This window comes from Aestuariivivens sediminicola (assembly GCF_022662015.1).
GTDB classification, from domain to species: Bacteria; Bacteroidota; Bacteroidia; order Flavobacteriales; family Flavobacteriaceae; genus Aestuariivivens; species Aestuariivivens sediminicola.
This window is the reverse complement of sequence record NZ_JAKMCM010000002.1, coordinates 288357-614349: the sequence shown is the minus strand read 5'-3', so window position 1 is coordinate 614349 and position 325993 is coordinate 288357. Positions and strand designations below refer to the sequence as shown.

Genomic DNA, 325993 nt, shown 5'->3' with positions numbered 1-325993 from the left:
ATAACTTATCCGCTTTTGAGCCTGCAAACATAATACTCTTTTAGCTTTACACAACACCTTTTTAAACCTTTTTTTTAACAATACAATATCCACCTCACTAACTGCCTATCTATGCGGTGGTTATACCATATTTTTTTTCTGTCCTTTTCGGAATCTCTCCAAGGGTTTCATACGAGGTATTGAAAATAGACCCTATAATAACCTCCAACATATGAAATCGGAAATTTCCAAGGAAAAGCCTTAGTGATTGAAGCCTGGTCCGAGCGCCTTTGTTGCCATGCCTTATGTTATAGGATTACTTCTTTGGCCGTTACACGCATGGCCTACAAAAAGCGACTACCTAAAGCACAACCCCGACACCCAGTTATGGTGGAGGGGAACGCCCAATTCATTCATTATAAGAAAAAATTCCAAACGACTCCAAAACGCACCACAAAATCTCTGTACGGGGTATTCGGAGCTGCAAAATACGTATAGCCTGTGAAAGGGGCGTTGAAATGTTCAGCTTTCAGATAAATTCTGGTCTGTCTGATCTTGGCATTGACAAAAAAATCGAGTCTCGGGAATCCACCATATTCCTTTTCATTCTGTACATAAAATTCAGCCAGCAACGGACTATAGTCGTTCATATAGTATTCGGTGAAATAATTGAATATGACCCCCGTTTGCAGGAACATGGCTTTTTTAAATACATGACTTGAAAAATATAAGGTGTTTCTGGTAATGAGTTCCGGCACGTTAAACACATTATTGTCATTCTGTACATTTTGATACATGACTGTATTGTTCAGCGCAAACTTTCCGTACTTCAATTCATTGACGAGTTTCACCCTGAGATAGGTAATGGATGCATCGGATTGAAAGGGTCGCACGGTACTGGATACCGGATCTTCTGCAAGGTATACATAATCATTTATGGTGGAGTAGTCTATTGTGATATCTGCAAGATCCCGATACTTCATTTGAAATGCCAACTGCTGGGACTCTATATTATTAAAAGGGTTCTGCCAGTTATAATTCGTATACTGGCTCTGATAGAGCAGCATATTATAATTTGGTGCCTTGGAGCTATGGTTAATGGTAGCCTTGGCAAAAACATCCTCATTCAATTTAAATGTTGCATGTGCCTTTAAAAAATTACCATCGAAGTCACCCGAAACATTCAAGCCTAACTCCCCCTGGAGTTCGAAACCCCTGAATGCCTTACGGTACTTCCCACCTGCTGAAACGATATCCCCTTTTAACCTGTTGGTGATATCGATCCCATTTGGCAGGTCTCTAAACAATGAGTTGTACCCGTAGTTATAGTTATTGTGATTCAGGTTAAATTCCACATCGCCTAAAATGTTATTACTATAGTTGACAGACACTTTATTGTAGAAGTGTTCCAGAGTCACTTTATCTTTTATGGAATTTTCAGAGGCCTCCCCAAAAATAGATGTCGCCGGTGCCGATTGAGTGTATTCATAGAACTTATCCTCGAAAGACATGACATGACCAATACTTAACTTATTTTTGGATAGAGAATCCTTTTTTTGAATGATATGGTACACATGATCTAAATGAAATCGTTTACCCTTTAAAATACTCTCGGCATTTTCGAAATTGACCTCCAGAAGCGAACGGTCCAGGAATTCTTCAATACCACTTTCAAAATTTTCGACCATGTCGTCTCTCAAACCGCCATTTTCCTGGTTTAAAAGATCCTGCATCACAATATGACCACGCATATGGTACTGATTATTTTTTGTTGTATAATTCGTAGTAAACCTAAAGTTACCCGTACTGGTTAACAAATGCTGGTAATTTCCCAGAGACCGCAATCCTTTATAAGCAATTGAAAAATTAAACTGTGGAGAGCTATTAACGGTAAAAAACGAATCCGCTAACTGACCTTGCTCAAATGCAGTCTTAAAGAATAGTTCTGTTAAGGGTGTCGGCACCCTGTAATAATTTATGTCCTGAATTTCCATATAATTAAAATGACGCGCCCGTGCACCGAAAAGCGGCATCAAATGGGTACTCTGGAAATCTTTTGTGAGCGTATTATAAGTTTGCCCCAGATTTGAGAATGGCATTAATCCAAAGTTATCCTTTCTCAAATAATTGAACTTGTATTCTTTTTGAATGGTTAAGGTCGTGTCGACATGTGTTGTATCGTTTAGATAGGACACTATAAGGTAGTCTTCAATTTTAGCATTAACATTCTTAATATCCTTAATCCCTGTGCTTGCTCTTTGGGCTGCACTAAGGGTATCCTGCCGAGCCGGATTATTCCGCCCCCCTTGAGGACGCAACCCTTGTACCTGCGCATGGCCAACACCAATCAAACACAATAGCATACTTATTGAAACACTCTTTTTAAACATGTGAGCTGTAATTGTATTTGTGAGTTGAAACCATCCTTTATATGATCTGACCTTTTGAAGATGTACAAAAAAGAAGTATCTGTAATACCATTCGAACTATTATTCGTCACAAATGTAATTATTTGAACTATAAAAGACTTTAATTTTTTCAATAAAGAAAGCCAACATGTTTATGCTGGCTTTCTTCTCTATTTACCACCTGTAAAAGATGGCCTTTCGAATATTTAATTTGAGTTAGTCGGCTACAAACATCTAAATATTATCTTAATTATCCAAACAAAAAGTTATAAAAAGCAGCATTAATCACGTAGAGTCTTGAATATTTGATAATTATACCCCTTATTATTTGTGTAAAATTTAAAATAATACATTTATTTTGACTAATCAATAAATATTTCGCATGCTAATGATAAAATCATAAAATGATTACTGACCCGCCCTGTCATTTCAGAAATCCCTAGATTTGTATGCTAATATAAACGATGTTAACACGTAATTATTCGGGACATATCTTGGAATGCGGCACAGATGAAGCAGGAAGAGGCTGTTTAGCCGGTCCTGTAACAGCAGCTGCCGTTATTTTACCGGAACACTTTAATAACAGCATTTTAAATGACTCCAAACAGCTTTCCGAAACCAAACGCATTCAGTTAAAACCAATTATTGAAATGGATTCCATTTGTTTTGGGGTGAGCCATATCGATCAGAATGATATCGATAGCCTCAACATTTTAAATGCCTCCATTCTCGCCATGCACAAAGCCATTGAACGCCTTAAACCATCTCCACAATTTATTTTAGTTGATGGTAACCGATTTAAGCCCTTCAAAGACATTTCACATGAGACCATTATAAAAGGGGATGCCAAATTTATGAGCATTGCAGCTGCATCTGTTTTGGCGAAAACCTACAGAGATTTGTATATGGATAAAATACACGATGAATTCCCGATGTATAACTGGAAAAAAAATAAAGGGTATCCCACCAAAGAGCATCGTGAGGCCATTAGAAAATATGGTATTACAAAATACCATCGCAGATCGTTTAAATTATTGCCCGAACAATTAAAATTTGATTTTTAAATAGTTTTGAACTCCTTAAAAATATAGTAGGTTTGCAAAAAAGACCGGTATCGATGAGATTTTTATGTTTTGTACTTCTAACAACTTTCATTTTAAGCTGTACAAATTTTAAAGCAAAGCATTCAAAACTTATTGACTATATTCCTAACGATGCTTCATTGATTATCGAAACGAATTCCCTGGAGGGACTCGGGAGTAACTTAAAGAATAACGTGTTCCTTGAACAGTTCGCTTCAACAGCCGCGTACAAGGCCATATCAGCAAAATTGGAATTTACCCATTTGTTAAAACCGACTGAAAACGTGCTATTTGGTTTCGGGCGAAATAAAAATGACAGTTTGGAATTTACCATCGTTACGCCTTATCATCAGGACCTGTTCAAAAGGGATTCCCTAAAGGACTATCTTGAAGAAGAGCTTGAGTACAACGGTAAATCTGTATTAAAATCAACCTTCAGAAATCACAGCGTTTACAGTAGAATTATCGATAGCGTATTTATAGCTTCCTCATCTAAAGATGTCATAGATGCCATTGATAATTACGATTTTGCTGAAGACGGTTTGGAAAAAATATACAGTACAACCGACGCCAATAAGACCCTATCGGTAATTGTAAAGCCCGACAATCCTTTTATCAGGTCCCTGTTTGTTAATGATTCCATAAGCTATCAGGCATTTACCGATTACCTGGCTGTTGACATGGATATGAATCAACGGAAATTGGAATTCCATGGTGTGGCGAAAACATCAGATACCACCATGCTTTTATTGGACACCTTCAAGCAGACGATTCCACAGGAAAATCAGTTACAACACCTTACCCCTACCAATAGTGATGGCTGTATGAGTTTGACCTTTAATGACTTTTCCGTATTTCATGATAACCTCAATACCTACCTAAAAGGTGATGCCAGCTCTCATACGGACCCGCTGTTCGAACATAGTGTTGAAATTGGTGTTATATATGAAGGCGAACAGAGGGCGGTAGCTTTAAATTCTATTGATGTGATTGCCACGAGTGACGCCTTATTGGCTGAACAAACGGTAATTGATACCTTCCGGCAGATAGAAATTTTTAGTTTTAGTCGTCCAGATGTGTTTGCTGAAACCTTTTCTCCGTTTCTTACCCAAACAGGTTTCAGCATGTACTGTGTACTGGATTCATTTTTTGTATTTGCAGCCGATATGGACCTGCTTCAAAACATCATTGCGAACTACCAAAACAATACCACCATAGGAAAATCAACTTCTTTTATGGAGATTCAAAATCATTTGAGCAGTGCCTCTTCGGTCATGATGATCCTCAATGGCAACACCCTTGAAAATACCATTTCAAAGTCCTTTACTGAAACCTTAAAGGTGAATCTGGATGCGTATAAATTCTCTGCACTTCAGTTTGTGTATGATTCTGATTTTGCTCATGTTAACGGTATTATAAGTAAAAGTAAGCCACAGATCAGGGATCGATCCATTACTGAAGAGTTCAGCATAAAATTGGATGCTGATGTATTGAACAGGCCACAATTCGTAACGAATCACAGGAGCGGAGACAAAGAAATTGTTGTACAGGATATTCAAAACAATTTGTATTTAATCTCAAATGACGGTAAAGTGCTTTGGAAAAAGCAACTGCATGGCCCCATTCTGGGAACTGTCGAACAAATCGATATGTACAAAAACGGACGCTTACAACTCGCATTCGCAACACCTCATCGTCTATACGTCATTGACAGAAACGGTAAAGATGTTGCTCCATTTCCCGGAAAATTCAATGACGAGATCACACAACCCCTTTCGGTATTCGATTACGATAAAAACAAGAGGTATCGTTTGTTGGTTACTCAGGGTCGCAATGTACTCATGTACAATACACAAGCCAAAATCGTATCCGGATTCACCTTTAAGAAAGCAAAAGGGAGCCTTGTGCATCAACCACAGCATTTTAGAATCGGTAGTAAAGATTACTTAACCATCAAAACCGGGAACCAACTGTATATTTTAGATCGTACAGGTAAGAACAGGGTGGTCCCAAAAACGAATTACACCTATTCCAACGAGGCGCTTTATTTGTACAGAAACAAATTTACAACGACTACAGCCGATGGAAAACTGGTAACTATCGATACCCGGGGTAATACCGGGGTTCAGGATTTAAACCTGGGTGATCAACACCATATTTTTACCTCATCAAAGAGTCTGGTTGCTCAAAGCGATAATAAACTCTCCATCAAAGGGAAAACGAGGGAACTTGATTATGGGTCGTATTCGCCACCTGAACTGTTCTACATAAATGATAAAATCTATGTTGCCATTACGGACAGACAGGCTCAAAAAGTATATCTCTTTGATAGCCAGAATGACCTAATCCCAAATTTCCCGGTCTATGGAAACACCCTCATAGATCTGGATAATATTGATCAAGACAGAAATTTAGAATTTGTCACACAAGGAGACAGCAACTCCATCATTCTCTATCAAATGAATTAGTTTGAAAAAAAATATCCTAGGCACCATGTTGCTTATCGCAAAGTAATTCATATATTTATAAGCACTATGAATCAATCCATTACAAGCTTCAGGCCCCGTTTAAAACAAACTTACACAACCGTTAATTAGATGATATTTAAAACAAGTCCTCAAATCTAGGGCGTCAAAACATTTGTTTTGGCGCTCATTTTTTTAGGTGTCTGCCAAATCTTGCACATATCGCGTATTATCAGGTTTTATTGCTGAATAATTGCATACCTAACTTATTGACCCATCCGTTTTTTAAAAAATATTAGTCTCATCAGAATTTTTTTTTATTAACTTGGGAGGCATGAAATCTTCCGGCAGCGATACCTCAAAAAATAAAACATTTGATTACGACAAGGAATTGGGCAAACTCCATATCGAGTTGGTTCACCTGCAGGAGTGGGTCAAAAGTCAGGGCCTCAAAGTGGTCATTATTTTTGAAGGCAGGGATGCCTCAGGTAAAGGGGGTACCATAAAGCGTTTTACTGAACCCCTGAATCCCCGGGTGTGCAAAGTGGTGGCCTTAGGTGTTCCAACGGAAAAAGAGAAGACACAATGGTATTTTCAAAGGTATGTTGAGCATTTACCCCATGCCGGTCAGATTGTACTTTTTGACCGGAGCTGGTATAACAGGGCCGGTGTTGAGAAGGTGATGGGTTTTTGTACGGAAAAAGAATACCGGGAGTTTCTGCGCTCCTGTCCGGAGTTTGAACGTATGTTGGTCAGGTCCGGTATCATCCTCTTGAAATATTGGTTTTCTGTGAGCGATGAGGAACAGGAAAGACGTTTTAAAAATCGTATAAAGAATCCACTGAAACGCTGGAAATTCAGCCCTATGGATGTGGAGTCACGATCCAGATGGCTGGAATATTCGAGAGCTAAAGACGTTATGTTTGCCCATACCGACACCAAACAAGTACCCTGGTATGTGGTAAATTCAGATAACAAGAAAAAGGCCAGACTCAATTGTATTAGCCATGTGCTTAGCAAGATTCCTTATCAAAGAATGAAAATTGAGCCTATTGAATTACCCGAACTGCCTGACGATCACGCCTATGTTCGCCCTCCTATGGATTACCAGACCTTTATCCCGGAGAAGTATTAGAAGAATTCCCTGTATTGTAAAACTCGAAAATCAAAGGTATTGAAATTGGGATTCGCTGCTTTCAGTTGTTTGTACAGCGGTATACTGCCAATGGCTCTGTTGGCACTGCCCGAGGCCGAGGTCAGTGATACTGTTTTAATAAGGCGTGCCCCCTTCTGATATGGTGTTTTTGAGTTACTGTTCTCACTCGGAAGGACAAAACGATGTATCCTTGGAATGTCTTCCGATACCAATTCTAATTTCAATCCATAGTCTCTTAAATGTTTTCTAAAGAAAAACTCCGGACCGTTTTTGCTGTTTCCTCCGGTAAACAAAATGGTTTTAATACTCGGATATTGCTTTAAATAGCCTATCACATCGCGCAGTACTACGTCCTGCATTCCGAGATCTGAAGCATCTATTTTCTCCCGAACACAACTTTCAACAATATCGCATATCCCTATTTTATGGTCGATTAAAAACTGTTTTCGTTCTGCTACGGCTTCACCGGAATTGTCGTACCGTAGGTTTAAACTGTAAATGGTATCGATATACAACCATAAGGAATTGTAATAACTGCCATAACAGAAATCTACATCCCTTTCTAAGAGATCACCAGTTGAAAAACGCGGGGGTGGCAGGGTACCTACAATTAATTTTTGGGTATCCGATGTTATGAAAGGGGGATATGGATGTCGATGCTTGAACACTATATTGCCGTTTACCTAAAATTTCTTATTTTAAGAGTACCAAAATATAAAAATCAGAGCGTAATTATTTTTTTACGTTTAAACGCATCAACATGTAACACGATATCTTATGGGAAAAGGTGATAAAAAAACAAAACGCGGAAAAATAAACCGGGGTACCTTTGGTGTAAGGCGACCAAGAATTAAGAAAAAAACACCAGTCGAAACTAAAATTAACGTAGGGTCCAAGGCAGAACCAAAATAGACACTACCTTATAAAAACCAGTTCTGTTTCTGTAGACATGGGTTCGCTGTAATTATATCCTTCGTAATTGAACCCTTTGATATCGTCTATTGTATTGGCATTGGTATCCACAATATATCTGGTCATATAGCCGCGGGCCAGCTTGGCATAGGTCATGATCGATTTATATTCACCGTTTTTAAAATCTTTGAAGGTAGCGGTTACGACAGGTACTTTTAGATTTTTGGTATCTATGGCCTTGAAATATTCATTACTGGCCAGGTTAAGGAACAATTCTCCCTCCTGGAGTTCATCGTTCAATGCTTTAACAATAGCCTTCTTCCAGAATTGATAAAGGTTTTTATATTTACCTACCGGTAGTTTGGTTCCCATTTCTAAACGATAGGGTTGTATGAGATCGGTGGGTTTAAGCACGCCGTAAAGACCTGATAAAATGCGCACCTTATCCTGTAGAATCTCGATCTTTTCTTTTGGGATGGTATAGGCATCCAATGCGCGATACACATCACCACTGAAGGCATAAATAGCCGGTCTTGCATTATCCGTGGAAAACGGCAACTCCCAACTCTGGTTACGTTCGTAATTCAACTGTCCCAAAGCATCTGAGATACTCATAAGCTTTGATAAACTCCTGGCCGATTTCTTTCGAAGCACTTTGTTAAGACGCTCCGAGGCCTGCAGAAACTGAGGCTGGGTGAATTTATCGGTTGGTAATTGACTTTCAAAATCCAACGATTTTGCTGGTGATAATACAAGTTTCATCTCCTCTATTTTTTGTGGTCAAATTTACAATTCCTGATATACATTTAAAAAAAGCCGTGATAAATTTTGTTGATGGAGGTATAAGTCGTAAAAACCAAAACAGCGGCTAAAATACAGTGCTAAACCCAATTCTCAACCATCCATATCCATATGCCTGGCATAACCACGCCACTTATCGATACATTCCTGCATATCCTCAGGCAGGGCCGCTTCAAATTGAAGAAATTCGCCTGTTGTTGGATGTTTAAATCCTAAAGTTCTTGCGTGAAGGGCCTGTCGTGGAAGAATCTTAAAACAGTTTTCCACAAACTGCTTGTACTTCGTAAAGGTAGTGCCTTTTAAAATGCGCTCACCACCGTAACGTTCGTCATTGAACAGGGTGTGCCCAATATGTTTCATATGCACTCTTATCTGATGTGTTCGCCCCGTTTCCAATTTACAAGACACCAAGGTCACATAACCAAACCGTTCGAGCACCTTATAGTGCGTTATCGCGGGCTTCCCTTTGTCCGCCTCGTCGTCACTAAAAACCGTATTTTGTAATCTGTTCTTAGGATGCCTTCCTATATGACCTTCGATGGTACCCTCATCGGATTCCACATTGCCCCAAACCAGTGCGACATATTCTCGCTCACTCGTTTTCTCCGCAAATTGCAGAGACAGGTCGTTCATCGCCTTTTCGGTCTTCGCAATAACAAGCAATCCACTGGTGTCTTTATCAATTCTATGCACCAGACCCGGGCGCTCACTGGAATTGTTTGGCAAATTATCAAAACGATAGATCAAAGCATTGATGAGGGTTCCGGAATAATTTCCATGACCTGGGTGCACCACCATGCCGGCAGGTTTATTCACCACCAAAAGGTCCTGATCCTCGTAGACCACATCGATGGGAATATTCTCTCCTACCAATAAATGCTCGTGCGGCGGATGGGTGAACAACACTCGGATTTGATCATCGGGTTTCACCTTGTAATTTGATTTTACAGCAATCCCGTTAACCACAATACTGCCGTTTTTTGCAGCAGCCTGAATTTTGTTTCGTGTGGCATTTTCAACAAAATTCATTAAATACTTATCGATGCGCAAAGGTGATTGTCCCTTATCTACGGTAAAGGCATAATGTTCATAAAGTTGATCATCGTCCTGTTGTGAAGTGTAATCGTCCATTTCAAGGTCTCTTGCCATTCCCCAGAACGAGATCTATCACCGCCGTTTTTGGGAGTTTATCACCGGGATTTATGGGGCTACCCTTATGTTTTAAACCTAAAACGATATCCTTGCCAATGTTATCCACATAGGTCAAGGTTCCAATTTTAAATTCCAAGGCCTCTAATGTACTTTTGGCCAGCCTAAAGGTTTTATCTTCTAAATTCGGCACCAAGATTTGCCGATAGCCTGAGGGATTCAAGGTTAAATAAATCTTCCGGTTCTCCTTGACCTTTGCTCCGGGTTTGGGATCCTGGTCGATAACCGAAAACTTTGGATAATCCGGATTGTAATTCGCAGAATCCTGAATTTGCATCACTAAATTGTTATCCTTCAATTCCACTTCCGCTAGGTTGATGGATTTCCCCGTAAGATTGGGAACCGTCTCAAAATCGCCATGATTTGTCGACATATTCAGCCATTTAAGTGCTATAAAACTCAGTACCACGATCGCAACCACGGCCAATATAATTTGTTTGAGAAAGACTTTACTTAAAAGGAACTTAATAATGCTCATGAATTGGGTTTTCTTTCAGGCAAATATATAAAAACAGAACTGTTTTTTCTTTTGCGATTTATATGATATTTTAGCTTAACTTACAATAGGTACGTTTTATTGTTCGTTTTAGATTGATCTTTACCTTATGAAAAAAAATATCGCCATCGTTATGGGTGGGTACTCCAGCGAGTTCCAAATATCCTTAAAAAGCGGCAACGTGGTTTTTGAAACATTGAATCCTTTAAAATATAATGCCTATCGTATACATATCTTAAAGGACAAATGGGTTTATGTTGATGACGAAGCACATGAATTTCCTGTAGATAAAAATGATTTTTCGATTACTATTTCGGGTAAGAAGATAACATTCGACTGCGTCTTTAATGCCATCCACGGGTCTCCGGGAGAGGACGGGATGATACAGGCTTATTTTGAGTTACTGGATATACCGCATACGAGTTGCGGTATGTATCAGGCCAGTTTAACGTTTAACAAACGGGATTGTTTGAGTGTTTTAAGACCCTATGGCATAAAAACCGCCACTTCTTATCATCTGAATCTTGGGGATGCCATTGATGAAAATGAGATTTTGAACAAGGTAGGCCTACCCTGCTTTGTCAAGGCCAATAAAGCGGGCAGCAGTTTTGGGATTACAAAAGTGCATCGTAAGTCCGATCTGCAAAATGCGATTGATGTTGCCTTTAAGGAAGATGATGAAATCATCATTGAATCCTTTTTAGATGGCACCGAAGTCTCTGTGGGTGTTATTACCTATAAGGGAGAAACCAAAGTATTGCCTATTACCGAAATTGTTTCGGACAATGATTTTTTCGATTATGAGGCCAAGTATCTGGGTAAATCTCAGGAAATCACTCCGGCACGCTTATCACCCGAGGAAGAAGCCAAGGTAAACACCCTTGCCAGACTGGTCTATGATAAACTGAAATTATCCGGGTTTAGTCGCAGCGAATATATTTTCAAGGACGGTGAACCACACTTATTGGAAGTTAATACCGTACCGGGGTTCACCAAGGAAAGTATTTTACCGCAACAGGCCGCAGCTGCCGGAATTGCGCTGGAAGACCTTTTTGGCAATGCCATTGAGGAGGCTTTACTCAAATCGTAACCGGACGAACTACGCCCCCGTTTAAGAAAAGAAGATCCTTTAGGCAGACCTTTTCGAAGTCATGCTTTTGTCGTCTAAATGTTCTAAGCACGATAGGTTCAAAAACACCTGTGAATTTTGAAAATTCACAGGTGTTTTTTGAAAATTCACAGGACAATTTTAGCATATCTTCCCTATAGAATGTTAAAGATAAGACCAGAGCTTTACAAAATTGTACTTATGATTTCTAATAAAGAACACAAGGGGTTCCTCCTATAGTCCTTTCTATGATGCCACACGATAAGCTCGGGACAGGAAACTAAATTTGTTTTAAGCATGAACTCATTGTATCTTTAACTCAATAATAAGGCAATCCCTTTGTTAATTGAAGAACACCGATGAAACGCGCACTATTTCCAGGATCCTTTGATCCTCTAACATTAGGGCACTATGATATCATTAAACGCGGTCTGACCGTTTTTGATGAAATTATTGTAGCCATTGGAATTAATGCCAATAAAAGCTATATGTTTTCTCTTGAAGAGCGTCAAGCCTTTATTGAAAAGGCCTTTGCTGATGAATCGCGAATAAAGGTCATGACCTACACAGGGCTGACAGTCGATTTTTGCACACGGATTGGGGTTGAATTCATTTTGCGCGGATTGCGGAACCCGGCCGACTTTGAATTTGAAAAGGCCATTGCACATACGAATCGAGATCTTGCGCCTATTGAAACCGTTTTTCTCCTTACCTCGGCACAGACCTCTTACATATCGTCTTCCATTGTTCGGGATGTGATTAAGAACAATGGCGACTACACCAAACTTGTCCCGGAGAGTGTGCGGGTGAAGTGATGCTTTGCAGGTAGACTGACCTCCTGATAATTTTACTCGAACTTATATGCTGCCAAACCTTTGGTAAAGGCCTCAGGGTTCTCAGCAAGATAATAGCGCGGGTCATCCACAGCCTCAACAATGACTTCTCTGAATTTGGGACTGGACTTATAGAGTAAGACCTTACAATCCTCACTCAGATGGGTTAACTTGATTTTTTTACCGGCGGCTTCGTATTTATGGACCAAATTAAATATGGCCTCAATGGCCGAATGATCGCTTACCCGTGATTCAATAAAATCGACTTCAACTTTATCCGGATCGTTTTTTACGTCGAATTTTTCATTGAAGGCTATAATAGATCCAAAAAACAATGGTCCCCATATTTCATAGACTTTAGTACCATCTTCTTTCATGCGCTTTCTGGCGCGAATGCGCTTGGCATTTTCCCATGAAAAGACCAATGCACTGATAATAACCCCTGCAATGACCGCTATAGCCAAATCAAATACCACGGTTAGTGCCGAAACTGCCACCAGAACAATAACATCGCTCATGGGAATCTTGTTTAAAATTCTAAAACTACTCCATGCGAATGTTCCTATGACCACCATAAACATAACACCTACCAATGCCGCAATTGGAATCTGCTCAATATAGGATGCCCCGAAAAGGATGAACATGAGCAAAAGTACAGCGGCAACTATACCCGATAAGCGTGTTCTTCCGCCAGATTTTATATTGATCAGCGATTGCCCGATCATGGCACAACCTCCCATGCCACCAAAAAAACCAGTTATGATATTGGCCCCACCCTGAGCCATGCACTCCCGGTTGGCATTCCCTCGGGTTTCCGTCAGTTCATCAATTAAATTAAGGGTCATCAGGGATTCTATGAGTCCGATAGCAGCAAGTATTAATGCATAGGGCCCGATGAATGACAGGGTTTGCCAATTCCATGGAATTTTATGAAATAGGTCCATCTGAAACTGAGGCAGTCCTCCTTTTAAACCCTCTCCTCCTCCATCTCTGATAAAGCTCCCAACCGTGGCCACATCCATATCTCCAAAAATGACAATGGCAGAGACCACTAATATGCCTATTAAGGCTTCAGGTAATTTTTTTGTTAGCCTGGGTAAACCGTACATGATCCCCATGGTAAGGCCAACCAATGCAAACATAACCCACAGTTGCGTTCCTTCAAACCAATCCCCTCCGGCATCTTTAAACATACCCAATTGGGATAAAAAAATGACTATGGCCAGTCCATTGACGAAGCCCATCATCACGGGATGCGGTATCAATCTCACAAACTTGCCAAGCTTCAGGATACCGGCCAACATCTGTATGATGCCCATTATTATTACTGTGGCAAACAAATAATAGAGTCCCAGGTTTTCGCCTTCAATTCCCATCGCATTTCCTTCTGCAACAAGACTCACCATAACAACGGCCAGCGCTCCTGTAGCACCGCTAATCATACCCGGGCGTCCTCCAAAAATCGAAGTTACCAACCCAATCATAAAGGCCGCATATAACCCCACCAGAGGATCGACACCTGCAACGAAAGCAAAGGCAACAGCTTCAGGCACCAGAGCAAGTGCTACGGTTATTCCACTTAAAATATCATCCTTAACGTTTGCCGCCCGCTTTCTTATAAATGCAGTCATAATGGTTTGCTTTAAAAAGCGGCAAATTTAGGCCTAATAAACAGAAGCACAAACCCGATGGCGATCTTATTCCAAATAATGGGACTAAAACGTTTGAAATAGAAATAATTGTAAAAAATGTCTCGGCAGGTCATATAAAAACCAATACATTTGATGATAAACACACGCATTTGAGATAATTTAACCCATGTTATATCCTCTACGATACGTAAATCTGAGTTTCGTATTCCTATTTACCATTCATTTTTTAACGGGTCAGACTGTTGATTTTCAAACGCATTTTGAAAAAAGCAGCGGTCTGGAAACGGCCACTTACGAGCAAACCATTGCCTTTTATACTGATCTGTCTGAAGCCTATCCGGACCTAGCCATCGACAGTATTGGTGAAACGGATTCCGGAAAACCCCTTCACTATGTTGTCTTGAACAAGGACAGGAATTTTCATTTTTCAGACATTCGCCAAAACAATAAGAGGATAATTTTCATTAACAATGGTATTCATCCGGGAGAACCTGATGGCATCGATGCCACAATGCTCTTGTTCAGGAATCTTGTTCAAGGCAAAATCCCTATTCCGAAACATACCGTATTAGTTACCATACCCCTTTATAATATTGGGGGGAGCCTCAATAGAAATTCTAAAACCAGAACCAACCAGAATGGACCCGAGGTCCATGGTTTTAGGGGTAACGCCAGGAACTATGATCTGAACCGTGATTTCGTGAAATGTGATACTAAAAATGCACGGGCGTTTAACCTTCTCTACCATAAGATTCAACCTGATGTCTTTATTGACACACACGTAAGCAATGGGGCAGATTACCAATACACCCTCTCTCATTTGTTTACGCAACACGATAAGTTGGGAGGTGAACTCGGATGGTACTTACATACGCGTATGATGCCTAAATTAGAAGAAAAACTATCTGAAAAACAATGGGATATTACACCTTATGTTAATGTCTTCAACAGCCCTCCAGAACAGGGATTTTCTCAGTTTTTTGATACGCCGCGCTATTCAACAGGGTACACCGGTTTATTCAATACCCTGGGTATGATGGTAGAAACGCACATGTTGAAACCTTATGAGCAACGTGTAAAAGGCACTTACGAATTATTGCGTAGTATGATCGAGATCGTAGAAGAAGATGCAGATACCATTACAACCCTAAGAGCAAAGGCTTTTCACAAATATAGAATTGGTGATTCCTATCCAATACTATGGAAACTCGATCCGAACAGAACCACTCTGATAAATTTCAAGGGATATGAGGCTCAGATTTTACAAAGCGCTGTTACGGGTCATGACCGACTCAGGTATGATCGAGAAAGCCCCTACACCAAAACGATTGCTTACCAAAATAATTTTGTGCCTCAATTGGAAATCACCATACCAAGAGCGTATATCATCCCCCAGGGATGGCATAGGATCCTGGATCTGTTAAAATTGAATGGCGTTGAAATGGTTCCCCTGGAAAAGGATTCGTTAATCCAAACCGAATCGTACAGGATCACCCATTTTGAAACCGTCGAAACACCCTTTGAAGGCCATTACCTTCACAAAAATACCAGAGTGAACACTTCTTTGGGAACCCACATGTTTAAGGCGGGTGATCTGATCGTTCCAACCGGCCAATACGCCATGAGATACCTCTTAGAATCCTTGGAACCTATGGCTGTTGATTCTTTTTTTAATTGGAATTTCTTCGATACGATTTTACATCAAAAAGAACACTTTTCTCCTTATGTATGGGAAGACAAGGCTTTGGAAATGTTGAATAACAATGTGCAACTGAAGGAAGACTTTGAAAATCGAAAACGTCAGGATAGCGCATTTTCAGAAAACTGGTACGCCCAGCTCGACTGGCTGCACAAACGAAGCGATTATTATGAAAAGGCACATTTGCACTATCCCATTCACAGAATACACCCTTAAATCAACATTCTAATGTTGGCATAGGAATTATCCAGAGCTTCATGCATCTGCGACCCGTTCAACCATTCCACCCTGGTGATGCCTTCATTCTCCTGAGCTACGAGATGCCCTGAAAAACTGGTTCTCATCTCAAACCAATAGGTAATCTTTATTTTATGTCGTCCATTGCGTTTGAAGATGTGATAGGTGGTCTCAAGAGGTTTTACAATTTCCAAGCCTCCAACTCCTGTTTCTTCCATCACTTCTCTCAGTGCCGTGCGTTCTATGGACTCATTGCCCTCTATTTTACCTTTGGGTAAATCCCATTTATCATTTCGATAAATGAATAGCACTTTCCCGTTATCATTGTATACCTTCCCACCACCTGCAATAACGTTGGGCAACCTTTTGAGAAACTTTTTTAATAATTTTTCCTTTTTATGATGTATAAGGCGTACCTCCCTCAGATCGGTCTTGTTCAGCTCTCTAATGACCTTACCAATATTAACGGTGTCTAACAAATAGTTTTTAAACCCCTGCTCCAACTCAACTTTATCTGTTAACACTATTGGTTTGTCTCCAACAAAAACTTGATACATTATAAAGGTCTTCGGTTTGGTTTCGGTAAAAATATCATTTTTCACAACAAATTAAAATTGTTAAAAAAAATATTTTAATTCCAAATATGAGATCCCCTAAAACTAAATTAATGTGTAATTTTGCATTTATGATTTTTAATAAACATACCGCCAGAAAAACGGCAGAGGTGTTATTACAGGTTAATGCCATAAAACTAAGTCCGAAGGACCCTTTTACCTGGGCTTCCGGTTGGAAATCGCCGATATATTGTGATAACCGGATTATATTGTCCTATCCTCATATTAGAAATTATATTCGTGAGGTCATGGGGAAACAAATAGAAAAGCAATATGGTAAACCCGATGCCATAGCAGGTGTGGCAACAGGGGCCATTGGTATTGGAATGTTGGTTGCCGAGTATTTGGGCTTACCCTTTATTTATGTAAGACCGGATGCCAAAGGCCACGGTCGAAAAAATCAGATTGAAGGCTATATAGAACCCGGTCAGAAAGTTGTGGTTGTCGAAGACCTCATCAGCACCGGGAAAAGTAGTTTAAATGCGGTAAAGGCCTTAAGGGAGGCCGGGGTAATCGTGAAGGGTATGATTGCTATCTTTTCTTATGGTTTTGACGTCGCTGCCCAGAACTTTTTGAAGGCCGATGTGAAGCTCCAGACCCTGGGTAATTACAACAGTTTGCTGGAACAGGCTGTCTATACCAATTATATCTCGGAAAAAGAATTAAAGGCTTTATCCGAATGGAATGAAAATCCCGGTGAATGGAGCCCGAAGTAATGGGCATTCCAAGGGCTGAAGTCTTAAACGCATACCATCTAAAATAGAGGTGAATTGACATATACAAAACGATGAATTTAGAATCCCCGAAAATTACAATTGATAAGCCGGCCCAAGAGGTGTTTAATTTTTTGTCCGACCTTAAAAACTTTGAATCCCTGATGCCCGAAAACATCAGTAACTTTGAAATCCTCGAGGCCGATAAATTCCTTTTTGCATTAAAGGGGATGCCTGAAATTGTATTAAAATTAAAAGAGGTAAATGCACCAAGTAAAATTGTTTTAGGCGCTGCAGGAGGTAAAATCGATTTTTCCCTAACCGGTGAGATTCATGAAATCAATCCAACAACTAGTGATGTTCAATTGCGGTTTAACGGGGACTTTAACCCCATGATGGCCATGATGATCAGAGGGCCAATTACGAAATTCATAGAAACCTTGGTCTCAAATATTCCCACTGCCATCTAGTACATTATGCCCTGTAACCACAGCGCTAATACAGTAATTGAATTTCCTTTAAATCGTATTTCCTGACCACCTCATCTTCAAGCAGGACCATTAATTTTCCATACTTGGTAACCCCCTTTATGAATCCGGAAAATAAGGTACCGTTTTCATTTTTAAACGTTGATGGCTTATTCCTGCGAAACAAATAAGACTCATATTCCTGCTTTACAAGGTCATATTTACCTTCCTGTAGAAGTTTGGAGTAGGCCTTGGTGTGTTTAATTATATAATGCAGGACCTCATCCAAATCATAATGTATTCCAGTTATATTCTTTAAGGAGGAGGCCTGAGGCAAATGTTTAAATTCGGTTTGATTAACGTTCACACCAATGCCTATAATCGTAGAATTGAGCCTGTCTTTTATGACATTTTCAATTAAAATACCGCAAATCTTCATATCTGCTGACAAAATGTCGTTTGGCCATTTAATGCTCAAGTCAGGAATTTGAAAGGATTGTAATGCTTTTAAAATGGCCAGCGAAATGCCCATGCTGATGTAAAACGGGAATTCAACAACATGTTCACTTAAATCCTTAAACAGGCTAAACATAAGGTTTTTACCGCTTTCTGAAGACCAGGAGGTGCCCATTTGTCCTCGCCCCTGAGTTTGGTGTTGGGCTACAACAACGGTGTAATCTTCAACGACTTCATTATAAATCATTTTTCTCAAAAATGCATTTGTCGAATCGATGGCATCAAGTTTGATTATATGCATGGGTAATGAGGTGCTAAACCTTATGAATCTTAAATATATTTTAAAGCATAAAGAACTAAAAAAATAATAACTTTGCACAAATTAAAAAAAATTAATGGCGAAAGAAAAAATAAGTCCAGACCAATTGATATCGGTTGTAGTTAATGGAATTGAAGATGTAAAAGGCAAGGAAATAAGTATTTTAGATTTAAGAGATATTGAAAATACGGTTTGTGATTATTTTATAATTTGCGAGGGTACTTCGAATACGCAAGTTACCGCTATAGTAAATTCAATTCAGAAAAAAGTCAGCAAGGAACTCAAGGATAATCCCTGGCATACGGAAGGATTAGATAATGCCGAATGGGTGCTCATCGATTACGTTAATGTGGTGGTACATGTTTTTCAAAAACATATCAGGGAATATTACGATATCGAAAGCCTTTGGGGAGATGCAAAAACAACAGTTATAGAAACGAGCTACTAAAAACATGTCGAATAACAAAAAAAATTCAAAAGATAAAAAACCAAAACTGAGTCCGTACTGGATTTACGGTATTATTATTTCAATATTTCTGGGATTCCAATTATTCAATAGTGGGGGGAGCCAGGAGGGTAAAAGTACAACCCCCGCCGATTTTTTTGAGTACTTAGAAAATGGGGATGTAGAGCGTGTTGAGGTGATAACCAACCTCGGTGTTGCCAAAGTCTATTTAACCACGGAGGCCCAGACCAAGGAAATACACAAAAAGGCCAAACCGCAGTCCTTTTTCCCTTCTGCGACGAGATTGCCTAATTATAAGTTTGAATTTGGTGCCCTTGAAATTTTTCAAACCAAATTAGATGATGCCATAAAGGATCTGGACGTAAAACCGACCGTTGAATTTGATAAAGATGAGGACGGACTGTGGGGTAGTTTATTGCTCAACCTGTTGCCATTCATTTTATTAATCGCGGTCTGGATCTTTATCATGCGTCGTATGTCCGGTGGTGGTGCAGGTGGCGCCGGTGGACAGATATTCAACATCGGAAAATCAAAGGCCAAATTATTCGACCAGAACACAGAGGTGAAAACGACATTTAAAGACGTTGCCGGTCTGGAGGGCGCTAAGGAAGAAGTTCAGGAGATTGTAGACTTTTTGAAATTCCCAGAAAAATACACCACATTAGGTGGTAAAATTCCCAAGGGAGCCCTGTTGGTTGGACCTCCGGGAACCGGTAAAACCTTATTGGCAAGGGCCGTGGCAGGTGAGGCTAAAGTTCCTTTCTTCTCCTTATCGGGATCGGATTTTGTGGAAATGTTTGTTGGTGTTGGTGCCTCCCGTGTGCGTGACCTTTTCAAGCAAGCTAAAGAAAAATCGCCATCGATTATATTTATTGACGAAATAGATGCCATTGGACGTGCTCGAGGCAAAAATGCCATTTCCGGGAGTAATGACGAACGTGAAAATACCCTGAACCAATTGCTAACCGAAATGGATGGCTTTGGAACCAATGCCAATGTTATTGTAATTGCTGCAACGAACAGAGCCGATATTCTGGATAAAGCACTGATGAGAGCGGGACGTTTCGACCGACAAATTTTTGTCGATCTTCCCGATGTAAGAGAGCGTAAGGAGATATTTGAAGTGCATTTAAGACCACTCAAAAAGGCCAAGGATTTAGATACTGATTTCCTGGCAAAACAGACCCCCGGTTTTTCAGGTGCAGATATCGCCAACGTATGTAATGAAGCGGCCTTAATAGCGGCCAGAAATGGTAAAAAAGCGGTTGACAAACAGGACTTTTTGGATGCGGTAGACCGAATTGTTGGAGGTTTGGAGAAGAAGAATAAAATCATTACCCCTAGTGAAAAAAAGGCGGTTGCCTATCACGAAGCCGGTCATGCCACCGTGAGTTGGATGCTGGAACATGCTGCCCCACTGGTTAAGGTAACCATTGTGCCTCGTGGAAGGTCCTTGGGTGCCGCATGGTACTTACCTGAAGAGCGGTTGATTGTAAGGCCGGAACAAATGCTTGATGAAATGTGTGCAGCACTGGGTGGACGCGCTGCGGAAAAGGTTATTTTTGACGAAATATCTACAGGAGCCCTCAGTGACCTTGAAAAGGTAACTAAGCAGGCAAGAGCAATGGTAACCATTTACGGTCTCAGTGACAAGATTGGTAACCTCACCTATTATGATTCATCCGGTCAGAACGAATTCGGTTTTACAAAACCCTACAGTGAGCAAACGGCGGAACTCATAGATAAAGAAATATCTGATATCATTGAGGAACAGTATCAACGTGCCATTAAAATCCTGGAACAAAATAAAGATAAGTTGACCCAGTTAGCAGAGGTTCTGCTTGAAAAAGAGGTTATTTTTAAGGATAATCTCGAAAAAATATTTGGCAAACGGGCCTTCGAAAAAGAAGAACAGAAAAAAGAAGAACAGGAAGAAGAAGTTAAAGAAAAGTAATGTAATTGACTTTATTTTCTGTTCCGACAGGTAAAAATCTTAAATTAACCATATGGTTAGTTTAAGATTTTTTATATTTGATAGACCCCACAATATAATTGACTAATAGCAACATCTAAATGAGTCTTTTTAGAAAAATTTTTGGTTTGAAATCTAAGGTAAAAGATGAAGAACTAAAAACAACCGAAAGAAGTAAATACATGCCGGAGATCAAGTTGCCAATAGACGAGAGGTTTACAATAAACTTTAAAGCTAATGGGGGTAAGTTCCTGTATTGTGAAAACTTAGATGAAATTTTTCAGAACCTACAAAATATCCTTATAGAAAATGGCTGGGAGGAAAAGAAGGTATTGCTTCTGGACGAGCAGCTGGAAAGTAAATTTAAAGATTCCCAATTAAATGCGACACGAAAAATAAATGATGCTAAATTTTTCCTCACTACCTGTGAAAATCTGATAGCAAATGACGGATCCCTGCTTATATCTTCCAAACAGATCTACGAAAAGAAGTTAACCGAACTTCCGTTTAATTTTGTGGTTTTTGCAACGACAAGTCAAATTGTAGAAAGTATAGGAGAAGGGCTTCGTGTTATAAAATCTAAGAGCAGAAAAAAAATACCAACGAACATTACCACGATAAAACATTTCAAATCTGCCGATGAGAAAGACTTTTTAAGTTATGGCAGCAGTGCCAAAAATCTGTACCTCTTACTTCTAGAAGACTTATAAATGAAGGAATTTTTAATTCGCGGATTATCGGGCTTACTCTATATCATCCTGCTCATATCATGCATGAATTCGGAACATGCCTTTCTTATCCTTTTATTTGTTTTCGGATTCATATGCCTCATTGAATTTCAAAAGCTAATACAACTCAAAAGTAAACTCCCCTATTTTATTTTTACCCTACTATACGGCATATTTGGGTATTGGCAGGAAGTGTTACAATCGAATGGAGGTTTGGATGAAGCGACACAAATATTATCCGTAATTACCATTTTTGTCCTGTTATTCTTAATTAAAGATCTGTTTTCGGAAAAAGTCATTCCTCTGTTCATGACCAAGAGGTTCATCCTGACAACATTTTATCTGTCCAGTGGTTTTGTCTTTCTGGTATTGATCACCAATTTTTATCCAACCTATGATCCCACAATTTTACTTGGGGCATTTATACTGGTTTGGGTCAACGATTCGTTTGCCTATCTGATTGGTAAAAATTTTGGAAAGCAAAAACTATTTGAAAAAATATCACCAAAAAAAACGGTTGAAGGCTTCCTGGGAGGGCTGTTTTTTTCCTGTATTGCAAGCTATTTTATCGCTACCTTTACAGATACCTTAAGTTTTACAAGTTGGCTTATTTTAGCAAACATTGTAAGTGTTTTTGGAACCTTAGGCGATTTGGTGGAATCGAAATTTAAAAGACAGGCAGGCGTTAAAGACAGCGGTGTAATCATGCCTGGACATGGCGGGTTATTGGACCGATTGGACAGCATCATTTTTGCGGCACCTTTTATATATTTGTTTTTAAGACTACTTAAATATGTTTCATAAGGAAGGGCATAAAATTATAATTGTCACTTTTATTGCCGTTGTAACCGGAATTTTATTGACGGATCATTTTGTGGCCATTCCATGGTTACGCCTATCTCTGACGATAGTGCTCCTTTTGCTATTGATCCTTATTCTACAATTTTTTAGAAATCCCAAACGACACACTCAGATCGATGAATCCGCAGTTGTATCCCCTGTAGATGGTAAGGTGGTGGTCATTGAAGAGGTTTTTGAAAAAGAATATTTTAAGGATAAGCGGATACAGATCAGTGTTTTTATGTCTCCGATAAATGTGCATGTTACGCGCTATCCGACAAGTGGAGAGGTTATTTACAGCAAATATCATCCGGGTAAATATCTGGTAGCCTGGCACCCAAAAGCCAGTGAGGAAAACGAACGCACTACAGTAGTGATTAACAATGCATCCATGGGTGATATTTTATACCGTCAAATTGCGGGCGCCATGGCCAAACGCATTGTTAATTATGCGCAATCCGGGGATCAGGTCATTCAGGGATCAGACTCCGGGTTCATCAAATTTGGCTCCAGAGTGGATGTTTTTTTGCCCTTGGATACAAAAATTGAAGTACATTTGGGACAAAAAGTTAAAGGGGGTGAAAGTGTTATTGCGAAAATGAATGAGTAAATCCGATCTGGACATAGCATTTCAAGAAGCCGTACAACGGGTTAACGAATACACCGATCCCTTTCCTGCCGATACCCTTTTAAAGCTCTATGCCTACTATAAAAAAGCCACCAATAACTATGGTAAACCCAGTAGCAGGAAGCCTATAATCAATGCCTTTAAAACCAATGCGTTGTTCCAGGTACAAAACATTAGCCAAAAGGAGGCCAAAAAAAAATACATTGAATTGGTGAACAATTATTTCTTATACCGGGAGTAACCCTCAATTATCCCTTCACATCGGCATTGAACAGCGCTTTAAAATGACGGATTAATTTGTGCTTAACCTCCTGTGTATCTAAACTTTTAACTCCAAGTTCAACATTCAGAGAAGTCACACCTTTCCCTCGAATTCCGCAAGGAATGATATGATCAAAATAACCTAAATCGGCATTGACGTTCAACGCAAAACCATGCATGGTGACCCATCGGCTGGCGCGAACCCCCATAGCACAGATTTTACGAGCAAAGGGCGTGTCTACATCAAGCCAAACACCCGTCTCACCTTTACTACGGGTCGCTTTTAAACCGTATTCGGCCAGGGTTAAGATAATCATTTCTTCAAGTAAGCGAAGGTATTTGTGAATGTCAGTAAAAAAGTTCTCAAGATCTAAAATAGGATACCCCACTATCTGACCTGGACCGTGATAGGTAATATCGCCCCCACGGTTTATTTTATAAAATACGGCCCCCTTCTCGGCAAGTTGCCGCTCATTTAAAAGCAAATTGGATGCATCACCACTTTTACCAAGGGTATAGACATGGGGGTGCTCTACAAACAAAAAGTAGTTCCCGGTTTCCAACTGGGTTTCCTGATGCCTGTTTTTAATTTTAGTATCGACAATCCCTCTGAATAATTGCTCCTGATAATCCCAGGTTTCTTTGTAATCTTTAAATCCGAGATCCTGCAATTCGACATGCTTATTCATAGGCTGCAAAAGTACATGAAATTTTTCATTTCGATGATCTAAACACCCTAATTAAGGGCATGAATACGATTCACAAAACAGACCATAACCAGATGTCATCCTGTGATGACAGAATGAGAACCTAAAGAATGACTTAACGATTCGGGTTATTCAGAATAACCAGGGCTGCAATAACTCCGGGCACCCAACCGCATAGCCATAATAAAAAGACGATAAATACAGAACCGCACCCCTTATCTATGACAGCCAGGGGTGGGCAAATAATGGACAATAGCACTCTCCAAAAGCTCATGTGAGTAATGTTTTTAATTGATGACACCAATTGGACGTCAGGCCGTTGCATTTGTTACAGCACCCTTTAAAAATCATGAGGGCTAAATCGCAAAACGCAAATCAAATGATTATCTTTGCGCCAATAAATTTTCAACGTATTAGGAGCATGGCGCAATTATCAGAACAAGAATTGGTTCGTAGAGAGAAACTGGCAAAATTACGTGAATTGGGCATCAATCCCTATCCGGCCGATTTATATCCCGTGGAGGATACGTCAAAATCCATAAAAATTAATTTTAAGGAAGGTGACCAGGTGGTTATTGCGGGTCGTTTGATGTCAAGGCGTATTCAGGGCAATGCCAGTTTTGCCGAACTTCAAGATGCTGAAGGACGCATACAATTGTATTTTAACAGGGATGAGATTTGTTCAGGAGAGGATAAAACCAAATACAACACAATTTATAAAAGGCTTCTGGATATAGGCGATTTTATAGGTATTGAGGGCGAACTGTTTACAACGAAAGTCGGTGAAAAGACAGTTATGGTCAAGGACTTCACCTTATTGAGTAAAGCTCTTAAACCCCTGCCCTTACCTAAGTTGGATGCCGAAGGCAACATTCATGATAAATTTGATGATCCGGAATTACGTTACCGTCAGCGTTATGCCGATTTGGTGGTAAACCCACATGTTAAATCCATTTTCGTAAAGCGTACCAAACTGTTCAACGCCATGCGTCAATTCTTTAATGATGCGGGCTATTTTGAAGTAGAAACCCCAGTGCTGCAACCCATAGCAGGTGGTGCGGCTGCACGTCCCTTCGTCACCCATCACAATGCACTGGATATTCCGTTGTACATGCGGATTGCAAATGAATTATACCTGAAACGGTTAATCGTTGGAGGATTTGACGGGGTGTATGAGTTCTCCAAAAATTTCCGTAATGAAGGTATGGACCGTACCCATAATCCGGAATTCACCGCCATGGAAATTTATGTGGCCTACAAGGATTATAATTGGATGATGGATTTCTGTGAGCGTCTTTTGGAGCACTGTGCCATTGCTGTAAATGGGACCACCAAAGCCACTTTTGGTGCATATGAGATCGATTTTAAAGCCCCTTATCCCAGGGTTACGATGACAGATGCTATAAAGGAATTTACAGGTTTTGATATTACTGGTAAAAGCGAAGCCGACATCAGGCAGGCTGCACAGGACATGGGTATAGAGGTGGATGACACCATGGGTAAAGGGAAACTGATTGACGAGATATTTGGTGAAAAATGTGAAGGCAACTACATTCAACCAACTTTCATAACAGACTATCCAAAGGAAATGAGTCCCTTGTGCAAGGAACACCGCAGCAATCCGGAATTAACCGAACGCTTTGAGTTAATGGTATGCGGTAAGGAAGTGGCCAATGCCTACTCCGAATTAAATGACCCCATAGATCAGCGTGAGCGATTCGAGCACCAAATGGAATTGGCTAAAAAAGGGGATGATGAAGCCACCGGTACTATCGATTACGATTTTTTACGGGCCTTGGAATATGGCATGCCACCAACCTCCGGCATGGGTATTGGAATGGACCGACTGCTCATGTTTTTAACCAACAACCAATCCATACAGGAAGTCCTGTTCTTCCCTCAAATGAAACCCGAGCGGAAACAGGTGGACCTCAGTGAGGATGAAAAGGCCGTGTTAAAACTCCTTAAAGGCAGCTCTCCGATGGATTTGGTAAGCCTCAAAACACAATCGGGATTGAGTAATAAGAAATGGGATAAGACCATTAAAGGCCTGACAGGTAAAAAAGTAGCCAGGGTCATTAAGAACGAAGAAGGCCTTTTTGTTGAGGTTCTTTAGTTCAACGATCGTTGTCCTGATCGTGTTCGAGTATCTTATAAAACTTAAAGGGAATTGTAAAATGTGATTCCCTTTTATAATACAAATAATTGAAATAGATTCTCTATTTGTGCAATGAATTGATGACCGGAAGAATCAGATGCTAAATTGCATTGAGAAATTTTGCACTATGTATTGACAGATTTCTGTGACTCATTTCAAAAAAACGGATACTTCTTAAAATTCCATAGTAAAAATCCCTTCCTATTACTTTTGAGTTGAACGTTTTCTATAAATCTGTTAGGGAAAAAAGGCCTTCAAATATTCAGAATTAGCATCTTTATACCGTTTTAATTTTTATGCAACATCGTCTATAATAGTTATCACCACTAACTAAATTGAATCCTAAAGTTAATCTGCTTGTCCTTATTATGTCAGGTTGTATCGAATAATATTGGATATTTTCTTCATGTGTGTTAATTTTAATACAGTAATTCCCCTCCTCTATACCGATTCTTATTACTCTTAGTTAGAACGAATGATACAGGACGATACATTAATATCGAAATTAAAGACTATAGTTCTTGAGAACCTTCAAAATGAGCAATTTGGCGTTGAAGATTTATCAAAAATAATAGGACTGAGTCGTTCTCATCTGCATAGAAAATTAAAGAAGTTAAAATCACAATCCATAAGCCAGTTCATTAGAGAGGTCAGGCTTCAGGAAGCTCACAAATTACTTCAGCAAGATACATATTCAATATCTGAAATAGCATATCAAGTAGGTTTTGGAAGTACCTCTTATTTCCACAAATGTTTTCACGAATATTACGGGTACCCCGCTAGTGAGGCAAAAAAACATATTAACAAAGAATCCTTTAAACAACGAGAGGAAAAGAGAAGGCTCTTCAATTTTAAATATCAAAATAAAACAACTTATAAGTTTATTGCGCTTATAGTTATTTCCTTTTTTGCCGGTTATTTACTAATTAACCATTTTGCAAACAATAAGGTTTTATCTCCCAATGATAAATCCATTGCTGTATTACCATTTAAAAACATTAGCGGTGATGAAGAAAATCAGTTTTTTGCTGATGGGCTGGTTGAAGGACTCTTAAATAGGTTAGCCACCTTAGAGGAATTCAAAGTTATTTCACGCACCTCATCAGAAATTTACAAACATAACACGACAAAAACCATCCCTACGATAGCATCGGAATTGGGTGTATCCTACATTCTAGAAGGAAGTATTCAGAAGCATGAGCATAAAGCCAGAATAACGGTTCAGCTCATCGATGCTGCTCGCGACGATCATGTTTGGATTAAGAGTTTTGACAGAGAGTTATCTGATATTTTTAATATACAAAGCGAAATAGCTATCCAAATAGCTTCAGACTTGAATACAACACTTTCAGAACAACAAACTTCAAAGATAAAAAAGAATCTAACTGAAATTATTGAAGCCTATAGATTGTATCAATTAGGTAGATTTTATTGGGGTAAACGGCTAAAAAAGGATTATGCCACTGCCATAGCGTATTTTAACAAAGCTATAGATAAAGACCCGAATTACGCTTTGGCTTATGCAAGTTTGGGCGATACTTATTTCTTAAAAATTTGGGTATCTCAAAGCCGTGAGGAGATCGGAGAAAACAGATTAAAGGCTGAATACTACGCTTTAAAAGCTTTAGATTTGGATCCTAATCTCGTAGAGGCTCATACCGTATTGGCCTCCCTTTACTTCTATATAGACTGGGAATGGGAAAAAGCTAACCAAGCATTTGCCAGGGCTTTCGAAGTGGGAACCAACAATTCTACGCTGCATCATAGATATTCAGAATACCTTAGTAGCATTGGCAAACATGAAGAAGCAAGATTGCATATAAATGCAGCTCTCGAACTTGATCCATTATCATATATAGTAAGAGAGGTAAGTGCCAAACTTTATTTAAATAGAGGGCAATTTCAAGAAGCTATAGACGAATCAAAAATGGCGGGCGATTTGAATATGGACCACATACGACCCCCACTATACCAGTTTTTTGGACATTATATGCTCAAAAATGACGAACTGGCTTTAGAAAATTTAAAACAGCTCAGAACTGTACTAAAAAACAGCACGACTGATAAGGTTTTGGAAAGCATTTTTAAAATCTCCGGAAGAAGAGGGTTAATGACATGGTGTGTAGAAAATATCCCCGACAAGTATTTTAAAACCAAAAGTCTGGTGTTTTTGGGTGAGAATGAAAAAGCGATACATGAGCTTGAAGAACTTTATGAGAGTGGAAGACGTTTACCAGATGTCCCCTATTGGTATTCTCCTAATAGTTTAGAAACACACCCGCGTTTTATTGCCTTAATGAATAAAATGAATTTGCCCTATACGCCGACTTCCCTGCCATAAATTGGTCTTAATCTTCTAAAAATAAAAGCCCGTTATCTGTCCTGCAACATAGTTTCATCAAACAACATAGTTTTTAAAAAAATTTAAGGTTTTTGCAACATAGTTTCTTTACATCATGTACATTTTTTATCCAACTTTATAGATATAAATGTATTGTAATACCTTATAAAAACATATCATTATGAAAACTATAAAATTATTGAGTGTAGTCCTTTTAAGTCTTTTTCTTTTTACAGCCTGTGATGATTCAACAGATGCGTTTGAATCAGAACAAAGTTTATTTGAAGTGGACAATATGGCCTCAAAATCCAGAATTGAAAAAAGTTTGCCTTTAAAAGCTACCTTTACAGTGTGGCGAGCAGAGACTCCCGGTTCCCAGTCATGTGATGTTGGTTTTAGTGAAACCATGATGTTGAAGGGAAATGGTAAAATGACCCACCTCGGGCAGCTGCAGGAACTCTTTATGAGATTTTGTTCAATGCCTACTCCCGAAGTTATCTTTCCTGTAAACTATTCATTTATTGAAACCGGTAAATTTGTAGCTGCCAATGGAGACGAATTGCACTGTATAATCGAGTCAGGCCAGATATGGCCATATACGGGAGATAATCCTAAGTATCAACTCTATTTTAATGACGATATATTATTTATTGGAGGTACTGGCCGTTTTAAAGGCGCATCCGGATGGGCTAAAACCAATGCCTATGTTCATCCGGGAACTACCGATAATGACGGAGAGGATCCTTTTTATACCGATTTCTTTATAAACGAAGGAGAATTAATCATTATACCTGGTAGTGCATCAGAATAAGCACTAAAAACAAGAAAAGTCTTGATAAAATGGGAATCTTAGTGTACGGATTCCCTTTTTTATTTAAACGATTTTCTCTATTGCAAAACAAATCCGGTAAATAATAATGGTACCACCAAATATCCCCAAATCATAAGGCTATTAGTAGATTCTCTGTCTCAAAATTGGGAGTGATGAAATACATCCTAACACATAAAATAGTTAAGAATGTGTCCTTCTGTGGCTTTGAGTCTTTAACATTTATCCATCCAAATAATTCTAACATAAATTTTCTTTAAATTTATTGGTATATACACCCCGAAAATGAGATCACCCCGATTTAAAAATAGATTCTGAGTCAAAAAGATAATGTTTGATTTATTAAAGATATGAGAGTTAAAACATTGATGATTCTTTTTGGAATCATAAACAGTTGTTTTTTAATGGGCCAAACTAGCCTAGAGGACTCTATCGTATCTTCGATCCTAAACTTTTCGGAAAGAGCCTTATATGAGGCCAGGTTTGAAGAAGCAAAGGCTATCGTTAACCTTTCATATTTTAAAAATTTTAAGGGCTATAAGATTGAACATGAGATCCTTTTATCAGTTCAGAAATTGAGAATTGATGGCATAGCAAATAATGTTTTCAATAAAGGAACAGATCACAGAGAAAACCTGAATACGCTCCTTAAATTTTTACCCGATTCTAAGGAGGTTGAAGACACTGAAGTTCTGGGAGACCTGTTTTTTGCTTTATCACAGGCCTATCGTTCTCATAACAATATTGACTCATCATTAATTTATCGCAATAAATCACTACACATTTTTGAGAGCACTGGTAATTTCGAAAAAATAGCTGAATTAAGAGCTTATGATATTTCCGTTAAGCACAATATGCTACTTCAGAGGGGCGAAAGAGATAAAATATTAGAATTAATTCCCGAATACGAAAAAGAGATCAAAGCGAGTAACCTTTGCAGTAAGTACGTTCTAGCATACAACACGCGACATTTAGCACAGATTCACAGAAGGCAAACATTAGATTATGAAAAAGCGCTGCAATTATTTAAGTGGTCCCTGGACTTGAGACTTGAAATTGGTTTTAAACCTTATTTGCCGGCATCATATTCATCTCTCGGCGATGTTTACATGAAAATGGGTGAAGATAAACTAGCCATTGAAATGTATGCAGAATCTTCCAAATTAGCAGAGGAAATTGGATTTATTAGATTTCAACTCTATCCAAACTTGCAGATAGGAGATATTTATCTGAATAAACAACAAACAGAAAAAGCGTATGAATATTATCTAAAAGCGCTAAAACTAGCCTCAAAAAATAATTTTTCATTGGGTATTGATCAATCCATTGAAAGAATCAAAAAACTTAATACAACAAGATATAAAATGAATTAAAAATGCATCTTAAACCGGCCATTGTAATTCAATAAAACAAACCAAAAATCAATGATAAAAATCTTTAGAAAAACTGGATGGAGTTTAATTTCGAAAGGAAAGTCTGGAATGTACCGTTTTATGGTTTTGTTCCCTTAAATCCATCGTGCTTTCCTGTCTTAAATCAATTATCATTATATTTATCGGCGTTTGTACAATTGCCTCCATCTGAGGAATGGCTTGAATAGGTACAGGCATAACATCTAAAACAATAATTAACTATGAAACACCTTTTTTTAACCATGCTAAGTGCCCTACTTATTACGGGAGCAGCTTATGGACAAACAACATCCTTGTTTAATGGCAAAAACTTAGAGGGCTGGCATATATACGGCACTGAAAAATGGTATGTTGAAGATGGCATGCTTGTTTGTGAAAGTGGCCCCGATAAAGAATATGGTTATCTGGGCACAGAAAAGCATTACAAAGATTTTATACTCACCTTGGAGTTCAAGCAAAATAGCAATGGCAATAGTGGCGTCTTTATACGGTCTACTGTCGAGGGTACTAAAGTCAGTGGCTGGCAGGTAGAAGTTGCGCCACCGGGAAACCATACCGGGGGCATATACGAATCTTATGGCCGTGGTTGGCTTATTAAACCAGATCCCGAAAAGGAAAAGGTCTTAAAAGAAGGGCAATGGAATAAAATGAAAATTAAAGTGCAGAACAGCAAAATTACCTCATGGCTAAATGGCATTAAGATGGTGGATCTTGAGGATGAAAAAATAGGCATGGGAGAAGGTGGAATCGTCCTCCAGATACATAGCGGCGGGGATGTTAAGGTAAGCTGGAAAAACATTGAAATAAAAACACTTTAAGCGCTTTTAAATTATTTGGAACCTTAGCCCCTCTGCATCTCGTGACATACGATGGCCTTAGGGATTTATGCAAAATATGTGATCACCCTTAAAGGACGATAGGCAATAAAGTAGCTCTGGTCCTGAAATACGACAAAGCCTTTTTTGTTGAGTTGGTATACCGCCGCTTATATTGAAGTTGTCATTCCTGGAATTTATTCACTTAACTTATTGATAACCCGTCAATTTTATTGAAATTTCCTTAACTTTAATGAAATCCCGGAACGGAACATAACGCGTTTACGGGCATTCTTAAATTTTATGTATACAATCTTCCGAACAACAAAATTAATCGTTCAACTCTTCGTCGCTTCAATCATTTTTTGCGGGTGCTCTACATCCGAACCATTTGATGTATTGATTAAGAACGGTCTAATCATTGACGGATCGGGTGAGGTTCCATTTACAGGGGACATTGGGATTAGAGCCGACACGATTGCGGTTATTGGCAAATTGCCCGGGGCAAGAGGACATTTGGAAATCGATGCCTCGGGTTTGGTGGTGGCGCCCGGTTTCATAAACATGCTTAGTTGGGCCAATGAATCACTGATAGAAGATGGCACCTCCCAAAGTGATATCCGGCAAGGTGTAACGCTGGAAGTTTTTGGAGAGGGAAGTTCCATGGGACCATTGAATGAAAGCATGAAAAAACAATGGTTAGATGGCCAGGGTGATATAAGCTATGATATCGAATGGAGCACCTTGGGTGAATATCTTGAATTTATGGTTAAAAAAGGGGTTTCTCCTAATATCGCATCATTTGTTGGCGCCACAACCCTTCGGGTTAATACAATAGGATATGATGACAGGGAACCCACAGCTGAGGAACTCGAACAAATGAAATTATTGGTACGCCAAGCGATGGAAGAGGGTGCATTGGGCATTGGTTCATCCCTGATTTATGCACCGGCATTCTTTGCCAGTACTGAAGAACTCATTGAGATCTGTAAAGTCGCCGCAGAATATGAAGGCATGTACATATCTCATTTGAGAAGCGAAGGTCAGAACATATTAGAGAGTTTAGACGAATTGATAGACATAGCAGACAAAGCGAATATAAGGGCTGAAGTATATCACCTCAAACTCAGTGGGAAAGCAAATTGGCACAAATACGACAAGGTGACCTCAAAGATTGACTCGGCACGTTCTGCTGGATTGCACATTACGACAAATATGTATACCTATACTGCCGGATCTACAGGCTTAGATGCTTCCATGCCGCCCTGGGTACAGGAAGGAGGTTATAAAGAATGGGCACGTCGGTTAAGAGATCCGGAAATTCGCAGACAAGTATTTGAGGAAATGACCACGCCATCCAAACATTGGGAAAGCTTGATGCAAGATGCGGGTTCTGCAGAAAACATGCTGCTAATCGGTTTTAAAAATGACAGTCTGAAATACCTCACCGGCAAAACCCTGGCAGAAGTGGCCAGAATGCGCAACTTATCACCGGAAGAAACCGCAATGGATCTGGTGATACAGGATGGCAGTCGTGTGGGGACCGTCTATTTCTTAATGTCAGAGGAAAACATAAAAAAGAAAATAGCTTTGCCTTACATGAGTTTTTGTTCAGATTCCAGATCGTCCGCTCCCGAAGGTGTTTTCCTTAAATCGAGCGTACACCCCAGAGCCTATGGTAATTTCGCCCGTCTGCTAGGCAAATATGTGCGAGATGAAAAGGTTATTCCCATAGAGGAAGCCATCTATAAACTAACCACCCTTCCGGCTACAAATATGAAAATAAAAAAACGTGGTGCATTAAAGGAAGGCTATTATGCCGATTTGGCACTATTCAATCCGAATGAAATCCAGGATCATGCGACCTATGATAAACCTCAGCAGTTTGCAACCGGAATGATACATGTGTTTGTAAATGGGGTTCAGGTACTCAATGAAGGTGAACATACCGGAGCATTACCGGGACGTGTTGTTCGAGGTCCGGGATATAGAAATAAATCAGTTAACAATGAATAAATACAGGTGCTAAACCCATTGATTGCAAGAAGAGAACAGGTATATCAGGCCCCTTAGAAATGGGACAACATCTTGAACCACAATTAAAACAGATAGTCATGAAAACAAAATTTTCCAAGGTATTAGGTTCATCCCTTCTCATAACTTTAATTTTCATCCTGGGATGTGTCCAAAAAGAAAATCAACCGACCTCTGAAAATGAACACGTCACTCTGTCTCGATTGGAGAAGGAAATTGAATCAAAGCTCCGAGAATTTGAGAAGAACTTAAAAAATGGGGACTCGATTGCATTGGGTAACATGTACCTGGTAGATGCTGTAATCATGCCTTCCCTTGTGGGAACAGAACGAATTGTGAAGAATTTCGGAAGCATGATTCGCGATAGTATTACCGGATCGAACTTTAAGACCACCGGGCTTTGGGGCAATGATGCTTTGCTCGTTGAAGAAGGAACCGGTGTTTGGTCTCACGCAAATGGACAGGTTGTGGGACGTGGTAAATATTTGGTGGTGTGGAAAAAAGAGGATGGCGAATGGAAAATACTCAGGGATAGCTGGTATCCCGAAAAAAAGAAGTAAATCATTTTAGATGACTTTTTTATCCAAGATTTACAGCGATTCCAACAATAGACCAACCACCAAATAAAATGGTCTATCGTTACAAGTCCTATTTCTCACCATTTTAAATTAAAATGTACATCTCGTCTATGTCAGTGAAAACTAATATTCAAAACCAACCGTTCCTACTACTATGGGTAATGTTATCATTCTTTGGATGTACTAAACTCTTATTTGAAAACCCTGTTCCAAATAAAGTTGAAATTGTACTGGTTTTACCTGAATTCTTCCATGGCAAATTTCTCAAGTTAGGAGAACAGACCTACTATGAATTTGAAAGAATAAATGAAAAACACTGCATCATTTACAGTACGGAATGGATACAAAAGGATTCCATCAATTCCCTTATTGAGAGTGCTAAAAATGATTCTACTTCTGTAGAATTACGAGAAAGCACAATAATTATAAAGGAAAAAGACACCGTACAAAAAATAAAACTTAGGTTGAAGAACAACCGCTATTATACCGAAAAAAAACCGGCCTATGAATTGAACCTTGAAAAAGGCTATTTTATAGATGACTTTGACACACAACATAAAAAGAACGCTGTGCTCAAAGTTTACGAACAAAGGTATTTTCTAAACATTCTTGACAATGAAGAAAAATGGTTTGCCATATGGCTGGAAAATAAAAATGATAGTTTAATTATACACAACAGTTCCATTTCGGACAAGTCCTTCAAGGATAATCTGGATTATTATAATGACATTACGAAAATTGATGAAATTGAAGACAAGACCTATTTAGCCAACCCTTCGGATATCGAATTTTTTAAACTTTTAGAAGAACCCTCCCTATTCAATAAAGAGATATGGGTAAGAGTCAATGATAAGCGGCAATGGAAGATCACGGGGACAATAATAGGAATCAGTATTCTGGTTCTATTTATACTATTTATGGTCCTCAGAACATCAATTGACAAAAATAGACTAACTTAGAACGACAGCTATAAATGTCATAAATATAAAATGAATCTGTCAATTACTAAGCACTATTATGTCTTCTTCGTATCATTAGTCGTATCCATTATACCTTTATCAGAAATCACGGGACAGGAGGCTAAAGAACATAATGACCCCGGGGCAAGATGGGGTCATGTTATGATCTATGATCCTGTAAATAAGAATATGCTGCTCTTTGGGGGAACCAACAAAAAAGGAGGTGAATTTCTGGGCGACACCTGGATTTGGGAAAATAATCAATGGAAACAGATGACCGTTTCCGGTCCTTCTGCCAGAGGCTTTTGTGCCGTCACTTTTGACAAAGTAAGACGTTCGATCATTTTACATGGTGGTCGTGGAAATAACAGGGTGACCTATTCAGACCTGTGGGAATGGAATGGTTCAGTATGGTCTCAAATTGAAGAAAATAGTGATTATAAAGCGGATCATCATCAAATGGTGTATTTGAGTAATCAAAATACAATACTGGCCTTTGGTGGGTGGAATGGCGAAGATGTTATTGGCACAACATGGATGTGGTCAGATGGGTGGCATAAATTAAATATCCCTTCTCCCCCAAAAAGAGCTTCCTATGCCATGATTTATGATGAAATAAACAACTGTGCCCTGTTATACGGTGGCTTGTGGATCAGTGGACAATATGCCGATCTGTGGAAATGGTCTAATAATCAATGGCAGTCTTTAAGTGGCCCATACGACAATTCATCTCTTGATCATCATGCCATGATTTACGATAAAAAATCGAACAAAATCATTGGTTTTGGCGGTAAGAATTACCGTTATGTCTTCCAAAATGTGACATTTAAAATAGAGAACAATCAAATACATGTTATAGACAGAGGAGGACCGACAAGACGACATAGTTTTGGATTTACATACGATTCCTATGAGAACTTTGGTTATCTATACGGCGGGAAAGCATATGTTGATGGCGAACAACTTCCTCTGAATGATTTTTGGAGATGGGATGGAGAAAAATGGGAAGCATTATCTCAAAGGAATACTGAATAATATTATAAAACCTCCAAACTCATAAATAGTCCGTTAAATAAGTAGTGCATTAACAACATGTCTTAATTATCCTTATCTTTAAAAGGTACAAATACCACGAAAAGCATGTTTTGGGAAGGTCATTTCCGATATAATGATCCATCCCAAAAATGGATCTGAAAACCAACAAACCAAGCAGTATAACATTATGAAAAGAAGACACTTTATTCAACAATCCTCCCTTATGGCATTTAGCATTAGTGCCTTTGGGGCCATTCATTGGGATGGAAAGAAGTATGTGGGCGATACCCCCACAACAACAGATATTCTAGGCCCGTTTTACCGACCCGGCGCGCCCTTTAAAAGCAATATCATTCCGCCCAATTCAAAGGGTATTCCTTTACATCTAAGTGGGGTTATTTACGATGAGGATGGAATAACGCCCAATGCCAACGCCATGATTGAAATCTGGCATTGCAACGAAAATCAGGAATACGATAATACCTCGGATGACTTCTTGTGCCGGGGGGCCATTAGAACAGGAAAAGACGGCAGATACAAGTTTACCACCATTATGCCGGTACCCTATAAAGCCAACCCGGATAACGATTCCAGCTGGCGACCCGCTCACATACACATACGTGTTTCGAGCCCGTCTCAGCAGGACCTGATCACACAGATTTATTTTAAAGGTGATGACTACCTCCACATGGATTCAAGTGCCTCTGCACCTGAAGCCGTCAATAGGACCCTAAAGGTGACTACAACACCCGAGCAGGAAAAAGAAGTGCAGTTTGATATTGTGTTACGTAAAACCTATCCTCTCAGCGATGCAACCTATAGTAAGATTGAAGGCCTGTATCGCACTGATCAGAAACTTGCCGACAGTGAAAGAATCTATGAATTCGTGAGACGAGATGACATCCTGTTCCTGAAATTAAAAGGGCAATATCTTGAAGGTTTGACCTATGTTGGAAATAATACTTTTGAAGGTGGCAGAGGGTTCCCCAAAGTTACCTTCGATTTACAGGAGGGCGGCCACGTTAAAGCGACCATTGCAATGCCTAAGACAAACATTGTAGCTGAGAAGTTTTTGAAGTATTCGGAGTAGTCTTCAATATTGTTATCCGGTGATGTTTTGCAGGGCCTGGAGGCTAATATTCTGGATATTACCGATAAGAACTGCAAAAAGCAGCGTCATTCATTAGAGAATCATTGAAACACAAGCAGTTACTCTATCATACCTTTGTGAATCCTTACCCATTGGGTTTGAACCTCTGAGCCCGATGAGTGTCTTAAACATGGGGTTTAAGAGCCTGAATTACACATTTTAAAGTCATGTGATTTGCTTATCTTTAACAAGCTCACCTGTAAAATAATAAGATGGATAAGCCGGATTGGTTAAGAAAAGCAGAAGACACCCTGATACGCTATTGTGGTGATTTTTCACCAATCTTAATCGAGAAGTCCAAAGGATCCTATATCTATTCAAAAGAGGGCAAGGCGTATCTTGATTTTACATCCGGACAAATGTGTTCTGTGTTTGGACATAATCATGACAAGATCGTACAGGCCCTTAAGAGTGCGTCGGAAGATAGCATTCATTTACTGAGTACCATGCTTTCTCCTCCGGTCATTGCATTGAGTCAGCAATTAACGGATTTACTTCCGGAAGGATTGGATAAATGTGTATTCGTTAATACGGGTTCAGAATCGAATGAAGTGGCCATTAGAATGGCAAAATTGGCAAGTGGTGGCTTTGAAGTCATTGGTTTTTTAGGCTCCTGGCACGGTATGACTGCAGGTTCACAATCCAGCACCTATTCCCATACCCGTAAAGGCTTTGGTCCGGTAATTCCCGGCAATCTGTCGATCCCCGCGCCATATGCTTACCGATGCCCGATCAAGCATTGCAAAAATACATGCGATAACACCTGTCTTGAAGTGGGCATGGACATGGTCGACAAGCAATCTGTAGGGGCTTATGCGGCCTGTATTGTTGAGCCCGTGTTATCCGCTGCCGGCATTATTGAGTTATCAGCAGATTACCTCCAAAGACTCAAGGAACTTTGTGATGAAAGAGGTCTTTTACTCATCCTTGATGAAGCACAGACAGGATTTGGGCGACTGGGTGTTAATTTTGGATTCGAATTATTGGAAACGATACCAGACTTTCTAACGCTTTCCAAAACGTTGGGAGGAGGTCTCCCCCTGGCGGCAACAATAACGAGCAAGGCTATTGAAGAGGATTGCTACGCTAAGGGTTTCATTAACGTGACCTCCCATATTTCAGATCCCTTGCCGGCTCGAGTGGGTCTGGCCATGATCGAAATTTTGATTCATGAAAAGATGGCTGAACGTGCTGAAAAACAGGGTGCCTACTTTAAAAAGCATCTGCTGGAATTAAAACATAAGCATGAATGCATTGGCGATATAAGAGGGCGAGGCCTGATGCTAGGCGTTGAAATTGTCAAGGACAGGGCATCCAAAGAACCTGATATTGAATTGGGGTATCGCATATCCGAGGCCTGCCTGAGCATGGGATTGAGCATGAATATTGTAAGGTTAAAGGGTATGTCCGGCGTGTTTAGAATAGCACCGCCCCTATCCATTACCAGAGCAGAAATTGATTTGGGAATAGAAATTTTAGACCGGGCGATAGAGATTTCCATGACCAACACATCATAGAAGTTATCGAAAGGCCGGTATGGCATAGTCACAATTTCAAAGTTTAAACCCTATATTTGTTACACAGCGCGAGATGTGCCTCTTGATTATGTAAAATATATTTGGAATTGAATCTTTTACCACCATGCCATAAGTGCAGCATTACACAACTATAAAACCTGTAAAATGACACTAAATATCATACTTGCCATTGTTCAAATATTGGGTATCATAGCGGTACTTTATGGCATCTGGATTGGAATTAAACAACTCAAACTCAATCGGCAACAGCGAAGGGATCTGGCGGTCATGGAATGTGCGCGATCTTTTGAAGACAGGGAGTTTACGGAAGCTTACCGCATACTGGCAGAGTTGGAACCACACCTTTCACCCGAAGAATTCAAGGCCCTTGGACCGGAATATAAAGCCGCAGTCTTAAGGGTATGTATGAAATTTGAGACCATCGGACTCCTAGTGTATAAGGACGTGGTCCCTATAGATGCGATCGAGGATCTGGTAGGTGGTGTCGCACTATTATTATGGGATATATTACACAATTTTATAGTGGATGCAAGGGAGAGCGGTAATCACCCCACCTATTTTGAATGGTACCACTGGTTGGTGGACCGATTAAAGGAGCGCGGTCGGTTTACCAAACAACCTCCTGCATTTGTAACCCATAAAAATTGGAAACCGAAATATTAAAAATGTAAGCTTACATCCGTAATTAGGTAAAGAGGGTCCTTTTGGAATTATATGCTGTGATGTCACTACCCTTGGCCCAGGCAACTTAATAGATTTTTTTTTATTCTTAAACATAAAAAAATGCCGCTCAATTGATGCGGCATTTCGTCTTGGGGGCTTTGCTATTAATCTTAAAGACTTTGTTGTGCGTAAAAGTCTGCAGGTAAGAAGGCTTTAGTGTCAAAACCAAGACAAACCTCCTCCTCAAGTTCATAGAGTTCTATGGAATTCCAATTTATATCGTCCTTTCCTTTTAAAGCATTGAAATCTGCGGGCAAATAGTCTTTTGTGTCAAAACTGATGTTCACCGCTTCTTCCAATTCATAGAGTTCAATCGAATTCCAGTCTACATCACCCTTCCCTTTTAAAGCATTGAAACCTACAGGCAAATAATGTTTGGTGTCAAAATCAATACTAACGGCTTCTTCCAATTCAAAGAGTTCAATCGAATTCCAGTCTAAGTCACCCTTCCCCTTCAAAGGATTGAATCCTATGGGCAAATACTGTTTGGTATCAAAACCAATAAGTACGGCCTCATCTAATTCATATACACTTATATCCTCAATATCAACCGGTTGTAGAGTATCGTGTTCTGTAGCACCGGAAAATAATTGACATTCTTCTATGTGGGCCTCATCGCATTCGAAGTTCAACCCAATTGTTCCTGAATTTAACGACGCAGCCGTTAGCGATATAACTAACATGCTACTAAGTGTGATTAATGTTTTCATCTTTAAACTAATCTGGTTTGTTTAACAAAGGTAGGACAGTATTATTGAATTAAATCGTGCCTTGTGAAAGGTTTAACACACCTTAGGAAAGTTTAACACAATTGCGATTTTTTTATGTTTTTCTTAAGAGATTTTCCTACACCAAAATGTGATTACTTATCAATTAAAATTGGTCCAATTTTGGTATTTCAGAATAGCTTGCCGAGCCAGCATAAACTCGCCATAAATTTTAAAGGATGACATCTTAGGCCGTATCGCACTTCTTTAAAATGGATCAAAATAAAAACCCGGCATTGCATTACCGGGTTTTTACTAACTAACCAACTAAACTAAATTTATTTACTAACTTAACTCTTATCAAATGTTATGAAAAGATTATAACGCTAGACTGTACTAAATTATAACACAAAGAGACATATTTTTTTTTAGATGTAAAACTTATTTAGAAATGTTTAACAGCACAATTGGAAATTTTATATTTTCTTTAAGAATTAATCTTCTCTCAGAGCATCTTAGGGCAAAATAGTGTGCATATAAGACCAATAGCGTTCATCTTCCCCTAGGGTATTGTGCTTTCCATCTTCAATAGAAATAAAAGTAGTTAATGATCGGGGTGCAAGTGCATTCAATCGTTTGGCTGAGGCTATAGGAACAATGTCATCTTCGGTACCATGGATGATGGTGATTGGAGAGGTAACCTCGGCAATACATTTATAACTGGGAAAGGGATATTTCAAAAGTTGTTTCACCGGAAAGATGGGAAAACGCCGTTCAGCAATATCAACCATACTATAATATGGCGTTTCCAAGATGAGTTGCCCGGGTTTGTTATTCGAGGCCAGACAGGTAGCCATATACGTACCCAGTGAACGTCCATAAAGCGTGATCTCATGTTCTTTGTAATGATCGCGCACATAGGCATAGAACAATTGGGCATCGGTACTAAAAACATCATGGGCCAATGTTCCGGTACTTTTGCCATAAGTGCGATAATCCATCATAACAAGGTCATATCCCTTTTTCACAAATGGTTCGGCTATCTTTCCCCATCTGGAGAGGTCGCCTGCATTGCCATGAAAATAAAGGATAACCCCTTTAGGCTGAGTCACCTTGAAATGAATACCATTCAACAGTGCACCATCAGTCGCCTTTAAAAAGAGTTCTTCGAAGGGATAATTGAATTCAAACCGGTAGTCCTGTTCCAAATGAGTAGGTAAGAATAACAGCCTTTCCTGCATTATATAAACTGAGGTCAGTAGAATAAAATAACTGACCGCAATGATAAAGGCTATTTGCCTAAGCCTTTGTTTTATTTTTTTTGGAGCTGTGTTTGACATGTATACTTGTGGTTGACAAATCGATGTCCTGGGGTTGTGCATTTAAAATATCGTGAATCATCTTATGATAGGACTCAAAATTATTTAAGTTTTTGTGTCCGCCCCCAATTACGGTATGTAATTTTGTTAATTTCGGATTGACCTTAGACAGTTTAACACTGGTCTTGTAGGGTATAAGCTTATCGTTAGTACCATGTATGATATGAATAGGACATTGCACATACTTTAACCACTTGTACGTTGGTAAGGGATACTTAACCAGGAGCGATAAGGGCATGAACGGAATGTATCGCGCCGTTACTTTGGTCAGACTGTAGTATGGTGCATCCAAAATGAGCATTTTCGGATGGTTTAATGAGGCTAGTTTCGCCGCAAAACCGGAACCCAAAGATCGGCCATAAAGAATAATTCTATCTTCTGTTGTACGTTCCTTTATTTTGTTGTACACCTCCTGTAAATCCCTTTTAATGGCTTTTTGCGATCGCTTTCCGGTGCTTTTTCCAAATCCTCTGTAATCGATCATTAAGACATTAAAATTATGTCGGGTGAAATCGACGGCAAATTTACCCCATCCCTTTATACTTTTTGAATTTCCCTTCAGGTACAGTACAATACCTCTCGATTCTCCTTTGGGTTTGAACAAAACGCCGTTAATTACAGCGCCGTCACGTGTTTCAAGATTGTATTCCTTGATGTCCTGATTTTCATAATAGAATTCAAAATCCTTGGGAAGCTTTTCGGGTTTAAACAGCATGTAATCCTGCAGATAAAACAAGGCAATACTAATGGCAATGTACAGCAGTACAACGATAATGAGTATATATAACCATGTAGCCATGTCTAATCTTCCTAAATTACTAAGATACAATAATTACCAGTAATACAATGTTATTCCTGCCAGGGCGATTTTTATTCAAAATAGGCAATTATAAAATTATACTTTAGTTATTTTTATCGCATGCTAAAAAATGTGCTGCCTGCTATTTTGTGTTTATGCTTTCAAACGTCCGGAGGGCAAGGGCTAGATTCCTTATCCTTAAAAATTGGAATAGAGAAACCACATATTTTAGCCACCCATCATTTTGGCATGTTCAGTTCGCGAATAGAACAGAACTTCAAAATACAGCCTGCCCAGACCGCTGTCCTTTCATTTAATTATTCGAGTGGTAATAATTTTCATCCTTTTGTTGAAGCCTACTTCCCTAAAGATCCGGAGGTAAGGAAGCAATTAAGCCAGGTGATCTGGCATGACAGACGTTTTAATTTTGTAGATCAGGAAACCACACCTGCCGATTATTTAAACATTGTTATCGATGCTGTAATTAAGGAATTCCGAGTCAATTTAAAGGTTCCCTTAGCTCGGCAGCATGAACTGTACATCTCACTTCGATCCTATTTAATAACCAACGGAAAGTATCCGTTTTCCGTATTTACGAACGATGAGGCCATCGAATGGTTCCACAGTACGCTCTGGGGAGGAGAAGACCCTTATGGCCGGCGGTATTACGGTTTAAATCAGGTTAATTTTGAATATACCGATCGCAATGGTCGTACGCTTACACTCAACAATAATGATTTTTTTATAAGCGGTCTGGAGCTGAACCATTACTATTATCCGGCTTCTCTGAGAAATAAAGCGAAGCAACTGTATTTTAATCTGGGTACCCATTTGGGAATTAACACCTCTAAATTCAACCCGTCCATCGATTTCGGACTCTCGATGGCCGGTATTAAAAAACTGCTCCTGGATAAGCATAAAGTCTTCCAGATCGGAGTCGGGGCCAATGTACTTCATAAAAATAGCATCAATTTCGGGGAGAGGGTGGATTTAGGAAACAACCGCTTTCTGGCTGCTATCGAAGCACATCTTGAGTACACGACCTATACCATGAAGCAGCATTTTCATGCCTTTGGAGTGAACTACCGAATCCAATCCAGATATAACCAACTTGAGGAGGCCGATTATTATAAACTCTTAGGGAAGTGGCAGGAAATTAAAGGCGGTTGGCAACACGGTGTTGAAAAACTGTATCGTGCCTTATCGGATTGGACCTTCATCTATACCTACGGACATCCAAAATTTAAGTTATCGCTTTATTTTAAGGAAGATTTTTTAGTTAACAATGCTCCTGATTTTCAAACGGGGATAGGTCTTCAATTTCCCATTACTGAAAAATAGGCCTCTCAATACACGCTGTATTTCGTTAAAAAGCAGTTAAAATAATCATGGCATTAAACCATTGCGCCCGACATCAGTCAAAAGAGTAAACAATTTAAAAAATAATAGTATGAAACAGTTTTTTTTAATGGTTCTTGCCCTGATGGCATTTCAGCTTAATGCCCAGGAACCGAGAAGGGAAGGCCCTAGAGAGCATGGAAAAATGATGCATCTCTCGGCAGAGGAAATGGCAACTTTACAAACCAAAAAAATGACCCTACATTTGGATTTGAACGATAAGCAACAGAAAGAAATTTACGCCATAAATTTAGAACAGGCAAAAGCCAGGAAGGCACGAATGGAAGAACGAAAAGCGAAGCGAGAGGCCGGAACTGCCGAAAAACCTTCTCAAGAACAGCGCGTAGAACGAATGAATGCCCTATTAGATCACAAAATTGAAATGAAGAAGAAAATGAAAACCATTCTAAATGAGGAGCAGTTTGCTAAATGGGAAAAGGCACAAGCGAGAATGGCTCATAAAAGAAAAGAAGGCATGAAGGACAAAAGGGCAAAACATGCAAAAAAAATGAAAAAGCAACAATGATTTAGTTTAGTTTGATTGGTTATAGTTGGTTGATGATAAAGCGCATTTCTGAAATTAGAAATGCGCTTTATCTTTTCATAGGGTCTCTGCAACTTTGTTCACCGCAGCAATTGTAAAATCTAAATCCTGATAGTTAAGCGCATCACTTATAAACCAGGTCTCAAAGGCACTGGGGGCAATGTAAATACCGGCATTTAACATCCCGTGAAAAAAGGCTTTAAAGCGTGGATTATTCCCTTTTGCGGCCGTTTCAAAATCGACAACTTCGTTTTCATCAAAATGGACCGAGATCATTGAACCTTTTCTATTTATGGTATGCGCTATCTTATGATCCTGCAGCGCTTCGGCAATGCCCTTATGCAGATAGAGGGTCTTTTCCTCTAAACGCTTAAAAATCTCCTGATCCTCATTCAAGGCCGTTAGCATCGCCAATCCTGCCGCCATAGCCAGGGGATTACCACTCAAGGTTCCCGCCTGGTAAACCGGACCCAACGGGGCCAAATGATTCATGATTTCATTTCTAGCGGCAAAGGCCCCGACCGGTAATCCCCCGCCAATCACCTTTCCAAAGCATACAATATCTGCTGCTATTTCATAAAGTTCCTGCGCTCCGCCCCTGGCCAGTCGAAAGCCCGTCATGACTTCATCAAAAATTAACAGTATATTATGAGCTGTGCACAGATCGCGCAAGTCCTGTAAAAAGCCTGCTTTGGGAGGTATACAACCCATATTTCCAGCCACCGGTTCTATGATGATACAGGCTATTTCATCTTTGTTGGCCTCAATCAGTTCAGTTACATGGGCTATATCATTGTAACGGGCTAACAAGGTGTCTTTAGCCGTTCCCTGCGTAACACCGGGACTGTTCGGTGTTCCAAAAGTAACCGCTCCACTACCGGCCTGAATTAAAAAAGAATCACTATGACCATGATAACAACCTGCAAATTTTATGATCTTTTCCTTCTTTGTAAATCCACGAGCGAGGCGCACGGCACTCATACATGCTTCTGTTCCGGAATTGACAAATCGTATTTTATCAATATGAGGCACCATGGATACCGCCAAGGATGCGATCTCAGTTTCGATTTCGGTTGGTGTTCCAAAAGAAGTTCCTTTTTTAGCTTTTTCTATAACAGCCTGCACTACGGGTGGATAGGCATGACCTAAAATCATCGGGCCCCAGGAATTGATATAGTCTAGCAGTCGGTTACCATCTTCATCATAGAGATAGGCCCCTTTGGCCTGTTTAATAAAAATAGGGGTCCCCCCTACACTTTTAAACGCCCTTACCGGAGAGTTGACACCTCCGGGTATGACTTGTTCAGCTTCGGCAAACAGTGCACTGCTTCTTTGATAAATCATGATCTGTTATTATAGTTGTATGACTAAAATTTGACCTATACTAATAATGTTGTCCTCCAAACCATTCATTTGTCGGAGCGACTCCACCGTTGTATTGTATTTTTTTGAAATAGAATATAAGGTATCCCCCTTTATAACAGTATGCTTAATATCACCTTTCGAAACATCAACTGTCGATTTCGGTTCATAACCATAAGCTTCCCTGTCGTATTTATAGAGTTCGTAACGTTCTATTAGAGAGATCAATTTTTGTGGATATTTCCTATCGGTAGCATACCCCGCTGCCCTCAGCCCTTTGGCCCATGCCCTATAATCGTAGGGATCCAAATCGAACAGGAAGGCATAACGCTTGCGCTCTGATAAAAACAATGAGTGATCCCTGAACGAATATTTGGCATCCTTGTATTTTCTGAAGCATTCCTGGGACCTGTCATCATCGTGATAAATCTTTTTACCTGTCCAATCATGACACTTAATTCCAAAATGGTTGTTTGCTTCTATGGATAGTCGGCCCCTTCCCGAACCGGATTCTAAAATGCCCTGTGCCAAGGTAATACTTGCGGGTATGCGGTACAGTTCCATTTCCCTAATGGCAATGTCCTTATAGGTATCGACATAGGCCTCCGTTGCATTGGCATAGCTTTTAGACGGTACGGGTTTGGTAACGTTCTCTTTGGATTCAATACCCCCGGTAACCGTTCTATTCTTAACTTTTTGTTCTTCAGCAGGCCTTTGAGCAACAGCCCTTTTCTTTGAACCGCAACTGCATATCACAAGACATAAGAGCATTAGGGCAAAGGTTTGTTTCATTTAAATTATTATTTTGGGCAGATTCTTTTTCACTAACCGGTCGTTCATTCCGGGTATACCTTGTAATCCTCCGGTATGTATAGTCAGGATCTTCGATCCCTTTGGGAAAAACCCTTTGTTAATCAGATCCATAACACCAAAAAGCATCTTTCCGGTATATATCGGATCCAGAGGAATACCGTACTCCCTTTTGAACCTATTGATAAACGCGACCAAGCTAGCATTTATTTTTGCATAGCCGCCAAAATGGTAATCGTTTACCAGTTTCCAATTCGATTTCGTTACAAATTTACTAATATCTTTATGTAAAAACGACCCTTTTAGTGCTGGAAAGCCCAAAACTTGTTGACCGGGTTTTGAACAATTGATTATCCCCGCGATGGTCCCTCCCGTACCAACCGAAACACAGATGTAATCGAAATGGCTATCCTGTTCACTCAAAATTTCTTCACACCCTTTTACTGCAAGGGCATTCGTTCCACCCTCGGGAATTAAATAAAAGGCACCAAATTCCTCTTTTAGATCATTCAAAAAAGATGCCGATGTCTTTAACCTGTATTGCGATCTCGATACAAACTTGAACTGCATCCCACATTGCTTGGCAAATTGTAAGGTGGGATTCCCATCGATCTGTGCATGCAATTCCTCTCCGCGAATGACGCCAATAGTCTTTAAACCCAAAATCTGCCCGGCTGATGCCAATGCTGAAATATGATTTGAATAGGCCCCGCCAAAAGATAATAGGGTCCTTAAACCTGAACGCTCAGCCGCCTCAATGTTGTATTTTAGTTTTCTGTATTTATTTCCGGACACATAATCATGTAGCTTATCTTCCCTTTTTATATATAATTCAATATCCGAACTGGGAAACACTACCTGCTGATTAACACTTTGTTGTAAGCTAAACATGATTGCTGCGAAGATAGCTTAAAAACTTTTTAATCGGCGTCTTTATAAGCGCTAGAAATAAGATACAGGTATTCTGAAATTGCACTATCTTTGTTATCTATGAAGAAGATAATCCCTATTGAAGAAGGCGATTTTTACTGGACTGCGGACGGTTATCGCTGTTTTACCGAACAATATCACCTGAAGCGCGGCTATTGTTGTGAAAGCAATTGCAGGCATTGTCCCTACGGTTTTAATCCCATGAAACCGAAAACGGAGAGCACCTGAGTGAGATAGACTGCCAGTCCAGATATTTTCAGGGGTTTGACTGCGGTGCTTGGTATGATTATTGATGCTAAATTAAATTATAGAAGTGGTTTTAAAACTATGTTTTGCAACCTTAAATAACCCTAAAAAATTGCATTATGAATACATTATTAAGAACATTACCACTGTTAGCATTCGTATTGGTACTAACATCATGTAGCTCAGTTCGGGTTGCAGCGGATTATGACAAAAACGCAAACTTCAATGATTACAAAACATTTGCCTTCTTTAAAACCGGGATTGACAAAGCAGAGATTAGTGACTTGGACAAGCGCAGAATTCTAAGAGCTATTGAAGCCGAGCTATTGTCTAAGGGCTTTAGTAAATCAGAAAACCCGGACCTTCTGATCAGTCTGTTTACAAAATCCCAGCAGCGTGTTGACGTTTATAACAATGCCTGGGGTAATGGTGCCTGGGGCTGGGGCGGATGGGGTCCATGGGGCGGATGGGGTCCCTGGGGTGGCTTCGGACCTGGATGGGGATGGGGCTGGAACAACCCTCAAGTATCTACCAGTACGCAAGGTACATTGTATATCGACCTTATCGATGCCAAGAAAAAAGAATTGATCTGGCAAGGCATGGGTACTGGTTTTTTGAGTAGGAATATCGAGAAAAAAGAAGAACGGATAAAAGAGTTTGTTACCGAAATAATGTCCAATTACCCGCCGGGAAATAAACAATAAAAATGAAAAAGCGACTTTAACAGTCGCTTTTTTTATTGGGCCTTTCTTACAAAGACACGCTATCACCTTCCCAAGGTTTTAATTAATCCGCAATTTTACAAAGAATTACATGTCTAATCTTAAATGATTGCTTAAAAAATGGTGTTTTTCATGTATTATTCGTATTTTTAATGCACCTTGTGTTGAATTAAATATTCTAATTTTTTAGCCATGTCCGATACTTTTGAATCGAATGCTATTTTAAACAAATTACCTAAGCACCTTAAGCAATTTATAAAGCCCCAGAACTATGATGACTATTCGGCAATAGACCAAGCCGTATGGCGCTATGTTATGCGCAAAAATGTCGATTTTTTAACCACCGTCGCCCACAAATCCTATCTCGAAGGATTAAAACAAACAGGGATTTCGATAGACCATATTCCCAACATGTATGGTATGAACAGGATTCTGAAAGAAATTGGTTGGGCAGCAGTTGCGGTTGATGGATTTATACCGCCCAATGCCTTCATGGAATTTCAGGCCTACAATGTTCTGGTTATCGCAAGCGATATCCGCCAACTGGAACATATTGAGTACACCCCGGCTCCCGACATCATTCATGAAGGCGCTGGACATGCACCGATAATTGCCAATCCCGAATATGCGGAATACCTGCGACGATTCGGAGAAATAGGTTGTAAAGCCATTTCATCGGCCAAGGATTATGAATTGTATGAGGCTGTTAGACACCTGTCCATCATAAAAGAGGCCCCGAACTCAACGGAAGAGGACATTGCTCAGGCCGAACAAAAAGTTGAAGATCTCCAGCAAAACATGGGGGCTCCCAGTGAGATGGCCCTGATTAGAAATTTACATTGGTGGACGGTGGAATACGGATTAATCGGAACCCCTGAAAATCCAAAAATTTATGGCGCGGGATTGCTGTCATCTATAGGAGAAAGCGCATGGTGTATGACAGATGACGTTAAAAAACTACCTTATACTATTGATGCCGCCTTTAAAGATTTCGACATCACGAAACCGCAGCCTCAATTGTATGTCACACCGGACTTCGCTCATTTGAGTTTGGTTTTGGAGGAATTTGCCAATACCATGGCCTTGCGACGCGGTGGACTCTCAGGCATCAAAAAACTCATCGCCTCAAAAGCTTTAGGAACAATTGAGTTGAGTACGGGTTTGCAAATTTCAGGCGTCTTCACGAAGGTCATTGAAGACAACGGAAAACCGATTTATGTTCAGACTACAGGTGAAAGCGCCCTGGCCTACAGGGAAAAAGAACTGGTGGGTCACAACATTAAGAATCATGCGAAGGGGTTTGGTTCTCCCATTGGCAAATTGAAAGGTATCAACCTGGCTATTGAGGACATGAGTCCTCGCGATCTTGCAGCCTATAATATCTATGAAGAGAAAAAAGTAACATTGGAGTTTGAAGGCGGTATTATCGTTTCCGGTGAAATTATTACCGGAAAACGGAATCTTCAGGGCAAAATCATTCTCATCAGTTTTAAAGATTGTACGGTTACTCATGGTAATACCACTTTATTTAAACCTGAATGGGGTATTTACGATATGGCCATAGGTAAGGAAGTCGTTTCCGCCTTTTCAGGTCCGGCCGACCTTAACAGTTTTAACCTCATAACCCATATCCCCTCTACCCAAACGATTCATGTGAAAAAATCGGAAAGGCGACTTGAACTGGAAGCACTCTACCAGCAGGTCAGAGCATACAGGGAAGGTATTAACAGAACGATCTCCAGAACCAAGGTCCTGGAGCAGCTCATGGAAAGACATCCAAACGACTGGCTATTGCCTGTTGAGCTCTATGAATTGGCCTTTAAAGGCAATGAAAAAAACTTAATGGACCGTATCCTAAATCACTTGAAAACCATAAAGCAGAACAAACCTGAATTTGGAAAGCTCATTGATGATGGATTGGAAATTATTGAAAAACCCTTAGTCACCGGATAAGGCTTTATTTGCGCATAGTGAGTTCGGTTTAAGAGGATGGTGCCTGCAGGACTTTAATAAATCAGGGATAGAAAAAGTTCTTTTACCTAAATTTTTTTAATGTGCTCTTGGTAAATTCGCTCAGCACCAATCGCCCACTAATTGCCGCGCGTTGCAGCAGTAAGTCATTCCAGTGACCGGTACCTTCCCAGAACACCTTTTTTAATTCTTGCAACGCTTCAGGGTGATACCCACATAATTTTTGAGCTAGTACGTCCACGCCCTCATCTAATGCTTCAACAGTCTCAAATACCTCGGCATACAAGCCTTTAGCCTTTGCCCATTCGGCCGAATAAAATGTTTCTGCATCAATACTCATTTGCGACATGGCGGTTCCTCCAATCTTTCGCGAAACCACAGGTTCTATAACAAAAGGACCTATACCTATACTTAGTTCACTTAGTCGTACTGCCGCATGTCGCGTCGCTAAACAATAATCTGCGGCCGCAGCTAAACCTACACCTCCCCCTACAGCCTTGCCCTGTACGCGGACCAAAATTAACTTCGGACATTGCCTCATGGCATTAATGACTCGAGCAAATCCGGAAAAAAAGGCGGTTCCTGTTTTTTCATCTGAAATTGAAACCAGTTCCATAAAACTTGCCCCAGCACAAAAAGTCCTGTTTCCACCACTTCGCAACACAATAACGCGAACCATGTCATCTGCTCCTGCTTCTTCTATAAGGGTGGCCAGTTGACTTAAATTATCACTGGGCATGGCATTATGCTCAGGATGGAAAAACTCAATATAGCCTACTTTGTTTTTTACATTTAGTACAACGTATGGTTCCATGAAGTTTCAATTTACCGGTTGAAGATACACAAAAATATCAGTAACTCTTGTTACACACCATTATTAAAATTTGTTGATCTTTGCACCAAACAACATCAGTTATGGGCTTATTAAATTTACTTTTTGGAAATAACGAAAAAACAATCAAGGATTTTCAATCGCAGGGAGCGGTCATCATTGATGTTCGCACCGTGGCTGAATTTAAGCAAGGTGCCATTAAAGGATCTAAAAATATACCGCTGCAAATATTAAGCTCAAAACTGAAGGACATAAAGAAACTCGATAAACCTGTCATTACCTGCTGCGCCTCAGGCGTGCGTTCCGGAAGAGCGGCCACCATTTTAAAAAGGGAAGGCATCCCATCGGTTAACGGCGGGGGCTGGAAAGAATTAAATGCTCTGTTGTAATTTTTTTAACAAAAAAAACATTAGTTTCCTTCGACATATGAAGTCTAACTAATGTTCATTCTCCCGATTAATAGCACAGCAAATGTAGGTCCTTTTTTTATAAATTGTATTAACCCTGTGTTAAGCAATTATTATATTAAATTATGCCTTCTGGCCTTTTGGACAGCCTCCAATTTGTTATGAACCCGAAGTTTCTTGTAAATATTCTCGACATGCTTTCTGATCGTTCCTGAGGATACGATTAAATTTTCAGCTATGGCATTATAGGACAAGCCCTTACTTAATTGCTCTAAAACTTGAATTTCCCGAACCGATAACCTAACGCTTTCGAGTTCTTTATGGGGTTCCAATGCTATTGGATTACGTAATAATTTTAATGTTTTCATGGCTATGGAAGGCGTCATTGCAGCACCACCCTCCATGGTTTCATGTATTCCATTATATAAATCCCGGGCATTCACTTCCTTTAAAAGATACCCGTCGGCCCCAGCCTGTATGGCCTTAAAAATGTTTTCATCGTCATCAAAAACGGTGAGCATAATAACCTTTATCTGAGGATATTTTTGCTTGATACGTTCTGTTGCCTCTATGCCGTTAACGATTGGCATTTCAATATCCATTAAAACAACATCGACAATAGGGTCCTTTTCTAGCTTTTGAATAAGGTCATCGCCGTTAAGGGCCGTATATTTGAGTTGTAATTCATCAAAAAAAGATAGTTTTTCGGCTACTACCTTAATTAAAAATGAATTATCCTCGGCTATCACTATTCTTATGGCCATATCTATACTATAAAACTAATGTTGGTGCCTTTCCCTGCTGAGCTGCTTATTACAAGTTCTGTATGACATTCCTCAGCTCGTTTTCTCATATTGTGTATCCCATTTCCCGGATTCATTTCATTCAAATCAAACCCTTTACCGTCATCCGATATTTCTATTTTGAGTCCCTCATCATTCTTATGGAAAGAAACTACAATCGATTTGGCATGTGCATGCTTGAGCGCATTATTTAATGCCTCCTGAATTATTCTGTAGATATTCATCCCTTTTACCGAATTAAAGGTGACATCCCTATTTAACGATGCATCCAAATCAAACTCAAAATGTATATCACGCAGGGCCACCTTGGCTTTGTCCATAAAGTTCAATATACGAACTTGTAAATCTTCCAGTGAAATAGCACTTTTATTCATGGCCCAGATGGTATCCCTTAATTCAGAGATGGTTTCTTTAGCAAAGCCACTGATGCCCTCCAGTTTTGCGGTTAACTTTTCATTCTTTGTTTTAAAACCATACTGTAAATTTTCAATTGCAGAAATTATAAAGGTCAATTGTGCTCCAATATTATCGTGCAGATCCCTCGAGATTCTTAAACGCTGTTCGTGTAACTTATTTTGGGTCTCAATTTTAACGAGCGCCTCCTTGAGTTCGTTTTCCCTGATCAACTGCATGTGCTTTAATTTTTGCTGTTTATAGACCAAATAACCCAAAATGGCAAGAACTGCGAGCAGTACAATTAAGCCTGTAAGTTGCGTGTTCTTTGTGTTCAGGATGAGTTCCTTTTCAGCAATATCGGCCCTTTGTCTTTGGATTTCCTTTTCCTTTTTTTCAGTCTGATATTGCACTTCCAACTCATTGACTTTATTCTTTACCTCCGAAGAGGCAATGGAATCGTTTATCGTTTGAAATAGTTTATAATACTCCAGAGCCGGTTTAAATTTATTTTGGTCGCTGTTCAATAGGCTCAGAATATGCAAAACCTCCTTTTGAACGTATAGGTTTTCACTCGCCTTAGCCAGTTCATACCCTTGATTCAACTGCTCCCTTGCTAAAGCAAACTGCTTGTCCAACCTGTAGGAATCCCCTAAATTTATCCTGGCTGCCATTTCTTTATTGACATCTTTGGCCTGAATACTGGCCTCCAATGCCCTTTTACCATATATTATGGCTGTTTTATACTGTTCCAGAGAATTTTCTACCAGGGCTAAGTTGACATAAGCGTTGTTCCTGCCGTTGGTGTATCCACCTGCGTCACTCAACCGCAGTGCTTCCTGAAAATAGTGTCTGGCTTCCAAAAGTTTGATGGAATCATCATAGGTCACCCCCAGATTTCTCTGATTCACCCCAAGGTTCAGATAGCCACCTACGATATCTATCGTGTTTCCTACCTGTTTTTTTATTTCCAAAGCCTCTAAAAAATAGGGCTCAGCCTTTTTAAATTCCTTGAGATCGATATATATCAGTCCGATATTATTATAGGATTTTGCAAGACTGAGACTATCCTGCTGCTTTTCGGCTATTTTCACCGATTCCATATGCATTTTCAGTGCCCCTTCGAATGCACCCAAATAGGTCTTACAAATGGCGATGTTATTATAGCATCTGGATTGCGTATCCATATCATTGTCTTGTATCGCAATGGCCAAAGCCTTTTCGAATTCCCCAGAAGCTTCAGTATACCTCGTTTTATAAAAAAATAAGATGCCGCGATTGATATGAAGTATTTTCTTGAACCTTTTGGCCTGAATCGTCTCAATTAATCGTTCTGCATCATCAAAATAGGATTGCGCCGAATCCAACTTCGACTTATCCGTATAAGCCTTTCCCAAACCCAAAAAACTTTTAATTCTTAAGGTATCATTGTTTAATTTCTTTGCACAGGCTTCAAGTTGTTTAAAGGCTGTAAGGGACGAATCGATATTGCTCTTTAAATAGGAGGTGCCAATTTCATAGAGGGTATTGCATTGTGAAACCGGATTGGTTTCTGAATGATATTTCGCATGAATACTGTCTATAACCGGCAGCCTTTCCTGGGCCATGGCATTTAAGAAGCACAGAATGGAAAAACATGTGAAACCTATTGTTTTTAACATGAAAGATGAATTACCAACACTAACAAAGTAAGGTAATATAATAAAATTTACTTTTCAATTATTCGGATGCGTGGAAATTTTAATTGTGATTCCAAATGCAAAAACCCAAAAATTTTGACATAAACTATAGCCAGTTTAAGTGTCCTCAACGAGCCCTTCGCAGAGCAGTAGAAGCGCCTTTGTAATTTGAAAATTTGAAACTGCCAATGCACGAGCCGATTGTTGATCCAGTTTTAATTTTTCCTTAAGCTCCCTGCTTTTATGTAGTTCCCTGAAATAGCGCTTATGTAAGGTAGCATGGGTAAAGCGGAACGCCTTATTGTACTTCCTGAATCGGAAAAAAACAACCATAGTTGCACCAATAACAAAAAGTATCAGGGCATATAAAATCAAATTAAATACCATGACTAATGACTGCAGTTAAAGGCTATCACAGTAAAAGCGTTATAAAAAAAACACCAACAACTAATTTTGAATAGCCATCGGTGTTTCCTATATGAACTGATTAATAGCATATTAAATGTACAACTAAAACTACTTCGAAACGCTTTTTTTCGATAAAATGGCATTTATAAAAGATTAAGCGCAATAACCTGGTTATTACGCCCAATCAAACAAATCTCAACAACAAGATTATTTGTTTAAATTAAAGGCACTTATGTTATTTCCCTTATCCTTAAAATACATAAAGCCCTCAATATCGTCTACTTCGTACATTGGATCCTTGTCCTGGATGACGATTTCATTTAAAGTTTGTCCGGAATCTTTATCTACCTTTACCAGGGCGACACCATCATCCACTTTGGTTAAGATGAATGCGGAATTAGCCGTAGCCTTGGTCGCTTTAAAGCGCTTGGCCATTTCTTGAAATCCGGCATCTGTCACATTCGCCCAGGTGTCCGCCATTTCCTCATGGTACTGCACGGTGCTGTTATAAGAGGGCACCCCTGCGCCTTTCATATATCCGGCTGTTGCAGAGTGTGAAATGGCCGCCGATGCCGTAGCCAATGTTAAGGCACCCACAATGGCCAGTCCAAAAGCACTCTTACCCGGTGCGCGATGGTAGACATGCCAATTTTCCTCCCCATCGAAACCCAACATTTCTAAATTCTGTGAGGCTGTCAATAAAATACCATGCGTTCTGACTTCAATTCCTGTCGGGTCCTCCTTACCGTCAAACCGAATGGAGCCCGTCAATAAATTATACTCCCCATTCTGACCATCTATTTCGTAGACACCGTCTTTGCATGTGATTAAAAAACGATCCCGTGTTTTATCATAGGTTGAGGCAACTGCCTCCGAACGCTTGTACTTAATGGCTTTTCCAAATACCGATTCACCTGTTTGCATATCAATGATATCGGCATCAGTTTCTGAAATATATAATAATCCGGCAGGTACTGTGGCCATGATTTGAATCGCAGGACCGGTTTTAAGCGGTTTTTTCCATCGCGGTGTACCGTCAAAGGCAATTTTATTGATCCCACCGTCTGAAACCCCGAAAATAATGCCATCATCCTCCACATAAAAATGATTAATAATACCCTTGGTTTTTGGTGATTTATCCCATAGATCTGCTCCTGTATTGAAGTCTAACAAATAGACTTTTGAGGTACCTGAACCTTTCAGTTTGCTGGCTAGTTTACTTCCTCCGCCTAATATGTTCGTAACAATGGCCAGGCCATGATCTGTAAACTCAATTTTAGAAATGACCCCTTTTATTTTGTTGCCTTCCGGCCATAAAGAAGCTCCGTTTTCAGCATTGATCTTATAGACCACGGTATTATCGCCCTTGGTGCGAAACGCATAGATTTCTTTCGTAACCTCATTCGTTATTATATTCGTGGCATTTTTAATATCTGCAGTCCATTTAACAGCTCCTGAACTAATAGAATAACACTCTACATTCTTTACTCCCGGTATTACAATGTCATCTCCCATAACATCCGGCTCGCCCATCATGGGATTTGTTGGTTTTCTTTCGAAGATATTAACCAGCTTTCCTGTTTTCAAATCGTAAAGCCCTACGCCTCCCGTATATTTGCCTGAAGCCTGATCCTTGTGCATTCCATTGACGACAAACATCATTTCCGGACTAATAAAATAGCGACTGGTTACCCCATTTTGCCAGTCCTCGGCTTTGGAATCAAAAACAATAGTTCCCTTTACAACATCAACCACTACAGTGTGCATGAAAATACCTCGTGGTTTAACGATGAGATAGGGTGTATTGGGTACAAACTCCAAATGTTCTTCCTTAACCCGTTTAAGACGATCAAATTTGAATGACACGGTACTGCTGTTTGGTCGAATTCCCGCTAAAGCTTCACCTGTCGAAGCCAATAATGTGCCTGATTCATGAAGTATGAGCCATTTTACCGCACCATCGAAGGCATATTGGTAATCCGGTGTGGTTTTTTGCGTCCATCCTAAATGCGTTAATAACAGCATCGTTATCAACATCATAATTTTGTTTTGCGTTCTCATTGTTGATTTTGTTTTTTGAATTAATAGCTTTTCAAAATTGCAATTCAAAACCATGGAAATCAATACGCAGAATGTCGTATTTTTTGAACACTAATTGTCAGGTAGTCACCAAAACAGTAACTTCAATCAGCGAAAGTACTAAAATGACAGGTGTGGGTAACGCTGCAGAAGGGTCATCTTCTTCTGTTCTAATTTCCGAAGAAACTTCTCATGTGCTTCAGAATCCGGATGGAAGGGTTTATGCGCAAGGCCCTTTTGAATGTCCTCAATAGCGGTCATTGTTTTTATGGTATCTTCTTCCATCCATACCTTTTTAAATTTATCCCAGATATAGGTTATTGCAGTGGTATTGGGGTGTACCAGATCTTCCTTGTAAAAACGATAGTCGCGCAGTTCATCCAACATGATCTCGTAGGAAGGGAAATAGTAAAACCCTTTGGATTCAGGCTGAGATGACAGCAACTCGTGTATTGCAGCAATAAGATGTGCCTTGCTGCGGGTGTTTTCAACAAAACCGTCCTTAATATGACGTACGGGCGATACGGTAAATATAACAGCGGTATTCGGATTCATGGCTTTTATTAAATCGGTTGTATAGCGCAACGAATGAACTATAGACGCGATTGACAACAATTCTTTTCTAAATTGCTTCTGGGGTACTTTATGACAATTGGCCACAAGGGCATTCGTTTTAATGTGACGATATGCCCATGCCGTTCCCAGGGTTAGGATGACGTGCGTCGCGTTACGCAGATGCTCAGCCGTTTTATGGACCTGCTGGTTCAGGTTATGGATGAGATCACTTTTGGATGCACTACTCCATTTCGAATGTGCATCAAAACAATGCCACAACCCATTATGTTGAAAAATAGCCTCTTCAGTATAAGGGATCTTACTAAAAGAACGAGCCACAACCGTTTCAACAGCTTTTGGGTGAAATACGATTCCGAAAGGATTTTGAAAGGTAGGAAACTTATAGTAAGCCAGTTTTTCGCCGATATGTTCTACAAAGCAAGAACCAATTAACACTACGCGAGCATCATAGTCCAGGAGATGCTCTGAACGCTGTTCTAATGGTATTGTAGTTTGAAGTTTCATCGGTTTTCGCTGTTAATTCTCGTTCAGGGATGTCCTATTCTAACTAATCATAGCTTCAGAACGAGAGGGTCATGAGCTTTTGGCATATGAAAACAAGAATCAAATTAATGGCCTGTTGGTGTATTAATTCAGGTAAGACCGGACCTTTTTCAATGCCTCGGGAATACCTTCCGGATGTTTACCACCTGCTGTTGCGAAAAAGGGTTGGCCTCCTCCGCCACCTTGAATATATTGACCCAATTCCCGAACCACCTGGCCTGCATGCAGACCTTTGTTCGACACCAATTCTTTCGAAATATAACAAGACAATAGGGCTTTACCCTCCTTTTCGGCAGCCAATAACAAAAACAGATTGTCTACCTGACTTCCTAATTCGAATGCTATATCCTTTAAACCGGCCGCATCCAAATCCAATTGTTTTGCAAGAAACCGAATCCCATTAATTTCGGTCAATTCATTTTTCAATTCTTCTTTAATGGTCCTGGCCTTGTCTTTCAATAAGGCTTCTATCTGCTTCTTTAGATCTGCATTCTCATCCTGCAAATGTTGTAAGGCCTTAACCGGTTCCTTCGTATTGTTGAGTAAGGCCCTGATCTCAGAATACGCCTGGTTGTTTTCCTTAAAAAAATCTTTTACCGCGTCGTTGGTAATGGCCTCTATTCGTCGAATACCCGCTGCCACTGCACCCTCCGAGATAATTTTGAAATGCCATATGTCGGCCGTGTTCTTTACATGTGTTCCACCACACAACTCGATAGAGGTACCAAAGCGAACCGTGCGTACCGTATCGCCATATTTTTCCCCGAAAAGACTCATAGCACCTTGAGCCAAAGCCTGCTGCTTGGGAATGTTCCGCTGTTCTTCCAGGGGAATCTTCCCATCAATACGTTCATTCACAAAGTTTTCTACCTTTTGTAATTCTTCAGGGCTAAGTTTTGAAAAATGTGAAAAATCAAATCTTAAATATTTAGAGTGCACCGCACTCCCCTTTTGCTCCACATGTGTTCCTAAAACCGACCTTAAGGCCTGGTGTAAGAGATGGGTTGCCGAATGATTGCATTCGGTTCTGTAGCGCTGTTTAGCATCGACAACAGCAGTAAACACCTCATCCATATGAGTTGGCAACGTCTTGGCAAAATGGATAATCACATTATTCTCCTTCCTGGTATCTATAATGTAGACCACATCGCCGTGTTGGTCTTCTAAATAGCCCTTATCGCCCACCTGGCCACCACCCTCGGGATAAAATGGTGTTTTATCAAACACAAGTTGGTAGATCTCCCCTTCTTTTTTCGAGCTCACCTTTCGATATCGCGTTATTCTGACCTGTGCCTGTAAGCTATCGTAACCTATAAATGCTTCTTCTTCATTTTCATTTAAGACCGTCCAATCCCCCGTAGACATTTCACCGGCCTTACGAGAACGCTCCTTTTGCTTTCGAAGTTCGACATTAAATCCCTCTTCATCCAAATTCATCCCCTTTTCAGAAAGAATCAAGGCCGTCAAATCTACCGGAAATCCATAGGTGTCATATAACTCAAACACCTTCTCCCCTGAAACCACTGTCCCTTTGGTTTCTTCAACAATGCCATTTAAGAGCACCAATCCCTGATCTAAAGTCCTGAGAAAGGATTGCTCTTCTTCCTTAATCACATTTTCAATAAGATGCCTTTGTGTTTTGAGTTCCGGAAACGCCTCGCCCATGGTATCACTCAATACATCGGCCAATCTATAGATGAATGGTGACTTTAATTCCAAAAACGTGAAACCGTAGCGTACTGCCCGACGTAAAATGCGACGTATCACGTAACCCGCACCTGTATTACTGGGCAATTGGCCATCCGCAATGGAAAAGGCCACGGCACGAACATGGTCTGCAACGACCCTTATAGCGACATTGGTCTTCTCATCAGCACCATAGGTCTTATGGGAAATCCCCTCAATTTCCTTGATCAAAGGGGTAAACACATCCGTGTCATAATTACTTTGAACACCCTGTAAAACCATACATAAACGTTCAAAACCCATACCTGTATCGATATGCCTTGCCGGCAAAACTTCAAGGCTTCCGCTAGCCTTGCGATTGTATTGGATGAATACCAGGTTCCAGATCTCTACAACCTGGGGGTGATCTTTATTAACCAATTCCCTTCCCGGTATCTTCGATTTTTCCTCTGCCGGGCGAATATCGACGTGAATTTCACTACATGGACCACAGGGTCCCTGCTCGCCCATCTCCCAAAAATTATCTTTTTTATTCCCTTTAAGAATCCGATCTTCAGCGATATGGCTCTTCCAAAAATTCAAGGCCTCTGTATCCATGGGAATCTTATCCTCCTCATCCCCTTCAAATATGGTAACATAGAGCATGTCCTTTTGAATGCCGTAAACCTCCGTTAACAACTCCCATGCCCAGGCTATAGCCTCCTTTTTAAAATATCCGGCTTCCGGATGGTCGGGATGACCAAAACTCCAGTTACCCAACATTTCAAAAAGGGTGTGATGATAGGTGTCGTATCCTACCTCCTCTAAATCATTGTGCTTTCCTGAAACCCTTAAACACTTCTGAGAATCGGCTATGCGATTGTGCTTCGGTTTTGCATTTCCTAAAAAATACTCTTTAAACGGAGCCATTCCGGAATTGACAAACATCAAGGTGGGGTCATCCTTAACCACCATCGGAGCAGAAGGGACTATAGTATGTTTCTTGGCTTCAAAAAAGCTTAAAAATTTGGAGCGAACTTCTCGTGACTTCATTTACTTTTAGTAATGCGTTTTCTTTTTAATACATTATTAACAAAACAATTTTTATCTTTACTCGCCTTAACGCGTTTGGGAATCATTGAAATTAGTGATACTTTTTTATCGCGTTTTGCGTTTGCTTAAAAACACTAAGACCTTGTTGTTTTAATTGAAAGCAAAAGTACATGAATTTTTTCATTTGAAATGATTCTTAGCAAGGAGACGAAGCTACATAATTCATAAATGGGAATGGCATCAGACCTTAAACAGATGACTATTTGTCGAATGAACATTTATGAAGGCCGTGAAAACAGATGATAAACACTTATAAAGTCTGAAATAAAACTGTAAACCAGGTAATGAGCAGAGTAAAATATTATTACGATCCGGAGTCACTGAGCTACAGAAAAATTGAGCGTAAAAAGCGAACCACGTTGAAGTACGCCTCCATGTTTATTCTCGCATCTGCCATCTTCGGGTTTATTTTTGTTTTCATTGCGAGCCAGTATGTCGAATCCCCAAAAGAGCGTGCTTTAAAGCGTGAATTACAGAACATGCAGCTACAGTTTGGTATTCTGAACAAAAAAATGGAACAGGCTGAAAGGGTTTTGGAAAACATTGAAGATAGAGACAATAACATCTATCGTGTGTATTTTGAGGCCAACCCTATTCCTGAGGAGCAGCGTAAAGCGGGTTTTGGGGGAATCAACAGGTATAAAAACCTCGAGGGTTATGACAATTCAAAACTGATCGTTGAAAGTAGCAAACGATTGGATATTTTACAGAAGCAAATTGTCGTGCAATCGAAATCCTTAGATGAAATTGCCAAATTAGCTGAGGAGAAAGAAAAACTGCTGGCTGCGATTCCAGCGATTCAACCCGTAAACAATAAAGATTTAACCCGGATGGCCTCTGGGTTTGGGATGCGTTCCGATCCATTCACCAAGGCGAGAAAAATGCATTGGGGCATGGACTTTACCGCACCACGGGGCACCCCGGTTTATGCAACGGGCGATGGTGTTGTGGTCAGGGCGGATGCCAGAGCAACAGGCTATGGAAGGCATATTCGGATTGATCATGGTTATGGATATGTAAGCTTGTATGCACACCTGTACAAATACAATGTAAAGCGAAATCAGAAGGTTAAACGTGGTGACCTTATTGGTTTTATTGGTAGCACAGGGCGTTCTCAGGCCCCCCATCTACATTATGAAATCTTTAAGGACGACCGACGCATCAACCCGATTAACTTTTACTACGGTAGTTTAACGGCAGAGGAATTCGCTATATTATTAGAACGTGCCTCACTCGAAAATCAATCTTTAGACTAATGCATATAGAACTTCCTGAAAAGCGGTATTACAGCATTGGCGAAGTGGCCAGGGCATTCAAGGTAAACACCTCGTTGATTCGCTTTTGGGAAAAGGAGTTTGATATTCTAAAACCTAAAAAAAATGCCAAAGGGAATCGCAAGTTTACACCGGAGGACCTAAAGCATCTCAAATATATTTATCATTTGGTCAAAGAGCGCGGTTTTACTTTAGAAGGGGCTAAAATACATTTGAAAGAAGATAAAAAGGAGGCGCTTAGCAACTTCGAGATTATTGAAAAACTGGAACAGGTAAAACACCAACTTATAAAAATCAAGCAGCATTTGTAACATTTCACGTGAAATGTAAACCTATCAGGTACAACTTCAAAACACTATATTATGAAAAAATTTCTTCCGTGGATTATTTTAGCCATTATTGTCTTCGGTCTTTATTCCTGGGGTAAAGGATTTAATAATACGGCCATTAGCATGAATGAAAATGTTGGCGAGGCCTGGGGAAACGTTCAAACAGCCTATCAACGTAGAAACGACCTTATTGGCAATCTCGTGAAAACCGTGCAGGGAGCAGCCGATTTTGAACGCAAAACATTAACCGATGTTATCGAAGCGCGCGCCAAGGCAACTTCTATCAGCATAGACCCAAATAACATTACTCCCGAACAACTGGCACAGTACAACCAGGTACAAGGGGGATTAAGTGGCGCATTGAAAAGTCTTTTGGTAACCGTGGAACGCTATCCTGACCTTAAAGCCAATCAGAACTTTTTGAAACTACAGGATGAACTGACAAGTACCGAAAATACGATCCAAACAGCCAGGACACGATATAATGAGGCCATAAAACCATACAACGTGCATGTGAAGACCTTTCCGAATTCGCTATTGGCCGGTCTTTTAAATTTTGATGGCAAACCCTATTTCGATTCAGAAGCGGGTGCCGACCAGCCTGTTGATGTCGATTTCGATTTTAATTAGTTCCTGATGTCTGCTGTTGAAGATTTTCTTAGCCCTGAAGAAGAACAGGAAGTCATTGAAGCCATCCGAACCGCTGAAAAAAATACTTCCGGTGAAATTCGCGTTCACATAGAACATTCGGCGAACACAGACCCTTTTGATCGCGCCCTTGAAGTATTTCATTTTTTAAAAATGGATAATACCAAAGCGCAGAATGGCGTCCTGATCTATGTGGCGGTAAAGGACAGGCAATTCGTTATTTATGGGGATAAGGGCATAAACGATGTCGTCCCCAAAGACTTCTGGAACAGTACAAAAGATAGTATTCAGCTTCATTTTAAATCGGGACATTTCAAGAAAGGGCTCGTAGCGGGCATTTTAAAAGCCGGTGAAGCACTTGAACAACATTTCCCATGGCATCATGCGGATGAAAATGAGCTGTCCGATAACATTTCTAAAGGATGAATACCTTAAAACCCTTTTCAATACCTCGGGTTCGATCATTTGTAAGACATGTTCGATTCACCCTGTACACCTTAGTTGCTTTTTTAAGTTTCAATAGCGTTTTTGCCCAATTTGATATTCCTGAAAAACCGGACTTTCAAACGAGCGTCTATGATTATATCAGTTTATTATCCGCATCAGAAAAACAGGGTCTTGAGCAAAAACTGATTTCTTATGCCGATTCCACCTCAACTCAAATTGTCATTGCTGTTATATCGAGTACCAAAGGAGAGAATATAGGCCTGTTAGCACCACGCTGGGGCCATGAATGGGGCGTTGGACAGGCAAAAGAAGATAATGGTGTTTTTATTTTACTCGCCAAGGATGATCGCAAAATCTGGATTGCTCCCGGATACGGTGTCGAACACAGGTTAACAGCCGGAATCACCGGTGAGCTCATTCGGAATATTATAATTCCCGAATTTAGAAAAGGCGATTATTACAGTGGTTTAGACAAAGGTACGGATGCCATAATTCAGATTCTCAAAGGTGAATACAAGGGTTCAAGGGAAGTTAGAGCTACAAAAGAGTTTCCGGTTGGTGTGATCGTCGTTCTGATCTTCATTTTTATTGTCATCATTATATCCATTTCCAAGAACAACCGTGGCGGAGGGAATCGTGGAAATCGACATAAAGGATTCGATATATGGGATGCCATTATTTTGAGCAATCTGGGAAGAGGCAGTTTCGGTCGCAGTTCAGGAGGCTGGGGCGGCAGTTCCGGTGGCGGCTTTGGTGGCGGTTTCGGCGGTGGCGGCTTTTCAGGTGGTGGTGCCGGAGGCGGATGGTAGTTTTTAAGCCCGTTATCTTGTAAATCTTCCCGATATGTTACCTTCTAGAGACTTGGTAACTACAATTATCCTTGCATCATTAACACCGCTCTTGATTTATTTCTTCCGCATATAAATACTAATGGGTACACCGGTAAACCCAAATTTATCCCGGAGTTTATTTTCCAAAAATCGTTTATACGGTTCTTTCACGTACTGAGGCAGATTGCAGAAAAAAGCAAACTGAGGCTGTGGTGTAGGCAACTGCATGATATATTTTATTTTCACATACTTGCCTTTGTAAGCGGGTGGTGGATAACGTTCTATGATGGGCAGTAACACCTCATTTAGCTTGCTTGTTTTAATTTTCTTCGACCTGTTCTTATAGACCTCTACCGCAGTTTCTATTGCTTTGTAAATCCGTTGTTTGGTCAGTGCCGAGATGAATACAATGGGTACATCAGTAAACGGTTCTATTTGTTTTCGTATGGCCTTTTCATAGTCTTTTACGGACTGATGGTCCTTTTCCACCAAATCCCACTTATTCACCAGAATAACGACGCCTTTTCTGTTGCGTTCAGCCAACCAGAAAATATTCTGCACCTGACCATCAAAGCCTCGTGTGGCATCGAAAACCAGCAAACAGACATCACAATGCTCAATCGCCCGAACGCTGCGCATCACCGAATAAAACTCCAGGTCTTCCTTTACTTTGGATTTTCTTCGAATTCCGGCAGTATCGACCAGATTAAACTCAAACCCGAATCGGTTGTATTTGGTGTCTATGGCATCCCTTGTCGTACCGGCAATATTGGTAACGATGTATCGTTCTTCTCCAATCAATGCATTTATAAAGGACGATTTACCGGCATTGGGACGCCCCACTACGGCAAATCGCGGCAACTCCGCCTCATCACGATCTTCTTTTTCAGGTAAGGCCTCAACGAGGGCATCGAGCAATTCACCCGTACCACTTCCATTAATACTGGCCACCGTGTAGTATTCTCCCAGACCTAAGGCATAAAACTCGACAGCATCTTCGGCCCGTTTCGCATTATCTACCTTATTAACCACTAAAAAAACAGGTTTATTCACTTTGCGCAAAAGCTTGGCAACATCTTCATCCATCCCGGTAACCCCGCTCTCAACATCGACCATAAAAATGATAGCATCTGCCTCATCAATGGCAAGCTCCACCTGTTTGTCAATCTCGGCCTCGAAAATATCGTCGCTACCAACAACATAACCTCCGGTATCGATCAAAGAAAACTCCCTGCCATTCCAGTCACTTTTCCCATAATGCCGGTCTCTCGTCACCCCGCTTACCGCGTCGACAATAGCTTCCCTTCTTTGGATCAATCGGTTAAAAAAGGTCGACTTGCCTACATTTGGCCTTCCCACAATAGCTACTATACTACCCATATGCTTATAATTGTTTGCAAAGGTAAGGTTTAATATTAAAGAAAAAACACTAATTTACATCGGAAAACAGATCACATGCTAATATCCAATGACATTGTTTTAAGGCCTCGATTCAAAATTGAAATTCCCCGCAGCAATGCGTCGATTTTACAGACCTTTGAACAACGTAAAACGTCGCAATCCAACTATATTGTGAGTCGTGTGGATGATCATGTTTTTATTAAATTCCCCAGGGAGAAACGTCATTTCTGGTCGCCCCAATTGCATCTCGAAATTAACGAAGTCGACAAGGATTCAAGTTTACTCTATGGCCTGTTTGGACCCAACCCAACCGTTTGGACGCTCTTTATGTTCCTGCATTTTGTTGTGGCTGTTCTATGTCTTGCCTTTGGAATTTGGGCCTATACCAATTGGACCTTGAACAACGGCTTCGCCATACAGCTGAGTTTGATGTTACTTATGGTGGTCCTTTGGTTTGCCTTGTACTTTATCGGACGCATTGGACGCGATTCCAGTAAAGATGATATGTTGCAATTAAAAAATTTCATGATAGAAACACTAAATCAATAGGTTTTTACGTATATGCACTAAACCCTTTTAGTCATGAAAAAAACCATTAGCGCTATTGTATTTAGTCTGGCCATTATTATCGCAGCATTTTTATTAGGCAACGCCGTCAAGAACAGAAATAAAACCAATGGAACCATTGCGGTTACCGGATTGGGAAATGCGGATTTCACCTCCGATCTGATCGTTTGGGAAGGCTCATTCACGCGGGAAAACACTGCCCTTAAAAATGCTTATAACGATCTGGAGCAGGACAAAAACATAATTTCAGATTATTTAATTCAGAAAGGCATAAATGAAGATGAATTTGTATTTAATGCGGTAAACAGTCGGAAGAATACAAAGGCCAAATATGCCCAAAATGGAAAATACATTGAGGATGTTTTTTTGGGATACATTTTGACTCAATCCATAAAAATAGAATCGAAAGATGTGGCCAAAGTTGAAAGAATAGCACGTGAGATTACCGAATTACTCAACAAGGGCATACAATTTTATTCTCAACCCCCGAGGTATTATTATACGCAGCTTGCCGATCTGAAAATTGAAATGATATCGAAGGCCTCTGCCGATGCAAAATCCAGGGCCGAAAAAATTGCGGAACATTCCGGAGCGCAGTTGGGAGATGTCTTGTCGGCCAAAATGGGTGTCTTTCAAATTACGGGTCAGAATTCTAATGAAGGGTATTCCTGGGGTGGTACCTACAATACCTCCTCAAAAGAAAAAACAGCCTCAATTACCATGAAACTGGTATACGAAGTCGACTAATAGTTTTACCAAAAAGCAGGGACTTAATAGAGATCGTGTACATTAATAATTCCGTCTAACAGAACGCAAGTCTTTTGTAACCAGAAAAGTCTTGATTGACAGACATCCAATCCAGTCGGTATTGTGTTAGCTCTTTTTAAGGTCATTCGATGAATACGCTTATGAGACAAGGGTTGCTCTAATCTTTATACAATCTGAAATTTAAGACACGATGCATTATGGCTACTGATTGTAACCAAAACGTTTCAACTGATTCGGATTACTGCGCCAATTCTTGTTGACTTTTACGTATAATTCCAAATGGATCTGTTTCCCGAAAAACTGTTCGAGATCCTTCCTGGCTTCTACGCCCACGCGTTTCAATGCACTGCCCTTGTGCCCGATGATGATGCCCTTTTGCGTATCGCGTTCGACCATTATAACAGAGCGTACCCTAATGATGTGATCCTCTTCCAAAAATGAGTCGGTGTCGACTTCAACCGAATAGGGGATTTCCTTTTTGTAATGTAAAAGTATTTTTTCGCGAATGGTCTCGTTAATAAAAAACCGCTCCGGCTTATCGGTTAACTGGTCCTTGGGGTAGAACGGAGGCGATTCCGGGAGCAATTCGATTATTCTGTCAAACACTTCCTTGACATGAAATCCTTCGCGGGCCGATATTGGAATGACTTCGGCATTTGGTACTTTCTTTGTCCAGAATGCTACCTGAGATTCCAATTGTTCCTGATGAGACAAATCAATTTTATTGATCAACAAAAGCACCGGAATTCTGGAATGGGTTATTTTTTTGAAGAAATCTTCATCTTTAAGAGCCTGCTCACCCACCTCAACGAGATAGACCAGAACATCCGCATCTTCAAAGGCCGATTTTACAAATCCCATCATGGATTCCTGAAGTTCGTATGCCGGCTTAATGATACCCGGCGTATCGCTGAAAATAACCTGAAAATCATCCCCATTAACAATACCCAAAATTCGGTGTCGGGTGGTCTGCGCCTTAGACGTAATAATGGATAACTTCTCGCCAACGAAGGCGTTCATCAGGGTGGACTTCCCCACGTTGGGATTACCAATAATATTTACAAATCCAGCTTTATGTGGCACGTATTAAATAATTATTTAAACTATACAAAACTACAATCTTTTTAAATGCAAAAGGCAGGAATGAACATCCTGCCTTTAGGTATTTCTATTAAGCCTGTTTTACTACTCCAGGACCTCGAGTAACTCCACTTCAAAAATAAGGGCATCGAAAGGTCTGATTTTGCCTCCTCTTGGTGTGGCTCCATAGGCTAAATCCTGTGGAATAAAGAACTTATATTTCGCGCCTTCCTTCATGAGCTGCAATCCTTCAGTCCACCCCGGAATTACCTGATTAACCCCAAAGGTAGCCGGCTGATCCCTGTCCACAGAACTATCGAAGACCGTATCATCAATTAGAGTACCATGATAATGTACCTTCACGCGCGATGTCGCAGTGGGTTGCTTTCCGGTGCCCTCTTGCATAACAAGATATTGCAATCCGCTTTCGGTCGTTAATATATCGGGATTATTGGCTACATTCTCTTCTAAAAACTTCTCACTGGCTGCCTTTACCTCAGCGTATTGCTCCTCTGCCTTTTTTGCAGCAATCTCTTGCTGTCTTTTCATCATTTTCTCTCTGTTCTTCTGAAAATAGGTCTGAACAATACCCTGAGCCAACTCCTTGTCTATTAAAACCTCTGCTGAATCCAATGTATTCAAATAGCCCGCAATGAACAAATCGTTGTTTATCGATTCAAAACTCATTTCTACATTACGACCAACATCCATACCCAAAGCATAGCTCACAGAATCCAACTCTGTTTTTAAATCTTCCTTTGTTGTTGCTTTCTGACCACAGGACACTACGCTGGCGGTCATGATAACGGCACTTAATAATTTTATAAACTTCATTTTATCGTTTTTTTATTCGGTAGCCAAAAGTAGCAAAATTTATTAGAAATCACAGGTCTTAAACTATTTATTCGTCTTAAATATTTCTTAAAAACTGTTTTAATACCGGGTTCCGACTTCCCTTGTTCCAAACGAGCGACAATGTGGTCTTATGGGGAATTTTTTTCAACTCAATAAATCGAACCCCTTTAACATTCTCGTCCGTCAGTGATCGCGGTACGATGGAAACCCCAAAATTGTTCTGAACCAGTTTATAAATTGACCCGGCATGTATGGTGTTATGAGATACCATCGGTGAGAATCCCGCGTCCTGAAAAATGCGCATCACTTTGTCGTAATAACTGGTACTGTAATTTGGATCGAATAAAATAAAAGCGTCCTTTTCAAGTTGTTTCATATGTTTAAAATTGGTTTCTGTTACGGGGTGCGCTTCCGGCAACACCAGACAAAACCTTTCTTTTAACACAGGCCTGGCGGCTATACTGTCCGGTATCCGTTCCAATCGAACAAAACCAATATCGATGTCTTCAGTGAGTAAAGCCTGAATTTGCCTGTCGTTGTCCATCTCTTTTAAGGAATATAAAATGTGAGGGTGATCTGCCTCAAATTTTAACAGGAGGTCGGGTATAATTTGCTGCATGGCAGAGCCGACATAACCCAACTTCAAATGCCCTTCAATACCATCCTGTAACAGCCTGGCATGCGCGATAATCCGTTCAAGTTGCTTTAAATTTCGAGTTATTTCCTGTTTCAGATAGAGGCCTGCCTTTGTAAGTTCTACTTTACGGTTGTGCCTTTCAAACAATTGAATCCCCAGGGCCTCCTCCATCTGCTTTATTTGTCGGCTGAGTCCGGGTTGCGAAATAAAAAGGCGTTCGGCCGCTTTTCTATAGTGCAGATCTTCTGCAACAGCTAAAAAATAGTTCAGATGTCGCAGTTCTAATTGATTACTTACAGTTATCATTAATAAATAAATTTGTATTAATATGAATTAAATTTAGACATAACTTTGCAATAATCAAACAATTGAAACGATGATCTTTAAATATGGTATCGACCAACTCACGGTCCCTAAGGTAATGGCCATTTGCAATGGAAGCCTTGAGGCCTCTCTCACGGCGGAAGCCATTAAAAAAATTGAGGCTTGCCGGCAGATGGTCTTGACTATGGCCCATTCAGATAAGGCCGTATATGGCATTAATACGGGATTCGGGCCGCTGTGCGATATTAGGATAACCCCGGAAGAGACATGCAAACTTCAGGAAAATCTGCTTATCACGCATGCTGTGGGTGTGGGATCACCCATAAGTAAAAGACTTTCAAAACTCATGATGATATGTAAGGTGCATGCCTTATGTCAGGGTTATTCAGGAATTCGGTTGAAGGTTATAGAACGTATCCTTTACTTCATCGAAAATGACTTGATACCTGTTGTCCCGGAACAGGGTTCGGTGGGTGCGTCCGGCGATCTCGCCCCGCTTTCCCACCTGTTCTTACCCCTCATTGGAGAAGGCGAATTCTGGATAGGGGATCACATTGTTCCTGCAAAAGCGGTACTGGAACAACATGAGCTCAAGCCCATACAGTTGCAGGCCAAAGAAGGATTAGCGCTTATTAATGGTACGCAGTTTATTTTAGCCCATGCCGTTACAGGACTTGATACAATGGAGTATCTCTTAAATTTAGCCGATTTAGCCGGTGCCATGAGTATTGAAGGCTATAAAGGCAGTGCCTCGCCATTTAAAGACGCATTGCATACCATTAGGCCGTACAAAGGTGTACTGAAAGTCGCAGAGCGCATGCGCATGTTTTTTGAAAATTCGGAAAATATCATGTCCCATGAAAATTGTGAACGCGTTCAGGATCCCTATTCCATGCGTTGCATACCACAGGTGCACGGCGCTTCCAGAAACGCTTTCGACCACCTCAGGGAATTGGTTGAAATTGAACTGAATTCCGTCACTGACAACCCTATTGTTCTGAGTGACACCGTCGCTATTTCCGGTGGTAACTTTCATGGGCAGCCTCTGGCCATGGCACTGGATTATGCCGCCATAGCGGCCTCCGAGCTCGGTAACATTTCCGACCGAAGGTGCTTTTTGCTCATCGAGGGCAAATTTGGCTTGCCACGACTTTTAACCACAGGTGGTGGCCTGAATTCAGGATTTATGATTCCGCAATATACCACGGCCGCTTTAGTTACGGAAAACAAATCGCTTTGCTTTCCACCTTCAGCCGATAGCATTCCTACATCTTTAGGACAGGAGGATCATGTCTCCATGGGCAGTATTTCCGGACGCAAATTCAATCAAATACTGAGCAATCTTGAAAGCATCCTGGCTATCGAGTTAATGTATGCTGCTCAAGCCATGGAATTTAGACGACCGCTTCGATTTTCCGCTCTTTTGGAAAAGAATATGAACATTATCCGTAAGCAGGTGGCCAAACTGGAAAATGACCGCCTTTTAAAAGACGACATCACCGCCATGATAGGGCTCGTGAAGTCTCGATCCTTAATCATCAATAAATCATAACCCATGACGTTTAAAGAAGAAATTTTACAGGGTATCCCGGATGTATTGCCCGTAAAAAAGCCCTATCCAAAACAGGCCAACAGGGCACCAAAGCGAAAAGATATTTTGAGTCAGGAAGAAAAACAACTGGCTATTAGAAACGCCTTGCGGTATTTCCCGGAAAAATGGCATGGCATTTTGGCTGAGGAATTTGCTGAGGAGCTGAATGCCTTCGGGCGCATTTACATGTATCGCTTTAAACCGAATTACGACATGTACGCCAGATCCATAGCAGACTATCCGGCTAAGTCCATTCAAGCCGCGGCCATAATGCTCATGATACAAAATAACCTGGATCCGGATGTGGCACAGCATCCGGAAGAGCTCATTACCTATGGCGGCAATGGTTCTGTTTTTCAGAATTGGGCACAATACCTGTTAACGATGCAGTACCTGGCCACGATGACCGACGAACAAACCCTGCATATGTATTCCGGCCATCCAATGGGTCTGTTCCCTTCCTCCAGAAATGCACCACGCGTCGTAGTTACCAACGGGATGATGATTCCAAACTACTCCCAACCGGACGATTGGGAAAAATTCAATGCTATGGGTGTCACGCAGTATGGACAGATGACTGCAGGTTCCTTCATGTATATTGGTCCGCAAGGTATTGTGCACGGTACAACGATTACCATAATGAACGCGTTCAGAAAGATATTATCTAAAGACGATACGCCATCGGGCAAACTGTTTTTAACCGCCGGATTGGGTGGCATGAGTGGTGCCCAGCCCAAGGCCGGAACTATAGCCGGGTGTATTACCATATGTGCCGAGGTGAATCCGAAAGCAGCACGGAAGCGTTATGAACAAGGCTGGGTAGATGTGTTGGTCGAATCCATGGACGATTTGCTTGCCCGAACCCGAGCAGCACAATCTCAGGATGAAGCCCTGTCAATAGCCTATATCGGTAATGTTGTGGAGGTATGGGAGCGGTTTTTTGAAGAGGGTATTTTTATTCATGTAGGCTCCGATCAGACATCGCTTCATATTCCCTGGACAGGGGGGTACTATCCTGTTGGGACGACATTCGAAGAGGCCAACCGTTTAATTCGCGAAGATCCCGAGGACTTTAAGGTTAAAGTTCAGGCATCGCTTAGAAGACATGCCGCTGCCATAAACAAACATGCTGAAAAGGGCACCTACTTCTTTGATTATGGAAATGCTTTTTTACTTGAAGCCTCCCGTGCAGGAGCCGACGTAATGGCAGAAAATAATATTGATTTTAAATACCCTTCTTATGTTCAGGATATTTTAGGGCCGATGTGCTTCGATTATGGGTTTGGTCCCTTCAGATGGGTGTGCACATCCGGTAAAATGGTGGACCTGGAACGAACGGATGAGATCGCTCTGACAGTTCTTCAGGACCTCATGAAAGAAGCCCCTGAGGACATTAAGCAGCAAATGCAGGACAACATCACATGGATAAAAAACGCCAAAGCGAATAACCTGGTGGTCGGTTCTCAAGCCCGTATTTTATATGCTGATGCCGAAGGGCGCTCCAAAATTGCCCAAGCCTTCAACCGGGCTATAAAACTAGGTGATATCGGGCCGGTTGTACTGGGAAGAGATCATCACGATGTTAGTGGAACAGACTCGCCGTATCGGGAGACCTCCAATATTTACGATGGCAGTAAATTTACTGCCGACATGGCCGTACATAATGTGATTGGCGACAGTTTCAGAGGTGCCACATGGGTGTCCATTCACAATGGCGGCGGCGTGGGTTGGGGTGAAGTCATTAACGGCGGTTTTGGTTTGTTATTGGATGGTACAGAGGCTGCTGAAATCCGTTTAAAAAGCATGCTTTTCTACGATGTTAATAACGGTATCGCCCGAAGAAGCTGGGCACGAAATAAGGAGGCCCTCTTTGCCATTAAGCGGGAAATGGAACGCCGTCCAGACCTGAAGGTAACACTGCCTCATATTGTGGATGATGCGCTGCTGGAAAATCTGTTTTAAACCTTATCTTACAGACATCCATGACCGTTTGGGTAAGGAAAAACGGTATGCTATTGACGAGGAATACCAGGGGGCATCAAAATCGTGCCTGTCTCTTCGAAATTTCATCCGCATAAAATGCAAAAAACATAGGCATAAAATGCAGAAAACACCGGTATAAAATTTATTTTTCTGCCTATGTTTCTTAGCCCCTGTAAACACTGGAGTTTCGAAAGGATTTGGGAGCGATTTTTACACATTAATTACCGAACTGGGGCTTCATTGGCCAAAGACCGGCTAAAGCCCTTTTGATGGCAAGGCGTTTAAAATATACCCTTCAATTGAATCAAGGCCTCATACCATCGCTCAGGCCGATAGAAATTAATAAAGCCCACAACGGTGTTGCAGGCTTTATCGCTCTATTAATCAGTCATATGAGTTATACCATATCAAGAAGTTCAGTCTTAGTTAGGTTTCTGTCTTAAGGAATAATAAACTTAAAATGAACCTCAATATTGTATATCACATCAGATAGGGTATAACTTCAAATCTTTAACTAATAATGCCATCTCACAAAGGCCTCAATAGCGGCGTAATGTGCCAGACCCAGTTGATTGTAAATTTCCGCGGTCTCGCGGTTTCTGTCTTCCGCCCTCTGCCAAAACTCCCTGCTATCAGTTCCCTGAAAGACCACACCATCCTTTTGAGATTGGTGTTTGAAAATACCATGGCGTTTCTGTAACACCTGATCCGGACTCATGGGTACTGCCATTTCTATCTCGTCAATACCCCATTCCTGCCATGCACCTCTGTATAACCATAACCAGCAATCCTTCATGAATGGTTTTGGCTTTAATCTTTTAAGGGCTTCCACGATGGCATCCAAACACACCTTATGCGTCCCATGGGGATCTGCCAGATCACCGGCCGCATAAATCTGATGGGGTTTTATTTTTTCGATTAAATCCATGGTGATCTTAATATCGTCTTCACCAACCGGATTCTTTTCAATGGCACCCGTTTCATAGAATGGTAATTCCATGAAGTGGATACGCTCATCAGGTAATCCCACGAAATGGCTCGTTGCCCTGGCCTCTCCTTTTCTAATCAACCCTTTAATATAACGAACTTCTGCGATATCTATATCACTACTCTTCTTATTTTTTAAAAACTCCGATGCTTTTTTATAAATATGTTCTGCCTCATCGCTCTGTATTCCAAACTTCTCATTGTAATCTATGACAAAATTGGCGAACCTAAGGGCCTCGTCATCGGCCACTGCAATGTTACCCGAGGTTTGATAGGCCACATGCACTTCATGTCCCTGCTCATGCAGCCTGATGAACGTACCACCCATACTGATAATATCGTCATCCGGATGCGGACTGAAAACTAAAACACGCTTCTTCGCGGGTTTTGCACGTTCAGGACGTTTACTGTCATCCGAATTCGGTTTACCACCGGGCCACCCCGTAATGGTATGCTGGACCTGATTGAAAATATTGATATTGATATCATAGGCCGGCCCAGAGTCGGCCAAAAGATCACTCATACCGTTTTCAATATAATCGGCATCGGTAAGCATTAAAATAGGTTTCTTGAGTTTGAGCGCCAATCCCAGCACGGCTTTCCTTATCATTTTATCGGTCCACTCTACTTTTTCAACAAGCCATGGCGTTTCTATTCGAGTCAGTTTTGAGGATGCGGCCTTATCAATTACAAAAATGGCATTATTATGCTCCTGTAGAAATGACGCGGGCACCTGAGTGGTTACCGGACCTTCCGCGGAAGCCTTAATGATATTTGCCTTGCGCTCACCCCAGGCCATTAAAATGACCCTTTTGGCTTCCATTATTTTTTTAACACCCAAGGTAATTGCTGTTCTTGGTGTGTTGGTCAAACCTCCAAAATCATTGCTGGCGGCAACCCTGGTGATATGGTCCAAGGCAACCAAACGCGTTTTGGAGTTCTGTAGGGATCCTGATTCATTAAAGCCGATATGGCCATTACCTCCTATGCCCAGGATTTGAAGGTCTATGCCTCCTAAGGCCTCTATTTTTGCCTCATACTCCGCACAATATCCGGCAATTTCTCTTTTCGAGAGCATGCCATCCGGAATATGAAAATTCTCCGGTAGGATATCGACATGGTTGAACAACAACTCCTTCATGAACCTGACATAACTGTTAACAGAATCCGGTTCCATAGGATAGTACTCATCCAAATTGAAGGTAATGACATTCTTAAAGCTCAGGCCTTCCTCCTTGTGCAAACGAACCAATTCCGCGTATAATCCCTTTGGTGTGGATCCTGTTGCCAAACCCAGAACACAAGACTGGTTGCTTTTTTGTTTGGCCTTTATCAGTGTAGCTATTTCCTTGGCAACCGCAATTGACGCCGCTTTTGAATCTTCGAAAATGACGGTGTTAATGTTTTCAAACCGTTTTTCGAATCCAGTAGCCTTATCTGTACGACTCTTAATCATTTTTAATGTTGATTTATTTAATTTTTAATTTTTGTCCAACTTTTCATATTATGACCCCATAGGGCAAAAAACAATATAATGGCATAACAGGGTATGAGTATCCAGTAACTGCTTGTAGATGCTGAGGCCAGTGCCTCAGTTTCTGACATTCCGCGGGCTACGAGCTCATGTGTTCCACCGTCGACCAACCTGCCGTAGAGTGGTGGAATAATGGCCCCACCGGCTATGGCCATGACCAGCAAGGCAGAAGCTGTTTTTGTGAATTTCCCCAGTCCTTCTAAAGTCAGGGGCCAAACAGCCGGCCATACTAAAGCATTGGCTATACCTAATGCGGCGACAAAAAGTACCGATGTAAAGCCAGTGGTCACCAAGATGCAGACACTAAAAATAATTCCCAGGGCGGCACTTATCTTTAACGCGGTATCCTGCTTTAGATATTTAGGGATCAAGAATACACCCAGGGCATACATGGTAATCATAGCGGCCAGGGTGAAGGGCGTAAAAAATTTAGCTTCATCGGCGGGGAAACCAAGGGATAAGCCATAAGCAATAATGGAATCTCCGGCTATAACTTCCGCTCCCACATAAACAAATAGGGTCAGCACACCCAACCATAAATGAGGAAACTGGAATATATTCGTTTTAGTTACAGCGCCTTCTTTATCCGTTTCGTCTATCGGATCGGCTTCAACATGTGGCAGTGGTGCCTTTCTGATTAACAATCCAAATACCAACAACACAATAGCCATGACCACATAGGGTGCCACCACACTATCAGCCATAGCATTCAGCATGCCTTCTTTTTCTTCAACAGACGCCGTTGCCAATTTATCCTTAACATCATCAATCCCACTTAAAAGAATGGAACCAAACACAATGTTGGCTATTATTCCAGCACCTTTATTTGAAATTCCCATAATAGCAATACGCTTGGCACCGCTCTCTATAGGCCCTAAAATAGTAATGTATGGATTTGCTGCAGTTTGTAAAATGGTCATTCCCAATCCCTGGATAAAAATGGCCAGCAAAAACACCCCGTAGGTACGTGCCTCAGCAGCCGGAATAAACACCAGAGCCCCGATAGCCATAATTATCAAGCCCACCGACATACCCCTGCGATAACCAATTTTATTCAACAGATAGGATGCAGGCAAGGCCATGACCACAAAAGAAATATAGGACGCCGATGCCACCAAATAGGATTGTGCTTCGGTTAATTCGTTGATTGTTTTCATAAATGGAATAAGGGTCCCGTTTATCCAAGTTACAAAACCGAAGATGGCAAATAGACCGGCTATAATGGCAATGGCCACTACATTACTACTTTTTGATGTTTGTGTCATGATATTAAGAATTTAGTGATATGTTCATTATACAGTGTAAAACCTTTCCAAGTTAAGCATTCCCTTAAAACAGCGCATTTAAAAATCAATCTCAACGGTATCCCTTTTTTAATTTTCACCATGTTGTCAGACCTTCATTTGTTTTTCCATGCTCTCTATGAGTTTAAACTGGTTCCTGGCCCGATCTAAATTATGTTCGGGATATTTGGTCTTATAGTAGACATCCTCATTGAGGTAGTCTGTTAAAAAACGGATACCCATAATAAAAATCATGGTTTTCGCAGCCAGCGGCAAGGTTTCAATTTCCAGATCGGATAAGGTTGTTTCCAATTCTTCCAAAAACCCGCTTTTATAGGCATCGTAATAAGCGACATTAAAATGCACGAGATCCAGATTGCTTTCATCTTCGGCTGCCGAATTGCAAATGGTTCTGATGGCATCCCCAAAATCGTAGTGCACCACACCAGGCATCACGGTATCGGTATCGATAACACACAAGCCCTTATTGTTCCTGTCGAATAAGGCATTCGATATTTTGGTGTCGTTATGCGTAACCCGTAATTTTATGGCACCGGATGCTTTTAAGTTTTGAATGATATGCATTTCATCCTTAAGATCGGCTACTTTGAGCAAGTAGGTTCTGGCCTTGTCCTTTCTTTGGGCTGAAGCGACCTTAAGCGCATCTTCAAATTGACTGAACCGGAAGGACATATCATGGAAGTGCGGAATGACCTCGACCAGTCTTGAGGCGTCCAAATCACTGGTTAAACGTAAAAATTCCCCAGATAGTTTCCCGCCCTCATAGGCGACTTGCTCACTGGTTACAATATGGTGTGTGATACTGTCCTTAATATACACCATGACGTTCCAGTAATGTCCTTCATGGTCCTTAAAGTAATATGTCCCGCTACGGGCCGGAACGAAAGTCAGCACCCGATTTTTGATCTCCTCCTCGGATAGATCAGAACGTTTATGCTTGAGATGTTCACTGATCAAAACCTTGTTGGCCATTAATCCTGGAATGTCTTTAAATACATGATGATTGATACGCTGGAGAATATAATGGGGTTCTTCACTGGTTTTAATTAAATAGGTATCATTGATATGACCGGAGGCAATTTCATTGAAAGCCACATAGGATGAAGCGTGTTGAAATTGATCGAATGTGTGCATGAGTTGAGCTTCCGTCATAACTGCCACAGGTTTTTGGGATAAACGTTAGCCCTTTTCAATGCTTCAATATTTTCTTGTACTACCGCCTTATCCTCTTTATAGGTTACCCCGAACCATCTGGCATCCGATTTCAAGACCTCAACCGAAGCCTCCCCCGACTGTATTACAGCGTTGACTATAGATGGCAGATAAAATTCAGCCTTTAAATCAGCTGCATTGTGCTTAAGAAATTCTAAAAAAAGCGTTTCGGCAAAATCAAAACACCGGGGCGTAAATCCCCAAAAATTCATGGAAACTATCGTGTTTTCATCAATTGAAATATAATTGCCCTCCTTATCCTTACGCATGAGCCCCCCATTCCTCTTTTCGATATGTGTTCTCTCGGTAACATCGATTAAAAATCCACGATCATTTACCTGGCACTCCCCCCGTGACACATAGCCATAATCGGAAATCGTGTTCTTTAACAAATAGGCCATGGTCTTGAAATTGCAGGAGGTCTTATCGGTGTGTCTCAAGGCCTCCGCCATGGCGATAAAGGCTTCTCGGCCGTAGAAGTCATCGGCGTTAATTATGGCAAAATTTTCGGTAACAGTATCTTTGGCCATGAGCAGCGCATGACCTGTACCCCATGGTTTCACACGATCCGGATTGATATAGGCCTCTGGAACCTTGTCAACTTCCTGGTAAACATAATCTACGGCAATTTTACCCTGTAATTTTTTATTGAATTTGGATTTAAACTCCTCTTCAAAATGTTTACGAATAATGAATACGATCTTACCAAAACCGGCCTGAAGGGCATCGTAAAGCGAGAAGTCTATAATCGTATCGCCTTCCGGAGTAAAAGCATCCATTTGTTTTAAACCGCCGTAACGGCTTCCCATTCCGGCAGCTAGTATGACAAGTGTTGGTTTGCCCATTATGATACAACTTAAAATTAAAACTCTAATGCTCCTGAATCTTGTTCACAAAACGGTTACAAACCGTTAAAAAACAATGATTTACAAGATAAAAAAGCAGGTTTTAATGTGTCTTGAGGTTACGAAACTACACAATAAACCGCAATAAAAAAAGAAAAATTTCAAAAAAGTGTGTTCGAACACACTTTTTTATGTAAATTCGTATCACCAGGCAGTGATCTATTAAAAACAGTTACATTTGCAGCGAATGAAAAAATATACCATTAAAGATATTGCAGAGTTGGCGGGGGTATCGAAAGGCACCGTAGATCGTGTTATTCACAAGCGGGGCCGGGTATCAGCGACGGCCTTGAAAAAAGTGAATAATGTACTTCGCGATATTGACTACCAACCCAATTTAATGGCGCGAAGCTTAAAGCACAATAAACATTTTCTTTTGTGCATGCTCATGCCCGATCCAAAAATAGATCCCTATTGGAAGCCTTGCCTGGATGGTATTGAGGAAGCCCTCAATGAATTCTCCCCTTTTGGTATACATGTAAAGCATGTTTTCTTCAACCCCTTTGATAAAGACAGTTTTGTAAAACAAGGGGAAACGGCCTTACATGCGGATGTTGACGGTATTGTATTGGCGCCCTTGTTTCAAAAGGAATCCATTACCTTCATAAAGACCTGTGAAAGCCTGAATAAACCGTATTTTTTATTCAATAACGACCTAAAGGATGCCGATTCGCAGAATTTCATAGGGCAGGATTTGTATCAAAGTGGCCGAATCGGAGCAAAGCTCATTCATTCCACCTTGAGGGGCAATGCCGAAGTTGCGATCATTCATATTGATGAAATTTACAAGAATGCCACGCACATGCAGGAGAAGGAAAAAGGATTTCGAAGCTACTTCGACGCGCTTGAGAATTCTGATTTTACCATCAAGACCTATAAACTGAAGCATCGAGATGCCAACAACCTCAAAAAAACCATTAAATACTTTATAGACATGCATCCTGAAATCGATGGGTTTTTTGTGACCAACTCGAAAATTAATTTGTTAGCGGCCCTTTTAAAAAGAACCAGAGAATCCATGTGTGTTGTCGGATACGATTTATTGCCCGAAAATTTGCACTATTTAAAAAATGGTACCATCGACTATTTAATTCATCAAAACCCGAAGCGTCAGGCCTATCTGAGCGTTGCCCTTCTGGCAGATGCCTTGCTGTTTAATAAAGTCATTCCCAATAAAAACCTCATTCCCATTGATATCATCAATTCCGAAAACTACATGGGCTACATCAATTAGTTAGTCCAGAAGTTGCAACACCCCGAATGACGACGGGGTATGAAATTCGGGCATTTCAGTCCGGGGATCGATCCAGGTGATCCAGGTAGGTGTATAAGAGCCATTGCTTTGCCTATGGTATTTCGCCCTGTAGATACCTGTTTCGATACGATTTCCTTTTAGCACATTTAAGGCTTTGAGAGTGGCCAGACTAATGGCCCCTTCTACCGTAAATCCTGTGGCATCACGTGCCGATTTTACACGAATACCATCTTGCGGCCAGTACCAGGAAAAATCGAAATTCCGTGAAGGGCGCGCAATAAAATCCATAATTCTCGGGGAGGGATCAATTTCTAAACAATAATACGGATCAAGCTGCTCGTCGGCCCTGAAAAATAACTCCACCCGATCCGAGTTACTAATACTGCTCTTGGTATTGTCCGTTCTATCGATATATACTTCTGTATCCTCAACACGAAAGCAAAACAACAAATGCTCCGAAGAATGAAGTGCTCTGAAGGTTATGGGCTTTATTTTTTTCAAATCCCATGGGGATTTAAAATCGGTCAACACATGCGCCTCAGCCCAGAAAGAGGCATCACCGTTTCCTGTGATGATGGCGTGTTCCGTTATTCGATTTACATTGTAGACCTTCATGAGGCTTAAAAATACGTATTTAAGAAACGTAATGATACTACATTTAAACGTAACCATTACTATTAAACAAAAAATGAGCACGCAAAGCATACTCATTTTTTAGTTGAACGGTTAAATACCGACTCATATGACGTTCAATTCCTTTCCCACTTTTACGAAGGCATTCACTGCTTTATCAATGTGCTCCTTACTGTGCGCGGCAGAAAGCTGAACCCTTATCCTTGCCATACCTTTTGGTACGACAGGATAAAAGAACCCTATCACATAAATCCCTTCATCCAGTAATTTGTTCGCCATGACCTGTGATAACTTGGCATCATATAACATTACTGGTACTATGGCCGCATCGGCACCAATCAAATCAAACCCCGCCGCTTCCATCTTTGTTCTAAAATAAGTGGTATTGGCTTCCAGTTTATCCCTTAAAGAAGTGTCCTTCTCGATCATTTCAAATACTTTTAAGGAAGCGCCAACAATAGCCGGAGCAAGAGAATTGGAGAACAGGTAGGGCCTTGAACGCTGTCGCAGCATTTCAATGATCTCTTTCCGTCCTGTTGTAAATCCACCCATAGCACCGCCCAGGGCCTTTCCAAGGGTTCCGGTAATAATATCGACACGCCCCATCACATTTTTCAATTCAATTGTACCACGGCCTGTTTTACCAATAAATCCGGAGGCATGGCATTCGTCTACCATCACCAGCGCATCATATGTATCGGCCAAATCACAGATTTTATCCAGCTGAGCCACTACGCCATCCATGGAAAACACACCATCCGTTACAATGATCTTAAACCGATGGTTCTGTGCATTGGCCTCCACTAATTTCGCTTCCAGATCCTCCATATCATTGTTGGCATATCTGTAGCGCGCCGCTTTACACAAGCGCACACCATCAATGATTGAGGCGTGGTTCAGGGCATCAGAAATTATAGCGTCCTCTGCTGTAAACAAGGGTTCAAAAACCCCGCCGTTCGCATCGAAGGCCGCAGCATACAAAATGGTATCCTCACCGTGGAAAAATTCGGCGATTTTATGTTCCAGCTGTTTGTGTATGTCCTGGGTTCCGCAAATAAAGCGCACGGAGGACATGCCGTAACCATGGGTATCCATGGTGTCCTTGGCTGCCTGAATAACCTCTTTGTTATTGGACAGACCCAAATAATTGTTAGCACAAAAATTAATAACTTCTTCGCCAGTCGCCACTTTTATAACGGCGTCCTGAGAGGTAGTGATAATGCGCTCTTCTTTGAATAGGCCTTCCTTTTTTATCGATTCGAGTTCGTTTTGTAAATGCGTTTTAATTTTTCCGTACATCACTCTGATTTATGCTATTACTGAATTGTAATACGATTTTAAATTCTCAATCATGACCCGGGACATGGCATCCAAATCGTAACGCGGTTTCCAACCCCAGTCTTCCCGTGCTTTAGAATCGTCGATACTCATGGGCCAGGAATCTGCTATTTTTTGTCTGAAATCGGGATTGTAACGCACCTCAAAATTAGGATAGGTCTTTCGAATAGAGGCCACTATGTCTTCCGGACTAAAGCTCATGCCTGCAATATTGTATGAGGTCCTCACACTGAGTTTTTCAGCTGGCGCATCCATAAGTTCAATTGAAGCCCTTACGGCATCCTCGATATACATCATTGGCAACCGGGTTGATGCCTTTAAAAAACACTCAAAGGGTTCCTGTTTAACGGCTTTATGATAAATGTCTACCGCATAATCCGTGGTACCACCACCGGGAAGAGACTGATAGCCAATAACCCCTGGATAGCGAATTGAACGCACATCCAGTTGGTAGGTATTGAAATAATAGTTTCCCCAGTTTTCACCGGCTACTTTAGTCATTCCATATACCGTTGTCGGTGTTAAATTTGAAAACTGAGGCGTATTAATACGAGAAATATGATGCCCAAAAACAGCTATTGAACTGGGATAAAACACCTTCTTTACTTTTAAAAGTCGAGATATTTCCAAAACATTCAATAAGGTCCCCATGTTGATATCCCAGGTCTTTTGCGGAAAGGCTTCCCCTTTAGCCGATAAAATAGCCACCATATGATATATTTGGGTCACTTTGTACCGCTTCACCACCTGTTTAAGGGCTTCGGGATCGGTGGCATCCAACTTTTCGAAAATGCCCCGTGCTTCCTTATTGGGACGCAAATCGGTCGCAATAACATGATCGATTCCAAATTTTTGCTGCAAGGATTTGGTCAGTACCGCACCAAGTTGCCCGCTGGCTCCTGTAATTAAGATATTTTCTACACCCATACTGCCTAAAATAGTATAGTACAAAATTAAGGATTTTATCAGTATTTTGATTTTTTTACCTTTATTATAATATATAATAAGTATTTTTATCTTTTAAATTGCTTATTTAAAGTATTTTTATCTTTTAAATACTGCTTTTCAATGTGTAAAAAGTAAAATCAACGTGCTATGGAAAAATTGGATACAACCGATTTGGATATCTTAAGAATACTTCAACAGGATTCCAAAAAGACCACAAAGGAAATTGCCGAAGCATTGAAACTGACCCCCTCACCGGTATATGAACGCATTCGGCGACTGGAACAGAAAGGCTATATAAAAAAGTATGTTGCGCTTTTAGACAAAAAACTCGTCAAAAAACCGATTACCGCGGTATGCATGGTTTCGTTAAGGTATCATAATGAGGGTTTCATTGACAAATTCGACAAACAGATTCGGGCGCTTAGTGAAGTACAAGTGTGCTACCATATGGCCGGAAAAGTGGACTTTTTCCTGAAAATCAATATTGAAAGCCTAGATGCCTATCACGAATTCGTTCGCACGAAACTATCGAAAATCGAAAACATTGGTGTACTGGAAAGTTATTTTGTCTTAAAAGAGATTTTCCACACTACAGCCTATGATATTTAGAATGGAACAGGAATCGGTTTTTAAGGAAACAAGCTCATAAAAGACCGCCACCTCAATAAATCAGTCTTTTGATTTTGTCAGTTCTTCCAGTGCAGGCATGATAAATCTTTCACGTTGCGGTGTGCGGTGTTCTTTCTGAACTATCGCTTTAAATTTTTCAATCAGTTCCGGGTGATCATTGGATACATCATGTTGTTCTGACAGGTCGTTGTTCAAATCATAGACTTCAATATCTGTATTTCCTTTCTTAATGTCTTTCCAGATGACTTTCCATTGCCCCATCCGCAAGGCAACCTGACCATCATATCCGGGAAATTCCCAATACAAATAGGGATGCTCCTCCTGTGCCCCTTTTTGGGTAAGTGTATTTAAAAAACTTATACCATCTGTCTTTTGTGGAATGGCGACCTCTGCGACATCGCATAAGGTGGGTAAGACATCCCAAAATGCAGAAACATGATCCGTACGACCTCCAGGTGCAATCTGATCTGCCCAGGATGCGATCATAGGGACTCGAATCCCACCTTCATAAACATAACCTTTACCGCGACCATGACCACTTTGAAAGGGCTTTGCACTATCGAACCAGGACGAATCGGCGCCACCGGCATAGGTAGGGCCATTGTCGGAAGTAAAGATAATCAAGGTATTTTCGTATTTGCCTATGGTCTTAAGATGATCTATCAATTTTCCAATATTCTCGTCTAAATAGGAGATCATAGCGGCATAAGTGGCATGCGGATAACGCACAGGGAAATAGCCGTTCTTACCCAGGTATGGTTCTTCATCTCCAAATTTTTTAACATAGTAATCCACCCATCGTTTAGGGGCTTGTAATGCCGCATGAGGTATGGGTGTTGCCCAATACAAAAAGAACGGGGCATCCTGAACCCCATCTACAAAATGTATCATTTTTTCGAAAGAGACCTCGGGAGCATAAAAAGGCTGATTGAATTTTGCATAGGCCGCTTCGTCGTATGGGTTCACCCCATCGCTCAATCCGGTATGTGGTGGAACCGTATCATTCGCCAAATGATAACGCCTTTCATTTTCGTACAGATGTAATGGATTATAGGTATGGGCTATCCGCTGACAATTATATCCAAAGAAATAGTCGAAGCCCATTTGAGTTGGAATAGAGGTGGTATGCGGTGCGCCTAAACCCCATTTTCCGAACATCCCGGTGGTATATCCTGCCTTTTGCAGCAATTCAGGTAACAGTACGACTTCCTTACCTATAGGTGCCTGACCTTCCAGAGTGGAATCCTTCACCATTTTTACATAATCCCAGACATCACCCCTACTGCCCCATTCATGATTCCCTCTTATGGGTGCATGTCCCATATGCATTCCGGTTAAAAGTGAAGCCCGTGCCGGAGCACAGACAGGGGCCCCCGAATAATGCTGTGTAAATACCATGCCGGACCTGGCCAGGGCATCTATATGCGGGGTTTCAATTTTTTCCTGACCGTAGGCACCGACCTCAGCATAACCCAAGTCGTCCGCCAAAATGTAAATAATATTGGGCTTTAATGCCGTTGAGGAATTCTTTTCAGGCTTCGAATTGCAAGAACAGATGATAAGACTTAAAACCATTATATAAACAGGTATTGAATTCATTTTCAATACACCGGAAATAAACCGCTTAGCACTCATCTTTTGCGAATCTTTTGATACATGTAATCCCATAATTTTTAATTCCTTTATTAAAACGTTTCTCAGTCCTACAAATGTAATAATACCTTCAGAACTGTTTTCTATATGACCTGAAAACCGAAGGCATATGGATCATCCTCCGGATCTATCGTGATGGTATTATACCCGTAAATTTTGGCCCAGCCCTGAATACTCGGTATTATGGCCGGCTGCCCCATTAAAGTGGTTTCCTCTTCAATACGGCCAATAAATTTACTACCAATAAAGCTTTCCTGAATATAAGGCTCTCCTTTTTTAAGTTCTCCCTTGGCATGGAGTTGCGCCATTCGCGCCGAAGTTCCTGTACCACATGGACTTCGGTCTATGGCCTTGTCCCCATAAAACACGGCATTTCTTCCTGATGATTCCGGATCCAGGGTTTTTCCCGTCCAGAGTATATGGCTGACACCTCTAATGGTATTATTTTCCGGATGAATAAATCGATCCGGGTAGTTCTGATTAATCAGCTGTCTTAATACTTGCGAATCGCTAATAATTTTCGAAGCAGAAACAGCATGAACGCCCTCAAAATTTTCCTGTGGATCGACAATGGCGTAATAATTTCCTCCGTAGGACACATCGAAGACAATCTCACCCAACCCAGGGCAAGTTACTTTCAGACCTTCTGCAGCCAAATAGCTTTTCACATTAATCAATTTCACCCAATCTACCTTTTTACCGGTTTGATGGTATTCAATATGGATCAATCCGGCGGGCGATTCCATTCTAATTTTCCCGGGTCGTTTAGGCTTTATCAAACCTTCCTCAATGGCTACGGTAATGGTTCCAATGGTGCCATGACCACACATGGGCAAACACCCTGAGGTCTCAATAAACAAAATCGCAAAATCATTATCCGGATCATGTGGCGGATACAATAGGCTGCCACTCATCATATCATGTCCCCTGGGTTCAAACATCAACCCTTTGCGTATCCAATCATAATCTTTCAAAAAGTGCTGACGCTTTTCGCTCATAGTACCGCCTATGAGATGAGGAGCCCCCGCTTTTATAACCCTAACAGGGTTACCGCAGGTATGGGCATCGATACAAACAAATGTGCTTTTACTCATAGGTCAGGCATTACTGTAAAGCCTTTGGCAATAATTCTTTAGGAAAAGATTGATAGCATATCGGCCTCACCCATCGCGCTATGGATTGTGTGCCCACTGCTGTAAATCTGGAATCCGTGGAAGCCGGATAAGGTCCCCCGTGTTGCATCGCTGGGCACACCTCAACTCCTGTAGGAACCCCGTTGAAAATCAACCGCCCTACACGGTTCTCGAGTGCATCAACCACATCGCATAAGTCCTGATACTCCTCTTCTTCCGCAATGATGGTCCCTGTTAACTGTCCCTCCAAATTGGCAATGACTTCTAACAACTCCGTCTTATCCTTACAGCGTACAACTAAGGAAAAAGGTCCGAATACCTCCTGACTGATCTCCGGGTTATTTAAAAAATCGCTGCCTGAAACCGTAGCAATTAGCGATGGGGCATAATTGGGTTCCAAGTCGTTTTCTTTCCTCCCGACCACTTGTACACCCTCCTGTGCGACCACCCTGGCTCCATTCTCCATAAATCCTTTTTTAATGTCGGGATGCAACATGCATTGGGCTTCAATAGCAATCGTTCTTTCTGCAAGATCATTTATAAACGCTTCTGTTTTCGGCCCATCAACTGTTAAAATCAATCCCGGATTGGTACAAAACTGCCCAGTGCCCAGGGTAATGGAATTCGCATAGGTCTGAGCAATAGCTTCAGCTCGGCTAACGAGTGCTTTTGAAGTAATGACTACCGGGTTAATGCTTCCCATTTCAGCGAAAACCGGAATGGGTTCATCCCTTCTCGAGGCCAAATCAAAAATGGCACGTCCACCTGAAATACTACCTGTAAATCCAACAGCCTTAACCTTTGGATGTTTGACCAGGGCTGTACCAACGGCATGGCCATATCCCATAATATGAGAAAACACACCGGCAGGCATTCCCGTTTTTTCTATGGCCTTGACAACAGCCGATGCCATCAATTCCGAGGTGCCGGAATGCATCGCATGCGCTTTTACAATTACGGGACAACCAGCCGCCAGGGCACTGGCGGTATCGCCTCCTGCCGTAGAATAAGCCAAGGGGAAATTACTGACTGCAAAAACCACCACTGGCCCCAAAGGAATTAAGGTTTTTCGAAGGTCAGGCTTGGGAACAGGTTGTCTGTCCGGAATGGCCTCGTCAAAAGTGTTGTTACGCCAATCCTCATTGGAAACGAGTTCTGCAAAAGAACGCAATTGAAAAATGGTCCTTCCACGCTCACCAATGGCTCTTCCTTCCGGTAATCCGGATTCCGCCATGTACATATCTATCAATTCCTGACCCAAAGCTAAAATCTCATCTGCTATGGCATTTAAAAACGCAGCCCGTTGTGTTCCGGGAATTTTCCGATAGACTGTAAAGGCTTCCCAGGCCAAATCAACCGCCTCATTAATTTCCTCATCCGTAGCTTCAAAAAAGGGGACCTCCGTAGGTGTATTCAATTTCGGATTAAAGGAATGAAAGGTTGCATTCCCTCGTGCAGATAGGGTATTTCCGATATAATTTTTTCCTGTAATCATACTGTTTGGTTTGTGTTGTACTTAAGGCATATGCCTGAGGTCTCCTGACCAAGAGACACCTTAACCGATTTCATTTTTATATGCTGGTAACTGCGGTCTGTTCGCTAAGGCATCTGTAATTATCTTTTCCACACGTCTGCGCTCCTCTCCCCGGAGAATCAATCGCGGCGCTCTAACATGCTCTGACCCGATACCTGTATGCACAGCGGCCAGCTTGATATATTGTACTAATTTAGGATTTATATCCAATTCCAGCAATGGCATGAACCACCTGTAAATTTTTAAAGCCTCTTTTATTTTACCCGCCTTTTGTAATTCGTAAATTGCGACTGTCTCAGCAGGAAAGGCATCCACTAAGCCGGCTACCCAACCATCAGCACCGATTAACAGGCTTTCCAGAGCCAAGGTATCTACACCTGTCATGATGGCCAGTCTATCTCCAAATCGATTTCTTAACCGGGTAATATTCGTTGTATCACGGGTGGATTCCTTTACCGCCTGGATGTTTGGACAGGCTTTGAGCAAATCTTCAAACATATCCAGGGTGACTTCGATTTTATAGTCAATGGGATTATTGTAAATCATTATGGGCAACCTCGTACTGTGTGCTACAGATTTGAAATAGGCGACCACCTCATCGTCACTTGCCTTGTAGCGCATGGGAGGCAACATCATGAGTCCGGATGCACCATCTGCTTCGGCAGCTTTGGCCAGGTTTATGGCTGCCTTTGTAGTTTGCTCTGCAATATTCATTACCACGGGTACCTTCCCTTCTACAAATGCAACGGTCTCGCGAGTAAGTAGGCGTAATTCCGCCTCCGTTAGTGTACTGGCTTCCCCGAGTGTACCCCCAAGGACAATGCCGTGAATTCCGGCATCCAATTGTGCTTTGATATTCACTTTGAACATGTCTAAATCTAAAACATCATCTGCTGTGAATTGTGTTGTAACCGCGGGCATGACCCCCTTCCATTGAATTGCCATATGTCTGTAATTTTGATGGATTAAAAGTATTCATAATATGCTGTTATTCATAATGTATTGTTATCCATAATTAATACTATATTATCCATAAAATGATACTAAATATGATAATCGAATATTATTTTAATATATTTACCTGAATTCATGACTATGAAAGCCTTACCTTTTAAAATTCCAAAACATGAGACCTCCAATATTATACTACAGGAAGACCATGATGCTATTTTCTATGACCGATTGCATCAGCATGAAGAAATTCAGATAAGCTTAATTTTGGAAGGAGAGGGCACCTTAATAGTTGGGGATACGGTTAATTACTATACCAGAGGCGATATTGTAATTATAGGGAGCAACATTCCTCATGTGTTTAAAAGTGATCGCGGTATACACCAAGATTCCCATATGATGAGTCTTTTTTTTACTAGGGGTGCTTTCGGGAATCGCTTTTTTGAAATGGAGGAATTAAAGGAGGTTGCTGCCTTTTTTAAACGTTCTGAATACGGTTTTAAAGTCAACTCTCACAGAAAGACCATTGCCAGGTTCATAATGGGCATCGATAAGCGCTCGAAACTCGACATTCTTATTAATTTATTACAGATATTAAAGCTTTGCGCCAGGGCCAGTTATACCAGCTTATCCTCCTATGTATACGACAAGAAGTTTTCGGTGAACGAGGGCGAGCGTATTCGCAATGTCTTTGAATATACCATGAATCACTTTGAGGAGGACATCTCTCTGGAGACCATTGCATTTGTGGCGAATATGACGAAAAATGCATTCTGCAAATATTTTAAAAAAAGGACCAACAAGACGTATATAGAATTTTTAACGGAATTACGCATTGAAAAGGCCTGTCAACTTTTAACCAAAACCAAGGACCTCCAAATTTCAGAAATCGCTGAAACCTGCGGGTTTAACAACATTTCAAATTTTAACAGGCAATTTAAAAAGGTAAAACAGCATGCACCGTCACATTATAAGTCACAATTTTTGCAATGATTTTGGCTTTGTGCTAATGTTTTGAGTTTAAAATAAGGCTTACACAAATTAACGAAATACCCACGAGACTTAAGATGGTGTAGTGTTCCGCAAATAGTAAAACACCTGCAATCATAGTAAATACCACCTCGATATACTTAAGCGGCGCAACGAATCCGGTTCGGGAATGCTGCAAGGCTTTAGTCATGTAGATCTGACCAATGAACCCGGAGACTCCCAGGCTCAACAAGACCAACCATTCCAAACCTACAGGATTTTGCCAGTGGCGTATGCATAAAATTCCACTTATGATGCACGAGGTTAACATAAAGTAATTCACAATGACCATGGGGTGATCTTTATCTCCAATTTGCCTGATTATGACAAAAACCCAACCTGTTAAAATAGCGGAGCAAAGTGCAAGAGTAAATCCGAGGCCAAAACTATGAAACTCAAAACCCTTCAGCGCAACGACCCCAACGAAGGCCATCGTAAAATAGAACCACTGCAGGGGTTTAATACGTTCTCTTAAAATGAACATGGCGAAAAAGGCCGCAAAAATTGGAGCGAGATACCGAATTGAAATAGCTGTACCTGTGGGTAGTAATTGTAAGGCGCTAAAAAATAAGGCCATGGCAATAAATCCGAAAACACTTCTTAGTACGAGTAGTTTTACCCTGTTACCAATAAAAGAAATTCTTCTCTTAATTAAGAAAGGAAAGGTAAAACACAAGGAGCCAAAAGCCCTGAAAAATACTATTTGATAAACATTGAACCTACTCAGATACTTGACGCCTACATTTAATAGTGCAAATGCCAGGGCGCTTATTATCATAAATTCTACGGCCTTTCTCAAAAACTCCCTATTTATTGATTAACTCCCGCTGTTGAAGCCAGTGCTCTAAGGACGACGTCCAAAATTGATTCGTACCTGCCTTTCCAAGACCAAACCCATGACCACCGTTTTCATAAATATGCATTTCTACCGGTACATTATACTGAATTAACGCCTCATAATATTGAATGCTGTTCTGAACCGGAACCGATCTGTCGTTGGAGGCATGAATCAGGAAGGTTGGAGGTGTAAGCGAATCAACTTGTTTTTCAATGGAGAAGGTCTCAACCAGATCCTTTGCCGCAGCATTACCTAACAGATTAGATTTTGAACCCTGATGCGCTATCCCGTCCGACATGGCTATTACAGGGTATATCAATATTGAAAAATCCGGTCTTGCCGATATACCGTCATCAGACGCATATACCCTTGAATCGTATAAATTGGAAAGGCAAGCTGCTAAATGTCCACCCGCAGAAAAACCCATGACTCCAATTCTGTTCGGATCTAATTGCCACTCCGGTGCATGCTGTCTCACCAGCCTAATAGCTTTTTGGGCATCCTGTAATGGTCCAATATGCTTATTTACCATAATGTCGTTACTCGGTAGCCTGTATTTTAGCACAAAGGCCGTTATCCCTATAGAATTTAACCAATTCGCCACTTTTGTTCCTTCTTTATAAATGGCGAGATGATGATAACCGCCACCCGGACAGATCAGAATTCCTGTTCCGTTTGGAGTTTTCGGTATAAAAACAGATACGGTTGGCGTAGTTACCATTTCAGCCCTAACAAGGGTTCCATTTTCCATCTGAAGCTGCTCCTTAAAGGTTTTAGATGGCTTGGCACCTGGAATAGCATCTGCCCAGAGTTCAAGAATCTTGTCCTGCGCATGAATACAGGAACATGTCATTACAAATAACAGAAACGAAACTACATATGCTGTAACATTGCCTTGATGCATGGCCCCTATTTTTTCACAAATAATTTAAACCCTTCGACCTCTTTCTCCAAGGCGTCTACTGCCATTCTGGCTATTTCCGTAGCACCAAAAACAGACAAATGGGTGTTGTCTTCCTTGCCATCGGGATAATAAGAAATCTCATTTGGCCTAAAATGCAAATGCAGCTTTTTAGAACCTTCATGGCCAAGATTTTCCTCAAGTTTTTCAGTTAAATATTGTAAATCGATTAAAGGAACCTGGAATTCCTGTGCCACCAAGCGCACCTCTAAGGGATAGACACCATGCGTATCGACTAAAGTTGAGTCTTCATTAAAATTTCGACGTGTAATGGAGGTGAACAATACCGGAATTGCCTTTTTTTCTCTGGATTCCACGACAAATTTTATCAGGTTATTACGATAGGCCGTATGCGGGTTCGTATAACGTTTGGGAGAATTAACCTTCTGGTCGTTATGTCCAAACTGAATAAAAACATAATCATCTTCGCGCAACATTTTATATACGGAGTCCCAGCGCTGTTCCGAAATAAAACTGCGCGAACTTCGGCCATTGACCGCATGATTTTTTACCGTTGCCTGCGCATTTAAAAATTGAGGTAACATTTGCGCCCAACCCCTTTCCGGGTTCTCCTCCGGATTAGGCTTGTTAGCCATGGTAGAATCACCAATGGTATAAATTGAGACTATTTTTGGATTGTCTTCTTTTTGTGTATTGTTCTCACTTTTGCAATTGCTTAAGACCATGAACGCCACTAAAAACAAAATTTTATAAAACATTCTCATACCATTCCCGTTTTAGATTATCCTTATTATTCCCCAAAACAGCCTTTTTACTGAACAATTCCGATTCCCGTTCTGAAAGTTGTTTGGACCATGACACCCGCGCATCAGGTTTAGATCCTTGTCCATAATTCTTGTATTCTGCATAAAATGCAGTCTTCTCAGCTTCAGATTTCGACCAGTTGTGCCATCCGGCCGGCAATATATGGGCACCCAATTCGCAATTCATAAAAACGGTCTGTGCATAAATGCGCCAGGGTCTTCCCAGATAGACTTTGGCAACCCCTTCGTCTGCCGTCAGCCTACAATTGTTGAACACATAACCGTATCGCGATTCACGGGGTGTTGAAGCAGCAGTTATGTAAGAATCCTTTTTACTGTGTATCCGGCAATTTTCAAAATAAGCGGTGGCACTACCAAAAATAAAATCGGTAGTCCCCTCGATGTAACAATCCTGATAATACTGCTTTCCTTTGCCTGAAGTGTACAATGTATCCTGATGACCCAAAAGGTTGCAGTTAATGACCGCAACCTGATCTGAAATCACAGATAAGGCAACGGCTTGACCAACTTCACCTGAACTATTTTCAATAGTCAGGTTTTTAAGAACAACGTTATTCGCCTCAACCATTAGGGTATAGGTATAAAAGGTACTGTTCCTGCCCAGTGCAATTTTATTAAAATGGTCATCATAGATAATTTTAGTATGCTCCTTACTCTCGCCAATGAGAATAATATTTGAGTTCCACTCATGGATTTTTACCTTTTCGTAATAAATTCCATTTTTTACAAAAATAGTCACCTTGTCGTACGGGAATGCCTTGGTATGGTTTATAGCTTCTTGGATGTTTGAATAATCGCCTGTGCCATCTTTTGAAACCACAACATTATGGTGTGCTTTGGGTTGCATTTCACCTGCAGGCAAAATTTTCATTTTCCATTTTGGATATTCATCAAGTAAAATTTGAGGTTCCCGGGTATACCAGGCATAGCCATTTCTGCGCTCATCACCAATTTCCGCCAAACTACTCCTTTTAATACCATCTCTATCACAGAAAAACGGGGTATTATCATCAAGTTCCATGAATCGCGCCCAAAGTGGTAGTGCCGTTTTGTCGACAACAACCTCTTTATGAACAATGCGTCCCTGATGCCTTTTAAGCTTGACATCAATACCTGTTATTTTTACATCCTCAAACCATTTTACCGCATGATTAATGGCATTTATAACAGCATCTGAGGGATCTTCGATAGACATTAATAACAGTACAATTTGTGCCGATTCCTTACCACTTAATGAGGGTAATTCATAAGAGCGCGCTCCTGCTGGCAGCAATTTCTGCCGATCATACTGTGCACACCATGCTGTTAACACCCCGTTTTGCTTGTATTGCGTTTTAAGAACGCAATCAATTCCTTTATTAAAGGCCTTTCTTGTTTTATTCAAAATGGGTAACGAGGGCCGAATCGAATAGTAACCCGAATTATCATTGATCTCCTTGAGCAATTTAAGGATATTCACCATATTGTCATCGTTATATGTAATATGGCTGTAATACCCCTTTCTCAATGGATAAAATTGTGGCCAGCCGCCGTTGTCATATTGTGCCTCCAGAATATAGTTCAGACCTTTCAGAAAGGCTATCCTGTAGTTTTCCCTCGGGACTTGTCGATATACTTTGGAAAGAAAAAGCATTTCCTGGACGGTGGCACCGTTATCTGTTGTGCAACCCTCGGGACGTTTCTTTAATGCTTTTAAGGTTTCCTTCTCCTTTTGGGAGAGCGGCTTATGCATCTGAATATTTTTGGGCCAACCCCCAACATCTCTTTGATAAAGTAAAACATTATCTGCTATGACCTGTGCTTCCTTACTGGCGAACCAGGCATCTTCGCCGCGTGCAACTATGGTTCTCCAGGAGGTATCCAAAACCTGAGCCTCGAAATGAACGGAGATGACACTAATAATAATGAACAAATAAAACCTCATACTTCGATAATCCTATGATTCAAATGACTTTCTATGGCAGCTTGGATAATTTTTATCACATTCATAGCTTCATATCCTGAAACCGGCATGGGTTTATCGAACCGAATGGCCTCATAAACCTCATCGTAAAATGCCATATAATCTCCTCGTTCAGAATGAATAAAGGACTTTTTTGAATTTCCATTGCTCAAGGTATGCAAAAGCCCTTTTTCAGCATCTGGTTCTACACCCCAATCCATTGTATCAGGCATCTTCCCACTCTGAAGATCGTTTTCCTGGACATCCGATTTTGATTTTACAAATGATCCTTTCTTACCATGTACACTATATGCCGGTAAGGGCTCGAGAACAAAATAGCTCGATTTTAAATTAACGTAATGTGATGGATAAAACAATTTGATATCGAAATAATCATCGACTTTAGAGTCTTTTCTCCGGGTATCCAAAACAGCAAAAACCTTCTGGGGCATGCCAAACAAAACCAATGCCTGATCTATGATATGAGATCCTAAATCGTAAATGTTTCCAACCCCATCACTGGGGATTTCTTTGTGTACTTTGTAGCTTAAACTTGGACTAAACCGATCGTAATGGAACTCTGCCTCGACAATTTCCCCCAAAACGCCCGCATTGATTATCTTTTCAACAGTTTTGAAGTCACTGTCCCACCGCCTGTTATGAAAGACGGAAAGTTTTACATTGTGTTGTTCCGCCAAATCGATTAAGGACTTTGCCTCTGTTACAGAGGCTGTAAACGGTTTTTCAATGATGACATGTTTGCCCGAAAGAATGACTTTTTTAGCAAACTCGTAATGGGTAATATTGGGTGTATTTACAATGACAAGGTCTACATTCTTATCCTCAAGTAATTCTTCGATACGTCTATAGGTCATCACATCGGGATATTTTGCCTCGGCTAAATTTTTGCTGCGTTCAAGAACACCATGAAGTTTGAATTTAGGACTTACATCAATAAATGGTGCATGAAATAATTGGCCACTCATTCCAAAAGCGCATAAAGCTGTATTAATGGATTTCATAATTTTTAGAATGTGACCAAATTACGTTCGATCGATCGATGGTTTTATATCGGTTAATCCTTCTATCTTTATCGGTTTGTGAGATGCAATACTTTTTCGAGCAGCAATTCCGATTATCGCAGACATCGCGCCATCTCTGCTACCTGCAGCCCTCTGATACGGATCTTCCAGATGTGAAGTTTTAAATATTTTATCATGTAATCTCTGATCGCCACCACCATGGCCGGCCTTTTTATATTTAACTTTAATGGTATCGTAATCATTCCAAAGCTTGTGGACAATTATGTCTTCAAAATTGGCCTCTTCCAAAGCATTCTGTTCCATTTCTTTGGCATGCATTTCAGCTTGATCAATCTTCACTTTTTCATTGTATGGAATATCTAAAGAAGCCTCTATCCTACCTTTAGTACCATTAAAAGCAATGCGCCAGCCCTCAAACGGAGAATAGGTTGTAAGGGAATAATTTACCGTCACATTATTGGCATACTTAATCTGAGCGGACATTTTATCATAAATATCAATTTCCTCTCTAAAAAGGCAATTATCCCTAATGTAACCATCATAGGTTTCGTTAGCTACATAGAGATCCATTAACCGTTGATCCTTACTAATATCAAAATAATAGTCACATTTATTCTTGTGTTCACATGTCCTACATTTTTCTCCTCGAAAAGGACCATTTTTACCATAGTGTTCTAAACTTCCATAAGCAAAAACCTCGTAAGGATCTGAATTGAGCCACCAATTCATCAGATCGAAATGATGGGTTGCCTTATGCACCCACAAACTACCTCCTTTATCCATTAAGCCATGCCACCGCCTGAAATAGGATGCCCCATGATAGGTATTTAAATACCAATGAAAATCGACTGATGTCACCTGACCAATGGTAGCGTTCATTAAGAGTTCTTTAATTTTCGTATTGTAGGGACTCCACCTGTAATTAAAACCAACAATAAGTTTCCTTCCTGAGGATTTCTCAGCCTTCAATATCTCCTGTATTTTCCATTCATCAGTACTAAGTGGTTTTTCAGTAAGGACATCGCAGCCAAAGTTCAATCCTTTGACAATAAACTGATGATGCGTTGAATCGACCGTTGTTACAATGATTAAATCCGGCTTTGTTTCTTTCAGCATGTCATCAAAATCAAGAAAAACCGGGCAATCCACACCGATGTATCTTTTGGCATATTCTAATCGTCCCTGATTAATGTCGCTCAATCCAACAAACTCTAAGATATCAGAATAGGCCTCAACAAGCCGTTTTCCCCAGAAACTAGTTCCTCTAATACCGGTACCTACAAGAACAATCCTTAATTTCTTTGACTGTCCAAAGTTAAACTGACTTACCGGAAAAACACTGGAAGCGGCAAGCATGCTGATTGAGGCTAAAAATTTTCTTCTGGAATTAATCATCATGTTTTCATTTAATTAAGTGCATGTCAACACTGTATTATTTATTATATTTTTTGATAACTAAATATTTTAGTTCCGTATCGCCAACATTCCTGATACCATGTTCATACCAGGAAGGACAATAAAAACTTGTATTCGGACCGGAAACATGAGTTTCACCATTTAAATAGAATTCGGCCGTCCCCTCCAAGACATAAAAAAATTCATCCTCTTCATGTTTATGTGGCGGATGTGTGGCCATATAAGGTCCTACAACACTCATTTTCAAAGTTCTACCATCTAAAAACTCCTTGTCTACAAACCAATACTGGTACCCTACTTTCGTTTTTATCGTATCGTTTAAATTAAACTCATTTACACAATTCTCAATGGTATAGGCAACAGCTGCTTGTGATGAGACATCTTTCTTTTGAGCATGACTGCCAGCAAGAAAAAGCAGAAACACCAATCCGCTGATGCGCCTACTGACCTTTGAGGAACCGCCATTGTAACCGGGAGTAAAATTAAAATTAGTCATATGACACAGTATATTCTGAAGGTGTTAAGTATTAAGACAATCGATTGCAAATATATAAAATATGACCGCACAAAAAGCTTAATAATTCAAAATACTTTAAAAATCTTAGTCATAAGTTAAAATTGCCATAAATCCACTTTATTAATATAAATAACTGTATTTTAAATACTTAAGACCCTTTTAGTGATTTTCCATATTATTTTCACGAAAATTATACACTTACAAAATGTATAATTTATTTGTTCTTTTCAAAAAATAATTTATCTTTGTGCAATCGATTACATTTTATTGCATTTTAAATAAAATTAATCATCAATAAGGATAAACTAACTCAAACTAATTCTATGACAAGCAATTCAACGCGTCGTTTGCATTTTTCTTTTCCCGCAACCGACAACACGATTTCTTTTCAATCGAAAAGGAAAGATTACATGGTATTGTTATTGAGCCTAATTTTTATATGCAGTGTCCATACACTTTTCGCTCAAACAAAAACCATAAGTGGAACGGTTACCGACCAAAATCTTGGAGAACCATTGCCCGGTGTCACAATTTTGGTTAAGGATACCACTAAAGGAACTACGACTGATTTTGATGGTAATTTCACTTTAACTGACATAGCAACTGATGCCGTCGTGGTATTTTCATATGTGGGCTATAAAACACAGGAAATTGATGTTTCAGGACAGGACATCCTATCCGTAGCACTGAGTCCCGATTTGGAAGCGCTGGAGGAGGTCGTGGTTATTGGTTATGGAACAGCTCGAAAATCGGATCTCACGGGTTCCGTTGTTGCCATTTCTGGTAATGATCTCCAAGAGCAACCCATACCCAATGTCGCCGAGGCATTAACAGGCCGTCTCGCAGGGGTTCAGGTAGCTTCGGCTGAAGGATCTCCCGATGCGGAAATAAGAATTAGAATTCGCGGTGGGGGTTCGATTACTCAGGACAGTTCGCCGTTAATCATTGTAGATGGTTTCCCGGTAAACAGTATAAATGATGTTTCATCCTCTGATATCGCTAACATTTCTATTCTTAAGGATGCTTCATCAACCGCTATTTACGGTTCCAGAGGGGCCAATGGTGTTGTAATTATTACAACAAAGAGCGGTGTGGATGGTAAAATTTCTGCAAATTTTAATATGTTCTATGGTGTCAAAAAGATTGCTGAGACTATAGACGTTCTTAGCCCGGAAGACTTTGTGAAGTGGCAGTACGAATATGCCCTCTTAAGAGATTCCGACGACATCGATTCTTATGAACGCTATTTTGGATTATGGCAAGATTACGATCTCTATTTAGGTCAAAGTGGCACGAACTGGCAAAAACAGATTTACGGTCAAATGGGCGAAGTTGAAAGTCGGGACCTGGCAATTCGAGGTGGTTCTGATAAAATAAATTTCAATTTTAATTACGCTTTGTATGATGAAAAGGCCATCATGTTAGGATCCAATTTCAAAAGAAACAACTTATCTCTTTCCTTAAAAAGTAAACCTAGTGATAAAATAAATTTATCCTTCACCCTTCGTTATTCGGACACAGAAATTAATGGCGGCGGTGCAAACGAACAAAATGAGGTCTCCTCTGCCGATGCGCGCTTGAGACACAGTGTCGGCTACTCTCCTATTCCAATTTCGGGATTGACAACCTCTGATACTGATGAAGCGTTAGCAAGCTATTTGGTCAATCCATTTGTGGCTGTGGACGATAATCAGCGACTACAACTCAGAAAAAACTTTAACATGGTGGGGAGCTTTTCATGGGACATCATAGAAAACCTGCAATATAAAATGGATTTAGGCCTGGATAATCGTAACGATTTGGATTATCGCTTCTATGGTCGTTCAACCTATTATTCCAATAACAGACCATCTGCAGAAAACCAAGGTTTGCCTTCCATAGTTTCCAGCGATGAAAAACGAGTTACCTTTAGAAATGCGAATACCTTAAATTATGACTTTGAAAAAATTATAAAAAATGAAGATCATAATCTGAAGTTACTAATCGGGGAAGAAATGATCGTACTAAAAAGGAATGAAATTACTAGTGAAATTCAAGGGTACCCCAAACTTTTTGACTTTGAAACAGCGCGTAAATTAACAAGCCAGGGCACACCACTTCTCGTGGACGATTTTTATAGTCCGGATGATAAATTACTCTCATTCTTCGGTCGTTTGAATTATGATTATAAAAATCGTTACCTTTTAACGGCCACATTTCGTGCAGATGGATCCAGTAAGTTCTTAGGAGATAATCAATGGGGATATTTCCCCTCTGCAGCTTTTGCATGGAAATTATCAGAAGAACCATTTCTTATGGATACTGAATGGTTAAACACGCTCAAGCTGAGAATTAGTTACGGCGAATCTGGTAACAATAATATTCCTGCCGGACAAACCATTCAAAATTATCAGTCAAGCGCCACCTCGCAGATCAATACGTTTTCAAATTACTGGCGTCCTGCGGGTACGCTGGCGAATCCAAACCTGAAATGGGAAACCACCATTACTCAAAACATTGGATTAGATTTTGACCTGTTTAATGGACTTATATCAGGAACGGTTGAAGCTTATAAAAATACAACGGAAGACCTTCTTATTCGATTTCCAATACCGGGTTCTGGTTATGTAGATCAGTTTAGAAATCTTGGGGAAGTGCAAAATGAAGGTATTGAAGCATCATTGAATATCACAGCCTTCGATAAAGAGGATTTTGGTTTAAGCTTATCATTTAATGCAGGAATGAATAAAAACCGTATTAACTCACTTGGTGATCTGGAGGATTTTGGTCAAAATACCAACTGGGCCTCTACCCAAATTGGAAACGATTATCTGGTGACTGTTGGTGAACCTTTAGGTGTCATGTACGGCTTTGAAAATGATGGCCGTTATGAGGTTTCCGATTTCGACTATGACGTTACTTCGGGTACTTACACCTTAAAATCTGGTGCGGTGGACAATGAATGGCTCGGTGGTGCGGAACCGGGAATGATGAAATTAAAAGACTTAAACGGGGATGGTATCGTGGATATAAACGACCAAACCATTATCGGAGATTCCAATCCGGATGTAACCGGTGGATTTGTTATTAATGCACGTGCCTATGGATTTGATCTTACTGCAGCATTTAGTTACAGCATCGGCAATGATATTTATAATGCCAATAAAATTGAATTTACAACGGCTAACCAAAATAATCAATACAGAAATTTGAGTACCATTATGGTGGACGGTAACAGATGGACCAATTTAGATCCTAACACCGGAGAATTGATCACAGATCCTGTTCAGTTGGATGCCGCTAATGCCAACACAACCATGTGGTCGCCATTTATGTCTCGCTATGTATTTAGTGACTGGGCGGTGGAAGACGGCTCTTTTTTAAGATTGAATACCCTGACCTTAGGCTATACGGTTCCAGAAAAATTAATTTCATCGATGGGAGTCTCAAATTTACGATTTTATGCTACAGCTAATAATCTTTTCGTTATTACTGATTATTCAGGTCTCGACCCAGAAGTTTCTACAAGAAGAAGGACGCCGCTCACACCTGGTGTGGATTATTCCCCCTATCCAAGAAGTAGACAATTGGTTTTCGGCTTAAACCTTAACTTTTAAAAAACTCTTAGAAAATGAAAAATATAATAAAACTCATAATTTCTGGTGTATTTATAGCCGTGCTTTTTAATTCTTGTCAAGAATTAAATGAAGACTTTTTAGATGCACCTGCACAATCCACTATAGCCGATAATGTGATCTTTTCCAACCCTGATCTAGCACAAGGTGCGGTAGATGGTATTATTGAAATTATAGCTCATACGAATTCCTACAGAGGGCGTCACATCCCGTTCTACGGATTTAACACGGATACGGAATGGAATTACAACTCCTCTTCTGAGGGAAATTCAACAGGAGAGCTTATGATTTATGATGCAAAACCAAATAATGGTCAGATGGACAGAAGCAATAGCTCGTGGAACGAAATATACATCGGTATTGAACGGGCTAACAAGTGTATTGAAGGTATCCGCACATTTGGAAGCTCGGAACCCGGGACTGAATTAGGTCGTTTACTTGGTGTGGCGTTAACCTATCGCGCTGTCTTCTATGGCGACCTCATAAAATCATGGGGTGACGTTCCAGCGCGGTTCGAACCTATCAATTCAGAAACTATTTACCTGGAAAAAACAAGTCGTGATATTATTTACAAGCAAATTTTAGCCGATCTTGAGGAAGCTGCTACATTAGTTCCCTGGCCAAATGAAAGCCCGTCGACTACCTCTGTAGAAAAAATAAATAAGGCTTTTGTTAAAGGACTCAGAGCCCGTTTGGCATTGGCTGCCAGTGGTTTCCAACAATATCCGGGTGATGGCGTGAGAAGAAGCAACGATAGTGATCTCTCGGTTGGGAAAATGTACCAATTGGCACTAAATGAATGCCAGTCTGTTATTAATAGCGGAACAGCATCACTGGAACCAACATTTGAAACTATCTGGAGAAAATTAAATGAAGATAATGTTACCGCCGGAGGTGAATCTCTATGGGAAATGCCTTTTTCCGACGGTCGTGGTCGTGTAAACTTTTCCTTTGCTATTCGTCACCGCAGTGTTGATCAGCACACAGGTCAGGCGAGAGGAGGTATTGCAGGACCTTTACCTACCGTTTTTTACGATTATGATGAGTCCGACTCGCGCAGAGACATTACCTGCGTTCCTTACCAATGGGGATCAGCTGATGCCTCTGGATTTTCTCAACAACAACTTGTTGGACTCAATACATGGTATTTTGGTAAATACCGTTACGAATGGATGAACAGATACGTTACATCCTCTAATGATGATGGCGTCAATAAATTATACATGCGCTATGCCGAAATTCTTTTAATGGCTGCAGAAGCGGCAAATGAATTGCAAGGACCGGCCGCAGCGGCTCCTTATTTGAAACAACTTCGAAGAAGAGCTTTTGACCCTGCAGATCACGCTGAAAAGGTCGATGCTTATGTCGACGCATTAACCAGTAAGCAGGATATGTTAAATGCTATTATCGACGAGCATAAATATGAATTCACGGGAGAAATGGAACGCAAACAAGCCCTTATAAGATGGAACCTGCTTGGAGCTAACCTTGTTCAGGCTAAGCAGAAAATGAGGGACTTACAAATGCGTACAGGAGATTATTCCGATGTGCCAACCACATTATACTATAAATACGCAGATGATAATGAAACCTTAGAAATCTATGGATTAAACAGAGGTGAAACGAATAACCCGGGATCCGAGTATTCATCCCAAGATTGGACTAATCTTCCTGAAGATGAAATCAATTCCCTGTTCAAAACAGGTGTTGACCCTGACACGAGGCAATTTTGGCCAATATGGCAGACCTTCTTAGATGGAAGTAACGGTAAATTGGTGAATGATTACGGTTACTAATAATGACTAAATAAACAAGGCATGATAATTATGAAAACAAAATATATATCAAAAACAATATTCGCAGTACTAGCTACAGTCATTGTAATAGGTTGTGGTTATAATGAAGAGGTTATTGAGGAACTTTCTATTGACAGAGAGTTTGCACCCGTAGATCTGACAGCCAGAGTTAGAAACCAAACCAACGTTGAGTTAGATTGGGAACCAAATAGCAATGCTGCCTATTACGTCGTGGAATTTAGTGCTGACGATCCCTCATTCTCTACGATTTTCCAAACAGAGCAGGTAACGGCAAATCAATTACCTGTATTAATAAGACTGGAAGGAGAGACACTTTATTCCATAAGAGTTAAGGCTGTTAGTGACAGAGGAAAAAACGATTCGTCCTGGGCGATTACTGAAGCCCAGACTTTAACAGAACAAATCATGCTTCCCTTTGAACCGGGAGATGTTCAGGCACTTCAGGTGACCTTGAGATGGGAAGCGGGTCTCAACGTGACACATTTTATACTGCAACCCGGTGATGTAAGATATGATATTTCTGCACAGGAGAAAGCCGCCGGGGTGGCCACTGTATCCGGATTAATGTCTGAAACAGATTATGTTGCTACGCTTTACAACAATTCAAAAATTAGAGGAATCGCAGAATTCACCACGGGTATAGACGTTGGTGACAACACATTAATTTTTCCCTCTGACGATTTGTTCCAAACCATTGCCGACGCACAACCAGGAGATATCATTCTTTTAGAGGAGGGAGATTACACCTCTCAAACGGGATCGATAACATTAGATAAGTCGATTACAATTCAAGGATTAAGAACGGATTTCAAACCTCTATTAAAGGTTAGTTTCTCAATTGTAACTGGAGCTGAAGACGTCAACCTAATTGATCTGGACTTGATGGGCGATGCAGCTAATGGTCTTACAGATGCCGTGCGCTACAGTGATCCCGGAAACTATAATACATTATTGGTAAGTGGATGTAATATTCATGACTATGACCGGTCATTCATCGCAGGGAATGTGACCGATGCCATCCTTCAATCATTGACCGTAGAAAATTCGATTGTAACGAACGTACTCACCAATGGTGGCGACTTTATTGATTTTCGAAATGCAGACGTACTTGATGTCAACGTAAATACATCTACATTCAATAACTGCGCTCCGGGTCGTGATTTTATTAGAATGGATGCTGCCGGAACTTCAAATGGTAATGCTATAGCGAACATTTTGATAGACAGCTGTACCCTTTATGCATGTTCCAATAATTCAAGTAGACGAATCTTATATGTGCGCTTCGTCTCGAATGAGGTTACGGTGAGAAATGTATTGATTACAGATACGGAATCCGAAGGATATGCAGACCGGGCCGGAATCGACGAAAGTCCGACCTTCAGCAATAATAATTACTTTAATGCCCCCGGTTTTACAAATACAAGTCAATATATTTATGATTCAGGAAACTTTACGGAATTAGACCCAGGATTTGTCGATGCATCCTCAGGAGATTTTACAGTCACCAATCAGACCTTATTGGATAATGCTGTTGGAGACCCTAGATGGAGACCATAAATAGTAGTTTATAGTTGTTTTAGTTTTGGTTAATAGTTCATAGGAGGTATGCATGCGTTGTATACCTCTTTTGATATCAATCCAATTTAAATTCAAGTCATCAAAGGAATATAAAAACAAATGCCAAAAAAATCGTATCTTCTATTTTTTCTGACTTTACTGATGTGCAAATTTAATTTTTCACAACCATTGGCCTTTCCGACTGCGGAAGGATTCGGTCGATTCGCTTCGGGAGGCAGAGGTGGTCTTACATATACGGTTACAAATTTGAATGACAGCGGTGAAGGCAGTCTGCGAAAAGGAATCCTAAAAAAGGGGGCGAGAACAATAGTATTTGCGATCTCTGGGACCATTGATTTAAAGTCTGAATTAGACATTAACAGAGGTGATCTGAGTATTTTAGGACAAACGGCCCCTGCTGAAGGAATTACGATAAAAGGATACCCTGTTACGATAAAGGCCGATAATGTTATTGTTCGTTATTTAAGGTTTAGAATGGGAGATATTAATACTATAGAAGGCGATGCCCTGGGTTGCAGAAATACTACCAATGTCATTATAGACCACTGTTCCATTAGTTGGGGAACCGACGAAAATGCCTCCTTTTACAACAATAAAAATTTTACGCTTCAATGGTGTATTGTTTCAGAAGCCCTGAATAAATCCATACATAAGAAAGGAGCACATGGATATGGCGGTATTTGGGGGGGCGTCAATGCATCCTTTCACCATAATCTAATAGCATGTAACAACAGTAGGAATCCAAGATTTAGCGGATCATCAACCACAGAGAATTCTTTGAATGAATTCGTCGATTTTAGAAATAACGTGATATTCAATTGGGGAGAGAACAGCATCTATGGAGGAGAGAATGGCAGCTATAACCTGATCAATAACTATTTTAAATCCGGTCCGGCAACAACCTCTTCAAAATTGGATCGCATTGTTAGCCCATCAGAACCCTATGGGAAATTTTTTGTCGATGGTAATTTTGTCGATGGTTTTGAATATATTTCCCAGAACAATTGGGAAGGCGGGGTACAGTGCGAAAATCAGGATGAGGTCAAACTAAATAGCCCTATCCGTATTTCAGAGAATATAAAAACAGACCCGGTAAATGTATCTTATAAAAAGGTTTTGGAGCATGCCGGATCAAGTTTTTACAGGGATACAGTTGATGAAAGAATACTACATGACACTAAGAATGGGACATCCTCATTCAAAAATGGCATTATCGATTCGCAGTCTGATGTTGGTGGTTGGCCCGTGCTTAAATCCGATCGTGCTTTAACAGATTCTGATGGTGATGGCATCCCCGATTCCTGGGAGAAGAATCATAAACTGGATCACTTAATAAAAAATGGAAACCTGAAGACCTTAAGCAGTGATTATACAAACATTGAAATGTATGCGAACGCTCTAGTTACAACGCGGTGTCTCTAAAAATATAAACTATGAATACAAATCGATACTACCTTAAGTTATGTATTACTTTAATAATAGCCTTCAGTTCGTGTAAAGACAAAGAAAGTGGAGTAGTAAAAGAGGATCCATTCGATGCGGCCGATACGATCATTAATTCCATCAGGGCACTAGAATTTCCGCCCAGGACCTTAAACATTTTAGATTTTGGTGCGGTTGCCGATGGGACGACATTAAATACAGAAGCATTTGGCCGTGCCATAGACTCCTGCTACAAACTGGGAGGAGGTAAAGTTTTGGTGCCTTCGGGATCCTTCTTAACGGGACCCATAGTTTTAAAGAGCAACGTGAACCTTCATTTAAATGAAGGAGCAATCGTGCTGTTTTCAACAGATCATAAAGACTATTTACCGGTAGTTCATACCTCCTATGAGGGCCAAGAACTAATGAATTACTCCCCTCTCATATATGCCTATAAGGAAACGAATATTGCCATTACCGGGAAGGGCACTTTTGATGGACAGGCCAATAACAACAATTGGTGGCCATGGTGTGGTAAAGCTGTTTACGGTTACCTTGAGGAAATGCCCAATCAGAAAGATGAGCACAATTTACCGCGTCTATGGGCAATGGCAGAAAACAACACCCCTGTTTCAGATCGCATTTTCGGAGAAGGTTACCAATTAAGACCGTTATTTGTACAGCCATTTGAGTGTAAAAATGTGCTCATTCAAGGGGTGACCATCACCAATGCACCCTTCTGGGTCATGCATCCAATTAAATGTGAAAATGTTAGAGTCGATGGGGTAACGGTGAATAGCCATGGCCCGAACAACGATGGCTGTGATCCCGAATACTCGAAAAACGTCCATATAACAAACTGTACATTCAATACAGGTGATGATTGTATTGCTATTAAATCCGGACGAAACAATGATGGCAGGAGAGTGAATATCCCGAGTGAAAATATTGTTGTTGAAAACTGTTACATGAAAGACGGGCATGGCGGTGTGGTCATGGGCAGTGAAATTTCCGCGGGTGTTAGGAATGTTTATGTTAGAAACTGTAGAATGGATAGCCCTGAATTGGACCGGGCCATTCGAATAAAGACCAATACCCTGAGGGGCGGGTTTGTTGAAAATGTTTTTGTAAAGGACATCAAAGTTGGGCAAGTCAAAGAATCTGTGTTAAGAATAAATACCTACTATGGTATTTACGCCAATCAGGAGGGCGATTTCATGCCTGCAATTAAAAACATCCATCTTGAAAATATAGAGGTTGAAAACGGAGGGAAATATGGCGTTCTAATTAAAGGCAGACCAGAACGCTTTGTTCAAAATGTAACCTTGACAAATGTGCACATCAAATCGGCGAAAACAGATTTATCCGTTGAAAATTCGGAGCCTATTAAATTTAAAAACACCACTATCAATGGAAAATTATATTGAACACATGAAAAAAGCAGCAATTTTAGGATGCATCACTTTAAGCCTATTCTGCTGTAAAGACAAAAACACCACGCCCGAAACTGAAACCGTCAAAGCGGTATCAGAAGACTTAACATTATTTAAAACCTATGCAGAGATCTCCATGGCAGAAGGCGGCCAATGGGTTGATGGCCCAAGAGGACATAAGGAATATGCGGGTGGAACTCATTTTAAAAATGTTGATTCTCTGATAATACCTAAAGAACATACGGATCATACCTGGTATATTCGTTACGAAGGTCCCGGTTGGGAAAATAAGCAAGTGGGATATCGCATTTATCTTGACTGGAGGAATGCCATAGATATTTTTGGTAAGAAAGTGGATTCTATGGTATTACCGTATGTAGGCCAGGATGGTTTTGATTCCTACCATGAACCAGCCGACTGGGGACAGGATATTTTAAAAGCCGGAAAGTCTATGGGTATTGGTGGATATGGACGCTTAGTCGCAGATTCTGTTGTTCATTTTCAATCCGTAAAGAATACCATGGCCAGGATAGAAAACACAAAAGACAGTTCTTCGGTTCATATTTCATATGATGGATGGAAAGCAGGTGATGACATCATTGATTTAAAATCGACTTTAACTATTTATCCTGACGACCGATACACGAAAGTAAGACTTTCACCTTCTAAGGAAATCAGCGGTATTTGCACAGGAATTGTAGATCATGGTGTAACCTTTCATAAAAATGAAGGTGAAACCTGGTCATATATTGCAACATACGGTGAACAAACCTTGGCGAGTCCTCCGGATAAATTAGGTATGGCACTGTTTTACAATCGGGATGAAGTTGACATACAAAAAGAAGGTGAATACGAGCATTTGGTGATCTTTAAACCCACTTCTGGGGTAATTACATATTATTTTTTGGGTGCCTGGGAACAGGAACCAAATGGGATCAAAACCGAAGAAGATTTCATCTCCGATTTAAATTTAAAACTCAGGTTATTAAACGAAGCAAATTCATTAAAGTAATCGAAATATGAATGCAATGAAATTGATCGTATGGGTTGTTTTAATTGGTTTTTTAGCAGTTACGGCTTGTCGAGATAAAAAGAAAACGGAGGACCCATTAATCAGCTCCGCAGATATAGAAATTGTCCCCAAAGATTTGAAATGGTCCGAGCGTATGATGCGCTCTGAAATGGAACGTTTTCCCGATCCCTCCTTATTGGATTTCCGAACAAAACCCAAATGGAGCTACACGCCGGGTTTAGTGTTATCAGCCTGTTCAAAAGTTTTTGAAATTACAAACCATCAGGCGTATTACGATTACATTTATGCCTACGCCGATAATATGATTGACAGTACCGGAGGGATAAAAACCTATAAGTTATCAAATCAAAACCTCGATATGATTAAATCCGGGGATGTGCTCTTATTTCTGTATCCTAAGACAAAGGAAAAACGCTTTTTAAAAGCAATGGAAACCTTGGATCAACAAATGAAATCACAGCCTACAACTTCCGACGGTGGGTACTGGCATAAGAAAATATATCCCTATCAAATGTGGCTTGACGGCTTGTATATGGCAGAACCGTTCCATACCCGATATGCTCGTGATTATATCGAAGATTCATTGGAAAAACAAAAGATTTACGACGATGTCGTGCTTCAGTTCGACTTGATTCAAAAGCACAGTCGAGATGAACAAACAGGATTGCTATACCATGGCTGGGATGAAAGCAAAGAACAGCGCTGGGCGAACAAGGAAACGGGTAACTCCCAGCATTTTTGGTCCAGAGGCATGGGTTGGTATGGTATGGCCATGGTAGATGTTTTAGACTTTCTGCCTGAGAATCATCCCGGGAGAGAACGCATCATTTTATACTTGAATCAATATGCAGAAGCGATAACCAAAGTTCAAGATCAATCGGGACTATGGTGGCAGGTATTGGATCTAGGTAACAGAGAAGGCAACTATCTTGAAGCCACCGGATCATCTATGTTCACCTATACTTTCGCAAAAGGGGTCCGAAAAGGCTACCTCTCCAAAGACTATTTGGAAGTGGCGAAAAAGGCCTATAATGCCATAATCAATACCTTAATTTCGGTTGACGACAATGGATTGGTAAATCTGAATCAATGTTGTGCTGTGGCAGGATTGGGAGGCGATCCTTACAGAGACGGATCATTTGAATATTATATTGGGGAGTCTATAAGAGCCAATGATCCCAAAGGTACAGGGCCATTTATCCTGGCAAGCCTGGAATTGGACAGGTAGTAAAAATGTGTCTCAATGAAATCTGTCTTCAACTTATTACCGTTCCTTCTTGCGACTTTAGCATGTGCTCAAAATAAAGGGTATGTTTCCGATGTCTGGGTGGCAGACAACGGTGACGGCACGTATAGGAATCCGATAATTTACGCCGATTACTCCGATCCTGATGTAATTCGTGTGGATGAAGACTATTATATGACGGCGTCCAGCTTCAATGCTGTACCTGGACTGCCCATATTGCATTCAAAGGATATGGTCAACTGGAGTTTAATAAATCATGCACTTCAAGAACAGATTCCCGTCGAAACCTTTAACATCCCTCAACATGGCAATGGTGTTTGGGCACCATCAATGCGCTATCACAATGATACCTATTATATTTATTGGGGTGATCCGGATTTTGGCATCTACATGGTAAAAACAAAAGATCCTTATGCCACCTGGGATACTCCCGTTTTAGTAATGAAAGGAAAAGGGTTGATCGACCCCTGCCCCCTTTTTGATGACAATGGCGAGGTCTATCTGGTGCATGCCTATGCAGGCAGCAGGGCCGGCGTTAAAAGCTTATTGTCAGTTAATAGGATGAACGCCGAAGGGACCCAGGTACTGGATAAAGGAATACATGTATTTGATGGTCATGATAGGCATAATACAGTTGAAGGCCCGAAACTTTATAAACGCAATGGTTACTATTACATATTTGCTCCTGCTGGCGGGGTAGCCACAGGGTGGCAACTCATATTGCGCTCGAAAACCATTTATGGCCCATACGAAGAAAGCGTCGTGCTGGAACAGGGGAGTACCGATATTAACGGACCGCATCAAGGCGCTTGGGTCGATACACCCAAGGGAGAATCATGGTTTTACCATTTTCAGGATAAGGATGCTTATGGAAGAATTGTACACATGCAACCTATGCGTTGGGAAAATGATTGGCCGGTTATGGGTCAGGATCTAGATGGTAATGGTATTGGCGAACCGGTTAAGGTTCATAAAAAACCCTTTGTTGGTCCGTCCTACCCTATTGTAACGCCTGCCGAAACGGATAATTTTGATGACTCTAAAATTGGACTTCAATGGCAATGGAATGCAAATCCGAACGTCTTATGGCATGCAAAACTTCCTGGAAACGACTTTCTGAGATTATTTTCAATAAAAATACCGGAAGATCTTACGAATCTTTGGATGGTTCCCAATCTTTTGTTACAAAAGTTTCCAGCTCCAAATTTTACAGTTTCCACGAAAATAACCTTGCATCCTGAAGAAGCAGAAAACGGGAAAACAGCGGGGCTAATCCTTATGGGTATGGACTATGCCACACTGGCTTTGACTCATGATGAAGATGGTTATTATATCCATCAGACCGAGGCCATCGATGCCTTTAAGGGTTCAAAAGAAATAATCAATGGTCAGGTAAAACTAAAATCAAATACGATATACCTAAATATTAAGGTAATGGGACCAGACGCGAGGTGTCGATTCTATTATTCTGAAAACGGTGAGACCTTCAAGGAGATAGGAAAACCGTTCAGGGCAAAAGAAGGGAAATGGATAGGTGCCAAAGTGGGTCTGTTCAGTGTAAGTACGCAGGAGGCTAAACGCGGAGGGTATGCCGATATAGACCATTTTACCATATCCGAATAAACTGGTGGTTTAGTTCATCTAGGCCCAAATAACCAGAGTAAAAATAGGTTTAAACCTTATAAGTTGTCGTCAATTATCATGAAACTAAAAGCCTTCATCTTGCTATTGATAGTATTACCTATCACCGTAATTTCCGCTCAAAAAAAGGAGAACTATAAACCTTATACTATTCAAAGCACCTATAACAAGCTTAAAAAAAAATTCCCGAACGTCTCCCCTATCCAACCCTTAGTCTCCAACAAAATAAAGATTAAGGAGAATCGTGTTTACAAAAAAGTAAATCAAACGAAATTAAGATTGGATCTCTATTTACCAAAGTCCAATATTAAAAATCAAAGATTTCCTCTTGTATTGCTTATTCATGGCGGAGGATGGTTAACAGGACAGAAGGAAAACCAGCGTGTTATGGCCCAGCATTTGGCACTACATGGTTATATCGCGGTGACAGCATCCTATCGATTGGGTCTTGAAGCTCCTTATCCAGCCGCAGTTATTGACCTAAAGGATGCCCTAGTCTGGTTGAGGCAACATGCCAAAAAATATAAAATACATACAGGTCAAATTTCAGTTTTAGGTACTTCCGCTGGCGGCCAGTTGGCCACATTAATCGGGGTAACCCCGAATTCAGAACGCTTTGAGCCTGATACATCGGTATCGGAAGTCGTTCAGGCCATCATAAATATTGATGGTATTGTTTCGTTCATACACCCGGAGGCATATCAGGAAGGAGCTATGGCCAGTATCTGGTTAAATGGCACAAGAGAATCGAATTGGAAAAACTGGAAAGAGGCCTCTCCTCTTGAATATGTCAATGAAAATGCACCACCTATGCTTTTTATTAATAGCTCACAAGATCGATTTCATGCCGGCAGAGATGATCTTATTTCCATATTAAAGAATCATGATATTTACAACGAAGTACATACTCTTGAAGACAGTCCGCATTCATTCTGGCTCCTACACCCTTGGTTTGAACCCACTTTAAAAATAACCGTCAATTTTCTAAATAAACTATTTTATCCTTAGAAGAAGGAAATGAAAATTGAATGAAAGTCAATTAAGAATAAATAAATGAATTGATTGTTAAGCAATTAATTCAAATCTCGTATGAAATATTTTGTTGAATATAAATTTTTTTATACTTTTATGCAATCGATTACAATTCCATCATTCATGAAGACATACTTTGAGATAATACTATTCATATTGAGGTGATTAATTTCTCAGACATTTTTTTTTATTTATGATGTAATCGATTACATCTTTAATTACGAAATAACGAACTAACTAAATTAACCTTCTAAGACATGAAAAAACTATCCTTTGTTTTATTAATTCCTTTATTACTTCTTTCTCTGGTAATACACGGACAATCGATCACAACCTATAACCTGGGTGATGGTTCGACATTTGGAAATACCGGTACACAGTGGGATCCGGTAACCACAACCACAAGCCCCGACGGTAAATTAAGAACGCAGGCAGCCACAAGCTTATGGCATAGCTCGGGTTATGGAATCGCATTTAAAGAGGGTAACTCTTTAGAAATAGATGTTGCCGGACATACCACCATACGCTTTTACGGATCGGTTTACAGTGCCGGTATCATGAATGGAGGGACAACTGCCGGCGGCAGTGATTTGGGTTCCATTGATGTCGATCTTGACAACCATCCGGGGATGGCCGATCGCAGCGGCTATTATGAATTCATGTATGTTGGAGGAGCAACAACCTTGTATTTCACATTTAGCGGGAGTAATGCTTATACCCCGGCAATTGAGGTGATTTCTCCAACTACCAATTATAATTTAGGCGATGGGTCCACATTTGGAAATACAGGAACCCAATGGGATCCGGTGACCACAACAACAAGCCCTGATGGTAAACTCAGAACTCAAGCTGCCACAAGTCTATGGCACAGTACAGGATATGGAATTGCCTTTAAAGAGGGTAATTCGCTTGAAATCGATGTTGAGGGCACCTTTTCAACGATTCGCTTTTATGGTTCCATATACAGTGCTGGAACTATGAGTGGAGGCACATCAATGGGTGGTAGTGAATTAGGAATTATCGATGTCGATTTAGATAACCACCCCGGAATGGCTGACCGAACAGGATATTACGAGTTTACCTATACCGGTGGTCCAACCACATTATACTTCACCTTCAGCGGCAGTAATGCCTATACCCCCGCAATTGAAGTTACGAATCTTTCCGTTTCCGTTGCAAAAACCGATGTATGGGATTTCGGTGCCAAGCAACTGGATGACGTACTGTACAATAACATGCTCACTGAGGATAAAATAAATGCCTGGTACCCTGGAATAACTCCTGGAACTTCAGGTGTGAATACGCCCTCAACATTTACGGAAGGCATCTTAACCTGGACCAGTTCCAGCAGTACAAGCGACCGCTTAAGAACCACAAATACCAACCTAACACGCTGGGATGAGAATCTCAGTGGTGTAACAGATCCTGAATATACCGGAAGAATATACAGCAACAGCCGCTCGACGAGTCGCTATTTTACATTAACACTGAGTGAAGATGATGAAGTTACTGTCATGATGCTCACTCAGGATGGTTCAGCTGATAATGTACAGTTCCAATATGCCGCCGACCCCGGGATTCAAAATGATGTTATTTTTGTTGGTACAGATTTAACAGAAGTTAAATTTGTCGCTAAGGCCGCAGGAGATTACAAATTATTTTCCTCAAATGATAAAATCAGTGTTTACAGAATTTCAAGAAAAGATGCCGAATATGTTACCTTATCCGGTAATGTCGATGAAACGAATGCGCCAGGCATCCCTGCAGGATATTCCATAAACTTTACGAACGAAGCAGGCAAAACCTTTTCTACAGTCGTTTCTGGTGGCACCTACAGTATAGATTTACCAATAGAATATACATACACCCTCAGTTTGAGTGGTGCCAATGGCTACCTGATCGGTAACGGGCTAACGCTTAATGTAACTGCCGAAACTACCACTTACGACATACAGGTACTTCAAGTAACACTCTACACGGTTAGCGGTAATATTAATGGTTTGCCGGACCTCACAAATCTGGAATTAACCTATACCCCGGATCCGGCGTCAAACAAAATTTACAATCCTATAGTAACCATAGATGAGGTGGGTTCAACCTATTCGGTTCAATTAGAAGCGGATGTAGAATATACGATTACTGCAGAAGGCGTGAATGATTATGAGATTGCTACCAATACCATTACCATTACCGGAGATCAAACGGCAGATATCGATTTTACGCCCAAGCCCACATACAGTATCACGATAAACACGCCTGATTTGGATACTTCCCAAAGAAGTATGGTTGGTCTGACATTTACCAATTTAAATGAAGAAGGTTATTCATACAGTTTTACCGGTCTGGATGCCATTTCCTTAAGAGACGGTGTTTATGCCTTAACTTATGATGGTGGTTTGGATGCCTATCCACTTAAATTAGCGCTGACATCGAACCTGACTGTCTCCGGATCTGACACCTCAAAAGATCTGGCTTTCAATCCGGTTACGGAATGGGTGTTTAATACGCGTACCATTTCATCCGCTTCAGCTTATGAAGGATTATTATTTACGGGAAATGTCAATGTTCGGGGTGGAAACGGCGATTTGAATGCGGGCAGCGGTGCGACCATTGCAATTCCTGTTAAACCCGGACAAAAAGTACTCTTAACAGATTATTATGCCTCAAACTATTCCATAGAAGGTGGTCCAACCATTTCCAATACTTCAAACAGTACGAGTATCAACGTTGTCGGGGAATATGTTTATCCCGGAACGACCGATGGCTATGTCAATGTTGCCATCGGAGGCACTACCTATTTTGTATCCATAAAGGTTCTTGATATAGTGGCCTATAAAGCAGTTATCACTGTTGGTGCAGATAAAGACTACCAAACGATCAATGGTGCATTAAATGCCATTTCGAAAATGGATCGACCAAACAACGAATTGGTAACGGTTATGATTGATCCGGGTAATTATGAAGAGATGCTGGTTATAGAAAGTCCGAATATTTACTTTAAAAATGCCGGGGTCTTTCCTAGCATAGGTCTATTGAACAAGGGTGTAGATATTGAAAATGATGCCGTACGGATTACCTCATATTACGGACAAAAGTACAATTTCTTTTCCCAGGGTACGAATAACAAATGGAGTGCTGAGGCCTTAGCGGTTAATACCGCCAACGGTTATACAGAATATGTAAACAAAGAAGGTACAGGAGGTGGCGATTCCTACTGGAATGCAACGGTTGTCATTAAGTCGACCGACATTACTTTTGAGGACATCATACTGGAAAATTCATTCAACCAATACATTTCCCTCAAGGAATCCCAGGACATTGTGCTTGCTAAAGATCCAACGAGTGAACCTACCCGACCCACAGATTATGGTAACACCAACGTTCAGGACAGAGGTGCGGGTTATGTCACCCAGGCAGCAGCCATCGGGATTGCAGCTAGTGCCGATAAAATTATCTTAAATAATTGTCGCGTTATTGGACGTCAGGATTCATTCTATGGTGCCGGACCCGCCCGAGTTGTGGTTTACAAAGGTGCCATGATGGGTGCCGTTGACTACATCTATGGAGCGATGACCGCTGTGTTTTACCAAACAGACTTCGTTTTAAATACGAGCGACAGCAGTAATGATGCAGCTTATATCACAGCCGCTCAACAATCTGGAGGCAGAGGCTATTTAATGTATGAATGTCATGTGAAATCCCCTATCCCCGGGGTTGAAACCGCTTCAACCTATGGTTCAAAACCCGGGTATTTTGGTCGCCCATGGGCACCTAATACCAGTGAAGTCGTCTTTTATAACACGATCATAGATAGTTCAACCTATCCGGGTTCCGAAGGACTTTCGCTAATAAATCCAGTGGGATGGACGAGTTCACTCGGAGGCGAATCGCCGTTTATGTACGAATACGGAAGTACGGAAGCCTCCGGAGAGGATAACTCGGCAAACAGAGCAAGTTGGTCTACTGTGCTAACCTCGCCTACATTAACTGATGGAACCGATATCACCACCTTTAATTTTACCAAAGGAAATGACGGTTGGGATCCCATTCCACAATTGAATGCTGAAGAAGACACCGATTATGATGGCGTTTTAGATGTAACTGATAACTGTATAGAGAATCCCAATGCCGATCAAGGCGATTTTAATAACAATGGTATTGGTGATGCCTGTGAAGATTCTGATGGCGATGGTCTTCTCGACAGTGAAGATGATTGTCCGGAAAGTCCCGCAGGGGCCATTATCGACGTGTTCGGATGTGAGATATTCGAACTGCCATCAAATAACTTTCTTATCTCCACAACATCCGTTACCTGTAACGGTCAGAATGATGGATCTATTAGTATCAGTGCTCAGGATGCTTCTTATACTTACAATGTCTCTGTTGATGGTGGTGCAGCGGTAAGCTTTACCTCAGAAGTGCTTCTCGATGGTCTGGCACCGGGAGTTTATACGGTATGTATTACCATTGAAGGAAAGGATAATTACGAACAATGCTATAATGTAACTGTCGATGGACCAGAACCATTAAGTGCCTATTCGAAAATAGATCGCGATAAGAATATTGTGACCTTAACCCTATCCGGTGCAAGCAGTTATAATATTGATCATAATGGTACCATGACCACAACGACCAAGAGTACTTTAGACATCAACCTATTACCTGGAAATAATTCGATCATAGTAAGTACTGATAATAGTTGCCAAGGTAAATTTTCAGAGAACATATTTGTCTCAGAAGACGTTATGGTATTCCCGAACCCGACGAGAGGAAACATTCAGGTGTATATAAATGGCAAGGATGGTAATGTAAGTGTCTCCATTTTTGATCTTCAAGGAAGGGTATACAAAAATTCAACAAGAGCAGTATCATCAAACAGAATCATTAATCTTGATTTAACCAGTTTAAGCAATGGTATCTATTACCTTCAGTTGAACGGAAACACAGTTAGCAAATCAATTAAAATCGTAAAAAAATAATTATGAAAACCTTAGTATATAAATTCTACTATAAAGCCTTTACGGTTTTTTTAGCACTCTTAGTAATAACTTCGTGTTCTGATGATGATGAATTTAAAGCTCCAACATATACATCTACACCGGGAGAAGCCCTATTAAACCTGCCTTTAAACAATCAGGAATGTGAAATTGGAGAGGTTATCGACGATCAGGCAACCGTAACATTCAGTTGGAATGAATCTGAAGCCACCGAAAATTATAACCTCACCATTACAAATTTAATAACCCAAGATGTTACCCTTAATGTCGGGCTTGAAACTAATACCACGGTGGTGAGACTCACAAGGGGTTATCCCTATTCCTGGATGGTTACCTCAAGAAATTCAGGTGGAACAACAACGAATTCTGAAGTTTGGAAATTCTATCTTGCAGGAGATGGTGAATCTAACAATGTACCCTTCCCAGCAACCCTTTTAAGTCCGCTATCGGGAGCAATAGTTGCCCCGGTGGATGGCAAAGTTACCCTTGAATGGGAAGGATCGGATTCCGATGGCGACGCCATTACCTTTACTCTTTTTGCCGACACGGTTGATGGAAATCAGACACCTCCGGTAGAATGGCAGAATATAACAGAAACAAGTGTTGAGATCCTGGTTGAACCAAACACGGTATATTTTTGGCATGTTGAAACGTCCGATGGGCGCAACACTTCAATAAGTCAAACCTTGACATTTAAAACAGGAACACCTCCTGAAGGTACTGTGGTAGCTACTTCCCAGGAGATATTGGATGCCATAAGCGCTGCGGTATCCGGTGAAATAATTTATATTCGTGGTGGAGACTATGTATTTAATTCTACCATAGATATTACAAAAAGTGGTGTCTCGGGCAGCACCATCTCCTTAGTCGCCTATCCTGGAGACTCTAGCAGACCCAAATTTGATTTTTCATCAATGAGTGAGAGTTCCTCAAACCGCGGTATTCAATTAGAAGGATCGTATTGGCATATCAAAGGTATCGATGTCTTTGGCGCCGGAGATAATGGCATGTTCATCAGGGGACATCATAATCTCATTGAATTCTGCACATTTAGTGAAAATTCCGATACGGGTCTTCAAATAGGTAACGGCGGCTCCAACAATACCATATTGAATTGCGACTCCTACTTTAATGCAGACTCCACTCTGGAAAATGCTGATGGATTTGCCTCTAAATTAGATGCCGGAACCAACAATAAATTCATTGGATGTCGCGCATGGCAAAACTTAGATGATGGCTGGGACGGCTATATGAGGGGTAACGACAATATCACTACCTATTATGAAAATTGCTGGGCATTTAAAAACGGCATCTTAAAAGATGGCAGTACAGGCTCCGGTGACGGTAATGGATTTAAAACAGGCGGTAGCGATGACAAATTATTGAAGCATAATGCCATATACAACAATTGTATTGCAGCCGGGAATGTTTTCGATGGATTCGACCATAACAGTAACCGTGGCGATATCACCATCTATAATTGTTCTGCCTACGATAATGGAAGAAACATAAGCTTTAGCAGTACAAACCCGGCTAACGCACTTATCATTAAAAATTCGGTGAGCCTGGATGGCAATAGTAATGATAGCTTCAATGCCACTACTACGGATATCACGAACAACAGCTGGCAAAACGGACTGTCTGCGGACGCTTCCGACTTTGTGAGTTTGAATATGGATCTGCTCAGCAGTCCACGAAATGCCGATGGGAGCTTACCCGATATTGATTTTATGAATTTGGTTAATGGCAGTGACCTTATCGACGGGGGTGTAGACGTGGGATTACCCTATAACGGATCGGCACCGGATCTAGGCGCTTTTGAATATGAATAAAAGATAGATTAAACTTGAGAAATCAGAAGGGTCAGGCTTTATTTGGAGGTCTGCCTTTCTGATTTCAAATAGGATTTACAACTAGTGTATTCCGGGATTTTTTATGGATTTTAACCTATTTAATCCCTGATATTATAACATTAAGTGACACTTATTCAATCATTTTTTATGAGATCATATGATGTTAATGCCAAATAATATACCTTTAGAACCATAATAATACACATACGTGAGTAAAAAAACAACCATATATGATATTGCCAAGGCCTTAAACATTACCGCTGCAACGGTGTCGCGGGCCCTCAATGACAATCCCAAAATAAGTGAGGATACAAAAACCCTGGTCCTGGAGACTGCTGCTAAAATGAATTATAAGCAAAACAAACTGGCTCGTGCCCTCAAAAGTGGTAAAAGCTATAATGTTGGTGTTATCGTTCCTCGCATTGACAGTAATTTCTTTAGTTCCGTTATTCGTGGCATTGAAGAAGAACTAAACCAGTATGGCTATCATGTCATTATTTGCCAGACACATGAAGATGCAGGCCTGCAAAGTGAAAATATTGAAACTTTATTGAACGCTCAGGTCGATGGCATTCTCGTATCCACAACTTCAAATTCAAAAAAGGAGGATTTCCAAAGGGTTTTGAAGAAAAATATCCCACTCATCTTTTTCGATAGAAGAAAGCAGATGGAAGGGGTCAGTTCTGTAATCATAGACGATTTTGACGGAGCATACAAGGCGACAAAACATTTGATAGACCAGGGATGCACTAAAATTGTACATTTTGCAGGCGATCAATCCCTTGAGATCTTCAAAGAACGGTGTCGGGGTTATAAACAGGCATTGACCGATTCAGGCCTGGCTGTTAATGAGGAATATATCATAAAGACGAAAAGTAATCTTGACGAAGGCATTACGGCAGCCAGAAAATTGTTAAAGCTGAGTCCGCTGCCGGATTCCATATTTTCTTCGAGTGATTTCACTGCTCTTGGTGCCATTAAAGAACTGAGAAAACACAATATACAGATTCCAAAAGACTTCTGTGTCGTCGGATTTAGTAATGAACCTTTTACAAAATTCATGGAACTTCCCATTAGTTCGGTAGACCAATCGCCTGTTGATATGGGAAAAATGGCAGCTAAAGTATTTTTAGAACAAACTACCAGCAGCACCAATATAAAAATGGAAAAAAAGGTCGTTTTAGAACCCGAGTTAATTGTCAGGCAATCGTCATTAAAAACGCAGCCTGTAACAGAATCCTAAACGCCTCAGCATGAAAGGCCTGACAACACCTTAAAGGGAGACGCCCCTGCGCCATGGAATAAAGTCGTTTTGATCCAGAAGCCTGGCTTTTGCTTTCACCTTACCACTGGCCACATCTATGATAAACTCCAACAGTTCTTCGGCCATGTCATCAATGGTCTTTTCACCGCGAATAACCGCCCCCGTGTCAAAATCAATTATATCCGGCATTTTGGAGGCTAGCTCACTATTCGAAGACACTTTAATTATGGGAGCCACGGGATTTCCCGTAGGCGTTCCCAAACCTGTTGTAAACAGTACGATATTGGCACCAGATCCTACCAAAGCGGTCGTGCTTTCCACATCGTTCCCAGGCGTACATAAAAGATTCAATCCGGGACGGACCAGGTATTCTCCATAGTCCAGGACATCCGCTACCGGTGAAGTCCCTCCTTTCTTTGCCGCCCCTGCCGATTTCATGGCATCCGTAATAAGACCATCCTTAATATTCCCCGGAGAAGGATTCATGTCAAAACCGGAGCCTGCATCGACTACCGATTTTTCATATGCCTTCATTAGGTGTAAGAACTTCTCCGATTTTTCTTCGTCCACACATCGGTTCACCAGTTCCTGTTCCACACCACACAACTCAGGGAATTCGGCCAATACCGCCGTACCATTTAAGGCCACCAACCTATCCGAAACCGCTCCCAGTGTGGGATTTGCCGAAATACCTGAAAAACCGTCAGATCCCCCACATTCCAATCCTACCTTTAATTGCGATAAGGGCGCGGGCTTTCTCTCTATACCATTGGCTTTTCTAATCGCCTCAAAAGAGTCTTTGATCACTACGGATAACATATGGTCGACCGTACCCATTTGCTGCTGTTCATAAATTAACACAGGCTTTTTTAAATCCGGGTTTAAAGCGTTCAAGGCCTCCTTGAAAATACTTATCTGAAGGTTCTGGCAACCCAAACTTAAAACCGTTGCACCCGCAACGTTGGGATTATTCACATAGCCTGCCAATAATCGCGCTAAGCTTTCAGAATCCTGTCGAATACCTCCACAACCGCCCGGATGGGTGATGAATTTTACTTCAATATTATCAAAAACATCACTTGATGTATCGGCTGTTTGTGTGCCATCAGCTCCATGCACCAAAGAGCGCAACAATAACTGATGGGGATTTTCCCTTTTCTTTAAAAGTTCTTTTTCGAAAACATCTTTTAAAATTTCAATATTGCGATTTTCACAAAACACCAAAGGAAAGAAGAGCCATATGTTTTCGGTTCCCACCTGACCGTCCTCACGGTGATATCCCAAAAATGTCCTGTTCTTCCATTTTTCAACATTGGGGGCCGTCCAGTTAAAGGCTTCAGTCTTACCAAATACCTTTTCACTCTGATGCTTCACATTGTCGGTAGTTAAAATAGCACCCTTTTCTATGCGCTCATTGGCAGAACCAACCAGAACACCATACATGATAATTCGGTCTCCGGGATGAAATGTCCGGAGTGCTATCTTGTGTTTTGATTTTGTATCTGATAATACGCTTAGCTCCCCCTCCTCGAAAGGAATACGCTCTCCGGCCTTCAAATCTCTTAAAGCTACGGCTACATTATCCTCCTGGTGAACCTTTATAAGCTGCTGTGACATAGTCTTATTCATAAAACGATTAATAGTTTTCCTTGTAGTGTTCCAATCCCTTCTCAACACCGTGATTTTCAATCTGCTCCAAAGCAAAAGCTATGGCTTCCGACAAGCCTTCCACCTGCGTTAAATCCTGATCCCAAAATTCGGTATTTTGCAAACATAACTGAGCGACCTCTTGAACGCTTTTACTACTCCAAATTTTTTCAAAGGCCTGAACCACCGGTTCCCCGTCCTTCACAGGTAAAGGTTCACCGCGCCACGATCCCTTGTAGAATCTTATGAGGCATGCCAATGCAAAGGTTAAGTTGGTCGGTAATTTTTTATGTTTGGATTCAAACGCCAATAAACTCGGGAGAACCCTTACTTTAAACTTTGAAATGGAATTCAAAGCAATATCCGCCAAGCGGTGTTTGATAAACGGATTTCTAAATCGATCCAATACATCACTGGCAAAAGCATCCAGTTCAGACCGTTCCATGGGCAGGGTTTCATTGATCTCATTGAAAATGGCCTGATGAACGAAGGTCCCTGTAAAATCGTTGTCGATGGTTTCCTTTACCGTTTCATTACCATATAATAATGAAAATGGCACCATTGCCGTATGGGCTCCATTCAATATCCTCACCTTTCTGGTGCGATAGGGCTGCATATCGTCAACGATCTTAACATCGAGAGCCGTCATATGAAAAGGCAATTTATCCTTTAGTTGTGCATCACCTTCAATGACCCAGAGCAAAAAGGTTTCGGCAGTAACAATTAAATTGTCAAGGTAATCCAACTGTGCATTGTGGGCCTCGATATCATCTTTTGGATATCCCGGAACAATACGGTCTACCAAGGTGTTATGGAAAGAACAGCCTGTGTCCAACCAATCCATAAAGGCGCCGTCCAGGTTCCACAAGGCGCCATATTTTAAAATGATCTCCTTTAGCGTATCGGCATTATAATTGATCAGTTCACATGGAATGATGGTCAGTCCCTTTTTCGTATCTCCCTTATAATGCTCAAAGCGCTCATACAGTAACCGTGTTAGTTTCGCCGGAAAAGAATTGGGTGGCTCCATACTGAAGGTATCATTGGCATCATAGGCAATACCGGCCTCCGTTGTATTTGAAATAATAAACTCCAGATTATCCTCCCTGGCCAGTTCGAGATATTGATCAAAATCCGTGTACGGATCAATACCCTTGACAATGTTTGTAATCAATTCCTTTTGCTGCACAGCCTCGCCATTCTGAATACCTTTTAAGAACAGGGTATACAGACCATCCTGGTTGTTCAGCATGTTAACCATACCTCTGGCAATAGGCTGCACCACAGCAATACCTGCATTAAAATTTACTGTTTTATTTAATTGCTGAAATGCATACTCGACAAAGGCCCTTAAAAAATTGCCTTCACCAAACTGAACCACCTTGACGGGTAATTTTTCTTCCAAACCCATGGAAACCCGATTCAAATGTTTATGTGTGGCTGTTGACATATCGAATTATTTTAAAGATTGAACAATCTTGGTAGCCAAAGCGAAAGTTCCGGGAAATACGTTACCAAAAATAAAGCAACTACCATAGCTATAAACAGAGGTATTAATGGTTTTAACACCTTTTGAATGGTTGTTTGAGCCACACCAACACCTACAAAGAGCACCGAGCCTACCGGAGGTGTACAGAGCCCTATACATAAATTAAGCACCATGATAATCCCGAAATGTACCGGATCCATCCCAAGGTCAACCACGACAGGAAGGAAAATAGGCGTAAAAATAAGTACCGCGGGAGTCATGTCCATAAAGATCCCAACAAACAGCAGTAAAAGGTTTATAATGAGTAATATTATGATCTTGTTTTCACTTATAGCCAGTAATGTAGAACTGATATCCTGAGGAATATTTTCATAGGACATTACCCAGGACATGCTCATGGAGGCCCCTATTAAAAGCATCACTATAGCCGTTGTTGCCGATGATTCCAATAAAATCTCAGGTAATGATCTCACTGTGATTTCCTTATAAGCGAAGCCCAGGACCAGGCAATACAGTACCGCTACGGCAGAGGCTTCAGTAGCCGTAAAAATACCCGTTACAATCCCGCCAATAACCACAACCAATAAAAACAGGCTTGGTACAGCGTCAATAAAGGTTTTCCACACCTCCTTTAACTTACTTCTTTCGCCTATTTTATATTTTTTCTTTTTCGCCCAAACCGAAGCCACAATCATGAGAAACAATCCGGTAAGAATGCCCGGAATGTATCCGGCTAAAAACAGGGCTGCAATGGAGACCCCTCCACTGGCCAATGAGTAAACAATAAGCACATTACTCGGGGGAATCACCAGTCCGGTGGTGGCAGAGGTAATATTTACCGCTGCTCCAAATTCTCTGGAATACCCTTCCTTTTCCATTTCAGGACCTAAAATACTTCCCATAGCAGAGGCAGATGCCATAGCTGATCCCGCTATAGCGCCCATTAACATGGCACCAATAACATTGATCAGTGCCAGACCTCCAGGCAAGGACCCCACCAGGGTTTTTGCAAAGGCAATGAGCCTATGGGCAATACCCCCTTTATTCATGAGCTGACCTGATAATATGAAAAACGGGATGGCTAATAGGGCAAAGCTATCCAGACCTGTTCCCATCCGTTGTGATACCGTTGTAAAGGCCGGCATCATAGGAATGCTAACCAACATGGTTAGGACTGAGGAAATGGCTATACTCCATGCTACCGGTGTTCCGATGGACAGTAAGGCGACAAAACTAATGACTAACACTAATACTGGTAAATACTCCATAACTATTCCAGGTTTAAAATATCAGATACTTTGTAAAAAATTATCAATATCCCACTTAGTGGAATAGCCAGATAAACTGCGGCCAGAGGTATTTGAAGCGCGGGCGAATGCTGACCCAATACATAGGTAATATACACCAGTCTGCTGCCCCCTACAACCATAGCCAGAAGGGCAAATATGATGATTAACACATAAACAATGAGTTTCAGTCTTCTTTGCACATCAGTGGTTGCTCTTTGAGGAAGGACATCTATCGCCACATGCATATTTCTTCCTGAAACGTAAGCGGCACCTAGAATCCCCAACCAAATCATTAAATAACGTGCCAACTCATCTGTAAATGAACTCGGTGTACCCACAATAAATCTTGTAAATACTTGCCATAGTACATTTACAACCATGATGCTCATAATGACGATAAGCGCGGTGCTGAGTACCTTGTCAATTTTTTTTCTTAATATCATTTAGTTATAATTTTTAATCCTTTCTATCAAATCGCCAATCGCCTCGTCCTTCTCATATTCCGAATAAACAGATTCCACTTCTTTCGAGAATATAGATTTGTCGGGTCTGATAACCGTAACGCCCGCTTTCTGTACTTCTTCCAGGGCTTCTTTTTCGGCTTCGGCCCACAACGCTCTTTGGTAGGCCACGGAAGCATCGACTGCCTGATTTAACCACGCTTTTTCCTCGTCCGACAGCCTGTTCCAGATATGCGTCCCGATAATTAATACGTCGGGGAGAACGGTATGCTCATCTAAGGCATAATATTTACATACCTCATAATGCCGCGATAAATAAAAACTCGGCGGATTATTCTCAGCACCATCTACGACCCCCTGCTGCAATGAGGTATATAACTCACCCCAGGAAATTGGAGTGGGAGATCCCCCTAAACTCTTTACCATATCCATAGCCGTAACACTCTCCATGACCCTTATTTTAAGACCTTTCAGGTCATCAGGTGTTCTCACCGGTTTGTCCTTGGTGTAAAAACTTCTGCTTCCGGCATCATAATAGGCCAAGCCCTTGATCCAGTATTGTATGCCCTCATCAAGGAGTTCCTCCCCTATGGGTCCGTCCAGCACCTGAAAAGAATGTGCCCTATCCTTAAACAGATAAGGTAAACCAAAAACTTTCATAAGCGGTGCGAAATTCTCCATAACACCAACAGAAACCTTGGTCATGTCCAAACTTCCTATTTGCAGGAGTTCAATGCACTCCCTTTCGGTACCAAGCTGTTGACTGGGATAAATTTCCAATTGCATTTTACCACCGGAATTTTCCTTTAAATCCTCACCCATTTTAACCATGGCTTTGTGCACGGAGTGATTCACATCCAATCCATGAGCTAACTTAATGGTTCTGGTTTGTTTAACCTGGCTGCAGTTCTGTACAATGCTGCATGTGCATACGATGAGTATCAATCTCCGGAGCGCCTTCATATATTCCCTTTAGTGTTTAATTCTTCTTATCAGATCCAGCGCCTTTCTTACGGTCGCTTCCAAAGCAACATAGTCCTTATTGGCTATTATTTCCTTTGAGATCAACTGCGAGCCCATACCCACACAGGTCACCCCTGCATTGAACCACCCCTTTAGGTTCTCTTCCGTAGGCGATACCCCTCCCGTTGGCATAATGCTGGTCCATGGCTGAGGGCCTTTGATTCCCTTAACAAACTGCGGCCCGTAGATATCTCCCGGGAACAGCTTGACGATCTCACAGCCCAACTCCTCGGCTCTGGCGATCTCGGTTAGACTTCCACATCCCGGTGACCATAAGACTTTCCTTCGGTTACAGGCTATGGCGATGTCCTCTCTTAATACAGGTGTTACAACGAAATTGGCACCAAGCGCCATATACAGGCTGGCTTGAGCAGCATCAGTCACTGAACCCACGCCCATGATCATACCCGGCAGTTCCTTTATGGCGTATTTGGTGAGTTCCCCAAAGACCTCATGGGCAAAGTCGCCACGGGCGGTAAACTCCAATAAACGTGCCCCGCCATCATAACAAGCCTTTAGGACCTTCTTACTCAATTCGATATCGCTGTTGAAAAACAGAGGAACAAGCCCGGTGTCTTTCATGGTTTGTGCTACTTCCAGTCGTGTGTATTGTGCCATGTTATCTCATTTAATCCTTCCCTATGGAAAGCATATTTAGTTTTAGTTCTTTTATATTACTGTTTTTTTAACTTATCTGGCCACCCTGCCTGAGGCATCACCGCCCATCAATTTTTCCACTTCCGATACGGTCACCAGGTTTGCATCGCCCTTAATGGTATGCTTCAAACAGGAAGCGGCCACCGCAAAATCAAGGGCATTCTGGTCGTCATCCGGATATTGCAACAGGCCGTAGATCAATCCGCCCATAAACGAGTCACCACCACCTACTCTATCCACAATATCAGTGATCTGGTACTGACGTGTCTCATACATTTTGTTACCATCGTAAAGCACGCCTGCCCAGGTATTGTGCGAGGCCGAAATCGACCCCCTCAGTGTGGTGATCACCTTTTTGGCCTTTGGAAACTTTTTCATCATTTGTTTACAGACCGACAGGAAGGCCTCGGCCTTGACATCATGGCCGTGTTTGTGTACATCCAGACCTTCAGGGTGTATACCGAAATGCTTCTCTGCATCCTCCTCGTTACCCAGTACAATATCACAGTATGAGGTGAGTTCGGTCATTATTTTTTCTCTATGGGCATCATCACAGTAGGTCCATAGCTTGGCGCGGTAGTTCAGGTCGGTAGAGATGGTAATCCCTTTATCACTGGCCACTTTAACAGCCTCCAGACAGGCATCGGCTGCCCCCTGAGATATGGCCGGGGTAATCCCCGTCCAGTGGAACCAGGCCACACCATCGAAAACAGCATCCCAATCGATCATTCCGGCCTCGATCTCACTCATGGCCGAATGGGCGCGGTCGTATACCACCTTACTGCCCCTGCTCACGGCGCCTGTTTCAAGGAAGTAGATGCCCAGCCGGTCACCACCCCATAGGATCTTGTCGACACCAACACCGCGCTTACGCATCTCCATCATGGCACACTGGCCTATATCATTTTTTGGGAGGCGTGTTAAAAAATCGACATCCACACCATAATTGGCCAGGGAAACGGCCACATTGGACTCGCCCCCGCCATACACCACATCGAAACTGTTGGCCTGTGAAAATCTTAAAAATCCTTCAGGGGCCAATCGCAGCATGATCTCCCCAAATGTCACTACTTTACTCATTGAATATTATTATTAATAATTGTTCTACTTTAAAAAATCCTTTCTTACAGGGGTAAACACATCTATCAAAACACCCGATTCCAGGCATACGACCCCATGAGGTGTATTTGATGGTACAAAAAAGGAATCTCCTTTTTTAAGTACCTTTTTATCATCAGCAACAGTCACCTCAAATTTTCCTTCAGATATGTATGTGGATTGCGTATGCACATGATGATGCACTGATCCAACGCCCCCTTTTTCAAATTTAACATTAACCATCATCATGGTATCGTCATAACCAACTATTTGACGCTCAATTTTATCTTCAACGGCTTCCCATTCCATCTCATCCTGTCTGAAAAAAATAGCCTTATCCCCCATTATGCTTTATAAATTGAAATATGCTTTTGCATTGAAATAACTGATATCCGAAACGATCTTTCCTATCCATTCCATATCAATGGGCAATTCCCCTCGTTGCATTTCATCTCCAAACAGATTACAGAGAATGCGTCTGAAGTATTCATGCCTTGGAAAAGACAAAAAACTTCTGGAATCGGTGAGCATCCCCACAAAACAGCTCAGCAATCCCATATTGGACAGCGCGTTTATCTGCTTGATCATGCCATCCTTTTGATCCAGGAACCACCATCCGGATCCAAATTGCACCTTACCCTTTGTACTTCCATCATTGAAATTCCCGATCATGGTAGCCATAACTTCATTATCGGCCGGGTTTAAATTATAAATAATGGTCTTGGTCAATTTGTCATTGCTATCCAGGGTATCCAAAAACGCCGATAAGGACTGTGCCTGAGGATAATCCCCGATCGAATCCCATCCCGTATCCGGTCCCAGAATGCGATGCATTCTTTTATTATTATTCCGCAAAGCCCCGAGATGGAATTGCTGCACCCAACCCCGAGCATGATAATTTTCACATAGGAATAAAAGCAATGCGGTTTCAAATTTAGCAATTTCGTGTTCGGATAAGGCCTTTAAATTCCTTTTCTTATGGAATATACTTGAAATTTCATCATCTGTAAACGATTCAAAAGCAATCTGCGTTAGCCCATGATCAGAGATGCGACATCCCTGTGCATGGAAATAATCTATCCTGCTGACCAAGGCATCCTTTAAATCCTGATAGCTGTTAATATTAAGATTGGCTGCCTGACCTAAAGCCACCAGGTAGTCATTGTAATTTTGGCTACCTATTAAAATAGCCTTATCCGGTCTGAAGGCGGTACGCACCCTAATTTCAAAATCGCTTTCTGCCAGTGCCTTATGATGGTCCAAGGTATCGATCGGATCTTCAGTCGTGCAGAGGTATTCCACCTTCATCTTACGAAGTAGATTTCTACAACTGTAATCGCTGCTCTGTAATTTCTCAGAAGTTTCCTCGTAAATTTTTTCGGCCGACTGATCATTGAACATATCGAAAATACCAAAATAACGAGCCAATTCCATATGGGTCCAATGATATAAGGGATTCCGCATCGTATAAGGCACGGTTTTAGCCCATTGCAGAAACTTTTCCTTGTCGGCAGCATTACCGGTAATATAGCGCTCATCAATACCCAGGGTGCGCATGGCCCGCCATTTATAATGATCGCCGTTTATCCAAAGTTGGGTTAAATTGGGGTATATTCTATCGTCGAGAATGTCTTTTGGTGGCAGGTGATTGTGATAATCAATAATAGGCAGGTCCTTCGCGAAATTATGATATAATTCTTCAGCATATTTGTTTTCAAGAAGAAAATTATGGTGAATAAAAGGTGTACTCATCATTAGTTTGGTTAGCTTAATTAGTTTCTGCTACATGGCATTCCTGTAACATTCTAAAAATAGGCTTACAACATATTAATGCAATATTTAGGATTTTTTTATACAAACCTATCCCGTGCTATCCGCCTATTTTTTAAATCACTCGAACATGTGTTGAGCGCGTCGCATTATTTTTCCAATGTTTTATTGACATCAGCCCGTTGCAAATCAGGTATCAACCCACTCAAATCACATTTTAATGTAATCGATTGCACAAATATAGATAAAATAATTAAAACATGGCATGTTTAATTCATTTTTTCAACTTTATAAGTCCATATCAGCCTGAATTCCATATGTGTTTCAGCATTCATACGGGTTTCCTTCCAGAGCCCTCATTCAAATCTGAAAACAGGTTAACCCTTGTTCTCAAGACTTAAACCCCGGCAACAGCATCCATTTTTCATAATTTACCAGGTGCTTTCTTCAACTCAGGATCGCGATTTACGCACCGTGTCAAATCATTGTGCCCCTGAATTCTAGGGGTTGCCCTAAAATGTATGTCAAGATTAAAATTAAATCCGTATTTTTATGTGATACACATATCTTGTACTATTAAAAAGATGACATTATGGGAACCAATCAAACACAAACAAAAATCAGATTACACGATGCCATAGTTGGTATACTTTACGGTGTAAGCGTTATCCTTGCTGTTACTGTGAACATGCAATGGCTTTATGTAACCGGGGCTGTTGCCCTGTTGCAAATCATTAGCCCTATGACAAAGTTCTGTCCTGTTTATTTTATTTTGAATAAAATGATGCCGGATTCCGATCCCATTCAAAACGGGAAATGAGTAACAGCTTGACTGAAGCAAAAAGCATTCTGTATTTTTCTCAGTCAATAAAAATCCTTTATTGAAGTGTTGAATCCCACCTGATAACCCCATTATCATGTGGGTTTTTTATTTCGGACATCCAAAACGTCCCTTGTCTATTTTGAAAAAAACAGAAATAAATATACCAGCTTGATCAACTCTCGGAACCTGGGTAGGCCATTTAATAGTTTCAAAGAGGGTTAGTTCGGACATACTTCTAGATTCAATCCCTGGCCTTCATACCATTTATCATCTTAAAATATTTAACAGTTCTTTAATAGGGGTATTACATTATTTTCACGTCTTTGCTGTGTGAAAAGGTGGACAGGGTATTTAATATCCAGTAAAAAAATTATACATTTAGCAACCAAAGCATGAAAAAAACACTTCTTATACTATTACTCGGGATGCTGACGCTCTTCAAGGTGTCGGCTCAAATAGTTGAACCGGTAACATGGACCACATCGGTAGAGAAAATTTCGGATTCCGAATATTATCTGGTGAGTACGGCCACGATCGATAAGGGTTGGCACCTGTATGCTCAGGATGTCCCCGAGGGTGGGCCCATACCCACCACCTTTAGCTATGATGATCAGGGTGGTAAAATCACCTTATCGGGCAACACCTCTGAAGAGGAAGGTCACACGGTAAACGATCCGGTGTTTGAGATGGAGATCAAATTCTTTGAGGACAAAGCCACCTTCAAACAAAAAATAGCACTCAATGAATCCGTTGTCGCTGTCGAAGGCATGGTAGAGTTCATGGTCTGCGACGATACCAAATGCCTGCCACCAACGGAAGTCGATCTGACCTATGATCTCAATACTGCTAATGCAGGTGGTTCCAAGACCCCATTGGAAGTAGCCTCTGAAGGGACTCAAGAGGAGGATACGTTGTCCAAAACGGAATCTGCTGACCCTGCCAGCTCGAATCGTTCAAACTCCCGAAGCTTATGGGCCATCTTTATCATTGCCTTTTTCTCCGGGTTTGCCGCTTTGTTAACCCCCTGTGTTTTCCCGATGATACCCCTCACGGTGAGCTTCTTTACCAAGCAAAGTAAAAACAAGGCCCAGGGTATAAGAAATGCCATTTTCTATGGCATCTCCATCGTTGTTATCTATGTGATTTTAGGATGGCTGGTCAGTGCTATTTTTGGAGCCGATGCCATGAATGCGCTTTCCACCAATGTATGGTTTAATCTTTTCTTCTTTTTATTACTGGTTGTTTTTGCAGTATCGTTCCTGGGAGCCTTTGAAATTACTTTACCGCAATCCTGGGCGAACAAGGTGGATGCCCAATCCAACCGCAGCGGACTCATAGGTATCTTTTTTATGGCCCTGGCCTTAGCCATTGTCTCCTTTTCATGTACCGGACCCATTGTTGGAACCTTACTCGTTGAAGCGGCTGTAGGCGGCAATAACATAGGTCCTATTATTGGAATGCTTGGTTTTTCATTGGCCATTGCCCTGCCTTTTGCCTTATTTGCCGCCTTCCCGGGATGGATGAATTCACTGCCAAAGTCCGGTGGCTGGTTAAATACGGTCAAAGTGGTTTTAGGGTTCCTGGAACTGGCTTTGGCCTTCAAATTCCTGTCACAGGCAGACCTGGTGCTGCAATTGCACCTCTTGGAACGCGAAGTGTTCATCGCCATCTGGATCGCCATTTTCGGTGCCCTGGCCTTTTACCTGTTTGGAAAAATACAATTGCCTCATGATTCACCCGTTACCTACATCTCAGTAGGCCGATTGAGTCTGGGATTATTGGTGCTGTCCTTTACCATCTATATGATTCCGGGGCTCTGGGGCGCACCCTTGAATTTAATAAGTGCCTTCCCGCCGCCCTTGTATTATAGTGAATCGCCCTATGGTGTTGGCTTTTCAAAACTGGATGAAGGGGCATCGGCAAAATCCTATGAATCCCTGCCTGAAGGAGCACACCTTCTGGAGCCGCATGATATCATGGCCTTTGACGATTACGACAAGGGACTTGCCTATGCCAAAAAAGCGAACAAACCTGTGATGATCGACTTTACGGGCTGGGCCTGCGTCAACTGTCGAAAAATGGAACAGAATGTATGGCCGAAGCCTAAAGTCCTGGACCTATTGAAAAATGAGGTTGTCCTCATTTCGCTTTATGTTGACGATAAACGTAAGCTTCCGGAAGACCAAATCAAGGAATCGAAGGTGCGTCCCGGAAAAATGTTAAATACCATAGGTAAGGTATGGACGGAATTTCAGATTTTAAAATATAAATCCAATACACAGCCGCTCTATGTGCTGATGGATCATAATGAGGAAAATCTTATTGCCCCGGTGGCCTATACGCCAGATGTCGACGAGTTCCATAACTGGCTTCATACAGGGATTGCCAATTTTAAATAGAATTTGGTCTTAAAAGCGCCTCCGTTCAATGAATTGTAGTGATCATGCCAATTGCGTTTTCGGATGATCTTGACAGATTGAAATCTTTCGAACCGGTGATCAGAGTGATGATATAAAATTTAAGATGATGAAACATGTAGTCGAGAACTTTAAATCCGGGACCATCGCGTCCCAGTCTAGCCTGGAACACTATTTCCAGCAGTTCAGAAAACATATTGTGGGTAGCGATACCACCTTTACATCGCCCTACGGAAAAAAACCATTGATTTATACGGACTGGACGGCCAGCGGGAGATTGTATCGGCCTATAGAGGAAAAGCTTATCAATGACTTCGGCCCATTTGTGGCCAATACGCACACCGAAACATCCACATCAGGAGCTGCGATGACCCTGGCCTATCACGAAGCGCGCAATATCATTAAGCGCCATGTGAATGCCAGTAAGGATGATGTGCTTATTACCAGTGGCTCCGGTATGACAGGCGTGGTTAACAAGTTCCAGCGTATTTTAGGTCTCAAGGTTTCTGAAAACCTGAAAGATCATACCCGGATTCCGGATGAAAAAAGACCCATTGTCTTCATTTCGCATATGGAACACCACTCGAATCAAACCTCATGGCTGGAAACCATTGCAGATGTCGAGGTGGTTCCCTGCAATGAAGACGGTCTGATTTCGCTTGCGCATTTTGAGAACTGCCTGAAAAAACACGAACACAGGCATTTAAAGATAACATCGATCACCGCCTGTTCCAATGTTACCGGAATCAGAACCAACTATCATGAGATTGCGGCACTTACCCACAGATATAACGGACTCTGCTTTGTGGATTTTGCCTGTTCCGCGCCCTATGTGGAGATCGATATGCATCCGGCTGATGAGGATGCGTATCTGGATGCGATTTATTTCTCTCCTCACAAATTCCTGGGTGGACCGGGAAGCTCCGGGGTTTTACTCTTTAATAAAAAACTGTATAAGAACATGGTTCCCGACAACCCGGGGGGCGGTACCGTAAGCTATACGAATCCCTGGGGCGACCACGATTACTTTGACGATGTGGAAACCAGGGAGGATGGGGGTACGCCAGCGTTCTTACAGACCATAAAAGTAGCCTTATCGATACAGCTGAAGGAACAAATGGGTGTGGATAAGATTCATGCCCGGGAGGCAGAGATCAACTCTAAAATTTTCACAACCCTGGAAAAACTTGACAAGGTGGTGCTATTAGCCCCTCAGCATAAGGAGCGATTGGGTATATTTTCGTTCTATTTTGTAGACTATCATTTCAATCTGGTGGTAAAACTGCTCAACGATCGGTTTGGAATTCAAACCAGGGGCGGTTGTTCCTGTGCCGGAACCTATGGCCATTATCTGCTTAATGTAGATCAACAGACCTCCAAAGCCATCGAACAGCAAATCCTGGAAGGCTGCAATACCGAAAAACCAGGTTGGGTGCGTCTGTCAATACATCCTACCATGACCGATGACGAAGTGGATTATGTATGTCATGCCCTGGAGGAGTTGGCAGCACATATCGACGTATGGTCTCAGGATTATAAGTACGATCCTATAAAAAACGATTACGTTCATAAAACCTTACCGTCTGCGGAAAAGGAACTCGTAAGAGACTGGTTCAAGGTGTAAGGTGACATGAACCGTATTTCCATGTAAAAATGGCCTTAGCCATAGAAAAGCGATCCTGTATAATTTTAGGTTGTGGTCATGCTACATCATGGGCTTAAAATTAAATCCCCATGCAAACATTTAGTATTTCGAGAGGTAATCCAATCTGTTCCTGACATCCTTAAAGGTTTTTATCTCCTCCGGAAGTTGCTCAAATTCATAGGTCCCCTGATGTCCTATCCCATCGGTAAGGAGTACCATGGAATTTAAGATCAACAGGGCCTCGGCCTTTTCAGTCGACTGATACAGGATGTCGGCCATAGCACTCAGGGTGTTTTCACCCAGGTACAGTCCCATATACTCCAAAGCCCTTAGCCTATTTATCGGCTCCTTATCATCTTTGGCCATTAATTTGATCTCTTCAGACAGTTCTCCTGCCGCTTCACCAAAACTACTGCAAACGATAAGTCCCCAATAGCGTTTCCAGGTATCAGAAGACTGTAAGGCTTCAATGATTTGCGGTTTCACATCATTGAACTTCCTTAGACTTAAATCGGCAATATGCATATAACTGACAATTTGCTCCCTGTGTTCCTGACCGAATTGCTCCGGGTTGTCAAAAGCTTGCTGTATCAAATAATGCTCCGGATAAAAGGAGAGGTCCGGCAGATCGGTGATGTACGATTTCAAACGCCCTCTCATGGTATTCAGAAGGTCCTGAACATCAGGGTCCCGGGCCAAGTTATGGGTTTCGAAAGGGTCCTGTTCAAGATCAAAGAGCATTTCCGGAGGTCTGACTTCAAAAAAGCGTGATTGAATGGCATTCAAGCGGCCCTGTTCATACATATCGGCCCATTCCTGATACGCCAGTTGCTTATAGCGATACACATTCATAAGGCCATCGAAGTTGAAACTTTGATAGTTCCGGATATACTTGTACTTCCCTTTTCTAAGGGCACGTACCATATCATATTTTTCATCGAACCGATCCGCATAACTGAAGGCCTCATCCCTGGAATTGACCTCATCCGCCAACACCCCTTCACCTAAAAACGGCTTCCCGTCCATTTTCTCGGGAATCGCCACACCGGCTAAATTCAGAACGGTAGGCGCCAGATCTACGAAGCTTACAAAACCATCTACTTCAGCTTTAAATCCGTCATCTACCAGATGTTTGTACTTTTCGGGTACATGGACCACCAAGGGCACGTGCAATCCTGTTTCATACAGGTAACCCTTACTGCCCGGGAGTACGCCCCCATGATCGCCGTAATAAAAAATAAAGGTACTGTCGTAAAGTCCGTCCTCCTTGATCTGGTCTATGACTTTGCCTATAGCCGAATCCATTTGAACGATCTTGTCCCTGTAAACGGCGTTGGTATATCTGAACAGATCAGTTTCGGGATGGGTAGGCATCATGGCGAACGCCTCTAAATCGGTTTTGGTGCGTTGTTTTTCAAAGACATCCTGATTAAAATGCAGTCCACCCTCATGGGTGATGTGGTTGTTATAAACATGAAAAAAAGGTTGATTTTTCGCCCTGTTTCTCCAGGAGGCCTTATTAGAGGATTCGTTCCAGACCGTATCGGACTTCACAAAATTATAATCCTCCTTGCTGTGGTTTGTGGTATAATAACCGGCTTTCCTTAAATAGGCCGGGAACATCTCAAGTCCTTCGGGCATGGGCACAAGCTGGACCTTCCTGTGGTAATGGCTGGCCAAACGGGGCCCATAGCATCCGGATATGATGGTTGATCTGGCGGCACTGCATACCGGTGCATTGGAAAAGGCATGGGTAAAAACCAATCCGTTTTCTGCGAGGCTTTCAATATTCGGGGTTGGAGCACCATCATCGACATACATATCCATGTAATGTACAGAGTTGTCCTCGGAAACCACCCATACGATATTTGGAGGCGGTAAGGATTTAACCTCTGTTTTACATGATGATAAAGTGATAAACAATATAACGACGAATAGGACTGCTATTTTTTTCATGACACTAATGTAACGATATGACTTCAAAAATCACGAACAAAATCACCTTGTATTTTTTGCATACCGTATCTCAAACAGGCCTATAAAATAAGCCTGCCTACAGATTCAAAATTTTATGCGCAGGAAATGAAGAAAACATAAGTACAAAATGAAGAAAACATAAGCAGGGAATTCCCATTTTATGCGCATGTTTCTGAGGCCCTTTAAATACTGGTGTTTCAAGAGGTTTTTTACACTGAGTTAAACCAATTGAATACATGCAAGTATTATGACAACTTCGTCCAGAATAGAACTACAGCATGACTCAATTGGTACATCCGTATTCTTACTCGTAACCAATATAAACGGATAAAATAATGGTAATCAATGCAAGCCCCATTAAAATGACAAACAGGGGGAATACGAATTTTAACCATTTTTCGAATGCTATTTTACCGATACCCAGCATGGCCATTAAAATACCGTTCGTGGGAATCACAATATTGGAAAACCCATCCCCAAAGACGTAGGCCAGAACTGCGATCTGCCTTGAGAATCCCAGGAGATCCGACAAGGGTGTCATTAAGGGCATGGACACCAAAGCCTGTCCTGAGGCGGAAGGGATAAAGAAATTCAGAAAGGATTGAAAGACCAACATACCGGAGACGGCGACGGATTTTGACTGGCTGGCCAGTACATTGGAAAAATAGTACAAAATGGAATCCATAATCTGAGAATCGATCATCACCACAGAGATCCCCCTGGCCACACCGACGATCAGTGCCGGAATGATCATGGATTTTAATCCGTTGGAAAAGATCTCCATAGCCTTATCTCCGGACCAGCCACTTATAAAGATAACGGCGATACCGATTGCCAGAAACCCGGCACTCATTTCCACCAGCCCCCATCCCATGAATTGTACCGATCCTAAAATGATGGCATAGCCAATAAGCAGTACGATCAATATAGCCACGTGTTTTTTCGTTAAGTCTTCATGCTCAATTTCCCGGACTGGAGCTTCAGCACCCTCCTGACCCGTCTCGGTTAAAGTCGCTTTTTTCTTCTTGACCCTGTAACCATAGCGCATGATGTAGGTAAAACCGATCAAAATCCCCAGGCCAAAAATGACAAATCGCAATCCCATGCCGCTGCCTATGGGTAATTCGGCAATCTGCTGGGCAATCTGAACGGTGAATGGATTGGTTGTTGCGGTCGACCAGCCCACATATACCGGAACAACACCTAGGGCGAACCCAAACATCCTGTCGTAACCATTTTGCTCCCCAAGCAGCATGAGTATGGGGATGAGTGGTAACAATTCAATATAAATGCCCATGAAGGCACTACCTGTGGATATGGTCAGGTAAATCAGGAAAAAAAGAACGGTAGGGTAATTATTGAACCGCCTGATGAGTTCCGAGAGAAAGGCATGGATGGTTTTCGTCTCAACAATAAGACTAAACACCGCGCCTAGAATGAATATAAAAAATATAAGGGTGGCGGATTGGGCCAATCCGCGCGGTATGGATGTCAGGACACTGAACATGGAATTTGGCGCTGCATAACCACTTCGATTCTCACCTATAATGACGCCTTTTACAGAGACATGTTTGGGAATTTCGGAATAGCTCCCGGGGACTACCATATTCTGTTCAATTTTATTAATGACCCTTTTTTCCCGCTCAAAACTGCCTGACGGAATGATATAACTCAGGGCCGAGCAGAACAGGATGATCCAAAACAAAAAAATAAAAACATGGGGGACTTTAAAATCGCTATATCTCATGAAGGTTGGTTAGATAAGTAAATGTAATAAAACCTTTGAAGGAGACAAAAAATTACAGCTTTCGGGTTTTGAAATCACTAAGTTTCACCACTGTTTTTATAACCTAATGAATTAATTGATTATATTTAGACTGTAACCAACACAGTAACTAATCAATACAACTCATGAAAACAACATTCTTAGTACCACTTTTATTGCTGGGTTTTATGATCTCCTGCAATACAAACAAAGAGCAACAAAGTAGCGATGCCTTAGTCGAAGCCCAGCCATTGGACTCTCTTGAACAACTGGAAAGAGGCAAATACATAGTTGAGTTGGGGGGTTGCCATCATTGCCATTCCCCAAAGATAATGAGTGACCGAGGTCCTATTGCAGATCCGGACAGACTGTTATCCGGTCATCCTTCCGATGAAGCCTTACCGCCCTATGATGAGGAAACGGCAAAGGGCTATGTGCTTTTCACAATGGGTCTTACCTCAACAACCGGGCCCTGGGGTACCTCTTTTGCTGCTAATCTCACCCCTGACGATTCCGGTATTGGCACCTGGTCTGAAGAACAATTCTTTACGGCATTACGCAAAGGAAAACACAAGGGACTGGAAGGCAGCAGACCGATTCTTCCCCCAATGCCGTGGGAGGATTTTGGGAAAATGACGGACGAGGATCTTAAGGCCCTTTTTGCCTACCTGAAAAGCATGAAACCTGTTGAAAATGTGGTACCGCCTGCGAGACTTGCCCAAATGGAACCACAATAAGTCGGGGTATTTTTGCATAAAATAAAATATCATTACATAAAAAACGCCTTGAGGTATCAAGGCGCTTTTATTTTTTAAAGGTGCTACTACAAAATTGAATCTCAAAACACTGAAGTGACTATTTTTCTAACAGTTAATTTCTTTCAAATGTCAGATAGTCTGTTTCTCCACTTCCTCCACTGACATCGATAAGCTCAATTTTTGTTGACGTTTGGGTCAATATATCCCAATCATCCGTAAGTTCTTCGAAATCCGGTGGTGACGAAAAGAATATATTAAAATCCAGATCATTACTGCTGCTTGAACTGCTGCTGCTGTTTGAGATATTCCAGGTTCCCGAAATGGTGTTTGTCCCATTGGTAGCTGTCAGCACATTGTTGTCTCCAAATGTGAATTCATAACCGGTATAATGGTACAACTCATCCACACCACTATCGATGTATTTCGTTATCACCCAGGTGCTCGATTTTAAATTCGTTTCAATTTGGCTCTTGGTGTTATCGTTTGCGGGGGTGTCGTCACTGGAGGAACACGCCATTAACATCACCGTAAATACGAGAAGAACAAAGCCGTTTTTAATGCGTCTGCTTGTCATAGCTTTTAATTTAGATTGCTGTTACTACCTATATAACAACTGAACCTCTGAATCTCCTACCTCAAAATAAAATTTATACCATAATAAAGTCCTGCTTGATTTTATAAGGAATTCATTTCGGGAATATTCGATTATTTCAGGTCTTGTCCTCGTCCATCCAGGAAATTCATCTTACCGGTTATGCGTCCCCTTCTGTTAATATAATTTGCTGTTCCATTGAAAGGATTCCCGTTATATAAATACACCTCTATTCCCATTAAATCCGTCGTCTTATCCAGATCTTTGAACGATAGGTCATTTTCTTGCTCCTGACTATGGGTATTCCCGATATTGAATACAACTACAAAGAACAACAGGCTTAATACATAAGAGGTTAACGCAACGGTGCTCAGTTTCATCATATTATTTTAAGGTCTAAATAGTATACCTATCGCCCATTGTATTTATCATTACTTCAGATTGCATAAATCCTTAATCTCCTTTTTTAATACTCCACCATCAAGGCTATTTGCGATAGCCCAGTTTTCGCATGCAAAATCCTGTTTTTTCTGTTGAAAATAGCAATGCCCCAATAAAAAATAATATTTCGCATCCATATGATCATAATTAATGGCCCTTAAAAGCTTAAAAATTGCTTTATTAAACTTCTCTTCTTTGTAATCCTTCAAGCTGCTATTATAGAAGGCATTACCGATATTTTTGTCGCTTAACATTGTATTATTTTGTTGACCGAATGCTATGGGTATCACATGATATGAAGCCACATATTTACCGTTCGCTTTTGCAGGTTTCCATTTGGGCATATTATAGAGATGTTCAATAACAGCTGAATCCATTTGTTTAGTACCATTTACAATAATATCGATATCGGTTACATCACCTTCTTTATTAATTTTAAATCCTGTAATTGTCTTGCCATTAAAAACCATGTTCCCCTGTCTTAATTTGTAATCAACTTTTTTAATATATTCATTTAGTTCCTTTTTATCTCCGGGATATTGGGCTTTAGTATAATTATCTTTAAGGCTATGTGGATTAATGTTGTCTAATTCATTTTCTATACTACCATCTTGGTTATACCAAATCCATTTCCCAGTGGCTTCGCCCTTTTCATAATGTGCTGATCTTGAGATATTACCAGTAATAAAATAATATTTTTCATCTCCATGTTTAAGATTGTTTTCAAATGCAACAGTCCGTGACACTTTACCATTGGGGAAATAGCTCATAAGTATTCCTGTTTTTTGTGTAAGCTTTTTATCAGTAAAGCTACCCGTTCGGTATAATGAATCATTCAAATAGTAATCCCGGACATTCCAAATATTATTTTGATACCTCACCGTACGTTGAAATTTTGCGTTTGATTTTGATGTTTTTTCACCTTTAAAATCGATGTAGTACGTTTTCAGTTTTTGAGAATAACCATTAGAAGCAAAAATCAAGAGGGCTAATAAGAATATCACGTTTTTCATTTTCGTTTTGATTAAATTTAGCCTACTCTGTTCAGTTTTCAGCAAACCTGTATTAGTTCAAAAACACGCAAAGTGTTTTATTCTAACAATATATGTCTTTATTGCGACAATTCCACACAGTAAAAACAAAGAATTTACAACATAAAAAAGCGTAATCATTTCTGATTACACTCTAATTGTAGAAGGAACATTATTATAATTATTGACTTGCAGGAGTGCTCTTTAAAACGTAATAGGTAAATACATTTTTTGGTTTAAATTTGGTAAAAATAAACGCACTGGTGTGTTTATAAACTTGTTGACGGTACGGATAAATGAAAATACTAAAACGGCTTTTAAAAATTATCTTCGGGCTCATTGGAGTGCTTACACTGTGCGGAATTATTATATTATGGGTTGATTCATCGGGATCTGACTACTTAAAAATCGATAAGAATGACCTGGCATCCAATAATTCTTATATAATTACTCATGTTAATATCATACCGATGAATCAAGACACTGTTTTAGTCGATAAAATGGTGTATATAAAAGAAGGTATAATTGAAAAGATTGCAGACACTATCGAGGTCAGGGGAATTGAAATATTCGACGCAAAAAACAAATATCTAACACCCGGTCTTATCGACATGCATGTTCATGTGTGGGATAGATATGAACTTGGTCTTTATCTGTCAAATGGTGTAACGGCTGTTAGAAATTTATGGGGTATGCCGATGCATTTAAGAATTAAAGAAGACCTAATTAAGGACAATATTTTTTCTCCAGCGTTTTTTACCACAAGCCCAAAGCTTACTGGTCGAGAATTCATAGGTGACGATAATTTGAATCTAACCAATCCCAGTGAGGCTAAAGAAAAGGTGATTTCATATAAAGACAGAGGTTACGACTTAATCAAAACTTACTACGGATTGGATAAAGAAATCTTTGATGCCGTGATTGAACAAGCCAAGATTTCCGAAATTGATATCGTAGCTCATCCTTCTCAAAAAGTGCCGTTTTCATATCATTTAAATCCACAAATCAAATCTATTGAACATGCCGAAGAAATTGTACAACAACCTTTGCAGTTTGATTTAGAGGCCATTAAACTGCAACCTATTATTGATTCCATTGCACAGTCCAAACACACCAGTTATTGTCCCACAATTACGGGGTTTAATAATATCTACCAAATGATGATGGATGATTCCATTTTAGATTCGGAATCACTGGAGTTTATGAATCCACTAATTAAAAAAACAGACAGTAAAAGTCAATTTTACCGTTGGTTTTATGCCAAACAAAACGATTCAACTGTAGTCAGTAGAATAAAGAATCAACATGATTTTCATATTACAATTGTACAAAAACTGCATGAAGCAGGTGCCAATATAGTTTGTGGAACGGACGCTGGTATTGGTGTTACCACTCCTGGATTTTCAATACATAAAGAGCTTAAATTTTACAAAGAGGCAGGTCTTTCCAACTATGAAGTACTGAGAACGGCCACTGTGAATGCTTCTAAAACACATGCCATTATGAATTCTATGGGAACTGTTGAGGTGGGTAAAATCGCTAATTTATTATTAGTTGATGAAAACCCTCTTTTGGCGTTGTCATCACTTGAAAATCCGACCTGCGTTTTCGTAAGAGGGCGGAAATTAGATAGAGAGACTTTGGAATCTTATAATGAAAAGGCAAAGCACCGGAAGAATCTCATAGCCTCGGCGCTTAGGTATTTAGAAAACTTAATTATTGAAAAATAAACTACCGTTAATCAAGACTATAAGCAATGGCCTTTGCTCTCATCCCTTTGAAAATGGTTATGAGATTTCAATTTTTAGAATACCTATTAAGAAACGGTCTAACAAAAGTTCCCTAACACTGGGAATACCGACTATCACTCATTAGAATATGTCATGGTAAAACACCTCATAAAATGAGACCTGTGTTATAATATGTTGTGTGGGTAGTCATTTGCAATTAATGCTATTTTATTAATCTCTGAATGTAAGAAAAATACTTATATTGTAGAATAAATATAATAGATATAAATACAATTGTGTTTATACAACTGTTGTGTTTAATTATTATAACATGAAATATACTTTAACCATTCTGCTAACTTTTTTTATCAGCATATCTTTTTCTCAAAGCCTCAAGAAGTGGACCATCATATATTATGCAGTGGGCTCTAATTCTTCAGAATCTGACTTATTAAGTGATATTGCTGAAATGAAAAAAGGTAAAAAATCCATGGACTACAATTTAGTATTGCTTATTGACAGAGTTGAAGGTTTTTCAGAAGACTCTATAACCTTAGATGGAAACTTTACCGATACTAGATTGTATCAAATCGAGCATAATTCTTACAATCGACTGGACGGCAAAGAATTTCTTCCTGAAATTGACGCTATGGGATCGTATGAGGCAAATATGGCAGACGCTTTGATATTGAAAAAATTCATACAATATTGCAAAAAATACTACCCTGCACAACATTATCTCCTGGTATTAAGGTCTCATGGAAATGGAGTTGGGATGTGTCCTGATGCCGAGAGTGGAGATAGAGATCGACTTTATCCTGCAGAAGTAACCAAGGTGTTGAGCAAAAATGAATCAGTTGACATTCTCGGTTTGGACGTTTGTTCAATGGCAGGGTTGGAGAATTTATACCAATGGAGGCCGGAGAACAACTCTTTTTCAGCAGATTATGTCATTGCTTCTTCTCCTCTTTCTGGTGCTTGGGAATATGACCAAATACTTGAAAGATTAGTAACTAATTCCAGTAATGATCTTGAACTTCATTCAAGGTCTCCGGATGTGGAATCAAAAAACATATTAAACCCCAATCAGATGACACCTTTAGCTTTTTCGAAAATGATTTTCGAAGAAATATATGAAAACCAGCAATGGGCATCTTGGGGGGTATTTGATAATTCAAAAATAAATGAATTGAAATTAATAATTGATGAAGCTTCAAGGTCTTTAGTCAATGAAGAAAAGGCAATTATCAATAATATTATCGAAAACACTTTAGGGTATTACCATAACACATCAAATAATTTAGAAATAGCACAACTGACATTTCCATATATTGATGCATATCACTTTTGGAGTCAAATTGCCACAAATGGATCATTCTCCTCTAACACCCAAAATAAGGCAAAAGATGTTTGTGAATTAATCAATGAACTTGTGATTGATTCATATTATGGTCATGGTTTTTTACCTGAAACCGAAAATTTCACTAATGGAAAAAGCGGAGTTTATCAAATTATCCCTCAAGGAACCAAGACATATTCGCAGACAAAGAATTCATTCTGGAGCCATTGCGGGTGGTATCATCCTGACGATAAATCCTCCGGTCAAGATTCGTTTGGGCAATATGATTGGTGTATTAATGGTGCGATTAAAGGAAATGATCAAGTTGATAATTTCTTTGAATTGTTGGACTATCTTTTTGATGATACCAATGATGATACTGGTGGAGTAAATAAATACAAATGGTAAACTAAACACAACACCGTATATGAAATCATAGCTCCCACTCGGTCGCTACGCTTCATATACTAAACCGTTACCCTTCATTGTGACCAAAATAAGAAAAAATACCATCAACATATGAGAACTACTACCGTCATTCTTCCTCTTTTATTAATGCTCTTTTTTAGCTGTCAAACGGATAAGAAAGAAAGGACCAGTAAAACCAAAACTGAAACCCTTACTTCCAAAGACTATCAGGATTTAGTTGCTTTATTTAAAGAATGGAGAACCTTCGAAATGCCTCCAAAACTTGAAGGCGCACCCGATTATCGGAAAGCCACTTTCACTCAGCGCATGTCGGCTTTTGATCAATTAAGAGCACGCCATGCTGCAATTGACACTACTGACTGGTCTATCCCCAATAAAGTGGATTGGATGGTCGTCTGGGCAGAGATGAACGGTTTTGATTTTAACTATCGCGTATTGAAGCCATGGGAACGCGACCCTGCTTTCTACAAGACCATATGGACCTACAAGAGTGATGTGCCAGCGCATGAAGGCCCCACTAATCATGGTACCCTGGAATTGTGGACCTATGAATTTCCGCTGAGCAATGCAGAACGTGAAAGAATGCTCAATGATCTGGCTGTAATCCCATCATTGAACACACAGGCCAAAACCAATCTTACAGGCAATGCAAGAGACCTCTGGATCGCGGGTATCAGAGATATCAAGGAGCAATCTGAAGTACTCGAGGACATGAAAAGTGCTGCAGGTGTGCGTGCTGATGAAGACCTTATGTCCGCTATTGAAAAAGCCCAAACGTCTACAAATCAATTGGCAGAATGGCTGGAAGCAGAATCAGATAAGAAAACAGGTCCTTCAGGTATAGGCAAGAGTAACTACACTTGGTATTTGCAAAATGTGCATTTGGTTCCGTTTACTTGGGAAGATGAAGTGATGATCCTAAAAAGAGAAGTTGCTCGTGCATGGTCGGCTTTGAAATTGGAAGAACATCGCAATCGTGATCTCCCCGAACTGATAGCCGTAGATTCACCAGAGCGTTATGATGCCCTTGCCGATCGCGCAGCCAAGAGTTTGATCAGCTTCTTAGAAAATGAGGATATACTAACGGTGAAGGATTATTTCGACCCTGCCTTAAGAGAGCACTTGGGTACTTTTATTCCGGAGGAAAAGAGAAACTTCTTCTATATCACTTCTCATTATGACCCTCGCCCACTCTTCTCTCACTTTTATCATTGGTTTGAACTGGCCAGAATGGACAATGAGCCTAACCCAAGTGAGATCAGAAAAGGACCACTGTTGTACAACATCTTCGATTCTCGAAATGAGGGTACTGCCACTGCAGTGGAAGAAATGTTTATGGATGCCGGCTTATATGATGATGACCCCAGAGTCCGTGAAATCGTCTACATCATGATCGCACAAAGGGCTGCCAGAGGATTAGGTTCTCTCTATGCGCACGCCAATGAAATGACCATGGAAGAGGCCGGTGGCATACATTCTGAATATACGCCTCGAGGTTGGATGAAAACTGAAAAAGAGCTATTGCTATTTGAGCAGCACTTGTATTTAAGACAGCCGGGTTATGGCACAAGCTATATCACGGGTAAGTACTTGCTGGAAGCCGCCATGGCAGAATATGCTCTTAGGAAAGAGCTAAATGGAGAGGCATTCGAACTCAGTGATTTCTTTGATAGCATCAATCGCATTGGCAATATCCCTGTAGCATTGACCCAATGGGAAATGACCGGTAATTCAGATCACATGATCATGATGAAGTGAGTCAATGTTAGACAATTATTAATACAATCACATGAAAAATATCTCTTTTTGGCAAACATGGTTGATAACAGGCCTACTGATGGCGATGACCTTAACCATCAAAGCGCAGGAGAATGATCTCACCCTTGATGACCTATTCGCAACGCCAAAACTGACAGGAACAATTCCGTCACCGCCTGTATGGGCGCCGAACAGCGACCACTTTGCCTTTTCCTGGAATGAACCAGGAAATCCTGGGCACGCACTCTGGGTATCCACAAGCGATGGGAAGGACGTGCGCCTCATTTCCAATATGTCATCCCCGTCAGTGCGCAATATGGTCTGGGCTGATGCAAATACGATCATCAGCCTTAGAGCTAACACACTTTGGCAGACAACGCTGAGTCAAGGAGAAGACCTCGAATTGATGACTGTTGAGACAGGTGCACATAACCTGTCGATATCACCAGGGGGCAATCATTTGGCATATATAAGCAACGGTGATCTGTGGCTTGCTGACTTCACTACCAAACAAAATCGCCGGCTCACCAAGATTGGTATTGCAAGTCTCTCGAACTTAGGAAAGGGGCATTACAGCCGACCGGAACGTGAAATCGGTCCAGGCATCTGGAGTGGGCCAACCTACAAGTGGTCCCCAGATGGCAATACAATTGCATTTCACTCCGTTGACAGACGTGAGATGCGAAAGGTGCCATTCCCGAATTACCTCGCTGCCGAAACCAATCCCAACGAAGTACGCAGAAGTTACCCGGGCGATCCAAACGAGATTCGTAAGGTTGGCCTGCTCGATGTAGAAAACGGTAACATGGTGTACCTTGATTTACCAGACCCTGGCGCCAACCAGATCATCGACTTTAACTGGTCACCAAAAGGTGCTCTGCTGGTTGATATCGCATCCGACAATGCGGTTGAACGTAAATTGTTCGTTGTTACACCTGGAGAAAACCAACCACGCGAGATTTGGAGCGGTGTCCGAGAGCGCCGTATGTACACATCGTTTGGATCTAACTGGCATCCAGATGGAAAGAAGGTCGTTTTCTTAAGCGATATGGGTGATCGGTACGGGCTTTATACGATCGATCCCTCAACGTCTAAGCGTAGTCCACAACTCCTGACAGATCCTTCCTATGATGTGCTGTCCGCCCCAAGGATTACTGGTAATACACTGTTTTATGAAGGCAATGGTGTTAATCCATACGAACGACATGTGTATCGCTTGAATATGTCCGGAGGCGAACCTGAGCAGGTGACGCGTTTTGCCGGCCGAAACGTTGGCTATCCTTCACCGGATGGCCAGAACCTGGTGTTCATGCATAGTAACGACACATCACCGCCTGAGCTTTACGTAGTAAGCAGCAAGGGTGGTGCCGCTAAGCGAGTAACCCATTCGCCATTACCCGCCTTCACTGAACGAACCTGGGTGGGTGCCGAATACGTCAGTTTCCCCAGTCTTGTAGATGACTACACGCTGCATGCCCGGATTCTGAAACCTACCAACATGCAGCCCGGCAAGAAGTATCCGGTGCTGTTCGGGCCCGTGTATTCGAATACAGCGAGGAACCGCTGGGCTGGTAACTACAGCCTCGTACAGCAACTGCTGGTCAGGAAGGGGTATATTGTTGTGCAGGTGGATTCGCGAGGCAGCGACGGTTATGGTCGCGCATTCCGTGAATCGTTCCTGTTAGGATTTGCCACCATGGACATAGAGGATTATGCAAGTGCGGTTGCCTACATGGAGTCACTGGATTATGTTGATCCCGATCGCATCGGTATCTGGGGCAGCAGTTACGGTGGCACACTCTCCGTTTATTCGTTGTTGAAGAAGCCCGGCTTATTCCAGGTAGGCATTGCTGCAGCTGCGGCTGTGGACCCAGTGTTCTTTGGCACAGACGATGTTGCGATTGTTCGTACCCCACAGACACACCCTGAGGTCTTCGAAAGAAAAGCGCTCAAGTACGCCGCGAATCTGCAAGATAAACTCCTGTTCATCCACGGCATGCAGGATCATGTGGTCCCCTTTAAGACTACGGCCATGTTAGCTGAAGAACTGATTAAACAGGGTAAGAACTTCGACTTTGCTTTTGCACCGGGTGCGACGCATGGATGGAGCCGTGAGCGGAATTACGATCGCTACCTCTTTGGTAAACTAATAGAATACTTCGACCGATACCTGGCCGAGCCATCGGAGTAGATATGTGTAGGTGTGCTGTTGCCGGGGTTGGGGAACACGGACTAAAGGTGTGTTTAAATACCCTTCTGTAGTTTTTACAACAGAGTTGTAGGTTTTGATGGTATTTGCACTATTCCGTTTAACCTCCATTATTTTCACAAAGTTGGGACTACTTATAGTCAATGAATTTTCAACTAAATTAGTTTAAAGGAATAAAAGATTTGAGTAAAAAAGTAGTTGGATTAATACATGAAGAAATAACGAAAGCAGAACAACGTGTATAGTTCATTGCGCCTGAACCCTTTAAAATCCTCACATTACGGTATCTTCTGTAACCAATATACCGTAGATTTATTTTGCCAATCTCAGTATTCTCAAAGCTCCTCTTATAACTACAACAAAGACAATCAAACCAATAATCAAATCAGGCAAGCGGTCTTCCAATATACTTACGAGGACGCCTGCAACGATTACCCCAGTATTAATAATGATGTCATTACTGGTGAAAATCATACTGGCCTTCATGTGAGCTTCGTTAGATTTTGATTTCTGAAGTAAGTACAGGCAGACGCCATTGGCAACCAACGCAAAAGCAGAAATAACAATCATCAATACAAAGTCAGGTATGTCCTCTTCAAAGAAATAACGTCTAAAGACCTCAAAAACACCGATGATTGCCAAGAGCATTTGAACGTATCCGCTGAATCCGGCTATTTTCTTCTTTTTTACGACTGTGGCTCCAACAGCCAGCAAACTCAATCCGTAGACAAATGCATCGGATAACATGTCTAAACTATCCGCCACCAGTCCCATTGATCCGGACACAAGACCAAAAGTCATTTCCAGAATAAAGAATACAAAATTGATAATTAATACCTGCCACAACAACTTGGACTGAATGGTTGCATCGCTTTGAATCCTTTCCGCAGTAGTTACCGTCTTCAAGAGCGTCGTATCGAGCAGTAAGGCATCCAATGACTTCAAAATGTCCTGGTCATCTTCCTTATGGTACACCGTGAGCTTCCTGTCTTCGATGTTGAAGTCCAATTTCACAATGGATTCATGCTTGTCAAGCTGCATGCGGATGAGGTTCTCCTCCGAAGGACAATCCATTTTTCGAATATGAAACACACTCTTTTTCACAAGTACAAAATTAAGTAGAATTGTTTTAATTGCTCTATTTTACATGTCATTAGAGCTTTAGGTTAAGGGAAATACCGTACATGTGAAATTCACCTATCATGTTAAGATGCGGAACACCATTGATGAGTTCTTTCTTTCTTTAAATGATTATAAACAAAAAAGAAAAGCGCCTTGATTTCTCAAAGGGCCTCTGTGTAACGGAAGCTGGATTAGCTCGCTAAAGCTCGTTTGGCCTAAAAGAGGGCCATTACATTCGATACCCAATATAAAAAGCACTAATCTATAGGTCCTTTTTCAATGAGCTTTCCTTCTCTATCAAATCTTTTCCAATCTTGAGTTAATAAACCATTCTTATAATTTCCAATAAATCCTAATTGCCCATTATCATAATATTTCTTGACCTCAAAAGAACGATTGTCCTTGTAATTATTAATTTCTCTTAACTGTCCGTTTTCATAATAGCTTTTCCATTCACCAGAAGGCTGCCCTTCTTTATAATTTTGAATGTCACTTATTTGTCCGTTATCATAATAACTCCTCCACTCCCCATTTGGTTGACCATAATCCTCCATGTAATTTTCAATCCGTCTTAATTGCCCGTTTTGATAATAGTTTTTCCATTCTCCTATCTTTATATCATCATAAATGAAACTTCCTGCTGACTCTAATTGTCCATTATCATAATAGCTCTTGTATTCTAATGTGGAAAGACCTTCCTTATACGTTTTACTATCTTTTAATTGTCCGTTCTCATAATAATGCTTCCATTCTCCTATTTTTATATCACTATACTCTTCCTCTCCATATTCTTCCTCTCTTAAATAGTTTTCTAATGATTCCAATTGTCCATTTTCATAATAGCTTTTCCATTCACCAGAACGATTGCCTTTGAGGGTGAAATTTTCAATCCTATTTAATTGACCGTTTTGATAATAGCGCTTCCATTCTCCTATTTTTTTATCATCATAAACGCCATCGCCATTATAACTTCCTATTGATTCTAGTTGTCCACTTTCATAATAGCTCTTGTACGCTCCGGAACGCTTACCATACTTATAATTTGAAAGCTCCCACAATTGTCCGTTCTCATAATAACGCCTCCATTCCCCTGTCTGTCTATTCAAATAAAAATAATCGTCTTTTGCGTAATCGTCTTTGCTAAAATAATTTCCAATGGATGCTATTTGTCCGTTTTTATAATAATGCTTCCATTCTCCTGTTTTAGTATCAAAATCATCTCTTGCCACAAGATAATTTCCTGTTGATTCCAATTGCCCATTGTCATAATAAGTTTCCCATAGTCCATCTTTAGCACCGTTTATATATTTCTCCTTGCACCGTAACTCTCCATTTTCATGGTACTCTTCCCAAAGCCCGTCTTTTTTTCCATTTATGTAATTCCCCTTGCTTTTAACATGCCCTTCATAACCATATTGTTCATAAAAACCATCCTCAATATCATTCTTAAAATTCACTTTCCTTTCTAACTGTCCATCATAATAGTACTCCCAAAGGCCTTCTTTTTTATCATCTATATAGTTTCCTTTTGATCTTATATTCCCACTGTATGAGTCAAAATCTTCTGAAAGGCCATTTTTTTTATTGTTCTTCCAATATTCTCTTCTATAAAGTTTGCCGTTATAATTATCGTATTCCTCTGACAAACCATCCCTTTCACCATTCTTGAAAGTATGTTTGATGTGTAAATCACCTTCCTTGTTATTTTTTATCCAAACACCATCTTTTCTTCCATCTTTTATAAAGCCTGATATTTCAAAAGTCATATTCTGATTATATTGTTTTACCCCTCCTGTATATAAATTTCCATTGAGGTAGTACAGTTCATTATAATTGCCATCAACCTTTAACTCCAAATCATCATAGGCAACTGTTATATCCTTCTCATCGACTTTTAGTGGTGCTTTCAAATCATATTCGTTATCCAGAGCGCCTCCCTCAAGTGTAAAAACACTGGATTCCCATCCATCCCTGTAATTGGTTTTTACCAAATCGCCATACTCTGAGTACGCCTCACTGTATCCATTTAGGATCCCTTTCGAGTAATTCTTTCTTGCTTCTATCTTACCATCTGGGCGATAATAGGACCATATGCCTTCCTGTAACCCATCTTTAAAGCTACCTGTGAATGCAATCATACCATTCGGTCGTACGTTTTGACAAACACCACTAAAGGGTTCATCGTTGTAATTCATTGTTCCAGCAGTTGTATCATAGTTCAATTCATTGACAGAAACTATTTTTTCCTGTGCATTGCTTTGATTTGTCCCAATTACAAGGAAAGTTGTAAATAATAACACCAATAATCTGGGGTGCCTCATCTTTTTAGTATGTAACTTCATAGGTTGTTCCAATTGAGGTTGGTAAGATAGATAATAATTTAATAGCGAAGAATAAAAAAACCTCCTGAGCATTCAACAGGCTTCTTTGTAGTGGTAACTCCATAGATTCGTCCTGATGCCTCGATGACGCATCGGACCAGAATGGGGGTGGCTTTACAAAGAAAACCCAATGGTAGTGCAATTGTCGGCTTTCTTTTCAAATAAGTAGTTGTAAGTAAAATGACTGGATTGCCGAATTAGCCTGCGGCTTTTCGGCGGACCAGAAAGGGGGAGGTTTTACAAAGAAGCCTGCTGAGACTTTAAAAACATAAATGGTGATTAGGACTTATTATGAGCCGCTGGATTGATTCGTCCCGATGCCTCGGGACTCATCGGACCAGAATGGGGGTGGCTTTACAAAGAAGCCTGAACAGCTTGGCTGTTTAAGGCTTTCTTTTTTCTGCAAGTTGAAGTGAAACTTCACTTGCGACAAAAAGAAAAGCCTCCAGAAAATCTGGAGGCTTCTTTGTAGCGGGAGCTGGACTCGAACCAGCGACCTTCGGGTTATGAGCCCGACGAGCTACCTACTGCTCTATCCCGCGATATATTTTATTCAGTAACAATGTTACTTATTAGTTTTTTAAGGGCAAAATATCAAGACAGCTGTCCCGAAATCTTGGATTGCAAATATACAACCCTTTTTAACTTTATCAAGTATAAATTCAAAAAAATATATTATTGGCCAATGGGTGCCACATGGAAGTCCGTGAGTTCCAAATCTTCAAAACGCATCTCGAATTGTATGGGATTACAGCAGACTTCACAGTCCTCAATGTAGGATTGTCGTGCTATAGAATTGTCCAGTAAAACCGATACGCCCTGCCAACAATAGGGACATACAAAATGATGCTCAATCATAGTTGTAAAAATAAAAAAAGCGGATGATTCAGCCCGTCATCCACTTTTTTTAACTAACTAATTTACTTAAAAAACTATTCTAAAATTACTCTTTTTCTATATCCATATTGGCCGTGGCATTCTGATTCTGAAGTTCCACAAAGATCATGTCAGGTGGATTGTTTCCGGACATTGTGGTAAATTCATTATTTAAATTATTATCGCTTACCATAATGGTGTTTAAGTTTGCCATGTTTATAAACTCAACCGGTAAATCTCCTGTAAACTGGTTGCTTGATAATATTAATTCTTCTAAATTGGTCAACATTGCTATCTCTACCGGAATTTCGCCATCCATCTTATTATCCATAAGACTTAGCTTTTCTAATTTCGATAAGGCATAGATCTGATGCGGTATGGTTCCTGTTAAAAAGTTACTGCCTAAGAGCAACTCCTTTAAATTTGTTAGACCCATCAAACTGTCCGGAATGGCTCCGGATAACTTGTTGCTATATAATTGTAAGGACTCCAGTTTTGATAATTCTCCAATCTCACTTGGGATATTGCCCTCTAACTTATTCATGTAAAGTTCCAAGGATGTGAGTGCTTTTAAATTTTTAATGGATGTCGGTATGGTACCTTCTAATTTATTGAATCCTAAGTTGAGCTTTCTTAGGGATGTTAAATTTCCTATTTCCTGCGGGATGGTACCTTGCAGGTTGTTGAACCATAAATTGATTTCAACGACTCTGTCGTTTTCTACTTTTACACCGAACCAGGCATCAACAGAGGCCTCCAGGTCCCAGGTGGTATTCCACTCACTGCCATTGGCAGCCTTGTACAGGGCAACCAGCGCATCCTTTTCCGTTTGTAAAACGCCGGCAAATGTGTAAAAGGAAATACATAAGCAGGCAATAGTTAGCTTTAAGGTCTTCATATCGAGTAAATTTGGGATTAATTCTCACAACGAAAATACTTGATATATAGCCTAAATGCTATTTTATTCGATGAAATACATGAAATTTTAACAATTCTCAATCGACAAACTGCTCGATTTCCAGTTGAATTTCCTCCCATTTTTGCATTAAGTCCTGCAAATCTGTTTTCATTTTTTGATAATTATCGAAGAAATCAGGCTCTGAAGTCACCTCCTGATAATTAATTTCGAGTTCCAGATCGACGCTTTTTATGTCTTTTTCCAACTGACCAATCTTCGCCTCAACACTGCTCAACTTATTGTTTAGGGACTTTAATTTCTTTTGGGTTTCGTAAGACTGCTGCTTTTTCTCTCTGGGTTGCTCTTTTACCACGGTTCGCTTTTCAACCTCCCGCAAATTCTCCACATTTCTGGATTCCAGGTAATAATCTATATCCCCTAGATATTCCTTGATCTTTCGATCCTTGAATTCGTAGACCTTATTGGATAAGCCCTGAAGGAAATCCCGATCGTGAGAGACCAGAATTAAGGTGCCCTGATAGTGTTTTAAGGCCTCCTTGAGGACCTGCTTCGATTTCATATCCAAATGATTGGTAGGCTCATCCATAATCAAAACATTGAAGGGCTGCAGCATTAATTTTGCCAGTGCCAATCGGTTTCTTTCCCCTCCTGAAAGTACCCTCACATACTTTTCTACCTCATCTCCTCGAAACAGGAAAGATCCTAAAATATCCCTTACCTTACTTCTATTCGATTCATTGGCCGCATCAATCATGGTGTCCAGCACTGTTTTATTCCCGTCCAAATACTCCGCCTGATTTTGTGCAAAATACCCTATTTGTACGTTATGCCCCAGTTTTAAACGTCCCTCATGTTTTATTTCACCGACTATAATTTTAGCCAGAGTCGATTTTCCCTGACCATTCTGTCCGACGAAGGCTGTTTTACTGTCGCGCTCTATAAGCAGATTGACATCCTTTAATACCTGATTTGACCCATAGTTCTTGGAAACCTGATGCGCTTCAATAACCACCTTACCGGGAACTACCGAAACCGGGAAGTGCAAGGTCATCACACTATGGTCATGCTCATCTACTTCAATACGCTCGATGCGATCAAGTTTCTTTATCAACGACTGGGCCATTGAGGCCTTCGAAGCTTTAGCCCTGAACTTTTCAATGAGCTTTTCGGTATGCTCAATTTGTTTTTGTTGGTTTTTTTGAGAGGCTAACTGCTGTGTTTTCAACTCCTCCCTCAAGACCATATATTTGGAGTACGGCTTGGGGTAATCATAGATGCGTCCCGATGAAATTTCAATGGTGCGATTGGTCACATTATCCAAAAACATTTTATCATGCGATACAATAACCACAGCTCCTGCATAATTTTTTAAAAAGCCTTCTAACCATATAATGGATTCTATATCCAAATGGTTGGTAGGCTCATCCAGCAAGAGAATGTCGTTATTCTGCAACAACAATTTTGCAAGTTCAATGCGCATACGCCACCCCCCTGAAAAGGTATCTGTCAGCATGTTAAAATCATCGCGCTGAAACCCTAAGCCCTGGAGAATCTTTTCGGTATTGCCCTGATAGTTGTACCCGCCCAGTATTTCATATTGATGTTGCAATTCGTTAACATCGACCATCAGTTGATGATAGGCCTCACTCTCATAATCGCTGCGTTCGGCCAACTGGGTGTTGATATCCTCCAACTGTGCCTCTATGTCTTTGATCTCCTTAAAGGCTTCATAGGATTCCTCTAAGACCGTCTTCCCATATTCGAAATCGATGTCCTGTTTTAAAAATCCTATTTTTAAGGTTTTATCGGTGGCAATCTGCCCCGTATCCGGTTCCATTTCTCGAGATAATATCCGAAGTAAGGTCGACTTTCCAGCACCATTTTTACCAATTAGACCCACGCGATCACCATTACCCAGTTTAAAGGTAAGATCCTGAAACAGGTATTCCCCCTGGAATGAAATCGATAAATTGTGGATGTTCATCATAGAAATGTAACTTTTATTACCTTGCCTTTATCTCAAAGACGTAATTTTACCCGCCTATTGCGGTATTACAGCAACTTATTGTTTTGGGTATTAGCAATGGCGTCTGCAAAAATACATAAATAAAATGTTTAAAAAAGGTCATAAACTATACAGTATCATCAACGGTTCATGTCCCAAATGCCATGAAGAATCGATGTTTAAGAATAAAAATCCCTACATCCTTTCCGAAATTCTCGATATGCATGATACCTGTAGCAATTGTGGAACGAAATATAAAATCGAACCCTCGTTTTTTTATGGCTCCATGTATGTGAGCTATGCCGTAGGTATTGCCTTCGCCACAGCGGCCTTTATCATTTCATTTTTTGTTTTTAAGGCTTCTGTAAATGGAATATTTATATCAATAATTTTGACGCTTATTGTATTCCTGCCCATTATTATCAGGGTTTCCCGGAACATCTGGATTAACTTCTTTATGCATTACGATAAATCTCTGGCGAAGAAAAATGTGTGATGACACTGATATCCCGATTTAGCCAGGAAAGCGACTAGATGTTATTTTTCCAAGTTTTCAGGCTCTGATTTACTTTTACACCGATGTTCATCAATGCCCTAATTGTATAGAAATGGGTGTCCGCACAGCTTATTCGAAGGTGAAATATTCAGAAACCCAATCCTTACTTATCAAACCTACAGATATCGATTTCCTTATCCAATGGTGTATTATGTTCCATAAATTCGAATAGCTGTCCAGCAACATATGGGCCGATCATAACACCCCTTGTCCCCAGACCGTTAAGCACATATAAATGCCTATGAGCACTATGCCTGCCAACTAAGGGTCGCCTATCCTTAACCGTCGGACGAATACCGGCAACATGGTTGATCACCTCAAACGAACAGTTTATTAGCGTTTTTAACTTCTCCACCAGATCAGACCTTGCTTTATCCGTTATGTCATGGGAGGTATCCCCCCGGCCATACGTAGCACCGACCAAATAGGTATCCTGCTGTAAGGGGATTAAAAAAACAGGTCCTTTGAGAACGTAATCTATTTTCAAATCGGGAGCATGAATCGTCAGCAATTCACCTTTGGTCGGCAAGAGTGGCAGGTCTTTAAAATACGGGTTTTTGTGCATCCCATATCCTTCTGCGAAGATTACTCCTCTAGCTGCTATATTCTTATAGGTCAACATAGTATCTGAACTATTCAGAATACTGTGATTAAAAGCGTCTTTAATATAGGTCCCTGCTCCTTTGAGTTCTTCGGTATAGGCCTTAATCAGGTTGATCACATCGATCCTACCGGTTTGGTTCACCTTTCCAAAACCAAAAGGTGCATTAACCGCCACATTATCATTTTTTATGAGTGTTGTATTGAGATAGTCGGTCAGTTCAGGCTTGTCTGAAGCTGTAAACCAATTGTTTTGTTCCTTAATGGAATCGAACTTACGGTAAACCGAAATAGGCCTTATGACATTGATATGAAGTCGTTCCTCTATGGATTTATAGTGCTTTAAAGCGATGTTCAATTGGACCTTGCTTTTCCAAACGGGTGTAAATCGCTTTAAAACGACAGGATTGTAGAGTCCGCCGGCAACCCATGAGGATCTTTGAGAGCCATCGTCAAAAACAACGAAGGTTTTGTTATGGGCTCGAAGCTGTTCACAAATGCCAATCCCAGCCAATCCCAGACCAACCACTATATAATCGACTTTCATCTTGCGAAGATAATGAGAATTAAAATGTTCTTTAAAATTATCAAATGGTCAGTTTTGAAGATGTGCTATCTTGAATATATGATAAAGAAACGACAAGCCTCATATCGCTTCTGTTGCAGTTATCAATAAATGGAATCCATTAGTCTGTGTCTGGGATCAGACTAATAGAAAGCGATATAGTTATCGTCCTTCTAGAAGTCCCATAAAAAAACGCCCACATAACGTGGGCGTTTTCCTTTAATTACCTTGTGTGACTTCATTAGTAAGTCCACATATCGAGTTCAAAATCGCGAATTTTTGTTTTAATTCTATCGGACTCCAATAATTGCATTAATGCATTTTGGGCGATATATTCGTTCACTTTTCGATCACCTTGGACATTTTCTTCAGCATATATGAGTGCATTGAAACGTCGTGAATTCAAAATATGATCGAAAGTGAATGGTATGGCACTATTTTCATTGTTAAATGCTTTGGCATCATGCAGCACCTCCCTCGCATCGGGGAAGAACACCCAAAACAGTTCCACTAAATCGGGGTTCTCATCATCGATGAAGTTGACATCGGGTGCGACCGGAGCAATACCTAAAAGACGATATTTCATTTCGGCCTGACGCTTATCAAAGTACCACAAGCCAACAATACGGTATTCCTCTATATTTGCGGCTGTGATATTTCGTCTGTCAATATATTCGGCAGACAATTCCTCTCCGGCGTTCAGCTGTTCTATACCCAATTCGGTCGTATCAACTTTTACCAAAGCAGCTTCGATATCTTTTAAGGTACGTTTTGTAGTGAAATACGAATCATCATAAATGTTTTCTATATTACCATTTTTGATGTTTTTCATTAATACATCGTACAACGACCTTCTATTGCTGCCAATATTATTGGTATCGATTGGATAATATAATGGGAAGTTAGCCCGCTCGTCGAGGACTATTTTCTCCCAAACCTTTTTGGAAAATAAAATATCTCTATCATCTACATAACCATAAGGTAAAGGTTCATCATTATCGATAGCCTTCTGTAATTCTGTTCTTACACCTATTTCGTCAGGTGATTTGGCATTCAATATATTGGCCTGAGCAAATACTTGTGATGCAACAAAAACAGTTATAACGGTTAATAAAAAACTTTTAAAATTCATGTGTTCAATTTTATATTTCATCTGTTATATTCTACCCTTTTCAAAGGTCAGATGGAATGTACTAATTCAATTTATCTACTTCTTTCGATAAAACTTTATTAAGCTCATTTCACAATCCAACTTGGGGCTGTGCCTGGCACAGATTTGTAACAGCTATAACTCCTTAGAAGTTATAGCCGTTATTCTATTTTAATTTGTAAGCTCAATGATTACGGGTGATACTTTCTTAAGTATAACACTAACACCTCCTGCTTTAGCCTCGATATCAAATATCTGAACATCTGATCCGCGTTTGGCTTTGCGTAATGCATTTTTCGCTCTGCTGTCTAACTTATTTCCACTAACATTAATGGTTGGTTGACCTGATACTTTAAATTTAAACCCGGTTACACGTAATGGTAATTCAAAGTCGAAATCATCGAATTTCGCACCGACAGTAGAAATTTCAAGACTCTGACGCTGCATTTTTGTTTGCCCGTCCTCACCTCTGATCGTTCCTGTTGGTTTAGGTAAATCCTTTATTCTGAAAGTAGCATTATCACTAACGGTTTGTCCATCAGGTAATTTACCGGATACGTTAATGGTTACTTCTCTGCCTTTTACAGTAGTCACATCCATAACATACTTACTTCCGCTAACCCGAGATAAACCTTGTGCTCTTGCAGATACATTGTTATCGGAAACTCCCGCAAAAGAAATGGTCATTGGGTTTTTAACACCACGATATACCACGTTCATTTTGTCTGCAGAAATAGTTGCTGCATTCGGTTTTGGAACTGTAGCAAAGGAAGATGATACCGGAACTTCAATTTCAGCGCCATCCTGGGCGAAGATTAGTTTTCCTTCAATTTTGTGCTCACCCGGATTACCGGTTCCAACACTCAATTTTACCTTACCATCTTCAATGGTGTATTGTGATTCTGTTAATGGTCTGCCATCTAAAGTTAATTCAACTCTATTTGGTTTGGTGGTAGCATCTTTTCTACCCAGAACAATCTGACCATCAAAAGTCTCTCCATTAAAGTACGCTGATTTCGACGTTTCCAATAAGGTTGTATAGTTTGTCATTGAAACCTCACTGGTCAATGTTCCCTGTAACATATTGGATAACACTTCAGATTCCGTTGTTTTAATATCAGCTTGAAGTTGTGTCATTTTTGTCAAAGATGCCACCAGTGGGAAACCTTTATAGTGGTGTTCTAACCAGTGTACTTCTCCGGCTGCTCTTTTAACCGGGTCAGTTCCAAATTTTGTGTTCACATCTTTTACAATGTCCTGCATACCTGGTTCATCCGCTAAAACATTAGCTACACCATCTCTAAAAGCGGCCATTTGTGCCATGAATTCCTCTCCTCCGGGTTTCAATTTGTCACCTTTGAAAAAGTTTTCATCCAAATAATCGCCTTTGTCCATGATTTCATAATCGGTAGGATCGTCTACCGTACTGGACATCTTTGATTTTAAATCTTCCAGGTAACTGTTAAAGTTAGTCGCCAATTCCTTAATTTGAAGGGCCTTGTCCTTTAACGGTTCATATTTGTCTTTCTGATCTATTGCCTTTTGTTCAAGACTAGCAATAAAAGCAGTATTACGTTCGGCAGCCGCTTGATTGGACTCCGTCAATTTTTCGTTCATTAATCCAAAGGCAGAAAGGACTTCTTTCGACATATTTAAAGCTAGCATCGCTATAAATATTAAATACATCAAATTGATCATCTTCTGTCTTGGAGATAAATTTGCTTGTGCCATAACTAATTAGGATTTTTGGTTAATTAATATAAACTTGGGTAAATCCCTAATTAGCTTTTATTCATTGCAGACAACATACCACCGTAAACCCCATTCAATGAGGACAGGTTGGATGCCAATGATTGCATTTGTTCTTTTAATTTAGCAGCATTTTCTACAGACTCTTCATTAATAGCGGCTTGCTTATTGATACTTTCCAACTGTACTTTATACAAGCTATTTAATGATTCCATCTGAGCAGCAGCTAATGACAATTCTTCACCGTATTTCTTAGTCGCCTGAATAGAGTCTACCGTTGGTGAAATACTCTTGGCAGCACCTTCGAAATTCTTAATGCTGTCTCCTAAACTGGATAACAATTCGCCATCTATCTTAGCTTCTTTTAATAGCTCATCCAATTTTTTAGATAATAGACCCTGAGCGTCCTTAGGTTCTTTTTTATTTGCTTCTCCTCCAGCTAATTCAGGATATACCAGAGACCAATCTAAATCGTCGTCTACCGGTTCGAAAGCTGAGATTGCAAAGATGATTGCCTCGGTAACTAAACCGATGGTTAACATTACATTTCCTGTTAGCGGTCCAATTTCAAAATGTATGATTTTGAATAACGCTCCAACAATTACGATTGATGCTCCTAGACCATAAGCTAAATTCATAAACTTTTTACTTGCTCTTGACTGTGCCATAATTTTCGATTTTTAAATGTTAAGTATGAATACTTAAGTAGGTTAATTAATAGTGTTTATAATTGATTTGATTTAATTACTTACCGTTTTTTGTCACTTTTGTCCCCATGTAATCTTGAACGGTTCTGAATCCTATATACGATCTTGCCGAATCGGCATATTCATAATCTCTTGTACTGACCTGCAAGAAATAGGCAACGTCTTTCCATGATCCACCACGAACCACTTTACGCTGATTTCGCGTGTCATTTACATTAGGATTTACAGTTGAAACATATTCGTAGGAACCTGGATCGTATGAAGCATTTACCCATTCCGATACGTTCCCAGCCATGTTGTACAGATTGTAGTCATTCGGCTCATAGGAGTCAGCCTCCACGGTATATAAGGCCTGATCTGCGGCATAGTCGCCACGTACAGGTTTAAAGTTGGCCATAAAACAACCTCTATCATTCTTGGCATAAGGTCCTCCCCATGGGAAAGTTGCACCTCTCAGGCCACCTCTTGCCGCATATTCCCACTCGGCCTCAGAAGGCAATCGGAAAGCATTGACGAAATGCGCTCCTTTTTTACTCTTTTGGTAGGCATTTTTGTTCAATGTACGCCACTGACAAAATGCTTTCGCCTGTTTCCAGGTCACTCCAACTACCGGATAATCGCCATAGGCATCATGCCAAAAGTAATCGTTGTGCATGGGTTCATTATAGGAATATGAAAAATCTCTTATCCAGGTTGTGGTATCAGGATATACTTCTACGTCTTCTTTTCTTATGACATCCTTACGGGTTAAGGATCTGTCCTTGGCCGCCTTCTGAATGTCCATATAGGTATATTGGAACTTGAACTTTTTAACATCCCAGGTGCGTTGTCCGTTATAAGACTCCTCCATGGGCAGATACATGGTATCCATAACTTCGGAATAATATTCATCCGGATACTCGGCTGTATCAAATATCAGGTCGACATCGTGATTTAATTTGTAGCCTTCGTAAGGATCTTCTCCTAAACCGAAGTAGTTATCGTGCATGTACTTCTCATACGCGGTCATATTAGCGGTATCGGCATCCTTAAATGCGAATTCTCCAATACCACCGTCTTCTTGAGTTAAACCGACCTCATCTGCTAATATGGCTAATTTCGTTCTTATGATAGAATCTCTTACCCAATTTACAAATTGTCGGTACTCACTGTTTGTTATTTCCGTTTCATCCATATAAAACGCCCTGACAGTAACGGTTTTTGCCGGTGCATTTTGCACACCTGCCAGGTCATCGTCCGCTTTACCCATAGTAAATGCGCCACCCGGAACCAATTCCATACCATATGGCTTTTCTGGATGCCACTTCTTTCCTTTAACACCAACAAGTTCGCCTCTATCCTTAGAGCCACAACTTGCGAACAGTGTTAGTAATGTGGTTAATAAAATAAACTTCTTCATATCCATGTAAAACTCGAGGTTAATTATTCAGCTTAAATATTGAGAGCGTAAACATATTTATATATTTTTTAATAAGCAACTTTTTTTCTAAAAAAAATACGTTTTATCGTAAAAAAGAAGCATTTCGTCGATAAAATACTCGATGAACAACACAAATTCATCAAACACAATTCTTTTGAAACGCCTTGAACCATCGGTCCGGAACCACGTTATTACAAGCCTCAACATAATCCTGATGCATGCAAGGTAATAACGTATGTCTCTTTAATTTATTATTGACATCGTTTAAAAAAGGGATTTCAATCCACCAACGTCCTGTTTTATTACTTTTATAAAAGATCAATTCCTGCGAATCCACTAAGGTTATAAACTTCTGGAAGTTATTTTCATTTGAAAAATCGTCATCCTTAACCCTGAAGTTTACACCCTCTATGAAATACCATAATATTTGCGCCACCAGCATCGATGTTATTTCATCGTCCTTTGATGGTTTATATTCATAAACCCCGAATGAGGACACCTTATTGCTTATTCCGGCATATCGAGATATGGCACATATTTCCTTTCCGTCCAGCCCATTTGGGGAGTGCTTTTGATTTAAACTCAATTCTGAACTCTTCACAGATCCGAGATCGATACTCACTAAATTCGCGTCACGCAACACTGGTTCAGCCAGGGTAATATCATTTGATACTTGCCCCAATCTATACGCTTCGAAGTAAAGTCTGTCCATTAAATCAATTTCCTCCTGAGAATTAAAATAGGTTTGATAGCCTATTGTAGCGTAGTTAAAAAGATTATAAGGTTGATCTAATATAATTTTACCTACAAAGCTAGTATTCTTTATGGGCTTACTGGAATCACCTAAATCAAATTTACTATCCACATTAACAATGTTCACCATGGGTATAATATCGTCATAAGCCCGGTAGTTTGCATAAGTAAGATCTTGTGTCCCCCCGATAATTACAGGTATTATATCTTTTCTTATCAATTCTGAAATTGCCGTTTTCAATGCAAAATAGGTGTCCTCTACACTTTCTCCCTTATGGATATCCCCCAAATCGGCAATACTCGTGGTCCAACTTCCCGGGAAAAGCTCATAAAAGGCCTTTCTGATCTCATTCAATTGAAACTCCTCACCTATATAATTCACATCATTTCTGTTTTCCAATACACCTATAATGGCAATCTTCACATTGTCCAGGTCCGGTATACCATGTTGCGAAGAATGAATGCGAAGCTTTTTACCTAAAGCTTGAGTAGACAACAACTCATTATGAGCAAGTACCACGTCAGAAACTGGGGTAAGGAAAGTAAAATTCATAACGAAATATTAAGTAAGCCTTTATTTTTACCCAATGCATTTAAGGGGTCAACTACACAAATATCACAAGAATAAATGGTTTTTACCACCTATTTACATTAAAATAATCGAGAATTACGGATACAATAAAAATCCTTATATCAATTTACTGTTTACGAAAATCTTAAGGGCGAATCACCTGTAGAATTACAATTCTTATTTCTTAGATTTTCTTTTGGTCGTCTTTTTCTTTGTGGAATTGGCTTCGATTATGGCTTTGGCATCATCCAAACTCATTTGACTCACATCTACGGTTTTTGCGAGTTCTACTTTCGTTTTTCCTTTTATAACATGGTGCCTGCCCCATCGCGCTTTCTCCACACGAATCCCTGCATCTGCCCAATTATGAACCAGTTTATCCTTTTCCTTTTGAATTTTATCTTCAATGAGTTCTATGATGTCCCCTTCCGATAAATTGTCCCAATCGTATTTTCTACCAACATTCACGAACATATTGTTCCATTTAATAAATGGTCCGAAACGTCCTTTTCCCTTTTGTACAGGTAGCCCCTTATACATATAAATAGGGGCATCAGCCTTTTTCTTTTCTTCGATGAGCTCTATGGCCTCATCCAATTCTATACTTAATGGATCTGTTCCGTTAGGAAGGGAAACAAAAGATTTCCCAAATCTTACATAGGGTCCAAAACGTCCATTATTGACTTCTACATTTTCGCCTTTATAACTGCCTAAAGATTTCGGCAGCTTAAACAAATCCATTGCCTCCTCAAAAGTGATGCTGTTTAATTGCTGCTCTGGGGTAAGACTCGCAAACAATGGTTTTTCATCGTCTTCCACCGTTCCAATTTGAACCATAGGCCCGAACTTACCGAGACGTACACTAACCTGTCGGCCCGTTTTTGGATCGGTCCCCAAAATACGTTCCCCTGATTCCCGGTCGGCATTTTCCTTAACATCTTCCACCTGTGGATGAAAATCCGCATAGAAGGATTTCATCATATGGGTCCAATCTTCCTTTCCATCGGCAATATCATCGAAATCCGATTCTACCTTGGCTGTAAAATTGTAATCCAAAATATGTTCGAAGTGATTCACAAGGAAATCTGTAACGATCATCCCTATATCCGTGGGCACCAATTTGCCTTTATCCGATCCTACCTTTTCAGTCAGTATTTTTTCTTTCACCACCCCCTTCTTCAATGTTAACTGTGCATATTTACGAGGTTCGCCACCAATACTTCCCTTTTCTACATAATTCCTATTTTGAATGGTTGAAATGGTTGGCGCATAGGTCGATGGTCTTCCAATTCCCAACTCTTCTAATTTCTTTACCAAAGATGCCTCGGTATAACGCGCCGGCGGACGGGTATAGCGTTCGGTGGCTGTTATGAAATTATTGAATAGTCTTTCATTTACGCTTAGGGCAGGCAGAATCCCATCTTGTTCTTCAAATTCATCATCGGTACCTTCTAAATAGACTTTTAAAAATCCATCAAAGGTGATCACCTCTCCACTGGCCGTAAAGGTTTCGTTGTGAGAAGTGGTTTCAATTTTTACATTGGTTCTTTCCAGTTGGGCCTCACTCATTTGAGACGCAATTGCCCTTTTCCAAATTAAATCGTACAACCTCGCTTGATCCTTGTCTACCGTTACGGATGACATTGAAAAATCTGTTGGGCGTATGGCTTCATGGGCGTCTTGGGCCCCTTTTGTTTTTCCTTTGTAATTTCTTGGTTTACTGTAACGCGAACCATAGGTTGCTTCTATTTCCTTTTGAGCTCCTCTCCTCGCTTCATCAGACAGATTTACGCTATCGGTCCTCATGTATGTTATTAAACCCGATTCGTATAAGCGCTGGGCTACGGTCATCGTCTTGCTCACTGAAAAGTATAATTTACGGGAGGCTTCTTGTTGAAGGGTTGATGTAGTAAAAGGTGCTGCTGGTGATTTTTTTACCGGTTTTTTCTCTAAATCGGCGACATTAAATTGGGCCGAAATATTTTTTTGCAGGAATTGCTGAGCATCGGCTTTTGTTGGGAAATTTTTCGGCAGTTTCGCTTTAAAGGATTGGCCATCTTCATTTGAAAATTCGGCATCAATGCGATAGGACGCTTCAGGTTTAAAGTCTTGTATTTCACGCTCTCTCTCTACAATTAAACGCACTGAAACCGATTGAACACGCCCGGCAGATAAACCGCCTTTGACCTTGCGCCATAATACAGGCGACAATTCATATCCCACTATTCTGTCCAACACCCGACGCGCCTGCTGTGCGTCGACCAAATCATAATCAATTCCCCTGGGGTTCTCAATGGCCTTTTGAATTGCGGATTTTGTTATTTCATGAAAAACGATTCGCTTGGTTCTGGCTTTATCCAATTTTAAGGCTTCTGCCAGATGCCAGGCTATAGCCTCTCCCTCTCGATCCTCATCACTGGCCAACCAAATTGTCTCTGCTTTATTGGCAAGTTCCTTTAACTTTTTAACTATTGCTCTTTTATCCTTGGATATTTCATATTTTGGCTTAAAATCACCGTCAACATTCACACCTAACTCCTTGGAGGGAAGATCTGAAATGTGTCCAAAGCTCGATTCAACCTTAAAATCCTTTCCTAAAAATTTTTCAATTGTTCTGGCCTTCGCCGGTGATTCTACTATTACTAAATTCTTTGCCATACTCGATTTTTCAAGCTACAAATGTATATGAAAATTTTTTTATGGCCCTAATTCAACTTTCCCGTACCGTTGTTTTTTACGAAAAAACGCTTGTATCTATAGTTGTTCTTAAGGGCTATATAAAACCATTTATCGCATTATGACGCCTCAGATTTTTCAATAGTATTTGAATCAGCAGCAGGCTCAAAACCTACAGATTCCTTGTACACGAAATACGTCGGTAAATAACTGAATGATGCGGTTACGAAGACTCCCACAATACACAATAGCATGCCTACCAGTTGCGCTAGAATAGAAGAAACAATTAACAATCCAAATGTTATTACCCATTTTCTATTCCCTAATTTAAATCCGACTTTTATAATTTCAGATGCCGAAAGATCCGGATTTAGGGCATAAATTACGGTAATTAACGCAATGGGTACCATAACATATATTAAGGGCAATACACAAAGCAGCATCGCCACCACACTGATTCCGAAGGTCATTATTGCCAAATTAATTGTTTTACCTAAATAAGGTCTTTTGAAGAAATAAAAATAATCGTCGGAACCCATCTCATTGAGGTCTTTATTTTTACATATTCTATAAAAGGCTGATTGTAATCCAAACCCGATGATCATTGCGAAAAACGAAATCAATAAAACAAGAATGATCATAGGAATGGCGATCACAATATTAAGGTCCTCATTATGTTGAAGTACCTCCTGATCCAATAATCCCAGAGCAATTAGTGGAAAATACATTACGATATATATGGGAATCATTAAAGCCACGGTTAAAAGCAACATGATCAATCCTTGTAACCATACTTTTTTGAATAGTTCAATTGATTTATTAAAAATATCCCCAAAATCTAAAGCTTTGGCATTTTCAACTTTTTCAAGAAGCGTATTTACATCCATTATTTCCAATTTTAATTTTAAACTTTCCTTATTAATACCGTTAATTTCTATGTAGTTATATCCTCAAAACCAATGACCTCTCTATAAATAAAAAATACAGGCAGATAAACCAGACATAGGGTAAACAAAAGCCCTATAACACATGCCAGGACGCCAAGAGCTGCCAAAAGCCCTGATACGAACAGGGTTCCAAATGTTAATAACCATTTCTTATGCCCTATTTTAAAACAGACCTTTACGATCTCTACTTCGGTCAAATGGTGATTCATTGCAAAAACTATCGAAAAATAAGACAGCGGTACAAAAACATATATATAGGGAAAGAAATATAGTAACTGTGCTACCGTTGCAATGCCCGTATATATTATTCCCAACATCAGCAATTTGGAATAATACGCCTTCTTCAAAAAATAAAAATAGTCATCGCTCACAGATTCTCCTAAGACCAACTGCCTGCAGATCCTGTAAAAACCTCCAACCAGTCCAATCATGAGAGCACTTAAAACAATATTTTGTGGTACGGCATAAAGTGAATTTCTGGTCTGATGTTCGGTGAAGGCCTCAAAATCAAATCCATTCTCAAAATTATAAGGAAAAGTAGACAGTCCAATAATACCGAAAACAAGATTTATGACTATGGCACATCCAAAAAGAATTGAAACTACAATAAAGCCCTTTAACCAAACTTTTTTAAATAAGTCAACAGATTCTGTAAAAATGAGATTAAAATCGAGGTCTTTCGCGTTTTCAATCTTCTTAAACAAAGACTCTGAGGTATTCATGGTTGTTGGTTTAGTTGCGGCTAAAGATAAACATTATATATAAAAAAATCCTGTCGAAACAGGATTCTTGTTTTATGCTCTTAATTAAAATTAAATTGAAAGGGAACTTATTAATTGCAGATTGTTTTCTGAATAGCGATACTGATAAAGTGTATTATTACCAATTAATATTAAGGAATTTTGAAGTGGAATAACATCTGTCGTTTCAATACCTTCAATACTACCGTTGAGCTTAACATTCAAGGGATCGGAAATATCAAATAGTTTTAAGCCCGCAGTTCCATCGCATACATACAATGTATTGCCCTGAAATCCCAGACCATAAGGATTCTCTAAAGTATACCGGCCCGCCAGAATGGGGTTCGTCCTGTCGGTAATATCAATAACCTCAAGAACACTTTCCTGCTGTCCACAAGCATTTCCTCCTCTTAGGGTCAAATAGGCATATTGACCATCGACCACCACCGGGTCACAGCCTTCCCAGTGAATAAATTCCGAAACAAATTCCGGTAAGGATGGATTCTCCAAGGCGTAAATAAACATCCCATTTGTACTTCCTAAATACAAGTAATTGTCGGCCTGAAACATGGTTTCTATATTCCACCCAACATACTGAATATTTTCCAAAACAGGCGTTTCTAAATTCTGAATATTGAAAATCGTCATTTTCTGGCTTCCAACCGTATACAGGTAATCCGAAACAATTTGAAAACGGGCTAAGGAACCACCGATACCTACAGCAGATTCGACACTGTTAAATCCGCCGGTGTTACTGTCAAAAACCACATCAATTAAAAGATCATCATTTTGCTTTTTCCGACGTTCTAAAGTTACTGTCCAGCCCACAATAACCGAGTTTCGATCATCAAACCCCTGATAATCTACAACTTCAGCCTGCAGAGGAATTCCAAAATTATACACATCAAATACATCTTCAAGACGTTCAATCATGACTATGGCATTTATATCCGAGATATCGAACACCAGCAAATCGGTGGCACTATCAGCATAAAGAAAATTGTCCTTCACCGAAATATCCTCATTTTTCGGAATTTCAATGAATGCCTTTGCGTTTGGGTTTTCAGGATTAGAATTATCAATAACATGCACACCTCCTTTGTCGCCAATAAAAATATAATCCTGATAAGCATAGATTTTACCGGCCTCTTCGATTTGCTGAGCCGATTTAATATGAACTGAGTTTCTAAAATCGGTTTTACTCATGACTTCGGGCACTGCCACCTGAACTAATTCAAAGTCGGAATCATCGTTATCACAAGAATAGGTAACGAACAAAATCACAGTCAAAAAAAGGTACTTTAAATTCATAGTTGGATGTTTTATAATTAGGATGCCAATCTTCAAATTTAGTTGCGTTAGCATCCCATAATTTTTGCTATAATCACTAAAAAAATAAAACTGCCACTTTGTCATAAAAAGCAAATAAATTGTATCTTTGCACCTGCTTTGAACGACACAGGCACAAATATTGACCTGTAGGATTAGCGTAGTTTTATGGAAAAGATAATTGACGAAAATAAACAAGGTGAGTCGCTTATTCTAGAGCAAAAAGAAGGGAACACCAAAAAACTTTTTATAGAAAGTTACGGTTGCCAAATGAATTTTAGCGATAGTGAAATTGTGGCTTCCATATTAGCTGATGAAGGCTTCAACACAACACCCCATTTAGAAGATGCCGATCTTGTTCTGGTTAACACCTGTTCCATCCGCGATAAGGCAGAGCAAACCGTAAGAAAACGTCTGGAAAAATACAATGCTGTAAAAAAAATAAACCCATCCATGAAGGTTGGTGTTTTAGGATGCATGGCAGAACGTTTGAAGAATAAATTTTTAGAAGAGGAAAAAATTGTAGATCTCGTTGTAGGTCCGGATGCCTATAAAGACTTACCCAATCTTCTTACGGAGGTTGAGGAGGGCCGTGATGCCATAAATGTAATTTTGTCGAAGGAGGAGACCTATGCCGATATTTCTCCTGTGCGCTTAGACAGTAATGGGGTAACTGCATTTGTCTCCATCACACGCGGTTGCGATAACATGTGTACTTTTTGTGTTGTCCCTTTTACAAGAGGTCGTGAGCGAAGCCGAGACCCACAAAGTATTATAAATGAAGTTAATGATCTTTGGGATAAGGGCTATAGGGAAATTACTTTGCTTGGTCAGAATGTAGACAGTTACCTTTGGTATGGAGGTGGTTTGAAAAAAGATTTCGATAAAGCCAGTGCTTTGCAAAAAGCTACCGCAACCAATTTTGCTCAGCTTTTGGAATTATGTGCCAAGGCACAGCCAAAAATGCGAATTCGCTTTTCTACGTCCAACCCTCAAGACATGACTTTAGATGTAATTGAAACGATGGCAAAGTTCCCTAATATTTGTAATTACATCCATTTACCAGTTCAAAGCGGGAGTAACCTTATTCTCAAAGCCATGAACAGGCAACATACCAGGGAGGCCTATTTTGAACTCATCGATAATATACGACGTATCATTCCGGACTGCGCGATAAGTCAGGATATGATTGCAGGCTTCCCAACCGAAACTGAAGCGGATCATCAGGACACGCTGAGTTTGATGGAGTATGTTAAATATGATTTTGGCTTCATGTTCGCCTATTCGGAACGTCCTGGAACCCTAGCAGAGCGAAAAATGGAAGACGATGTACCCGAGGACATTAAAAAGCGTAGACTTAACGATATAATTCAATTACAGCAAAAACATAGTTTATACAGGACCCGGCAACATATTGGAAAAGTGGAAGAGGTCCTTATTGAGAAGTCTTCCAAAAAATCAGAGGCACATTGGTCAGGACGAAACAGTCAGAATACTGTTGTCGTGTTTCCCAAAGCACATTATAATGTAGGAGAATTTGTAAACGTAAAAATAACAGACTGCACGAGTGCCACTTTAATTGGTCAGGCAGTAGGCTATTCAGATAATAATTAATTTAAAATTTGAGATTCCTGCACCAGCTTCTCAAGAAGATGTAAGATGGAGGAATAGTAAGACATGGAATCTGTTCAAGCTATAAAACAACGTTTTGGTATTATTGGAAATACCCCTGGTTTAAATAGAGCCATAGAAAAAGCTATCCAGGTGGCTCCTACCGATATTTCGGTATTGGTTACCGGTGAAAGTGGTGTGGGTAAAGAAAGCATTCCAAAAATTATACACCAACTCTCTCATAGAAAACATAACAAATACATTGCCGTAAACTGTGGTGCAATTCCTGAGGGCACCATAGACAGTGAGCTCTTCGGACACGAAAAGGGCGCATTTACGGGAGCCACCCAAACCAGGCAAGGCTACTTCGAAGTGGCTGATGGCGGAACCATTTTTCTCGATGAAGTAGGTGAGTTACCCTTAACAACGCAGGTTCGCCTGTTGCGTATTCTGGAAAATGGTGAATTTTTAAAGGTAGGTTCCAGCAAAGTTCAAAAAACAAATGTACGTATTGTTGCCGCTACCAATTTGAATATGCAAGAAGCTATTGAAAAAGAAAAATTCCGGGAAGATCTTTACTACCGGTTAAGCACTGTCGATATTCATTTGCCGCCTTTGAGAGAACGCCAGGACGATATTCATTTGCTATTTAGAAAATTTGCAAGCGATTTCGCATTAAAATATAAAATGCCAACGGTAAAGCTAACAGACAACGCCATCGATCTCCTCTTAAAACACCGTTGGAGCGGAAATATTCGTCAATTACGAAACGTAGCTGAACAACTTTCAGTCTTAGAACAAAATAGAACCATTACCGCTGAGACCCTCCGTAGTTATTTGCCTGCATCGGTAAATACCAACTTACCGGCCATCATCAAGACCTCGAAATCAGAAAGCGATTTCAGTAGTGAGCGAGAGATCTTATATAAGGTTCTTTTTGATATGAAAAGTGATCTTAATGACTTAAAAAAACTGACCCTGGAGCTAATGAAATCCGGCAATGTTAAAGATATTGAAAAAGACCATGAGGGATTAATTCAGAAAATATATGGTAGTGAGGATGAAGCTGAAGATATCCAAACTACCGATGATACTACAGAGGTATTGTCGATTCCAGAGCATAGTTCCAGAACTGATGACAGCACCGATTCCGATAAATATCACTTTGCCGAAGAAATTGAAGAGGAAGAAACGCTGTCTCTGCATGACAAAGAGTTGGAATTAATAAAAAAATCTCTCGAACGTCATAATGGAAAACGTAAATTAGCAGCCGCGGAATTGGGAATCAGTGAGCGTACGCTATACAGAAAGATTAAACAATTCGATCTTTAGTTCAGAAAACAGTGTTGGTTCTAGCGCAATGTTGACTTGGCTGAGACAACTTTAAGGACTGATGATTTCATACGATATATAAAACAGCAACATGAAACCTTTAAAATTCATCTTTATCAGCTTTTTAGTTTTAGCTTCCTTTGGATGTAAAATACAATATGGATTCACACAACCTAGTTCTATAAACGCTGAGACCTATCAGGTGAATCGCTTTGAAAATACATCGCTCTTATTTGAACCCGGTTTGGATTTGCTTTTTCAAAATACACTTCAGGATTTAATACAGGATCAAACAAATTATAAACTTGAGACGACCAACGCCGATTTAGTTTATGAGGGTGAAATTACGGATTACAGGATTTCTCCAACCACCGCAACCGCACAAAACACTGCGGCTCAAAACAGGTTAACCATTACCGTAAAGGTTAACTTCTACAATAGAAACAATGAGGAAGACAATATAGAAAATAAAACATTTTCATTTTTCTATGATTATCCGGGAAGTGCACAACTCATTGGTGCTCAAAAAACCACGGCTCATGAAGAAATTTTTGATCGATTGACTCAAGATATTGTGAATGCCACTTTGGCAAGATGGTAGCACAGAGAGACTGTGCTGTCCATTCTGGAGGCACCGTAGACAGGTCATACCATTTACCTAAGTTAGGTGTTTTAAAGTTACCGAACGAAGGCCATGACATTTACGAAACAAACGGGAAAAAACATATATTTGCTATAGATTAAAATAGTGCATTGAACAAATCCGATTTTACATATTTATTACAGCACCCTCAGTCCATCACATTCCATCAAACCGAGGAGTTAAAATCGTTAATCGATGCCGTACCCTATATGCAACCTGCCAGAGCGGTTTACCTCAAAGGCTTGAAGGATCAGAGCAGTTTAAACTACAATCAGGAATTAAAGAAAACCGCGGCCTATACGACGGACCGTAGTATTTTATTTGACTACATTACTTCCGAAACTTTTATTCAAAATGAAATTTCCCACTTTATCAAACAAAATAGTGAGCATTTAAAAGAAATCGAAGTAACAGCGGAAGACCTATCCGTAAGTAAAAGTGTAGCTATTGACGAGCTGCTAAAAAAACAAATTCAGGAGACTCAGGGTGTATTAGATCCTTCTTTATTCGAACCTAAGGATGTCAGGCCGAAAAAATTGGAAACCTTCAGTTTAGATGAGAGCCAACCTATTGAATCAGTAAACGAGGAGCACCATTCGCAAGAGATCACAGCTGAAGACCTTTTAAATTTAGGAGAACCCTTGGTCTTCGATAAATCGGAAACCCATTCCTTTAATGAATGGCTCAAACTGACCAGCTTCAAACCTATCGATCGCTCTAAGGACTTGAAAAAACCTTTGAGTGCAACGCAAGATACATCCCGATTAACAGATAAAGCGAAATCTAAAAAATTCGAACTTATCGATAAGTTCATCACTGAAAATCCAAAAATTAATCCGTCTGCAACAACATCATCAAAAGGGAATTTGGCAAAAGCTCAAATGATAAAACCAGAAGCCCTGATGACCGAGACCTTAGCTCGTATTTATGTCGAACAAAAAAACTTTAAAAAGGCCATTCAATCTTATAAAATATTAAGTTTGAAATATCCGGAAAAAAGTAGTTTCTTTGCAAACCAAATTAAAGCTGTAGAACAATTACAAGAACAAAATAAGAAAGAATAATGAGTACGTTTACAATATTTCTGGCATTGATCGTGGTGGTCGCATTTTTACTTGTGGTAGTCATCATGGTTCAAAACCCAAAAGGAGGTGGCTTATCCTCTTCTTTCGGAGGTGGCGGAACACAACAATTAGGTGGTGTGAAAAAAACAACCGACTTTTTAGATAAAAGCACCTGGACTTTAGCCACCTTATTATTGGTATTAATACTGATTTCAAACGTAGCGATTAACAGAGGAACTCAGAGTGTGGATTCTAAGGCATTAGATCCAGATGCACAGAATACACAGCCATTGCCGGCTGCACCCACTGAGACCAGCTCTGATGTGAATCCTGTTACCAATACACCAACCGATTCAACAGGTAATTAAATTACATAAAACACACATAAAAAAATGTCAGCTCAGATGGGTTGACATTTTTTATTTGCGCACTTTGATTTACACTTCTGCAAGTTTGTCAGTCCCCGGAGGTTGGCACATTTTTAGTATATCCAACACCGTGAAACAAAAATTAATTAAAATCATATAACTAATGAGCTTAAACATTAAACCATTGGCAGATCGTGTTCTTATAGAACCGGCTGCAGCTGAAACTAAAACAGCATCTGGTATTATTATTCCTGATAACGCCAAAGAAAAACCGCAACGAGGTACAGTGGTTGCTGCCGGTCCTGGCACTAAAGATGAACCTATAACCGTTAAAATTGGTGACACTGTACTATACGGCAAATATGCAGGGACCGAACTTAAACTTGAGGGCAAGGATTACCTCATCATGCGTGAAAGTGATATTCTAGCGATTGTTTAAGGATTTCCCCACAGAATAAAGGGATAACTAATTTTTCAAAAAAATCAAAATTAATTTAAAAGAGACTTCCTAATTAGTTTGGGAAAAAAATAAAGTGTATTATGGCAAAAGATATAAAATTTGAAATCGATGCGCGCGACGGTTTAAAACGCGGCGTCGATGCGTTAGCAAATGCGGTAAAGGTAACATTAGGTCCTAAAGGACGCAATGTCATTATCAGTAAAAGTTTTGGTGCACCTCAGGTAACCAAAGATGGTGTTACTGTCGCCAAGGAAATTGAATTGGAAGATGCTCATGAAAATATGGGTGCTCAAATGGTTAAGGAGGTAGCCAGTAAAACAAACGACCTTGCGGGTGACGGTACAACTACGGCAACTGTACTGGCACAAGCCATTGTTAAGGAAGGTCTAAAAAATGTGGCCTCAGGTGCCAATCCAATGGACCTTAAACGCGGTATTGACAAAGCGGTTGAGGCCATTACGGCAGATTTGGAAAAACAATCTCAGGAAGTTGGAAACTCTTCAGAAAAGATTAAACAAGTTGCCGCTATTTCGGCCAATAATGACGATACGATTGGTGAACTGATAGCTCAGGCTTTTGAAAAAGTCGGTAAAGAAGGGGTCATTACAGTTGAAGAGGCGAAAGGTATGGAAACCTACGTGGAAGTGGTTGAAGGTATGCAATTTGACAGGGGCTATCTGTCGCCTTATTTTATCACGGATTCTGATAAAATGATCGTTGATCTCGAAAATCCATACATATTGTTGTTTGATAAAAAGATCTCGAACCTTCAGGAAATCCTTCCCATTCTAGAGCCTGTTGCACAATCCGGTCGTCCGCTATTAATCGTAGCTGAAGATGTAGATGGACAGGCCTTAGCTACCCTGGTTGTGAACAAATTGAGAGGTGGACTGAAAATTGCAGCTGTAAAAGCGCCTGGATTCGGTGATAGACGCAAAGCCATGTTAGAAGATATTGCAATTTTAACAGGAGGAACAGTCATCTCTGAAGAAAGAGGATTTACTTTGGAGAACGCTGATTTAAGTATGTTAGGTACCGCTGAGACGGTTACAGTTGATAAAGATAATACGACAATCGTAAACGGTTCCGGAGATACTGATGCCATTAAAGCTCGAGTTAACCAAATTAAAGCTCAAATAGAAACCACAACGAGCGACTACGATAAAGAAAAACTTCAGGAACGTTTGGCTAAATTAGCCGGAGGTGTAGCCGTACTTTATGTTGGTGCTGCGAGTGAAGTTGAGATGAAGGAGAAAAAAGACCGTGTTGATGACGCCTTGCACGCAACAAGGGCTGCCGTAGAAGAAGGTATTGTTGCCGGTGGTGGTGTAGCTTTTGTACGCGCTAAAGCTGTTCTTGAAAAACTAGAAACAGTGAATTTAGATGAAACAACTGGCGTTCAAATTGTAAACAAAGCCATTGAATCACCATTGCGAACCATTGTTGAAAATGCAGGTGGGGAAGGCTCTGTTGTTATAAATAAAGTACTTGAAGGTAAAAAGGACTTTGGGTACGATGCTAAATCGGAAGCTTTTGTGGATATGCTTAAAGCAGGGATTATAGATCCTAAAAAAGTAACCCGTATTGCATTAGAAAATGCAGCTTCTGTTGCCGGTATGATTTTAACCACAGAATGTGCCTTGATTGACATTAAGGAAGACACTCCGGCAATGCCTCCTATGGGAGGTGGTGGCATGCCAGGCATGATGTAGCCATAAGCCATAAATACAATTTCAAAACGCTTCACCCGAGTTACTACTATGGGATGAAGCGTTTTTTTATTGATTGATATTTCTTAGATTTAGACAAACAAGATCATCATGAAACAGAAATTACGTTATGCTCTAGGGGAAATCCTGATCGTCATTATAGGCATTTCTATTGCCTTTAGCATCAATAAATGTGCTGAAACACAAAAAAATAATGCCGAAAAAAAGCAGTATATAGAAAAGCTCAAGCAAGACATTGAAGTCGACAAAAGAAACTTTCAAGAGAACGTTGAAGCCATTCAAACCAAAATTACCACACTGAATCAAATAATACCCCTTATAAATACCGATTCTCCAAAAAAATTAAATCTACAGCAGGCCTTATTCGGCACCTTTAATTTAACTGAATTCTATCCAAAGGACATAACCTACCAAACTATGATTAATTCGGGTGATTTGAAATTAATCGATGATTTTAGATTGAAAACTGCAATTGAAGAACATTATGCAAATTACAAAACAATCCTAAAGGATTATACCCGTCAGGAAACTATACATAAGGACTATTTAGGAGACTATCTGATTCATTATGCCAATTATGACAAAATGCGAAATGGTGGATTTGCATTTGAAAACGAGGCGCTGCTCAAAAACATATTACAGAGCATGGCGGGATCTTTTAACATGAAGAAGCAAGCTTCTGAGAAAGGTATAAAAAGTTGTGACAGTCTGCTTAGCGTTTTAAATCAGTATTAAATTTGTATGACCAAAATTTGGCTTGCTGAAGAAAAAAACGTCCAGACAACCGTTATCTTAGAGAATACCCATTACTTCTTCTTATTCCAACTAATGAAAATTTCTGTAATGAGCAGCGGTACGGTCCACGAGACCCAGATGGTTGTTGGTCCTCGTTCTATGAAAGTTCCTAAATCTTGGAGCATAGGCAATTCATATAACCATCGGAAGGTAACAAATGCGAAGGTCACCACATAGCTTCTAGCCATCCAATCGCGATGTTGTTGGATGCGTTTACGCCTTACCGAAATATAAGCCATACCTGCCGTGACCATCCATGCAAAAGCTAAACCTTGTAGCGACATAGCCCAAGTCCAGTGAATTTTCAAAGCACTGGTCCATGCTAAATGAATTGCAGACAGGGTTCCGATCAGAATAGCAATTAAGTATATTCGTCCTAACAGCTTATGAATTCTTAGGAATTTGTTTCGAAACGATTTCCAAAACTGAAATGGCCCTATGATTATGGCTAAAATACCCCCTGAAACATGTGCAATTAAAGACCATTTATAATCCCACAGTTTTCCAAATACCGCTTCGTCAAAACCGAAATAAGGCAAGGCATTCTTAATAATAAATTTGGCTGAAAATACCATCAATAATAACCATGCCAGGACGTAGAGATAAGATTTGGTTTTAAAAACTGGAGCACTCTTCGATTGCTTCATTCTATTCTATTTTTAATTCGTCAATTCTATTTTTGAGATTTATTTTATATCGCTAATCAGTGCGATCCATTCAAACCTCTGTAGTTGTACAACACTATTTTTGTCCTATCCGATCATTTTCAAGATAACACCGATAGTATAAATTTAAAAATTGTAATTAAACTATTCCTAAAAAAATTGGAGCTGTCGAAGGATGGTATACCATTTTGGTATCTCATGAAAAAAAAACCCGAAGCAATAACCTCGGGCTTTACAATGTATGAAATAATGTTTTACTCCTTATGCATATCATGCGCATCATGAACAACTTGTTCACGATACTTGCAGCAATCATGTACTTTGGCATAAGCCTCATCAGTTGCTTTAGCATTTTTGGTATCATGTCCGGCTGCCAATATGCGACTTTCTATTGCTTCTAAATTGGTTTTTCGCTCGTCATAGATCACACTTAATTGATGGGTATCGACATTCCATTGGGCATATTTAACACCTTTGGTATTTAAACAGGCCTTTTCGATTCTCGATTTGCACATCATACAGACGCCATCTACTTCCATACTGCCCTTGGCATTTTTATTTTGAGCCACCAGCGTTGATCCGGTGAGCATAAGTACGATACATATTATTTGTTTCATGATCTAAATTTTTTCGTTTAATTAATTTTATTTTATATCACTGTTTAATGACACATTGATTTTAATTGTATTATTATTCTATTCTAAACCTCAACCCCGCATAGTACATACTTCCAAAAATAGGGCCGAATACAAAAGTGGAATCAAAATTCGCGCCAAACGGATCATCCGCTCCCAAGATGGGATTATTCTGTTTTACATTTGTCATGTTTTCACCTCCTAAATATATTTCAAATTTTGAAGAGAACACTTTTGTGATCTGTGCATTTAGTGTTGCTACTGTCGGTGAATAATCCGGCAACTGATAGGATACGGGATTAGCCTGAGTTGATGCAAATCGTTGCTCTCCAAGCCAATTAAAGGTTGCATCAAATTTCCATCGCCCTTGTTTTCCCTCTCTTAATTCCGTTTTATATGATGCATTGGCAAAAAAACGATGCTTGGGGGTTAACGGTCTGGCACGTCTGCCTGAATTATAATCCGTTTTTACATCGTAATATTTATAGGCCATCCGTAAATCGAAATATTCAAACGGATTGTAATTCACTTCCGTTTGGAAACTATTGGCAAAACTCTTGCCTTCCAAATTATAAAAATTAATTTCCTGAGGATTCTCCCAATCGACCACCACCTGATCTACAAAGTCAGTTTTATAAAAATCAAATGTGATATCGCCCTTTCTTCCGAATAAATTAAACCCTTGCAAATAAGACATCCCATAATTCCAGGCAATCTCAGGATGTAATCCATATATGCTTCCGCTCGAACCTATAATATTAATAGCCCTCGAAGTCGCAAATAATTGTTGATTCTCGGCAAATATATTGGCGCTTCGCTTCCCCCTCCCAAAAGAGGCTCTGAATGCGGATTTACGCCATGGGGAATAGCGAACATGCAATCTGGGCGTTATAAAATTACCTAATAAATTATGATGATCGACACGAACTCCTGCAGTGAGATTTAACAATTCTAAATTATCGTAGCTGTATTCAAAAAATGCACCGACAGAATTTTCATTTCTTTTAAAATCCAAAGTATTAACGAATTCATCATAGTAATCGTAAGTATAACTCAATCCCGTCTTTATTTTATGACGCGAATCGCTTATTATGGAATTATAAATGGCATTGGCATACAAACTATGATGTGTAATGTCGTAGATATTTAGGCCAAAATAAGAATTCTGTTCATGACTGCTATAAGCCGTTTGTATGCCTAAACTTTGCCAAGGTATATTCGGATTCACATAGCCGAATTTACCAGATATCTCAAAGCGTTTTGTATCTATTTCGCTACCCCAGGCATTGGTTGTTAATTTGTCGGTGTCCGGATTAAAGTTAAGTTCTCCGGTTTGTTTGGTGTCATTTAAAAACTTCAGGCTCAAAAAGCTTACAAATCCATTTTCGGTATCCGTGTATTGCCAACGATTCAGCACATTTATTTGATCGTACATGGGCATATCCATAAAATTATCGTGGTTTACATCGTGTTTTTGGTTCAGTGTACTGCCATGCAGATAAAGTCCTGAATGCCATTTACTACCAACGGACGTATTCAGATGGGTGTTCAATTCCAACCGCTCATTGGTGGCCCCATAGAGGTTAACAAACAATTTAGCATCTTTACTCGGTTTTAACAGTTCCGCATTTATCTGACCCGCTATACTTTCATAACCATTAACCACACTTCCTGCTCCTTTAGTAATCTGAATACTTTCTACCCACGTACCAGGAATAAAGCTCAAACCATAGGCTTGAGAAGCCCCTCGAATCGATGGAATATTTTCGGTAGCAATGAGAATATAGGGACTTGTTAAACCCAGCATTTTAATTTGTCGGGTTCCCGAAATGGCATCAGCAAAGTTGACATCTATAGACGGGTTTGTTTCAAAACTCTCAGACAAATTACAACAGGCTGCTTTAAGTAATTCATCACTATTTACATTTATGATATTTTGGGCCTTTAAATATGATCTGGCTGTAGATGGCTTTCTGGTCGTTACGGTAACTTCATCCAAATTGTCCGTAGGTCTCAGCCAATGTCGAATCGGTTGATTGGGATTCGAAACAGTGAGTGTATCCGTTTTAAAACCCACATAACTTATAACCAGCTTTTTAAATTTTGGATCGTAGGACAAATTAAACCCGCCATCAATATCAGTAACAGTGCCTATTTCAGTATCTAACCAGTACACATTAGCCCCTGCCAACCCGATAGGTTCATTTTTTTCATTGGCCTCCATAATCATCCCTGATATTTTTTCCTGTGAATATATAATGGAAGGCAATAGTAATATGATGTAGTATAAAATTTTCATTTGTATTTAATGTTTGCGTTTATAAATGCTTATAACACTGTTTCAGTAAGCATTTCTTATGTCTCACATGTTCATAAGAAATTTAGAAACAACACAATCAAATAATGAAAATCTGGTCCAGAACCTGTATGTCTTTAATTAAATTAGGAGGAGAATAATCTTTATGCGGAATAACTTGCCCGGGTAATGCTTCAAAAAGCCTAAGGTAGGCATACAAATAAGAATGAATAAAAAACTGCTTTGCTAAATTCAAGTCCTCAAAGGTTGTTGTCTTTAACTCATCCTGACCTTTTACAACCTCGACGATATCCTTACAGCATGGCATTTCTGCGATATTCGACCTTTCCATCTCAAAGGAAGCCATGGCACATTTTTCAACGTCGGTAAATATGGACATATCTATTAAAACATCACCACAAAAGTGCTTTTCAACAGTAAAGGATACTGTAGAAAACAATACCGCCAGGGCCATGAAAACTGAAAAAACTTTATGTAAAATCGTCTTTGTCACGACACAAAATTATAAAAATATCGTTGAAGTCACCTCTCCTTTATTAAATGATTAACATTTAGGATTTTAACTTATGGTAATATAATGCCGGCACCAACAGCAATAAAATAATCGGTTGAATAAGAAATCGACGTACGTTAAAAAACATATAATAATCTTCTTGTCTCGGGTTTATCACAAAATACAAATAGATGAAAACGAGTATGACAAACGCCATTATATAGACAAACGCCGAAAATTTCGTCATGTTCTTATCTCTAAAAAAAATATGAATAATCCCTAACGAGATACTACTATTTAGCCAATACCGCAAGCCGGTAAAGAGGGTTAACTTAAACACCTCACGTCTCGGGTTGTCTATATATAAATAGTCGTTTTGAAAAAACACCAAATAGGGATCATAGAATAGTTCATTCTCGAATACTCTAATCAAAATCAAAAACCCAATCAACACAATTAAAAGGGCATATTTAATGTAATCAGTCATTTCTCCTATTTAGCTTTACAAAATAGTTTACCCATATCATCCATAGAAAGAATACCATACCGTAAATAATAGCAGGGAAAATAACGGTATGTAATACTTCCTGTCGCCATGGATAATGATACAGTCCTATGGTTAAAACCGTTATTCTTAAAAGGTTAACCACATAAATCATGACACTGCCAGAAAGTATATACATGAGCGTTTCCTTTAATCGTCCTGAAAATGCCATTATAAACGAAATAAATAAAATAATAACACTCACGGCATTACACCCTTCCACAATACGAGCCACATACTTCGTGTTGATAATGACTTTTAAAGAAGGCTCATCGGGGTGCGGTACGACCTGCACATCATACCCAAAATCACTCAATAACAGCTCTGTTTGTCTTCCAACAAGATGCGTCATGTAATCCGGATAAAATTTTGCTCCATCAGAAAATTCCAGATAAAATTTATAGGTGAGTGATAGTATCACATACACCAAAAGAAAAGTAAGTATAAACCTGATTACATTTTTATATTTTCTAAAAAGATATTTCAATAATTTGAAATTTATTTGGGTATAAATTAAACACAAAAATAGGGATCCAAATTACAGCTTTTTAAATACTTTTACCAAAACTTAGGTCATCATGATATTCGAATCCTTAAAACCAAAAGTTGTAAACCTACTTTCACGCAGTGAGCTATCGATCGAAGAGCGTTTATTTGATCTGTGTCAACTTTTAGAAAATAAGATCGCCTACTACAATTGGGTTGGATTCTATTTCCGCAATGGGGAAAAGGAGGAGTTGATCTTAGGTCCTTATGTTGGCGCCCCTACGGAACATACGGTCATTCCATTCGGAAAGGGCATCTGTGGACAGGTAGCAGTGAGTAATCAGAACTTTGTAGTACCAGATGTTTCGGCTCAAGACAATTATATCGCTTGCAGCTTAACCGTTAAAGCCGAAATAGTCGTTCCCATTTTTGTCAATGGGGAAAATATAGGCCAGATAGACATTGATTCCAATACGCCCGATCCATTTTCAGAAGCAGACGAACGGTTTTTAGAGTTCGTCTGTGCAAAAGTAGCCGATATATTATAGTTTTAAGGCTTAGAGGTCTATTTTCCAGTGCAGATTTCAATGTGCTATTTTCATTAATCACACCTGTTAATAACTTGCCATTTTAGTTAAAAAAAAACACGGCTTTTTTAAACATCTCAGATCTATTTTGGCTTTAAATAGTTACTTTTGCATTTTATCAAAATTGACATTTACTTAAAATACACATTAACCTTTTCCCCTCTTTTGGAAACCTAAGAATTCATCAGGAATGAGCAACGAAAAAACCATAAAATCGGCATTACTATCTGTATTTAATAAAGAAGGCTTGGAGCCGATAGTGAAAGCTTTGGACAAACAAGGTGTAACCCTGTATTCTACAGGAGGTACTCAAAAATATATCAATGATTTAGGTGTTAATGTTATTCCTGTAGAACATATAACCTCTTACCCCTCCATACTCGGTGGTCGGGTAAAAACATTGCACCCTAAAGTCTTTGGAGGGATTTTAAATCGTCAGGACCACGATGGGGATATTGCTGAACTGGACGAATTTGACATTCCTCAAATTGATGCCGTGATCGTGGATCTCTATCCTTTCGAAAAAACGGTAGCTTCGGGTGCGAGTCATCAAGACATTATTGAGAAAATAGATATAGGTGGTATTTCATTAATTCGAGCGGCAGCAAAAAATTATGCCGATGTCATTTGCGTCTCTTCTGTCAATGATTACGAGGAATTTTTAGAATTAATAACGGAGAATAACGGTGCCATATCCGAAGAGGACCGCATGCGTTTTGCAGCGAAGGCATTTAACATATCGTCACATTACGACACAGCTATTTTCAACTATTTCAATAAAAACAACCACGAATTGGTTTTAAAGATAAGTGATACCAAGGGGCAGGTCTTACGCTATGGTGAAAACCCACATCAGAGTGGTGTCTTCTTTGGCGATTTTGATGCTATGTTCGATAAATTGCATGGAAAGGCATTAAGTTACAATAACTTGTTAGATGTTGATGCTGCCGTTAATTTAATGAATGAATTTAAAGCTGAGGCACCGACTTTCGCTATTCTAAAGCACAATAATGCCTGTGGTTTGGCACAACGAGATACCTTATTACAAGCCTATAAAGATGCCGTGGCCGGGGATCCTATTTCAGCATTTGGTGGCATCCTGATAAGTAATAAGGAGATAGACAAAGCAACGGCCGAAGAAATTCACAAACTGTTCTGTGAGGTAGTTATTGCTCCAGCCTTTTCAAATGCAGCCTTAGATATTCTAAAGGGTAAAAAAAATCGGATTCTATTGGTTTTAAAAGAAATTGATTTACCTGACAAAAACATCAGAACATGTTTAAATGGGGTACTGGTTCAAGACAAGGATGCGGTTACGGATCGTGTCGAACACCTTCAAAATGTAACCCATCTTAAGCCCACAACAGCTCAGATTGAGGATTTGTTGTTTGCCTCGAAAATATGCAAACACACGAAATCCAATACTATCGTCTTGGCCAAAAACAAGCAGTTATGCGCCAGCGGAACCGGACAAACCAGTCGGGTAGATGCATTGAATCAAGCCATACATAAAGCACAGGCTTTTAATTTCGATTTGGATGGTGCCGTAATGGCAAGTGATGCCTTTTTTCCCTTTCCCGACTGCGTGGAAATTGCCAATAATGCTGGAATCAAAGCCGTAATTCAACCGGGTGGGTCCATAAAAGATCAATTGAGCATTGATTATTGTAATGAGAATAATTTAGCGATGGTTATGACAGGAACCCGTCATTTTAAACACTAAATACAGATTTATTGTCGATTCTGCCAACCTGAAATAAAGGCAATCGTCAAGTCCTAACATCTTGGTGTATTCCTGTTAAAAGTCATTCCTGAGCCAACCAAAATCGGACGAAATGCGTATAAGTGGAATACACCTTAAATCGAGAGAATTTTAAGCAGGATAATTCCTAGTATATTATTAACTTTTATTACATTTACGAAATTCGTTTTTTAAACTTTTAAACTACAAAACACTTATGGGATTTTTTGACTTCCTAACCGAAGATATTGCAATAGATTTAGGTACTGCCAATACCCTTATCATCCATACCGATAAGGTAGTTGTTGATGCCCCTTCGATAGTAGCTCGTGATAGAATTTCCGGTAAAATTATTGCAGTCGGTCAGGAAGCCAGCTTAATGCAAGGTAAAACACACGAAAACATTAAAACCATCAGACCGTTAAAGGATGGTGTTATTGCAGATTTTGATGCGTCAGAGCAAATGATCAGTATGTTCATTAAAAACATACCGGCCTTGAAAAAGAAATTTTTTACCCCGGCCTTGCGTATGGTGATATGCATCCCCTCAGGAATTACGGAAGTTGAAATGCGTGCTGTTAAAGAGAGTGCTGAACGTGTTAACGGCAAGGAGGTCTATTTAATTCATGAACCTATGGCCGCCGCAATCGGTATTGGAGTTGATATTATGCAACCCAAGGGTAATATGGTCGTTGATATAGGAGGTGGAACCACTGAAATTGCCGTCATTGCATTAGGAGGTATTGTTTGTGATAAATCAGTGAAAATTGCTGGCGATGTATTTACAAATGACATTGTGTATTACATGCGCACACAACATAATTTATATGTCGGTGAACGCACAGCAGAAAAAATAAAAATACAGATTGGTGCTGCAACAGAGGATTTAGACTTACCACCGGAAGACATGAGCGTTCAGGGCCGTGATTTGCTTACCGGAAAACCAAAACAGGTATCTATATCCTATCGAGAAATTGCTAAAGCCCTCGATAAGTCCATTTTACGTATCGAAGATGCCGTTATGGAAACCTTATCACAAACCCCTCCTGAATTAGCTGCCGACATCTACAATACCGGTATTTATTTGGCCGGTGGCGGTTCGATGTTAAGGGGATTGGACAAGCGGTTATCACAAAAAACGGATTTGCCTGTATACATTGCTGAAGATCCTTTGCGAGCTGTTGTTCGGGGAACCGGTATTACACTTAAAAACTTACCTAAATACAAAAGTGTATTGATTAAGTAAAGCATAAATAGGTTTAAAACCCATGCAACAGATTATAAATTTTATTATAAGAAACAAAACCTTTTTGTTATTCTTGCTGCTTTTCTCTGTTGCCCTTTTATTTACCATACAATCTCACTCTTATCATAAAAGTAAGTTTATCAATTCTGCCAACTTTTTTACTGGTGGTATCTACAACTCCATAAACAATATCAGTTCTTATTTAAATTTGAATTCACAGAACAGGATGCTCGCCGAAGAAAACAATCGGCTGAAATCAATAATGTATAATACGCCGGAGAGGGACTCCAGTTTCCTGGATAGCCTAAAATTCAATAGTTTATATCGTTTTACCCATGCCCGTGTCATAAAAAACTCATACAGTTTAAACAATAATGTTCTGCTTGTAAATAAAGGGGAAAACGACAGTATTCGTGAAGATTTTGGAGTTATAAGCAGTCTTGGGATTGTTGGAATCATAAACAAAACCAGCAACAACTATGCTACCGTGATTTCTATTTTAAACACTACAAGTCAAATAAGTGCGAAACTCAAAAATACGAATCATTTTGGCACCTTAATTTGGAATTCTAATTCTCCTGAGATCATGCAGCTAATTGACATTCCAAAAGCAGCTGAATCTTATCTGACCATTGGTGATACCATCATTACTTCAGGAAGGTCTTCCATATTTCCCAAAGGCGTTTTGGTAGGTGCTATTCAGGATTTTAGATTAGATGATGCAGAGAATTATTTTACCCTAAGCGTAAAACTGTTCAATGATATGACTAATTTAGAACATGTATATATCATAGAAAATATGGACAAACCCGAAATAACCGATTTGTTAAATGAATAATGTTATTTCTATACATGCTGTGCGTTTTGTTATTCTTATTTTGACGCAGGTCCTTATTTTTAATCAGATAAATTTTTTGGGGTACATCAACCCCTATCCATACATCCTGTTCATTCTTTTATATCCGGTGAAAAATAATAGAATGCTCTTTATTTTTCTCAGTTTTTTATTGGGTTTAACCATAGATCTATTTATGGATTCCGGTGGGATTCATGCCGCAGGATCTGTTTTGGTCGCTTATACCAGGCCCTTATTTTTAAAGTCTTCTTTTGGTACGGTCTATGAATATCAATCCATTAAATTCAACACGGTTGAATTTGGCTCAAAATTAAACTATATCGCCATTTTAACTGCTGTGCATCATTTAGTCCTATTTTCACTTGAAATTTTTAGTGTTTCAAAAATAATTTTAATCCTTCAGAAGGCGTTATTCTCTAGTATATTTACTATATTATTATGTGTATTATTAACAATAATATTTAGTAGGAATAAAACATGAGAAAATTTTTGCTTTTCTTATCGGTCATTTTTATTGGATTTATTTTCATTGGCAGACTCTTTTATTTGCAGGTATACACTTCAACCGAGCATAATTTGTTTGAGGATAATGCGATTAGAAAGGTATATGATTATCCAAAACGGGGATTTGTATATGATCGCAATGGTCAGCTCTTGGTGGCCAATCAGCCTTCATATGATGTCATGGTCATTCCAAGGGAAGTAAAGCCTTTAGACACCTTAGAATTTTGCAGTTTATTAAAAATTGATAAGGCGACCTTTATAAAGACCTTCGAAAAAGCCTATCATTATTCACCACGCCTACCTTCTGTTTTTGTAGCCCAATTATCTAAAGAAGATTACGCCGTGCTACAGGAAAAAATGAGAAAATATCAGGGGTTTTATATACAAAAACGTTCCTTAAGACATTACCAGACAACCATAGGAGCGAATGTTTTAGGAGATATTGGTGAAGTGGGCTACAGAGATATCAAGGACGATCCCTATTACATTATGGGAGACTTAAAAGGGAAACAAGGTGTTGAGGCCTCCTATGAAAACACCTTACGTGGTGTAAAAGGGATTAAATTTATTCAGAAAGACCGATTTAACAGAGATATTGGTCCTTATAAAGAGGGTAAGTTTGACACGGTTCCTCAGCAAGGTAAGGACATTACCATAACTATTGATGCCAAATTGCAGGCTTATGGTGAGCTCCTTATGCAAAACAAACGCGGCGGTGTTATTGCCATTGAACCATCATCCGGCGAGATTCTGGCCATGATAGCGGCGCCTTCCTACAACCCGAATATATTGGTGGGTCGAAATCGATCTGCTAATTTTACCAAACTTTTTAGAGACACCATTGGGAAACCTTTATTTAACAGAAGTCTTCAAGGTGTTTATGAACCTGGATCTCCCTTTAAACTGATGAATGCGCTGATAGCCCTTCAGGAAGGGGTTTTGACACCCAAAGAAACGGTGACCTGCTACCGCGGTTATCGCTATGGCAATCGCTTCATGAAATGCCATTGCAACGTCGGAACGGTCAATAATATGATAACCGGCATCCAGCGTTCATGTAATGCCTATTTTGCAACGGCCTATCGTAAAATCCTTGACAAAAATGGAAATGCATCCGATGGGATCAACAATTGGAGTACGCATGCCAAAAGTTTTGGATTGGGAGAATTTTTAAACAACGACTTGTATGTGGGTCAAAAAGGCAGGATTCCGGACCGAGACTATTATAAACATGTTTATCCGAAAACATTTTACTCTACCTATACCATCTCGAATGCCATAGGCCAGGGAGAGGTAGCCACAACACCGATACAGTTGGCCAATATGATTGCCGCAATAGCGAACAGAGGATTTTACTATACCCCTCATATCATAAAAAATATTGAAGGAGAAACATTGCCAGAACAATTTACGGCACCAAAATACACCACCATAGATCGTGAAAATTTCGAACCCGTAATAGAGGGCATGTTTCAGGTTTACAAAAAAGGTACAGCTTCAATGTTGCAGGTAAAAGATATCGACATTTGTGGGAAAACAGGTACCGTTGAGAATTTTGCTATCATAGACGGTAAAAAAACACAATTGACGGACCATTCCATATTTGTTGCATTTGCACCAAAAGATAATCCAAAAATTGCACTGGCGGTCTTTGTGGAAAACGGTTATTGGGGAAGCAGATTTGCCGGTAAAATTGCGAGTTTAATGATAGAAAAACATATTAAAGGATTTATAACCAGAACGGATTTGGAAGATTGGCTTCTGAGATATGGATTGGAAGAAGAATATGCGAAACCCTATTCTGGCAAACCGTTTAACATTAATGATAAAACGATTGTTCATCCGGTTGATGAATCAGAATACCAACATCTGAAACAACGATTAAAGGAACTTGAAAACCCGGGTGTTTAATGGTTAGAGAAACAAACAGATACTTCAAATTTGATTGGATAACCATTATTCTATTTTTATTGCTCGTTGGATTTGGTTGGTTAAACATCCTTTCTGCTTCACATGTGGGTGAATCTTTGGATTACTTTAATTTTTCTCAACCCTATGGCAAACAACTTGTATTTATTCTTTTTACACTGGGCTTAATTGTTCTGGTACTATCTATTGAAGCAAAATTTTATGAACGTTTTTCCAGTATCATCTATATCCTCTCGATGCTGTCCCTTATGGGGCTATTTCTATTTGGAAAGAACGTTAATGGCGCCACTTCCTGGTATGCCTTCGGAGGCATGACATTACAGCCCAGTGAATTTGCAAAAGCAGCGACTGCCCTGGCCGTTGCTAAATATATAAGCGACCTTAATACGGATATCAAAAGATTAAAAGATCAGATACGAACATTTATTATTATTATCGTTCCAGCGGTGTTGGTTCTATTGCAAAACGATACGGGAAGCACCGTTGTTTATGCAGCGTTTTTCTTTGTGCTCTATCGTGAAGGGCTGCCTAAAATCTATTTGATTTCAGGTGTTTTGATACTAGTGTTATCGGTAATGTCATTGAAGTTTGGTGTTTTAATAACAGCCCTACTCGCGGCAGTGGTTTTGACTGTTCTTACGCTTTTATCGAATAAGAAACTTTCTATCTTGAAATCTATTCTGTTGTTACTGCTTTGTGTTGGGTTGTCATTTGCGATAAAATATGTATATCAAGATATATTAAAGCCCCATCAACAAGATCGAATAAGCCTGTGGTTGCGCCTGGAACAAGATCCTGAAAAACTGGAGCAAATGAAAAAAACATTTGCTTATAACCTCAACGAATCTGAAAAGGCGATACGTTCCGGTGGTGTGACCGGAAAGGGTTTTTTGGAGGGCACCCGAACCACAGGAAAATTTGTGCCGGAACAGCACACGGATTACATTTTTAGTACTGTAGGTGAAGAATGGGGATTTTTAGGCAGCACCTTAGTCGTAATCATTTTTGTATTACTTATTTTACGGATCCTTCATTTAGCCGAATTACAGAAGTCTCAGTTCAGTCGTGTTTATGGATATAGTGTGGCAGCTATTATATTCATGCACTTTTTAATTAACATCGGAATGGTAATGGGATTAATTCCAACAATTGGTATACCCCTGCCCCTTTTTAGTTATGGAGGCTCAGGCTTGTGGGCCTTCACCATTTTAATTTTTATTTTTATTAAACTGGACTCGAACAGAATTAACGAATGGTAAATCGTCTATTGACTCCTGTTCTGCTTCCTCTGGAATCTCATTCCGGTTTTTTCAACTCCAGCTTTTCGGCAAAGTAATCGCAAAAGTCCCTCATGGTGGCGGTCATTTTTTCATCCTGGGTAGCGCGGTTAAAGGTATCACTCATGGCTCGTAATGTTTGATGAAAGAATAGTTTCATCTCATCCACCGGCATGTCCTTTGTCCATAAATCGATACGCAAAGTTTCTTTGGACTCACCATCCCATACCGATAACATCATGGCTTTGGCCTCTTCATTCGCAATACCGCCATCCTGTGCAGACCAATGTAACTTTTCAGGCACACGATTCTCATCTAACTCAACATGTAGCTCAATTTTCGATTTTGTATGTCTTGTCATTATTTCCTGGGTTTGAATTTCGAATTATTAAAAATAGCCTCACTGCTGTTAACCAGCAGTTCCTTTAGTGTAACATCGTTGTTTTCCATATAGGCCCTTACAATTTGCCAACCCATATATTGTCCCAGTCGTCCCGGGGATTCGCTATCAATTTCTTCCAAATAAAACTTAGTAAAAGGTGCCGGGTTAATAAAACGATTTGGCAGTTTGGAATCGGTACTGTACAACAATTCACGTTCTACAAAATAACGCCAGATATAACCTTCATTGGTCTGAGCCCATTGCAGCTCCTCATCGGTATATCCGATGCGTTCCGATTCGCTTTTGAATGGAATCATCAGATCATTAAAATAAAGTACCTTTCCATAATAAATCATTTCATCCAATAGCGTTTTTCGCGGTGATTGATAGATGTATTTTTCGGCGTATGCCCCTGATAGATCGACCACAATTTGCTCTTTCCTTAAATTTGAAGCAATATATTTTTGAATACCGGCATAGAATTTATGCTGTGATCCCAAATAGGTATCAATGGAAAGCAAAACAATAGTATCGGTAAGGATGACTTTGTTCCTGTAATCAACCATCGAAGTCGTCGTAATCACACGCGGCAGTTTAAATTCCGGAAAGTAATACTTTAAATGATTAAAAAGGGATTCGATCTCCAGCTCGACATCCTCAAAATCAGGAAATGCCTTTTCAACTTCTAAGAACAGTTCCCGCTGTAAGCTGTCCTTTTTCTGCGCAATCCAAAACGAGTCTGAATACTTTTTGGCAAACATAAATGGGTAGTCCTGCTTCAACTTCGACAACGCTTCTATTTCTACATTGGCAAACAACCTGTCAAACCGCTCTACCGTTATATCGGTATTTATTTTGTCAATGTTTTGCTCTAACCTGTTTTCCTTATTACAGGAAAGAAAGACAACGAGTAAAATAAAAAGGGAACCTATTTTTTTCATACAACAACTTAAACGGTATAATCTTTTATAAATTGAGGTGTTTCTTTTATTTTTGTTTGCAAATGTACTATTCTTATAATTAAAATTAGCCCAATATGCAAACAGAAAAAGTAATAAACCATATTGTAGACTGGTTAAAAAACTATGCCACCGAAGCAGGAATTCAGGGTTTTGTGGTTGGCGTTTCTGGAGGCATCGATTCTGCTGTAACTTCTACACTTTGTGCTAAAACTGGATTAAAGGTTTTGTGTTTGGAGATGCCCATTCATCAATCGGAAGCTCAGGTTAACAGAGCCTTAAGACATATTGATTGGTTACAATCTAATTTTAAACATGTCAGTATCACCCAAATTAATCTAACCCCGGTATTCGATAGCCTCATCGAGGCTTTGCCTAAAGTCGATAATGAAGAAGACAGGTTCATGTCCTTGGCCAATACGAGGGCTCGACTTAGAATGACCACCTTATATTATTTTGCAGCACTGGATAATTTACTCGTTGCCGGAACAGGAAACAAAGTTGAGGATTTTGGTGTTGGATTTTTTACTAAATACGGTGACGGTGGTGTGGACGTGAGTCCCATTGCCGACTTATTGAAAACACAAGTATATGAATTAGCCCATTTTCTCGGCATTAACCAAGATATTATTGATGCACCGCCCACCGATGGCTTGTGGGGCGACGACCGAACGGATGAAGAACAAATTGGCGCCTCTTACCCGGAACTGGAATGGGCCATGAAAATGGATGCCGAAAATAAGACCCTTGAAGATTTTGACGGACGTGAAAAAGAAGTGTTTAAAATCTACAAAGAATACAACGGTGCCAACAAACATAAAATGGTTCCAATCCCTGTTTGCAATATCCCTGAGCAGTTGCTTAACGCGTTGTAATTTGCTAAAAAAGTATTATCTTTACATGATAGCTTAAGTCTCTCAATCACGCAAAATTATTCGCTCAAATAATTCTGTTCTAAAAAGCTAAACCACTATGATAAAATTATTAATAGCAGACAATCACCCTATTATCAGAAAGGGGTTAGAGCTCCTCTTGTCATCATCTTCCAATATTGATATTGTCGGAAGTGTTGATGATGGTGAGGCCATACTTGAATTTGTAAAACATAATCCTGTCGACATTATTATTACGGAAGTCAATTTCCCGAAATTAAACGGACTAACGGTATTACGGTATCTTAAAAATGACTATCCGGATATCAAGACCATTATCTTCAGTGGTGAACCGGAGGAAGTGTATGCCATTAACGCCATCAAGGCAGGCGCCTGTGGTTATATCTCAAAAACTGTAAATATCATTACCATAAGTGAAGCCATTACTAAAGTTTATGACGGTGGAATCCACTTGAGCAATGAACTAACCCAGCAGCTGGCCTTTGGAGCTCGTAATAACAGATCAGGCAGGTTTTATAAAAAATTATCGACTCGCGAGGCTGAAGTCCTGAAATTGCTAACCATTGGCAAAAAGAATAAGGAAATTTCACAGGAGTTAGATATTAACGAGAAAACCGTTAGCACATACAAAGCGCGATTAATGCGAAAACTTAAGGTTAATAATTTGGTTGATTTGGTAAATCAGGCTAAAATTTCAGATCAAATTTAAGCGCTAAAGCACGCGATTAAGCTTCCTGGACAATAACATTTTCAGACTTGAATAATCCTTTACTTCTTCAAGTATATCTTTATTCGATTGCGATTTATTCTGTACCGTCTCCTTTTGAAATTCTTTGACCTTTTGGTCAATTAAAAAACATCTCAAACTCAATATGGTTTCACTAACCAATTGTGCAACCGTATGATGTTTCTCTTTTGGATAAATATTCATGCGTTGCCAATTGTCCAGATTATACCGCTCGTCATCCATTAAAATTGTTGTGATTTCACTCGCCAATTCCTTATCAACTGAATTAACAAATGTTTTCAAATCGAGTTCCGGGTTCTGATTGAGTGCATCTATTATCGTATAATACAAACTTTTAAACTTTTCATCGGTAAATTCCATTTCATCATCCTGAAGATCCAGAAACACCTTTTCAAATACTTTTATCTTATGAATAATGGGCTCCAGGATCAATTCACTATTTTCATTCTCCTTAAGGATTAGATCTTCAAAATCTTCCGTCTTATTTCCATAGAGAAGCAGGATTTCAATGATTTTCCTTTCCAATTCATATTGTAAATTAACTTTCTTGACAGATTGTTCCTGTCTTATAACCTGAAAGGCCTTTTGAGTTTCTTTATATTTCTTATTCGCCTCCTGAAATTCCTTTCGATTAATTTGAGCCAAAGTGCTAAACAAAACGGCTTCGCTAATATCCATTATCCTGGCACATTCCTGGATATAGATTTCTTTTTTAATACGATCCGGTATTTTTGAGATACTGTTCACAATATCCCTAATGACATTGGCCTTTTTAATGGGGTCGTTCTTTGAATCTTCATATAGGACCGAAGCTTTAAACTGAATGAAATCACGGGCATTTTCCTCTAAAAAACCTGAGAGTTCCTCCAGTGAATTTTGCCTGGCAAAACTATCCGGGTCTTCACCCTCCGGAAAGGAGCACACCTTAACATTCATACCTTGCTCCAAAATAAGGTCAATGCCGCGAAGGGAGGCGCGCATACCCGCCGCATCGCCATCGAATAAAACCGTTATGTTTTTTGTGAGCCTGTTAATTAACCTGATCTGTTCCGGAGTTAATGCCGTACCGGAGGAGGACACGACATTCTTTATGCCCTTTTGATACAGCTGAATGACATCGGTATAACCTTCCACAAGAAAACAATTATCCTCCCGGGCAATGCTCTGTTTCGCATGATAAATGCCATAGAGGACTTTACTTTTATGGTAAATATCGCTTTCCGGCGAATTGACATACTTGGCAGCCTTCTTATCATTTATAAGAATACGTCCGCCAAAACCCAACACACGACCGCTCATACTCTTAATAGGAAATATCACGCGTCCTTTAAACCTGTCATAGCGCTTGTCATCCTTGACTATGGTCAATCCCGTCTTTTCCAGGAAATCAATATTATAGCCATTTTTCAAAGCGTCATCCGTAAAGGCCTGCCATTCGTTTAAGGCATATCCCAGATTAAATTCTTTTATGGTCTCTTCCGTAAATCCGCGTTCCCTGAAGTAACTTTTACCTATCGACTTTCCCTGATCGGTGTTCTGAAGTATCTTTTGAAAATAGGTATTGGCATATTCAGTTACCAAATAGAGACTTTCACGCTCATTGGCTGCTTCCTTCTGCGCATCGGTCCGCTCGGTCTCCTCTATTTCTATATTATATTTTTTTGCCAGATATTTAATTGCTTCAGGATAGGTAAAATGTTCATGTTCCATCAAAAAGGCAACGACATTTCCCCCTTTCCCACTCGAAAAGTCTTTCCAAATCTGTTTGACGGGAGACACCATAAAACTTGGTGTCCTTTCATCACTAAAAGGGCTTAAGGCTTTATAATTACTACCTGATTTCTTTAATTGAACAAAATCGCCTATCACCTCCTCAACACGAGCGGTTTCGAAAACTTGGTCTATGGTAGTTTGTGAAATCAAATTACTTGTTCTTAGGGCATGTCTTATCTCCAAAGAGACAAATGCCGAAGCCCATAAATTTAATATTTTTTTAGTGCATTCCTGATTTAAAACCTGTTTCATTCACACGGAATGGGGTTGCTATAATATCAGGCAGGAATAACCGTGTAAAGTTAAGACAATCTATTGGTATTAAAAATCATCTCCAACACCAATATACATGACAATAATCATATTTTTCTAAACGGCCTTCAAGTATCTTTACCAACACTTATAATGTATAACCGTTATTTGATTAAGGACAAAAACAAACCATTACTTGACTAACTCATAAGTTCTGATCAATAGCATTAAGCAGGTTCCGGAATTCACTTCGGGACCTGCTTTTTTATTTCAAAAATTTATCCAATATAAGCTTAGTATGGTTTCACCTGCGAACGCGTCATTGCCATACAAAGGTGTTCACACGTGTAAAACTCAAAACATGGGTTTGACCTATTCCTGAGAAACAAACTGATGGACATTTTATATTCCACACCCTCACTTTTAAAAGACCAACACATTGAACAAAATATAATTAAAGGGTTTGATTTCATTTAATTATAAAATTAAATGCAACAAAAATTAAGATACCTTGATTTATCTGTTTAGAAATAAGAATATTATTGAATTTTTAATAAAAAATGTTATATTTAAAAAAAGGGATAACATTATGACCAATGACGCATTATTTTCTTCCTATAGTTTACTTCCTGATACCTGGGATGAAATGTATTCCAGTGAGACTTCAATTAGGCAGCAATACGATTTAATTAACTCATTCTTAAAGAATACATCTCCGGAAGCACTCTATAAAAAAGAGGAACTCTCTAAGCAACTGTTTATGAGTCAGGGCGTAACGTTTACGGTCTATAATGACAGCCAGGGCATTGAAAAGATATTTCCCTTTGATGTTATTCCAAGAATAATAACATCAAAAGAATGGGATAAAATAGACCGTGGTATTAAACAACGTTTAAAAGCACTTAATTTATTTATCAAGGACATATATCACGATCAGTTTATACTGAAAGATGGTATCATATCTTCTGATCTTATTTATTCCTGTCCAAATTACCTCAGGGAAATGGTGGGCGTGAATGTGCCCTATGATGTCTATGTCCACATTGCCGGAGTAGACCTGATCAGAAATAGTGACGGTGAATTTTATGTTCTGGAGGATAATTTAAGAACCCCTTCCGGGGTAAGCTATATGCTGGAAAACAGAGAAATTTCCAAACGTATTTTCCCGGGTGTTCTCCCCAAGAATGGCATCAGAGCAGTATCGAATTACCCGAATGTCCTGTATAAAAAATTAAGTGAACTCTCCGATCAAAATAATCCCAATGTGGTGCTGTTGACTCCGGGCATATATAATTCTGCCTATTACGAGCATTCGACTTTAGCCCGATTGATGGGTATTGAATTGGTTGAAGGTAGTGATTTGGTTATTAAGGATCATTTCGTATATATGAAAACGACAAATGGGCTAAAACGAGTTGATGTGATCTACAGACGTGTTGATGATGCCTTTTTAGATCCTTTGGAGTTCAATGCTGCAAGTACACTTGGTGTAGCAGGCATAATGGCCGCGTACAGAAAAGGCAACGTCAATATAGTGAATGCTCCGGGTACGGGCGTAGCAGACGACAAAGCCACCTATGTGCATGTGCCTGATATGATAAAGTATTACTTAAATGAGGAACCCATTTTAAAGAACATTGAGACCTATCAGATGGCGAAGCCCGAAGACCATGACTACGTGGTTAAAAACATAACCAAAATGGTTTTAAAGAAGACCGATGGGAGTGGTGGCTATGGCATGCTGATGGGACATGAGGCCTCTGAAAAGGAGATCGAGGATTACCTGGTAACCGTGCGTGAAAACCCTTCAAATTTTATCGCTCAACCCATTCTGAAGCTGTCAACCGCACCATGCTGTATTGATGGCATGCTCTCCCCGCGCTGTGTCGATTTAAGGCCATTTGCACTATCAGGGCGAGATGGTATCGACATCACCCCGGGTGGTTTAACGCGGGTAGCACTCAAAAAAGGATCACTGGTGGTTAACAGCTCACAGGGCGGAGGAAGTAAAGACACATGGGTCATTCAACAATAAATTATTAGAACATGTTAAGTAGAGTCGCAAACAATCTTATTTGGTTAGATCGCTATATGGAACGCGGTAACAGTATTGTAAGTTTGCTCAAGGTAAATTTTTATGCGAATCAGGATTCACCGGAATTGTTTCCCTGGGCACCTATCATTAATAACTATACCGATTTTGACAATACCTTCACCACAGAAGATCCCATCGCATGTATCGATTATATGGTTTTTAGTCCTGATCATAGCAATTCCATTTTAAACATTGTAACAAAAGCACGTGAAAATGCGCGAAGTGTCCAAGAGCATATCTCTCGAGAACTTTGGCTGTGTATCAATAATTATTATTTGTTTTTAACTAAAGATAATTTTCATAAAAACATTATTGAAGAGGATCCGGTAGCATTTTTAGAAAAATTAAAAAGCTTCCATTTAATTTATCTGGGAACCATGGATACCACCCAGGAACGCGGGGCATCCTATAATTTTATGAATGTCGGTAAATTTCTGGAACGGGTCATTCAGATTTCAGATTTTACCGCCTTAAAATTGGTTAAAATTGCGACAACTTCAGATGGTTTGGAACAAACCTATTATTGGAAAAACCTATTGTTATCCATTGGCGGTTACCAACTTTACCTTAAAAAACACAAATCCAGTTTTAATGAAAATCACGTGATCACCATGGTGTTTCAGGATAAATTATTTCCACGCTCCGTATTATATTGTATAGATAAACTGAACAGACATATTCAAATGCTTATCGATATTCATGAGTTGGAAAAAAATAATTTGGATTTTTTGATAGGAAAGCTTGAAAGCACAATAAAATATACTACTATTGAAAGTATTTACGAGCAAGGACTTGAAAATTTCATTAAGGACATTAAAGAGGATATTAGAAGTATTTCGTTAAGCATTAATACGGTATACTTTTCCCATATTAGCTAATCACAGAACATGCCACGGTTTTATATTAAACATTTAACAAAATACACTTATACTGATTTTGTTATCGACGGAGCCAACCAGATTATGTTGTATCCCATTGAAAATGAATTTCAAAACGTATCATCACATAACATTACCATTAGTAGCAATCCTAAAATCGAAACCTATCAGGATGCTTTTGGGAACACCGTTGGCACATTTATGGTCATCGAGCCTCACAACTTTCTTTCTATTGCCTCGGAGGTCGAGATAGAAACTACCGAGAGGGGGTATCCTGAAGATGCCGTATCAGTAAAGGAGCAATGGGACGAATTAAAATCGATCGCATCCCACACGGAATTCTTCGATTTTCTAAGATTTAAAACCTTTGATGGTACGCCCGAGATATTGGATATGATCCGATCCAAAAACGGCAATGAGTTAACCCCCTTTCAGATGGTACTGGAATTTAGTTCTTATATAAACACAAATTTCAAGTACATCCAGGGTATCACTGCAGTAGATTCCAAATTGGATCTGGTATGGAAATTAAAAGCAGGCGTTTGCCAGGATTTCACTAATATTTTGCTTCAAATGGTGAGAATGCTTGGTATACCTGCACGTTATGTTAGTGGTTATATTTGTCCGAGTGACGAAAACACAAGAGGTGAAGGTGCCACTCATGCCTGGATTGAAGTATATATTCCATTTTATGGTTGGTTGGGCATCGATCCAACCAATAATACCATTGCCAATCAATACCACGTAAAATTGGCTTCAGGTCGGGATTATCACGATTGTGCTCCGGTAAAAGGGGTCTACAAAGGAAATGCCAAAGACGACCTTTATGTTAAAGTTAAAGTCGGCTCCGTTAAAAGTACAACCGAAGACCTGGTATTCCCTCTAAATAAAAAGGATAAAACGATCAACAGCTATCGTAAAAATCAGGAAATTATTCAGCAAGTGCAGCAGCAGCAGCAGCAATAGATCAAATAAGCAGCGTTTTTTGCACACACAAGGTATGGGTATTGCTTTCCAAAGGCAACCCTACTACACCTATTTCTTGCGCTCTATAACATAATTAACCATAAGTTTTAGGGCATTTTTATATGCGGTTTCCGGATAGGTTTCAAGCAACTGCAGTGCTTCATTCTGAAATAACTTCATCTTTGCAATGGCATAATCCAAACCCCCATTCCGCTTAACGAACGCAATAACTTCCTTGACGCGTTTTGAATTTCTGTTGTGGTTTTTTATGGAGTTTATTAACCATTCTTTGTCTTTAGGTGAACAGGTATTCAAGACATAAATAAGAGGCAAGGTCATTTTTTGTTCTTTTATATCAATTCCTGTGGGTTTACCAATCTGGGTTTCACCATAATCGAACAAATCATCCTTGATTTGAAATGCCATACCTATGAGCTCTCCGAACTTCCGCATCTGTTCGACATCCTGAGAATCCGGTTTTACAGATGCGGCACCCAAACTGCAACAGGCAGCAATGAGGGTAGCCGTTTTTTTACGTATAATATCATAGTATATCGCTTCGGTAATATCCAGTTTTCGCGCTTTTTCAATTTGAAGCAATTCCCCTTCACTCATTTCCCTAACCGCTACCGATATGATCTTTAGGAGGTCGAAATCGTTATTATCAATAGACAATAATAAGCCTTTCGAAAGCAGAAAGTCTCCTATTAAAACGGCTATTTTATTTTTCCACAGGGCATTGACCGAAAAAAAACCGCGACGCCGGTTACTGTCGTCTACCACATCGTCGTGCACAAGGGTAGCTGTATGGATCAATTCAATTACGGATGCGCCTCGATAGGTTCGTTCCAACACCTCACCATTGGACACCATTTTGGCAACCAAAAACACAAACATGGGTCGCATTTGCTTGCCCTTTCGATTCACAATATAATGTGTGATTCTATTCAACAGGGCCACCCGACTGGACATGGATAAGCGGAACTTTTGTTCAAAAAGATCCATTTCAAACGCAATGGGCTGTTTTATTTGCTCTACTATTTTCAATACATTAACTATGAGTTGTCAAAGATAAGTTTTAGCACCTTAAAATTTCAATAAATCCCTGCTAAATGGGTTTCTATGGCTCTACACAAGTCAGGTGTCCTTTATAAAAGGTCGTCTGATTATAACCTTTCAGGTAGCGGAATAGAAATCACGGTTTAGCTCTTATTAGCCAGCTGGCCACAAGCTGCGTCTATATCTTTCCCCCTGCTTCTACGCACATTAACAACAATATGGTTATCTTCAAGAACACGAATGTACCTGTCCAGTACCTCCGATGCCGCTTGCTGAAAATGTCCATCATCAATAGGATTATATTCGATAATATTAACCTTACAAGGTACATATTTACAGAATTTCACAAAAGCTTCAATATGCTCGTCCGTGTCATTAATACCCTTCCAAACCACATACTCATAACTTATTCTTCGCTTGGTCTTGGCATACCAATATTCCAGTGCATCCCGAAGATCTTGTAAGGGAAAGGTTTCGTTAAAGGGCATTATCGAAGTTCTAACACTATCAATAGCCGAATGCAGGGATACGGCCAGATTAAATTTTACCCCATCATCCGCCATTTTCTTTATCATTTTAGGTATTCCAGATGTGGAGAGCGTTATGCGTTTCGGAGACATTCCTAATCCTTCAGGTGAGGTGATTTTCTCGATCGCCTTAATGACATTATTATAATTCATGAGTGGCTCTCCCATTCCCATGAATACAATATTGCTTAAGGGTCTGTTGAAATAATGTCGGCTTTCCTTGTCTATAGTCACGACCTGATCATAAATTTCATCAGGATTTAAGTTCCGCATGCGTTTTAATCGGGCCGTTGCACAAAATTTGCAATCTAAACTGCAGCCCACCTGACTCGATACACAGGCGGTAGTTCTGGTAGCAGTAGGTATGAGTACCGATTCCACAATTAGGCCATCATGCAAGCGCACCGCATTCTTTATGGTCCCATCGTTACTGCGCTGCATGCTGTCGACCTCTATATGGTTGATCACAAAATGAGCGTCAAGCATTTGTCGTGTTTCCTTCGAAATATTGGTCATATCCTCAAAATCATGCGCAGCCTTCTGCCAGAGCCATTCATAGACCTGGTTACCACGAAAGGCCTTATCTCCTTTGCTTACAAAGAAATCTCTTAACTGTTCCTTGCTCAGTGCACGAATATCCTTTTTGTCTGTTACCATGAGTCTTGTAAAAATAGTTAAAAATGAGCTCTCTTAAATAGTCGGTTATCCACTTCCTGATAATCCATAGGAGATGGTGTAGGTGAATTCGCTATACGTCTATTAAACTTTTAAAATGTATGCAACGCGGCCTTTAAATAAAAAAGCCTTGAAAACAAGGCTTTTATATAAACTTTTATACATTTCAAATTATAAAATGAGCATGGCATCGCCATAGCTGTAAAATCTATACTGCTCCTTTATTGCCTCATCGTAGGCGCGTTTTATAAAGTCATGACCTGCAAAAGCAGATACCATCATGAGTAAAGTGGATTTTGGCGTGTGAAAATTCGTCACCATGCAGTTCGCAATACTAAAATCGTATGGTGGGAAAATAAATTTATTGGTCCAACCGTCCATTTCGTTTAGCATACCATTCGATGAGACAGCGCTCTCAATAGCCCGCATAACAGTTGTGCCAACAGCACATACCCGTTTCTTGTTTAAAATACCCGTATTCACTATATCCACTGCTTTGGCATCAATGGTCAGTTGTTCACTATCCATTTTATGTTTGGACAAGTCTTCTACCTCAACCGGATTAAAGGTTCCCAGTCCAACATGCAAAGTCACTTCAGCAAAGTTAACCCCTTTGATTTCCAATCGCTTTAATAAATGTTTAGAAAAATGCAAACCCGCTGTTGGTGCCGCGACAGCACCTTCATTCTTTGCAAAAATGGTTTGATACCGCTCTTCATCTTCCGGCTCTACACTGCGTTTAATGTATTTTGGAAGGGGCGTTTCACCCAATTCCTTAAGTTTATTTCTAAATTCCGTGTATGATCCATCGTATAGAAATCTTAAGGTTCTTCCTCTGGAGGTCGTGTTATCAATAACCTCAGCCACCAGGGTATCATCATCACCAAAATACAGCTTATTTCCAATACGTATTTTGCGAGCAGGGTCCACTAAAACATCCCACAGACGTTGTTCTTCATTTAACTCCCTCAACAAAAACACTTCAATTCGCGCTCCTGTTTTTTCCTTATTTCCATAAAGTCTGGCAGGAAAAACCTTGGTGTTATTTAAAATTAACACGTCTTCCTCATTAAAATAATCTATTAAATCTTTAAACTGTTTGTGTTCTATGGTTTGTTCTTTCCTGTTTAGAACCATTAAGCGAGACTCATCTCTGTTTTCCGATGGATATTCTGCTAAAAGGTCGTTCGGTAAATTGAAACCAAAGTTTGATAATTTCATGTGTCTTAGGTTATTTTTTTTAATGGTCATGCGTAGTATTCACTCAGCATAAGCCTGTAACATTCATACGAATGTTTATTTATTATTTTTTTTGCAAGGTGCAAATATACAATGTGAAGGTAGGGGTTGTCAAGTAAATGGGTGATTTTTATTTGGCAATGCGAAATCCGATGGATTCCAGATCCATCCAAAATGTTGGATAAGATTTCGTAACAACCATCGCATCTTTAATAATGATCGGGATTTTCAAGGCTAGAGGTGCAAAGGCCATGGCCATTCTATGATCATTATAGGTAGCGATGGACACCCCTTCATTCATATGGTCTGAAGCTGAGAGATGTAAGGCATTTTCCGTGATTTCCACCTTACCACCCAGTTTTTCGATCTCATTTTTTAAGGCAACCAATCGATCGGTTTCCTTGATCTTCAGGGTATGCAATCCGGTTAAATGACAAGCCAAACCAAGAGCAAAACAGCTCACAGCTATGGTTTGCGCAATGTCAGGAGCATTTGTCAAATCGAACTCAATTAAGGATTCCCGGCTGACATGCTCCGATTTTAAAAGCGTTATACTGTGTTTTGCAAAGGTGGTCTCTACTCCAAACTGTTTGTAAAATTCAACTAAGGAGGAATCGCCTTGTAGCGAATTTTCCTTGTAGGAGGCTAATGTGATTTCAGTCCCGACATCACATAGGGCTACGATACTAAAAAAATAGGAGGCCGAAGACCAATCGGACTCGACTGTCAGGGTCTTTGGTGTTGGATCATCTACCTTCGGGTCGACCTTAATGGTATTGCCTGAGAAAGCTGTTTTTATGCCGATGTCCTCCAATAAACTCAGGGTCATTTTTATATAAGGTACGGATGTGATATCACCCTCTAAATGCAATTCAATTCCGTTTTCCAATCGAGAGGCAATTAACAATAGGGCCGAAATATACTGACTGCTGACATTTGCCTGCAAGGCGATCTTATGTTTTGTAAGGTGCTTCCCCTTTATTTTTAAAGGCGGAAAACCTTCATTTTCCAAATAGGTAATATCAGCTCCCAAATCCTTTAGGGCTTCCACCAAGATTTTAATAGGCCGTTCTTTCATTCGTTTCGATCCGGTGAGCGTTACCTCCCGCCCTTCCTGAATGGCAAAATATGCGGTCAGGAAGCGCATGGCCGTTCCGGCATGGTGAATATCGATACGATGAGACGAAGACTTCAAAGCCTCGGCCATTAAATCGCTGTCATCAGAATTCGAAACGTTGCGTAATTCTATTTGCGGATATAAGGCCTGCAACAGCAATAGGCGATTCGATTCGCTCTTCGATCCCGTTATAGTTATATGGGATTGACGGCTATTAATATGCGATTTATGAAGCGTAATATCCATTGTAGAGGGTCTTGCTTTTAAAGCTGACAAATTTATGCGATAATGGAGAGTAATGCTACGGAATTTCTTGTTTTTTTGGGACTGTCCCAAAAATTTTAAGATCTGCCGACTAGGAAGGTCCTTTCAATTTTTCATTGCTATGGTGTCTGTCATGGTCTCGTTTTGCTTTTTTTTCCATTCTCTTGTTAAAAGCCTTCTGCAAATCGGTATCGGTCTGATTGGCCAAACACAATAATACGAAGAGTACATCCGCTAATTCTTCTCCCAGGTCTTTGTCCTTATCGCTTTCCTTTTCACTTTGTTCACCATAACGCCTCGCTATAATCCGCGCCACCTCTCCCACCTCTTCAGTGAGCTGGGCCATATTGGTCAGTTCATTAAAATACCGTACCCCGTGAGTTTTAATCCATTGGTCTACTACCTTTTGAGCATTTTGAATATCCATGTTATTAATTATTCCTTTATTTTAGAATCTATTAGTATTGTTACAGGTCCGTCGTTGAGCAATTGCACTTTCATGTCGGCCCCGAACCGTCCGGTTTGCACTGGGCGACCCAGATGACTTTCCAACTGCTTTACAAACAACTCATACATGGGTATAGCATAGTCCGGTTTGGCAGCTTTAATATAACTTGGGCGATTCCCTTTCCTGGTGGAGGCATGCAGCGTAAACTGGCTCACCACGATAATATCGCCACTGGTCTCCTTCACAGATCTGTTCATCACCCCCTGGGCATCGTTAAAAATGCGCAGATGGATTATTTTGTTGCTAAGCCATTCGATATCCTCCTTTGTATCGTCATTTACAATACCTAAAAAGACCAAAAGCCCATTACCTATCGAAGCGACTTCATTCCCTTCAATAATAACCTGTGCCTGAGACACTCTCTGAATAACGACTCTCATGCCTTATCCCAATTATCAGTTCTGTAGGTGTCATCTTCACCCTGTAGAATCTGTACATAGCTTCTATATCGCGAATAAGCGATCTGGTCCTGGTCCAGAGCTTTTTTTACGGCGCACTTGGGTTCCTGAAGGTGTAAACAATTGTTAAACTTACAATCCTGTTTCAACCTAAAAATTTCAGGGAAATAATCGCCAACTTCCTCGTTATCCATATCGACTATCCCAAATCCCTTTATTCCGGGGGTATCTATAATCTTGGCACCAAAACCAGTATCGAACATTTCAGCAAAGGTAGTAGTATGTTGCCCCTGCATGTACAAATTGGAAATTTCCTTAGTCTTTAAATCCAAAGACGGTTCCAGGGCATTGATGAGTGTCGATTTCCCAACACCGGAATGTCCCGAGAACATGCTCACCTTCCCGGTCATCAGTGCTTTTACCTTTTCTAAATTTTTTCCTGTCTTTGCCGAAATACCAATACATTCATACCCTATATTCCTATACACATGTGCCAGATATTTTACTTCCATCAGTGTCTCTTCATCATAGCTGTCTATTTTATTGAAAAGCAGTATGGACTTTATAGAATAGGCCTCTGCGGTAACCAGAAACCGATCGATAAAACTGGTAAGTGTTGGCGGATTATTAATGGTTATCATTAAAAAAACCTGGTCTAAATTTGCCGCTATAATATGTGTTTGTTTCGAGAGGTTAACCGACTTCCTTACGATATAATTCTTCCTGTCATGAATATTATGTATGATCCCGGAATCCATATCGTTGCCGGACTCCAGCTCAAAATCAACGATATCGCCTACAGCAATAGGATTGGTGCTTTTAATCCCTTTAATACGAAACTTGCCTTTTATCCGACACTCGTATAGATGACCCAGCTCGGTTTTAACCGTGTACCAACTTCCGGTTGATTTGTAAACGATGCCTGTCATACTTCAAAAATAGTTCAAAAAAAGTTATTATTACTGAACAGAAAATATCTATATTAGGCCTTAAATTTTAAAAATTGTGTACCATATGAAAAAATTATTACTGCTGCTCCTGATGGGGCTTTTCGCATTTGTAGATTCCTACGCTCAAATTGAATATAAGATTATTACAACGGTTGAATCGATTGTACCAAGTGGTTTGGGCAGGTCGCGTATCATATCCGCTGAAGATGAGCGGGATTATGAGGATTTTACCTCCGAGCAAACTGAAGAAGATAACACGAGGAACAAGTCAAAACGAAGTGATATCCGCGTTAAGGATTTCGAGGAAACCAAATTGCTCAACTTTTACAACATAGGAGGCATCCGTTTTCAGAACATCGCTGCCAATGATGCTGTCGTTGGTTCTAAAATTAATGCGATGATCGCAGAAGGTTGGGAACTGGCCTTCGTAACCAGTGCTGTGGAAAGTGATGCCGGGAAAGACGATAATCAAGGTATTTTTATAACCCGTTATATTTTTAAAAGAAACAAGTAATCTTACCCGAGAAACAAAAAAGCCCCGTATCCCGGGGCCTTTTTTTATCCATTATCCATTTATAATCTTTTCCTGATGGTTGATAGATTCCTGGTGAATGGCCTTAAACATACGCAAGACAAATTCCTCACTCAACCCGTGTTGCTCACCTTCCAACACCATTTTTCCCAAAATTTCGTTCCATCTTTTGGACTGCAAAACGGCGACATTTCTACTTTTCTTTAAAGCACCTATACCGTCGGCGGCCTCCATACGTTTCCCTAACAAGGTAATAATTTGATTGTCCACCACATCAATCTGTGCCCTTAAATTACTCAAGGCGCTCACGTATTCCGCTTCTGCATCGGTTTCCTTTTTTATTTTCAAATCTCTCATAATTTGTACCAGTGTTGAAGGGGTTACCTGCTGTGCTGCATCACTCCAGGCATTATCCGGATCATGGTGTGTTTCAATCATTAAACCATCAAAATTTAAATCCAGGGCCTCCTGAGAGACATCAAAAATCATATCGCGTTTACCCGTGATGTGGGACGGATCGTTAATTAATGGAATGTCCGGAAATTTATTTTGAAACTCGATGGCCAACTGCCATTCCGGTATATTGCGATATTTGGTCTTCTGGTAAGTTGAAAATCCTCTGTGTATGGCTCCTATATTCTTTACTCCGGAACTGTAAATGCGTTCAATGCCTCCTAACCATAAGGACAAATCCGGGTTTACAGGATTTTTAATAAGAACAGGCTTATCGGTACCTTCCAATGCATCGGCTATTTCCTGCATGATAAACGGACTTACCGTCGATCGGGCCCCAATCCAGAGCATATCAATATCGTGCTCCAAGGCCAGTTTTACATGAGCCGCATTGGCCACCTCGGTGCACACCTTCATACCGGTTTCCTTTTGAACCTTCTGGAGCCACTTTAAGCCTAGAGAACCGACACCTTCAAAATTTCCTGGTCGGGTCCTGGGTTTCCAAATACCGGCCCTAAAATAATTCACATCGGTATCCTTTAACTCATGTGCAATCTTCAATACCTGTTCCTCCGTTTCAGCACTGCATGGTCCCGCAATGACCAGTGGATGATCTAATTTTAAATCATCTAACCAGTTTCTCATGTCTTTCTTATTTTCCATATCCCTTTTGTCTTTCTAACTTTTCCCGGCGGGAAAAATCTATTTTTAAATTTATTTTAATATTAAATACCTTATAATTGGTTCTGTGATGTCTAAATAATTCCGTTTAAAATATCCCTAATGTGGTTCGTATCTTTCATTTCTTTAAAAACAGCCTCAAAATTATCGCCTTCCATGAGCGCCTTGAATTGAATGAGGTTATTTATATATTCCTCTAATGTTTCAATAACATTATCCTTATTTTGCTTAAAAATTGGCGTCCACATTTCGGGCGAACTTTTCGCTAAACGCACCGTCGAGGCAAATCCACTGCTGGCCATGTCGAAAATATCACGTTCATTCTTCTCCTTTTCTATAACGGTTTTCCCTAACATAAAGGAACTGATATGCGACAGATGCGACACGTAGGCAATGTGCTTGTCATGCGCCACCGGATGCATGTAACGCATACGCATCCCAATGCCCTCAAACAGTTTCAAGGCTTTTTCCTGCAGCTTAAAAGCCGTCTTTTCGACTTCGCATATGATATTCGTCTTCCCTAAGAACAAATTATCTATAGCAGCACTGGGTCCAGAGAATTCTGTGCCCGCAATAGGATGCATAGCCAGAAAATTTCGGCGTTTTGGATGGTCTTCAACCGATTTGCAAATGGCTTCCTTTGTCGATCCCGCATCAACAACCAAAGTATGATCTGAAATCTTGTCTAAAATGGTTGGTAATAAGGCTACAGTGGCATCTACCGGAATCGATACAATAACCAGATCGGCTTTATGTATATCGTCTAATGTGGCTTTCTTATCGATTAAATTCAAGGCTAAAGCCTCATTAAGTGTAGCCTCTTTTCTACTTATACCGTGAATAACCACTTCCGGATCAAGCCTCTTGATATCCTTAGCCAAACTTCCACCGATTAATCCAATTCCTATTGCGTATATCTGTTTCATACCACTACAAACCCCCGCCATTGGAGAGGGCTTTTATTAATTACTGTTAACTTTAAAGTTTCGGATACCATGCTATTCATTGCTCAATTATTTTATTCTGGCAATTGCCTCTTCGATATCTTCGGTTTGTGCACACAAAGAAAATCGGATATACCCTTCGCCCTGGCTGCCAAAAATCGTACCCGGGGTAATGAATATATGGTGTTCTTTGAGTACCAAATCTATAAACTCTTCGGCCTTGAGATAGGCCGGTAATTTGGCCCAAACAAAAAGACCAGTCGCCTTCACATCGTAGGTGCAATTTAAAGATTCCGCTAGTTGCCAGATCAATTCACGTCGTTTTTTGTAAACACTATTCAAAGTAACATACCACATCTTCGAGCATTTAAGCGCTTCTATGGCGCCTTTCTGAATGCCATAGAACATCCCCGAATCCATATTGCTTTTTACTTTTAATATATTGTTGATATGTTCGCTTTGTCCAACCACCATACCCACACGCCATCCGGCCATATTAAAGGTTTTACTCAATGAGTTTAACTCCAGGCAGACGTCTTTGGCGCCTTCCACACTTAAAATGCTCATTGGGGAGTCGTTCAAGATAAAGCTATAGGGGTTATCGTTCACAATTAAAATACGATGGCGCTTTGCGAATTCGACCAATTCTCGAAATGCCATGGCCGTAGGAACGGCACCGGTAGGCATATGAGGATAATTAACCCACATTAATTTTACCTTACTCAAATCTAGTTGTTCCAAAGCCTTTATATCGGGCAACCAATTGTTCCTCTTATCCAAATCGTAAAATATAGGTGTTGCCTGCACTAATTTGGTCACCGATTGGTAGGTAGGGTAACCCGGGTTTGGTATTAAAACGGCATCACCCTCATTCAAATAGGCCAGAGAAATATGCATAATACCTTCCTTACTGCCAATGAGCGGTAAGATATCTGTTTTCGGACTCAGGTTAACCTGGTAATGTTCTTTGTAAAAACCGGCCATGGCATCCCGAAGTTCCGGAAGCCCCTGGTAACTCTGATATTTATGGGCATTAGAATCAAATAAACTGTTCGCTATGGTATCCACAACTTTTTGTGGCGGACTTAGATCAGGACTGCCAATACCCAAATTGATGACAGGTTTACCACTTGCAATAAGCAAGTTTACTTCTCTTAATTTTTTTGAGAAGTAATACTCTTCGACCGAATGGAGACGTTTGGCTACATCAATCATAACTTTCCATTTTTATATTCCCCCAACACCTTTAAATTATGACCCATGATTTCTATTACCGATTTTGCCTTTTTGAAATCCATATAGGTAGCAAAAGTAACATCGACGAAAAACGAATATTTCCAGGGTGTTTCAATTATAGGCATCGATTGTATTTTGGTCAAATTCAGCTTGCAATCACTCATAACGTTAAGAATGGTGGCCAGGCTGCCCCGCTTATGATCGGTTTCAAACTTTATGGAGGCCTTGTTGATTTCGTTTTCCGGCACTTCCGAATTGGTTCGCTTGACTATTGCAAAACGGGTTTCGTTGTGCTTTATGGTTTGAATGCTATGTGCCAGAATATCCAATTCAAATATGTCGGCGGCCATAATGCTTGCTATAGCTCCTATTCCCTTTAATTGTCCTTCATTTATCCGTTTGGCCACTTCTGCGGTATCTTTATCCTCTACCAGTTTAATATGAGGATAGGTTTTAAAAAATTCCTTGCATTGCAACAGGGCCATAGGATGAGAATAGACTTCTCTTACATCCTGAATGGTCTGTCCCGGAAGGACCATTAGATTGTGTTGAATGTCAATATAATGCTCTCCGACCATATGTAAGTTATAATGGTCCAGTAATGCATAATTGGGAATAATGGAACCGGCAATCGAATTCTCTAAAGCCATGATAGCCGCATCGCATTCCTCATGAATCAGTGCATCAACTACCCTGTCGAAAGTCAGGCACTCGATCGCCTCTACATCACTGTTAAAAAACTCCTGGGAGACAATGTGATGAAAGGACCCTTTTACACCCTGTATGGCTACTGTTTTAATCATGTACGTTCATAACAAATTGAGAACCTGAAACTACTCCAGATGGCTTCCATATTTAATTTTAATTGCACCGTCAACACTAAAAACTAGTTTAACACATAAAAAAAGTCCCGATTTTCATCGAGACCCTATATTCAATTTATCTTATAAATTATACATACAACGCCCCGTTTCTTTATCTAAAAAAGAAATAAAACCAGTTGTTAAAATATGTATAATACGCTGTCATAGTCATTATTAGGTGGCTAAAGTAACTAATATTTTAAAATATAAAAACACTTAAAATCCTTTTTTTTATAATTTTTATCAAATTTTATCAATTTTACACCAAACCATAGCTTATCTTATACAATCGTTATCTTTCGCCTTTGAAAACTAAATTCTCTCTATTATCCTGTTCAGATCTGTCCGTGTCACCATACCTCTAAGAGGCGTCTCTTTTATCATTCTGAATTTTTAAGTAAAAAAATTCATGTACTTTTGAATAAATATCGTTCCTATGTCAATAGAGGTTATTGGTGTCTCGAAATTTTATGGCTCTCAAAGGGCTCTGAATAATGTTTCCTTTAAGGTGAATAAACCTGAAATTGTTGGTTTTTTAGGGCCTAATGGCGCTGGGAAATCCACTATGATGAAAATTTTAACAACTTATATTTCCGCTGACGAAGGACAGATAAAAGTTAACGGGTTTGATGTCACCACCGATACTAAAATGGTTCAGAACAGTGTTGGTTATCTGCCCGAGCACAATCCATTATATCTGGATTTATACGTTAAAGAATATTTGAATTTCAGTGCTTCTATTTTTAACATAGGAAGACAGCGTATTGATGAGGTTATTGAACGTACAGGGTTACTACCGGAATCACAAAAAAAAATTGGTGAATTGTCCAAAGGGTATCGCCAAAGAGTTGGATTGGCCAATGCCCTATTACACGATCCCGATGTCCTTATTCTGGATGAACCTACAACCGGCCTGGACCCCAATCAACTGGTCGATATAAGGCATCTCATTACGGAAATAGGAAAAACCAAAACGGTATTTTTATCAACTCACATTATGCAGGAGGTTGAAGCGATGTGCGAGCGGGTAATCATTATAAACAAAGGAGAAATTGTTGCCGACAGAACATTAAGTGACCTTCAGACCGAAAAGAAACAAACGGTAATTGTAGAATTCGATTACCGGGTCGAGGACGCCTTTCTATTACAGATCCCAAAGGCAGATCATGTAAACAATACGCGCGGTTTTGTTTACGAAATCACCTTTAAAACATCGGAAGATATGCGTTCACATGTTTTCGATTTTGCACATGACAACCAATTAAAAATTCTTCAATTAAATCAGAAAAATGCCAGCCTGGAGCGATTGTTCAGAGATTTGACTGTAAATTGATCGTTGGAGAACAAGCCAAACCGTAACACGGTTTATTTATTTGAAAAAAATGCATGACAATTATCATCTTCGCTTTTACTATAAGACCTTAATTTTGCACTGTATAGAAATTGCATAGCTGATTTACATAAAAGAACGGTAAATCATTCTTGAATACACATTATTATGAGTAAAGGAATTTATGTAGCGACCATCGAACCAAACAGTGGCAAATCTGTTGTTGTCTTGGGTTTAATGCGCATGCTTTTGGGGAAAACGGCCAAAGTGGGTTATTTTCGACCAATTATTGAAGACAGTATCAACGGTGAACCCGATAATCATATCAATACGGTAGTGTCTTATTTTGATATGGATATCGAATATAATAAAACCTATGCCTTCACCAGAAGTGAGGCACTGAACTTATACAATCAGGACAAATCAGGGCATGTCATTGATGAAATCATCAAGAAATACAAAAAGCTTGAAAACCGTTATGATTTTGTTCTTGTGGAAGGCACCGATTTTTCGCATGAAAATTCCAGTCTCGAACTGGACATCAATATTATCATCTCCAAAAATCTGGGCTTACCCGTTATTATCGTTTCACATGGCGACAATAAAAGCCCGGAAGACATTGTAGATAGCGTACAATTAGCCTTTAACACCTACAAGGAAGATGTTGATGTGCTATCCATAATGACGAACAAAATTGATGCCTCATTGCAAACCGAATTAAAAAACCAATTGAGGGAACGTATTTCCGATATCAACGATATCTCTGTTATTCCCAAAGTAAAGAGTTTAGAAAATCCGACGATCAAGGAAATTGTAAAAAAACTGGAGGGAACGATCTTATTCGGAAAAGAATTAATTAACAATCAATCTGAGAGTTTTAGCGTTGGTGCCATGCAGTTACGCAACTATCTCACCCATCTCGAAGAGAATGGTTTGGTCATTACACCTGGGGATCGTGCCGATTTAATATTAGGCGCTTTACAAGCCAACATCTCTAAAAACTATCCTAAAATATCCGGGATCATTTTAACCGGAGGATTAATTCCGGAGCCTCCTATCTTAAAACTCATTGAAGGACTTTCCAGCATTGTGCCGATTATTTCAGTAAAGGGCGGCACCTTTGCCATAACCAATGAAATTGGGAAGATAAAATCAAAAATTTACGCGGATAATCTGGATAAAATTCAAACCTCTATAGCCACTTTTGAAAAATATGTGGACACCGAAAAGTTGGCTAACGATTTGATCACCTTTCAATCTGACATATTCACACCAAGAATGTTTCAATATACCCTCTTGCAACGTGCGCTTAAGGACAAAAAGCACATTGTCTTGCCCGAAGGCTATGATGAGCGTGTACTTCGAGCCACAGCACGTTTAGTGGATGCCCAGGTTGTAGAGATTACGTTAATAGGTGAGGCTGATGAAATCAGAGAACAAATTGATAAACTGGATATACCTTTGGATCTCTCCAAGATACATATTGTTTCTCCTTCCACCTCGCCTCATTTCGAAGATTATGCACGGACGCTGTACGAACTGAGAAAGCATAAAAACGTCAATATGCAAATGGCGAGAGATATGATGGAGGACGTATCTTATTTTGGCACTATGATGATATACAAAGGACATGCCGATGGCATGGTTTCCGGTGCGGTACACACAACCCAACACACCCTGCGCCCGGCCCTACAATTTATTAAGACCAAACCTGGCGTAAATATTGTTTCATCCGTTTTTTTTATGTGTCTGGAAGATCGCGTAAGCATCTTTGGCGACTGCGCCATTAACCCGAATCCGAATGCAGAGCAACTCGCAGAAATTGCCATTTCATCCGCTATTACTGCGCAGGATTTCGGTATTGAACCCAAAGTGGCCATGTTATCCTATTCATCGGGAGTTTCAGGAAAAGGTGCCGATGTCGATAAGGTGCGGACGGCAACTGAGATAGCCAAAGCCAAAATGCCGGACCTTAAGATTGAAGGCCCCATTCAGTATGATGCAGCCGTCGACATGCGTATCGGGAAAAGTAAGTTGCCGGAATCGGAGGTTGCAGGTCAGGCCAGTGTTTTAATATTTCCGGATTTAAATACCGGTAATAATACCTATAAAGCAGTACAAAGAGAAACCGGAGCTCTGGCCATAGGCCCTATGTTGCAAGGTCTTAACAAACCGGTCAATGACCTTAGTCGCGGGTGCACTTCGGATGATATTTACAGTACGGTGATTATTACTGCCATTCAAGCTCAAGACTTTTAAGACATGAAGGTGCTCGTACTTAATTCAGGAAGTTCGTCCTTAAAATTTCAACTCTTTGAAATGCCGGATGCTAATATTATGTGTTCAGGCATGGTAGAGCGTATAGGCTTTGAAGATGCTAAATTCATCTTTAAAACCAGAAAAGAAACCATAGAAACCGTTCAATCCATTCCGGATCACAAATCAGGATTGGAATTAGTGGCACATCATCTTCTGGATGCCTCCGGGTTAATAGCATCTGCAAATGCCATTGACATTGTTGGTCATCGTGTAGTTCATGGGGGAAAACATTTCAGTGATACCACCGAAATCACCACCGCCGTTAAAGCCAAAATCAAAGCTTTGTCGTCTTTGGCGCCTCTGCATAATCCGGCTAATTTAGAAGGTATCGAAGTTGCAGAGTCCATATTCCCCGAAGCAAGGCAGGTGGCTGTTTTCGATACCGCATTTCATCAAACCATTCCGGAGTACGCCTATAGATATGCCATTCCTAAGCGCTATTCGGAGGACTATAATATACGTAAGTATGGTTTTCATGGAACAAGTCATAAGTACGTTTCCGAGCAAGCAATAAGATATCTGGACAAGGCCCATTCCAAAATCATTACCATTCACCTGGGAAATGGGTGTAGTATAACCGCCGTTAAAGAGGGCAAAAGCATTGATCACTCTTTAGGGTTCTCACCCAATACGGGACTGATCATGGGAACACGTTCGGGAGATATAGACGCCTCCATTATTTTTTATCTGGCCAACAAATTACATTTGAGTTTATCTGAAATCAGTGATCTGCTGCAGAAAAAAAGTGGTATGCTCGGGTTAACGGGCTACAGCGATTTAAGAGATATTGAAACCCAAGCTCAAAATGGTAACAAGGCTTGTCAACTGGCCCTGGAAATGAATGCCTATCGCATTAAAAAATACATTGGAAGTTATGTCGCTATTTTAAATGGTTTAGATGCACTTGTGTTCACGGCAGGTATTGGTGAAAACTCTTCTTTAATGAGACAAATGGTCTGTGAGGATTTGGATTATTTAGGTATTGCCTTAGACGAGATTAGAAACGAAAAGAGGTCAAAACATATCAGAGAAATTAACACAGATACTTCCAGCGCCAAAATTCTGGTCATTCCCACCAATGAGGAATTAGAAATTGCAAAACAGGCTATGGCCTTATATCAGTAACTCAATCGTCCCTTTGAGAGAATTTGTGGAACGAAGTGAAGCAAATTTGACTACTTCATTTTTTTTTCCCGGTCACAATGTATTTAAGCCCTGCTTAGGTCTTCACCATTTTGCAAGCAGGTTATAACAAAATTGTCCTGTGAATTTTGAAAATTCACAGGACAATTTCAAAAATTCACAGGACAATTTTGATGGTTGATGCTTATAAATTGAGATACGCATAACCAGATTACAAACGCCTCCTGCTTACAACTTAAAGAACCAGTCTCTTTTGCTCACAAAAAAGGTCGCTTGACAGTAACGACAACTTAAATATATCGAACTGGAAAAGCAGATCTTATTCAAAAATTAATTTTCCCTTATAGAGTTCCTCTACCTCAACTACCGGTGGTTGGTTAACAGAAATTACGTTCCCGGTGCCTGAAATGGTACCCTTTAAGGACTCCTGGGGGTTTAAGATCATGTCATTGGCACTGCGGTTCCAAAAGGTAACTTTCTGTGCCACCAGGTCCCGTCCTTCAAAACGCGAGGTCCCAGCGGCAAAGACCACGCTTAGGTTATTGGTTCTTCCTGAAATAAAGGCATTGGACAGATTATTAAAAACCAAGCTCAGCGTGCCATTATCTATTTGCAGTTTAAAATCGGCATTCGTAAAGGTATCCGGCGCATTATAATCTTCAGAGAACAGTGTTAAACTCGGATAGGACAAGACACCGTCCGATCTGATATCGTATTGTGTAGAACTTCTTATTTCTGTAATATTGGGTGATGTGATATACACCTTGGTGACACCGTAATCTCTTATAAAGTTGCAGGTATTTCGGTCAGTTAATCTTAATTGGCCATCAAACACCATGGCATCCACATCACCACGTAAATTAGTTCCCGTTTCAATAACGACACGTTGCTCGGCTCCTTCCTTAACAATTAATTCTATATCCCTGTTCACCAATATCTTATCGAATGCATCAACAGTGATCTCCTCCCGAACTAAGGGTCCGGCCTTCTGAAGACAATCGTTGGCATTCTCACTATTGCAGGCAATGAGAAGAAAAAATAAAAATACACCTAACAATTTTATTATAGTTGATCTTTGTTCCATAAGGCTTTAATTTAGATCCTGATACCGATTCCAAACTCGACCGCTTCTGCCTTGGCACCATGCGATTTAAGGCTAAGTGCACCAAACCAGCTCTTGTTAAAATAACGTTTTAAACCTACTCTGAAATAGGTCCTCCCCTCAAAATCAAAGGGATAATAAAGATAGTACCCCAACTGGGTGACAAAGGATATCTTGTTCACAAATAATTCATGTCCCGCAAAAATACCGACACGCTTAAAATCCTCATCCCCGGAAACATCTTCTTCCTGAAATGCTACCGCCCTGTAATAGATAAGCTCCTTTAAAAAATTGGAAAAAAATACATCTGTACCTAACTGCAGGGCACTCTTTCGGTTAATGCGTTTATCGGCATAAGCCGAAATGACGTAAAACGGAAATTGTCCGCTGCCAACAATATCACTTTCATTAATCCCCGACCTGAATACTATGTTATACTTCACAGGTTGCGTATACCTTCTGTCATCGTCGGGGAGTGTATATTGATATTCCGGTTCGTCCTCGTCTAAATGGTATGTGACACCCAGGTTAAGGGTTACTGAATTTATACTCGTGTTTGGCGCCTTTACATTGGCATTGGAATAATGTAATAGGGCCACCCCAACCTGGAAACCAAAATTATGGAATACCCGTTCCTTTTTATAATTGAGCAAAGCGTAGGTACTGCTCATTACATGACTTCCAAAAGCATTATTCCTGAAATTGTCCACCTTGTCATAAGGATAATTCGTGTAAGCCAGGCCCTGACCAATACGAAACATTAATTTTCTTTTAAAAAAATAAAAATTATAATGGGCATAGGCAGAGATGACATTCCCAAGTACGTTATTCTTCAGATTTTGATAGGCAAGAGACAGGCCATAATCAGGGTAGTTATAACGTTGTTCCCATGCACTGAAGCCATAGGTTTTTCTGTTCCATCCTAAAATCACCCCTTCGGGATGCCCTTGAATGAGGTGAAGGATGTCATTGTTGTGCAGGGCGATATTGCCTTTAAAATAATGCAGATCTACATAAGAGGTATGCTGTTTTTCCTGCGCGATACAGGCGCTCCAAAAGACACAAAAAAGACTTAAAATCAGTAGCCTCATGCAGAATGGGTTATGCAGCAAAAGTACATGATTTATTTCATTTGCAAATTCACTTATCGCATAAACCGTAAAACCTGAATCACGGCAACAATCTTAGTTGCTACCACACTAGAATAACGCTGAGGCTATGGCCTTAATGTTATCACTTTTACCCATTGAATAGTAGTGTAAAAATGGGACACCCGCATCTTTTAATTCCTTAGATTGCTGTATGGCAAACTCGATACCTACCTGTCTTACCGCCTTATTGTCTTTACAGGCTTCGACCGCTTCAATAAGTTCCTGAGGTAAATCTATCTTAAAGACCTGTGGTAAAATTTGCAAATGCCGTTTTACTGCAATGGGTTTGATCCCTGGAATAATGGGTACGGTAATCCCTATTTCCCGGGCTTTATCTACAAATTCAAAATACTTTTGATTATCAAAAAACATTTGAGTTACCACATAATCCGCACCCGCATCGACCTTTTCTTTCAACCGTTTTAAATCGCTGGCCATCGACGGTGCTTCCATGTGCTTTTCGGGATAACCCGCTACACCGACACAAAAATCATAATTGTGATCGGCTTCCACACTATCGTGTAAATGCTGCCCTTTATTCAAATTTGCAATCTGTTTTACCAAATCACTGGCATAGACATTACCGCCTTCCGTAGGTACGAAATACGGTTCATCCTTTCTCGCATCGCCTCGTAAGGCCACAACGTTATCGATACCCAAATAATGGCAATCTACCAGAACGTATTCCGTTTCTTCCTTGGTAAATCCACCGCAAAGTAAATGCGGAATGGCATCCACTTTGTATTTGTGCATTATGGAAGCGCAGATGCCTACCGTACCCGGGCGCATTCTGGTAATACGCTTTTCCAGGAGGCCATTCCCCTTATCAATATAAACAAACTCCTCGCGCGATGTGGTCACATCAATAAATGGTGGTTTAAACTCCATTAAGGGATCAATATTGTTATACAAATCCTGGATATGCATACCTTTTTTTGGTGGTATGACCTCAAATGAAAACAAGGTTTTACCCTGTGCTCTTTTTATATGTTCTGTTACTTTCATTTAGCTTGGTCCTATGACGGACTTCCTATTCGTTATTCTTTTATTTCTTATGGCGTTTCCTTTCCAATTACATAGGATTGAAATTGAAAGCGAAAAGCCTCACTGCTACTGATCAGCAATATTTGGATGTAACCATTTTCTAGCTTTTTCCAAAGTAATTCCTTTACGGTGGGCGTAATCCGCAACCTGATCCTGAGTAATCTTGCCCAATCCAAAATACTTCGATTCCGGATGCGCAAAATAATACCCTGAAACAGCTGCGGCAGGCCACATGGCCAGACTTTCAGTTAATTTCACCCCGATGGCGGATTCGACGTCCAACAATTCCCAAATCGTTTCCTTTTCCAAATGGTCGGGACAGGCAGGATAACCCGGAGCCGGGCGAATTCCCCTATAATGCTCTTTGATTAAATCATCGTTTGTCAATGCCTCATCACTGGCATAGCCCCAATGCTTCGTGCGTATTTGCCTGTGCAAATATTCGGCAAAAGCCTCTGCAAACCGATCTGCTATGGCCTGAGCCATAATGGCATTGTAGTCGTCATTATCTTCCTTGTAAGCTTCTGCCACTTCCTGTGCCCCAAAAATACCAACACAAAACGCACCAATATAATCGGTTTTACCTGTTTCCTTTGGTGCTATAAAATCGGCCAGCGCTAAATTAGGAATTCCTTCTCTTTTCTTCAATTGTTGACGCAGGGTTCTGAATACAGCCACTTCCTTTCCTCTTTTCCTCACTGAAATATCATCGTCGTTGATCGTATTGGCCTCAAACAAACCGAATACGGCTTTTGGCTTCAGCAACTGCTTCGAGATCATCTTTTGTATCATGACCTGGGCATCTTCAAACAGATGGGAGGCCTGCTCGCCCACGACATCATCCTTTAAAATATCCGGAAATCTACCATGCAGATCCCAACTTCTAAAAAACGGACTCCAATCGATATAGGGCAGCAAATCCTTCAAACTCAATTGGAGCAATACCTGAACTCCCAATTCCCTGGGCTTTACTATAGCTCCTGTTTCCCAGGCTATACGGTATTTCTTTTCGCGCGCCTCATCCAATGAAATATAGGTTTTTTCCTTACCGCGTCTTAAAAATTTTGTTCTAAAATCTTCATAGTCCGCTTTCAGTTTAGCCACATAGTCATGCGCGGTCTTCTTATTCAGCAGATCACCTACCACGGTTACCGCTCGTGAAGCATCATTCACGTGTACCACCGCATTTTCGTATTCCGTGTCAATCTTAACAGCCGTATGGGCTTTGGAAGTCGTCGCTCCACCTATGAGCAAGGGTAATTCGAAATTCTGGCGTTGCATTTCCTTTGCCAGATACACCATCTCATCGAGCGATGGCGTTATCAATCCTGAAAGCCCAATGGCATCGACCCGCTCCTTGATAGCCGTTTCAATGATTTTTTCAGGCGGTACCATAACACCTAAATCGACAATCTCATAGTTGTTACAGGCCAAAACCACACTTACAATGTTTTTCCCAATATCGTGCACATCGCCCTTAACCGTGGCCATTAATATTTTACCCATGGGCTCCTGCCCTTCAGATTTTTCCGCTTCGATAAAGGGATTCAGGTAGGCTACAGCCTTTTTCATAACGCGCGCCGATTTTACTACCTGGGGCAAAAACATTTTTCCTGAACCAAACAGGTCCCCCACAACATCCATTCCCGTCATAAGATGACCTTCAATAACCTCAATGGGCTTGTTGGCCTGTAATCGCGCTTCATCAACATCTTCTATTATAAAGGCATCTATTCCTTTGACCAACCCATGCGTAATGCGGTCCTGTAAGGATCCCTGACGCCATGATAAATCCACTGTTTTTTCTTTGGAAACCCCTTTTACCGTTTCCGCAAATTCAAGCAGGCGCTCCGTGGCATCATCGCGTCGATCCAAAATTACATCTTCGACATGTTCTAACAGATCTTTTGGTATGTCATCATAGACTTCGAGCATGGCCGGGTTAACAATACCCATGTTCATACCGGCCTGGATGGCATGGTACAAAAAAACCGAGTGCATGGCCTCGCGCACCACATTGTTCCCTCTAAACGAGAACGATACATTACTCACCCCTCCACTCACATTAACGTTGGGTAAATTTTCGCGCACCCATTTCGTCGCTTCTATAAAATCAAGGGCATTCCTTCGATGTTCTTCCATTCCCGTAGCTACCGGAAAAACATTCAAATCGAAAATAATATCCTCAGAGGGAAACCCGACCTTATTCACCAAAATATCGTACGAACGTTTGGCAATTTCTATCCTTCTCTCGTAATTATCGGCCTGTCCTACCTCATCAAAAGCCATAACGATTACGGCGGCACCATAGCGCTTTATTTGCCTGGCCTCCCAGATAAATGTGTCTTCGCCTTCCTTGAGCGAAATTGAGTTTACCACACATTTCCCTTGAACGACTTGCAAACCGGCTTCAATAATCTCCCATTTGGAGCTGTCTATCATAATGGGTACCCGGCAGATATCGGGTTCTGCTGCAAGGAGGTTTAAAAACCTGACCATAGCCGCTTTCCCATCTATAAGTCCGTCGTCGAAGTTAACATCAATAATCTGCGCTCCTCCATCTACCTGATGACGCGCTATATCCAATGCCTCATCGAACTTGTCCTCCTTGATCAATCTCAAAAACTTACGAGAACCGGCCACATTGGTACGCTCACCAATGTTTATAAAATTGCTGTTCTCATTCAGGACCAGCGGCTCCAGTCCAGACAGTTTCATGTATTTTTTTTGTGTAGCTTTCATTTAAAGACTTTACAACAGCTTTTCAATTCAACCTCTTTTAGATGTGCATTCATGCGAAATGATATTCACTTTTAACCAGGTTCCTGTTCATATGTTGTACTTCTCTTTCTCATTTCAATGCGTCCTGTGTCGTAGTTACGATCTTTATCATCCTTCCACTCCGCTTAATGCAGCACAATTACGCGGTTTGTATTTGGCTGCAAGATTGGCAATCACTTTAATATGCTCAGGTGTTGTCCCACAACATCCACCAATGATATTGATTAAATCCTTTTTTAAATAGGCTTCTATCTGTTCTCCCATTTCTTCAGGTGTTTCATCATAAGCGCCAAAGGCATTGGGTAAACCGGCATTAGGGTGCGCCGATACGGCAAAATCGGTTTTACCTGCAATGGCTTCCAAGTGCGGTTGCAATAAATTAGCACCCAATGCACAATTAAATCCTATAGATAACAATGGAATATGCGACACTGATATCAAAAAAGCCTCGGCCGTTTGACCGGACAAGGTACGTCCACTGGCATCGGTAATGGTACCACTCAGCATTATCGGGATATCGAGATGACGTTCTTCTTTTATCTGTTCGATTGCAAATAGGGCGGCTTTGGCATTAAGTGTATCGAAAACGGTTTCTATCAACAAGACATCAACACCCCCATCTATTAAGGCTTCGGCCTGCGCTTTGTAGGCTATTCGCAATTCCTCAAAGGTAATAGCCCGGTAACCGGGATCGTTCACATCGGGTGACATATTCGCAGAGCGGTTTGTTGGTCCCATGGAACCGGCAACAAATCGTGGTTTATGCGGTTCTTTCGCCGTATAGGCTTCGGCGACCTCACGGGCCAGTTTGGCCGATTGATAATTCAACTCGTAGACCAAATCTTCCATTTTATAATCGGCCATCGCTATGGTAGTGGCCGAAAAGGTGTTTGTTTCAATAATATCGGCTCCAGCTTCAAAATATTTGGCATGAATGGTCTTGATGGCTTCAGGCTGGGTGATGGAGAGCAAATCGTTATTCCCTTTTAGGGCTATGGGATAATCTTTGAAGCGTTGTCCCCTATAGTCCTCTTCGGTAAATTTATATTGTTGTAGCATGGTACCCATGGCACCATCTAACACCAAAATACGTTCTTGTAATGCCGCTATAAAACTTGACATGTTTGATATTTTTTATATCGATATGTCATCAAGAAAAGTTTAGGAAACACTTTTCGTTATCTTTCCAACACCATTGGTGTTAGTAGAATGTAGCACCTTCTTATCCCAAGAGTTAAAAGGAAAAGGGTTGCCAAGGCTTCATTGGGTCTATTCCCTCTGCCTTTCTTGATAACATATTACGTTTATGAACTAGTGCGCTAAATTAACACTTTATTTTTAGAATAACATTAAAAGAAATGTAACTTTTATATGTTGAATTGTTATTCCTTTATTTTTAATCTTCGGGACCTCTCTCTTCCGTAACCTTTAATCAGTATGGAGTCTTCAGTGATTCGTGCGATGGAAAAAGCCGATGTATCGGGTGTGTCGACCATGCCCTTGAAGGTAAGGAAATGCACCCCATTTTTCTCTGTGTAATCGCCATTATGATTGTGTCCATTGAAGTAAAATTTAACATTGGGATACCCGTCTATGAGATTTAAGAACTGGGAATCATTCCATAGGTTATGCATCTCTAAGGGCCGCGCTACAGGAAAATGGCAATAAAAGCCAACGCGTTCATCGTTTCGAAGGGCGTCATCCAATTCACCTTTAACCCAGGCCAACTGATCCCTGCTTAAACCACCATTCCACGGTTTTAAATTTGGTAAGCTGTCTCTTTGTAACACCTTAAAGAGGGAATCTGTTTCTTTTTTCTTTACTGCTGAGATGGCCCCATGGGCACTCAAATCATTTCCATCAAGGACAATAAAGCGCCAGGAATTTACTTTAAAGCTGTAATATCTGTTCGTTAATCCTAATTTAGAAGGTACTTGGGGTTTTAAAGTATCTGCAACACTAAAATCGTGGTTCCCTAAAACATGCTTTTTGTCTGCCTTTAAGGTATTCCAAATGGGTACAACGGCATTGTAACTGGAAAACTCCCGATCTATAAAATCACCTAAATGAACAACATATTTCAATTCTTTAGAATTAAAAACATTCACCGCTTCCTGAAGTCTTCCTGAAGCAGTCCTGTAATATCGAATGCCGGAGGCATCGCAATCGCAATATTGGCAATCGGCAATAATACCGACATCAAAATACCCTGAAGACTTCTTCTCACCTGGCTTGCATGCCATAAAAAGGAGAACGAGACATAAAAAAGAATACCGCATCTTAACGCCCTTTCATTAGATTCTTAAAAAAATTATTCAAATAATTCGGAGGATAAATAACGATCACCCCGATCACAGATAATAGCCACAATAACACCATGCTCTATCTGCTTAGCAATTTGCAGCGCACAATAAACAGAGCCTCCGCTGCTCATTCCGGCAAAAACACCTTCTTCCCTAGCCAGTTTCTGTGTTGTTTCCTTGGCATCTTCTTCCGAAACGTCCACAATGACATCAACACGATCAGGTTCAAAGAACTTAGGGATATATTCCGGTGGCCACTTTCTAATGCCCGGAATTCTGGCATCATCGGCCGGCTGGGCTCCAACAATGGTGATGGCTTTGTTTTTTTCTTTGAGGTAGCGTGAGACACCGGTTATGGTTCCGGTGGTTCCCATGGCTGAAACAAAATGTGTGATCTGCCCCTTGGTGGCCTCCCAGATTTCAGGGCCTGTTGTTTTATAATGCGCTTTCCAATTATCGTCATTTTCAAACTGATTCAGCAGGGTATACCCTTTTTCGTCTCTTAATTTAAAAGCCAAATCGCGCGAGCCCTCTATACCGATATCGGCAGGTGTCAAAATGACCTGCGCACCATAGGCCCTCATGGTTTTTACCCTTTCTTCAGTAGAATTCTCGGGCATAATCAACACCATGTTCAAACCTAATAACTTTGAAATGAAGGCCAGTGCAATTCCCGTATTCCCACTCGTAGCCTCAACCAAAGTGCCCCCCTTTTTTATTTCACCCCGCTTCAAGGCTTCATAAATCATGTTGAAGGCAGGTCGATCCTTGACACTTCCTCCCGGATTATTGCCTTCCAATTTTAAAAACAACCTGACCCCCTTTTTAGAAATGAGATGGGTTGCTTCTACCAATGGTGTATTTCCTATTTGACCAATAATGCTATTTTCGAATGCCATTTTTTTTTGGTCTGATTTTTATTTCAGTTTGATATGTGACTAAGGAGTTTTCCGGAACCGACTGGGTAATCCAGACGTTAGCACCAATGATGCTGTTGGCGCCAATGACAATGTCGCCTCCTAAAATGGTGGCGTTTGCATAGATACAGACATTATCTTCAATCGTAGGGTGGCGCTTCGTAGAAGCCAGACTTTTGGCTACAGAGATACCTCCGAGGGTAACCCCCTGATAGATCTTAACATGGTTTCCGATAATCGAGGTTTCACCAATAACAATACCTGTTCCATGATCAATATAAAAAGATTCGCCAATGGTGGCCCCGGGATGGATGTCGATACCCGTGATACCATGAATGTACTCGCTCATCATACGGGGAAGAATATGCACCTTTTGTTTATACAGTTCATGACTCAGCCTGTAGATCGAAATGGCATGAAATCCGGGATAGGCCAAATAGATTTCATCCAAACTGTACGACGCCGGGTCATTACATTCAAACGCGATGGCATCCAGATCTAATTTTCTTCTAATTTCAGGAAGCTTCGCTTTGAAACTATGCCATAGTGCCTCGGCATCGGATATAGAAAGTCTGGAAAGGATCTTAAGAAATGTATTTTTTAAATAGCTGTCGTGTTCGTTTTTTTGTTCCTCATCAAAGAGTGAATAAAACAGACGCTTTGTAAAGAGTTTTACGGTATCCTTAAGGCAAACATTATAACTTTTCACAGGTTAGCATTTTATAAAGTTGGATTCTTTTGTTATCAAGGCTCGAATTAAATACGAAATTACACAATTAAAACGTCATGGTTTTTGTTTTTCTATTAATCCCTTGGTAAATTCATTCAAAGTCTCAACTTTATGCTCGAAATCCCCTTTTATAGTTTTTCTGTAAGTGTTTAAATTTTTAACCAAATCATCAACATTGTCGGGAATCACATCTTCAAAAAACTGGCGCAACCGCTTGGCTGTTGTTGGTGATTTTCCATTGGTACTAATGCCCAATTTCACATTGCCTTTTGTAACAATACCTCCCATATAAAAATCGCAGTAAGGCGGATTATCAGCAACATTAACCAATATACTGCGTTTTCTACAATGTTTATAAACCTTCATGTTAACTTCCGGAACATTGGTCGTTGCAATCACAATATGCTTTCCTTTCAGATACCTTTTTTTGTAATCGTCCTGTATTAAGGTCACGTCCCCTTTTTTCGATAAGGCCAATGTGTCTTCTCTAAATAGAGGTGACACCATGGTTACGGAGGCGTCAGGACTCGATTTTAACAAAAAAGTTAGTTTTTCCTCCGCGACATAACCCCCACCCACGATGAGTATGTTCAGATGTTTGGCCTTTAAAAAAATGGGATATAAATTGTTCCTTTCCATAGGTTAAGCGAAAGTGACTTCTCGGGAAATTGAACTGAGAGAAGCCCGTTGTTTTACCACTTCTCCAATGACAATGATAGCCGGAGCACCTAAGGCCTCTTCTTTTACAATATGCTGAATGGACTTTATGGTACCTATACCCACCTTTTCATCTTTGGTCGTTCCATTCTGAATGATGGCTACGGGCATGTCCTGCTTCTGTTCCTGTGTGTACAGGTGCACTATCTCGTCTAATTTATGCATGCCCATTAAAATAACAACGGTTGCTGTAGATTTAGCTGCACAGGCTATGTCCACGGAAAGCTGATGGTTTTTCGTTGTTCCCGTAATCACCCAAAAACTTTCGGATGCACCGCGCTTGGTTAACGGAATGCCCTGATATGCCGGTACTGCCGATGCGGATGAAATTCCGGGCACAACAAAGGTTTTTAACCCAAATGGCTTTACATAATCTATCTCTTCGGCACCCCGCCCGAAAATAAAGGGATCTCCTCCCTTTAAACGCACCACATGACCCTTTTCTATTGCCTTGGAAACAATGAGTTCATTAATCTGTTCCTGTTGAAATGCATAACACCCACGACGCTTACCGACAAAAATGAGTTCGGCAGCTTTAGAAGCATAGTTTAATAGGGCTTCGTTAATAAGTGCATCGTACAAAATAACATCTGCCGAGGCGATCGCTTTAATACCTTTCAAGGTAATTAAATCTTCATCGCCGGGACCAGCACCTACGACCGTTAATGTTGGTGTTTTTAAGCTCATTTATCTAAACCGCTTTTTTTAATCCGGTTTCAGTAGCACGATAGGCTTTGGCTTTTTCGGTGAATTGTTTTGCTTCAGCTATATAGGATGCAGCAAATGACTTCGAAGGGGCTACATGCTTAATTTGATAAATTAATTCAGAGAAAGCGGTGTCCAGGTTAATTTTTTCTGTTGAGATGAACACCTCATCGAATTGACTGATAATACCTGCATGCGTGTTTGTTCTTTTATTCTCGGCCAGTAATAAGGCCTTTGCTGAATTTACCATGGCACTGTAAGCATGATAAATGGCCCCAGAATACACTTCATTAGAAAAAGCGGCATTCGCATTTTCAATTTTTTCATCACTCTCAAGAAATAAAGTAGACACCAAATCGATAACTACTCCGGCACACTCGCCTATACCAATCTCCTTCTGGTATTTTTCCGTATTGCCCCAATCTATAAAATCATCCTGGGTTAAATTCGTAACATCCTGAAGGTCCTGCAGGAGATCGTAAAAATAGCGCTCACCCTTTTCCTTGTAATAATGCACAAACTTTTGTCCATTGGCATGGGCTTCAAAATCATTCAATATACGCCGTAAAGCTTCCGGACCACGCTTGCTCGGAACTTTAACAACTTTGTCGGCAAATACACCATGACCATCACCTAAATTTCCACCTCCCAATAACACCTGCAATGCGGGGGCGACCATTTTATCAGGTGTTCTGACAGACATGCCCTGGAAACCAATATTCGCCATACTGTGCTGACCACAGGCATTCATGCAACCACTAATTTTTATGACGAGGTCTTCATTTTGTAAATATTGGGGGTATTCGGCTTTTATGACCCGCTCTAATTCATCCGCAATACCGGTACTACTGGCAATACCAAGATTGCAGGTATCGGTACCCGGGCAAGCTGTAATATCGACAGCTTTGTTGTAACCGACCTCCGTAAAGCCCAATTTTTCTAATTCGGCATAGAAAAATGGCACCAACTCGCGCTTTACAAAAGGAATCACAATATTCTGACGCAAGGTCAATCGGATTTCACCTGCCGCATAATCTTCCACCAAATCAGCCAATAATCGGGCCTTATCCGTGTAAAAATCTCCCAAAAGCACCTTAATACCGATTGCCACATATCCATTTTGTTTTTGTGGAATAAGATTGGTCGATTTCCAGGTTTCGAAAGCACTTAAATTCTTGATATGGGTATCGGGAATATGAGTAATCTCAACAGGCGTGCAGGGTTCATAAGTATCTGCATTGATCGGCACAGATTGCATAGCGATAGCGTTTTGCTCTGCATCGACCAGGGCTTTAAAGGCCTCCAGACCAATATCCTTTATTAGGAATTTCATCCGTGCCTTAGCCCGACTCCGACGTTCTCCATGACGATCAAAAATCCTGAGGACACCTTCCATAATCGGTATGATCTTATCCGTAGTCACAAAATCATACAATACATCGGCATGTCGTGGTTGCGACCCCAGTCCGCCACCTATCAAAACCTTAAAACCACGAACACCATGTCTAACTTTTGCAATATAACCGATGTCATGCATGTAGGCCAGTCCCGTATCTTCATCTGATGATGAAAATGAGACCTTGAACTTACGTCCCATTTCCTGACATATCGGGTTTCTCAAAAAGAAACGAAAAAGTGCATCGGCATAAGGTGAGACATCAAAGGGTTCATTAATGTCGATACCTGCAGTTTCACTTGCCGTTACATTGCGTACCGTATTACCGCAGGCTTCGCGAAGCGTAATGTCATCCTGCTCCAATTCTGCCCACAGTTCCGGAGTTCTATTTAAATCGACATGATGGATTTGAATATCCTGTCGTGTGGTGATATGTAAACGACCTCGGGAATATTCATCGGAGACATCTGAAATTCTTCTCAGCTGATTACTTTTCACCTTACCGTAAGGCAATTTGATACGAATCATTTGCACACCTTCCTGGCGCTGTCCGTAAACACCGCGAGCCAAACGAAGGCTTCTGAATTTCTCCTCATCTATTTTTCCCTTATTGAATAGCTCAATCTTATTCGCTAATTCAATAATATCTTTTTCGACAATTGGATTTTCTATTTCTGTTCTAAAACTTTGCATGCTCTACTGATCTCCCTCTAGTGAAGTTCTTATGTTTAAATTATACTGTTGTACTGCACCTCATTTACTGGATAAAGCCAGCTCCTACAGTACTATTCGACTGGGTATCGATTAAAATAAACGATCCATTCGTTCTGTGATTTTTAAATTGATCGTAAAAAATGGGTTTGTTCAGTTTGAAAGTTACCGTAGCAATATCATTCATACTCAAACTTGAGACATCCGCATCTATTCCCGAATAATCCGGATGTATCTTGTGATGAATCTGATCTACTTTTGCCAATACCTTATTTATACCGTGCTGTACAATGTACTTTCCTCCTGGCCTTAAAGCATTTGAATCCATCCAGCACACATTGGCTGTGAATTGCTTGTCGATGGTCGGAAGATCACCTTCCTTGACGATCATATCGCCGCGACTTACATTAATATCATCTTCCAGGGTTATGGTAACGGACGACCGTCTTGAGGCCGTATCGTACTTTTTATCGTAAAAATAAATTTCCTTAATTTTTGATTTTGTCTGTGTTGGTAACACAACAATGTCATCACCTACACTCAAATTTCCCCCATAGACCTTGCCGGCATAACCTCTAAAGTCATGAAATTCTTCAGTCTTCGGGCGAATAACATATTGCACAGGAAAACGCGGGGTTCCCACATTAAAGATATCCGCTTTATCTAATTTTTCAAGGTGCTCTAATAAGGCCTCCCCATGATACCAGGGCGTGTTTTCGGATAAGTGAACAACGTTATCCCCTTTTAAGGCACTTACAGGAATAAAAGTGATTTTCTGGTCCTGATAATCACGTTTGCTCATCAGCTCTTCAAAATCGGCCTTAATTTTATTGTAAACCTCCTCAGAATAATCGACCAGGTCCATTTTGTTTATAGCAACGACAATATCTTTGATCCGCAATAAATTATTTATGAAAAAATGCCGGTGGGTCTGCTCAATAACCCCTTTCCTGGCATCAATTAAGATAATGGCGGCTTGAGACGTAGAAGCTCCGGTAACCATGTTCCTGGTATATTCTATATGTCCCGGTGTATCTGCTATGATATAGCTCTTCTTTGCTGTCGAAAAATAGATATGCGCAACATCAATGGTTATACCTTGCTCTCTTTCAGCCACCAGACCATCCGTTGCCAAAGAAAAATCTAAATAATCATAACCGAGTTGCTTACTCGTTTTTTCTATCGCCTCAAGTTTATCTGTAGTTAATGACTTGGTATCATAAAGTATTCGTCCAATCAAGGTACTTTTACCATCGTCTACACTTCCTGCTGTTGCTATTTTTAATACTTCCATTCTTTACCCACCTTCATCAATTGAAGGATTTTTGTTTTATTAATACCCTGAAATCACGGTTCATAAGCACTCAATGACCGCCCCAAGGGCAATAAACTGATTTATTCGTTATCTCTAATCTTAAAAATATCCTTGTTGTTTTCGCTTCTCCATAGCGGCTTCCGAACGTTTGTCATCAATTCGGGCCCCGCGTTCAGAGATCGAACTTTCTCTAATTTCTTCAACAACTTTTGAAATGGTCGTCGCTTCGGAAAGTACAGCAGCCGTACAGCTCATATCCCCTACTGTCCTGAAACGGACCATGCGCTCCACCACCTCTTCATGATCATCTCTGTAAACCACCTCATCATCGGCAGACCATATTAATCCATCACGCAAAAATGTAGCCCTGGTATGGGCAAAATAGATGGATGGTATTTCAATTCTTTCTTTTTCTATATAGGACCAAACATCCAATTCGGTCCAGTTTGAAATCGGAAACACCCGTACATTTTGTCCATGTTCTATCTGACCGTTAAGCATATCGAACAATTCCGGACGTTGATTCTTCTCATCCCACTGACCAAAATCATCCCGAACTGAAAAAATACGTTCTTTGGCCCTCGCCTTTTCTTCATCCCGACGTGCGCCTCCAATACAAGCATCGAACTTGAATTCTTCTATAGCATCCAACAGAGTTGTGGTTTGCAATATATTTCGACTTGCATAGCGTCCTGATTCTTCCTTTACCTTACCCTCATCAATAGAATCCTGAACATGTCTCACAATCAGTTCTAAATCGAGTTCCTTGACAAGACGATCTCTAAACTCAATGGTTTCAGGAAAATTATGTCCTGTGTCGATATGCATTAATGGAAAGGGGATTTTGGCAGGATAAAACGCTTTGACAGCTAATTGAACCAAGGTTATGGAATCCTTACCTCCTGAGAACAACAACACGGGTCTTTCAAACTGTGCTGCCACCTCTCTCATAATATAGATCGCTTCGTTCTCGAGCGAATTAATATGCGATGTATCCGTTTTGAATAAATTACTCATAATATCTTTTAAATTAAGCGTGCAAACCACATTCTCTATTTTCCAGAGCTTTTGTGGGATCGAAATATTTAAATTCGTTTGGCAGATTATTTTCCTCCAAATATAAGTCCAATTTCTCATCAGACCAATGGTAAAAGGGGCTAACTTTAAGCACGCCATCCTTGCTAAGACTAAAAATATCTATGCTATCTCTAAACGCTGTTTGACCTTTACGCAAATTGGTAAACCATATTTTTGGCTGGTGTTCTTCCATGGCTCGTCTGAAGGGTTCCAGCTTGACTTGTTCAGTAAACAAGGCATGTTGGGGATCATCAATACTTGGGATACCCATAACGACATCCCTATGCGCCGCGGTTTGTTTGGGTACATACAAAAAGACATTCAATTTCAAATCGTTGATCACCTTTTCTGCATGTCTATAGGTTTGCGGGGTGTTATAACCGGTATCACACCAAACAACCGGAATTTGAGACTCCTCACGACTTACAGCATGTAAAATGGCTGCCTCATAAGGCCTGAAATTCGTAGTGACAACAGCCGATTCGTTAAGCTCTAACGCTTTCCTTACAATAACTTCGGGAGTGGCATTTTTATAAGCTAGATTCCACTCTTCTATGTGACCTTCCGTAAACATTATTTTCCCCATTTTATAGTATTCCAAGCACGCTCATGAAAGAAATACAATATCATTTTCGAAACAAACTCAACAGAAGCAATGGCCGCGGCGGTTGAAACTTCTCCAACAATAATCCACGATAATATTAAGGTATCCAGAGTGCCTATAACCCTCCAGCTTATCGTCTTAGCTAAACTGCGCTTTACCTTTTCTGATGTGCCGTCATGATGGGTCGCGTTTTCTTCTGCAGGATGATTGATATTAATAACTTTAACCTCCTTGTTTGTTCTGTTTAATATGGCATCAATAAACATGTTGATTATTTTTATTATTAATCCTATCGATTTAATAGGAATTACAAAAGTAATACTTTTTGTGAGACTACAAACCCCTATCGTGATTTTTTAGGAAAATGGTACATTTTTACAGGTTAAATGCAAAAAGTGAAGTAATTGTAACCAAATTTTGAGGATTCTACACGTACTTTTTACCTGAAAGGTCCTCCAAAGTGGTGCTTCTCAGCACATAAAGTGTGTTATCCCGAACCTGGACCATGAGTCGATGCACGCTACATAAGTTCTCGTCGGGACAGTCATCGCACTTTTCATAAAAATTCAGGCTTACACAGGGTACCATTGCGATAGGGCCTTCAAGCACACGCATAACCTCGGTCATTTTAATATCTGAAGGGGTCTTACGAAGATAGTAACCCCCATGCTTTCCTTTTTTAGAACCTAAAATTCCAGCTTTTCTCAGGGTTAATAAAATACTCTCCAAGAACTTTTGCGGTATCTGCTCGCTTTTGGCTATCTCCCCTACCTGAACAGGAGTATCGCCCTTATGTCGGGCGATATAGGTGAGCGCCTTTAAACCATATTTCGTTTTTTTGGATAGCATTATGCTAATATAATTAATTTAATGCTTGTTCCAAATCTGCAATGATATCGTCAATATGCTCCAAACCAACCGATATTCTAACCAGACCATCAGTAATGCTTACTTCCAAACGATCAGCTTCCGAGAGCTTACTATGGGTTGTACTTGCAGGATGCGTCACAATGGTGCGCGTATCGCCCAAGTTAGCCGACAAGGAACACATTTTTATGCCATCCAGGAACTGTCGACCGGCCGCCACTCCTCCCTTAAGTTCAAAAGCAACGATATTTCCGCCTAATTTCATTTGCCTTTTGGCCACATCATACTGCGGATGCGACTTTAAAAATGGATACTTTACCCAATTCACCTTTGCATGATTTTCCAAAAATTCAGCTACTTTTAACGCATTTTCACAATGCCTGTCTACCCGAACAGGCAGGGTTTCCAAACTCTTTGATAATAGCCATGCATTAAATGGAGACAAGGCAGGTCCAGTGTTTCTGGCAAATAAATAGATTTCTCGAATCAAATCGGCATTACCCACGGTGAGCCCACCCAAAACGCGTCCCTGACCATCCATGAGTTTTGTAGCACTATGAATCACCAAATGGGCCCCGTGTTTCATAGGTTGCTGAACATAGGGTGTGGCAAAACAATTATCTATTATTAAGATCAGGTTGTGTGCTTTGGCAATGGCGCCCAAAAGATCTAAATCTATAATATCTACTGCCGGATTGGTCGGAGATTCAGCATAAAGAATCTTTGTTTTAGGATTAATACAGGATGCAATCGTTTCGGGTTTGGTGACATCAAAATAGGTCGTATCAATCTGCCACTTGGGAAAATACTTGGTAAATAACGTATGGGTTGATCCAAATACCGACCGGGCAGAGACAATATGGTCTCCGCTCTCCAACAGCGCTGCAAATGTCGAATAAATTGCGGCCATTCCCGTTGCAAAGGCATATCCGCTTTCGGCACCCTCCATGAGGCATACCTTTTCAACCAATTCAGAAGTATTCGGATTGGTAAAACGGCTGTAAATATTACGCTCCTTTTCTTCCGTAAACGACGCCCTCATATCCTCAGCATCCTCGAATACAAAACTTGATGTTAAATACAGTGGACTGGAATGTTCTAAAAATTGGGTACGATCCAATTGGCTACGAATAGCTTCCGTCTCAATATGTTTCTTTCCTTTGCTCATCTCATCCTATTTAATTTGGTCCAGGCCCTAGTTCACCCGACCTTTACAGTTTAATTTATATGTTTGGACAACCTTAAGATGTCACCGAATACCCCTCTTGCAGTAACTTCGGAACCTGCACCGGCACCTTGAATAACAATAGGCTGTGCGCCATAGCTCTCGGTAAATATTTCAAATATCGCATCGCTGCCTTTGACATGCCCCAAAGTACTCTCCCCGGGAACCGATATCAATTTCACTTCTAAATTCCCCTTGTCCTGAGATAAATCGCCCGATAAATCTCCGACGTAACGCAACACGTGATTTGGTTGTTGATGCGCTTTAATTTTTTGAAATTCCTCGTTCAATTCATCGAGTTGGGATAAAAATGCTTCAACGGAAATGCCCTGGTAAGCATCAGGAATTAAGTTCTGAACAGAAACATCACTAAACTCGTTCTGCAAATCCAACTCTCTTGCCAAGATTAACAGTTTTCTGGCGACGTCGTTTCCGGAAAAGTCCTCCCTCGGGTCCGGTTCTGTGAATCCCTTATCTATGGTCTCTCGCACTATCGCGCTAAATGGCCTGTCCTGCACTGAGAAATTATTAAATAAATAACTCAAGGTCCCTGAAAATACCCCCCGAATTCTTGTTATGTTTTCACCGGATTCGTGCAGAAGCTTGATTGTATCTATCAATGGCAGCCCTGCACCAACTGTTGTTTCATACAAATACTGCTTATTATGATCCTTTAGATGGACCCTTAGGTCTTTATAGTAATTGTAAGATATGGTATTCGCAATTTTATTCGACGACACCAGATCGAATCCCGCATCGACAAGTGGGACATAGTTTTTATGAAATTCTTCACTCGAGGTATTATCTACCGCAATCAGGTTTTCCAGATGATGTGTTTCGGCGAAGGCAATGACCTCGTCAATATTACTTTTTAAGGGCGAACTTTCAATATGGTCTCGCCAATCGGTTCCAACACCTTTCTTATGGAGTAACAACTTTCTGGAATTTGCGATCGCAAAAACATTTAAATTGATTCCCTTGCGTTTTTCAATCTCATCTTTTGATTTCAAAATCTGATTGATTAAAGCACCACCGACGCCTCCATGACCGAAAATAGCGATATTTATTTTTTTAGAAACACCAAATATTTCACCGTGAATTACATTCAATGCCTTATGCAACTGGTCTTTCTTAACCACCAAACTCACATTCCTACCCGTAACGGTATTGTTAAACAGCAACGGTGTGATCTGATTCTTGATGAGCGCGTTGAATGGCTTATGAAAGGAACTCAATTCTATACCCACTATCGAAATAACTGACACATCATCAACCACATCAATTTTGTTGACATCCTGGGAATAAAAATCTTTTTCAAATTCACGTTCTAATGCAACCACAGCCTGGGTTGCTTTATCGGCATCGATTATAAATCCTATTCCTCTTTCTGAAGAGCCCTGAGAAATGATACTCACGCTGATATCTTTATTCGCCAGAGCACCAAATATTCGAGCATCAACACCACTTTTCCCTAACAGTCCGCGTCCCTCAAGATTTAAGAGGGCTACATTATCTAAAACGGATAGAGAAGTGACTTCTTTGGAACTCGGCTTTGCCGTTATCAAAGTGCCTTCATCATCGGCATTAAATGTGTTCAATATCCTTAAGTTGATGTTCTTCTCCACCAGAGGGATAATGGTTTTGGCATGCAACACATGTGCTCCAAAATTGGCCAACTCATTGGCCTCACTAAAGGATAATTCCTTTATTTTTTTGGCATCTTCAACTAAATCAGGATTCGCCGTATAAATGCCATTTACATGGGTGTAGTTTTGTAATTCCTCAGCATCTAAATAATTGGCTAAAAGTGCTGCAGTATAATTACTCCCGTTTCGCCCCAGGGTGGTTGTTTCATTCTTTAGATTGGAGGCTATGAATCCGGTAACAATATGCACGGTGTCTCCATTATTTTTCTTAAAGTACTGCTTGATATTTTCTTTTGACGGCTGGGAAATGGGCTGGGCATTCCCAAATACATTGTCTGTTTTAATAAGTTCACGGGAGTCTGTTGCTATGGCTTTTATACCGCGTTCATTCAATAAAGCAGAAACCATTTTAACCGATAATAGTTCCCCTTGTGCCAGGATTTCATCCTTGGTTTTCTTACTGTAGTCCCTCAGCAGACTCACGCCTTCAAACAATTTGTTTAAAATGGAAAATTCCAGAGCATAATCGATCCCCTTTAAAGGCTCTATTTGATAATCCTTGAAGGTGTCGAGCGAATTTTTATAATCCTCTCCTCTTAAGGCTTCATCTAAAATGCGTTCCAATTCATCCGTAGTATTACCGCGGGCTGAAACCACCACCGTTATACGTTCGCCCTGATTGACTTTATTTTCGATAATGGAAACCACCTTTTCCAGACCTTTTCCATTTGCTAATGATTTACCTCCAAATTTCAATACTTTCATTCTTTTCTTTTTAGAGTGAGGCACGAAAATACCTTCTATAATTTTTTCGAGCTGTTCATATTCCATGAGAAATGCATCATGCCCGTGTAATGAGTGAATTTCGTTATACGTAACATTGGCATGCGTAACCGCCAATTGCTTATGGGTTTGTCTGTTTTCTTCAGCTGTAAAAAACAAATCCGAATCGACACCTACAATATGTATATTTGCTTCAATACGCTCCAGGACATTAAAATCGGGGTTCCGATCTTTGGTGACATCAATTGTTTTTAATAATTGATTCATTAGTTTATAAGCCGAAAGCTGAAACCGCTCCTGTAATTTTTTACCGTGATGCAACAACCAACTTTCCACATTAAAAATCTCAAGGTCTTCATTTTTAGAACGCTGGAAACGCGCCTTGAAAGACTCAGGTGTCCTGTAACACAACATGGCATGCATGCGCGCATCATGCACCGGATTTTTCGAGTTTAAAAGAAACTGTTCCTGAATCTGGCAATTAGCGATCAACCAATCGGTAGATTTCCAATCGGTTGCTACGGGTATCAAATGTTCAGTGACATCAGGCTTTAAAACGGCCATTTCCCATGCTATTCCACCACCCAACGAGCCACCTATGATGGCAAAAAGTTTACCCGTATGAAGGCGGTCTAAACCAATTAAAAACAAATTGGCTACATCACGCGCTACAAAATCCTTATAATTATCGATAATAAACCCATCATAGCCATTCCCGGGAATATTGAATGCTAAAATGGTATACAGCTTGGTATCGATTACCTTATTGACTCCAATTAAATCCTGCCACCATCCATCTTTACCCGCCACATTGCTGTTTCCAGTCAAGGCGTGATTTACCAGAACAACTGGTGCTGTTCCCAGTTTCTGACCAAATAATTGATAACTTAACTTAATCTCAGGAATTAACGCTTTACCGTGGGTCGTAAAGTCTTTTATAATGATATGCTTCAGTTGTGCTTTCACCAATTTTTATTCTCATTAACACTGTAAACAAGTCCATCACCCTAACTTAGGTGTACTTATAGATAACATGTTAAAAAGAATCGCAAAAATTACAGTGTGTAATTTTACTGTTATCTATCCATTACATTCTGAAACACCTTCAGAACAGGGTAGAATTTAGCACCTTCTCTAGATAGATTAGAGGGTTGCTAAGGTTTCAAAGGGTCTAATCCCTCCACCTTTCTTGATAACATTTCAATAAGTATTGTGATCGTTGTCTCTGCAAATATTCGGTTAGAAAAATTTAATATCCAAATATTTTATTGAAAAATTCGAAAATTTTATTTCATTTCCTGAGTTTTCAAAAATTTATTCCTTATCACTTGAGCTATCGGCTGATTGTCAATTTTCGACTCCAACCATGAGATAATATCTAAATATAAAAACGGCCTTTTTTGATAGGGATCGTTTTCAAAAGTCTTTAACTTTTTATGTAAAGCAATGAATGCACCTTTGACCTCATGTGGGTATATATCTCCTAAACCTCTTAAGAATCTAATAATCTCCTTTTGGACCTCGTATAAGTCTTCCATCTTAATTAAAAACTTATAGGTACTCTTTATGAGTACATCCAGATTGTAGTCCAACCCCGCTTCGTAATGTGCCACCAAATTCAATATCCTCGAAAAGCACAATAAGTCTTCGCGCATTTGCAGTGACTTATTGCTAATTATTTTGTCCAGGAATACAATGCATTTTTTGGTGTCTCCCGCACCAAAATACATACTGGCGATTTTATAATAAAATACCATTATATGGTGCTCGTCTATTCTATCGTTGTAATTCTTGAGCTGCTTTAGAAGTTCGTCAATAAGGGGCAGACCTTCCTTAAAACTACCTTCAATAAAATGCAAATTAAATTTGTTATTGTAAACGTATAAAAACGCTAAGCTTTCATTATTGTCATCTAAGGGAAACCATTTTTCTTTTGTAACTTCTTCTAATCGGGTTAAGGTACTTTTAAATTTTTCATATTGCCTCAGATAAAACAGGGCTTCCAATAAATAATGGTTACCTCTGAGGAAAAAAACTGGATTTAGTACAATCATATCCTGATTCTCATAGAAGAGATCAACCCATTTGGAAGCGTATTTATAGCATGACAGAAAATCGACAGTTAAAAAACTGTACCAGAGGTACGATTTATACAACCACAATTTTTCGCGAAAACCCAATTTATTGATATCGTATTTCGGAAGCCGGTTATTAAAGTATTTGGTAATTATCTGATGTTCTGTATCATTCTTTACATAGCCCGTTTTAAGAAACAAACCGTAGAGTTGTAAGGAAAGATTCGATAATTTACTGGCCAGCACGTTCTGCAGGCTCAGTTCCTTGGCCTGAATAGTGAGTTCGTCGGCGCGATTACTTATACTTCTTGTAATATATTGAGATTCAATAACCTTTTCGAGCTCAACAATTTCATAGGCTACATTCTTCTCTTCATTGGCGATAGCTAAATTTTTGGCCTTATCCAAAATTTTAAGACTTTGCTTGTACAAGCCCTTATGATAAAGAATAGTAGCAAAATCGAGTTGTTCACGAATCTGAATTCGAATATTCTGATGTGATGGATTTAGCCTTAAGCTAATCAATATCTGTTTGTAGAGATGGGCTTTTAAATTCGATAATTGCTGCTTTTTAACAATCCCTTTTTTCAATATAGCGGTCTCGTCATAAACTGAAAGTTTATCCATTATATTGAATAGGGTTAAGAACTTTGAATCCTCGTTAACGCCCAGTCTACCTACATAAAGCTTGAATTGTCTTTTTTCGGACTTCGATAAGGACTTAACCAGTACAAACAAATTATCTTTTTGCTCTCTTGTCATAGTTACAAAATCAATACCATTTATTTGATTTACAATTACTTAAGTAAAGTATTATGGATTTAAACATCGTAATAAACATACGATTAATTCTGTTTTTACGAAACCAAAATATACATTCGTAATACAATAAGAAAATATATTTGAATAAATGTCTAGTAATAGAGTCCAAATTTTTGATACTACGCTAAGGGATGGCGAACAGGTTCCCGGTTGTAAATTAAATACTGAACAAAAATTAGTCATTGCAGAACAACTGGATAACTTAGGTGTGGATATTATAGAGGCTGGTTTTCCGGTATCAAGTCCTGGCGACTTTAATTCTGTTGAAGCCATTTCCAAAATTGTTAAGAACGCTACGGTCTGCGGTTTAACTAGATCGGTAGAAAATGATATAAAAGTAGCTGCTGAAGCCTTAAAACATGCTAAAAAAGCACGTATTCATACGGGTATAGGAACCTCCGACTCGCATATCACCCACAAATTCAAATCGAACAGAGAGGCCATAATTGAGCGTGCAATAAAGGCAGTACGCTATGCAAAATCTTTCGTGGAAGATGTTGAATTTTATGCTGAAGACGCGGGTAGAACAGACAATGACTATCTAGCTCGTGTTTGCGAAGAAGTCATCAAGGCCGGGGCGACGGTATTGAATATCCCTGACACCACAGGTTATTGTTTACCACATGAGTACGGGGCAAAAATAAAATACCTTAAAGAAAATGTGAAGGGTATTGACAAAGCAATTTTATCCTGTCACTGCCATAACGACTTAGGTCTGGCCACCGCGAATTCAATTGAAGGTGTTATAAATGGTGCTCGCCAAATCGAGTGTACGATCAACGGTATTGGTGAACGGGCTGGAAACACCGCTTTGGAAGAGGTGGTCATGATTTTGAAGCAGCATCCCTATTTAAATTTAGATACAGGTATTCAGACGGAAATGCTATATGGTATTAGCCAGTTGGTTTCGGACAGTATGGGTATATATACACAGCCCAATAAAGCTATAGTTGGAGCAAATGCCTTTGCCCACAGTTCGGGTATACACCAGGATGGCGTCATTAAGAATCGTGAAACCTATGAGATTATCGATCCCAAGGAAGTCGGGGTCACAGAATCGGCCATTGTATTAACCGCGAGGAGCGGAAGAGCCGCCTTGGCATATCGTGCAAAAAATATCGGATATGAACTAACCAAACTTCAGTTGGATGAGATTTATGTTGACTTTCTGAACTTTGCAGATAAGAAAAAAGAAGTAGATGATAACGACATTCATCAAATCATTGAAAACAGTAAGGTTTATAAAGAAATCACATCTGCCTGAATCGTAGAAAATGAAACTAAACATAGCTGTTTTACCGGGTGACGGAATCGGACCCGAAGTAACTGCACAGGCCGTTAAGGTGCTGAAGGCGATAGCTATGGAGTTCAACCATGTCTTTACTTTTAAAAAAGCCCTTATTGGTGCCTCTGCCATCGACAAGACCGGACACGCACTTCCCGAGGAAACAATAGATGTTTGTAAAGGATCGGATGCCATTTTATTTGGTGCCATTGGTCATACCAAATACAATAATGACACCTCAACGAATGTACGTCCGGAACAGGGGCTTTTAGAGCTCAGAAAAACATTCGATCTCTACAGTAATATTCGACCGGTTATTGCCTACGATGATTTATTGCACAAATCCTCCTTGAAAGTGAAACAAATCAGAGGAACCAATATTTTAATTTACCGCGAACTTACCGGTGGTATCTATTTTGGTGATAAAACCTTTAGTGAGGACGGCAATCGGGCTACAGATATATGCAGTTACTCTCGTTTTGAAATCGAACGTATTGCGCACCAGGCCTTTAAAGCTGCTCAATCCAGAAAACGAAAGCTGACCCTGGTAGATAAAGCTAATGTTCTGGCGAGCTCTAAACTTTGGCGGAGAGTGGTTTTGGAAATAGCATCTCAATATCCCGACGTTGAACTGAAATGTATCTACATTGATAATGCGGCGATGGAACTTATCATCAACCCAAAGCAGTTTGATGTTATTTTAACGGAAAACATGTTTGGTGATATTCTCTCGGAAGAGGCCAGTGTTATTGTAGGCTCTATTGGTCTGTTAGCCTCAGCATCCAAAGGGGATAAACATGTTATGTTTGAACCTATTCACGGTGCTTATACGAAAGCAGCAAACAAAGGTATCGCTAATCCCATAGCTTCCATTTTGTCGGCGGCCCTTTTATTAGATCATTTTGGGCTCGTTGACGAAGCGGCCTTAATACGCGCCGGTGTTGATAAATCGTTACATTTACAAATCACCACACCGGACTTAAATACGAAATACGATCATATTACCACAACTAAGGTAGGCGACTTCATTGAAGATTTTATCAACAATCCTAACGAAACTAATTTAAACTTCAAAAACATACATTTAGGTCAATCCACTATTATTTAATTATATTGAGTTAGTCACCAAGAATTAAAAATATTGGGATTTAAAAACGCACCCTGGGGTGTGTTTTTTTTATCTTGAAATTCATTATCTCTTCCTTAATAGAATTGAGCTATTAACTTCCCTAAAGTAACTACGCCAATTACCAGTATAAAAAACAAAGACAACCTTCTAAATTTATTCTGTGGAATATAGACCAATATTTTTTTTCCCAGAAACGATCCTATTATCCCAATTAGGAATAAATAGGGGACATATTTCAGGTCATGGTTATGAATGTAACCGTTTTTGTAATACACAAAGGTTCTGGAAAAATCGATCATAAAATCTATAAAGGCCGAGGTTGCAATAAAAACGCTTTTCTCCAAATTGAATGCGGCCATAGTGAGTCCCCTTATTGCCCCTCCTGTTCCTAACAAACCCGCCGACAATCCTGAAAAAGAACCTCCGATAACGGCGTTCTTTATGTTCGGGAAAACAGCAATCTTACTATTAATTAAGAACAACAGGCTAAAGCTCACCAGAAACAGACCGAGTATTACCTCTAAAAATTCCCCTTTAAACATCGTAGACAAAAATCCTCCTAGAATTACAAAAACCACTGACGGTAGCCCAATGGTAAGCAACAATCTCTTATCCAAGCCCTTTTTAAATAGGACTATTTTACTAAAATTACTCGATAGGTGAAAAATTGCGGTAAGTCCGAGAACAGAATAAAAATCGAAATAAAAGTTTCCCAATGGAACAAAGAATACTGACGATCCAAAACCTCCCACTGTTCCAATTATTTCAGCTATTAGTGCTAATACTATGAAGGTTAAATTAACGTCTTTCATTTCATATTTGACAAAAAAGTATAGGCTTCTAATTAAACCAATTACAGGCCGATTAGATGCAATGAAATTACAACAAAATAATGAATACCGGTTTTTAGAAATAAAGTCAGATCAAACCATCATAATCCTTCCAACCATTCTCTTAACCTGTCGGTCCAGGTGTTTAAATGCCCTTTACCTATGGCCATGGAATACCCGTGGCCACCACTGGAATACAAATGCATTTCTACCGGCACCTCATGATCTTTCAAGGCCTGATACATTAACAAACTATTTTCAACAGGCACGGCAGTATCGTCTTGTGAATGTACAATGAATGTTGCCGGAGTGGCTGCGGAGACCTGCAGTTCATTGGAAAACTGTTGTATTAATGCTTCGCTTGGATGACTTCCAAGCAAAGCCTCCCGCGAACCCTTATGTGTGAAGCTTGACTTCATCGTAACCACAGGATAAATTAAAACCATAAAATCCGGTCGCGCAGAAAGCGAATCAACGGGTGTTTCTATAAAATTATTGGGTCTTTCAAACTGAGTGCCCAAAGTAGATGCCAAATGCCCCCCTGCTGAAAACCCGATAATACCAATATCCTGGGGATTGATATTCCATTTATACGATTGTGAGCGCACTATTCGCATAGCGCGTTGTGCATCCTGCAACGGTGCTTCATGCGATACCTTTATCGATTCTGAATTGGGTAACCTGTATTTTAAAACAAAAGCCGTAATACCTAAACCATTAAACCATTTGGCAATAGCGGTACCTTCCCAATCATAAGCCAAAAAGCGATAGCCCCCACCGGGACATATGATAACAGCCCTGTCTGAAGCTGCAGGCTTCGCAGGCAGATAGACTTCCAATGTAGGGGTCTGAACTAACGAAATCCTGATGATCTCATTATGTTCAACAATTTCTTTTTCATTTGAATACCGTGTGTTCGGTACTTCATCCCACAATGGAATGATGTCATGTTGAGCAAAACCTGAGTTCACAACACCGAGAAAACATGCCACTACTATTAATCGATGCTTCACATGTATTATGGAATCAATCATGCTCTTCGGGAAACTTTACTCTTATATCGTTCAGACATAAATTGTGTATACTGCCTATATGGCTGTGTTTTTTTGACATATCGGGTTGATATGTCCCTTCTTGAACCTGGCTTCCAATCTGCTGATAGGCTTCTCTAAAACTCATTCCATCAACAACCAGGGTATTTATATTATCAACCGTAAAGAGGTATTTGTATTTTTCGTCATAGATGTCCACATCTTTTACGATGATCTTTTGAATCGCATAATTGAAAATATCAAGAATGTCTTTTAACGCTTCGAAGGCGTCAATCATGTTTTCCTTTAACAACTGAAAATCCCTATGATAGCCACTAGGTAAATTGTTTGTAATTAATACCATTTCTGTTTGCAACGCCTGGATTTTATTACATTTCCCCCTGATGAGCTCAAATACATCCGGGTTTTTTTTATGTGGCATGATACTGCTACCTGTTGTCAATTCATCCGGAAAAGATATAAATCCGAAATTCTGACTCATATACAAACATATATCCATTGCAAAACGGGCCAGGGTATTGCTTAGGCCTCCCAATGCGGCTGCTATGGTGCGTTCGTTCTTTCCTCGTCCCATCTGTGCAGCTACAACATTGTATTTTAAGGTACCAAAACCCATCTCTTTAGTCGTCAATGCTCTATCTATTGGAAAGGAACTCCCATAACCAGCTGCCGAACCCAATGGGTTTTGATCGACGGTTTGAAGAGCTGCATTCAACAGATAGACATCATCAACTAGTAATTCAGCATAAGCTGAAAACCATAGTCCAAAAGATGATGGCATCGCTACCTGCAAATGCGTATACCCGGGAAGCATTTTGTCTTTATAGGTTTCAGCTAAATCTAATAAGCTATCAAAAAGTGTTTTCACCTTTTCTTTGATAAAAATCAGGTTATCCTTGAAATACAATTGACAAGCCACCAAGACCTGGTCGTTTCTCGATCGTGCCGTATGTATTTTTTTACCCACTTCACCCAGACTTTGGGTCAGCTCAAATTCTATTTTTGAGTGTACATCCTCAAATTGCTCATCTATACTGAATGTCCCAGCATCGATTTGATCTTGCAAACCAGCTAAACCGTCTAACAACTGCTTTAATTCTTCGGCATTTAGAATACCTATTTGTTCTAACATTTTGGCATGTGCCATCGAGGCTATCACATCATACTTAGCAATGTAAATATCTATCTCTCTGTCATTCCCAACTGTAAATTGTTCTATTTTTTTATCTATGGATATACCTTTGTCCCAGAGTTTCATTTAACTTTATTTTATTATTTAGGTTGCTTAATTTCAGACGATGACCCGTTTTAACATTTCAACATATATTTGAATACCTTCTTCAATTTCTTTTAAATAGATAAATTCATCAGCCGAATGCGATCGTGTACTATCACCAGGACCCATTTTTAAACTGGGACACGAGAGTGCCGCCTGATCCGATAAGGTGGGTGAACCATATGTTGAACGTCCCATTGCCACACCGGCCTGAACCAATTCATGATCCATTGGAATAGATGATGAATTGAGCCTTAAGCTGCGGGGTGTTATACTATGACATGGCGCTTTGCTTTGAATTATTTCTGAAATTTCGGTATTTGTATAGGCATCATTTACCCGAACATCAATGACTAAATCCAAATCGGCGGGAACCGCATTGTGCTGCTTCCCCGCGTGAATCTGGCTAACGGTCATTTTAACCTCGCCAAGGGATTCAGAGATACGTTCAAATTTAAAATCTCTAAACCACTCAAGAACTTCAATGGACTTGTAAATCACATTATCTTCATTTGGGTGTGCCGCATGGCTTGGGGTCCCTTTTACAACGGCATCGAATACAACCAATCCCTTTTCAGCAACAGCCAAATGCATCTGGGTTGGCTCACCTACAATAGCCACATCGATATTGGGGATGATGGATAACATACTGTTTAACCCGTTTGGTCCACTACTTTCTTCTTCTGCAGATGCCACCAGGACAAGGTTATATTTTAAATCTTTTACCCCATAAAAATATGTGAATATTGCCATTAGAGAAACCAGAGCACCGCCGGCATCGTTACTTCCTAAACCGTATAACTTCCCATTTTCTTCAATAGCTTTAAAAGGATCTTTAGTGTAGGCACTGTTAGGTCTTACCGTATCATGGTGTGAATTTAACAATAAGGTTGGTTTGTTCTTATCGAAATAGCAATTTGTTGCCCATACATTGTTTTGAGTGCGGTTGTAATCTATATCATAACGTTTGAACCAAGTCTCGATGTGGGATGCCGTCTGATCTTCTTCCGATGAAAAAGACTGCGTTTCTATCAGTTGTTTTAATAGGTTTATCGCATCCTTTGTTAATTCCTGAACAGTCATTCTATAATGTTATTCTTGTAAAATTATTATTTTCCTTTGACAGCATCGCCGTGTTGCCCATATTTATATGTTTTACACCTTTATCCAAGGCATCGAAACAATTTTCTAATTTAGGGAGCATCCCATCCGTAATGATACCCTGATCGAGTAATTGCGCATATAACATCTTGTCGATGTGCTTAATAACCGAATTCGGATTATTGATATCGCGTAAAACACCGTCTAATTCAAAACAATAATATATTGAGGTCTCATAAATTTCGCTCATCCCTACCGCAATTTGAGAGGCTATAGTATCGGCATTGGTATTCAATAATTGGCCTTTACCGTCATGGGTAATCGCACAGAATACCGGTGTAAATCCCGATCTAATTAATATATCGACGGCATCATGGTTTACTTTCCTGACATCTCCAACAAAACCAAAATCCACTTCCGCTACTGGTCGTTTATTGGACGATATGCTATTGGCATCGGCTCCGGACAATCCAATGGCGTCTACCTGCAAAGCCTGCAGTCGCGCTACAATATTTTTATTAACCAAGCCACCATACACCATAGTAATAACATCAAGTGAATCGGTGTCCGTGATTCTTCTCCCATTTACCATCTTAGACGAGACTCCTAATTTGGCGGCAATATGGGTTGCTCTTTTACCACCACCATGCACCAGAATCTTAGACCCTTCAAGATCAGCAAATAACTTAAGAAACTGAGATAACGCATTCTCATCTTCTATAATATTACCCCCTATTTTTATTACGGAAAGTTTTTTCATTCCTTTTCGATTGTCTTGATCAAGTCTTTCAAATATCGTTCATTATAACTCCACCCGCTATATGTACTAATCATCGATATAAAGACAAGACCTTTTATAAATTTTCTAATAATTTTTTAAGCACCAACTGCGCTGCATACGTCCTGTTATTGGCCTGTTGAATAACCAATGAATGCGCGCTGTCTAACACGGCATCTTCGACGATAACATTTCGGCGTACCGGCAAACAATGCATAAATTTAGCATTTCCCAATTTTTCTTTTGTTATCATCCAATTCGGATCTGAATTTAACACTTTACCATAATCACTATAACTACTCCAGTTTTTTACGTATACAAAATCTGCTTTTTTAAATGCATCCTCCTGATTGTAAATTATTGGTGTATCTCCAACTATATCCTTGTTTAATTCATACCCTTCCGGATGCGTAATCAGAAATTCAACTTCCATTTTGCGCATCGCCTGGGTAAAGCTATTCGCTACAGCATGAGGCAAGGCCTTGATATGAGGTGCCCAGCTTAACACTACTTTGGGGCGTTGTGTTTTTGCATACTCCGAAATCGTAATGGCATCGGTTAGGCCCTGCAAAGGATGCGCTGTAGCGCTTTCCATATTAACAATAGGAACGGAAGCATATTTTACAAATGATTTAAGGACTTCTTCACGCTCATCTCTAACCCGATCGACCAATGTTGGAAACGCACGTACTGCGATAATGTCACAATACTGTGATACCACTGCTGCGGCCTCTTTTATATGCTCTGCCGTAGTGCCGTTCATTATCGTACCGTCACCAAACTCAATGCCCCAGGCATCTCCCGATACATTCATAACAATAGGATTCATTCCCAAATTTAAAGCCGCTTTTTGCGTACTTAAACGCGTTCTCAAACTGGAATTGAAAAACAGCAAACCAAGGACTTTATTCCTACCCAATTCTAAGTACTTTAAGGGATTCGCCTTTAATAATCTGGCCTCTTCTATCCACGCATTAATGTCATCGATATCATGTATGGAGGTGTAATGTTTCATCCTTCATATTTTTTTAACCGTCTGTTCAGCTCTAATCTCATTACGATTTTAAACCACTTTTCAGGCGGTGCTTATATTTATTTTATTTTGGTAAACGGTATTTTATTTTCTAAGGCATTTAATATAAAATGATCTTCCATTCCGTTTATGATCCAGGTCTCTATATTTGCTCTTTTTGCTAATCCCGCTGCTTCAATTTTCGACTGCATTCCTCCACTTCCGTGGGATGATTTAGTTTTAACAACTTGCTTTTCCAAAGATGCAAAATCTTCAACGAGGGCAATGGTTTGAGGATTCCTGTTTTCTAATGACTCTTTAGTATAAATCCCATTTGTGTTTGTAGCAATAATAAACAAATCGACTTCTAAAAGGGAGGCCGTCAGTGCCCCTAATTTGTCATTATCTCCAAACTTAATCTCATCTGTGGCTACCGTATCATTTTCATTAATTATAGGAATGTAGTTGTTATTCACCAAAACATTAATGGTATTGACAATATTGGTTTTACTTTCGTGTTTCTCAAAATCGGAATAGGACAATAAGCACTGTGATGTCAACAACCCATATTCTCTAAAAATTTCTTGATAAATTCGAATCAAATGTGGCTGACCTATGGACGCGAGAGCTTGTTTTACAAATACATCCTCCTGTTTACTTTCTAATTTTACAAATTGTTTTGCCACCGCTATGGCTCCCGAACTCACAAGAATAAAATCGTATGTTTCCTGCAGAACGGCAATTTGATTGGCAATATCCTCAATTTTACCTCTTGAAATGTTATTGGTTTCTTTGGTTAAGGTATTGGATCCTATTTTAAGCAATATGCGTTGTTTTTTTTCCATACTATCGTGTTTGTCCTTCACCGTGAACATACCATTTGTTCGTTACTAAATGCTGTAAACCAATAGGTCCGCGTTGGTGTAATTTATCGGTACTAATAGCCAACTCACCTCCTAAACCCAATTGACCTCCATCGGTAAAGCGCGTTGAGGCGTTGTGATATACTGCTGCAACATCAACATTTTCCATAAACAGATTTGCTTCCAAGGCATTTGTTGTAATGATTGCTGCCGAATGACCACCGGAATAGGTGTTGATTTTCTGAATAGCATCCTGGTTTGATGCAATCTCACCAATGACGATTTTATAGTCCAGAAATTCCTCATACCAAATGGCTTCAGTAGGAATCAAATCAATTCCCTCATACTTGGCAAATGCCTCATCCCCTAATATTTCAACATTATACGCTTTTAAATTAAAAATCAAGTCCCGAACAAAGGCCTCCTTATTCGGCAAATTTTTATCAATCAATACTTTATCCAAAGCATTACACGCTGATATTTTAGCAGTCTTGGCATTGACTATAATATTGAGAGCCATGTCCATATCGGCTTCCCTGTGCACATAGACAAAATTATTTCCTCTTCCGCTTACAATAACAGGGCATGCGGCATGTTCTTTTACAAAAGCAATGAGACGTTCTCCTCCGCGTGGTACTATTAAATCAACCTGCTGTGTGGGTTTCTCTAAAAACCTTTGCGTTTCGGTTCTGTCAAATTGCAAATATTCCACCCAATCTTTGGACGCCCCTGCCTGATCTAATGCCTTATGCCATAAATCCACAATTTTTAGATTGGAGTTTATGGATTCCTTTCCTCCTTTTAATAAAATCTTATTCCCCGATTTGAATGCTATTCCAGCAGCTTCAACGGTAACATCGGGGCGTGATTCATAAATGATGAGTACAGTACCAAACGATGCTGTTTTATTATAGACCTGAATACCATTTTGGTGGGTAAATCTAAAACGTTCTACACCTACGGGATCTTCCTGAGACGCCAAATGGGTGACTGCGTTTATCATCTCATCTACCTTGGCCTCATTAACTTTTAAACGATCATACATGGATAGGTCATTCCCATCATATGCACTTAAATCTTTTTTATTAGCAGCAATGATGCCCGGCCTTTCAGCATGTAAAAGTGATGCCATGTTTAAAAGCACAGCATTTCTTTTTTCAATAGACAGTAAGGTGTTCATTTTCTAAATTTATTATTTTGCCGATGGTCTTCCTAAAACACGACCGACTTACAATTCGCTTTTTATAATCTCATCTTTATTTCTCTAGCGCCGTTTTCAACGCTTCAAAAAACATATCGACATGTGCTCTTTTCAGATTTAATGGTGGCAGGATACGCAACATATTGGGATTTTTGGCACTACCTGTAAATATCCTGTGTTTGTAAATCAATTCCTTCCTAAGAGTTGCTATAGGAAAATCAAATTCCAAACCGAGCATTAGGCCACGCCCCTTCAGTTTTTTAATTTCCGCAATGGTTTTCGCCTTCTCACTGAAATAAGCGGAAATATCTTTAACGTTTTGCATTAGATTTTCCGTTTCCATGACCTCCAATACAGCGAGTGCAGCCGCACAAGCCAAATGATTTCCTCCAAAGGTTGTTCCCAATAAACCATAAGATGGTTCAATACGTGGATGAATTAAGATACCCCCAATAGGAAAACCATTACCCATCCCTTTGGCCATAGAAATGACATCTGGGGTTATGCCATGCTTTTGAAAGGCAAAAAAGTCTCCTGTTCGACCATACCCACATTGAATTTCATCAGCTATGTACAGCGCTTCATATTGCTGACACAACGCATAAAGATGTCTGTAGAACTCACCCGAAGCTTCGTCCAAGCCACCAATACCTTGAATACCCTCTATAATAACGGCACAAACATCCCCTGACACAAATGCCGCTTCAACGGCGTCAATATCACCTAATTCGACAAGAACAACCTCCTGTTGCGCATTAATTGGTGCAATTATTTTAGGATTATCCGTTACCGCTACTGCTGCTGATGTGCGTCCGTGGAATCCATTCTTAAAGGCAATGACCTTTTTCTTTCCTGTATGGAAAGAAGCAATTTTCAAGGCATTTTCATTCGCCTCTGCACCGGAATTACATAAAAACAACTGATAATCGCCGTATCCTGAAAGCGTACCCAGTTTATCCGCTAAGGACACCTGTAATGGGTTTTGAATTGAATTGCTGTAAAATCCCAAACGTGCCAACTGTTGTGAAACTTTTGAAACATAGGTCGGGTGGGCATGACCTATTGAGATGACAGCATGACCTCCATACAGATCCAAATATTGATTGCCTTGGTCATCATATACCCAAACACCATCTGCTTTAGCCGGGGTAACATCGTATAATGGATAAACGTCAAACAGCGGCATCTCAATTCTTTTTAATCTGATTAATCTTTTCAAATGAAGCCACAATACCTTGAATCAACGCAGAACTCAGCCCTTGGTGTTCCATCGCATTCAGCCCCTCAATGGTACATCCGCTAGGGGTGGTTACGCGATCTATTTCCTGTTCAGGATGTCTTCCTGATTCTATCAATAAACTAGCAGCTCCGAAACAGGTTTGCGTAGCTAATTCATGTGCTTGTTCTGCCTCGAAGCCCAATTGTATGGCTCCCTGAGTGGTTGCTCTAACCAACCGCATCCAAAACGCTATACCACTGGCACAAATTACAGTAGCCGCCTGCACCAATTCTTCAGGAATTACCATAGTAACCCCCAATTGATTAAAAATCTCTTGCGCTATGGCTACCTTATCCTGTGCTTTCTTATTAGCTGAAATACACGTCATGGACTTGCCTATGGAAATTGCAGTATTTGGCATTACGCGAATGATATTTTTATCAGCTCCAATAATCCCTTCTATTCTGGCAAGATCTACACCTGCAGCCACCGATATCACCACGTGATTGCCGGTAATGACTGATGCTACATTCTCCAGTACACTGTTAATATGTCCGGGCTGAAGCGCAAAAATGACCATTTCAGAGTTTTTAACCGCCATTACGTTATCAGTCGTAACGGTAACATTTTCAATATTTTTATAGGCCTCAAGGTGGGCCGTATTTTTGTCACTTAAGTACAACGATGTGAAATTGTTGTTTTTAATGAGTCCTTTGGCTACTGAACTCCCTAAATTCCCTGTTCCAATTATGGCTATTTTCATATTTTATTTTTTATCCCATTGGGTATTTATAACTTTATCCTGACTGAACGTATCCTAAAAATAGGTCGATTTCAAATGTAATCCTGTTGTTTCGTCAAACCCGAACATTAAATTCATATTCTGAATGGCTTGTCCGGAAGCCCCTTTTAATAAATTATCAATTATACTGGTAACCAACAATTTATTATGATGCTTATGCAAATGGATAAGACACTTATTCGTGTTCACTACTTGTTTTAAATGCAAAGTATCTTCAGAAACAAAAGTAAATTTTGCTTTCCTAAAATAGGATTTATAAATTCTAATCGCATCCTCGAGCGATCCTTCAAATTTCGTGTAGGCAGTAGCGAAAATCCCGCGTGAAAAATTACCCCTGTAGGGCATAAAAAGAATGTCGGACGAAAAATCATTTTGCAATTGTTTCACAGATTGACTGATCTCACCCAGATGCTGATGTGTAAAAGGCTTGTAATATGAATAATTATTATCACGCCACGGAAAATGTGAAGTTGCCGACAATGATGTACCCGCACCGGTAGCACCTGTAACAGCATTGACATGCACATCGTTTTGTAGCAAACCACTATTGGCTAAGGGCAATAATGCAAGTTGAATAGCAGTTGCGAAGCAACCTGGGTTTGCAATACAATGGGCATCCTTTATGGTTTCACTTTGCAGTTCAGGTAAGCCATAAATAAATTCTCTATGACCCAATTTTCTATCTTTTTCCAACCTGAAATCATTTCCCAGATCGATAATCTTCGTATCTTTTGAAACGCTGTTAGATTCTAAAAACTTTAGCGAATTTCCATGCCCTAAGCATAAAAAAAGAACATCGACATTCGGATTGACGGTACCGGTAAACTTTAAATCCAAACTGCCAACCAAATCCTGATGCACTTTGCAAATTAAATTTCCGGCATTACTGGTGCTATAGACAAAGTCTAACTGCACATTAGGGTGATTCACTAACAACCTAATTAGTTCCCCCGCCGTATAACCAGCTCCTCCAATAACACCTGCCTTAATGTGTTTCATTTTAATTTTCTTTTAAATAGGGTGACATAACCCTCCTTACTCCAAATTAATTTGAGTTTACCTGCTGGTAAATTTTATTTTGGTTTCCTAATATTTTAATAAACCCTTTAGCTTCATCAGCTGTCCATCCCTTGCTTTCTTCACCATAACTTCCAAATTTAGCATTCATTAAGTCATGTTTCGATGAAATCCCATCCAATGTAAAATGATACGGTTTCAAAGAAACGGTAACATCTCCGGACACCTTATCCTGACTGCTTTCAAGAAATGCTTCCATATCTCGCATGACGGGATCCAAATATTGGCCCTCATGCAAATGCATTCCATAAAAACTGGCAATGTATTCTTTATGTTGTAATTGCCATTTCGTCAAGGTATGTTTTTCCAGCAAATGATGTGCTTTTATGGTTATTAATGCAGCAGCCGCTTCAAATCCCACACGCCCCTTAATACCAACGATAGTATCGCCCACGTGGATGTCACGTCCAATAGCGTATGCTGAAGCAATGGTGTTGAGTGCCTCTATATTAATTTCAGGATCGTTTTCAATTCCGTTAATGGCGATTAATTCACCTTTCTCAAAACTTAGTTTTACTTTTTCTTCTTCGGCGTGTTTTATCTGCGAGGGATAGGCCTCATCCGGCAATGGCTTATTGGAAGTTAAGGTTTCCGAACCGCCAACACTCGTACCCCAAAGCCCCTTATTAATGGAGTATTTCGCTTTTTCCCATGACATATCAATACCATTTTCCTTGAGATAATTTATCTCCTCCTGTCTGGTTAATTGCTCATCCCTTATAGGTGTAATTATTTGTATGTTAGGTGCCAGAGTCTGAAAGATCATGTCAAAACGTACCTGATCATTACCAGCCCCCGTACTTCCATGTGCTATATATTCAGCATCTATGCTTTTGGCGTATTCAACGATCTCAATGGCCTGAATGATCCGTTCTGCGCTTACAGATAAGGGATACGTGTTATTCTTTAAAACATTACCAAAGATTAAATACTTTACTACCTTTTGATAAAAAGTAGCGACGGCATCTATATTCTTGTATGTACTCACACCCATTTTATAGGCATTATCTTCAATATGCCCTATTTCTTTTTTTGTAAATCCCCCGGTATTTACACTTACCGCATGAACTTCAAAGTGTTTCGATAAGCTCACTGCGCAATAGGAGGTATCCAATCCACCACTGTAAGCTATTACTAATTTTTTCATGATTATATTTTTTTAATTCTCATTTAATTTTCAAATACAGTCAAAACAACAATTATCAGGTTTTCTTAGGTTTAAATAGCGTAATATCTTCCGAACTAAAGGCATCAAAAGATGTACTTCTATTTATTTTTATCCTTTTTTAAAAACATGGTTTCTTTAATATGTTTTAATCGATTGAAAACCTTCGCTTTGATTAATTTTCCTTTATTTTTATCCTTTATCTTCGGATCGTACAACATACCCGTACACAAACACATCTTTCGATTGGTTCGGGTTAAGACGTCATAGTTCTGACAGGTCTGACATCCATCCCAAAATGTTTGATCATCGGTCAATTCCGAAAAAGGAACCGGTTTATATCCTAAATCACTGTTCATTTTCATAACCGCCAGTCCGGTAGTGATACTAAACACTTTGGCATCCGGAAATTTATTCCTGGAGTGTTCAAAAATTTTATGCTTAATCTTTTTAGCCAGACCCTGGCCTCTGTAATCCGGATGCACAATTAACCCCGAGTTGGCAACAAATTTACCATGTCCCCATTTTTCTATATAACAAAATCCGGCAAATTTATCACCGTCCAAAGCAATGACAGCATTCCCATTCTCCATTTTCGCAGCAACATATTCTTTTGTACGCCTGGCAATACCGGTCCCTCGAACAGTTGCCGATTCGGCAATGGTTTCGCAAATGATCTCTGCGTATTTTATATGTGTTGTATTCGCTATTACTACTCTCATTTCCACGTCTAAATTAATCTCAATTATGATCTTATTTTTCTAATTCCTGAACCGGACACACCTGATTCAATAAACAATTGCTCACCCTTACGGGCGACGAGGAAAATTACAATACATCGTAGGCGTGTTAATTTCTGGATTAACTCTATTTTGAAATGCTATGAAGTTGCTATTGGACAATTTGAAAAAAATTAAAATTACGTTTGGTTTTGCTCTTTACGGGAATATTAGAAACAACGGTAACGGCGTACCGGCAGACTGGGTATGAACCTACGTATTGTATTTTTTAAATTTTTCATGCTGTAAAGCTATCAATTTATTTGAAATTATGATTAAAATGCAATTACTTTTTGCTCAATTTTACCAATTTCGAACAAAAAAGAGGTATTTGTTAAAAATAACCGTGTTTTTTATCCCTGTATTCTACCTTTTTAAAAAATGAAGTTTTCGTATTTTACTGTGATTGGCTCTATACTTATTAGACGACTAAATGAAATTGTCATTTATGGAATGGCCTCGTGAAATTATAATCTTAGGTAAGCTCAGCCGCTCTAAATTATAAAGAATATTTTCTCATTAATACAGCCAATAAATGGAAGAATAAATATCTTTGTAAATACGACATTATGAATTCCTGTAAATCAAATTATATGTACAGAAAATTTCTGAAAATCTCCTTTACAATACTCCTATTTATACTATTTACGCATTGTAAAAATGATAAAAAAGAAGACGAGGTAAACAATATGGAAGAAATTGAACAACCGAGAGGAAAAGATAATATTGCTTACCAATGGGCTTATCTGGCATTAGAAGGTACCGCTAATGATACGGATAAATTTAAACCAAGACCAACAGTAACATCCCGATTCCTTGGTCTTATTTTCACTTCTATGTTTGACGCTTGGTCAAGATATGATGATAAAGCCAATACGCTTTATTTAAAGGGTGTCAATCGGAGGCCTAAAAATGAACGGACCATAAGAAACAAAGAAATTGCAGTGAGTTATGCAGCATATCGTGCACTTTGTGAATACTACTATTCCGACAGCACCCTATTTAAAAACAAAATGATCAAATTAGGATATGATCCCGATAATACCTCACTCGATCCTGAAACACCGGAGGGCATAGGAAATCTGGCCGCAAAAATGGTCATTGATGCGCGCAGGCATGATGGTTCCAATCAATATGGAGATGTAGACGGATCGGATGGAACACCTTATTTTGATTATTCCGGTTACACACCGGTGAACGACGCTGACAATATGGTAGACATCAACAGATGGCAACCCAAATATTTTTCAGACGGTGAAGGTGGGAAATATGCCCCTGGATGCCTCACCCCCTATTGGCAAAACGTGAAACCCTTATTGCTTAATTCTGCCGATCAATTTCGCCCTGGCCCACCACCAATGATCGGGTCGAAACAATTGGAAGAGGAAGTTAAAGAGGTTATTGAGCTTCAGGCCAATCTCACTCCAAAGGATAAAGCGTTAGTAGAGTTTATGCGCGATGGTCCCAAATCGGTGCAACAAGCCGGACATTGGTTAAAGTTTGCTCAGGATGTCTCCTTACGTGACAATCACACACTCGATGAAGATGTTAAAATGTACTTCCTTATAGAATCGGTAGCTATGGATGGATTTATTGCGTGTTGGGATTCCAAGATGCATTACGATTTTGCAAGACCCTATGCCCTAGTGCACAAATATTACCAGGATCAAGTTATAAAAGCCTGGGGAGGACCGGATAAGGGCATGACGGAATTGAAAGGCCAGGAATGGCGTCCTTATTCCCCGGACACCTTTTTATGCCCTCCGTTCCCGAGTTATGTTTCGGGTCACAGTACCATTAGTGGAGGATGTGCCGAAGCCCTGAGACTATTTACCGGCAATGACAAATTTGGAGTTGAAGTTGAATTAATACCAGGTGCACTTACGGAACCAAATAACTTAGGAGACCCTGTGGTACTTGAATTTCCTACCTTTACCAAAGCAGGAGAAATGGCCGGTATATCTCGAGTTATGGGGGGATACCATATTCAAGCTGATAATATTGAAGGCCTCGAATTAGGTCGCAACGTAGCGCGGTATAATTTTAAAAAGTATTTAGAATTAATTGGAGAAGGCCCTACCAAAATGTAATGGATACTTGCGTCTTTAAGTTTTTGCAATTAGTGAAGCAAATACCTTAAATCATGATGCCTATTCTTTGCGCATTAAAAATCAGGAAAAAAGGTTGATCAAGCACAGGTCTTAAGTTCCAATCAATAATTCGGAGAGACTCCATATATTATTTCATGCTTCGCTGTTAAGGGATGCGCGCTAAGTAACCCGTACTGAATTGACCTTTGGCTTATTTCCAGAAATGTACCTACAGTGCTTTTATTTTTATATTTCTATACCATACCTTATCACTGTGATCCTGCAATCCGATATGGCCCGTTTGGTATTTTCCAAATTTCTCCCAATCCTTAAATTTCGAGTTTTCAACCATCCTATCCCATGCTTCACCATGAACCGGGAATTCACATATTACAGTTCCGTTGAGGGTCACAGAACCCCTATTTGCTTTATGATTTACCTCTAAAACACAGTGATTCCATTCTCCCGCAGGTTTGCAAACATCATGCATGGGCTCAATCATATCATATAAGGCACCCGCTTGATGGAATTTGGGATTTACAAATGCATCTTTATGGCGCTCATTGTCCAACACCTGAATTTCAGGTCCAGTATTATAGGGGACTTTGAGGTTTTCATCTTCATGTACACCCCAAAAAATACCACTGTTGCCTCCTTCAGAAATTTTCCATTCCAGGGATAGAATAAAGTTCGTAAATGTATCCTTTGTTATGATATCTTTACCACCCTCCTCGCCAGGGGTAAAAAGCAAATTGCCATTATTAATAGTCCATTCTTCGGGCATATCGTCTCTTAAGTAGCCCCGCCATTTATCCATAGAAGTGCCATCAAAAAGGGTAATCCATTCGGAAGCATTGTCTTCTTTAACGGATTGAACCACTTCTTTTTCGACAGACTCCTGATCTTTCTTTGATGTTTCTTTACAGGCAACAAAAACCAAAAAAACCAATATTAAAAATGTTATTTTTTTCATCAGTAAAAATTTTGAAATTATTTTAAATACCTAATATGTTTTTCAACTGTTCCTTATCTGTCTCACCACCGGCGAAATCATCAAAGCTACGTTCTGCGGCTTCAATAATATGCTTTTGTATAAAAGGTGCGCCCTCTCTCGCGCCTTGCCCTGATGCTTTAACACAACATTCCCATTCCATGACAGCCCAGACATCACATCCGTAGGTTGTTAGTTTTGAGAATATCCCATTAAAATCAACCTGTCCATCTCCTAAGGAACGGAATCGTCCTGCACGATCTTTCCAATCGGCATATCCACCGTAAACACCTTGCTTCCCTGTAGCATTAAATTCTGCATCTTTTACATGAAACGCTTTTATACGATCATGGTAATAGTCAATAAACCTAAGATAGTCCAATTGTTGCAATATAAAGTGACTGGGATCGTACAATATATTGGCACGTGTATGATTACCTGTTGCCTCTAAAAAACGTTCAAAGGTAATACCATCGTGCAAATCTTCTCCAGGATGAAGCTCATAGCAAACATCGACCCCTTGTTCATCAAAGTGATCCAATATCGGCATCCATCGCTTGGCCAACTCTTCAAAGCCCATGTCCACCAGACCATTTGGTCGTTGCGGCCAGGGATAAACTGTTGGCCATAATAATGCTCCCGAAAATGTGGCATGCGATTTTAGGCCAAGCCTTTTGCTCGCCGTTCCCGATTTTTTAACAAATTCAATGGCCCAATCTGTTCTGGCTTTAGGATTGTTCCTGACAGATTCCGGTGCAAAACCATCGAACATGACATCATACGCCGGGTGAACGGCTACTAACTGCCCTTGTAAATGGGTAGAGAGCTCTGTAATTTCCAAACCATAGGAATTCACCTTTCCCTTTAGTTCATCACAATAGGTCTGACTCTCCGATGCCTTGTCTATATCTATTAAATGGGCTTCCCAGGTTGGTATTTGAATCCCTTTATAGCCTAATTTCGCTGCCCATTCACACATGCCATCCAGGCTGTTAAACGGTGGATCGCTTCCGACAAATTGTGCTAGAAAAATCCCCGGACCTTTTATTGTTTTCATCATTTACAAAATATAATTTAACCTAATTTGATCCAACTTGCATTATTCTCGTCGCTTTCAACGGAAGCATAAATGAATTGCATCCCTCGTATTCCATCCTTCACTGAAGGGTAGTCAGCGTTACCGCCAAGTTCACCGTTTAAAACCGCCAGTACATGTTGCGCGAAATTTTTATAGATGGTAGCAAAAGCTTCTAAGTAGCCTTCCGGGTGACCTGCAGGAATTCTGGAGGTCTCCAAAGCTGCCGGATATAAATCATTGCCATTTGGAGTAAAGGTTTTTATGGGCTTGTCCAACGAATGTGTGATCAATTTGTTCGGCTCCTCCTGATGCCATTCCAAGCTCCCTTTATCACCGTAAACCTTAATTGCCAAATTATTTTCTTCACCTAAAGCAATCTGCGATATTGACATGGTTCCTTTTGCACCGTTATCCATTCTCAGCAATATGTTTCCGTCGTCATCCAAAATCCTTCCTTCACCGAAACGCCCAAGGTCAGCCGCCAGTTCGTCTATTTTCAAACCTGTTATGTATTCCACCAAATTTTCAGCATGGGTCCCGATATCACCCAAGGCGCCTCCAATACCCGACCTCTTGGGATCTACGCGCCATGAAGCCTGTTTGTTTTCTGTTTTTTCAACAGCCGTGGACAACCAACCCTGCAGGTATTGCACCTGTATCTTTCTGATTGTTCCCAAATCGCCATGAGCCACCATTGCCCTGGCCTGTTTCACCATGGGATGACCCGTATAATTATGTGTTAAAGCAAACAATTTTCCGCTTTGCTCTACAACTTTTTCCAATTGGTAAGCTTCATCAAGAGTTAATGTCATCGGTTTATCACAGACCACATGAAACCCATTTTCCAAAGCCATTTTTGCCGGTGGGAAATGCATATGGTTCGGTGTAACGATTGAAACAAAATCCATTCTTTCAAATTCAGGAAGTTCTTTTTCTTTAAGAATCATCTCTTCAAAACTGGAGTAGCAACGCGCTTCGGGAAGGAATAGTGCTTTACCCGAGGCTATGGACTTCTCAGGGTTACTGCTAAATGCGCCACATACCAATTCAATCATTCCATCTATTGAAGCGGCTCGTCTGTGAACATCCCCAATAAAGGATCCGGTACCACCCCCGATCATTCCCATTCTTAATTTTCTAGAGACCATGTATTTTTAATTTTCTGTTCTGAGGGAATTTCTTTTTCTCATATACATGTTCAATCCTAAAAATGCAACAATTAATATGGCAGGAAGAACTGACATAATACGTAATACTTCACTTGGGGTGGCATTATCTAACATATTTCCCATTATGGGCAACACCACCGAGACGGAGAACATTCCTGCACCTCCCATTATAGACAATCCTAAAGCACCCGTTTCAGGTAAATATTCTGCTACAAAACCCAGCATCGTCGGCCAAAAGAAAGTTACGCCCACAGCAAATATCGCTGCAGCAACTATTACCATTGTTCCCGATACCGAACTGAGCAACCACAATCCAATAAATGTGAAAATTGCAGAAAACAATAACATTCCGGCCGGTCTTAACTTATGAATTACCTGACCGGCAAAAGCACGTCCAAAGGCCATTATCCCGTTAATGAAGGCCAATACCAACAGAGGTTTTGCAATCGACTTACTGAGTAAAGATTCTATTCTCTGGGTGTTTGCCAATTCTGAAGCTGCAGTTAAAAACATGCATACCACCATAAAAATAAATAAGGGTTTAAAAACACTTTTTAACATATCCCCATAACTCACACCCATTTGTACTCTCTCCGTAACAGGAAATTTTTGACCTAAAAACAGGGCCCCGTAAATTACTAGAGGAATAAACAATGTGGCCACCATAATCTGCCAGCTGAGACCCATGACGTCCATGACCAAATACCCAACCAATGCCCCAATTACAATTCCTCCCGGAAACCAAACATGGAAACGATTTAACATCTTCGTCTTATTTTCCTGGTAAATAGAGGCTATCATTGGATTTAATGCAGCCTCAACCATACCATTACCAATACCTACAAAAAGGGTGGCTATAAAAAGAGAGGTCATTGAAGTCGCAAATAAAGTGAGAATGATACCAATCGCATGGGTAATAAAGGCTATCCACGTAATTTTTTTAATTCCCAAGGAATCCACCAAGGGACCACCAATTATCATTGCTAAAGTAAACCCCCAAAATGCAGGTGTAAAGGCATAGCCTATTTGTTCTAAAGACAGACCAATACCCTCAGGTCCAAATACGGTTTCCAGTCGCGCCCTAATGGCAAAAGTCATAGCCGTTACTATAAGGGCTATACAGCTTGCAAGAAAAAGCCTGTTCTTATTAATTTCGTCCATATATTTGATTGTTTAGTTGATTCTTCGGTCCTTACTGCAACTTTTCGAGTAACTTTTTCGTGGCTAAGATGCCTTCTTTCTCGGTCAAATTATCGCCTTCATACTCTACGCCAATATAACCCGTGTAGCCTGCGCCTTTTACGATGTTAATCATACGTTCATAGTCTATCCTGATTTCATTTCCGGCTTCGTTAAAATCATAAGACTTCGCGCTAACGGCTTTTGCAAATGGCATTAATTCCGTTACCCCCTTGTATTTATCATACCATTCATTACAATCATGGACGCTCCCTTTTACACAAAAATTTCCAAAGTCCGGAAGCGTTCCGCAATTCGACATATTGACCTTCTTTATGACTGAAGACAACCATTGCGCGTTAGAGGTTAAGCCACCATGATTCTCGACAATGATATTTATGTTCTTCGGCTTTGCATATTCTGAAAGGGCACTCAAGCCCATTACGGCCTGGGCCATAACCTCGTCGTAACTTCCATCTCCATTGGCATTAACTCTTATGGAATGACAACCCAGGATCTGAGCGGCATCTACCCATTTCTTATGGTTTTCAACTGCAGCCTGGCGCTCTTCCTCCTTACTGGAAGCCAAATTTCCTTCCCCATCGACCATGATTAAAAGGTTTTTGACACCGTGAACTTCACTTGCGGCTTTCAATTTCTTTACCACCGCGTCAATTCCCATGGACTCGACCTGATCTTTGTAGAGACCGCTTACATACTCTATGGCGCTAAAACCCAGAGCATGGGCTTCCTTAGCAAAATCGAATGGACCCATTTCGCCACTCCGTATCGTTTTGTGTAACGACCATTGTGCCAAAGAAATTTTAAAATCCGGGATGGCAACCATTTCTATTTCCGATTCATTACTAGTCGTTTCTTTTTTATTGGTTTTCAAACATGATACAACTGTAAAGAGTAACAGTACAATTGCCGTCATTGTGAACGTCGACCTATTAAGTTTCATATGATTACAATAAATATTAGCAAAATCATCTTTTTAACACTCTTTTACAGCTATCCCATTACGGAATTCGATAAAAAAAGAATACAAGAATTACGCTTTGTGAAAATAAAAAATCAATTATCAAATCTTGTTTATTATTATTCAGTGAAAGGATTTATACAACTACAAGTGCCAAGATTTTTCAGTATGCAGACATGCTTTCAACTGCCATTTCTTCAAGTAAAAATTTCTCTCGATAGGCAATTGGCGTACATTTCTCATGTTTTTTAAATACTGTAGAAAAATATTGACTCGTCGAAAACCCACAACTAAATGCGATTTCGGTAATACTTAAATTTGGCGATTCAATAAGTAATTTCTTAGCCATCTCTACCCGTTTAATCATGAGATAGCGCATGGGTGTCAAATTAGTTAATCGCTTGCAATGGTGCGTAAATCGCGTCAATCCAACCCCCGCAGATTTTGCCATTCTACCGATGGTCCAGTCATCCGAGAGATTTTTATCCAACTCTTTTAAAAAGAGCTGCACACTTCTTGAACTGTCTATTAGATCTTCATTTAACTTGACGTCCTCAGCGTTGAGTAAATCCAAAATCAAAATCAACAACTGATTAATAAGCAACCTGATCCTCGAGGCATTACTACCATTGTCATCCGTATTTACCACATGACTAATACGCTGGAAACAATCCCGAATTTTATTCCCTGCTTTCCAGTGTACTCTTTCGTTCTGCCTTAAAATGGCGGTTAATCGCTCCAGATCCTGCTGAGCCAACATAATCCAGTCGGGCCAGACCCATTTTTGATGCGGTCTTCTAACTCCCAAATCTAAGATAACCCAATAAAACTTTCCCATTCCAATCTTAGGATCACCTACTTTATGCGCTTCCCAGGGTCTGGTGATGGTTAAACTATTGGAATGCAACAGCATATCCTTTCCTTCCTGCGAATAAGGCATGGAACCGGATTCCAGAAAATGGATTTCTATACCTTCATTTCTATGCCAATCTAAACCCCAATCCTGAGGTTCATTGGCGTCCCAGTACCCGACACTATTTAAACCCAGGGTGTCATCTGTTAGCCGATCACCTGGATAGGTGTATCTGGCCAAGGCTTTAAACTTTAATTTATTTCGTTTTACCGCATCTATAAGCGGCAAACAGGTATCTGCATGATAAACTACCCCGTCGGATTCAAATGGGGCTATCTGTTGTGCATTTATTTTCACTGAAAAATATTGAACATTAAATCTCTGCAAAATAGCTAATTTGCCTTTAAATAAAAATTATCATCCTTAATAAATCCTCTTAAAACTTTTTAAATGAATGCATCCTGTCTAGACCCTTCAAAAGAATCTTTTGACGCAATCGTTGTAGGAACGGGTATTTCAGGTGGTTGGGCCGCCAAAGAACTTTGTGAAAAAGGCCTGAAAACGCTTGTCCTTGAAAGAGGTCGTATGATAAAGCATATCGAAGACTATCATACAGCTCATTTAGATCCATGGGACATGCCAAATAACGGAGAACCGACAAGAGAAACCTTGGAAAGGATGCCAAAACAGCATAGAACGGGCTATGTCACCAAGGAATACCGAAAGCACTTTTTTGTAGACGATATAAAGCACCCTTATAATGAGGACCGCCGTTTCGATTGGATAAGAGGTTATCACGTTGGTGGACGTTCCCTAATGTGGGGTAGGCAGAGTTACCGCTTAAGTGACATCGATTTTAACGCCAATAAGGAAGATGGTATTGGGATTGATTGGCCTGTGCGCTATAAGGACATTGCACCCTGGTACGATCATGTTGAAGAATTCATTGGCGTAAGTGGAGAAAAACTTGGACTTGAGCAATTACCGGATGGTCAATTTTTAAAACCCATGGAACTCAATTGTGTGGAAGCGCATTTAAAAGAGCAATTAAAAGAGCATTTCGATGATGGTAGAGTCCTCACTATTGGAAGAACAGCACATATCACTGAAGGCACCAAACCCGGAATGGGCAGAAGCACCTGCCAGTACAGAAACCGATGTATGCGTGGTTGCCCCTATGGTGCTTATTTTAGTAGTAACTCATCAACATTACCAACAGCAGATGCTACCGGTAATATGACCTTAAGACCAAATTCCATAGTTTATGAAGTCGTTTACGACGATACCACGAAACGCGCTACCGGTGTGAGGGTCATAGATACGGAAACCAAAGAAAAATTGGAGTTTAAGGCAAAAATAATATTCTTATGTGCTTCGGCCATCGCCTCCACTTCCATCCTGATGCAGTCAAAATCAGAACGCTTTCCGAACGGGTTAGGTAACGATAGTGGGGAACTGGGACATAATATAATGGATCACCATTTTCATGTTGGCGCAAGGGCAAAAACCGAATTATTTAAGGATAAATACTTCAAAGGGCGTAGAGCCAACGGTATATACATTCCGAGATTTAGAAATTTAGGAGGAAAAACAAATGTGACTTCTTTTAAACGAGGGTACGGGTATCAAGGTGGAGCAACGCGATCCAAAATCTCCGAATTGGTCGCCGAATTGAAATATGGACCGGAATTAAAAGAAGCTATTTTAAAACCTGGTGAATGGCGTATTGTTTTATCGGCTTTTGGTGAAACCTTACCCGACCATAATAACAGAATGTATTTGGACTATGAAAAGTTGGATGACTGGGGTTTGCCTACCGTAACCTTTGATGCCGACTTTGGAGAAAACGAGCTAGCTATGCGTAAAGACATGCAGGAACAAGCAATTAAAATGCTCGAATCTGCTGGCTTTAAAGATATTGAAGGTTTTGATGAAGACGAGAACAGGGCCATGGGATTGGGTATACATGAAATGGGCACGGCGCGAATGGGAAGAGATCCAAAAACCTCGGTTTTAAATGAATACAATCAAATACATGCATGTAAAAATGTTTATGTTACCGATGGTTCTTTTATGACTTCGGCCGGATGTCAAAACCCTTCTTTAACGTACATGGCCTTTACTGCAAGAGCTGCAAATCATGCGGCCGAACAATTTAAAAGAGATAACGCTTAATAAGATTCGAATGAAACGAAGAGAGGCTTTAAAAAATATTGGCTTATCAGCGGCCTTTTTCATGGGAACCCCTGCAGTGCTCAATTTAATGCAAAGCTGTACAGGAAATACCCAAACTTGGGTCCCGGAATTTTTAAACGAAGAGGAGGGATTGGTCCTAAAGAATTTGGTGGATGTTATTCTCCCCAAAACTGAAGATTTACCGTCAGGTTTGGAACTCAACATTCCCCAGTTTATAGACAAATTCATGAATGAGATTTTTGATGATGAAAGTCAAATGCATGCCAAAACTTTATTCGCAGAAATAATAGGTCTTCTTAAACCCAATTCGGAAACCCCTATTGATGAATTATCCCAGGATAATTTTAAAACCTTATTGGACGACTACATGCTCACGGAGGATTTCATTGACCAGGACCGAGAATCCGATCCCGAAACAACGAAACCGACAAAATCGGAATTTTTAAATACGATTAAGTTGATGACCATTAATGCCTATAGAACCTCTCAGCTCATAGGTGAAACAATTTTGCCTTACGATCCAGTGCCCGGAACCTACTTCTGTGGCGACTTAGAAGACATAACAGGTGGTAAATCATGGTCCTTATAAAATGATTAATTGATGCGTTATCAGCGATTTAAAATTCATCTGTTCGTATGCATTCTGGGGTCGATTCTATTTCTAAATTGCAAAAACAGATCGAAGCAACTCACTGAAAACTGGACACCCTTATTTAATGGCATAGATCTTAGTGATTGGATCATAAAGATTAAAGGACATCCATTGGGTGAGAATTACAAGAATACATTTATTGTTGAAGATGGTGTGTTAAAAGTCAACTACAAAGACTATGATTCTTTTAACAATACATTCGGCCATATCTACTATAAAACACCGTTCAGTAACTATAAGTTCAGGATGCAATACCGCTTTACAGGAGAACAATTGAAAGGCGGTGAAGACTGGGCAACCAGAAATAGCGGTATTATGGTGCATTGTGAGGACCCCGGACAAATTGGATTAAACCAGAATTTTCCGGTGTCCATAGAAGTGCAACTTCTTGGGGGACTGAATTCCGGTCATCGCTCCACGGGAAATTTGTACACTCCCGTAACTCATGTGGTGATAAACGATTCCTTATTTACACCACATTGTACGAATTCGTCATCGGAGACCTATAATGGCAATCAATGGGTGGCTGTCGAAATTGAAGTGAGAAATGACTCCATTATAAAACACTTTATTAATGGCAAAAAGGTGTTAACCTATTTCAAACCTCAGATTGGCGGACCTGTAGATTATAATTATGACTATTGGAAAAGTAAGGAGGGTACAGCTTTGAAAGCAGGTTATATTGCGCTTCAAAGTGAAAGCCATCCGGTTGAATTTAAAAACATTTACTTATTGGAACTCTGAACGCATGAAGATGATTATTTTAAAAAGAATTAGCTTTCTCTTATTATTTATTTTTAATTATGTTTCGGCACAATCATCGTATTTTGCAGACTACACACAGTCTTTAAATGACAGCATCATTTCCATCGATATGGTTGCCGTAGAGGGAGGTCATTTCATCATGGGAAACAACAATGGTAAAGATGATGAGAAACCGGCTCATGACGTTTTGATAGACGATTTTTGGATGGGTAAATATGAAATAACTTGGGCGCAGTACGATGCATTTGTCTATGAAAATTTTGACACCTCGGAATATCAGGATAGTTCGAAATTAGAGGCTTTAGGTATTGATGCCCTGTCTGGTGCCACCCCGCCTTATGTAGACATGAGTTTTAATATGGGTAAGGGAGATGCACCCGCGGTAAACATGACTCAATACGCAGCACTCATGTTTTGTAAATGGTTATCCTTAAAAACAGGTGTTTTTTATCGCTTACCAACCGAAGCAGAATGGGAATACGCCTGCAAAAAGGGGAATACCGATAAGATTGAAGATCTCGATCAAGTTGCCTGGTATTATGAAAACAGTCTTGATAAGTATGAAAAGAGAGGCACCAGAAAGGCGAATGATTTAGGTATTCATGATCTCTTGGGTAACGTGTCAGAATGGGTATTGGACCAATATGATGCAACATATTATGAAAAGGCACCGTCTGACAACCCCTGGAATAAACCGACCACATTATATCCTCGTGTTTTAAGAGGCGGATCATGGAAGGATACTGCGGAAAAAGTATGTTGTAACGCAAGGCAATATTCACGGGCAAAGTGGAAACGAAGAGATCCTCAGATCCCGAAAAGCAATTGGTGGCATACCGATGCTCCTTTTGTAGGTTTTAGGGTGGTACGTCCAAAAGTACAACCACCAAAAGATGTTATCAAATCCTATTGGTTGGAGGCCATTGAAGATTTCTAAACTTAAACAAAGTGAAAGACAACACTATGGCCACATCTTTTGACTAAAAGAATTAAATTGCCGTGGGAAATCATAATGCGATTTTCAACACAAACAAAAACTAAACATATCAATAATAAAGGCACTAAAAACAATTATTATGAAACCAAAAAAAATATCCAGGCGTCATTTTGTAAAGGAATCCTCATTAATTACAGGTGGTATTCTTCTTGGTCCGTCTGTATTGGCCTCATCGCCCGCCTCAATAAGGGCAGAGAAGACCTTAAAATTAGCGGTTGTAGGCTGTGGAGGAAGAGGAACTGGAGCAGTGGTACAGGCCCTGAAGGCAGACGACAAGGTCAAATTAGTGGCTATGGCTGATGCCTTCGAGGATCAGATTGAAAATTCATTTGAAAATTTAACCAAAGTATTTGACAGCTCACGTATCCCGGTGAAGCCCAAACATAAGTTTGTTGGTTTCGGATCTTACAAAAAAGCAATTGATGAAGCTGATGTTGTAATTTTAACGACGCCACCTGGATTCAGGCCACAACATTTTGAATATGCTATTCAACAAGGCAAACATGTATTCATGGAAAAACCTGTTGCTACTGATATTACAGGCATCAAAAAAGTATTACAAACAGCCAAATTAGCAAAAGAAAAAAAGTTAAATGTCGTGGTTGGATTGCAACGGCGATATCAGGCAGAATATATAGAACTCAAAAAACGTATTACCAATGGTGATATCGGCCGTATTGTTTCCGGTCAGGTTTACTGGAACGGCGCAGGAGTCTGGGTCCGCCCGAGAAAAGAAACCATGACCGAAATGGAATACCAGATGCGGAACTGGTATTATTTTAACTGGTTGTGTGGCGATCATATTCTGGAACAGCATATTCATAATATTGATGTTGCCAATTGGTTTATTGGCGAACACCCGATAAAGGCTCAGGGCATGGGTGGCAGACAGGTTAGAAATGGCAAAGATCACGGTCAAATTTTCGACCATCATTTTGTGGAATTCACCTATCCCAGTGGCGCGGTTATTTCCAGTCAATGCAGACACCAACCTGGGTGCTTTAGTCGCGTGTCGGAGGCCTTTCAGGGTACCTCAGGTACGTCTTACACTGGGGGAGGCAATTCAGCTGTATTAAAGTCTTACGCAGGTCAAACCCTGTACAATCACAATGGGGAAAATGATAAAAACCCATATCAAGTCGAGCACGACGAGCTTTTTGCCGCGATTCGAAATAAAAGAGCGATCATTAACGATACCGATTATGCCGCCGAAAGTACAATGGCCGCGATATTAGGTCGAATGGCTACCTACTCCGGTAAAGAGATCACCTGGGACGCCGCCATGGCCTGTAATTTAGAATTAGTCCCTGATGAGGACCTGCTGGAATTTTCATCGATACCTCCGGTCGTTCCTAATGAGCAGGGAGATTATCCCATTCCTGTTCCTGGTCAAACCAAATATTATTAAAATCACTTATTTTGGAAAGAAGAACATTTATAAAGAAATCTGCTGTAACCGCATCGCTCATGGGTGTATCCCTTTCGGGCCTGCAAGCTTTAGAACAATCTGGAAAGCACATTGCGAAACAGACTTTTAAACTAAAATACGCGCCACACCTGGGCATGTTTAAAAATCTGGCCGGCAATGACCCTGTAGATCAATTAAATTTCATGGCTGATCAAGGTTTTACGGCCTTTGAGGACAACCAAATGAAAAGCCGACCTGTTGCAACTCAGGAGAAAATGGCAGAAACGATGCTAAAAAGAAACCTGACAATGGGCGTTTTTGTCGCACATAAAATTTATTGGAAAGAACCCAATTTAGCGAGTGGAGACATGGCGAAACGCGAAGCGTTCCTCAGCGATATCAGGTCGTCGGTTGAGGTTGCAAAACGGGTCAATGCCAGATGGATGACGGTGGTACCCGGGCATGTGGATTTGAGACAAAATATGAACTACCAGACGCAGCACGTCATTGAATCGCTTAAACAAGCCGCTGCTATTTTGGAACCTCATGATCTTACAATGGTCCTGGAACCTTTAAATTTTAGAAATCATCCGGGCTTATTCCTTAGCGAATCGCCACAGGCGTACCAAATATGTAAAGCTGTGAATTCTCCAGCCTGTAAAATACTATTCGATATTTATCACCAGCAGATTCAGGAAGGCAACTTAATCCCGAATATAGAGCAGTGTTGGGATGAAATCGCCTATTTTCAAATTGGCGACAATCCGGGACGAAATGAACCAACCACAGGAGAGATCAACTACAAAAATGTATTTAAGTTTATTCATGACAAGGGATACACCGGAATTCTGGGAATGGAGCATGGTAACTCTATAAAGGGAAAAGAGGGTGAGCTTAAAGTTATTGAAGCTTATAAGATTTCTGATGATTTTTAAAAACCCTGAGGCTATGAAGACAACTAGTACAACAGATAGTAGAAGAACGTTCATCAAAAAAACCATGCTTACGGGTTTGGGTATTTCAATTGTCCCAAGACATGTCTTGGGAAGAGGATATCAGGCTCCGAGTGACACCTTGAACATTGCGGTCATCGGTGGAGGTGGCAAGGGCTATTCCGATGCCATGAATGTCTGGAATCAGGGAACTTCAAATATCGTTGCCATATGTGATGTGGATTGGAATCAGTCCAAACGCCTAATGGATAAATTTCCCAAAGCCGTCAAATACAAAGATTTTAGGAAACTATTTGATGAACGGCGCGATATCGATGCGGTAACGGTCTCCACACCCGATCACACCCATGCCGTTATAGCCATGGCTGCCATACAGTCTGGAAAACATGTCTATGTTCAAAAACCATTGACCCATAGCATTTATGAGGCGCGCATGCTTACCGAGGCAGCCAATAGATATGAAGTCGTTACTCAAATGGGCAATCAGGGCGCCTCCGGTAAAGGAGTGAAACAAATGATAAAGTGGTTTGATGAAGGCCTAATAGGACCTGTGGGTAAGGTTCATGTTTGGACCAACAGACCCGTATGGCCACAGGGTATTGAGACACCAACGGAAAAGCTACCGATGCTCGATGGACTGGAATGGGATACCTGGGTTGGACCCGCAGAATGGGTCGATTACCATCCGCTATATCATCCGTTTAAATGGCGTGGGTGGTGGAATTTTGGCACGGGTGCCTTAGGCGATATGGGATGTCATTTAATGGATCCTCCCTATCGGGTATTGGGCCTGGGCTATCCCACAGAAGTGGAAAGCAGTGTTGGCGCCATATTCAAAAGAGACTGGACACCCGAATACCTGCCGGAATCCTGTCCTCCATCGTCCAGAACACAATTAAAATTTCCTGCTTCACATAAAAATAATACCGAAGTACTACTCACCTGGAGTGACGGTGGATTACGTCCTTTCCGTCCGGAAATCATTCCTGCCGATCATCCGATAGGTGATTCCAACAGTGCCAATGGTGTGATTATGATTGGTGAAAAAGGTATCATGACCTGTGGTATATATGGACGAACTCCAAAGGTCTACTTAAACAATGGCGATTTTCTTGCATTCGATGACCTGGAAGCCAGCAGCCTTCCAGAAAACGGACACCATTTGGCATGGGTTGAGGCCTGTAAAGATGGTTTTGGCAAAAAGAGGCACAAAAAACTGACCTCCTCGTTTGATTATGCCGGCCCTTTAACAGAAAGTGTTTTAATGGGCAACCTGGCCATAAGAAGTTATGATATCAGGGAGTCTAAAGGCAATGGCTATGAATATCCCGGAAGAAAGAAATTATTATGGAATGGTGAGGAGATGAAAATCACCAATTTTGATGAGGCTAATCAATTTGTAAAAAGAGCATACCGACCTGGTTGGACTTTATAAGTTTTCTTTTTTATTATGAAGATCATTATCAACTACACATTATGTGTCATTTTTATCATTTTTGCTCTTTTGCAATTAAATGATCCCGATGGATGGATATGGTTTACCATATATGTTATTATCGGGGCCATATGTCTTATTCAAAATTTCAAACCACTTCCCAAATACATTTTGGTTATTGTTTTTCTTCTGTTACTTATTTATGCAGGATTTCATTTCAAGCTATTCGTTGACTATTTATTAACAGAAAACAAAGTAGAAATTTTTGGTGAAATGGTTTATGAAAAACCTTATCTGGAAGGATCGAGAGAATTTATTGGACTACTTCTAGCTGCCGGGGTCATTTTCTATCAAATGAAACAAAGAAAAAAAGTTCAATCTCAATAATTAATATTGAAATTACCAGTTTGGTAAACTAATTATAACATCTATCGACTCATGTTAAATACAATAAGGGTATTCTTCTTTTTAGGCATCAGTATGATCTGTAACGTATACGCCCAACACACTATTAGTGGCGAGGTTAAAGATCAAAGTGGCAGACCGCTGGAAAACGTCAATGTCACCCTAATACCCCATGATATAAGCACCATAACCAATTCCAATGGTATTTTTACAATTTCCAATGTTCCTTCTGGTGAATGCATAATAACCCTATCACACCTCGGCTTTCGGACCTTAAGGCAAAATTTAAAGCTCACTCAAGGCGGTTTGAACGTGTCATTTGTTCTAAACGAGGACTTACTGAATCTTCAAACTATAGTCGTAACGGGGACCTTTGATCCAAGAACTCAATTCAACTCGAACACTGCTGTCAGTCAGCTCAATTCTGAAACAATTCAGCAGGTTTATCCTCAGGGCACTGCCAGTTTGCTGCAAAACATTACCGGTACCTTTACTGATGCCTCGGCTGGTGAGGTATATACCAAGGTGTACACGCGAGGCATCTCTGCATCAGCGGAGGATGATATGGGTTGGTACTATGTTTCGCTTCAAGAAGATGGGTTACCGGTAAGTCTTGTTCAGCACTCCTATTATAGCCCTGATCTATTCCATCGCGCCGATCTTACCACAAAAAAGATTGAGGCCATAAGGGGTGGCAGCTCCGCGATTACCGCGTTAAATGCACCGGGAGGTATTTACAATTTTATTTCTCACGGCATTAGACATCATCTTGAAGGTGATATCCAATTATCCGGCGGGGCCCAGGGTAACACTAATTATCTTCATCGCATTGATGGCGATTTGGGTGGTCCGATTGGCAACAACTGGTTTTTAAACCTTGGCGGCCATTACAGAAGTGATGATGGGGCCAGAGACACTAATTTCAAATTCAGTAATGGCGGGCAATTTAAATTTAACCTCACTAAAACTTTCAACGAGGGTTACCTCAAATTTTACGGAAAATTGTTGGACGATCGAACGAATAGGTGGACCGGCGTTGCCGCCACAAACTGGGAGGATCCTTCCCCGGCATTTGGACAAGATTTTAGTTCCACCGCTCTTCTGATGCCCGATTATAACGCGGCTATTCCCGATGGCAGATATCTTACACAAAATAAATCGAATGGCTTTAATCCTTCAAGAGGGGTTCACGCCAGAGATTTGGCATTAGGTGTTGCCCTTTTAATCGATCTTGGTAACCAATGGACCCTACGCAACAATTTTAAATTCTCATCCAAAAGAGCCAATTGGCAAACATCAATTAGCAATGCCTTCGTATCGCTGAATGATCCAACGGCATACTTTGTAAGTGGGGCCGATTTCCCTATAGGACAAGTGGTTTTTAAGGATGCCTTAACAGGATCCGAACTCGCCCGCGTTGACAATAGTGGAATTTTAGCCGGTCAATCGGCGCAGTATTTATCCGGTGGCATGTTACCCAATGATGCTATTATGGGTACTTCGGCCTGGTATAAAGATATGGCTGCAGATGAATGGATGGATCAATTGACCATTAGAAAACAGACTGAACACCATGATATTACTACAGGCATGGCGTTTGGATTTTCAAATCCGTCATTATTTACTCAGGGCAGTTTTGCATATGTAACCTATGAACCCAATCCGAGAATGCTTCAGGTTACACTTGAAAATCCGGGGAATCCCGTCATCCAATTATCCGATTCCAATGGGGTTAGTAATTATGGGGGATTATTTTTTGTAAATGCAGAAGCGCAGGTTAGCCAAATAGCCGCTTTTGTCAATGATCGATGGACAATCTCCCATTCAACGTCCCTGGATTTGGGCTTGCGCTTTGAAACTATAAGGCACAATGGGCATAAAGACAGATACAGTCCTTTTTCTCAGGATGGCGGACTGGACGGTAATAACAGTACGGCATTCGACAATGGTGTTTTAGCACCTACCGGCCAAAAAGACCCATTTAATTTCAACTATAATTACCTTTCCTTTTCGGGTGGAATAAATCATCAATTAAATGAACAGCTAACGATGTTTGCCCGAATATCGAAAGGACATAAAGCACCTGAACTCAATTATTATTTCAATAATTTTGATAATGTTCCGATAAATGAAAAAGGACAGATTCAAGACATCAGTCAGATAGAAATAGGGACTAAGTTCGGGGGTAGAGATTTTTCATTTACCAGTACCCTATTTTGGAGTGAACTCAAAAATATAGGCATTGCGAACTTTGAGTATGACCAGTCGAATAACAGTATTTTCTACACGCCCATTCTGTTTAATACCTCAAGAACCCTCGGTTTGGAATGGGAAAGTGTTTATGTTGCATCACGACATCTGGCGTTCCATTTTAACGGCATCATACAGGATCCAAAGGCTTCAAAATGGAATATTTATGATGCCGCAGGAACGGTGGATACCAATGATGATACGATTATTGATTATTCGGGTAACATCGTCCCTTTTAATCCAAAAATAATGTTTAATATGAGCAGCGATTATCGATCGAACAAGGTGTCAGGTTTTTTAAAATGGCAATTTATGGGTAATCGATACGGCAATGTTTCTAATGGCTTTAAACTGCCCTCCTACAGTGTTTTTAATGCGGGAACAGGCTACAGTTTGAGCACTAATTTATCGGTGAGCCTCATCGTAAATAATCTCTTCAACTCGAAAGGTTTGGCCAATTTTTTCGGAGCAAATACCTTTGGCGCCAACGCCAACGGTGCCACTCCTGAATATATAGCCGCTAATCCCAATGCCAGCTTTGTTGTATTTCCCATATTACAGAGAAGTGCTTTATTAAAGATAAATTACAGCATTTAAACACATGAGACATCTATTTTTTGTAAGATCAGTTCTAATTTTCTCTGTAATTCTTTTCATAACCTCCTGCAGTACCAGGGAAAAGAAAATACTGGTGTTTAGTAAAACAGTAGAACACAGACATACTTCAATTGAGTCGGGCATTCAGGCTTTAAAACAATTGGGGCTTTCAAATGATTTTACAGTTTTAGCCACTGAAGATGATGCCTATTTTGTGGAAGACTCATTAAAACAATACGCTGCCATCGTCTTTTTGAACACCACCGGCGATATCCTCAATGCAGTCCAGCAGGCCGATTTCGAACGCTACATTCAGGCGGGCGGGGGTTTTGTAGGCATCCATTCAGCCACAGACACCGAATACGACTGGCCGTGGTACGGTAAATTGGTAGGCGCCTATTTCGTAAATCACCCCGCTATTCAAAAAGGCACTTTAAATATTATTGATAAAACACACCCATCAACTTCATTTTTAAATGATACATGGGAAATAGAAGAGGAATGGTACAATTATAAGAATATTAACCCTGATACCAACGTCCTTATTGAAATTGACGAGAATAGCTATGAAGGAGGTACCCATGGGGACCATCATCCGATCTCATGGTATCACAGTTTTGACGGAGGTCGTGCTTTTTATACCGAATTAGGACACAGGAAAGAAACATATAGTGATCCTATATTTTTAAAACATGTCCTGGGGGGTATACAATACGCCATAGGTAAAAACAGGTTAGATTACACCAAAGCCACTTCAGATCGTGTTCCACCCGAAAATCGATTTGTAAAGACAGTATTGGATCTCAATCTCAACGAGCCCATGGAACTGGATGAACTACCCGGTGAGGGTATCTTATTTGTTGAACGTCGCGGTGCCATAAAACTTTATGATTTTAAATCACTGCAAACGAAAACAATTGCTCAGATTGACCTGTTTTACGGAAATGAAGATGGATTGTTAGGTCTGGCCGTAGATCCCAACTACGAAAATAACCACTGGATTTACCTGTTTTATTCGGCTCCCGGTGATGCCCCGCTGCAACACATTTCCAGATTTGTTCTTAAGGATGGAAATCTGGATCTGGAATCTGAAAAAATCCTTCTCAAAGTGCCCACCATAAGGGAATGCTGTCATAGCGGCGGTGCGTTGGAATTTGGCCCCAACGGAAATCTGTTTATCACTTTGGGTGACAATACCAATCCTTTTGAATCTTCAGGATTTGCCCCTATCGATGAGCGCGAGGGTCGAGCGTTGTGGGATGCCCAGAAATCTGCATCCAACAGTAATGATTTGAGAGGTAAAATACTAAGGATAAAACCTGAGGACGATGGCACCTATTCCATTCCTGAAGGCAATCTGTTTCCGGAAGGAACGCCAGATACAAGGCCTGAGATTTATGCCATGGGTTGCAGGAACCCATTCAGACCTTCTGTAGATAGTAAAACAGGCTATTTATACTGGGGTGATGTAGGGCCTGATGCTGGGACCGGGGATCCTACCCGTGGACCAAAAGGCATGGGTGAAATCAATCAGGCTCGATCGGCAGGCTTTTGGGGATGGCCTTACACCCGAGGAAATAATCAAGTCTATAATGATTATGATTTCGCTATGGGTACGTCGGGACCCAAATTCAATCCAGAGCAATTGATAAATGACTCACCCAACAATACAGGAATAAAAGCGCTACCCGATGCGAAAGCGTCTCTAATATGGTATTCATACGACAGATCGGAAGAATTTCCATGGCTTGGACTGGGTGGTGTGAATCCTATGGCCGGTCCGATATTCCATGCTGACGATTTTCCCAATGCGGAAACCACTTTTCCTTCCTATTTTGAAAACAAGCTTATCATGTATGAATGGATGCGGGATTGGATTTATGTCGTCACTCTGGATGCCAATTATAATTATAAAAAAGCCGAGCCTTTCATGCCATCAACAGAGTTTTCGCATCCGATGGATATGATTTTTGCATCCGATGGCCATCTCTATCTTCTGGAATATGGACAGAAGTGGAATTCGCAGAATCTGGATGCGCGCTTAAGTCGCATTTCCTATATCGAAGGAAACCGGAAACCCATAGCCAGAATAGAAAACGATATAGCCGTGGGCTCAGCACCTCTTACCGTTCAATTCTCGGCTGCACAATCCATTGACTACGACAACGATAAATTGACCTATGAATGGACATTTAATTCGGATACAGTGCAGTCTACCGCAGTGAATCCATCATTTACATTTGAACATTCAGGTACCTATAACATCACATTAAAAGCAACGGATACGCAGGGTGAAATTTCGACATCCGAAACAAAAATATTGGTTGGTAATGATCCTCCTGAGATCGCCATTGCTATTGCACCTTCGGATTCCATCTATTGGAATACAAAAAAAGTAACCTATAATGTAACTGTTCAGGATGCACAGGATGGCAGCACTGCGGATGGCTCACTGGATGCCCGTAAGGTAAAGGTCACCTTAACCTATATCCCCGAAGGCAGCGACCTGATCAAGGCCACCATTGGTCATCAGCAAAGCACAGTTCCCAAAGGAAGACAACTCATTGATGATAGTGATTGCAAGGCCTGCCACGCAACGAATGTAAAAGTTAACGGTCCCAGCTATGAAGACATAGCCAAAAAATACGATAAAGACGATATCGGATATCTCGTAAGTAAGGTCATAAAAGGAGGTACTGGCGTTTGGGGAGAATCTCTAATGTCTGCCCATCCTCAACTCACCTCGGAGGAAACAGAACAAATGGTGCGCTATATTCTATCTCTCAAACCAGAACATACCAAAGTACCGGCCATGCTTCCATTGAATGGCGTCCTAGAATTTAAAGAGCACTTGAACGAGGACGACCAAGGGCGGTATGTCTTATTGGCATCCTATCTTGACAATGGCGGTGAGGGTATTTCGGATTCCAGATTAGCGGCACAGGAACAAATTGTTTTTTATGCTCCCAAACTGCAAGCCGAGGATGCCAATGAAAAAAGTGAAGGTCTGGGTCAATGGAATGCCAATGGTGAAGCGCTTATTGGTTCCATTGTGGACGGGTCATACCTAGCGTTCAATTCGGTGAGATTTAAAGGACTGAAAAGTGTCAGGCTATCGGTGTTTTTCAGCAACAATTATGACTATGAAGGCGAAGTAGAACTACGTGAAGGTCAGGTTACAGGTCCCATTATTGGTAAAACCCGTTTAAACTATTTTAATAAAGATAAAGGTGCTTTAAGATATTACGACATACCTGTTCACTCCAAATCAGAACAAAACGATCTCATTCTGTTATTCAAAAATGAAAAGAACAAGGCCCAGTACATAGCCAATGCCAATTGGATTTTACTGAATTATTAAATCTTAATTCAGACTATTTATCCAGGCTGCTATTTTTAATGCCTGCTCTTTTGGAACTTGTGGCATAGGCGCCATTGGCGTTGCATATTCCGGCCAGTTCTTGGGTTGTGGGTTGTAAATGAGCTCCACAATTTTTTCGTTGGAATAATTTCGTTTGGCTATCTCTTTAAACGCCGGTCCCACAATGCGCTTATCCTTACTGTGGCAGGCTACACAGGTATTATTAGTGAGTAAGGGTTGTATCTGTTCATCTGTCAGGACAACTATATTATTCGCTTTTGTCTTTGGTTTTACCGGTGTTTTCTTTACAAGCTTCTTCTTTCCACTCGAACGTTTGGTTGACAGTTCGGATAGAGGTAATTTGTCACCATCAGGAATACTATTAAGGGTATAGTAGAATGTTGGATGCAAGGTAAGATGATCACCGCCTTTGATCTTTACCCCTTGTAAGGTGAGCTCATGTACATAGTATGGACGTAAATTATCTATGACGATACGCACTTTTAGGCCGTCGTCACTAACTTTCACACCTTTAATGTTAAGGTCTTCGAGATTCGTTTGAGGACTCCCATAGACCGGATGATACTTGTAAATATAGCTTTTGCCCCTGTAGGCGTCTAAATCTTCTGCGCTGTTTTTATCCACAGGTTTGGTGAATTCAATTTCAAAACCGTCCGGCATCGCCTTTACCGTTTTCATTTCAAAGGGCATACGTCCTGTCCATGTTACAAATTCCAGTCCTGAGTTTGTGGTACCCGCCGATCCCCAACCTCTGTTGGTTTCACCGACAAATAAATGCCCTTGATGGTCGAAATCCATTCGCAACACTCCAGATTGAAATCCGGATCTGAAATCGAAGGCCACCCCCTGGTATTGTCCATTTACCTTTTCCAGAACGACCCGCATTATCTTGCTTTGCCCCATATCTCCTATAAAGACCTGCCCCTCAAACGGACCGAATTTACCGCTGGTATGATCGACTTTAATTTCAGAATTTGAAATCCCTAAAATGCCGTGAGGTAAGATTACGGCAGGCAACTCCATTTCGGGAAAATATGTTTTCGCCTCATATAGAAAATCCGGATCTTCTTCATCCTGAATATTTTCAGGCTTAACATAGCGTCCATTCTCCCTTATCTGTCGCTTATCAAGTTTACTGTAAAACTGGGCTTCCGTTATGTTTACCGGGGTGTTTTCGAGGTTTGTCCATTTTAGGCCTGCCGGATGCACGGTAAAAGCACCCTTTGGGAGATGCCATAATCCTCCGGAGCCCACCCAGTCGCCTTGATTATCGGTATAAAACAATTCACCGTCAATCAGACCATATCCTGCAGGAGAGCGCATTCCGGTTGCCCATGGTTCCATTTGGCCATCTTCAGTAATTCTCATGGTCCAACCGCGCCATGGTACACGACTTTCCCCACGCCACCATTCTTCACTTCCAAAAGCTACATTTCCAGTTACAAAAAAGGAGTCATCAGGAGCTAAAAGCGGCCCAAATGAATACTCATGATAATGGGTGGACAAGGGCCAGGCATAAATGGTTTCATAGACATCGGCACGTCGATCACCATTCGTATCTACCAACTTCGTTAGTTCACCTCTTTGCGCTGCATATATAGCACCTTCTTTATAGGCCAATCCCAGGGGCTCATGCAATCCGGAGGCAAATTTTATGAAGGTGGGTGAAAAGCCGTTAGACATCGCAGGGTTTTCTACTAACCATACATCGCCTCGTCGGGTACATACGGCCAAACTTCCATCAGGCAGGCATAATACCCCTCCGCCTTCAATTAAGACACCCTCCGGTGTCGGAACCGTGGTAATTCTGTAATAGTCTTCTTCCTTCGGAGCATTTTGCGCAAAGACACCCTGTAAGGAGACCACACTCATTAAAAATATTATAATGCTGATATTTAGATTGTACTTCATCATACTTACCAAATTAATTCATATTCAATTTTACTGCCATCAATGGGGATCACTAACTCTGTAGTGCCCTCAGTTGTCCTTATCACAGGTACCTGTCCGGAACGGATTTTAATGTAGTATTCCCCGTTTATCCTGTAGGAACCATCCGGTACATTCTCAACAGTACCGGCGGCCAGTTTACAATACCAGTTCTGTAGGCCCATTTTCGAAAAACGAATTTCCCGAATCACATGCGTCTTACTGCTATTGGGCACAATAAAGTTTTCTATTTCAACACCCTTGTACCTATGTTTGAAAACGGGCAGACCTGTTTTAGCATCGATGACATATCCCTTTGAAATATAGTCTGGGGCGTCTCCCGTGTCTGGAAAGGCCTCCTCAAGATTGGAAAGCTGTGCAACGGGCTGATTCAGGAATGTCCATTGAACTGCCCCCCTTGGTTTAAACGACCCGTCGCCACGCTCGTGCCACATTGGAGTGGCATCAACAAAAAAGCCTCGCCATACCCCTATGAGATTGCCGGAGCCCATGTCGTAAATGTAATTTATCCCCTCGGGAGTTCCCACCCCTATGGTGTGTGACAATCGCTTACCATCACCGGCAAAACTAACAAAGGCCCTGAGTAGTCTTGGCTCGGTTTGCGGTTGAACATAGATTGGGGAAATGCTATTGATAGGTGGGGGATACGAATCATAAGTGTGAAAAGCCGTGGGATTGGTTGACACCGTTGCTAGGGTCAATCCCAGGCGTGGTGGCCGCCATCCTGCAGATTTAATGTTGGTCAGCTCAAAAGGGTGTGTCCCGGCTGTAAGTGTTACGGCAGCGTCTATCATTTCCTGTCTGTCTGAGGCATTGATCTCAATTATCGTGTTTCCATCTATGCACAGCAAAACACCTCCAGAATACCCCACGGATATATTATATTTTCCGTCCTCCGGAATCTTTAATTCCCCAGAAAATTGAATCCCATAGTTGTCTTCCTGATTGGTCAAAATCACATCTATTAATTCAGATGTACCTTCATTAACCAAAGTAGCTTCCTTGAGATCATTCAAATCCTTAAATTCCCCATGATAGGTTTTATAATGCAGCGTTCCTATCGCGACTTCAGAGGGCTTGAGTAATTGGTATTTGATATGCCTGAATGCCACAGGTCCATGATCGCCCTGAATGACCAGAGGTCCTTCAGGCACCTCCGTCTTCTCGATAGGCGTCCCCGTATAATTCGACACTTCAACATTAGTGTGAATAACCACATCGTTAAGCATTACAGACACAAATTTGGCATTGGCAACTTTTTCTCCGCGAAGATTAAATTTTGGCGCCTGAAAATGAATTTTAAGCTTTTGCCAGAGGCCTGGAGCTTTGGACGCATTATACAAGGGAGGAATCCCTCTGAAGATTTTATCCGGAGCTTTTTCCCAATTGTTGTGGATGCCCCCCATATCGTTTACTTTAGGATGTATTACACCCCAGCTATCCAACAATTGTAACTCGTATCGCCCTTGTAAATAAATTCCAGAATTGGAACCCTTTGGCAGCATCACCTCTAATTCCAATTTAATATCCCCGTGTTTCCAAACGGTCTCTAACCTGTCCTTTTTTTCAGAATCATTCATATTCAGAAGAATCCCGGTACCGGGTGTAATGGTAATTGGCGCCTCAATTGCATCAACTTCCTTTCGTTTTCGTCTACGCTTGTTCGTTTGGGCTTCTTCAATTCGGTGTTGCCATTGATGCACATCAATCGTCGGATTCACCTGAACTTCGCCAACAAGTTGCCAATTTCCAGCCTGGGGTTTAAAGGCGTTTAAATTTTCCAATGGCATTTGCTCCTGAGCAAATGCCTGTACCCCAATAAAGAGTGTTATCGTTAAAATCTTGAGCTTCATATAAAAGAAGAATTTAAATTGCTTATCGGACATTCCTAAAATCATGGCCCCTTCGATCAAATATAAACATATAAATACACTTTACTGTATACGATCATTCATTGAAAAATATTAAACATATTCCGGAAACAAAAAAACCAGGGTATTTGCCCTGGTTCTGAGTTTTCTGATTGTGCCCCTTGTTCTTATTCCACTATGAGCTTACCTCGCATCATGGCATAGTGACCAGGGAAACTGCATAAAAATTCGTATTCCCCGGATTCCGGTGCCTCGAACTCAATGGATGTTGTTTCGCCACCCCCAATCAATTTGGTATGGGCAATGATATCGCCAGCAGCGTCGGCGGGTATATAATCCGTATCCCGTGCACTTGCCGCCTTAATTCCAAAAGCCACAAGATCGACTCCTTTCTTAAGTACCACAAAATTATGTCCCATGACGTTTTTATCTAATTTCCCTATGTGACGTAAGGTTAATTTCACCTTATCCCCTGCCTTTACCCTGAGCTCAGTTTTATCAAACTTCATCAGATCATCGCCTGAAATCACTAAATTAGCAACACCGTCTTCTACCTGCTTTTGTGGTTCTTCAGCCTGCTTTTCATAGGAGAAACTCTCTTTCTTCTTATCTTCCTTATTTCCACAACTCAACAACAATAACCCGGTTAGCATTGCTAAGGACATCTGTTTAATTACATTCATTTTTATTTGTTTTATTTAAATTCGAATCGTTTTATTTACAGCACAGGTGTTTAAGGTGGCATGATTTGATACGTATACCATGTGATACACCCAAAAAAAATTTGGGCCCAATATAATCAATTATTTAAAATCTGTCATAAAATATAATCCGTGCTTATAAAATTGGATGTCTTCCTTTTTAACAGCTCGTTTAATATGGCATTATTGTAATCGTTATCTTTTGACGCTACAAAAGTCCGTATTGAAAAGGATCGTAATGCATCATGAACGCTCAAGGTACCATATGCAGAGTCCTTTCTACCGGTAAAGGGATAAACATCCGGCCCACGCTGACAAGAACTATTTAAATTAACCCGACAAACCAGGTTTACCAAAGTGTCTATCAATGGAGACAGGGTATTGATGTCCTTACCAAAGAGACTGACCTGTTGTCCATAATTAGATTCGGCCATATCATCCAGTGGTTCATCGATATCTGCAAAAGAAACGACCGGAATTACAGGTCCGAACTGTTCTTCTTTATACACGCGCATATCTTTGGTTACAGGGTAGATCACTGCAGGAAAAATAAAATTGTCTGTAGTTTGCCCCCCTTTTTCATTTAATACTTTTGCTCCTTTATTCAAGGCATCATCAATGAGTTCCTGAATATAACCCGGTTTTTCCTTTTCCGGTAAGGGGGTCAATTTAGCACCGGGTTCCCAGGGGTTACCAAACTTCAGTTGATCTACTTTTTGCGCAAAACGCCTGTTGAACTCTTCAACTATCGATTCATGAACGTACAGCACCTTAAGAGCGGTGCAGCGCTGTCCATTAAAGGACAAGGTACCGGTTATACATTCCTCGACAGCGAGGTCCAGATCGGCATCAGGTAAGACTATAGCCGGATTCTTCGCTTCCAATCCCAACACCATACGCAGCCGGTTCCCCTTCGGATGTTCAGCCTGCAACGCATTGGCCGACTTACTGTTGCCTATTAGGGCCAAAACATCGATTTTTCCTGATTGCATGATCGGTGTTGCCAAAACACGTCCGCGTCCATAAACAATATTCACCACGCCCCTTGGAAAACTGCTCTGAAAAGCTTCCATGAGCGGGGAAATTAACAACACACCCAATTTTGCCGGTTTAAAAATAACGGTATTACCCATGATCAAGGCAGGAATGAGCAAAGTAAAGGTCTCATTTAACGGATAATTATAGGGTCCCAGACAGAGCACCACACCCAATGGACCACGTCTGATATGTGCATAAACGCCCGAGTTTTTCTCAAACTTTGCCGAATCGCGGTCTATCTGTTTATAGGCTTCGATGGTGTCATAAATATAATCTACAGTCCTATCGAACTCCTTCTCGGAATCCGGTAAATTCTTGCCTATTTCCCACATGAGCAGTCGGACCACTTCTTCCCGTTTGGTCTTCATCTGTTCTACAAATCGCTCCATGCATGCAATCCGGTCTACCACCTTCATGGTGGGCCATAACCCCTGCCCTTTATTATAGGCCAATGTTGCCGAATTCAATGCTTCCATGGCTTCCTTCTCACCCAGCTGTGGTACAGTCCCCAGGAGGGTTGGTTTATAGTCCTCTGTTGATGAAATGGTTGAAAACACCTCAGCTGTAGCTCCGGTCCATTGTTTCAGTTCCCCTCCGACCAGATAGGTGTTCTGATGTAAGAGTGAAGCTATGCTATAGGCTTGCGGAATATTTTGAAAATCGCTCATCATACGTCGTGTTAATTAGTTACACTTATGATAAAATTAACGCATTGGTTAATTACTTCTATCCTGCAATATACGGTGATACCAAAAATTATCATACGGTATCTTTAAAAATTCTGCAGAATTAAAGCGCAATCGTTTGCGACTAATCTGTTTCAAAATAAGAACACATCATTTGATCTCATATCCTTTTTAACTTTTAAAAGCATAACAAACCTTTGCATAACAAACCTTTCAATTGAAACCCAAAACAGCATTCGATTTATTATATTTGAATTCTTTAATTTTTTAAATCATGAAGCACATTATTTTAGCCCTATTCGTTACGACCATTTTACTGTCCTGTAAAGATGATAAAAAAACAGATCAGCCCGTTGAACAGAACATAACAGAAACCGAAGTCAATGAAGAGGAATGGATTCACCTTTTTGATGGTACCAGTACAGAAGGGTGGAGAGCCTACAATGGAGAGACCTTACCTCAAGGATGGGTCATAAAAAATGGCGAACTAACCTTTGATACTGAAATACGAACAGAAGCTAACAGACAAGGCGGCAAAGACATTGTATATGCCGCGGAGGAATTCGATAATTTCGAATTATACTGGGAATGGAAGATTCCTGAAGGTGGAAACAGCGGGATGATGTATCATGTCAACGAGGGTGAATGGCCACCATACGAGGTGTCTCCCGAATATCAAATGCTGGATGATCTAAAATGGGAAGAAATTAATAATGACACCTTAGCGGATTGGCAGAAAACAGGAGCTGATTATGCCATGTACGTTCCTGATGAAAGTCAGAAAATTGTAAAACCAGCAATGGAATGGAATACGTCGCGCATCATTTTTACACCGGAGAAAGTAGAGCATTGGCTGAATGGGAAAAAACTACTTGAATTTGTCCCCTGGTCAGAAGATTGGGAAACTCGAAAAAAAACAGGAAAATGGAAAGATTATCCAAAGTATGGCACTTTTAAATCTGGTTATATTTCAATTCAAGACCACGACAGTCCATTATGGTTACGAAACATTAAAATAAAAAAACTATAGCTTAAACCTAAATTATGAACAAAAGAGAATTTTTAAAACGAAGCGGTTTGGGCGTTACAGGTTTGGTTTTAGCACCCTCAATAATCATGTGTAAATCTCAAACAGAGCATCAGCGATTGCGAACGGCCCATATTGGGGTGGGCAATATGGGTAATGAAGATCTGAAATCTATAGCTTCTCATCCACTGGTTGACGTTGTTGCCTTGTGCGATGTAGACGCCAATTATCTCAAGGCGGCGAAAACGCAATATCCCGATGCCAGAACCTTTACAGATTACAGGATCATGCTAAAAGAGTTAGAGGATGAGATTGATGCTGTTATTGTTTCAACCCCGGATCACACCCATGCACCGGCGGCAATGCTGGCCATGGAATTCGGTAAAAATGTGTATTGCCAGAAACCTTTAACACATTATGTGTCTGAAGCCAGAGCCATGAATAGCATGGCAGAAAAAAACCAACTGGTCACCCAGATGGGCATCCAGGTGCATTCATTTTACGATTATAAATTGGCTACCTTATTAATTCAGTCGGGTATTATTGGGAAGGTGCATACCGTCCATGCCTGGTCACCAAAAAACTGGGGGTACAATGGGGACCTCCCAGAGGGCAGTGATCCCATACCTGAAACATTGGATTGGAACTTATGGCTGGGCACCTCAAAAGAGCGGCCCTATAAAGAAGGATTCTATCATCCTGGCAATTGGCGTAAACTAATAGATTATGGCTGTGGCACCTTAGGTGATATGGGCGTTCATATTTTTGACACCCCTTACAATGCACTGGCACTCGATGTTCCTCTAACCATTAAGAACGAATGTCGGCCACCGAATACATTAGGCTATCCGGAGAACAATGTGGTGACCTATGCGTTCCCTCAAACCAAGTATACTGCTGAAACCTTAACCTGGATATGGTATGACGGTCCAGGAGCTCCCAGAGATCATCAGGATTTAAAATTACCGGGGATAAATTCGTCAGACATGGATACCTCAGAGGATGATCAAAGTTTAGAAGATAAAATGTCTCTGGATGCGAAGATTGCTGAAGAAGGACAATTACCTGAACAGGGGGCGATGTTTGTTGGTGAAAAAGGGCGGTTGCTCCTACCACATTTCATGCAGTTACCTAAAAAAATAGTAGATGGGGCATATGTTGATATATCCTCAGAAATTGCAGCTATCTCCGAGGCACATAATTTGGGTGAACCGGTGCGTGATTATGCATCTGAAGGACCAAAGCACTATCACGAATTTGTAGATGCCTGCCTGGGTCGCGGCACCTGCAGTGCACCGTTTTCCTATGCTTCTAAATTAACAGAGACTATACTTCTGGGGGTGATTGCGGGTCGATTCCCAGACCAAACCCTGCATTGGGACAGTAGTAGTGCGAAATTTGAGGAGGACGAAGCGAACATCTATTTGAAAGGCACCTACAGAGCATTTTAAAGCGGTATCATAACGCTTACACCAGGAACTGAAAAAGATCCGGTTTATCGTTGAGATAGTCACCGTAAAAATTGCGGTCTTTCATTTTGGTCACTAAAGGTTGCAAATCGCTTGTGGATTTCAATTGAATGCCAACCACGGCAGAACCATTTTCACGGTTTGTTTTTTTTGCGTATTGAAAATAGGTGATATCGTCATCAGGCCCTAATATATCCACTACAAATTCCCTGAGGGCTCCGGCGCGCTGGGGAAACTTAACGATAAAATAGTGCTTTAAATTGGCATAGAGCAGGGCCCGTTCCTTTATTTCAGGTGTTCTGGTAATGTCGTTATTACTCCCGGTAACCACACATACCACGTTTTTGTCCTTAATCTTATCGGCATAAAAATCCAATGCTGAAATACTCAGGGCACCCGCCGGCTCAACAACAATAGCATCTTTATTGTATAAGTCCAAAATGGTTTGACACACCTTTCCCTCAGGAACAGTGATCACATCGTGTAAATTTGATTTGCAAATCTCAAACGTTAAATCACCAACACGTTTTACCGCGGCACCATCAATAAATCTATCAATTTGCTTCAATTCGGTATTTCGGTTGTTTTTAATGGATGTCAGCATGGAGGGCGCACCCTCAGGTTCTACACCAATGATTTTGGTTGTGGGCGACAAGGCTTTGAAGACCGAAGACAATCCAGCCGACAGGCCGCCTCCTCCAACCGGCACAAACACATAATCAACAGTAACCGTACTTTGTTCGATGATCTCAAGTCCAACAGTGGCCTGACCTTCGATGACCTTTTTATCATCGAAAGGATGGATAAATGTTTTTTGAAGTTCCTTACACTCGTTCATGGCCGCATGGTAGGCGTCGTCGAAGGTATCACCGACCAATTTGATTTCAACACAATCCTCGCCGAACATCATAACCTGATCCAACTTCTGTTTTGGGGTGGGTGTGGGCATGTAGATCGTCCCGTGTATTTTCAACAGTTTACAGGATAAGGCGACACCCTGTGCATGGTTACCTGCACTGGCACAAACCACACCGTGACTGGATTGCTCTGCGCTTAGTGAACTTAACTTATTGTATGCCCCTCTTATTTTATAGGACCGTACCTGTTGAAGGTCCTCACGCTTAAACAAGATATTTGCCTGAAACAGCTTCGAATATCTGAGACTAGGGCTTAAAGGCGTAACTGCCGATACGTTCTTAATCGTATCGGCAGCCTGTTGTATATCACTAAGATTAGGAAAATATGTTGTCTTTTCCTTATTCATGTTTCCACTGTTTTACCCTCTAATTCATCCCATTTGATGATTACATTTCTAATGATACCTTAATTGCTAAACAATAGGCTTCATAGCAGTCATTGACGCTCTTAAGAAGGCTCCAATTTTTTCTACAGGATGTGATCTTAAGGCCTTATTAACCTCAATTAATTTGGCGTTATCTACGCTGTTACCATTATCTTTTGCATAGGCTTTTCCAATGACATCGGTGTCGATGGTTTTCATAAAATCGGCCAGTAATGGTTTACAGGCATGATCGAATAAATAACACCCATATTCTGCAGTATCGGATATAACACGATTCATCTCGTACAATTTTTTTCGTGCAATGGTATTGGCAATTAAGGGTGTTTCATGCAGGGATTCGTAGTAGGCCGACGCATCGATTATTCCGGATTCCGTCATGGATTCAAATGCCAGCTCTACACCCGCTCTCACAAAGGCCACCATTAACACACCATTATCGTAGTATTCCTGCTCTGCTATTTCAACATCCCCTGCCGGTGTTTTTTCAAAAGCAGTCTCGGCCGTAGCTGCCCTCCAATCCAATAGGTTTTTATCGTCGTTGGCCCAATCTTCCATCATACCCTTTGAAAAATTACCCTCCATGATATCATCCATATGCTTCTGGAACAGTGGGCGCATGATATCCTTTAATTCCTCAGACAATTCAAAGGCTTTAATTTTTGCAGGATTAGATAAGCGGTCCATCATATTAGTTACCCCCCCGTATTTAAGGCCTTCTGTAATGGTTTCCCATCCATATTGGATCAATTTGGAGGCATACCCAGGATCGATCCCCTTTTCAATCATTTTGTCAAAACAAAGAATTGATCCCGTCTGCAGTAAGCCGCATAAAATCGTTTGTTCACCCATTAAATCACTTTTAACTTCAGCAACGAAAGACGATTCCAGCACCCCTGCCCGATCACCTCCGGTTGCTACGGCATAGGCCTTCGCCTGGTCCCAGCCTTTCCCTTCCGGATCATTTTCCGGATGAACCGCTATTAATGTTGGTACTCCGAACCCGCGTTTGTACTCCTCTCTCACCTCGGATCCGGGACATTTAGGGGCTACCATGATAACTGTTAAATCTTTGCGTATCTGCATGCCCTCCTCAACAATGTTAAACCCATGCGAATAGGACAGGGTCGCTCCCTTTTTCATTAGGGGCATAACGGCATTGATAACATTGGTATGTTGTTTATCGGGTGTAAGGTTGAGCACCAAATCTGCCGTGGGCAGCAAGTCTTCATAGGTTCCAACATGAAATCCATTTTCGGTGGCATTTCTATAAGAGGCCCTTTTCTCAGCAATTGCTGCTCCTCGCAATGCATATGCGATATCCAATCCGGAATCTCTCATGTTTAACCCTTGATTAAGGCCCTGTGCTCCACAACCCACAATTACGATTTTTTTACCCTTTAAAGCATTTACACCGTCCTCAAATTCTGAGGCCTCCATAAATCTACATTTCGATAATTGCTCTAATTTGTCCCTTAATGATAAGGTATTAAAATAATTTCCCATTTCTAATTTTGATTACTATTGGTTATTGAATGCTAAAAGCATTTCTGTTATTTTCATTTCATCCTTTGTGACAGCGATACGACCTGAACGGACAAATTGCATAATGCCAAAGGCACTGAGTGCTTTTCTCAATTCTTCAATTTCAAAACGTCTTCCTGATTTTTCAAGCACAAAGAATTCTTTGTTTACGGTTATAATTCGGGTATCACTTTCTTTTATGATATTTTGAATCTGAGGCTCCTCAAATAACAGCTCAGATTTAATTTTAAACATACAGGACTCGGTAAAAATGGTTTCCTCATCCGTATGATAATAGGCTTTTATGGTTTCTACCTGCCGCTCAATCTGACCAATAATTTTTTTAGCCTGTGATTCGGTAATGTTCACAACGATTACAAAACGATTCACACCTTCAATTTCGGATTGTGAGGTCGTTAAACTTTCTATGTTGATGTGTCTCCGTTGAAATATTGCTGAAATGCGGTTAAGTAAACCGATGTTATTTTCAGTATAAACAGAAATCGTAAAGGATTTTATTTCTTCGTTCATGTTATGTTTTTAAAATTTAGCTTAAGCGAATATCAGAAACCGATGCTCCTGAGGGAATCATTGGAAACACATTATCTTCTTTCTCAACACATACTTCAAGGAAGTAGGCTTTATCAGATGCCATCATGTCTTCTACGGCTTTAGCCAATTCCTCCCTTTTGGTCACTCTTTTGGCTTCCAAATGATAGCCTTTGGCAATCGTTACAAAATCCGGATTGGTCATTACTGTGGAAGCGTAGCGCTTATCGAAAAATAATTGTTGCCATTGGCGTACCATACCTAAAAACTCATTGTTCAAAACCACAATTTTTACCGGAATTTCCGTTTGAAAAATCGTTCCCAATTCCTGAATGTTCATTTGAAAACCACCATCGCCGATAATGGCCACAACGTCGCGATCCGGTTCTGCCATTTTCGCTCCCATCGCAGCTGGAAGCGCAAATCCCATAGTTCCCAATCCTCCGGATGTTATGTTGCTTTTGGTTTTGTTGAATTCCGAATAGCGACAGGCAATCATTTGGTGTTGTCCGACATCAGAGACAATTGCCGCGTCACCTTTACTTTGCTTGTTGATCTCCTTGAGTACTTCGCCCATGGTTAACCCTTCCTTGGTGGGTGTAATATCATGTTTTATGACCTTTTCAAACTCAATATCATAAAGCTTTTTAAACTCCTGAAGCCACTGTTCATGCGTGTTTTCATTGAGCAAGGGTAAAAGGGACTGCAGACTCGCTTTGGCATCCCCCAAAACAGCAACATCCGTTTTTACATTTTTATCGACCTCTGCAGGATCGATTTCAAAATGAATCACCTTTGCCTGCTTGGCATAGGTTCTGAGGTCACCCGTTACGCGGTCGTCAAAACGCATTCCGATAGCAATTAGCACATCACACTCATTGGTCAGTACATTGGGAGCATAGTTTCCATGCATGCCCACCATGCCAACATTTAAGGGATGTGAGGTTGGGATCGCCGAAGCACCCATAATAGTCCATGCTGCAGGAATACCGGCTTTTTCAACAACAGCTTTAAGTTCGTCTTCCGCTTCGCCCAAAATAATACCTTGCCCCCAGACAATCATAGGCCGCTTGGCGTTATTTATTAAATCTGCGGCCTCCTGTAGCGTCTTAGGATCGGTTTTGGGTACGGGAATATAACTTCTAATACCTGTACATTTTTCATATTTAAAATCCAATTCCCCAAACTGGGCATTTTTCGTAATGTCAATTAAAACAGGTCCCGGCCGTCCAGTTTTGGCGATGTAAAATGCTTTAGCTATCACTTCCGGAATCTCATCGGCCTCCGTTATCTGGTGGTTCCATTTGGTTACCGGGGTAGAAATTCCCACGATGTCAGTCTCCTGAAAGGCATCGCTACCCAGTAAGTGTGATGGAACCTGACCTGTAATACATACTATAGGCGTAGAGTCTATTTGGGCATCAGCAATACCCGTTACCAAATTGGTTGCCCCGGGCCCTGATGTTGCCATAGCCACACCGACTTTACCAGAAATTCTGGCATATCCCTGGGCGGCATGGGCTGCACCCTGCTCATGACGGGTGAGCACATGATGTATTCTATCCTGATACTTGAATAACTCATCGTACACGGGCATGATCGCACCACCAGGATAACCATAAAGTACATCAACACCTTCGGCTATTAAACTTCGTATAACGGCCTCACTTCCACAGATACGTTCTGTAGTTTGTTTTGAAGCGTCCTGCGCTTGTATCGTTTGCGTTTCTTTCATATTTAGTAATTCTTTGAATCCTTTTTCTGTTCCACAGAAATTTAAAATGCATCCGTAACACAGCCTTTTGAGGCCGATGCTACCGATTGAGCATATTTATATAAGATTCCTTTTTTATGTTTTAATTCCGGTGCAGTCCATTGGGCTCTTCGTGCAGCCAGCTCATCATCCGAGAGCAACACATTGAGGGAATTATCTTCTGCACTGATTCTAATCCTATCGCCGGTCCTTATCAACCCAATGGCTCCGCCTGTTTGGGCTTCCGGTGTAATGTGTCCTACTACAAATCCATGAGTCCCTCCCGAAAAACGTCCATCGGTAATCAAGGCAACCGATTTTCCCAGACCGGCACCCATAATGAGGGAGGTGGGCTTGAGCATCTCCGGCATACCAGGACCTCCTTTTGGTCCGACATAACGGATCACAACAACGTCACCTTTTTGAACTTCCCCATTCGAAATACCCGTATTGGCAGCCTGCTCACCGTCATAGACTACCGCTTTGCCCTCGAATACCAGGCCTTCCTTTCCCGATATCTTGGCGACCGCCCCTTCAGTGGCAAGGTTCCCATAAAGGATCTGCAAGTTACCTGAAGCTTTTAAGGCCTTATCTGTTGGATAGATCACATCCTGATGGTCTTCAAATTCAAGAGCTTCCACGTCCTTCAGGTTTTCCGCCAGGGTTTTTCCAGTAACGGTCATGCAATCACCGTGTAAATAGCCCTGGTCCAACAAATATTTCATTACGGCTGGTGTTCCTCCGATACCATGAACATCCTCCATCAAATATTTACCCGATGGTTTCAGGTCGCCTATTAATGGCGTCCTATCGCTAACACGCTGAAAATCTTCTAAAGTAAACTCGATATCGGCTGCATGCGCTATGGCCAGAAAATGCAAGACCGCATTTGTAGAGCCTCCTAAGGCATTGACCAATGCAATGGCATTTTCAATAGACTTTTTTGATATAATATCTAAAGGTTTCAGGTCCAATTCCAGGAGATTTTTTATCGCCTTTGCCGTACGTTCTGCCTCAGATAACTTATTTGGATTCTCTGCAGGAATGGAAGAATTATAGGGTAAGGCAAATCCCATACATTCAATGGCAGATGCCATCGTATTGGCGGTATACATCCCACCGCAGGCTCCAGCACCCGGAATAGCCCGCTTAATGATTTCCCTATACTCATTATCATCAATCTCTCCCGCAACTTTCTGACCCAAGGCCTCAAAAGCAGAGACAATATTTAATTTTTTCCCTTTGTAGTTGCCCGAGGCAATGGTACCCCCGTACATCATTACAGAGGGTCTGTTCAATCGCAACATGGCTATAACTGCTCCCGGCATGTTTTTATCACATCCCACAACAGAAACCAGGGCGTCATAACTCTGTGCCTGCATTACCGTTTCTATTGAGTCGGCAATGATGTCTCTCGACGCCAAAGAATAATTCATACCTGAAGTCCCCATGGATATCCCGTCGCTAACACCAATGGTATTAAATCCTAAGCCCACCATATTCGCCATGTTACATTCCATCTTAACTTCAGTCGCTAAACCATTCAAATGCATATTACACGGATTACCATCATATCCTGTACTGGCTATACCCACCTGGGGCTTTTTCATATCTTCATCAGTTAATCCTACCGCATAGAGCATGGCCTGAGACGCGGGTTGAGATACATCCTGAGTAAGCCTTCTGCTATATTTATTAAGTTCTTTCATATTTATTGCAAATCGTTCTGCATAACTACTGTTCTTGTAAAAATATCCTATCTAATTAGGATTTTCAGTGATTATTCTACAATACCATAAAATCAGCTACGAAATTAATTGTTTACAGCATTTATTCTATTTTTTAGCATTTTTCAGGTTTAAATCCATGACTTATATTATTTAGTCAAAATACTGGTTACCAGTTATTTAAAAGCATATTTTTATGATGTTCAAAAACTAAAAATTATACAAGAAAAAAGCCTTCCATTACGGTAAGGCACTATATACCTCCTGTTTTCATGAAGTATTCCTCATTCTATTGAACAACTTACAACAGCACTGACAGAAATGCTATTTTTAAATTGATGGGCATCTTATCCCGGCAATTATCCGCGATATCAATGGAATACTCGATTCGTTCCCGATAAGGGTACAAGTCGTTTGAAGTGCAATTTACCCTGTACTGCGGACAGACAAAGCGGCATGATGCATCTCTTTTTTGATTTTTTATTCAATCCAGCACCTGTGGGTATTTTTTGATTGTAAAAATTAACGCTTGTTTCTTTTTATTTTTTTAATTTTGCCAGCACAACAGAATAGAGGATAGATTTGACTGATTGCAACCTCTCTCTGAATCGAATACCATCGAGGATGAGGTCTCGAATGCACAACGAGATACAAAAATGCTAAAGGCAGTGTAAACTTCCTTTGACGCTCTCGTCAGATCTTCAATTAAATTTTAAAATATGTCATATTTATTTACTTCGGAAAGCGTTTCTGAAGGACATCCCGATAAGGTTGCAGACCAAATTAGTGATGCATTGATCGATCATTTTTTAGCCTTTGATGTGGATTCAAAAGTGGCCTGTGAAACTCTTGTGACCACGGGTCAGGTGGTTTTGGCCGGTGAAGTGAAATCACATACCTACCTGGATGTTCAAAAAATTGCCAGAGACACCATCAATAAAATTGGATACACTAAGGGGGAATACATGTTTGACGGTAATTCCTGTGGTGTCTTTTCTGCGATTCATGAGCAGTCGGAAGATATTAATCGAGGTGTCGACCGCGGAAATAAAGAAGAGCAGGGTGCCGGAGATCAGGGAATGATGTTTGGTTATGCTACGAGTGAAACAGAAAACTATATGCCACTGGCATTGGACTTATCGCATCGTTTGTTAAAGGAACTTGCCGAATTGCGTCGTGAACATAAGGACATTACCTATTTGAGGCCGGATTCTAAAGCACAGATCACTATTGAATACAGTGATGACAATGTGCCTCAGCGAATTGACTCGATTGTCTTATCCACACAGCACGACGAATTCGCCGATGAGAACACCATGCTTGAGAAAATAAGGGCGGATGTTAAAGCCATTTTAATTCCGCGAGTTGTTGCCACATTACCCGAGGCCATACAAAAACTGTTCAATGACGGCATTACCTACCACATTAACCCGACTGGTAAATTTGTTATCGGCGGACCGCATGGGGATACCGGACTTACTGGGCGTAAAATAGTGGTTGACACCTACGGCGGTAAAGGGGCCCATGGCGGGGGTGCTTTTTCGGGTAAAGATCCGAGTAAAGTAGATCGGAGTGCTGCATACGCCACACGCCATATTGCCAAAAATTTAGTTGCCGCCGGTGTGGCAGAAGAAGTTTTGGTTCAGGTGAGCTATGCTATTGGTGTTGTCGAACCTATGGGTATATTTATAAACACCTATGGAACCTGTCCATTTAATATGACCGATGGTGAAATTGCGGAAAAAGTATCGCAAATCTTCGATATGCGTCCCTATGCCATTGAAGAACGCCTAAAATTAAGGGCACCTATTTACAGTGAAACAGCGGCTTACGGCCATATGGGGCGCAACAATGAAACAGTAACCAAAACGTTTACCCAACCTAATGGAGACAGTGTGACCCTTGATGTGGAATTATTTACCTGGGAAAAATTAGACTATGTGGACCGCGTGAAGTCTGCCTTTGGCCTATAAACCGGGATTAGAACCTATGTATTAAGAGACTACTTGCACAGTGGTCTTTTTTTTTAATGCCCATCCTATTCATACCAATTCGAGGTATAGCATTCATAAACCGGAGGCTGTATTTCTAAAATCAGGTTTTATGCTCATTATGAAAGGGCAATGCGCCGATGATACAAAGACCAGGATTTAAAGGCCTGAGCATCGCTTTAGTAAGATGTGAGTATATTTTTTGTGTTCCATAGGTAGATTAATTAAAAATTGTCCTGTGAATTTTAAAAATTCACAGGACAATTTTGAAAATTCACAGGACAATTTTCGCAAGCCGTGCTTACAAAATTTTTAAGACCTCAGCACAGATACTAACACCGCCGACTATAATTTCCCAGAAGAGCCGTTGGCATACCTTATTTAAGAAACCGATGTAACGTAGACGGAATGATTTGATTACAATTCATATCGTAAGCGAAATGTGATAAAGCGCGGTTGGATGAAATACTCTGTTGCACTTACCGAAATGTTGTTGGATCGGCTGGTATTCTGTGATCTGGTATCCAAGAGGTTTGTTGCTTTGATTTCATATTCCCATTTACTGTCGGCATTCTTCCTGTAGGACAAAGAAGCGTCCCAAAACTCGAAGGAATTGATTTTTCTGTCCTCATCGCTAAAACTGTTATAGGAATAATCCGTACGAAAGGTGAATGATTTAAAAATCACCGCATCGAATTCTATTGACGGGGCTTTGGTGAAAAACTTGGTCCGACTTGCACCTTGATCATTATCCTGGATGCTGTAACGGTAGCCCAATTCGAAATTTGGTGCTTCCCTGAAATTAGTGCGCAGTTCTGCCCGGTAACTATGAGAATAATTTTCGTTTACAGAGGGTGTTCCATTGATAATCTGGTTAAATTTATTGTAATTGAAATTTCCGTTCAGGGTTCCCCTGAATTTTCCAATTGTTTTCTGTATACGGGCACTGGCACTGGCACTTTCATCTGCGAAGTTGGAATTAAAGGGTGTACTGACACGTACCACGCTCCCCGGCTGAAATTGGGAGGTTGTTCTAATTCTGTCGACCGTCTTACTGTAATTTAATCGGGCATTGACATTAGTGTAATTAAACAGATTAAAACTGAAATAGGACAAACTAAGATTATGGGAAAGGGCACTTTCCAATTCCTGGTTTCCTGAAAATATCGATCTGTAGCTGTTAAGCACCAGACCACTTGCCAGTTGGTTCACATCCGTAAACTGAGTTCGCATGGCATAGTTAAAAATAATCTGCTCACTCTTTTTTAATTGTATCCTCGTATTGAAGTCCGGTAAGAACCTGAAAAAGTTATCCGTAAAGTTGGTATCGAACTGATTATTCTTGGCACTGTAGGCATGAGCAGAAAAGCCAGGCGTAAATGTAAATATTCCAGATTTTAAGCGATAGTGCACACCGAGATATACATCGGAGAACCGATACCCGATGGCATTGGTATCCAGACCATCATTTATGTTAGGGTTGTTGTCAAATCGGGACCCATCATCAAGAAATTGAAAAATATCGGATTGAAAATCCTGCTTGCTGTATATGGTTCCTAATGTGAAATTAATATCGCTTTTGGAATTTATAATGTTCCAATAGTCCAGTTTCGCATCCAATTGATTCGACTTCACGCGCTTTTCCTGAGCCAGGTTGTAATCCAACTGCAAATTATCCAAGCCCAAGGCGGAAGCAGTACCGGCATAGTTGTCCTTATCTTCGAGGATCGCATTATAAAAAGGGTCTTCATCCTGAAGCAGGTGCTGCACCTCTAAAGCAAAGATATTGGCATCGTCCAAGGTGTAATAATAATTCAGATTTTGATTGATACTGTAGGGCTTTGCATTTTCAAATTCATCAATATTGCCATTCACCGAAGAGTAAAATAGTTGATCCTGAGACTCCTTTGAGGTTCTTGCCAAGACGTCGTAATCGAGCTGATTGTCGGTGTTAGGTTTGTATTTTGCACTAAACTTAGCCATCGCCAGATCGCTACTCTGTGCCGTATTACTTTCGGTGGACTCGTCTGGTATGTTTAAATCCGGATTGGTATAAATTACGGAGCTGTTTTCCTGTAAATCTGTTCTACTGCTCAAGAATATGGCAAAACCACTAATGTCCAGTGTTTTCTTAGGAGAGTAACTAAAATTGGCTGCACCAAACTTGGTATTAATATCCTTTGCCCGATTGTTTTGCAGGGATAAAAACCCTAGATTATTGTTCCCCAAATTAATGTTGGTACCACTGCTTCTGCTCGGACTGCGAAAACCACCGGTAAAATTGAAATAATCCCTCCGGTTAAACGCTATTTCTCCAACATTGTTTAAATCGCTAATTACATTTACGCTGTACTCCGGACTGTAATAAAAAAGTTTTGGCTGGGCCAAATACAAGGTTTTGTCATCGGCATCACCAACTCCGGCAGTAACATTACCAAACCAAAAGTTCTTTTTACCTTCCTTCAATTTAATATTAATGGCAACATTGTCCTGATTGTTGGTTACGCCACTGAGTTGCCCCACCTCTGCATAATTTTTGAGCACCTGGACCTTATCAACGGCATTTGCAGGAATGTTTTCGGTGGCCAATTTAGAATCGCCATCAAAAAAATCTTTGCCTTCAACCATAACTTTGCTTACCGCTCGGCCTTCAACTTCAATCTGGCCTTCATCATTCACTTCAACACCGGGCAGTTTGTTCAGAACATCGCCGAGTTTTCTCTCGGAACCGGATGTAAAGGAATCGGCATTATAAACTATGGTATCGCCTTTTACGGTTACAGGCATTTCGTAAACCAGTTCGATTTCATCTAAGGTATTATCATTTTGAAGCGTGAAATCCTTTATCAAATTCACCTCTCCGGTCTTTACATCGGTCTGAAGGGTTTTCATCCCAATGTAACTCACCTGAATTTTATAAGCGGCATTTTTTTCAAGGGATAATTTGTAATACCCATCTTGATTGGAGATACCATAAGAATCGAGTTTTTGTGTTTCCTGATTAATAGCAATAATGTTTGCCAATTCCAATGGGCTTCCGATACTGTCCTTTATAACCCCTTCAAACTTCAACTGAGCGAAGGCGGAATACCCCAACAACAGCAAGACAATAAGTAATCGATTTTTCATAAGTTATCCTTCCAACAATTTTAAACTAGATCAACACAAGACCATCACCTTCTCCCTCTGTACATATCTCTCATTTCTGCCATTTTGCTCATCACGATGTTCTGATATTCTGATTTTTTTACTATTTCTCCTTTACCTGGTTTTTTTATTTTCGTTTGGTCATCGGAACTCAATACGATCTTGTAGCAAAGCATGGTCGTATTATTTGCACTCACTTCAAGTATTAATCCCGGCAGTCCTGAATATTCCAATGGACCGTGACTCACAGGAATCTGAGGGGTGTACCAGGCTTCTACCTGGGTTAACTCTATAGCTTCCGTATCAGATGACTCTGCATTGCTATTGCTTCTTAATTTGTCCCATGAAAAATCATACCAGGCAATTGAATCTGATGGCACCAGAGCAAGCGCCTTCATACAGAAGTAATCCCCTATCTTTTTTGATTCGTCAGTGATATTCCATTCCAGTTTTAACAATTGATCCGCAATTAAAAACTTCTTACCATAAAACTCCTGATCTTGCAGAACCGTATTGGTCTTAATATTCTTATAGCTTGTACCAGGCGTAAAGTTCTTACCCCATGAATCGGTGGCTCCCGAAACCGCATCTAATCGTTCTTCCTCATCGAATGTCGATTCTTCGATATTAAATGTCAGTATATAATTCTTTTCCAATCTGTTTTTTAAGCGCTGCTTAATTTCCTTTTTACGCTCCTCACTCAAGGTAGCGCCCCAGCTCCCAAATTCTATGGTAGATTTAGACAAATAGTAGGCTTTCCCCTGAAAGTTTTGAGCGACTGCATCAGCAACTCCAAAAAGAAGAAACGCCATTAGTAATGAAACTTTTGTAAAATTGTGTTTTAAGGATCTCATGACTTACGTGATATATTGTTATGTTTAACAAATATATTAATTTATTAAACAATTATATCAATTGGACCAATAATCATTCATCACTTGGTTTTTAAATGTTTCATAAATGCTTGTCAAATCCCACTGAATTCAAAATGCAAATCATCACCAATCGAAAAGTGGTTCGCAGAGCATAGACGTTCTTTCAATTAATTTCTTCTCAGGTTATTTCTCCTTCTGCTTCTGAACATTTCACGCATTTCTTCCGATTTTTCCTTTACGATGATGTCGTATTCATTCTGGGTCACCTCTTTACCTTTAGCTGGTATTGTAATATCGTCCTTTTCTGATGGGTTTAAAATAATCTTTGAGCAGAGTATGGTGGTTCTGTCGGCACTTACCTCTAAAATCAGACCGGGCAATCCCCAATAGGTGTCCGGTCCCTGATTAACCGGAATTTGCGGTGTATACCAGGCCGTTACAACAACCTCACGGGGTTCATCGCCCACTTCTTTTTCCTGATTCTTGATTGCAGTAGAATCCTGTTCCTGTTCCGTATTGGGTCTCCTCCTGAACGCATTAAAGTCGAAACCTGTTATTTTTTTCCTGGCGGTTGCCTTAAAACAGGTGTACTGTCCAATGGCCTTGGTTTCAGAATCCAATTGCCATTCTAATTCCGGCAGATCATCCTTAACTAAAAATTGTTTTCCCATGAATTCATGCTCCTGCAAAAATTGTTTTGAATGTACATTTTTGTAAAGATCCCCACCGGCATTGCGCATCATACCAAACCGGAATCCTCGTCCTCCTTGTCCCGGGGCCTCCAATCGTTCTTCCTCCTTATAGATAGATTCTACCTGATTAAAGGTGAGAACAAAGGACTTTTCCAGGAAACTTTTCATCCGATCGGCAATTTGTTTTTTCCGTTCTTCCGTTAACTGACCTCCGCCAAAATTGCTCATATCAACGGTGGTTTTCGACAGGTAGAAGGCCTTACCCTGAAACTTATTCTGAGAATAAACGATAAAGGAAAGACATAAAGAAACAATTAATGTTGTGGTTTTAAGAGTAGCGTTTCGCATTGGAAATAGTATTATTGTGCCCTAAATCTAAGACATTATGCAAATTAGACCATTTCCACGTGATTTGGTTTAATCCATTATGCGTTAAATCGCACTTGAGATCACCCTCCTATTCTAATTTCAATGCGTTCACCATCGTCATGGCCGACATCACTGAATCGATCCCGTTCTTCTTCTAATTTCTTTTCTACTATCGCTTCGTATTCCGCCTGATCGACTTCCTTTCCCTTTTCGGGTTCCTTTATGCTTATACTCTTATCCGGATTGAGTACGATCTTACTGCAAAGGATACTTTCTTCACCATCGCTGACTTCTAAAATAAGGCCCGGCAGACCATAATACCTGGCCGGTCCGTTATTTAATGGTATCTGTGGTGTATACCAAGCCGTAACCGTTATTTCGCGAGTTTGGGGTGTCTCATCGGTCTCTGCATCAAGATCTTTGTCACCATTGATACTTATACCTCCCTGAACCACATCGACAACACGCTTCAATGTAGCCTTATAACAGGTATATTTTCCAATATTCTTGGTTTCATTCTCCAGAGTCCAATCTAATTTTTCAAGATCGTCCTTTACCAGAAATAGTTTACCAAAAAATTCAGTCTGTGAGGTGTAGCGGTTGGCCTTCATATCCTTATAAAGCACATCTGCACCATCCGTTGTAATAAACATCATTCGCATGTTTCCTGCCCGAGGTGCTTCTAATGTTTCATCTTCCTTATAAATTGAAGCCTGCTGGTTGAAGGATAACACAAATGTTTTCTCGAATTGCTTTTTAAGCATCTCGATCATGCGCTGATGCATCTCCGAAGTCATTTGGGTACTGTCCAATGGAACCTCTATTTTACGTTTGGTCTTATAGGTTGCTACACCTTGAAAATCCTGTGCGAATAGTCCATTGGAAATACACCAAATGATTACTAAAATTAAAAACTGTTGCATTTTTTGATTTGATTTTAAATTGACATTGCAAAAATGGGATATCTTTCCATATAAAACCGTTAACTAGTGTTAACGTGTGTTAACCGATTCGTTAAATCGCTTTTTTAAGGCTATTTTTGAACTGTCATTTGAATGCAATGTTCTAAAAAGGACCGTCATAGCACCTGAAGAGGCACATTGAAAACAGGTTTCAATAAGATAGAACAGACCGCTAGAGGTTTTGATAATGTAAGTCTTTTTATAGCATGTAAAGTAATATCCCCTGATGAACCAGGACCACACGAGATTGCATGGCGATTCAAGGCTAATCATGTGCCTGAGGAGATTTTTGGTCAGGCCGTCTAAAACGTAAAATGACCTCGTGGAATAGCTTATAATTAAACAACACGAATATGAATGCTTCTAAATTGAAATGGATTCTTTATTTTATTGCATTTGTTATTTTATGCACCATTGGTGTACAGGTCTATTGGAACTATAAAAATTACCAGGCCAATAAAAGACAACTTATCAATGATGTTCAACTGAGCCTTGATAATGCTGTAGAATCCTATTTCGCCAACCTTGCCAAAACAAAAACCCTGGCCTTTGCATTCAAATCCAATTTGGGCGAATCAGAGTTGAACCCCAAATCCTTAATGGACAGCCTGGTCCATGAGATTAGGATTGGATCAACTGATCAGATGAAGCCGGATTCGCTAAAAGCGAATGGTTCTAACCATATAAAACATTTAAAAATCGAAAGGTTTGATATGCAGAATGATACCCTTAGCCACAAATGGGAATCCGACAACATTATAGTAAAGGAAATAGAGAAGGAACACAGGCGTGATTCTCTCGGAATTATTGATTTCTCGATGCTCACGTCTAAGGTACTCGTCTCTTTGGCGGCCGATACGCTGCGATTAGAAAAAATAGACAGTCTGTTAAAAAATGATTTGCAAAGCAAAGATCTGGATATTCGTTACAACCTGGAATTTGAGGTCCCGGACAAGAATGTACAGTATATGAAGCACACCGATTTGGAAAAAACGCCAATAACCTTGAGCTCGAAATCGAATTATTTGCCTCTTGACAGCAACCTAACCATGCATTTCACTAATGAAACAATAATCATTCTTAAACGTATCCTTTTGAGTATTTTGATTTCTACCCTGTTGATTGTTGCGGTTATAAGTTCCCTGTTTTATTTATTGCGAATAATCAGACATCAAAGACAGTTATCAGAGGTTAAAAATGATCTCATAAGCAACATAACACATGAATTCAAAACACCTATCGCAACGATTGGTGTGGCTCTCGAGAGTATCAGTAGATTTAACGTCATTGAAGACAAGGCAAAAACAAAATCCTATGTCGACATGTCTGCGACCCAACTGAACAAACTCAATGTTATGGTAGAAAAACTTCTTGAGACGGCAACCTTAGATAGTGATACCTTAGAACTCAATAAAGAGTTCCTAGATGTTGCGAATCTAATAGACAGCCTGGTGCAGCGCTATAAAACACAACATCCCGAAAAAACACTTATATTGAACACTGGCATGGATGAACTTACAGTCCAGGCTGATCCCTTTCATATTGAAAATGCCTTGAACAATATTTTAGACAATGCCATAAAATATGGTGGCGACACCATTGCAATTGATTTAGGAACAGATAACCAAAATTGTCAGATCATCATTTCAGATAGTGGCAACACCTTAAAAAAGGAGCATAAAGACAAAATCTTTGAAAAGTTCTATAGGGTTCCAAAAGGCAATACACACGATGTGAAAGGTTATGGTATTGGACTTTATTATACAAAAACCATTATAGAAAAACACGACGGGGCTATTGAAATTGCACTGAACAACGACAAAACCTCATTTAAAATAAGCCTTCCAAATGGATAAACCAACAACGATACTATTGGCGGAGGATGAACCCGCTTTGGGACAAATCATTAAGGAAAGTTTGGAAACCCGGAACTTTGAGGTGCTCTTGTGTAAAGATGGTGAAGTGGCTTATGAGGTATACCGTAAAGCGTCTCCGGAACTGCTTGTATTGGATGTTATGATGCCCAGGAAGGATGGATTTACGCTGGCCAAAGACATTCGGGCCATAGACGATGCCATTCCCATTATTTTCTTAACCGCTAAATCTCAAACACAGGATGTCGTTGAAGGGTTCTCAATTGGGGGTAACGATTATTTAAAAAAACCTTTCAGTATGGAAGAGCTTATTGTAAGGATAAACAATTTGTTAAACCGAACCAAGCTTCAGCAATCATCCTCCCTATTGCAAATAGGACATTACAAATTCAATTTTCCAAAGCAATTGCTTCAATACAAGGAAATGGATGAAGTTCAGTTAACGCATCGTGAAGCCCACCTCCTGTATCATTTGGTGAAGCATAAGAATCAGGTTTTAGATCGCTCCCTGATCTTAAATAAGCTTTGGGGGAATGATGATTTTTTCAATGCACGAAGCATGGATGTCTTTATTACCAAACTAAGAAAAAAGTTAAGTGAGGACGACAGTATTCAAATCATCAATGTTCGCGGATTTGGTTATAAGTTAATATGTTGATTGTAATATGATTTTTGTATTTTTCAAGTCGCACTATGAAAGGTCTAATTTACGTATTCATATTACTTTCATCCTCGGTATTTTCTCAGGATAGAATTGAACCTGTATTTCTGAAAAAAACAGATTTAAATGTTGAAAAACTAGTTGGTATCGATAATTTTGAGGCAATATATTACATTCAGAATAATGTCTTTCACAAATCATCTCCTACAAAGCCTTTAACATATAACAATTTTAAGCTTGGAGAGCTTAGTTCGGCGAACATTTTTAATCCTCTAAAAATCAATTTATATTATAGGGACCTCAATGTGGTCGTTATCCTTGACAATCGATTAGCTGAAGTTTTCCTTATCAACTTCAATGATCTTGACATTTATAGAAATGTAACTCAAGTTTCTACCGGATATGACAACACCCTTTGGCTCTTTAATCAAGATACACAGGAACTTGAATTGTATGATTATAAAACCCGTTCTTCGAGGGTAAAGACCTTGCCTGTGCAGGACGAGGTGTTAGACTTGAAAAGCAACTACAATACCTGCTGGCTGTTAACCAGGACCCACCTGTATGTTTATAATTATTTTGGAAGCCTGCTACATAAATTTGAACATCCGGGGTTTAACAACATTTCGGAATACAACGGCAATTTAGTTTTGGAAAAGGAAAACCACTTGTATTTCATGAAGAAAAACTCGGGCCTTTTTCTTCCCCTAGAAATCAAAAATTTGTTGATAACTCATTTTTTTGTAACCAACGAAACCTTGTATATTTACGATTCCAAATTTCTATACGAATACCAATTAAAAACAAATTAGTACTATGCACATTGCAATTGCCGGAAACATTGGTGCTGGAAAAACAACGCTAACCACGCTTTTAGCCAAACACTATAAATGGGAACCTCAATTGGAAGATGTGGTAGACAATCCGTATCTGGACGATTTTTATAATCAGATGGAACGATGGAGTTTTAATTTACAGGTCTATTTTTTAAACAGTCGTTTTCGTCAGGTCCTGCAGATCAGGCAAAGTGGCAGGGACATTATTCAGGATCGCACCATTTACGAGGATGCGCATATCTTTGCTCCCAATTTGCATGCCATGGGCCTTATGACGAATCGGGATTTTGAAAATTATCGTGCCCTTTTCGACCTTATGGAATCTCTTGTAAAGGGACCTGATTTACTTATTTATTTACGCAGTTCCATTCCTAACCTGGTTTCTCAAATTCACAAACGCGGCCGTGATTACGAGAACACGATCAGCATTGATTATTTAAGTCGCCTTAATGAAAGGTACGAAGCCTGGATACATGGTTACGAGAAAGGTAAATTACTCATTATCGATGTCGATAAACTTAATTTCGTTGATAACCCGGAAGATTTAGGAAATGTTATCAATAAGATCGATGCTGAAATACACGGCTTATTCTAAGTCCTTTTTTATAGATTCAATTTTAGATTGTTCCCTTTGCCTTAGTAAATGAAAGCCAAAAAAAATACGTTGTCCCCATTGGTGATCTCCGGAAACAACGTATCTCATTTTATAAATTGAAACGATCTACTCGATCACCTCTATTTTAATTTCCTGTGTGAGTGCTTCAGGCTTTTCCACGTTCATATCGTCTTTTAAAGCTTCAATTTTAGCTTTAACCTCCGCTTTATCGCCCTCAAAAGTTTCATAAGCCGTTGATGTTTCACCATTTTCAACAGTGACCGTGGTTACCACCGCTTTAACAGTGCCATCCTCATTGGTCTGCATATTCACTTTTATTTCTCTTGTAATTGCTACTTTCTCCGCGTCGGTAGTACTGTTGTATGCTGTAACGGTCTCGGAACTCAATGAAATACTAGGTGCAATCACCAGGGCCACAACACTCATTAACTTCAACAATATATTTAACGAAGGCCCCGAGGTATCCTTAAACGGATCGCCTACAGTGTCACCCACTACCGCTGCCTTGTGCGCATCGGTACCTTTTCGCCCATCAGCTTCAATCATTTTTTTGGCATTATCCCAAGCCCCACCGGCATTGGATTGAAAAATAGCCATAAGCACACCACATGTGGTGACTCCAGCTAAAAGGCCACCCAACATCTGAGCCCCTCCAATAAATCCAACAGCCACCGGAACCGCCAAAGCTAACAATCCAGGCAACACCATTTCCTTTATAGAGGCTTGTGTAGATATTTCGACGCATTTTTCATATTCCGCATAGCCGTCCGCCTCATCAAATACCTTTCTGTCTGCTTCAGAGGCCTTAGACATATCCGAATTGTATTTCCTCATAATCTCTAGAGCTGCATGCAACTGCGGAATGTCCCTGAACTGACGACGTACTTCTTCAATCATGGCCATGGCAGCACGACCAACAGCCTTCATCGATAAGGCAGAAAACATAAATGGTAACATCCCACCTACTAATAATCCTGCCATGATATCCGGTTTAGACACATCTATCGATGTTATCTTCGCTGTTTTCATAAAGGCTACAAACAAGGCCAATGCCGTTAATGCTGCTGAAGCAATCGCGAAACCTTTCCCTATAGCCGCCGTTGTATTACCCACCGCATCCAACTTATCCGTTCGGTCACGTACTTCCTTTGGTAACTCAGCCATTTCGGCAATACCTCCTGCATTATCCGAAATAGGACCATAGGCATCAACAGCCAACTGTATTCCGGTATTGGCCAGCATGCCTACCGCTGCGATGGCTATACCATACAATCCGGCATAATAATGCGACACTAATATCGCACCGGCTATTAATATGATGGGCAGTGCAGTAGACATCATTCCTACTCCTAAACCGGCAATAATATTGGTTGCCGAGCCCGTTTCTGATTGCTTCACTATCGACGTTACCGGTTTTGTATCCGTACCGGTGTAGAACTCTGTAACTTTTCCAACGCAAAAACCTGCAATTAAGCCTGCAAGTGTTGCCATGAAAACCCCAAAACTACCAAAAGGTAATCCCTCTATGGTTTCCGGTATCATGGTATCAATAATAAAATAGGAGGCTATGATCATGAGCGAACCTGATCCAAACTCCCCTAAATTCAAAGCCTTGTGTGGTGATCCGCCATCCTTTACTCTCACAAAAAAGGTTCCAAGAATGGACATGACAATTCCAACAGCAGCCAAAACCAAGGGTAAATAAACGGCACCCAGACCACCAAAATCTGGAGTAAAAATAAAGGCCCCCAATACCATAGTACCAATAATGGACCCTACATACGATTCAAATAAATCGGCTCCCATTCCGGCAACATCACCCACATTATCACCTACATTATCGGCAATTGTTGCAGGGTTCAACGGATGGTCTTCAGGAATTCCAGCTTCAACCTTACCTACCAGGTCAGCACCGACATCGGCCGCCTTAGTGTATATACCCCCGCCGACACGAGCAAACAGTGCTATAGATGACGCCCCCAGGGAAAAACCGGAAAGCACATTCAATACCATTGGAATATTCTCTGAGCCCGGCCATAGGTTCTGATAGATAATGAACAAACTGCTCAACCCTAATACCCCTAGGCCAACAACGCCAAGTCCCATAACGGAACCGCCGGCAAAAGCCACTTCCAAAGCTTTCCCTAAAGATGTTCGGGCGGCCTGAGTTGTCCTTACATTGGCCTTTGTTGCCACGCGCATGCCAATAAATCCGGCCAATGCCGAACAAATGGCTCCTACAATAAAGGATATCGCCACCATCCAGTGCGATATGGGTTTACCCGTAACGCTATCTATTTGTTGAAACTCGGAGTTTCCTTTTAAGAATAATAAAATCGCCACTGCCACAACAAAAACAACCAAAATTTTATATTCGGCTTTTAAAAATGACATGGCTCCATCGGCAATATGTTTGGCAATATTGCTCATTTTTTGAGACCCCACGTCCTGTTTTTTAATCCAAAGATTTTTCACAACAACGAATAAAAGTCCTAAAACCCCAAATGCAGGCAGAAATCTTACTATTAAATCCATATTAGTTCATTAGTTTTAGTTATTATTTTTTTAACGGGGCTAAAAATAGGAAAATATAAGTGATAAAAAAAGCCACCTTAAATTAAAGATGGCTTATTTTTTTTAGCCTAATTTACGAATTCTGCAATTAGATGATATAGGTTCTTTTTTTCTTGTGTTCACTCTCTGCGTAACGCCTCACGCAATTGTGATAAATGGCAATAGCCTCTTCGGCATTGCCCCATCCTCCTACATCTACTTTTTTCTTTTCCAAATCCTTATACACCTGAAAAAAGTGTTCTATTTCCTTTAATCTATGCGGATTCAAATCGGATATATCACTGCGATGGCTCCATACCGGATCTGAAACGGGTACACATATTATTTTTTCGTCGGGTCCTTTCTCGTCAGTCATATGAAAGACGCCAATGGGTCGCACTTCCATAACCACCATGGGATATGAAGGTTCAGTTGACAAGACGAGCACATCTAAGGGATCATGGTCCAAGGCCAATGTTTCAGGCACAAAGCCATAATCTCCCGGATACATCATTGATGAAAAAAGTGTGCGATCGAATCTAATTTTGTGCAATGCAAAATCGTACTCATATTTATTTCTACTTCCTTTCGGAATTTCTATCAATACATCGAATGTTAAATCTTTGGTTTCGCTCATACGCTGTGGTTTTAAAAGAGTGCAAAGTTACGGAACGGTTTCACTTTAAGCAATTATTGAAGACCTGAATTATACATTATTTCTTACCTTGCCGAACGCAATAATTTTAAATGTGACAAACTCAGATAACATGACCTATAAAATTTTACCCTTTTGCCTGTTGTTTTTTGTACAATCATATACCCAGACCCAACCATGGCAGGGCAAATTTGAACCCATAGACAACATGATTGCACCACCAAACAGCTATCGCACAGCAAGTGGTGCTCCTGGAAAAGCGTATTGGCAACAACGTGCCGATTACAAGATACAAGTCGTTCTGGATGAAAGGACAAACACCATCAGTGGCAACGAAACCATAACCTATTACAATAACTCACCTGACGATTTGAGTTACCTGTGGATTCAACTGGAACAAAATGTGAACAGGAAAGGGAATGATGATTTTGGACAATTTAATAATGGCTTAAAGGACGGTATTACAGCGCGACAGATGCAGTTCTTAACACGGGCTATCGATTTCCCCGCCGGATATTCCATTAAATATATCAAGGACAGCAATGGACAGGCAATGAAATCTATGGTCAACAATACCATGATGAAGGTCTTGTTGGACGCACCTCTTAAATCAGGGGAGTCCCTCACCTTCTCTATTGGCTGGTCCTACCCCATTACGGATCGCAGTATGTTTTTACTCTCCAGGGAAGGCTATGAATACTTTCCTGATGATGACAACACCGTTTACTTAATTGCACATTGGTTCCCGAGAATGGCGGTCTATAATGATACTGAGGGGTGGCAAAATCAACAATTTCAGCGACTCGGCGAATTTGCTTTGGAATTTGGAGATTATGAAGTGGAAATAACCGTGCCTGAAGATCATCTTGTTGCCTCAACAGGGTCCTTGTTGAATCCGGAATCTGTTTTGAGTAATACCCAACGTGAGCGTTTGGAACGCGCCAGGACATCTTTTGATAGTCCCGTAATGATAGTCACCCGAAGCGAAGCAGAAGCCAATGAAAAGACAAAATCGAAAAGACAAAAAACATGGGTGTTTAAGGCTGAAAACGTCCGGGATTTTGCATTTGCCTCCTCGCGAAAATTCATATGGGATGCCCAAGCCGTGGCCTTAGCTTCAAATACGGTTATGGCGATGTCGTTCTACCCAAAGGAAGGATTACCGGTCTGGCAGGAAGAATCAACAAAGGCCATTAAAAATGCGTTAGAGGTGTATTCCGAGGCCACATTCGATTATCCCTATCCCGTGTGTATTTCGGTTAATACGAGTAACATAGGTATGGAGTTCCCCATGATCAGTTTTAATGGGGGCAGGCCAAAAAATGGAAAAATGAGCAAAAACGCCAGGGCCGGTATGATTGGGACCATTATCCATGAAGTAGGACATAACTGGTTTCCGATGATCGTAAGTTCGGATGAACGAAAGTGGATGTGGATGGATGAAGGATTAAATACTTTTATACATCAGCGGACGGTTGCCGAACGCTATCCGGATTTTAACAGTACGACTCCAAAAAGTATCGTCCCTTTCATGAGTGGAGATAAAAATATTTTAAGGCCAATAATGACGACATCAGACAGTGAAATACTGACCCAATTCGGTGCGAACTTCTATCAGAAACCTACGGTCGGACTGCAAATGCTGCGGCATTCCATTATAGGAAAAGAATTGTTCGACGCCGCTTTTAAAGAATACGCCAACCGTTGGAAATACAAACATCCTAACCCGGCCGATCTTTTTAGAACGCTTGAAGATGCTACGGCTACAGATTTAGACTGGTTTTTTAGGGGGTGGTTTTTTACGACCGATCATGTTGATATGGAATTGAGTCATGTGAAATGGTTTAAAGTCTATGAGGCAGAGCAAAATATTGAACAAAAAAAACGAAATATCCAGGTAAAAGCAGGCGGCGAAGGCAAGGCCCCGGCATCCAATGATTTTTCAAACGGCCCGGAGGTCATACGCATGAATGCAACACCTGATAATGCCTATGGCGGATTTTTATCAAGATTGGATGAAGAAGCTGTAAGACAAAATCTCTCAGGAAAGAATCTTTACGAAATAACCATAAAAAACCTTGGCGGTTTGGTGATGCCGGTGACCCTAGAGTGGATTTACACGGACGGTACTTCAGAGATTGACAGACTCCCGGCTGAAATTTGGCGTAAGAACGAATATGTTGTAACACGTACTTTTGTAAAAACCAAAGAAGTTAAGACGGTGAATTTGGATCCGAATTTTGAGTTCGCCGATACGAATATGGAGAATAACAGTTTCCCAAAAACCCAAAAGGAATCTGATTTTGAAAAATTTAAGCGCGAGGCCGGAGATACCAATAAATAAAGGCAAAAAAAGATAACACTCCGGCTATGTTTAGAAAATCTGCCGGCCAGGAGGAAAAAACAATTGCCGCATCTCGCCTTTTTCGTCTCTGTTCAGCGCCCTATCATTTCGTTTAACTGAGGCTGTTCTCCTGTTACCAATGGCAGGCACCTCTGAGTCATGAATAGGCCAGGTGTTGCTTTCGGTGTCCCCTTAGGTTTCAAATTCGGAGCAGGCATTTTGTTTTATCCGTACAAATTGTATCATAGTTCCCTTCGCTGATTTAGAGATATTTCTTTATCTTCGTCGGGAACACGCCTCTACACTATCGTTAACCATATTACTACTTATTCTATGGATGTTAGACATACCATACTGGCATGTCTTGCGATTGTTTTTTCCGCAATGACACTATCTTCACAAAACAGGGCCCCATCATTATACTTAAATTATCAAGACCGTTCTCCCGGAGACATCATCATGAATACTCTTAGGGTTAAATCACCATCACCGAGATACACCTATTATTGCGGGTTATTGTGGAATGGCGGACAGGATGCTGGCGGCTATTGTGGCATGCAGGAGCATCCTTCAGGAAGAAATTTTATATTTTCACTTTGGGATCCAATAAGTACTTCTGACCCCATTACAGCAGATTACGCACATCCTGATACGGAGTTAGCCATCTTTGGAGGGGAAGGAACAGGATTGCGTTCCCTGAATTACGGCATTGGTTGGGATACAGACCAATGGTATACCCTCCTGTCGCGAGTATGGACAGATTATTTGAACTTTTCCTATTTTGGCTTTTGGATTTACGACCAAAACGAGGTCTCATGGCAACATATGGTCACCATGAAATATCCTGTTCCCAACTTAAGGTTCAATACAGCAACCAGCTCTTTTATAGAAGATTGGCGAGGCAATGGTTATCTCGCGAGAACCCTACACCACAAAAATGGATGGAAAAGAAAAATTTCGGACATGAATTGGATGGCCTTTGAAGAAAGTTATTTTGACCGGGTTTACCCGGATGCAGGTACCGTAAAATACATTGAAAATTATGACGGCGGGGTTATCGATGAGGACTATTATTTTATGACAAGTGGAGGCAACACCGATCCTATTACGAATGAAGACGATGTAATGCTCTATCTTCCAAATGAGATGTCCGCACCCCTATTTCCGAATGCAGAAATCAATACGCTCGAACTCGTTGTTGAAAATAACGACACCCTATTATTGACCTGGGAAGTAAACCATTCAAAATCGCCTCAGTTTTCATATCATGTAAATATATATGATTCGATTGAACTTTCCGGGGAACCCCTTATTTCGGTTGATACCATTTTACCTCATCAGAGAAACAGCATTGTAGATATCAGCCTGTTACCTCCTGACCAATACGTTTTACAATTTTATATTACCGACCTTTTTGATCAGGTTTCAAACACCCGGATGGTCAGTTTCGATACGCGTGACGATCTCGGTAATGAAGACAGCGCTATTTTAAAAAATGCAAGAGTTGTACCGAATCCCGTTTCTAAAAGCATCCATCTCTATTTAAATCGAAAATTAGAAGATCTTTGTATCGAGCTGGTTGATCTCAATGGAAAGCTCATCATGAATAAAAAGATGAAGCAGGTCGACTACGTCGAGATACCTGTTGCCAGTTCTGCCGGACTATACTTCCTAAACCTCAAAAGTAAAAGGCAAAAAAAAACAATAAAAATTATAAAACACTAAACCTCAATGACCCGTCTATGCCGATTAAACCTGATACGAAGCTTCTCTTTTAAAAATAAAATCCAAAACTGCCCGTAATACCGAACTTTCGAGCATCGGGATTTAAAACAGGGTCTTTATAATTACCCCTAAAATTAAAATCGATACGAAACACTTTAAAAATATTGCCGACTCCAACACTATATTCGTAATATGGTCTGTTATTTGGGGCGATTAACGGAATACTGTTCGGGTTATTTGTTGTATTCAAATCGATGTTTTCCTGTGATATATCTCCCCAAACACCTCTGATACTGATAATCTCACGTAAATTAAATTGTCTTAAAAAGGGTACTCTTGAGAACAACCGCCCGTTAAAATTATGCTCCAGATGAAACGATGTGTACGTATCACTCACAAACTCATAAAAATCGAGTTGTGAAAATGTATTGTAAATAGAAAAATAGGTTTGATTACCGGGAATGACACTTAACAGGCCCAATGGTACCTCACCAAAGGTTTTTCCCGCTTCAATGGAAGACGTCAATCGCCCAAATCCCCCAATTTGCCAAGGTTGGACATATGAGAACTGTACTTTTGTATAGTCAAAATCACTGTTGAGAACAGATTTATCACCTAAACTTATCTGGGCAAAGAGTCTCGCATACCCATCGTTGGCATCGTGACGTTCCACACCGAAACCGGTCATCTTGCGTCCAGGGAAGCAGGACACGGAAAATGTCGTTTCATATTGTTTGATTTCAGATGCGACACCATCAGGTGTATTGTAATCCAGACTGAAGGTTGGTGAAGCAGATTCCAGGGTTCGGTAATTGGCCCCCAACCTGAAAAGAACATTGCGCCAGGGTTCGGCCTCAAGAGCAAAACTTGTGAGGTTAATGGTTGTTAACTTATCATTGGCCCCGGTCCCAACCACTGCAGATGACGCCAAACTACGACCTAGAACATCGGTTGAAGTGGTTAAACTGGCTCCTATCTGTTCCACATCACGACGGTTGCCCCCCGAGATAATAAGTCGGCTCTTCTTATCAATCAGCCATTTTCCGGAGATACCATACTTGAACTTGTCATCTTTAAACCCGTAGGCCAAAAATCCCTCTAAACGCCATAGATCATTACGACTAAAATAAGTTCGCCCTCCAGTTCGTAAACGCAATCCTTCGACTTCATTAAATCCAAACGTTGAGAAAATAGGTCCGTAATCCAGGGGTAAGGAATTAAACTCGACATATCCTGAAGCCAGGATGCTCCCCAAGTTATAAAGCTGTTTAAACTTTTTTACGGTTTTCAGGGTGTCGAGCATTTTATAGACCCCTTTTTCATCTTTATTTAATCCTTCCAGACGGTTCGCCTCCCAAAAAGCATCATCACGATTGTAAATAGCACGGTCGTAATTATAGACTTCGGTATCATAAAACTTAGGGTCCTGTTTCACATCGAACTGATAGTTGTCGTACAGGGTGGTGCGCTTGCCGTAAATACCTCTTGAAGACTCCTTTTTATTCAGGGCAAAATCGCTCATCATGTAATCTCTTTTAACGAGAAACAGAGAATCGTTAAGCACCTCATACTCCTGCTCGATGTAGATGTCTTTAACCCAATTTATATTGGCACTCTTTGAAGCCTGCATTTTAATTTCCTTGATGGCATATGTGGTATCGGCTACCCAGAAATCGCCTTTAAAGGTCAGTTCGTTTTTTCGACGCGGATAATAAATGATATTAAAACACCATTTATGGTCCACATAGGCACTGTCGCTTAACACGTAATTATAGGTGTTAATACCGGTTCTGGATAAAGGACTCACAAAACTCTTATCGAAAAACTTCAAATAATTGTCATAGACATTAAAATCGGAGTATAAGTCTGCAACAAAATCGATAATTACCTGATTATCACTGAACCCGGAATTTTTATTGCCTTTTAAAACCTCCTTTTCCTTGTGAATAACATTATCGCCATATACTTTGGAAGCGGCCTCATTAATAAACATGGGCAGGTAGGTTTTGCCCGTAACCCGGGAGGTATCCACTTCGTTAAAAACAAATTCCATCCCTCTGAACAACCTGCTTTTAATTAACGCACTGTCAATGGTATTGATGTCGAACTCGACTTTTTCGTATTTGTCGTATTGGTATTGCTGAAACTGTTTTAATCCATTACTGCGTTTATTGGCCCATATTTTACGCAAAATATCAATAGCGGGATTGTTTTTTTTAGATTGTTTTCCGGAAACAATCACCACCTGATCCAGTTGATCCACCTCTTCCTTTAGAACAAATTTTAAATTGTAATTCACTCTTTTTTCAAGAGGAATCTGTAGTGTTTCAAATCCGATAAAAGAGACTGTCAGTGCATCCCAGGTATCATCGGATTCCAGATAGAATTTTCCATTTTCATCGGTAATTGTACCTTCAGTTGATCCTTTAAAAATGACGGTTACAAAAGAAATTGGATCATCAAACTCGTCATATACATAACCACTCACCTTTGTTTGAGACAGGGCACCCATGGTAACCAATAGAAATAGGGGTAGAAGTAGTTTAAGTTTCATAAGAAAAAAACTTCATCAACAATTATGCTAATGAAGTTTATATAACGCAAAAATTAAGTTTTTATTTATAAAGCACCTTTTTAACAGCCTTAATAACATCGTTGCTATTAGGCAGCCATTCCTCTAACAAAACAGGTGAATAAGGTGCAGGGGTATCTGCCGTATTCAATTTAATGATAGGAGCATCCAGATAATCGAAGGCTTCATTTTGTACGACATAGGTTATTTCTGAAGCCACATTACCAAATGGCCAGGCCTCTTCCAATATGACCAGACGATTCGTTTTCTTAACCGAGGCTAAAATGGTTTTCTTATCCATAGGTCTCACCGTGCGTAAGTCGATTATTTCACATGAAATACCTTCCTTTTCAAGTTCATCGGCTGCTTTAAAGGCCTCTTTGATTATTTTTCCAAAGGATACAATGGTCACATCATGACCTTCACGTTTTACATCGGCCACACCCAAGGGCAATATATACTCACCTTCAGGAACCTCGCCTTTATCGCCATACATTTGTTCACTCTCCATAAAAATGACCGGGTCATCATCTCTAATAGCAGCTTTTAGAAGCCCCTTTGCATCATAAGGATTTGAAGGCACAACCACTTTTAGACCAGGTGTATTGGCAAACCAGTTTTCAAAGGCCTGTGAGTGTGTGGCACCCAATTGTCCTGCCGAGGCAGTTGGGCCACGAAAAACTATGGGACACTTAAATTGTCCACCTGACATTTGTCTGATCTTCGCTGCGTTGTTTATAATTTGATCTATTCCAACCAGAGAGAAGTTAAAGGTCATAAATTCGACAATCGGACGGTTTCCAGTCATGGTAGATCCTACAGCGATACCGGCAAAACCGAGCTCCGCAATAGGGGTATCGATGACGCGTTTGGCCCCAAATTCGTCCAACATGCCTTTAGATGCTTTGTAAGCACCATTGTATTCGGCAACTTCTTCTCCCATAAGATAAACGCTTTCATCCCGTCGCATTTCTTCACTCATGGCTTCACAAATGGCCTCTCTAAATTGAATGGTCTTCATTAATTCTAATTTTAATCGAGTTGCAAAAATAACAATAAATGCTATAATCTCTTTAAAAGTACAAGCTAAATTTATTATGCATGCATAGTATATATTCGAAATAAAATATTTAACTTCGTAACCTAAAATAACGGTCAAATAGGCATCTATTTTATTTGGCTATATTTTTTAAGCAAACAGAGATGTTTCCGAGGAAAATTGCAGTACAATTCTAACTTTAAATACCATTCATAAATGAAGATTTTAGTGTGTATCAGTCATGTTCCAGACACTACATCAAAAATAAATTTCACCGAAGGTGATACCAAATTTGACACCAACGGGGTTCAGTTTGTAATTAACCCCAATGATGAATTCGGTTTAACCCGCGCTATGTGGTTCAAGGAAAAACAAGGCGCTCATGTTACTGTTGTCAATGTTGGCGGACAGGAAACTGAACCTACCCTTCGCAAAGCTCTTGCTATAGGAGCAGATGCTGCGATTAGAGTGAATATGCAACCCAATGATGGTTTTTCTGTGGCCAGGCAATTGGCTAAAATTGTTGCCGATGGTGGTTTTGATTTGATAATTGCAGGTCGTGAATCTATCGACTATAACGGTGGAATGGTTCCCGGTATGTTAGCTGGACTAAGCCAAATGAATTTTGTAAACACCTGTATCGGACTGGAGATTGATGGAGATCAAGTCACGGCCATACGCGAAATTGACGGTGGTAAAGAAACCATTACAACGACATTACCCCTGGTCGTAGGCGGACAAAAAGGATTGGTGGATGAAAGTGATTTGCGCATCCCCAATATGCGCGGTATTATGATGGCCAGACAAAAGCCTTTAACCGTAGTAGAGCCTATCGCATCCGATGCGCGAGCAAAGTCTGTTTCTTTTGAGAAACCAGCGCCGAAGGGTGCCGTTAAATTAGTGTCTCCGGACGATTTGGATGCGTTAATCGATTTACTCCATAACGAAGCCAAGGTCATATAAGTTTAAAGAGGTGTTCATCGAGGCTCTCAAAATGAACATTAACCTAAAAAAAAGGCACTTCGAGAGCCTCAGTGCCCAAAGAATAGTAAAAAAATCATGTCTATTTTAGTCTACGCAGAATCTGAAAAAGGAAAATTAAAAAAAACAGCATTTGAAGTCGCCTCCTATGCCAGAGCTTTGGCAAATCAATTAGAAACCAATGTTACTGCTGTGACGATAAACGCAGAGAGCACTGAAGCCTTGGCACAGTATGGAGTTGATAAAGTATTGGCTGTAAACAACCCGCAATTGGATACCTTTAATGCCAGGACTTTCGCCCAAGTCATCAAACAGGGAGCCGAAGCAGAGCATGCTGAAGTCGTTGTTATAAGCGCAACAGCCAATTGTAAATATTTAGCACCGCTTTTAGCGGTTGAATTAAATGCAGGATATGCATCGAATGTTGTCGCTGTTCCGGAAAGCACCACCCCCTTTGCGGTGAAGCGCAGTGCTTTTACAAATAAGGCGTTTGAAATAACACAAATCGACACCCCTGTAAAGTTGATTGGCCTATCCAACAATTCTTTCGGATTAGTTGAACATAAGGTGGAATTGAAAACAGAGCCATTTTCCCCTTCAATTTCTGAAAACAACATTACAGTAGCATCCGTGGATAAAACGACCGATAAGGTTACCATTGCAGATGCCGACATTGTTGTATCCGGGGGGAGAGGTCTTAAAGGGCCCGAGAACTGGGGTATGATAGAAGATCTGGCGGCTGTATTGGGTGCAGCCACAGCCTGTTCCAAGCCGGTATCCGATTTAGGCTGGAGACCTCATAGCGAGCACGTTGGTCAAACAGGCAAACCCGTTGCTTCCAACTTGTATATTGCCATTGGAATTTCGGGTGCCATACAGCATTTAGCAGGTATCAATGCCTCGAAGGTGAAAGTCGTCATTAATACGGATTCTGAAGCTCCTTTTTTCAAGGCTGCAGACTACGGTGTGGTTGGGGATGCTTTTGAAGTGGTACCAACTCTGGTTGAAAAATTAAAGGCCTTTAAAGCACAACAATAAATTATTTTTTTATAACTTGTATAGCCGTATTAGAACTGCTTAAGTTAGCATCGTATTCACAATTCTGCCTTTGGCAGTTGGTAAAGTCCTAATTTAAACAGTTCTTTGCGTTTTTATCACATATGAGTTTAGTCAGGTTAAACATAAAAGGCATTTCTTACAGCCAAACCCAAAACGGTGCATATGCGCTAATTTTAAATGAAATTGATGGTGATCGTAAATTACCGATTGTTATTGGTGCCTTTGAAGCACAGTCGATTGCCATTGCGCTTGAAAAAGAAATTAGACCTCCGCGACCCTTAACTCATGATCTCTTTAAAAATTTTGCCGATCGTTTCGATATCATTGTAAAACAAGTCATTATACATAAGCTGGTCGATGGGGTATTTTATTCAAGCCTTATCTGTGAGCGGGATAAAATTGAAGAAATAATCGATGCCCGAACTAGTGATGCCATTGCCTTGGCACTGCGTTTTGATGCGCCCATCTTTACCTATAAAAATATATTGGATAAAGCAGGGATCTATTTAAAAGTCAATCCTAAAAAAGGAGATGATGAGCAGGAAGACAGTGTTTTAGTAGATGATTTGGTGAGTGATGAATTGGAACACGATATACCTCAAGAAAGTTTTAAATCTAAAACTTTGGAAGAACTCCATAATTTATTGGATGAAGCAGTTGCCAATGAAGATTACGAAAAAGCTGCGAAGATACGCGACGAAATCTCCAAACGATAAGCCCAACTTTATGAAGCAACCTTCCATGTCTCTGATCATCTTGCTGCTCTGTCTTTTTTCCTTTACGCACGCTCAAGATGTGAACACCACCATTACACAGGATACGATATCAGCTTCGGCAGCTCAAACAGGTACTGACGCGACCGCTAATGCCGACACATCTGAAGCTGTACGAACTCAAGAGACGGAACCTTCTTCAGGTGGACCTGCAAAAGCTGACACCTTAATCCCCAGTCAAGGCTTTTCTTTTGGCAGTTTATGGCGTGGCGTTTTGGGTATGATTTCCTTAATCGTAATTGCATTTCTATTTAGCAGCAATCGCAAAGCCATTAACTGGCGTGTTGTTGGGATTGGGTTAGCCTTTCAATTATTGATAGCCGTAGGGGTCTTAAAAATTAAAATGATAAAGGCTGTTTTCGAATTTGTAGGAAGTCTATTTGTAAGTGTTCTCGATTTTACGCGTGCAGGTAGTAAATTTTTATTCGAAGGCTTGGTGGTCGATATGGATACATTCGGATTCATTTTTGCCTTTCAAGTGTTACCAACTATAATTTTCTTTTCTGCTTTAACTTCAGTTTTATTCTACTTAGGCATCATCCAGAAAGTTGTGAAGGGAATGGCGTGGTTACTTTCAAAAGCCCTCAAAATATCGGGTGCTGAGAGTTTGAGTGTGGCCGGAAATATCTTCCTAGGTCAAACAGAAGCCCCGTTATTGATAAAAGCCTATTTGGAAAAAATGAACAAATCGGAAATGCTTCTGGTGATGATTGGTGGCATGGCCACTGTTGCAGGTGCTGTTTTAGCGGCTTATATCGGTTTTCTCGGCGGTGACGATCCGTCCATGCGTTTATTTTATGCGAAACACCTTTTAGCCGCCTCTGTCATGGCAGCTCCCGGAGCTATTGTCATTTCAAAAATCCTATATCCCCAAACGCAGTCAGTAAATACGGATGTGCATGTTTCTCAAGAAAAAATTGGTTCAAATTTTTTAGATGCCATTGCCAATGGTACTACAGAGGGATTAAAACTGGCGGTTAATGTTGGAGCCATGCTTTTGGTATTTGTCGCATTCATAGCCATGTTCAATGGCATTCTAAGTTGGATAGGCGATGTTACCACTCTAAATAATTGGATTGCCAATAATACTACTTATGCAAACTTATCACTGGAACTTCTGCTCGGGTATACCTTCGCCCCGCTCATGTGGTTAATCGGTGTTGCCCAGGAGGATATGGCTCTCATGGGTCAGTTATTAGGCATTAAAATAGCGGCAAGTGAGTTTATAGGTTACATACAGCTGGCCGATTTAAAAAATATGTCCAGCAGCATTCACCTACATTACGAGAAATCGATCATAATGGCAACCTACATGCTGTGCGGATTTGCCAACTTTGCCTCTATTGGGATTCAAATTGGCGGTATTGGATCCTTGGCTCCGGGACAACGAAAAACCCTATCTCAATTTGGGATGAAAGCATTAATTGGGGGGACCATAGCATCTTTGGTTTCAGCTACCATTGCAGGCATGATTATTGGATGAAAATGCCGTTGATTCCCTGTTAATACAAGTCTGGCAGACCGTTGATAAACTATTGATAAATTGCCTTCGCGCAGGCGTTTATTTTTCAACACCTTTTTTTACTTTTACCAAAAACAAAATGACTTTCCTGATTGGAAACCGCGAATAGCTTATGAAACAATATCACGACCTTGTAAAACATGTTTTAGAGAATGGGAACGAGAAATCAGATCGTACTGGCACGGGCACAAAAAGTGTATTTGGGTATCAAATGCGATTTGATTTAAATGAAGGATTCCCTATGGTAACGACCAAGAAGTTACACCTGAAGTCTATTATCTACGAGCTGCTATGGTTTTTAAAAGGGGATACCAATATTAACTATTTAACTGAAAACGGTGTTCGCATTTGGAATGAATGGGCCGATGAGAATGGTGACCTCGGTCCTGTTTACGGACACCAGTGGCGTAATTGGAATAGCGATGACATTGATCAGATTACTGATGTTATTCGGACGCTGAAAAATAATCCCAACAGTCGAAGAATGTTGGTGTCTGCATGGAATCCCTCTGTTTTGCCGGACACGACAAAAAGTTTTGGTGAAAATGTCGCCAATGGTAAGGCCGCCTTACCCCCTTGTCATGCTTTTTTTCAATTCTATGTGGCCGATGGCAAATTATCCTGTCAATTATACCAACGCAGTGCTGATATTTTCTTAGGTGTGCCGTTTAACATTGCATCCTACGCCTTGTTCACTATGATGATGGCACAGGTTTGCGGCTACCAACCAGGGGAATTCATTCATACCTTTGGTGACGCCCATATATACAGCAATCATTACGAACAGTTGGAGCTACAACTGTCCAGAGATATCAGGCCCTTACCAAAAATGATCCTAAACCCGGAAGTGAAAGATATCTTCAGCTTTAGATTTGAAGACTTTACTTTGGTTGATTATAATCCACATCCACATATAAAAGGGGTTGTGGCTGTATAAAAAAAGCTTTCCTTTTGGAAAGCTTTTTTTTAATGTTTACACCGTTACAACGCTGTTGTCTGCTCCAGCAAAATCATTCCATGCATAAGCATCAGCAGCATCATCGTTTACATAATTGCCATCAACTATGTACTTGAACTCATAAGTGTTATCTTTTTCTAAATCTATTGTGCCTTTAAAGGTTCCATTCTTTAATTTCTTTAATGGGGCTTTCTTGGCATTCCAATCATTAAAGCTTCCAACAACAGAAACTTTTTTGGCTTCCTCAGCCTCTATAGAAAAAGTCACCTTACAAACTGGTTTACTTTTTAAGTATTGTTTTTTAATAGCCATAATAATAATGTGTTATTTTTGGGACAAATTTAGTACAACTATGGGACATATGAATACCTGATAGAACTTATTGGTGAAGAATTATCAATTTCATAATATGTCTTTACAATAATTTAAAGTTTCTAAAAATTATAACATTAATTTTATAAAATTAATAGCCAAAAAATACTTCTTTAACTCTGATTTTCAGTCAATTTACAACTAAAACGATTTCGTAATTATCTTGAATTCAGAGCGCAGAATATGTCATTAAAATATCATAAATTTACAATTATTAACAGGATAAGATGTTTGGAAAAAAGAAATCGGTTCCACCGATAGACAAGGAGCAATTGGAGCTCATAGAATATGCCCAGAAGCGCATAAAGCAGAAGAAAAACCTGTACATACATTTCATTATTTTTCTTATTGGTAGCGTGCTGCTGATTGTTTGTAATGTGGTTTTAGGTATTGGCAAAGAATACACCCTTTTTGGCAAGGACTGGTTTCTTTATGCCATTTTGTTATGGGCATTCTTTTTTATATATCATGTTTTCAATGTCTTCATCACGCATAAGTTCATGGGCAAGGCATGGGAAAAGGCCCAACTGGAAAAGCTAGTGGGCAGGCAGCAGAGGGGCATCGAAAAACTAAAGGAGGATCTCGACAAAGAAGAGGCTCTAATTTCCAAAAGTTCATCCAGGAGCAAAAAAGAAGCAACCGATAACACTTCTGAAATAACCATTATTGCAGCAGTGGCTGAAAACAATGCCATTGGTAAGGACAATCAGCTCATATGGCATTTATCTGACGACTTAAAGCGATTTAAGGAATTAACCAACGGGCACCATATCATTATGGGACGTAAAACATTTGAGAGTTTCCCCAAGCCACTGCCCAACAGAACACATGTGGTCATAACAAGGCAAGATAATTATGCCGTTCCTGAGGGTGTTATTGTGGTCAATAATTTAGATGATGCCCTCGATGCCGCCAAAGATGACCCACAGCCCTTTATTATCGGTGGTGGTGAAATTTACAGGCAAGCAATGTCTGTCGCTGATAAAATTGAACTGACCAGAGTACACGAGAACTTCAGTGCAGACACGCACTTTCCCGATATTGACACCTCCACGTGGAAAGAAGTGGCACGGCGTTTGCACGAAAGGGATGAAAGCAACGACTATAGGTATTCTTTCATTACCTATAAACGACAATAAATAATACATATGGAAACGAAGCCCCTTTTTAAAAATCTATCCCTCTTATGTCTCTTCTTTATCATGGTTGGTTGTGCATCAACGAACAGGCTAACCATGACGGTTACGGAACCCGCACCTGTAACTATTCCAAAAAACATAGTACGTGTTGGCATCTTAAATCGTTATGACCAGCGCTCCACCGATGTGCTCAATAAAATTGATGAAGTATTTTCCGTTGAAGGGAAGCACTTCGACAAGGATGCTTCGGATAAGGTTATAGCGGGCCTGAGTGACGTGCTGAAACAACAAGATCGCTTCGACGTGGTCATATTGAATGATTCTCTTTTTGGAACAAACCGCACGAGCAATTTTCCGGCGACACTAGCCTGGGATACGGTGGACCTATTATGCCGGAATAACAATGTAGATGCCTTATATGTCTTGTCTTATTTTGATACCGACTCCAAAATAAGTTACAGCACCAAACAAACATTCACTCAAAACGTATTGGGTGTGAAAATTCCGGTACTCGAACATCAC

At 40.4% G+C, this 325993-nt stretch carries 268 protein-coding genes, 1 tRNA gene, 1 pseudogene and 2 riboswitches (1 of these 272 running past the window's edge); of the genes and pseudogenes, 119 read left to right on the top strand and 151 right to left on the bottom strand.

Annotated elements, in window-relative coordinates; translation table 11 throughout:
• Positions 1-395: 395 nt before the first annotated feature.
• Positions 396-2369 (bottom strand): putative porin, encoded by a 1974-nt coding sequence (locus tag MR041_RS07500; protein ID WP_242092984.1) that lies wholly within the window; start codon positions 2367-2369, stop codon positions 396-398.
• Between the two features lie 482 nt (positions 2370-2851).
• Between MR041_RS07500 and MR041_RS07495 the strand changes: the two genes are divergently transcribed.
• The 3 genes from MR041_RS07495 to ppk2 all read left to right on the top strand — a co-directional run bounded on the left by MR041_RS07495 (position 2852) and on the right by ppk2 (position 7069).
• Positions 2852-3451: a ribonuclease HII gene (locus tag MR041_RS07495; protein WP_242092983.1), complete on the top strand. Its 600-nt coding sequence runs from the start codon at positions 2852-2854 to the stop codon at positions 3449-3451.
• Between the two features lie 53 nt (positions 3452-3504).
• Positions 3505-5937, top strand: coding sequence for a ribonuclease HII (locus MR041_RS07490; RefSeq protein ID WP_242092982.1), 2433 nt, complete (start codon positions 3505-3507; stop codon positions 5935-5937).
• A 331-nt stretch (positions 5938-6268) separates the two neighbouring features.
• Positions 6269-7069, top strand: a complete 801-nt coding sequence (gene ppk2, locus MR041_RS07485; protein WP_242092981.1) for a polyphosphate kinase 2 — start codon at positions 6269-6271, stop codon at positions 7067-7069.
• Here ppk2 and MR041_RS07480 read toward each other — a convergent pair.
• The gene (locus MR041_RS07480; RefSeq protein ID WP_242092980.1) at positions 7066-7758 is read right to left on the bottom strand and encodes a uracil-DNA glycosylase family protein; all 693 of its coding nucleotides are present in this window, start codon (positions 7756-7758) and stop codon (positions 7066-7068) included. The genes ppk2 and MR041_RS07480 overlap by 4 nt on opposite strands.
• Before the next feature lie 109 nt (positions 7759-7867).
• Here MR041_RS07480 and MR041_RS07475 point away from each other — a divergent pair, with 109 nt between their 5' ends.
• Complete coding sequence (locus tag MR041_RS07475; RefSeq protein WP_242092979.1) at positions 7868-8002, top strand: 30S ribosomal protein THX; 135 nt, start codon at positions 7868-7870, stop codon at positions 8000-8002.
• 3 nt (positions 8003-8005) lie between these two features.
• Here the strand turns inward: MR041_RS07475 and yaaA are convergent, their stop codons facing one another.
• From yaaA to MR041_RS07460, 3 genes are all read right to left on the bottom strand, one after another.
• Positions 8006-8764, bottom strand: coding sequence for a peroxide stress protein YaaA (yaaA, locus tag MR041_RS07470; RefSeq protein ID WP_242092978.1), 759 nt, complete (start codon positions 8762-8764; stop codon positions 8006-8008).
• 132 nt (positions 8765-8896) lie between these two features.
• A complete protein-coding gene (locus MR041_RS07465; RefSeq protein WP_242092998.1) occupies positions 8897-9934 on the bottom strand; it encodes an RluA family pseudouridine synthase in 1038 nt (345 codons plus the stop codon).
• Between the two features lies 1 nt (position 9935).
• A complete protein-coding gene (locus MR041_RS07460; RefSeq protein ID WP_242092977.1) occupies positions 9936-10490 on the bottom strand; it encodes a PASTA domain-containing protein in 555 nt (184 codons plus the stop codon).
• 127 nt (positions 10491-10617) lie between these two features.
• Between MR041_RS07460 and MR041_RS07455 the strand changes: the two genes are divergently transcribed.
• Both MR041_RS07455 and coaD read left to right on the top strand, forming a co-directional pair.
• Positions 10618-11598, top strand: a complete 981-nt coding sequence (locus tag MR041_RS07455; RefSeq protein WP_242092976.1) for a D-alanine--D-alanine ligase — start codon at positions 10618-10620, stop codon at positions 11596-11598.
• Positions 11599-11975: 377 nt separating this feature from the next.
• Positions 11976-12431, top strand: a complete 456-nt coding sequence (gene coaD, locus MR041_RS07450) for a pantetheine-phosphate adenylyltransferase (protein ID WP_242092975.1) — start codon at positions 11976-11978, stop codon at positions 12429-12431.
• Positions 12432-12463: 32 nt separating this feature from the next.
• On the opposite strand, the gene MR041_RS07445 is transcribed toward coaD, so the two are convergent.
• Complete coding sequence (locus tag MR041_RS07445) at positions 12464-14080, bottom strand: SulP family inorganic anion transporter (RefSeq protein WP_242092974.1); 1617 nt, start codon at positions 14078-14080, stop codon at positions 12464-12466.
• 187 nt (positions 14081-14267) lie between these two features.
• Here MR041_RS07445 and MR041_RS07440 point away from each other — a divergent pair, with 187 nt between their 5' ends.
• A complete protein-coding gene (locus tag MR041_RS07440) occupies positions 14268-16016 on the top strand; it encodes a M14 family metallopeptidase (RefSeq protein WP_242092973.1) in 1749 nt (582 codons plus the stop codon).
• On the opposite strand, the gene MR041_RS07435 is transcribed toward MR041_RS07440, so the two are convergent.
• Positions 16013-16594, bottom strand: a complete 582-nt coding sequence (locus MR041_RS07435) for an NUDIX hydrolase (RefSeq protein ID WP_242092997.1) — start codon at positions 16592-16594, stop codon at positions 16013-16015. The two genes, MR041_RS07440 and MR041_RS07435, sit on opposite strands and share 4 nt — an antisense overlap.
• Positions 16595-16722: 128 nt before the next feature.
• Between MR041_RS07435 and pyrE the strand changes: the two genes are divergently transcribed.
• Together pyrE and MR041_RS07425 are read left to right on the top strand one after the other, a co-directional pair.
• Positions 16723-17367: an orotate phosphoribosyltransferase gene (pyrE, locus tag MR041_RS07430; protein ID WP_242092972.1), complete on the top strand. Its 645-nt coding sequence runs from the start codon at positions 16723-16725 to the stop codon at positions 17365-17367.
• 71 nt (positions 17368-17438) lie between these two features.
• On the top strand, positions 17439-17834 hold the full coding sequence (locus MR041_RS07425) for an SRPBCC family protein (RefSeq protein ID WP_242092971.1): 396 nt from the start codon (positions 17439-17441) through the stop codon (positions 17832-17834).
• A gap of 25 nt (positions 17835-17859) precedes the next feature.
• Here MR041_RS07425 and MR041_RS07420 read toward each other — a convergent pair whose 3' ends face one another.
• Positions 17860-18588 (bottom strand): biotin--[acetyl-CoA-carboxylase] ligase, encoded by a 729-nt coding sequence (locus MR041_RS07420; RefSeq protein WP_242092970.1) that lies wholly within the window; start codon positions 18586-18588, stop codon positions 17860-17862.
• A 94-nt stretch (positions 18589-18682) separates the two neighbouring features.
• Here MR041_RS07420 and rsfS point away from each other — a divergent pair, with 94 nt between their 5' ends.
• The 6 genes from rsfS (at position 18683) to MR041_RS07390 (ending at position 23481) form a co-directional block, all read left to right on the top strand.
• Positions 18683-19054: a ribosome silencing factor gene (rsfS, locus tag MR041_RS07415; RefSeq protein WP_242092969.1), complete on the top strand. Its 372-nt coding sequence runs from the start codon at positions 18683-18685 to the stop codon at positions 19052-19054.
• A 4-nt stretch (positions 19055-19058) separates the two neighbouring features.
• A complete protein-coding gene (ftsH, locus tag MR041_RS07410) occupies positions 19059-21026 on the top strand; it encodes an ATP-dependent zinc metalloprotease FtsH (RefSeq protein WP_242092968.1) in 1968 nt (655 codons plus the stop codon).
• Positions 21027-21145: 119 nt separating this feature from the next.
• Positions 21146-21754, top strand: a complete 609-nt coding sequence (locus MR041_RS07405; protein ID WP_242092967.1) for an LUD domain-containing protein — start codon at positions 21146-21148, stop codon at positions 21752-21754.
• Positions 21755-22576 carry a phosphatidate cytidylyltransferase gene (locus MR041_RS07400; protein WP_242092966.1) on the top strand — a complete coding sequence of 274 codons (822 nt, stop codon included), beginning with the start codon at positions 21755-21757 and terminating at the stop codon, positions 22574-22576.
• Positions 22566-23222 carry a phosphatidylserine decarboxylase family protein gene (locus tag MR041_RS07395; RefSeq protein WP_242092965.1) on the top strand — a complete coding sequence of 219 codons (657 nt, stop codon included), beginning with the start codon at positions 22566-22568 and terminating at the stop codon, positions 23220-23222. The genes MR041_RS07400 and MR041_RS07395 overlap by 11 nt, the downstream gene beginning before the upstream one ends.
• A complete protein-coding gene (locus tag MR041_RS07390; protein ID WP_242092964.1) occupies positions 23215-23481 on the top strand; it encodes an acyl-CoA-binding protein in 267 nt (88 codons plus the stop codon). The genes MR041_RS07395 and MR041_RS07390 overlap by 8 nt, the downstream gene beginning before the upstream one ends.
• 7 nt (positions 23482-23488) lie before the next feature.
• On the opposite strand, the gene lipB is transcribed toward MR041_RS07390, so the two are convergent.
• Together lipB and MR041_RS07380 are read right to left on the bottom strand one after the other, a co-directional pair.
• The gene (lipB, locus tag MR041_RS07385) at positions 23489-24190 is read right to left on the bottom strand and encodes a lipoyl(octanoyl) transferase LipB (protein WP_242092963.1); all 702 of its coding nucleotides are present in this window, start codon (positions 24188-24190) and stop codon (positions 23489-23491) included.
• 133 nt (positions 24191-24323) lie between these two features.
• Positions 24324-24482 carry a YqaE/Pmp3 family membrane protein gene (locus tag MR041_RS07380; protein WP_242092962.1) on the bottom strand — a complete coding sequence of 53 codons (159 nt, stop codon included), beginning with the start codon at positions 24480-24482 and terminating at the stop codon, positions 24324-24326.
• A 147-nt stretch (positions 24483-24629) separates the two neighbouring features.
• Between MR041_RS07380 and lysS the strand changes: the two genes are divergently transcribed.
• The 12 genes from lysS (at position 24630) to MR041_RS07320 (ending at position 39720) form a co-directional block, all read left to right on the top strand.
• Positions 24630-26324, top strand: coding sequence for a lysine--tRNA ligase (gene lysS / locus MR041_RS07375; RefSeq protein WP_242092961.1), 1695 nt, complete (start codon positions 24630-24632; stop codon positions 26322-26324).
• Positions 26325-26841: 517 nt separating this feature from the next.
• Complete coding sequence (locus MR041_RS07370) at positions 26842-28707, top strand: helix-turn-helix domain-containing protein (RefSeq protein WP_242092960.1); 1866 nt, start codon at positions 26842-26844, stop codon at positions 28705-28707.
• 181 nt (positions 28708-28888) lie between these two features.
• On the top strand, positions 28889-29518 hold the full coding sequence (locus MR041_RS07365; protein ID WP_242092959.1) for a hypothetical protein: 630 nt from the start codon (positions 28889-28891) through the stop codon (positions 29516-29518).
• A gap of 422 nt (positions 29519-29940) precedes the next feature.
• Positions 29941-30909 (top strand): tetratricopeptide repeat protein, encoded by a 969-nt coding sequence (locus MR041_RS07360; RefSeq protein WP_242092958.1) that lies wholly within the window; start codon positions 29941-29943, stop codon positions 30907-30909.
• 260 nt (positions 30910-31169) lie between these two features.
• Positions 31170-31766, top strand: coding sequence for a 3-keto-disaccharide hydrolase (locus tag MR041_RS07355; protein ID WP_242092957.1), 597 nt, complete (start codon positions 31170-31172; stop codon positions 31764-31766).
• Between the two features lie 300 nt (positions 31767-32066).
• On the top strand, positions 32067-33779 hold the full coding sequence (locus MR041_RS07350; RefSeq protein ID WP_242092956.1) for an N-acyl-D-amino-acid deacylase family protein: 1713 nt from the start codon (positions 32067-32069) through the stop codon (positions 33777-33779).
• A 98-nt stretch (positions 33780-33877) separates the two neighbouring features.
• A complete protein-coding gene (locus MR041_RS07345; RefSeq protein ID WP_242092955.1) occupies positions 33878-34357 on the top strand; it encodes a YybH family protein in 480 nt (159 codons plus the stop codon).
• Positions 34358-34485: 128 nt separating this feature from the next.
• Complete coding sequence (locus tag MR041_RS07340; RefSeq protein WP_242092954.1) at positions 34486-35334, top strand: hypothetical protein; 849 nt, start codon at positions 34486-34488, stop codon at positions 35332-35334.
• 30 nt (positions 35335-35364) lie between these two features.
• Positions 35365-36369, top strand: coding sequence for a Kelch repeat-containing protein (locus MR041_RS07335; RefSeq protein ID WP_242092953.1), 1005 nt, complete (start codon positions 35365-35367; stop codon positions 36367-36369).
• Between the two features lie 187 nt (positions 36370-36556).
• The gene (locus MR041_RS07330; protein WP_242092952.1) at positions 36557-37459 is read left to right on the top strand and encodes a dioxygenase family protein; all 903 of its coding nucleotides are present in this window, start codon (positions 36557-36559) and stop codon (positions 37457-37459) included.
• Between the two features lie 272 nt (positions 37460-37731).
• A complete protein-coding gene (locus MR041_RS07325; protein ID WP_242092951.1) occupies positions 37732-39036 on the top strand; it encodes an aspartate aminotransferase family protein in 1305 nt (434 codons plus the stop codon).
• Between the two features lie 165 nt (positions 39037-39201).
• Complete coding sequence (locus tag MR041_RS07320) at positions 39202-39720, top strand: DUF4760 domain-containing protein (RefSeq protein ID WP_242092950.1); 519 nt, start codon at positions 39202-39204, stop codon at positions 39718-39720.
• Positions 39721-39890: 170 nt separating this feature from the next.
• Here MR041_RS07320 and MR041_RS07315 read toward each other — a convergent pair whose 3' ends face one another.
• The 3 genes from MR041_RS07315 to MR041_RS07305 all read right to left on the bottom strand — a co-directional run bounded on the left by MR041_RS07315 (position 39891) and on the right by MR041_RS07305 (position 42665).
• Positions 39891-40463 carry a hypothetical protein gene (locus MR041_RS07315; protein WP_242092949.1) on the bottom strand — a complete coding sequence of 191 codons (573 nt, stop codon included), beginning with the start codon at positions 40461-40463 and terminating at the stop codon, positions 39891-39893.
• Between the two features lie 539 nt (positions 40464-41002).
• On the bottom strand, positions 41003-41827 hold the full coding sequence (locus MR041_RS07310) for an alpha/beta hydrolase (RefSeq protein ID WP_242092948.1): 825 nt from the start codon (positions 41825-41827) through the stop codon (positions 41003-41005).
• A complete protein-coding gene (locus MR041_RS07305) occupies positions 41787-42665 on the bottom strand; it encodes an alpha/beta hydrolase (RefSeq protein WP_242092947.1) in 879 nt (292 codons plus the stop codon). Before MR041_RS07305 ends, MR041_RS07310 begins: the two co-directional genes overlap by 41 nt.
• A gap of 120 nt (positions 42666-42785) precedes the next feature.
• Between MR041_RS07305 and MR041_RS07300 the strand changes: the two genes are divergently transcribed.
• The gene (locus MR041_RS07300; protein ID WP_242092946.1) at positions 42786-44006 is read left to right on the top strand and encodes a hypothetical protein; all 1221 of its coding nucleotides are present in this window, start codon (positions 42786-42788) and stop codon (positions 44004-44006) included.
• A 109-nt stretch (positions 44007-44115) separates the two neighbouring features.
• Positions 44116-44589, top strand: coding sequence for a Spy/CpxP family protein refolding chaperone (locus MR041_RS07295; RefSeq protein WP_242092945.1), 474 nt, complete (start codon positions 44116-44118; stop codon positions 44587-44589).
• 75 nt (positions 44590-44664) lie between these two features.
• On the opposite strand, the gene hemL is transcribed toward MR041_RS07295, so the two are convergent.
• The 3 genes from hemL to MR041_RS07280 are packed head-to-tail and all read right to left on the bottom strand — an operon-like array spanning position 44665 to position 47670.
• Positions 44665-45951, bottom strand: coding sequence for a glutamate-1-semialdehyde 2,1-aminomutase (hemL, locus tag MR041_RS07290; protein ID WP_242092944.1), 1287 nt, complete (start codon positions 45949-45951; stop codon positions 44665-44667).
• Positions 45952-45960: 9 nt separating this feature from the next.
• Positions 45961-46761, bottom strand: coding sequence for a glucosaminidase domain-containing protein (locus tag MR041_RS07285; protein WP_242092943.1), 801 nt, complete (start codon positions 46759-46761; stop codon positions 45961-45963).
• Positions 46762-47670 (bottom strand): 1-aminocyclopropane-1-carboxylate deaminase/D-cysteine desulfhydrase, encoded by a 909-nt coding sequence (locus MR041_RS07280; protein ID WP_242092942.1) that lies wholly within the window; start codon positions 47668-47670, stop codon positions 46762-46764.
• A gap of 99 nt (positions 47671-47769) precedes the next feature.
• Here MR041_RS07280 and MR041_RS07275 point away from each other — a divergent pair, with 99 nt between their 5' ends.
• The 3 genes from MR041_RS07275 (at position 47770) to MR041_RS07265 (ending at position 50630) form a co-directional block, all read left to right on the top strand.
• Positions 47770-47937, top strand: a complete 168-nt coding sequence (locus MR041_RS07275; protein WP_242092941.1) for a C1orf53 family protein — start codon at positions 47770-47772, stop codon at positions 47935-47937.
• A gap of 137 nt (positions 47938-48074) precedes the next feature.
• Complete coding sequence (locus MR041_RS07270) at positions 48075-48659, top strand: DUF4136 domain-containing protein (protein ID WP_242092940.1); 585 nt, start codon at positions 48075-48077, stop codon at positions 48657-48659.
• Positions 48660-48869: 210 nt separating this feature from the next.
• Positions 48870-50630 carry an aromatic amino acid hydroxylase gene (locus MR041_RS07265; protein WP_242092939.1) on the top strand — a complete coding sequence of 587 codons (1761 nt, stop codon included), beginning with the start codon at positions 48870-48872 and terminating at the stop codon, positions 50628-50630.
• 82 nt (positions 50631-50712) lie between these two features.
• On the opposite strand, the gene MR041_RS07260 is transcribed toward MR041_RS07265, so the two are convergent.
• Positions 50713-51462: an enoyl-CoA hydratase/isomerase family protein gene (locus tag MR041_RS07260; protein WP_242092938.1), complete on the bottom strand. Its 750-nt coding sequence runs from the start codon at positions 51460-51462 to the stop codon at positions 50713-50715.
• A gap of 101 nt (positions 51463-51563) precedes the next feature.
• Between MR041_RS07260 and MR041_RS07255 the strand changes: the two genes are divergently transcribed.
• Complete coding sequence (locus tag MR041_RS07255) at positions 51564-51869, top strand: rhodanese-like domain-containing protein (RefSeq protein ID WP_242092937.1); 306 nt, start codon at positions 51564-51566, stop codon at positions 51867-51869.
• A gap of 131 nt (positions 51870-52000) precedes the next feature.
• Here the strand turns inward: MR041_RS07255 and MR041_RS07250 are convergent, their stop codons facing one another.
• From MR041_RS07250 to alaS, 6 genes are all read right to left on the bottom strand, one after another.
• Complete coding sequence (locus tag MR041_RS07250) at positions 52001-52651, bottom strand: response regulator transcription factor (RefSeq protein ID WP_242092936.1); 651 nt, start codon at positions 52649-52651, stop codon at positions 52001-52003.
• Positions 52652-52653: 2 nt separating this feature from the next.
• Positions 52654-54744, bottom strand: coding sequence for an ATP-binding protein (locus tag MR041_RS07245; protein WP_242092935.1), 2091 nt, complete (start codon positions 54742-54744; stop codon positions 52654-52656).
• Positions 54745-54879: 135 nt separating this feature from the next.
• Positions 54880-55149: a hypothetical protein gene (locus tag MR041_RS07240; RefSeq protein WP_242092934.1), complete on the bottom strand. Its 270-nt coding sequence runs from the start codon at positions 55147-55149 to the stop codon at positions 54880-54882.
• Between the two features lie 228 nt (positions 55150-55377).
• The gene (locus MR041_RS07235) at positions 55378-57231 is read right to left on the bottom strand and encodes a PQQ-like beta-propeller repeat protein (RefSeq protein ID WP_242092933.1); all 1854 of its coding nucleotides are present in this window, start codon (positions 57229-57231) and stop codon (positions 55378-55380) included.
• 138 nt (positions 57232-57369) lie between these two features.
• Positions 57370-58329, bottom strand: a complete 960-nt coding sequence (locus tag MR041_RS07230; protein ID WP_242092932.1) for a GSCFA domain-containing protein — start codon at positions 58327-58329, stop codon at positions 57370-57372.
• A gap of 123 nt (positions 58330-58452) precedes the next feature.
• On the bottom strand, positions 58453-61086 hold the full coding sequence (gene alaS / locus MR041_RS07225; protein WP_242092931.1) for an alanine--tRNA ligase: 2634 nt from the start codon (positions 61084-61086) through the stop codon (positions 58453-58455).
• Positions 61087-61430: 344 nt separating this feature from the next.
• Between alaS and MR041_RS07220 the strand changes: the two genes are divergently transcribed.
• The 5 genes from MR041_RS07220 to MR041_RS07200 are packed head-to-tail and all read left to right on the top strand — an operon-like array spanning position 61431 to position 64653.
• Positions 61431-62402 carry a M23 family metallopeptidase gene (locus MR041_RS07220; RefSeq protein ID WP_242092930.1) on the top strand — a complete coding sequence of 324 codons (972 nt, stop codon included), beginning with the start codon at positions 61431-61433 and terminating at the stop codon, positions 62400-62402.
• Complete coding sequence (locus MR041_RS07215) at positions 62402-62731, top strand: MerR family transcriptional regulator (RefSeq protein WP_242092929.1); 330 nt, start codon at positions 62402-62404, stop codon at positions 62729-62731. Before MR041_RS07220 ends, MR041_RS07215 begins: the two co-directional genes overlap by 1 nt.
• Positions 62732-62782: 51 nt before the next feature.
• Positions 62783-63379 carry a LemA family protein gene (locus MR041_RS07210; protein ID WP_242092928.1) on the top strand — a complete coding sequence of 199 codons (597 nt, stop codon included), beginning with the start codon at positions 62783-62785 and terminating at the stop codon, positions 63377-63379.
• Between the two features lie 6 nt (positions 63380-63385).
• Entirely contained in the window at positions 63386-63823 is a 438-nt protein-coding gene (locus tag MR041_RS07205; protein ID WP_242092927.1) for a TPM domain-containing protein, read from the top strand.
• The gene (locus tag MR041_RS07200) at positions 63820-64653 is read left to right on the top strand and encodes a TPM domain-containing protein (protein ID WP_242092926.1); all 834 of its coding nucleotides are present in this window, start codon (positions 63820-63822) and stop codon (positions 64651-64653) included. The genes MR041_RS07205 and MR041_RS07200 overlap by 4 nt, the downstream gene beginning before the upstream one ends.
• 96 nt (positions 64654-64749) lie before the next feature.
• On the opposite strand, the gene der is transcribed toward MR041_RS07200, so the two are convergent.
• Complete coding sequence (gene der / locus MR041_RS07195; RefSeq protein WP_242092925.1) at positions 64750-66054, bottom strand: ribosome biogenesis GTPase Der; 1305 nt, start codon at positions 66052-66054, stop codon at positions 64750-64752.
• Positions 66055-66129: 75 nt separating this feature from the next.
• Between der and MR041_RS07190 the strand changes: the two genes are divergently transcribed.
• Together MR041_RS07190 and MR041_RS07185 are read left to right on the top strand one after the other, a co-directional pair.
• On the top strand, positions 66130-66624 hold the full coding sequence (locus tag MR041_RS07190; RefSeq protein WP_242092924.1) for a GTP-binding protein: 495 nt from the start codon (positions 66130-66132) through the stop codon (positions 66622-66624).
• A 33-nt stretch (positions 66625-66657) separates the two neighbouring features.
• Entirely contained in the window at positions 66658-67389 is a 732-nt protein-coding gene (locus MR041_RS07185) for an SIMPL domain-containing protein (RefSeq protein ID WP_242092923.1), read from the top strand.
• Positions 67390-67611: 222 nt separating this feature from the next.
• On the opposite strand, the gene era is transcribed toward MR041_RS07185, so the two are convergent.
• From era to MR041_RS07170, 3 genes are all read right to left on the bottom strand, one after another.
• Positions 67612-68493, bottom strand: a complete 882-nt coding sequence (gene era, locus MR041_RS07180; RefSeq protein ID WP_242092922.1) for a GTPase Era — start codon at positions 68491-68493, stop codon at positions 67612-67614.
• A 102-nt stretch (positions 68494-68595) separates the two neighbouring features.
• Positions 68596-69324 (bottom strand): BamJ family beta-barrel-assembly machinery protein, encoded by a 729-nt coding sequence (locus MR041_RS07175; RefSeq protein WP_242092921.1) that lies wholly within the window; start codon positions 69322-69324, stop codon positions 68596-68598.
• A 76-nt stretch (positions 69325-69400) separates the two neighbouring features.
• Positions 69401-70288, bottom strand: a complete 888-nt coding sequence (locus tag MR041_RS07170) for a LysR family transcriptional regulator (protein WP_242092920.1) — start codon at positions 70286-70288, stop codon at positions 69401-69403.
• A 70-nt stretch (positions 70289-70358) separates the two neighbouring features.
• Between MR041_RS07170 and hutH the strand changes: the two genes are divergently transcribed.
• Together hutH and MR041_RS07160 are read left to right on the top strand one after the other, a co-directional pair.
• Complete coding sequence (gene hutH / locus MR041_RS07165; RefSeq protein ID WP_242092919.1) at positions 70359-71858, top strand: histidine ammonia-lyase; 1500 nt, start codon at positions 70359-70361, stop codon at positions 71856-71858.
• 3 nt (positions 71859-71861) lie between these two features.
• A complete protein-coding gene (locus MR041_RS07160; protein ID WP_242092918.1) occupies positions 71862-73859 on the top strand; it encodes a urocanate hydratase in 1998 nt (665 codons plus the stop codon).
• 535 nt (positions 73860-74394) lie between these two features.
• Here the strand turns inward: MR041_RS07160 and nagB are convergent.
• The 4 genes and pseudogenes from nagB to MR041_RS07140 form a co-directional block, all read right to left on the bottom strand.
• Positions 74395-76344: pseudogene (nagB, locus tag MR041_RS07155) on the bottom strand (glucosamine-6-phosphate deaminase); the annotation flags it as partial.
• Positions 76341-77666, bottom strand: a complete 1326-nt coding sequence (locus MR041_RS07150; RefSeq protein ID WP_242092916.1) for a sugar MFS transporter — start codon at positions 77664-77666, stop codon at positions 76341-76343. The gene MR041_RS07150 and the pseudogene nagB, both read right to left, overlap by 4 nt.
• Before the next feature lie 126 nt (positions 77667-77792).
• A complete protein-coding gene (locus MR041_RS07145) occupies positions 77793-78857 on the bottom strand; it encodes a phosphotransferase enzyme family protein (protein WP_242092915.1) in 1065 nt (354 codons plus the stop codon).
• Positions 78854-79762, bottom strand: a complete 909-nt coding sequence (locus MR041_RS07140; protein WP_242092914.1) for a sugar phosphate nucleotidyltransferase — start codon at positions 79760-79762, stop codon at positions 78854-78856. Before MR041_RS07140 ends, MR041_RS07145 begins: the two co-directional genes overlap by 4 nt.
• Positions 79763-80009: 247 nt before the next feature.
• Here MR041_RS07140 and MR041_RS07135 point away from each other — a divergent pair, with 247 nt between their 5' ends.
• Complete coding sequence (locus tag MR041_RS07135) at positions 80010-81056, top strand: LacI family DNA-binding transcriptional regulator (protein ID WP_242092913.1); 1047 nt, start codon at positions 80010-80012, stop codon at positions 81054-81056.
• Here the strand turns inward: MR041_RS07135 and MR041_RS07130 are convergent, their stop codons facing one another.
• From MR041_RS07130 to MR041_RS07120, 3 genes are all read right to left on the bottom strand, one after another.
• Entirely contained in the window at positions 81057-81692 is a 636-nt protein-coding gene (locus MR041_RS07130) for a carbohydrate-binding family 9-like protein (protein WP_242092912.1), read from the bottom strand.
• Positions 81693-81815: 123 nt separating this feature from the next.
• Positions 81816-83009, bottom strand: a complete 1194-nt coding sequence (gene kbl / locus MR041_RS07125) for a glycine C-acetyltransferase (RefSeq protein WP_242092911.1) — start codon at positions 83007-83009, stop codon at positions 81816-81818.
• Between the two features lie 9 nt (positions 83010-83018).
• Positions 83019-83999 (bottom strand): NAD-dependent epimerase/dehydratase family protein, encoded by a 981-nt coding sequence (locus MR041_RS07120; RefSeq protein WP_242092910.1) that lies wholly within the window; start codon positions 83997-83999, stop codon positions 83019-83021.
• Positions 84000-84143: 144 nt separating this feature from the next.
• On the opposite strand from MR041_RS07120, the gene MR041_RS07115 reads away from it, so the two are divergent.
• The gene (locus tag MR041_RS07115) at positions 84144-84605 is read left to right on the top strand and encodes an Lrp/AsnC family transcriptional regulator (RefSeq protein WP_242092909.1); all 462 of its coding nucleotides are present in this window, start codon (positions 84144-84146) and stop codon (positions 84603-84605) included.
• Between the two features lie 60 nt (positions 84606-84665).
• Here the strand turns inward: MR041_RS07115 and MR041_RS07110 are convergent, their stop codons facing one another.
• The 4 genes from MR041_RS07110 to MR041_RS07095 all read right to left on the bottom strand — a co-directional run bounded on the left by MR041_RS07110 (position 84666) and on the right by MR041_RS07095 (position 89891).
• The gene (locus MR041_RS07110; RefSeq protein ID WP_242092908.1) at positions 84666-86294 is read right to left on the bottom strand and encodes an arylsulfatase; all 1629 of its coding nucleotides are present in this window, start codon (positions 86292-86294) and stop codon (positions 84666-84668) included.
• 68 nt (positions 86295-86362) lie between these two features.
• A complete protein-coding gene (locus MR041_RS07105) occupies positions 86363-87373 on the bottom strand; it encodes a 4-hydroxyproline epimerase (RefSeq protein WP_242092907.1) in 1011 nt (336 codons plus the stop codon).
• Between the two features lie 10 nt (positions 87374-87383).
• A complete protein-coding gene (locus MR041_RS07100; RefSeq protein ID WP_242092906.1) occupies positions 87384-88907 on the bottom strand; it encodes an aldehyde dehydrogenase (NADP(+)) in 1524 nt (507 codons plus the stop codon).
• A 60-nt stretch (positions 88908-88967) separates the two neighbouring features.
• Positions 88968-89891 (bottom strand): dihydrodipicolinate synthase family protein, encoded by a 924-nt coding sequence (locus tag MR041_RS07095; protein ID WP_242092905.1) that lies wholly within the window; start codon positions 89889-89891, stop codon positions 88968-88970.
• 150 nt (positions 89892-90041) lie between these two features.
• On the opposite strand from MR041_RS07095, the gene MR041_RS07090 reads away from it, so the two are divergent.
• Positions 90042-90890 carry a helix-turn-helix domain-containing protein gene (locus MR041_RS07090; RefSeq protein ID WP_242092904.1) on the top strand — a complete coding sequence of 283 codons (849 nt, stop codon included), beginning with the start codon at positions 90042-90044 and terminating at the stop codon, positions 90888-90890.
• Positions 90891-90903: 13 nt separating this feature from the next.
• On the opposite strand, the gene MR041_RS07085 is transcribed toward MR041_RS07090, so the two are convergent.
• Genes MR041_RS07085 through MR041_RS07055 form a run of 7 tightly spaced genes read right to left on the bottom strand, consistent with a single transcriptional unit; the run spans position 90904 to position 98407 of the window.
• Complete coding sequence (locus MR041_RS07085) at positions 90904-91725, bottom strand: DMT family transporter (protein WP_242092903.1); 822 nt, start codon at positions 91723-91725, stop codon at positions 90904-90906.
• A 7-nt stretch (positions 91726-91732) separates the two neighbouring features.
• On the bottom strand, positions 91733-92668 hold the full coding sequence (locus tag MR041_RS07080) for an alpha/beta hydrolase (protein ID WP_242092902.1): 936 nt from the start codon (positions 92666-92668) through the stop codon (positions 91733-91735).
• 5 nt (positions 92669-92673) lie between these two features.
• Positions 92674-93450, bottom strand: coding sequence for a rhamnogalacturonan acetylesterase (locus MR041_RS07075; RefSeq protein WP_242092901.1), 777 nt, complete (start codon positions 93448-93450; stop codon positions 92674-92676).
• Positions 93434-95434, bottom strand: a complete 2001-nt coding sequence (pelA, locus tag MR041_RS07070; protein WP_242092900.1) for a pectate lyase — start codon at positions 95432-95434, stop codon at positions 93434-93436. The genes MR041_RS07075 and pelA overlap by 17 nt, the downstream gene beginning before the upstream one ends.
• Positions 95431-96474: a Gfo/Idh/MocA family oxidoreductase gene (locus MR041_RS07065; RefSeq protein WP_242092899.1), complete on the bottom strand. Its 1044-nt coding sequence runs from the start codon at positions 96472-96474 to the stop codon at positions 95431-95433. The genes pelA and MR041_RS07065 overlap by 4 nt, the downstream gene beginning before the upstream one ends.
• Positions 96475-96495: 21 nt before the next feature.
• Complete coding sequence (locus tag MR041_RS07060; RefSeq protein ID WP_242092898.1) at positions 96496-97893, bottom strand: Gfo/Idh/MocA family oxidoreductase; 1398 nt, start codon at positions 97891-97893, stop codon at positions 96496-96498.
• 34 nt (positions 97894-97927) lie between these two features.
• Positions 97928-98407 carry a cupin domain-containing protein gene (locus tag MR041_RS07055; protein WP_242092897.1) on the bottom strand — a complete coding sequence of 160 codons (480 nt, stop codon included), beginning with the start codon at positions 98405-98407 and terminating at the stop codon, positions 97928-97930.
• Positions 98408-98751: 344 nt separating this feature from the next.
• Here MR041_RS07055 and MR041_RS07050 point away from each other — a divergent pair, with 344 nt between their 5' ends.
• From MR041_RS07050 to MR041_RS06995, 12 genes are all read left to right on the top strand, one after another.
• Entirely contained in the window at positions 98752-102024 is a 3273-nt protein-coding gene (locus tag MR041_RS07050) for a SusC/RagA family TonB-linked outer membrane protein (RefSeq protein WP_242092896.1), read from the top strand.
• 14 nt (positions 102025-102038) lie between these two features.
• Positions 102039-103838, top strand: coding sequence for a RagB/SusD family nutrient uptake outer membrane protein (locus tag MR041_RS07045; protein WP_242092895.1), 1800 nt, complete (start codon positions 102039-102041; stop codon positions 103836-103838).
• Between the two features lie 30 nt (positions 103839-103868).
• A complete protein-coding gene (locus MR041_RS07040; protein WP_242092894.1) occupies positions 103869-105416 on the top strand; it encodes a DUF5123 domain-containing protein in 1548 nt (515 codons plus the stop codon).
• A 120-nt stretch (positions 105417-105536) separates the two neighbouring features.
• Positions 105537-106859, top strand: coding sequence for a pectate lyase family protein (locus MR041_RS07035; RefSeq protein ID WP_242092893.1), 1323 nt, complete (start codon positions 105537-105539; stop codon positions 106857-106859).
• A gap of 11 nt (positions 106860-106870) precedes the next feature.
• Positions 106871-108286, top strand: coding sequence for a glycoside hydrolase family 28 protein (locus MR041_RS07030; protein WP_242092892.1), 1416 nt, complete (start codon positions 106871-106873; stop codon positions 108284-108286).
• Entirely contained in the window at positions 108270-109304 is a 1035-nt protein-coding gene (locus tag MR041_RS07025; protein ID WP_242092891.1) for a DUF4861 family protein, read from the top strand. Before MR041_RS07030 ends, MR041_RS07025 begins: the two co-directional genes overlap by 17 nt.
• 7 nt (positions 109305-109311) lie before the next feature.
• Complete coding sequence (locus tag MR041_RS07020) at positions 109312-110553, top strand: glycoside hydrolase family 88/105 protein (RefSeq protein WP_242092890.1); 1242 nt, start codon at positions 109312-109314, stop codon at positions 110551-110553.
• Positions 110554-110568: 15 nt separating this feature from the next.
• Positions 110569-112194, top strand: coding sequence for a glycoside hydrolase family 43 protein (locus MR041_RS07015; RefSeq protein WP_242092889.1), 1626 nt, complete (start codon positions 110569-110571; stop codon positions 112192-112194).
• Positions 112195-112257: 63 nt separating this feature from the next.
• Positions 112258-113220, top strand: coding sequence for an alpha/beta hydrolase (locus MR041_RS07010; RefSeq protein ID WP_242092888.1), 963 nt, complete (start codon positions 112258-112260; stop codon positions 113218-113220).
• A 281-nt stretch (positions 113221-113501) separates the two neighbouring features.
• Positions 113502-118223: a pectinesterase family protein gene (locus tag MR041_RS07005; protein WP_242092887.1), complete on the top strand. Its 4722-nt coding sequence runs from the start codon at positions 113502-113504 to the stop codon at positions 118221-118223.
• 2 nt (positions 118224-118225) lie between these two features.
• Positions 118226-120073 (top strand): right-handed parallel beta-helix repeat-containing protein, encoded by a 1848-nt coding sequence (locus MR041_RS07000; RefSeq protein ID WP_242092886.1) that lies wholly within the window; start codon positions 118226-118228, stop codon positions 120071-120073.
• A gap of 229 nt (positions 120074-120302) precedes the next feature.
• The gene (locus tag MR041_RS06995; protein ID WP_242092885.1) at positions 120303-121337 is read left to right on the top strand and encodes a LacI family DNA-binding transcriptional regulator; all 1035 of its coding nucleotides are present in this window, start codon (positions 120303-120305) and stop codon (positions 121335-121337) included.
• A 30-nt stretch (positions 121338-121367) separates the two neighbouring features.
• Here MR041_RS06995 and MR041_RS06990 read toward each other — a convergent pair whose 3' ends face one another.
• From MR041_RS06990 to uxaC, 9 genes are all read right to left on the bottom strand, one after another.
• Positions 121368-122975, bottom strand: coding sequence for a UxaA family hydrolase (locus tag MR041_RS06990; RefSeq protein ID WP_242092996.1), 1608 nt, complete (start codon positions 122973-122975; stop codon positions 121368-121370).
• A gap of 19 nt (positions 122976-122994) precedes the next feature.
• Positions 122995-124455, bottom strand: coding sequence for a tagaturonate reductase (locus tag MR041_RS06985; RefSeq protein ID WP_242092884.1), 1461 nt, complete (start codon positions 124453-124455; stop codon positions 122995-122997).
• A gap of 11 nt (positions 124456-124466) precedes the next feature.
• Positions 124467-125762 carry a TRAP transporter large permease gene (locus tag MR041_RS06980; protein WP_242092883.1) on the bottom strand — a complete coding sequence of 432 codons (1296 nt, stop codon included), beginning with the start codon at positions 125760-125762 and terminating at the stop codon, positions 124467-124469.
• A gap of 2 nt (positions 125763-125764) precedes the next feature.
• Entirely contained in the window at positions 125765-126226 is a 462-nt protein-coding gene (locus tag MR041_RS06975) for a TRAP transporter small permease (protein ID WP_242092882.1), read from the bottom strand.
• Positions 126227-127207: a TRAP transporter substrate-binding protein gene (locus MR041_RS06970; protein ID WP_242092881.1), complete on the bottom strand. Its 981-nt coding sequence runs from the start codon at positions 127205-127207 to the stop codon at positions 126227-126229.
• Positions 127208-127216: 9 nt separating this feature from the next.
• On the bottom strand, positions 127217-127885 hold the full coding sequence (locus tag MR041_RS06965) for a bifunctional 4-hydroxy-2-oxoglutarate aldolase/2-dehydro-3-deoxy-phosphogluconate aldolase (protein WP_242092880.1): 669 nt from the start codon (positions 127883-127885) through the stop codon (positions 127217-127219).
• A gap of 72 nt (positions 127886-127957) precedes the next feature.
• A complete protein-coding gene (locus MR041_RS06960; protein ID WP_242092879.1) occupies positions 127958-129004 on the bottom strand; it encodes a sugar kinase in 1047 nt (348 codons plus the stop codon).
• 24 nt (positions 129005-129028) lie between these two features.
• Complete coding sequence (locus tag MR041_RS06955; RefSeq protein WP_242092878.1) at positions 129029-129367, bottom strand: cupin domain-containing protein; 339 nt, start codon at positions 129365-129367, stop codon at positions 129029-129031.
• Positions 129368-129373: 6 nt separating this feature from the next.
• The gene (gene uxaC / locus MR041_RS06950) at positions 129374-130777 is read right to left on the bottom strand and encodes a glucuronate isomerase (RefSeq protein WP_242092877.1); all 1404 of its coding nucleotides are present in this window, start codon (positions 130775-130777) and stop codon (positions 129374-129376) included.
• A 607-nt stretch (positions 130778-131384) separates the two neighbouring features.
• Between uxaC and MR041_RS06945 the strand changes: the two genes are divergently transcribed.
• From MR041_RS06945 to MR041_RS06935, 3 genes are all read left to right on the top strand, one after another.
• Positions 131385-131612: a YgaP-like transmembrane domain gene (locus tag MR041_RS06945; RefSeq protein ID WP_242092876.1), complete on the top strand. Its 228-nt coding sequence runs from the start codon at positions 131385-131387 to the stop codon at positions 131610-131612.
• A 395-nt stretch (positions 131613-132007) separates the two neighbouring features.
• Positions 132008-134014 carry a protein-disulfide reductase DsbD family protein gene (locus MR041_RS06940; protein ID WP_242092875.1) on the top strand — a complete coding sequence of 669 codons (2007 nt, stop codon included), beginning with the start codon at positions 132008-132010 and terminating at the stop codon, positions 134012-134014.
• A 127-nt stretch (positions 134015-134141) separates the two neighbouring features.
• Positions 134142-135656: an aminotransferase class V-fold PLP-dependent enzyme gene (locus tag MR041_RS06935; RefSeq protein WP_242092874.1), complete on the top strand. Its 1515-nt coding sequence runs from the start codon at positions 134142-134144 to the stop codon at positions 135654-135656.
• A 120-nt stretch (positions 135657-135776) separates the two neighbouring features.
• On the opposite strand, the gene MR041_RS06930 is transcribed toward MR041_RS06935, so the two are convergent.
• Together MR041_RS06930 and MR041_RS06925 are read right to left on the bottom strand one after the other, a co-directional pair.
• Entirely contained in the window at positions 135777-137633 is a 1857-nt protein-coding gene (locus MR041_RS06930; protein WP_242092873.1) for a sulfatase-like hydrolase/transferase, read from the bottom strand.
• A 325-nt stretch (positions 137634-137958) separates the two neighbouring features.
• Entirely contained in the window at positions 137959-139401 is a 1443-nt protein-coding gene (locus MR041_RS06925; protein ID WP_242092872.1) for a YfcC family protein, read from the bottom strand.
• Between the two features lie 164 nt (positions 139402-139565).
• On the opposite strand from MR041_RS06925, the gene MR041_RS06920 reads away from it, so the two are divergent.
• Positions 139566-140156, top strand: coding sequence for a c-type cytochrome (locus MR041_RS06920; RefSeq protein ID WP_242092871.1), 591 nt, complete (start codon positions 139566-139568; stop codon positions 140154-140156).
• Between the two features lie 133 nt (positions 140157-140289).
• Here the strand turns inward: MR041_RS06920 and MR041_RS06915 are convergent, their stop codons facing one another.
• The 3 genes from MR041_RS06915 to MR041_RS06905 form a co-directional block, all read right to left on the bottom strand.
• On the bottom strand, positions 140290-140751 hold the full coding sequence (locus MR041_RS06915; protein WP_242092870.1) for a hypothetical protein: 462 nt from the start codon (positions 140749-140751) through the stop codon (positions 140290-140292).
• A 131-nt stretch (positions 140752-140882) separates the two neighbouring features.
• A complete protein-coding gene (locus MR041_RS06910; protein WP_242092869.1) occupies positions 140883-141152 on the bottom strand; it encodes a hypothetical protein in 270 nt (89 codons plus the stop codon).
• Positions 141153-141200: 48 nt separating this feature from the next.
• Positions 141201-142268: an energy transducer TonB gene (locus tag MR041_RS06905; RefSeq protein ID WP_242092868.1), complete on the bottom strand. Its 1068-nt coding sequence runs from the start codon at positions 142266-142268 to the stop codon at positions 141201-141203.
• A 269-nt stretch (positions 142269-142537) separates the two neighbouring features.
• Here MR041_RS06905 and MR041_RS06900 point away from each other — a divergent pair, with 269 nt between their 5' ends.
• The 4 genes from MR041_RS06900 (at position 142538) to MR041_RS06885 (ending at position 149688) form a co-directional block, all read left to right on the top strand.
• Positions 142538-143971, top strand: a complete 1434-nt coding sequence (locus MR041_RS06900) for an amidohydrolase family protein (RefSeq protein ID WP_242092867.1) — start codon at positions 142538-142540, stop codon at positions 143969-143971.
• 331 nt (positions 143972-144302) lie between these two features.
• Positions 144303-145718: a clostripain-related cysteine peptidase gene (locus MR041_RS06895; RefSeq protein WP_242092866.1), complete on the top strand. Its 1416-nt coding sequence runs from the start codon at positions 144303-144305 to the stop codon at positions 145716-145718.
• Positions 145719-145829: 111 nt separating this feature from the next.
• Positions 145830-147497, top strand: coding sequence for a hypothetical protein (locus MR041_RS06890; RefSeq protein ID WP_242092865.1), 1668 nt, complete (start codon positions 145830-145832; stop codon positions 147495-147497).
• A 31-nt stretch (positions 147498-147528) separates the two neighbouring features.
• A complete protein-coding gene (locus tag MR041_RS06885) occupies positions 147529-149688 on the top strand; it encodes a prolyl oligopeptidase family serine peptidase (protein ID WP_242092864.1) in 2160 nt (719 codons plus the stop codon).
• A 330-nt stretch (positions 149689-150018) separates the two neighbouring features.
• Here MR041_RS06885 and MR041_RS06880 read toward each other — a convergent pair whose 3' ends face one another.
• The 6 genes from MR041_RS06880 to MR041_RS06855 all read right to left on the bottom strand — a co-directional run bounded on the left by MR041_RS06880 (position 150019) and on the right by MR041_RS06855 (position 156991).
• Complete coding sequence (locus MR041_RS06880; protein WP_242092863.1) at positions 150019-150810, bottom strand: cation efflux transmembrane domain-containing protein; 792 nt, start codon at positions 150808-150810, stop codon at positions 150019-150021.
• Between the two features lie 275 nt (positions 150811-151085).
• A complete protein-coding gene (locus MR041_RS06875; RefSeq protein ID WP_242092862.1) occupies positions 151086-153149 on the bottom strand; it encodes a toxin-antitoxin system YwqK family antitoxin in 2064 nt (687 codons plus the stop codon).
• Between the two features lie 529 nt (positions 153150-153678).
• Positions 153679-153751: transfer RNA gene (locus MR041_RS06870), tRNA-Met, on the bottom strand.
• Between the two features lie 133 nt (positions 153752-153884).
• A complete protein-coding gene (locus tag MR041_RS06865; RefSeq protein WP_242092861.1) occupies positions 153885-154067 on the bottom strand; it encodes a CPXCG motif-containing cysteine-rich protein in 183 nt (60 codons plus the stop codon).
• An 85-nt stretch (positions 154068-154152) separates the two neighbouring features.
• A complete protein-coding gene (locus tag MR041_RS06860) occupies positions 154153-154983 on the bottom strand; it encodes a leucine-rich repeat domain-containing protein (RefSeq protein WP_242092860.1) in 831 nt (276 codons plus the stop codon).
• Between the two features lie 97 nt (positions 154984-155080).
• The gene (locus MR041_RS06855) at positions 155081-156991 is read right to left on the bottom strand and encodes an ABC-F family ATP-binding cassette domain-containing protein (protein ID WP_242092859.1); all 1911 of its coding nucleotides are present in this window, start codon (positions 156989-156991) and stop codon (positions 155081-155083) included.
• Positions 156992-157115: 124 nt separating this feature from the next.
• Here MR041_RS06855 and MR041_RS06850 point away from each other — a divergent pair, with 124 nt between their 5' ends.
• Positions 157116-157505, top strand: coding sequence for a DUF983 domain-containing protein (locus tag MR041_RS06850; RefSeq protein ID WP_242092858.1), 390 nt, complete (start codon positions 157116-157118; stop codon positions 157503-157505).
• A gap of 163 nt (positions 157506-157668) precedes the next feature.
• Here the strand turns inward: MR041_RS06850 and MR041_RS06845 are convergent, their stop codons facing one another.
• The 10 genes from MR041_RS06845 to MR041_RS06800 form a co-directional block, all read right to left on the bottom strand.
• Entirely contained in the window at positions 157669-158712 is a 1044-nt protein-coding gene (locus tag MR041_RS06845) for an NAD(P)/FAD-dependent oxidoreductase (RefSeq protein ID WP_242092857.1), read from the bottom strand.
• 259 nt (positions 158713-158971) lie between these two features.
• A complete protein-coding gene (porN, locus tag MR041_RS06840) occupies positions 158972-159862 on the bottom strand; it encodes a type IX secretion system ring subunit PorN/GldN (protein WP_242092856.1) in 891 nt (296 codons plus the stop codon).
• A 189-nt stretch (positions 159863-160051) separates the two neighbouring features.
• Positions 160052-161611, bottom strand: a complete 1560-nt coding sequence (gene porM, locus MR041_RS06835) for a type IX secretion system motor protein PorM/GldM (protein ID WP_242092855.1) — start codon at positions 161609-161611, stop codon at positions 160052-160054.
• A gap of 50 nt (positions 161612-161661) precedes the next feature.
• On the bottom strand, positions 161662-162297 hold the full coding sequence (porL, locus tag MR041_RS06830) for a type IX secretion system motor protein PorL/GldL (RefSeq protein WP_242092854.1): 636 nt from the start codon (positions 162295-162297) through the stop codon (positions 161662-161664).
• A 76-nt stretch (positions 162298-162373) separates the two neighbouring features.
• Positions 162374-163735: a T9SS ring complex lipoprotein PorK/GldK gene (gene porK, locus MR041_RS06825; RefSeq protein WP_242092853.1), complete on the bottom strand. Its 1362-nt coding sequence runs from the start codon at positions 163733-163735 to the stop codon at positions 162374-162376.
• Positions 163736-163895: 160 nt separating this feature from the next.
• Positions 163896-165062: a formimidoylglutamase gene (locus MR041_RS06820; protein WP_242092852.1), complete on the bottom strand. Its 1167-nt coding sequence runs from the start codon at positions 165060-165062 to the stop codon at positions 163896-163898.
• Between the two features lie 195 nt (positions 165063-165257).
• On the bottom strand, positions 165258-167738 hold the full coding sequence (topA, locus tag MR041_RS06815; protein ID WP_242092851.1) for a type I DNA topoisomerase: 2481 nt from the start codon (positions 167736-167738) through the stop codon (positions 165258-165260).
• Positions 167739-167875: 137 nt separating this feature from the next.
• Positions 167876-168643, bottom strand: a complete 768-nt coding sequence (locus MR041_RS06810) for a hypothetical protein (RefSeq protein ID WP_242092850.1) — start codon at positions 168641-168643, stop codon at positions 167876-167878.
• 47 nt (positions 168644-168690) lie between these two features.
• Entirely contained in the window at positions 168691-169425 is a 735-nt protein-coding gene (locus MR041_RS06805) for a hypothetical protein (protein ID WP_242092849.1), read from the bottom strand.
• Positions 169426-169515: 90 nt separating this feature from the next.
• Complete coding sequence (locus MR041_RS06800; RefSeq protein ID WP_242092848.1) at positions 169516-170754, bottom strand: LVIVD repeat-containing protein; 1239 nt, start codon at positions 170752-170754, stop codon at positions 169516-169518.
• A gap of 186 nt (positions 170755-170940) precedes the next feature.
• On the opposite strand from MR041_RS06800, the gene miaB reads away from it, so the two are divergent.
• The 8 genes from miaB to MR041_RS06760 all read left to right on the top strand — a co-directional run bounded on the left by miaB (position 170941) and on the right by MR041_RS06760 (position 178715).
• Positions 170941-172386 carry a tRNA (N6-isopentenyl adenosine(37)-C2)-methylthiotransferase MiaB gene (gene miaB, locus MR041_RS06795; RefSeq protein ID WP_242092847.1) on the top strand — a complete coding sequence of 482 codons (1446 nt, stop codon included), beginning with the start codon at positions 170941-170943 and terminating at the stop codon, positions 172384-172386.
• A 63-nt stretch (positions 172387-172449) separates the two neighbouring features.
• Positions 172450-173715, top strand: a complete 1266-nt coding sequence (locus tag MR041_RS06790) for a sigma-54 interaction domain-containing protein (protein ID WP_242092846.1) — start codon at positions 172450-172452, stop codon at positions 173713-173715.
• A 91-nt stretch (positions 173716-173806) separates the two neighbouring features.
• Positions 173807-174316, top strand: coding sequence for an LPS assembly lipoprotein LptE (lptE, locus tag MR041_RS06785; RefSeq protein ID WP_242092845.1), 510 nt, complete (start codon positions 173807-173809; stop codon positions 174314-174316).
• Positions 174317-174468: 152 nt separating this feature from the next.
• Positions 174469-175422, top strand: coding sequence for a hypothetical protein (locus tag MR041_RS06780; RefSeq protein ID WP_242092844.1), 954 nt, complete (start codon positions 174469-174471; stop codon positions 175420-175422).
• Positions 175422-175790 carry a preprotein translocase subunit SecG gene (gene secG, locus MR041_RS06775; RefSeq protein WP_242092843.1) on the top strand — a complete coding sequence of 123 codons (369 nt, stop codon included), beginning with the start codon at positions 175422-175424 and terminating at the stop codon, positions 175788-175790. The genes MR041_RS06780 and secG overlap by 1 nt, the downstream gene beginning before the upstream one ends.
• Positions 175791-175953: 163 nt before the next feature.
• Positions 175954-176229, top strand: a complete 276-nt coding sequence (locus MR041_RS06770) for a co-chaperone GroES (protein WP_242092842.1) — start codon at positions 175954-175956, stop codon at positions 176227-176229.
• Between the two features lie 101 nt (positions 176230-176330).
• A complete protein-coding gene (gene groL / locus MR041_RS06765; protein ID WP_242092841.1) occupies positions 176331-177962 on the top strand; it encodes a chaperonin GroEL in 1632 nt (543 codons plus the stop codon).
• 108 nt (positions 177963-178070) lie between these two features.
• Complete coding sequence (locus MR041_RS06760; protein WP_242092840.1) at positions 178071-178715, top strand: DUF6090 family protein; 645 nt, start codon at positions 178071-178073, stop codon at positions 178713-178715.
• 71 nt (positions 178716-178786) lie between these two features.
• Here the strand turns inward: MR041_RS06760 and MR041_RS06755 are convergent, their stop codons facing one another.
• The 6 genes from MR041_RS06755 to xrtF form a co-directional block, all read right to left on the bottom strand.
• Positions 178787-179422, bottom strand: a complete 636-nt coding sequence (locus tag MR041_RS06755; protein ID WP_242092839.1) for a DUF2306 domain-containing protein — start codon at positions 179420-179422, stop codon at positions 178787-178789.
• Positions 179423-179694: 272 nt separating this feature from the next.
• Positions 179695-180057, bottom strand: coding sequence for a heavy-metal-associated domain-containing protein (locus tag MR041_RS06750; protein ID WP_242092838.1), 363 nt, complete (start codon positions 180055-180057; stop codon positions 179695-179697).
• Positions 180058-180130: 73 nt separating this feature from the next.
• Entirely contained in the window at positions 180131-182374 is a 2244-nt protein-coding gene (locus tag MR041_RS06745) for a TonB-dependent receptor (protein ID WP_242092837.1), read from the bottom strand.
• 97 nt (positions 182375-182471) lie between these two features.
• A complete protein-coding gene (locus tag MR041_RS06740) occupies positions 182472-182885 on the bottom strand; it encodes an HYC_CC_PP family protein (protein ID WP_242092836.1) in 414 nt (137 codons plus the stop codon).
• Between the two features lie 58 nt (positions 182886-182943).
• Positions 182944-183372 carry an exosortase F system-associated membrane protein gene (locus tag MR041_RS06735; RefSeq protein ID WP_242092835.1) on the bottom strand — a complete coding sequence of 143 codons (429 nt, stop codon included), beginning with the start codon at positions 183370-183372 and terminating at the stop codon, positions 182944-182946.
• Complete coding sequence (xrtF, locus tag MR041_RS06730) at positions 183365-183916, bottom strand: exosortase family protein XrtF (RefSeq protein WP_242092834.1); 552 nt, start codon at positions 183914-183916, stop codon at positions 183365-183367. The genes MR041_RS06735 and xrtF overlap by 8 nt, the downstream gene beginning before the upstream one ends.
• 91 nt (positions 183917-184007) lie before the next feature.
• Here xrtF and MR041_RS06725 point away from each other — a divergent pair, with 91 nt between their 5' ends.
• The 7 genes from MR041_RS06725 (at position 184008) to rodA (ending at position 192037) form a co-directional block, all read left to right on the top strand.
• Positions 184008-184463, top strand: a complete 456-nt coding sequence (locus MR041_RS06725; RefSeq protein ID WP_242092833.1) for a GAF domain-containing protein — start codon at positions 184008-184010, stop codon at positions 184461-184463.
• A gap of 229 nt (positions 184464-184692) precedes the next feature.
• Positions 184693-186225 (top strand): bifunctional phosphoribosylaminoimidazolecarboxamide formyltransferase/IMP cyclohydrolase, encoded by a 1533-nt coding sequence (purH, locus tag MR041_RS06720; protein WP_242092832.1) that lies wholly within the window; start codon positions 184693-184695, stop codon positions 186223-186225.
• Positions 186226-186460: 235 nt separating this feature from the next.
• On the top strand, positions 186461-187489 hold the full coding sequence (locus MR041_RS06715) for a rod shape-determining protein (protein WP_242092831.1): 1029 nt from the start codon (positions 186461-186463) through the stop codon (positions 187487-187489).
• Positions 187490-187511: 22 nt separating this feature from the next.
• Entirely contained in the window at positions 187512-188327 is an 816-nt protein-coding gene (gene mreC / locus MR041_RS06710; RefSeq protein ID WP_242092830.1) for a rod shape-determining protein MreC, read from the top strand.
• Positions 188320-188826, top strand: coding sequence for a rod shape-determining protein MreD (locus MR041_RS06705; RefSeq protein ID WP_242092829.1), 507 nt, complete (start codon positions 188320-188322; stop codon positions 188824-188826). Before mreC ends, MR041_RS06705 begins: the two co-directional genes overlap by 8 nt.
• On the top strand, positions 188823-190760 hold the full coding sequence (locus tag MR041_RS06700) for a peptidoglycan D,D-transpeptidase FtsI family protein (protein ID WP_242092828.1): 1938 nt from the start codon (positions 188823-188825) through the stop codon (positions 190758-190760). The genes MR041_RS06705 and MR041_RS06700 overlap by 4 nt, the downstream gene beginning before the upstream one ends.
• Positions 190760-192037, top strand: a complete 1278-nt coding sequence (gene rodA, locus MR041_RS06695; RefSeq protein WP_242092827.1) for a rod shape-determining protein RodA — start codon at positions 190760-190762, stop codon at positions 192035-192037. Before MR041_RS06700 ends, rodA begins: the two co-directional genes overlap by 1 nt.
• Positions 192038-192074: 37 nt before the next feature.
• On the opposite strand, the gene gldC is transcribed toward rodA, so the two are convergent.
• Together gldC and gldB are read right to left on the bottom strand one after the other, a co-directional pair.
• Positions 192075-192416: a gliding motility protein GldC gene (gldC, locus tag MR041_RS06690; protein WP_242092826.1), complete on the bottom strand. Its 342-nt coding sequence runs from the start codon at positions 192414-192416 to the stop codon at positions 192075-192077.
• Positions 192416-193378, bottom strand: coding sequence for a gliding motility lipoprotein GldB (gene gldB, locus MR041_RS06685; RefSeq protein ID WP_242092825.1), 963 nt, complete (start codon positions 193376-193378; stop codon positions 192416-192418). The genes gldC and gldB overlap by 1 nt, the downstream gene beginning before the upstream one ends.
• 95 nt (positions 193379-193473) lie before the next feature.
• Here gldB and nadE point away from each other — a divergent pair, with 95 nt between their 5' ends.
• On the top strand, positions 193474-194271 hold the full coding sequence (nadE, locus tag MR041_RS06680; RefSeq protein WP_242092824.1) for an NAD(+) synthase: 798 nt from the start codon (positions 193474-193476) through the stop codon (positions 194269-194271).
• Between the two features lie 97 nt (positions 194272-194368).
• Positions 194369-194998, top strand: coding sequence for a response regulator (locus MR041_RS06675; RefSeq protein WP_242092823.1), 630 nt, complete (start codon positions 194369-194371; stop codon positions 194996-194998).
• Positions 194999-195001: 3 nt separating this feature from the next.
• Here MR041_RS06675 and dnaG read toward each other — a convergent pair whose 3' ends face one another.
• Positions 195002-196960, bottom strand: a complete 1959-nt coding sequence (gene dnaG / locus MR041_RS06670) for a DNA primase (RefSeq protein ID WP_242092995.1) — start codon at positions 196958-196960, stop codon at positions 195002-195004.
• Between the two features lie 691 nt (positions 196961-197651).
• Here dnaG and MR041_RS06665 point away from each other — a divergent pair.
• From MR041_RS06665 to MR041_RS06655, 3 genes are read left to right on the top strand one after another with little or no spacing between them, the layout of a single operon-like run.
• Positions 197652-199097 carry a circularly permuted type 2 ATP-grasp protein gene (locus MR041_RS06665; RefSeq protein ID WP_242092822.1) on the top strand — a complete coding sequence of 482 codons (1446 nt, stop codon included), beginning with the start codon at positions 197652-197654 and terminating at the stop codon, positions 199095-199097.
• An 11-nt stretch (positions 199098-199108) separates the two neighbouring features.
• Positions 199109-200035: an alpha-E domain-containing protein gene (locus tag MR041_RS06660; protein ID WP_242092821.1), complete on the top strand. Its 927-nt coding sequence runs from the start codon at positions 199109-199111 to the stop codon at positions 200033-200035.
• A gap of 9 nt (positions 200036-200044) precedes the next feature.
• Positions 200045-201001, top strand: a complete 957-nt coding sequence (locus MR041_RS06655) for a transglutaminase family protein (protein ID WP_242092820.1) — start codon at positions 200045-200047, stop codon at positions 200999-201001.
• Between the two features lie 69 nt (positions 201002-201070).
• On the opposite strand, the gene MR041_RS06650 is transcribed toward MR041_RS06655, so the two are convergent.
• The 7 genes from MR041_RS06650 to rsgA form a co-directional block, all read right to left on the bottom strand.
• A complete protein-coding gene (locus MR041_RS06650) occupies positions 201071-202048 on the bottom strand; it encodes a polyprenyl synthetase family protein (RefSeq protein WP_242092819.1) in 978 nt (325 codons plus the stop codon).
• Positions 202049-202203: 155 nt separating this feature from the next.
• A complete protein-coding gene (gene rlmN, locus MR041_RS06645; RefSeq protein WP_242092818.1) occupies positions 202204-203244 on the bottom strand; it encodes a dual-specificity RNA methyltransferase RlmN in 1041 nt (346 codons plus the stop codon).
• 189 nt (positions 203245-203433) lie between these two features.
• Positions 203434-204483, bottom strand: coding sequence for a tRNA preQ1(34) S-adenosylmethionine ribosyltransferase-isomerase QueA (gene queA, locus MR041_RS06640; RefSeq protein ID WP_242092817.1), 1050 nt, complete (start codon positions 204481-204483; stop codon positions 203434-203436).
• A 148-nt stretch (positions 204484-204631) separates the two neighbouring features.
• Positions 204632-205864: a 3-phosphoshikimate 1-carboxyvinyltransferase gene (locus tag MR041_RS06635; RefSeq protein WP_242092994.1), complete on the bottom strand. Its 1233-nt coding sequence runs from the start codon at positions 205862-205864 to the stop codon at positions 204632-204634.
• A gap of 109 nt (positions 205865-205973) precedes the next feature.
• Positions 205974-206309, bottom strand: a complete 336-nt coding sequence (locus MR041_RS06630; protein WP_242092816.1) for a nucleotide pyrophosphohydrolase — start codon at positions 206307-206309, stop codon at positions 205974-205976.
• An 8-nt stretch (positions 206310-206317) separates the two neighbouring features.
• The gene (gene dtd, locus MR041_RS06625; RefSeq protein WP_242092815.1) at positions 206318-206770 is read right to left on the bottom strand and encodes a D-aminoacyl-tRNA deacylase; all 453 of its coding nucleotides are present in this window, start codon (positions 206768-206770) and stop codon (positions 206318-206320) included.
• The gene (gene rsgA, locus MR041_RS06620) at positions 206767-207717 is read right to left on the bottom strand and encodes a ribosome small subunit-dependent GTPase A (protein WP_242092814.1); all 951 of its coding nucleotides are present in this window, start codon (positions 207715-207717) and stop codon (positions 206767-206769) included. Before rsgA ends, dtd begins: the two co-directional genes overlap by 4 nt.
• Before the next feature lie 85 nt (positions 207718-207802).
• On the opposite strand from rsgA, the gene MR041_RS06615 reads away from it, so the two are divergent.
• On the top strand, positions 207803-208252 hold the full coding sequence (locus MR041_RS06615) for a hypothetical protein (protein WP_242092813.1): 450 nt from the start codon (positions 207803-207805) through the stop codon (positions 208250-208252).
• A gap of 51 nt (positions 208253-208303) precedes the next feature.
• Here MR041_RS06615 and MR041_RS06610 read toward each other — a convergent pair whose 3' ends face one another.
• The 4 genes from MR041_RS06610 to MR041_RS06595 all read right to left on the bottom strand — a co-directional run bounded on the left by MR041_RS06610 (position 208304) and on the right by MR041_RS06595 (position 212387).
• Entirely contained in the window at positions 208304-209386 is a 1083-nt protein-coding gene (locus MR041_RS06610; protein WP_242092812.1) for a bifunctional 3-deoxy-7-phosphoheptulonate synthase/chorismate mutase type II, read from the bottom strand.
• 92 nt (positions 209387-209478) lie between these two features.
• Positions 209479-210330, bottom strand: a complete 852-nt coding sequence (locus tag MR041_RS06605) for a prephenate dehydrogenase (RefSeq protein ID WP_242092993.1) — start codon at positions 210328-210330, stop codon at positions 209479-209481.
• Between the two features lie 87 nt (positions 210331-210417).
• Entirely contained in the window at positions 210418-211563 is a 1146-nt protein-coding gene (locus tag MR041_RS06600; protein WP_242092811.1) for a pyridoxal phosphate-dependent aminotransferase, read from the bottom strand.
• Positions 211560-212387, bottom strand: a complete 828-nt coding sequence (locus tag MR041_RS06595) for a prephenate dehydratase (RefSeq protein ID WP_242092810.1) — start codon at positions 212385-212387, stop codon at positions 211560-211562. Before MR041_RS06595 ends, MR041_RS06600 begins: the two co-directional genes overlap by 4 nt.
• Before the next feature lie 496 nt (positions 212388-212883).
• On the opposite strand from MR041_RS06595, the gene gldA reads away from it, so the two are divergent.
• The 3 genes from gldA (at position 212884) to MR041_RS06580 (ending at position 217221) form a co-directional block, all read left to right on the top strand.
• A complete protein-coding gene (gene gldA / locus MR041_RS06590; RefSeq protein ID WP_242092809.1) occupies positions 212884-213780 on the top strand; it encodes a gliding motility-associated ABC transporter ATP-binding subunit GldA in 897 nt (298 codons plus the stop codon).
• Positions 213781-213945: 165 nt separating this feature from the next.
• Complete coding sequence (pta, locus tag MR041_RS06585; RefSeq protein ID WP_242092808.1) at positions 213946-216036, top strand: phosphate acetyltransferase; 2091 nt, start codon at positions 213946-213948, stop codon at positions 216034-216036.
• Between the two features lie 3 nt (positions 216037-216039).
• Complete coding sequence (locus MR041_RS06580) at positions 216040-217221, top strand: acetate/propionate family kinase (RefSeq protein WP_242092807.1); 1182 nt, start codon at positions 216040-216042, stop codon at positions 217219-217221.
• Between the two features lie 337 nt (positions 217222-217558).
• Here MR041_RS06580 and MR041_RS06575 read toward each other — a convergent pair whose 3' ends face one another.
• The 19 genes from MR041_RS06575 to MR041_RS06485 form a co-directional block, all read right to left on the bottom strand.
• Complete coding sequence (locus tag MR041_RS06575; protein WP_242092806.1) at positions 217559-218323, bottom strand: head GIN domain-containing protein; 765 nt, start codon at positions 218321-218323, stop codon at positions 217559-217561.
• A gap of 11 nt (positions 218324-218334) precedes the next feature.
• The gene (locus tag MR041_RS06570) at positions 218335-219432 is read right to left on the bottom strand and encodes an acyloxyacyl hydrolase (RefSeq protein WP_242092805.1); all 1098 of its coding nucleotides are present in this window, start codon (positions 219430-219432) and stop codon (positions 218335-218337) included.
• Positions 219433-219540: 108 nt separating this feature from the next.
• Positions 219541-220497 carry a methylenetetrahydrofolate reductase [NAD(P)H] gene (gene metF, locus MR041_RS06565; RefSeq protein WP_242092804.1) on the bottom strand — a complete coding sequence of 319 codons (957 nt, stop codon included), beginning with the start codon at positions 220495-220497 and terminating at the stop codon, positions 219541-219543.
• 105 nt (positions 220498-220602) lie between these two features.
• Positions 220603-223278, bottom strand: a complete 2676-nt coding sequence (metH, locus tag MR041_RS06560; RefSeq protein ID WP_242092803.1) for a methionine synthase — start codon at positions 223276-223278, stop codon at positions 220603-220605.
• A 147-nt stretch (positions 223279-223425) separates the two neighbouring features.
• Complete coding sequence (locus MR041_RS06555) at positions 223426-224439, bottom strand: homocysteine S-methyltransferase family protein (protein WP_242092802.1); 1014 nt, start codon at positions 224437-224439, stop codon at positions 223426-223428.
• A gap of 53 nt (positions 224440-224492) precedes the next feature.
• A riboswitch (SAM riboswitch) is annotated at positions 224493-224614 on the bottom strand.
• A gap of 85 nt (positions 224615-224699) precedes the next feature.
• Entirely contained in the window at positions 224700-225560 is an 861-nt protein-coding gene (locus MR041_RS06550) for a metallophosphoesterase (protein ID WP_242092801.1), read from the bottom strand.
• 68 nt (positions 225561-225628) lie between these two features.
• On the bottom strand, positions 225629-226519 hold the full coding sequence (gene cysM / locus MR041_RS06545) for a cysteine synthase CysM (RefSeq protein WP_242092800.1): 891 nt from the start codon (positions 226517-226519) through the stop codon (positions 225629-225631).
• Positions 226503-227246 (bottom strand): serine O-acetyltransferase EpsC, encoded by a 744-nt coding sequence (epsC, locus tag MR041_RS06540; RefSeq protein WP_242092799.1) that lies wholly within the window; start codon positions 227244-227246, stop codon positions 226503-226505. Before epsC ends, cysM begins: the two co-directional genes overlap by 17 nt.
• 75 nt (positions 227247-227321) lie before the next feature.
• A complete protein-coding gene (locus tag MR041_RS06535) occupies positions 227322-227906 on the bottom strand; it encodes a precorrin-2 dehydrogenase/sirohydrochlorin ferrochelatase family protein (RefSeq protein WP_242092798.1) in 585 nt (194 codons plus the stop codon).
• 3 nt (positions 227907-227909) lie between these two features.
• The gene (cobA, locus tag MR041_RS06530; RefSeq protein ID WP_242092797.1) at positions 227910-228671 is read right to left on the bottom strand and encodes a uroporphyrinogen-III C-methyltransferase; all 762 of its coding nucleotides are present in this window, start codon (positions 228669-228671) and stop codon (positions 227910-227912) included.
• Between the two features lie 4 nt (positions 228672-228675).
• Positions 228676-230778: a HEPN domain-containing protein gene (locus MR041_RS06525; RefSeq protein ID WP_242092796.1), complete on the bottom strand. Its 2103-nt coding sequence runs from the start codon at positions 230776-230778 to the stop codon at positions 228676-228678.
• 64 nt (positions 230779-230842) lie between these two features.
• Complete coding sequence (locus tag MR041_RS06520; protein ID WP_242092795.1) at positions 230843-232090, bottom strand: sulfate adenylyltransferase subunit 1; 1248 nt, start codon at positions 232088-232090, stop codon at positions 230843-230845.
• 120 nt (positions 232091-232210) lie between these two features.
• The gene (gene cysD / locus MR041_RS06515) at positions 232211-233128 is read right to left on the bottom strand and encodes a sulfate adenylyltransferase subunit CysD (protein ID WP_242092794.1); all 918 of its coding nucleotides are present in this window, start codon (positions 233126-233128) and stop codon (positions 232211-232213) included.
• 13 nt (positions 233129-233141) lie between these two features.
• Positions 233142-233774, bottom strand: coding sequence for a phosphoadenosine phosphosulfate reductase domain-containing protein (locus MR041_RS06510; protein WP_422613566.1), 633 nt, complete (start codon positions 233772-233774; stop codon positions 233142-233144).
• Positions 233762-234058, bottom strand: a complete 297-nt coding sequence (locus tag MR041_RS06505) for a DUF2061 domain-containing protein (protein WP_242092793.1) — start codon at positions 234056-234058, stop codon at positions 233762-233764. The genes MR041_RS06510 and MR041_RS06505 overlap by 13 nt, the downstream gene beginning before the upstream one ends.
• Before the next feature lie 160 nt (positions 234059-234218).
• On the bottom strand, positions 234219-234641 hold the full coding sequence (locus MR041_RS06500) for an RrF2 family transcriptional regulator (RefSeq protein WP_242092792.1): 423 nt from the start codon (positions 234639-234641) through the stop codon (positions 234219-234221).
• A gap of 13 nt (positions 234642-234654) precedes the next feature.
• Positions 234655-235827, bottom strand: a complete 1173-nt coding sequence (locus tag MR041_RS06495; protein ID WP_242092791.1) for a trans-sulfuration enzyme family protein — start codon at positions 235825-235827, stop codon at positions 234655-234657.
• Positions 235828-235877: 50 nt separating this feature from the next.
• Positions 235878-239279 (bottom strand): bifunctional aspartate kinase/homoserine dehydrogenase I, encoded by a 3402-nt coding sequence (gene thrA / locus MR041_RS06490; RefSeq protein ID WP_242092790.1) that lies wholly within the window; start codon positions 239277-239279, stop codon positions 235878-235880.
• A 107-nt stretch (positions 239280-239386) separates the two neighbouring features.
• Positions 239387-239512: riboswitch (SAM riboswitch) on the bottom strand.
• Between the two features lie 87 nt (positions 239513-239599).
• Complete coding sequence (locus MR041_RS06485; protein WP_242092789.1) at positions 239600-241150, bottom strand: hypothetical protein; 1551 nt, start codon at positions 241148-241150, stop codon at positions 239600-239602.
• 148 nt (positions 241151-241298) lie between these two features.
• Between MR041_RS06485 and MR041_RS06480 the strand changes: the two genes are divergently transcribed.
• Positions 241299-242474, top strand: a complete 1176-nt coding sequence (locus tag MR041_RS06480) for a 2-isopropylmalate synthase (protein WP_242092788.1) — start codon at positions 241299-241301, stop codon at positions 242472-242474.
• 10 nt (positions 242475-242484) lie between these two features.
• The gene (gene leuB, locus MR041_RS06475; protein ID WP_242092787.1) at positions 242485-243603 is read left to right on the top strand and encodes a 3-isopropylmalate dehydrogenase; all 1119 of its coding nucleotides are present in this window, start codon (positions 242485-242487) and stop codon (positions 243601-243603) included.
• Positions 243604-243698: 95 nt separating this feature from the next.
• On the opposite strand, the gene MR041_RS06470 is transcribed toward leuB, so the two are convergent.
• From MR041_RS06470 to MR041_RS06410, 13 genes are all read right to left on the bottom strand, one after another.
• Positions 243699-244436 carry a sulfite exporter TauE/SafE family protein gene (locus tag MR041_RS06470; protein ID WP_242092786.1) on the bottom strand — a complete coding sequence of 246 codons (738 nt, stop codon included), beginning with the start codon at positions 244434-244436 and terminating at the stop codon, positions 243699-243701.
• 119 nt (positions 244437-244555) lie between these two features.
• A complete protein-coding gene (locus MR041_RS06465; protein ID WP_242092785.1) occupies positions 244556-245488 on the bottom strand; it encodes an alpha/beta hydrolase in 933 nt (310 codons plus the stop codon).
• A complete protein-coding gene (gene argH, locus MR041_RS06460; RefSeq protein WP_242092784.1) occupies positions 245481-246764 on the bottom strand; it encodes an argininosuccinate lyase in 1284 nt (427 codons plus the stop codon). Before argH ends, MR041_RS06465 begins: the two co-directional genes overlap by 8 nt.
• Before the next feature lie 33 nt (positions 246765-246797).
• On the bottom strand, positions 246798-247865 hold the full coding sequence (locus MR041_RS06455; protein ID WP_242092783.1) for a M20 family metallo-hydrolase: 1068 nt from the start codon (positions 247863-247865) through the stop codon (positions 246798-246800).
• Between the two features lies 1 nt (position 247866).
• Positions 247867-248643: an acetylglutamate kinase gene (gene argB, locus MR041_RS06450; protein WP_242092782.1), complete on the bottom strand. Its 777-nt coding sequence runs from the start codon at positions 248641-248643 to the stop codon at positions 247867-247869.
• A gap of 94 nt (positions 248644-248737) precedes the next feature.
• Positions 248738-249676 carry a Rossmann-fold NAD(P)-binding domain-containing protein gene (locus MR041_RS06445; protein WP_242092781.1) on the bottom strand — a complete coding sequence of 313 codons (939 nt, stop codon included), beginning with the start codon at positions 249674-249676 and terminating at the stop codon, positions 248738-248740.
• A 77-nt stretch (positions 249677-249753) separates the two neighbouring features.
• Entirely contained in the window at positions 249754-250518 is a 765-nt protein-coding gene (gene proB, locus MR041_RS06440; protein ID WP_242092780.1) for a glutamate 5-kinase, read from the bottom strand.
• A gap of 1 nt (position 250519) precedes the next feature.
• Positions 250520-251716: a glutamate-5-semialdehyde dehydrogenase gene (locus MR041_RS06435; protein WP_242092779.1), complete on the bottom strand. Its 1197-nt coding sequence runs from the start codon at positions 251714-251716 to the stop codon at positions 250520-250522.
• A gap of 76 nt (positions 251717-251792) precedes the next feature.
• Positions 251793-252923 (bottom strand): aspartate aminotransferase family protein, encoded by a 1131-nt coding sequence (locus tag MR041_RS06430; RefSeq protein ID WP_242092778.1) that lies wholly within the window; start codon positions 252921-252923, stop codon positions 251793-251795.
• A gap of 1 nt (position 252924) precedes the next feature.
• Positions 252925-253719 (bottom strand): pyrroline-5-carboxylate reductase, encoded by a 795-nt coding sequence (gene proC, locus MR041_RS06425; protein ID WP_242092777.1) that lies wholly within the window; start codon positions 253717-253719, stop codon positions 252925-252927.
• A gap of 54 nt (positions 253720-253773) precedes the next feature.
• A complete protein-coding gene (argC, locus tag MR041_RS06420) occupies positions 253774-254757 on the bottom strand; it encodes an N-acetyl-gamma-glutamyl-phosphate reductase (protein WP_242092776.1) in 984 nt (327 codons plus the stop codon).
• Positions 254758-254803: 46 nt separating this feature from the next.
• Entirely contained in the window at positions 254804-255982 is a 1179-nt protein-coding gene (locus MR041_RS06415; RefSeq protein WP_242092775.1) for an argininosuccinate synthase, read from the bottom strand.
• Positions 255983-256101: 119 nt separating this feature from the next.
• On the bottom strand, positions 256102-256722 hold the full coding sequence (locus MR041_RS06410) for a GNAT family N-acetyltransferase (protein WP_242092774.1): 621 nt from the start codon (positions 256720-256722) through the stop codon (positions 256102-256104).
• Positions 256723-257372: 650 nt separating this feature from the next.
• Between MR041_RS06410 and MR041_RS06405 the strand changes: the two genes are divergently transcribed.
• Positions 257373-258869, top strand: a complete 1497-nt coding sequence (locus MR041_RS06405) for a vanadium-dependent haloperoxidase (RefSeq protein ID WP_242092773.1) — start codon at positions 257373-257375, stop codon at positions 258867-258869.
• A 229-nt stretch (positions 258870-259098) separates the two neighbouring features.
• Here the strand turns inward: MR041_RS06405 and MR041_RS06400 are convergent, their stop codons facing one another.
• From MR041_RS06400 to MR041_RS06375, 6 genes are all read right to left on the bottom strand, one after another.
• Complete coding sequence (locus MR041_RS06400; protein ID WP_242092772.1) at positions 259099-259842, bottom strand: 3-keto-disaccharide hydrolase; 744 nt, start codon at positions 259840-259842, stop codon at positions 259099-259101.
• Between the two features lie 22 nt (positions 259843-259864).
• Positions 259865-260917 (bottom strand): sugar phosphate isomerase/epimerase family protein, encoded by a 1053-nt coding sequence (locus tag MR041_RS06395; RefSeq protein ID WP_242092991.1) that lies wholly within the window; start codon positions 260915-260917, stop codon positions 259865-259867.
• Positions 260918-260934: 17 nt separating this feature from the next.
• Entirely contained in the window at positions 260935-262086 is a 1152-nt protein-coding gene (locus MR041_RS06390) for a Gfo/Idh/MocA family protein (protein ID WP_242092771.1), read from the bottom strand.
• Between the two features lie 6 nt (positions 262087-262092).
• On the bottom strand, positions 262093-263268 hold the full coding sequence (locus tag MR041_RS06385; protein WP_242092770.1) for an MFS transporter: 1176 nt from the start codon (positions 263266-263268) through the stop codon (positions 262093-262095).
• A 31-nt stretch (positions 263269-263299) separates the two neighbouring features.
• The gene (locus MR041_RS06380; RefSeq protein WP_242092769.1) at positions 263300-264250 is read right to left on the bottom strand and encodes a sugar phosphate isomerase/epimerase family protein; all 951 of its coding nucleotides are present in this window, start codon (positions 264248-264250) and stop codon (positions 263300-263302) included.
• A gap of 181 nt (positions 264251-264431) precedes the next feature.
• On the bottom strand, positions 264432-265478 hold the full coding sequence (locus MR041_RS06375) for a helix-turn-helix transcriptional regulator (RefSeq protein WP_242092768.1): 1047 nt from the start codon (positions 265476-265478) through the stop codon (positions 264432-264434).
• A gap of 93 nt (positions 265479-265571) precedes the next feature.
• On the opposite strand from MR041_RS06375, the gene MR041_RS06370 reads away from it, so the two are divergent.
• From MR041_RS06370 to MR041_RS06325, 10 genes are all read left to right on the top strand, one after another.
• Positions 265572-267296 carry a GMC oxidoreductase gene (locus tag MR041_RS06370; protein WP_242092767.1) on the top strand — a complete coding sequence of 575 codons (1725 nt, stop codon included), beginning with the start codon at positions 265572-265574 and terminating at the stop codon, positions 267294-267296.
• Positions 267297-267306: 10 nt separating this feature from the next.
• Positions 267307-267906 carry a gluconate 2-dehydrogenase subunit 3 family protein gene (locus MR041_RS06365; protein WP_242092766.1) on the top strand — a complete coding sequence of 200 codons (600 nt, stop codon included), beginning with the start codon at positions 267307-267309 and terminating at the stop codon, positions 267904-267906.
• A gap of 12 nt (positions 267907-267918) precedes the next feature.
• Positions 267919-268713 (top strand): 3-keto-disaccharide hydrolase, encoded by a 795-nt coding sequence (locus MR041_RS06360; RefSeq protein WP_242092765.1) that lies wholly within the window; start codon positions 267919-267921, stop codon positions 268711-268713.
• Positions 268714-268717: 4 nt separating this feature from the next.
• Positions 268718-269671 (top strand): formylglycine-generating enzyme family protein, encoded by a 954-nt coding sequence (locus MR041_RS06355; protein WP_242092764.1) that lies wholly within the window; start codon positions 268718-268720, stop codon positions 269669-269671.
• Between the two features lie 139 nt (positions 269672-269810).
• Positions 269811-271139: a Gfo/Idh/MocA family protein gene (locus tag MR041_RS06350; RefSeq protein WP_242092763.1), complete on the top strand. Its 1329-nt coding sequence runs from the start codon at positions 269811-269813 to the stop codon at positions 271137-271139.
• An 11-nt stretch (positions 271140-271150) separates the two neighbouring features.
• Complete coding sequence (locus MR041_RS06345; protein WP_242092762.1) at positions 271151-272074, top strand: hydroxypyruvate isomerase family protein; 924 nt, start codon at positions 271151-271153, stop codon at positions 272072-272074.
• Between the two features lie 13 nt (positions 272075-272087).
• Complete coding sequence (locus MR041_RS06340; RefSeq protein ID WP_242092761.1) at positions 272088-273527, top strand: Gfo/Idh/MocA family protein; 1440 nt, start codon at positions 272088-272090, stop codon at positions 273525-273527.
• Between the two features lie 15 nt (positions 273528-273542).
• Positions 273543-273914 carry a transmembrane 220 family protein gene (locus MR041_RS06335; protein WP_242092760.1) on the top strand — a complete coding sequence of 124 codons (372 nt, stop codon included), beginning with the start codon at positions 273543-273545 and terminating at the stop codon, positions 273912-273914.
• Positions 273915-273965: 51 nt separating this feature from the next.
• Positions 273966-276779 carry a TonB-dependent receptor gene (locus MR041_RS06330; protein ID WP_242092759.1) on the top strand — a complete coding sequence of 938 codons (2814 nt, stop codon included), beginning with the start codon at positions 273966-273968 and terminating at the stop codon, positions 276777-276779.
• A 4-nt stretch (positions 276780-276783) separates the two neighbouring features.
• Entirely contained in the window at positions 276784-280140 is a 3357-nt protein-coding gene (locus tag MR041_RS06325; RefSeq protein WP_242092758.1) for a ThuA domain-containing protein, read from the top strand.
• 3 nt (positions 280141-280143) lie between these two features.
• On the opposite strand, the gene MR041_RS06320 is transcribed toward MR041_RS06325, so the two are convergent.
• The 4 genes from MR041_RS06320 to MR041_RS06305 form a co-directional block, all read right to left on the bottom strand.
• Positions 280144-282075 (bottom strand): c-type cytochrome, encoded by a 1932-nt coding sequence (locus MR041_RS06320; RefSeq protein WP_242092757.1) that lies wholly within the window; start codon positions 282073-282075, stop codon positions 280144-280146.
• Positions 282076-282077: 2 nt separating this feature from the next.
• Positions 282078-283964, bottom strand: coding sequence for a 3-keto-alpha-glucoside-1,2-lyase-like domain-containing protein (locus MR041_RS06315; RefSeq protein WP_242092756.1), 1887 nt, complete (start codon positions 283962-283964; stop codon positions 282078-282080).
• 185 nt (positions 283965-284149) lie between these two features.
• Positions 284150-284665: an azurin gene (azu, locus tag MR041_RS06310; RefSeq protein WP_242092755.1), complete on the bottom strand. Its 516-nt coding sequence runs from the start codon at positions 284663-284665 to the stop codon at positions 284150-284152.
• Between the two features lie 134 nt (positions 284666-284799).
• A complete protein-coding gene (locus tag MR041_RS06305; protein WP_242092754.1) occupies positions 284800-286392 on the bottom strand; it encodes an NADP-dependent glyceraldehyde-3-phosphate dehydrogenase in 1593 nt (530 codons plus the stop codon).
• Positions 286393-286681: 289 nt separating this feature from the next.
• Here MR041_RS06305 and MR041_RS06300 point away from each other — a divergent pair, with 289 nt between their 5' ends.
• Positions 286682-287437, top strand: a complete 756-nt coding sequence (locus tag MR041_RS06300; RefSeq protein WP_242092753.1) for a 3-keto-disaccharide hydrolase — start codon at positions 286682-286684, stop codon at positions 287435-287437.
• Between the two features lie 14 nt (positions 287438-287451).
• Positions 287452-288885 (top strand): Gfo/Idh/MocA family protein, encoded by a 1434-nt coding sequence (locus MR041_RS06295; RefSeq protein WP_242092752.1) that lies wholly within the window; start codon positions 287452-287454, stop codon positions 288883-288885.
• Positions 288886-288901: 16 nt separating this feature from the next.
• On the opposite strand, the gene ilvA is transcribed toward MR041_RS06295, so the two are convergent.
• The 5 genes from ilvA to ilvD all read right to left on the bottom strand — a co-directional run bounded on the left by ilvA (position 288902) and on the right by ilvD (position 295738).
• Positions 288902-290167, bottom strand: coding sequence for a threonine ammonia-lyase IlvA (gene ilvA, locus MR041_RS06290; protein WP_242092751.1), 1266 nt, complete (start codon positions 290165-290167; stop codon positions 288902-288904).
• Positions 290168-290233: 66 nt separating this feature from the next.
• Positions 290234-291709 carry a ketol-acid reductoisomerase gene (gene ilvC / locus MR041_RS06285; protein WP_242092750.1) on the bottom strand — a complete coding sequence of 492 codons (1476 nt, stop codon included), beginning with the start codon at positions 291707-291709 and terminating at the stop codon, positions 290234-290236.
• 15 nt (positions 291710-291724) lie between these two features.
• Positions 291725-292258, bottom strand: coding sequence for an acetolactate synthase small subunit (gene ilvN / locus MR041_RS06280; RefSeq protein WP_242092749.1), 534 nt, complete (start codon positions 292256-292258; stop codon positions 291725-291727).
• Positions 292259-292274: 16 nt separating this feature from the next.
• Complete coding sequence (ilvB, locus tag MR041_RS06275) at positions 292275-294011, bottom strand: biosynthetic-type acetolactate synthase large subunit (RefSeq protein WP_242092748.1); 1737 nt, start codon at positions 294009-294011, stop codon at positions 292275-292277.
• Between the two features lie 41 nt (positions 294012-294052).
• Positions 294053-295738 carry a dihydroxy-acid dehydratase gene (ilvD, locus tag MR041_RS06270; RefSeq protein ID WP_242092747.1) on the bottom strand — a complete coding sequence of 562 codons (1686 nt, stop codon included), beginning with the start codon at positions 295736-295738 and terminating at the stop codon, positions 294053-294055.
• A 737-nt stretch (positions 295739-296475) separates the two neighbouring features.
• Between ilvD and metK the strand changes: the two genes are divergently transcribed.
• Positions 296476-297729, top strand: coding sequence for a methionine adenosyltransferase (metK, locus tag MR041_RS06265; protein WP_242092746.1), 1254 nt, complete (start codon positions 296476-296478; stop codon positions 297727-297729).
• Positions 297730-298164: 435 nt separating this feature from the next.
• Here the strand turns inward: metK and MR041_RS06260 are convergent, their stop codons facing one another.
• The 4 genes from MR041_RS06260 to MR041_RS06245 all read right to left on the bottom strand — a co-directional run bounded on the left by MR041_RS06260 (position 298165) and on the right by MR041_RS06245 (position 303753).
• Positions 298165-300876 (bottom strand): carboxypeptidase-like regulatory domain-containing protein, encoded by a 2712-nt coding sequence (locus MR041_RS06260; protein WP_242092745.1) that lies wholly within the window; start codon positions 300874-300876, stop codon positions 298165-298167.
• Between the two features lie 44 nt (positions 300877-300920).
• Positions 300921-301706 carry a GLPGLI family protein gene (locus MR041_RS06255; protein ID WP_242092744.1) on the bottom strand — a complete coding sequence of 262 codons (786 nt, stop codon included), beginning with the start codon at positions 301704-301706 and terminating at the stop codon, positions 300921-300923.
• Between the two features lie 230 nt (positions 301707-301936).
• Complete coding sequence (locus MR041_RS06250; RefSeq protein WP_242092743.1) at positions 301937-302809, bottom strand: GLPGLI family protein; 873 nt, start codon at positions 302807-302809, stop codon at positions 301937-301939.
• Between the two features lie 101 nt (positions 302810-302910).
• Positions 302911-303753: a GLPGLI family protein gene (locus MR041_RS06245; protein ID WP_242092742.1), complete on the bottom strand. Its 843-nt coding sequence runs from the start codon at positions 303751-303753 to the stop codon at positions 302911-302913.
• 392 nt (positions 303754-304145) lie between these two features.
• Between MR041_RS06245 and MR041_RS06240 the strand changes: the two genes are divergently transcribed.
• The 4 genes from MR041_RS06240 to MR041_RS06225 are packed head-to-tail and all read left to right on the top strand — an operon-like array spanning position 304146 to position 307758.
• On the top strand, positions 304146-305648 hold the full coding sequence (locus tag MR041_RS06240; RefSeq protein ID WP_242092741.1) for a sensor histidine kinase: 1503 nt from the start codon (positions 304146-304148) through the stop codon (positions 305646-305648).
• Entirely contained in the window at positions 305641-306324 is a 684-nt protein-coding gene (locus MR041_RS06235) for a response regulator transcription factor (protein WP_242092740.1), read from the top strand. The genes MR041_RS06240 and MR041_RS06235 overlap by 8 nt, the downstream gene beginning before the upstream one ends.
• A 35-nt stretch (positions 306325-306359) precedes the next feature.
• Positions 306360-307139: a hypothetical protein gene (locus tag MR041_RS06230; RefSeq protein ID WP_242092739.1), complete on the top strand. Its 780-nt coding sequence runs from the start codon at positions 306360-306362 to the stop codon at positions 307137-307139.
• Between the two features lie 4 nt (positions 307140-307143).
• The gene (locus tag MR041_RS06225; RefSeq protein ID WP_242092738.1) at positions 307144-307758 is read left to right on the top strand and encodes a deoxynucleoside kinase; all 615 of its coding nucleotides are present in this window, start codon (positions 307144-307146) and stop codon (positions 307756-307758) included.
• A gap of 126 nt (positions 307759-307884) precedes the next feature.
• Here MR041_RS06225 and MR041_RS06220 read toward each other — a convergent pair whose 3' ends face one another.
• Positions 307885-310314 carry a sodium-translocating pyrophosphatase gene (locus MR041_RS06220; RefSeq protein ID WP_242092737.1) on the bottom strand — a complete coding sequence of 810 codons (2430 nt, stop codon included), beginning with the start codon at positions 310312-310314 and terminating at the stop codon, positions 307885-307887.
• Positions 310315-310441: 127 nt separating this feature from the next.
• Positions 310442-310969, bottom strand: coding sequence for an inorganic diphosphatase (locus MR041_RS06215; RefSeq protein ID WP_242092736.1), 528 nt, complete (start codon positions 310967-310969; stop codon positions 310442-310444).
• Between the two features lie 130 nt (positions 310970-311099).
• Between MR041_RS06215 and MR041_RS06210 the strand changes: the two genes are divergently transcribed.
• On the top strand, positions 311100-313331 hold the full coding sequence (locus tag MR041_RS06210) for a M1 family metallopeptidase (protein ID WP_242092735.1): 2232 nt from the start codon (positions 311100-311102) through the stop codon (positions 313329-313331).
• Positions 313332-313664: 333 nt separating this feature from the next.
• Positions 313665-315056, top strand: a complete 1392-nt coding sequence (locus MR041_RS06205; protein ID WP_242092734.1) for a DUF3472 domain-containing protein — start codon at positions 313665-313667, stop codon at positions 315054-315056.
• A gap of 49 nt (positions 315057-315105) precedes the next feature.
• On the opposite strand, the gene MR041_RS06200 is transcribed toward MR041_RS06205, so the two are convergent.
• Both MR041_RS06200 and MR041_RS06195 read right to left on the bottom strand, forming a co-directional pair.
• The gene (locus MR041_RS06200; protein ID WP_242092733.1) at positions 315106-317610 is read right to left on the bottom strand and encodes a DUF5686 family protein; all 2505 of its coding nucleotides are present in this window, start codon (positions 317608-317610) and stop codon (positions 315106-315108) included.
• 61 nt (positions 317611-317671) lie between these two features.
• Positions 317672-318649 carry a pyruvate dehydrogenase complex E1 component subunit beta gene (locus tag MR041_RS06195; RefSeq protein WP_242092732.1) on the bottom strand — a complete coding sequence of 326 codons (978 nt, stop codon included), beginning with the start codon at positions 318647-318649 and terminating at the stop codon, positions 317672-317674.
• 234 nt (positions 318650-318883) lie between these two features.
• Between MR041_RS06195 and MR041_RS06190 the strand changes: the two genes are divergently transcribed.
• The 5 genes from MR041_RS06190 (at position 318884) to MR041_RS06170 (ending at position 323939) form a co-directional block, all read left to right on the top strand.
• On the top strand, positions 318884-319630 hold the full coding sequence (locus MR041_RS06190) for an electron transfer flavoprotein subunit beta/FixA family protein (RefSeq protein ID WP_242092731.1): 747 nt from the start codon (positions 318884-318886) through the stop codon (positions 319628-319630).
• Between the two features lie 96 nt (positions 319631-319726).
• Positions 319727-320686: an electron transfer flavoprotein subunit alpha/FixB family protein gene (locus MR041_RS06185; protein WP_242092730.1), complete on the top strand. Its 960-nt coding sequence runs from the start codon at positions 319727-319729 to the stop codon at positions 320684-320686.
• Positions 320687-320808: 122 nt separating this feature from the next.
• A complete protein-coding gene (locus tag MR041_RS06180) occupies positions 320809-321423 on the top strand; it encodes a bifunctional nuclease family protein (RefSeq protein WP_242092729.1) in 615 nt (204 codons plus the stop codon).
• 10 nt (positions 321424-321433) lie between these two features.
• Positions 321434-322963 (top strand): NupC/NupG family nucleoside CNT transporter, encoded by a 1530-nt coding sequence (locus MR041_RS06175; RefSeq protein ID WP_422613568.1) that lies wholly within the window; start codon positions 321434-321436, stop codon positions 322961-322963.
• A 151-nt stretch (positions 322964-323114) separates the two neighbouring features.
• Complete coding sequence (locus MR041_RS06170; protein ID WP_242092727.1) at positions 323115-323939, top strand: thymidylate synthase; 825 nt, start codon at positions 323115-323117, stop codon at positions 323937-323939.
• A 36-nt stretch (positions 323940-323975) separates the two neighbouring features.
• Here MR041_RS06170 and MR041_RS06165 read toward each other — a convergent pair whose 3' ends face one another.
• Positions 323976-324272 carry an isoamylase early set domain-containing protein gene (locus MR041_RS06165; RefSeq protein WP_242092726.1) on the bottom strand — a complete coding sequence of 99 codons (297 nt, stop codon included), beginning with the start codon at positions 324270-324272 and terminating at the stop codon, positions 323976-323978.
• Positions 324273-324559: 287 nt separating this feature from the next.
• On the opposite strand from MR041_RS06165, the gene MR041_RS06160 reads away from it, so the two are divergent.
• Positions 324560-325471, top strand: coding sequence for a dihydrofolate reductase (locus MR041_RS06160; RefSeq protein WP_242092725.1), 912 nt, complete (start codon positions 324560-324562; stop codon positions 325469-325471).
• A gap of 9 nt (positions 325472-325480) precedes the next feature.
• On the top strand, positions 325481-325993 hold the 5' end (the start) of the coding sequence (locus MR041_RS06155; RefSeq protein ID WP_242092724.1) for a DUF6340 family protein. 531 nt of this gene lie beyond the right edge of the window; the window shows 513 of its 1044 coding nt (coding positions 1-513); it begins with the start codon at positions 325481-325483; the stop codon falls past the right edge of the window.

Bases quoted from the DNA above. Each gene is read 5' to 3' on its own strand.
- MR041_RS06505 (WP_242092793.1), bottom strand. From the start codon at position 234,058: ATGTTTATTGATGCCATATTAAACAGAACAAACAAGGAGGTTAAAGTT.
- miaB (WP_242092847.1), top strand. From the start codon at position 170,941: ATGGAAAAGATAATTGACGAAAATAAACAAGGTGAGTCGCTTATTCTA.
- topA (WP_242092851.1), bottom strand. From the start codon at position 167,738: ATGGCAAAGAATTTAGTAATAGTAGAATCACCGGCGAAGGCCAGAACA.
- MR041_RS07260 (WP_242092938.1), bottom strand. From the start codon at position 51,462: ATGGAACCATACGTTGTACTAAATGTAAAAAACAAAGTAGGCTATATT.
- MR041_RS07210 (WP_242092928.1), top strand. From the start codon at position 62,783: ATGAAAAAATTTCTTCCGTGGATTATTTTAGCCATTATTGTCTTCGGT.
- MR041_RS07300 (WP_242092946.1), top strand. From the start codon at position 42,786: ATGCTAAAAAATGTGCTGCCTGCTATTTTGTGTTTATGCTTTCAAACG.
- MR041_RS06900 (WP_242092867.1), top strand. From the start codon at position 142,538: ATGAAAATACTAAAACGGCTTTTAAAAATTATCTTCGGGCTCATTGGA.
- MR041_RS07005 (WP_242092887.1), top strand. From the start codon at position 113,502: ATGAAAAAACTATCCTTTGTTTTATTAATTCCTTTATTACTTCTTTCT.
- rodA (WP_242092827.1), top strand. From the start codon at position 190,760: ATGGTTAGAGAAACAAACAGATACTTCAAATTTGATTGGATAACCATT.
- MR041_RS06325 (WP_242092758.1), top strand. From the start codon at position 276,784: ATGAGACATCTATTTTTTGTAAGATCAGTTCTAATTTTCTCTGTAATT.
- yaaA (WP_242092978.1), bottom strand. From the start codon at position 8,764: ATGAAACTTGTATTATCACCAGCAAAATCGTTGGATTTTGAAAGTCAA.
- MR041_RS07175 (WP_242092921.1), bottom strand. From the start codon at position 69,324: ATGAAGTTTATAAAATTATTAAGTGCCGTTATCATGACCGCCAGCGTA.
- MR041_RS06930 (WP_242092873.1), bottom strand. From the start codon at position 137,633: ATGAAAAAAATAGCAGTCCTATTCGTCGTTATATTGTTTATCACTTTA.
- MR041_RS06605 (WP_242092993.1), bottom strand. From the start codon at position 210,330: ATGAAACAGATATACGCAATAGGAATTGGATTAATCGGTGGAAGTTTG.
- MR041_RS06195 (WP_242092732.1), bottom strand. From the start codon at position 318,649: ATGAAGACCATTCAATTTAGAGAGGCCATTTGTGAAGCCATGAGTGAA.
- ilvC (WP_242092750.1), bottom strand. From the start codon at position 291,709: ATGGGAAATTATTTTAATACCTTATCATTAAGGGACAAATTAGAGCAA.
- MR041_RS07350 (WP_242092956.1), top strand. From the start codon at position 32,067: ATGTATACAATCTTCCGAACAACAAAATTAATCGTTCAACTCTTCGTC.
- MR041_RS06920 (WP_242092871.1), top strand. From the start codon at position 139,566: ATGAAAACAACATTCTTAGTACCACTTTTATTGCTGGGTTTTATGATC.
- MR041_RS06630 (WP_242092816.1), bottom strand. From the start codon at position 206,309: ATGGATATTCAAAATGCTCAAAAGGTAGTAGACCAATGGATTAAAACT.
- MR041_RS06330 (WP_242092759.1), top strand. From the start codon at position 273,966: ATGTTAAATACAATAAGGGTATTCTTCTTTTTAGGCATCAGTATGATC.
- MR041_RS07000 (WP_242092886.1), top strand. From the start codon at position 118,226: ATGAAAACCTTAGTATATAAATTCTACTATAAAGCCTTTACGGTTTTT.
- MR041_RS07245 (WP_242092935.1), bottom strand. From the start codon at position 54,744: ATGTTAAAAACAATAGGTTTCACATGTTTTTCCATTCTGTGCTTCTTA.
- MR041_RS07145 (WP_242092915.1), bottom strand. From the start codon at position 78,857: ATGACGGAAGCTCAACTCATGCACACATTCGATCAATTTCAACACGCT.
- MR041_RS06885 (WP_242092864.1), top strand. From the start codon at position 147,529: ATGAAAAATATCTCTTTTTGGCAAACATGGTTGATAACAGGCCTACTG.
- MR041_RS06220 (WP_242092737.1), bottom strand. From the start codon at position 310,314: ATGGATTTAATAGTAAGATTTCTGCCTGCATTTGGGGTTTTAGGACTT.
- MR041_RS06955 (WP_242092878.1), bottom strand. From the start codon at position 129,367: ATGGGGGATAAGGCTATTTTTTTCAGACAGGATGAGATGGAATGGGAA.
- MR041_RS07420 (WP_242092970.1), bottom strand. From the start codon at position 18,588: ATGCATATAATCAAACTTGATGCCATCGATTCGACAAATGCATTTTTG.
- MR041_RS06495 (WP_242092791.1), bottom strand. From the start codon at position 235,827: ATGAGCAAAGGAAAGAAACATATTGAGACGGAAGCTATTCGTAGCCAA.
- MR041_RS07500 (WP_242092984.1), bottom strand. From the start codon at position 2,369: ATGTTTAAAAAGAGTGTTTCAATAAGTATGCTATTGTGTTTGATTGGT.
- cobA (WP_242092797.1), bottom strand. From the start codon at position 228,671: ATGAGCTTAAAAACACCAACATTAACGGTCGTAGGTGCTGGTCCCGGC.
- MR041_RS07265 (WP_242092939.1), top strand. From the start codon at position 48,870: ATGTCCGATACTTTTGAATCGAATGCTATTTTAAACAAATTACCTAAG.
- MR041_RS06725 (WP_242092833.1), top strand. From the start codon at position 184,008: ATGATATTCGAATCCTTAAAACCAAAAGTTGTAAACCTACTTTCACGC.
- MR041_RS06925 (WP_242092872.1), bottom strand. From the start codon at position 139,401: ATGAGATATAGCGATTTTAAAGTCCCCCATGTTTTTATTTTTTTGTTT.
- MR041_RS06705 (WP_242092829.1), top strand. From the start codon at position 188,320: ATGAATAATGTTATTTCTATACATGCTGTGCGTTTTGTTATTCTTATT.
- porM (WP_242092855.1), bottom strand. From the start codon at position 161,611: ATGGCACAAGCAAATTTATCTCCAAGACAGAAGATGATCAATTTGATG.
- MR041_RS07475 (WP_242092979.1), top strand. From the start codon at position 7,868: ATGGGAAAAGGTGATAAAAAAACAAAACGCGGAAAAATAAACCGGGGT.
- MR041_RS06210 (WP_242092735.1), top strand. From the start codon at position 311,100: ATGACCTATAAAATTTTACCCTTTTGCCTGTTGTTTTTTGTACAATCA.
- MR041_RS06180 (WP_242092729.1), top strand. From the start codon at position 320,809: ATGAGTTTAGTCAGGTTAAACATAAAAGGCATTTCTTACAGCCAAACC.
- MR041_RS07115 (WP_242092909.1), top strand. From the start codon at position 84,144: ATGGAAAAATTGGATACAACCGATTTGGATATCTTAAGAATACTTCAA.
- queA (WP_242092817.1), bottom strand. From the start codon at position 204,483: ATGAAATTATCAAACTTTGGTTTCAATTTACCGAACGACCTTTTAGCA.
- MR041_RS07405 (WP_242092967.1), top strand. From the start codon at position 21,146: ATGAGTCTTTTTAGAAAAATTTTTGGTTTGAAATCTAAGGTAAAAGAT.
- MR041_RS06805 (WP_242092849.1), bottom strand. From the start codon at position 169,425: ATGAATACCTCAGAGTCTTTGTTTAAGAAGATTGAAAACGCGAAAGAC.
- MR041_RS07380 (WP_242092962.1), bottom strand. From the start codon at position 24,482: ATGAGCTTTTGGAGAGTGCTATTGTCCATTATTTGCCCACCCCTGGCT.
- MR041_RS06745 (WP_242092837.1), bottom strand. From the start codon at position 182,374: ATGAAAATTTTATACTACATCATATTACTATTGCCTTCCATTATATAT.
- MR041_RS07395 (WP_242092965.1), top strand. From the start codon at position 22,566: ATGTTTCATAAGGAAGGGCATAAAATTATAATTGTCACTTTTATTGCC.
- MR041_RS06200 (WP_242092733.1), bottom strand. From the start codon at position 317,610: ATGAAACTTAAACTACTTCTACCCCTATTTCTATTGGTTACCATGGGT.
- der (WP_242092925.1), bottom strand. From the start codon at position 66,054: ATGGGTAGTATAGTAGCTATTGTGGGAAGGCCAAATGTAGGCAAGTCG.
- rlmN (WP_242092818.1), bottom strand. From the start codon at position 203,244: ATGGTAACAGACAAAAAGGATATTCGTGCACTGAGCAAGGAACAGTTA.
- MR041_RS06255 (WP_242092744.1), bottom strand. From the start codon at position 301,706: ATGGCGTTTCTTCTTTTTGGAGTTGCTGATGCAGTCGCTCAAAACTTT.
- hemL (WP_242092944.1), bottom strand. From the start codon at position 45,951: ATGATTTATCAAAGAAGCAGTGCACTGTTTGCCGAAGCTGAACAAGTC.
- MR041_RS07215 (WP_242092929.1), top strand. From the start codon at position 62,402: ATGCATATAGAACTTCCTGAAAAGCGGTATTACAGCATTGGCGAAGTG.
- MR041_RS07170 (WP_242092920.1), bottom strand. From the start codon at position 70,288: ATGATAACTGTAAGTAATCAATTAGAACTGCGACATCTGAACTATTTT.
- MR041_RS06820 (WP_242092852.1), bottom strand. From the start codon at position 165,062: ATGAATTTTACTTTCCTTACCCCAGTTTCTGACGTGGTACTTGCTCAT.
- MR041_RS07345 (WP_242092955.1), top strand. From the start codon at position 33,878: ATGAAAACAAAATTTTCCAAGGTATTAGGTTCATCCCTTCTCATAACT.
- MR041_RS07495 (WP_242092983.1), top strand. From the start codon at position 2,852: ATGTTAACACGTAATTATTCGGGACATATCTTGGAATGCGGCACAGAT.
- MR041_RS07315 (WP_242092949.1), bottom strand. From the start codon at position 40,463: ATGTTAGTTATATCGCTAACGGCTGCGTCGTTAAATTCAGGAACAATT.
- MR041_RS07445 (WP_242092974.1), bottom strand. From the start codon at position 14,080: ATGACTGCATTTATAAGAAAGCGGGCGGCAAACGTTAAGGATGATATT.
- MR041_RS07130 (WP_242092912.1), bottom strand. From the start codon at position 81,692: ATGAAGGTCTACAATGTAAATCGAATAACGGAACACGCCATCATCACA.
- nadE (WP_242092824.1), top strand. From the start codon at position 193,474: ATGCAAACAGAAAAAGTAATAAACCATATTGTAGACTGGTTAAAAAAC.
- MR041_RS06250 (WP_242092743.1), bottom strand. From the start codon at position 302,809: ATGCGAAACGCTACTCTTAAAACCACAACATTAATTGTTTCTTTATGT.
- MR041_RS07435 (WP_242092997.1), bottom strand. From the start codon at position 16,594: ATGTATCAAGTTTTTGTTGGAGACAAACCAATAGTGTTAACAGATAAA.
- MR041_RS07050 (WP_242092896.1), top strand. From the start codon at position 98,752: ATGACAAGCAATTCAACGCGTCGTTTGCATTTTTCTTTTCCCGCAACC.
- metH (WP_242092803.1), bottom strand. From the start codon at position 223,278: ATGAAAGCTACACAAAAAAAATACATGAAACTGTCTGGACTGGAGCCG.
- MR041_RS06890 (WP_242092865.1), top strand. From the start codon at position 145,830: ATGAGAACTACTACCGTCATTCTTCCTCTTTTATTAATGCTCTTTTTT.
- MR041_RS06610 (WP_242092812.1), bottom strand. From the start codon at position 209,386: ATGGAAAATAAGAAAGACATGAGAAACTGGTTAGATGATTTAAAATTA.
- porK (WP_242092853.1), bottom strand. From the start codon at position 163,735: ATGAAGAAGTTTATTTTATTAACCACATTACTAACACTGTTCGCAAGT.
- MR041_RS06455 (WP_242092783.1), bottom strand. From the start codon at position 247,865: ATGACTGTTCAGGAATTAACAAAGGATGCGATAAACCTATTAAAACAA.
- MR041_RS06245 (WP_242092742.1), bottom strand. From the start codon at position 303,753: ATGCAACAGTTTTTAATTTTAGTAATCATTTGGTGTATTTCCAATGGA.
- MR041_RS06970 (WP_242092881.1), bottom strand. From the start codon at position 127,207: ATGAAGGCGCTCCGGAGATTGATACTCATCGTATGCACATGCAGCATT.
- MR041_RS06570 (WP_242092805.1), bottom strand. From the start codon at position 219,432: ATGAGGCTACTGATTTTAAGTCTTTTTTGTGTCTTTTGGAGCGCCTGT.
- MR041_RS07105 (WP_242092907.1), bottom strand. From the start codon at position 87,373: ATGAGTAAAAGCACATTTGTTTGTATCGATGCCCATACCTGCGGTAAC.
- MR041_RS06855 (WP_242092859.1), bottom strand. From the start codon at position 156,991: ATGATGAACATCCACAATTTATCGATTTCATTCCAGGGGGAATACCTG.
- argH (WP_242092784.1), bottom strand. From the start codon at position 246,764: ATGAAACTCTGGGACAAAGGTATATCCATAGATAAAAAAATAGAACAA.
- MR041_RS07455 (WP_242092976.1), top strand. From the start codon at position 10,618: ATGAAAAAAAATATCGCCATCGTTATGGGTGGGTACTCCAGCGAGTTC.
- cysD (WP_242092794.1), bottom strand. From the start codon at position 233,128: ATGAGTAATTTATTCAAAACGGATACATCGCATATTAATTCGCTCGAG.
- cysM (WP_242092800.1), bottom strand. From the start codon at position 226,519: ATGGCATTCGAAAATAGCATTATTGGTCAAATAGGAAATACACCATTG.
- MR041_RS06365 (WP_242092766.1), top strand. From the start codon at position 267,307: ATGAAACGAAGAGAGGCTTTAAAAAATATTGGCTTATCAGCGGCCTTT.
- MR041_RS06960 (WP_242092879.1), bottom strand. From the start codon at position 129,004: ATGAGTAAAGTAGTGACATTTGGGGAGATCATGCTGCGATTGGCCCCT.
- MR041_RS06300 (WP_242092753.1), top strand. From the start codon at position 286,682: ATGAAGCACATTATTTTAGCCCTATTCGTTACGACCATTTTACTGTCC.
- MR041_RS07295 (WP_242092945.1), top strand. From the start codon at position 44,116: ATGAAACAGTTTTTTTTAATGGTTCTTGCCCTGATGGCATTTCAGCTT.
- MR041_RS06315 (WP_242092756.1), bottom strand. From the start codon at position 283,964: ATGAAGCTCAAGATTTTAACGATAACACTCTTTATTGGGGTACAGGCA.
- MR041_RS06935 (WP_242092874.1), top strand. From the start codon at position 134,142: ATGAAACATGTAGTCGAGAACTTTAAATCCGGGACCATCGCGTCCCAG.
- MR041_RS06240 (WP_242092741.1), top strand. From the start codon at position 304,146: ATGAATGCTTCTAAATTGAAATGGATTCTTTATTTTATTGCATTTGTT.
- MR041_RS06400 (WP_242092772.1), bottom strand. From the start codon at position 259,842: ATGAAAAAAATAACATTTTTAATATTGGTTTTTTTGGTTTTTGTTGCC.
- MR041_RS07110 (WP_242092908.1), bottom strand. From the start codon at position 86,294: ATGGGATTACATGTATCAAAAGATTCGCAAAAGATGAGTGCTAAGCGG.
- MR041_RS07490 (WP_242092982.1), top strand. From the start codon at position 3,505: ATGAGATTTTTATGTTTTGTACTTCTAACAACTTTCATTTTAAGCTGT.
- MR041_RS06945 (WP_242092876.1), top strand. From the start codon at position 131,385: ATGGGAACCAATCAAACACAAACAAAAATCAGATTACACGATGCCATA.
- MR041_RS06225 (WP_242092738.1), top strand. From the start codon at position 307,144: ATGCACATTGCAATTGCCGGAAACATTGGTGCTGGAAAAACAACGCTA.
- MR041_RS07285 (WP_242092943.1), bottom strand. From the start codon at position 46,761: ATGAAACAAACCTTTGCCCTAATGCTCTTATGTCTTGTGATATGCAGT.
- MR041_RS06415 (WP_242092775.1), bottom strand. From the start codon at position 255,982: ATGAAAAAATTAGTAATAGCTTACAGTGGTGGATTGGATACCTCCTAT.
- MR041_RS07140 (WP_242092914.1), bottom strand. From the start codon at position 79,762: ATGGGCAAACCAACACTTGTCATACTAGCTGCCGGAATGGGAAGCCGT.
- MR041_RS07080 (WP_242092902.1), bottom strand. From the start codon at position 92,668: ATGCATCAAGGCAATGTTACAGCATATGTAGTTTCGTTTCTGTTATTT.
- MR041_RS06485 (WP_242092789.1), bottom strand. From the start codon at position 241,150: ATGACAAGAGAGCAAAAAGATAATTTGTTTGTACTGGTTAAGTCCTTA.
- MR041_RS06385 (WP_242092770.1), bottom strand. From the start codon at position 263,268: ATGGACGAAATTAATAAGAACAGGCTTTTTCTTGCAAGCTGTATAGCC.
- MR041_RS07400 (WP_242092966.1), top strand. From the start codon at position 21,755: ATGAAGGAATTTTTAATTCGCGGATTATCGGGCTTACTCTATATCATC.
- MR041_RS06760 (WP_242092840.1), top strand. From the start codon at position 178,071: ATGAAACAGAAATTACGTTATGCTCTAGGGGAAATCCTGATCGTCATT.
- MR041_RS06235 (WP_242092740.1), top strand. From the start codon at position 305,641: ATGGATAAACCAACAACGATACTATTGGCGGAGGATGAACCCGCTTTG.
- proC (WP_242092777.1), bottom strand. From the start codon at position 253,719: ATGAAAATAGCCATAATTGGAACAGGGAATTTAGGGAGTTCAGTAGCC.
- MR041_RS06865 (WP_242092861.1), bottom strand. From the start codon at position 154,067: ATGATTGAGCATCATTTTGTATGTCCCTATTGTTGGCAGGGCGTATCG.
- porN (WP_242092856.1), bottom strand. From the start codon at position 159,862: ATGAATTTTAAAAGTTTTTTATTAACCGTTATAACTGTTTTTGTTGCA.
- MR041_RS07015 (WP_242092889.1), top strand. From the start codon at position 110,569: ATGAAATCTGTCTTCAACTTATTACCGTTCCTTCTTGCGACTTTAGCA.
- MR041_RS06940 (WP_242092875.1), top strand. From the start codon at position 132,008: ATGAAAAAAACACTTCTTATACTATTACTCGGGATGCTGACGCTCTTC.
- MR041_RS06990 (WP_242092996.1), bottom strand. From the start codon at position 122,975: ATGTCACAGCAGCTTATAAAGGTTCACCAGGAGGATAATGTAGCCGTA.
- MR041_RS07365 (WP_242092959.1), top strand. From the start codon at position 28,889: ATGAAAACTATAAAATTATTGAGTGTAGTCCTTTTAAGTCTTTTTCTT.
- MR041_RS07425 (WP_242092971.1), top strand. From the start codon at position 17,439: ATGAATTTAGAATCCCCGAAAATTACAATTGATAAGCCGGCCCAAGAG.
- pyrE (WP_242092972.1), top strand. From the start codon at position 16,723: ATGATTTTTAATAAACATACCGCCAGAAAAACGGCAGAGGTGTTATTA.
- hutH (WP_242092919.1), top strand. From the start codon at position 70,359: ATGATCTTTAAATATGGTATCGACCAACTCACGGTCCCTAAGGTAATG.
- MR041_RS07150 (WP_242092916.1), bottom strand. From the start codon at position 77,666: ATGACACAAACATCAAAAAGTAGTAATGTAGTGGCCATTGCCATTATA.
- MR041_RS06665 (WP_242092822.1), top strand. From the start codon at position 197,652: ATGACCAATGACGCATTATTTTCTTCCTATAGTTTACTTCCTGATACC.
- MR041_RS07090 (WP_242092904.1), top strand. From the start codon at position 90,042: ATGAAAGCCTTACCTTTTAAAATTCCAAAACATGAGACCTCCAATATT.
- rsgA (WP_242092814.1), bottom strand. From the start codon at position 207,717: ATGACAGGCATCGTTTACAAATCAACCGGAAGTTGGTACACGGTTAAA.
- MR041_RS07330 (WP_242092952.1), top strand. From the start codon at position 36,557: ATGAAAAGAAGACACTTTATTCAACAATCCTCCCTTATGGCATTTAGC.
- MR041_RS06595 (WP_242092810.1), bottom strand. From the start codon at position 212,387: ATGATTAAAACAGTAGCCATACAGGGTGTAAAAGGGTCCTTTCATCAC.
- ilvA (WP_242092751.1), bottom strand. From the start codon at position 290,167: ATGAATAAGGAAAAGACAACATATTTTCCTAATCTTAGTGATATACAA.
- MR041_RS06355 (WP_242092764.1), top strand. From the start codon at position 268,718: ATGAAGATGATTATTTTAAAAAGAATTAGCTTTCTCTTATTATTTATT.
- MR041_RS06975 (WP_242092882.1), bottom strand. From the start codon at position 126,226: ATGATATTAAGAAAAAAAATTGACAAGGTACTCAGCACCGCGCTTATC.
- MR041_RS07310 (WP_242092948.1), bottom strand. From the start codon at position 41,827: ATGTCAAACACAGCTCCAAAAAAAATAAAACAAAGGCTTAGGCAAATA.
- MR041_RS07055 (WP_242092897.1), bottom strand. From the start codon at position 98,407: ATGACTAATTTTAATTTTACTCCCGGTTACAATGGCGGTTCCTCAAAG.
- MR041_RS06185 (WP_242092730.1), top strand. From the start codon at position 319,727: ATGTCTATTTTAGTCTACGCAGAATCTGAAAAAGGAAAATTAAAAAAA.
- kbl (WP_242092911.1), bottom strand. From the start codon at position 83,009: ATGTACGGAAAAATTAAAACGCATTTACAAAACGAACTCGAATCGATA.
- MR041_RS07045 (WP_242092895.1), top strand. From the start codon at position 102,039: ATGAAAAATATAATAAAACTCATAATTTCTGGTGTATTTATAGCCGTG.
- MR041_RS06370 (WP_242092767.1), top strand. From the start codon at position 265,572: ATGAATGCATCCTGTCTAGACCCTTCAAAAGAATCTTTTGACGCAATC.
- MR041_RS07185 (WP_242092923.1), top strand. From the start codon at position 66,658: ATGAAAAAAACCATTAGCGCTATTGTATTTAGTCTGGCCATTATTATC.
- MR041_RS06575 (WP_242092806.1), bottom strand. From the start codon at position 218,323: ATGGAACAAAGATCAACTATAATAAAATTGTTAGGTGTATTTTTATTT.
- gldC (WP_242092826.1), bottom strand. From the start codon at position 192,416: ATGACAAGACATACAAAATCGAAAATTGAGCTACATGTTGAGTTAGAT.
- MR041_RS07220 (WP_242092930.1), top strand. From the start codon at position 61,431: ATGAGCAGAGTAAAATATTATTACGATCCGGAGTCACTGAGCTACAGA.
- MR041_RS07340 (WP_242092954.1), top strand. From the start codon at position 34,486: ATGTCAGTGAAAACTAATATTCAAAACCAACCGTTCCTACTACTATGG.
- MR041_RS07075 (WP_242092901.1), bottom strand. From the start codon at position 93,450: ATGAGAATGTTTTATAAAATTTTGTTTTTAGTGGCGTTCATGGTCTTA.
- ilvB (WP_242092748.1), bottom strand. From the start codon at position 294,011: ATGAAAGAAACGCAAACGATACAAGCGCAGGACGCTTCAAAACAAACT.
- MR041_RS07040 (WP_242092894.1), top strand. From the start codon at position 103,869: ATGAAAACAAAATATATATCAAAAACAATATTCGCAGTACTAGCTACA.
- MR041_RS07255 (WP_242092937.1), top strand. From the start codon at position 51,564: ATGGGCTTATTAAATTTACTTTTTGGAAATAACGAAAAAACAATCAAG.
- MR041_RS07100 (WP_242092906.1), bottom strand. From the start codon at position 88,907: ATGATTACAGGAAAAAATTATATCGGAAATACCCTATCTGCACGAGGG.
- MR041_RS06175 (WP_422613568.1), top strand. From the start codon at position 321,434: ATGAAGCAACCTTCCATGTCTCTGATCATCTTGCTGCTCTGTCTTTTT.
- MR041_RS06550 (WP_242092801.1), bottom strand. From the start codon at position 225,560: ATGGCATGCAAGCCAGGTGAGAAGAAGTCTTCAGGGTATTTTGATGTC.
- MR041_RS06205 (WP_242092734.1), top strand. From the start codon at position 313,665: ATGGATGTTAGACATACCATACTGGCATGTCTTGCGATTGTTTTTTCC.
- MR041_RS06445 (WP_242092781.1), bottom strand. From the start codon at position 249,676: ATGAAACATTACACCTCCATACATGATATCGATGACATTAATGCGTGG.
- MR041_RS06750 (WP_242092838.1), bottom strand. From the start codon at position 180,057: ATGAAACAAATAATATGTATCGTACTTATGCTCACCGGATCAACGCTG.
- MR041_RS06965 (WP_242092880.1), bottom strand. From the start codon at position 127,885: ATGGCACAATACACACGACTGGAAGTAGCACAAACCATGAAAGACACC.
- ilvD (WP_242092747.1), bottom strand. From the start codon at position 295,738: ATGAAAGAACTTAATAAATATAGCAGAAGGCTTACTCAGGATGTATCT.
- uxaC (WP_242092877.1), bottom strand. From the start codon at position 130,777: ATGATGAGTACACCTTTTATTCACCATAATTTTCTTCTTGAAAACAAA.
- MR041_RS06470 (WP_242092786.1), bottom strand. From the start codon at position 244,436: ATGAAAGACGTTAATTTAACCTTCATAGTATTAGCACTAATAGCTGAA.
- MR041_RS06395 (WP_242092991.1), bottom strand. From the start codon at position 260,917: ATGAAAACAATAAAAGGTCCGGGGATTTTTCTAGCACAATTTGTCGGA.
- MR041_RS07460 (WP_242092977.1), bottom strand. From the start codon at position 10,490: ATGAGCATTATTAAGTTCCTTTTAAGTAAAGTCTTTCTCAAACAAATT.
- rsfS (WP_242092969.1), top strand. From the start codon at position 18,683: ATGGCGAAAGAAAAAATAAGTCCAGACCAATTGATATCGGTTGTAGTT.
- MR041_RS06165 (WP_242092726.1), bottom strand. From the start codon at position 324,272: ATGGCTATTAAAAAACAATACTTAAAAAGTAAACCAGTTTGTAAGGTG.
- MR041_RS06700 (WP_242092828.1), top strand. From the start codon at position 188,823: ATGAGAAAATTTTTGCTTTTCTTATCGGTCATTTTTATTGGATTTATT.
- MR041_RS07250 (WP_242092936.1), bottom strand. From the start codon at position 52,651: ATGGCCATAAGAATAGTGATAGCCGAGGATAATTCATTTTTAATTAAG.
- MR041_RS07355 (WP_242092957.1), top strand. From the start codon at position 31,170: ATGAAACACCTTTTTTTAACCATGCTAAGTGCCCTACTTATTACGGGA.
- argB (WP_242092782.1), bottom strand. From the start codon at position 248,643: ATGAAAAAACTTTCCGTAATAAAAATAGGGGGTAATATTATAGAAGAT.
- MR041_RS06360 (WP_242092765.1), top strand. From the start codon at position 267,919: ATGCGTTATCAGCGATTTAAAATTCATCTGTTCGTATGCATTCTGGGG.
- MR041_RS06980 (WP_242092883.1), bottom strand. From the start codon at position 125,762: ATGGAGTATTTACCAGTATTAGTGTTAGTCATTAGTTTTGTCGCCTTA.
- metK (WP_242092746.1), top strand. From the start codon at position 296,476: ATGTCATATTTATTTACTTCGGAAAGCGTTTCTGAAGGACATCCCGAT.
- MR041_RS06985 (WP_242092884.1), bottom strand. From the start codon at position 124,455: ATGTCAACAGCCACACATAAACATTTGAATCGGGTTTCCATGGGTTTG.
- MR041_RS06340 (WP_242092761.1), top strand. From the start codon at position 272,088: ATGAAGACAACTAGTACAACAGATAGTAGAAGAACGTTCATCAAAAAA.
- proB (WP_242092780.1), bottom strand. From the start codon at position 250,518: ATGGAAAAAAAACAACGCATATTGCTTAAAATAGGATCCAATACCTTA.
- MR041_RS06160 (WP_242092725.1), top strand. From the start codon at position 324,560: ATGTTTGGAAAAAAGAAATCGGTTCCACCGATAGACAAGGAGCAATTG.
- lptE (WP_242092845.1), top strand. From the start codon at position 173,807: ATGAAACCTTTAAAATTCATCTTTATCAGCTTTTTAGTTTTAGCTTCC.
- pta (WP_242092808.1), top strand. From the start codon at position 213,946: ATGAGTAAAGGAATTTATGTAGCGACCATCGAACCAAACAGTGGCAAA.
- MR041_RS07360 (WP_242092958.1), top strand. From the start codon at position 29,941: ATGGGCCAAACTAGCCTAGAGGACTCTATCGTATCTTCGATCCTAAAC.
- MR041_RS06580 (WP_242092807.1), top strand. From the start codon at position 216,040: ATGAAGGTGCTCGTACTTAATTCAGGAAGTTCGTCCTTAAAATTTCAA.
- lipB (WP_242092963.1), bottom strand. From the start codon at position 24,190: ATGAATAAGCATGTCGAATTGCAGGATCTCGGATTTAAAGATTACAAA.
- MR041_RS06480 (WP_242092788.1), top strand. From the start codon at position 241,299: ATGTCTAGTAATAGAGTCCAAATTTTTGATACTACGCTAAGGGATGGC.
- MR041_RS06320 (WP_242092757.1), bottom strand. From the start codon at position 282,075: ATGATGAAGTACAATCTAAATATCAGCATTATAATATTTTTAATGAGT.
- MR041_RS06845 (WP_242092857.1), bottom strand. From the start codon at position 158,712: ATGAAAGTCGATTATATAGTGGTTGGTCTGGGATTGGCTGGGATTGGC.
- MR041_RS07240 (WP_242092934.1), bottom strand. From the start codon at position 55,149: ATGGTATTTAATTTGATTTTATATGCCCTGATACTTTTTGTTATTGGT.
- MR041_RS06755 (WP_242092839.1), bottom strand. From the start codon at position 179,422: ATGAAGCAATCGAAGAGTGCTCCAGTTTTTAAAACCAAATCTTATCTC.
- MR041_RS06215 (WP_242092736.1), bottom strand. From the start codon at position 310,969: ATGAGCGAAACCAAAGATTTAACATTCGATGTATTGATAGAAATTCCG.
- MR041_RS06405 (WP_242092773.1), top strand. From the start codon at position 257,373: ATGTACAGAAAATTTCTGAAAATCTCCTTTACAATACTCCTATTTATA.
- MR041_RS06525 (WP_242092796.1), bottom strand. From the start codon at position 230,778: ATGCAAAGTTTTAGAACAGAAATAGAAAATCCAATTGTCGAAAAAGAT.
- MR041_RS06555 (WP_242092802.1), bottom strand. From the start codon at position 224,439: ATGTCAAGTTTTATAGCGGCATTACAAGAACGTATTTTGGTGTTAGAT.
- MR041_RS07370 (WP_242092960.1), top strand. From the start codon at position 26,842: ATGATACAGGACGATACATTAATATCGAAATTAAAGACTATAGTTCTT.
- MR041_RS07035 (WP_242092893.1), top strand. From the start codon at position 105,537: ATGCCAAAAAAATCGTATCTTCTATTTTTTCTGACTTTACTGATGTGC.
- MR041_RS07135 (WP_242092913.1), top strand. From the start codon at position 80,010: ATGAAAAAATATACCATTAAAGATATTGCAGAGTTGGCGGGGGTATCG.
- mreC (WP_242092830.1), top strand. From the start codon at position 187,512: ATGCAACAGATTATAAATTTTATTATAAGAAACAAAACCTTTTTGTTA.
- MR041_RS07200 (WP_242092926.1), top strand. From the start codon at position 63,820: ATGAATACCTTAAAACCCTTTTCAATACCTCGGGTTCGATCATTTGTA.
- MR041_RS06895 (WP_242092866.1), top strand. From the start codon at position 144,303: ATGAAATATACTTTAACCATTCTGCTAACTTTTTTTATCAGCATATCT.
- MR041_RS06535 (WP_242092798.1), bottom strand. From the start codon at position 227,906: ATGGAAAGGAACAATTTATATCCCATTTTTTTAAAGGCCAAACATCTG.
- argC (WP_242092776.1), bottom strand. From the start codon at position 254,757: ATGAAACACATTAAGGCAGGTGTTATTGGAGGAGCTGGTTATACGGCG.
- MR041_RS06170 (WP_242092727.1), top strand. From the start codon at position 323,115: ATGAAACAATATCACGACCTTGTAAAACATGTTTTAGAGAATGGGAAC.
- MR041_RS06435 (WP_242092779.1), bottom strand. From the start codon at position 251,716: ATGAACACCTTACTGTCTATTGAAAAAAGAAATGCTGTGCTTTTAAAC.
- MR041_RS07325 (WP_242092951.1), top strand. From the start codon at position 37,732: ATGGATAAGCCGGATTGGTTAAGAAAAGCAGAAGACACCCTGATACGC.
- MR041_RS06715 (WP_242092831.1), top strand. From the start codon at position 186,461: ATGGGATTTTTTGACTTCCTAACCGAAGATATTGCAATAGATTTAGGT.
- MR041_RS06380 (WP_242092769.1), bottom strand. From the start codon at position 264,250: ATGAAACTTAATAGGTCGACGTTCACAATGACGGCAATTGTACTGTTA.
- MR041_RS07025 (WP_242092891.1), top strand. From the start codon at position 108,270: ATGGAAAATTATATTGAACACATGAAAAAAGCAGCAATTTTAGGATGC.
- gldA (WP_242092809.1), top strand. From the start codon at position 212,884: ATGTCAATAGAGGTTATTGGTGTCTCGAAATTTTATGGCTCTCAAAGG.
- MR041_RS06520 (WP_242092795.1), bottom strand. From the start codon at position 232,090: ATGGAAGTATTAAAAATAGCAACAGCAGGAAGTGTAGACGATGGTAAA.
- MR041_RS06660 (WP_242092821.1), top strand. From the start codon at position 199,109: ATGTTAAGTAGAGTCGCAAACAATCTTATTTGGTTAGATCGCTATATG.
- MR041_RS06500 (WP_242092792.1), bottom strand. From the start codon at position 234,641: ATGCTATCCAAAAAAACGAAATATGGTTTAAAGGCGCTCACCTATATC.
- MR041_RS06915 (WP_242092870.1), bottom strand. From the start codon at position 140,751: ATGACAAGCAGACGCATTAAAAACGGCTTTGTTCTTCTCGTATTTACG.
- MR041_RS07060 (WP_242092898.1), bottom strand. From the start codon at position 97,893: ATGATGATTAATTCCAGAAGAAAATTTTTAGCCTCAATCAGCATGCTT.
- secG (WP_242092843.1), top strand. From the start codon at position 175,422: ATGAGTACGTTTACAATATTTCTGGCATTGATCGTGGTGGTCGCATTT.
- ftsH (WP_242092968.1), top strand. From the start codon at position 19,059: ATGTCGAATAACAAAAAAAATTCAAAAGATAAAAAACCAAAACTGAGT.
- MR041_RS07235 (WP_242092933.1), bottom strand. From the start codon at position 57,231: ATGAGAACGCAAAACAAAATTATGATGTTGATAACGATGCTGTTATTA.
- MR041_RS07095 (WP_242092905.1), bottom strand. From the start codon at position 89,891: ATGGCAATTCAATGGAAGGGGGTCATGCCCGCGGTTACAACACAATTC.
- leuB (WP_242092787.1), top strand. From the start codon at position 242,485: ATGAAACTAAACATAGCTGTTTTACCGGGTGACGGAATCGGACCCGAA.
- MR041_RS06875 (WP_242092862.1), bottom strand. From the start codon at position 153,149: ATGAGGCACCCCAGATTATTGGTGTTATTATTTACAACTTTCCTTGTA.
- MR041_RS07020 (WP_242092890.1), top strand. From the start codon at position 109,312: ATGAATGCAATGAAATTGATCGTATGGGTTGTTTTAATTGGTTTTTTA.
- MR041_RS06910 (WP_242092869.1), bottom strand. From the start codon at position 141,152: ATGATGAAACTGAGCACCGTTGCGTTAACCTCTTATGTATTAAGCCTG.
- MR041_RS07160 (WP_242092918.1), top strand. From the start codon at position 71,862: ATGACGTTTAAAGAAGAAATTTTACAGGGTATCCCGGATGTATTGCCC.
- purH (WP_242092832.1), top strand. From the start codon at position 184,693: ATGAGCAACGAAAAAACCATAAAATCGGCATTACTATCTGTATTTAAT.
- azu (WP_242092755.1), bottom strand. From the start codon at position 284,665: ATGAATGTAATTAAACAGATGTCCTTAGCAATGCTAACCGGGTTATTG.
- MR041_RS06810 (WP_242092850.1), bottom strand. From the start codon at position 168,643: ATGGATGTAAATACGCTTCTTGAAAAAGTTGAAAATGCCAAAGCTTTA.
- MR041_RS07335 (WP_242092953.1), top strand. From the start codon at position 35,365: ATGAATCTGTCAATTACTAAGCACTATTATGTCTTCTTCGTATCATTA.
- MR041_RS06635 (WP_242092994.1), bottom strand. From the start codon at position 205,864: ATGGATATTACGCTTCATAAATCGCATATTAATAGCCGTCAATCCCAT.
- MR041_RS06305 (WP_242092754.1), bottom strand. From the start codon at position 286,392: ATGATGAGCGATTTTCAAAATATTCCGCAAGCCTATAGCATAGCTTCA.
- coaD (WP_242092975.1), top strand. From the start codon at position 11,976: ATGAAACGCGCACTATTTCCAGGATCCTTTGATCCTCTAACATTAGGG.
- pelA (WP_242092900.1), bottom strand. From the start codon at position 95,434: ATGAGGTTTTATTTGTTCATTATTATTAGTGTCATCTCCGTTCATTTC.
- MR041_RS07270 (WP_242092940.1), top strand. From the start codon at position 48,075: ATGAATACATTATTAAGAACATTACCACTGTTAGCATTCGTATTGGTA.
- MR041_RS06675 (WP_242092823.1), top strand. From the start codon at position 194,369: ATGATAAAATTATTAATAGCAGACAATCACCCTATTATCAGAAAGGGG.
- porL (WP_242092854.1), bottom strand. From the start codon at position 162,297: ATGGCACAGTCAAGAGCAAGTAAAAAGTTTATGAATTTAGCTTATGGT.
- MR041_RS07280 (WP_242092942.1), bottom strand. From the start codon at position 47,670: ATGTTTAGCTTACAACAAAGTGTTAATCAGCAGGTAGTGTTTCCCAGT.
- MR041_RS06260 (WP_242092745.1), bottom strand. From the start codon at position 300,876: ATGAAAAATCGATTACTTATTGTCTTGCTGTTGTTGGGGTATTCCGCC.
- MR041_RS07030 (WP_242092892.1), top strand. From the start codon at position 106,871: ATGAATACAAATCGATACTACCTTAAGTTATGTATTACTTTAATAATA.
- MR041_RS06410 (WP_242092774.1), bottom strand. From the start codon at position 256,722: ATGAGAGTAGTAATAGCGAATACAACACATATAAAATACGCAGAGATC.
- lysS (WP_242092961.1), top strand. From the start codon at position 24,630: ATGGCGCAATTATCAGAACAAGAATTGGTTCGTAGAGAGAAACTGGCA.
- MR041_RS07320 (WP_242092950.1), top strand. From the start codon at position 39,202: ATGACACTAAATATCATACTTGCCATTGTTCAAATATTGGGTATCATA.
- MR041_RS06800 (WP_242092848.1), bottom strand. From the start codon at position 170,754: ATGAATTTAAAGTACCTTTTTTTGACTGTGATTTTGTTCGTTACCTAT.
- MR041_RS06190 (WP_242092731.1), top strand. From the start codon at position 318,884: ATGAAGATTTTAGTGTGTATCAGTCATGTTCCAGACACTACATCAAAA.
- MR041_RS06770 (WP_242092842.1), top strand. From the start codon at position 175,954: ATGAGCTTAAACATTAAACCATTGGCAGATCGTGTTCTTATAGAACCG.
- MR041_RS07305 (WP_242092947.1), bottom strand. From the start codon at position 42,665: ATGGCTACATGGTTATATATACTCATTATCGTTGTACTGCTGTACATT.
- MR041_RS07065 (WP_242092899.1), bottom strand. From the start codon at position 96,474: ATGAAATCCATTAATACAGCTTTATGCGCTTTTGGAATGAGTGGCCAA.
- MR041_RS06600 (WP_242092811.1), bottom strand. From the start codon at position 211,563: ATGATTGATGTAGCCAAACGTCTCCATTCGGTCGAAGAGTATTACTTC.
- gldB (WP_242092825.1), bottom strand. From the start codon at position 193,378: ATGAAAAAAATAGGTTCCCTTTTTATTTTACTCGTTGTCTTTCTTTCC.
- MR041_RS06655 (WP_242092820.1), top strand. From the start codon at position 200,045: ATGCCACGGTTTTATATTAAACATTTAACAAAATACACTTATACTGAT.
- ilvN (WP_242092749.1), bottom strand. From the start codon at position 292,258: ATGAACGAAGAAATAAAATCCTTTACGATTTCTGTTTATACTGAAAAT.
- MR041_RS07230 (WP_242092932.1), bottom strand. From the start codon at position 58,329: ATGAAACTTCAAACTACAATACCATTAGAACAGCGTTCAGAGCATCTC.
- MR041_RS06860 (WP_242092860.1), bottom strand. From the start codon at position 154,983: ATGAAGACCTTAAAGCTAACTATTGCCTGCTTATGTATTTCCTTTTAC.
- MR041_RS06295 (WP_242092752.1), top strand. From the start codon at position 287,452: ATGAACAAAAGAGAATTTTTAAAACGAAGCGGTTTGGGCGTTACAGGT.
- alaS (WP_242092931.1), bottom strand. From the start codon at position 61,086: ATGAAGTCACGAGAAGTTCGCTCCAAATTTTTAAGCTTTTTTGAAGCC.
- groL (WP_242092841.1), top strand. From the start codon at position 176,331: ATGGCAAAAGATATAAAATTTGAAATCGATGCGCGCGACGGTTTAAAA.
- dtd (WP_242092815.1), bottom strand. From the start codon at position 206,770: ATGAGAGTCGTTATTCAGAGAGTGTCTCAGGCACAGGTTATTATTGAA.
- MR041_RS06510 (WP_422613566.1), bottom strand. From the start codon at position 233,774: ATGGGGAAAATAATGTTTACGGAAGGTCACATAGAAGAGTGGAATCTA.
- MR041_RS06465 (WP_242092785.1), bottom strand. From the start codon at position 245,488: ATGATTGATTCCATAATACATGTGAAGCATCGATTAATAGTAGTGGCA.
- MR041_RS06850 (WP_242092858.1), top strand. From the start codon at position 157,116: ATGTTTAAAAAAGGTCATAAACTATACAGTATCATCAACGGTTCATGT.
- MR041_RS06430 (WP_242092778.1), bottom strand. From the start codon at position 252,923: ATGCCGCTGTTTGACGTTTATCCATTATACGATGTTACCCCGGCTAAA.
- MR041_RS07440 (WP_242092973.1), top strand. From the start codon at position 14,268: ATGTTATATCCTCTACGATACGTAAATCTGAGTTTCGTATTCCTATTT.
- MR041_RS07465 (WP_242092998.1), bottom strand. From the start codon at position 9,934: ATGGACGATTACACTTCACAACAGGACGATGATCAACTTTATGAACAT.
- MR041_RS06615 (WP_242092813.1), top strand. From the start codon at position 207,803: ATGAAAAAATTATTACTGCTGCTCCTGATGGGGCTTTTCGCATTTGTA.
- ppk2 (WP_242092981.1), top strand. From the start codon at position 6,269: ATGAAATCTTCCGGCAGCGATACCTCAAAAAATAAAACATTTGATTAC.
- MR041_RS07205 (WP_242092927.1), top strand. From the start codon at position 63,386: ATGTCTGCTGTTGAAGATTTTCTTAGCCCTGAAGAAGAACAGGAAGTC.
- MR041_RS06390 (WP_242092771.1), bottom strand. From the start codon at position 262,086: ATGGTCTCTAGAAAATTAAGAATGGGAATGATCGGGGGTGGTACCGGA.
- MR041_RS07275 (WP_242092941.1), top strand. From the start codon at position 47,770: ATGAAGAAGATAATCCCTATTGAAGAAGGCGATTTTTACTGGACTGCG.
- MR041_RS06735 (WP_242092835.1), bottom strand. From the start codon at position 183,372: ATGACTGATTACATTAAATATGCCCTTTTAATTGTGTTGATTGGGTTT.
- MR041_RS06350 (WP_242092763.1), top strand. From the start codon at position 269,811: ATGAAACCAAAAAAAATATCCAGGCGTCATTTTGTAAAGGAATCCTCA.
- MR041_RS06790 (WP_242092846.1), top strand. From the start codon at position 172,450: ATGGAATCTGTTCAAGCTATAAAACAACGTTTTGGTATTATTGGAAAT.
- MR041_RS06335 (WP_242092760.1), top strand. From the start codon at position 273,543: ATGAAGATCATTATCAACTACACATTATGTGTCATTTTTATCATTTTT.
- MR041_RS07190 (WP_242092924.1), top strand. From the start codon at position 66,130: ATGCTAATATCCAATGACATTGTTTTAAGGCCTCGATTCAAAATTGAA.
- MR041_RS07390 (WP_242092964.1), top strand. From the start codon at position 23,215: ATGAGTAAATCCGATCTGGACATAGCATTTCAAGAAGCCGTACAACGG.
- MR041_RS06230 (WP_242092739.1), top strand. From the start codon at position 306,360: ATGAAAGGTCTAATTTACGTATTCATATTACTTTCATCCTCGGTATTT.
- metF (WP_242092804.1), bottom strand. From the start codon at position 220,497: ATGAAAGTAACAGAACATATAAAAAGAGCACAGGGTAAAACCTTGTTT.